Annotated in this window: 405 protein-coding genes, 15 tRNA genes, 12 rRNA genes, 3 pseudogenes and 2 riboswitches (1 of these 437 cut by a window edge); of the genes and pseudogenes, 239 read left to right on the top strand and 196 right to left on the bottom strand. The window is 52.6% G+C overall.

What is annotated here, in order from left to right:
- On the top strand, window positions 1–13 hold the final stretch of the coding sequence (locus WHR59_RS23995) for an NADPH-dependent FMN reductase (RefSeq protein ID WP_003827046.1). The gene continues 554 nt to the left of window position 1, outside the view; the window shows 13 of its 567 coding nt (coding positions 555–567); its start codon lies off the left edge, out of view; it ends in the stop codon at window positions 11–13.
- A 217-nt stretch (window positions 14–230) separates the two neighbouring features.
- Entirely contained in the window at window positions 231–1691 is a 1461-nt protein-coding gene (locus WHR59_RS23990) for a helix-turn-helix domain-containing protein (protein ID WP_233602715.1), read from the top strand.
- A 40-nt stretch (window positions 1692–1731) separates the two neighbouring features.
- Here the strand turns inward: WHR59_RS23990 and phsC are convergent, their stop codons facing one another.
- The 5 genes from phsC to adeP form a co-directional block, all read right to left on the bottom strand.
- A complete protein-coding gene (gene phsC, locus WHR59_RS23985) occupies window positions 1732–3348 on the bottom strand; it encodes a thiosulfate reductase cytochrome B subunit (RefSeq protein ID WP_233592457.1) in 1617 nt (538 codons plus the stop codon).
- Complete coding sequence (locus tag WHR59_RS23980) at window positions 3345–3758, bottom strand: cytochrome c3 family protein (RefSeq protein WP_080625929.1); 414 nt, start codon at window positions 3756–3758, stop codon at window positions 3345–3347. The genes phsC and WHR59_RS23980 overlap by 4 nt, the downstream gene beginning before the upstream one ends.
- A 1-nt stretch (window position 3759) precedes the next feature.
- On the bottom strand, window positions 3760–5340 hold the full coding sequence (locus tag WHR59_RS23975; protein WP_231130600.1) for a flavocytochrome c: 1581 nt from the start codon (window positions 5338–5340) through the stop codon (window positions 3760–3762).
- Window positions 5337–7043 carry an HAL/PAL/TAL family ammonia-lyase gene (locus tag WHR59_RS23970; protein WP_075145448.1) on the bottom strand — a complete coding sequence of 569 codons (1707 nt, stop codon included), beginning with the start codon at window positions 7041–7043 and terminating at the stop codon, window positions 5337–5339. The genes WHR59_RS23975 and WHR59_RS23970 overlap by 4 nt, the downstream gene beginning before the upstream one ends.
- Before the next feature lie 308 nt (window positions 7044–7351).
- The gene (gene adeP, locus WHR59_RS23965; RefSeq protein ID WP_003023830.1) at window positions 7352–8689 is read right to left on the bottom strand and encodes an adenine permease AdeP; all 1338 of its coding nucleotides are present in this window, start codon (window positions 8687–8689) and stop codon (window positions 7352–7354) included.
- 167 nt (window positions 8690–8856) lie between these two features.
- Between adeP and yieH the strand changes: the two genes are divergently transcribed.
- Window positions 8857–9522 carry a 6-phosphogluconate phosphatase gene (gene yieH, locus WHR59_RS23960; protein WP_043018816.1) on the top strand — a complete coding sequence of 222 codons (666 nt, stop codon included), beginning with the start codon at window positions 8857–8859 and terminating at the stop codon, window positions 9520–9522.
- A gap of 84 nt (window positions 9523–9606) precedes the next feature.
- Here yieH and phoU read toward each other — a convergent pair whose 3' ends face one another.
- The 20 genes from phoU to asnC all read right to left on the bottom strand — a co-directional run bounded on the left by phoU (window position 9607) and on the right by asnC (window position 30175).
- Window positions 9607–10332, bottom strand: a complete 726-nt coding sequence (gene phoU, locus WHR59_RS23955; protein ID WP_003023824.1) for a phosphate signaling complex protein PhoU — start codon at window positions 10330–10332, stop codon at window positions 9607–9609.
- A 24-nt stretch (window positions 10333–10356) separates the two neighbouring features.
- Window positions 10357–11130, bottom strand: a complete 774-nt coding sequence (pstB, locus tag WHR59_RS23950; RefSeq protein ID WP_338843497.1) for a phosphate ABC transporter ATP-binding protein PstB — start codon at window positions 11128–11130, stop codon at window positions 10357–10359.
- 46 nt (window positions 11131–11176) lie between these two features.
- Complete coding sequence (pstA, locus tag WHR59_RS23945; RefSeq protein WP_016155077.1) at window positions 11177–12067, bottom strand: phosphate ABC transporter permease PstA; 891 nt, start codon at window positions 12065–12067, stop codon at window positions 11177–11179.
- Entirely contained in the window at window positions 12067–13026 is a 960-nt protein-coding gene (gene pstC, locus WHR59_RS23940; protein ID WP_038635761.1) for a phosphate ABC transporter permease PstC, read from the bottom strand. The genes pstA and pstC overlap by 1 nt, the downstream gene beginning before the upstream one ends.
- 192 nt (window positions 13027–13218) lie before the next feature.
- Entirely contained in the window at window positions 13219–14259 is a 1041-nt protein-coding gene (pstS, locus tag WHR59_RS23935) for a phosphate ABC transporter substrate-binding protein PstS (protein WP_043018817.1), read from the bottom strand.
- 335 nt (window positions 14260–14594) lie between these two features.
- Complete coding sequence (gene glmS, locus WHR59_RS23930; protein WP_338843496.1) at window positions 14595–16424, bottom strand: glutamine--fructose-6-phosphate transaminase (isomerizing); 1830 nt, start codon at window positions 16422–16424, stop codon at window positions 14595–14597.
- Between the two features lie 224 nt (window positions 16425–16648).
- On the bottom strand, window positions 16649–18019 hold the full coding sequence (glmU, locus tag WHR59_RS23925; RefSeq protein WP_043018819.1) for a bifunctional UDP-N-acetylglucosamine diphosphorylase/glucosamine-1-phosphate N-acetyltransferase GlmU: 1371 nt from the start codon (window positions 18017–18019) through the stop codon (window positions 16649–16651).
- Between the two features lie 672 nt (window positions 18020–18691).
- Window positions 18692–19111: a F0F1 ATP synthase subunit epsilon gene (locus WHR59_RS23920; protein WP_003023809.1), complete on the bottom strand. Its 420-nt coding sequence runs from the start codon at window positions 19109–19111 to the stop codon at window positions 18692–18694.
- A gap of 20 nt (window positions 19112–19131) precedes the next feature.
- A complete protein-coding gene (atpD, locus tag WHR59_RS23915) occupies window positions 19132–20514 on the bottom strand; it encodes a F0F1 ATP synthase subunit beta (RefSeq protein WP_003023806.1) in 1383 nt (460 codons plus the stop codon).
- Window positions 20515–20540: 26 nt separating this feature from the next.
- Entirely contained in the window at window positions 20541–21404 is an 864-nt protein-coding gene (gene atpG, locus WHR59_RS23910; RefSeq protein ID WP_003023804.1) for a F0F1 ATP synthase subunit gamma, read from the bottom strand.
- Between the two features lie 50 nt (window positions 21405–21454).
- Window positions 21455–22996 carry a F0F1 ATP synthase subunit alpha gene (gene atpA, locus WHR59_RS23905; protein WP_003023802.1) on the bottom strand — a complete coding sequence of 514 codons (1542 nt, stop codon included), beginning with the start codon at window positions 22994–22996 and terminating at the stop codon, window positions 21455–21457.
- A gap of 12 nt (window positions 22997–23008) precedes the next feature.
- Complete coding sequence (gene atpH, locus WHR59_RS23900) at window positions 23009–23542, bottom strand: F0F1 ATP synthase subunit delta (protein ID WP_006687767.1); 534 nt, start codon at window positions 23540–23542, stop codon at window positions 23009–23011.
- 14 nt (window positions 23543–23556) lie between these two features.
- Complete coding sequence (gene atpF / locus WHR59_RS23895) at window positions 23557–24027, bottom strand: F0F1 ATP synthase subunit B (RefSeq protein ID WP_003827022.1); 471 nt, start codon at window positions 24025–24027, stop codon at window positions 23557–23559.
- A 59-nt stretch (window positions 24028–24086) separates the two neighbouring features.
- On the bottom strand, window positions 24087–24326 hold the full coding sequence (gene atpE, locus WHR59_RS23890) for a F0F1 ATP synthase subunit C (RefSeq protein ID WP_003023794.1): 240 nt from the start codon (window positions 24324–24326) through the stop codon (window positions 24087–24089).
- A 46-nt stretch (window positions 24327–24372) separates the two neighbouring features.
- Window positions 24373–25188 carry a F0F1 ATP synthase subunit A gene (gene atpB, locus WHR59_RS23885; protein WP_003023792.1) on the bottom strand — a complete coding sequence of 272 codons (816 nt, stop codon included), beginning with the start codon at window positions 25186–25188 and terminating at the stop codon, window positions 24373–24375.
- A gap of 7 nt (window positions 25189–25195) precedes the next feature.
- Window positions 25196–25576 (bottom strand): F0F1 ATP synthase subunit I, encoded by a 381-nt coding sequence (atpI, locus tag WHR59_RS23880; RefSeq protein WP_043018820.1) that lies wholly within the window; start codon window positions 25574–25576, stop codon window positions 25196–25198.
- 614 nt (window positions 25577–26190) lie between these two features.
- Complete coding sequence (gene rsmG / locus WHR59_RS23875; RefSeq protein WP_047407700.1) at window positions 26191–26814, bottom strand: 16S rRNA (guanine(527)-N(7))-methyltransferase RsmG; 624 nt, start codon at window positions 26812–26814, stop codon at window positions 26191–26193.
- A gap of 102 nt (window positions 26815–26916) precedes the next feature.
- Window positions 26917–28806, bottom strand: a complete 1890-nt coding sequence (gene mnmG / locus WHR59_RS23870) for a tRNA uridine-5-carboxymethylaminomethyl(34) synthesis enzyme MnmG (RefSeq protein WP_016155085.1) — start codon at window positions 28804–28806, stop codon at window positions 26917–26919.
- 372 nt (window positions 28807–29178) lie between these two features.
- Complete coding sequence (gene mioC, locus WHR59_RS23865; RefSeq protein ID WP_047407697.1) at window positions 29179–29628, bottom strand: FMN-binding protein MioC; 450 nt, start codon at window positions 29626–29628, stop codon at window positions 29179–29181.
- 88 nt (window positions 29629–29716) lie between these two features.
- The gene (gene asnC, locus WHR59_RS23860; RefSeq protein ID WP_003023780.1) at window positions 29717–30175 is read right to left on the bottom strand and encodes a transcriptional regulator AsnC; all 459 of its coding nucleotides are present in this window, start codon (window positions 30173–30175) and stop codon (window positions 29717–29719) included.
- A 151-nt stretch (window positions 30176–30326) separates the two neighbouring features.
- Here asnC and asnA point away from each other — a divergent pair, with 151 nt between their 5' ends.
- Window positions 30327–31319: an aspartate--ammonia ligase gene (asnA, locus tag WHR59_RS23855; protein WP_003827009.1), complete on the top strand. Its 993-nt coding sequence runs from the start codon at window positions 30327–30329 to the stop codon at window positions 31317–31319.
- A gap of 3 nt (window positions 31320–31322) precedes the next feature.
- Here the strand turns inward: asnA and viaA are convergent, their stop codons facing one another.
- Both viaA and ravA read right to left on the bottom strand, forming a co-directional pair.
- Window positions 31323–32774: an ATPase RavA stimulator ViaA gene (gene viaA, locus WHR59_RS23850; protein WP_043018823.1), complete on the bottom strand. Its 1452-nt coding sequence runs from the start codon at window positions 32772–32774 to the stop codon at window positions 31323–31325.
- Window positions 32768–34264: an ATPase RavA gene (gene ravA / locus WHR59_RS23845; protein WP_047407695.1), complete on the bottom strand. Its 1497-nt coding sequence runs from the start codon at window positions 34262–34264 to the stop codon at window positions 32768–32770. Before ravA ends, viaA begins: the two co-directional genes overlap by 7 nt.
- A 330-nt stretch (window positions 34265–34594) precedes the next feature.
- On the opposite strand from ravA, the gene kup reads away from it, so the two are divergent.
- The 7 genes from kup (at window position 34595) to rbsR (ending at window position 42541) form a co-directional block, all read left to right on the top strand.
- A complete protein-coding gene (gene kup, locus WHR59_RS23840; protein ID WP_075145440.1) occupies window positions 34595–36463 on the top strand; it encodes a low affinity potassium transporter Kup in 1869 nt (622 codons plus the stop codon).
- A 192-nt stretch (window positions 36464–36655) separates the two neighbouring features.
- Window positions 36656–37075, top strand: coding sequence for a D-ribose pyranase (rbsD, locus tag WHR59_RS23835; RefSeq protein WP_043018826.1), 420 nt, complete (start codon window positions 36656–36658; stop codon window positions 37073–37075).
- A 7-nt stretch (window positions 37076–37082) separates the two neighbouring features.
- The gene (rbsA, locus tag WHR59_RS23830; protein WP_338843495.1) at window positions 37083–38588 is read left to right on the top strand and encodes a ribose ABC transporter ATP-binding protein RbsA; all 1506 of its coding nucleotides are present in this window, start codon (window positions 37083–37085) and stop codon (window positions 38586–38588) included.
- Window positions 38589–38593: 5 nt separating this feature from the next.
- Window positions 38594–39559, top strand: coding sequence for a ribose ABC transporter permease (gene rbsC, locus WHR59_RS23825; protein ID WP_043018828.1), 966 nt, complete (start codon window positions 38594–38596; stop codon window positions 39557–39559).
- A 24-nt stretch (window positions 39560–39583) separates the two neighbouring features.
- Complete coding sequence (rbsB, locus tag WHR59_RS23820; RefSeq protein WP_338843494.1) at window positions 39584–40474, top strand: ribose ABC transporter substrate-binding protein RbsB; 891 nt, start codon at window positions 39584–39586, stop codon at window positions 40472–40474.
- Window positions 40475–40615: 141 nt separating this feature from the next.
- Window positions 40616–41545 carry a ribokinase gene (gene rbsK / locus WHR59_RS23815; RefSeq protein WP_338843493.1) on the top strand — a complete coding sequence of 310 codons (930 nt, stop codon included), beginning with the start codon at window positions 40616–40618 and terminating at the stop codon, window positions 41543–41545.
- 3 nt (window positions 41546–41548) lie between these two features.
- Window positions 41549–42541 carry a ribose operon transcriptional repressor RbsR gene (gene rbsR / locus WHR59_RS23810; RefSeq protein ID WP_087050730.1) on the top strand — a complete coding sequence of 331 codons (993 nt, stop codon included), beginning with the start codon at window positions 41549–41551 and terminating at the stop codon, window positions 42539–42541.
- On the opposite strand, the gene mdtD is transcribed toward rbsR, so the two are convergent.
- Both mdtD and WHR59_RS23800 read right to left on the bottom strand, forming a co-directional pair.
- Window positions 42507–43934, bottom strand: a complete 1428-nt coding sequence (gene mdtD / locus WHR59_RS23805; protein WP_043018831.1) for a multidrug transporter subunit MdtD — start codon at window positions 43932–43934, stop codon at window positions 42507–42509. The two genes, rbsR and mdtD, sit on opposite strands and share 35 nt — an antisense overlap.
- A gap of 1 nt (window position 43935) precedes the next feature.
- The gene (locus WHR59_RS23800) at window positions 43936–44640 is read right to left on the bottom strand and encodes a FadR/GntR family transcriptional regulator (protein WP_043018832.1); all 705 of its coding nucleotides are present in this window, start codon (window positions 44638–44640) and stop codon (window positions 43936–43938) included.
- 479 nt (window positions 44641–45119) lie between these two features.
- Between WHR59_RS23800 and WHR59_RS23795 the strand changes: the two genes are divergently transcribed.
- The 6 genes from WHR59_RS23795 to WHR59_RS23770 all read left to right on the top strand — a co-directional run bounded on the left by WHR59_RS23795 (window position 45120) and on the right by WHR59_RS23770 (window position 50514).
- Window positions 45120–46661: ribosomal RNA gene (locus WHR59_RS23795) — 16S ribosomal RNA — on the top strand.
- Window positions 46662–46746: 85 nt separating this feature from the next.
- A tRNA-Glu gene (locus WHR59_RS23790) sits at window positions 46747–46822 on the top strand.
- Between the two features lie 211 nt (window positions 46823–47033).
- Window positions 47034–49939, top strand: a 23S ribosomal RNA gene (locus WHR59_RS23785).
- A 199-nt stretch (window positions 49940–50138) separates the two neighbouring features.
- Window positions 50139–50254: ribosomal RNA gene (gene rrf, locus WHR59_RS23780) — 5S ribosomal RNA — on the top strand.
- Together the 16S, 23S and 5S rRNA genes with 3 tRNA genes alongside form the textbook arrangement of a ribosomal RNA operon.
- A gap of 55 nt (window positions 50255–50309) precedes the next feature.
- A tRNA-Asp gene (locus WHR59_RS23775) sits at window positions 50310–50386 on the top strand.
- Between the two features lie 52 nt (window positions 50387–50438).
- Window positions 50439–50514, top strand: a tRNA-Trp gene (locus WHR59_RS23770).
- A 99-nt stretch (window positions 50515–50613) separates the two neighbouring features.
- Here WHR59_RS23770 and hdfR read toward each other — a convergent pair.
- Entirely contained in the window at window positions 50614–51459 is an 846-nt protein-coding gene (gene hdfR, locus WHR59_RS23765) for an HTH-type transcriptional regulator HdfR (protein ID WP_087050451.1), read from the bottom strand.
- Between the two features lie 106 nt (window positions 51460–51565).
- Between hdfR and maoP the strand changes: the two genes are divergently transcribed.
- The gene (maoP, locus tag WHR59_RS23760) at window positions 51566–51904 is read left to right on the top strand and encodes a macrodomain Ori organization protein MaoP (RefSeq protein WP_003018025.1); all 339 of its coding nucleotides are present in this window, start codon (window positions 51566–51568) and stop codon (window positions 51902–51904) included.
- Window positions 51905–51928: 24 nt separating this feature from the next.
- On the opposite strand, the gene WHR59_RS23755 is transcribed toward maoP, so the two are convergent.
- Complete coding sequence (locus WHR59_RS23755) at window positions 51929–53449, bottom strand: YifB family Mg chelatase-like AAA ATPase (protein ID WP_043018960.1); 1521 nt, start codon at window positions 53447–53449, stop codon at window positions 51929–51931.
- A gap of 352 nt (window positions 53450–53801) precedes the next feature.
- Here WHR59_RS23755 and ilvL point away from each other — a divergent pair, with 352 nt between their 5' ends.
- From ilvL to ilvA, 6 genes are all read left to right on the top strand, one after another.
- Window positions 53802–53900, top strand: a complete 99-nt coding sequence (gene ilvL, locus WHR59_RS23750; RefSeq protein ID WP_001311244.1) for an ilv operon leader peptide — start codon at window positions 53802–53804, stop codon at window positions 53898–53900.
- 139 nt (window positions 53901–54039) lie between these two features.
- Window positions 54040–55686 (top strand): acetolactate synthase 2 catalytic subunit, encoded by a 1647-nt coding sequence (ilvG, locus tag WHR59_RS23745; RefSeq protein ID WP_338843492.1) that lies wholly within the window; start codon window positions 54040–54042, stop codon window positions 55684–55686.
- A complete protein-coding gene (ilvM, locus tag WHR59_RS23740; protein WP_003018017.1) occupies window positions 55683–55946 on the top strand; it encodes an acetolactate synthase 2 small subunit in 264 nt (87 codons plus the stop codon). Before ilvG ends, ilvM begins: the two co-directional genes overlap by 4 nt.
- Before the next feature lie 17 nt (window positions 55947–55963).
- Window positions 55964–56893 (top strand): branched-chain amino acid transaminase, encoded by a 930-nt coding sequence (locus tag WHR59_RS23735; protein ID WP_003829030.1) that lies wholly within the window; start codon window positions 55964–55966, stop codon window positions 56891–56893.
- A gap of 159 nt (window positions 56894–57052) precedes the next feature.
- On the top strand, window positions 57053–58903 hold the full coding sequence (ilvD, locus tag WHR59_RS23730; RefSeq protein ID WP_043018962.1) for a dihydroxy-acid dehydratase: 1851 nt from the start codon (window positions 57053–57055) through the stop codon (window positions 58901–58903).
- 5 nt (window positions 58904–58908) lie between these two features.
- Entirely contained in the window at window positions 58909–60453 is a 1545-nt protein-coding gene (gene ilvA, locus WHR59_RS23725; RefSeq protein ID WP_172862523.1) for a threonine ammonia-lyase, biosynthetic, read from the top strand.
- A gap of 63 nt (window positions 60454–60516) precedes the next feature.
- Here ilvA and fabV read toward each other — a convergent pair whose 3' ends face one another.
- Both fabV and ilvY read right to left on the bottom strand, forming a co-directional pair.
- A complete protein-coding gene (gene fabV, locus WHR59_RS23720) occupies window positions 60517–61710 on the bottom strand; it encodes an enoyl-ACP reductase FabV (RefSeq protein ID WP_172862524.1) in 1194 nt (397 codons plus the stop codon).
- A 175-nt stretch (window positions 61711–61885) separates the two neighbouring features.
- Complete coding sequence (ilvY, locus tag WHR59_RS23715; protein WP_075145435.1) at window positions 61886–62788, bottom strand: HTH-type transcriptional activator IlvY; 903 nt, start codon at window positions 62786–62788, stop codon at window positions 61886–61888.
- Between the two features lie 158 nt (window positions 62789–62946).
- Here ilvY and ilvC point away from each other — a divergent pair, with 158 nt between their 5' ends.
- Window positions 62947–64422, top strand: coding sequence for a ketol-acid reductoisomerase (ilvC, locus tag WHR59_RS23710; protein WP_047407650.1), 1476 nt, complete (start codon window positions 62947–62949; stop codon window positions 64420–64422).
- A 52-nt stretch (window positions 64423–64474) separates the two neighbouring features.
- On the opposite strand, the gene ppiC (WHR59_RS23705) is transcribed toward ilvC, so the two are convergent.
- A complete protein-coding gene (gene ppiC, locus WHR59_RS23705) occupies window positions 64475–64756 on the bottom strand; it encodes a peptidylprolyl isomerase PpiC (RefSeq protein ID WP_003017999.1) in 282 nt (93 codons plus the stop codon).
- Between the two features lie 49 nt (window positions 64757–64805).
- Window positions 64806–65087: a peptidylprolyl isomerase PpiC gene (ppiC, locus tag WHR59_RS23700; protein ID WP_043018967.1), complete on the bottom strand. Its 282-nt coding sequence runs from the start codon at window positions 65085–65087 to the stop codon at window positions 64806–64808.
- A gap of 194 nt (window positions 65088–65281) precedes the next feature.
- Here ppiC (WHR59_RS23700) and WHR59_RS23695 point away from each other — a divergent pair, with 194 nt between their 5' ends.
- The 4 genes from WHR59_RS23695 (at window position 65282) to rep (ending at window position 69614) form a co-directional block, all read left to right on the top strand.
- Entirely contained in the window at window positions 65282–65986 is a 705-nt protein-coding gene (locus WHR59_RS23695; RefSeq protein ID WP_047407647.1) for a Crp/Fnr family transcriptional regulator, read from the top strand.
- A gap of 25 nt (window positions 65987–66011) precedes the next feature.
- On the top strand, window positions 66012–66761 hold the full coding sequence (locus tag WHR59_RS23690) for a nucleoside phosphorylase (protein WP_198432241.1): 750 nt from the start codon (window positions 66012–66014) through the stop codon (window positions 66759–66761).
- Window positions 66761–67489 carry a nicotinamide riboside transporter PnuC gene (pnuC, locus tag WHR59_RS23685; protein ID WP_047407642.1) on the top strand — a complete coding sequence of 243 codons (729 nt, stop codon included), beginning with the start codon at window positions 66761–66763 and terminating at the stop codon, window positions 67487–67489. The genes WHR59_RS23690 and pnuC overlap by 1 nt, the downstream gene beginning before the upstream one ends.
- Window positions 67490–67592: 103 nt before the next feature.
- Complete coding sequence (rep, locus tag WHR59_RS23680) at window positions 67593–69614, top strand: DNA helicase Rep (protein ID WP_016157836.1); 2022 nt, start codon at window positions 67593–67595, stop codon at window positions 69612–69614.
- A gap of 45 nt (window positions 69615–69659) precedes the next feature.
- On the opposite strand, the gene gppA is transcribed toward rep, so the two are convergent.
- Window positions 69660–71141, bottom strand: a complete 1482-nt coding sequence (gppA, locus tag WHR59_RS23675; protein WP_338843491.1) for a guanosine-5'-triphosphate,3'-diphosphate diphosphatase — start codon at window positions 71139–71141, stop codon at window positions 69660–69662.
- A gap of 136 nt (window positions 71142–71277) precedes the next feature.
- Entirely contained in the window at window positions 71278–72546 is a 1269-nt protein-coding gene (rhlB, locus tag WHR59_RS23670; protein ID WP_003829013.1) for an ATP-dependent RNA helicase RhlB, read from the bottom strand.
- 143 nt (window positions 72547–72689) lie between these two features.
- Here rhlB and trxA point away from each other — a divergent pair, with 143 nt between their 5' ends.
- From trxA to WHR59_RS23570, 20 genes are all read left to right on the top strand, one after another.
- Window positions 72690–73019: a thioredoxin TrxA gene (gene trxA / locus WHR59_RS23665; RefSeq protein ID WP_001280776.1), complete on the top strand. Its 330-nt coding sequence runs from the start codon at window positions 72690–72692 to the stop codon at window positions 73017–73019.
- A 130-nt stretch (window positions 73020–73149) separates the two neighbouring features.
- The gene (locus WHR59_RS23660) at window positions 73150–73269 is read left to right on the top strand and encodes a rho operon leader peptide (RefSeq protein WP_072033422.1); all 120 of its coding nucleotides are present in this window, start codon (window positions 73150–73152) and stop codon (window positions 73267–73269) included.
- Between the two features lie 87 nt (window positions 73270–73356).
- Window positions 73357–74616 (top strand): transcription termination factor Rho, encoded by a 1260-nt coding sequence (gene rho, locus WHR59_RS23655; RefSeq protein WP_002437993.1) that lies wholly within the window; start codon window positions 73357–73359, stop codon window positions 74614–74616.
- 239 nt (window positions 74617–74855) lie between these two features.
- Window positions 74856–75959: a UDP-N-acetylglucosamine--undecaprenyl-phosphate N-acetylglucosaminephosphotransferase gene (gene wecA, locus WHR59_RS23650; protein ID WP_043018971.1), complete on the top strand. Its 1104-nt coding sequence runs from the start codon at window positions 74856–74858 to the stop codon at window positions 75957–75959.
- Window positions 75960–75971: 12 nt separating this feature from the next.
- A complete protein-coding gene (gene wzzE, locus WHR59_RS23645; RefSeq protein ID WP_043018972.1) occupies window positions 75972–77018 on the top strand; it encodes an ECA polysaccharide chain length modulation protein in 1047 nt (348 codons plus the stop codon).
- A gap of 55 nt (window positions 77019–77073) precedes the next feature.
- Window positions 77074–78204 (top strand): non-hydrolyzing UDP-N-acetylglucosamine 2-epimerase, encoded by a 1131-nt coding sequence (gene wecB / locus WHR59_RS23640; RefSeq protein WP_043018973.1) that lies wholly within the window; start codon window positions 77074–77076, stop codon window positions 78202–78204.
- Window positions 78201–79463 carry a UDP-N-acetyl-D-mannosamine dehydrogenase gene (gene wecC / locus WHR59_RS23635; RefSeq protein WP_080625921.1) on the top strand — a complete coding sequence of 421 codons (1263 nt, stop codon included), beginning with the start codon at window positions 78201–78203 and terminating at the stop codon, window positions 79461–79463. The genes wecB and wecC overlap by 4 nt, the downstream gene beginning before the upstream one ends.
- On the top strand, window positions 79463–80530 hold the full coding sequence (rffG, locus tag WHR59_RS23630; RefSeq protein ID WP_080625920.1) for a dTDP-glucose 4,6-dehydratase: 1068 nt from the start codon (window positions 79463–79465) through the stop codon (window positions 80528–80530). The genes wecC and rffG overlap by 1 nt, the downstream gene beginning before the upstream one ends.
- A 33-nt stretch (window positions 80531–80563) precedes the next feature.
- Window positions 80564–81445, top strand: coding sequence for a glucose-1-phosphate thymidylyltransferase RfbA (rfbA, locus tag WHR59_RS23625; RefSeq protein ID WP_043018976.1), 882 nt, complete (start codon window positions 80564–80566; stop codon window positions 81443–81445).
- Window positions 81423–82100, top strand: coding sequence for a dTDP-4-amino-4,6-dideoxy-D-galactose acyltransferase (rffC, locus tag WHR59_RS23620; RefSeq protein WP_047407622.1), 678 nt, complete (start codon window positions 81423–81425; stop codon window positions 82098–82100). The genes rfbA and rffC overlap by 23 nt, the downstream gene beginning before the upstream one ends.
- 4 nt (window positions 82101–82104) lie before the next feature.
- Window positions 82105–83235: a dTDP-4-amino-4,6-dideoxygalactose transaminase gene (gene rffA, locus WHR59_RS23615; RefSeq protein WP_172863293.1), complete on the top strand. Its 1131-nt coding sequence runs from the start codon at window positions 82105–82107 to the stop codon at window positions 83233–83235.
- Window position 83236: 1 nt separating this feature from the next.
- Window positions 83237–84487: a lipid III flippase WzxE gene (gene wzxE, locus WHR59_RS23610; protein ID WP_338843490.1), complete on the top strand. Its 1251-nt coding sequence runs from the start codon at window positions 83237–83239 to the stop codon at window positions 84485–84487.
- Complete coding sequence (locus WHR59_RS23605) at window positions 84484–85563, top strand: TDP-N-acetylfucosamine:lipid II N-acetylfucosaminyltransferase (RefSeq protein WP_338843489.1); 1080 nt, start codon at window positions 84484–84486, stop codon at window positions 85561–85563. The genes wzxE and WHR59_RS23605 overlap by 4 nt, the downstream gene beginning before the upstream one ends.
- On the top strand, window positions 85560–86915 hold the full coding sequence (gene wzyE / locus WHR59_RS23600; RefSeq protein ID WP_043018980.1) for an ECA oligosaccharide polymerase: 1356 nt from the start codon (window positions 85560–85562) through the stop codon (window positions 86913–86915). Before WHR59_RS23605 ends, wzyE begins: the two co-directional genes overlap by 4 nt.
- Window positions 86915–87655, top strand: a complete 741-nt coding sequence (gene wecG, locus WHR59_RS23595) for a lipopolysaccharide N-acetylmannosaminouronosyltransferase (protein ID WP_047407609.1) — start codon at window positions 86915–86917, stop codon at window positions 87653–87655. The genes wzyE and wecG overlap by 1 nt, the downstream gene beginning before the upstream one ends.
- A 278-nt stretch (window positions 87656–87933) precedes the next feature.
- A complete protein-coding gene (thrP, locus tag WHR59_RS23590) occupies window positions 87934–89319 on the top strand; it encodes a bifunctional threonine/serine APC transporter ThrP (RefSeq protein ID WP_043018982.1) in 1386 nt (461 codons plus the stop codon).
- A gap of 102 nt (window positions 89320–89421) precedes the next feature.
- Window positions 89422–89498, top strand: a tRNA-Arg gene (locus tag WHR59_RS23585).
- Between the two features lie 56 nt (window positions 89499–89554).
- Window positions 89555–89630: transfer RNA gene (locus WHR59_RS23580), tRNA-His, on the top strand.
- Between the two features lie 20 nt (window positions 89631–89650).
- Window positions 89651–89736, top strand: a tRNA-Leu gene (locus WHR59_RS23575).
- 41 nt (window positions 89737–89777) lie between these two features.
- Window positions 89778–89854, top strand: a tRNA-Pro gene (locus WHR59_RS23570).
- A 545-nt stretch (window positions 89855–90399) separates the two neighbouring features.
- On the opposite strand, the gene hemY is transcribed toward WHR59_RS23570, so the two are convergent.
- The 4 genes from hemY to hemC are packed head-to-tail and all read right to left on the bottom strand — an operon-like array spanning window position 90400 to window position 94480.
- Window positions 90400–91599: a protoheme IX biogenesis protein HemY gene (gene hemY, locus WHR59_RS23565; RefSeq protein WP_043018983.1), complete on the bottom strand. Its 1200-nt coding sequence runs from the start codon at window positions 91597–91599 to the stop codon at window positions 90400–90402.
- 2 nt (window positions 91600–91601) lie between these two features.
- Complete coding sequence (gene hemX, locus WHR59_RS23560; protein ID WP_123915860.1) at window positions 91602–92780, bottom strand: uroporphyrinogen-III C-methyltransferase; 1179 nt, start codon at window positions 92778–92780, stop codon at window positions 91602–91604.
- A 21-nt stretch (window positions 92781–92801) separates the two neighbouring features.
- A complete protein-coding gene (gene hemD, locus WHR59_RS23555; protein WP_043018985.1) occupies window positions 92802–93542 on the bottom strand; it encodes a uroporphyrinogen-III synthase in 741 nt (246 codons plus the stop codon).
- Complete coding sequence (gene hemC / locus WHR59_RS23550; RefSeq protein ID WP_100194900.1) at window positions 93539–94480, bottom strand: hydroxymethylbilane synthase; 942 nt, start codon at window positions 94478–94480, stop codon at window positions 93539–93541. The genes hemD and hemC overlap by 4 nt, the downstream gene beginning before the upstream one ends.
- Before the next feature lie 395 nt (window positions 94481–94875).
- Between hemC and cyaA the strand changes: the two genes are divergently transcribed.
- Window positions 94876–97422, top strand: coding sequence for a class I adenylate cyclase (cyaA, locus tag WHR59_RS23545; RefSeq protein WP_043018987.1), 2547 nt, complete (start codon window positions 94876–94878; stop codon window positions 97420–97422).
- A 75-nt stretch (window positions 97423–97497) separates the two neighbouring features.
- On the opposite strand, the gene cyaY is transcribed toward cyaA, so the two are convergent.
- Entirely contained in the window at window positions 97498–97818 is a 321-nt protein-coding gene (gene cyaY, locus WHR59_RS23540) for an iron donor protein CyaY (RefSeq protein WP_003828967.1), read from the bottom strand.
- A 138-nt stretch (window positions 97819–97956) separates the two neighbouring features.
- Between cyaY and lptM the strand changes: the two genes are divergently transcribed.
- From lptM to corA, 8 genes are all read left to right on the top strand, one after another.
- Window positions 97957–98160 carry an LPS translocon maturation chaperone LptM gene (gene lptM / locus WHR59_RS23535; protein WP_003017937.1) on the top strand — a complete coding sequence of 68 codons (204 nt, stop codon included), beginning with the start codon at window positions 97957–97959 and terminating at the stop codon, window positions 98158–98160.
- A gap of 48 nt (window positions 98161–98208) precedes the next feature.
- Window positions 98209–99033, top strand: coding sequence for a diaminopimelate epimerase (gene dapF / locus WHR59_RS23530; RefSeq protein ID WP_003017933.1), 825 nt, complete (start codon window positions 98209–98211; stop codon window positions 99031–99033).
- A complete protein-coding gene (locus tag WHR59_RS23525; protein WP_043018988.1) occupies window positions 99030–99737 on the top strand; it encodes a DUF484 domain-containing protein in 708 nt (235 codons plus the stop codon). The genes dapF and WHR59_RS23525 overlap by 4 nt, the downstream gene beginning before the upstream one ends.
- A complete protein-coding gene (xerC, locus tag WHR59_RS23520) occupies window positions 99734–100636 on the top strand; it encodes a tyrosine recombinase XerC (protein ID WP_032945700.1) in 903 nt (300 codons plus the stop codon). The genes WHR59_RS23525 and xerC overlap by 4 nt, the downstream gene beginning before the upstream one ends.
- The gene (yigB, locus tag WHR59_RS23515) at window positions 100636–101352 is read left to right on the top strand and encodes a 5-amino-6-(5-phospho-D-ribitylamino)uracil phosphatase YigB (protein WP_043018989.1); all 717 of its coding nucleotides are present in this window, start codon (window positions 100636–100638) and stop codon (window positions 101350–101352) included. The genes xerC and yigB overlap by 1 nt, the downstream gene beginning before the upstream one ends.
- A gap of 88 nt (window positions 101353–101440) precedes the next feature.
- On the top strand, window positions 101441–103603 hold the full coding sequence (uvrD, locus tag WHR59_RS23510) for a DNA helicase II (protein ID WP_003828957.1): 2163 nt from the start codon (window positions 101441–101443) through the stop codon (window positions 103601–103603).
- A 202-nt stretch (window positions 103604–103805) separates the two neighbouring features.
- Window positions 103806–103862, top strand: a complete 57-nt coding sequence (gene ysgD, locus WHR59_RS23505; RefSeq protein ID WP_212723238.1) for a YsgD/CorL family protein — start codon at window positions 103806–103808, stop codon at window positions 103860–103862.
- Window positions 103863–104017: 155 nt separating this feature from the next.
- On the top strand, window positions 104018–104968 hold the full coding sequence (gene corA, locus WHR59_RS23500; protein WP_003017920.1) for a magnesium/cobalt transporter CorA: 951 nt from the start codon (window positions 104018–104020) through the stop codon (window positions 104966–104968).
- 73 nt (window positions 104969–105041) lie between these two features.
- Here the strand turns inward: corA and rarD are convergent, their stop codons facing one another.
- Together rarD and yigI are read right to left on the bottom strand one after the other, a co-directional pair.
- On the bottom strand, window positions 105042–105935 hold the full coding sequence (gene rarD, locus WHR59_RS23495; RefSeq protein ID WP_043018990.1) for an EamA family transporter RarD: 894 nt from the start codon (window positions 105933–105935) through the stop codon (window positions 105042–105044).
- A gap of 51 nt (window positions 105936–105986) precedes the next feature.
- Window positions 105987–106454 (bottom strand): acyl-CoA thioesterase YigI, encoded by a 468-nt coding sequence (yigI, locus tag WHR59_RS23490; protein WP_003017917.1) that lies wholly within the window; start codon window positions 106452–106454, stop codon window positions 105987–105989.
- A 289-nt stretch (window positions 106455–106743) separates the two neighbouring features.
- Here yigI and pldA point away from each other — a divergent pair, with 289 nt between their 5' ends.
- The 3 genes from pldA to rhtC all read left to right on the top strand — a co-directional run bounded on the left by pldA (window position 106744) and on the right by rhtC (window position 110215).
- Window positions 106744–107613, top strand: a complete 870-nt coding sequence (gene pldA, locus WHR59_RS23485) for a phospholipase A (protein WP_047407588.1) — start codon at window positions 106744–106746, stop codon at window positions 107611–107613.
- A gap of 88 nt (window positions 107614–107701) precedes the next feature.
- Entirely contained in the window at window positions 107702–109531 is a 1830-nt protein-coding gene (recQ, locus tag WHR59_RS23480) for an ATP-dependent DNA helicase RecQ (RefSeq protein ID WP_181634187.1), read from the top strand.
- 63 nt (window positions 109532–109594) lie between these two features.
- Window positions 109595–110215, top strand: a complete 621-nt coding sequence (gene rhtC / locus WHR59_RS23475) for a threonine export protein RhtC (protein WP_087050438.1) — start codon at window positions 109595–109597, stop codon at window positions 110213–110215.
- Window positions 110216–110263: 48 nt separating this feature from the next.
- On the opposite strand, the gene rhtB is transcribed toward rhtC, so the two are convergent.
- Window positions 110264–110884, bottom strand: a complete 621-nt coding sequence (gene rhtB, locus WHR59_RS23470) for a homoserine/homoserine lactone efflux protein (RefSeq protein ID WP_338843488.1) — start codon at window positions 110882–110884, stop codon at window positions 110264–110266.
- Window positions 110885–110994: 110 nt separating this feature from the next.
- Between rhtB and pldB the strand changes: the two genes are divergently transcribed.
- The 3 genes from pldB (at window position 110995) to WHR59_RS23455 (ending at window position 113807) form a co-directional block, all read left to right on the top strand.
- Entirely contained in the window at window positions 110995–112011 is a 1017-nt protein-coding gene (pldB, locus tag WHR59_RS23465) for a lysophospholipase L2 (protein ID WP_043018994.1), read from the top strand.
- A 15-nt stretch (window positions 112012–112026) separates the two neighbouring features.
- On the top strand, window positions 112027–112827 hold the full coding sequence (yigL, locus tag WHR59_RS23460; RefSeq protein WP_008787091.1) for a sugar/pyridoxal phosphate phosphatase YigL: 801 nt from the start codon (window positions 112027–112029) through the stop codon (window positions 112825–112827).
- 80 nt (window positions 112828–112907) lie between these two features.
- Entirely contained in the window at window positions 112908–113807 is a 900-nt protein-coding gene (locus tag WHR59_RS23455; protein WP_016157852.1) for a carboxylate/amino acid/amine transporter, read from the top strand.
- Here the strand turns inward: WHR59_RS23455 and metR are convergent.
- Complete coding sequence (gene metR / locus WHR59_RS23450) at window positions 113695–114648, bottom strand: HTH-type transcriptional regulator MetR (protein WP_043018995.1); 954 nt, start codon at window positions 114646–114648, stop codon at window positions 113695–113697. The two genes, WHR59_RS23455 and metR, sit on opposite strands and share 113 nt — an antisense overlap.
- Before the next feature lie 235 nt (window positions 114649–114883).
- Between metR and metE the strand changes: the two genes are divergently transcribed.
- A complete protein-coding gene (gene metE / locus WHR59_RS23445) occupies window positions 114884–117145 on the top strand; it encodes a 5-methyltetrahydropteroyltriglutamate--homocysteine S-methyltransferase (protein WP_181634186.1) in 2262 nt (753 codons plus the stop codon).
- Between the two features lie 96 nt (window positions 117146–117241).
- Here the strand turns inward: metE and WHR59_RS23440 are convergent, their stop codons facing one another.
- The gene (locus WHR59_RS23440; protein ID WP_040230086.1) at window positions 117242–118048 is read right to left on the bottom strand and encodes a dienelactone hydrolase family protein; all 807 of its coding nucleotides are present in this window, start codon (window positions 118046–118048) and stop codon (window positions 117242–117244) included.
- A gap of 265 nt (window positions 118049–118313) precedes the next feature.
- Between WHR59_RS23440 and udp the strand changes: the two genes are divergently transcribed.
- From udp to tatD, 9 genes are all read left to right on the top strand, one after another.
- Window positions 118314–119075, top strand: coding sequence for a uridine phosphorylase (gene udp / locus WHR59_RS23435; protein WP_003828923.1), 762 nt, complete (start codon window positions 118314–118316; stop codon window positions 119073–119075).
- Window positions 119076–119216: 141 nt separating this feature from the next.
- Complete coding sequence (rmuC, locus tag WHR59_RS23430) at window positions 119217–120647, top strand: DNA recombination protein RmuC (RefSeq protein ID WP_087052392.1); 1431 nt, start codon at window positions 119217–119219, stop codon at window positions 120645–120647.
- 94 nt (window positions 120648–120741) lie between these two features.
- Window positions 120742–121497, top strand: coding sequence for a bifunctional demethylmenaquinone methyltransferase/2-methoxy-6-polyprenyl-1,4-benzoquinol methylase UbiE (gene ubiE, locus WHR59_RS23425; protein ID WP_003017897.1), 756 nt, complete (start codon window positions 120742–120744; stop codon window positions 121495–121497).
- Between the two features lie 13 nt (window positions 121498–121510).
- A complete protein-coding gene (gene ubiJ / locus WHR59_RS23420; RefSeq protein ID WP_043018998.1) occupies window positions 121511–122116 on the top strand; it encodes a ubiquinone biosynthesis protein UbiJ in 606 nt (201 codons plus the stop codon).
- On the top strand, window positions 122113–123753 hold the full coding sequence (ubiB, locus tag WHR59_RS23415) for a ubiquinone biosynthesis regulatory protein kinase UbiB (RefSeq protein WP_043018999.1): 1641 nt from the start codon (window positions 122113–122115) through the stop codon (window positions 123751–123753). The genes ubiJ and ubiB overlap by 4 nt, the downstream gene beginning before the upstream one ends.
- A 78-nt stretch (window positions 123754–123831) precedes the next feature.
- Window positions 123832–124086: a Sec-independent protein translocase subunit TatA gene (tatA, locus tag WHR59_RS23410; protein ID WP_003017888.1), complete on the top strand. Its 255-nt coding sequence runs from the start codon at window positions 123832–123834 to the stop codon at window positions 124084–124086.
- Between the two features lie 3 nt (window positions 124087–124089).
- Window positions 124090–124638 carry a Sec-independent protein translocase protein TatB gene (gene tatB / locus WHR59_RS23405; protein ID WP_043019000.1) on the top strand — a complete coding sequence of 183 codons (549 nt, stop codon included), beginning with the start codon at window positions 124090–124092 and terminating at the stop codon, window positions 124636–124638.
- A 2-nt stretch (window positions 124639–124640) separates the two neighbouring features.
- Window positions 124641–125432 carry a Sec-independent protein translocase subunit TatC gene (tatC, locus tag WHR59_RS23400; protein ID WP_043019001.1) on the top strand — a complete coding sequence of 264 codons (792 nt, stop codon included), beginning with the start codon at window positions 124641–124643 and terminating at the stop codon, window positions 125430–125432.
- 41 nt (window positions 125433–125473) lie between these two features.
- Window positions 125474–126256, top strand: coding sequence for a 3'-5' ssDNA/RNA exonuclease TatD (gene tatD, locus WHR59_RS23395; RefSeq protein WP_181634185.1), 783 nt, complete (start codon window positions 125474–125476; stop codon window positions 126254–126256).
- A gap of 5 nt (window positions 126257–126261) precedes the next feature.
- On the opposite strand, the gene rfaH is transcribed toward tatD, so the two are convergent.
- Window positions 126262–126750 carry a transcription/translation regulatory transformer protein RfaH gene (rfaH, locus tag WHR59_RS23390; protein ID WP_043019003.1) on the bottom strand — a complete coding sequence of 163 codons (489 nt, stop codon included), beginning with the start codon at window positions 126748–126750 and terminating at the stop codon, window positions 126262–126264.
- Window positions 126751–126954: 204 nt separating this feature from the next.
- On the opposite strand from rfaH, the gene ubiD reads away from it, so the two are divergent.
- The 4 genes from ubiD (at window position 126955) to WHR59_RS23370 (ending at window position 131321) form a co-directional block, all read left to right on the top strand.
- The gene (ubiD, locus tag WHR59_RS23385; RefSeq protein ID WP_003828905.1) at window positions 126955–128448 is read left to right on the top strand and encodes a 4-hydroxy-3-polyprenylbenzoate decarboxylase; all 1494 of its coding nucleotides are present in this window, start codon (window positions 126955–126957) and stop codon (window positions 128446–128448) included.
- 40 nt (window positions 128449–128488) lie between these two features.
- Window positions 128489–129190, top strand: a complete 702-nt coding sequence (fre, locus tag WHR59_RS23380; RefSeq protein WP_003828903.1) for an NAD(P)H-flavin reductase — start codon at window positions 128489–128491, stop codon at window positions 129188–129190.
- A 228-nt stretch (window positions 129191–129418) separates the two neighbouring features.
- Complete coding sequence (locus tag WHR59_RS23375; RefSeq protein WP_043019004.1) at window positions 129419–130330, top strand: ROK family protein; 912 nt, start codon at window positions 129419–129421, stop codon at window positions 130328–130330.
- A 10-nt stretch (window positions 130331–130340) separates the two neighbouring features.
- Window positions 130341–131321 carry a LacI family DNA-binding transcriptional regulator gene (locus tag WHR59_RS23370; protein ID WP_043019005.1) on the top strand — a complete coding sequence of 327 codons (981 nt, stop codon included), beginning with the start codon at window positions 130341–130343 and terminating at the stop codon, window positions 131319–131321.
- Window positions 131322–131604: 283 nt separating this feature from the next.
- Here WHR59_RS23370 and fadA read toward each other — a convergent pair whose 3' ends face one another.
- Window positions 131605–132768, bottom strand: coding sequence for an acetyl-CoA C-acyltransferase FadA (gene fadA / locus WHR59_RS23365; RefSeq protein ID WP_043019006.1), 1164 nt, complete (start codon window positions 132766–132768; stop codon window positions 131605–131607).
- A gap of 9 nt (window positions 132769–132777) precedes the next feature.
- A complete protein-coding gene (fadB, locus tag WHR59_RS23360; RefSeq protein WP_043019007.1) occupies window positions 132778–134967 on the bottom strand; it encodes a fatty acid oxidation complex subunit alpha FadB in 2190 nt (729 codons plus the stop codon).
- A gap of 188 nt (window positions 134968–135155) precedes the next feature.
- Between fadB and pepQ the strand changes: the two genes are divergently transcribed.
- The 9 genes from pepQ (at window position 135156) to rrf (WHR59_RS23315) (ending at window position 144822) form a co-directional block, all read left to right on the top strand.
- Entirely contained in the window at window positions 135156–136487 is a 1332-nt protein-coding gene (gene pepQ / locus WHR59_RS23355; RefSeq protein ID WP_043019008.1) for a Xaa-Pro dipeptidase, read from the top strand.
- A complete protein-coding gene (locus WHR59_RS23350; RefSeq protein ID WP_043019009.1) occupies window positions 136487–137101 on the top strand; it encodes an IMPACT family protein in 615 nt (204 codons plus the stop codon). The genes pepQ and WHR59_RS23350 overlap by 1 nt, the downstream gene beginning before the upstream one ends.
- Before the next feature lie 38 nt (window positions 137102–137139).
- Window positions 137140–138591, top strand: a complete 1452-nt coding sequence (trkH, locus tag WHR59_RS23345) for a Trk system potassium transporter TrkH (RefSeq protein WP_047407543.1) — start codon at window positions 137140–137142, stop codon at window positions 138589–138591.
- Window positions 138592–138602: 11 nt separating this feature from the next.
- Window positions 138603–139148, top strand: a complete 546-nt coding sequence (hemG, locus tag WHR59_RS23340) for a menaquinone-dependent protoporphyrinogen IX dehydrogenase (protein WP_047407540.1) — start codon at window positions 138603–138605, stop codon at window positions 139146–139148.
- A gap of 376 nt (window positions 139149–139524) precedes the next feature.
- Window positions 139525–141066: ribosomal RNA gene (locus WHR59_RS23335) — 16S ribosomal RNA — on the top strand.
- A gap of 71 nt (window positions 141067–141137) precedes the next feature.
- Window positions 141138–141214, top strand: a tRNA-Ile gene (locus tag WHR59_RS23330).
- Between the two features lie 108 nt (window positions 141215–141322).
- Window positions 141323–141398, top strand: a tRNA-Ala gene (locus tag WHR59_RS23325).
- 203 nt (window positions 141399–141601) lie between these two features.
- A 23S ribosomal RNA gene (locus tag WHR59_RS23320) occupies window positions 141602–144507 on the top strand.
- A gap of 199 nt (window positions 144508–144706) precedes the next feature.
- Window positions 144707–144822 (top strand): 5S ribosomal RNA (gene rrf, locus WHR59_RS23315).
- Between the two features lie 123 nt (window positions 144823–144945).
- On the opposite strand, the gene mobB is transcribed toward rrf (WHR59_RS23315), so the two are convergent.
- Both mobB and mobA read right to left on the bottom strand, forming a co-directional pair.
- Window positions 144946–145464, bottom strand: coding sequence for a molybdopterin-guanine dinucleotide biosynthesis protein MobB (gene mobB, locus WHR59_RS23310; protein WP_101706118.1), 519 nt, complete (start codon window positions 145462–145464; stop codon window positions 144946–144948).
- On the bottom strand, window positions 145446–145973 hold the full coding sequence (gene mobA / locus WHR59_RS23305) for a molybdenum cofactor guanylyltransferase MobA (protein WP_233592476.1): 528 nt from the start codon (window positions 145971–145973) through the stop codon (window positions 145446–145448). The genes mobB and mobA overlap by 19 nt, the downstream gene beginning before the upstream one ends.
- A gap of 126 nt (window positions 145974–146099) precedes the next feature.
- On the opposite strand from mobA, the gene WHR59_RS23300 reads away from it, so the two are divergent.
- From WHR59_RS23300 to dsbA, 3 genes are all read left to right on the top strand, one after another.
- Window positions 146100–146369 (top strand): YihD family protein, encoded by a 270-nt coding sequence (locus WHR59_RS23300; protein WP_043018867.1) that lies wholly within the window; start codon window positions 146100–146102, stop codon window positions 146367–146369.
- A gap of 76 nt (window positions 146370–146445) precedes the next feature.
- A complete protein-coding gene (locus WHR59_RS23295; protein WP_043018868.1) occupies window positions 146446–147432 on the top strand; it encodes a serine/threonine protein kinase in 987 nt (328 codons plus the stop codon).
- Between the two features lie 16 nt (window positions 147433–147448).
- Window positions 147449–148072 (top strand): thiol:disulfide interchange protein DsbA, encoded by a 624-nt coding sequence (dsbA, locus tag WHR59_RS23290; protein ID WP_003028621.1) that lies wholly within the window; start codon window positions 147449–147451, stop codon window positions 148070–148072.
- Between the two features lie 13 nt (window positions 148073–148085).
- On the opposite strand, the gene WHR59_RS23285 is transcribed toward dsbA, so the two are convergent.
- Complete coding sequence (locus tag WHR59_RS23285; RefSeq protein WP_223306690.1) at window positions 148086–148940, bottom strand: acyltransferase; 855 nt, start codon at window positions 148938–148940, stop codon at window positions 148086–148088.
- Here WHR59_RS23285 and WHR59_RS24540 point away from each other — a divergent pair.
- On the top strand, window positions 148834–149169 hold the full coding sequence (locus WHR59_RS24540) for a hypothetical protein (protein WP_223306705.1): 336 nt from the start codon (window positions 148834–148836) through the stop codon (window positions 149167–149169). The genes WHR59_RS23285 and WHR59_RS24540 overlap by 107 nt on opposite strands.
- 215 nt (window positions 149170–149384) lie before the next feature.
- Window positions 149385–152171, top strand: a complete 2787-nt coding sequence (polA, locus tag WHR59_RS23280; protein WP_338843487.1) for a DNA polymerase I — start codon at window positions 149385–149387, stop codon at window positions 152169–152171.
- Window positions 152172–152613: 442 nt separating this feature from the next.
- On the opposite strand, the gene yihA is transcribed toward polA, so the two are convergent.
- Entirely contained in the window at window positions 152614–153246 is a 633-nt protein-coding gene (gene yihA, locus WHR59_RS23275) for a ribosome biogenesis GTP-binding protein YihA/YsxC (RefSeq protein WP_072033416.1), read from the bottom strand.
- A 209-nt stretch (window positions 153247–153455) separates the two neighbouring features.
- Here yihA and WHR59_RS23270 point away from each other — a divergent pair.
- The 3 genes and pseudogenes from WHR59_RS23270 (at window position 153456) to hemN (ending at window position 155882) form a co-directional block, all read left to right on the top strand.
- Window positions 153456–153704: pseudogene (locus WHR59_RS23270) on the top strand (hypothetical protein).
- 106 nt (window positions 153705–153810) lie between these two features.
- Entirely contained in the window at window positions 153811–154320 is a 510-nt protein-coding gene (gene yihI / locus WHR59_RS23265) for a Der GTPase-activating protein YihI (protein ID WP_240004100.1), read from the top strand.
- 188 nt (window positions 154321–154508) lie between these two features.
- Window positions 154509–155882, top strand: coding sequence for an oxygen-independent coproporphyrinogen III oxidase (gene hemN / locus WHR59_RS23260; protein ID WP_075145421.1), 1374 nt, complete (start codon window positions 154509–154511; stop codon window positions 155880–155882).
- A gap of 88 nt (window positions 155883–155970) precedes the next feature.
- Here hemN and WHR59_RS23255 read toward each other — a convergent pair whose 3' ends face one another.
- The 4 genes from WHR59_RS23255 to glnA all read right to left on the bottom strand — a co-directional run bounded on the left by WHR59_RS23255 (window position 155971) and on the right by glnA (window position 160372).
- Window positions 155971–156081: a YshB family small membrane protein gene (locus WHR59_RS23255; protein ID WP_003028631.1), complete on the bottom strand. Its 111-nt coding sequence runs from the start codon at window positions 156079–156081 to the stop codon at window positions 155971–155973.
- 111 nt (window positions 156082–156192) lie between these two features.
- The gene (gene glnG, locus WHR59_RS23250; RefSeq protein ID WP_043018955.1) at window positions 156193–157602 is read right to left on the bottom strand and encodes a nitrogen regulation protein NR(I); all 1410 of its coding nucleotides are present in this window, start codon (window positions 157600–157602) and stop codon (window positions 156193–156195) included.
- A gap of 11 nt (window positions 157603–157613) precedes the next feature.
- Window positions 157614–158663: a nitrogen regulation protein NR(II) gene (gene glnL / locus WHR59_RS23245; RefSeq protein WP_043018874.1), complete on the bottom strand. Its 1050-nt coding sequence runs from the start codon at window positions 158661–158663 to the stop codon at window positions 157614–157616.
- Window positions 158664–158962: 299 nt separating this feature from the next.
- Window positions 158963–160372 carry a glutamate--ammonia ligase gene (glnA, locus tag WHR59_RS23240; protein WP_003028638.1) on the bottom strand — a complete coding sequence of 470 codons (1410 nt, stop codon included), beginning with the start codon at window positions 160370–160372 and terminating at the stop codon, window positions 158963–158965.
- Window positions 160373–160752: 380 nt separating this feature from the next.
- Here glnA and typA point away from each other — a divergent pair, with 380 nt between their 5' ends.
- The gene (gene typA, locus WHR59_RS23235) at window positions 160753–162576 is read left to right on the top strand and encodes a ribosome-dependent GTPase TypA (RefSeq protein ID WP_008786988.1); all 1824 of its coding nucleotides are present in this window, start codon (window positions 160753–160755) and stop codon (window positions 162574–162576) included.
- Window positions 162577–162645: 69 nt separating this feature from the next.
- Here the strand turns inward: typA and ompL are convergent, their stop codons facing one another.
- The 8 genes from ompL to yihU form a co-directional block, all read right to left on the bottom strand.
- On the bottom strand, window positions 162646–163338 hold the full coding sequence (gene ompL, locus WHR59_RS23230; protein WP_338843486.1) for a porin OmpL: 693 nt from the start codon (window positions 163336–163338) through the stop codon (window positions 162646–162648).
- A gap of 66 nt (window positions 163339–163404) precedes the next feature.
- Entirely contained in the window at window positions 163405–164826 is a 1422-nt protein-coding gene (locus tag WHR59_RS23225) for an MFS transporter (RefSeq protein WP_043018876.1), read from the bottom strand.
- Window positions 164827–164872: 46 nt separating this feature from the next.
- Entirely contained in the window at window positions 164873–166255 is a 1383-nt protein-coding gene (locus WHR59_RS23220) for an MFS transporter (protein ID WP_003825308.1), read from the bottom strand.
- Between the two features lie 45 nt (window positions 166256–166300).
- Window positions 166301–168337, bottom strand: a complete 2037-nt coding sequence (locus WHR59_RS23215; RefSeq protein ID WP_200008473.1) for an alpha-glucosidase — start codon at window positions 168335–168337, stop codon at window positions 166301–166303.
- A gap of 48 nt (window positions 168338–168385) precedes the next feature.
- Window positions 168386–169228 (bottom strand): aldose-1-epimerase, encoded by an 843-nt coding sequence (locus WHR59_RS23210; RefSeq protein WP_043018878.1) that lies wholly within the window; start codon window positions 169226–169228, stop codon window positions 168386–168388.
- Window positions 169229–169246: 18 nt separating this feature from the next.
- Complete coding sequence (gene yihS, locus WHR59_RS23205; protein WP_043018879.1) at window positions 169247–170488, bottom strand: sulfoquinovose isomerase; 1242 nt, start codon at window positions 170486–170488, stop codon at window positions 169247–169249.
- Between the two features lie 12 nt (window positions 170489–170500).
- Window positions 170501–171376: a sulfofructosephosphate aldolase gene (yihT, locus tag WHR59_RS23200; protein WP_043018880.1), complete on the bottom strand. Its 876-nt coding sequence runs from the start codon at window positions 171374–171376 to the stop codon at window positions 170501–170503.
- 10 nt (window positions 171377–171386) lie between these two features.
- The gene (gene yihU, locus WHR59_RS23195; RefSeq protein ID WP_312637588.1) at window positions 171387–172283 is read right to left on the bottom strand and encodes a sulfolactaldehyde 3-reductase; all 897 of its coding nucleotides are present in this window, start codon (window positions 172281–172283) and stop codon (window positions 171387–171389) included.
- Window positions 172284–172449: 166 nt separating this feature from the next.
- Between yihU and WHR59_RS23190 the strand changes: the two genes are divergently transcribed.
- The 6 genes from WHR59_RS23190 to fabY all read left to right on the top strand — a co-directional run bounded on the left by WHR59_RS23190 (window position 172450) and on the right by fabY (window position 177174).
- Window positions 172450–173346, top strand: a complete 897-nt coding sequence (locus tag WHR59_RS23190) for a sugar kinase (RefSeq protein ID WP_047407495.1) — start codon at window positions 172450–172452, stop codon at window positions 173344–173346.
- A 33-nt stretch (window positions 173347–173379) separates the two neighbouring features.
- Window positions 173380–174183, top strand: a complete 804-nt coding sequence (locus WHR59_RS23185) for a DeoR/GlpR family DNA-binding transcription regulator (protein ID WP_003847907.1) — start codon at window positions 173380–173382, stop codon at window positions 174181–174183.
- A gap of 105 nt (window positions 174184–174288) precedes the next feature.
- Entirely contained in the window at window positions 174289–174888 is a 600-nt protein-coding gene (gene yihX / locus WHR59_RS23180) for a glucose-1-phosphatase (protein WP_043018883.1), read from the top strand.
- The gene (locus WHR59_RS23175) at window positions 174882–175754 is read left to right on the top strand and encodes a virulence factor BrkB family protein (RefSeq protein WP_043018884.1); all 873 of its coding nucleotides are present in this window, start codon (window positions 174882–174884) and stop codon (window positions 175752–175754) included. The genes yihX and WHR59_RS23175 overlap by 7 nt, the downstream gene beginning before the upstream one ends.
- Complete coding sequence (dtd, locus tag WHR59_RS23170) at window positions 175751–176188, top strand: D-aminoacyl-tRNA deacylase (RefSeq protein ID WP_003028671.1); 438 nt, start codon at window positions 175751–175753, stop codon at window positions 176186–176188. Before WHR59_RS23175 ends, dtd begins: the two co-directional genes overlap by 4 nt.
- 44 nt (window positions 176189–176232) lie before the next feature.
- Window positions 176233–177174, top strand: coding sequence for a fatty acid biosynthesis protein FabY (gene fabY, locus WHR59_RS23165; RefSeq protein ID WP_003825286.1), 942 nt, complete (start codon window positions 176233–176235; stop codon window positions 177172–177174).
- A gap of 17 nt (window positions 177175–177191) precedes the next feature.
- Here the strand turns inward: fabY and WHR59_RS23160 are convergent, their stop codons facing one another.
- The 3 genes from WHR59_RS23160 to WHR59_RS23150 all read right to left on the bottom strand — a co-directional run bounded on the left by WHR59_RS23160 (window position 177192) and on the right by WHR59_RS23150 (window position 178960).
- Window positions 177192–177638 carry a helix-turn-helix domain-containing protein gene (locus WHR59_RS23160; protein WP_075145416.1) on the bottom strand — a complete coding sequence of 149 codons (447 nt, stop codon included), beginning with the start codon at window positions 177636–177638 and terminating at the stop codon, window positions 177192–177194.
- Window positions 177635–177946, bottom strand: coding sequence for a type II toxin-antitoxin system HigB family toxin (locus WHR59_RS23155; protein WP_181230924.1), 312 nt, complete (start codon window positions 177944–177946; stop codon window positions 177635–177637). The genes WHR59_RS23160 and WHR59_RS23155 overlap by 4 nt, the downstream gene beginning before the upstream one ends.
- Window positions 177947–178030: 84 nt before the next feature.
- The gene (locus tag WHR59_RS23150) at window positions 178031–178960 is read right to left on the bottom strand and encodes an alpha/beta hydrolase (protein ID WP_338843485.1); all 930 of its coding nucleotides are present in this window, start codon (window positions 178958–178960) and stop codon (window positions 178031–178033) included.
- Between the two features lie 205 nt (window positions 178961–179165).
- Here WHR59_RS23150 and WHR59_RS23145 point away from each other — a divergent pair, with 205 nt between their 5' ends.
- Window positions 179166–179408 (top strand): CopG family transcriptional regulator, encoded by a 243-nt coding sequence (locus WHR59_RS23145; protein ID WP_338844089.1) that lies wholly within the window; start codon window positions 179166–179168, stop codon window positions 179406–179408.
- Window positions 179408–179782, top strand: a complete 375-nt coding sequence (locus tag WHR59_RS23140; RefSeq protein WP_087050718.1) for a type II toxin-antitoxin system VapC family toxin — start codon at window positions 179408–179410, stop codon at window positions 179780–179782. The genes WHR59_RS23145 and WHR59_RS23140 overlap by 1 nt, the downstream gene beginning before the upstream one ends.
- Before the next feature lie 36 nt (window positions 179783–179818).
- On the opposite strand, the gene fdhE is transcribed toward WHR59_RS23140, so the two are convergent.
- The 4 genes from fdhE to fdnG all read right to left on the bottom strand — a co-directional run bounded on the left by fdhE (window position 179819) and on the right by fdnG (window position 185464).
- Entirely contained in the window at window positions 179819–180748 is a 930-nt protein-coding gene (gene fdhE, locus WHR59_RS23135) for a formate dehydrogenase accessory protein FdhE (protein WP_043018887.1), read from the bottom strand.
- On the bottom strand, window positions 180745–181380 hold the full coding sequence (gene fdoI, locus WHR59_RS23130; RefSeq protein ID WP_003028686.1) for a formate dehydrogenase cytochrome b556 subunit: 636 nt from the start codon (window positions 181378–181380) through the stop codon (window positions 180745–180747). Before fdoI ends, fdhE begins: the two co-directional genes overlap by 4 nt.
- Window positions 181377–182279, bottom strand: a complete 903-nt coding sequence (gene fdoH, locus WHR59_RS23125; protein WP_075145413.1) for a formate dehydrogenase O subunit beta — start codon at window positions 182277–182279, stop codon at window positions 181377–181379. The genes fdoI and fdoH overlap by 4 nt, the downstream gene beginning before the upstream one ends.
- Before the next feature lie 125 nt (window positions 182280–182404).
- Window positions 182405–185464 carry a formate dehydrogenase-N subunit alpha gene (gene fdnG, locus WHR59_RS23120; RefSeq protein ID WP_213732179.1) on the bottom strand — a complete coding sequence of 1020 codons (3060 nt, stop codon included), beginning with the start codon at window positions 185462–185464 and terminating at the stop codon, window positions 182405–182407.
- Window positions 185465–185658: 194 nt separating this feature from the next.
- On the opposite strand from fdnG, the gene fdhD reads away from it, so the two are divergent.
- The gene (gene fdhD, locus WHR59_RS23115) at window positions 185659–186495 is read left to right on the top strand and encodes a formate dehydrogenase accessory sulfurtransferase FdhD (protein ID WP_072033901.1); all 837 of its coding nucleotides are present in this window, start codon (window positions 185659–185661) and stop codon (window positions 186493–186495) included.
- On the opposite strand, the gene WHR59_RS23110 is transcribed toward fdhD, so the two are convergent.
- Together WHR59_RS23110 and WHR59_RS23105 are read right to left on the bottom strand one after the other, a co-directional pair.
- Window positions 186462–186968, bottom strand: coding sequence for a YgjV family protein (locus WHR59_RS23110; protein WP_286517637.1), 507 nt, complete (start codon window positions 186966–186968; stop codon window positions 186462–186464). The two genes, fdhD and WHR59_RS23110, sit on opposite strands and share 34 nt — an antisense overlap.
- A 58-nt stretch (window positions 186969–187026) precedes the next feature.
- Entirely contained in the window at window positions 187027–187548 is a 522-nt protein-coding gene (locus WHR59_RS23105) for a Crp/Fnr family transcriptional regulator (RefSeq protein ID WP_043018891.1), read from the bottom strand.
- Window positions 187549–187677: 129 nt separating this feature from the next.
- On the opposite strand from WHR59_RS23105, the gene WHR59_RS23100 reads away from it, so the two are divergent.
- Entirely contained in the window at window positions 187678–187890 is a 213-nt protein-coding gene (locus WHR59_RS23100) for a DUF1471 domain-containing protein (protein WP_003825262.1), read from the top strand.
- Between the two features lie 56 nt (window positions 187891–187946).
- On the opposite strand, the gene WHR59_RS23095 is transcribed toward WHR59_RS23100, so the two are convergent.
- From WHR59_RS23095 to WHR59_RS23070, 6 genes are all read right to left on the bottom strand, one after another.
- Window positions 187947–189692 (bottom strand): putative frv operon regulatory protein, encoded by a 1746-nt coding sequence (locus tag WHR59_RS23095; protein WP_181634180.1) that lies wholly within the window; start codon window positions 189690–189692, stop codon window positions 187947–187949.
- Entirely contained in the window at window positions 189692–190762 is a 1071-nt protein-coding gene (locus WHR59_RS23090) for an aminopeptidase (protein WP_100193808.1), read from the bottom strand. Before WHR59_RS23090 ends, WHR59_RS23095 begins: the two co-directional genes overlap by 1 nt.
- Window positions 190752–192197 (bottom strand): PTS fructose-like transporter subunit IIBC, encoded by a 1446-nt coding sequence (locus tag WHR59_RS23085; protein ID WP_075145407.1) that lies wholly within the window; start codon window positions 192195–192197, stop codon window positions 190752–190754. The genes WHR59_RS23090 and WHR59_RS23085 overlap by 11 nt, the downstream gene beginning before the upstream one ends.
- A gap of 10 nt (window positions 192198–192207) precedes the next feature.
- Window positions 192208–192654, bottom strand: a complete 447-nt coding sequence (locus WHR59_RS23080) for a PTS fructose transporter subunit IIA (RefSeq protein ID WP_193145776.1) — start codon at window positions 192652–192654, stop codon at window positions 192208–192210.
- 182 nt (window positions 192655–192836) lie between these two features.
- Window positions 192837–193160: an AzlD domain-containing protein gene (locus WHR59_RS23075; protein ID WP_100193810.1), complete on the bottom strand. Its 324-nt coding sequence runs from the start codon at window positions 193158–193160 to the stop codon at window positions 192837–192839.
- Window positions 193160–193819, bottom strand: a complete 660-nt coding sequence (locus tag WHR59_RS23070; protein WP_043018896.1) for an AzlC family ABC transporter permease — start codon at window positions 193817–193819, stop codon at window positions 193160–193162. Before WHR59_RS23070 ends, WHR59_RS23075 begins: the two co-directional genes overlap by 1 nt.
- 101 nt (window positions 193820–193920) lie before the next feature.
- Here WHR59_RS23070 and WHR59_RS23065 point away from each other — a divergent pair, with 101 nt between their 5' ends.
- Window positions 193921–194469 (top strand): helix-turn-helix domain-containing protein, encoded by a 549-nt coding sequence (locus WHR59_RS23065; protein ID WP_003825255.1) that lies wholly within the window; start codon window positions 193921–193923, stop codon window positions 194467–194469.
- Window positions 194470–194553: 84 nt separating this feature from the next.
- Here the strand turns inward: WHR59_RS23065 and rhaM are convergent, their stop codons facing one another.
- From rhaM to rhaB, 5 genes are all read right to left on the bottom strand, one after another.
- The gene (gene rhaM / locus WHR59_RS23060) at window positions 194554–194868 is read right to left on the bottom strand and encodes an L-rhamnose mutarotase (RefSeq protein WP_043018897.1); all 315 of its coding nucleotides are present in this window, start codon (window positions 194866–194868) and stop codon (window positions 194554–194556) included.
- Window positions 194865–196013, bottom strand: a complete 1149-nt coding sequence (gene fucO, locus WHR59_RS23055) for a lactaldehyde reductase (RefSeq protein ID WP_043018898.1) — start codon at window positions 196011–196013, stop codon at window positions 194865–194867. The genes rhaM and fucO overlap by 4 nt, the downstream gene beginning before the upstream one ends.
- 74 nt (window positions 196014–196087) lie before the next feature.
- A complete protein-coding gene (gene rhaD / locus WHR59_RS23050; RefSeq protein ID WP_075145405.1) occupies window positions 196088–196915 on the bottom strand; it encodes a rhamnulose-1-phosphate aldolase in 828 nt (275 codons plus the stop codon).
- A gap of 143 nt (window positions 196916–197058) precedes the next feature.
- Complete coding sequence (gene rhaA, locus WHR59_RS23045) at window positions 197059–198318, bottom strand: L-rhamnose isomerase (protein WP_075145404.1); 1260 nt, start codon at window positions 198316–198318, stop codon at window positions 197059–197061.
- Window positions 198315–199784, bottom strand: a complete 1470-nt coding sequence (gene rhaB, locus WHR59_RS23040) for a rhamnulokinase (protein ID WP_338843484.1) — start codon at window positions 199782–199784, stop codon at window positions 198315–198317. Before rhaB ends, rhaA begins: the two co-directional genes overlap by 4 nt.
- A 300-nt stretch (window positions 199785–200084) precedes the next feature.
- Here rhaB and rhaS point away from each other — a divergent pair, with 300 nt between their 5' ends.
- Together rhaS and rhaR are read left to right on the top strand one after the other, a co-directional pair.
- Window positions 200085–200933 carry an HTH-type transcriptional activator RhaS gene (rhaS, locus tag WHR59_RS23035; protein ID WP_043018902.1) on the top strand — a complete coding sequence of 283 codons (849 nt, stop codon included), beginning with the start codon at window positions 200085–200087 and terminating at the stop codon, window positions 200931–200933.
- A gap of 147 nt (window positions 200934–201080) precedes the next feature.
- On the top strand, window positions 201081–201929 hold the full coding sequence (gene rhaR, locus WHR59_RS23030; protein ID WP_075145403.1) for an HTH-type transcriptional activator RhaR: 849 nt from the start codon (window positions 201081–201083) through the stop codon (window positions 201927–201929).
- On the opposite strand, the gene rhaT is transcribed toward rhaR, so the two are convergent.
- Window positions 201926–202960, bottom strand: coding sequence for an L-rhamnose/proton symporter RhaT (gene rhaT / locus WHR59_RS23025; RefSeq protein WP_003028737.1), 1035 nt, complete (start codon window positions 202958–202960; stop codon window positions 201926–201928). The two genes, rhaR and rhaT, sit on opposite strands and share 4 nt — an antisense overlap.
- Before the next feature lie 203 nt (window positions 202961–203163).
- Entirely contained in the window at window positions 203164–204585 is a 1422-nt protein-coding gene (locus tag WHR59_RS23020; protein ID WP_338843483.1) for an L-fucose/L-arabinose isomerase family protein, read from the bottom strand.
- Window positions 204586–204840: 255 nt separating this feature from the next.
- Between WHR59_RS23020 and sodA the strand changes: the two genes are divergently transcribed.
- Together sodA and kdgT are read left to right on the top strand one after the other, a co-directional pair.
- Window positions 204841–205461 (top strand): superoxide dismutase [Mn], encoded by a 621-nt coding sequence (sodA, locus tag WHR59_RS23015; RefSeq protein ID WP_043018905.1) that lies wholly within the window; start codon window positions 204841–204843, stop codon window positions 205459–205461.
- Window positions 205462–205697: 236 nt separating this feature from the next.
- On the top strand, window positions 205698–206681 hold the full coding sequence (gene kdgT, locus WHR59_RS23010; protein WP_043018906.1) for a 2-keto-3-deoxygluconate transporter: 984 nt from the start codon (window positions 205698–205700) through the stop codon (window positions 206679–206681).
- Window positions 206682–206722: 41 nt separating this feature from the next.
- On the opposite strand, the gene WHR59_RS23005 is transcribed toward kdgT, so the two are convergent.
- Entirely contained in the window at window positions 206723–207619 is an 897-nt protein-coding gene (locus WHR59_RS23005) for a dihydrodipicolinate synthase family protein (protein ID WP_193145782.1), read from the bottom strand.
- Between the two features lie 152 nt (window positions 207620–207771).
- Here WHR59_RS23005 and yiiM point away from each other — a divergent pair, with 152 nt between their 5' ends.
- From yiiM to WHR59_RS22985, 4 genes are all read left to right on the top strand, one after another.
- Complete coding sequence (yiiM, locus tag WHR59_RS23000; RefSeq protein ID WP_043018908.1) at window positions 207772–208446, top strand: 6-hydroxyaminopurine reductase; 675 nt, start codon at window positions 207772–207774, stop codon at window positions 208444–208446.
- A 225-nt stretch (window positions 208447–208671) separates the two neighbouring features.
- Entirely contained in the window at window positions 208672–209376 is a 705-nt protein-coding gene (locus tag WHR59_RS22995) for a GntR family transcriptional regulator (protein WP_047407429.1), read from the top strand.
- A gap of 7 nt (window positions 209377–209383) precedes the next feature.
- Complete coding sequence (locus WHR59_RS22990; protein ID WP_172862548.1) at window positions 209384–210340, top strand: sugar phosphate isomerase/epimerase family protein; 957 nt, start codon at window positions 209384–209386, stop codon at window positions 210338–210340.
- A 116-nt stretch (window positions 210341–210456) separates the two neighbouring features.
- A complete protein-coding gene (locus WHR59_RS22985) occupies window positions 210457–211707 on the top strand; it encodes an MFS transporter (RefSeq protein ID WP_087050728.1) in 1251 nt (416 codons plus the stop codon).
- Window positions 211708–211747: 40 nt separating this feature from the next.
- Here WHR59_RS22985 and cpxA read toward each other — a convergent pair whose 3' ends face one another.
- A complete protein-coding gene (gene cpxA, locus WHR59_RS22980) occupies window positions 211748–213121 on the bottom strand; it encodes an envelope stress sensor histidine kinase CpxA (protein WP_003028758.1) in 1374 nt (457 codons plus the stop codon).
- Entirely contained in the window at window positions 213118–213816 is a 699-nt protein-coding gene (gene cpxR / locus WHR59_RS22975; RefSeq protein WP_005121756.1) for an envelope stress response regulator transcription factor CpxR, read from the bottom strand. The genes cpxA and cpxR overlap by 4 nt, the downstream gene beginning before the upstream one ends.
- A 150-nt stretch (window positions 213817–213966) precedes the next feature.
- On the opposite strand from cpxR, the gene cpxP reads away from it, so the two are divergent.
- From cpxP to WHR59_RS22940, 7 genes are all read left to right on the top strand, one after another.
- Window positions 213967–214467, top strand: coding sequence for a cell-envelope stress modulator CpxP (gene cpxP / locus WHR59_RS22970; protein ID WP_043018911.1), 501 nt, complete (start codon window positions 213967–213969; stop codon window positions 214465–214467).
- A gap of 147 nt (window positions 214468–214614) precedes the next feature.
- Window positions 214615–215517 (top strand): CDF family cation-efflux transporter FieF, encoded by a 903-nt coding sequence (gene fieF / locus WHR59_RS22965; protein ID WP_043018912.1) that lies wholly within the window; start codon window positions 214615–214617, stop codon window positions 215515–215517.
- A 185-nt stretch (window positions 215518–215702) separates the two neighbouring features.
- The gene (pfkA, locus tag WHR59_RS22960) at window positions 215703–216665 is read left to right on the top strand and encodes a 6-phosphofructokinase (RefSeq protein ID WP_043018913.1); all 963 of its coding nucleotides are present in this window, start codon (window positions 215703–215705) and stop codon (window positions 216663–216665) included.
- Window positions 216666–216871: 206 nt separating this feature from the next.
- A complete protein-coding gene (gene sbp / locus WHR59_RS22955; RefSeq protein WP_338843482.1) occupies window positions 216872–217861 on the top strand; it encodes a sulfate/thiosulfate ABC transporter substrate-binding protein Sbp in 990 nt (329 codons plus the stop codon).
- 104 nt (window positions 217862–217965) lie between these two features.
- Window positions 217966–218715: a CDP-diacylglycerol diphosphatase gene (locus WHR59_RS22950; RefSeq protein ID WP_047407422.1), complete on the top strand. Its 750-nt coding sequence runs from the start codon at window positions 217966–217968 to the stop codon at window positions 218713–218715.
- A 73-nt stretch (window positions 218716–218788) separates the two neighbouring features.
- The gene (locus WHR59_RS22945) at window positions 218789–220093 is read left to right on the top strand and encodes an SLC13 family permease (protein WP_087050706.1); all 1305 of its coding nucleotides are present in this window, start codon (window positions 218789–218791) and stop codon (window positions 220091–220093) included.
- A gap of 113 nt (window positions 220094–220206) precedes the next feature.
- On the top strand, window positions 220207–221679 hold the full coding sequence (locus tag WHR59_RS22940; protein WP_043018917.1) for a DASS family sodium-coupled anion symporter: 1473 nt from the start codon (window positions 220207–220209) through the stop codon (window positions 221677–221679).
- 40 nt (window positions 221680–221719) lie between these two features.
- On the opposite strand, the gene tpiA is transcribed toward WHR59_RS22940, so the two are convergent.
- Together tpiA and WHR59_RS22930 are read right to left on the bottom strand one after the other, a co-directional pair.
- The gene (gene tpiA / locus WHR59_RS22935) at window positions 221720–222487 is read right to left on the bottom strand and encodes a triose-phosphate isomerase (protein WP_043018918.1); all 768 of its coding nucleotides are present in this window, start codon (window positions 222485–222487) and stop codon (window positions 221720–221722) included.
- A gap of 228 nt (window positions 222488–222715) precedes the next feature.
- Window positions 222716–223318: a YiiQ family protein gene (locus tag WHR59_RS22930; protein ID WP_043018919.1), complete on the bottom strand. Its 603-nt coding sequence runs from the start codon at window positions 223316–223318 to the stop codon at window positions 222716–222718.
- A 100-nt stretch (window positions 223319–223418) separates the two neighbouring features.
- Between WHR59_RS22930 and WHR59_RS22925 the strand changes: the two genes are divergently transcribed.
- Entirely contained in the window at window positions 223419–223847 is a 429-nt protein-coding gene (locus WHR59_RS22925) for a DUF805 domain-containing protein (RefSeq protein ID WP_043018920.1), read from the top strand.
- A 72-nt stretch (window positions 223848–223919) separates the two neighbouring features.
- On the opposite strand, the gene fpr is transcribed toward WHR59_RS22925, so the two are convergent.
- From fpr to WHR59_RS22905, 4 genes are all read right to left on the bottom strand, one after another.
- Window positions 223920–224666 (bottom strand): ferredoxin--NADP(+) reductase, encoded by a 747-nt coding sequence (gene fpr / locus WHR59_RS22920; protein ID WP_087050704.1) that lies wholly within the window; start codon window positions 224664–224666, stop codon window positions 223920–223922.
- A gap of 95 nt (window positions 224667–224761) precedes the next feature.
- Window positions 224762–225772: a class II fructose-bisphosphatase gene (gene glpX, locus WHR59_RS22915; protein ID WP_338843481.1), complete on the bottom strand. Its 1011-nt coding sequence runs from the start codon at window positions 225770–225772 to the stop codon at window positions 224762–224764.
- A 135-nt stretch (window positions 225773–225907) separates the two neighbouring features.
- The gene (gene glpK / locus WHR59_RS22910; RefSeq protein WP_043018923.1) at window positions 225908–227416 is read right to left on the bottom strand and encodes a glycerol kinase GlpK; all 1509 of its coding nucleotides are present in this window, start codon (window positions 227414–227416) and stop codon (window positions 225908–225910) included.
- Between the two features lie 23 nt (window positions 227417–227439).
- A complete protein-coding gene (locus tag WHR59_RS22905) occupies window positions 227440–228285 on the bottom strand; it encodes an MIP/aquaporin family protein (protein WP_043018924.1) in 846 nt (281 codons plus the stop codon).
- 428 nt (window positions 228286–228713) lie between these two features.
- Between WHR59_RS22905 and zapB the strand changes: the two genes are divergently transcribed.
- Window positions 228714–228959 carry a septal ring assembly protein ZapB gene (gene zapB / locus WHR59_RS22900; RefSeq protein ID WP_019077914.1) on the top strand — a complete coding sequence of 82 codons (246 nt, stop codon included), beginning with the start codon at window positions 228714–228716 and terminating at the stop codon, window positions 228957–228959.
- Between the two features lie 205 nt (window positions 228960–229164).
- Here the strand turns inward: zapB and WHR59_RS22895 are convergent, their stop codons facing one another.
- Both WHR59_RS22895 and rraA read right to left on the bottom strand, forming a co-directional pair.
- Complete coding sequence (locus WHR59_RS22895; protein ID WP_043018925.1) at window positions 229165–229908, bottom strand: SDR family NAD(P)-dependent oxidoreductase; 744 nt, start codon at window positions 229906–229908, stop codon at window positions 229165–229167.
- 158 nt (window positions 229909–230066) lie between these two features.
- A complete protein-coding gene (gene rraA, locus WHR59_RS22890; protein ID WP_043018926.1) occupies window positions 230067–230552 on the bottom strand; it encodes a ribonuclease E activity regulator RraA in 486 nt (161 codons plus the stop codon).
- A 237-nt stretch (window positions 230553–230789) separates the two neighbouring features.
- On the opposite strand from rraA, the gene WHR59_RS22885 reads away from it, so the two are divergent.
- Entirely contained in the window at window positions 230790–231173 is a 384-nt protein-coding gene (locus tag WHR59_RS22885; RefSeq protein ID WP_338843480.1) for an integrase arm-type DNA-binding domain-containing protein, read from the top strand.
- Between the two features lie 346 nt (window positions 231174–231519).
- Here WHR59_RS22885 and WHR59_RS22880 read toward each other — a convergent pair whose 3' ends face one another.
- The 9 genes from WHR59_RS22880 to priA all read right to left on the bottom strand — a co-directional run bounded on the left by WHR59_RS22880 (window position 231520) and on the right by priA (window position 240699).
- Entirely contained in the window at window positions 231520–232020 is a 501-nt protein-coding gene (locus WHR59_RS22880; RefSeq protein ID WP_087050701.1) for an Hcp family type VI secretion system effector, read from the bottom strand.
- Window positions 232021–232032: 12 nt separating this feature from the next.
- Window positions 232033–232374 carry a putative T6SS immunity periplasmic lipoprotein gene (locus WHR59_RS22875; protein WP_220137863.1) on the bottom strand — a complete coding sequence of 114 codons (342 nt, stop codon included), beginning with the start codon at window positions 232372–232374 and terminating at the stop codon, window positions 232033–232035.
- On the bottom strand, window positions 232371–232922 hold the full coding sequence (locus tag WHR59_RS22870) for a type IV secretion protein Rhs (protein ID WP_087052902.1): 552 nt from the start codon (window positions 232920–232922) through the stop codon (window positions 232371–232373). The genes WHR59_RS22875 and WHR59_RS22870 overlap by 4 nt, the downstream gene beginning before the upstream one ends.
- 368 nt (window positions 232923–233290) lie before the next feature.
- A complete protein-coding gene (gene menA, locus WHR59_RS22865; RefSeq protein WP_003825185.1) occupies window positions 233291–234220 on the bottom strand; it encodes a 1,4-dihydroxy-2-naphthoate polyprenyltransferase in 930 nt (309 codons plus the stop codon).
- A 67-nt stretch (window positions 234221–234287) separates the two neighbouring features.
- Window positions 234288–235619, bottom strand: a complete 1332-nt coding sequence (gene hslU / locus WHR59_RS22860) for an HslU--HslV peptidase ATPase subunit (RefSeq protein WP_038636017.1) — start codon at window positions 235617–235619, stop codon at window positions 234288–234290.
- Between the two features lie 9 nt (window positions 235620–235628).
- Window positions 235629–236159, bottom strand: a complete 531-nt coding sequence (gene hslV, locus WHR59_RS22855; RefSeq protein WP_003028805.1) for an ATP-dependent protease subunit HslV — start codon at window positions 236157–236159, stop codon at window positions 235629–235631.
- A gap of 91 nt (window positions 236160–236250) precedes the next feature.
- The gene (gene ftsN, locus WHR59_RS22850; RefSeq protein WP_072033419.1) at window positions 236251–237225 is read right to left on the bottom strand and encodes a cell division protein FtsN; all 975 of its coding nucleotides are present in this window, start codon (window positions 237223–237225) and stop codon (window positions 236251–236253) included.
- Window positions 237226–237318: 93 nt separating this feature from the next.
- Complete coding sequence (gene cytR, locus WHR59_RS22845; RefSeq protein WP_003825179.1) at window positions 237319–238344, bottom strand: DNA-binding transcriptional regulator CytR; 1026 nt, start codon at window positions 238342–238344, stop codon at window positions 237319–237321.
- A 156-nt stretch (window positions 238345–238500) separates the two neighbouring features.
- A complete protein-coding gene (gene priA / locus WHR59_RS22840; RefSeq protein WP_075145393.1) occupies window positions 238501–240699 on the bottom strand; it encodes a primosomal protein N' in 2199 nt (732 codons plus the stop codon).
- Between the two features lie 332 nt (window positions 240700–241031).
- Here priA and rpmE point away from each other — a divergent pair, with 332 nt between their 5' ends.
- From rpmE to WHR59_RS22825, 3 genes are all read left to right on the top strand, one after another.
- Complete coding sequence (rpmE, locus tag WHR59_RS22835; protein ID WP_008787040.1) at window positions 241032–241244, top strand: 50S ribosomal protein L31; 213 nt, start codon at window positions 241032–241034, stop codon at window positions 241242–241244.
- A 339-nt stretch (window positions 241245–241583) separates the two neighbouring features.
- On the top strand, window positions 241584–242264 hold the full coding sequence (locus tag WHR59_RS22830; RefSeq protein ID WP_043018929.1) for an oligogalacturonate-specific porin KdgM family protein: 681 nt from the start codon (window positions 241584–241586) through the stop codon (window positions 242262–242264).
- A gap of 89 nt (window positions 242265–242353) precedes the next feature.
- Window positions 242354–243778, top strand: a complete 1425-nt coding sequence (locus WHR59_RS22825) for an MFS transporter (protein ID WP_047407403.1) — start codon at window positions 242354–242356, stop codon at window positions 243776–243778.
- Window positions 243779–243831: 53 nt separating this feature from the next.
- On the opposite strand, the gene metJ is transcribed toward WHR59_RS22825, so the two are convergent.
- Entirely contained in the window at window positions 243832–244149 is a 318-nt protein-coding gene (gene metJ, locus WHR59_RS22820) for a met regulon transcriptional regulator MetJ (RefSeq protein WP_003825168.1), read from the bottom strand.
- Window positions 244150–244414: 265 nt separating this feature from the next.
- Between metJ and metB the strand changes: the two genes are divergently transcribed.
- From metB to WHR59_RS22805, 3 genes are all read left to right on the top strand, one after another.
- Entirely contained in the window at window positions 244415–245575 is a 1161-nt protein-coding gene (gene metB / locus WHR59_RS22815) for a cystathionine gamma-synthase (RefSeq protein ID WP_047407401.1), read from the top strand.
- A gap of 2 nt (window positions 245576–245577) precedes the next feature.
- Entirely contained in the window at window positions 245578–248010 is a 2433-nt protein-coding gene (metL, locus tag WHR59_RS22810) for a bifunctional aspartate kinase/homoserine dehydrogenase II (RefSeq protein ID WP_075145392.1), read from the top strand.
- Between the two features lie 392 nt (window positions 248011–248402).
- Window positions 248403–249959, top strand: a complete 1557-nt coding sequence (locus tag WHR59_RS22805) for a bifunctional metallophosphatase/5'-nucleotidase (protein WP_181230914.1) — start codon at window positions 248403–248405, stop codon at window positions 249957–249959.
- Window positions 249960–249996: 37 nt separating this feature from the next.
- On the opposite strand, the gene WHR59_RS22800 is transcribed toward WHR59_RS22805, so the two are convergent.
- Complete coding sequence (locus tag WHR59_RS22800; protein ID WP_075145390.1) at window positions 249997–250374, bottom strand: carboxymuconolactone decarboxylase family protein; 378 nt, start codon at window positions 250372–250374, stop codon at window positions 249997–249999.
- Window positions 250375–250463: 89 nt separating this feature from the next.
- Here WHR59_RS22800 and WHR59_RS22795 point away from each other — a divergent pair, with 89 nt between their 5' ends.
- The 3 genes from WHR59_RS22795 to katG all read left to right on the top strand — a co-directional run bounded on the left by WHR59_RS22795 (window position 250464) and on the right by katG (window position 254765).
- Window positions 250464–251372: a LysR family transcriptional regulator gene (locus tag WHR59_RS22795; RefSeq protein ID WP_199995155.1), complete on the top strand. Its 909-nt coding sequence runs from the start codon at window positions 250464–250466 to the stop codon at window positions 251370–251372.
- A gap of 157 nt (window positions 251373–251529) precedes the next feature.
- The gene (metF, locus tag WHR59_RS22790; protein WP_338843479.1) at window positions 251530–252417 is read left to right on the top strand and encodes a methylenetetrahydrofolate reductase; all 888 of its coding nucleotides are present in this window, start codon (window positions 251530–251532) and stop codon (window positions 252415–252417) included.
- A gap of 167 nt (window positions 252418–252584) precedes the next feature.
- The gene (katG, locus tag WHR59_RS22785; protein ID WP_043018936.1) at window positions 252585–254765 is read left to right on the top strand and encodes a catalase/peroxidase HPI; all 2181 of its coding nucleotides are present in this window, start codon (window positions 252585–252587) and stop codon (window positions 254763–254765) included.
- Between the two features lie 86 nt (window positions 254766–254851).
- On the opposite strand, the gene gldA is transcribed toward katG, so the two are convergent.
- The 6 genes from gldA to argE all read right to left on the bottom strand — a co-directional run bounded on the left by gldA (window position 254852) and on the right by argE (window position 263846).
- Window positions 254852–255955, bottom strand: a complete 1104-nt coding sequence (gene gldA, locus WHR59_RS22780; RefSeq protein ID WP_338843478.1) for a bifunctional L-1,2-propanediol dehydrogenase/glycerol dehydrogenase — start codon at window positions 255953–255955, stop codon at window positions 254852–254854.
- A 12-nt stretch (window positions 255956–255967) separates the two neighbouring features.
- Window positions 255968–256630, bottom strand: a complete 663-nt coding sequence (fsa, locus tag WHR59_RS22775) for a fructose-6-phosphate aldolase (RefSeq protein ID WP_003825157.1) — start codon at window positions 256628–256630, stop codon at window positions 255968–255970.
- A gap of 249 nt (window positions 256631–256879) precedes the next feature.
- Complete coding sequence (locus WHR59_RS22770; RefSeq protein ID WP_338843477.1) at window positions 256880–257737, bottom strand: AraC family transcriptional regulator; 858 nt, start codon at window positions 257735–257737, stop codon at window positions 256880–256882.
- 85 nt (window positions 257738–257822) lie between these two features.
- Window positions 257823–259556, bottom strand: coding sequence for a phosphoethanolamine transferase CptA (locus WHR59_RS22765; protein WP_075145386.1), 1734 nt, complete (start codon window positions 259554–259556; stop codon window positions 257823–257825).
- Window positions 259557–259765: 209 nt separating this feature from the next.
- Window positions 259766–262417, bottom strand: a complete 2652-nt coding sequence (gene ppc / locus WHR59_RS22760) for a phosphoenolpyruvate carboxylase (protein ID WP_043018945.1) — start codon at window positions 262415–262417, stop codon at window positions 259766–259768.
- A gap of 277 nt (window positions 262418–262694) precedes the next feature.
- Window positions 262695–263846: an acetylornithine deacetylase gene (argE, locus tag WHR59_RS22755; RefSeq protein ID WP_087052909.1), complete on the bottom strand. Its 1152-nt coding sequence runs from the start codon at window positions 263844–263846 to the stop codon at window positions 262695–262697.
- Between the two features lie 155 nt (window positions 263847–264001).
- Here argE and argC point away from each other — a divergent pair, with 155 nt between their 5' ends.
- The 4 genes from argC (at window position 264002) to oxyR (ending at window position 268488) form a co-directional block, all read left to right on the top strand.
- Window positions 264002–265006, top strand: a complete 1005-nt coding sequence (gene argC / locus WHR59_RS22750) for an N-acetyl-gamma-glutamyl-phosphate reductase (RefSeq protein WP_043018947.1) — start codon at window positions 264002–264004, stop codon at window positions 265004–265006.
- A gap of 10 nt (window positions 265007–265016) precedes the next feature.
- Window positions 265017–265790 carry an acetylglutamate kinase gene (gene argB / locus WHR59_RS22745; RefSeq protein ID WP_087052911.1) on the top strand — a complete coding sequence of 258 codons (774 nt, stop codon included), beginning with the start codon at window positions 265017–265019 and terminating at the stop codon, window positions 265788–265790.
- 108 nt (window positions 265791–265898) lie between these two features.
- Window positions 265899–267272 carry an argininosuccinate lyase gene (gene argH / locus WHR59_RS22740; RefSeq protein WP_100193821.1) on the top strand — a complete coding sequence of 458 codons (1374 nt, stop codon included), beginning with the start codon at window positions 265899–265901 and terminating at the stop codon, window positions 267270–267272.
- 298 nt (window positions 267273–267570) lie between these two features.
- Window positions 267571–268488 (top strand): DNA-binding transcriptional regulator OxyR, encoded by a 918-nt coding sequence (gene oxyR, locus WHR59_RS22735; protein ID WP_043018950.1) that lies wholly within the window; start codon window positions 267571–267573, stop codon window positions 268486–268488.
- Here the strand turns inward: oxyR and sthA are convergent.
- A complete protein-coding gene (sthA, locus tag WHR59_RS22730) occupies window positions 268471–269871 on the bottom strand; it encodes a Si-specific NAD(P)(+) transhydrogenase (protein WP_043018951.1) in 1401 nt (466 codons plus the stop codon). The two genes, oxyR and sthA, sit on opposite strands and share 18 nt — an antisense overlap.
- A 191-nt stretch (window positions 269872–270062) precedes the next feature.
- Between sthA and fabR the strand changes: the two genes are divergently transcribed.
- Both fabR and WHR59_RS22720 read left to right on the top strand, forming a co-directional pair.
- Window positions 270063–270698: an HTH-type transcriptional repressor FabR gene (gene fabR, locus WHR59_RS22725; RefSeq protein WP_003028862.1), complete on the top strand. Its 636-nt coding sequence runs from the start codon at window positions 270063–270065 to the stop codon at window positions 270696–270698.
- Window positions 270699–270713: 15 nt separating this feature from the next.
- Complete coding sequence (locus WHR59_RS22720; protein ID WP_003825114.1) at window positions 270714–271073, top strand: YijD family membrane protein; 360 nt, start codon at window positions 270714–270716, stop codon at window positions 271071–271073.
- A gap of 45 nt (window positions 271074–271118) precedes the next feature.
- Here the strand turns inward: WHR59_RS22720 and trmA are convergent, their stop codons facing one another.
- Complete coding sequence (trmA, locus tag WHR59_RS22715; protein WP_043018952.1) at window positions 271119–272219, bottom strand: tRNA (uridine(54)-C5)-methyltransferase TrmA; 1101 nt, start codon at window positions 272217–272219, stop codon at window positions 271119–271121.
- A 115-nt stretch (window positions 272220–272334) separates the two neighbouring features.
- Window positions 272335–272521, top strand: a riboswitch (cobalamin riboswitch).
- A 65-nt stretch (window positions 272522–272586) separates the two neighbouring features.
- Here trmA and btuB point away from each other — a divergent pair.
- The 9 genes from btuB to birA all read left to right on the top strand — a co-directional run bounded on the left by btuB (window position 272587) and on the right by birA (window position 283005).
- Window positions 272587–274425 carry a TonB-dependent vitamin B12 receptor BtuB gene (gene btuB / locus WHR59_RS22710; RefSeq protein ID WP_220771955.1) on the top strand — a complete coding sequence of 613 codons (1839 nt, stop codon included), beginning with the start codon at window positions 272587–272589 and terminating at the stop codon, window positions 274423–274425.
- Window positions 274370–275221 (top strand): glutamate racemase, encoded by an 852-nt coding sequence (gene murI, locus WHR59_RS22705; RefSeq protein WP_043018954.1) that lies wholly within the window; start codon window positions 274370–274372, stop codon window positions 275219–275221. Before btuB ends, murI begins: the two co-directional genes overlap by 56 nt.
- A gap of 377 nt (window positions 275222–275598) precedes the next feature.
- Window positions 275599–277138, top strand: a 16S ribosomal RNA gene (locus WHR59_RS22700).
- Between the two features lie 71 nt (window positions 277139–277209).
- Window positions 277210–277286, top strand: a tRNA-Ile gene (locus tag WHR59_RS22695).
- A gap of 108 nt (window positions 277287–277394) precedes the next feature.
- Window positions 277395–277470 (top strand) — tRNA-Ala (locus tag WHR59_RS22690).
- A 213-nt stretch (window positions 277471–277683) separates the two neighbouring features.
- A 23S ribosomal RNA gene (locus WHR59_RS22685) occupies window positions 277684–280589 on the top strand.
- A gap of 96 nt (window positions 280590–280685) precedes the next feature.
- Window positions 280686–280801: ribosomal RNA gene (rrf, locus tag WHR59_RS22680) — 5S ribosomal RNA — on the top strand.
- 216 nt (window positions 280802–281017) lie between these two features.
- The gene (murB, locus tag WHR59_RS22675; protein WP_338843476.1) at window positions 281018–282046 is read left to right on the top strand and encodes a UDP-N-acetylmuramate dehydrogenase; all 1029 of its coding nucleotides are present in this window, start codon (window positions 281018–281020) and stop codon (window positions 282044–282046) included.
- A complete protein-coding gene (birA, locus tag WHR59_RS22670; RefSeq protein ID WP_043018016.1) occupies window positions 282043–283005 on the top strand; it encodes a bifunctional biotin--[acetyl-CoA-carboxylase] ligase/biotin operon repressor BirA in 963 nt (320 codons plus the stop codon). Before murB ends, birA begins: the two co-directional genes overlap by 4 nt.
- Before the next feature lie 32 nt (window positions 283006–283037).
- On the opposite strand, the gene coaA is transcribed toward birA, so the two are convergent.
- The gene (gene coaA, locus WHR59_RS22665) at window positions 283038–283988 is read right to left on the bottom strand and encodes a type I pantothenate kinase (protein ID WP_043018507.1); all 951 of its coding nucleotides are present in this window, start codon (window positions 283986–283988) and stop codon (window positions 283038–283040) included.
- A gap of 290 nt (window positions 283989–284278) precedes the next feature.
- A pseudogene (locus WHR59_RS22660) lies at window positions 284279–284359 on the bottom strand (hypothetical protein); the annotation flags it as partial.
- Window positions 284360–284378: 19 nt separating this feature from the next.
- On the opposite strand from WHR59_RS22660, the gene WHR59_RS22655 reads away from it, so the two are divergent.
- The 13 genes from WHR59_RS22655 to rpoC all read left to right on the top strand — a co-directional run bounded on the left by WHR59_RS22655 (window position 284379) and on the right by rpoC (window position 298569).
- Window positions 284379–284454, top strand: a tRNA-Thr gene (locus WHR59_RS22655).
- Between the two features lie 8 nt (window positions 284455–284462).
- A tRNA-Tyr gene (locus WHR59_RS22650) sits at window positions 284463–284547 on the top strand.
- A 114-nt stretch (window positions 284548–284661) separates the two neighbouring features.
- A tRNA-Gly gene (locus tag WHR59_RS22645) sits at window positions 284662–284736 on the top strand.
- Between the two features lie 5 nt (window positions 284737–284741).
- Window positions 284742–284817: transfer RNA gene (locus tag WHR59_RS22640), tRNA-Thr, on the top strand.
- 118 nt (window positions 284818–284935) lie between these two features.
- A complete protein-coding gene (tuf, locus tag WHR59_RS22635; RefSeq protein ID WP_047407352.1) occupies window positions 284936–286120 on the top strand; it encodes an elongation factor Tu in 1185 nt (394 codons plus the stop codon).
- A 230-nt stretch (window positions 286121–286350) separates the two neighbouring features.
- Window positions 286351–286734: a preprotein translocase subunit SecE gene (gene secE / locus WHR59_RS22630; RefSeq protein WP_003033128.1), complete on the top strand. Its 384-nt coding sequence runs from the start codon at window positions 286351–286353 to the stop codon at window positions 286732–286734.
- Between the two features lies 1 nt (window position 286735).
- The gene (nusG, locus tag WHR59_RS22625; protein WP_003033125.1) at window positions 286736–287281 is read left to right on the top strand and encodes a transcription termination/antitermination protein NusG; all 546 of its coding nucleotides are present in this window, start codon (window positions 286736–286738) and stop codon (window positions 287279–287281) included.
- Window positions 287282–287436: 155 nt separating this feature from the next.
- Complete coding sequence (gene rplK / locus WHR59_RS22620) at window positions 287437–287865, top strand: 50S ribosomal protein L11 (protein WP_003033122.1); 429 nt, start codon at window positions 287437–287439, stop codon at window positions 287863–287865.
- A gap of 3 nt (window positions 287866–287868) precedes the next feature.
- Complete coding sequence (gene rplA, locus WHR59_RS22615; protein WP_016155300.1) at window positions 287869–288576, top strand: 50S ribosomal protein L1; 708 nt, start codon at window positions 287869–287871, stop codon at window positions 288574–288576.
- Between the two features lie 414 nt (window positions 288577–288990).
- On the top strand, window positions 288991–289488 hold the full coding sequence (rplJ, locus tag WHR59_RS22610; RefSeq protein ID WP_005132895.1) for a 50S ribosomal protein L10: 498 nt from the start codon (window positions 288991–288993) through the stop codon (window positions 289486–289488).
- 66 nt (window positions 289489–289554) lie between these two features.
- On the top strand, window positions 289555–289920 hold the full coding sequence (gene rplL / locus WHR59_RS22605) for a 50S ribosomal protein L7/L12 (protein WP_000028882.1): 366 nt from the start codon (window positions 289555–289557) through the stop codon (window positions 289918–289920).
- A 320-nt stretch (window positions 289921–290240) separates the two neighbouring features.
- A complete protein-coding gene (gene rpoB / locus WHR59_RS22600) occupies window positions 290241–294269 on the top strand; it encodes a DNA-directed RNA polymerase subunit beta (RefSeq protein ID WP_003033111.1) in 4029 nt (1342 codons plus the stop codon).
- Between the two features lie 76 nt (window positions 294270–294345).
- Entirely contained in the window at window positions 294346–298569 is a 4224-nt protein-coding gene (gene rpoC, locus WHR59_RS22595) for a DNA-directed RNA polymerase subunit beta' (protein ID WP_043018017.1), read from the top strand.
- A gap of 115 nt (window positions 298570–298684) precedes the next feature.
- Here rpoC and WHR59_RS22590 read toward each other — a convergent pair whose 3' ends face one another.
- Together WHR59_RS22590 and WHR59_RS22585 are read right to left on the bottom strand one after the other, a co-directional pair.
- A complete protein-coding gene (locus tag WHR59_RS22590; protein ID WP_043018018.1) occupies window positions 298685–299002 on the bottom strand; it encodes a PTS lactose/cellobiose transporter subunit IIA in 318 nt (105 codons plus the stop codon).
- A 4-nt stretch (window positions 299003–299006) separates the two neighbouring features.
- On the bottom strand, window positions 299007–299312 hold the full coding sequence (locus tag WHR59_RS22585; protein ID WP_043018019.1) for a PTS sugar transporter subunit IIB: 306 nt from the start codon (window positions 299310–299312) through the stop codon (window positions 299007–299009).
- A 1091-nt stretch (window positions 299313–300403) separates the two neighbouring features.
- On the opposite strand from WHR59_RS22585, the gene cspE reads away from it, so the two are divergent.
- Window positions 300404–300616 carry a transcription antiterminator/RNA stability regulator CspE gene (gene cspE, locus WHR59_RS22580; RefSeq protein ID WP_043018020.1) on the top strand — a complete coding sequence of 71 codons (213 nt, stop codon included), beginning with the start codon at window positions 300404–300406 and terminating at the stop codon, window positions 300614–300616.
- Between the two features lie 131 nt (window positions 300617–300747).
- Here cspE and thiH read toward each other — a convergent pair whose 3' ends face one another.
- The 7 genes from thiH to WHR59_RS22545 form a co-directional block, all read right to left on the bottom strand.
- Entirely contained in the window at window positions 300748–301881 is a 1134-nt protein-coding gene (gene thiH, locus WHR59_RS22575; protein ID WP_043018021.1) for a 2-iminoacetate synthase ThiH, read from the bottom strand.
- A complete protein-coding gene (gene thiG / locus WHR59_RS22570; protein ID WP_043018022.1) occupies window positions 301878–302648 on the bottom strand; it encodes a thiazole synthase in 771 nt (256 codons plus the stop codon). The genes thiH and thiG overlap by 4 nt, the downstream gene beginning before the upstream one ends.
- A gap of 1 nt (window position 302649) precedes the next feature.
- Window positions 302650–302850, bottom strand: a complete 201-nt coding sequence (gene thiS / locus WHR59_RS22565; protein ID WP_001583973.1) for a sulfur carrier protein ThiS — start codon at window positions 302848–302850, stop codon at window positions 302650–302652.
- On the bottom strand, window positions 302831–303589 hold the full coding sequence (locus WHR59_RS22560; RefSeq protein ID WP_199995255.1) for a HesA/MoeB/ThiF family protein: 759 nt from the start codon (window positions 303587–303589) through the stop codon (window positions 302831–302833). The genes thiS and WHR59_RS22560 overlap by 20 nt, the downstream gene beginning before the upstream one ends.
- Window positions 303582–304217: a thiamine phosphate synthase gene (gene thiE / locus WHR59_RS22555; protein ID WP_080625875.1), complete on the bottom strand. Its 636-nt coding sequence runs from the start codon at window positions 304215–304217 to the stop codon at window positions 303582–303584. Before thiE ends, WHR59_RS22560 begins: the two co-directional genes overlap by 8 nt.
- A complete protein-coding gene (gene thiC / locus WHR59_RS22550; RefSeq protein WP_043018025.1) occupies window positions 304217–306115 on the bottom strand; it encodes a phosphomethylpyrimidine synthase ThiC in 1899 nt (632 codons plus the stop codon). Before thiC ends, thiE begins: the two co-directional genes overlap by 1 nt.
- An 83-nt stretch (window positions 306116–306198) precedes the next feature.
- Window positions 306199–306321: riboswitch (TPP riboswitch) on the bottom strand.
- 50 nt (window positions 306322–306371) lie between these two features.
- Window positions 306372–306860, bottom strand: a complete 489-nt coding sequence (locus WHR59_RS22545; protein ID WP_043018026.1) for an Rsd/AlgQ family anti-sigma factor — start codon at window positions 306858–306860, stop codon at window positions 306372–306374.
- 96 nt (window positions 306861–306956) lie between these two features.
- Between WHR59_RS22545 and nudC the strand changes: the two genes are divergently transcribed.
- The 6 genes from nudC to WHR59_RS22515 all read left to right on the top strand — a co-directional run bounded on the left by nudC (window position 306957) and on the right by WHR59_RS22515 (window position 311322).
- Window positions 306957–307730 (top strand): NAD(+) diphosphatase, encoded by a 774-nt coding sequence (nudC, locus tag WHR59_RS22540; RefSeq protein WP_087050387.1) that lies wholly within the window; start codon window positions 306957–306959, stop codon window positions 307728–307730.
- A 50-nt stretch (window positions 307731–307780) separates the two neighbouring features.
- On the top strand, window positions 307781–308845 hold the full coding sequence (hemE, locus tag WHR59_RS22535; protein WP_043018028.1) for a uroporphyrinogen decarboxylase: 1065 nt from the start codon (window positions 307781–307783) through the stop codon (window positions 308843–308845).
- A 9-nt stretch (window positions 308846–308854) separates the two neighbouring features.
- Window positions 308855–309535, top strand: coding sequence for a deoxyribonuclease V (nfi, locus tag WHR59_RS22530; RefSeq protein ID WP_047407329.1), 681 nt, complete (start codon window positions 308855–308857; stop codon window positions 309533–309535).
- Window positions 309536–309568: 33 nt separating this feature from the next.
- Window positions 309569–310159, top strand: coding sequence for a YjaG family protein (locus WHR59_RS22525; protein ID WP_003842015.1), 591 nt, complete (start codon window positions 309569–309571; stop codon window positions 310157–310159).
- A 186-nt stretch (window positions 310160–310345) separates the two neighbouring features.
- On the top strand, window positions 310346–310618 hold the full coding sequence (gene hupA / locus WHR59_RS22520; RefSeq protein WP_001044509.1) for a nucleoid-associated protein HU-alpha: 273 nt from the start codon (window positions 310346–310348) through the stop codon (window positions 310616–310618).
- Window positions 310619–310629: 11 nt separating this feature from the next.
- Window positions 310630–311322, top strand: a complete 693-nt coding sequence (locus tag WHR59_RS22515; RefSeq protein ID WP_100194901.1) for a DUF1481 domain-containing protein — start codon at window positions 310630–310632, stop codon at window positions 311320–311322.
- Window positions 311323–311345: 23 nt separating this feature from the next.
- Here WHR59_RS22515 and zraP read toward each other — a convergent pair whose 3' ends face one another.
- Window positions 311346–311789 (bottom strand): zinc resistance sensor/chaperone ZraP, encoded by a 444-nt coding sequence (gene zraP, locus WHR59_RS22510; protein ID WP_080625874.1) that lies wholly within the window; start codon window positions 311787–311789, stop codon window positions 311346–311348.
- A 263-nt stretch (window positions 311790–312052) separates the two neighbouring features.
- On the opposite strand from zraP, the gene zraS reads away from it, so the two are divergent.
- Both zraS and zraR read left to right on the top strand, forming a co-directional pair.
- Complete coding sequence (gene zraS / locus WHR59_RS22505) at window positions 312053–313447, top strand: two-component system sensor histidine kinase ZraS (protein WP_047407310.1); 1395 nt, start codon at window positions 312053–312055, stop codon at window positions 313445–313447.
- Entirely contained in the window at window positions 313444–314769 is a 1326-nt protein-coding gene (zraR, locus tag WHR59_RS22500) for a sigma-54-dependent response regulator transcription factor ZraR (protein WP_047407307.1), read from the top strand. Before zraS ends, zraR begins: the two co-directional genes overlap by 4 nt.
- Here zraR and purD read toward each other — a convergent pair.
- Both purD and purH read right to left on the bottom strand, forming a co-directional pair.
- Window positions 314766–316055: a phosphoribosylamine--glycine ligase gene (gene purD / locus WHR59_RS22495; protein WP_043018033.1), complete on the bottom strand. Its 1290-nt coding sequence runs from the start codon at window positions 316053–316055 to the stop codon at window positions 314766–314768. The two genes, zraR and purD, sit on opposite strands and share 4 nt — an antisense overlap.
- A gap of 15 nt (window positions 316056–316070) precedes the next feature.
- The gene (gene purH / locus WHR59_RS22490; RefSeq protein WP_087050384.1) at window positions 316071–317660 is read right to left on the bottom strand and encodes a bifunctional phosphoribosylaminoimidazolecarboxamide formyltransferase/IMP cyclohydrolase; all 1590 of its coding nucleotides are present in this window, start codon (window positions 317658–317660) and stop codon (window positions 316071–316073) included.
- Window positions 317661–318282: 622 nt separating this feature from the next.
- On the opposite strand from purH, the gene WHR59_RS22485 reads away from it, so the two are divergent.
- The 3 genes from WHR59_RS22485 to rrf (WHR59_RS22475) all read left to right on the top strand — a co-directional run bounded on the left by WHR59_RS22485 (window position 318283) and on the right by rrf (WHR59_RS22475) (window position 323175).
- Window positions 318283–319822 (top strand): 16S ribosomal RNA (locus tag WHR59_RS22485).
- A gap of 235 nt (window positions 319823–320057) precedes the next feature.
- Window positions 320058–322963, top strand: a 23S ribosomal RNA gene (locus tag WHR59_RS22480).
- A gap of 96 nt (window positions 322964–323059) precedes the next feature.
- Window positions 323060–323175 (top strand): 5S ribosomal RNA (gene rrf / locus WHR59_RS22475).
- A gap of 113 nt (window positions 323176–323288) precedes the next feature.
- On the opposite strand, the gene WHR59_RS22470 is transcribed toward rrf (WHR59_RS22475), so the two are convergent.
- Entirely contained in the window at window positions 323289–323726 is a 438-nt protein-coding gene (locus tag WHR59_RS22470; protein WP_338843475.1) for an acetyltransferase, read from the bottom strand.
- A 158-nt stretch (window positions 323727–323884) separates the two neighbouring features.
- On the opposite strand from WHR59_RS22470, the gene metA reads away from it, so the two are divergent.
- The 4 genes from metA (at window position 323885) to aceK (ending at window position 329904) form a co-directional block, all read left to right on the top strand.
- On the top strand, window positions 323885–324814 hold the full coding sequence (gene metA, locus WHR59_RS22465) for a homoserine O-acetyltransferase MetA (RefSeq protein ID WP_043018036.1): 930 nt from the start codon (window positions 323885–323887) through the stop codon (window positions 324812–324814).
- 268 nt (window positions 324815–325082) lie between these two features.
- Entirely contained in the window at window positions 325083–326684 is a 1602-nt protein-coding gene (aceB, locus tag WHR59_RS22460) for a malate synthase A (protein ID WP_338843474.1), read from the top strand.
- A gap of 31 nt (window positions 326685–326715) precedes the next feature.
- Window positions 326716–328020, top strand: a complete 1305-nt coding sequence (gene aceA, locus WHR59_RS22455; RefSeq protein WP_016155323.1) for an isocitrate lyase — start codon at window positions 326716–326718, stop codon at window positions 328018–328020.
- A gap of 102 nt (window positions 328021–328122) precedes the next feature.
- Window positions 328123–329904 (top strand): bifunctional isocitrate dehydrogenase kinase/phosphatase, encoded by a 1782-nt coding sequence (aceK, locus tag WHR59_RS22450; protein ID WP_087050423.1) that lies wholly within the window; start codon window positions 328123–328125, stop codon window positions 329902–329904.
- A gap of 86 nt (window positions 329905–329990) precedes the next feature.
- Here the strand turns inward: aceK and iclR are convergent, their stop codons facing one another.
- Entirely contained in the window at window positions 329991–330815 is an 825-nt protein-coding gene (iclR, locus tag WHR59_RS22445) for a glyoxylate bypass operon transcriptional repressor IclR (RefSeq protein ID WP_043018039.1), read from the bottom strand.
- Window positions 330816–331010: 195 nt separating this feature from the next.
- Between iclR and metH the strand changes: the two genes are divergently transcribed.
- Window positions 331011–334694, top strand: a complete 3684-nt coding sequence (metH, locus tag WHR59_RS22440; RefSeq protein ID WP_043018040.1) for a methionine synthase — start codon at window positions 331011–331013, stop codon at window positions 334692–334694.
- Window positions 334695–334830: 136 nt separating this feature from the next.
- The gene (locus WHR59_RS22435; RefSeq protein WP_047407292.1) at window positions 334831–336462 is read left to right on the top strand and encodes a Na/Pi cotransporter family protein; all 1632 of its coding nucleotides are present in this window, start codon (window positions 334831–334833) and stop codon (window positions 336460–336462) included.
- Window positions 336463–336577: 115 nt separating this feature from the next.
- Here the strand turns inward: WHR59_RS22435 and pepE are convergent, their stop codons facing one another.
- The 3 genes from pepE to WHR59_RS22420 form a co-directional block, all read right to left on the bottom strand.
- Window positions 336578–337267, bottom strand: a complete 690-nt coding sequence (gene pepE, locus WHR59_RS22430) for a dipeptidase PepE (protein ID WP_003841421.1) — start codon at window positions 337265–337267, stop codon at window positions 336578–336580.
- Window positions 337268–337376: 109 nt separating this feature from the next.
- Window positions 337377–337655, bottom strand: coding sequence for an addiction module antidote protein (locus tag WHR59_RS22425; RefSeq protein WP_032942057.1), 279 nt, complete (start codon window positions 337653–337655; stop codon window positions 337377–337379).
- Window positions 337648–337965 carry a type II toxin-antitoxin system RelE/ParE family toxin gene (locus WHR59_RS22420; RefSeq protein ID WP_220772038.1) on the bottom strand — a complete coding sequence of 106 codons (318 nt, stop codon included), beginning with the start codon at window positions 337963–337965 and terminating at the stop codon, window positions 337648–337650. Before WHR59_RS22420 ends, WHR59_RS22425 begins: the two co-directional genes overlap by 8 nt.
- Before the next feature lie 601 nt (window positions 337966–338566).
- Between WHR59_RS22420 and WHR59_RS22415 the strand changes: the two genes are divergently transcribed.
- Window positions 338567–340090: an SIR2 family protein gene (locus WHR59_RS22415; RefSeq protein WP_094917355.1), complete on the top strand. Its 1524-nt coding sequence runs from the start codon at window positions 338567–338569 to the stop codon at window positions 340088–340090.
- Between the two features lie 82 nt (window positions 340091–340172).
- A complete protein-coding gene (locus WHR59_RS22410; protein WP_338843473.1) occupies window positions 340173–340913 on the top strand; it encodes a hypothetical protein in 741 nt (246 codons plus the stop codon).
- Between the two features lie 373 nt (window positions 340914–341286).
- On the opposite strand, the gene WHR59_RS22405 is transcribed toward WHR59_RS22410, so the two are convergent.
- Together WHR59_RS22405 and WHR59_RS22400 are read right to left on the bottom strand one after the other, a co-directional pair.
- Window positions 341287–341862 (bottom strand): hypothetical protein, encoded by a 576-nt coding sequence (locus WHR59_RS22405; protein ID WP_127913527.1) that lies wholly within the window; start codon window positions 341860–341862, stop codon window positions 341287–341289.
- A gap of 221 nt (window positions 341863–342083) precedes the next feature.
- Window positions 342084–342245: a phage protein gene (locus tag WHR59_RS22400; protein WP_003841416.1), complete on the bottom strand. Its 162-nt coding sequence runs from the start codon at window positions 342243–342245 to the stop codon at window positions 342084–342086.
- 141 nt (window positions 342246–342386) lie between these two features.
- Between WHR59_RS22400 and WHR59_RS22395 the strand changes: the two genes are divergently transcribed.
- Together WHR59_RS22395 and WHR59_RS22390 are read left to right on the top strand one after the other, a co-directional pair.
- Complete coding sequence (locus WHR59_RS22395) at window positions 342387–342752, top strand: hypothetical protein (RefSeq protein ID WP_338843472.1); 366 nt, start codon at window positions 342387–342389, stop codon at window positions 342750–342752.
- A 95-nt stretch (window positions 342753–342847) separates the two neighbouring features.
- The gene (locus WHR59_RS22390; RefSeq protein ID WP_338843471.1) at window positions 342848–343141 is read left to right on the top strand and encodes a type II toxin-antitoxin system CcdA family antitoxin; all 294 of its coding nucleotides are present in this window, start codon (window positions 342848–342850) and stop codon (window positions 343139–343141) included.
- Window positions 343142–343188: 47 nt separating this feature from the next.
- Here WHR59_RS22390 and WHR59_RS22385 read toward each other — a convergent pair whose 3' ends face one another.
- The 8 genes from WHR59_RS22385 to WHR59_RS22350 form a co-directional block, all read right to left on the bottom strand.
- Window positions 343189–344001 carry a shikimate 5-dehydrogenase gene (locus WHR59_RS22385; protein WP_080625869.1) on the bottom strand — a complete coding sequence of 271 codons (813 nt, stop codon included), beginning with the start codon at window positions 343999–344001 and terminating at the stop codon, window positions 343189–343191.
- Window position 344002: 1 nt separating this feature from the next.
- Complete coding sequence (gene sorE / locus WHR59_RS22380) at window positions 344003–345226, bottom strand: L-sorbose 1-phosphate reductase (protein ID WP_338843470.1); 1224 nt, start codon at window positions 345224–345226, stop codon at window positions 344003–344005.
- Window positions 345227–345294: 68 nt separating this feature from the next.
- On the bottom strand, window positions 345295–346119 hold the full coding sequence (locus WHR59_RS22375) for a PTS system mannose/fructose/sorbose family transporter subunit IID (RefSeq protein ID WP_338843469.1): 825 nt from the start codon (window positions 346117–346119) through the stop codon (window positions 345295–345297).
- An 11-nt stretch (window positions 346120–346130) separates the two neighbouring features.
- Entirely contained in the window at window positions 346131–346928 is a 798-nt protein-coding gene (locus WHR59_RS22370) for a PTS mannose/fructose/sorbose transporter subunit IIC (RefSeq protein WP_047407279.1), read from the bottom strand.
- A 65-nt stretch (window positions 346929–346993) separates the two neighbouring features.
- Window positions 346994–347488 carry a mannose/fructose/sorbose PTS transporter subunit IIB gene (locus WHR59_RS22365; protein WP_047407276.1) on the bottom strand — a complete coding sequence of 165 codons (495 nt, stop codon included), beginning with the start codon at window positions 347486–347488 and terminating at the stop codon, window positions 346994–346996.
- A complete protein-coding gene (locus tag WHR59_RS22360) occupies window positions 347488–347895 on the bottom strand; it encodes a mannose/fructose/sorbose PTS transporter subunit IIA (RefSeq protein WP_338843468.1) in 408 nt (135 codons plus the stop codon). The genes WHR59_RS22365 and WHR59_RS22360 overlap by 1 nt, the downstream gene beginning before the upstream one ends.
- Before the next feature lie 9 nt (window positions 347896–347904).
- On the bottom strand, window positions 347905–348711 hold the full coding sequence (locus WHR59_RS22355) for an SDR family oxidoreductase (RefSeq protein ID WP_043018051.1): 807 nt from the start codon (window positions 348709–348711) through the stop codon (window positions 347905–347907).
- 70 nt (window positions 348712–348781) lie between these two features.
- Entirely contained in the window at window positions 348782–349729 is a 948-nt protein-coding gene (locus WHR59_RS22350; RefSeq protein WP_087050431.1) for a sugar-binding transcriptional regulator, read from the bottom strand.
- A gap of 475 nt (window positions 349730–350204) precedes the next feature.
- Here WHR59_RS22350 and rluF point away from each other — a divergent pair, with 475 nt between their 5' ends.
- Entirely contained in the window at window positions 350205–351080 is an 876-nt protein-coding gene (gene rluF / locus WHR59_RS22345; protein WP_008786901.1) for a 23S rRNA pseudouridine(2604) synthase RluF, read from the top strand.
- Here rluF and WHR59_RS22340 read toward each other — a convergent pair.
- From WHR59_RS22340 to rtcR, 7 genes are all read right to left on the bottom strand, one after another.
- A complete protein-coding gene (locus WHR59_RS22340; protein WP_003826541.1) occupies window positions 351077–351349 on the bottom strand; it encodes a DUF3811 domain-containing protein in 273 nt (90 codons plus the stop codon). The genes rluF and WHR59_RS22340 overlap by 4 nt on opposite strands.
- Before the next feature lie 73 nt (window positions 351350–351422).
- Complete coding sequence (locus WHR59_RS22335; protein ID WP_032942078.1) at window positions 351423–352181, bottom strand: DeoR/GlpR family DNA-binding transcription regulator; 759 nt, start codon at window positions 352179–352181, stop codon at window positions 351423–351425.
- Entirely contained in the window at window positions 352168–353031 is an 864-nt protein-coding gene (locus tag WHR59_RS22330; protein WP_338843467.1) for a Cof-type HAD-IIB family hydrolase, read from the bottom strand. The genes WHR59_RS22335 and WHR59_RS22330 overlap by 14 nt, the downstream gene beginning before the upstream one ends.
- An 18-nt stretch (window positions 353032–353049) precedes the next feature.
- A complete protein-coding gene (locus WHR59_RS22325; protein WP_032942081.1) occupies window positions 353050–353889 on the bottom strand; it encodes a histidine biosynthesis protein in 840 nt (279 codons plus the stop codon).
- 27 nt (window positions 353890–353916) lie between these two features.
- Window positions 353917–355503, bottom strand: a complete 1587-nt coding sequence (locus WHR59_RS22320) for a PTS sugar transporter (protein WP_075145364.1) — start codon at window positions 355501–355503, stop codon at window positions 353917–353919.
- A 243-nt stretch (window positions 355504–355746) separates the two neighbouring features.
- Window positions 355747–356685 carry a ketopantoate/pantoate/pantothenate transporter PanS gene (panS, locus tag WHR59_RS22315; protein WP_043018056.1) on the bottom strand — a complete coding sequence of 313 codons (939 nt, stop codon included), beginning with the start codon at window positions 356683–356685 and terminating at the stop codon, window positions 355747–355749.
- 110 nt (window positions 356686–356795) lie between these two features.
- On the bottom strand, window positions 356796–358376 hold the full coding sequence (rtcR, locus tag WHR59_RS22310) for an RNA repair transcriptional activator RtcR (protein ID WP_087052819.1): 1581 nt from the start codon (window positions 358374–358376) through the stop codon (window positions 356796–356798).
- Window positions 358377–358827: 451 nt separating this feature from the next.
- Between rtcR and WHR59_RS22305 the strand changes: the two genes are divergently transcribed.
- Window positions 358828–359955: a slipin family protein gene (locus tag WHR59_RS22305; RefSeq protein ID WP_087050429.1), complete on the top strand. Its 1128-nt coding sequence runs from the start codon at window positions 358828–358830 to the stop codon at window positions 359953–359955.
- Window positions 359956–359960: 5 nt separating this feature from the next.
- A complete protein-coding gene (locus WHR59_RS22300) occupies window positions 359961–360746 on the top strand; it encodes a nucleotidyltransferase domain-containing protein (protein ID WP_087050430.1) in 786 nt (261 codons plus the stop codon).
- 42 nt (window positions 360747–360788) lie between these two features.
- Here the strand turns inward: WHR59_RS22300 and lysC are convergent, their stop codons facing one another.
- Window positions 360789–362138, bottom strand: coding sequence for a lysine-sensitive aspartokinase 3 (lysC, locus tag WHR59_RS22295; protein WP_043018060.1), 1350 nt, complete (start codon window positions 362136–362138; stop codon window positions 360789–360791).
- A gap of 436 nt (window positions 362139–362574) precedes the next feature.
- Here lysC and pgi point away from each other — a divergent pair, with 436 nt between their 5' ends.
- The 5 genes from pgi to WHR59_RS22270 all read left to right on the top strand — a co-directional run bounded on the left by pgi (window position 362575) and on the right by WHR59_RS22270 (window position 368590).
- Window positions 362575–364221 carry a glucose-6-phosphate isomerase gene (gene pgi, locus WHR59_RS22290; protein ID WP_043018062.1) on the top strand — a complete coding sequence of 549 codons (1647 nt, stop codon included), beginning with the start codon at window positions 362575–362577 and terminating at the stop codon, window positions 364219–364221.
- Between the two features lie 470 nt (window positions 364222–364691).
- Entirely contained in the window at window positions 364692–364934 is a 243-nt protein-coding gene (yjbE, locus tag WHR59_RS22285; protein WP_043018063.1) for an exopolysaccharide production protein YjbE, read from the top strand.
- Between the two features lie 187 nt (window positions 364935–365121).
- A complete protein-coding gene (locus WHR59_RS22280) occupies window positions 365122–365760 on the top strand; it encodes a YjbF family lipoprotein (RefSeq protein WP_047407247.1) in 639 nt (212 codons plus the stop codon).
- Entirely contained in the window at window positions 365757–366494 is a 738-nt protein-coding gene (locus WHR59_RS22275) for a capsule biosynthesis GfcC family protein (protein WP_338843466.1), read from the top strand. The genes WHR59_RS22280 and WHR59_RS22275 overlap by 4 nt, the downstream gene beginning before the upstream one ends.
- Window positions 366494–368590, top strand: coding sequence for a YjbH domain-containing protein (locus WHR59_RS22270; RefSeq protein WP_338843465.1), 2097 nt, complete (start codon window positions 366494–366496; stop codon window positions 368588–368590). The genes WHR59_RS22275 and WHR59_RS22270 overlap by 1 nt, the downstream gene beginning before the upstream one ends.
- Window positions 368591–368675: 85 nt before the next feature.
- Here WHR59_RS22270 and WHR59_RS22265 read toward each other — a convergent pair whose 3' ends face one another.
- The gene (locus tag WHR59_RS22265) at window positions 368676–369128 is read right to left on the bottom strand and encodes an acyltransferase (RefSeq protein WP_047407237.1); all 453 of its coding nucleotides are present in this window, start codon (window positions 369126–369128) and stop codon (window positions 368676–368678) included.
- 138 nt (window positions 369129–369266) lie between these two features.
- Here WHR59_RS22265 and psiE point away from each other — a divergent pair, with 138 nt between their 5' ends.
- Entirely contained in the window at window positions 369267–369677 is a 411-nt protein-coding gene (gene psiE / locus WHR59_RS22260; RefSeq protein WP_003031674.1) for a phosphate-starvation-inducible protein PsiE, read from the top strand.
- A gap of 75 nt (window positions 369678–369752) precedes the next feature.
- Here the strand turns inward: psiE and nhaC are convergent, their stop codons facing one another.
- From nhaC to malF, 4 genes are all read right to left on the bottom strand, one after another.
- The gene (nhaC, locus tag WHR59_RS22255; RefSeq protein WP_043018068.1) at window positions 369753–371204 is read right to left on the bottom strand and encodes a Na+/H+ antiporter NhaC; all 1452 of its coding nucleotides are present in this window, start codon (window positions 371202–371204) and stop codon (window positions 369753–369755) included.
- Window positions 371197–372375: a MalY/PatB family protein gene (locus WHR59_RS22250; protein WP_286523519.1), complete on the bottom strand. Its 1179-nt coding sequence runs from the start codon at window positions 372373–372375 to the stop codon at window positions 371197–371199. The genes nhaC and WHR59_RS22250 overlap by 8 nt, the downstream gene beginning before the upstream one ends.
- Window positions 372376–372677: 302 nt before the next feature.
- The gene (gene malG, locus WHR59_RS22245) at window positions 372678–373568 is read right to left on the bottom strand and encodes a maltose ABC transporter permease MalG (protein WP_043018069.1); all 891 of its coding nucleotides are present in this window, start codon (window positions 373566–373568) and stop codon (window positions 372678–372680) included.
- Window positions 373569–373724: 156 nt separating this feature from the next.
- Window positions 373725–375269 (bottom strand): maltose ABC transporter permease MalF, encoded by a 1545-nt coding sequence (gene malF, locus WHR59_RS22240; protein ID WP_043018070.1) that lies wholly within the window; start codon window positions 375267–375269, stop codon window positions 373725–373727.
- A gap of 40 nt (window positions 375270–375309) precedes the next feature.
- On the opposite strand from malF, the pseudogene WHR59_RS24535 reads away from it, so the two are divergent.
- A pseudogene (locus tag WHR59_RS24535) lies at window positions 375310–375384 on the top strand (hypothetical protein); the annotation flags it as partial.
- Window positions 375385–375399: 15 nt separating this feature from the next.
- On the opposite strand, the gene malE reads toward WHR59_RS24535, so the two are convergent.
- Window positions 375400–376590 carry a maltose/maltodextrin ABC transporter substrate-binding protein MalE gene (malE, locus tag WHR59_RS22235; protein WP_047407230.1) on the bottom strand — a complete coding sequence of 397 codons (1191 nt, stop codon included), beginning with the start codon at window positions 376588–376590 and terminating at the stop codon, window positions 375400–375402.
- 360 nt (window positions 376591–376950) lie between these two features.
- Here malE and malK point away from each other — a divergent pair, with 360 nt between their 5' ends.
- From malK to ubiA, 5 genes are all read left to right on the top strand, one after another.
- Window positions 376951–378060 carry a maltose/maltodextrin ABC transporter ATP-binding protein MalK gene (gene malK, locus WHR59_RS22230; RefSeq protein ID WP_003826581.1) on the top strand — a complete coding sequence of 370 codons (1110 nt, stop codon included), beginning with the start codon at window positions 376951–376953 and terminating at the stop codon, window positions 378058–378060.
- Between the two features lie 91 nt (window positions 378061–378151).
- Window positions 378152–379507, top strand: a complete 1356-nt coding sequence (locus WHR59_RS22225) for a maltoporin (protein WP_087051799.1) — start codon at window positions 378152–378154, stop codon at window positions 379505–379507.
- 113 nt (window positions 379508–379620) lie between these two features.
- On the top strand, window positions 379621–380568 hold the full coding sequence (gene malM / locus WHR59_RS22220; RefSeq protein ID WP_047407224.1) for a maltose operon protein MalM: 948 nt from the start codon (window positions 379621–379623) through the stop codon (window positions 380566–380568).
- Between the two features lie 180 nt (window positions 380569–380748).
- Window positions 380749–381246 (top strand): chorismate lyase, encoded by a 498-nt coding sequence (gene ubiC, locus WHR59_RS22215; RefSeq protein ID WP_080625864.1) that lies wholly within the window; start codon window positions 380749–380751, stop codon window positions 381244–381246.
- A 13-nt stretch (window positions 381247–381259) separates the two neighbouring features.
- Window positions 381260–382132 carry a 4-hydroxybenzoate octaprenyltransferase gene (gene ubiA, locus WHR59_RS22210; RefSeq protein WP_043018076.1) on the top strand — a complete coding sequence of 291 codons (873 nt, stop codon included), beginning with the start codon at window positions 381260–381262 and terminating at the stop codon, window positions 382130–382132.
- Between the two features lie 59 nt (window positions 382133–382191).
- Here ubiA and plsB read toward each other — a convergent pair whose 3' ends face one another.
- The gene (gene plsB, locus WHR59_RS22205; protein ID WP_003826592.1) at window positions 382192–384612 is read right to left on the bottom strand and encodes a glycerol-3-phosphate 1-O-acyltransferase PlsB; all 2421 of its coding nucleotides are present in this window, start codon (window positions 384610–384612) and stop codon (window positions 382192–382194) included.
- Window positions 384613–384783: 171 nt separating this feature from the next.
- Between plsB and WHR59_RS22200 the strand changes: the two genes are divergently transcribed.
- The 4 genes from WHR59_RS22200 (at window position 384784) to WHR59_RS22185 (ending at window position 387668) form a co-directional block, all read left to right on the top strand.
- On the top strand, window positions 384784–385152 hold the full coding sequence (locus WHR59_RS22200; protein WP_003826594.1) for a diacylglycerol kinase: 369 nt from the start codon (window positions 384784–384786) through the stop codon (window positions 385150–385152).
- 109 nt (window positions 385153–385261) lie between these two features.
- Window positions 385262–385870 carry a transcriptional repressor LexA gene (gene lexA, locus WHR59_RS22195; RefSeq protein WP_003826596.1) on the top strand — a complete coding sequence of 203 codons (609 nt, stop codon included), beginning with the start codon at window positions 385262–385264 and terminating at the stop codon, window positions 385868–385870.
- Between the two features lie 132 nt (window positions 385871–386002).
- Window positions 386003–387322 carry an MATE family efflux transporter DinF gene (dinF, locus tag WHR59_RS22190; RefSeq protein ID WP_043018077.1) on the top strand — a complete coding sequence of 440 codons (1320 nt, stop codon included), beginning with the start codon at window positions 386003–386005 and terminating at the stop codon, window positions 387320–387322.
- A gap of 136 nt (window positions 387323–387458) precedes the next feature.
- Window positions 387459–387668: a CsbD family protein gene (locus WHR59_RS22185; RefSeq protein WP_003031706.1), complete on the top strand. Its 210-nt coding sequence runs from the start codon at window positions 387459–387461 to the stop codon at window positions 387666–387668.
- A 48-nt stretch (window positions 387669–387716) separates the two neighbouring features.
- On the opposite strand, the gene zur is transcribed toward WHR59_RS22185, so the two are convergent.
- Window positions 387717–388235, bottom strand: a complete 519-nt coding sequence (zur, locus tag WHR59_RS22180; protein WP_003031709.1) for a zinc uptake transcriptional repressor Zur — start codon at window positions 388233–388235, stop codon at window positions 387717–387719.
- Between the two features lie 115 nt (window positions 388236–388350).
- On the opposite strand from zur, the gene WHR59_RS22175 reads away from it, so the two are divergent.
- The 3 genes from WHR59_RS22175 (at window position 388351) to pspG (ending at window position 390320) form a co-directional block, all read left to right on the top strand.
- Window positions 388351–388839, top strand: coding sequence for a cupin domain-containing protein (locus WHR59_RS22175; protein ID WP_338843464.1), 489 nt, complete (start codon window positions 388351–388353; stop codon window positions 388837–388839).
- A gap of 106 nt (window positions 388840–388945) precedes the next feature.
- On the top strand, window positions 388946–389944 hold the full coding sequence (gene dusA, locus WHR59_RS22170; protein ID WP_003841361.1) for a tRNA dihydrouridine(20/20a) synthase DusA: 999 nt from the start codon (window positions 388946–388948) through the stop codon (window positions 389942–389944).
- Window positions 389945–390077: 133 nt separating this feature from the next.
- Window positions 390078–390320, top strand: a complete 243-nt coding sequence (gene pspG, locus WHR59_RS22165; RefSeq protein ID WP_003031713.1) for an envelope stress response protein PspG — start codon at window positions 390078–390080, stop codon at window positions 390318–390320.
- Window positions 390321–390621: 301 nt separating this feature from the next.
- On the opposite strand, the gene WHR59_RS22160 is transcribed toward pspG, so the two are convergent.
- Window positions 390622–391605: a quinone oxidoreductase gene (locus WHR59_RS22160; RefSeq protein WP_043018510.1), complete on the bottom strand. Its 984-nt coding sequence runs from the start codon at window positions 391603–391605 to the stop codon at window positions 390622–390624.
- A 64-nt stretch (window positions 391606–391669) separates the two neighbouring features.
- Here WHR59_RS22160 and dnaB point away from each other — a divergent pair, with 64 nt between their 5' ends.
- From dnaB to WHR59_RS22135, 5 genes are all read left to right on the top strand, one after another.
- Window positions 391670–393085, top strand: a complete 1416-nt coding sequence (dnaB, locus tag WHR59_RS22155; RefSeq protein ID WP_087051804.1) for a replicative DNA helicase — start codon at window positions 391670–391672, stop codon at window positions 393083–393085.
- Between the two features lie 145 nt (window positions 393086–393230).
- Window positions 393231–394310 (top strand): alanine racemase, encoded by a 1080-nt coding sequence (alr, locus tag WHR59_RS22150; protein ID WP_047407206.1) that lies wholly within the window; start codon window positions 393231–393233, stop codon window positions 394308–394310.
- Between the two features lie 128 nt (window positions 394311–394438).
- Window positions 394439–395632: an aromatic amino acid transaminase gene (gene tyrB, locus WHR59_RS22145; RefSeq protein WP_075145349.1), complete on the top strand. Its 1194-nt coding sequence runs from the start codon at window positions 394439–394441 to the stop codon at window positions 395630–395632.
- A gap of 247 nt (window positions 395633–395879) precedes the next feature.
- Window positions 395880–396593: an acid phosphatase AphA gene (gene aphA, locus WHR59_RS22140; protein ID WP_043018082.1), complete on the top strand. Its 714-nt coding sequence runs from the start codon at window positions 395880–395882 to the stop codon at window positions 396591–396593.
- Between the two features lie 120 nt (window positions 396594–396713).
- Window positions 396714–397070, top strand: coding sequence for an MmcQ/YjbR family DNA-binding protein (locus WHR59_RS22135; protein WP_006688292.1), 357 nt, complete (start codon window positions 396714–396716; stop codon window positions 397068–397070).
- Window positions 397071–397155: 85 nt separating this feature from the next.
- Here WHR59_RS22135 and uvrA read toward each other — a convergent pair whose 3' ends face one another.
- A complete protein-coding gene (gene uvrA, locus WHR59_RS22130) occupies window positions 397156–399978 on the bottom strand; it encodes an excinuclease ABC subunit UvrA (protein ID WP_016155358.1) in 2823 nt (940 codons plus the stop codon).
- A 251-nt stretch (window positions 399979–400229) separates the two neighbouring features.
- On the opposite strand from uvrA, the gene ssb1 reads away from it, so the two are divergent.
- On the top strand, window positions 400230–400754 hold the full coding sequence (gene ssb1 / locus WHR59_RS22125; RefSeq protein ID WP_003826621.1) for a single-stranded DNA-binding protein SSB1: 525 nt from the start codon (window positions 400230–400232) through the stop codon (window positions 400752–400754).
- A 66-nt stretch (window positions 400755–400820) separates the two neighbouring features.
- Here the strand turns inward: ssb1 and WHR59_RS22120 are convergent, their stop codons facing one another.
- A complete protein-coding gene (locus tag WHR59_RS22120) occupies window positions 400821–401102 on the bottom strand; it encodes a YjcB family protein (RefSeq protein ID WP_016155360.1) in 282 nt (93 codons plus the stop codon).
- A 551-nt stretch (window positions 401103–401653) separates the two neighbouring features.
- On the opposite strand from WHR59_RS22120, the gene WHR59_RS22115 reads away from it, so the two are divergent.
- Window positions 401654–403240 (top strand): EAL domain-containing protein, encoded by a 1587-nt coding sequence (locus WHR59_RS22115; RefSeq protein ID WP_181230889.1) that lies wholly within the window; start codon window positions 401654–401656, stop codon window positions 403238–403240.
- A gap of 2 nt (window positions 403241–403242) precedes the next feature.
- On the opposite strand, the gene soxS is transcribed toward WHR59_RS22115, so the two are convergent.
- Window positions 403243–403566, bottom strand: a complete 324-nt coding sequence (gene soxS / locus WHR59_RS22110) for a superoxide response transcriptional regulator SoxS (protein ID WP_016155362.1) — start codon at window positions 403564–403566, stop codon at window positions 403243–403245.
- A gap of 86 nt (window positions 403567–403652) precedes the next feature.
- Between soxS and soxR the strand changes: the two genes are divergently transcribed.
- The 4 genes from soxR to WHR59_RS22090 all read left to right on the top strand — a co-directional run bounded on the left by soxR (window position 403653) and on the right by WHR59_RS22090 (window position 408577).
- A complete protein-coding gene (gene soxR / locus WHR59_RS22105; RefSeq protein ID WP_043018085.1) occupies window positions 403653–404111 on the top strand; it encodes a redox-sensitive transcriptional activator SoxR in 459 nt (152 codons plus the stop codon).
- 599 nt (window positions 404112–404710) lie between these two features.
- A complete protein-coding gene (gene ghxP, locus WHR59_RS22100; RefSeq protein WP_043018086.1) occupies window positions 404711–406060 on the top strand; it encodes a guanine/hypoxanthine transporter GhxP in 1350 nt (449 codons plus the stop codon).
- Between the two features lie 156 nt (window positions 406061–406216).
- Window positions 406217–407863 carry a Na+/H+ antiporter gene (locus WHR59_RS22095; protein ID WP_043018087.1) on the top strand — a complete coding sequence of 549 codons (1647 nt, stop codon included), beginning with the start codon at window positions 406217–406219 and terminating at the stop codon, window positions 407861–407863.
- 222 nt (window positions 407864–408085) lie between these two features.
- A complete protein-coding gene (locus tag WHR59_RS22090; protein WP_043018088.1) occupies window positions 408086–408577 on the top strand; it encodes an REP-associated tyrosine transposase in 492 nt (163 codons plus the stop codon).
- Between the two features lie 76 nt (window positions 408578–408653).
- Here the strand turns inward: WHR59_RS22090 and WHR59_RS22085 are convergent, their stop codons facing one another.
- Entirely contained in the window at window positions 408654–409544 is an 891-nt protein-coding gene (locus tag WHR59_RS22085; RefSeq protein ID WP_043018089.1) for a LysR family transcriptional regulator, read from the bottom strand.
- Window positions 409545–409645: 101 nt separating this feature from the next.
- Here WHR59_RS22085 and WHR59_RS22080 point away from each other — a divergent pair, with 101 nt between their 5' ends.
- Together WHR59_RS22080 and WHR59_RS22075 are read left to right on the top strand one after the other, a co-directional pair.
- Window positions 409646–410056 carry a CidA/LrgA family protein gene (locus WHR59_RS22080; protein WP_043018090.1) on the top strand — a complete coding sequence of 137 codons (411 nt, stop codon included), beginning with the start codon at window positions 409646–409648 and terminating at the stop codon, window positions 410054–410056.
- On the top strand, window positions 410049–410738 hold the full coding sequence (locus WHR59_RS22075; protein ID WP_003031745.1) for an LrgB family protein: 690 nt from the start codon (window positions 410049–410051) through the stop codon (window positions 410736–410738). The genes WHR59_RS22080 and WHR59_RS22075 overlap by 8 nt, the downstream gene beginning before the upstream one ends.
- Before the next feature lie 14 nt (window positions 410739–410752).
- On the opposite strand, the gene WHR59_RS22070 is transcribed toward WHR59_RS22075, so the two are convergent.
- Window positions 410753–412042 (bottom strand): Gfo/Idh/MocA family protein, encoded by a 1290-nt coding sequence (locus tag WHR59_RS22070; RefSeq protein ID WP_043018091.1) that lies wholly within the window; start codon window positions 412040–412042, stop codon window positions 410753–410755.
- Between the two features lie 242 nt (window positions 412043–412284).
- On the opposite strand from WHR59_RS22070, the gene WHR59_RS22065 reads away from it, so the two are divergent.
- On the top strand, window positions 412285–413232 hold the full coding sequence (locus WHR59_RS22065) for a DUF4431 domain-containing protein (RefSeq protein WP_051642778.1): 948 nt from the start codon (window positions 412285–412287) through the stop codon (window positions 413230–413232).
- Window positions 413233–413444: 212 nt separating this feature from the next.
- On the opposite strand, the gene actP is transcribed toward WHR59_RS22065, so the two are convergent.
- The 3 genes from actP to acs all read right to left on the bottom strand — a co-directional run bounded on the left by actP (window position 413445) and on the right by acs (window position 417607).
- On the bottom strand, window positions 413445–415094 hold the full coding sequence (gene actP / locus WHR59_RS22060) for a cation/acetate symporter ActP (RefSeq protein WP_043018092.1): 1650 nt from the start codon (window positions 415092–415094) through the stop codon (window positions 413445–413447).
- Window positions 415091–415405: a DUF485 domain-containing protein gene (locus WHR59_RS22055; RefSeq protein WP_006688274.1), complete on the bottom strand. Its 315-nt coding sequence runs from the start codon at window positions 415403–415405 to the stop codon at window positions 415091–415093. Before WHR59_RS22055 ends, actP begins: the two co-directional genes overlap by 4 nt.
- 243 nt (window positions 415406–415648) lie before the next feature.
- The gene (acs, locus tag WHR59_RS22050; protein ID WP_043018093.1) at window positions 415649–417607 is read right to left on the bottom strand and encodes an acetate--CoA ligase; all 1959 of its coding nucleotides are present in this window, start codon (window positions 417605–417607) and stop codon (window positions 415649–415651) included.
- Window positions 417608–418040: 433 nt separating this feature from the next.
- Here acs and nrfA point away from each other — a divergent pair, with 433 nt between their 5' ends.
- The 7 genes from nrfA to gltP all read left to right on the top strand — a co-directional run bounded on the left by nrfA (window position 418041) and on the right by gltP (window position 426203).
- Window positions 418041–419477, top strand: a complete 1437-nt coding sequence (gene nrfA / locus WHR59_RS22045) for an ammonia-forming nitrite reductase cytochrome c552 subunit (RefSeq protein ID WP_043018094.1) — start codon at window positions 418041–418043, stop codon at window positions 419475–419477.
- Window positions 419478–419521: 44 nt separating this feature from the next.
- Window positions 419522–420088, top strand: a complete 567-nt coding sequence (nrfB, locus tag WHR59_RS22040; protein ID WP_043018095.1) for a cytochrome c nitrite reductase pentaheme subunit — start codon at window positions 419522–419524, stop codon at window positions 420086–420088.
- On the top strand, window positions 420085–420756 hold the full coding sequence (gene nrfC, locus WHR59_RS22035) for a cytochrome c nitrite reductase Fe-S protein (protein ID WP_043018096.1): 672 nt from the start codon (window positions 420085–420087) through the stop codon (window positions 420754–420756). Before nrfB ends, nrfC begins: the two co-directional genes overlap by 4 nt.
- The gene (gene nrfD, locus WHR59_RS22030) at window positions 420753–421709 is read left to right on the top strand and encodes a cytochrome c nitrite reductase subunit NrfD (protein WP_047406963.1); all 957 of its coding nucleotides are present in this window, start codon (window positions 420753–420755) and stop codon (window positions 421707–421709) included. The genes nrfC and nrfD overlap by 4 nt, the downstream gene beginning before the upstream one ends.
- An 8-nt stretch (window positions 421710–421717) precedes the next feature.
- Window positions 421718–423931 carry a heme lyase NrfEFG subunit NrfF gene (gene nrfF / locus WHR59_RS22025; protein WP_200008382.1) on the top strand — a complete coding sequence of 738 codons (2214 nt, stop codon included), beginning with the start codon at window positions 421718–421720 and terminating at the stop codon, window positions 423929–423931.
- Window positions 423928–424548, top strand: coding sequence for a heme lyase NrfEFG subunit NrfG (gene nrfG, locus WHR59_RS22020; RefSeq protein ID WP_193145843.1), 621 nt, complete (start codon window positions 423928–423930; stop codon window positions 424546–424548). Before nrfF ends, nrfG begins: the two co-directional genes overlap by 4 nt.
- Window positions 424549–424892: 344 nt before the next feature.
- A complete protein-coding gene (gltP, locus tag WHR59_RS22015) occupies window positions 424893–426203 on the top strand; it encodes a glutamate/aspartate:proton symporter GltP (RefSeq protein WP_080625854.1) in 1311 nt (436 codons plus the stop codon).
- Window positions 426204–426307: 104 nt separating this feature from the next.
- On the opposite strand, the gene yjcO is transcribed toward gltP, so the two are convergent.
- The gene (yjcO, locus tag WHR59_RS22010) at window positions 426308–426997 is read right to left on the bottom strand and encodes a Sel1 family TPR-like repeat protein YjcO (RefSeq protein ID WP_043018100.1); all 690 of its coding nucleotides are present in this window, start codon (window positions 426995–426997) and stop codon (window positions 426308–426310) included.
- A gap of 103 nt (window positions 426998–427100) precedes the next feature.
- The gene (gene fdhF, locus WHR59_RS22005; protein ID WP_080625853.1) at window positions 427101–429248 is read right to left on the bottom strand and encodes a formate dehydrogenase subunit alpha; all 2148 of its coding nucleotides are present in this window, start codon (window positions 429246–429248) and stop codon (window positions 427101–427103) included.
- Window positions 429249–429536: 288 nt separating this feature from the next.
- Here fdhF and WHR59_RS22000 point away from each other — a divergent pair, with 288 nt between their 5' ends.
- Window positions 429537–430268: a response regulator gene (locus WHR59_RS22000; protein WP_199995164.1), complete on the top strand. Its 732-nt coding sequence runs from the start codon at window positions 429537–429539 to the stop codon at window positions 430266–430268.
- Between the two features lie 54 nt (window positions 430269–430322).
- Here WHR59_RS22000 and WHR59_RS21995 read toward each other — a convergent pair whose 3' ends face one another.
- The 3 genes from WHR59_RS21995 to WHR59_RS21985 are packed head-to-tail and all read right to left on the bottom strand — an operon-like array spanning window position 430323 to window position 432882.
- A complete protein-coding gene (locus WHR59_RS21995; protein ID WP_200001597.1) occupies window positions 430323–431327 on the bottom strand; it encodes a PfkB family carbohydrate kinase in 1005 nt (334 codons plus the stop codon).
- On the bottom strand, window positions 431324–432184 hold the full coding sequence (locus WHR59_RS21990; RefSeq protein ID WP_075145344.1) for a ketose 1,6-bisphosphate aldolase: 861 nt from the start codon (window positions 432182–432184) through the stop codon (window positions 431324–431326). Before WHR59_RS21990 ends, WHR59_RS21995 begins: the two co-directional genes overlap by 4 nt.
- A gap of 14 nt (window positions 432185–432198) precedes the next feature.
- Window positions 432199–432882: a D-lyxose/D-mannose family sugar isomerase gene (locus WHR59_RS21985; RefSeq protein ID WP_043018105.1), complete on the bottom strand. Its 684-nt coding sequence runs from the start codon at window positions 432880–432882 to the stop codon at window positions 432199–432201.
- 516 nt (window positions 432883–433398) lie between these two features.
- On the opposite strand from WHR59_RS21985, the gene WHR59_RS21980 reads away from it, so the two are divergent.
- The 7 genes from WHR59_RS21980 to WHR59_RS21950 are packed head-to-tail and all read left to right on the top strand — an operon-like array spanning window position 433399 to window position 442155.
- Window positions 433399–435972: a type VI secretion system tip protein VgrG gene (locus tag WHR59_RS21980; RefSeq protein WP_338843463.1), complete on the top strand. Its 2574-nt coding sequence runs from the start codon at window positions 433399–433401 to the stop codon at window positions 435970–435972.
- A complete protein-coding gene (locus WHR59_RS21975) occupies window positions 435965–438061 on the top strand; it encodes a T6SS effector phospholipase Tle3 domain-containing protein (RefSeq protein WP_338843462.1) in 2097 nt (698 codons plus the stop codon). The genes WHR59_RS21980 and WHR59_RS21975 overlap by 8 nt, the downstream gene beginning before the upstream one ends.
- Window positions 438062–438070: 9 nt before the next feature.
- Complete coding sequence (locus WHR59_RS21970) at window positions 438071–438844, top strand: T6SS immunity protein Tli3 family protein (protein WP_087051813.1); 774 nt, start codon at window positions 438071–438073, stop codon at window positions 438842–438844.
- Window positions 438845–438890: 46 nt separating this feature from the next.
- Window positions 438891–439664, top strand: a complete 774-nt coding sequence (locus WHR59_RS21965; RefSeq protein WP_080625847.1) for a T6SS immunity protein Tli3 family protein — start codon at window positions 438891–438893, stop codon at window positions 439662–439664.
- A gap of 46 nt (window positions 439665–439710) precedes the next feature.
- Window positions 439711–440490, top strand: coding sequence for a T6SS immunity protein Tli3 family protein (locus tag WHR59_RS21960; RefSeq protein ID WP_080625846.1), 780 nt, complete (start codon window positions 439711–439713; stop codon window positions 440488–440490).
- 1 nt (window position 440491) lies between these two features.
- A complete protein-coding gene (locus WHR59_RS21955; RefSeq protein ID WP_043018109.1) occupies window positions 440492–440752 on the top strand; it encodes a PAAR domain-containing protein in 261 nt (86 codons plus the stop codon).
- The gene (locus WHR59_RS21950) at window positions 440749–442155 is read left to right on the top strand and encodes a hypothetical protein (RefSeq protein WP_338843461.1); all 1407 of its coding nucleotides are present in this window, start codon (window positions 440749–440751) and stop codon (window positions 442153–442155) included. The genes WHR59_RS21955 and WHR59_RS21950 overlap by 4 nt, the downstream gene beginning before the upstream one ends.
- 71 nt (window positions 442156–442226) lie before the next feature.
- Here the strand turns inward: WHR59_RS21950 and WHR59_RS21945 are convergent, their stop codons facing one another.
- From WHR59_RS21945 to WHR59_RS21935, 3 genes are all read right to left on the bottom strand, one after another.
- Window positions 442227–443168, bottom strand: coding sequence for an ABC transporter substrate-binding protein (locus WHR59_RS21945; RefSeq protein WP_003826688.1), 942 nt, complete (start codon window positions 443166–443168; stop codon window positions 442227–442229).
- 73 nt (window positions 443169–443241) lie between these two features.
- Window positions 443242–444237, bottom strand: coding sequence for an ABC transporter permease subunit (locus WHR59_RS21940; protein ID WP_047406945.1), 996 nt, complete (start codon window positions 444235–444237; stop codon window positions 443242–443244).
- Entirely contained in the window at window positions 444230–445753 is a 1524-nt protein-coding gene (locus tag WHR59_RS21935) for a sugar ABC transporter ATP-binding protein (RefSeq protein ID WP_042312939.1), read from the bottom strand. The genes WHR59_RS21940 and WHR59_RS21935 overlap by 8 nt, the downstream gene beginning before the upstream one ends.
- Before the next feature lie 114 nt (window positions 445754–445867).
- Between WHR59_RS21935 and WHR59_RS21930 the strand changes: the two genes are divergently transcribed.
- The 4 genes from WHR59_RS21930 (at window position 445868) to WHR59_RS21915 (ending at window position 449355) form a co-directional block, all read left to right on the top strand.
- The gene (locus tag WHR59_RS21930; RefSeq protein WP_338843460.1) at window positions 445868–448132 is read left to right on the top strand and encodes an ATP-binding protein; all 2265 of its coding nucleotides are present in this window, start codon (window positions 445868–445870) and stop codon (window positions 448130–448132) included.
- A 69-nt stretch (window positions 448133–448201) separates the two neighbouring features.
- Entirely contained in the window at window positions 448202–448528 is a 327-nt protein-coding gene (gene yjdP, locus WHR59_RS21925; protein WP_047406937.1) for a DDRRRQL repeat protein YjdP, read from the top strand.
- A 156-nt stretch (window positions 448529–448684) separates the two neighbouring features.
- Window positions 448685–448987 (top strand): type II toxin-antitoxin system RelE/ParE family toxin, encoded by a 303-nt coding sequence (locus WHR59_RS21920; protein ID WP_075145335.1) that lies wholly within the window; start codon window positions 448685–448687, stop codon window positions 448985–448987.
- A gap of 26 nt (window positions 448988–449013) precedes the next feature.
- The gene (locus WHR59_RS21915) at window positions 449014–449355 is read left to right on the top strand and encodes a HigA family addiction module antitoxin (RefSeq protein ID WP_043018115.1); all 342 of its coding nucleotides are present in this window, start codon (window positions 449014–449016) and stop codon (window positions 449353–449355) included.
- A 52-nt stretch (window positions 449356–449407) separates the two neighbouring features.
- On the opposite strand, the gene phnP is transcribed toward WHR59_RS21915, so the two are convergent.
- The 16 genes from phnP to WHR59_RS21835 all read right to left on the bottom strand — a co-directional run bounded on the left by phnP (window position 449408) and on the right by WHR59_RS21835 (window position 461356).
- Window positions 449408–450166, bottom strand: coding sequence for a phosphonate metabolism protein PhnP (gene phnP / locus WHR59_RS21910; RefSeq protein ID WP_181230880.1), 759 nt, complete (start codon window positions 450164–450166; stop codon window positions 449408–449410).
- Between the two features lie 8 nt (window positions 450167–450174).
- On the bottom strand, window positions 450175–450609 hold the full coding sequence (phnO, locus tag WHR59_RS21905) for an aminoalkylphosphonate N-acetyltransferase (RefSeq protein WP_043018117.1): 435 nt from the start codon (window positions 450607–450609) through the stop codon (window positions 450175–450177).
- Window positions 450596–451150, bottom strand: coding sequence for a ribose 1,5-bisphosphokinase (gene phnN, locus WHR59_RS21900; RefSeq protein WP_199995246.1), 555 nt, complete (start codon window positions 451148–451150; stop codon window positions 450596–450598). The genes phnO and phnN overlap by 14 nt, the downstream gene beginning before the upstream one ends.
- 2 nt (window positions 451151–451152) lie before the next feature.
- The gene (phnM, locus tag WHR59_RS21895; protein WP_338843459.1) at window positions 451153–452289 is read right to left on the bottom strand and encodes an alpha-D-ribose 1-methylphosphonate 5-triphosphate diphosphatase; all 1137 of its coding nucleotides are present in this window, start codon (window positions 452287–452289) and stop codon (window positions 451153–451155) included.
- Window positions 452286–452972: a phosphonate C-P lyase system protein PhnL gene (gene phnL, locus WHR59_RS21890; RefSeq protein ID WP_043018513.1), complete on the bottom strand. Its 687-nt coding sequence runs from the start codon at window positions 452970–452972 to the stop codon at window positions 452286–452288. The genes phnM and phnL overlap by 4 nt, the downstream gene beginning before the upstream one ends.
- A 144-nt stretch (window positions 452973–453116) precedes the next feature.
- Entirely contained in the window at window positions 453117–453875 is a 759-nt protein-coding gene (phnK, locus tag WHR59_RS21885) for a phosphonate C-P lyase system protein PhnK (RefSeq protein ID WP_003826710.1), read from the bottom strand.
- Window positions 453872–454663 (bottom strand): alpha-D-ribose 1-methylphosphonate 5-phosphate C-P-lyase PhnJ, encoded by a 792-nt coding sequence (phnJ, locus tag WHR59_RS21880; protein ID WP_230586357.1) that lies wholly within the window; start codon window positions 454661–454663, stop codon window positions 453872–453874. Before phnJ ends, phnK begins: the two co-directional genes overlap by 4 nt.
- Window positions 454664–454709: 46 nt before the next feature.
- Entirely contained in the window at window positions 454710–455777 is a 1068-nt protein-coding gene (locus tag WHR59_RS21875; protein ID WP_047406909.1) for a carbon-phosphorus lyase complex subunit PhnI, read from the bottom strand.
- A complete protein-coding gene (gene phnH, locus WHR59_RS21870) occupies window positions 455777–456361 on the bottom strand; it encodes a phosphonate C-P lyase system protein PhnH (protein WP_043018121.1) in 585 nt (194 codons plus the stop codon). Before phnH ends, WHR59_RS21875 begins: the two co-directional genes overlap by 1 nt.
- Window positions 456358–456810, bottom strand: a complete 453-nt coding sequence (phnG, locus tag WHR59_RS21865) for a phosphonate C-P lyase system protein PhnG (protein ID WP_043018122.1) — start codon at window positions 456808–456810, stop codon at window positions 456358–456360. The genes phnH and phnG overlap by 4 nt, the downstream gene beginning before the upstream one ends.
- Window positions 456811–457536, bottom strand: a complete 726-nt coding sequence (gene phnF / locus WHR59_RS21860) for a phosphonate metabolism transcriptional regulator PhnF (protein ID WP_043018123.1) — start codon at window positions 457534–457536, stop codon at window positions 456811–456813.
- Window positions 457537–457556: 20 nt separating this feature from the next.
- Complete coding sequence (phnE, locus tag WHR59_RS21855) at window positions 457557–458336, bottom strand: phosphonate ABC transporter, permease protein PhnE (RefSeq protein ID WP_016155398.1); 780 nt, start codon at window positions 458334–458336, stop codon at window positions 457557–457559.
- 137 nt (window positions 458337–458473) lie between these two features.
- A complete protein-coding gene (gene phnD, locus WHR59_RS21850) occupies window positions 458474–459490 on the bottom strand; it encodes a phosphonate ABC transporter substrate-binding protein (RefSeq protein ID WP_043018124.1) in 1017 nt (338 codons plus the stop codon).
- A gap of 24 nt (window positions 459491–459514) precedes the next feature.
- Complete coding sequence (gene phnC / locus WHR59_RS21845) at window positions 459515–460303, bottom strand: phosphonate ABC transporter ATP-binding protein (RefSeq protein WP_043018125.1); 789 nt, start codon at window positions 460301–460303, stop codon at window positions 459515–459517.
- Window positions 460304–460435: 132 nt separating this feature from the next.
- On the bottom strand, window positions 460436–460882 hold the full coding sequence (yjdN, locus tag WHR59_RS21840; RefSeq protein WP_193145853.1) for a VOC family metalloprotein YjdN: 447 nt from the start codon (window positions 460880–460882) through the stop codon (window positions 460436–460438).
- A 138-nt stretch (window positions 460883–461020) separates the two neighbouring features.
- Entirely contained in the window at window positions 461021–461356 is a 336-nt protein-coding gene (locus WHR59_RS21835; RefSeq protein ID WP_003031835.1) for a zinc ribbon domain-containing protein YjdM, read from the bottom strand.
- Between the last annotated feature and the right edge of the window lie 17 nt (window positions 461357–461373).

Raw genomic sequence — 461373 nt, 5'->3', positions numbered from 1 at the left:
TGTAAAAGCGTAAAAGAAAATTTGCTTCGTACTCTTAAATAATCCAGTAAGTGTCTATGCTTCTGGATTATTTTCTTATTTCCGTAAACCAATCCAATAACTCACTTTTGTCTATTTTTTCTCCTTCACTATTGTGGCATAGTGTTACCAGACATTGCAGTTGCAATTATACCAATAAATATTTCTAATATTTTCCCGACATTTTGTCTACCGTGAACAATGGATATGCCATGGACAGGACATTTTCACATCTCAGGACCGCTTTATGTAGCAGTACACAATTGGAGAAATCCATGTATGCTTGCCTACAATCGATACCAGATTCAATAGTTTGTGACGGTATTTTCTTTAACTACTACCGTAGTGATATTCGTTGCATCCAGTTTTTAGCATTGGCGACGCATAAAACGGCACGATTGAAAAGGGATGTCATCCCCATTCCTGAAAACATTGCCCGACAGTTCAATCACTCAGATAATTTTTCTACTCAGGTTATCGACAATCTGAGCCAATGCCCGTTGACTGAATATGTGGTTAGTACCTGCTTTCGTAATATCAAATCGCTTATCCTGATGCGCATGCATTTGGATGGTTTACGACTTGGTGCAATGGGTATATTTAGCCACCATGCAAATGCCTTTACACCTCAACATGCTGAATTATTTGAATCTGTGAGAGGGGAGCTCTCATTACTGGCTTTTATTGCCTTGTCACGACAAAATCTTTTAGTGAATAATACTCCAGTTCCACTATCAGAACTTCCTGTCCCAGAAGAGAATGAAAAATTTATCATCAGTCAAACCAATTCCCATCTGTATCAGTTATATAGGTCGCTGGATAAATTAGCAAATAGTGAGCAACCTATTTTACTACTGGGCGAGGAAGGTGTAGGAAAAACAACACTAGCCTCAGAACTTCAACAACGAAAAACCAACCGTAGTGGTTATTATGGATTGATAACACCTCAAGGCCAGTTGGTTATTATGAGAAGTGGGGTTGTAGATAGAACAATAAACATAGACTTGAATAAAACACCTAATATGGCTATGTTTTTGATATTACATCAAGGTTCTTTACTAATAAAAGAAATAAAGTCATTTCCCGAGCGCTGGCAAACTTTTCTACTCGGACTCCATGCAAGCTATCGCGAGTATTGCCAGTTGCAGATTATTGCTACGCAAACACAACCATTTTCAATGGTACAAAACTCCGGTATATACGATATATCTAAAGGCCATCTGACAAATCAATGGTATGCTAACATTCTCTGCCAGATAATCACCTTACCGCCCCTACGGTATCGCCATGATGACATCCCTCTGTTGTTAACACATTATTTAAGGAAATTATCAGGTCAACATAAATACCATACTCTACCAGTGTTAGGGGATGATGCTCTACGATTATTATTGCAATATAACTGGCCGGGCAACATCACAGAATTAATTGGATTATTAGAGAATGCGTTCTTCCGTTGCCCAGCTAATGAATTGAATATTATTATCCCCCGAGAGAGGAATACTTTGTCAATCAGCACGCTTGATGAGGCTATACGCCAGCACATTCAAAAGGCATTAAAACAGACAGGGGGAAGAATATCAGGTAAAGATGGGGCCGCAGAACTACTCGGTGTCAACAGTAACACCCTCTACAGCAAAATAAAAAAGCTGGGCATAGTTGTTAAAGATTAATCCCCTTCCCCTGGTATGGGAAAGGGGAGAATTTTCATTACTACAGTTTTTTGGAACGATGGAAACCGTCAATCATACCTTTAATTAGTGATCCTGGCTTATCTCCTGTACTGCATAAATAAAGATGCACGATGATAAAGGCTATCATAACCACAGCCAGACCATAATGGAGCCAGGCCACAACCTGCTTACCCGGCAACGAAAATAGCGTTTCGGGAGTAAGATCAGAATACATCATGAATAATCCGGTCACTATCAACGACGGCAACAGCAAAAACATCACGCCAATATAGCCAAGTTGTTGGAGGATATTGAATTTAGCCTCTGGCGATGCTTGCTCTGGATGGGATTCGCCACGAAAAATACCGTATAGATAATAACGTGTCTGCCGGGTAAACCGCCCCATAAAACCTTGCCAGCTTACTCGATAATGATGCCCGTTACCGCATATCGCCACCAGGATGAAGCCCAGCCAAATAATACATAACGATACACCAGCAATATTATGCACATCGACCCAAAGTGAGAATTGCGCACTTACCCAGTGTAGTGCAAAACCACTAACGATCAGTGCAGTAAAGCAGAGCGCATTCAGCCAGTGCCAGCAACGGACAGGAAGCGTATAAAGATAATGTTTATCCATCGACATATCGATAGCGCGGTGAGACAAGATGATTCGTCCCAAACCATGGCAGATTAACAAAGCGACAAGGCCGCCCAATCCCCAGGCCACCAGACTATCCGCCTGCCCACTGCCATTATTACCAATCATGTAGGTATTGGTAAACAAAGCACCATCAACCTGGCGAACGACCGGTGGTAACGTTGATACCGTCGCGAGTTTTTCCCTCAGCACACTTTCATCAAAGAGCCCTTTCCCTAAAAGACTTCCAGCCAGTGCATTTTCATCCGGCGCGAACGTTTTCAGTCGGCTCGTCAGCAACGCGCTATCTCCATGACACTGTTCACAACTGACAGCTTGCGAGGCAGGCAGAATTCGATGCAGGGTGGTATCGGCTATATCAGCATGACAATCAATGCAGCGTAAACTGTTGAGATGCTCAGAAGCATAAGGGAGCGCCGAGTGCGCCAGATTCTGAGTAGTTGAGGTTTTTCCCCCTGACAACTGCGTAAAGACCCCCGCCCGCGAATGACAGTTCGTACACATTAAATTGTCGTCAGCAACCCGTTGTTTACCCGGATGATTTAGTTCTCCAGCAGTCATGGTGTGTGCGTTATGGCACGAGGTACAGGTGAACTCGCCATTGGCAATCTTTTCACTATGCACACTCTGCTGTACGGCATGTACCGTATCGCGCATGACTACGCCATGACAGCTTTCACAACTCTTCTCTGCTCCTGCTTTTAAAACATGAGGGGTAACTGAAAATCCCTCGCTTCCGGGTTTACTCTGATGACAAGCGATACATGGCACCTCGCCATGCACGCTATCGTGATACTTATCTGGTGAAACGAATAAATTATCCTGCACTTTATCCGTCGATATGCCCTGGATATCTCCGTCTGCGTGACATGCCAGACAAGGTTGATTGAGTTGTTGTGTCGGAATTGGCGCAGAAAATCCCGACAGCGGCATCCCCCCTGACAGTAGAAAAAAGAAGCCTCTTATTAAGAATCCGCGCATGATTTCCCTCATGGCTTCATATCCGGATATTTAAATAGATGGCAATTATTACAATAAATTACCGAGGGTTTATGCTCGTTATGACAAGCAGTACAAGGAACATCTTTTCCGTAATGCATTGAGTCATGCGGGTTAGGCTCAGCATTTTTATCTTGTGGATTAGGTTGCGTTAATTCGGCAACCTGATCGCGTGAACCGTGACAACTAAGGCACGACTTATCATTGGGTGCCGCAACTGGCGTACTGGCGCCATGGCATAACTGACATGATGTATCTCGTCCGGTTGCCTCCAGCGAATGGTGATAAGGCTTAACGGTCATTGTGTTCAGTTGCTGATGAAAAGCAGCCTCATCATCCGCCGCACCTGTAACCTGGGAAAAACCACCAATAAGCAGCAACAGGGCTATCCATAACTTTGCCATGTTAAATTCCCTCAACATCAAATACATCACCCACTGCGCTCGAAGAAGCAACGCTGGCGCCTGCAATCCGACCAAAAACCAGACAATCAGCCACAGCACAACTACCAAGACGACTTCCACCATGTGAACCTGCAGTTGCTTCTCCGGCAGCATACAGACCTGGGATCGGCTTACTATCAGCAGCGTTAAGTACCTCTGTCCGCATATTTATCTGTACTCCACCCATGACGTAGTGCACTTTTGGCCACACACGTACGGCGACAAATGGTCCTTTATCCAGTGGAACTGCACGACTCACATCTTTCTTCATGCGATCGCCCCCCTTACGGGCTACGGCGGCATTGTAGGTATCTACTTCTTCTGTCAGCACGTCGTAAGGTATACCGAAATGCGCAGCCAACAGATCCAGTGAGTCAAATTGCCAGGCCACGCCATAGTGCAGGGCATGCCCCAGGCTTTGTGCCTGTTTTGCGCCTTCCAGGGTGGTAAAACAGATGGGATAAAGTGGATCTCCCTTTTCATCGACTTGTGCCAAAATCCCTTCTTCACGCTCTTTACGATCGGCAAGTTCGTTTGTGAAGCGATGGCCAGTACGTGGGTTAACCATGATTCCATTAGGAAAACCGGAGATAGTATTGAACTGCGATACGTAACCAAATCCGCGTTCGTCTGGTGAAGACCAGGGGCCTAGCTGAATAAGGTCAAGTTGTACTGGTGTTGCGCCAATACGTAGCATTTGCACCAGACATTCCGACGTCGCACCAGGATGGTTTGTGGAGTCGACACGCTCATCCAGCATGGGGTTTTGCATTTTACGAAAACGTAAATCGTTAGAAAAACCGCCAGAACACATCACCACGCCGTATCGTGCGCCGTAGTGCCTTATCTGACCCGTCTGTTCATCAGGGAAACGATACCCATCACGAACAGTCAGACCAACCACTCGCCCTTCGCCGTTTAGTCGGAAAGATTCCAGCTTGCATCGTGAACGAAAAATAACCCCCATTTTTGCAGCAGACTCTTTCAGGGGCCGGGTGATACCGGCCCCTGAGCTCTCAACAGTTTGCAGCGTACGGGGAACCGAGTGACCGCCAAAATGCTGGACAAACGGTTTATATTTCACGCCATGTTGCAGGGTAAACTCATAGGCCGCCATGGTATTACTGACCAAAATTTTCAGTTGATCTTTATCATTAAGCCCCCGCCCGGCTTTAAGCATGTCTTTAAACATCAGCTCAGGAGAGTCAACTATCCCCTCTTTTTCCTGCAACGGAGAACCCGCAACCGCAACGGCACCACCGTTAATCGCAGAGTTACCGCCAAAAACCGGCATTTTATCGATCACCAGTACACTGCGGCCTGCCTGGGCCGCTTCGAGCGCAGCAGCTAACCCAGCAAAACCACTTCCCACCACAATCACATCGTAAATTTTATGGTAACGAACCGCCGTTGCCTGACAGCTGCTCAGCTGTGCTCGCGCACTCCCCGCCAGCGCCGTCAGCGCACCTCCCGTCGCCAGAATGGTGCTTTTCGTTAAAAAGGCCCGCCGCGATGCATTAACGGTTTTTTTCATTTTCGTCATTTGCTCCCTGCTTGCGTATTAACCAGGGTCCCGGCAGGAAACGATGCGACTAATGCAGAGGAATCTGCAATGTTGTCGCTGAAAATCCGATCCTGCGAAACAAACGGTACTTTTTCCCGATAAGCGGCAAAAAGTTTGCCTGTCATCTCTCCCAACTTCAGGTCAGGATTTTTTTGTTTTCTTAGATCGATAGCCTGGCTGGCATGCAACAATTCCAGACCATAAATGCTACGCATATCATCAGCGATCTGATTCAAGCGTTTGGACGCCCGGAGATTATTGGTATAGGTATCTTCAATCGTGCCCGCCATCGGTTGGCCATCAAGGGATACCGGATTAACCAGGTCGCGAATATCAGCCAGTAGCGCAACCTGTGGCTTCTGAATTGCCCCAAAAGCATGTCCTTGTTGATTGGTGTCAGAAGCAAGGAAGCGACTCAATCCAGTGAAATGCTCGTCAGATAAATGCAAAGTGCGCTGTACGCTGTTATGCGCCAAATGCCCCATCGCTAAAGACAGATTCTGAATTGCCAGCGCCAGAGGCAGAGGTTCAAAATTAGAGGTTGGGAAAATCGCGCCGCTGAGGGTTTCGCCATTGGCCTCTTTTTCGCTCACGAAGTACTGCTCAACCTGGCTATTTTCCGCCAACGAACGATCGGCATTTACGATCACCGCCGGATTGTCATCAGAGCTGTTCATCTGAATTTCCAGCATTTGCCAGGCTTCATTCCACTCGCGACGTGCTTCATTAAGAACAAATACTGTCGTACGGAAAGAGAGCGGATCTTGTAAAGGTCGTCCATCCTGATGCTGCCAAAGATAAGAACCGGTTAGTACATTACGAATACTTCCGGCAGTATCCTGAATTCCAGGGAAAGGCCGCACACTTAAGCTTTGGTACAAGAATGGGGCAACATTGCCATTAAGCGCCTCCAGAGATAAACCATAGACCACAGGTGTAACGTTTATGATCTGGCGGGATTCCAGTAAGGCCTGAGCGGAGTAGGCTGTTGATATCGCATTTGAAGAGAGAATTGAGAGAGCATCTTTACCAAGCGGTTCCAGCTTTTCAATGCCCGCCTGTTTCAGGGCTTTCGCTGAATCCATCTCGACGCCTTTCACACGAACACGCCACTCACCAATCATTACGTCGCCAATATGTGATGCAAGCGTTATATCAGCTTCACCAACGGAACCGCGCGAGGGCACGACAGGAGTAATATGCTTATTGAGGAACTGCTGATACAGTTTGGCTACCTGCGGTTGGGCTCCTGTATTTCCCGTCAACATCGTATTAAGGCGGATCACCATCGCCAGACGAACCAATTCATCCGGCATATCGGGCCCAACACCTGCTGCGTGTGCATGCAGAGCGTTGATATTAAATTCACGTGAGGCCTGAATAACTTCCGGCGTCAATTTTCCATGCGCATCGAACAATGATTTATCTTTGTTGAGACCGACACCTACCGTCAGCCCGTAAACAGGAACCCCTTTACCGGCAGCAATCATCAAAAGTTTGTTCGCTTTATCGACGCGATCCATTGCAGTTGAAGCGATGTCGACTTGTTTTTCTCCTTGAGCGATGGCCCAGGCATCATCCAGTGTCAATGAATGACCATCCAGCGTTACGCTGGTAGCCGAATACGCGAATAACGGAAAAAACAGGGAGACGCAGAACGTCGCAATGACAGTCTTCTTCATTTCTAAACTCCTTTTAATAGAGATAAGAAACAGTAACGAAAAAAGCCTGTGCGAAAGTTGAAATAGCCCCTGCATTTATTAAGGCTATTTTTGATATTTCAAAAAAATCAAAATGAAAACATTTCAATTTATTAACAGATAATTCACCAGATGAAGCAACAGTTCACGGCTAGCAAATCACAATGAAGGACGGTGAATAAATCACTTAAGACTTTTGATTGAAGAGAGATAATTTGCAGGTCTGACAGGAGATGAGTGATAAAAAATTATGCTTCAGCCTTAAATCATAAGACTGAAGCATGTGTACATTAATGCGCGTCGATAAACACAATCTTCAGCACAAACAGCAGCGCGACAACAATGACGCACGGGCTGAGATCGCGGAAACGTCCGGTACCGATTTTCATCACACAGTAGGAAATAAAGCCCAGCGCGATACCTTCGGTAATCGAGAAGCTAAACGGCATCATCACGGCGGTAATAAACGCCGGAACCGCTTCTGTCAGGTCATCCCACTTCACGCGCGACAGGCTTGATGTCATCAGCACACCAACATAAATCAGCGCACCTGCGGCAGCATAGCCCGGCACCATTCCCGCCAGCGGCGACAGGAAGATAACCAGCAGGAACAGCAAGCCAACAACTACCGCTGTCAGGCCAGTACGTCCACCGACAGAAACCCCGGAAGAAGACTCAATATACGCGGTAACGGAAGACGTCCCGATAAACGCGCCGGTAACAGACGACACGCTATCCACATACAACGCCTGCTTCATGCGCGGGAACTTGCCCTTCGCATCCGCCAGACCAGCTTTATCCGTGACGCCAATCAACGTACCGGAGGAGTCGAACAGGTTGACCAGCATGAACGAGAAAATTACACCCGCCAGGCCAATGTTAAACGAACCAGCCAGATCAACATGTCCGATAACAGACATTACGCTCGGCGGCGCTGAGACGATTCCGTTGTAATGAACATCGCCCAGCATCCAGCCCAGCAGCGTGGTCACAATGATGGAGATCAGCACCGCCGCATGAATATTACGTGACGCCAGAATCGCGATGATAAAGAAGCCCAGAATGCCGAGCAGTACGCTGTGGGAGGTCAGGTTGCCGATGGACACCAGGGTGTCTTTGTTCGCCACGATAACGCCGGCGTTTTTCAGCCCCATCATGCCGATGAACAGACCAATACCGCTGGTGATCCCCACGCGCAGGCTAACCGGGATATTGGCTATCATCCAGTAACGTACGCGGAAAATGGTCAGCAGCAGCAGACCTACCGCACCCCAGAAGATAGCCCCCATACCGATCTGCCATGACAGGCCCATGGCGCCAACGACCACGAAAGCAAAGAATGCGTTCAGGCCCATAGCTGGCGCAAGTGCGACCGGCAGGTTGGCAAATAGCCCCATCAGGATGCTACCAAATGCAGCAATAAGGCAGGTGGTAACAAAGACGGCGCTGGTATCCATGCCAGCCACGCCAAGAATTTGCGGGTTAACAAAAACGATATAAACCATCGTCAGGAAGGTGGTTAAACCGGCGATCACTTCGGTCCGTGCCGTCGTGCCATGTTCGCGCAGTTTGAACACGCGTTCCAGCATCCCCTGGCCAGAAGCCTGGGTTGTGTGTTGTTGACTCATTATCAATTTCCGAACAAGGAGGGAAAATTCGTCGCTATCCTATACCAAAATGCGACAATAGGGTTGGGTTATGAGCAACTTTTTTCATTGATTTTGCTTATACGGCAACGATTGCGTTGCCTAATAATGCATTACGAAAACGTTAAACTTGTTAAAACGGAAATGACATGTCCCAGATAGAAGCCGTATTTTTTGACTGTGACGGTACCCTTGTCGACAGTGAAGTGATTTGTTCTCGCGCGTATGTCAGCATGTTCCAGGCGTTCGGCATTACGCTCGATCTTGAAGAAACGTTCAAACGCTTCAAAGGGGTAAAGCTGTACGAGATCATCGACATTATCAACGAAGAGCACGGTGTCGAACTGGCAAAAGCCGATTTAGAACCGGTCTACCGCGCTGAGGTCGCACGTCTGTTCGATACGGAACTGGAGGTGATCGCTGGCGCTAATGCGCTACTGGACAGTATGACGGTGCCCATGTGCGTAGTGTCCAACGGTCCGGTCAGCAAAATGCAGCATTCGCTGGGTAAACTGGGCATGTTGCACCATTTCCCTGATTTACTATTCAGCGGATACGATATTCAGCGCTGGAAGCCCGATCCGGCCCTGATGTTCCATGCGGCGAAAGCGATGGACGTTAACGTTGAGAACTGCATTCTGGTCGATGATTCCAGTGCCGGCGCGCAGGCGGGGATTGCTGCGGGAATGGAAGTGTTCTATTTCTGCGCCGATCCGCACAACAAACCGATCGATCATCCAAAAGTCACGACGTTTACCGATCTGGCACAGTTGCCGGAATTGTGGAAGGCGCGGGGTTGGGATATTACCCGGTAATTTTTTGTAGGCCCGGTAAACTTGCGCCACCGGGCAATTGCCGGATGGCGCTGACGCTTATCCGGCCTACTTTCTGCGTTTTTATCACTCTTTCGGATCTTTGCCCGCCAGCAGCTTATCCAGCTCATCGCCGCCCACATGACGGAAGTCCTGTCCCTTCACGAAGTAGAAGATGTATTCGCAGATATTCTGGCAGCGGTCACCGATACGCTCGATGGAACGGGCGCAGAACAGCGCGGTCAGCACGCTTGGAATGGTACGTGGATCTTCCATCATGTAGGTCATCAGCTGACGCACGATGCCTTCATATTCCTGGTCGACTTTCTTATCTTCGCGATAAATACGTACCGCTTCGTCGAGATCCATACGCGCAAACGCATCCAGCACGTCATGCAGCATTTGTACGGTGTGGCGGCCCAGTGACTCCAGGCTTACCAGCAGCGGTTGATGCTGTTGCGAGAATTTCTCCAGCGCGGTGCGGCAGATTTTGTCCGCCACGTCGCCAATACGTTCCAGCTCAGCAATGGTTTTGATTATTGCCATCACCAGACGCAGATCGCTGGCGGTCGGCTGACGCTTGGCGATGATACGTACGCAGGCTTCGTCGATCGCCACTTCCATCATGTTGACGTTCTTATCGCCTTCAATGACGCGCTTCGCCAGCTCACTGTCCTGGTTATGCATGGCGGTAATCGCATCAGAAAGCTGTTGCTCGACCATGCCGCCCATGGTCATCACCTGGGTACGGATGCTTTCCAGCTCTGCATTGAACTGGCCGGAAATATGTTTGTTAAGGTTTAAATTGTCCATCATTTCTCCAGATGCCCGGGCATATCAACCGTAGCGGCCAGTAATGTAATCTTCAGTTTGTTTCTTCGCGGGCTTGGTGAACAGATCGTCCGTATTACTGAACTCAATCAACTCGCCCAGGTACATAAACGCCGTGTGATCGGAACAACGCGCAGCCTGCTGCATGTTGTGGGTTACGATAACGACGGTGTAATCTTGTTTCAGCTCTGTGATCAGCTCTTCAATGCGCCCGGTAGAAATAGGGTCGAGCGCTGAACATGGCTCATCCAGCAGAAGCACTTCCGGACGAATGGCGATACCGCGCGCAATACACAGACGCTGCTGCTGACCACCGGAGAGAGAGTACCCGCTCTGGTGTAATTTATCTTTGGTTTCGTTCCACAGTGCGGCCTTGGTCAACGCCCACTGCACACGTTCGTCCATATCGGCACGCGAGAGTTTCTCAAACAGACGCACCCCAAAAGCGATGTTATCGTAGATGGACATCGGGAACGGCGTCGGCTTCTGGAATACCATGCCCACTTTGGCACGCAGCAGAGCGATATCCTGAGTGTTAGTGAGAATATTGTCGCCATCCAGCAGGATTTCGCCTTCCGCACGCTGTTCCGGGTACAGTTCAAACATTTTGTTGAATGTACGCAGCAGCGTCGATTTACCACAGCCTGACGGCCCGATAAACGCCGTTACCTGGTTTTTAGCAATATCCAGGTTGATGTTCTTCAGGGCATGGAATTTGCCATAGTAGAAGTTCAAATCACGAACCTGAATCTTAACCGGGGCAGTATCAACCATACTCATTTCAATCTCTTCCTCATCCGGCGCCGCATCAGCCACGCCGTAAAAATTAGCCGTGTTTCTTCTTCGCGAAAATGACGCGCGCCAGAATGTTCAGCAGCAGTACGCACAGGGTAATAATCAGCACCCCGGCCCAGGCCAGTTGCTGCCACTCAGCAAACGGGCTCATCGCAAACTTAAAGATAGTGACCGGCAGGTTAGCGATAGGCTGCATCATGTCGGTGCTCCAGAACTGGTTGGAGAGCGACGTAAACAGCAGCGGAGCCGTTTCACCTGCGATACGTGCAATAGCCAGCAGAACCCCTGTAATAATGCCCGAGACAGACGCCTTCAGGGTGATCGCAGAAATCATCTTCCACTTCGGCGTACCCAGTGCATAGGCAGCTTCACGCAGGCTATCCGGCACCAGCTTGAGCATGTTCTCCGTGGTACGAATAACAATGGGCACCTGCAGCAGCGCCAGCGCGATAACGCCCGCCCAGCCGGAGAAGTGCTCCATTTTTGCTACCACGATGGTGTAAACAAACAGGCCAACTACGATTGATGGCGCAGACAACAGGATGTCGTTGATAAAGCGGATGACCTCAGCCAGCCAGGACTTACGTCCATACTCTGCCAGGTAGATGCCCGCCATAATACCAAGCGGTGTACCAAACACGGTCGCCCACAGAATTAACAGCCCGCTACCGGCCAGGGCGTTCGCCAGACCACCGCCCGCCGTATTCGGCGGAGGCGTCATTTCGGTGAACAACGCCAGCGACATACCGTCAATACCGCGGGTGATCGTGGACATCAGGATCCAGATCAGCCAGAACAGACCGAACGCCATGGTCGCCATAGAGAGCGTCAGCGCGATGCGGTTCTTCAGGCGACGACGCGCCTGCATTTTACGGCGGGATTCCGCTAGTGCAGCGGTGTTTTGCATTTCAAGCGTAGCCATTAGCGTGCCCCCTCGTTCTTCGCAAGGCGCATGATCATGAACTTAGACGCCGCCAGTACGATGAAGGTGATCACAAACAGAATCAGACCCAGTTCCATCAACGCGGCAACGTGCAGCCCTGATTCCGCTTCGGCAAATTCATTCGCCAGCGCAGAGGTAATACTGTTGCCAGGCATGTACAGCGAGGCACTGTCGAGCTGGTAGGTGTTACCGATGATAAAGGTCACCGCCATGGTTTCACCCAGCGCGCGACCCAGACCAAGCATCACACCGCCAATCACACCGTTTTTGGTGAACGGCAGGACGATGCGCCAGATAACTTCCCAGGTAGTACAACCGATGCCGTAGGCTGACTCTTTCATCAGGACCGGCGTTTGTTCGAACACATCGCGCATAACCGCCGCAATGTACGGGATGATCATGATAGCGAGGATCACGCCAGCAGCCAGAATACCAATACCAAACGCCGGACCAGCAAACAGCGCGCCAACAAACGGAATGTTGGAAAGGATGTTCCCGACCGGTTCCTGGAAATAAGTCGCAAACAGCGGAGCAAAAATAAACAGGCCCCACATGCCGTACACGATACTTGGAATTGCCGCCAGCAGCTCAATAGCGATACCCAGCGGGCGACGCAGCCAGCCAGGTGCAAGTTCAGTCAGGAATAAAGCAATGCCGAAACTCACCGGAACGGCGATCAGCAGCGCGATAAGCGAGGTGACCAGCGTACCGTAAATCGGTACTAATGCACCGTAGATGTCGTTTGGCGCATCCCATTCTTTAGTCCACAGAAAGGAGAAGCCAAATTTCTGAATGCTTGGCCAGGAGGAGATAACCAGAGAGACAATAATGCCACCCAACATCAATAGCACAATCAGCGCAGCCAGTTTTACCAGCGCGCTGAATATCATGTCACCCTTTTTACCCGGTGGGTTAAAAGCAGGCTTGGTTGCAGCCATAAATCACTCTTTAAGTTTGGGCCAGGAAGCACGCATTTTATCGTGCTTCCCGGCTAACGTAATGCCATACCCTAAATAATTCGAATTGCAGCAAGGCGGCAAGCTTGTGGATCCCCAGGAGCATAGATTCACTATGTGACTGGAGTGAACAAGCACAGCCAACACAGCTGCGGCTCGAAGTATGACGGGTATTTAGTACAGCGCTTTACCGCTGCTGTCTTTCACGTTGGTCTTCCATGCAGCACGAATCTGCTCAACCACGCTGTCCGGCAAGCTGGCGTAATCCAGGTCATTAGCCTGTTTGCCGCCATTTTTGTACGCCCAGTCGAAGAACTTCAGCACTTCAGCGCCCTGCTCAGGTTTCTTCTGCTCTTTATGCACCAGGATGAAGGTGGTGGAAGTGATAGGCCACGCATCGTCACCTTTCTGGTTAGTCAGATCCTGAGCGAAGGTTTTGCTCCAGTCAGCGCCTTTTGCGGCATTAGCGAAGCTCTCTTCGGTCGGGCTTACCGGTTTACCATCAGCAGAGACCAGCTTGGTGTACGCCAGGTTGTTCTGCTTAGCGTAAGCGTACTCAACGTAGCCGATAGAGCCCGGCAGACGCTGGACGAACGCGGCGATACCGTCGTTACCTTTACCGCCCAGACCGGTCGGCCAGTTAACGGTAGAGCCGGAACCAATTTTAGATTTCCACTCTTCGTTCACTTTTGCCAGATAGCTGGTGAAGACAAAGGACGTACCGGAACCGTCAGCACGACGCACAACGGCGATATTCTGCGAAGGCAGCTTCAGACCCGGGTTCAGTTTGGTGATGGCTTCATCATCCCACTTCTTAATTTTACCGAGGTAGATGTCGCCGAGCGTTTTACCGTCCAGCACCAGCTCGCCGGATTTCAGGCCAGGGATGTTGACTGCCAGTACCACACCACCGATAACGGTCGGGAACTGGAACAGGCCTTCTTGATTGAGTTTTTCGTCAGACAGCGGCGCATCTGAAGCACCGAAATCAACGGTATTCGCAGTGATTTGTTTTACACCACCGGAGGAGCCGATACCCTGGTAGTTTACTTTGCTACCGGTCTCTTTCTGATAGGTATCTGCCCATTTGGCATACACTGGCGCAGGGAAGGTTGCACCTGCACCTGTCAGGCTCGCTGCTGCAAACGCAGAGAACGCGCTCATGGATAAGGTCGCGGCGACAACAGTTGCGACAGTGGTACGCATAACTTTCATAATGTCTCCTGCACGGTTTTCGTAAATCGTTGTTTGAGTTGCTACTGTGAGCAAAATAGGACAAACAGGTGACAGTTAAATGTACGAAATATGACAGTTTTATGACAACGAAAAATACGTGAAGTTTCTCAGATAAAAATGCATTTAAAACAAAATGTTAGTCATTACCATGACAATAACATTTCGCTAAAATTTTCTTTTTATGACACTGCAAACAGTAGCTGAAGATGACGGTTTGTCACATAAAACAGGCGGGATAATTGATTAAAAACAGAACAAGCGAAAAAATAATGCCCCGCTTGTAGCAGGGCATTTTCAGTTCAGTTAAGTACGGATTACTCTACGGTAACCGACTTCGCCAGGTTACGCGGCTGGTCCACGTCGGTGCCTTTAATCAGCGCCACATGATACGCCAGCAGCTGCAGCGGAACGGTGTAGAAGATTGGTGCAATTACCTCTTCCACATGCGGCATCTCAATGATGTGCATGTTTTCACTGCTGGTAAAGCCAGCATCCTGGTCAGCAAAGACGTACAGCTGGCCGCCACGGGCGCGAACTTCTTCAATGTTGGATTTCAGTTTTTCCAGCAGTTCGTTGTTCGGTGCCACGACGATAACCGGCATATCAGCGTCAATCAGCGCCAGTGGACCGTGCTTCAGTTCACCTGCGGCATACGCTTCAGCGTGAATATAAGAAATCTCTTTCAGCTTCAGCGCGCCTTCCAGCGCAATTGGGTACTGATCGCCACGACCAAGGAACAGCGCATGGTGTTTGTCAGAGAAACCTTCAGCCAGAGCGGCAATGCGTTTGTCCTGAGACAGCATCTGCTCAATACGACTCGGCAGCGCCTGCAGTCCGTGAACGATTTCCTGCTCAATAGACGCATCCAGGCCTTTCAGACGAGACAGTTTCGCCACCAGCATCAGCAGAACGGTCAGTTGCGTGGTAAAGGCTTTCGTGGAGGCCACACCGATTTCGGTACCGGCATTGGTCATCATCGCCAGATCGGATTCACGCACCAGAGAAGATCCCGGGACGTTACAGATAGCCAGCGAGCCCAGATAGCCCAACTCTTTAGATAAGCGCAGACCCGCCAGGGTATCCGCCGTTTCACCAGACTGGGAAAGGGTGATCATCAGGCTGTTACGACGCACGGCAGATTTGCGATAGCGGAACTCAGAAGCGATTTCGACATCACAAGGAATACCCGCCAGCGATTCAAACCAGTAGCGCGATACCATACCTGAGTTGTACGACGTACCGCAGGCGATAATCTGGATATGCTCAACCTGCGACAGCAGCTTGTTGGCATGCGAACCCAGCTCGCTTAAATCCACTTCACCGTGGCTAATGCGCCCGGTCAGCGTATTTTTAATTGCGTTCGGCTGTTCGTAGATCTCTTTCTGCATGTAGTGGCGATAAATACCTTTTTCGCCCGCATCGTATTGCAGATTAGATTCGATATCCTGACGTTTCACTTCCGCGCCAGACTTGTCGAAAATGGTAACCGAACGACGGGTCACTTCCGCAATGTCACCCTCTTCCAGGAAGATAAAGCGACGGGTTACCGGCAGCAGCGCCAACTGATCGGAAGCGATAAAGTTCTCACCCATACCCAGCCCAATCACCAGCGGGCTACCAGAACGAGCGGCCAGCAGGGTTTCCGGGTTACGGGTATCCATGATCACCGTGCCGTAGGCACCGCGCAGCTGCGGAATAGTACGCAGCACGGCTTCACGCAGCGTACCACCCTGTTCCAGTTCCCAGTGCACCAGGTGAGCAATCACTTCGGTGTCTGTTTCAGAAACAAAGGTGTAACCACGGGTTTTCAGCAGTTCACGCAGCGGTTCATGGTTTTCAATGATGCCGTTATGCACCACGACAATGTGTTCAGAAACATGAGGATGCGCGTTCGCTTCTGAAGGTTCGCCGTGTGTCGCCCAACGGGTATGAGCGATACCTGTCCCACCATGCAGCGGATGTTCTTCCGCAGCAGCAGTCAGCATCTGCACTTTACCCAGACGACGCAGACGGGTCATATTGCCTTCAGCATCGACAACGGCCAGACCAGCAGAGTCATAACCACGATATTCCAGACGACGTAAACCTTCGAGAAGGATTTCAGCTACATCACGCTGCGCGATAGCGCCAACAATTCCACACATATTTTTTGATTCCGAATTTAGGCATTGTGCCTGTCGTTGTCGCTGACCTGTATTTGCCCTTTCCGGGCGCCCCGAGCCTTGTAGAGAGTGGGGTTATTTTTTTAGGTACTGCTTGTTGAGCGGAGGATTATATTATCCCCTCATCTCTTGTCTGCCTGATGGCGCTCACGCTTATAAGGCCTACAGAACGTCACCGCACGTAGGCCGCCATCCGGCAAAATAAATTACTTCTTCTTCACCGGACGCTGCCAGCCCTGTTTATGGACCTGAGGTACACGGCTTAATACCAGTTCGTTATCGGCAACATTACGCGTTACGGTAGTTCCTGCGGCAATCGTCGCACCTTTACCCACGGTGACAGGCGCCACCAGCTGAGTATCAGAACCCACAAACACATCATCACCAATAATGGTTTTAAACTTATTGGCACCATCGTAGTTGCAGGTGATCGTACCCGCGCCGATGTTCACGTTATCGCCAATTTCCGCATCGCCCAGATAGGTCAGGTGACCGGCTTTGGAGCCTTTACCCAGACGCGCTTTTTTCATTTCGACAAAGTTACCCACGTGCGCGCCTTCCTGCAGCTCAGCGCCCGGACGCAGACGCGCGAATGGGCCGATGGTGCAAGCGGCTTCCAGATGGGCATCTTCAACCACACTGTATGGGCTAAGCTCACAACCGTCACCAATAACGCTGTTTTTGATGATGCAGCCGGCGCCAATCTTGACGCGATCCCCAACGGTTACGTTACCTTCAATGATAACGTTAGTATCAATTTCAACATCGCGCCCGTGAATAAGCGTACCGCGAAGATCAAAACGTGCAGGATCGCGCAGCATCACGCCCGCTAACAGCAGTTTTTCTGCCTGCTCGGACTGATACACGCGCTCCAGACGAGAGAGCTGAAGACGGTTATTCACCCCTTCCGTTTCGCTAATACGTGCCGGATGTACCGCAGCAATTTCGCGCCCTTCCTGGTATGCCATCGCAATGATATCGGTGATGTAGTATTCACCCTGCACATTGTTATTAGTCAGTTTGGACAGCCAGCGTTTCATGTCTGCGCCATTGGCAATCAGAATACCGGTGTTGATTTCCTGGATTTGCCGCTGCTCGTCGGTTGCATCTTTATGCTCAACGATACCGGTGACGTTACCGTTTTCACGCGTAATACGCCCATAACCGGACGGGTCGTCCAGTTTTACCGTTAACAAGCCAATGCCACCCTGCGGTTTGGCTTCACGCAGGCGACGCAAGGTATCGGTAGAGATCAGCGGCACATCGCCATAGAGCATTAAAATGTCTTCGTCATCACCAAAGAATGGCGCTGCCTGCTGCATTGCATGGCCGGTGCCCAACTGCTCTGCCTGCAAAACCCAGTTTAGATTGCCATCTTTCAGCGTCTGCTTGAGCAAATCACCACCGTGCCCGTAGACCAGATGTACGTGAGTCGCACCTAATTCATTAGCAGCATCAATGACATGCTGAACCATCGGTTTTCCTGCGAGGGTATGCAGCACTTTAGGAAGATCGGAATACATACGCGTGCCTTTGCCTGCGGCAAGGATCACGACGCTCATAGCATTATTCAACATACACGTCCTGACTGTAATTTGAGAACGAATTTATACCGTTTCACATTGAAAATACTACATTTTTTTCAGCGTGAAATGGACCGAAGATAAAACGTTCAATCGGGGAAATTTCCCCTCTGATAACTGTCTATTTTCATCTATTTCGGCGTCTTTTGTCTCCCAAAAACCAGGAGTCTGCTCTTATTAAAGCCTTAGGTTAATGTTTTTGCTATTTTTTTACTGCATGAATAAAGAACTACAAAAGAAAAATACAATTTTATTAAAGTGATTCAGTGAAAAGCAGAAAAAACAGACAGGAGAAATACAGTTTTAAAAGGAAAGAGTACAAATGATAATACGGGGGAGGGGAATTTATTAACAGATGGCGCGAGCAGGTAACCGTATGAAGCATCGCGCCACAGAGCAGTTCAGGGAAGACTAAACTTCCATGCTGCTGAAAAGCGCGATGATTTTGTTAATCAGTTTCATGTTGATATCCTGTTTTTATCTGAATTAATTATGTGACATACATCACAAAAAGAAGTCTACGCCTCATTTTTTAACCGATCAACATTTTTGTGATATAAATCACAAAATAATAAAACAGCTTTTTAGTTTCACTCTTACTGAAACAAAACCCAAAAAAAAGCCAGCCTGGAAACCAGACTGGCTTTTGTGCTTTTCAAGCCGGTGTTACATCGCTTTTTTGGTCAACTCGATAACGCGCAGTTTCGCGATCGCTTTGGCCAGTTCCGCAGATGCCTGAGCGTAATCCACGTCACCATGAGAGCTCTTGATGTGCTCTTCAGCCTTACGCTTCGCTTCCAGGGCTCTCGCTTCATCGAGATCCTGTCCGCGAATCGCGGTATCAGCCAGGACGGTCACGCTGCCAGGCTGCACTTCGAGAATGCCGCCGGACAGATAGATAAACTCTTCATGACCGAACTGTTTAACGATGCGGATCATACCAGGCTTAATGGCGGTGAGCAGCGGTGCGTGACCCGGGAAAATACCCAGTTCACCTTCACTACCCGTTACCTGGATTTTCTCGACCAGACCAGAGAACATTTGTTGCTCTGCGCTGACGACGTCCAGGTGGTAAGTCATTGCCATATCACCCTCCGATTAAGGCGTTAAAGTTTTTTGGCTTTTTCCACGGCTTCGTCGATAGAACCAACCATGTAGAACGCCTGCTCTGGCAGGTGGTCGTATTCGCCTTCCATGATGCCTTTAAAGCCACGGATGGTGTCTTTCAGGGATACGTATTTACCCGGAGAACCGGTGAATACTTCCGCAACGAAGAACGGCTGGGACAGGAAGCGCTGGATCTTACGCGCACGTGCTACCACCAGTTTATCTTCTTCAGACAGTTCATCCATACCCAGGATGGCGATGATGTCTTTCAGTTCCTGATAACGCTGCAGCAGGGACTGTACGCCACGCGCAGTGTCGTAGTGTTCCTGACCAACAACCAGCGGATCCAACTGACGGCTGGTGGAATCCAGCGGGTCAACTGCCGGGTAAATACCCAGAGATGCGATCTGACGGCTCAGTACCACGGTTGCATCTAAGTGAGCAAAGGTGGTTGCTGGGGATGGGTCAGTTAAGTCATCCGCAGGTACGTATACCGCCTGAACGGAGGTGATAGAACCGGTTTTGGTAGAGGTGATACGTTCCTGCAGAACGCCCATCTCTTCCGCCAGAGTCGGCTGGTAACCTACCGCTGAAGGCATACGACCCAGCAGTGCAGATACTTCAGTACCGGCCAGGGTATAACGATAGATGTTATCGACGAACAGCAGTACGTCACGACCTTCGTCACGGAACTTCTCTGCCATGGTCAGACCGGTCAGAGCAACGCGCAGACGGTTTCCCGGCGGCTCGTTCATCTGGCCATATACCAGGGATACTTTGTCCAGAACGTTGGAGTCGGTCATTTCGTGGTAGAAATCGTTACCCTCACGAGTACGTTCACCTACGCCCGCAAACACGGAGTAACCGGAGTGCTCGATCGCGATGTTACGGATCAGCTCCATCATGTTTACGGTTTTACCTACACCCGCACCACCGAACAGACCAACTTTACCGCCCTTAGCGAACGGACACATCAGGTCGATAACTTTGATGCCGGTTTCCAGCAGTTCCTGAGAGCTGGACAGCTCTTCATAGGAAGGAGCCGCGCGGTGGATAGCCCAACGCTCTTCTTCGCCGATATCGCCTTTCATGTCGATCGGGTGACCCAGGACGTTCATGATACGACCCAGAGTTGCTTTACCTACCGGGACTTCGATCGGGTGCTCGAGGTCTTTAACTTCCAGACCACGACGCAGACCGTCGGAAGAACCCATGGCGATGGTACGTACGATACCGCCGCCGAGCTGCTGCTGAACTTCCAGCACCAGGCTCTCTTTACCATTCATAACCTCAAGAGCATCGTACACGCGCGGTACGGCATCCTGAGGGAATTCGACGTCAACCACGGCGCCGATTACCTGGACAATTTTTCCAGTAGCCATCTTGAATCCTCTACGAATTAACCTGGTTATACCGCGGATGCACCACCGACGATTTCGGTGAGTTCCTGAGTAATGCTGGCCTGACGAGCTTTGTTGTATACCAACTGCAGCTCTTTAATCAGGCTGCCGCCATTGTCGGTCGCGGCTTTCATCGCCACCATACGTGCGGCCTGCTCGCTGGCCAGGTTTTCTACCACGCCCTGATAAACCTGAGACTCGACATAACGACGCAGCAGGGTATCCAGCAGCGCTTTCGGGTCTGGTTCATACAGGTAATCCCAGGATTTACGCTTCAATTCATCATCATCTGATGCCGGCAGAGGCAGCAGTTGGGTGATGGTTGGCGTCTGAGACATGGTGTTAATAAATTTGTTGCTGACAACGTACAGTCTGTCCAGACGACCTTCATCGTAGGCTTGCAGCATCACTTTAACCGGACCGATCAGTTCGGACAGGGAAGGGTTATCCCCCATACCGGTTACCTGAGCAATCACATTACCGCCAACGGAGTTAAAGAAAGACACGCCCTTAGAGCCGATCATTGCGATATCGCACTGAACGCCTTTATCGGACCATGTTTTCATATCCGCCAGCAGCTTTTTGAACAGGTTAATGTTCAAGCCACCGCACAGACCACGGTCGGTCGACACCACCAGGTAGCCCACGCGTTTAACGTCGCGTTCTTCCAGGTAAGGGTGCTTATATTCCAGATTACCATTCGCAAGGTGACCAATCACTTTGCGCATGGTCTCTGCATAAGGACGGCTGGCCGCCATGCGATCCTGCGATTTACGCATTTTGGAAGCGGCGACCATCTCCATCGCTTTAGTGATCTTCTGCGTGTTCTGGACGCTTGCGATCTTACTACGTATCTCTTTTGCGCCGGCCATGAGCTTCTCCTCAATGCCTTGCGGTCCGCCCTAAAGCAGACCGCCAGACGTTACCAGGACTGGGTTGCCTTGAAGGAATCGAGGATAGCTTTCAGCTTGCCTTCGATTTCATCGTTATAGCCACCGGACTGGTTGATCTCTTGCATCAGCGGAGCGTGGTCACGGTCAACGTAAGCCAGCAGAGCGGCTTCGAAGCTACCGATTTTCGCCAGTTCCACATCTTCGAGGTAACCGCGTTCAGCCGCAAACAGCACCACACCCTGCTGTGCTACAGACATTGGGGCATACTGTTTCTGCTTCAGCAGTTCAGTTACTTTCTGACCGTGGCTCAGCTGCTTACGCGTAGCTTCATCCAGGTCGGAAGCGAACTGAGAAAACGCTGCCAGTTCACGATACTGCGCCAGTGCGGTACGAATACCACCGGACAGTTTCTTGATGATCTTGGTCTGCGCTGCGCCACCTACACGAGATACGGAGATACCCGGGTTAACAGCCGGACGAATACCGGAGTTGAACAGGTTGGTTTCCAGGAAGATCTGACCATCGGTAATGGAAATTACGTTGGTCGGAACGAACGCAGAAACGTCACCCGCCTGGGTTTCGATAATCGGCAGAGCGGTCAGGGAGCCGGTTTTACCTTTCACTTCACCATTGGTGAACTTCTCAACGTATTCCGCGTTTACGCGGGATGCGCGTTCCAGCAGACGGGAGTGGAGGTAAAATACGTCGCCTGGGAATGCTTCACGTCCTGGCGGACGACGGAGCAGCAGGGAAACCTGACGGTAAGCAACAGCCTGTTTAGACAGGTCATCGTAAACGATCAGTGCATCTTCGCCGCGGTCACGGAAGTATTCGCCCATTGCGCAACCGGCATATGGCGCCAGGTATTGCAGTGCAGCAGATTCAGACGCAGTCGCCACCACAACGATGGTGTTGGACAGTGCGCCGTGTTCTTCCAGTTTACGAACCACGTTGGAAATGGTGGACGCTTTCTGGCCGATAGCCACGTACACACATTTGATGCCGGAATCACGCTGGTTGATGATGGCGTCGATTGCCATCGCAGTTTTACCTGTCTGACGGTCACCGATGATCAGCTCACGCTGGCCACGACCGATTGGGATCATGGCATCAACAGATTTATAACCGGTCTGTACTGGCTGGTCGACGGACTGACGTTCGATTACGCCTGGTGCGATAACTTCGATTGGCGAGAAGCCATCGTTATCAACCGGACCTTTACCGTCAATCGGGGAACCCAGAGTGTTCACCACACGACCCAGCAGGCCACGGCCAACCGGAACTTCCAGAATACGACCCGTACACTTAACCTTCATGCCTTCGGCAAGGTCAGCGTATGGACCCATCACAACTGCACCTACGGAGTCGCGCTCCAGGTTCAGTGCGATAGCGTAACGGTTACCCGGCAGGGAGATCATCTCACCCTGCATACAATCGGCCAGGCCGTGAATGCGGATAACACCGTCACTTACAGAAACAATAGTACCTTCGTTATGAGCTTCGCTCACAACATTGAACTGAGCAATGCGCTGCTTGATCAGTTCGCTGATTTCGGTGGAATTCAGTTGCATGCTCCAGTCCCCTTAAGACTGCAAGACGTCTGCAAGGCGCTCAAGACGGCCGCGTACGCTGCCATCAATGACCATATCACCCGCTCGGATGATTACGCCTGCCATTACAGACTTATCGATTTTGCAATTCAGCTTAACTTTGCGTGACAGACGTTTTTCCATCGCTGCACTAATCTTCGTAAGCTGTTCATCACTCAGTGCATTGGCAGAAGTGACTTCTACCTCAGAGATAGCCTCACTGGCTGCACGCAGGTGAATAAACTGCTCAAGAACATCCGGGAGCGCATTCAGACGGTTATTTTCAGCCATTACCCTAATCAGGTTCTGACCGCTTTCGTCCAACTGCTCACCGCACACGGCGATAAACGACTCAGCGAGCGTTTCCGGCGCCAGTGCGCCAGAAAGAAGCTCTGCCATTTGTTCGTTTTTAGTCACCTCAGCGGCAAACGTCAGCATATCCTGCCAACGGTCAACGCTTTGGTGCTCAACGGCAAAGTCAAAAGCTGCTTTGGCGTAGGGGCGAGCTACCGTAATAAATTCAGACATCAGCCCCTCCCTCCTTACAGTTCAGCGACAAGTTTGTCCACGATGTCGCTATTAGCAGCTTCATCCACGGAACGTTCGATGATCTTCTCGGCGCCAGCAACAGCCAGGATAGCAACTTGCTTACGCAGCTCTTCGCGAGCACGTTTACGCTCGGCGTCAATTTCCGCCTGCGCCTGTGCCACGATTTTAGTACGTTCCTGCTCTGCTTCAGTTTTAGCTTCGTCCAGGATCTGAGCGCGGCGTTTGTTCGCCTGCTCGATGATTACCTGAGCTTCCGCCTTCGCTTTTTTCAGCTGGTCGGTCGCGCTGGCCTTTGCAAGGTCAAGATCCTTATGTGCTCGTTCTGCAGAAGCAAGGCCGTCAGCAATTTCTTTTTGACGTTTTTCGATGGCAGCCATTAATGGCGGCCATACGTACTTCATGCAGAACAGAACGAACAGGACAAACGCGATGGCCTGGCCGAGGATTGTTGCGTTAAGATTCACAGCACAATGCCTCTATCTAGTTAACGTTCTGATATTGCTCTTAATTCAAGCAACGCTTACTACGCGACAGCAAACATCACGTACAGACCCAGACCTACAGCGATCATTGGGATTGCATCCACCAGACCCATAACGATAAAGAACTGAGTACGCAGCAGAGGAATCAGATCCGGTTGACGCGCTGCGCCTTCCAGGAATTTACCCCCGAGGATGCCGATACCGATCGCAGCACCGATTGCCGCCAGACCCATCATCACAGCGGCAGCAATGTACAGCAGATCCATATTCAGGTTTTCCATGACAGTCTCCAGTTTGTTTCAGTTAAAACGTAGTAGTGTTGGTAAATTAATGCTCTTCAGATGCCATCGACAGATAGACAATCGTCAGAACCATAAATATGAAGGCTTGCAGCGTGATAATCAGTATGTGGAAAATGGCCCATGGCACATTCAGGATCCACTGTGACCACCACGGCAACAGACCAGCAATCAGAATGAAAATCAGCTCACCGGCATACATGTTGCCGAACAGTCGCAGACCAAGAGAAATTGGTTTGGACAGCAGGCTTACCCCTTCAAGGATTAAGTTGACAGGGATGAACGCCCAGTGATTGAACGGCTGCAGCGTCAACTCTTTCGCGAAGCCACCGATGCCTTTCATTTTGATGCTGTAGAACAGAATGAGGATAAATACGCCCAGCGCCATCGACAGGGTGATGTTCACGTCAGCAGACGGAACCACACGCAGAGCCGGCAGGCCAAAGATATGCTCACCGATGTACGGCAGCAGGTCGATAGGCAGCAAATCCATCAAGTTCATCAGGAATACCCAGACGAAAATCGTCAGGGCCAGCGGAGCAATCAGCTTGCTTTTGCCATGGTACATGTCTTTCACGCTACCATGCACAAAGCCGATTACCAGCTCAATCGCGGTCTGAAATTTACCTGGTACGCCGCTGGTCGCCTTTTTGGCTACGCTACGGAACATAAGCAGGAACAACAGACCCAGAACCACCGAGAAGAAAATGGAGTCAATATTGAGCGTCCAGAAGGTGGCTGGGGGGTTGTGCGGATCCACCAGCGAGAATGTACGTAGGTCCAACTGAAGGTTATTCAGATGGTGTCCTATGTAATCCTGCGGCGTCATATTTTCTGAAGCCATGATGCCTTTACCCTTTGTTGTTAATTACAGCCGGCGCCAGTATCTGAACCACCAGCACCAAAACCCACGTAACGATCAGCGGCATGAATACCGCTTTCAAAACAGCCAACGCCACCACCAGCAAAACCAGCATCGCTAACACCTTGAAGGCTTCGCCGAAAGCGAACGTCCAGGCTACTCGACCTTTAGCTGGTGTATGCGCCTGGTGACGCCAGGCAAATATCATAAACAACACGTTAGGCAGTAACACTGCCAATCCACCGCACAACGCGGAGATGCCCCAGAAAGGGTCTTTGAGGCTAAACAGCAATCCACTTGCTATTACCGCCAGAAGCTGTGTGAGCAAAAGCTTACGAGCAACGTTTCGACTCAAGAGCGACATAGACATCACGTTTTTACTCCTGCTCCCTACGAGGTATGCCGCGTGTCGTATAAAACGTTCTTTATGGCTTAGAGTCAAGCATCAAAAAGCGGTCAAATTATACGGTGCGGCTTCGTGATTTCAAACAATAAGTAGCTAAAAAGTGAATAAATGTTTAAATATTTTTCGCTACCCCACATTTATCACTTTTTGGCAAACTGTGAACGATCATGCAAAACTGCAAATGCCGCGTAAACACTGGCGGTAAAGCGTGCACCAGATCACATATTGAACATATTCACCTTCGCATAATTTATTTACGTGGCAAATGATGCCTTTTCATCTTTTTGATATTTAAGCGTAAAAATAGCCACTATTTAAAAAACAACAGCTAACAACAAAAAAACCACGCATTGACATTTATAATAAAAAATTAACACAACGGGTGATTCTTACGTTCTATTTTTAGCAGACTGATATTTTCACAGCTGACTTGTTTCGCTTTTAACAAAAAACGGTACGTTATAGTTATGATGCAAAACCGTAAGGCATTGGTGAAATGTAACGACATTTAACCACACTATTCCCTATGACTTTTAACACCTGAACTGCCGTTTTTTTTCTATTTTTTTTGATAAAAATTAAATTTTGTTTGGCTTAATAACCACCAAATGACGTTCGCCTTCCAACTGCGGAACGCGTAATTTTTCAACCGACTCGACGCTGAATTCTGCTGGCAGCGAGTCAATTTCATCTGCAGGCAACTGCCCTTTTAACGCATAAAAACGTCCATCAGGTCCTGGCAAATGATGGCACCAGCTCACCATATCATTGAGTGATGCAAAAGCACGGCTAATGACCCCATCGAACGGCGGTTCTGAAGGGAATTCTTCAACACGGCTTTGTACAGGCGTGATGTTAGTAAGCGCAAGCTCATGCTGCACCTGACGCAAGAAACGGACGCGTTTTCCCAGGCTATCCAGCAGTGTGAAATGCGCTTCAGGGCGCACGATAGAGAGCGGAATTCCCGGCAGGCCAGGTCCCGTACCCACATCGATAAAACGCTCCCCCTTCAGATACGGCGCGACGACAATGCTGTCCAGAATATGGCGCACCAGCATTTCGTTGGGATCCCGCACCGACGTAAGGTTGTACGCTTTATTCCATTTGTGCAGCATATCGACATACGCAATCAGCTGATTTTTCTGGTGATCGGTAAGAGAAATACCGGCATCAGCCAGCAGACGAGAGAGTTTGTTGAGCACGGTCGTTACCTGTTAATAATCAAATGCCCGATGCGCTTTCGCTTATCGGGCCTACAAATTTGTACGGCGGGCAAGCGAAGCGCCCCCGCCAAATGAGAGTTATCAAGCGCTGCGGCGCAGCATACCTTGTTTTTTCAGCCATACCAGCAGAATGGAGATGGCGGCAGGCGTTACGCCGGAAATGCGCGATGCCTGACCGATCGATACCGGTTTGTGATCGTTCAGTTTGGCGATGACTTCATTCGACAAGCCAGAGACCTGGCGATAATCCAGCGTTGCAGGCAACAGGGTGTTCTCATTACGCTGCTGTCTTTCAATTTCTTCCTGCTGACGGGCGATATACCCTTCGTATTTCACCTGAATCTCAACCTGTTCCGCGGCCTGAGCATCGTCAAGCGCTGGTGCGAACGCAGATAAAGAGGTCAACTGAGCATAGGTCATATCCGGGCGACGCAGCAGATCTTCACCGCTGGCTTCACGTGACAGAGGCGTTGCCAGGTGAGCATTCACTTCTGCTGCAGATTCCGCTAACGGGTTTACCCATGTTGATTTGAGACGCTGGCGTTCTTGTTCGATGCGCTCCAGCTTCTCGTTGAAGCGAGCCCAGCGCTCATCGTCCACCAGACCCAGTTCTCGACCAATTTCGGTCAGACGCAGGTCGGCGTTATCTTCACGCAGCATCAAACGGTATTCTGCGCGTGAGGTAAACATGCGGTACGGTTCTTTAGTGCCCAGCGTACACAGGTCGTCCACCAGCACGCCAAGATAAGCCTGATCGCGACGCGGTGCCCAGCCGTCTTTCTCAGCAGACAAGCGTGCGGCGTTCAGACCAGCCAGCATGCCTTGCGCGGCGGCTTCTTCGTAACCGGTTGTACCGTTAATCTGTCCCGCAAAGAACAGACCCTGGATGAATTTGCTTTCCAGAGTAGGTTTCAGGTCGCGCGGATCGAAGAAATCATACTCAATAGCGTAGCCAGGGCGGACGATTCTGGCATTTTCCATTCCCTGCATAGAGCGGACAATTTGCATCTGCACATCGAACGGCAGGCTGGTGGAGATGCCATTCGGGTAAATTTCGTTAGACGTCAGTCCTTCCGGTTCAAGGAAGATCTGATGCTGGTTACGATCGGCAAAGCGCATCACTTTGTCTTCGATCGACGGGCAGTAGCGCGGGCCGATACCTTCGATCACGCCGGCGTACATCGGGCTACGATCGAGGTTATTGCGGATCACGTCATGGGTTCTCTCATTGGTATGCGTGATGTAACACGGCATCTGGCGCGGATGTTGAGAAGCATCGCCCAGGAATGAGAAGACCGGCATCGGGTTATCGCTGTTTTGCTGGCCAAGCACGCTGAAATCAATAGTGCGCGCATCGATACGCGGCGGTGTACCCGTTTTCAGGCGGCTGACGCGCAGCGGCAGTTCACGCAGACGACGTGACAGCGGGATAGACGGCGGATCGCCAGCACGGCCACCGCTGTAGTTATCCAGACCAATATGAATTTTGCCGTCGAGGAAAGTCCCCACGGTTAATACAACCGCTTTGGCACGGAACTTCAGTCCCATTTGGGTCACTGCGCCCACAACACGATCGTTTTCAACAATCAGATCTTCAACCGCCTGTTGGAAGATCATCAGGTTGGGTTGATTCTCCAGTGCGGTACGTACCGCCTGGCGATAGAGCACGCGATCGGCCTGAGCTCGGGTAGCGCGAACGGCTGGCCCTTTGCTTGCGTTTAGTATCCTAAACTGGATACCTGCATGGTCGATCGCTTTTGCCATCAACCCGCCAAGCGCATCCACTTCTTTTACCAGGTGTCCCTTCCCAATACCGCCGATCGCCGGGTTGCAGCTCATCTGCCCCAGAGTGTCGATATTGTGTGTCAAAAGCAGAGTCTGTTGACCCATTCGCGCCGCGGCCATTGCGGCCTCGGTGCCTGCATGACCCCCGCCAATGATGATGACGTCAAAAGGATCCTGATAAAACATGGTAATTGCCTCGCATAACGCGGTGTGAAAATGGATTGAAGCCCGGGCCGTGGATTCTACTCAACTTTAGTCGATGGAGAAAGACCTGGGATCCTGGGTATTAAAAAGAAGATCTTTTTATTTAGAGATCTGTTTTATTGTGATCTCTTATTAGGATCGCAAGTTTCTGTGGATAAGGGCGATCCTTTGAATAAGATCAACAGGTTGCTGAGGATCATTAGCTGTGAATGATCGGTGATCCTGGTCCGTATAAGCTGGGATCAGAATGAAGGGTTATACACAACTCAAAAACTGAACAACGGTTGTTCTTGGGATAACTACCGGTTGATCCAAGCTTTTAACCAGAGTTACCCACATAAAAAAGTACGATCTTTACAAAACTCTGAGCAATGGATGCCACGATCCCAGCCAAATTTCAGCCGGATCCTCCGGAATTTCATGTTCCAGTACGTTGATCCTGAGCGTTTCGCCTACCTGTTTTGCTCCACAGGCCTTCAATTCGGCTTCCAGCTTGTCGATTGCGCCGCAAAAGGTGTCATATTCACGACTGCCGATCCCGATTGCGCCAAACCGCACTTGTGACAGGTCCGGCTTTTGCTCGCGTAACGCATCATATAAAGGCTGTAGGTTGTCAGGAATGTCTCCCGCACCGTGCGTAGAGCTAATAATCAGCCAGATGCCGTCAGTCGGAACCTCTTCAAGCATTGGCCCATGCAGTATTTCGCTGGAAAAACCGGCGTCGTCCAGCTTTTCAGCCAGATGTTCTGCTACATATTCCGCACTGCCAAGCGTACTACCGCTGATAAGAGTGATGTCTGCCATGATCGCCCACCTTTATAAAGAGGGCGTATTGTACGCTGTGAGCGAGCTGGGATCTACCTGTGGAAAACCAGGGTATTAAAAAAAGCGATCACGGCTTGATGGTACGCATGATCGGGTTTTGCAGGACGATCAGGGTTTCCGTGGACTGAATTTCGTCAATTGTTTGGATCTTGTTGATAAGTACCTGCTGCAACGCGTCGATCGACTTGCACATCACCTTAATAAAGATGCTGTAGTGCCCGGTGGTGTAATACGCTTCGGTCACTTCATCGAGGCTTTCCAGTCTGGCCAGCGCTGACGGATAGTCTTTCGCACTTTTCAATATGATGCCGATAAAGCAGCCGACGTCATAGCCCAACTGTTTGGGACTCACATCAATCCGCGCGCCGGTAATAATCCCGGCCTGTTTCATCTTTTCTACACGTACGTGAATTGTTCCTGGGCTGACGCCGAATTGTTTGGCTAATTCTGCGTAGGCGGTACGGGCATTTTCCATCAGGGCGTCAAGAATGCCGCGGTCCAGATTGTCGATCTGATAATTTTCCATAGGTTTTTCTTATGTAGATTAATGATTCCCTCTATTTTAGACGTTAATTTTAACGAATCAAAATCGAAGTCGGCTTTTTGTTTGTTGATTATTGAATATTACCTCCATTCTGTTGCTTAATCATAGGCAACAGGACACAGGAGTACACATAATGAAAACCGCTTACATTGCCAAACAACGTCAAATTAGCTTCGTAAAATCTCATTTTTCTCGTCAGCTGGAAGAGCGTTTAGGTCTGATCGAAGTTCAGGCGCCGATCCTCAGCCGCGTTGGAGATGGCACGCAGGATAACTTGTCGGGCTGTGAAAAAGCGGTGCAGGTGAAGGTTAAAGCATTGCCAGACGCTCAATTCGAAGTGGTTCATTCACTGGCGAAGTGGAAGCGTCAAACGTTAGGACAACACGACTTTAGCGCAGGTGAAGGGCTGTACACGCACATGAAGGCCCTGCGTCCCGATGAAGATCGCCTCTCCCCGCTGCACTCAGTGTATGTTGATCAGTGGGACTGGGAGCGCGTGATGGGCGACGGTGAGCGTCAATTCTCCACTCTGAAAAGCACGGTAGAGGCTATCTGGGCGGGTATTAAGGCTACTGAGGCTGCGGTTAGCAAAGAGTTTGGTCTGGCACCGTTCCTGCCTGAGCAGATCCACTTTGTTCATAGCCAGGAGTTGTTATCTCGTTATCCGGATCTTGATGCAAAAGGTCGTGAACGTGCGATCGCTAAAGAGCTGGGCGCGGTATTTCTGGTGGGGATCGGCGGCAAGCTCAGTGACGGTCACCGTCACGATGTACGTGCGCCGGATTATGATGACTGGAGTTCAGCGTCCGAGCTGGGTCACGCCGGTCTGAACGGGGATATTCTGGTCTGGAACCCGGTGCTGGAAGATGCGTTTGAGCTGTCTTCTATGGGGATCCGTGTCGATGCTGACGCCCTGAAACACCAGCTGTCTCTGACCGGTGATGAAGATCGCCTGAGTCTGGAATGGCATCAGGCGCTGCTGCGCGGTGAAATGCCGCAGACAATTGGTGGCGGCATTGGGCAGTCGCGTCTGACCATGCTGTTGCTGCAATTACCGCACATTGGTCAGGTTCAGTGTGGCGTATGGCCGGCACAGGTACGTGAAAGCGTCGCCTCTCTGCTGTAATAATTAACGCCGCCAGCGTCTGAGCAGGCGGCTTCGCATCCCGGTATCAAAGCGCCAGATATGATCGAAAATGCGCATGATGCCGGGTTTGCCATGTGCAGACATCGCCACCGCGTGAAATCTGTGCTGGTGTACCCGCTGTAATTCCCCCACTTTGCTGACGACCTCATCGGGTAATCGCTGAGCGATAAAATCAGAGATAACCACCGCATCGGCATCAAACCATTCCCGACCCTGCATGCGCTCAATAATGGCGCGAAAACAGCTGGCAATATCGGTACCGCCACGAAAGCGCTGACTTAAAAAACGAATCGCCTGTTCGATACCCTCTGGACCAGACAGCTCATAGCGCACCACTTCTGTTGAAAACAGCATAATGAAACAGCGCCGGTTATCGGCCAGGGCGACGCGCATTAGCGCCAGGCAAAAGGCTTTCGCACACTGTTCATTGAACCCGCCCATTGATCCCGACGTATCTACGCAAACAATAAAAGGCCCGCGCGGCTGCTCATCAAAATCCTGATGCACCACCGGACGTTCCGTTACTTTCTCGCGCCATGCTTCGCCGTGCAGACGATAGGTCAGCAGTTGCTTTTCCACCAGCCTACGATAGAACTCGTATTCCAGTTCGGTAATGCCCAGCGTGGCCAGTTCAGGAGGTAGCAAGCGCAGGATGTCGTCGCTTTGCTGGATGCCATCCACCTGTTCCGGGACGGTTGCCGGTTCGCGTACCAGGGTACGGAAGGTTTCCATTGGCGCATCTTTACGCGGCACGGATTTCGCTTCTCTGGAACGGCCTAACTGCTCAGCCAGACGCTGGAGTTCGGGCTGTTGCGTCAGGAATTCGCCATATTTAACCAGCAACTGATAATCACCGCGCTTGATTTGACCCGCGCTCATATCCCATAACCGGCCTGCGGCGTTGTCATTTTCTGCCAGTACGGGTTCCAGTTGCCCGCTAAGGGTCATCCGTTCCTGTACTTCACTGAGCAAATGTTCGCGTTCTTCTTCCAGCAGTTGCTGATTCAGGGTTGTGGTTTGCACCACCAGACTCAGGCGCCAGCGCTGAAGAAAAAGCGTATGGAGGGCAGGCGTAAACGCGCTGTTGTCATTGACCAACTGTTGCGCTTGTCCGGCCCACGGCGAATGGAGGCGGTGCAATAGCGACAATATTTGCGGTAGCTGGACGATAAACTGCGCATGAGAGAGGAGTTGGCTTTGCTGATAACAAATGACCTCTTCCGCCAACTCCGGCGGCACATGGGTATCTTTAAGGCGGCTACGCAAAGATTCACGCCAGCGCGGTATATCTTCAGCGATCGCTTTTTTGAGGCGGGGGAATTTTTTAAAAAAGACCACCATCTTTGGAGAAGCCAGCAGGGCGACGATCATCTCTTCGATCATCGCCTCTTCACTGACTGCCAGCATGATGTTGAGTGTATCAAGGGTCAGCATTGTTGCGCCTGGCGGATTTGCGCCCCGACATCCTGCAGGCTGGCCTCAATGCGGCCTAACCAGTCGCTATGAATAAACAGACATTTTTGCTGCTCGCTAAATGCGCTGTGCTGCTGGTGCCACTCGTTATCAAGTGCTTCGAGCTCTTGTTTTATCTCTGCAGGCATACTCTCTTGTGAAGAACCGGGCAATGCCAGTCGAGAGCCTTGCAAACTGACATCACGCACGACCAGGTGCTGCGCGCTATCCACTTCCATGTTCAGCGTCTGGGCAAAACCGATCCCGTTTAATTTTCCGCGGATCTCACCACCTTTGGTGAGCCACAACTCCAGTGCGCCACGTTCGAAAGCAATATGGATAACTTCCATGTCATGCAGCTTTAAGGGCTTTTGCAGGAGTAATGTTACGACAGAAGACGTAGCTTCCGGCGGTAAATCATAATGAGGGCGACGGCTGAACATGCCGCCCTGGCGGATCACCGTGAACGCCGTTTTGTCGCTTTGCTGCTGCTGGAGTTGAATGCGGCGCTGCACAATACCGCCCAGTCGCGTCAGCATGGCTTGCTGCTGCCATGCGTGTCCGGTCATCAATATTTCCAGCTGTTGTTGCATCAGATTCAGGCTTTGCGCGTCGTACCACAGGCAATCTTTCAGCAGGATCAGGTCGATAGGTACTACGGCATCACGTCCGCTAAAGAAAGCGCTGGCCTGGAGTAAGCGAATGGCTTTTTTCCAGCGCCGATCGGACACATAAGGGGCATTCGGTAGCGTGTCCAGTTGCTGGCGCAACGTGAAAATAAGCTCAAACACGCGATCGGGAAGCTTGATGGCGCCAATGTCCTTTTGCCACTGGTTATACTCTTCATCCGTCACCTGTAACGACGCCGGGACCGGATTGTCGCTTTCATCTTGCTGACTTAACAGCATCGATCGGAAGTTGGCTTTGTCCTGAACTTTATCCAGCCACAGGCGAATCAGCATACGGTCGTACAGTGCTTCCAGGCTGCTGTCTGCTTCTGGCAGTTCATTGGAGGCTGCCACCAGCAAGCGCATCGGGATTTTCTCTTCATGCGCGCCGTTACGAAAGTGGCGTTCGTTGATGGCGGTTAGCAGGGTGTTAAGAATCGCCGGGCCCGCCTTCCAGATTTCGTCGAGAAAGACGATTTCAGCTTCAGGAAGATAGCCTGCGGTTAAGCGTTCATAGCGACCTTCATCTTTAAGGGCTTGAATCGACAGCGGGCCGAAAACCTCTTCCGGTGTAGAGAAACGCGTCATCAGGTATTCGAAGGCGCGAGCATTTTGAAAAGCAAATTTCAGTCTGCGGGCAATTAAGCTTTTCGCAATCCCGGGAGGACCTAATAAGAAAACGCTCTCGCCGCTGAGTGCAGCCAGCAGACACAGGCGAATAGCGTGGCTACGTTCATAAAGTCCCTTTTCCAGCGCATTGCTCAGACGGGAAATTCTTTCCGCTAATAAATGTGGGTGAGCCATAATGAAGTGGCGTCCTTTCGCCGAATGTACTGCATAAACTGCGAGTATAGATGCTTCACACCAGTGCAGTAATAGACTGAAGGTGCGCTTATTTTTCTTTGAGCCAGATTAATCTGGTCTCATTTAGGGGTACGATTTTGCGATTAATCGTGCATACTGTGCGCCTTTTTGTGGGCCAAGGGACGACGCACACATTTCTTATATATACACCAAATCAATCAAGCTGCACCAAGGCGGCAATGGAGTTTTCTCCGGGGATGGGGGGAATAACGAATGCAGCCCACGCGGAGGCGGCTTGAAAGATGATGTGTATAAACGAAAGACGAGTCTATGAGCACTGATAATAAACAATCATTGTCTGCGATTACCCTTGCGGCCATTGGGGTTGTCTACGGTGATATTGGTACCAGCCCACTTTATACGCTTCGTGAATGTTTGTCCGGCCAGTTTGGTTTTGGCGTTGAACGTGATGCCGTATTTGGCTTTCTCTCGCTGATTTTCTGGCTGCTTATCTTTGTTGTTTCCATTAAATACCTGACGTTTGTCATGCGCGCGGATAACGCCGGAGAAGGCGGGATCCTGACGCTGATGTCATTGGCCGGGCGCAATACCTCGGCGCGAACCACCTCCATGCTGGTGATTATGGGGTTGATTGGCGGCAGCTTCTTCTATGGAGAAGTGGTGATAACACCTGCCATCTCGGTGATGTCGGCGATTGAAGGTCTGGAGATAGTTGCCCCGCAACTGGACACCTGGATTGTTCCGCTCTCGATAATCGTGCTGACCCTGCTGTTTTTGATTCAAAAACACGGTACCGGCATGGTCGGTAAGCTGTTTGCGCCGATTATGCTGCTGTGGTTCCTGACGCTCGCGGTATTAGGTGTACGCAGTATTATTGGCAATCCGGAAGTGCTGCAGGCGCTCAATCCGTATTGGGCGGTGCATTTCTTCCTCGAATTCAAAACGTTGTCCTTTATAGCGCTGGGTGCGGTGGTGCTGTCGATCACCGGTGTTGAAGCGCTGTATGCAGATATGGGCCACTTCGGTAAGTTGCCGATTCGCCTGGCTTGGTTCTCCGTGGTATTACCTTCGCTGGTGCTGAACTATTTTGGTCAGGGGGCGTTGCTGTTAAAGCATCCTGAAGCGATCAAAAACCCGTTCTTCCTGCTGGCGCCGGACTGGGCGTTGATACCGCTTCTGATCCTCGCCGCGCTGGCAACGGTCATCGCTTCACAGGCAGTTATCTCTGGCGTCTTCTCGCTGACGCGTCAGGCCGTACGTCTGGGGTATTTGTCACCGATGCGTATCATTCACACTTCGGAAATGGAATCTGGCCAGATCTACATTCCTTTCGTTAACTGGATGCTCTATTTTGCGGTGGTTATCGTGATTGTGAGCTTTGAGCACTCCAGTAATCTGGCCGCTGCGTACGGAATTGCGGTGACGGGAACGATGGTGCTGACCTCAATTTTGTCGACCACCGTGGCGCGCAAAAACTGGCACTGGAATAAATACTTTGTCTTCCTGATCCTGGTGGCGTTCTTGTGCGTCGATATTCCGCTGTTCTCCGCGAACCTCGATAAACTGATTTCCGGCGGTTGGCTGCCTCTGACGCTGGGGCTGGTGATGTTCACCATCATGACCACCTGGAAAAGCGAGCGTTTCCGTCTGCTGCGTCGCATGCATGAGCACGGCAATTCTCTGGAGGCGATGATTGCCTCTCTGGAGAAATCTCCACCGGTACGCGTGCCGGGAACGGCGGTGTATATGTCTCGTGCATTGAACGTCATCCCGTTTGCGCTTCTGCATAACCTCAAACATAACAAGGTGCTGCATGAGCGCGTTATTCTGCTGACGCTGCGCACGGAAGATGCGCCCTATGTTCACAACGTGCGTAGGGTGCAGATTGAGCAATTATCGCCCACCTTCTGGCGCGTGGTGGCCAGCTACGGTTGGCGCGAAACGCCGAACGTTGAGGAAGTGTTCCATCGCTGCGGTCTGGAAGGTTTAAGCTGTAGAATGATGGAAACCTCTTTCTTCATGTCGCACGAGTCGTTGATTGTCGGCAAGCGGCCATGGTATCTGCGTCTGCGTGGCAAGCTGTATCTGCTGCTACAGCGCAACGCGCTGCGCGCGCCGGACCAGTTTGAAATCCCACCGAACCGGGTTATTGAGCTCGGTACTCAGGTCGAGATTTAATCTCATCGACGCCCTCTTTCATCGCGAAAGGGGGCGTTTTGTTTTGTCCCTCTCAGTTTTCATTTCATCGAATGATAATCCTTGCGAAACGTTTCGATGACGATCACATTTTCGTAACGTCACGGTGGTTTTCTGTCCACTCTTCACACTACACTTATCTTCAGCGAAACGTTTCGCTAGTGGGGAAAGAAAATGAAGAAAGGCACGGTACTCAACTCTGAAATTTCAACGGTGATCTCCCGTCTGGGGCATACCGATACGCTGGTGGTGTGTGATGCAGGTTTACCCATCCCGAACAGCACAACGCGTATTGATATGGCATTAACCCAGGGCGTACCTTCTTTTATGCAGGTACTGGATGTGGTTACACGTGAAATGCAGGTCGAGGCGGCCATTCTCGCGTCGGAAATTAAACAACATAATCCGCAACTCCACGAAACGTTGCTTAAGTTCATTGAGCAACTGCAACAACACCAGGGAAACACCATTGAAATTCGTTACACCACGCATGAACAATTCAAAAAACAAACCGCAGACAGTCAGGCGGTAATTCGCAGCGGAGAGTGTTCTCCGTATGCGAATATCATTCTCTGTGCTGGCGTCACGTTCTGAGGCCATCATGAACGCATTACTGCAACTCAAAGGGATCGATAAAGAGTTCCCGGGCGTAAAAGCGCTATCCGGCGCTGCGCTGAATGTCTATCCTGGCCGCGTAATGGCGCTGGTGGGTGAAAACGGCGCGGGCAAATCCACCATGATGAAAGTGCTGACCGGGATCTACACCCGTGATGCCGGCTCTTTATTATGGCTGGGGAAAGAGACCACCTTTAACGGCCCGAAATCCTCCCAGGAAGCCGGAATCGGTATCATCCACCAGGAGCTGAACCTGATCCCGCAACTCACTATCGCCGAGAACATTTTTCTTGGCCGCGAGTTTGTGAATCGCTTTGGCAAAATTGACTGGAAAAAGATGTACGCCGAAGCCGATTTGCTGCTCGCCAAACTCAATCTGCGCTTTAAAAGCGACAGGCTGGTCGGTGAGCTGTCGATTGGCGATCAGCAGATGGTCGAAATTGCCAAAGTGCTGAGCTTTGAATCGAAGGTCATCATTATGGATGAACCGACGGATGCGCTCACCGATACTGAAACTGAATCTCTGTTCCGCGTCATTCGCGAACTGAAATCCCAGGGACGCGGCATTGTCTATATTTCTCACCGCATGAAAGAGATTTTCGAGATTTGCGATGACGTGACCGTTTTTCGCGACGGGCAGTTTATTGCCGAGCGTGAAGTCGCCTCGCTTACCGAAGACTCGCTGATTGAAATGATGGTGGGACGTAAGCTGGAAGATCAGTACCCGCGCCTGGAAAAAGCGCCGGGTGATATTCGCCTGAAGGTCGATAACCTGTGTGGCCCTGGCGTAAATGATGTTTCGTTCACGCTGCGTAAAGGCGAGATCCTTGGCGTATCAGGGCTGATGGGAGCCGGACGTACCGAGCTGATGAAAGTGTTGTACGGCGCATTGCCACGCACCAGCGGCTACGTCACGCTTGATGGCCATGAGGTTGTCACCCGTTCGCCGCAGGATGGACTGGCAAACGGCATCGTCTATATTTCTGAAGACCGTAAACGCGATGGTTTAGTGCTGGGCATGTCGGTGAAAGAGAACATGTCATTGACCGCGCTGCGCTATTTCAGCCGCGCCGGTGGAAGCCTGAAGCATAAAGATGAGCAGCAGGCGGTAGGTGATTTTATTCGTCTGTTCAATGTTAAAACGCCGTCGATGGAACAGGCTATCGGCCTGCTCTCCGGCGGTAACCAGCAGAAAGTGGCCATTGCGCGCGGTCTCATGACTCGACCCAAAGTCCTGATCCTTGATGAACCAACGCGCGGCGTTGACGTTGGGGCCAAGAAAGAAATCTATCAGCTTATCAACCAGTTTAAGGCCGATGGGCTGAGCATCATTCTGGTCTCCTCTGAGATGCCAGAAGTATTGGGCATGAGCGATCGAATTATCGTTATGCATGAAGGGCATCTCGGCGGTGAGTTCACTCGCGAGCAGGCCACTCAGGAAGTATTAATGGCTGCCGCTGTGGGCAAGCTTAATCGCGTGAATCAGGAGTAAAAAAGATGACTACCCAGGCTGTTTCTGGTCGCCGTTATTTCACTAAAGCATGGCTTCTGGAGCAAAAGTCGCTCATCGCTCTGCTAGTGCTGATCGCGATTGTTTCTACCATGAGCCCTAACTTTTTTACCGTTAATAACCTGTTCAACATTCTCCAGCAAACGTCGGTGAACGCCATCATGGCCGTTGGCATGACGCTGGTTATCCTGACGTCGGGTATCGATCTGTCCGTCGGTTCCTTGCTGGCGCTTACCGGTGCGGTTGCAGCGTCCATTGTCGGTATTGAAGTCAATGCGCTGGTGGCTGTTGCTGCGGCCCTGGCGCTCGGCGCTGCCATTGGCGCAGTCACCGGGGTGATTGTTGCAAAAGGCCGCGTGCAGGCGTTTATCGCAACTCTGGTGATGATGCTGCTGCTGCGCGGTGTAACCATGGTCTACACCAACGGCAGTCCGGTAAATACCGGGTTTACTGATAATGCCGATCTGTTTGGCTGGTTTGGTATTGGTCGTCCGTTAGGCGTCCCGACGCCTGTGTGGATCATGGGGGTTGTCTTCCTCGCGGCGTGGTACATGCTGCACCACACTCGTCTGGGCCGATATATCTATGCGCTGGGCGGTAACGAAGCGGCAACGCGTCTGTCCGGTATCAGCGTCAGTAAAATCAAAATTATCGTTTACTCACTGTGCGGTCTGCTGGCATCGCTGGCGGGCATCATTGAAGTAGCGCGCCTCTCCTCTGCGCAGCCAACGGCAGGTACTGGCTATGAGCTGGATGCAATCGCAGCGGTAGTGTTAGGCGGTACCAGCCTGGCGGGTGGTAAAGGACGTATTGTTGGGACGCTGATCGGCGCATTGATTCTTGGTTTCCTCAATAATGGTTTGAATTTGTTAGGTGTATCCTCCTATTACCAGATGATCGTTAAAGCGGTGGTGATTTTGCTGGCGGTACTGGTAGACAACAAAAAGCAGTAACAACGATTACAGGACATCTTAAATATGAACATGAAAAAACTAGCTACCCTGGTTTCTGCTGTTGCGCTGAGCGCCACCGTGAGCGCGAATGCGATGGCGAAAGATACCATTGCGCTGGTGGTCTCCACCCTCAACAACCCGTTCTTTGTTTCTCTGAAGGATGGGGCGCAAAAAGAGGCGGATAAGCTGGGCTACAACCTGGTGATTCTGGACTCACAGAACAACCCGGCGAAAGAGCTGGCTAACGTTCAGGATTTAACGGTTCGTGGAACTAAAATTCTGCTGATCAACCCGACCGACTCTGATGCTGTTGGTAACGCTGTGAAAATGGCTAACCAGGCTAAAATTCCGGTTATTACCCTTGACCGCGTTGCGTCCAAAGGCGAAGTGGTAAGCCACATTGCGTCTGATAACGTGTTGGGCGGCAAAATCGCGGGTGATTACATCGCGAAGAAAGCAGGTGAAGGCGCTAAAGTTATCGAACTGCAGGGTATTGCCGGTACTTCAGCGGCGCGTGAGCGTGGCGAAGGTTTCCTGCAGGCCGTTGCGGCACACAAATTTAACGTACTGGCCAGCCAGCCGGCAGACTTCGACCGCACCAAAGGTCTGAACGTCATGCAGAACCTGCTGACCGCGCATCCTGACGTGCAGGCCGTATTTGCCCAGAACGATGAAATGGCGCTTGGCGCGCTGCGCGCACTGCAAACTGCGGGTAAATCTGATGTGATGGTGGTTGGATTTGACGGCACTCCAGATGGCGAAAAAGCAGTAAATGATGGCAAACTGGCTGCGACCATTGCTCAGTTGCCGGATCAGATCGGCGCCAAAGGCGTTGAGACTGCGGATAAGGTCCTGAAAGGCGAGAAGGTTCAGGCTAAATATCCGGTTGACCTGAAGCTGGTCATCAAGCAGTAATACCGATTCAGGTCGCTCGCGGCCTGATGGAGACATAAATACGCCATCCCCGTATCTGGTTTTGGGGATGAAAGCGTAAAAAGAAAAGCAGGGCACGCGCCACCCTAACCCGGTGGCGCACTTTGACTTGGAACACCAAATATGAAAACCGCAGGCAACCTCGTTGTTCTTGGCAGTATCAATGCCGATCACATCCTTAATCTTAATTCTTTCCCGACACCTGGTGAAACCGTAACCGGTAGCCATTATCAGGTCGCATTTGGCGGTAAAGGCGCGAATCAGGCTGTTGCTGCGGGTCGTAGTGGCGCGAATATCGCATTTATTGCCTGTACGGGCGATGATGATATTGGCGAAAGTGTTCGTAAACAGTTAGCCAAAGATAATATCGATATTGCGCCGATTAGCGTAATTTCGGGGGAATCGACCGGTGTGGCGTTGATCTTTGTGAATGGTGAAGGCGAGAACGTCATCGGTATTCATGCTGGTGCGAACGCAGCGCTTTCGCCAGCTCTGGTGGAAGCACAGCATGAGCGTATTGCGCAGGCGTCAGCCTTACTGATGCAGTTAGAGTCGCCGATCGAAAGCGTACTGGCTGCGGCAAAGATTGCACATCAAAATAAGACCACGGTTGCCCTGAATCCGGCTCCGGCACGTGAACTTTCTGACGAACTGCTGGCGCTGGTGGATATTATTACCCCGAATGAAACCGAGGCTGAAAAGCTGACGGGGATCCGGGTCGAAAACGATGAAGACGCGGCCAAAGCGGCTCAGGCATTGCACGCGAAGGGGATCGATACGGTACTGATTACCTTAGGCAGTCGCGGAGTATGGGCCAGCGTAAAGGGTGAAGGTCAGCGTGTGCCAGGGTTTAAAGTTGACGCTGTTGATACCATTGCCGCTGGGGATACCTTTAACGGCGCGTTAATTACAGCGTTACTGGAAGAGGCTCCTCTGCCTGAAGCTATCCGTTTTGCACATGCCGCTGCGGCGATTGCGGTCACTCGTAAAGGTGCGCAGCCTTCCGTTCCATGGCGCGAAGAAATAGAAGCGTTTTTAAGTCAGCAGAGGTAACGCTTGGCTACAATGAAGGATGTCGCCCGCCTGGCGGGTGTTTCCACGTCGACGGTTTCTCACGTCATTAATAAAGATCGCTTTGTCAGTGAGTCTGTCACAGACAAAGTGCAAGCGGCGATTAAAGAGCTTAACTATGCCCCCTCCGCGCTGGCGCGTAGTCTCAAGTTAAACCAGACCCGCACTATTGGCATGTTAATCACTGCCAGTACCAATCCCTTCTATTCTGAGCTGGTGCGCGGCGTTGAACGTAGCTGTTTTGAGCGCGGTTACAGCCTGGTGCTGTGCAATACCGAAGGCGATGAACAGCGCATGAACCGTAATCTGGAAACGCTGATGCAAAAACGCGTGGACGGTTTGCTGCTGCTCTGTACGGAAACACATCAGCCTTCCAGAGAGATAATGCAGCGTTATCCTTCTATACCAACCGTGATGATGGACTGGTCGCCTTTTGATGGTGAAAGCGATCTGATTCAGGATAACTCCCTGCTGGGCGGGGATTTAGCCACGCAACATCTTATCGAAAAAGGTTTTACGCGCATTGCCTGCATTACCGGGCCGCTGGATAAAACTCCGGCGCGTTTACGTCTGGAAGGATATCGGGCGGCAATGAAGCGGGCGGGCTTGCCTGTCCCGGAAGGCTACGAGATTACCGGTGACTTTGAGTTCGGCGGCGGCTTTGAAGCTATGCAAACGTTGCTATCGCATAAACAGCGACCGCAGGCCGTTTTTACCGGCAATGATGCAATGGCGGTCGGCGCGTATCAGGCTCTGTACCAGTCGGGATTGCGTATTCCTCAGGATATGGCGGTGGTGGGTTATGACGATATCGAGCTGGCGCGCTATATGACGCCACCCCTGACGACCATTCACCAACCAAAAGATGAACTGGGCGAACTGGCCATCGATGTGTTAATTCATCGGATGGCGCAGCCCGCATTGCAGCAGCAGCGCCTGCAACTTACTCCTGTTTTGATGGAGCGGGGGTCGGTTTAGGCTTATGTCGCTCTTTAATCAGGTTGCGTCCATCTTTGGCTTTTAGCAGCATGAACATCAGCGCAGACACTACCGTGATAGCGCCCATCGTTATAAAGGTGTAGTGGAACTGCTCGACCGTATTGGTTCCTTCCATACCTTCATAGATTCGCAGAACGGCGGCGCTGATGGCGACCCCTAAACTGATTGATAACTGCTGAGTGACAGCCAGCACGCTGTTGCCGCTACTGGCGTTTTCATCGGTCAGATCCGCTAAAGTGATAGTATTCATTGAGGTAAACTGGGTGGACATCGCCATACCTAAAATGAACAACGGTAGGATCAGCATCCAGACCGGCATGGCGGGAGATTGCAGCGCGAACTGCGCAATCATCAGGCCGATAAACACCGTAACGCCGACCAGTGTGGTCCTGTAGCCGAGCCGGCGCAGTACCTGCGTCACCATTGATTTCGCCAGTATTGATCCCAGTGCCGTTGGCGCCATCATGCAACCGGCTATCAGCGCCGGGTAACCAAAGCCTACCTGTAACATCAGCGGCATTAAGAAAGGCACGCACCCTGTACCTAGACGAGTGGCGAGGTTTCCGGCGATCCCGACAGAAAAGGTTCGGGTTTTAAATATAGGAAGCGATATCAGCGGCGTTGGATGACGACGCGCATGGCGAATGTAGGCAAGCAGTAACAAAATGCTGGCAAGGATAATGCTGAGCGCTATCCAGGTTGCGACAAGCTTCTCACCGAAAAGCTCTACCCCGCTGGAAAACAACACCAGGCTCAAACCAAACAGAAAGAAACCGGTCATATCAAAACTGCGGCGCGGCGTGGTGAAGTTCGGCATATATTTGCGTGCATAGAAGATACCTGCCACGCCAATTGGAATATTAATCAGGAATATCCAGTGCCAGCTAGCCCATGTGACCAGTACACCGCCCAATACCGGACCTAAAATCGGCCCTACAAGTCCTGGCATGGTTACGAAGTTAAGCACGGGAAGCAGTTCGCTGCGGGGGTAAGCTCGCAATAATGCCAGACGGGCAACGGGCATCATCATGGCGCCGCCGATGCCCTGAATGATGCGGAAAATCACCAGTTCGCTTAGGGAGCTGGACAGCGCACAGGCCAGCGATCCCAATGTAAACAGGCTAACGGCAATCATAAAGACGCGCCGGGTGCCGAACCTGTCTGCCAGCCATCCACTCACCGGGATAAGCATGGCGACCGTCAGGGTGTAGCTGATAATGGCCGACTGCATGGCGAGCGGAGAGCGGTTAAGACTATGTGCTATTGCGGGTAAGGCGGTATTGAGGATTGTGGCGTCTAGTGCCTGCATAAAAAAGGCCATGGCGGCTATCCACGGCAGCCCGGCCATACTGCGTGATTTCTTTTCTGACATATTATTTATCCGGTAGCACGTTTGGTGCTATCAGCAATGCCTGACAGGCAGTGAAGGCGCGATCGCCATCGCTATCATCAATTGCATCAACAATGGCCTGGTGCAGATCCAGTTTAACCACGTCGTTATAGGTAATAGAAGTAAAGTAGGTCTGGTAAACGGAATGAAACAGTGATGCAAAGGATATAAGGAACGGATTCGCACTCATTTCATAGATGTGTTCATGCCATGCAATATCAACTTCAATCCAGCGCTCGCGTCTGAAGTTTCTTTTCAGCTCGACCATCTCTTCCATCAGCGTGTTGAGATGCGCTTTCTGTTCTGCCGTGCCTATGGTCGCCGCCAGTGAACACGCCTGAGGCTCCAGGCTGATACGCATCACCAGAAAATGTTTAATGACCTGTGGGAAATTATCTTCCGTCATCCACCAGGTGAGCAGTTCCTGATCGAGGAAGTTCCAGTTTGCTTGCGGCATGACGCGTGTACCAATACGCGGGCGCGGTAATACCATACCTTTTGCCGTTAACGTTTTTACCGCTTCTCTTACCGCAGTGCGACTCACGCCAAACTGATCGCCCAGCTCTATTTCGCCAGGCAATATCGCGCCTGGTGCGTATTCACCTTTTAATATTCGCTGAGCCAGCTTTTCGGCCAGAACGTAGGACAGGTTTTTCTGTGCGGCTAGCTGTTGGGCATTTAACGGCATGAATGTTCTTCCTTACTTATTTTCTTATTCATTAGTATGCCACCAGGAAATGTGATTGCGGCTGCAAAAACGGCAATTTGCTTATTTTATGGCATGTTAATGATGGTTTTGATGAAAAAACACGCACTCGGAAAGTTATTTTAAATTTCCCCTTGTCAGCCTGAAATAACTCCCTATAATGCGCCTCCACTGACACGGAACAACGGATTACAAGCCGCCGGGTCAGCGGGGTTCCACTGAGAACTCCGGCGAAGAAAGCGAAATTAAATGCTTGACTTCGTAGCGGGATGGCGTAATATGCACACCCCGCGCCGCTGAGAAAAAGCGAAGCGGCACTGCTCTTTAACAATTTATCAGACAATCTGTGTGGGCACTCGAAGATACGGATTCTTAACGTCGCAAGACGAAAAATGAATACCAAGTCTCTTGAGTGAACATACGTAATTCATTACGAAGTTTAATTCACGAGCATCAAACTTAAATTGAAGAGTTTGATCATGGCTCAGATTGAACGCTGGCGGCAGGCCTAACACATGCAAGTCGAACGGTAGCACAGAGGAGCTTGCTCCTTGGGTGACGAGTGGCGGACGGGTGAGTAATGTCTGGGAAACTGCCCGATGGAGGGGGATAACTACTGGAAACGGTAGCTAATACCGCATAACGTCGCAAGACCAAAGAGGGGGACCTTCGGGCCTCTTGCCATCGGATGTGCCCAGATGGGATTAGCTAGTAGGTGGGGTAACGGCTCACCTAGGCGACGATCCCTAGCTGGTCTGAGAGGATGACCAGCCACACTGGAACTGAGACACGGTCCAGACTCCTACGGGAGGCAGCAGTGGGGAATATTGCACAATGGGCGCAAGCCTGATGCAGCCATGCCGCGTGTATGAAGAAGGCCTTCGGGTTGTAAAGTACTTTCAGCGAGGAGGAAGGCATTAAGGTTAATAACCTTGGTGATTGACGTTACTCGCAGAAGAAGCACCGGCTAACTCCGTGCCAGCAGCCGCGGTAATACGGAGGGTGCAAGCGTTAATCGGAATTACTGGGCGTAAAGCGCACGCAGGCGGTCTGTCAAGTCGGATGTGAAATCCCCGGGCTCAACCTGGGAACTGCATCCGAAACTGGCAGGCTAGAGTCTTGTAGAGGGGGGTAGAATTCCAGGTGTAGCGGTGAAATGCGTAGAGATCTGGAGGAATACCGGTGGCGAAGGCGGCCCCCTGGACAAAGACTGACGCTCAGGTGCGAAAGCGTGGGGAGCAAACAGGATTAGATACCCTGGTAGTCCACGCCGTAAACGATGTCGACTTGGAGGTTGTGCCCTTGAGGCGTGGCTTCCGGAGCTAACGCGTTAAGTCGACCGCCTGGGGAGTACGGCCGCAAGGTTAAAACTCAAATGAATTGACGGGGGCCCGCACAAGCGGTGGAGCATGTGGTTTAATTCGATGCAACGCGAAGAACCTTACCTACTCTTGACATCCAGAGAACTTAGCAGAGATGCTTTGGTGCCTTCGGGAACTCTGAGACAGGTGCTGCATGGCTGTCGTCAGCTCGTGTTGTGAAATGTTGGGTTAAGTCCCGCAACGAGCGCAACCCTTATCCTTTGTTGCCAGCGGTTAGGCCGGGAACTCAAAGGAGACTGCCAGTGATAAACTGGAGGAAGGTGGGGATGACGTCAAGTCATCATGGCCCTTACGAGTAGGGCTACACACGTGCTACAATGGCATATACAAAGAGAAGCGACCTCGCGAGAGCAAGCGGACCTCATAAAGTATGTCGTAGTCCGGATTGGAGTCTGCAACTCGACTCCATGAAGTCGGAATCGCTAGTAATCGTGGATCAGAATGCCACGGTGAATACGTTCCCGGGCCTTGTACACACCGCCCGTCACACCATGGGAGTGGGTTGCAAAAGAAGTAGGTAGCTTAACCTTCGGGAGGGCGCTTACCACTTTGTGATTCATGACTGGGGTGAAGTCGTAACAAGGTAACCGTAGGGGAACCTGCGGTTGGATCACCTCCTTACCTTAAAGAAACGTTCTTTGTAGTGCTCACACAGATTGTCTGATGAAAAGTAAATAGCAAGGCGTCTTGCGATTGAGACTTCAGTGTCCCCTTCGTCTAGAGGCCCAGGACACCGCCCTTTCACGGCGGTAACAGGGGTTCGAATCCCCTAGGGGACGCCACTTGCTGGTATGTGTGAGTGAAAGTCGCCGACCTTAATATCTCAAAACTGACTTCCGAGTCATGTTTGAGATATTTGCTCTTTAAAAATCTGGATCAAGCTGAAAATTGAAACGACACACTGTTTCATTTCTCCGTAATAAGAAATGAAAAATGGTGTGTTCGAGTCTCTCAAATTTTTGCAATCAGAAGTGAAACATCTTCGGGTTGTGAGGTTAAGCGACTAAGCGTACACGGTGGATGCCCTGGCAGTCAGAGGCGATGAAGGACGTGCTAATCTGCGATAAGCGTCGGTAAGGTGATATGAACCGTTATAACCGGCGATTTCCGAATGGGGAAACCCAGTGTGTTTCGACACACTATCATTACGTGAATACATAGCGTAATGAAGCGAACCGGGGGAACTGAAACATCTAAGTACCCCGAGGAAAAGAAATCAACCGAGATTCCCCCAGTAGCGGCGAGCGAACGGGGAGCAGCCCAGAGTCTGAATCAGCATGTGTGTTAGTGGAACGGTCTGGAAAGTCCGGCGATACAGGGTGATAGCCCCGTACACAAAAGTGCATATGTTGTGAACTCGAAGAGTAGGGCGGGACACGTGGTATCCTGTCTGAATATGGGGGGACCATCCTCCAAGGCTAAATACTCCTGACTGACCGATAGTGAACCAGTACCGTGAGGGAAAGGCGAAAAGAACCCCGGCGAGGGGAGTGAAAAAGAACCTGAAACCGTGTACGTACAAGCAGTGGGAGCCTCTTTATGGGGTGACTGCGTACCTTTTGTATAATGGGTCAGCGACTTATATTCTGTAGCAAGGTTAACCGAATAGGGGAGCCGAAGGGAAACCGAGTCTTAACTGGGCGTTAAGTTGCAGGGTATAGACCCGAAACCCGGTGATCTAGCCATGGGCAGGTTGAAGGTTGGGTAACACTAACTGGAGGACCGAACCGACTAATGTTGAAAAATTAGCGGATGACTTGTGGCTGGGGGTGAAAGGCCAATCAAACCGGGAGATAGCTGGTTCTCCCCGAAAGCTATTTAGGTAGCGCCTCGTGAATTCATCTTCGGGGGTAGAGCACTGTTTCGGCTAGGGGGTCATCCCGACTTACCAACCCGATGCAAACTGCGAATACCGAAGAATGTTATCACGGGAGACACACGGCGGGTGCTAACGTCCGTCGTGAAGAGGGAAACAACCCAGACCGCCAGCTAAGGTCCCAAAGTCATGGTTAAGTGGGAAACGATGTGGGAAGGCACAGACAGCCAGGATGTTGGCTTAGAAGCAGCCATCATTTAAAGAAAGCGTAATAGCTCACTGGTCGAGTCGGCCTGCGCGGAAGATGTAACGGGGCTAAACCATGCACCGAAGCTGCGGCAGCGACACTATGTGTTGTTGGGTAGGGGAGCGTTCTGTAAGCCGTTGAAGGTGTGTCGTGAGGCATGCTGGAGGTATCAGAAGTGCGAATGCTGACATAAGTAACGATAATGCGGGTGAAAAACCCGCACGCCGGAAGACCAAGGGTTCCTGTCCAACGTTAATCGGGGCAGGGTGAGTCGACCCCTAAGGCGAGGCCGAAAGGCGTAGTCGATGGGAAACAGGTTAATATTCCTGTACTTGGTGTTACTGCGAAGGGGGGACGGAGAAGGCTATGTTAGCCGGGCGACGGTTGTCCCGGTTTAAGCATGTAGGCGGAGGTTCCAGGTAAATCCGGTACCTTATTAACGCTGAGGTGTGATGACGAGGCACTACGGTGCTGAAGTAACAAATGCCCTGCTTCCAGGAAAAGCCTCTAAGCATCAGGTAACACGAAATCGTACCCCAAACCGACACAGGTGGTCAGGTAGAGAATACCAAGGCGCTTGAGAGAACTCGGGTGAAGGAACTAGGCAAAATGGTGCCGTAACTTCGGGAGAAGGCACGCTGATGGTAGGTGAAGTGGTTTACCCATGGAGCTGAAATCAGTCGAAGATACCAGCTGGCTGCAACTGTTTATTAAAAACACAGCACTGTGCAAACACGAAAGTGGACGTATACGGTGTGACGCCTGCCCGGTGCCGGAAGGTTAATTGATGGGGTTATCCGTAAGGAGAAGCTCTTGATCGAAGCCCCGGTAAACGGCGGCCGTAACTATAACGGTCCTAAGGTAGCGAAATTCCTTGTCGGGTAAGTTCCGACCTGCACGAATGGCGTAATGATGGCCAGGCTGTCTCCACCCGAGACTCAGTGAAATTGAACTCGCTGTGAAGATGCAGTGTACCCGCGGCAAGACGGAAAGACCCCGTGAACCTTTACTATAGCTTGACACTGAACACTGGTCCTTGATGTGTAGGATAGGTGGGAGGCTTTGAAGCGTGGACGCCAGTCTGCGTGGAGCCAACCTTGAAATACCACCCTTTAATGGCTGGTGTTCTAACGTAGACCCGTTACCCGGGTTGCGGACAGTGTCTGGTGGGTAGTTTGACTGGGGCGGTCTCCTCCTAAAGAGTAACGGAGGAGCACGAAGGTTAGCTAATCCTGGTCGGACATCAGGAGGTTAGTGCAAAGGCATAAGCTAGCTTGACTGCGAGAGTGACGGCTCGAGCAGGTGCGAAAGCAGGTCTTAGTGATCCGGTGGTTCTGAATGGAAGGGCCATCGCTCAACGGATAAAAGGTACTCCGGGGATAACAGGCTGATACCGCCCAAGAGTTCATATCGACGGCGGTGTTTGGCACCTCGATGTCGGCTCATCACATCCTGGGGCTGAAGTAGGTCCCAAGGGTATGGCTGTTCGCCATTTAAAGTGGTACGCGAGCTGGGTTTAGAACGTCGTGAGACAGTTCGGTCCCTATCTGCCGTGGGCGCTGGAGAATTGAGGGGGGCTGCTCCTAGTACGAGAGGACCGGAGTGGACGCATCACTGGTGTTCGGGTTGTCATGCCAATGGCATTGCCCGGTAGCTAAATGCGGAAGAGATAAGTGCTGAAAGCATCTAAGCACGAAACTTGCCCCGAGATGAGTTCTCCCTGAGACTTTAAGTCTCCTGAAGGAACGTTAAAGACTATGACGTTGATAGGTCGGGTGTGTAAGTGTAGCGATACATTGAGCTAACCGATACTAATGAACCGTGAGGCTTAACCTTACAACGCCGAAGATGTTTTGGCGGATTTGAGAAGATTTTCAGCTTAGATTACAGATTAGTAAGTCCGAAGGATTTTGCGCTGAGACAAGGCGGCAAGTGAAGCGACGGAAGGAGCATACATCGGTATGTGACTGACGTTCGTAAGTGCAGCCAACGCAGTATCAGCCCAAAAGACACAGGACAGAGCACAAAGAATTTGCCTGGCGGCTGTAGCGCGGTGGTCCCACCTGACCCCATGCCGAACTCAGAAGTGAAACGCCGTAGCGCCGATGGTAGTGTGGGGTCTCCCCATGCGAGAGTAGGGAACTGCCAGGCATCAAATTGCAGTAAACCGGGATGAAGAATCCGGGTAGTGACAAAGAAATTCGGTGGAGCGGTAGTTCAGTTGGTTAGAATACCTGCCTGTCACGCAGGGGGTCGCGGGTTCGAGTCCCGTCCGTTCCGCCACTTATTAGAAAATTAAGCCTGCTACCAAGCAGGCTTAATGATAAGAAAATTTAGGGGCGTAGCTCAGTTGGTAGAGCACCGGTCTCCAAAACCGGGTGTCGCGAGTTCGAGTCTCTCCGCCCCTGCCAGAAACAATCCTTAGCATTTTTGCTAAGGATTTTTTTTTACCTGCAATTTGATCTGTGCCTTCCTGCTGTTTTATTCCCGGCATCCTTGCCCGTATTTATTTAATCTTCCAGAATATTCGTTCTCAGCAGATCGCAAATCAGTCCATGTTTATCGCTGTTTTGTAGCCAAACTGCATATAAAGGGCGTGAAAGCGTTGTACTGTCGGTAACCGTATGGAGATCGCTTTTGGTTTTGGCCCAGTGCACGGGAAGCCAGCTAAAGCCCTTAATCACTGAAAGTTGCTGCCTGGCCAATTCTGCCGAACTGGTGGTGAGTACCGGCACTTCATCTCCCGCAATCAATCCCGCTTCGTGTTGTTGAAAATCGGGTCCCCATTCCAGGCGTAGATAATTCAATTCATCTTTGGTTTGTGAAGGAGAGCTGCAATAGAGCGCCAGCGTGAAATACCCCAACAGCTGGCTGCTAAATTCGTCCATTTTGGGTGTTTCGGTCGTAATCAGTAGATCAAGCTGTCGTTCATGAAGCTGTTTTACTAACGACTGGCGCTGAGCGATCCTCGCTTCAAACTGCAGGCTGGACTGTGGCTCCTGAGATTGATACAAACGCCTCAACCAGTCATTAAGCATGCACTCCCAAAGAGAGGCGCTGGCACCGATAGAAAACTCGTTATGCCGCGAGGTATTCGCGACTTCCTTACGTGCGGCTTGCCACGTATTCATCAACGTTTCAGCGTAAGGCAATAATTTTTCACCTGCAGCGGTTAAACGGATATTGTTTCTGTGCCGGGTGAACAGGTTTACACCCAATTGATTTTCCAGTTGTCTTATCCGGAAACTAACCGCTGATTGGGTCAGATAGAGCGCTTCAGCAGCCCTGCCAAAATGGCGTGTCCGGCTAACTTCCAGGAAAGTTTTTAACAATTCCGTATCCACAACTCGCTCCATAAAATTATTTGTCGTTATGATTTAAATCTTTTGTTTGACGCTCTGTCAAGCGTAACTAATACTCCGCGCCATAAATAGCTCGGCCAAAGAATTAGGAGCGTGCAGGATGGCGGAAAGCTTTACGACGACTAATCGATATTTCGATAATAAATATTATCCCCGCGGATTCTCCCGTCATGGTGATTTCACCATTAAAGAAGCACAACTGCTTGAGCGTCACGGTTATGCTTTCAACGAGCTGGATCTGGGCAAGCGTGAGCCGGTAACTGAAGAAGAAAAACTGTTTGTTGCGGTATGTCGTGGCGAACGTGAGCCGGTTACCGAAGCTGAACGTGTGTGGTCTAAGTACATGACGCGTATTAAGCGTCCAAAACGCTTCCACACGCTGTCTGGCGGGAAACCTCAGGTGGAAGGTGCAGAAGATTACACCGAATCTGATGATTAAGAAAAAAGGGCGAAAGCCCTTTTTTTATGCCAGTAGTTTCTGCAAATGAATGAGTAATCTGTCTATCGCCCGGTACCCAACGGCTTCCTGTAAGTGTTGGCGAGAGATGTGATCACATTGTTCGATATCCGCAATTGTTCGTGCGACCTTTATCAGGCGCAGCCAGGCGCGGATAGACAATCCGAGATGTGCGAGCGTTTCTTCAAGCCACTGCGCATCGTCGCTGCGCAGTACGCAGTATTTATGGATATCCTGACTACCCAGATGCGCGTTTAACTTATTTTGCCGCTGATACTGACGCTCTCGTGCTGCCATAACGCGTTGCTTCACCGTGGCGCTATCTTCCCCTTTTACTGCGCTCTGGCTGAGTATGCCAGGCGGTGGTAAGGGAATTTCGAGGGAGAGATCGAAGCGGTCAAGAAATGGACCTGACAATCGATTGAGGTAACGCAGCGTCTGTTCCGGGGTACAGCGGTTATGGTTTCCCTGATAATGGCCTGTCGGGCTTGGATTCATCGCAGCTATGAGTTGAAAGCGCGCGGGGTAGGTTATTTTTGCTCTGGTGCGGGAGAGATGGATCTGCCCGGACTCGATGGGTTCGCGCAGCGCATCCAGCGTGCGTCGCTCAAACTCGGGTAGTTCATCCAGAAACAGTATGCCGTTATGCGCCAGAGAGATTTCGCCTGGCGCAGGAATTGAGCCTCCACCGACCATCGCGGTCAATGAAGCACTGTGATGCGGCGAACGAAAAGGGCGTTGCTTCCACTGTTTTTGTATTGTGTCTGAATTAACCAGACTGAGTATCGCGGCGCTTTCCAGTGCTTCATCATTGCTAAGTGGCGGGAGCAGCCCTCTGAGGCGGCTGGCGAGCATGGTCTTGCCTGTGCCCGGCGGGCCGATAAGCAAGAGGTTGTGACCGCCAGCTGCGGTAAGCTCCAGCCCCCGTTTACCCTGTTCCTGGCCAATAACATCGCTCAGATCATCGACTAATGCGTTGGGCGTAAAATCTGCGGATGAGGGCTTATCTAAATCGTGCTTACCTTCAAGAAATGCGCATACGGTCTGCAGGTGTTCGGCGATCAGGCATCCTTCGCCATGTATGAGTCCAACTTCAGCGGCGTTCTCTTTGGCGACAATAATTCGCCTGCCTGCACGAATGGCTTCGGTTGCACTTGATATCGCGCCGGGAACGCCGCGTAATGCGCCTGTAAGCGCTAATTCCCCTACCAGCTCGTAGGTATCGAGATTGTGGGCTGTAAGCTGCTCAGAAGCGGCCAGAAGCGCAACAGCGATAGGTAAATCATATCTCCCCCCTTCTTTCGGAAGATCGGCCGGAGCGAGGTTTATGGTTATTTTCTTCGCCGGGAATTCATAACCGCTATTTATAATCGCACTACGTACCCGGTCGCGTGCCTCTTTCACCGTCGTTTCGGGTAGCCCCACCATGGTTAAGCCAGGCAATCCGTTGCTGATATGCACCTCGATAGTAATGGCTGGCGCATTCACGCCCAGCGCGGCGCGTGTGTGAACAATCGATAGTGACATAATCCCTCCTGATAGAAGCATTATGTCGCAATACATCGCGGCAAGATTTAATGTTATTGCGGTTTTTAAATGCTGATTCCCGTATTTTTGTGCAACAGATCGTTGCTTGCATTTAGCCTGGAATGAGGGCCGCAAATGCTTTGGAATGGCGTTTTTATTGGGGATTGGGATGTCGACAATCGCCTGAAACGTGAAATATTTTCATTTTTGATTTTTTGTATAAAAAACAATGGTATTTATCTAAACCGTTAACGGCGTCAGAAAAACGAATAAAAAAATATCTTGTGTCATTTGCAAATTCTATGGTAACTCTTTAGGTATTCCTTCGAACAAGATGCAAGAAAATACAAAAATGACAGCCCTTCTACGAGTGATTAGCCTGGTCGTGATTAGCGTGGTGGTGATTATTATCCCACCGTGCGGGGCTGCACTTGGACGAGGAAAGGCTTAGAAAACAAGCCTTAACGAACTAAGACCCCCGCACCGAAAGGTCCGGGGGTTTTTTTTGACCTTAAAAACATACACGAGGAGCAGAAAGTGAACGGTAGCATAAAATTCTGTTTCTCAAGATTTACGGCGGGGATGTAACTATGAATGGGGCACAGTGGGTGGTACATGCGTTGCGTGCACAAGGGGTTCAAACCGTCTTTGGTTATCCCGGTGGCGCAATTATGCCGGTTTACGATGCATTGTATGACGGCGGCGTAGAGCACCTGTTGTGCCGACACGAGCAGGGCGCAGCGATGGCGGCGATTGGCTATGCCCGTGCGACCGGTAAAACCGGCGTTTGTATCGCAACTTCCGGTCCAGGTGCTACCAACCTGATCACGGGCCTTGCTGATGCGCTGTTAGATTCTGTTCCTGTTGTAGCGATCACCGGTCAGGTGGCATCACCTTTTATCGGAACGGATGCGTTCCAGGAAGTGGACGTTCTGGGGATGTCGCTGTCCTGCACCAAACACAGTTTCCTGGTGCAGTCGCTGGAAGAGCTGCCGCGCATCATGGCTGAGGCTTTCGCCGTGGCGAATTCCGGTCGTCCGGGTCCGGTTCTGGTTGATATCCCGAAAGACATCCAATTAGCCAGCGGTACGCTGGAGCCGTATTTTACGACCGTCGAAAACGTTGAGGCTTTCCCGCATGCTGACGTTGAACAGGCGCGTAAAATGCTCGCGCAGGCGCAGAAACCGGTCCTGTACGTCGGTGGCGGCGTTGGTATGGCGCAGGCGGTCCCGGCCCTGCGTGAGTTTATCGCAGTAACCCAAATGCCAGTCGCCTGCACGCTGAAAGGTCTGGGCGCAGTAAATTCTGACTACCAGTACTATTTGGGCATGTTGGGAATGCATGGCACTAAAGCGGCAAATTTCGCCGTGCAAGAGTGTGATTTACTGATTGCAGTGGGCGCGCGTTTTGATGACCGGGTGACCGGGAAGCTGAATACCTTCGCACCGAACGCCAGCGTTATCCACATGGATATCGATCCGGCGGAAATGAACAAACTGCGCCAGGCGCACGTCGCCCTGCAGGGTGATTTAAATTCTCTACTGCCGGCATTGCAGCAATCGCTGAAGATTGATGCATGGCGTCAGCACAGTGCAGAACTGCGCTCAGAACATACCTGGCGCTATGATCATCCAGGTGAAGCTATCTATGCGCCATTGTTGTTAAAGCAGTTGTCCGATCGCAAACCAGCGGACAGCGTAGTGACCACGGATGTTGGCCAGCATCAGATGTGGTCGGCCCAGCATATGACCTACACCCGCCCGGAAAATTTCATCACGTCGAGCGGTCTGGGTACGATGGGCTTTGGCCTGCCTGCTGCGGTTGGTGCGCAGGTTGCTCGCCCTAACGATACGGTAATCTGTATCTCCGGTGACGGCTCCTTCATGATGAATGTGCAGGAGCTGGGCACCGTAAAACGTAAGCAGTTGCCGCTGAAGATAGTTTTACTCGACAACCAGCGGTTAGGCATGGTGCGACAATGGCAGCAGCTGTTTTTCCAGGAACGTTATAGCGAAACCACTCTTACCGATAACCCCGATTTCCTCATGTTGGCCAGCGCCTTCGGCATACCTGGTCAACACATCACCCGTAAAGACCAGGTTGAAGCGGCACTCGACACCATGCTGAACAGCGAGGGGCCATACCTGCTTCATGTCTCAATCGACGAACTTGAGAATGTCTGGCCTCTGGTGCCACCTGGCGCCAGCAACTCAGAAATGCTGGAGAAATTATCATGATGCAACATCAGGTCGCCGTTGAGGCTCGCTTCAATCCGGAAACGTTAGAACGCGTTTTACGCGTGGTACGCCATCGTGGTTTTCAGGTGTGCTCCATGAATATGGAAGCCGCCAGCGATGCGCAGAATATAAATATCGAATTGACCGTTGCCAGCCCCCGGTCGGTCGACTTACTGTTTAGTCAGTTAAGTAAACTGGTAGACGTTGCACATGTTGCTATCTGCCAGAGCACAACCACATCACAACAAATCCGCGCCTGAGCGCAAAAGGAAGAAAAATGACGACGAAAAAAGCTGATTACATTTGGTCTAATGGCGAGATGATTCGTTGGGAAGACGCGAAGGTTCACGTGATGTCCCACGCGCTGCATTACGGTACTTCTGTATTTGAAGGCATCCGTTGCTACGATTCTCACAAAGGGCCGGTGGTGTTCCGTCATCGCGAACACATGCAGCGTCTGCGTGATTCAGCCAAGATCTATCGTTTTCCGGTTTCTCAGAGCGTTGATGAGCTGATGGAAGCTTGCCGTGAGGTGATTCGTAAAAACAATCTGACCAGCGCCTATATCCGTCCGCTGGTGTTTGTTGGCGACGTGGGGATGGGCGTTAACCCGCCAGCGGGATACACCACCGATGTGATTATCGCTGCGTTCCCGTGGGGGGCTTACCTCGGTGCTGAAGCGCTGGAGCAGGGGATCGACGCGATGGTTTCTTCCTGGAACCGCGTTGCGCCGAACACCATCCCTACCGCTGCTAAAGCTGGTGGTAACTACCTGTCTTCGCTGTTGGTGGGTAGCGAAGCGCGTCGTCATGGCTATCAGGAAGGCATTGCGCTGGACGTGAATGGCTACATCTCCGAAGGCGCGGGCGAAAACCTGTTTGAAGTAAAAGACGGCATTCTGTTTACCCCGCCGTTTACCTCTTCCGCGCTACCGGGTATCACCCGTGACGCGATTATTAAGCTGGCGAAAGATCTCGATATCGAAGTGCGTGAGCAGGTGCTGTCTCGAGAATCTCTGTATCTGGCCGACGAAGTGTTCATGTCCGGTACCGCAGCCGAAATCACCCCAGTACGCAGCGTCGATGGTATCCAGGTGGGCGAAGGCCGCTGCGGTCCGGTCACCAAACGCATCCAGCAGGCCTTCTTCGGCCTCTTTACCGGTGAAACGGAAGATAAATACGGCTGGTTGGATTCAGTAAACCAATAACAAAATTAATATTTCCCCAAAATAATTCACGTTGCAGGAAGACGGCAACGCAGCGAGTCCCCTGGAGCTTACTTTAGTAAGTGACTGGGGTGAGCGAGGCAGCCAACGCACCTGCGGCGTGAAGTATGCAGGGGAAAGACAGACGGGAGTTAATCAAGCATGCCTAAGTATCGTTCTGCCACCACCACTCACGGCCGCAATATGGCGGGTGCCCGCGCGCTGTGGCGCGCCACCGGGATGACCGATGATGACTTCGGTAAACCGATTATCGCTGTGGTGAACTCCTTTACCCAGTTTGTGCCGGGTCATGTCCACCTGCGCGATCTCGGTAAGCTGGTTGCCGAACAAATCGAAGCCTCAGGCGGCGTGGCGAAAGAGTTCAACACCATTGCTGTGGATGATGGTATCGCCATGGGTCATGGCGGCATGCTGTATTCACTGCCGTCGCGCGAGCTGATCGCCGATTCAGTGGAGTATATGGTTAACGCCCACTGTGCCGATGCGATGGTCTGCATTTCCAACTGCGACAAAATCACCCCCGGTATGTTAATGGCCTCTTTGCGCCTGAATATTCCGGTGATCTTTGTTTCCGGCGGCCCGATGGAAGCCGGGAAAACCAAGCTTTCTGATCAAATCATCAAGCTCGACCTGGTTGATGCCATGATTCAGGGCGCTGACCCGAAAGTCTCCGACTCGCAAAGTGAGCAGGTTGAGCGTTCCGCCTGTCCGACCTGCGGCTCGTGTTCCGGGATGTTCACCGCCAACTCGATGAACTGCCTGACCGAAGCGCTGGGTCTGTCGCAGCCGGGTAATGGTTCGCTGTTGGCGACTCACGCCGACCGCAAAGAACTGTTCCTCAACGCGGGTAAACGTATCGTCGAGCTGACCAAACGCTACTACGAGCAGGATGACGCTTCTGCCCTGCCGCGCAACATTGCCAGCAAGGCGGCGTTTGAGAACGCTATGACGCTGGATATCGCCATGGGCGGATCCACCAACACCGTTCTGCACCTGCTGGCGGCCGCGCAGGAAGCGGAAATCGACTTCACCATGAGTGATATTGATAAGCTGTCCCGCAAAGTCCCGCAGCTGTGTAAAGTTGCGCCGAGTACGCAGAAATACCATATGGAAGACGTGCACCGTGCAGGCGGCGTATTGGGCATTTTAGGCGAGCTGGACAGAGCCGGGCTGCTGAACCGCGACGTGAAAAACGTGCTGGGACTGACTTTGCCGCAAACGCTTGATCGATATGACGTTATGCTCACCAAAGACGATGCGGTGAAAAAAATGTTCCGCGCAGGCCCGGCCGGCATCCGTACCACCCAGGCGTTCTCACAGGACTGCCGTTGGGACTCTCTGGATGATGACCGCGCTGAAGGGTGCATTCGCTCGCTGGAACACGCTTATAGCAAAGACGGCGGACTGGCAGTTCTGTACGGTAATTTCGCGGAAAACGGCTGTATCGTAAAAACCGCAGGCGTGGATGACAGCATCCTGAAGTTCACCGGCCCGGCAAAAGTGTATGAAAGCCAGGACGATGCGGTTGAAGCAATCCTCGGCGGTAAAGTGGTAGCTGGCGACGTGGTTGTCATTCGCTACGAAGGGCCGAAAGGCGGGCCGGGCATGCAGGAAATGCTCTACCCAACCACCTTCCTGAAATCGATGGGCCTCGGCAAGGCCTGTGCGCTGATAACCGATGGTCGATTCTCCGGCGGTACTTCGGGGCTTTCCATTGGTCACGTTTCTCCGGAAGCGGCAAGCGGCGGTAATATTGCGATTATCGAAGACGGCGACATGATTGCCATCGATATCCCGAATCGTGGCATTCAACTGCAACTGAGTGATGCGGAAATCGCTGCGCGCCGTGAAGCGCAGGAAGCACGCGGTGACAAAGCCTGGACGCCAAAAGATCGCCAGCGTCAGGTCTCCTTTGCACTGCGCGCCTACGCCAGCCTGGCTACCAGCGCCGACAAAGGCGCGGTGCGCGATAAGTCGAAACTCGGGGGATAATGACCATGGCGGATTCTCAACCCCTTTCCGGCGCGCCAGAAGGCGCCGAGTATCTCAGAGCGGTACTGCGAGCACCGGTTTATGAAGCGGCGCAAGTAACGCCGCTACAAAAAATGGAAAAACTCTCTTCGCGCCTCGATAACGTGATTCTGGTGAAGCGCGAAGACCGTCAACCCGTTCACAGCTTTAAGCTGCGCGGAGCCTATGCCATGATGGCGGGCCTGACCGAAGAGCAAAAAGCGCATGGTGTCATCACCGCGTCGGCTGGTAATCATGCCCAGGGCGTCGCGTTCTCTTCTGCGCGATTAGGTGTGAAGGCACTGATTGTCATGCCAACGGCTACCGCCGATATCAAAGTCGATGCCGTTCGCGGCTTCGGCGGTGAAGTATTGCTGCACGGCGCGAATTTTGATGAGGCCAAAGCCAAAGCGATTGAATTGTCGCAGCAGCAGGGTTTTACCTGGGTTCCGCCGTTCGATCATCCGATGGTGATTGCCGGGCAGGGCACGCTGGCGCTGGAGTTACTTCAGCAGGATGCTCACCTTGACCGCGTTTTTGTGCCAGTTGGCGGCGGTGGTCTGGCGGCGGGCGTGGCGGTGCTGATAAAACAGCTGATGCCGCAAATCAAAGTGATTGCCGTGGAAGCCGAAGATTCCGCCTGCCTGAAAGCGGCGTTGGATGCGGGCCATCCGGTGGATCTGCCGCGCGTGGGTCTCTTTGCCGAAGGCGTGGCGGTGAAACGTATTGGCGATGAGACCTTCCGCCTGTGTCAGGAATATCTCGACGACATCATCACCGTCGATAGCGATGCTATCTGCGCGGCAATGAAAGACCTGTTCGAAGACGTGCGCGCGGTGGCGGAGCCTTCCGGGGCGCTGGCGCTTGCGGGGATGAAAAAATACGTCGCCCAGCATAATATTCGCGGCGAGCGTCTGGCGCATGTTCTTTCCGGCGCTAATGTTAACTTCCACGGCCTGCGCTACGTTTCCGAACGCTGCGAGCTGGGGGAACAGCGCGAAGCCTTACTGGCAGTAACCATTCCGGAAGAAAAGGGCAGCTTCCTGAAGTTTTGCCAACTGTTGGGTGGCCGTTCGGTGACCGAGTTTAACTACCGTTTTGCTGATGCGAAAGACGCCTGCATTTTTGTCGGCGTACGCCTGAGCCGTGGGCTGGAAGAGCGTAAGGAAATCCTCCAGTTGCTCAGCGAGGGAGGCTATAGCGTGGTGGATCTGTCCGACGACGAAATGGCGAAGCTGCACGTGCGCTATATGGTTGGCGGGCGTCCGTCGAAACCCTTACAGGAGCGGCTCTACAGCTTTGAATTCCCGGAATCTCCGGGAGCGCTGCTCAAATTCCTGCATACCCTGGGGACGCACTGGAATATTTCATTGTTCCACTATCGCAGTCACGGCACCGATTATGGTCGCGTACTGGCGGCGTTTGAGCTGGGCGAACACGAGCCTGATTTCGAAACGCGGCTGAATGAACTGGGCTATGACTGCCACGATGAAACGCATAACCCGGCGTTCAGGTTCTTCCTGGCAGGTTAGCGGCAGCCATTAAAAAAGGGTTCATGTAAAAACATGAACCCTTTTTGCTACTGTATCAGCAGATTACAGCGTGATGACGTCGAATTCGACTTCGGTATTCACGTCAGCATCGTAATCCACACCGTCGAGGGCAAAACCGAACAGGTTCAGGAATTCCTGCTTGTAACCTGCATAGTCAGTTTCTTGCGCCAGGTTTTCGGTGGTGATCAGCGGCCACAGATCGCGGCATGCCTGCTGAATGTCGTCACGCAGTTCCCAGTCATCCATACGGATACGCTGGTTATCATCAAGCGCCACTTTGTCGCCATACAGGCTGGTGGTCATCAGACGGTTGATCTGCTCGATACAACCTTCGTGAATCCCCTGCGCTTTCATCAACTTGAACACCATGGAGATGTACAGCGGCATTACCGGAATCGCAGAAGATGCCTGGGTGATGACGGATTTCAGTACGGCAACGTTAGCGGAACCGTTCAGCGGCGCCAGCTGGTTACGCAGTTCACCCGCCGCGCGATCGAGGTCTTCTTTCGCTTTGCCCAGCGCGCCGTGCCAGTAGATTGGCCAGGTCAGGTCGGTACCGATGTAGGAGTAGGCTACGGTTTTCACGCCGTCAGCCAGCACGCCTGCTTCACTCAGCGCGCCCATCCACAGTTCCCAGTCTTCGCCGCCCATCACGGTAACGGTGTTCTGAACTTCTTCTTCGGTTGCCGGCTCAATGCTGGCGGTGATGATCTGATCTTTGTTGGTATCGATCGCTTTAGAGGTGTAAACCTCACCGATTGGCTTCAGCGCAGAACGGACGATTTCACCGGTTTTCGGCATTTTACGCACCGGGGAAGCCAGTGAGTAAACCACCAGGTCAATCTGACCCAGGTCTTCTTTGATCAGTTTGATCACTTCGTCGCGGCACTCATCGGAAAACGCGTCGCCGTTGATGCTTTTGGAATACAGACCTTCACGCTTGGCTGCTTCATCAAAAGCCGCCGAGTTATACCAGCCCGCGGAACCTGGTTTGGTGTCCGTGCCCGGTTTTTCGAAAAATACGCCGATAGTGGCGGCACCGCTGCCGAACGCGGCGGAAATTCTGGAAGCAAGGCCGTAACCGGTGGAAGCACCGATGACCAGCACGCGGGAAGGGCCGTTAGCGATTTTCCCGTTTTTCTTCACATAATCGATCTGTTTTTCCACATTGACTTTGCAGCCAGTCGGATGGGTCGTTGTACAGATGAATCCACGAATTTTTGGTTTGATTATCATAATGATGGCTAATTAAGTTTGTATTTTCGCTGTCAAGTGCGCAATGACACCGTCTGTTCTGGCTTGCTAAACGTGATGGTTAACAAGCCCCCCACATCTATTATGGCACGGGACATTATACAGAAAAGGAGCGCCAATACTGAATCTACCACTGATTTTAGGCCTGACGCTGGCGCTACTCGGCGGATTTACGCTCCAGAACAATTTTCCAGAACGCATCGATCAGCGGTTCATGCAGCCGCTTTTTCGGCGCGCAGACCCCCAGCTCGAACGGTGTTTTTTCGTCACTGCGCTCTAAAATCATCACGCGATTACGTACTGGCTCCGGGCTGTTTTCCAGCACCACTTCCGGCAGCAGCGCTACGCCGCAGCCCAGCGCCACCATTGAAACCATCGCTTCGTGGCCACCCACCGTGGCGTAAATCGATGGGTTGCTGATTTTGTGACGGCGGAACCACAGCTCGATGCGGCGGCGTACCGGACCCTGATCGGCCATAATAAACGGCACTGTCGACCAGTCTGGCTTTTCGACCGAAACTTGATTACGCACCGGGCAGGGCAGCGCCGGGGCGATCAGTACGACCGTCAGATTCTCCAGCATCGAGAACGCCACCGCGCCGGGCAGCGTTTCGGGCTTACCGGCAATCGCCAGATCGGCCTCACCGGTGACCACTTTGTCCATCGCATCGGCGGCGTCGCCGGTGGTGAGCTTAATTTCCACCGATGGATGCTCGGCGCGGAAACGATCGAGAATGGGTGGCAGATGGCTGTATGCGGCAGTTACCGAGCAGAAAATATGCAGTTCGCCCGACAGCGACGGCCCCTGCTGGTCAAGGGTGTGACGTAACTGCTGGTATTGCAACAGCGTCTGCTGGGCAAACACCCGCAGCTCTTCACCGGCTTCAGTCAGCGTGACCGTGCGGTTATCGCGCACAAACAGCGGCTGCCCGAGATCTTCTTCCAGCCGCTGAATCTGCCTGGAGAGCGTGGAGGGACTGACGTGCATCGCCCGCGCGCTGCGGCCAAAGTGGCGGCTTTCCGCCAGATGCAGGAAGGTTTTCAGATCGCGTAAATCCACCGATTTCACCTCACGGTTCTATATTGCATAAATTGCAACGTGACGTTGTGAATATATCAATTTCCGCAATAAATTTCCTGTTGTAATGTGGGTTTACTTTCGCTGAACAGCGAACCAAATAATAAGCACCACAACACAACATCACGGAGTACACCATCATGGCTAACTACTTTAATACACTGAACCTGCGCCAGCAGCTGGCACAGCTGGGTAAATGTCGCTTTATGGGCCGCGACGAATTCGCCGACGGCGCGAGCTTCCTTCAGGGTAAAAAAGTGGTCATTGTCGGCTGTGGCGCTCAGGGTCTGAACCAGGGCCTGAACATGCGTGACTCCGGTCTGGATATCTCTTACGCCCTGCGTAAAGAAGCGATTGCTGAGAAGCGTGCTTCCTGGCGTAAAGCGACCGAAAACGGCTTCAAAGTAGGCACCTACGAAGAGCTGATCCCGCAGGCTGACCTGGTGGTTAACCTGACGCCAGACAAACAGCACTCCGACGTTGTACGTTCTGTACAGCCGCTGATGAAAGATGGCGCGGCGCTGGGCTACTCCCACGGCTTCAACATCGTTGAAGTGGGAGAGCAGATCCGTAAAGACATCACCGTGGTGATGGTAGCGCCGAAATGCCCGGGTACCGAAGTGCGTGAAGAGTACAAACGTGGTTTCGGTGTTCCGACGCTGATCGCCGTTCACCCGGAAAACGATCCGAAAGGCGAAGGTATGGCGATTGCTAAAGCCTGGGCTGCGGCCACCGGCGGTCACCGTGCGGGCGTACTGGAATCTTCTTTCGTTGCGGAAGTGAAATCTGACCTGATGGGCGAGCAGACTATCCTGTGCGGTATGCTGCAGGCCGGTTCTCTGCTGTGCTTCGACAAGCTGGTGGCAGAAGGCACCGACCCGGCTTATGCGGAAAAACTGATTCAGTTCGGCTGGGAAACCATTACCGAAGCGCTGAAGCAGGGCGGCATCACCCTGATGATGGACCGTCTGTCTAACCCGGCGAAACTGCGTGCTTACGCGCTGTCCGAACAGCTGAAAGAGATCATGGCGCCGCTGTTCCAGAAACACATGGATGACATCATCTCCGGCGAATTCTCTTCCGGCATGATGGCTGACTGGGCTAACGACGATAAGAAACTGCTGACCTGGCGTGAAGAAACCGGCAAAACCGCGTTCGAAACCGCTCCGCAGTATGAAGGCAAAATCGGCGAGCAGGAGTACTTTGATAAAGGCGTGCTGATGATCGCGATGGTGAAAGCGGGCGTTGAGCTGGCGTTCGAAACTATGGTGGATTCCGGCATCATCGAAGAATCCGCTTACTACGAATCACTGCACGAGCTGCCGCTGATCGCCAACACCATCGCCCGTAAGCGTCTGTACGAAATGAACGTGGTTATCTCCGACACCGCCGAATACGGTAACTACCTGTTCTCTTACGCTTGCGTACCGCTGCTGAAAGAGTTCATGACCACCCTGCAGACCGGCGATCTGGGTAAAGCGATTGCCGAAGGCGCGGTAGATAACGCGCAACTGCGCGACGTGAATGACGCAATTCGCGGCCATGCTATCGAGAAAGTGGGCCAGAAACTGCGTGGCTACATGACTGATATGAAACGTATTGCAGTCGCTGGATAAGCGAAGCGCCATCCGGCAAAAAAAGCCCGGTGTTTAAACACCGGGCTTTCTATTAGTTACGGTACAGCACTTTAATGATGTGGTAACCGAACTGAGTGTGCAGCGGGCCGGTTGGCTCCAGCACAGGGCAGGAAAAGACCACTTTGTCGAACGCCGGAACCATCTGGCCCTGGCGGAATTCGCCTAAATCACCGCCGCGTTTGCCTGATGGGCAGATGGAATGTTTCTTCGCCAGCTTGCCGAAGTCGGCGCCGTTTTTAATCTGTTCCAGAAGATCCAGTGCCAGTTTCTCTTCTTTAACAAGGATATGCACTGCTGCTGCTGTTTTTGCCATGATCGTGCCTTCAAAAGGGAGTCAGTAAGGCTGGCGATTTTAGCATGGCTTATCGGCGATACAGCACCTTGATGATGTGATAGCCAAATTTGGTTTTGACCGGCCCGTAAGGTTTAAGCAGTGGGCAACTAAATACGGCGGCATCAAATGGTCCCACCATCATCCCCTGTTTGAATTCACCCAGATCGCCACCGTTACGCCCGGATGGACAACGAGAGTAGCGTTTTGCCAGGTGATCGAAGCTAATACCGCGATCCAGCTTGCTTAGGATCTCCAGCGCCAGTTTTTCTTCTTTTACCAGGATATGCAGGGCTGCCGCGTGCTTAGCCATTATTTTGTTCTCATGTCTCAAAGATGTCCTGTTACTTTATCACCCGCCTTCGCCGTGAACATATACTCTTCGCCATCGCGGGACAGATGTCTCGCCTGATGTATGGAAGCGGGAGATAAGCGACACTTTTATCTGCCCTATTCCTTCCTGCCGGGGACAGCCGTCCTGTCCCTGAAGCCGTGGAGCGAGATAACATGGATACAATGAAAAAACCTGAATTTTCAGTCGGCTGGCTTTCCGGGCTTAGTGATATTGTTGGCGATCCACAGCTCTACGAATTACTGAAATATTGCCCTCTGGAAATCATGCAGCGATGGCGTTTTGAAGAGCGCCAGCGCGGAGCCTTTATTTGCCGACAGGGGGAAATGTGTCAGCGCTTTTCGCTGATTATTTCCGGTGAAGTGGATGTGTTCTATGAGGCTGAAGATGGACGTCGTTATCGTCAGGCCCGCTACCAGAAAGGCGACATGCTGGGTGAGCTCGAGATCTTTGAGTCGCGTCATTACATCTGTTCGGTGGTGGCGGTAGGGCATGTGCAGCTCCTGAGTTTGTCGCAGGAATATTTTTGCCGCTGGCTGGCCTTAGATAACCATTTTAACCAGCGGATGCTGCGCTTCTTTAGTCAGCAATATTATCAGCTGTCAAAAAAGGCCAGCAGTGACAATCTTTACTCGCTGCATCAGCGAGTGTGTCAGGCGTTATGGCTGCGTTATCAACAAGATGGAACGAATGAAATCTTGCTGGATAAGCTTAACCTCAGCCAGGAACTGGCGGCGACGACACGCAGTATTAACCGTATTTTACATGACCTGAAAGCGTTACAGATTATTGATACCGATGGTGAAAGTATTGTGTTGTCAGCCCCTGAAAAATTAAAGCGGGAGGCTGATATCGGATAACCGCAAGAGTGAAGGAGGCGGGAGAATGTCGCTGCAACCCCATATCCAGTTAAGCAAGGAGATGACCGGCGCACGCTATGCGCTACTTCCGGGTGATCCGTTGCGGGTCGATCGCATCGCCAATTTTCTTGATAACCCAGAACCGCTTGGTCAAAACCGCGAATTTCGCGCCGCGCGAGGTTGGTATCAGGGTGTTGAGATTTTGGTGCTCTCTACCGGAATCGGTGGGCCGTCTACTGCGATTGCTATTGAAGAACTGCGTCAGATCGGCGTAACGACCCTGATTCGTATCGGCAGCTGTGGGGCATTGCAGGATAATCTTGCGCTCGGCGACGTGATTATCGCCCATGCCGCGGTAACGGATGACGGGACCAGCCGTACCTATGCGCCTGCGGGCTATCCGGCCTGCGCCGACCTGCAGTTAACCTGGGAACTGATGGCGCAGGCGCGCCAGATGAATATCCCCGCCGCGTGCGGCCTGGTTCGAAGCCACGATAGTTTTTATACCGACCGGGAAACGGAACTGGATGCGCAGTGGTCGGCACTCGGCGTTCTGGGCGCGGATATGGAGAGCGCCGCTTTGATGACCATCGGCGCGCTGCGCGGGTTACGTACGGCGTCATTACTCAATGTGGTGGTTGCCCACAACGGTTGTCTGGATAGCAGTATCAATGATTATGTTCAGCAGGACGCGCTGTGTCAGCAGGGTGAAGAACGGCAAATTACCCTGGCGCTACGCGCCATTTATTCCGCTAGTCAGCCAGGAGGTAAGTGATGGATTTTTTCAGCATTAACAATGTGATGGTTAACATTCCTCTCGGCGAAGGCGGGTATGCGCTATCGTGGATTGAAGCCATTGGTACCGTATTTGGTCTGCTATGTATCTGGTGCGCCAGCCGGGAAAAAATCATCAATTACCTGTTTGGCCTGATTAACGTCACGCTGTTTGCGGCAATTTTTTTCCAGATTCAGCTTTATGCCAGTCTGTTGCTGCAGGTGTTTTTCTTCGCCGCTAACATTTACGGTTGGTATGCGTGGAGCCGGCAAAATGAGGCGCAGGAAGCAGCGCTCAAAGTACGTTGGCTTTCCCGTCAGCAAACCCTGGCATTAGGCGGTGTTTGTGCGGTGGCGATTGTTCTGATGACGCTGTTTATCGACCCGGTGTTTGCGGCGCTCACCCGCATCATGATTGCCCTGCTGCAAACATTTGGTATGCAGGTCGCTATGCCTGACCTCCAGCCCGATGCCTTCCCGTTCTGGGATTCCACCATGCTGGTATTGTCGATTGCGGCCATGGTCCTGATGACGCGCAAGTTCGTCGAAAACTGGCTGCTGTGGGTACTTATCGATTTGATTAGCGTGGTTATTTACGCGGTGCAGGGCGTTTACGCCATGTCGCTTGAGTATGTCCTGCTGACGGTGATTGCGGTGATGGGATCGTATAGCTGGATCAAGAGTGCGCAGCGAAACGGCTCTACACCGCTTGCCGCGACTGTTTCCTGATTGACCCGATTTTCTGGCTACCCGCACGGGTAGCCCGTTACTCTTTCTCTCCCTCTTTCTGCTACAATCCATCTCCCCGTGTTTACAGATTGAGCAATCCTTTATGCGTTTGAACCCCGGACAACAACAAGCCGTCGAATTCGTCACCGGACCTTGCCTGGTGCTGGCGGGTGCGGGTTCCGGCAAGACGCGTGTTATCACTAACAAAATCGCCCATCTGATTCGTGAATGTGGCTATCAGGCACGACATATTGCGGCCGTAACTTTTACCAATAAGGCTGCGCGCGAGATGAAAGAGCGTGTGGCGCAAACGCTGGGTCGTAAAGAGGCACGCGGATTGATGATCTCCACTTTCCACACTCTGGGATTGGATGTCATTAAGCGTGAATATGCGGCGCTGGGGATGAAGTCGAACTTCTCGTTGTTTGATGATACCGACCAGGTGGCCCTGCTTAAGGAACTGACTGAAGGGCTAATCGAAGACGACAAGCTTATCCTCCAACAGCTGATCTCGACGATCTCCAACTGGAAAAACGATCTGATGACCCCGGCGCAGGCGGCAGCCAGCGCAAAGGGTGAACGCGATCGTATTTTTGCCCACTGCTATGGTCTGTATGACGCACACATGAAGGCGTGTAACGTCCTCGATTTTGACGATCTGATTCTGCTGCCGACGCTGCTGCTGCAGCGTAATGAAGAGGTGCGCGAGCGCTGGCAAAATCGAATCCGCTACCTGCTGGTGGATGAATATCAGGATACCAACACCAGCCAGTACGAGCTGGTGAAATTGCTGGTAGGAAAACGCGCGCGCTTCACCGTCGTGGGCGATGACGATCAGTCGATCTATTCCTGGCGTGGCGCACGTCCGCAGAACCTGGTACTGCTGAGCAAAGATTTTCCAGCGCTGCAGGTGGTGAAGCTGGAGCAAAACTATCGCTCATCAGGGCGTATCCTGAAGGCGGCGAACATCCTCATTGCGAACAACCCACACGTCTTTGAAAAGCGGCTCTTTTCTGAGCTGGGCTACGGTGCTGAGCTGAAGGTGCTGAGCGCAAATAATGAAGAGCATGAAGCAGAACGAGTGACCGGGGAATTAATTGCCCATCACTTTGTGAACAAGACGCAATATAAAGACTACGCCATCCTGTATCGCGGCAACCATCAGTCGCGCGTGTTCGAAAAGTTTCTGATGCAGAACCGCATCCCGTACAAAATTTCCGGCGGGACGTCGTTCTTCTCGCGCCCGGAGATTAAAGATCTGCTGGCTTACCTGCGCGTGTTGAGCAACCCGGATGACGACAGCGCATTTTTGCGCATCGTAAACACGCCAAAGCGTGAAATCGGCCCGGCCACGCTGCAAAAGCTGGGGGAATGGGCGATGACGCGTAATAAAAGCCTGTTTACCGCCAGCTTTGATATGGGGCTTAGCCAAACGCTGACCGGGCGCGGGTATGATTCTCTGACCCGCTTTACGCACTGGCTGGGTGAAATTCAACGCCTGGCGGAGCGCGAGCCGGTTGCCGCCGTGCGCGATCTGATCCATGGCATTGATTACGAATCCTGGCTGTATGAAACCTCGCCGAGCCCGAAAGCGGCTGAAATGCGTATGAAAAACGTCAACACGCTGTTCAGTTGGATGACGGAGATGCTGGAAGGCAGTGAACTGGAAGAGCCAATGACACTGACTCAGGTCGTTACCCGCTTTACCCTGCGCGACATGATGGAGCGCGGAGAGAGCGAGGAAGAGCTGGATCAGGTGCAGTTAATGACGCTGCACGCTTCAAAAGGACTGGAGTTCCCGTACGTATTTATGGTGGGAATGGAAGAAGGATTTTTGCCGCACCAGAGCAGCATCGATGAAGACAACATCGATGAAGAGCGTCGTCTGGCTTACGTCGGAATTACGCGTGCGCAGAAAGAACTTATCTTCACGCTGTGTAAAGAACGTCGCCAGTACGGTGAGCTGGTGCGACCGGAACCGAGCCGTTTCCTGTTGGAACTGCCGCAGGATGACGTTATCTGGGAACAGGAGCGTAAAGTGGTCAGCGCCGAGGAGCGGATGCAAAAAGGGCAGGCCAGCATCGCTAATATTCGGGCAATGATGGCGAAAGCCAAAGAGAAGTAATATTTGGAGGCCGGATAAGCGTAAGCGCCATCCGGCAGCCAGTATCTAACGCACTTCCAGCGGCCAGTGGATATAGCTTTGCCACTGTATTTCCTGATCGATCAGCTCTGTACCTAATGGATGATGTTCCAGCCAGCCTTCCGGCAGCGTTAGCGTCAGATCCTCATCCTGAGCTTGCAGGGTGATATGTGGCACTAAATCGTCGCGACGGCGAGCGGCGAAGATGATCGCCAGGCGTAGTAAACGGCAAAGGTGCTCCGCGATGCGCGGTGGCACTGCGTTTTGCTGGTGGAGCGAAGAGAGGTCGACCGGGTTGGTCTGGTTGAGCAACAGCGTGGCTAACAGTTTTTTCTGTGCGGGAGTGAAGCCCGGGAGATCGAGATTACGTACCAGCCAGGCGGCGTGCAGCGGTGCCTGCTTATACTCCACGCTCAGCCCTATCTCATGCAGTTGGCAGGCACTTTGCAGCAGTTCGCGACTAATGGCTTCAAGATGCCACTCATCTTTCACCTGTTCGAGCAAATGAACAGCCAACTGCGTGACGCGATTCGCCTGATCGGTGTCGACCATAAATCGACGCTGAATATTACGCAGCGTACGGCTGCGAATGTCCTGATCAACCGGCAAGTGCAGCATACCGTAGACCAAACCTTCACGAAGTGCGCCGCCGGCCAGAGTCATGCACTGAATATTCAGTTCGGTGAAAATGGCGATCAGAATGGCCAACCCGCTGGGAAAAACCAGCGCGCGTTCCAGCGTTAACCCTTCGATTTCCAGCTCTTCCAGACGACCACAATGGATGGCGCGCTGTTTGAGCTGCTGAAGTTTGGCCAACGTAATGCGCTCATCCATACCCTGCGCCATCATGATTTCCTGTAACGCCTGGACGGTGCCAGAGGCACCAACGCAAACTTTCCAGCCATGAAAACGCAGTTTGTCGGCGACCGGGCGCAGAACTTCGCGAGCGGCTTTCTCGGCCTCGTCAAAGTTTTCCTGTGCCAGATTACGATCGGTGAAATAGCGTTCGAGCCAGGTGACGCAGCCCATTGACAGGCTGAACAGGGAAGTGGTTTGCGCGCCAGAACCGGTAACCAGCTCAGTGCTGGCGCCGCCAATATCAACGACCAGACGCTGATCGGCACCGCCAGTGGTGTGGGCAACACCTTGATAAATCAGGCGCGCTTCTTCTTCACCGCTGATAACTTGTACAGGACAGCCGAGGATCTCCTGCGCTTTGGCGATAAACTCATCGGCGTTTACCGCGATGCGTAATGTTGCTGTTGCAACCACGCGTATTTGCGGCTGAGGGATATCCTGCAGACGTTCAGCAAACAGGCGCAGGCATTGCCAGCCGCGCTCCATGGCTTCAACGGAAAGAACGTTGTCGCTGTTGAGCCCAGCGGCCAGACGCACCTTGCGTTTAATACGCGTAAGCGTCTGAATGCTTCCCGCCACCTCGCGTACAACCAGCATATGAAAACTATTCGAGCCTAAATCGATTGCGGCGTACAGCGAAGTAGAATTCATACACTTCATCCTTCAACCTGTATCTGTGTTGGCTGCGTTCTCTCACCCGAATCACTTACTAAAGTAAGCTCATCGGGATTCGTTTTCTTGCCGCCTTGATACAGGCTGAATGATTTTGTGTATGGCATAACTTTTCTTAACCTGAACGACGACGATTACGCGGAGCACCACCGGTACGGCGTGGGCCATTGCCTGTGCGTGGACGCGTTAAGCGTAATGGCTTCGGCAGATCGGTCATCAGCGCATCCGGGTTGTACTTGCTGACCGGGATCGAGTGGCCGATATAGGTCTCGATTGCGGGTAAATTCAGCGCGTATTCTTCACAGGCCAGGCTGATAGAGTGACCGCTTGCTCCTGCGCGTCCGGTACGACCGATACGGTGAACGTAATCTTCACAGTCATCCGGCAGGTCATAGTTAAATACATGCGTTACGGCTGGGATATGCAGACCACGCGCGGCGACATCCGTCGCAACGAGAATGTCGAGATCGCCACGGGTGAATTCATCCAGAATACGCAGACGTTTTTTCTGCGCCACGTCACCGGTCAGCAGACCGACGCGATGACCGTCAGCGGCAAGACTGCCCCAGATATCTTCACAGCGATGCTTGGTGTTAGCAAAGACGATGGCGCGATCTGGCCACTCTTCTTCAATCAGCGTTTGCAGTAAACGCATTTTCTCTTCGTTGGAAGGATAGAAGAGCTCTTCTTTAATACGGTGACCTGTCTTCTGTTCCGGTTCGACTTCAACGTACTCGGCGTTATTCATCTGTTCGAACGCCAGTTCGCGAACGCGGTAAGAGAGAGTTGCAGAAAACAGCATGTTCAGACGTTGGGTGGTTGGCGGCATACGGCGGAATAGCCAACGGATATCTTTGATAAAGCCCAGATCGTACATACGATCGGCTTCATCCAGCACCACGACCTGAATCGCGCCCAGGTTAATATGGTTCTGTTTTGCATAGTCGATGAGACGACCGGTCGTGCCGATAAGAATATCGACGCCGCTTTCCAGCACTTTCAGCTGTTTGTCGTAACCGTCGCCGCCATAAGCCAGACCTAATTTCAGACCGGTGGTCTGCGCCAGCGGTTCTGCGTCGGCGTGGATCTGCACGGCTAACTCACGCGTTGGCGCCATAATTAACGCACGCGGTTGGTTCACCTTGCGATCGGCAATCGCGGGATGAGAGAGAAGATAATGAAACGTTGACGTCAGGAACGCCATCGTTTTTCCGGTACCGGTTTGCGCCTGCCCTGCAACATCACGACCTGCCAGCGTTAGCGGCAGCGCGAGGGCCTGAATGGGCGTGCAGTTATGAAAGCCTTTATTTTCAAGGGCTTCTATCACCTTTGGGTGCAGGGCGAAGTCGGAAAACTTCTGTTCTGTTAAATGTGTTTTGCTCATAGTGTGGTAGAATATCAGCTTACTATTGCTTTACGAAAGCGTATCCGGTGAAATAAAGTCAACCTTTAGTTGGTTAATGCTACATCAACACGTCGTTGATTAAGAGTACACCAACGCACCAGGCTTATTCCTGTGGAGTTAATATGAGCGATAAAATTATTCACCTGACTGACGACAGTTTTGACACGGATGTACTCAAAGCGGACGGAGCTATCCTTGTTGATTTCTGGGCAGAGTGGTGCGGTCCGTGCAAAATGATCGCTCCAATTCTGGATGAAATCGCTGACGAATATCAGGGCAAACTGACGGTTGCTAAACTGAACATTGACCAAAACCCAGGCACCGCGCCGAAGTATGGTATCCGTGGCATCCCGACCCTGCTGCTGTTTAAAAACGGCGAAGTTGCGGCGACGAAAGTCGGCGCACTGTCCAAAGGTCAGTTGAAAGAATTCCTCGACGCTAATTTAGCGTAAGGAAGTCTCATGATCGGGCGACCATACTTCGAAATGATTCGGATGACTGGACGCCCGACTTGAGTCGTGCTAAGTTAGTGTTGACTTCGTATTAAACATACCTTATTAAGTTTGAATCTAGTTATATCCAATACTTCCCGTAGTTTCTCGCGCGAGAAGTGGACAGATTCCTGGCTTGTCACTCAATCCGTCTTGTCGTTTCAGTTCTGTGTACTTTCCTGTGACCAGACAGCGAACAGACATGAGTTGATGGCCGTAAACAGGCATGGATGACCCTGCCATACCATTCACAACATTAAGTTCGAGATTTACCCCAAGTTTAAGAACTCACACCATTATGAATCTTACCGAATTAAAGAATACGCCGGTTTCTGAGCTGATCACTCTCGGCGAAAATATGGGCCTTGAAAACCTGGCTCGTATGCGCAAGCAGGACATTATTTTTGCCATCCTGAAGCAGCACGCAAAGAGTGGCGAAGATATCTTTGGTGACGGTGTGCTGGAGATATTGCAGGATGGATTTGGTTTCCTCCGCTCTGCAGACAGCTCCTACCTCGCCGGTCCTGATGACATCTACGTTTCTCCCAGCCAAATCCGCCGTTTCAACCTCCGCACTGGTGATACCATTTCTGGTAAGATTCGCCCGCCGAAAGAAGGTGAACGCTACTTTGCGCTGTTGAAAGTTAACGAAGTTAACTACGACAAACCAGAAAACGCCCGTAACAAAATCCTCTTTGAGAACTTAACCCCGCTGCACGCAAACTCTCGTCTGCGTATGGAACGTGGTAACGGTTCTACTGAAGACTTAACGGCGCGTGTACTGGATCTGGCATCACCGATCGGTCGCGGCCAACGTGGTCTGATTGTTGCTCCGCCGAAAGCAGGTAAAACCATGCTGCTGCAGAACATTGCGCAGAGCATTGCTTACAACCATCCAGACTGCGTGCTGATGGTGCTGCTGATTGACGAACGTCCGGAAGAAGTGACCGAGATGCAGCGTCTGGTGAAAGGTGAAGTGGTTGCGTCTACCTTTGACGAACCCGCCTCCCGTCACGTCCAGGTTGCGGAAATGGTTATCGAGAAGGCGAAACGTCTGGTTGAACACAAGAAAGACGTTATCATTCTGCTCGACTCCATCACCCGTCTGGCGCGTGCTTATAACACCGTGGTACCTGCTTCCGGTAAAGTTCTGACCGGTGGTGTGGATGCCAACGCCCTGCATCGTCCGAAGCGTTTCTTCGGTGCGGCGCGTAACGTGGAAGAGGGCGGCAGCCTGACCATCATCGCCACTGCGCTGATCGATACCGGCTCTAAAATGGATGAAGTTATCTACGAAGAGTTTAAAGGTACCGGCAACATGGAACTGCATCTCTCTCGTAAGATTGCGGAAAAACGCGTCTTCCCGGCTATCGACTACAACCGTTCCGGTACCCGTAAAGAAGAGCTGCTCACCACTCAGGAAGAGCTGCAGAAAATGTGGATCCTGCGTAAAATCATCCATCCGATGGGTGAGATCGATGCAATGGAATTCCTCATTAACAAGCTGGCGATGACCAAGACTAACGACGACTTCTTCGACATGATGAAGCGTTCCTGATTCAGGCATCATCTGAAAACGCCACGTTTTTACGTGGCGTTTTGCTTTTATGGCTGTAATCTTAACGACACAATAACGATAATACGGTATGACTTACCAACAAGTAGAAAAAGATTCGTAATCTGTATCTTGTGGTTGATAATTATACAAAACCATTGGATATGAAGTCGGGTTTCCCTTCTGAATAAAGGTCTTCGTGGTTATACTTCTGCTATTAATATTCTCTGAGAGCATGCATTGTGAATTTACTGACAGTAAGCACTGATCTCATCAGTATTTTTTTATTCACAACACTGTTTCTTTTCTTTGCCCGCAAGGTCGCAAAAAAGATTGGTTTAGTGGATAAACCCAACTTCCGTAAACGGCATCAGGGACTGATTCCGTTGGTTGGGGGGATTTCGGCTTACGCGGGTGTATGTTTTACGTTTGCCATTGCTGACTATTACATCCCGCATGCTTCTCTCTATCTGGCTTGTGCTGGAGTATTGGTTTTGGTCGGCGCGTTAGACGATCGCTTTGATATTAGTGTAAAAATTCGAGCAGTTATCCAGGCCGCGATTGGCATTATCATGATGTCGGTTGGTAAACTCTATCTGCTTAGCCTTGGGTATATTTTTGGCCCCTGGGAGATGGTGCTCGGTCCGTTCGGTTATCTACTTACTCTGTTTGCCGTTTGGGCGGCGATAAACGCCTTTAATATGGTGGATGGGATTGATGGTCTGCTGGGCGGGTTGTCCAGCGTTTCATTTGCGGCGATGGGGTTCATTTTGTGGTTCGATGGGCAGACGAGCCTGGCTATCTGGTGTTTTGCCATGATCGCCGCCATTCTGCCTTATATTCTGCTAAATCTGGGCATTCTTGGACGTCGCTATAAAGTTTTTATGGGTGATGCGGGCAGTACGCTGATCGGCTTCACAGTGATCTGGATCCTGCTCGAAACTACTCAAGGTAAAACGCATCCTATTAGTCCGGTCACAGCACTGTGGATTATTGCCATTCCGTTAATGGATATGGTGGCAATCATGTACCGACGCTTGCGAAAAGGCATGAGTCCTTTCTCAGCGGACCGCCAGCACATACATCATTTGGTGATGCGGGCAGGGTTTACTTCCCGACAGGCATTTGTTCTGATTACGCTGGCTGCGGCGGTTCTGGCGTCTATCGGCGTGTTGGCTGAATATTTTCGCTTAGTCCCTGAATGGGCCATGTTGTTGCTTTTTTTACTGGCCTTTGGCCTCTACGGTTACTGTATCAAGCGCGCCTGGAAGGTAGCGAGATTTATCAAGCGAGTGAAGCGCAGATTGCGAAGAGTTCGTGAAGGCAAACCAAACTTAACCAAGTAAATTGAGGATGCAATGAGACAACCATTACCGGGGGAAGACGCCGTGAGCGCTGAAAATGAACTGGATATCCGTGGGTTGTTTCGTACCTTGTGGGCAGGGAAGGTGTGGATCGTCGGTATGGCTCTCGCCTTTGCGATAGTGGCTCTCGCCTATACATTTTTTGCTCGTCAGGAGTGGAGTGCAACAGCGATTACTGACAGGCCAACGGTCAATATGTTGGGGGGGTTTTACTCTCAACAACAGTTTTTACGTAACCTGGATATAAAGGCCAGTCTCGCATCTGCCGACCAACCGTCGGTAATGGATGAAGCCTATAAAGAATTCATCATGCAGCTTGCTTCCTGGGATACACGCCGAGAATTCTGGCAGCAGACTGATTATTACAAGCAACGTATGGTCGGTAACAGCAAAGCCGATGCGGCGATGCTGGATGAATTGATAAATAACATTCAGTTTTTGCCTGGCGATGCTCTGCGTAACACCAATGACAGCGTGAAGCTGATTGCCGAGACGGCGCCGGATGCCAACAATCTGCTGCGCCAGTACGTGGCGTTTGCCAGCCAGCGCGCGGCACGTCATCTTAACGATGAGTTAAAAGGCGCATGGGCCGCACGCACGGTGCAAATGAAAGCGCAGGTTAAACGCCAGGAAGAAGTAGCAAAATCCATTTTCTCTCGCCGCGTCCACAGCATTGAACAAGCGCTTAAAATTGCTGAACAGCATAATATTTCGCGTACTTCCACAGATGTTCCAGCTGATGAGTTGCCAGATTCAGAATTGTTCTTACTCGGACGTCCTATGTTGCAGGCTCGACTCGAGAATTTGCAGTCAATTGGTCCGGATTTCGATCTGGACTATTTTCAGAACAGAGCCATGCTGAACACCCTGAATGTCGGGCCAACTTTAGATCCCCGTTTTCAGACCTATCGTTATTTGAGGACGCCGGAAGAACCGGTAAAACGTGACAGCCCTCGTCGCGCCTTCCTGATGATTATGTGGGGTATTGTCGGGGCTCTGATCGGTGCTGGTGTCGCGTTAACCCGTCGCCGTCCGATTTAGCAATGCCGTTGCAGTGAGGGGCTGGGCCCTCGCTGCCAATCCGAAGAGAATCGATGTGAAAGTACTGACTGTATTTGGCACGCGACCGGAGGCCATTAAGATGGCTCCTCTGGTTCATGCGCTGGAAAAAGATCCTGATTTTGAGGCGAAAGTTTGCGTCACGGCGCAGCATCGGGAGATGCTCGATCAGGTGTTGAATCTCTTTTCCATTGTACCTGACTACGATCTCAATATTATGCAGCCAGGTCAGGGATTAACCGAAATAACCTGCCGCATTCTGGAAGGGTTAAAGCCAATTCTGGCTGATTTTAAACCTGATGTAGTGTTGGTTCATGGTGATACCACAACCACCATTGCCGCCAGTCTGGCCGCGTTCTATCAGCGCATACCGGTGGGGCATGTAGAGGCTGGTTTACGTACAGGTGACCTCTTTTCACCATGGCCGGAAGAGGCGAACCGCACGCTGACCGGGCGTCTGGCGATGTATCATTTTGCCCCGACAGAAAATTCGCGCCAAAATCTGTTGCGGGAAGCTATTCCTGACGATCGTATTTTCGTCACGGGTAATACGGTTATTGATGCGTTGATCTGGGTTCGGGATCGTGTACTGGGCAATGAGACGCTGCGTGCGGAGCTGGCTGAGCGTTATCCTTTCCTGGATGCTGATAAAAAGATGATCCTCGTTACCGGTCACCGTCGGGAAAGCTTTGGTCGCGGTTTTGAGCAAATCTGCCATGCCCTGGCGGAGATAGCCGCATCTAACCAGAATGTGCAGATTGTCTATCCGGTACACCTGAACCCTAACGTCAGCGAGCCGGTCAATCGCATCCTGGGTCACGTTGAAAACGTGGTTTTAATCGAACCGCAGGACTACCTGCCATTCGTCTGGCTTATGAATCACGCCTGGCTGATCCTTACCGATTCCGGCGGGATTCAGGAAGAAGCGCCGTCTCTGGGAAAACCCGTGCTGGTAATGCGTGAGACAACGGAGCGCCCGGAAGCGATAACCGCAGGAACTGTGCGTCTGGTGGGGACTGACCCGCAGCGTATTGTTGAAGAAGTCACGCGTTTGCTGCAAGACGACGATGAATATCAGACCATGAGCCGTGCCCATAATCCGTATGGTGACGGGCAGGCATGTGACCGCATTTTACACGCGTTAAAAAATAATCGGATATCGCTATGAGTTTTACGACCATTTCTGTCATTGGGCTGGGTTATATCGGACTGCCAACGGCGGCTGCCTTTGCTTCCCGTCAAAAACATGTGATTGGCGTAGATGTAAACCAGCATGCGGTGGATACCATTAATCGCGGTGAAATTCACATCGTTGAGCCCGATCTGGGTGCGGTGGTGAAAACGGCGGTCGAAGATGGATTTCTGCGTGCAACCACGACACCCGTAGACGCTGATGCGTATCTGATTGCGGTACCTACCCCGTTCAAGGGAGATCATGAACCCGATATGGTCTATGTAGAAGCCGCGGCTAAATCTATTGCGCCAGTACTGAAAAAAGGTGCGTTGGTGATTCTGGAATCCACTTCACCTGTCGGGGCAACTGAACAGATGGCCGCATGGCTGGCTGAAATGCGTCCTGACCTGACTTTTCCGCAGCAGGTCGGTGAACAAGCAGATATTAACATTGCTTATTGCCCAGAGCGCGTGCTGCCGGGCCAGGTAATGGTCGAACTGATTAAAAATGACCGCGTAATTGGTGGAATGACCTCCGTCTGTTCCGCGCGGGCCAGTGAGCTGTACAACATCTTTCTCGAAGGTGAATGTGTGGTAACCAACGCCCGCACCGCCGAAATGTGTAAGCTGACGGAAAATAGCTTCCGCGACGTTAATATTGCTTTCGCCAATGAACTGTCGCTGATTTGCGCCGACCAGGGGATCAACGTCTGGGAGCTTATTCGCCTGGCAAACCGCCATCCGCGCGTGAATATTTTGCAACCCGGCCCCGGCGTGGGTGGACACTGTATCGCGGTCGATCCGTGGTTTATCGTGGCGCAGAATCCGCAGCAGGCGAAATTGATCCGCACCGCGCGTGAGGTAAACGATGGTAAGCCTCATTGGGTGGTCGATCGGGTGAAGGCTGCCGTAGCTGACTGTCTGGCGGAGACCAATAAACGGGCCAGCGAAGTGAAAATTGCCTGTTTCGGTCTGGCATTCAAACCCAATATTGATGATTTGCGTGAAAGCCCGGCGATGGGAATTGCGCAAAACATCGCGCAATGGCACAAAGGCGAAACGCTGGTGGTGGAACCGAACATCCATCAACTGCCGAAAAAACTGGATGGTCTTTGCCAACTGGCGGCGCTGGACGATGCGTTGGCAAGTGCCGATGTGTTGGTCATGCTGGTTGACCATAATGAATTTAAAGCCATCAAAGGCGATGGGGTTCAACAGCAGTACATCGTTGATACCAAAGGGGTTTGGCGCTAATGAAACGAATTCTTGTTACTGGCGGAGCGGGATTTATCGGCTCGGCGGTTGTGCGGCATATCATTCATGATACCGAGGATGCAGTGGTTGTGGTCGATAAGCTGACCTACGCCGGAAACCTGATGTCGCTGGAGCCAGTTGCGCAGAATTCCCGTTTTGCCTTTGAGAAAGTGGATATTTGCGATCGGGTATCGCTCGATAGGGTGTTTCAACACTATCAGCCGGACTGCGTGATGCATCTGGCTGCTGAAAGCCATGTCGATCGCTCAATCGACGGTCCGGCTGCCTTTATCGAAACCAACATTGTGGGAACCTACACGCTGTTGGAAGCGGCGCGCGCTTACTGGAATGGATTGGCCAGCGAGAAAAAATTGGCGTTTCGTTTCCACCATATTTCGACTGACGAGGTGTATGGCGATCTCCATTCCATAGATGATTTCTTCACCGAAACCACGCCGTATGCGCCAAGCAGCCCTTATTCCGCCTCGAAAGCCAGCAGCGATCATCTTGTCCGCGCCTGGCTGCGTACCTACGGTCTGCCAACGCTGATTACCAATTGTTCCAACAACTATGGTCCGTACCATTTCCCGGAAAAACTGATTCCGCTGATGATCCTCAACGCACTGGCGGGGAAACCGTTGCCGGTGTACGGCAATGGTCAACAGATCCGTGACTGGTTGTATGTAGAAGATCACGCCAGGGCGCTCTATTGCGTGGCGACGGCGGGCGTGGTTGGAGAAACCTATAATATTGGTGGTCATAACGAGCGTAAAAACCTGGATGTCGTCGAAACAGTTTGCAGCCTGCTGGAAGAGCTGGCGCCGCATAAACCGCAGGGCATTGCACAGTACCGCGATTTGATCGCTTTTGTGGACGATCGCCCTGGCCATGATTTGCGTTACGCCATTGACGCTTCAAAAATTGCACGTGAACTAGGTTGGATGCCGCAGGAAACGTTTGAAAGCGGAATGCGCAAAACCGTGCAGTGGTATCTGGATAATCAGGCATGGTGGAAACCCGTGCAGGACGGCAGTTACCAGGGTGAACGTTTAGGTCTGAAGGGCTAACAGCCTGGTTTTGGCTCCCGGAGGAGACAACGCATGAAAGGTATCATTCTGGCGGGTGGCTCAGGTACTCGCCTGTATCCCATTACGCGTGGCGTATCGAAGCAGCTATTGCCCATTTACGATAAGCCGATGATTTACTACCCGCTATCAGTACTAATGCTGGCGGGAATTCGCGAAATTCTGATTATCACTACACCGGAAGATAAAGGCTATTTCCAGCGTCTGCTGGGTGATGGGTCTGAGTTCGGCATTGAACTGCACTATGCTGAGCAGCCGAGCCCGGATGGATTAGCGCAGGCTTTTATTATCGGTGAAACGTTTCTCAACGGTGAACCATCGTGCCTGGTGCTAGGGGACAACATCTTCTTTGGTCAGGGATTCAGTCCAAAACTGCGTCATGTCGCTGCCAGAACGCAAGGCGCGACGGTGTTTGGTTATCAGGTAATGGACCCTGAGCGATTTGGTGTGGTTGAGTTTGATGACAATTTTCGCGCAGTCTCTCTGGAAGAGAAGCCGAAAGTACCAAAGTCCAACTGGGCGGTGACCGGGCTCTATTTCTATGACAGCAAAGTGGTGGAATACGCAAAACGCGTGAAACCTTCTGAGCGTGGGGAACTGGAGATTACGTCTATCAACCAAATGTATCTTGATGACGGACATCTGACGGTCGAATTGCTTGGGCGTGGCTTTGCCTGGCTGGATACCGGTACGCATGACAGTTTGATCGAAGCGAGCACGTTTGTGCAGACGGTGGAGAAACGTCAGGGCTTTAAAATAGCCTGTCTGGAAGAAATCGCCTGGCGTAACGGCTGGCTGGATGACGAAGGCGTGAAGCGTGCCGCCAGTTCGCTGGCCAAAACGGGTTATGGTCAATATCTGCTGGAGCTGCTCCGTGCTCGTCCGCGCCAGTATTGAACCGCTTAGCTGGGAAAATACGTTCTTTGGCGTCAATAGCGCCATTGTCCGTTTTGACCAACGCGCGCCTGTTCTGACCACGGATGCATTGCTGCCCTGGTCGCGGGTACAGGCAAAAATACCTGCCGGTAATACCCAGGAATTAGACGCCCTGCAGCAGTTGGGCTTTTCACTGGTCGAAGGTGAAGTGGATTTTGTACTGCCGGTAACGTGTGCCAGTGGCGACCCCGGCGCGCAGGTCGCGCAATCTTCGGATATCCCTGCATTACGCTATCTGGCAGGACAGGCGTTTGCGCTAAGTCGTTTTCGCGCGCCGTGGTATGCCGCTGATGCCAGCGCGCGTTTTTACGCGCAGTGGATTGAAAATGCAGTACTGGGCACGTTTGACCATCAGTGTCTCGTTTTTCGTACGCCTACAGGGGAGATTCGTGGCTATGTCTCGCTGCGTGAACTGAATGCGACCGAGGCGAGAATTGGCCTGCTGGCCGGGCGTGGCGCGGGTGCAGAACTGATGCAGGCGGCGCTTTGCTGGGCACAGGCTCGCGGAAAAACAACATTGCGTGTGGCGACCCAAATGGGCAACACCGCCGCGCTTAAACGTTACATACACAGTGGTGCGAATGTGGAAAGCACCGCGTATTGGTTATACAGGTGACATGATGATTCCATTTAACGCACCGCCGGTGGTGGGAACTGAACTCGATTACATGCAGTCCGCAATGAACAGCGGCAAACTGTGTGGTGACGGTGGCTTTACCCGCCGCTGTCAGCAGTGGCTGGAGCAGCATTTTGGCAGCGAGAAAGTGCTGCTGACGCCGTCCTGCACCGCATCGCTTGAGATGGCGGCATTGCTGCTGGATATCCAGCCTGGCGATGAAGTTATTATGCCGAGCTACACGTTTGTTTCCACGGCTAATGCCTTCGTTCTGCGCGGCGCGAAAATTGTCTTTGTTGATCTCCGCCCGGATACCATGAATATTGACGAAACGTTGATTGAAGCGGCGATCACCGACAAAACCCGCGTTATTGTGCCGGTACATTACGCGGGCGTGGCCTGTGAAATGGATACCATTATGGCGCTGGCCGATAAACATAACCTGTATGTGGTGGAAGATGCGGCTCAGGGCGTCATGTCGACTTACAAAGGTCGTGCGCTGGGGACGATTGGCCACATCGGCTGCTTTAGCTTTCATGAGACCAAAAACTACACCGCAGGCGGTGAGGGCGGCGCGACGCTGATTAATGATAAAAAATTAGTCGATCGTGCGGAGATCATCCGTGAAAAAGGGACGAATCGCAGTCAGTTTTTTCGCGGGCAGGTCGATAAGTATACCTGGCGTGATATCGGCTCCAGCTATCTGATGTCCGATCTGCAGGCCGCTTATCTGTGGGCGCAGCTGGAAGCAGCGGACCGTATTAACCAGCAGCGTCTGGCACTGTGGCAAAAGTATTACGATGCCCTCGAGCCGCTGGCGCGCGCCGGGCGCATTGATCTGCCTTCTGTCCCGGAAAACTGCGTGCAGAATGCCCATATGTTTTACATCAAGCTGCGTGATATCGACGATCGCACTGCGTTGATTAACTTCCTGAAAGAAGCTGAAATTATGGCGGTATTCCACTATATCCCGCTGCATGATTGCCCGGCTGGCGATAAATTTGGCGTGTTCTCCGGTGTTGATCGTTACACCACCAAAGAGAGCGAGCGCCTGCTGCGTTTACCGCTGTTCTACAATCTGTCGCCGGTGAACCAACGTACCGTCATTACGACCTTACTCAACTATTTCGCCTGATATGTCGCTTGCAAAAGCGTCCTTATGGACGGCGGCCAGTACGCTGGTAAAAATCGGTGCAGGTTTGCTGGTCGTGAAGCTGCTGGCGGTGTCGTTTGGCCCGGCAGGCGTGGGGCAGGCGGGTAACTTCCGCCAGATGGTCACCGTGCTTGGCGTGTTGGCGGGAGCCGGCATTTTCAATGGCGTCACGAAATACGTTGCGCAGCATCATGACGATCCGAGCCGGCTCCGTAAGGTGGTCGGTACATCTTCCGCGATGGTGCTGGGATTCTCTACGCTGATGGCGGTGATTTTCCTGCTGGCGGCCGCGCCTATCAGTCAGGGGTTATTTGGTCATACACATTACCAGGGGCTGGTTAGGCTGGTTGCGCTGGTGCAGATGGGTATTGCCTGGGCGAACCTGCTGCTGGCACTGATGAAGGGCTTCCGCGATGCGGCAGGTAACGCGCTGTCGCTGATTGTGGGTAGCCTGGTGGGCGTGGTGGCTTATTATGGCTGTTATCGCCTGGGAGGGTATGAAGGCGCTTTGCTGGGTCTGGCGTTAGTGCCCGCGTTGGTGGTTATCCCTGCAGCCATCATGCTGATTAAACGTGGCACTATTCCCCTGCATTACCTGAAACCCTCATGGGATAACGGTCTTGCTGGACAGCTAAGCAAGTTTACGCTGATGGCGCTGATTACCTCCGTAACGCTGCCTGTGGCATACGTGATGATGCGAAACCTGCTGGCGGCGCAGTATAGCTGGGATGATGTAGGGATCTGGCAGGGGGTAAGCAGTATCTCTGATGCTTATCTGCAATTCATTACCGCTTCATTCAGCGTTTACTTGCTGCCGACGTTGTCACGACTGACCGAAAAGCGCGACATTACGCGCGAGGTGGTTAAGTCGCTGAAGTTCGTGTTACCGGCGGTTGCCGCCGCGAGCTTTACTGTTTGGCTGCTGCGTGATTTTGCGATCTGGCTGCTTTTCTCCGCAAAATTCACCGCCATGCGCGATCTGTTTGCCTGGCAACTGGTCGGCGATGTACTGAAAGTTGGGGCGTATGTCTTTGGGTATCTGGTAATCGCGAAAGCGTCACTGCGGTTTTATATTTTGGCTGAAATTAGCCAGTTCGTATTGTTGACGGCGTTTGCCCATTGGCTGATCCCTGTACACGGCGCGTTGGGCGCGGCGCAGGCTTACATGGCAACGTACATTGTCTATTTTTCTCTTTGTTGTGGCGTGTTTTTACTCTGGCGTAGGCGGGCATGACTGTACTGATTCACGTTCTGGGATCGGATATCCCTCACCATAACCAAACCGTGCTGCGGTTTTTCAACGACTCGCTGGCTGCGACGAGCGAGCACGCGCGCACGTTTATGGTTGCTGGTCAGGATGCGGGATTCAGTGAGAGTTGCCCAGCGTTATCGCTAAGCTTCTACAGCGGGAAAAAGGCGTTGGCTGACGCTGTTATCGCGAAGGCAAAAGCGGATCGTCAACAGCGATTTTTCTTCCACGGTCAGTTCAACATCAGCTTGTGGTTAGCGTTGCTGAGTGGGGGGATTAAATCAGAGCAGTTTTACTGGCATATCTGGGGGGCGGATTTATATGAAGTCTCCAGTGGACTGAAATTCCGCCTGTTTTACCCGATTCGGCGTATGGCGCAGAATCGCGTGGGATGCGTGTTTGCCACGCGGGGTGATCTACACTATTTCGCCGAACAACATCCGCGTGTGCGTGGTGAGTTGCTCTATTTCCCAACGCGGATGGATCCGTCGCTCAATAATATGAGCAGTGAGTGCCCACGCAGCGGCAAGATGACGGTGCTGGTTGGTAACTCTGGCGATCGTAGTAATGAGCATGTAGCCGCGCTACGCGCCGTGCATCAGCAGTTCGGCGACACGGTGAATGTGATCGTGCCGATGGGTTATCCTGCCAATAATACCGCCTATATCGACGAGGTTCGCCAGGCGGGCCTGGCATTGTTTAGCGCTGATAATCTGCAAATTTTAAGCGAAAAGTTGGAATTTGATGCCTATCTGGCATTATTGCGTCAGTGTGATTTGGGTTACTTTATTTTTGCCCGCCAGCAAGGGATCGGAACCCTGTGTTTGCTGATCCAGGCAGGTATTCCGTGCGTGCTCAACCGAGAAAATCCCTTCTGGCAGGATATGGTGGAACAGAATCTCCCGGTATTATTTACCACTGATGAACTCAATGAAGGCGTTGTACGCGAAGCGCAGCGCCAGTTGGCATCGGTAGATAAAAATACAATCACCTTTTTTAGCCCGAATTATCTGCAGCCATGGCATAACGCGCTGCGCGTTGCTTCAGGAGAAATCGTATGAGCCTGATGCAATTCAGCGGTCTGCTGGTGGTCTGGCTGCTCTCCACCTTGTTTATCGCCACGCTGACCTGGTTTGAATTCCGTCGCGTGCGCTTTAACTTCAATGTTTTCTTCTCGTTGCTGTTTTTGCTGACGTTTTTCTTTGGGTTCCCGCTGACCAGCATCCTGGTGTTCCGCTTTGATGTGGCAGTCGCTCCGCCGGAGATCCTGCTGCAGGCTCTGCTATCAGCTGCCTGTTTCTATGCCGTCTACTACGTGACGTATAAAACGCGTCTGCGCAAGCGAGTAGAGAATAAGCCGCGCAGGCCGCTGTTTACCATCAATCGTGTTGAAGCCCATTTGACCTGGATTATCCTGATGGCGATTGCGCTGGTGAGCGTGGGCATCTTCTTTATGCACAACGGGTTCCTGTTGTTCAGACTGCAATCCTATAGCCAGATTTTTTCCAGTGAAGTCTCTGGGGTCGCTTTGAAGCGTTTCTTCTACTTCTTCATTCCGGCAATGCTGGTGGTCTATTTCCTGCGTCAGGACAGCAAAGCGTGGTTGTTCTTCCTGGTGAGCACCGTCGCGTTTGGTTTACTGACCTATATGATTGTGGGCGGAACTCGCGCCAATATCATTATCGCGTTTGCCATTTTCCTGTTTATCGGCATCATTCGCGGCTGGATTTCACTGTGGATGCTGGCCGCCGCGGGCGTACTGGGTATCATCGGGATGTTCTGGCTGGCGCTGAAGCGCTACGGGATGAACGTGAGCGGTGACGAGGCGTTCTATACTTTCCTGTATCTCACGCGTGACACCTTCTCGCCGTGGGAGAATCTGGCTCTGTTGCTGCAGAACTACAACAATATTGAGTTCCAGGGGCTGGCGCCGATTGTCCGTGACTTCTACGTCTTTATCCCCTCCTGGCTGTGGCCAGGGCGGCCGAGTATTGTACTCAATTCAGCGAATTACTTTACCTGGGAAGTGTTGAACAACCACTCGGGTCTGGCGATCTCGCCGACGTTAATTGGCTCGCTGGTGGTGATGGGCGGGGCGTTTTTTATACCGTTAGGCGCGATTGTCGTCGGGTTAATCATCAAATGGTTTGATTGGCTGTATGAATTAGGTAACCGAGAAACTAATCGCTATAAGTCGGCGATTTTGCACAGTTTCTGTTTCGGTGCCATTTTTAATATGATCGTTTTGGCACGTGAAGGGTTAGATTCGTTTGTCTCACGAGTGGTCTTTTTCCTCGTGATTTTCGGTGTCTGTCTGCTGGTGGCAAAATTGTTATTCTGGCTGTTTGATAGTGCGGGACTCATTCATAAGCGAATAAAGTCGGTGCCCCGGACACAGGTTGAAGGATCGTAATGACGGATAATAATACTGCGCCGCTGTATTCACTGCGTGGATTACAACTGATTGGCTGGCGTGATATGCAGCATGCGCTGAATTACCTGTTTGCAGAGGGGCATCTCAGACGGGGAACGCTGGTGGCTATTAATGCTGAGAAAATGCTGACAGCGGAGGATAACCCAGAGATCCGCACACTGATTGATGCTGCTGAATTTAAATATGCAGATGGAATTAGCGTTGTGCGCTCCTTGGGTAAAAAATACCCGCAGGCGCAGGTATCACGCGTGGCGGGGGCCGATCTTTGGGAAGCGCTGATGGCGCGAGCCGGGCAGGAAGGAACGCCTGTTTTCCTGATTGGCGGCAAGCCTGAAGTTCTGGCGCAAACTGAAGCCAAACTACGTGCTCAGTGGCGCGTGAACATTGTGGGTAGCCAGGACGGTTATTTTACGCCGGAGCAGCGTCAGGCGTTATTTGAGCGTATCCACGCCAGCGGCGCGCAATTTGTGACGGTGGCGATGGGCTCGCCGAAACAAGAGATCTTTATGCGTGATTGCCGGAAGATTCATCCCGACGCACTGTATATGGGCGTCGGGGGGACCTACGACGTCTTTACCGGTCATGTGAAGCGTGCGCCTAAAATCTGGCAAAATCTGGGGCTGGAGTGGCTGTATCGTTTACTGTCACAGCCAAGCCGTATCTCTCGTCAACTTCGCTTATTACGCTATCTCCGCTGGCACTATACCGGCAACCTCTGACACCCTCTCTCCTCTGATAAGTAGCGTTATCTGCTAATTACGCTACTTATTCACAACATTATCGCTGCTTTCTCGCACAATCTATTTATTTTTTGAATGCTTTAATTGCCATTTAAGCGATTTTAGGAAACCATTCGCAACAATCATTGCAGTGCCGCGGTGTTTTTAGCGCCAACCGTTATGCGGTCGGTGCCGTATGGCCTGTGATGGAATAACAAGATGTACCCATAACGAGAACCGGTAGTACCGGACAATATGCAAACACAACAAGAGGATTTATGGCCGAGAACAAACCTGAGCTTCAGCGTGGGCTGGAGGCTCGTCACATCGAATTAATTGCCCTTGGGGGCACTATTGGCGTTGGGCTGTTTATGGGGGCCGCCAGTACCCTGAAATGGGCGGGGCCTTCGGTCTTGCTGGCGTATATCGTCGCCGGGCTGTTCGTCTTTTTCATTATGCGTTCTATGGGAGAGATGTTGTTCCTCGAGCCGGTTGCCGGTTCATTCGCTGTTTACGCCCATCGTTATATGAGCCCCTTCTTTGGCTATCTCACCGCCTGGTCATACTGGTTTATGTGGATGGCGGTGGGGATATCAGAGATTACCGCCATCGGGGTGTACGTTCAGTTCTGGTTCCCGGAGATGGCGCAATGGATACCCGCACTGATTGCTGTCGGACTGGTTGCGTTGGCAAACCTCGCCGCAGTTCGTCTATATGGTGAAATTGAGTTCTGGTTTGCCATGATCAAAGTGACCACTATCATTGTGATGATCGTCATTGGATTAGGGGTGATTTTCTTCGGCTTTGGCAACGGTGGTCAGGCAATCGGCTTTGGTAACCTGACCGAGCACGGCGGCTTCTTTGCCGGCGGCTGGAAGGGCTTCCTGACGGCATTGTGTATTGTTGTGGCGTCTTACCAGGGCGTAGAGCTGATCGGTATTACTGCGGGTGAAGCGAAGAATCCGCAGGTCACTCTGCGAAGCGCGGTGGGTAAAGTACTGTGGCGTATCCTGATTTTCTACGTTGGCGCGATTTTTGTTATCGTCACTATTTTCCCGTGGAATGAGATTGGCAGCAACGGTAGCCCGTTTGTTCTGACCTTTGCCAAGATTGGTATCACCGCCGCAGCGGGGATTATTAACTTTGTGGTGCTGACGGCGGCGCTATCTGGCTGTAACAGCGGCATGTACAGCTGTGGGCGGATGCTCTACGCGTTGGCAAAGAATCGCCAGCTTCCTGCCGTTGTTGGAAAAGTATCTCGTCATGGCGTACCGGTTGCCGGTGTGGCTATTTCTATCGCGATCCTGCTGATTGGTTCGTGCCTGAACTACATCATTCCCAACCCGCAGCGTGTGTTTGTGTATGTTTATAGCGCCAGCGTGCTGCCGGGGATGGTGCCGTGGTTTGTGATCCTGATAAGCCAGCTGCGTTTCCGTCAGGCGCATAAAGCGGCGATCGCCAGTCATCCTTTCCGCTCGATTTTGTTCCCGTGGGCGAATTATTTGACGATGGCGTTCCTGATTTGCGTATTAATCGGCATGTATTTTAATGAAGATACCCGAATGTCGCTGTTTGTTGGCATTATCTTCTTACTGGCCGTGACGCTCATTTATAAGGTTTTTGGTCTGAATCGTCATGGTGCAGCCCATAAATTGCGGGAATAAGCGACAAAACGCACAAACCATGACCAAACGATAATTTATTTTAAAAAAGCACTAGACAGAAGACCGAGACCTCCGTAATATCCAGCCCCGCAACGGCGCTAAGCGCCCGTAGCTCAGCTGGATAGAGCGCTGCCCTCCGGAGGCAGAGGTCTCAGGTTCGAATCCTGTCGGGCGCACCATTAAGTTAGGTGCCGGAGCTGCGGTGGTTTTAATACCGCGTAAAAGATTTGCAGTGGTGGCTATAGCTCAGTTGGTAGAGCCCTGGATTGTGATTCCAGTTGTCGTGGGTTCGAATCCCATTAGCCACCCCATTAATTTAAAGTTGTGAAATGCGAAGGTGGCGGAATTGGTAGACGCGCTAGCTTCAGGTGTTAGTGTCCTTAGGATGTGGGGGTTCGAGTCCCCCCCCTCGCACCACGACTTAAAGAATTGAACTAAAAATTCAAAAAGCAGTAAAACGGCGAGTAGCGCAGCTTGGTAGCGCAACTGGTTTGGGACCAGTGGGTCGGAGGTTCGAATCCTCTCTCGCCGACCAATTTTGAACCCCGCTTCGGCGGGGTTTTTTGTTTTCTGATTTCCCCTTCTCAGCCTTTATTCCCGCGAATTACCTGATGTCTTAAAAAGTCCGGATCCATGGTTTTTGCAGTGCAATCGTGGCATGCCTTGTGCAATAATATGCAGGTAGATGCTCATTCCATCTCTTATGTTCGCCATCTGGCCTCATAAACTCAGGAATGATGCAGAGCCGTTTACGGTGCTTATCGTCCACAGACAGATGTCGCATCTTATATGCTAAATCATTCATGATGTGTCGAGACGGCCAGCATGGGAATCCCCCGGAGCTTACAAAGGTAAGTGACAGGGGTGAGCGTGTGCAGCCAACGAAGAGACAGCGTGAAGGATGAAGCATATAGCCTCATCAAACACCATGGACATAACGTTGAGTGAAGCACCCATTTATGTTGTCATACAGACCTGTTTAACGCCTGCTCCAAAAGAGCGGGCGTTTTTTTATGCATCTTGAATGATTTTGTGTATACGATTGCCCGGCAAGCGAAAGCGCCACCGGGCATTCAGGAGTTACTGCGGGGAGTTGTTGTTCTGCAGCGTCAACATCAGGCCATCACGACGCATGGTGGCGGCTTCTTCCGGCTGATGCAGTCTGTCCAGCGCGTCAGCAAGCCAGGCGTAGTCATAGGCATCCGGGCGCTGCTTGAGGGCTGCACGGAAGGCGAGCGTGGCTTCCTGCCATTCGCCGTGCTTCATTAGCGACTGACCCAGCGTGCTCCACAGCAACGGGCGATCGCCGACGGCTTTAATCTGCTGGCGCAGCACTTTTTCTATCTGTTCCGGGTTATTGGTTTTCAGACGCGGGATCGGCAGCACCAGGCGGTCGTCATACTGGCGTTTCAGACCATCAATGATGACCTGCTGCGCCGTATCGTGATCGTCACACTCAATCAGATGTTCAGCCATCGCCACCTGCAGGGCGACCTGGTGACGGGTTTTACGGTTCTGGTTTTTCCACCATGCGCGTAGCCCTTCGCTGCCCTGATCGGCGCGAACCTGATCCATCAGACCAACCCATGCCTGTTGTTCCAGCATAGCGCGGTGCTCGTCATCACCCACGCGCGCTTTCGCCATGGATGGAATGATATCCAGTAGCGAACTCCATGCGCCGGTACGAATGTAGGCCTGTTCAGCCAGACGCAGCACTTCCGGATGACGTGGCGTCACTTCCAGCAGTTTATCAACGCTGTGGCGCGCGGCGTGATTTTCATTACGCGCCAGCTGTAGGCGAACGCGAGCGATTTCTACCGGGATCGTATCATTTCCAGCCAGTTCAGCAGCACGCTCAAGGTGTTGGTTGGCGCGAGCTTCGTCACCGCGCTGCTGAGCCGCTTCTGCCGCCAGCAGGTAATTCACTACCGGCTGTTCTGCGTGATCGGCGTTTTTCGACATCAGCTTTTCAACCTGCTGATAATCGCCTTCTGCCAGCTTGAGCAGCGCCTGCTCGGTTTGCTTACGGGCGCGACGACGCTTCCGACCGACAAACCATCCGCGGGTATGCGCGCCTGTGCGGAAAATTCGGCGCAGTAGCCATTCAATCGCGAACAGGACGACCATGGCGACGATTAGGATGATCACCAGGCCCGTCACGCTGGTTTCGATATTGTAATTATCCGTCTGGATCAGCACGTAGCCCTGATGACCGGCAATCATCGGACCGACAACGATCCCGGCGATCAACAGCACAAAGAGCAATAATACTTTTAGCATCATTATTCTCCTTGCGGCGCAGTTGCCGGAGCGTCTGCTGCAGGTGCAGGTGCAGGTGCAGGTGCAGGTGCTGTGGCGGGTTGTGCCAGTAAATTACGTACGCGGGTCTGCATTAACTTGTCGAGAAGAGCCTGGCTTTGCAGCGTTTCCGGTACGTCCATGCTGATGCTTTGTTGGCTCAGCTGGTCTACTTCTTCCAGGAAAGCTTTCGTTGCTGCATCGTCAGTGTCGTAGTAGGCGCGCACCCAGGTGGAGACGTTTTCCAGCGCCTGGCGATATGTTTCTTCCTGATGACGTGGCACGGCCTGGGCGGCTACTAACAAGCGGGAACGGATGTTTTCCCGTAAGTACACGTCCTGGTTTGGTGCCAGCAGCGGGACGGCGGTTTCATCACGACGGCGAACGGTGATAAAGCTGTCCATAAAGTTCTGCCAGCTTTTTTGCAGATTGACGCGCCATTCGCTGATCGAGCTGGAAAGCTCGCTGCTGTCGGAATCCATCGGCGAATCGTCGGTGTCGTTGTCGGCCAGACGCAGGTTATCGATCTGGTTAGATAGCTGATTCACTTTCAGGATAATGCCGTCATAGTCGACCTGAGTCACCGCGGAGAGGCTCGCGATATCGTCGGTAATCGCGCGACGGGCGGCGATCAGGCTCGGATCGTTCATATCCGCAAGGCTGGCGTCAGCGCTTTTCAGCAGCGCTGCGGCGGTAGTAACGTCCTGATCGCTCCATAATTTGCGACCGGCCAGTTTCACCAGAAAATCAGCCTGCGCCAGTAGCCATGTCCCGGCATCGCTGCCGGAGATAGTGGCGACCTTTTGCTGGACTTCGTCAAGCTGTTTGACCAGCGCGGCCTGCTGGCGTGTGGCTTCATCCAGCTGCGTTGCCTGCTGTTTAATGATGCCTTCCAGCTCAGCTTTTTGACTCTCTTGCGCTTTTTGCAGCGCCGTCAGCTGGTTCGCCAGCGCATCGCTGGTTGCCGTCTGCGTTGTTGCCTGCTGTTTCCCCCAGCCATAAAGCCCAACGCCTGCTGCCAGAGCAATAGCAATCGCCACAGCGCTCAGAATCAGCGCCGTGCTGCTCTTACTCTTTTTTTCAGTATTGACTGGCTGTGACGTGGTTTCCACGGCCTCCCTGGTCTCTTCAACCACGGCGGAGGATTTTTCTTGTTCCGTCATTATGGCATCCCATTATGAGAGTTATTGTAATGCGCGTAGTAGCGCATCGTTGTCGGCGTTATCAGCGACCTTAATATCTTGCCAGCCCAGTTCCCGGGCGAGGTGCGCCAGACGCTCACTGACGACCAGCAGCCGACAGCGTAGTAACCAGTGCTCACGATACCACTGCGGAATGAGCGACCAGAGCTGTTGTAGCATCTCTCCACTGGTAACAACCACCGTGGTCACGCCACGAGATTGCCAGCGCATCGCTTCTTCTGCACCATCGTAATATTTTGCACTGCGTTGATAACATTCACAAAAATCGACATCAGCTCCGCGTGCTGTCAGGGTTTCACCTATCAGCTCACGGCCACCGTTGCCGCGTAATATAAGCGCGCGTTTTCCCGCAATATTTTGTAATTCAGGTAATTGTAGCAAGACTTCGCTAATTTCCCGATCCAGAGGGTAGTGAATATTGAAACCGCTAACGGTGTGCAGCGCCAGCGCCGTTGTGCGGCCAATGGCAAAATAACCCGGAAGTGAGGGCCAGCTTTTCCTCTGCTGCTGAAGCTCAGCATCTGCAAAGGTAACGGCATGCTGCGAAAGGGCGAAGACCAGATCGTTCTCCGTCAGCGCTGACAGTCGGGAAGCAAGCGTTGCCAGTTCCCGACCCGGTGAAAACTCGATGAGCGGAAAACTCCAGGCCACCTGCCCCAGTGCGCGCAGACGGCTCACTAACTCTTCCCCTGCGGGAGACGGGCGGGTGACCAGAATACTCATGCGGGGGCTTCTCCGTTGTAAACTTCAGCCAGAATGGCGCGTGCACCGTTCTCCAGTAGCTCTTCAGCCAGAGAGATGCCCATTTGTTCAGCAGTCTGCGCCGCACCGCGACGCTCTCCGCATACCATCTGCGAACCGTCAGGCGCGCCGACCAGCGCCCGCAGCCAAATCTCACCGTCGATGAGTTCCGCATAACTGCCGATCGGGACCTGACAGCCCCCTTCCAGGCGGGTGTTCATCGCGCGTTCGGCTTTAACGCGTAGGGCGGTCTCTTCATGATTGAGCGGCGCTAACAGCGCCTGAGTGCGCATATCATCCAGTCGGCATTCTATGCCTACTGCGCCTTGCCCGACAGCGGGCAGGGAGACTTCCGGCGGCAGAGCGGTACGGATTCGCGACTCAAGACCTAAACGTTTTAGTCCGGCGACCGCCAGAATAATAGCGTCATAATCGCCGTTATCCAGTTTGCCGAGACGGGTGCCTACGTTGCCGCGCAGCGAACGGATGACGAGATCCGGGCGTCGCTTTGCCAACTGGCACTGGCGACGCAAACTGGATGTCCCGACGATGCTGCCCGCGGGGAGTTCATCCAGCGTGTTGTACTTATTTGAGACGAAAGCATCACGCGGATCCTCTCGCTCGCAAATGGTCACCAGTCCAAGGCCGTCAGGGAATTCAACCGGCACATCCTTCATGGAATGCACGGCGATATCGGCGCGTTTTTCCAGCAGTGCGACTTCCAGCTCTTTAACAAACAACCCTTTCCCTCCAACCTTCGCCAGCGGGGTATCAAGGATCACATCGCCACGGGTTACCATAGGAACCAGTTCCACGATCAGACCGGGGTGGTTTGCCATTAAGGCGTCTTTGACATAATGTGCCTGCCAGAGCGCAAGGGGGCTTTGGCGTGTGGCAATTCTCAAAACATTGTCTAACATGCTTGTTACCGTCATTATCAATCATTGACCATCCTAACATCCTTATCAAAGGGATGTCAGCGTTACGCTCAAACGTAAGTGAGAGGAAAAAGGCGCTGCATCATCACTGGCAGTGAATAATGACGAGAAACCTCCCGACCGTATGAAGGAATTTACACGTAACGAACGGTGCTACACTTGTATGTAGCGCATCTTTCTTTACGGTCAATGAGCAAGGTGTTAAATTGATCACGTTTTAGACCATTTTTTCGGCTGTACAGCATAAAAAAATATGGCCGAAAAACAGGTAACGGTTATTTTTGACATACGGTTTATCCGAATTGATGACGATTATTGTGCGCGCTTGCGCCGCAGCAATCGCCAACATGACGGGTAGCAACATCAGGCGATACGTCTTGTACCTCTATATTGAGACTCTGAAACAGAGACTGGATGCCATAAATCAACTGCGTGTGGATCGCGCGCTTGCTGCCATGGGACCTGCCTTCCAGCAGGTATACAGTCTGCTGCCGACATTATTGCACTACCACCATCCGCTGATGCCGGGTTACCTCGATGGTAACGTTCCCAAAGGCATATGTCTTTACACGCCTGATGAAACCCAACGCCACTACCTGAACGAACTGGAACTGTACCGCGGTATGTCGCCGCAGGATCCTCCCAAGGGCGAGCTGCCGATCACCGGCGTTTACTCAATGGGCAGCACCTCTTCGGTAGGGCAAAGCTGTTCCTCTGACCTTGATATCTGGGTCTGCCATCAATCCTGGCTGGATAGCGAAGAGCGCCAGCTGCTGCAGCGTAAATGTAGCCTGCTCGAAAGCTGGGCCGCCTCGCTGGGCGTGGAAGTCAGCTTCTTCCTGATTGATGAAAACCGTTTCCGTCACAATGAAAGCGGCAGTCTCGGTGGCGAAGACTGTGGCTCGACGCAACATATCCTGTTGCTTGATGAATTCTATCGCACCGCTGTGCGCCTCGCGGGTAAACGTATTCTGTGGAATATGGTGCCGGGCGATGAAGAAGAGCATTACGACGATTACGTCATGACGCTCTACGCTCAGGGGGTGTTAACGCCAAATGAATGGCTGGATCTCGGCGGACTCAGTTCGCTCTCCGCCGAAGAATACTTTGGCGCCAGCCTGTGGCAGCTGTACAAGAGTATCGACTCCCCGTACAAAGCGGTGCTGAAAACGCTGCTGCTGGAAGCCTATTCCTGGGAATACCCCAATCCGCGCCTGTTGGCGAAAGATATAAAACAGCGTCTGCACGATGGCGAGATCGTCTCTTTTGGTCTCGACCCTTACTGCATGATGCTGGAGCGCGTGACCGAGTACCTCACGGCCATTGAAGACCCAACGCGCCTGGATTTAGTGCGTCGATGTTTCTACTTAAAAGTGTGTGAGAAACTGAGCCGCGAGCGCGCCTGCGTGGGTTGGCGTCGTGAAGTATTAAGTCAGTTAGTGAATGAGTGGGGCTGGGATGACGCGCGTCTGACTATGCTGGATAACCGCGCTAACTGGAAGATTGACCAGGTACGCGAAGCGCATAACGAACTGCTCGATGCGATGATGCAGAGCTATCGTAATCTGATCCGCTTTGCGCGGCGCAATAACCTCAGCGTCAGCGCCAGTCCGCAGGATATCGGCGTGCTGACCCGTAAGCTGTATGCCGCCTTTGAAGCGTTGCCGGGTAAAGTTACGCTGGTGAACCCACAGATATCTCCGGATCTCTCGGAACCGAATCTGACCTTTATCCATGTGCCGCCGGGTCGTGCCAACCGTTCGGGTTGGTATCTCTATAACCGCGCGCCTAACATGGACTCGATCATCAGCCATCAGCCGCTGGAATATAACCGCTATCTCAATAAGCTGGTGGCGTGGGCCTGGTTCAACGGCCTGCTGACCTCGCGTACGCATTTGTTTATTAAGGGTAACGGCATTGTTGATTTGCCGAAGTTGCAGGAAATGGTCGCCGACGTGTCGCACCACTTCCCGTTGCGACTGCCCGCGCCAACGCCGAAAGCGCTCTATAGCCCATGCGAAATTCGCCATCTGGCGATTATCGTTAACCTTGAATATGACCCGACGGCGGCGTTTCGTAATCAGGTGGTGCATTTTGATTTCCGTAAGCTGGACGTCTTCAGCTTTGGCGAAGAACAAAATTGCCTGGTGGGTAGCGTCGACCTGCTGTACCGCAACTCGTGGAATGAAGTGCGTACCCTGCACTTCAACGGCGAGCAGGCGATGATTGAAGCGTTAAAAACGATTCTGGGCAAAATGCACCAGGATGCCGCGCCGCCGGATAGCGTCGAGGTCTTCTGCTATAGCCAGCATCTGCGCGGTTTAATTCGCACCCGTGTGCAGCAACTGGTGTCTGAGTGTATCGAATTACGCCTCTCCAGCACTCGTCAGGAAACCGGACGCTTCAAAGCGCTGCGCGTTTCCGGGCAGACGTGGGGACTGTTCTTCGAGCGCCTGAACGTTTCGGTACAGAAGCTGGAAAACGCGATTGAATTCTATGGCGCGATTTCACATAACAAACTGCACGGGCTTTCCGTTCAGGTTGAGACTAACCATGTGAAACTGCCGTCGGTGGTAGACGGTTTTGCCAGCGAAGGGATTATTCAGTTCTTTTTCGAAGAAACGGGTGATGAGCAGGGCTTTAATATCTACATTCTGGACGAGAGTAATCGGGCCGAGGTGTATCACCACTGCGAAGGTAGCAAAGAGGAACTGGTACGCGATGTCAGCCGTTTCTACTCATCATCGCACGATCGCTTTACCTACGGCTCCAGCTTCATCAACTTTAACCTGCCGCAGTTCTATCAGATTGTGAAAACAGACGGGCGCGCGCAGGTGATCCCGTTCCGTACCCAGCCAATTAGCGCCGTTCCGCCAGTCAGTCAGGACAGCGAAACGCCGCTGTTACAGCAGTATTTCTCGTGAGTTAACTTGCCCGGATGCGCGACGCTTACCGGGCCAAAGTAGGCCGGATAAGCGAAGCGCATCCGGCACTAAAACTTAACGGAAACTTACCTCTTCACCCGCCTGCTGCGTTGCCGCCTGTTCCAGCAGATCCCAGAACGTTTCGCCGCTACGGTCGCAGATCCACTCGTCGCCTTTCAGGTCAAAGTGGTAGCCGCCCTGTTTGGTCGCCAGCCACACCTGGTGCAGCGGCTCCTGACGGTTAATAATAATTTTGCTGCCGTTTTCGAAGCTGATGGTCAGCACGCCGCCGTTGATTTCACAATCGATATCGCTGTCGCCATCCCAGTCGTCCAGACGCTCTTCAATGGTCATCCACAGGGTGTCAGCAAGGCGATGAAATTCACTGTCGTTCATTTTCTTATCCTGTTTTTCGTGATGACGGCAGTATAACCTGAAACAAAACGCGTTGCAGATTACAGGCTAACTCTTGCTTTTACGCCTTCTCCTGCGATGATAGAAAACAGAAAGCATGAACTTTACAGGCAACCGATAATGAAAAACGTGTTAAAGCCACTCGCTGTCATTTTTACTCTGTTCAGCCTGACGGGCTGTGGGCTAAAAGGCCCGCTCTATTTTCCGCCAGCAGATAAAACCGCGCCGCCTCCGACCAAGAGCGTTCAGCCGCAATCGCAATCCACCACGCCTGAGAAAAACGATCGTGGGATTAGCGACGGACCTTCTCAGGTGAATTACTGACGGCAGGAATAGAGTTACATTTCTGTACCCGCGTGAACGGAGTGAATGATGCAATTCTCTAAAATGCATGGCCTTGGCAACGATTTTATGGTCGTCGACGCGGTAACGCAGAATGTTTTTTTCTCACCAGAGCTGATTCGCCGCCTGGCCGACAGGCATCTCGGCGTTGGATTTGATCAACTGCTGGTGGTTGAACCTCCGTACGATCCGGAGCTGGATTTCCACTACCGTATTTTTAATGCTGACGGCAGTGAAGTGTCACAGTGTGGCAATGGCGCCCGTTGTTTTGCCCGCTTTGTTCGCCTGAAAGGGCTGACCAATAAGCGTGATATCCGCGTCAGTACCGCGAATGGTCGTATGGTATTAACCGTAACCGACGACGAGCTGGTGCGGGTGAATATGGGTGAACCCAACTTTGAACCCTCGCAGGTTCCGTTTCGCGCCAACAAAGCAGAGAAGACCTATATTATGCGCGCGGCTGAACAGACAGTATTGTGCGGCGTGGTTTCAATGGGGAATCCGCACTGCGTGATTCAGGTTGATGATGTAGATACGGCCACGGTAGAAACCCTGGGACCGGTTCTGGAAAGCCACGAACGCTTCCCTGAACGCGCTAACATCGGGTTTATGCAGGTGGTAAAACGCGAGCATATCCGGCTGCGCGTCTATGAGCGCGGCGCGGGTGAAACGCAGGCCTGCGGCAGCGGTGCGTGCGCCGCCGTTGCGGTCGGTATCCAGCAGGGGCTGCTGGCAGAAGAAGTAAGGGTGGAATTGCCGGGCGGTCGACTTGATATCGCCTGGAAAGGTCCGGGTCATCCGCTGTATATGACTGGCCCGGCGGCACATGTCTACGACGGATTTATTCACTTATGAAGCAACCAGGGGAAGAACTACAGGAAACGCTCATGGAGCTGGACGACCGGGCGGTCGTCGATTACCTGCAACGTAATCCTGAGTTTTTTATCCGTAATGCCCAGGCCGTTGAAGCGATGCGTGTTCCGCACCCGGTGCGGGGCACGATTTCTTTAGTGGAATGGCATATGGCGCGGGCGCGTAATCATATTAACGTGCTGGAAGAGAACATGGCGCTGTTGATGGAACAAGCCAACGCCAATGAAAGCCTGTTCTATCGTCTGCTAAATCTGCAAGGACGGCTGGTGTCGGCCAGCAGTCTTGACGACATGCTGATGCGATTTCATCGCTGGGCGCGTGAGTTAGGCCTGGCCGGGGCGACGGTTCGTCTGTTCCCGGATCGCTGGCGACTTGGCGCACCATCAAAATTCACCCATCTGGCATTAAGCCGTCAGGCCTTTGAACCGCTGCGTATCCAGCGTCTGGGCCAGTCTCGGCATTATCTTGGGCCGCTCAATGGTCCGGAACTGTTGGTCATGATGCCGGAGGCGAAAGCGATAGGCTCGGTGGCGATGTCGATGCTCGGGCAAGATGGATCCCTGGGCGTGATGCTGTTCAGCAGCCGTGACGTTAATCATTACCAGCAGGGGCAAGGTACGCAATTACTGCAGGAAATCTCGCTGATGTTGCCGGAACTGCTGGAGCGCTGGATTGAACGCGTATGACAGATTCACCCCTTTCTCAGGATGTGGCGCGCTTTTTGCGCTATCTGGGCGTTGAGCGTCAGCTTAGCCCGATCACATTGCTTAATTATCAGCGTCAGCTTGATGCCATCATTGCGTTAGCCGGAGAAACCGGTCTGCAAAGCTGGCAACAATGTGACGCTGCGATGGTACGCAGTTTTGCCGTACGCAGCCGTCGTAAAGGGCTGGGGCCGGCGAGTCTGGCGCTGCGCCTCTCCGCGTTGCGCAGTTTCTTCGACTGGCTGGTTAATCAGGGCGAACTGAAAGCCAATCCGGCAAAAAGCGTTTCCGCGCCGAAAGCACCGCGTCATCTGCCAAAAAATATCGATGTCGACGACGTTAATCGTCTGCTGGATATCGATCTCAACGACCCTCTTGCCGTGCGTGATCGGGCAATGCTGGAAGTAATGTACGGCGCGGGGCTGCGTTTATCTGAACTGGTTGGGCTGGATATTAAACATCTCGATCTCGACACCGGCGAAGTGTGGGTGATGGGCAAAGGCAGTAAAGAGCGGCGTCTGCCAATTGGCCGCAATGCGGTGGCGTGGATTGAGCATTGGCTGGATCTGCGCGGGCTATTTGGCAGCGATGACGATGCGCTATTTTTGTCAAAACTGGGCAAACGTATCTCGGCGCGCAACGTGCAGAAACGCTTTGCGGAATGGGGTATCAAGCAGGGGCTGAACAGCCACGTACATCCCCACAAATTACGCCACTCCTTTGCGACGCATATGCTGGAGTCGAGCGGCGATCTGCGCGGAGTGCAGGAGTTATTGGGTCATGCCAATCTCTCCACGACTCAAATCTATACCCATCTTGATTTTCAACACCTGGCTTCAGTGTACGATGCGGCGCATCCGCGCGCCAAACGGGGGAAATAATGCGTTTTTACCGGCCTTTGGGGCGCATATCTGCGCTCACCTTTGACCTTGATGACACCCTTTACGATAACCGTCCCGTTATCACTCGCACCGAGCAGGAAGCGCTCGCGTTTGTACAGAATTACCATCCGGCGTTGAATTCGCTGCAAAATAGCGACCTACAGCGCCTACGTCAGGCCGTTCGCGACGCCGAGCCGGAAATCTACCACGATGTTACCCAATGGCGTCACCGTGCCGTAGAGCGCGCTATGCTGGAGGCGGGGTTGTCAGAGGCAGAAGCCAAAATGGGGGCGAATGCGGCGATGATGAATTTTGCCAAATGGCGTAGCCGTATTGATGTCCCGCAGTCAACGCATGATACGTTGAAGGCGCTGGCCCGCAAATGGCCGCTGGTGGCGATCACCAACGGTAATGCGCAGCCGGAACTGTTTGGCCTGGGCGATTATTTTGAGTTTGTGCTGCGCGCCGGTCCCGACGGGCGCTCAAAGCCGTTCAGCGACATGTACGCGCTGGCGGCGGAAAAACTGAAAATGCCCGTAGGGGAGATCCTGCACGTGGGCGACGACCTGACGACTGACGTGGCGGGAGCCATCCGTTGCGGTATGCAGGCCTGCTGGATCAAACCGGAAAATGCCGACCTGATGCAAACCGCAGACAGCCGTTTGCTGCCGCATATCGAAATTTCACAGTTGGCATCTCTGACCTCGCTGATATAATCACCAGCAGAACTCTGTATATATACCCAGCTTTTTGGCGGATGGCGCTACGCTTTTCCGCCTTACCTACTTTTACGCGGCGGTGCCAATGGACGTTTCTTACCTGCTCGACAGCCTTAATGATAAACAGCGTGAAGCGGTGGCCGCGCCACGCAGCAACATGCTGGTTCTGGCAGGCGCGGGGAGTGGTAAAACGCGCGTGCTGGTGCACCGTATCGCCTGGTTACTGACGGTTGAGAACAACTCGCCGTACTCCATTATGGCGGTGACTTTTACCAACAAAGCGGCGGCGGAAATGCGCCACCGTATTGGTCAGATCATGGGAACCAGCCAGGGCGGTATGTGGGTGGGTACATTCCACGGTCTGGCGCACCGTCTGCTGCGCGCGCACCATATGGATGCAAACTTGCCGCAGGATTTCCAGATCCTCGACAGCGAAGACCAACTGCGTTTGCTTAAGCGTCTGATCAAGGCGATGAACCTTGATGAGAAGCAGTGGCCGCCGCGTCAGGCGATGTGGTTCATCAATAGCCAGAAAGACGAAGGTCTGCGTCCGCATCATCTGCAAAGCTACGGTAACCCGGTTGAGCAAACCTGGCAGAAAGTGTATCAGGCTTACCAGGAAGCGTGTGACCGCGCGGGGCTGGTGGATTTCGCCGAGCTGCTGCTGCGCGCTCATGAACTGTGGCTTAACAAGCCGCATATCCTGCAGCACTACCGCGAACGCTTTACCAATATCCTGGTGGACGAATTCCAGGATACCAACAACATTCAGTACGCGTGGATCCGCCTGCTGGCGGGCGATACCGGCAAAGTGATGATCGTGGGTGATGACGATCAGTCGATCTACGGCTGGCGCGGAGCGCAGGTGGAAAACATCCAGCGCTTCCTCACGGATTTCCCGGGCGCAGAAACCATTCGTCTGGAGCAGAACTACCGTTCGACCAACAACATCCTCAGCGCGGCTAACGCCCTGATTGAAAACAATAATGGGCGTCTGGGTAAAAAGCTGTGGACTGATGGCGTTGATGGCGAACCGATCTCGCTTTACTGCGCGTTCAACGAACTCGATGAAGCGCGCTTTGTGGTCAATCGTATCAAAACCTGGCAGGACAACGGCGGTGCGCTGGAACAATGCGCCATTCTGTATCGCAGCAACGCCCAGTCGCGCGTACTGGAAGAGGCGCTGTTACAAGCCAGCATGCCGTATCGGATCTATGGCGGGATGCGCTTCTTCGAACGCCAGGAAATCAAAGATGCGCTCTCTTACCTGCGCCTGATCGCTAATCGCAATGACGACGCCGCGTTTGAACGCGTGGTGAATACGCCAACCCGCGGGATTGGCGATCGTACTTTAGATGTGGTGCGTCAGACCTCTCGTGACCGTCAGCTAACGCTGTGGCAGGCCTGTCGTGAGCTGCTGCAGGAAAAAGCTCTCGCGGGTCGTGCTGCCAGCGCCTTACAGCGCTTTATGGAGCTGATTGACGCACTGGCCCAGGAGACCGCGGATATGCCGCTGCACGTGCAGACTGACCGGGTGATTAAAGACTCCGGCCTGCGCATGATGTACGAGCAGGAAAAAGGCGAGAAGGGCCAGACGCGTATCGAAAACTTAGACGAATTGGTGACGGCAACGCGCCAGTTCAGCTACAACGAAGAAGACGAAGACTTAATGCCGCTGCAGGCGTTCCTGTCTCACGCCGCGCTGGAAGCAGGTGAAGGGCAAGCGGATACCTGGCAGGACGCGGTACAGCTGATGACGCTGCACTCGGCGAAAGGTCTGGAATTCCCGCAGGTGTTTATCGTGGGGATGGAAGAAGGCATGTTCCCCAGCCAAATGTCGCTGGACGAAGGTGGTCGCCTCGAAGAAGAGCGCCGCCTGGCTTACGTCGGCGTGACCCGCGCGATGCAAAAGCTGACGCTGACCTACGCCGAAACGCGTCGTCTGTACGGCAAAGAGGTTTACCATCGTCCGTCGCGCTTTATCGGCGAACTGCCGGAAGCGTGCGTTGAAGAGGTTCGCCTGCGCGCCACGGTCAGCCGTCCGGTGAGCCATCAGCGGATGGGCACGCCAATGGCGGAAAACGATACCGGCTACAAGCTCGGTCAGCGCGTGCGCCATGCTAAATTTGGCGAGGGCACCATCGTCAACCTGGAAGGAAGCGGCGAGCACAGTCGTTTGCAGGTCGCGTTCCAGGGGCAGGGGATCAAATGGCTGGTAGCGGCCTACGCCAGACTGGAAACGGTTTAATCGGTTCGGCTTTGCCGGATAAGGCCAAGCCGACATCCGGCAACCTGTCGGTTAATATTCTGAAATCATAGATAAATAATTCCCCTCTGCTAACCTTTCTGTATAAGGGGAAATTATTACTTTTTCGCCATCCGTTGCGTGTTGACGTCAAAATTTTGCTGGCGTAACATGCGCGCACGATTACGCTAAGAGGACATTCGCCTTGGACACACCCAGTAGATACTGGCTCATTATCCTGTCATCCAGGATCAACTCCTAAGGCTATCCCTTTTTGCTGATAGCCTTCGCGGTTGTCAGCGACCTTCTGTTTTTTTCCCGTCGCGCTGAGTCAGGCTGTTTAATGGTCTGAAACCCAATTTGTTTCTGTGTGCCCTCCGAACTGTCCGATAATTTTTTGCATTGGGAGTCCCGGTCATGCTGAGCGCATTTCAACTGGAAAACAATCGTTTAACTCGCCTTGAGGCAGACGAGATCGAGCACCTGGCCAGTTCGGTTTGGGTCGATTTAGTCGAGCCGGATGACGAAGAACGAAACCGTGTGCAAAAGGACTTGGGCCAGAATCTGGCTACGCGCCCTGAACTGGAAGACATCGAAGCATCCGCACGTTTTTTTGAAGACGAAGACGGTCTGCACATTCACTCCTTCTTCTTTTATGAAGATGCCGACGATCACGCGGGTAACTCAACCGTCGCATTTACCATTCGCGAAGGCCGCCTGTTTACCCTGCGCGAGCGCGAACTGCCGGCTTTCCGCCTGTACCGCATGCGTGCGCGTAATCAGGCGATGGTGGATGGCAACGCCTACGAGCTGCTGCTTGACCTGTTCGAAACCAAAATTGAACAGTTGGCGGATGAGATCGAAAACATTTACAGCGACCTGGAAAAACTCAGCCGTGTGATCATGGAAGGGCGTCAGGGCGATGAATATGACGAAGCGCTGTCGACGCTGGCGGAACTGGAAGATATCGGCTGGAAGGTTCGTCTGTGTCTGATGGATACCCAGCGCGCGCTAAACTTCCTGGTGCGTAAAGCGCGTTTGCCGGGCAGTCAGCTGGAGCAGGCGCGTGAGATCCTGCGCGATATCGAATCCCTGCTGCCGCACAATGAATCGCTGTTCCAGAAGGTTAACTTCCTGATGCAGGCGGCGATGGGCTTTATCAATATCGAGCAGAACCGCATCATCAAGATCTTCTCGGTGGTCTCTGTGGTGTTCCTGCCGCCGACGTTGGTGGCTTCCAGCTACGGGATGAACTTTGAATTCATGCCGGAACTGCACTGGAGCTTCGGTTATCCAGGAGCGATTGTCTTTATGATGCTCGCGGGTCTGGCGCCGTATCTGTACTTTAAGCGCAAGAACTGGCTGTAATGGCTGTGACTTATCCGACCTACGGAGATGTGCTTTTGTAGGCCGGATAAGCGAAGCGCCATCCGGCAATCTTCTAGCTTCGACGAACCCGTCGTTGCGTATAAATCGCATCCATCACGAAAATCGCCAGCGCTACCCAGATAAACGCAAACGTGACCATTTTATCCGCTCCCGGAACTTCACCGTAAAAGGTGACTGCCAGCAGGAACATCAACGTAGGTCCGATATACTGGAAGAAACCCAGCGTTGAAAGACGCAGACGGGTTGCCGCGCCGGTAAAGCACAGCAGCGGAATGGTGGTCACGACGCCCGCAGCAATCAGCAGCAGGTTAAGCGACATAGGGTTTTGTCCCATATGGCTGGTTGAGCTGTCCGCTATGCCAAACAGATAGATGGCCGCAACGGGTAAAAGCCACAGGGTTTCGATCAGCATGCCAGTTTGTGCTTCGACGGCAATCTTCTTGCGCACCAGGCCATAGAAGGCAAAGCTGAACGCGAGTCCCAGCGCGATTATTGGCAGCGATCCAAAGGTCCACAGCTGCACCAGTACACCGCAGGCGGCTAACAGTACCGCCAGCCACTGCATGCGACGAAAGCGCTCGCCGAGGAATAACATTCCCAGCACAATATTCACCAGCGGGTTGATAAAATAACCCAGGCTGGCTTCCAGCATATGGTGATTATTGACCGCCCAAATGAACAGCAGCCAGTTTCCGCCGATGAGCACGGCAGAGAGCGCCAGCAGGAAAATCTTCTTTGGCGTTTGTAGTAGCGTTTTGACGCCCGACCACTGGCGACTGATGCTCATCAGTACCACCATAAAGAAAAACGACCAGATGACGCGGTGCGTCAGGATCTCATCTGCCGGGACATAGTAAATCAGCTTGAAGTAGGCAGGAGCGATACCCCAAATAAAATAAGCAGCAAGAGCGAGTAACACGCCCTGCCGCGTTTGTTTAGCATCCATCGGGAAAACTCATTGCAGAAATGTAACAGCAGTTTACCTTTTTTTGGACACTTACCCCACCATATAAGTGGCGGTTGCGCTGGCAATATAAAGTTGTTCTTCGTTATGCAATTCCACGCGCGCAACGGCGACTTTATTACCCGCCCGCAGCAGGCTACTGGTGGCGGTAAAGCGATTCCCTCTTCCCGGACGCAGGTAATCAACGCGTAAATCGATTGTCCCCATACGTGACATCCGCTGACGCAGCTCATCCTCGCTGATCGTTTCATGGCGGGTCAGCGTACTCCCAACGCACACCAGCCCAGCAGCGACGTCCAGCGCCGAGGCGATCACGCCGCCATGCAGAATGCTTTGCGCCCAGTTGCCGACCATCATCGGTTGATTATTAAAGGCTAATTGAGCAAATTCTTTCTCATAGCGTTCAAGCTCCAGTCCCAGCGCCCGATTAAACGGCATATGATAGACAAACATTTCACCCACTAACTTCAGCGCTTCCTCAGCAGTAAGTACGGCAGACATACGATCCCTACACCTCAATGGTTAATGAAATGTTGATGTTATGCTTATTATTTGTTGTTTTCTACTTTAAGACCGGATGACTAACGAGGAAATCGCTAAGTATGTATACCCGTCATACTTCAAGTTGCATGTGCGTTGGCAGCGTCTGCTCACCCCAGTCACTTACTTTAGTAAGCTCCTGGGGTTTACAGACTTGCCGCCTTCCTGCAATTTGAATTATTTAGGGTATAGAATGCTTGCCAGATAATTATACAATTCATCAATATTTTGGTTCAGGAGAACATTACCGATGCGGGCGATTCTGGGATGGTTACTACCAGCAGTCATGCTGCCGTTGACCGCTTATGCGCAGGAAGCGACAGTGAAAGAGATTCATGATGCACCGGCGGTTCGCGGCAGTATTATCGCTAACATGCTGCAGGAACATGACAATCCTTTCACGCTTTACCCTTATGACACCAACTATCTCATCTACACCAATACCAGCGACATGAACAAAGAGGCGATCAGCAGCTATAGCTGGTCCGAAAATGCGCGCAAAGATGAGGTTAAGTTTCAGCTAAGCCTGGCGTTTCCGCTCTGGCGTGGGATATTAGGGCCGAATTCGGTACTCGGCGGCTCCTATACCCAAAAGTCATGGTGGCAGCTTTCGAACAGTGAAGAGTCCTCACCGTTTCGCGAGACCAACTATGAACCGCAATTGTTCCTTGGTTTTGCCACAGACTATCGCTTTGCCGGTTGGACGCTCCGTGATATCGAAATGGGTTATAACCATGACTCCAACGGCCGTTCCGATCCTACTTCGCGTAGCTGGAACCGTCTTTACACCCGACTGATGGCTGAAAATGGTAACTGGCTGGTGGAAGTTAAGCCGTGGTACGTTATTGGCAGCACCGACGATAACCCTGATATCACCAAATATATGGGCTACTATCAGTTGAAAATGGGCTATCACCTGGGTGACGCGGTCATCAGTGTGAAAGGCCAGTACAACTGGAATACCGGCTATGGCGGCGCAGAGCTTGGTGCCAGCTATCCTATTACGAAACATGTGCGTCTTTACACCCAGGTGTACAGCGGTTACGGCGAATCGCTGATTGACTACAACTTCAATCAGACTCGTGTTGGCGTGGGTGTGATGCTCAACGATATCTTCTGACAGATATTGAGAGTATTTTAATCATTGCAGTTTCTCTCTCAGGCGCTGAAAATAGCGCCTGTTTTTATTTCAGGCTAATGGGGTTAATGTGGCGCAGGCGGAAGTGTTGAATCTGGAAATGGGCGCTAAACAGGTTTTGCAGGAAACCTTTGGCTACCAACAGTTTCGCCCCGGTCAGGAAGAAATCATTGATACCGTGATCTCTGGTCGCGACTGTCTGGTCGTTATGCCGACCGGTGGCGGTAAATCCCTGTGCTATCAAATTCCCGCATTATTGCTTAACGGGCTCACCGTTGTTGTTTCTCCGCTGATTTCCCTGATGAAAGATCAGGTCGATCAACTGCTGGCCAACGGCGTGGCGGCTGCATGTCTGAACTCCACCCAAAGTCGTGAGCAGCAGCTTGAGATCATGGCAGGTTGTCGCAGCGGGCAGATTCGCTTGTTGTACATTGCGCCAGAACGTCTGATGCTGGATAACTTCCTTGAAAATCTGGCGCACTGGAATCCGGTATTGCTGGCCGTTGATGAAGCGCACTGTATCTCGCAGTGGGGGCATGATTTCCGCCCGGAATACGCCGCGCTGGGACAGTTGCGCCAGCGTTTCCCGAGCCTGCCGTTTGTGGCGCTGACCGCAACGGCGGATGAAACCACCCGGCTGGATATTGTGCGTCTGCTGGGGCTCAACGATCCGTTAATTCAGATCAGCAGCTTTGACCGCCCGAATATTCGCTACATGCTGATGGAGAAATTTAAGCCGCTCGATCAGCTGATGCGCTACGTGCAAGAGCAGCGCGGTAAGTCTGGAATTATCTACTGCAACAGCCGCGCCAAAGTTGAAGATACCGCCGCGCGTTTGCAAAGCCGGGGTATCAGCGCCGGGGCTTATCATGCCGGGCTGGAAAACGCCGTACGCGCTGAAGTGCAGGAGAAATTCCAGCGCGATGACCTGCAAATCGTGGTAGCGACCGTGGCGTTCGGTATGGGAATCAACAAACCTAACGTACGCTTCGTGGTGCATTTCGATATTCCACGCAATATCGAATCCTATTACCAGGAAACAGGCCGTGCCGGACGTGACGGCCTGCCGGCGGAAGCGATGCTGTTTTACGATCCGGCGGATATGGCATGGCTGCGCCGTTGTCTTGAAGAAAAACCCACAGGACAGCTGCTGGATATCGAACGGCACAAGCTCAATGCGATGGGGGCATTTGCCGAGGCGCAAACCTGTCGTCGTCTGGTGCTGCTGAACTATTTTGGCGAAGGGCGGCAGGAACCGTGTGGTAACTGCGACATCTGCCTCGATCCGCCAAAACAGTACGACGGACTTATGGATGCGCGCAAAGCGCTGTCGACTATCTACCGTGTGAATCAACGCTTTGGTATGGGTTACGTCGTGGAGGTTCTGCGCGGAGCGAATAACCAGCGTATTCGCGAACTGGCCCATGACAAGCTGCCGGTCTATGGCATTGGCCGTGAGCAAAGCCATGAACATTGGGTTAGCGTTATTCGCCAGCTTATTCATCTTGGTCTGGTGACGCAGAATATTGCCCATCACTCCGCGTTACAGCTAACTGAAGCCGCGCGCCCGGTGCTGCGTGGTGACGTTGCGCTACAGCTTGCGGTACCGCGTATTGTGGCGCTGAAACCGCGTGCGATGCAGAAATCCTTCGGCGGCAACTATGACCGCAAACTGTTCGCCAAATTGCGTAAGCTGCGTAAAGCCATTGCCGATGAAGAGAATATCCCGCCATACGTGGTGTTCAACGACGCTACGCTGATTGAAATGGCCGAGCAGATGCCAGTTTCAGCGAGCGAAATGCTGAGCGTCAACGGTGTGGGGATGCGTAAACTTGAGCGTTTTGGCAAAGAGTTTATGGCGCTTATTCGTGCGCACGTTGATGGTGACGACGAAGAGTAGTCAGCCGGGCAAAAAAGTGCCAGGATGGTGACTCACTGAACTATTCCCCCGCGAGTCATTTTTATGTTAACGCTATTTTTCACCGTTGCGTTGGTGCATATCGTTGCGCTGATGAGTCCCGGTCCCGATTTTTTCTTTGTTTCTCAAACGGCCGTTAGCCGTTCGCGCAAAGAAGCCATGATGGGCGTGCTGGGTATTACCTGTGGCGTCATGGTCTGGGCTGGCGTGGCGCTGCTTGGCCTGCATCTGATTATCGAAAAAATGGCCTGGTTGCATACCATTATCATGGTGGGCGGCGGTCTGTATCTGTGCTGGATGGGTTACCAGATGCTGCGCGGCGCGTTAAAAAAACAGGACGTAGCGGCCCCTACCCCACAGGTTGAGCTGGCACAGAGCGGACGCAGCTTTTTAAAAGGTTTGTTGACCAACCTCGCCAACCCGAAAGCCATTATCTATTTTGGCTCCGTGTTCTCATTGTTTGTTGGCGATAGCGTAGGAACAGGCGCGCGATGGGGCATTTTCGCGCTGATCATCGTGGAAACGCTGGCGTGGTTCACCGTGGTCGCCAGCCTGTTTGCACTCCCGAAGATGCGTCGCGGCTATCAGCGTCTGGCGAAGTGGATTGATGGCTTTGCCGGCGCGCTGTTCGCAGGCTTCGGTATCCATCTGATTATTTCGCGCTAAGTGATTGGCCCACTCGGTATTGGGTGGGCCCAGTATTTTTATCTGCTTTTAAGCATGCCTTGCCGATGCCAGCAGAGCGCCTATCAGCATAAATAGCGAGCCAAACACTTTGTTGAGCGCCTTCATTTGCTTTGGTCCTTTAATCCAGTCTGCAATGCGCGTGGCCAGCGTCGCGTAACCGATCATCACAATGATATCGACCACGATGGTCGTAACGCCAAGCACCACGTACTGCATCAGCTGTGGTTCCTGCGGCAGGATAAACTGCGGGAACAGAGCGGCAAGAAAAACAATGCTTTTGGGGTTGGTCAGATTAACAAAGACTGCGCGTTTGAACAGGCGGCTGCGCGATTGCGTATTCGCCATGGTATTCAGATCGATAGCGCCCGCCGCGCGCCACTGCTGGATACCCAGCCAAATCAGATAGGCCGCTCCCGCCCACTTCAGCACCTCAAATGCGATCACCGAACGTGAGAATAGCGTTCCCAGTCCTACGCCAACCAGAACGATATGAATGCCCAACCCGGTCTGTAAACCCGCAATCGACGCGCTTGCACCGCGATAGCCGTGACTGATGGCGGTGGTCATGGTGTTGATTGCGCCAGAGCCTGGAGACAAGCTCAAAATAATAGAGGTCAGCAGGTAGGCGAACCACCATTCAAAGGTCATGAGAAACTCCCGGATTGTCTATTTTTATGCCACAATACTCTACTGCCGTTAGGTTGTGCCAGCGACGGCGAAAAAAACGATTTTACTTGGTCAGCGAGGCTGGATACCCGATGTTTCAGCAGCAAAAAGACTGGGAAACAAGAGAAAACGCGTTTGCTGCTTTTTCCATGGGGCCACTGACAGATTTCTGGCGTCAGCGGGAAGAAGCGGAATTTACGGGCGTGGATAATATCCCCGTACATTTTGTTCGTTTTCATGCAGAAAAAAACGATCGCGTCATCGTCGTCTGTCCTGGACGCATTGAAAGCTACGTGAAATACGCTGAACTGGCGTATGACCTGTTTCACTCTGGTTTTGACGTCCTCATTATCGATCACCGTGGGCAGGGCCGTTCCGGGCGTATGCTTTCGGATCCGCATCGTGGTCATGTCGATAACTTTAATGACTATGTCGATGATTTAACCGCCTTCTGGCAGCAGGAAGTGCTACCCGGTCCGTGGAGAAAACGCTATATACTGGCGCATTCTATGGGCGGTGCGATTGCCACATTGTTCCTGCAGCGCCACCCGAATCAGTGTGATGCTATCGCGCTTTGTGCGCCGATGTTTGGTATTGTGATGCGCTTTCCCGACTGGATGGTGCGCCATATTCTGGACTGGGCTGAAGGGCATCCGCGGATCCGCGAAGGCTATGCGATGGGAACCGGGCGCTGGCGGGCGCTGCCATTCGGTATGAATGCGTTAACGCATAGTCGACAGCGCTATCGGCGCAATCTGCGCTTCTATGCGGATGAGCCGCGACTGCGCGTTGGCGGCCCCACCTACCACTGGGTTCGTGAAGGTATTCTGGCAGGCGAACAGGTTCTGGCCGGAGCAGGAGACGACGCGACGCCGACGCTGCTGATTCAGGCTGAAGAAGAGCGGGTGGTAGATAACCGCATGCACGATCGTTTTTGTGAACTCCGCGCCGCAGCAGGCCATCCTGTAGAAGGGGGTCAGCCGCTTGTCATCAAAGGCGCGTACCATGAGATCCTTTTTGAAAAGGACGCAATGCGCTCAGTCGCGCTTAACGCTATTGTCGAATTCTTCGACAAGCATAACTCATCCAGCGGAACCCGCTTTGCCTAGAGGTTGAATTTTCTTATGTATCAGGTTGTTGCGTCTGATTTAGACGGTACGCTGCTTTCTCCCGACCATACTTTGTCCCCTTATGCCAAAGAGACGCTGAAGTTATTGACCGCTCGCGGCGTTAACTTCGTGTTTGCGACAGGCCGTCATCATGTTGATGTGGGGCAAATTCGCGATAACCTCGGCATTAAAACCTACATGATCACGTCTAACGGCGCGCGCGTGCATGATTCTGACGGGAATCTGGTGTTTTCGCATAATCTGGATCGCGATATTGCCAGCGACCTGTTTGGCGTAGTGAATGCAAATCCGGACATCGTGACCAACGTTTATCGCGATGATGAGTGGTTTATGAACCGCCACCGTCCGGACGAAATGCGCTTTTTTAAAGAAGCGGTGTTTAACTATTCCCTGTTTGAACCTGCGTTACTGGAGCCTGAAGGCGTCAGCAAAGTGTTCTTCACCACCGATTCTCACGAAAGGCTGCTGCCGCTGGAGCAGGCGATTAACGCCCGCTGGGGCGATCGCGTCAACGTCAGCTTTTCTACGCTTACCTGTCTGGAAGTCATGGCTGGCGGCGTATCGAAAGGTCATGCGCTGGAAGCGGTAGCGAAAGCGATGGGCTACAGCCTGAAAGACTGCATCGCTTTTGGCGATGGGATGAACGACGCGGAAATGCTCTCCATGGCAGGTAAAGGCTGCATCATGGGCAATGCCCACCAGCGCCTGAAGGATCTGCACCCGGAACTGGAAGTCATTGGTCTTAATGCCGACGATGCCGTCCCGCACTATCTGCGTGAGCTGTTTTTGCAATAATTTTGTTGTTCGTTAGTTGACCAGTCGTCAACTAAAAACTTCGCTACAATGGGTGTACCTTCTGTTAAGAGACATCCATTGTGGCGTTACTCATCATTACCACAATTCTGTGGGCCTTTTCCTTTAGCCTGTTTGGCGAGTACCTTGCCGGTCATGTCGATAGCTATTTTGCGGTGCTGGTGCGTGTTGGGCTGGCGGCGCTGGTGTTCCTGCCGTTTCTACGTACCCGTGGGCACAGCGTAAAAACGATCGCGTTGTATATGCTGGTGGGGGCCATGCAGCTTGGTATCATGTACATGCTGAGTTTTCACGCCTATCTGTACCTGACGGTTTCAGAACTGCTGCTCTTTACCGTGCTGACGCCGCTCTACATTACGCTGATTTACGATCTGATGAGTGGACGTCGTCTGCGCTGGAGCTATGCCTTCAGTGCGTTGCTGGCGGTGATTGGCGCAGGGATCATTCGTTACGATCAGGTGACCAGTCACTTCTGGACCGGCCTGCTGCTGGTGCAGTTGTCCAATATCAGCTTTGCCATTGGTATGGTGGGCTATAAACGTCTGATGGAAACGCGGCCAATGCCGCAGCACAACGCCTTTGCCTGGTTTTATATGGGCGCCTTTATGGTGGCAGTAGTTGCCTGGTTCATGCTGGGTAATGCGCAGAAAATGCCTGCAACTACGCTACAGTGGGGAATTCTGGTATTTCTTGGCGTGGCGGCGTCCGGCATTGGTTACTTTATGTGGAACTATGGCGCGACCCAGGTGGATGCGGGTACGCTGGGTATCATGAACAATATGCATGTGCCGGCCGGGCTGTTGGTTAATCTGGCTATCTGGCATCAACAGCCTCACTGGCCAAGCTTCATCATTGGGGCGGCTGTGATAGTGGCCTCACTGTGGGTACATCGAAAGTGGGTCGTTCCGCACTCCGTACAAACGGCAGGTGATCGCAGGCGTGATTCCGCGCTGAGCGAATAAACGCTTCTGTGACCGGCTGTCGCTGCTCGCCATCACGTACGGCGGCGTACAGTCGGCTCCACAATCCATCGCCCAGAGTTTTAGTCACCACCAGACCCTGGCGTTCAAAACTCTCCACCACCCAGTGTGGTAAAGCCGCAATACCCATTCTGGCTGCAACCATCTGAATCAGCAGCAGGGTGTTATCCACGCTCTTTAGCGAAGGACTCACGCCCGCAGGCTGCAGGAAGTGTCGCCAGACATCCAGTCGACTCCGTTGCACCGGGTAAATAAGCAGCGTCTCGCTGGCTAAATCCTCCGGCGTAATTTGCGTTTTGTTGGCCAGCGGATGGTCAGGCGCCAATATCAGACGGACTTCAAAATCGAACATCGGCGAGTAGTGCAATCCGCTGCGCGGCAGGATGTCGGAGGTTAACACCAGATCCAGCTCGTCCTGCTGTAGCGCCGGTTGCGGATCGAACGTTACGCCGGATTTAAAGTCCATCTCCACCTGCGGCCAGTTGGCACGAAAATTCTCCAGCGCGGGCGTCAGCCACTGGATACAGCTGTGGCATTCAATCGCGATTCGCAGCCGGGTTTGCTGTGGTTCGTTGCAAGCCTGCAGCGCACGACCAATTTGCGGCAACACCTGATTAGCTAACTGCAGCAGGATTTCCCCCTGCGGCGTAAAGCGCAGAGGCTGGCTTTTACGGATAAAAAGTCGAAAGCCAAGGCGCTGCTCCAGATCGCTGAACTGGTGAGAAAGGGCGGATTGGGTCTGATGCAACGTTGCCGCTGCGGCTGCCAGAGAACCACTATTCCGCAACGCCTGTAGCGTTTTCAGGTGTTTAATCTCGATCATGAAAGTCCTTCACTTCGGCATGAACAAATTGCGCTTGAGGAATATACAGTAACCGCCAATTATGGATGTGTAAACATCTGGACGGCTAAAATCCTTCGTCTTTTAAATTTATGGTGCGTTGGCTTCGTTTCCCCACCCCAGTCACTTACTTCAGTAAGCTCCTGGGGATGAGTAAACTTGCCGCCTTCCCTAAATTCAAAATCCATAGGATTTACATATAATTAGAGGAAGAAAAATGACAATATTGAATCACACCCTCGGTTTCCCTCGCGTTGGCCTGCGTCGCGAGTTGAAGAAAGCGCAAGAAAGCTACTGGGCGGGAAATTCCTCCCGTGAAGATTTGCTGACAGTTGGCCGCGAGCTGCGTGCCCGCCACTGGGAGCAGCAAAAGCAGGCGGGGGTTGACCTGCTGCCGGTGGGCGATTTTGCCTGGTACGATCACGTCCTGACCACCAGTCTGTTGCTCGGCAACGTTCCGGCTCGTCATCAAAATAAAGATGGCTCTGTCGATATCGACACCTTATTCCGCATTGGCCGTGGCCGCGCACCAACGGGTGAACCCGCGGCGGCGGCAGAAATGACCAAATGGTTTAACACCAACTATCACTACATGGTGCCCGAGTTCACCAAAGGTCAGCAGTTCAAACTGACCTGGACCCAACTGCTGGATGAAGTGGACGAAGCGCTGGCGCTCGGTCACAAGGTGAAGCCTGTGCTGTTGGGACCGGTAACTTATCTGTGGCTGGGGAAAGTGAAGGGCGAACAGTTTGACCGCCTGAGCCTGTTGAACGATATTCTGCCGGTTTACCAGCAGGTGCTGGCTGAGTTGGCGAAACGCGGTATTGAGTGGGTGCAGATTGATGAACCTGCGCTGGTACTGGAGCTGCCGCAAGCGTGGCTGGATGCTTTTAAACCGGCTTATGACGCCCTGCAAGGCCAGGTGAAGCTGCTACTGACCACCTACTTCGAAGGCGTAACGCCAAACCTGGATACCATTGCCGCGCTGCCGGTGCAGGGGCTGCACGTTGACTTCGTGCACGGCAAAGATGATGTCGCCGAGCTGCATAAACGTCTGCCTGCCGACTGGCTGCTGTCAGCGGGTCTGGTGAACGGTCGCAACGTCTGGCGCGCCGATCTCAGCGAAAAATATGCGCAAATTAAAGATATCGTCGGGAAACGTGACCTGTGGGTGGCTTCCTCCTGCTCTCTGCTGCATAGCCCAATCGATCTCAGCGTGGAAACCCGCCTTGATGCAGAAGTGAAGAGCTGGTTTGCCTTCGCGCTGCAAAAATGTGGCGAGCTGGCGCTGCTGCGCGATGCGTTGAACAGCGGCGATACGGCGGCAATTGTGGAATGGAGCGCACCGATCCAGGCGCGTCGTCACTCTACCCGCGTGCACAACGCCGCAGTGGAAAAACGTCTGGCGGCGATCACCGCCCAGGACAGCCAGCGCGCCAACGCTTATCAAGTTCGCGCCGAGGCACAGCGTGCCCGTTTTAATCTGCCGGCATGGCCGACCACGACTATCGGCTCATTCCCGCAAACCACCGAAATTCGTGGTCTGCGTCTGGACTTCAAAAAGGGCAACCTGGATGCCGGTAACTACCGCACCGGTATCGCAGAACATATCAAACAAGCGATCGTTGAACAGGAACGTCTGGGGCTCGATGTGCTGGTGCACGGTGAAGCCGAGCGTAACGACATGGTCGAGTACTTTGGCGAACACCTTGACGGTTTCGTCTTTACCCAAAATGGTTGGGTGCAGAGCTACGGCTCTCGCTGCGTGAAGCCGCCGGTGGTGATTGGCGATGTCAGCCGCCCGGAAGCGATCACCGTTGAGTGGGCGAAGTATGCCCAGTCGCTGACCGACAAACCGGTAAAAGGCATGCTGACGGGGCCGGTGACCATTCTCTGCTGGTCATTCCCGCGTGAAGACGTGACGCGTGAAACCATCGCTAAGCAGATTGCGCTGGCGCTGCGTGACGAGGTAGCGGATTTGGAAGCGGCGGGTATTGGCATCATCCAGATTGATGAACCGGCGCTGCGCGAAGGTCTGCCGCTGCGCCGCAGCGACTGGGCAGCGTATCTGGAGTGGGGCGTGGAAGCCTTCCGCATTAACGCGGCGGTGGCGAAGGATGAAACCCAGATCCACACCCACATGTGTTATTGCGAGTTCAATGACATCATGGATTCCATTGCGGCGCTGGACGCGGACGTGATCACCATTGAGACGTCACGCTCTGATATGGAACTGCTGGAATCGTTTGAAGAGTTCGACTATCCGAACGAAATCGGGCCGGGCGTATACGATATTCACTCGCCGAACGTCCCGAGCGTGGAGTGGATTGAAGCCCTGCTGAAGAAAGCCGAGCAGCGTATTCCGGCTGAGCGTCTGTGGGTGAACCCGGATTGCGGCCTGAAAACGCGCGGCTGGCCGGAAACGCGGGCGGCGCTGGCTAACATGGTCAAAGCAGCGCAGAATCTGCGTCAGGCGTAATTCGGTGCCCGGGAAGCGCTGGCGCTTGCCCGGGTTATTGGAAATCGCAACAGTTGTAGGCCCGGTAAGGTGTTACTGCCACCGGGCAATTAACGTTTATTTCTTCCCGCCGTATTGCGCGAACCACTCCAGCATCCTCTGCCAGCCGTCTTTCGCGGACTCTTCGTGATAGCTCGGGCGATAATCGGCGTTAAAAGCATGTCCGGCATCGGGATACACTACGATTTCCGCTTTTGCATTGGCGGCGCGCAGCGCCTGACGCATTGTTTCAACGGTATCTTGCGGAATACTGGTGTCCTGGCCGCCATACAGTCCCAGAACGGGGGCGTTAAGATCGGTCGCGATATCAACGGGATGTTTCGGCGAGTTGAGGGTTTTATCACCTACCAGCTTGCCGTACCACGCCACCGCCGCTTTTAACTGCGGATTATGTGCGGCATACAGCCAGGTGATGCGTCCACCCCAGCAGAATCCGGTGATCATCAACTGGTGGGCATCTCCTCCATTTCGCGATGCCCAACTGGCGACATGATCCAAATCGGCCAATACCTGAGAGTCAGGCACTTTGGCGACAAGACCGCTGAGTAGCGTAGGGATATCGGCAAAGTCATTGGGATCGCCTTCGCGAAAATAGAGTTCTGGTGCGATAGCCAGATACCCTTCCAGAGCCAGACGGCGGCAAACGTCACGAATGTGTTCATGAATGCCAAAAATTTCCTGCACGACAATAACCACGGGCAGGGGGCCATCGGTCTGTTTTGGTCGTGCGTGATACGCTGGCATATCATCGCCTTGTGACGGTATGGACGTTACCCCGGCGATAATTGCGTTATCCGGAGTGTGGACCGTGGTAGACGTCGGTGGAGATACAGCAGGTGCAAAGCCAGATTGTCGTGTTGTCATGGTATTCTCCGTACCCTTAAATATTCAGCCAAAAAGCGCATTGTTAACTATAGACACATGCAACGAACCACATTGCCTTAAACGGTCTATCTTTTGTGCAAGGCTTCCTTACATCGCATCATTTATGTGATATGCGTCACTATTATATGGTAATTGAATGCAATTGATTTACATCATAGTGATGGCTGTCACGAAAATATGTTTATGCCTTCGGTAAAGTGTGTTTTTGCTTCTTCTGACAAAACCGATTCACAGAGGAGTTTTTATGTCTAAGTCTGATGTTTTTCATCTCGGCCTCACTAAGAACGATTTACAAGGGGCTACGCTTGCTATCGTCCCTGGCGACCCGGAGCGTGTGGAAAAGATCGCCGCGCTGATGGATAAGCCGGTTAAACTGGCATCTCATCGCGAGTTCACTACCTGGCGTGCTGAGCTGGATGGTAAAGCCGTGATCGTGTGCTCTACCGGTATCGGCGGCCCGTCCACCTCTATTGCCGTAGAAGAACTGGCACAACTGGGCATTCGTACCTTCCTGCGTATCGGTACGACTGGCGCTATCCAGCCGCATATCAACGTGGGTGATGTACTGGTTACCACTGCATCTGTTCGTCTGGACGGTGCAAGCCTGCATTTCGCGCCAATGGAATTCCCGGCCGTTGCGGACTTCGAGTGCACCACCGCGCTAGTGGAAGCAGCGAAATCTATCGGCGCTACCACTCACGTGGGCGTTACCGCGTCTTCTGACACCTTCTATCCGGGACAGGAGCGTTATGACACCTTCTCTGGTCGCGTCGTGAGCCGTTTCAAAGGCTCAATGGAAGAGTGGCAGTCTATGGGCGTCATGAACTACGAAATGGAATCTGCGACGTTGCTGACCATGTGCGCAAGCCAGGGTCTGCGTGCCGGTATGGTTGCGGGTGTTATCGTGAACCGTACTCAGCAAGAGATCCCTAATGCGGAAACGATGAAACAAACGGAAAGCCACGCGGTGAAAATCGTGGTGGAAGCCGCGCGTCGTTTACTGTAATTCTCCCGTCTATTCAAAAAGGCCGACGCGTTCGGCCTTTTTATTTTGCGTAGTGCCTCGCAGGAAATTCCTTTTAAACTGGACGTTTATACAGCACAATTCTATTTTGTGCGGGTAAGCCGTTGCTGTAAGGGGAGCGTTGTGGATATTTCAATTATGATGAGTGCCGTGCTGGCGTTAGCCGCAGGGTTGTTGGTGGGATGGCTCGCAACAAAAGCGCACGCCGACAGGATCCGTGCCGACCTCATCGAAGAGCGACGTGAAATAGATATTGCGCTAAGCGCCGCCCGCCAGCAGCTTTCTCAGGAAGCTCACTGGCGTGATGAGTGCGAACTCCTCAATAACGAATTGCGCAGCCTGCACAGCATCAACACCTCTCTCGAAGCCGATCTCCGTGAAGTCACCACCCGGCTGGAAGCGACGCAGCAGCATGCGGAAGATAAAATCCGCCAGATGATCAACAGCGAACAGCGGCTGAGCGAACAGTTTGAAAATCTGGCGAACCGTATTTTTGAGCACAGTAACCGTCGCGTAGATGAGCAAAACCGGCAAAGTCTGAACAGCCTGCTGGCACCGCTTCGCGAACAACTGGACGGTTTTCGACGTCAGGTTCAGGATAGCTTTGGTAAAGAGGCGCAGGAGCGCCATACCCTGGCGCACGAAATTCGTAATCTACAGCAACTGAACGCGCAGATGGCGCAGGAAGCGGTAAACCTGACGCGGGCATTAAAAGGCGATAACAAAACGCAGGGCAACTGGGGTGAGGTCGTACTCACGCGGGTGCTTGAGGCTTCTGGTCTGCGCGAAGGCTATGAATACGAAACCCAGGTCAGTATCGAGAACGACGCCCGTTCGCGGATGCAGCCTGATGTCATCGTCCGGCTGCCGCAGGGTAAAGATGTGGTGATCGATGCGAAAATGACGCTGGTCGCCTATGAACGCTATTTTAACGCTGAAGATGAATACACCCGCGAGAGCGCGTTGCAGGAGCACATTGCCTCGGTGCGAAACCATATTCGTTTGCTGGGGCGCAAAGACTATCAGCAGCTCCCGGGGCTGCGCACGCTTGACTATGTGCTGATGTTTATCCCCGTTGAGCCTGCTTTTTTACTGGCCCTCGACAGACAGCCCGAACTGATTACCGAAGCGCTTAGAAATAACATTATGCTGGTGAGCCCTACCACGCTGTTGGTGGCGTTGCGCACGATCGCCAACCTGTGGCGCTACGAGCATCAGAGTCGTAATGCGCAACAAATTGCCGATCGGGCCAGCAAACTTTATGACAAGATGCGATTGTTTGTGGATGATATGTCGGCAATTGGCCAAAGCCTGGATAAAGCCCAGGATAACTACCGACAGGCGATGAAAAAACTTTCTTCAGGCCGTGGAAACGTCCTGTCGCAGGCAGAAGCGTTTCGCAGTTTAGGTGTAGAAATTAAGCGCGAGATTAATCCTGAGCTGGCTGAACAAGCCACTACGCAGGATGAAGAATACCGCTTGCGCTCGGTCCCTGAGACGCAACAGGATGAACCTTACCCTGATGATGAAGCGGTAAATCAGCAATCAAACTAGTTCGTTTGGGGTAGTTGAACCGGGCAGAAGGGTAGGGCAAATTGGCCCAATCTGTTACACTTCTCGAACATTTTTTGGATGAGCAGGCACTGAGATGGTGGATAATTCACAAGAAACGACGCACTTTGGCTTTCAGACCGTCGCTAAAGAGCAGAAAGCTGACATGGTGGCCCACGTTTTTCATTCTGTGGCGTCTAAATATGACGTTATGAATGACTTAATGTCATTTGGCATTCATCGTTTGTGGAAGCGCTTCACCATTGACTGCAGTGGCGTGCGTCGCGGGCAAACCGTTCTCGATTTGGCGGGCGGTACCGGCGATCTGACGGCAAAATTCTCTCGCATGGTAGGCGAAACCGGCAAAGTTGTGCTGGCGGATATCAATGACTCAATGCTCAAAATGGGACGCGAAAAGCTGCGTAATATCGGCGTAGTGGGTAACGTTGAGTACGTTCAGGCGAACGCGGAAGCACTGCCTTTCCCTGACAACACGTTTGACTGCATCACCATCTCTTTCGGTCTGCGTAACGTAACGGATAAAGACAAAGCATTACGCTCCATGTATCGCGTGTTGAAACCGGGCGGACGCTTACTGGTGCTGGAGTTCTCCAAACCGATTATCGAACCGCTGAGCAAAGCTTACGACGCCTACTCTTTCCATGTTCTGCCACGCATTGGTTCCATGGTGGCAAGCGACGCAGATAGTTATCGCTATTTGGCGGAGTCTATCCGCATGCATCCCGATCAGGACACCTTAAAAGCTATGATGCAAGATGCCGGGTTCGAAAGCGTTGATTATTACAACCTGACGGCAGGTGTCGTTGCGCTGCATCGTGGTTACAAGTTCTGACAGGAGATTGGGGATGCCTTTAAAACCCTTAGTGACCGCCGGCGTTGAAAATTTGCTCAACAGCTTTCTGTACCGTTCTCCTGCGCTTAAGTCAGCCAGAACGCGCTTACAGGGCAAAGTTCTGCGTGTTGAGCTCAAAGGATTTTCAACACCGTTAGTGCTGGTGTTTAGTGAGCGCCAGGTCGATGTGCTGGGGGCATGGGAAGGCGAAGCCGATTGCACCGTAATCACACATGCCAGCGTGTTACCGAAATTACGCGACCGGCAGCAACTAACCACGCTTATCCGCAGCGGTGATCTGGAAGTTCAGGGCGATATCCAGATCGTGCAGAATTTTGTCGCACTGGCCGATCTGGCGGAGTTTGATCCCGCAGAACTGTTAGCGCCCTATACCGGCGATATTGTCGCGGAAGGGGTTAGCAAAGTATTGCGTGGTGGAGCGAAGTTCCTGCGCCATAACATTCAGCGCCAGCAGCGCTATGTTGCCGAAGCGATCACCGAAGAGTGGCGTATGGCTCCGGGTCCGCTTGAGGTTGCATGGTTTGCAGAGGAAACGGCAGCCGTTGAGCGTGCGGTTGAATCCCTGGCTAAACGGCTGGAAAAACTGGAGGCCAAATGACGCCAGGTGAAGTACGGCGCCTTTATTTCATCATACGCACTTTTTTAAGCTACGGCCTTGATGAACTCATCCCCAAAATGCGTATCACGCTGCCGATCCGGTTGTGGCGCTACTCGCTGTTCTGGATGCCCAACCGACATAAAGACAAACCGCTGGGAGAAAGGCTGAGGCTCGCTTTGCAGGAACTCGGCCCGGTGTGGATCAAATTTGGGCAAATGCTCTCTACCCGTCGTGACCTTTTCCCTCCGCACATCGCCGATCAGCTAGCGCTATTGCAGGATCGGGTTGCCCCATTCGATGGGCAAAGAGCCAAAGAACAAATCGAAGAGGCGATGGGTGGGCTACCCGTTGAGGAATGGTTTGATGATTTTGAGATCACGCCGCTGGCATCTGCGTCTATTGCTCAGGTTCACACCGCGCGACTGAAATCGAATGGCAAAGAGGTGGTGATCAAAGTTATTCGCCCGGACATACTGCCGGTAATCAAAGCAGATTTGAAACTGATCTACCGCCTTGCTCGTTGGGTTCCTCGTCTGCTCCCAGATGGCCGCCGCCTGCGACCAACCGAAGTGGTCCGTGAATATGAAAAAACGTTGATTGATGAGCTGAATCTGCTGCGTGAGTCGGCGAACGCAATTCAACTGCGACGTAATTTTGAAGACAGCCCAATGCTGTACATCCCGGAAGTGTACTCCGACTATTGCAGTCAGAATATGATGGTGATGGAGCGCATTTACGGTATTCCCGTTTCAGATGTCACCACGCTTGAGAAGAATGGCACCAATATGAAGCTGCTGGCTGAACGTGGTGTTCAGGTCTTCTTTACTCAGGTATTCCGCGATAGCTTTTTCCATGCGGACATGCACCCTGGGAACATTTTCGTGAGTTATGAGCACCCTGAAAACCCGAAATACATTGGTATTGATTGTGGGATTGTGGGGTCTTTAAACAAAGAAGATAAGCGTTACCTGGCTGAAAACTTCATCGCGTTCTTTAACCGCGACTACCGCAAAGTTGCTGAACTGCACGTTGATTCTGGCTGGGTTCCGCCGGATACCAACGTAGAAGAGTTTGAATTCGCCATTCGTACCGTGTGCGAACCGATTTTTGAAAAACCGCTGGCGGAGATTTCCTTTGGTCATGTGCTGTTGAATCTGTTCAACACTGCGCGCCGATTCAACATGGAAGTTCAGCCTCAACTGGTCTTACTACAGAAGACGTTGCTGTACGTTGAAGGCGTCGGACGACAGCTCTACCCGCAGTTAGATTTATGGAAAACGGCCAAGCCTTTCCTCGAGTCCTGGATCAAAGATCAGGTCGGTATTCCGGCGCTTGTCAGAGCATTTAAAGAAAAAGCACCGTTCTGGGTCGAAAAAATGCCAGAAATACCTGAACTGGTGTATGACAGTTTGCGCCAGGGCAAATATTTACAGCACAGTGTTGATAAGATTGCCCGCGAGCTTCACGCGAATCATGTACGCCAGGGACAATCCCGTTATTTATTGGGCATTGGCGCAACATTGTTGCTAAGTGGAACATTCCTGCTGGTAAGCCGTCCTGAGTGGGGGCTTATGCCGGGTTGGTTAATGGCAGGCGGCGTCTTAGCCTGGTTGATCGGCTGGCGCAAAATGCGCTGAATTTTTCATCGCCCAAGGCAGGTCGTGTAACGTATACTACGGCCTTATTAATTCATCATCTATGACAGAGGAACATGTATGGGTGGTATCAGTATTTGGCAGTTGTTGATCATTGCCGTCATCGTTGTACTGCTATTTGGCACCAAGAAACTCGGCTCCATCGGTTCCGATCTTGGCGCGTCGATTAAAGGCTTTAAAAAAGCGATGGGTGATGATGAGCCTAAGCAAGATAAAACCAGCCAGGACGCTGATTTTACTGCTAAATCCATCACCGATAAGCAGGGCGAAGTGAAAAAGGAAGACGCCAAAAGCCAAGATAAAGAGCAGGTATAATCCGTGTTTGATATCGGTTTTAGCGAACTGTTATTGGTGTTCGTTATCGGCCTCATCGTCCTGGGGCCGCAACGATTACCCGTAGCGGTAAAAACGGTTGCTGGCTGGGTTCGTGCTTTGCGTTCCCTGGCGACTACTGTTCAGAATGAACTGACCCAGGAGCTTAAGCTTCAGGAGTTTCAGGACAGCCTGAAGAAAGTAGAGAAAGCGAGCCTGACAAATCTGACCCCGGAGCTGAAAGCCTCAATGGATGAGCTGCGTGAAGCGGCAGAGTCGATGAAGCGTTCTTACAGCGTGCACGATCCTGAGAAAGCGAGCGATGAAGCGCACACTATCCATAACCCGGTAGTGAAAGAAGCGGAAGCGCAGCGAGAAGGGGTTACCCCTGCCGCCGCAGAAAACCAGGCCAGTTCGCCGGAGCAAAAACCGGAATCCACGGGTGCTAAAACGCCAGAGCCAACGGAAAACACTTCCGCAACGTTAATGGATGCAGATAAGAAAGCTGCCGCACCTGTTGTCGAATCCTCCCCCTCGTCGAGTGATAAACCGTAAACATGGCTGTAGAAGATACCCAACCGCTCATTACGCATCTTATTGAACTGCGTAAGCGACTCCTGAACTGCATTATTGCGGTAATCGTGATCTTTCTGGCGTTGGTTTACTTTGCCAACGACATTTACCATATGGTTGCGGCGCCGCTGATTAAACAGATGCCGCAGGGTGCAACGATGATCGCCACCGATGTGGCCTCGCCGTTCTTTACCCCAATAAAGTTGACCTTCATGGTGTCGCTGATCCTGTCAGCGCCAGTGATCCTCTACCAGGTGTGGGCATTTATTGCGCCTGCTTTGTATAAACATGAACGTCGACTGGTTGTGCCGCTGCTGGTTTCCAGTTCGTTGTTGTTCTACATCGGCATGGCATTTGCCTATTTTGTCGTCTTTCCGTTGGCGTTTGGTTTTCTGGCCAACACGGCTCCGCAAGGCGTGCAGGTATCGACGGACATTGCCAGCTATCTCAGTTTCGTAATGGCGCTGTTTATGGCTTTCGGTGTCTCTTTTGAGGTTCCGGTCGCCATCGTGCTGCTATGCTGGATGGGCATTACGACGCCTGATGATTTACGCAAGAAACGCCCTTACGTTGTGGTGGGCGCATTTGTCGTCGGGATGCTACTGACCCCGCCAGATGTCTTCTCGCAAACGCTGTTGGCGATACCGATGTACTGCCTGTTCGAGGTGGGGGTTTTCTTCTCTCGTTTCTATGTCGGTAAGCGACGTACGCGAGATGAGGACAACGAGGCTGAAGAAGCAAAAGAAGCCGAAACCACCGAGAAAACTGAAGAATAAACTCAACCGCCCGTCAGGGCGGTTGTCATATGGGAGGAAGCATGTTTGATATTGGCGTTAATTTAACCAGTTCACAATTTGCAAAAGACCGGGATGAGGTCGTGGCGCGGGCCTTTGCTGCGGGCGTAAACGGTATGCTTCTGACCGGAACAAACCTGCACGAAAGTCAGCAGGCTTTAAAGCTGGCGCAGCATTATCCACATTGCTGGTCTACGGCTGGCGTGCACCCGCATGACAGCAGCCAATGGCAATCCTCAACGGAAGACGAGATTATCGCGCTGGCAAACCAGTCGAAGGTGGTTGCAATTGGTGAGTGCGGCCTGGATTTCAATCGAAATTTCTCCACGCCGCAGGAGCAAGAACGTGCTTTTGAGGCGCAGCTGCGCATTGCTGCTGAACTGCAGATGCCGATTTTCATGCATTGTCGGGACGCCCATGAGCGTTTTCTGACGTTGCTGGAACCGTGGCTGGACAGCCTGCCTAGCGCGGTGCTGCACTGTTTCACCGGCTCGCGCCAGGAGATGCAGGACTGCGTGGACCGAGGGCTTTATATTGGTATCACCGGGTGGGTCTGTGATGAGCGCCGGGGAATGGAACTGCGTGAGCTGCTGCCGTTTATTCCGGTAGAACGACTGCTGGTAGAAACCGATGCGCCTTATCTACTCCCTCGCGACTTAACGCCTAAGCCGACGTCACGACGCAATGAACCGGCGCACCTGCCGCATATTCTTGAGCGTATTGCCCACTGGCGCGGGGAAGATCCTCAATGGCTGTCAGCCACCATTGATGCCAACGTCAGAACGCTGTTCGAAGTGACCTTCTAACCGCCTTATATTTTTCGAAAACCGGTGTTTTTCACGCTCTGCTTAATCTCTTTATTCAACAGGTTAAGCAGTAGCATGGAACGCGCTTCGCCATCCGGTTCGGTGAAGATCGCTTTTAGCCCTTCAAACGCCCCTTCAGTGATAATCACACTGTCCCCAGGCTGCGGCGTTTGCGGATCCACAATACCTTCAGGCTTGTAGATAGAAAGCTGGTGAATAACGGGAGAAGGGACAGTTGCAGGCGTCGCGCCAAAACGGACGAAATGGCTGACACCACGCGTGGCGTTGATGGTGGTGGTGTGGATCACTTCCGGGTCGAACTCGACAAACATGTAATTAGGGAATAGTGGTTCACTGACTGTGGTACGTTTACCGCGCACTATTTTTTCCAGGGTGATCATAGGCGTCAGGCAGTTCACCGCCTGCCTTTCCAGGTGTTCCTGGGCTCGCTGAAGTTGCCCACGTTTGCAGTACAGTAAATACCAGGATTGCATAATAACTCTTATCCGCTTGTTCTGAGCGCCAGCATAGCAAAAGCCATGAGTTAAGTTAATTATACCCGCCTCAAAGCAGGCTGAAACCCAATGGGTATATACTCCCGGGGCTTATATGTATCGCCAGAGTTCACGCTAATTTAACAAAAATACAGCATCGCAATGATGAACGCCGTATAATGAAGCGCTTACGAAGAGGCCACAATGGACGCCATGAAATATCACGATTTACGCGACTTCCTGACGCTGCTTGAACAGCAGGGCGAGCTCAAACGCATTTCGCTTGAGGTGGATCCCCACCTGGAAATTACTGAAATTGCCGATCGCACTCTGCGTGCCGGTGGGCCTGCGTTATTGTTTGAGAATCCTAAAGGTTATTCAATGCCGGTGCTGTGTAACCTGTTTGGCACACCAAAGCGTGTTGCGATGGGGATGGGGCAAGAAGATGTCTCGGCGCTACGGGAAGTCGGTAAACTGTTGGCGTTTTTGAAAGAGCCAGAGCCGCCGAAAGGATTCCGCGATCTGTTTGATAAGCTGCCGCAGTTTAAGCAGGTGTTGAACATGCCGACTAAGCGGTTGCGCGGTGCGCCTTGTCAGCAAAAAATCTACTCAGGCGATGACGTCGATTTAAACCGAATTCCGATTATGACCTGTTGGCCGGAAGATGCCGCGCCACTGATTACCTGGGGGCTAACCGTAACGCGTGGCCCGCATAAAGAGCGGCAGAATCTGGGCATCTATCGCCAGCAGCTGATTGGTAAAAACAAGCTTATTATGCGCTGGTTGTCCCATCGCGGCGGCGCGCTTGATTATCAGGAGTGGTGCGCGGCGCATCCGGGTGAACGCTTCCCGGTTTCTGTGGCCTTGGGAGCAGACCCGGCAACAATTCTGGGCGCTGTTACACCTGTCCCGGATACGTTATCTGAATACGCATTTGCCGGACTGTTGCGCGGCACCAAGACCGAAGTGGTCAAATGTATTTCCAACGATCTGGAAGTGCCTGCCAGCGCTGAAATCGTGCTGGAAGGGTATATCGAACCGGGTGAGTTGGCCCCGGAAGGGCCGTATGGCGATCATACCGGCTACTACAACGAAGTAGATAGCTTCCCGGTCTTTACCGTCACGCACATTACCCAGCGCGAAGATGCGATTTATCACTCTACCTATACCGGACGTCCGCCAGATGAGCCCGCGGTACTCGGCGTGGCGCTGAACGAAGTTTTCGTTCCTATTCTGCAAAAGCAGTTCCCGGAGATTGTCGATTTTTACCTGCCTCCGGAAGGCTGTTCATATCGTCTGGCCGTAGTGACGATGAAAAAACAGTACGCTGGTCATGCCAAACGCGTCATGATGGGTGTCTGGTCGTTTTTGCGCCAGTTTATGTACACCAAATTTGTTATTGTTTGCGATGATGACGTCAACGCACGCGACTGGAATGATGTGATTTGGGCAATTACTACCCGTATGGACCCTGCCCGGGATACGGTACTGGTAGAGAATACCCCAATTGATTACCTGGACTTTGCCTCGCCGGTTTCCGGTCTTGGTTCAAAAATGGGGCTGGATGCCACTAATAAATGGCCGGGCGAAACCCAACGCGAATGGGGACGTCCGATTAAAAAAGATCCTGAAGTAACTGCGCGTATTGACGCAATTTGGGATGAACTGGCCATCTTTAATGACGGCAAAAGCGCCTGAGGCGCGATCGTTTTGCCTATTGATCCGACAGAGAGAGCGCATGACAACCTTAAGCTGTAAAGTGACCTCGGTAGAAGCTATCACTGACACCGTATATCGCGTTCGTTTAGTGCCAGACGCGGCGTTTTCCTTTCGTGCCGGCCAGTATTTAATGGTCGTGATGGACGAAAGGGATAAGCGTCCGTTCTCCATGGCATCAACGCCGGACGAGCAAGGATTCATTGAGCTGCACGTTGGCGCCTCTGAGCTAAATCTTTATGCCATGGCCGTGATGGATCGCATTCTGAAAGACCGGGAAATCAAGGTCGACATTCCGCATGGCGAGGCCTGGCTGCGCGATGAAGACGAGCGCCCGCTGATCCTGATTGCCGGTGGTACAGGGTTCTCTTACGTGCGTTCTATTCTGCTTACTGCACTGGCGCGCAATCCAAACCGCGATATCACCATTTACTGGGGCGGGCGCGAAGAGAAGCATCTCTACGATCTCTCAGAGCTGGAAGCGCTGTCAGTGAACCACCCGAATCTGCGCGTTGAGCCAGTGGTGGAACAGCCTGAAGACGGTTGGCGTGGTCGTACGGGAACCGTGTTAACGGCAGTACTGCAGGATTACGGTACCCTGGCGGAGCATGATATCTACATCGCCGGTCGCTTCGAAATGGCCAAAATCGCGCGCGATCTGTTCTGTAATGAACGCAGTGCGCGTGAAGATCGCCTGTTTGGCGACGCTTTCGCGTTCATTTAAGCGCTGTGCGCCGGAGCCCTTCCGGCGCATCCATTACCCACCTTACTTCCTCTGGCAGAGTGCAAGCCCGGTTTCGTTGTTTCTCTTTTTCAGCACATTTTTAGTAAACATGTTTTTTCTATCTATTAATCATAAAACTGAGGTTTTGTGACAGGCCTCTTTTTGTTTAGTAAACAAAATTGGCAAACTAGACAGCATCACATTGCGAGACGCAAACGAGGAAAATCCATGAGGCTCGGACTGGATATCGGCGGGACTAAAATTGAAGCGGTGGTGATTGATAACGCGGGTGAAATTGTTTACCGCGAGCGATGCGCGACACCGAAGCAGAGTTACGGCGATTTTTTCCAGGCCGTGACGGAGATGATTGCTAAGGCAAGGCTGGCCGTTAATCAGCCTTTATCGGTTGGCGTTGGGGTGCCTGGCGCGGTGGATAGCGAAGGTTTGATTAAGAATTCGAACATCCTGGTGCTGAATCAGCAGGCCTTTGCGCAAGACCTTGAGCGAGCATCAGGAATGCCAGTGCCGGTTACCAATGATGCCAACTGCTTTACCCTGTCAGAAGCGATGGACGGCAGTGGGCGTGGGCATAGCGTGGTATTTGGCGTGATCCTTGGTACCGGATGCGGCGGTGGAGTATGCATCGATAACCGATTGATCTCCGGCCCTAACGCCTGTGCGGGTGAGTGGGGGCATAATGCATTACCGCGCTACCACGAATCTCAGGACGGGGCTGGAGTGACTTGCTATTGCGGACAGTTGAACTGTATTGAGAGCTTTATTTCCGGCAGCGGGCTGGAACGCCAGTATTTGAATTACACCGCGCAACATGCGGGTGTGCCACAAATTATGCAACGGGTAGAATCGGGCGATGCAGATGCCTGTTTGTTATGGGAACGCTATTGCGATCAACTGGCGCGCGCGTTGGCAAGCATTGTGAATACGCTCGATCCCGATGTTATCGTGCTGGGAGGTGGGGTATCTAATATTGATACACTGTATTCAGGCTTGCAGGCACGAGTGGCGCAGTACGTATTTGGTAAGCAGTGCCGCACACCGATCGTTCGGGCCCGCCACGGCGACAGCAGCGGCGTACGCGGCGCGGCCTGGCTGGGAGCACAACAAGCCAGCATAAATTAATGAGAGCGAAATGACGAAACCTGTACGCATCAGAGATATTGCCGAAGCTTGTGGTGTCTCGGTTGGCGCTGTTTCCCGCGCCCTGAAAGGGCAGCCGGGGCTGCGTGAAGACACCCGGCTGCGCATTATTTCAGTGGCGCAGCAGCAGGGTTATGATTTTTCTCGCCTGCGTGCAGACAAAATCAAACGTGTCCTGTTTTTACTGCATCGCCAGCACAATATCAGCCGGGCTTTGCCGTTTTACTCTCAGCTGCTGCTGGGCATAGAAGATCGTTGTCGCGAACACGGGATTGCGCTGAGTTTTCTCTCAATCGGCCCTGGTGATGCAGTGAGTGAGCAGGTGATGCTGCATCAGCCTGATGCGCTGATCTGCGCGGGATTTTTTGAGCCCGAATTGCTTGGGCTGCTGCAACAGATGAAATTGCCGTTGGTACTGGTGGATCTCTGGGCGCCGGGCTTACCTTGCGTGAATCCGGACAACACTCAAGGCGGTTATCTGGCCACGCAACATTTGATTGCGCAAGGGCGCAGCCGCATTGCTTTTCTCGCCAGCACGCTCGCGCACTACAGCATCCGTCAGCGCGAGAAGGGTTACCGTCAGGCATTGTATGAGGCCCGTTTGCTAATGCCGCCAGAGTACGACGCCGTTGCACCGCCGTTGCTGGATACCGAGCAATCTCTGGTGGAGGCGGTGAAGGAGTTGCTCAGTCTGCCGGAGCCGCCTGATGCCATTTTTGCCTATAACGATGCGGCAGCGCTGGTTGTTCAGCGGGTGTGTGCACAGCGGGGTATACGTATTCCGGAAGATCTCGCGCTGGTGGGGTTTGATGATATCGATGCTGCGGCCTGGTCGCACCCGCCACTGACCACCATTGCGGTTGATAAAAAGCAGTTGGGGCGTGAAGCGCTGCGTTTACTGCTGGAAGAGAAGCAGGAAGAGAATCTGCTATTGCCGGTGCAGTTAGTGGTGCGCGGTAGTTCAGAGAAATAAAAAACCCGCCCCTGACAGGCGGGAAGAACGGCAACTAAACTTTCTCTCTTCGCCATTGGCACCATAACTGTGTTGGCTGCGCTCATTCACCCGAATCACTTACTACACGTAAGCTCATCGGGATGAATGAGGGACATCCGTGTCCCTCACTGAAAGCAGCCTTCGGCTGTTCAAATTCGTTCCTGACGAATTTGTCATTCACTTGCCGCCTTGTTCTGGCACCAATGGCTTTGAGATAACATTTCGTAGGCCGGGCAAGCGAAGCGCCCCCGGCATGCTTTGATTAAACTCGCTCAAATACCGTCGCGATGCCCTGGCCTAACCCGATACACATCGTCGCCAGGCCAAACTGTACGTCTTTGCGTTCCATCAGGTTGAGCAGGGTGGTGCTGATACGCGCCCCGGAACAGCCCAGTGGATGACCCAAAGCGATCGCCCCGCCGTTGAGGTTGATCTTCTCGTCGATCTGCTCCATCAGCCCCAGATCTTTAATGCACGGCAGGATCTGAGCGGCAAAGGCTTCGTTCATCTCAAACAAACCGATGTCGCTGGTGGAGAGTCCCGCTTTTTTCAGCGCCAGTTTTGAGGCCGGAACCGGACCGTAACCCATGATTGACGGGTCGCAACCCACAACAGCCATCGAACGAATACGGGCACGCGGCGTCAGACCCAGCTCACGGGCGCGGCTTTCGCTCATGACCAGCATCGCGGCAGCACCATCGGAAAGCGCGGAAGAGGTACCGGCAGTGACCGTTCCGCTAACTGGATCGAACGCTGGGCGCAGGGTGGAGAGCGCTTCAACGGTTGTCTCCGGGCGGATAACCTCATCGTAGTTAAACTGTTTCAGCACGCCGTCGGCATCATGACCGCCGGTCGGGATGATTTCGTTTTTAAACGCGCCAGACTGCGTTGCTGCCCAGGCACGGGCGTGTGAACGCGCGGCGAAGGCGTCCTGCATTTCACGGCTGATGCCGTGCATACGAGAGAGCATTTCCGCGGTCAGACCCATCATTCCCGCGGCTTTTGCCACGTTGCGGCTCATGCCCGGGTGGAAATCAACGCCGTGACTCATTGGCACATGGCCCATATGTTCCACGCCGCCAATCAGGCACGCCTGAGCATCGCCGGTCATGATCATGCGTGCCGCATCGTGTAGCGCCTGCATGGACGAACCGCACAGACGGTTGACCGTGACGGCCGGAACGGAATGTGGAACTTCCGCCAGCAGCGCGGCGTTACGGGCGATGTTGAAACCCTGCTCCAGCGTTTGCTGCACACAGCCCCAGTAAATATCATCAAGCGCGGCTGGCTCCAGCGCCGGATTACGCGCCAGCAGGCTACGCATTAAATGTGCGGAGAGATCTTCTGCCCGCACGTGACGAAACGCCCCCCCTTTCGAACGGCCCATCGGGGTACGGATCGCATCAACAATTACAACCTGTTCCATTGTGACTCCTTAAGCCGTTTTCAGGCTGCCAACCGGGCGGGCAGGCTCAACCTGGGGATAATACGGTTCGTTATGGCGCGCTTTGTCACGCAGACCGGCCGGAACTTCATACAGCGGGCCAAGGTGCTGATACTGCTGAGCCATATCGAGATACTTCGCGCTGCCAAGCGTATCCAGCCAGCGGAACGCGCCGCCGTGGAACGGAGGGAAGCCCAGGCCATACACCAGCGCCATATCGGCTTCTGCCGGGCTGGCGATAATGCCTTCTTCCAGACAACGCACCACTTCGTTGACCATTGGGATCATCATGCGGGCGATAATCTCTTCATCGCTGAAGTCGTGTTTCGGCTGGCTGACCTCAGCCAGAAGACCGTCAACGGTGGTATCTTCTTCTTTCTTCGGCTTGCCCTTGTTGTCTTCTTTATAACGCCAGAATCCGAGGCCGTTTTTCTGCCCGAAACGGTTAGCATCAAACAGTGCATCTATCGCATCGCGATAATCTTTCTGCATACGCTGAGGGAAGCCTGCGGACATCACAGCCTGTGCGTGATGCGCGGTATCAATACCCACCACGTCCAGCAGATAAGCCGGACCCATCGGCCAGCCAAACTGTTTTTCCATTACTTTGTCGACTTTGCGGAAATCCGCTCCGTCGCGCAGCAACTGGCTGAAACCGGCAAAATAAGGGAACAGCACGCGGTTGACGAAGAAACCGGGGCAGTCATTAACCACAATCGGCGTTTTGCCCATCTGGCTTGCCCAAGCGACTACCTTAGCGATGGTTTCATCCGAGCTTTTCTCGCCGCGAATGATCTCAACCAGCGGCATACGGTGCACCGGGTTAAAGAAGTGCATCCCACAGAAGTTTTCCGGGCGCTTAAGCGCGCTGGCCAGCTCGTTGATGGGGATGGTGGAGGTATTCGACGCCAGTACGGTGTCCGGGCGAACCTGATCTTCGGTTTCCGCCAGTACCGCTTTTTTCACTTTCGGGTTTTCCACAACCGCTTCAACCACCACGTCCACACGCTCAAAACCGCTGTAGTCGAGGGTTGGATGGATAGTGGAAATCACGCCCGCCATTTTCAGACCGTCAATTTTGCCGCGCTCGAGCTGTTTGTTCAGCAACTTGGCCGCTTCGGTCATGCCCAGCGTTAATGATTTGTCGTTGATGTCTTTCATGACAACCGGCACGCCTTTCCAGGCCGACTGGTACGCGATGCCGCCGCCCATAATGCCTGCGCCCAGCACCGCCGCTTGCTTTGGTGCCTCAATATTTTTGGTGAGCTTTTTGGCTTTGGCTTTCACGAACTGATCGTTAAGGAAAATCCCAACCAGGGCGCGGGCTTCACTGGTGTGCGCCAGTGGAACAAAGCTTTTATTTTCCAGATTCAGCGCTTCTTCACGACCAAAACGGGCCGCTGCTTCAATGGTTTTTACCGCGGTAATCGGTGCGGGATAATGCTTACCTGCCGTCTGCGCCACCATGCCTTTAGCGATGGTAAAGCTCATAGCCGCTTCAATTTTGCTGAGTTTCAACGGCTCCAGCTTCGGCTGACGTTTGGCTTTCCAGTCGAGGTCACCGTTAATCGCTTGACGTAATACCGCGATCGCGCCATCAAGCAGTTTGTCTTGTTTCACTACGCCATCGACCAGACCGATTTTTAGCGCCTGCTCAGCACCAACATCTTTACCCGCAGCAATAATTTCCAGCGCACTGTCTGCACCCAACATGCGTGGCATACGCACGGAACCGCCAAAGCCCGGCATAATACCCAGCTTAGTTTCCGGTAGGCCGATGCGCAGGTCCGGCGTTGCCAGACGATAATCGGTTGCCAGAACACACTCGCAGCCGCCACCCAGCGCATAACCGTTAACTGCTGAGAGGGTCGGAACAGGGAGATCTTCCAGGCGGTTAAAGACGCTGTTGGCAAAATGCAGCCACTGGCTCAGTTGCTCTTCAGGCACGAGGAACAGTGAAAGGAATTCGGTGATATCGGCACCAACAATAAAGGCTGCTTTATTAGAACGCAGCAGCAGCCCTTTTAAATTCGGTTGTTTTTCCAGCACATCAAGCGCATGGCCCAGGCTGGCAACGGTGGCCGTGTCGAGTTTATTGACCGAGCCAGGGGCATCGAACACCAGTTCGGCGATGCCATCTTCCAGCCAGTCGAGGTACAGGGTGTCGCCTTTGTAAAGCATGTCAGTCTCCTGAATCCGCAAGGTGATCTGGTCATACCAGATGAATCGAAGTGTGTGTTTTATGTTAATAAAATGCAAATGAATGATTAAAGAAATGACGATTCGATCACGCTCGGCAGAAATCACGCACTCACAAAGCGATGTGCTAAGATGCGGAGACTTGAGGTCAAAAAACAGAAGGATAGAAAATGGAATCACTGGCCGCACTCTATAAAAATCATATCGTTACCTTACAAGAACGGACGCGCGACGCGCTGGAACGCTTTAAGCTGGATGCGTTACTTATTCACTCAGGCGAACTTGTTAACGTCTTTCTCGACGATCATCCGTACCCGTTTAAGGTCAATCCGCAATTCAAAGCCTGGGTGCCTGTAACGCAGGTTCCTAACTGCTGGTTGCTGGTGGATGGCGTGAACAAGCCGAAACTGTGGTTCTACCTGCCGGTCGATTACTGGCACAACGTTGAGCCGCTGCCGACCTCCTTCTGGACGGAAGAAATTGAGATCATCGCGCTGCCAAAAGCGGATGGTATCGGTAGCCAACTGCCTGCTGCTCGCGGCAATATCGGTTACATCGGCCCGGTTCCGGAGCGTGCGCTGCAACTGGACATCGCGGCCAGCAACATCAACCCGAAAGGGGTGATCGACTACCTGCATTATTACCGCGCCTATAAAACGGATTACGAGCTGGCCTGTATGCGCGAAGCGCAGAAAATGGCGGTGAATGGACACCGGGCCGCGGAAGAAGCGTTTCGTTCCGGGATGAGCGAGTTTGACATCAACCTCGCTTACCTGACTGCGACTGGTCACCGCGATACCGACGTACCGTACAGCAACATCGTGGCGCTTAACGAGCATGCCTCGGTACTTCATTACACCAGGCTGGATCATCAGGCTCCGTCTGAAATCCGCAGCTTCCTGCTGGATGCCGGAGCGGAATACAACGGCTATGCGGCAGACCTGACGCGTACCTGGTCGGCGAAAAGCGACAACGACTATGCGCATCTGGTGAAAGACGTTAACGACGAAGAGCTGGCGCTGATTGCTACCATGAAAGCAGGCACCAGCTACGTGGATTATCACATTCAGTTTCATCAGCGCATCGCGAAGTTGCTGCGTAAGCATCAAATCATCACCGATATGAGTGAAGAGGCGATGGTGGAAAACGACCTTACCGGGCCGTTTATGCCGCACGGTATCGGGCACCCGCTGGGCCTGCAGGTACACGATGTCGCTGGTTTTATGCAGGACGACAGCGGCACTCATCTGGCCGCGCCGTCGAAGTATCCTTACCTGCGCTGCACCCGTGTTCTGCAACCGGGCATGGTTCTGACCATCGAACCGGGTATCTACTTTATTGAATCGCTGCTGGCACCGTGGCGTGAAGGGCAATTCAGCAAACACTTCAACTGGCAGAAAATTGAAGCCCTGAAACCGTTCGGCGGTATTCGTATTGAAGACAACGTGGTGGTCCACGAGAACAATATCGAAAACATGACGCGGGATTTAAAACTGGCGTAATGGACAGTTGGTTAATCCCTGCGGCGCCGGTTAGCGTCGTTGAAGAGATCAAAAAAAGCCGCTTCATTACGTTGCTCGCCCATACGGACGGCGTAGAAGCGGCAAAAGCGTTTGTTGAGTCAGTCAAAGCGGAACACCCTGACGCCCGCCACCATTGTGTGGCGTGGGTGGCGGGTGCGCCCAACGACTCGCAGCAGTTGGGGTTTTCAGACGATGGCGAACCGGCGGGTACGGCAGGCAAACCGATGCTCGCGCAGCTGATGGGGAGCGGCGTCGGCGAGGTTACCGCGGTGGTGGTGCGTTACTACGGCGGTATCCTTCTCGGTACGGGTGGTCTGGTAAAAGCCTACGGTGGCGGTGTGAATCAGGCGCTGCGCCAGTTAACGACACAGCGCAAGACGCCATTAACCGAATATACTTTGCAGTGTGAGTACGGTCAGCTGGCAGGCATTGAAGCTTTGCTGGGGCTGTTTGACGGTAAAGTCGTTGCCAGTGATTACCAGGCTTTTGTTCGGCTCAGAGTGGCGCTTCCTTATGCCAAAGTGGATGAATTTTCGGCAAAACTGGCGGATTTTAGTCGTGGTTCATTGCAATTGTTAGCGATTGAAGAATAATCCCCACCTCATTTTAAAGAACTAAGGAAGCGGCAGAGATGCATTTTCGCGCCATCACCCGAATCGTTGGACTACTGGTCATCTTATTCTCGGGGACAATGATCATCCCCGGACTGGTAGCGCTCATCTACCGTGATGGGGCAGGGCGTGCATTTACCCAAACTTTCTTTGTTGCTCTGGCTATCGGCTCTATGCTGTGGTGGCCAAACCGTAAAGAGAAGGGCGAGCTGAAGTCGCGCGAAGGGTTTCTGATTGTCGTCTTGTTCTGGACCGTGCTGGGCAGCGTGGGTGCGCTACCGTTCATTTTTGCGGAAAGTCCTAACCTCACGATAACCGACGCTTTTTTTGAATCCTTTTCCGGTTTAACCACCACGGGTGCGACGACGCTGGTGGGGCTTGATTCATTGCCACACGCGATTCTCTTTTATCGCCAGATGCTGCAATGGTTCGGCGGGATGGGGATCATCGTGCTGGCGGTGGCTATCCTGCCTATTCTTGGCGTGGGTGGTATGCAGCTCTATCGGGCAGAAATGCCCGGGCCGCTGAAAGATAATAAGATGCGCCCGCGTATTGCCGAAACGGCGAAAACGCTGTGGCTTATCTATGTATTACTGACAGTGGCGTGCGCGCTGGCGCTATGGTTTGCCGGGATGCCCGCGTTTGACGCCATTGGTCATAGCTTTGCCACAATTGCCATCGGCGGCTTTTCCACACACGATGCCAGCGTGGGGTATTTCGACAGTCCCACGATTAACACAATTATTGCTATCTTCTTGCTGATCTCCGGTTGTAACTATGGCCTGCACTTCTCTTTATTAAGTGGGCGTAGTCTGAAGGTCTACTGGCGCGATCCGGAATTCCGCATGTTCATTGGTGTGCAGTTGACGCTGGTAGTTATCTGTACGCTGGTGTTGTGGATACATAATACCTATGGATCGGCGCTCACGACGATCAACCAGGCCTTTTTCCAGGTAGTGTCGATGGCGACGACCGCCGGATTTACCACGGACAGTATTGCCCGCTGGCCGCTGTTCCTGCCGGTGCTGTTACTGTGTTCTGCTTTTATCGGCGGCTGTGCCGGGTCGACGGGCGGTGGCTTGAAGGTGATTCGTATCCTGCTGCTGTTTAAGCAGGGTAACCGTGAATTGAAACGACTGGTCCACCCGAATGCGGTTTACAGTATCAAACTGGGTAACCGTGCGTTACCGGAGCGAATCCTTGAAGCTGTGTGGGGATTCTTCTCTGCCTATGCGCTGGTCTTTATTATCAGTATGCTGGCGATTATTGCGACCGGTGTTGATGACTTCTCCGCGTTTGCCTCCGTTGTGGCGACGCTGAATAACCTGGGGCCAGGGCTGGGCGTTGTCGCTGACAACTTTGCCAGTATGAACCCCGTGGCGAAGTGGATCCTGATTGCCAATATGCTGTTTGGTCGTCTGGAGGTCTTTACTCTGCTGGTACTCTTTACCCCTACCTTCTGGCGTGAATAATGGAGTAACACGTGAAAACACTGATTCTTTTTTCTTCCCGGGACGGACAAACCCGTGAAATCGCCGAGTATCTGGCTTCTGAGCTCAAAGAGCTGGGTGTTTGGGCAGATGTCGTAAATTTGCATCGTACCGCGGAGCCTGACTGGCAAAATTATGACAGCGTGGTGATTGGCGCTTCGATTCGCTATGGCCATTACCATGCTGCTTTTCAGGAGTTTGTGAAAAAGCATGCCACGCGGCTGAACGCGATGCCGAGTGCGTTCTACTCAGTAAACCTTGTTGCCCGTAAACCGGAAAAACGTACGCCGCAAACCAACAGCTATGCGCGTAAGTTCCTGATGAGTTCGCCGTGGCGGCCAGATCGCAGTGCGGTTATTGCCGGCGCTTTGCTGTATCCCCGCTATCGCTGGTATGACCGCGTTATGATCCAACTGATAATGAAGATGTCTGGCGGTGAAACGGATACGAATAAAGAAGTGGTGTATACCGATTGGGAACAGGTCGCAGGTTTCGCGCGGGAAATCGCCCAATTAACCAACAAAACGTTGTCAAAATAAGCGTAAAGAATAAAAAATACGCACTCGGAAGATTATTTTAAATTTCCCCTTGTCAGCCTGAAATAACTCCCTATAATGCGCCTCCACTGACACGGAACAACGGATTACAAGCCGCCGGGTCAGCGGGGTTCCACTGAGAACTCCGGCGAAGAAAGCGAAATTAAATGCTTGACTTCGTAGCGGGATGGCGTAATATGCACACCCCGCGCCGCTGAGAAAAAGCGAAGCGGCACTGCTCTTTAACAATTTATCAGACAATCTGTGTGGGCACTCGAAGATACGGATTCTTAACGTCGCAAGACGAAAAATGAATACCAAGTCTCCTGAGTGAACATACGTAATTCATTACGAAGTTTAATTCACGAGCATCAAACTTAAATTGAAGAGTTTGATCATGGCTCAGATTGAACGCTGGCGGCAGGCCTAACACATGCAAGTCGAACGGTAGCACAGAGGAGCTTGCTCCTTGGGTGACGAGTGGCGGACGGGTGAGTAATGTCTGGGAAACTGCCCGATGGAGGGGGATAACTACTGGAAACGGTAGCTAATACCGCATAACGTCGCAAGACCAAAGAGGGGGACCTTCGGGCCTCTTGCCATCGGATGTGCCCAGATGGGATTAGCTAGTAGGTGGGGTAACGGCTCACCTAGGCGACGATCCCTAGCTGGTCTGAGAGGATGACCAGCCACACTGGAACTGAGACACGGTCCAGACTCCTACGGGAGGCAGCAGTGGGGAATATTGCACAATGGGCGCAAGCCTGATGCAGCCATGCCGCGTGTATGAAGAAGGCCTTCGGGTTGTAAAGTACTTTCAGCGAGGAGGAAGGCATTAAGGTTAATAACCTTAGTGATTGACGTTACTCGCAGAAGAAGCACCGGCTAACTCCGTGCCAGCAGCCGCGGTAATACGGAGGGTGCAAGCGTTAATCGGAATTACTGGGCGTAAAGCGCACGCAGGCGGTCTGTCAAGTCGGATGTGAAATCCCCGGGCTCAACCTGGGAACTGCATCCGAAACTGGCAGGCTAGAGTCTTGTAGAGGGGGGTAGAATTCCAGGTGTAGCGGTGAAATGCGTAGAGATCTGGAGGAATACCGGTGGCGAAGGCGGCCCCCTGGACAAAGACTGACGCTCAGGTGCGAAAGCGTGGGGAGCAAACAGGATTAGATACCCTGGTAGTCCACGCCGTAAACGATGTCGACTTGGAGGTTGTGCCCTTGAGGCGTGGCTTCCGGAGCTAACGCGTTAAGTCGACCGCCTGGGGAGTACGGCCGCAAGGTTAAAACTCAAATGAATTGACGGGGGCCCGCACAAGCGGTGGAGCATGTGGTTTAATTCGATGCAACGCGAAGAACCTTACCTACTCTTGACATCCAGAGAACTTAGCAGAGATGCTTTGGTGCCTTCGGGAACTCTGAGACAGGTGCTGCATGGCTGTCGTCAGCTCGTGTTGTGAAATGTTGGGTTAAGTCCCGCAACGAGCGCAACCCTTATCCTTTGTTGCCAGCGGTTAGGCCGGGAACTCAAAGGAGACTGCCAGTGATAAACTGGAGGAAGGTGGGGATGACGTCAAGTCATCATGGCCCTTACGAGTAGGGCTACACACGTGCTACAATGGCATATACAAAGAGAAGCGACCTCGCGAGAGCAAGCGGACCTCATAAAGTATGTCGTAGTCCGGATTGGAGTCTGCAACTCGACTCCATGAAGTCGGAATCGCTAGTAATCGTGGATCAGAATGCCACGGTGAATACGTTCCCGGGCCTTGTACACACCGCCCGTCACACCATGGGAGTGGGTTGCAAAAGAAGTAGGTAGCTTAACCTTCGGGAGGGCGCTTACCACTTTGTGATTCATGACTGGGGTGAAGTCGTAACAAGGTAACCGTAGGGGAACCTGCGGTTGGATCACCTCCTTACCTTAAAGAAACGTTCTTTGTAGTGCTCACACAGATTGTCTGATGAAAATTAGCAGTAAGAAAATCTCTGCAGGCTTGTAGCTCAGGTGGTTAGAGCGCACCCCTGATAAGGGTGAGGTCGGTGGTTCAAGTCCACTCAGGCCTACCAAATTCGCCTCCGTGCTGTGTTACGGCGATGCTCGCATACTTCAGTATGCTTCGCACCACCGCGCCTTGCCCGGAAACGAATTAGGGTACAGAGATAAGTATTTACGATGGGGTTATAGCTCAGCTGGGAGAGCGCCTGCCTTGCACGCAGGAGGTCTGCGGTTCGATCCCGCATAGCTCCACCATCCTTTACTTACTGCAACAACACAAGAAAACTTCAGAGTGTACCTGAAAAGGTTCACTGCGAAGTTTTGCTCTTTAAAAATCTGGATCAAGCTGAAAATTGAAACGACACACTGTTTCATTTCTCCGTAATAAGAAATGAAACATGGTGTGTTCGAGTCTCTCAAATTTTCGCAATCAGAAGTGAAACATCTTCGGGTTGTGAGGTTAAGCGACTAAGCGTACACGGTGGATGCCCTGGCAGTCAGAGGCGATGAAGGACGTGCTAATCTGCGATAAGCGTCGGTAAGGTGATATGAACCGTTATAACCGGCGATTTCCGAATGGGGAAACCCAGTGTGATCCGTCACACTATCATTACGTGAATACATAGCGTAATGAAGCGAACCGGGGGAACTGAAACATCTAAGTACCCCGAGGAAAAGAAATCAACCGAGATTCCCCCAGTAGCGGCGAGCGAACGGGGAGCAGCCCAGAGTCTGAATCAGCATGTGTGTTAGTGGAACGGTCTGGAAAGTCCGACGGTACAGGGTGATAGTCCCGTACACAAAAGTGCATATGTTGTGAACTCGAAGAGTAGGGCGGGACACGTGGTATCCTGTCTGAATATGGGGGGACCATCCTCCAAGGCTAAATACTCCTGACTGACCGATAGTGAACCAGTACCGTGAGGGAAAGGCGAAAAGAACCCCGGCGAGGGGAGTGAAAAAGAACCTGAAACCGTGTACGTACAAGCAGTGGGAGCCTCTTTATGGGGTGACTGCGTACCTTTTGTATAATGGGTCAGCGACTTATATTCTGTAGCAAGGTTAACCGAATAGGGGAGCCGAAGGGAAACCGAGTCTTAACTGGGCGTTAAGTTGCAGGGTATAGACCCGAAACCCGGTGATCTAGCCATGGGCAGGTTGAAGGTTGGGTAACACTAACTGGAGGACCGAACCGACTAATGTTGAAAAATTAGCGGATGACTTGTGGCTGGGGGTGAAAGGCCAATCAAACCGGGAGATAGCTGGTTCTCCCCGAAAGCTATTTAGGTAGCGCCTCGTGAATTCATCTTCGGGGGTAGAGCACTGTTTCGGCTAGGGGGTCATCCCGACTTACCAACCCGATGCAAACTGCGAATACCGAAGAATGTTATCACGGGAGACACACGGCGGGTGCTAACGTCCGTCGTGAAGAGGGAAACAACCCAGACCGCCAGCTAAGGTCCCAAAGTCATGGTTAAGTGGGAAACGATGTGGGAAGGCACAGACAGCCAGGATGTTGGCTTAGAAGCAGCCATCATTTAAAGAAAGCGTAATAGCTCACTGGTCGAGTCGGCCTGCGCGGAAGATGTAACGGGGCTAAACCATGCACCGAAGCTGCGGCAGCGACACTATGTGTTGTTGGGTAGGGGAGCGTTCTGTAAGCCGTTGAAGGTGTGTCGTGAGGCATGCTGGAGGTATCAGAAGTGCGAATGCTGACATAAGTAACGATAATGCGGGTGAAAAACCCGCACGCCGGAAGACCAAGGGTTCCTGTCCAACGTTAATCGGGGCAGGGTGAGTCGACCCCTAAGGCGAGGCCGAAAGGCGTAGTCGATGGGAAACAGGTTAATATTCCTGTACTTGGTGTTACTGCGAAGGGGGGACGGAGAAGGCTATGTTAGCCGGGCGACGGTTGTCCCGGTTTAAGCATGTAGGCGGAGGTTCCAGGTAAATCCGGTACCTTATTAACGCTGAGGTGTGATGACGAGGCACTACGGTGCTGAAGTAACAAATGCCCTGCTTCCAGGAAAAGCCTCTAAGCATCAGGTAACACGAAATCGTACCCCAAACCGACACAGGTGGTCAGGTAGAGAATACCAAGGCGCTTGAGAGAACTCGGGTGAAGGAACTAGGCAAAATGGTGCCGTAACTTCGGGAGAAGGCACGCTGATGGTAGGTGAAGTGACTTGCTCATGGAGCTGAAATCAGTCGAAGATACCAGCTGGCTGCAACTGTTTATTAAAAACACAGCACTGTGCAAACACGAAAGTGGACGTATACGGTGTGACGCCTGCCCGGTGCCGGAAGGTTAATTGATGGGGTTATCCGTAAGGAGAAGCTCTTGATCGAAGCCCCGGTAAACGGCGGCCGTAACTATAACGGTCCTAAGGTAGCGAAATTCCTTGTCGGGTAAGTTCCGACCTGCACGAATGGCGTAATGATGGCCAGGCTGTCTCCACCCGAGACTCAGTGAAATTGAACTCGCTGTGAAGATGCAGTGTACCCGCGGCAAGACGGAAAGACCCCGTGAACCTTTACTATAGCTTGACACTGAACACTGGTCCTTGATGTGTAGGATAGGTGGGAGGCTTTGAAGCGTGGACGCCAGTCTGCGTGGAGCCAACCTTGAAATACCACCCTTTAATGGCTGGTGTTCTAACGTAGACCCGTTACCCGGGTTGCGGACAGTGTCTGGTGGGTAGTTTGACTGGGGCGGTCTCCTCCTAAAGAGTAACGGAGGAGCACGAAGGTTAGCTAATCCTGGTCGGACATCAGGAGGTTAGTGCAAAGGCATAAGCTAGCTTGACTGCGAGAGTGACGGCTCGAGCAGGTGCGAAAGCAGGTCTTAGTGATCCGGTGGTTCTGAATGGAAGGGCCATCGCTCAACGGATAAAAGGTACTCCGGGGATAACAGGCTGATACCGCCCAAGAGTTCATATCGACGGCGGTGTTTGGCACCTCGATGTCGGCTCATCACATCCTGGGGCTGAAGTAGGTCCCAAGGGTATGGCTGTTCGCCATTTAAAGTGGTACGCGAGCTGGGTTTAGAACGTCGTGAGACAGTTCGGTCCCTATCTGCCGTGGGCGCTGGAGAATTGAGGGGGGCTGCTCCTAGTACGAGAGGACCGGAGTGGACGCATCACTGGTGTTCGGGTTGTCATGCCAATGGCATTGCCCGGTAGCTAAATGCGGAAGAGATAAGTGCTGAAAGCATCTAAGCACGAAACTTGCCCCGAGATGAGTTCTCCCTGAGACTTTAAGTCTCCTGAAGGAACGTTAAAGACTATGACGTTGATAGGTCGGGTGTGTAAGTGTAGCGATACATTGAGCTAACCGATACTAATGAACCGTGAGGCTTAACCTTACAACGCCGAAGATGTTTTGGCGGATTTGAGAAGATTTTCAGCTTAGATTACAGATTAGTAAGTCCGAAGGATTTTGCGCTGAGACAAGGCGGCAAGTGAAGCGACGGAAGGAGCATACATCGGTATGTGACTGACGTTCGTAAGTGCAGCCAACGCAGTATCAGCCCAAAAGACACAGGACAGAGCACAAAGAATTTGCCTGGCGGCTGTAGCGCGGTGGTCCCACCTGACCCCATGCCGAACTCAGAAGTGAAACGCCGTAGCGCCGATGGTAGTGTGGGGTCTCCCCATGCGAGAGTAGGGAACTGCCAGGCATCAAACAAGTGAAGAAGCCCATCCTGACGGATGGGCTTTTTTGCGTCTGTACGGAGTGAAACCCGCCGGACTGAAAGTATTTTGCAGGCCTGATAAGCGCAGCGCATCAGGCAATACCACAGTTACTGCCTTACCCATTGCGTAATAAAATCAGTAAGTTGCTGTATATCGTTGATATCTAACAATGGAACATCCACCGCCAGCGGAACATCACTGGCAACCGCGATAACATATTCGTCTATCGCCAATTCTTCCGGACTGTGCCCGCAACCGTCGCGAAAAAGCACGATCTTAGCAACAGGCTCATGCTTAAAACCCTCAACCAACACCATATCCAACGTTGAAGCATCCATCCTGCTTACCAGGTACGCTAAATCCAGTTCGGGCTCTTCCGGCGTCTCTACCATTAACGCCCAACGTTGTTGGCTGGCGACCAGCGTTTGCGCTGCACCTGCTTTGCGTAGCTCATAGCTATCTTTGCCGGGCGTGTCGACATCCATATTGTGATGGGTATGCTTAATCAATCCGGGACGAATACCTCTGGCACGTAGCTCCGGGATTAATTTTTTGAGCAGCGTGGTTTTCCCCGTTCCGCTCCATGCTGCTATAGCGAGTAATGGGATCATGATTTGTCCTGCCATTTTGCGAGTTCTTCAGGGGTATTCACGTTCACGAACGCATCTTTGCGATCGCTGAAATCCACAGCATGACCGCCAGCCTGGCGCATAAAGACCATGACGCGCCTTTCACCGGACTGAAGATAATCCTGTAACAAGGGCTGCATGGAGCGGTGCATCAGCGCAATGGTCGGGTGATCTCTTTCCCCATCGTGCACCCAGACAACGGGTGCGGTTTTGCGCTGTTCCTTCAAACGTGTAACCAGATCATGAGGAATATAGGGCATATCGCACGGGCAGAACAAAAACCACTCCCCCGTTTGCTGCAGGAATACCGATAGCATCCCGGCCAGTGGGCCAGGGAAATCGGCCAATGAATCGGGGATAACTTTCAGGCCGCTTTGCTGGTAAATATCCCGGTGGCGATTGGCGTTAACCACCACGGTTTCGACCTGCAAAGCGAGGGTATCGGCCACATGCCGCCAAAGAGGTTTACCGTCCAGTTCAAGCAGACCTTTATCGGTTCCACCCATCCGTCTGGCCTTACCGCCAGCCAGCACAACCCCTGTTATTGCACTATCCAGAATCACTGATATCGCCTCTTTTAATGTGGGATTGACCCTGCTAACGTATCTGTATTGAGCCTAAGGAGCACAACCATGAAATGTAAACGTCTGAATGAAGTTATTGAACTCCTCCAGCCTGCCTGGCAAAAGGAACCGGATCTTAATCTGATGCAATTTTTACAGAAACTGGCGCAAGAGTCAGGTTTTGACGGCGAACTGGCGGATTTAACTGATGACATTCTGATCTATCACCTGAAAATGCGTGACTCGGCGAAAGATGCGGCCATTCCAGGTATTCAGAAAGATTATGAAGAAGATTTTAAAACCGCACTACTCCGCGCACGTGGCGTAATTAAAGAGTAAAAGCTTGTAATCGCCGCCACCGAAAGCGCTGCGAAATGATATCCTGAATCATTCGTAGTATTTTCCGGATGATGGGATGAACGACAACGCTTTTAATTTCCAGACGCTACACCCGGATACCATCATGGATGCACTGTTTGAGCAGGGGATCCGGGTGGACTCCGGGCTTACCCCGCTTAACAGCTATGAAAACCGTGTCTATCAATTCCAGGACGAAGACCGTCGACGCTTTGTCGTTAAGTTTTATCGCCCTGAACGTTGGTCTGTCGATCAGATCCAGGAAGAGCACCAGTTTGCTCTGGAACTGGTAAGCGATGAAGTCCCGGTAGCTGCTCCGCTGGTATTCAGCGGCCAAACGCTGTTAAGCCATCAGGGTTTTCATTATGCGATCTTCCCTAGCGTCGGCGGAAGGCAGTTTGAGGCCGACAATATCGATCAAATGGAGGCGGTGGGGCGCTATCTGGGGCGTATGCATCAGACCGGAGGTAAGCATAATTTTGCCTTCCGCCCGACGATAGGTCTTGAAGAGTACCTGACTGAGCCGCGTAAACTTTTTGAGCACGCGCAGCTGATCCCATCAGGGCAAAAGGCGGCCTTCCTGAAGGCGACAGATGCACTTATCGCGGTCGTTACCGAACGCTGGCATACACGTTTTGCCACGTTACGCCTGCACGGTGATTGTCATGCCGGTAATATCCTGTGGCGCGATGGTCCGATGTTTGTCGATTTGGATGATGCCCGCAATGGTCCAGCCGTTCAGGATTTATGGATGCTCCTCAATGGCGATAAAGCTGAACAACGTATGCAGCTTGAAACCATTATCGAGGCATATGAAGAGTTTAGTGAGTTCGACATCTCTGAAATCGGACTGATAGAACCTTTACGCGCTATGCGTTTAGTTTATTATCTTGCCTGGCTAATTCGACGTTGGGCTGACCCTGCATTTCCAAAAAACTTCCCATGGTTAACCGGGGAAGATTACTGGCATCGTCAGACCGCGACCTTTATTGAGCAGGCAAAAATTCTGCAAGAGCCCCCCTTACAATTAACGCCAATGTATTAATCGGAGAAACTTGAACATGAAAAAAATATGGCTGGCGCTGGCTGGTATGGTCTTAGCTTTTAGCGCATCTGCAGCGCAGTTCCAGGATGGTAAACAATACATCACTCTGGAAAAGCCAGTTGCGGGTGAACCGCAAGTGTTGGAGTTCTTCTCCTTCTACTGCCCGCACTGCTATCAGTTTGAAGAAGTGCTTCACGTCTCTGATAACGTGAAGAAAAAACTGCCGGAAGGCACCAAGATGACCAAATATCACGTCGAGTTTCTGGGGCCTTTGGGCAAAGATCTGACGCAGGCATGGGCGGTTGCTATGGCGCTGGGCGTTGAAGATCAGGTCACTGTTCCGCTGTTTGAGGGTGTTCAGAAAACTCAGACCGTTCAGTCCGTTGCTGATATCCGTAAAGTGTTTGTCGACGCAGGTATTAAAGGCGAAGACTATGATGCGGCATGGAACAGCTTCGTAGTGAAATCACTCGTGGCGCAGCAGGAAAAAGCAGCGGCTGATTTACAGCTGCAGGGCGTTCCGGCGATGTTCGTGAATGGCAAATATCAGGTAAATCCGCAGGGCATGGATACCAGCAGCATGGATATCTTTGTACAACAGTATGCGGATACCGTGAAATACCTGGTTGGTCAGAAATAAAAGCAAAAGCCGGTCACTGACCGGCTTTTTTATTTGAGGCTTTAATCGCGTCGAGCTGCGCGTCTTTCTCACTCCATAGCGTATTTAGCCAGAGCTGAAACCGACGCTTGAATCCTTTATCGTTCACGTAATCACCGTGCAACTCTTCATCAATTGGCTCCAGATTCACCCGCACGACAATCCGCGTTAGCTTACCGCTCAACATATCGTAGAACGGTCGGCTACTGTTTTCCGGATAGCACAACGTGACGTTCAACATTTTATCGAACTGTGAACCCAGTACGTTCAATGCCATCGCAATACCGGCTGCCTTGGGTGGGAGTAGGTTTTGATAAGGAGAGCGGGTTTGCTCGCGTTTCTCTTTGGTAAAGCGTGAACCTTCGACAAAATTCACAATGGTTGTCGGGTGTACGCGAAACTTCTCGCAGGAACGACGTGTTGTTTCGACATCTTTTCCGCGCCGTTCCGGATGGCGGAGCAGATAGCCACGCGAATAGCGTTTCATGAACGGCATGTCCAGCGCCCAGCAGGCCAGGCCAATAAAGGGCACCCAGGCCAGCTGTTGCTTGAGGAAATATTTATTCATCGGGATGCGTTTACGGAACAGAACGCAAAGCACAACAATATCGGCCCAGCTGTAATGGTTACAAATGAGCAGATACCAGTTTTTCTTGCTAAGACCTTCCAGTCCCTCGACATCCCATTTCAGTCGCGGATTGAGGTGTAGCAGTAGCGCCAGACCTTCACACCAGCAGTACATCATGAAATTACAGAACACGGAAACCTTGCGCCAGACGACAGGAACGGGCAAAAGGAGTTTCACAACTCCGGCAAGGATGATCGGCACAGAACAAAAAATCGTGACCAATATGGTCAATACGATACTCAGCAACAGCGTTATCGCAGCGAGTATTCTCGTCATAATTAAATTATTCAAAAGGTTAGCCATAGATAGTGCGCTAAAGAGGCGCAAGGGGCTGATTTTATCAGAAAACGAACCAAATGATGGCTCTTCCCTGAATAGAAAAAAAGAGAATATCTATCCACATCAGGATATAAGCTGGAAAAATGGAATAAAATGCTGCGCGCTAAATTAAGATTATGAAAAATATACATAAATACAATGAAGCACTAATTGCCTTGCTATATTTAAAGAACTGAAAATTATTTATTCACAAAGTTATCCACAGCCGTGTTTGCGAGCAAAGCAGAAGAACTGCAAAAGTTTTTCGACAAATGCGGCGAAAAACTCATGTTTTTATCCTGTCTGTGGCATCCTTTACCCATAATCTGATAAACAGGCACGGACATTATGGTTCAGATCCCAGAAAACCCCCTTATCCTTGTAGATGGCTCCTCTTACCTTTATCGCGCATACCATGCGTTCCCGCCGCTGACTAACAGTGCAGGGGAGCCTACTGGCGCGATGTATGGCGTGCTCAACATGCTGCGTAGCTTGATTCTGCAATATCAGCCGACCCATGCAGCGGTGGTATTCGACGCTAAGGGTAAAACCTTCCGTGATGAGTTATTCGAACACTACAAGTCGCACCGCCCACCTATGCCGGACGATCTGCGAGCGCAGATTGAACCCCTGCATGCGATGGTAAAAGCGATGGGGTTGCCACTGTTGGCCGTATCAGGCGTGGAGGCGGACGATGTTATCGGTACGCTGGCGCGGGAAGCAGAGAAGGTGGGTCGTCCGGTGCTGATTAGCACTGGCGATAAAGATATGGCTCAGTTAGTGACGCCGAATATCACCCTGATCAACACCATGACCAATACGATCCTCGGCCCGGATGAAGTGGTGAATAAGTACGGCGTCCCGCCGGAACTGATCATCGATTTCCTGGCGCTGATGGGGGACTCCTCAGATAACATTCCTGGCGTTCCAGGCGTAGGTGAAAAAACCGCGCAGGCTCTGCTGCAGGGGCTGGGTGGGCTGGATACCCTCTATGCTGAGTCAGACAAAATAGCGGGGCTGACTTTCCGTGGTGCGAAAACCATGGCGGGCAAACTTGAGCAGAATAAAGAGGTGGCGTACCTCTCCTATCAATTGGCTACTATCAAAACGGATGTTGAGCTGGAGTTGACCTGCGAGCAGCTGGAAGTCCGTCAACCGGCAGCAGAAGAACTGCTTGGCCTGTTTAAACAGTATGAATTCAAACGTTGGGTTACCGACGTTGAAGCGGGTAAATGGCCACAGGCGAAAGGAACGAAGCCGGCGGCAAAACTACAGGAAACACTCGTTGTCGATGAAACGCCTGAAGAGCCGGCTACGGTTCTTTCGTATGATAACTATGTGACGATTCTGGACGAAGCGACGCTGGAAGAGTGGATCGCGAAGCTAAAAAAAGCGCCTGTTTTTGCTTTCGATACTGAAACTGACAGTCTGGACAACATCTCCGCGAATCTGGTTGGCCTGTCTTTTGCCATTGAACCGGGTGTGGCTGCATATGTTCCTGTTGCCCACGATTACCTGGACGCCCCCGATCAAATCGCTCGTGACCGCGCGCTGGCGCTGCTGAAGCCGCTGCTGGAAGATGAGAACGCACACAAAGTCGGGCAAAACCTGAAGTACGATCGCGGTATTCTGGCGAACTATGGCATCGAGCTGCGCGGCATCACCTTTGATACCATGCTCGAATCCTACATTCTGAACAGCGTCGCTGGCCGACACGATATGGACAGCTTGTCTGACCGCTGGCTGAAACATAAAACCATCACCTTTGAAGAGATCGCCGGAAAGGGCAAAAACCAGCTGACCTTTAACCAGATAGCGCTGGAAGAAGCCGGTCGTTACGCTGCGGAAGATGCCGACGTTACGCTACAGCTGCATCTGAAGATGTGGCCGGAATTGCAGCAGCATAAAGGGCCGCTGAACGTCTTTGAAAATATCGATATGCCGCTGGTGCCGGTTTTGTCTCGCGTTGAGCGCAACGGTGTGAAAATCGATCCGGCAGTTCTGCACAAGCATTCAGAAGAGCTGACGCTGCGTTTGAACGAGCTGGAGCAAAAAGCACACGAGATCGCCGGAGAAGCGTTTAACCTCTCTTCCACCAAGCAACTTCAAACTATCCTGTTTGAAAAGCAGGGTATTAAGCCGCTGAAGAAAACCCCTGGTGGTGCGCCATCAACGTCGGAAGAGGTACTGGAAGAGCTCGCGCTGGATTACCCGTTGCCGAAAGTCATCCTGGAATATCGTGGCTTAGCAAAACTGAAGTCAACCTATACGGACAAGCTTCCGTTGATGATTAACAAGAAAACCGGGCGCGTGCACACCTCCTATCATCAGGCGGTTACCGCTACCGGGCGCTTGTCTTCAACGGACCCAAATCTGCAGAACATCCCGGTACGAAATGACGAAGGTCGTCGTATTCGTCAGGCATTCATTGCGCCAGAAGACTATGTGATTGTCTCTGCGGACTACTCGCAGATTGAATTGCGCATCATGGCGCATCTCTCACGTGATAAAGGCCTGCTTACCGCGTTTGCCGAAGGGAAAGATATTCACCGTGCAACGGCGGCGGAAGTTTTTGGCTTACCGCTGGATTCCGTGACCAGTGAACAACGCCGCAGCGCGAAAGCCATTAACTTCGGTCTGATCTACGGGATGAGTGCCTTTGGTCTGGCGCGCCAGTTGAATATTCCGCGTAAAGAAGCGCAGAAGTACATGGACCTCTACTTTGAACGCTACCCTGGCGTGCTGGAATATATGGAACGAACTCGTGCGCAGGCGAAAGAGCAAGGTTATGTAGAGACGCTGGAAGGGCGTCGTCTTTATTTACCGGATATTAAATCCAGTAATGGCGCTCGTCGCGCAGGTGCCGAGCGTGCGGCAATTAACGCCCCGATGCAGGGTACAGCCGCAGACATTATCAAACGCGCCATGATAGCGGTGGATGGATGGCTGCAAACCGAGCACCCGCGCGTGCGCATGATTATGCAGGTACACGATGAACTGGTGTTTGAAGTGCATAAAGATGACCTGGAAAGCGTCTCTAAAAAGATCCACCAACTGATGGAAAATGAGACCCAGATTGACGTGCCGTTGCTGGTGGAAGTCGGTAGTGGTGAAAACTGGGATCAGGCGCACTAAGGGTTTACTGAATAACGCCCCTTTTTCGTAACTAAGCAACATAAGATAGAACTTTTTGTGATGTTCATTAGAATTCCCTATGTAAGGAATGAAAAAAAATTACAAAAAGTGCTTTCTGAGCTGCTCAAAAAAGAGTAAAGTTATTCACGTAGGGTACAGAGGTAAGATGTTCTATCTTTCAGACCTTTTACTTCACGTAATCGGATTTGGCTGAATATTTTAGCCGCCCCAGTCAGTAATGACTGGGGCGTTTTTTATTTTGCTCGTCATACTTCAAGCTGCATACGCGTTGGCTTCCTCACTCACCCCAGTCACTTACTGATGTAAGCTCCTGGGGATTCGCTGTGTCGCCGCCTTTATGCAACTCGAATTATTTAGAGCAAAAATAAAGATCTGTAGGCCGGATAAGACGCGCAGCGGCGCCATCCGGCAATACGGTGGGTTATTCTCCGTCCTGTATCTCTTCAACCGGTGCCAGTTCACTAAACCAGCTATCCAGCTTCTGCCGTAGTTTGTCCACACCCAGCTTTTTCAGTGATGAAAATGCTTCTACCTGCACATCACCATTAAATGCCAGTACGGCTTCACGCACCATATTCAACTGGGCTTTGCGCGCACCGCTGGCCAACTTATCTGCTTTAGTCAGCAGTACCAGAACCTGAACGTTGCTCTCAACTGCCCACAGGATCATCTGTTGATCGAGATCTTTTAGCGGGTGACGAATATCCATAAGCACCACCAGACCTTGCAGGCTCTGTCGTTTTTCCAGATATTCAGCCAGCGCGCGCTGCCATTTGCGCTTCATCTCTTCCGGAACTTCGGCATAACCGTATCCTGGCAAATCGACCAGGCGTTTGCCGTCAACGACTTCAAACAGGTTGATAAGCTGAGTACGACCCGGCGTTTTAGATGTACGCGCCAGACCTTTTTGATTCGTCAGGGTATTTAGCGCACTGGATTTGCCTGCGTTGGAACGGCCAGCAAAAGCCACTTCTATTCCGGTATCGGAAGGTAGGTGGCGAATATCAGGCGCACTCATCACAAAGTGCGTCTGTTGATAATTCAAGTTAGTCAAAGCAGTCCTCTCCATCAATCAGGGCTTTGCAGCGATTATACCTGAACCCCAGCAAAAGGCTGGTTTTTCGACGAGTGGGCTGTGTAAGTAAAAACCTCGCACTTTGTGAGACATTGCCGATAGTTTCTATACGAGATGACAGAGTAAAAAATGACGGAACTAAAACAAATCATAGAGTTACATTAGGGTGCTATTCTTAAAATCCGAAATTGTTACCCAGGTTACTTGTACGTTTAAACCAAAACGGTAAAGTAGTGTCCATAGCGAGGAAGCTGACAGGATAGTCGACTCAGGATGAGGGTCAGGAGCGCCAGGAGGCGAAGACACAGGATTGTCAGGAAGACAAACGTCCGGAGACGTTAGTAAAAGGAAATGGAAACAACACGGAATGTTTCAGGCTAAAGGAAAAACAGGGTGTGTTGATAGCCAACAGGGAATGTAGAGCCCGTAAGGGTTGAGAGTCAGGAAAAAAGGCGACAGATTACTCTGTCGCCTTTTTTCTTTATTTCTGCTAGATTCCGGCGCAATTATATACTGAATAAATACAGCCAAAGACGAATCATGATGAAACCAACTTCTACACCACGCGGTAAAGGTCCTGCAAAAGCGCGTCGTAAAACACGCGAAGAAATTAACCAGGAAGCTCGCGACCGTAAGCGCCAGAAAAAACACCGTGGTCATGCGGCGGGTAGCCGTGCGTCCGGTAGCGAAGGCGCATCTGGTGGCGGAAACAAAAATAAGCAAAAAGATCCTCGTATTGGCAGCAAAAACCCCATTCCATTAGGCGTGACCGAAAAAGTCACCAAACAGCACAAACCGAAGAGTGAGAAACCTATGCTTTCACCACAGGCTGAGTTGGATTTACTGGAAACGGATGAGCGCCTGGATGCGCTGCTGGAGCGCCTTGAAGCAGGAGAAATCCTGAGCGCGGAAGATCAGACCTGGGTTGATGCCAAGCTGGACCGCATCGATGAACTGATGCAAAAGCTGGGTCTTTCTTACGATGACGAGGAAGAAGAGGAAGAGGAAGAAAAACAGGAAGACATGATGCGCCTGCTGAAAGGCGGCAACTAACGGTTTTACACCGTGGGTCTTCCCGTCCTGCTTATAACCCTTCCGGTTATATGTTATCTGGTGTGGTTATTCGTTAAACTACAGCGGTTGTCGCGGCGACAGAAGTGGCTGCGCAACCGACTTATCACCCGTAGTGGGGTTAAGTCGGTACGCCGTACCCGCCAGAGACGCCATCGGAAGGAGTGAGCATGTCAGAGCAGTTAATAGACTGGGACCTGGCCCTGATCCAGAAATATAACTATTCCGGGCCACGATATACCTCGTACCCGACCGCGCTGGAGTTTTCTGAAGACTACGGCACTGAAGCATTTCTAAAGGCTGTGGCGCGTTATCCTGAGCGTCCGCTCTCGCTGTACGTTCATATCCCGTTCTGCCATAAACTGTGCTACTTCTGCGGTTGCAACAAGATTGTGACGCGCCAGCAGCATAAAGCCGATCAATACCTCGATGCCCTGGAACAAGAAATCATTCATCGCGCTCCTCTGTTCGCCGGACGCCATGTCAGCCAGTTGCACTGGGGCGGCGGCACGCCAACGTATCTGAATAAAGCGCAAATCAGCCGTTTAATGTCGTTGCTGCGTGGCAACTTCAACTTCAACGACGATGCCGAAATCTCGATCGAAGTGGATCCGCGTGAAATTGAGCTGGATGTGCTCGATCATTTACGTGCTGAAGGTTTTAACCGCCTGAGCATGGGGGTACAGGACTTCAACAAAGAAGTTCAGCGCCTGGTGAACCGTGAGCAGGATGAGGAGTTTATCTTTGCGCTGCTGAATCATGCGCGGGAGATTGGTTTTACCTCAACAAATATCGATCTGATTTATGGCCTGCCAAAACAGACGCCGGAAAGTTTTGCCTTTACCCTGAAACGCGTGGCTGAGTTGAATCCAGACCGTCTTAGCGTCTTTAACTACGCGCACCTGCCAACGCTGTTTGCCGCTCAGCGTAAGATTAAAGATGCCGACCTGCCCAGCGCGCAGCAGAAACTGGATATCTTGCAGGAGACCATCTCGTCACTGACCGAAACCGGTTATCAGTTTATTGGTATGGATCATTTTGCCCGCCCGGATGACGAACTGGCCATTGCACAACGCGAGGGTGTTCTGCATCGCAATTTCCAGGGCTATACCACCCAGGGGGATACCGATCTGCTGGGGATGGGCGTATCGGCCATCAGTATGATTGGCGACAACTACGCGCAGAACCAGAAAGAGCTGAAGCACTATTACCAGCAGGTAGACGAGCAGGGGGACGCGCTGTGGCGCGGAATCGCCCTGACCCGCGACGACTGCATTCGTCGGGATGTTATTAAGCTCCTGATCTGCAACTTCCGCCTCGACTATGCCGCCGTGGAACAGCAATGGGACCTGAACTTTGCTGACTATTTTGCCGAAGATCTGAAACTGCTGGCGCCGTTGGCGAAAGATGGGCTGGTGGATGTGAATGAGAAGGGAATTCAGGTTACGCCTAAGGGCCGCCTGCTGATCCGTAATATTTGCATGTGCTTCGATGCGTATCTGCGTCAGAAAGCGCGGATGCAGCAATTCTCGCGCGTCATTTAACCGGGTTGCCCGGTGGCGCTTCGCTTACCGGGCCTACCAAAATCTCACTACGTAGGCCGGTTAAGCGAAACGCCACCCGACAAACCCGCTAGCTGAACAGCCCAACCAGCGCCGCACACAGCACTGCGGCAACCGCAGTTTGTGGCGTATGGCTTTCGACTGCACCGCTCGACAGCAGATTAATCATTGATTCCAGCATGATAACTTCCCCCGTTTGCCGGGCACGATCATACTTAACTCATCGGAACAGTAAAGCGCAAAATAGCAGCAATTTGCGCTTAATAATCAATCTTTACACAGTGACGATTTGTCACTCCATACCGAGTTCTTTTAACTTCCGCGTCAAGGTATTACGCCCCCAACCGAGCAGTCGTGCAGCTTCCTGTTTATGCCCTTGGGTATGGCGTAGCGCGGTGGTTAACAGCGTACGCTCCAACTCTGGTTGCGCCTCAGAAAGCAGGTTTTGATGACCGGAACGTAATGCCCTATCCGCCCACTGTGCCAACAGGGTTGCCCAACTGTCTGGTTGCATATGTGACGGTGCGTCAGGCACGGTGGTTTCAAACAGCTCGGTTGGTAAGTCCTGAATCAGTACTTCCTGTCCGGCGGCCATGACGGTTAACCAGCGACAGGTGTTTTCAAGCTGACGCACGTTTCCAGGCCAGGCCAGACGGGTGAGTGCCGCCTCGGTTTCCGGGTGTAATTGCTTGGCTTCTACTCCCAGTTCGCGGGCGGCCTCCTGCAGGAAATGACGCGCCAGGCGTGGGATATCTTCCCGACGTTCGCGCAGTGGCGGCAGATGTACCCGAATGACGTTCAGGCGATGGAATAAGTCCTCACGAAATTTGCCTTCCTGTACGCGCAGTTCAAGGTTTTGGTGCGTGGCGGCGATAATGCGCACATCCACTTTCACCGGTGCGTAACCACCCACGCGGTAAAACTGTCCATCGGCTAATACCCGCAATAAACGCGTTTGTACGTCCAGCGGCATATCGCCTATTTCATCGAGGAACAGCGTACCGCCGTCTGCCTGTTCAAAGCGGCCCTGACGAATCGTATTCGCCCCGGTAAACGCGCCTTTCTCGTGACCAAACAGTTCAGACTCGATCAAATCTTTCGGAATAGCCGCCATGTTCAGCGCGATAAACGGCGCTTTGACGCGCGGGCTATGACGGTGCAACGCATGGGCGACCAGCTCTTTACCGGTCCCTGACTCTCCGTTTATCAATACGCTGATTGAAGACCGGGACAGGCGACCAATAATGCGAAAGACGTCCTGCATTGCCGGCGCTTCGCCGATGATGTCGGTTGTTGGGCCGTTGATCTGAACATTACGCGGCTGCTGCTGTTCCTGATAATGGCTGATGGCGCGTTCGACCAGCGCCACGGCTTCATCAATATCAAAAGGTTTGGGCAGATAATCAAACGCCCCTTGCTGATAGGCGCTGACGGCGGCATCCAGATCGGAGTGCGCGGTCATTATGATGACCGGAAGCATCGGATGCCGTTGTTTAATCTGTTTTAACAGCGTCAGACCGTCCATGCCCGGCATGCGAATATCCGACAACAGCACATCCGGCGTTTTGCTGGCCAGCGCGTCCAGCACCTCTTTACCGCTTTCAAATGTTGTGCAGCTTAGTCCTGCCCCTGCGAGCGCACGTTCAAGCACCCAACGGATGGAACTATCGTCATCAACTACCCAGACTATTCCTCGTTGCATAAACGTCACCTTTATTTCCTGATAGGCAGGTAAACCGAGAACTCGGTATGACCCGGCCAACTGGTAAATTCAATTTTGCCGGAATGTTGATCAATCAAATTACGGGCGATGGATAAGCCAAGGCCAGTACCGCCCTCGCGACCGCTGACCATTGGGTAGAACAGCGTGTCCTGTAAATGCGAGGGGATACCCGGACCGTTATCCTCAACATCAATCCGTGCCGCCAGGCGATAACGCATGCCGTGCAGCGTGAGCTGAAACGCGGTGCGGGTACGCAGAACGATCTCACCGCCTTCTGGTCCTAGCGCCTGCAAAGCGTTACGCACGATGTTTAACAGAACCTGCTCTATCTGGTCCGGATCGTGCAGTAATTCCGGCAGACTCGGATCGTAATCCCGGATCAGCGTGACGTTTTCCGGTAGCTCCATTGAGACCAGCGCCACCACGCGCTCCGCCACTTTGTGAATACTCTCTGTGACGTGCATACCCGGCTGTTGTGGCCCCAGCAGACGGTCGACCAGATTACGCAGGCGGTCGGCCTGCTCAATAATGACTTTGGTATATTCGGTCAGCGCCGGGTCCGGAAGCGCTTTACTGAGAAGTTGCGCCGCGCCGCGCAATCCACCCAGCGGGTTTTTAATTTCGTGTGCCAGGCCGCGCACCAGATCGCGGGCGGCAATCTGCTGGGCGTGCTGGAGCTGTTCCTGGCTCAGACGGCGCTGGTTATCCATTGGCGCCATCTCCAGCAAGATAAGGCCATCAGGCAGCCTCTGAGCGGTCACAGAGAGGATATGTGAGTGGCTGTCTATCACCAGCGTCACTTCGTTATCCGTAAAGCCCTGGCCTGCTTCCAGGCTCTCTCGCATCAGCCCGATGTTCAAGGAGAAATAACTCAACAGATCGGGAAGCGGAGTACCAAACAGTTTGCGGGAGCTTTGGGCGAGCAGCTGTTGCGCTGCCGGGTTGGCGTAATGTACCGCCAGCTCATCGTCGACGAGTAAGATGCTGTTGATTAAAGAATTGAGGATCTGCCCAGCATCGGGCAGCGTGCCGGTTGCCATTCAGCAGTCTCCTGAAAAGTGTTGCACCAATTTAGTGCATTATAGCTTTTTACATCAAAAAAGCGCGAAAAAGCAGGTTGTTAGTGGAGAAAAAAGCCCATCCAGAGATGGGCTAAAAGTTCCACGGCAACTAAAACCTTCGTCTTTCTCCCTACCGCTGTGTTGGCTGCTTTCGCTCACCCCAGTCACTTACTTATGTAAGCTCCCGGGGATTCACTCAATTGCCGCCTTGCTGTAGCAAGAAATCCATTGGTTATTACATCCTCTGCACGTTTTTATGTGAGAGTGTAAAAGTTAAATTAAACGCTGTAGTACAGCTCAAACTCTACCGGGTGCGGAGTCATGCGCACGCGGTCATCTTCTTCGCGACGCAGCGTAATGTAAGCATCGATCGCTTCATTGGTGAACACGCCGCCTGCTGTCAGGAACTCACGGTCCAGATCCAGTTCTTTCAGTGCTTCTTCCAGAGAACCAGCAACCTGTGGGATCTCTTTTGCTTCTTCCGGCGGCAGGTCGTACAGGTTTTTGTCCATCGCTTCGCCCGGGTGGATCTTGTTCTTAATACCGTCAAGACCAGCCATCAGCAGCGCTGCGAAGCACAGGTACGGGTTAGCAGCCGGGTCCGGGAAACGCACTTCGATACGACGCGCTTTCGGAGAAGCAACAACCGGAATACGGATAGAAGCAGAACGGTTACGGGCAGAGTAAGCCAGCATTACCGGCGCTTCGTAGCCTGGGACCAGACGCTTGTAGGAGTTAGTGGTCGGGTTCGCCAGGGCGTTGATCGCTTTAGCGTGTTTGATTACGCCGCCGATGTAGAACAGCGCCTGCTCAGACAGACCCGCATACTTGTCACCGGAGAACAGGTTTACGCCGTTCTTGGACAGAGACATGTGGCAGTGCATGCCGGAACCGTTATCGCCGAACATTGGTTTTGGCATAAAGGTCGCGGTTTTACCGAAACGGTGAGCGACGTTGTGAACGACATATTTGTAGATCTGAATCTCATCCGCTTTTTTGGTCATGGTGTTGAAGCGGGTTGCGATTTCGTTCTGGCCAGCGGTAGCAACTTCGTGGTGATGCGCTTCAACGACCAGGCCCATCTCTTCCATGATCAGACACATGGTAGAACGGATGTCCTGAGAAGAATCTACCGGAGGAACCGGGAAGTAACCGCCTTTCACGCCAGGGCGGTGACCTTTGTTACCACCTTCGTATTTGGTGGAGGAGTTCCATGCGCCTTCGATGTCATCAATAGCCACATGGGAACCGGAAATAGACGCGCCGAAACGGATGTCGTCAAACAGGAAGAATTCTGGCTCTGGTCCGAACAGAACGGTGTCTGCGATGCCGGTAGAGCGCAGATACTCTTCAGCGCGTTTAGCGATGGAGCGCGGATCGCGGTCGTAGCCCTGCAGCGTACCTGGTTCCAGGATATCGCAACGGATGATCAAGGTAGACTCTTCATAGAACGGGTCGATGAGTGCAGTAGACGCATCTGGCATCAGAACCATGTCTGATTCGTTAATGCCTTTCCAGCCACCGATTGAGGAGCCGTCAAACATTTTGCCTTCTTCAAAGAATTCGGCATTTACCTGATGAGCAGGAATAGTGACGTGCTGTTCTTTACCTTTGGTATCAGTGAAGCGTAAATCAACAAACTTCACTTCGTGTTCGTTCAGCATCGTCAAAACGTGTTCAGCGGACATACTTACTCTCCCGGATTGGTCATGGTCGTCGTGGTAACGAAGTCTTCAATTCTGCAAAAAATTGGCCGTGTCGCCGTAAAAAATATAAAGCGAAATCTGTGCCAACTTTTAAATTGCCCCTAAAAGGCGTTATCATGCGCACTATCGTGCAAAGGGGCTGCACCATGAAGGTAGTATTGCACCATTATAGTGCTTTAATGTGAACATTAAGCACCATATTGGTGCAAAGCATGTCAGATTACCCCTTTTAACGCTCCGTGAATGTGATCACAAAGAAACTCTGCAATACTTGTTTGCGGAGGATGTTTGTGATCCTGTTTTGTACTGCGATTAATCCGTGTACAATAACGCGCTATTTCTAAAATGCCTGAGGCAAAGTTGTGATCGAAAATTTGCGTAACATCGCCATCATCGCGCACGTAGACCATGGTAAAACGACCCTGGTAGACAAGCTGCTCCAACAATCCGGTACGTTCGATGCACGTGCTGAAACCCAAGAGCGCGTGATGGACTCCAACGATTTGGAGAAAGAGCGTGGGATTACCATCCTCGCTAAAAACACCGCTATCAAATGGAATGACTACCGTATCAACATCGTTGATACCCCGGGGCACGCCGACTTCGGTGGTGAAGTTGAACGTGTAATGTCCATGGTCGACTCCGTGCTGCTGGTGGTGGATGCAATGGACGGTCCGATGCCGCAGACGCGCTTCGTGACCAAAAAAGCCTTTGCCCATGGCCTGAAGCCAATTGTTGTTATCAACAAAGTTGACCGTCCTGGCGCGCGTCCTGACTGGGTTGTTGATCAGGTATTCGACCTGTTCGTTAACCTCGACGCTACCGACGAGCAGCTGGACTTCCCGATCGTTTACGCTTCCGCGCTGAACGGTATCGCAGGTCTGGATCACGAAGACATGGCTGAAGACATGACTCCGCTGTATCAGACCATCGTTGATCGCGTACCGGCTCCGAGCGTAGACCTTGATGGCCCGCTGCAGATGCAAATCTCTCAGTTGGACTACAACAACTACGTTGGCGTAATCGGCATCGGTCGTATCAAACGCGGTAAAGTTAAACCGAACCAGCAGATCACTATCATTGATAGCGAAGGCAAAACCCGTAACGGTAAAGTCGGTAAAGTTCTGACTCATCTGGGTCTGGAACGTATTGAGAGTGATATTGCCGAAGCAGGCGATATCATCGCGATCACCGGTCTGGGCGAACTGAACATCTCCGACACCATCTGCGACCCGCAGAATGTCGAAGCGCTGCCGGCTCTGTCCGTTGATGAACCGACCGTAACCATGTTCTTCTGCGTAAACACCTCTCCGTTCTGTGGTAAAGAAGGTAAATATGTTACCTCTCGTCAGATCCTTGACCGCCTGAACAAAGAGCTGGTGCACAACGTTGCCCTGCGCGTTGAAGAAACCGAAGATGCGGATGCGTTCCGTGTATCTGGTCGTGGTGAGCTGCACCTGTCTGTTCTGATCGAAAACATGCGTCGTGAAGGTTTCGAAATGGCGGTTTCCCGTCCGAAAGTAATCTTCCGCGAAATCGATGGCCGTAAACAAGAGCCGTTCGAAAACGTAACGCTGGACGTCGAAGAGCAGCATCAGGGGTCTGTCATGCAGGCTCTGGGTGAGCGTAAAGGCGACCTGAAAAACATGAATCCAGATGGCAAAGGCCGCGTACGTCTTGACTACGTGATCCCAAGCCGTGGTCTGATCGGCTTCCGTTCAGAATTCATGACCATGACTTCCGGTACCGGTCTGCTGTACTCCACCTTCAGCCACTACGACGACGTTCGTGCGGGTGATGTGGGTCAGCGTCAGAACGGCGTTCTGATCTCCAACGGCCAGGGTAAAGCAGTTGCGTTCGCACTGTTCAGCCTGCAGGACCGCGGTAAGCTGTTCCTGGGTCACGGTGCAGAAGTTTACGAAGGCCAGATCATCGGTATTCACAGCCGCTCTAACGACCTGACTGTAAACTGCCTGACTGGTAAGAAACTGACCAACATGCGTGCGTCTGGTACTGACGAAGCAACGGTTCTGGTTCCACCGGTTAAGATGACTCTGGAGCAGGCTCTGGAATTCATCGATGACGACGAACTGGTAGAAGTTACCCCAACTTCTATCCGTATCCGTAAGCGTCACCTGACTGAAAACGATCGTCGCCGTGCAATGCGTGGCGCGAAAGAAGAGTAATTAACGCTCTTCCTCAGGTAAGTATAAAAAAGCCGCTGATTTCAGCGGCTTTTTTTATCATCAGGAGGATCAGAAGAAATACTTTGCCCCGACACGAATCTGGTTTTGCTCACGATGATAGGGCTCAACATTGCGATCTAACCAGCGTAATTCCAGATAGGGCAGCCAGTGTTCATTAATACGATACTTAAAGGTATTAGTAATTTCCCAGTGATGATCTTTTCCATTGTTGCTATTGAAGTCATTGACGCGCATAAAATAGTGCGGTTCAAAGGTGTAGGAGAATTTATCGGTAATGGTAAAGTTCCAGTAGTTACCGATTTCATAGGTGTCATTATTATCCAGATCACCATTTAAATCGGTTGAACTGTAGTTATTATGGTTATATCGATTCCGCACGGTAAGATTAAACCACGGGGTAAATTTATAGTTAACATCCAGATAAGCCGCGCCACCAGAACCCGTACTCTTATCGTTTATCAATCCACCGGGCTGAATAGTTAATTTATCCGTTGGTTTAAATAAAGGATACCAACCTTCTATTTCGTTATAGCCGTGTTTTAACTCATCCTTGCGTTGCATAGTATAGGTGTTAGTGAGCATGATACCCGCGCCCATATCGGAGTTATAACCGACACGCAGCATGACTTCCATTTGGTCGGACGCCAGATTATATGCTTCGCGGTTTTCTACATAGACTCCAGCAAAAGCAGAGGTTGACACCACAGAGGATAGGAGAATTATTGTCGTTAATTTTTTCATGATAAATCCATTTTTTAAGCGTAGGGAGGCCGCCATCCATTGGGATGGAATAGGCGGCTATTATTTTTATACTTTTACAGCAGAGGTATTCTTTTTATTGGTAATAGGGTCCGGTTGGATGTTGTTTTTCTTCCGTTGGCTGATTTCCTCAATAATAAAAGCAAAACGTGTTTCGTTAAGTTTATAAAAGAAGCCCATCGTGAGTGCTGCAATAATCGCAAGACCGCAGGGCCAGAGAAAAATAAGCTGACGCAAACCGAGCAGGGTGGCATCGCTCTGGGCTATGTTAGGGATATAACCGATTTGCGTCAGCATGATGCCCGGCAGGAAGCCTGCGAGCGCAGCAGATATTTTGCGAGAAAAGGTATAACCCGTATACACCGAGCCTTCCGCGCGGATCCCTGTTTTCCATTCGCCATAATCGACCGTATCCGGAACCAGCGCCCAGTTCAGGCTGTTGACAAAAGCGGTTCCGAAGAAGGCCATACAGGAGAACGTCACGAATAAGAATGATGTACCGCCCCAGAAAAAGTTCAGCACATCACCGATAGCCCATAGTGCCAGACCGCCGAGATAAACCTGTTTTTTACCGAAGCGTTTTACAGCCGTGGGAACCAGCAAGACCCCAACCAGAATGCATCCCATGCTGAAGAAACCCATCCACGACAGCAGATGTATATCGTTGAGTACGTACTGGGTGTAATACACCTGAATCGCCAGCTTAATGTTGAATGCCGCCAGCGTGCATAGGTTGGCAACACATAGCACCAGTAGTGGAGGGTTACGGAAAATGGCGCAGAACGATTTGAGAATACTGGGTTTATGGTGATCCGGCACGATTTCGATATAGCGTTCTTTCACACCGCTAAAGCACCACCACATACTGAACAGTCCGCAGACAGAGAAGAGCAGTGCGGCAATCAGATAACCCAGCGAAGGCGAACTGACAAATAGAGCCTGAATTGGCATAAATCCAACGGTACACAGTAAGAGACCTACGGTAGCGCCGCCCTGACGCCAGGCAGCGAGCTGAGCGCGTTCATGCGGGTTTTTAGTGATCGCAGGCACCATCGCGCCGTAGGAGCAGTTCATCAGGCTATAGAACAGACCGAACAGCATAAACAACACCGTTGCCAGTCCGGTTTTCACCGTTAGCGTAAAATCAGTCGCTAAAAACTGCGCGCTGGCAACGACTGCGACAGGAAACGACGCATACAAAATAAAGGGCCTGAATTTCCCTTTTGCGCCAATGTTACGCCTTGAGTCCAGCAATACACCGGTTAACATATCAGTGAAGGCGGTGAAGAACTTCGCCACCAAAAAGATAATCCCACCGTAATACGCCGGCATCCCTAGTTCATCGGTATAAAATTTAAGCAGATACAGCGTACCGATACACAGCATCAAATTTGAGCCGAAGTCACCCACTCCGTAGGCGAATTTTTCACGCAGGCTCAGTTTTAGCGTTAGCGGATCATGAAAAGACATAATCGCTCCTCAATAGCGCTCCGTAGAGCGCTATTCGTTATTATTATCAAACGGGTTGTTTACGTGCTTCTATCTCTTCAACGATGCGGACATACATCTTCTCGTTAAGATTGTAGAAACAGCCCATAGCTACAATGGTGATTACCGCCAATGCGCAGGGATAGATAAAGATCAACTGGCGCAAACCTTCGACTGTACTTGCAGACTGCACCACGTTGGGGACGTAGCCGATTTGCGTCAGCATCCAGCCAGGGAAGAAGCCAGCCAGCGCTTGTGACACTTTACGAAAGAAGGTGAAACCGGTGTATACCGTACCTTCAGAGCGTACGCCGGTACGCCATTCGCCATATTCCACCGTGTCCGAGACCAGTGCCCAGTTCAGGCTGTTAACGAATGCTGAGCCGAAGAACGCCAGGCACGAGAAAGCGACAAAGCTGACGGAACCGCCGCCAAAGAAGTAGTTAAGCAGATCGCCCGCGACCCAAATCAACAAACCGCCTATGTAGACCTTTTTCTTGCCGAAACGTCTGACCATTCCCGGCATCAAGAAGACGCCGATGAAGATACAACCCATGCTGAAAAAGCCCATCCAGGAAAGGAGGATCGGGTCGTTCAGTACGTACTGGGTGTAATAGACCTGAATCGCCAGCTTGACGTTAAACGCGCCAAGTGTGCAAAGGTTGGCAACGCACAGAATAAACAGCGGGCGGTTACCTGCGATGGCGCGGAAGGATTGCAGTAATCCCGGTTTTTGCGCGGCATCAACGGGTTTCACTTCCACGTAGCGTTCTTTTACCCCGGCATAGCAGAGCCACATAAACAGCAGACCAAACAAAGAAAATAACGTGGCGGCGAAGATATAACCCAGTTGCGAGTTGCCTTCGATCAGGTTCATTACTGGAACAAAGCCGACGGTACACAGCAACAAACCAAGGGTTGCACCACCTTGCCGCCAGGCGGCCAGCGATGCGCGTTCGTCAGGATTTTTCGTAATAGCGGGAACCATCGCACCATAAGAGCAGTTCATCATGCTGAAGAACAATCCGTACAGCATAAACAGCACCGTTGCCATGACCGTTTTACCGGTTACTTCAAACGGTGTACCGACAAAATTGGCAATTGCCAGCAAGGTAACCGGAAATGCGGCATATAAAACGAACGGACGGAATTTACCTTTCGGACCGATTTTGCGGCGCGAATCGAGCATAATTCCGGTGCCCATATCGGTAAATGCGGTAAAAAATTTGGCGATAAGGAATATGATACCGCCATAAGTTCCTGGTAAACCAAGGACATCGGTGTAAAACTTGAGTAAATAGAGCGTACCAATGTCCAGAAGGATATTGGAACCTAAATCACCCATCCCATAGGCGAGTTTTTCTTTGAACGGCAAGCGTAGGGTTGCCGGATTAGAGGAAGTCTGACTCATTATTATTCTCCATGTGCCCGCGAGTTTACCCGCGGGCGAGCCGCATTAGATGTTGCGTAAGGTGGCAAACAGTGACGCCCATTCACTCTTCGCGCGATAAAACACCGGAGGCTTGCCAATAGGCGCATCTACGGTAATTTCTCCGCCCTGAGAAGTTTCCCCAGTCCAGACGTTTACCCAGCTATCCTCCGGCAGATACAGCGTCCAGTTTTGCTGACCTTGTTCGTGAACCGGCGCAACCAGCAAATCCTGCCCCAGCAGGTACTGATATTTCAGGGTATAGGTCCGCGCATCGTCTTCGTAATGCAGGAACAGCGGGCGCATCACCGGCAGACCAGTAGCGCTGTTTTGCGCGACCGCCTGTTTGAGATACGGTTTCAGGGTGGTAAAGACGGTGGTCATACGGGCAAAGTGGGCGATGGTTTCTGCATCACCATCAAACTGCCAGTTATCGCCAGGGCGGTTACCTTCGTGGGTGCGCATCATTGGCGTGAAGGCGCTAAAATCACACCAGCGCAGCAGTAGCTCTTTGCTGCGTTTCATGTCAAACAGGGTGGTGTAACCGCCGATATCGCTGTGGTGCAGACCGTGGCCGGTCATCGCCAGCGACAGCGCCGCAGGAACGACGGAAGCCAGACCATCGTCGAGGCTCCAGTCAACGTTCTGATCGCCTGCCCACATCATGGTGGAGTATTTCTGGCTGCCGGTGTAGCCCGCACGCATAAAGAACAGGATCTCGCCGAGTTTGCCGGTCTCCTGTAACGCTTCGTAGTTACATTTCGCCCACAACGCGGGCCAGGCGTTATGCATAATTTCAGCGCTGACGCCGTTGTGCAGATACGTATCGGTCGGCAGGTATTCGCCAAAGTCGGCCATCCAACCGCCGCAGCCCAGTTCAATCATGTTCTTTTTGATGACTTCTTTAAACCAGGTGTAGGCTTCGGGGTTGGTCAGATCGACCACGCCGCCGTAAAATTCACCAAACTCAACCAGATAGTCAGCGCCAGAGGCGTCTTTCGCCAGATAGCCATGTGCAGCGGCTTCGGCACAGAGATCTTTATCGCTGGCGACGTACGGGTTGATGTAGGAGAGAAACTGCACGCCTTCTTCTTTCCACTGCTTAATACGGCTATCCAACTGCGGATAGTTGTCGCTGTTCCACTTCCAGTTCCACATCACGCGCTTGCCAAAAGAAGTCATGCGGATCCCGGACCAATCCTGCGCCCAGATGCCGTTTACTTTCACGCCTGCGTTACGCATAGTGTCCAGTTTGTTCTGGCAAATCTCAGTACCGCCCTGAATACCGAGCGTGACGCCATCGTAGATCCAGTCCGGTAGCTCTGGCTGGCGTCCTAGCAGTGCAGTCAGTTTTTCCAGCAAAGAGATGTAGGTGTCTGCGCATTCAAAGCGAAGAGTGGTTTTATCCTCCCACAATGCCAGTTCGTGGTACTCCGGCGCGCTGAAGTCGAAATTCATATAGCAGCTGTTATCCACGTGGCAGTAGTATTTCTGCGTACTGACAAAGGTCGGCTGCGGGAAGAAGGTCCAGTAGTAGTCACCGCCGGCATTTTCTTTACAGTCTGCCTGCCAGGTGACATAGCTGTTTTTGTTACGGCCCACGCCCTGTTCGCTGGTCCACAGTGGGAATGGCTTTCCGCGCAAATCGAAGTAAGAGAATTGTTCGCCGCAGCCGTAAATATGATCGTCCGCCCTGGCGGCCAGGCGCAGCCAGATACGGTTATGGCTGAGATCCTCGTTGTGCAGATCCAGCTTCAGGCGTCCCTGTTCATCGGTGGAGATGTGCAGCGTGGCGTTGATGGTATTACCGCGGCTGAAATCTACCCGCCAGCCTTCAGGCGACTCGCTTACCGTGGCGTCGGTCAGAGCAATCTTCTCATTGAGCTTGTCTTTAATGCTGAAGTTGCCGCGAAACATGTCAATGTCGGCAACGCCAGCGCCGATCCACAGGCAGGGGAGTTCTGTGCTGTGACGCAAAATCAGGCGCTGGTGGTATGTTAAAGCAAATCCATCAGGTAATGATGTGAGTTCTAAGGCGGTTGACCGTTGTTGTAGCGAATTCATTATCGTCTCCGTAAACATAGGGTAATTCGGTAATTTGTCGGAAATCTGTTATTCACTGCCGATTAAAAAATGCATTTGATGTGTTTCTCCGGGCGGGAGATGAATCAGGCTAATCCCGGAGTTAAAGGCGTTTGGTGGGCAGGTCATCGGTTCAACCGCCAGGCCGCGCCGTGCTAATTTCTCGCCGGTATATATCTGCAGCCAGGGCTGGTGGCTGCGTAAAAAGGTAGACATGTTTTGCGATTGACTGGTGATCCTGACTTCCCACTCTGCATTAGGTGACAACGTCCTGAAGGTATGATCGATAGTGGTCTGCGCAATGCGTCGCGGTGTAATGAAACCCCGCTCGTCACATGTTTCTTCACTAGCCGGGAGCGTTAATTCACAGTCATCGATAGGGTGCAGATTGCAGGTCAAGTAGGGATGTGCCCCCGCGCCATAGGGTGCAATTTCGTCACCCACATTCTGCGTCCGAATAATGATGTGCAATCCGCACTCTGCCTCCAGTCGGTAAATCACCTCTGAAACCAGCGCAAAGGGATAGCCATAAGAGGGCGGCAGAAAAATCGTCAACGACACTTCCGTGTTCGACAGTTGATTAATCTGCCAGTCCCGCCAGGCCAGTAATCCATGGATGGCGGTATGTGAAACAGGGTCGTTAACGGCAAGTTGGAAGGTCTTGCCGTTATGTTGATAGCAGCCATCTGCAACGCGGTTTGGCCAGGGAACCAGCACTTTTCCTAAATGTGCCAGCGGCATCTCTTCCGGCTTATGCGGAATAACAATGTGACGCCCACAGTGCGTCAATTCTGCTAGTCCCGCACCAACTGTGACGATTTTCGCCTGGAAGTTTCCGGCTTGAAGTTGAATGGTTTTTCCACCGTTATGCATGGCTGCTCACCTTGTTACTTATTTAGCGTTGATATCCAGCAGACCGGCAGCCACCGCCGGAGCAAGGCCCGGAGCCAGTGGTAGACGGGGGATCACCAGGCAGTGCAGCAGGTGATAAATGTCCTGCTTACCGTCCCAGACTTTGGTGGTCACCTTGTTATCGGTGTCCAGCTCCTGCCACCATGAACCAGTCTCGTAATCCATCAGATATGTGATGCAGTAATCCCACCACTTCTGGTACCAGGCTTCGTACTGGCTATCGCCGGTGAGGGTATACAAGGCATAGGCGGTACCCATAGCTTCGACTATTGGCCAACGCACTCTTTCGCGAACGATGGGTTTACCGTCCCAGTCCACCGAATAGACAAAACCATCCGCACCGTCCGGTGCCCAGGCATCACGGATGGTGGCGTGGAACAAGCCTTTGGCATCTTCCAGCAGCCATGCGGGAGGCGTTTCAAAACGGGCTTCCAGCGCGGCATGCAGATGCAGCATCAGGCGGCCCCACTCGATCCAGTGACCCGGTGTGCCACCGTAGGCGCGGAAACGGTGAGCTGGATTATCCTTGTTGTAATCGCGAATTGGGTTCCACTGTGAATCGAAGTGCTCGTTGACGCGATACTCCCCGCTGCGGGCCACGTCGTGAATAATCACCGATGCAATACGCAATGCGCGATCGAGCCATTTACGGTCATGGGTAACGTCATAAACGATCAGAAAAGCCTCGACCGCGTGCATGTTGGCGTTACCGCCGCGGTAATCTTCCGTCTGGCTGAAGGCTTCGTCCCAGGATTCCAGGCACATCTGCTCGTCTTCGCTCCAGAAGTACTGTTCGATCACCTCGATGGCGTCATCCAACAATTGTCTGGCCTGCGGATGACCGGTGGTGACCGCACTTGCCGCGCCAAGCAAGACGAAGAAATGCTGATAGCCTTGCTTGGAGGCGTCCATTACCCCTTCGTCATTTACGCAGGCGTACCAACCGCCGTAGCGTGTGTCGCGTAGCGCACCGTTCAGCGCTTTAATACCGTGATCGACTAGCTGATATGCGCCAGGGCGACCCATTGATGCGGCAACGGAGTAAACGTGCAGCATACGGGCGGTGATCCACAAATGTGTCCCCATATCTGCTCTGACCTGGCCACTGTTTCCCAGCCAGCCAAATCCGGTGGGTACCGCCGCGTTCTTACCAAAGTTAAAGATGCGGTCGGTTTCCTGCTCCAGCCAGCGGTTGTGGCTTAGGGTGTTAAACCATTTCATTCTTCGATCCTCTTAGCGGCGGGCCATCATTTCATCGACGATATCGCCCAGACGCTGCAATTTAGGCGCGGAAACATCACGCAGCATCAGTTCGGTATCTGGCAGGCCAACAACCGATGACCAGACCGCACGTCCGGCCAGGAAGCCAGATGCGCCTGCGGTCATTGCTACGCTGACTGCGCGCGGGAACAGTTTTTCATCCACACCAGAGGAGAGAATGACCCACGGCATGTTGATGTTTTCATTCAGGCGCTGAGAGGCGCTTAGTAGTTCTTGTTGAGTACCTTTGCCGTACAGCGGCATTTCGACCTTGTAGAGATCGGCACCGCTATCACCCAGTTCTTTTGCGGCATCGATAATGGCCTGTTCGCGATCGAACTTATCGCCACGACGCGGTGGGCGAACAACCGGCTCGATGATGCTAAGCAGGCCATTGGAATGGCATAGCTCATTGAATTCTTTCACCATATCAAGACGCTGCTGAGCATCTTCATCGCTACGCCACAGCACCAGCAGTTTGAGAGCCTTAGCACCATCTTGCTTCACGGCTTGCGGGTTGATTTTTTTATCAATCACCACGCTATCGACCGGAATACCGTTACCCGGAATGAACTCATCAGCGGCCACAATCATGGCGCAGCTTTTGGCGACCGCGTTTTGCTCTACAACCTGGCGGTAGCAGAACTGCTGGTCGACCAAAATGGCGGAGGCATAGGGGGACAGGATCTTTGCCGCATTGACCTTGAAATCGGTCAGCACGCTGTCATTGACCGGGGATTTTGCACCCGCTGCGGCAAACATTAAGCGCATGGCTTCGCGCTGATCGACCGCCAGCATGGCAAAACCGCCAGAAGCTCGGGTGATATCTTTCAGGGTGTACTTCGTCATTGTTCAGTCCTTACTTATCTGTGTGTTTATTTAGCCCGGCGGATGCGCGAACCTGTTCGAGAATTGCCGTCCAGTCTTCCCGGCCACGGCCAGCGGCGCGTGCCTGGTTATAGACTTCGCGGGAGGCGGCGCCGAGCGGCATCGGCACATGCAGTTGGTTGGCAACGTCCAGGGCGATGCCAAGATCCTTGTGAGCTAAATCGATCATAAAGGCCGGGGAAAGATCGCCTTTCAGCACTTTGTTTGGCCAGGAGGTGGTGAAGTGACCTTTTCCGGCAGGCGTTCCGCTCATCACTTTTAAGGCCACATCGAAGGAGAGGCCGAGCGCTTCGCACAGCACGGCGGCTTCAGCAGACAGGGCATTTAGCGCAATACTCATGTAGTTGTTGATGAGCTTCACGCGGATCCCCATGCCGGGACCCCCTGCATTGATCAATTCATTACCCATCGCCATCAGAACTGATGTGGCGCGTTCTACCTGCTGTGCCGTTCCACCTGCCAGCAGCAACAGCGTTCCCGCGATAGCGTGATCGGAGGTGCGTCCAACCGGGCAATCCATCATGTCGAAACCTTTGGCACGCATATCGGCGATCAACTTGTCGGTTTGCAGTGGGTGAATAGTCGACATATCAATCACTAACGCCTGCGGGGAGAGGCTTTCGCAGATACCCTGCTCCCCGAACAATACGCTACGCACCAGATCGCCGTTTGGCAGCATGGTGATGACAAATTCTGCCCCCTTTGCCGCCTGGGCCGGGTTGTTGGCAGGCTGTGCTCCTTTTTCCACCAGGCGCTGAACGGCATCCGGGTTAACGTCAAAGACGCTGAGTTGATGACCCTGCTTCAGCAAGTTGCTCGCCATGGGTGAACCCATCTGACCTAATCCGATAAATGCTATAACTGCCATAACGTTCTCCTGAGACGTGGATGTCATTTTTTGTCATTTAAGGTCGTTTGTTTTTGTCTGTTTTTGATCGTATTTGTAATTTATGGTCAAAAAATTGACAGCCGTCACTTTTTAAACATTTTGTGAAATTAAAATGATCCCATCTTGAAACGCCTAAGGAATGACCATGATTCGTATTGCTTGTGTAGGTATTGCCGTGATGGATCGCATCTATTACGTGGAAGGTTTACCGACTGAAGGAGGTAAGTATGTGGCGAAGCGTTATACGGAAGTGGGCGGCGGGCCTGCTGCAACGGCCGCAGTGGCTGCAGCGAAGCTGGGCGCGCAGGTGGACTTTATTGGCCGTGTGGGCGATGACGACACCGGAAATAGCCTGCTGGCGGAGCTGGAATCCCTGGGGGTAAACACCCGCTACACCCGGCGCTACGTGGGGGCAAAGTCTTCGCAATCGGCGATTATGGTTGATGCGCAAGGTGAACGGATTATCGTTAACTATCCCAGCCCGGATTTACTGCCGGATGCTGATTGGCTCAATGAGATCGATTTTTCCCAGTGGGATGTGGTGTTGGCGGATGTTCGCTGGCACGAAGGGGCCAGGCAGGCGTTCACGCTGGCGCGTCAGGCGGGAGTGATGACGGTTTTGGATGGCGATGTAACGCCACAGGGTATTAGTGAACTGGTGGCGTTAAGCGATCATGCTGCATTCTCTGAACCTGGTCTGGCGCGTTTAACCGGGATAAGCGATCCTGTCGCTGGACTGAAACAAGCACAAACGCTCACAAATGGTCATGTTTATGTGACACGCGGGAGCGAAGGCTGTGACTGGATAAAAAATAATACGTTGCAGCATCAATCTGGATTTAAAGTCGACGTCGTTGACACAACGGGGGCGGGGGATGTTTTCCACGGTGCGCTCGCATTCAGCCTGGCTGACGGCGATGCTCCGGAAGGGGCTGTCAGGTTCGCCAGCGGGGTTGCTGCGCTAAAATGTACACGTCCGGGAGGAAGAGCCGGAATCCCTGACTGTGATCAAACCCGATCTTTTCTGTCACTTTTTGTATAAAATGCCAGGGCAATGGTTTTTCGAGGAAATTTCATGAGTCTTACCGAACTGACCGGTAACCCGCGACACGATCAACTGCTGATGCTGATTAGCGAGCGCGGTTATATGAACATCGACGAGCTCGCCAGCCTGCTGGACGTGTCCACGCAAACTGTGCGTCGTGATATTCGTAAACTCAGCGAGCAGGGATTAATTACCCGTCATCATGGTGGCGCGGGTAGAGCTTCCAGCGTGGTGAATACGGCGTTTGAGCAGCGTGAAGTCTCCTGGACGGAAGAGAAAAAAGCCATCGCGGAAGCGGTGGCTGATTACATTCCTGATGGGTCAACGGTGTTTATTACCATTGGCACCACCGTTGAGCAGGTGGCGCGCGCACTGTTAAACCATAATCATTTGCGCATTATCACCAACAGCCTGCGTGTGGCGCACATTCTGTATAACAACCCACGTTTTGAAGTCATGGTGCCGGGGGGAACGTTACGTCCGCATAACAGTGGCATCATTGGCCCTTCTGCCTCGGCATTTGTCGCTGATTTTCGGGCCGACTACCTGGTTACCAGCGTTGGCGCGATTGAAAGTGATGGCGCGCTACTGGAGTTTGATGTCAATGAAGCCAGCGTAGTGAAAACGATGATGTCCCATTCAAGACACATTCTGCTGGCTGCGGACCATACGAAATATACGGCTTCTGCCGCGGTAGAAATTGGTAACGTGTCTCAGGTGACCGCGTTGTTTACCGATGAATACCCAGGTCCCGCATTGCATAATTTACTCCAGTCACAGCAGGTGGAAATTGTGCAAGTGAGTCCTTCACAGGACGATGCTCTGGCCGTGTAATTCTCTCCAGTGATGGCTCGATAAGTTCGTAGTCATCACTCTCACATAGTCAAACTTCTCCTTTCCCGCTACAGTTATTCATCCACGGCGAATAAGGAGAAGGGCATGCTCTATATCTTTGATTTGGGTAATGTGATTGTCGATATCGACTTCAATCGCGTGTTAGGCACATGGAGCGATTTGAGCCGTGTACCGCTGGCCTCGTTAAAGCAAAGTTTCACCATGGGGGAGGCTTTTCACCAGCACGAGCGAGGTGAAATAACGGATGAAGCTTTTGCGGAGGCGCTATGCCATGACATGGCGTTGCCGCTCAGTTACGAGCAGTTCTCTCACGGTTGGCAGGCCGTTTTTGTCGCCTTGCGCCCTGAGGTTATCGACATCATGCATAAGCTGCGTGAGCAGGGGCATCGGGTGGTCGTCTTGTCGAATACTAACCGTTTGCACACGACGTTTTGGCCAGATGAATACCCTGAGATCCGTCAGGCTGCTGACCATATTTATCTTTCCCAGGACCTGGGCATGCGTAAACCGGAAGCGCGGATTTACCAGCACGTCCTGCAGTCTGAAGGTTTTTCTGCGCAAGATGCGATCTTTTTTGACGACAACGCCGATAATATTGAAGGGGCCAATCGGTTAGGGATTACCAGTATCCAGGTCGTCGATAAAACGACCATTCCTGACTATTTCGCGAAGTTGTTATGCTAAAAAATGTTCAGCAACAAGCCAGGCACCATACGCGTCCTGTACGGGCCTGGCTGAAGCTACTATGGCAGCGGATTGATGAAGACAACATGACGACGCTGGCAGGGAATCTTGCCTACGTTTCATTGCTCTCATTAGTGCCGCTTATTGCCGTTGTGTTTGCTCTTTTTGCCGCCTTTCCGATGTTTTCTGACGTTAGTGTCCAGTTGCGGCATTTTATTTTCGCAAACTTTATCCCGGCGACGGGTGACGTTATCCAGCGTTATATCGAACAGTTTGTCGCCAACTCGAACAAAATGACCGCCGTTGGAGCATGTGGGCTGATTGTTACGGCGTTATTATTGATGTATGCCATTGATAATGCGCTGAATACTATCTGGCGCAGTAAACGCACTCGCCCTAAAGTTTACTCTTTCGCCGTTTACTGGATGATTTTAACGCTGGGGCCGCTGCTGGCGGGGGCCAGTCTGGCGATCAGCTCTTATCTATTGTCATTGCGTTGGGCCAGCGATCTCAACACGGTGATTGATAACGTTCTGCGTATTTTCCCGCTGGTGCTTTCCTGGCTCTCGTTCTGGCTGCTTTACAGCATTGTACCGACAACCCGTGTACCCAATCGTGATGCGGTTATTGGCGCTTTTGTGGCCGCCGTGTTGTTCGAAGCCGGAAAGAAAGGATTTGCGCTCTACATCACGATGTTCCCGTCGTATCAGCTCATTTACGGTGTCCTGGCGGTGATCCCCATTTTATTTGTCTGGGTATACTGGACGTGGTGTATCGTCTTGCTAGGCGCGGAAATAACTGTCACTCTCGGGGAATACCGCAAACTTAAACAAGCCGCAGAACAAGAAGAAGCAGAGCAACCATGATTGCATTAATTCAGCGCGTAACCCGTGCCAGCGTCACTGTGGAGGGCGAGGTGACGGGTGAAATTGGCCCAGGACTTTTGGTCCTGTTAGGTGTCGAAAGGGATGATGACGAACAAAAAGCGAACCGCCTGTGCGAACGCGTACTCGGCTATCGAATCTTTAGCGATGCCGAAGGCAAAATGAACCTGAATGTGCAGCAGTCAGGCGGCAGTGTGCTGGTGGTCTCGCAATTTACGTTGGCGGCAGATACTGAGCGCGGCATGCGTCCGGGCTTTTCAAAAGGCGCAGCGCCCGAGCGGGCAGAAGCCCTGTATGAGTACTTTGTTGAGCGTTGCCGCCAACAGGAAATGAATACGCAAACCGGTCGTTTCGCTGCGGATATGCAGGTTTCACTGGTTAATGATGGTCCCGTGACGTTCTGGTTACAAGTATGAACCAGCTACCGGTGTGGCCGCGGGCAACAAGAGAGAATACGACTATGTATCACCTTCGAGTACCGCAAACAGAAGAAGAATTGGAGCGTTACTACCAGTTTCGCTGGGAGATGCTGCGTAAACCCTTGCACCAGCCCAAAGGCTCCGAACGGGATGCCTGGGATGCGATGGCGCATCACCAGATGGTGGTGGACGAAGAGGGGAATCTGGTCGCGGTTGGGCGTTTGTATATCAATGCGGATAACGAAGCCTCGATACGCTTTATGGCCGTAGACCCCTCCGTACAGGAGAAAGGGTTGGGCACGCTGATGGCGATGACCCTGGAGTCTGTGGCGCGTCAGGAAGGGGTAAAGCGCGTAACCTGTAGCGCCCGTGAAGATGCGGTCGAATTTTTCGCCAAACTCGGGTTTGTGAGCCAGGGAGAAATCACCACGCCGCAAACCACACCGGTGCGCCACTTTTTGATGATTAAGCCCATCGCGACGCTGGACGATATTCTCCATCGCGGCGACTGGTGCGGACAGTTACAGCAAGCCTGGTACGAACATATTCCCTTGAGTGAGAAAATGGGCGTGCGCATTCAGCAGTACACCGGGCAGAAATTTATTACCACGATGCCCGAGACCGGTAATCAGAACCCGCACCATACGCTGTTTGCCGGAAGCCTGTTTTCACTGGCGACGTTAACGGGCTGGGGGCTTATCTGGCTAATGTTGCGCGAGCGTCATCTGGGCGGGACCATAATCCTCGCGGACGCGCATATCCGATACAGCAGGCCGATCACCGGGAAGCCTACCGCCATCGCCGACCTGGGCTCGCTGAGCGGTGACCTGGACCGTCTGGCAAGAGGCCGCAAGGCGCGCGTTCAGATGCAGGTCGGGGTATTTGGCGATGACACGCCGGGCGTGGTGTTTGAAGGCACCTACATTGTGCTACCCGCAAAACCGTTTGGCGCATATGAAGAGGGCGGGAACGAGGAAGAGTAGGTCAGAGGGTATCTTCTCTACTCGATGAATGCGTCTGCCGGAAGGTTAAAGCGTTCTGCAAGCGCTTTGATATGGCTTACAGTCAGTGCTCTGCGACCATTTAAGATGTTGCTGACGTTCGATTTAGAACCAAGTTCGTTGGCAAGATCTGCTGCTTTGAGACCGTATTGGTCCATGAGCGTTCGCAATACTGAAACACCAGAGGGAGTTTTCTCCAGGTGTTGATTGAGTGCTTTGAATTCAGGCGCATGTTTTTCGTATTCACTGATTCGGGCACTGAGTAATTGGAACAGGGGGTTTTCAAGATCGTCGTGGTCAATTAGAAATTCTACTAGCGCTAGTGCCCTGCGATACTCAGTGTCATTTCGTTCTACCCCCAACAGTGGGAGATTTTTTACCGCATCGCTGAAGGTATCAACGATCTTTTTTGCGCTGGCTGCATCCATATGACGATGCGTTCTCATTCTTTATTACCCCGATAATATGCTGTCAGTTTGTCATATTCGGCATGGGAAACGATATGTTTGACAAATATTTTATGTGACCTGAAATCTATGTAGGAAATGAGTCTTAGGCTGTTACCAGAAACATCAATCACCCACCATTTATCTCTGTACTTAAAATTATCCAGTGAAGGAATATACTTCTTCATCTCTTCAGGCTTAATGAATGTTTTTTTCTCCAAAACATTCAGTAAATCAGCGAGAGCAAGCTCATGGTTTGGATACATGAGCATAGCTTCGTTGAAAGGTTTTCGGCTGATAACATGCACGGTGTAGTTCCATTACAAGGTTTTCAACCTGAAAACAAAATAACGTAAAGCAATCAAGTTTTCAAGATGAAAACAAAATATTAATTAAGCATGTCTTACTGCTGTAGAATTTATGACGCGCCAGGCCACATCCCGCATAACGCTTCGTGCTGCCTGGCTCACCCCAGTCAACTGGAAAAATCCGTGGATAACGCCGAGATAGCGTTGGCAAGTGCACTCCACGCCCTGCTCCTGGAACCGTTGATACAGGGCCTCGCCTTCATCTCGCAGTGGGTCGAATTCAGCTGTAATGATGTGCGTGGGCGGCAAACCGTTGAAGTCTTCGCGCCAGAGTGGGCTGACTTCGGGATGCAGTGGATCGGTTTGCGGCATATACATCTCGTAGCCCGACAGCAGCGTGTCGCGGGTGATAATGTAATCCTGTCCATTATGGTCATAGCTCGCAAACCTGACGGTTGCGTCCAGCATCGGGTAGATCAACATAAGCTGCGCAGGTTGCCATTGTCCGCTAGCTTTCAGGCGTAGTGCGGTGACCAGCGCCAGATGCCCGCCCGCGCTGTCACCGGCAAGCGTAATGTTGCTGCGGTCGACTCCCAGTTTCTGGGCATACTTCCAGATAATATTGGCCCCCGATTCAGCATCGTTATGCGCTGCCGGGAAGGTGTGCTCTGGTGCGAGGCGATATTGCACCGCAATCACCCGACAGCCGCTGTACCACGCGAGCTGCCTTAGCTGATTATCATGGGTGGCGAATCCACCGCTGACAAAGCAGCCGCCGTGATAATAGATAACGCAGGGGAGATTTCCTGTGCTGCCCCGCGGCGAAACAACGCGAAACGTCATGGCATCGAGTTCAATATCTTCAACCTGTACGCGGGTTTCAGTTTCTCCTGCCAGTGCAGTGCTGGCGATGTAGCCTGCTCTCCGGTCATCAATATTCTGCTCACGTGAAGAAGGGCGTCTCGCCGCGATAAATGCCTCAACAAGCTGTGCAATCCCGTTTTCCAGTGCCATTTATTATTCTCCTTATCTGTATATATATACAGTTTTATAACCTGGATACTCACGAATGAAAATGGGAAAAAAGGGGGCGGGTATGATTCTGGAAAGCTGCTCGCAAAAATAAAAATCGTTCGCGTGAAGGCTACTTTCCCACTTTTCTCAGGTGTATGTTGTGTGGAAATTAATCGCTGATGATATACTGGAGGTATATGTGAGTATGATGGCTGGGATGGATATGGGCAGAATTTTACTCGATTTATCAGATGAGGTGATTAAATGTCTTGATGATCTCAAGGTTCAGCGCAACCTGCCGCGAGCAGAACTCTTGCGGGAGGCCGTTGAACAGTATCTTGAGAGGCAGGATCAGGCTGAAACAACAATTTCACGTGCTCTTGGGCTGTGGCAAGGCTGTGAGGAAGATGGTGTTGAATACCAGCGTAAACTCCGTGAGGAATGGTAATGGTCAAAGGATCAGCTCTTTTTGATACCAACATCCTCATCGACCTTTTTAGCGGGAGAAATGAAGCAAAACTAGCGCTAGAAACATGGCCGCCGCAGAATGCAATCAGCCTCATTACATGGATGGAGGTGATGGTGGGCGCAAAAAAATACCATCAGGAAGCCCTTACTCGCGTTGCGCTAGGCGCTTTTAACGTGATCGACATTTCACAGGATATTGCTGAACGAAGCGTGAGTATCAGACAGGAGCATGGGATGAAATTGCCGGATGCCATTATTTTGGCCACTGCGCAGATTCATCGTCTTACATTGGTTACGCGTAATACCAAGGATTTTGCAGGCATATCAGGCGTGGTCACGCCGTATGCGTTATAACCCGGGCGACCTACGCCGCCCGGTGGTACGGAGAACTTACTCCCCTTCACCCGGGAATAAGAACGGGTTGATGGAGCTGCGGGCGAAGCCCTCTTGCTCCATGTGAGCGTCCAGCATCAGTGAAGCGAGATCGTCAGCTACTGCCTCAACTTTCGGGTCTTTTTCCTGATAGAGAATCTTCAGGTAAGTCCCGCAGTCGCCGCAGCTTTCAGCTTTAATCGCTGCCTGTTCGTTATCCAGCGACCAGTAGTTCAAATCACGGCTCTGTTCGCAGTTGCTGCACTTCACGCGCACCACGTGCCACTCGGTTTCACACAGGTTGCAGTGCAGATAGCGCAGCCCCTGAGTGGTACCGATTTGCACCATGCTGGAGACCGGCATTGAACCACACACCGGGCAGTACTGACGCTGTTCACCGTATTCCGCACGGGCTTTGCCGGGGATCAGGCTTGCCATCTGCGCCCAGTAGAGCGACAGGGCAGCCCAAATGAACGGCGCTTTGTCGCTGCTGACGGAGGCGAAATCAGAGGCAAACAGCGCGCTGGCCATCAGCTCCAGTTCCTGCTCTGAGGCTTTTTCCAGATTCTCGATCACGGCTAGTGCAGGGCCGCTCATCTCCGGCTTCAGCTCAGCAATTAACGATTGCAGCAGTTTTTGCCAGTGCTTGTCGCGTGGCAGGACGTGAATGTCCAGCGGCGGTTTGCCCTGATCGTTCGCTTCTTTGATGCGAGCGGTCAGATCTATCTGCAGCGGATGGTCGTACAACACCACTTCCTGCGCGTGTGCGATCAGCGCGGCAAAGCGCAGATAATCGCCAAGCGGGTTGTTCTCGGCCAGCTCGCGCAGACGCTCAGCGCGGCGGTTATACAAATTTTTGAGTCTGGGGAATAATAACGGCGGAATCATATCCGCCGTGCGTTTCTCGCTCTTCTCCAGCTCATCTTGCGGGATTATGCGAATACTCATTCAGATGACTTTTCCTGTTTCTGGCGGACTTCACGGTACCAGCGCGGGTGATGTTTCTTCGCCCATGAGCTGGTAACCCATCCTTCCACCATCGCGGTAATGGTGCCTTTCACCCAAAGGGCGGCGTAAATGTGCACCATGATAACCACAATTAACGCTACTGCGGCAAATGAATGCAGCATTAACGCGAATCGGATCACCGGGATTGAGAAAGCAGGCGCAAAATACGGACGCCAGATGACCACTCCGCTCACCAGCAACAGGACCAGGAAGATAATCGCCGCCCAGAATACGCATTTCTGGCCGAAGTTATAACGTCCCGTGTCACCTACTTCCTCGTTGACGACAATCTTACGAATATTCTTCGCCCAAAAGATATCATCCCGATTGATTAGATTGTGGTGCCAGTAACGGAAAAACATGATGATAAACGAGGCAAACATGATCACGCCGACAAACGGGTGCACAATTCGCGCCAGTTGCGGAGTGCCCATGATGTGCATCAGCCAGTTAAAAGATGGGAAGAGAAAGCCCATCCCGCTCACTGCCGCCAGAATGAAGCAGAAGGCGGTGATCCAGTGGTTGATGCGTTCCGGCGCCGTGTAGCGCACGATGGTGTCACGTCGTTTCATTTGCGCACCTCGTCTTTTTCTTCATGCAGATTGTCTTCTTCCTCTTCCGCACGGTTCGGGCCTACGCCGACGTAGTGGAAGATACTGGCCGCAAATGTCGCTGCAAAGCCGACGGCTGCGAGAGGTTTCCAGATGCCTTTCCAGAATTTCACGGTGGCGCTGATTTCCGGGTTCTCCGGCAGACCGTGGTACAGATTCGGCTTGTCGGCATGGTGCAATACGTACATTACGTGCGTACCGCCAACGCCTGCCGGATCGTACAGACCCGCGTTTTCGTAACCACGCGTTTTCAGCTCCGCTACGCGCTCGCCGGCCAGCGTTTTCATCGACTCTTTGGTGCCGAAATGAATGGCGCCCGTTGGGCAGGTTTTCACGCAGGCCGGTTCTTGCCCGACCACCACACGGTCAACGCACAGCGTACATTTGTAGACGCGGTTGTCTTCCGGATTGAGGCGCGGTACATCGAATGGACAGCCCGCGATACAGTAGCCACAGCCGATGCACTGCTCGGACTGGAAGTCGACGATCCCGTTGGCATACTGAATGATTGCGCCTTCAGCCGGACACGCCTTCAGGCAGCCCGGATCGGCACAGTGCATACAGCCATCCTTGCGGATAAGCCATTCCAGTTTGTCGTTTTGTTCCACTTCTGAGAAGCGCATTACCGTCCAGGATTTAGCGGTCAAATCAGCCGGGTTGTCGTACACCCCAACGTTGTTACCCACTTCATCACGGATGTCGTTCCATTCAGAACACGCCACCTGACACGCTTTACAGCCGATACAGGTGGTGACGTCGATAAGCTTCGCCACCTCTTCCTGATGGTCCCGCGCCTGAGGCGCGGGGGTGAAACTGTTGGTCGCAGAACGGCGGATAATATCTTGAGTTTGATAAGCCATAATTCGTCTCCGTTTACCCTTCATCTTTCAGTTTGCAGGTTCGTTGGTTTCCTTAGGCATTCCAGTCACGTAGTTTTCTACGTTCCCGGAATGCCTGGCGTCACCGCCTGCCTGCAATCTGAAATCTATTGGGTATCCACCTTTTCCACGTTCACGAGGAAGGACTTAAATTCCGGCGTCTGCGTGTTCGCATCACCGACGAATGGCGTTAACGTGTTAGCGATAAAGCCTTTTTTCGCCACACCTTCGTAGCCCCAGTGAATCGGAATACCGATAGTGTCGATATCCTTACCGTTAGCCTTCAGCGTGCGAATACGTTTAGTCACCACCGCTTTGGCCTTAATGTAGCCGCGGTTAGAGGAGACTTTGACGGTATCGCCATGGGAGATACCGAGCTTATTCGCCAGCTTCTCGCCAATTTCCACAAACTGTTCCGGCTGAGCGATGGCGTTCAGCAGCGCGTGCTTGGTCCAGTAGTGGAAGTGCTCGGTCAGACGGTAGGTCGTACCGACGTACGGGAACTTATCTGCTTTACCCAGTGCTTCCGCGTCACCTTTAAAGATACGTGCGGCAGGGTTAGAGATAACGTTCGGGTGCAGCGGGTTAGTGCCCAGCGGCGTTTCAAACGGCTCGTAGTGTTCCGGGAACGGACCTTCCGCCATCTTATCGATAGCAAACAGGCGTCCCATCCCTTCCGGCTGCATGATGAACGGCCCAACGTTGCTGCCCGGTGCGGCGGCGCTGTAGTCCGGAATATCCATCCCGCTCCATTTTGCCCCGTCCCATTTCAGGATCTGACGTTTTGGATCCCACGGATTCCCCTGCGGGTCAGCAGAGGCGCGGTTGTACAGAATACGTCGGTTGAGCGGCCACGCCCATGCCCAGCCCAGCGTATTGCCAAGGCCTGACGGGTCGGCATTATCGCGACGTGCCATCTGGTTGCCTTCCGGCGTCCAGCTACCGGCAAAAATCCAGCAGCCGCTGGAGGTCGTGCCATCGTCACGCAGTTGGGCGAACGAGCTAAGCTGTTGGCCTTTCTTGACGATAACCGCACCGGTTGCCGGGTCGGTAATGTCGGCCAGCGCTTTACCGTTACTCTCCATCGCCACTTCTTCCGAAGCCGGTTCGTGTGGGGTGGAGTAGTTCCAGGTCATGCTCAGCACCTGTTCCGGGTTCGCGCCACCCTGCTCGGCATACATCTTACGCAGGCGTAAGAAGATACCAGCGAGGATTTCGCCATCGGTAACGGCAATCCCTGGGGCATCAGCGCCTTTCCAGTGCCACTGCAGCCAGCGACCGGAGTTGACGATAGAACCATTCTCTTCGGCGAAGCAGGTGGATGGCAGACGGAATACTTCGGTCTGGATTTTCGACGGGTCAACATCGTTCGACTCACCGTGGTTCTGCCAGAAGGTGGAAGTCTCAGTGTTGAGTGGGTCGATAGTGACCAGGAACTTCAGTTTGGACAGTGAAGCCACAACTTTGTTTTTATTCGGGAATGACGCGACCGGGTTAAAGCCCTGGCAGATATAGCCATTCACTTTGCCCTGGTTCATCATCTCGAAGTACTGCAGGACGTCGTACCCTTTATCCCACTTCGGCAGCCAGTCGAAGCCCCAGCTGTTTTCTGCTGTCGCTTTATCGCCAAAGAAGGCTTTCATCATCGAAACGAAGAATTTCGGATAGTTGCCCCAGTAGTTCACCTGACCTTCCAGCAACGGTTTTGGTGTGTTGGCGGCAAGATAGGTTTGCAGGTCAGTCTGTTTTTCGCTCGGCAGCGTCATATAGCCTGGCAGGCTTTGTGACAGCAGGCCTAAGTCGGTCAAACCCTGAATGTTGGAGTGACCGCGCAGGGCGTTAACGCCGCCGCCTGCCATCCCCATATTGCCAAGCAGCAACTGGATCATCGCCATGGTACGGATGTTCTGCGCACCCACGGAGTGTTGCGTCCAGCCCAGGGCGTACAGGAACGACGCGGTTTTATCTTTGGCGCTTGTTTCTGCGATGTACTCACAGACCTTCAGGAAGTCGGCCTTTGGCGTCCCGCAGATGTTTTCTACGACGTCCGGCGTGTAGCGGGAGACGTGCTGTTTCAGCAGGTTCCACACGCAGCGCGGATGTTGCAGGGTGACGTCGCGTTTGGCGAAGCCTTTTTCATCCAGTTCGTAGTTCCAGCTGGTTTTGTCATACTTGCGTTTATCCGCGTCGTAGCCGGTGAACAGGCCATCTTCGAAACCGTAATCCTCACGCACGATCAGGCTGGCGTTGGTATAGGCCTCAGTGTATTCGCGGTTGAATTTTTCGTTGTTCAGCAGGTACAGCAAGACGCCTGACAGGAAAGCAATGTCAGTACCGGAACGAATCGGAGCATAGAAATCAGCTACCGCGGCGGTTCGCGTAAAGCGCGGATCGATAACAATCAGCTTCGCGCCGTTGTGAATTTTGGCTTCCATCGCCCAGCGGAATCCGACCGGGTGAGCTTCAGCGGCGTTACCGCCCATCACCACAACGAGGTTGGCGTTTTTAATGTCGACCCAGTGGTTGGTCATCGCACCGCGACCAAATGTTGGAGCAAGACTTGCTACCGTTGGTCCGTGTCAGACGCGTGCCTGGTTGTCGACCGCGAGCATACCGAGCGCGCGGGAGAATTTTTGCGTTAAATAGCCGGTTTCGTTACTGGAAGCGGAAGCACACAGCATCCCGGTGGAAAGCCAGCGGTTAACGGTTACGCCTTCGGCGTTTTGTGCAACGTAGTTAGCGTCGCGGTCTTCTTTCATCAGCTTAGCGATGCGGTCAAATGCCTCATCCCAGCTAATCTGTTGCCACTTATCAGAGCCTGGTGCGCGGTATTCCGGGAATTTCAGGCGGCTTTCGGAGTGGATGAAGTCCACAAGTCCTGCCCCTTTCGGGCACAGCGCGCCACGGTTCACCGGGTGATCCGGGTCCCCTTCGATATGGAAGATGGATGCTTTGGCGTTTTTAGCTCCGTCACCGAGGCTGTACATTAACAGTCCACAGCCAACGGAACAGTAAGTGCAGGTGTTACGGGTTTCACGGGTGCGCAGCAGTTTATATTGCCGTGTTTCCGCGAGCGCTACGCCGGGTGCAAAGCCCAGTGCCGCTGCCGTGGTGCCTGCCATACCGCCAGCGCAGATCTTAAAGAACTGCCTTCTGCTGACCTGCATGGTTCGCTCCTTGTTTCGACATTGTCACGTTCCCTCCGCTTTTCTATAACGCGAACGCGAGGGAAGTGGTTGTTATTTTTCTTTGCGGACGGGACCGCAAAGGTCCAGAATTGGGTGAATTTCCCTCCGTCCAGGAGGGGTTTGTAAAGAATACCACAATGTTGGTATGTGTGTTCCAATATGGTTAAAAGAAAGTGAATAAGATTATTCAAGAAAACATCAAGAATGTGACATCTCCGACAGGATCTCGTCAGTTGACCCTCTGGAAACGCGAGGATTTGCAACATCCTCAGCCTGATGAGGTAGCTGAAGAAGTGCCTGTGGCGCTGGTATTCAACGGGATTTCACACGTGGTGATGATGGCATCACCGAAAGATCTTGAGCACTTCGCGATAGGTTTTTCACTTTCTGAGGGCATCATTGAGTCCCCACAAGATATTTACGCGATGGACGTAGTGCCTTCCTGCAACGGATTGGAAGTGCAGGTTGAGTTGTCCAGCCGTCGCTTTATGGGGCTGAAAGAACGTCGTCGCGCTCTGGCCGGTCGCACCGGCTGCGGTGTTTGTGGTGTGGAACAGCTTAATGATATTGGCAAGCCGGTCCAGCCGCTGCCGTTTACCCAGACATTCGATCTGGGGCATCTCGATAACGCTTTACGGCATCTCCCTGATTTCCAACCTGTTGGGCAACTGACAGGCTGCACGCACGCGGCTGCCTGGGTTCAGCCGTCAGGTCATCTGGCGGGTGGGCATGAAGATGTCGGGCGTCATGTTGCGCTGGATAAACTGCTGGGGCGACGCGCAATCGAAGGGGAGGTCTGGCAGCAAGGCGCAGTATTAGTCTCCAGCCGCGCCAGCTACGAGATGGTGCAGAAGTCGGCAATGTGCGGCGTGGAAATTCTGTTTGCCGTCTCTGCGGCGACCACGCTTGCCGTGGAAGTTGCCGAACGCTGTAACCTGACGCTGGTGGGTTTTTGCAAACCGGGCAGGGCGACGGTCTACACGCATCCGCAACGTCTGATCGCGCTGTGACGCCACCAGGCGGCCAGAATGCTGCCTGAAAATGCCAGTTCCATGATTACGGCAACTGGCGAGCCGATAATCATATTGTTCAGTAGCCAACACAGGCTACCGCACAATGTGTAACCCCGTAGTTTTCCGCTGCGTTTTTGAAACGACGCAAAGGTCATCAGCAGGCTTCCCATCAGCGGCAAAATACTCGACAGATTTTGCCAAAGATAAACGCTACACAGCAGCGATCCCAGCATAAATCCCCACATCGCCCAGCGGTGAAACGTGACGATGGCCGTCGCGTAGCGGCATGCGGCAATGATCATTAACCCAGCTGCAGCGTGTTGATCCAAAAGATAGAAATGGATAGCCAACAGGGAAGTGGAACTGGTGAGCAGAGATAAGGTGATAGCCCGGCGCTGAAAATGAAAAGCGGAAATATCCAACAAAAAGCTGATGCCAGCCAGAATCTGAGAGAGGAGAAATGCGTTCATAATGTGCGCCAACAATTGAAGAGTGACGGGACAATAATCGACGCATCAACGTAAGGCGTTAACCTTTGTTAAGACGCTGGCGAATACGAGACAGGCTAACGGGAGTAATGCCGATATAGTTGGCGAGATCGCGCTGAGTGAGCTGCGACTCCCAGTCCGGGAAGTGTGTTTGTACGTACTGGTAGCGTTGCTCTGGGGTATTGAGCAGCAGCATTTGTTCTTTTTTCTCTTTATAGATCAACTGCTGGACCAGTAGCTGGGTCCTAATATCCTGATTTTCCGGCGCATCCAGCAACGCCAGCGGTATTTCACTGGTTTCGCCAGCGGCGATCATTTGCAGACTGTAATCAGCAGGCGTGTTGGTTAGCCAGTTCAGGTACAAAAAGCAGTATTCCCCGGCAAAGTAGAACTCTTTAACCCTTTCAACGCCACTGTCTGCGTGATACACCGCACGTGCAACGCCATGATGTAAAAGATGAATTTTACTTTGCGGTTCACCCTGACGCAGTAACCAACTTCCCGCCGGTTGCGTTTTTCTTCGGCTGCCTGCAAGCCATTGTGATTCCCGATTATGTGACATCTTATCTCTCAAATAATTTGAATGAGACTGGCAAATCATTCCGCTTTTAGTTGTTCGATTATCAGCCTATTATTTATCACATCAAGGCACGGTGCCTTACTCAAACAACTTAGTTAAAGGGTTTATATCATGAAAAGCATCAAAACTTTTGTCGCAGTTATCGCTCTGGCTACTTCTTTCGGTTCTTTCGCTGCTCAGACCGTTACCGCAACCGGTTCTACGCTGGAAAGCGCTGAAGCAAAAATTGCCGCTCAGGCTGAACGTGCAGGCGCCAGCGATTATAAAATCACTCAGGCTTACACCGGCAACCGCGTGCACATGACCGCAGAACTGCTGAAATAAGATACCTTAGTACTGTCGAAAGAGCGCCCTTGAGGCGCTTTTTTCATTTCTGATATTTACTGCCTGAGCAATGCAATAAACGCTTCATATCCGGTCAATCCCGCAATAGTATCAGCCTGATGGCTGCTCAGTACGCTGGATAAATAACTGAAGATTTTTAGTTCATGCCGCGCCTCAGCGGCGGCACAGGCGATCAGGACATGACTGACCGGTTCGTTATTCACCAAAATGGGCTGCGCGAGGGTGATAAAGAAACCGCGGAAACGACGCTCCTGTTCGCTCCAGCAATGAGGAATCGCCAGGCGATTCACTATCAGGTTTTCACCTTCATGCTCCCGGGCGCAAATGCGTAGCGCTTCGTCCTCAGTGATATGGCCCTGAGCCACAAGCTGGCCGCAGATCCGACCGATGATACTCTGCCAGCTTTCGGCCTTCATATTGGCGTAATGGAAGCAGCCCTGCTGTAAAAAGAAACGTTCGGGCTGCTGGCGGATAAAGGCCGTCGCAAGAAAGTGTTTGATCTGCTCGGTACCCGCTGCGGTGATAATATTCTTGATAGTTAATGTATTTTTTAGAGATTCATCAAGCAGATAGTGACTATTGTTGACGATTAACAGCGGGGTGATTTCTTCGCTGATGGCGCTGACTTCACTTGTATTTCGCGCAATGATCACCCGACAATTCAGGACATCCCGCTCAATAGCCTGTTGGTTGATGGTGGCGATAGCATTCTGGTCGGATAATAAAATGACCGGCTGACGCTCGTTTTGATGCCGCTCCAGCGCACAGGCGAAGTAAAGCCCGATGAGATCGCTATCGAACAGCGGGATATCCAGTTTTTCGCGCAACAGGGCGATAAAACGCAAACTCAAATCGAAAGCGGCAGGCCAGGTAGACTTCAGGTTATGCATACTGCTCTGGCGATGCTCCGGTACCCAAACCGGGGCAGAGACGCATCTCAGCAGGTGGCCGGTAATATTTTCAACCAGTTGGGCATCGATAACGTTCAACGCGGCAATGCCGGGAACGCTTTTTAACAAGCAGGTCACCGCATCGGCCGAGATGGTCATTGCCTGACGTTGCCTGATTTCCAGAAGACCGATCAGGGTTCTGAAAGCGTTTTCGCCCAGGTAGACTCCTCCTTGTTCCACCGCATTTTTCAGTGATATATACCGACACTCCGGCCACGATCCGGTGAGCTGATTACGCAGGGCGTAGACTGCCAGCACCAGACTTGCCAGGTACTCTCCCGAGATGAACGGGAATTCATCAAGTTTTTCACATGCAGTGTTGAGCCTGTCGATGTTGTCTCGGGTAATACCTGGCAGTGGAATTAAGAGTGGATCTTTTTTAAGCAGATTTGCCAGCAGGATTATGCGCTTTTCTTCTGGTTCATCAATGAAATGACCGACTCCCGGGCGGCTGGCAAGACAAAAGGCGCGCTCATAGCGCTGTTTCAAACGCGGGAGACGATCGGCCACCCAGGTTTCAGGTAAATTGAGTGCTGAAGCCAGCTGTACGCGGGGTGTAAAGGTATTAAGCAGAAGAAAGGCCAGCAACCGGTCATCATTATCATGGCGTTGCAGAAGCTGAAAATAACCGCGTCTGTCGACAATTTCCAACTGATATCCTGCACTACCACCGGGCTGAATGCGGGCCTTACCGCTGAGGGTAAAGTTGAGGTAATCAATATCACGCAGGATGGTTCTGCCCGACACGCCAGTTTGCCGCGCCAGCTCGCCCAGCGAACACGGCTGCTGTTCGAGGTGATCGACAATCTTTAACTGGCGTTCTGATAGCATTAACTCTCCTGGCGAAAATCAGTGAACGCGCAGATCTTTTCGGCCGTCAGCGAGGTGAGCAGTTCGCGCACCAGGGTAAACAGCGCGTTGTAATCCGATGCGGAAATCATGCCGCTGTTGGCGTGGAGATAACGTGTCGGCAGGCAGAGTGCCGCCACCGGACGACCCCCTCCCATAACGTTATAGCGTCCGCCGTCCGTCGCCCCGCTTTTCATACTACAGAACTGCAATGACGCACCGCTGCTTTCTGCACACTCTTTTAATGTGGCGACCAGTTGTTGATTCGGGAAATAGCGCTTATCGAACAGCATCAGACCAGGACCCTCACCAAGCTTGAGCGGGTATTTGATGGCGTCGATTCCGGGCACATCGCCCGCAACTGCGGTATCCAGCACGATCACCACGTCGGGCTTGATATGCTCGGCCGAGGTTTGCGCTCCGCGCAGCCCCACCTCTTCTTCCACGCTGCCCACGCCGTACAGGGTAATGTCGGGGTTATCGACGGTTTGTAAAAGCTCAGCCATCAGGGCGCAGCCGACGCGGTTATCCAGCGCTTTACCGACGATCTTATCTTCGCCCCAGCGAGCGAAATTGGCTTCCGGGCTAATGAAGTCACCGATCGCAATCCCGTTTTTTTCTACTTCTTCGTGGCTGTTAGCACCAATATCGATAAACATCTCGTCAAAGGTCAGCGGCTGCTGTTTCTGCTTTTCCGTCAAAGCATGCGGCGCCACGGAGCCGATGATGCCAGGGATTTTAACGCCTTTACGGGTACGGATAGAGACCCGATGATTGAGCATCGACTGGCTCCACCAACCACCAATGGTGGTGAAGCGCAAAAATCCGCTCTCGTCGATATGCGTGACCATAAAGCCGACTTCATCCATATGGCCGACAACCGCCACCTTCGGCCCGCGGTTGCCTTTGCGGGCGACAAAGCTACCGAGGCCGTCGAAGGTGATTTCATCGACGCTGGATTCCAGCGCGTTAATGAGAAGAGTACGAACTTCCTGTTCATCGCCGCTGACGGCGCTGGCTTCGCATAGCTGCTGAAGTAACTCAATGTTCATGGGCAAGCTCCTGCTGCGCGGCTTTACGTTTCAGCCACAACCCTTTCAGGATGATAATTAACGAAATGTTCAGTGCCAGACCGATAGCCAGCACCAGGTAAAATGATCCCACCGGAGACATCAGGCCAATCAGCGGATCAAAGATACCTAAACCCGGCGCGAGGCGTTTGATTCCAAAGGCGATAACCAGCATGCCGGTAATGCCACCGGAGAGCGTATTGGCGGTAATCATCGGCAGCGGCGCGGCCAGTGCGTAGGGGATGGCCGGCTCGGTGGCGACGGTGGCGCCGACGACAATCGCACTGCTGGCGGCGGCCTTCTCCTGTTGGGTAAACAGTTTGGGCGCTAAATAGGTAGCGATTCCCGCCGCGACGGGCGGCATCAGCGCCACCACACCGACGATGGCGTACCAGTCATAGATATGTTTTTCCAGCAGCGAGAAGCAGAAGAACCAGGCCGTTTTATTGATTGGCCCGCCCATATCAAACGCCAGCATCGCACCAACGAGGAAGGCCGCGCCCATTTTCATGGATGGCGGAATGGTGTTCAGGAAGTGCAGCAGACCGCCCATGATGTCGGACATCACCGGGCCGATGACGTAGTAAGTCAGTACGCCGAACACCAGTAAAGTGACAAACGGGATCAGCATAGAACCAAGCAGTGGCTGTAGCGCTTTGCCGAGGCGAACCTTGCGAAACCACAGGACAAAGTAGCCAATTGCCAGCCCGAGTACGACCGCGCCGAGAAATCCTGCGCCGGACTGCGTACCCAGCAGGCCTTTATCGTTCGCCAGATAACACACCAGAAATGCTGGGGCAAAAGCGGGTTTATCGGCAATCGACCAGGCAATATATGCCCCCATAATCGGGATCATAAAGGTAAAGCCCAGATAGCCGATCGATTCAACAATCCAGGTGAACGACGGCGCGCCTTTCGACATATCGGTATAGGGCAAACCGAACTGTACCAGCATATTGGCGATGGCGACCAGAATACCGCCGCCGATAACAAACGGCAGCGCGGCGGAAACGCCCGCCATCAGGTGGCTCATTACGCTACCGTGCTGGACCTCCTGTTTTCCCAGCTTCACGCTGCTATCGGCGGCGAAAAGTTGGGAATGCGTCGGTAACTGCGTAAAAATCAGGTCGATATTTTTTAGCGCCTGGGAAATGGCGATTTCATAGACTTTTTTCCCGGCAAAACGCGCCCGGTCTTCGCCGCTCAGGCCGCGACCGGTGGCCAGAATGACATAATCGGCTGCGGCAATCTCTTCATTGCTCAGGCGGTTTTCGACGCCGCTTGAGCCCTGGGTTTCGACTTTAATCGTGTGGCCGAGCGAGCGCGCTTTTTGCTCCAGCGCCTCTGCCACCATATAAGTGTGGGCGATCCCCGCCGGACAGTTGGTGATCGCCACTAAACGTAAGGATGACTCCATAGCCGCTTCCTTATGAGGTTAAAGTCTGATTGAGCAGAGCGAGCACCCGATCGGCGTCGCCTTGTTTCAGCTGGTTGATGAAATCCTGATGAATGATTTTGCGGCACAGGGTGCCGATAATTTTGACCTGATCATCCTCACCGGTTTGTGGCACGCCGAGGCAGATCCAGCAGTTGACGTCCTCGCCGTCGCTGGCTTTCCAGTCCACGTTTTCTGATTTGCGCGCGAACAACACAAAGGGCTGCCTGATGCAGGCGCTCTTACCGTGCGGGACGGCAATACCCGAGCCAAAGCCGGTGGAATGCAGCTTTTCGCGCAGCAATAGCGTTTGCAGGAAAGTGCTGCGATCGGAGACATAGCCATTCTGAAACGCCATATCTGCCAATTGCTTGAGGATGGCATACACGCTATTCCCCTGAATATTCAGGTCAATGCAGTTAGCTGTAAGGGTTGTCATGTGGGGGGCTCCGTTAAAACTATTTGATTTGATTCTAACGGCGAGATGGCGAAGAGATGAGCGGCAATATGTCAGCGTGGAGTGACAATTTGGGGCCGAGTTAACGCGTGGTTTTGTGGGGTAAAACACACAACGCTACAGGCGATTACCCTGATGAATATTTCGCCAGGGTAATTATTTTTTTAGTGCATTCCCGCCATCCTTAACAACGCGGTCACCACCGCGGCGGCAACAATCACCACGATTAGCGGCAGCTTGCGCCAGGCGAGAAATACCGCGAAGCCAACCCCAAGAACCCGCGCCATACCGGCAAAATGTTCGCCTTCGTAAAAGGTGGTCGCCAGCGCCACGGAGAACAGTAATACCGTTGCGGCGTCGGAAAGCAGCGCCTGCGAGCGTTCTGAGAATGCTAAACGGCTCCCAAGCTTCGCTCCTCCTAAACGCATTAAATAGGTTCCCAGAGATAAGATGGCGATACCGACGATAAACAGCGTCATGTTACCCATTATTTTTTCCTCGTCAGTAAGCCGAACAGTGAAAGCAGAACTGGCAAACCGACCGGCGCAAAGGGAATGGCGGCAAGCGACAGCCCGGCGCCGCTACAGGCGCGAATCAGCGTGGTGCGGTTTTTGAATGCCGGGACGACCAAAGCCAGCAGAATGGCAGGGAAGACGGCATCCAGGCCGATGGTTTCCGGTGCGGGGAGCAGTTTGCCGACGCCCGCGCCGATCAGTGTACCAACAGGCCAGAAAATCGCGACGCCCAGACCGCACAGCCAGTAGGCGGCTTTACGTTGTTCGGGCGTTTTTTGCGACAGGCCAAAAACCACGCTTTCGTCGTTCATGATATGGCAGCCGAGGAAACTGGCGGCCCGATTGCCCACCAGATCGCGCACCGTGACGCCAAACGGCACGTGTCGGGCGTTGACCAGTAAACCGGCAGCCGCAGCCGCCAGTGGGTTACCACCGCTGGCGACGATGCCGATAAACATAAACTCGGACGCCCCCGCCAGTACCGTAATAGAGAGTACAAACGGTACCCACAGCGGGAAGCCGTAAGCCATCGCCAGCGAGCCGTACGACATGCCGACAACGCCGACAGCCAGACAGACGAGAAATATTGCTTTCAGCGTGTCGCCTTTGAGACTGGAAAAATAATGTTTCATACCGTTTTAGCCATATCGAACGAATTTCCATTATAATGAACGGGAGCAGTTAACTTTACAAGTCGAACGATTCGTTCGATATAAAAAACATGGAGTCGTGAATGACCCAGCCCATCAGTATGATCGCGAAAAGCCTGGTGCGTGAACGTCAGCGCACCGGTTTGTCGCTGGCGGAGATTGCCCGTCGTGCGGGGATTGCAAAATCGACGCTCTCACAGTTGGAAGCGGGCAATGGCAATCCTAGCCTGGAAACGCTCTGGTCGCTGTGTGTGGCGTTGGACATTCCCTTTGCGCGCCTGCTGGAGCCGCAGGAGCAAAAAACGCAGGTGATTCGCCGTGGCGAAGGGACAAAAGTCGTGGCGGAACAGGCCCACTATCAGGCCATTTTACTGGCCGCCTGCCCACCGGGCGCGCGGCGGGATATTTATCTGTTGCTGACGCAGCCGGGCGCGGATCGTATTTCACAGCCGCATCCGCCGGGATCGGTTGAACATATCATCGTGACGCAGGGCAAGGCGATGGTGGGGTTGACGGAAGCGCCGGAAGAGTTAGGTGAGGGCGACTACATTTGTTACCCCGCCGATCGGGCGCATATCTTTAAAGCACTGGAGCCTGACACCCAGGCGATTCTGGTTTCTGAGCAGAATTGAAATTGCCGGATGGCGCTATCGCTTATCCGGCCTACAAAAAATAAAACCGTGTGCCCGGTAAGCTTGCACCACCGGGCACACGACTTACTGCAGATAGAACACCTCTTTCAGCTCTGCGCTAACCGGGCTGTTGTCCGGGTTTGCCGGCATTACGTCACGCATATGCTTCCACCAACGCTGGCAAACGTCGGTGCTGGCGACAGCGTCCCAGCGCGCTTCGGACTCAATCTCGACGGTGGCGAACAGCAGATTGCGCTCCCGATCGAGATAAATCGCGTAGTGATGGGCGCCGTGTTCTTTCAGCACCGCTTCCAGTTCTGGCCAGATGGGATTGTGCCGACGTTGATATTCAACGTGCGCGTCGGCATTTACCTGCATCACAAAGGCCTTGCGGATCATAACGCCTCCAGATACAGCTCGCGGACCTCGTCGCGGCTGGCGGTACGCGGGTTGCACGGCGCACACGGATCGGCCAATGCTTTGTCCAGCCAGCCTTCAATATCTTCTTTGGTCACGCCAAGGGAGCTAAAGCCCGCAGGAATACCGACACGCTTGCTGAGTGCTCGAATCGCCTTGATGGCCTCCATGCTTGCCGCTTCATCGCTCATGCCACGGGTATCGACGCCCATTGCCTGCGCCACGCGGGCAAAGCGCGCCACCGCGTTTGGGCGGTTAAAGTTTTCGATTACCGGCAGCAGGATGGCGTTGCAGACGCCGTGCGGCAGATTGTGGGTTGCACCCGGCTGATGAGCCAGCGCATGCACCAGACCCAGACCGGCGCTGTTAAATGCCATACCCGCCAGATACTGACCAAACGCCATTTGCTCGCGGGCTTCGAGGTTATGGCCCTCGTCGACCGCTTTTGGTAGCCACAGATTGATCAGGCGAATCGCTTCCAGCGCGTTGGCATCGGTAAGCGGATGCGCACCAACGGAAACATAGGCTTCCACCGCGTGGGTCAGGGCGTCCATGCCGGTTGCAGCGGTGACGGAGGCCGGGATTTCCAGCATGACACTGGCATCATCCACGGCGATATCCGGGATGATATTCGGGTCGATGATCACCTCTTTGACCTTGCGCGCAGAGTCGATAATAACCGCGTTGCTGGTCATTTCTGCTGCCGTACCGGCAGTGGTGTTGATGGCGACCAGCGGTACGCCCGCATTTTTCACTTTGCCCACGCCGGAGTAAGCGGTAGAAGGGCCTGGGTTGGCGGTCAGGATCTTCACCGCTTTAGCGGTATCGATCGGGCTGCCGCCGCCGAAAGCGATAATGTAGTCACATTCTGCGCCCTGATATGCTGCAAAACCCTGCTGCACCAGCTCCTCTGTCGGGTTCGGGAACACCTCATCAAACAGGTGGTAAGACATTTGATGTTCATCCAGCGCGGCAAACAGGCTGTCCAGCAGGCCCAGCTTCACCAGTTGACCATCGGTGACGATCAGCGCTTTGCCCCATTGTTTATTCGCCACGAGATCCACCATATCGGCAATCGCGCCGGCGCCATGCAGGCTAATTTTTGGCAGTGCCAACATAAAGCTCATCACTATTCTCCTTAACAATAAAATCCTGTAGGCCGGATAAAGTGAAGCCGCATCCGGCGTTGGGTTGGGAGGTATCAGTACAGCTCTACGGCGCTTGCCAGCGGCGTCACGCCAAAACGTTTGCCAAGGGCTATCAGTTCTTCGCGCGTGATGGTCTGCTTCATACCGCCCATCGAATAGATTTTGACCAGAACCTCGGCGGATTTCTCTGCGGTATCGATCAAACCGAACGCCTCGTCGAGGGTAGGTCCGCTGCCGAACACGCCGTGGAACGGCCACAGTACCAGCGAGTGTTTCTGCATTTCCTCGGCTGTCGCCTGGCCGATTTCATCCGTACCCGGCACCATCCACGGCAGAATGCCGACGCCATCCGGGAATACCACCAGGCACTCGGTGCTGCCTTCCCACAGTTTGCGGGTAATCAGCGCGGTGTTGTTTTCCAGCACGTAGGTCAGGGCGATCAGGTTGGTGGCGTGGCAGTGCATGATCACGCGGTCTTTGCCGTTCGTCGCTTTAATACGTTCGCAGTGGGAGAGGAAGTGAGCTGGCAGTTCAGAGGTTGGTACGGCCTCGTGGGTCAGGCCCCACAGGATATGGTAGCCCGCGCCGTCGCTGTCTACTTTCACCACGCCCAAATTTGCCGCGGGATCGAGCTGAACGTTACGGAAAAATTTGCCGGAACCGGTGACGATAAACGGCGTGTTCGCCAGCAATGGCATTGGCTGACTTAGCGCGATATAGCGTGGTTCTTCATGGAAATCGGCGCTAAACGGTGCAATGTCTGCCTCATCCAGACGCAGCGTCAGGTTGCCGCCGTTACGCTCGTCCCAGCCTTTCAGCCACGCATCAGAAGTGGCTTTGATCATCCCCTGGACGAACCAGGAAGTAGTAATGTTTTGCATCTTCGGTGTTCCTGTTTATTGCCCGAACGTTATCGGGTCTTACGATTGCCGGATAAGCGAAGCGCCATCCGGCAATCGTGTTTCATTCATTGCCGGATGGCGACGCGGGGCGTCTTCTCCGGCCTACAAGTCTGGCGTCACGGTTAGCTACGTTTGCTCAAAATCTCTTTTTCATAGGCGCGCACGCTTTCCAGCCACTGGCTACCCGCTGGCGTGTCGTGGCGCTGGCAATACATCTCCCAGACGGCCTGCCACGGCAGTGATTTTTGCTCTTCCAGCAGGGCCAGGCGTGCGGTGTAGTCGCCGCTGGCTTCAAGCTGACGCAGTTGTTCGGTCGGTTCTAACAGCGCGCGCAGCAGCGCTTTTTTCATATTGCGAGTGCCAATCACCCACGCGGCGATGCGGTTAATGGAAGCGTCGAAGAAGTCGAGGCCAATGTGTACGCGGTCGAACAGGTTGTGGCGGACGATCTCGCTGGCAATTGCCTGAGTTTCATCATCCAGCAGCACAACATGATCGCTGTCCCAACGCACCGGACGGCTGACGTGTAGCAGCAGGCGCGGTACGTACAGCATGGCGGCGGAGATTTTGTCGGAAATTACTTCGGTCGGATGGAAGTGACCCGCATCCAGGCATAGCGCGGTTTGACGGCTGGTGGCGTAACCCATATAGAACTCGTTGGAGCCCACGGTGTAGCTTTCAGCGCCGATGCCAAACAGTTTGCTCTCAACGGCATCGATATGGTGCGTCGGGTTGAGTTTCTCGCTGATCACCTCGTCCAGTGCTTCCAGCAGGCGCTGGCGCGGCGCTAAACGGTCAACGGTGATGTCTTTCATGCCATCCGGGATCCAGATGTTCATCACCGACGGTGTACCCAACTGCTCGCCAAAATACGCCGAGACGCGACGGCTGGCTTTGCAGTGATCAATCCAGAACTGGCGAATGGTGTCATCGGCGTGGGCCAGCGTGAAGCCGTCAGCGCTCAGCGGGTGAGAGAAGCAGGACGGATTGAAATCCAGCCCTAACTGGTTCGCTTTCGCCCACTCAACCCAGTTTTTGAAGTGTTCGGGTTTGATTTGGTCGCGGGCGACCGGCGTATCCGATTCCAGATAGATCGCGTGCAAATTCAGGCGTTTTGGTCCCGGAATCAGGCTTAGCGCTTGCTCCAGATCGGCCCGCAGTTCGGTGGCGTTACGCGCTTTGCCCGGATAGTTGCCGGTAGCCTGAATACCGCCGGTGAGCGAGCCTTCCGGATTCTCGAAACCGGCGACATCATCGCCCTGCCAGCAGTGCATGGAGACCGGCAGACGATCGAGCTGGCGCAATGCCGCCTCGACATCAATGCCTACCGCGGCGAAACGCAGTTTTGCCAGTTCCCAGGCTTGTTCAAGTTGAGTGGTCATGCGCAAAGCTCCTTTGTCTGTCGTAGTGATTGAAACTGCGCCTGGTAGCGGGCAATTTCACTTTCAGGATTTGGAATAAAGGTGGTCAGGTCGTAGTTGGCGCGTACTACCTGACGGAAATCATCGACGTTGTTAAGCTCGTCCAGCGTCATCAACTGGATGCCGATATTGCCGAGCGTGGAGGCCTCAATCGGGCCGGACATAACGCGAATCCCGCAGGCATCCGCGCACAGCTGGTTCAGTAAGACGTTCTGGCAGCCGCCACCGACGATGTGCAGTTGGCTAAACGCTGCGCCTCGCAGCTGCGCCAGTTCTTGCAGAATATCGGCGTATAGCAACGCCAGACTGTCGAAGATACAGCGCGCCAGTTCGGCGTTTTGCAGGGGAACGGGTTGGCCCGATTCACGACAGGCTGCCTGAATTTCGGCACTCATATCGTCGGGATTGATAAAGCGATCGTCGTTCGGGTTTATCAGGAACTGGCAGGCCGGCAGCGCTTGCGTTTCGGCGATAAGCGTTGGCAGATCGGTAATCTTGCGCTCTTTTAAAACGCGCTGGAGCAGCCATAACCCCATAATATTTTTCAGTACGCGGTAGCGCCCTTCCGCGCCCCCTTCGTTGGTGATGTTCGCCGCCAGCGCCGCATCGTTGGTATACGGTGTTCTGCTCTCAAAACCCATCAGCGACCAGGTACCGGAAGAAAGATACGCGCTGTTTTTGTCGGCCAACGGCGAAGCAATTACCGCACTGGCGGTGTCGTGACTGGCGACGGCCACGACCGGAATGCGATTTTTCTGTAGGCAAATCCAGTGGCCAATTACGTTCCCCGGGTGCGTCGGGCGACCAAACCAGGCTTTGTCTGCCCCGGTCCACGCCAGCAGCGTGTCATCCCAGTCGTCGGTGTTGATATTGACGAGCTGCGTAGTGGTGGCGTTGGTGTATTCCCAGTTCATTTCACCGGTCAGGCGAAAGCTGAAGTAATCGGGGATCAGCAGGGCATGAGCCACCTGCGGGAGCAGTTCTGGCTGCTGTTCAACCAGTGCACGCAGCTGATACAACGTGTTAAAGGGCAGAAACTGAATGCCGCTGCGGCGATAAATTTCACCTTTACCCGGCTGCGTCATCGCCTGCGCCATAATGCCGGCTGTACGGCTGTCACGGTAAGAGACCGGCAGACCAACACGCTGACCAGCGTTATCGATCAGGACGTAATCTACGCCCCAGGTATCAATGCCGATGCTGTCTATCCGAATGCCTTCATCACAGACTTTTTTCAGGCCAAGACGAATGTCATTTTCCAGGCTGTCGATGTCCCAGGTATCAAAACCGTCAGTTTTTTGCAGACAGTTAATGAAGCGGTGGATTTCACGCAGCGTCAGGGTGCGGTGTTCACTGTCGTAACGCGCCAGCATTACGCGCCCACTGGATGCGCCGAGATCGACAGCGACACAATGGCGAAAAGTCATAGCGAGGTCCTTCTGAGTTTTATTGCACTCAGTCTAAGAACCCCTGATAAAGCGTACCTTCTTGACAGTGACAGCCCCAATTAGCGGCTGGCAACACGGCAAAGGTGAACGTGATGTTGTTCACAGTTTCCGCTAATAGCGCGGATTTTGGCGGATGTGACGCCTTCCGCATTTCCCGATCTTTCCCGCCATTTCTTGAAGAATTAACCGTGTTTACGCACTTTGGCGTCAAAAATTTAAGGTGAGGGTAGTAACCCTTAATTACTATTCAGCCATATTCGTTAATCAGGGGGAGCCGTCATGACCGTACTGCATTGCGTGGATTTTTTTCCGACAGGTAAAGCGCCAGTGGCTATTGAACCACGCCTTCCTCAACCCGCATTTCCTGAGCATCATCATGATTTTCATGAAATTGTAGTGGTCGAGCATGGCACGGGGATCCATGTGTTTAACGGACAGCCTTACACCATTAGCGGCGGGACGGTGTGTTTCGTCCGCGATCATGACAGGCATTTATATGAACATACTGACAATCTGTGCCTGACCAACGTTCTGTATCGCTCTCCGGATGCGTTTCAATTTCTGGCTGGGCTGAATCAGCTTTTGCCTCAGGAACAAAATGGGCAGTATCCCTCCCACTGGCGCGTAAACCAGGGCGTACTGCAGCAGGTTCGTCACCTGGTGGGGCAGATGGAGGCGCTCGGCGAGGGGATGGATACGCCGACGGCGGCAAATCGCGAGATCCTGTTTATGCAGTTACTGGTGCTGCTGCGTAAAAGCAGCCTGATGGAAGCGGCCACTGATAACGACGCGCGGCTTAATCTTCTGATGGCGTGGCTGGAAGATAATTTTGCCGACGAGGTGTGTTGGGAGGCGCTGGCCGAGAAGTTTTCGCTCTCTTTACGCACTTTGCACCGCCAGCTTAAACAGCAGACAGGACTAACGCCGCAGCGCTACCTTAACCGTCTGCGGCTTATTAAAGCCAGGCATCTGCTTCGTCACAGTGATGACAGCGTGACAGATATCGCTTATCTCTGCGGTTTCGGCGACAGTAACCACTTTTCGACGCTTTTCCGCCGTGAGTTCGAGTGGTCACCGCGCGATATTCGTCAGGGGCGCGACCTTATTGCGGGAAGCAGCCTTCAGTAACGCGAAAGCTATCAACGTTTTTTACCGCCGAATCTCAGATAATCATGTCCCTCAACGCCGGATGGCGGCTACGCCTTATCCGGCCTACGTGTCACGTAATCTGTAGGTCGGATAAGGCGTAGCCGCCATCCGACAGGGAATATTGTGATGGCGAATCAGCTAATCCTTCTGAAATCAGACTTTTTTGCGCATGAAAAGCAGGCGGTCGCCGTGGCCGATCGTTATCCGCAGGATGTCTTTGCTGAACATACTCATGAGTTTTGCGAACTGGTACTGGTCTGGCGCGGCAATGGGTTACATGTTCTCAACGAACGTCCGTACCGGATAACCCGTGGCGATCTGTTTTACATTCGCGCCGAAGATAAACACTCCTACACTTCCGTTAACGACCTGGTGTTACAAAATATCATCTACTGCCCGGAACGATTGACGCTGAATGTTGACTGGCAAGGGGCGATCCCCGGCTTTAACGGTACGCCGCGGCAGCCGCACTGGCGTCTCGGTAGCGTTGGTATGACCCAGGCCCGGCAGGTGATAAGCCAGCTTGAGCATGAAAGTAATCAGCGTGATGCGCAGGCTTTTACCATGGCGGAACTGCTGTTCGGGCAACTGGTGACGCTCCTTAAACGCCATCGTTACGCCACAGATACGCTCCCGGCGACATCGAGTGAAACGCTGTTGGACAAACTGATCACCGCGTTAGCCGGTAGCCATGAGCATGCGTTCGAACTGGATAAGTTTTGCGAGCGTGAACGGTGCAGCGAGCGCGTTTTGCGCCAGCAGTTTCGCAGTCAGACCGGGATGACCATCAACCAGTATCTGCGCCAGGTGCGGGTCTGCCATGCTCAGTATCTGCTCAAGCATAGCCGGTTGATGATTAGTGAGATTTCTATGCGCTGCGGCTTTGAGGACAGTAACTACTTTTCGGTGGTGTTCACGCGCGAAACCGGGATGACGCCGAGCCAGTGGCGTCATCTCAGCACTCAACATAATTAGCTGGCCATTCCCAGACCCACAATGTTTGCCGCGACAATGATCACCACGCAACCAAGGCTTAGCACGCTGACCGGCCGGCGTCCTGCATTGCTCCACTCTTTCATGATCAGGCCCACGATGCCACCGCACAGGACGTAGAAGCTCATGTGCAGCATCCAGCTCATGTAGTCATATTGCGCCGGAATTTTTGCATGGCCCCACGCGTAAAAGAAGAACTGGAGATACCACATCAGACCAGCAAGCGCCGAGAACAGGATGTTGCTGATAATCAGCGGTTTGGCTAACGAGAAGTCGGCTTTTACTGACAGGTTTTTCATTTTTGCCAGACGAATGAAGCAGTATCCCAGATTGATCACCGCACCGCCGCCCATGATGACGACGTAGCTGGGCAGGGCGACATACAGCGGATCGATACCGAGCGCAGCAGCGGCTTCGTGCATGGGTTTAGCCGCATCCATCGCAAAGGACATCCCTGCGGAGAAAAAGCCGCACATCACCGCCAGTATCAGACCTTTTTTCAAATTGAACTCTTCGGCTTTGATGCCCATCTTGCGCTCTTTTAACTGTCCGGCGCGGGTAACAATCGCCACACCGATCAGGGCGACCAGCACACCGAGCAGGGTCATACGCCCACCAGGTGTGCCGATGAGCACGTCAAATTTACCGGCAATGATTGGCGTCATTAAGGTGCCAACAATCAGCGTAATACCGATAGCGATCCCGATCCCCATCGACATCCCGAGGTAGCGCATGGTCAGACCATAGTTGATGTTACCAATCCCCCACATGGCACCGAACAAAAATACCGGTAGCAGTGTGGACGCGCTGAATGAACTGTAATAGGTCCAGAAGTCCGGCAGCAGGATCGCGCTGACGAGCCAGGGAAGGATCAGCCATGAAACAAAACCACCAATGGACCACATGGTTTCCCAGGACCAGTGTTGTACCTTTTTAAAGGGGGCATAGAAACAAGCGGCACTAGCGGCACCGATAAGATGCCATATTATCCCCATCGTAATTGCGTTACCCATTCTGTTTCCTTTTGAATTATCGATTTGGCAGGATGAAAATCACCCGTTTTGATGTTCAAAAGTCTAAAGAGTGAGCAATGAATTAACCTTCAGCATGCTGCCGCGTGATGAGTAATGCTGGCAAAATTCAGGGGATGAAAGGGATGTTGATCACAAATGCGGCTCCGCCCCTCTTTTTTTGAGAAGGGCGGAAATATCGAGGATTAGCAGATTCTTACTGCCTGAATACCCAGTAGCCAGGCGAGTTTTTCCAGCACCTCACCATGATGCCCCAGGCCAATGCTGCAATGATGAGCGGGGCCGCCCATGCACCACTGCGTGGTGAACTCGCGAGCCGATAATGGGAAGCGATAGCGGCTGTTGGTGTTGCCGATATCCAGGACTTCACCTGCCACCGCTTCACCTTCGGCATACTGTAAACGCACCCCATTTTCAGCATCTTCAATTACCGAAAGAAAGGTTACCGGGCCAGCTTTCACGGTCATCTGAATAGACACACCTTTACCGGGTTTGCCATGATAAACCGGCAACGGCACCAGATTTACCGGACCATCCGCCATCAACGGGTGTGCCGGACCATCATGTCCCCATAAAACAACATCATCGGTAAATTCAATACCATAGGGTTCTGAAAATGATCCGCCAGCGCCCAGAAGTTGCTGAATTTTCATCGCCAGCACATTTTTGATTTCATATTCTCCCGCTACGGGAATACCACGGTGGGTGAGCAGCGTGTTGCCGAGAATAATTGAGGTGATGATGTTCTCGTAAGCGTTACCGTTACGACCTTCATAGTAATAAGCGAGTGCACCGAGTTTATTCTGGGCAATCAGTTTATCCATGGCGCAGGCAGTGGTGATTGCCCGGCCAAGCTCTGCAGGTTCGCATGTCGCATCCAACTGAAGCACACGATGCATTTCCTGTTGTTTGGTGTTGAAGTCTGCCTCGCTGACCTGTTCGCGATATTCCGCCAGCTCACACATCTCCAGTGGCTTAAAGCGGACGCCCATTTTGGCGGACAAATTCGTCATATTGCTGTAAACGTCCACCATGCCGTCATAATAGTGTCCGAGGACGCCGACCTGGCAACTTGCCAGCATTTGACAAGCGTTAAGGGCTTGCAGCCACTGCGAAGTTTGTTGCCAGACGTACTCATCGCCCTGTAATGCACCAACGATCAATTGAAAGCGGATATTCGCACGGTTAAACACGTTTGCCAGTTCGGGGGCGCTGCAGGCCTGACAGTGCGCCAGCCACTCTCCAGTTCGCCCGCCCCGATCGGGGATTTGACGGATAGTTGAATAGGGCAGCCCTGGCTCTGGCTGTAGGGCCAGAATAATGACCGGTTTATTGATACTCTGCACAAGGGGTAGCACCGTTGAGCTGAGCGCGTAGGTGCTGATGTAAAGGCAGACTGCATCGACTGGTTGTTGCTGCAACCGTTTGATAAGGGCATCGGCTTTATCGACGTTATCAATCAGGCCGCCATTAATGACGGTGGCTTGTTGCGCCGTCAGACGCTCATCAATTGTTTGCAGGTAGCCCTGAAGACGTGATTCCAGGCCTGTAAACTGGGGCCAGTATGTGTCGAGACCGATACCGAAAAGGGCGATATTGACAGACATAGCAAGATTTCCTTGTGAGATAATTCGCAAACTATCTCGTGCTTTATCTCCCATGTCCTTCATGTCGCTGCCTGTTTTCTACCCAGGTTGGCAAAATTCGCCTGATTTTCCTAATGATGCTCACACTTTTACCGCATAATAACCATGTAAAGAGTACGGCATTGATAATCATTTTCAATATCATTTAATTAACTATAATGACCCAACTGCTTACGCGGCGTTAACACTGGCCGCCCGACAATACTGGAGATGATTATGAGTTATACACTGCCATCCCTGCCGTACGCTTATGATGCCCTTGAACCGCACTTCGATAAGCAGACGATGGAAATCCACCATACCAAACACCACCAGGCTTACGTAAACAACGCGAACGCTGCGCTGGAGAGCCTGCCTGAATTCGCTAGCCTGTCTGCTGAAGAACTGATCGCTAAACTGGATCAACTGCCAGCAGACAAGAAAACCGTTCTGCGCAATAACGCGGGCGGCCACGCTAACCACAGCCTGTTCTGGAAAGGTCTGAAAACCGGTACTACGCTGCAGGGCGATCTGAAAGCGGCTATCGAACGTGACTTCGGTTCCGTCGACAACTTCAAAGCTGAATTTGAAAAAGCTGCGGCAACCCGTTTTGGCTCCGGCTGGGCGTGGCTGGTTCTGAAAGGTGACAAGCTGGCTGTTGTTTCCACCGCTAACCAGGATTCCCCGCTGATGGGTGAAGCTATCTCTGGCGCTTCCGGCTTCCCGATCGTGGGCCTGGACGTTTGGGAACACGCTTACTACCTGAAATTCCAGAACCGTCGCCCGGACTACATCAAAGAGTTCTGGAACGTGGTGAACTGGGACGAAGCTGCCGCGCGTTTCGCAGCGAAAAAATAAGTTCTACGCATTAACGAAACCCCTACAGGCGATGCTTGTGGGGGTTTTTTTGTGATCAAACTCAATATAAAAACGATGATCCACTTAAATTGAAACAAGGTTTTATTATGCGAGTGGGATCACTTTTATAGTCTCTATGAATGTCTATCTTCTTTCCATCAAGACGGGCGCATCTCAAAAGCAAGATGCAATCGCCCATAAAAATTGCCCCATTTTTATGTCTACAGGTGATGGAAATGCAGATCAAACGAACGATAGAGAAAATCCCAGGCGGTATGATGCTGGTGCCGCTTTTCCTGGGCGCGTTGTGTCACACCTTTTCCCCCGGCGCCGGGAAATATTTCGGCTCCTTTACCAACGGTATGATCACCGGTACGGTACCTATCCTGGCAGTCTGGTTCTTTTGCATGGGGGCGTCGATTAAGCTAAGCGCTACCGGCACCGTGCTACGTAAATCAGGCACGTTGGTCATCACCAAGATTCTGGTGGCATGGGTGGTCGCGGCGATTGCTTCACGTATTCTGCCGGAACATGGTGTGGAGGTCGGATTCTTCGCCGGGCTGTCTACGCTGGCGCTGGTGGCCGCTATGGATATGACCAACGGCGGGCTGTATGCCTCGATTATGCAGCAGTACGGCACCAAAGAAGAGGCCGGAGCGTTTGTCCTGATGTCGCTGGAGTCTGGCCCGCTGATGACGATGGTGATTTTGGGAACCGCCGGGATCGCGTCGTTTGAACCGCACGTGTTTGTGGGGGCTGTATTACCGTTTCTGATTGGCTTTGCGTTGGGGAATCTGGACCCCGAGTTGCGCGAGTTCTTCAGCAAAGCGGTGCAGACGCTGATCCCTTTCTTTGCTTTCGCATTGGGTAACACCATTGATTTAAGCGTGATTGCGCAAACCGGAGTACTGGGTATTCTGCTGGGTGTCGCGGTGATTATCATCACCGGTATTCCCTTGATTATCGCCGATAAACTGATTGGTGGCGGTGATGGTACGGCGGGGATTGCGGCCTCCAGCTCAGCGGGTGCGGCGGTCGCCACGCCGGTGCTGATTGCGGAAATGGTTCCGGCATTTAAACCGATGGCGCCAGCAGCGACTTCCCTCGTTGCCACGTCAGTGATTGTGACCTCCATTCTGGTGCCGATTATCACGTCTATCTGGTCGAAAAGAGTTAAAGCCAGGGCGGCGGAAATTGATATTCGTGGTACCGTGAAATAAATCTCTTAAGCCGGATGGTCTGCGCCATCCGGCTTAACGAGTTAACCTTCTACGATAAATACTTCATCAATTGTCCGACATTCGCTCTCGTTCAACTCTCCGCCAGCATTACGTGACACGCCGGTGCAATAGCCAAACTTACGCGATACCACGGTTTTGATGGTGGTGACAAAATCTTCGCCAATGGCGTAGATGGACATGTAGGTGCCAATTTGGTCCTGAATATCGCGAAGCGCTGCCAGGTCGCCCTGCTTAAACGCTTCCCGCGCGCTGACAAACAGTTCCGGCATGACGTTGTTTAATCCTGAAATAATCCCCGCACCGCCTGCCAGCAGGTTAGGAATGTAGTATTCGTCATAGCCGGACAGCACGGCAAAATCCTCACGCACGGCGCGGGTAGTCTGAATCATACTGCGGGTATGGGACTGACAGTCGACGGTATCTTTAATGCCTGCGAAGTTGGGAAATTCATCGACGAGGGTGGCAACCAGTTCGGGGGTTAAATCGCAGCCGGTACGTGCCGGAAAGTTATAGGCAAACCATTTACCGCTGAGTTTCTGTCCCAACTGACGGAAGTAGCTCAGCAGCTGTTTTGCCGTTTGCCCATAGTAGTAAGGTGGGAGGATCATCACAGCGTCGTAACCGGCGCGATACGCTTCCTGCGCCATCAACAGCACATCATTCTGGCAGGTGGATGAGACGTTGGCGACCATCTTCAGCGAGCTCATGGCGCGGGCTTCGCGGATCAGCACTAGCCTTTCTTCGAGCGTAAAGGAGGCAAATTCCCCGATGCTGCCCATCAGCAAAATCACGTCGATTTTGGCCTCGGTTAGGCGTTTGAGATGTTGGCTCAGACCGTTAAGATCGATCCTGCCGTCATTGTCCATTGGCGTAATGGAAGGACACCAGACGCCCGCAAATTGCGATTGACCAGTCACGTTGTCGACTCCTTATTTGAAATGATGTTTCAAAACCAGCTTACATTGATAGCATGTGTCCCTAACTTTCATGTGAACCGTGCTCTCATTTTGAGCGACTGGGGTAAAATAAATGTGGTGTAATGGGGGAAATTTATCGGGAGAGGGAACAGATGCGATATCCGGTCGATGTTTTTACTGGCAAGGTTCGGGACTACACGGGAAGCCGTCCCAGCGCGATTGCTAAAGTCCAGGTTGACGGTGAGTTGATGCTGACCGAACTGGGGTTGACGGGTGATGAGCAGGCGGAAACAAAAATTCACGGCGGGCCGGATCGCGCGCTGTGCCATTATCCGCGTGAACACTATCAGCACTGGAGACAAGAGTTTCCGGAGCAGGCGGAGCTATTTGTCGCCCCCGCGTTTGGCGAGAATCTCTCTACTGAGGGGCTAACGGAAGAGAATGTTTTTATTGGCGACATTTTCCAGTGGGGAGATGCGCTGATTCAGGTCACGCAGCCGCGCTCGCCGTGCTTTAAGCTGAATTTCCATTTTGGCATCAGCGACATGGCCAGCCAGATGCAGGATGCAGGCAAGACAGGCTGGCTGTGCAGCGTCATCGCTCCCGGTCAGGTGTCGGCAGACGCGCCGTTGATCCTGGCATCACGCGTCAGCGACGTCAGCGTACGGGAGGCGATTGCCATTGCCTGGCATATGCCGTTTGATGACTCGCAATATCATCGTTTACTGTCGGCTGCCGGGTTATCCAAAAGTTGGACCAGAACGATGCAAAAACGTCGTTTAAGCGGCAAGATCGAAGACAATTCCCGCCGTTTGTGGGGAAAATAAACCCACCTCTATCTTGCAATTAAATCAGGTGGCAACACCTGATTTACTCTCTCATGCTCGTTATCTCTGCGTACTGAAGCGGGTAAAAACCTGCCTGTCACAACACGCTTTCTGCCCATTCTTGATACCTGGTCCACAAAAAGAAACTCTGCGTTGAAAAAAAACTTGAGTATTTCCGGCACTCAAATATCTTAGCTTCAAATTGGTTTAAACCAGATGGGCGAGATGAAAAAGAAAAACAATGTTGATGTGCTCAGAGAGCGCTTTGAAAGCTGGTTAAACGAAAATAATTTGCCAGCAGGATCCAAATTGCCCTCGGAAAGAGAGTTATGCGAGTTGCTGGATGCGAAGCGCATGACCTTACGTCAGGTTCTGATTGAGCTTGAGATCGATGCGCGTATTTTCCGCAAGAACCGCAGTGGTTGGTTTATTTCATCGAAACGATTTATTTATAACCCCAAATCACTTTCCAGTTTCAATGCCGAAGCCTGTGCTCAGGGGCGTAAACCTTTTTGGGATTATTTAACCAAAGAAACCATTGAGACGGTCCCGCATCATGTTGATGATGTTTTTCTCTCCACTGGTGAGCGCTATTTAGTTACCGGCTGGTGTGGTCTTGATTCACATAAAGTGTTTTACCATGAGTCCTACATTGATGCTGATGTTGCACCAGGATTCATAAACAAACTGGGCAATCAATCTTTTTCCAGCGTCTGGGAAGATGCGTTTGGTCATATTTTAAATATCAAAGAAATGATTTTTAAACCGGTAAATATGCCAGAAGTGGCGTGCAAAGAACTGGGCGTTGCGCCTAATACGTATGGAATTTTAGTAGAAAAACATCGGGCTACCCGAGATAAAAAAGTGGTTCAGGTTGATTTTGAATACTGGCGACTTGAATCAGTGGAACTTGTTATTCGTGATGAATGAGAAAACTATGGGAAAATGTAACCAGAAACTTCTTGCTGAACGTGCGAGAAATATACCACTGTACCTACATGCTTATGCCTTTCATCTGAATATGCGCTATGAGAGAGTCCTCCCTGGCGATCTTCTGGATATTGCGCATCAGCAGCAATTAAAGGGTGTGAAAATACATGTTGAGGATGGTGAATCCCAGTCACTGCAGAAAATAAACGATCGGCAGTTACACAATTTTAAAGAACAGGCTAAAAAATATAACCTGGATGTGCATATCGAAACCAGCGCATCGGACCAGGCGACATTAACGGATGCAATTCGTATTGCTGTGGCAACTGGCGCAACGTCAGTTCGTTTCTACCCGCGCTATGAAGGGCATCTCAACGACGTTATGGCGAAGATTGCCAATGATCTTGCGTGGTTGTCTCAGTATGATGATTGTGGCCTGAGCTTTACCATTGAACAGCATGAAGATCTACAGGGTCATGAGCTGGTGACGCTGGTTAATAATAGTGGAATGAAGAATCTCTCTATTCTTTTTGATTTTGGCAACATGATTAATGCCAATGAGCAGCCGCTTTCTGCGTTAGAGGTCATGTCTCCTTTGATCACTCAGGTACATATTAAAGACGCAAAGATTATTAAAGAAGGTAAAGGCTGGGGGCATGAGGCTTGTCGTTCAGGATACGGTGATTTACCCATGGAAGAGATGCTCAAAGCATTATTACTCTTGGGAGAAGATAAACCACAAGTACATGCTTTTGGTCTGGAAGAAGAAGTTGAATATTATGCACCCGCATTTCGTTTTGATGATGAAGGTGATAATCCCTGGATCCCATGGCGCAATGCAAGTTATACGCCGCTACCCGACGCTGACATGATTGATGCGCGATTGGCGCAGGAAAAAGAACATGCTCTGGCTCAAATAAAATACATTCGTGACTTGTGTAATAAATTTATAGGTAATCAATAACTTTCATAATTTTACTAAATGCGAAAAGAGTTATGAAAATAACTCTACAGTTTTATTAATTATATAAATTAATCTAAATATTTCTCTCAACAAGCAATGAGGGTTTACTCATGTTCATGAATAAATGGGCAAGGCTCTGTTTTTTGATTTTAGGCGGCGGCACAATATTTAAACTTTCAAGTATGAAGGATGTTTTCTATGTGCCAATGCAAAGCGACTGGGGTTTAACTAATACGCAAATTGGCCTGAGTTTTACGGTTTATACTATTGTTCAGACAACCGGGCTTTTTCTTTCGCTTTATATCGCTGACCGTTATTCCAAGAAAATATTATTACCATTCGGTCTCATCGGCGTAGGACTTTGCGGCTTATATCTGGCAACGCTGCCGTCATTTACTGGTTATCTCATTTGCTTTGCCGCAATGGCATTCTTTGCCGATGTGGTTTACTGGCCGGTATTGCTGAAAGCCGTGCGTCTGCTGGGCACAAAAGAAGAACAAGGACGCATGTTTGGCTTTTTAGAAGCCGGACGCGGCGTGGTGGATGTCATCGTCGCATCTGGTGCTCTGTTTGTCTTCGTCCAGTTTGGTGAAGGTAAGGCGGGGATGCAGGCGGGTCTGTTGTTTTATACGGTCATTACGCTGGCGGCGGGCATTGTGACGTACTTTATTGTCGATGATGACAAAGTGAAAGGCGGCGAGAAAACCAGCGCCAATATGGAAGTGTTAAAGGGAATCAAACATGTGTTGTCCTGCCCTAACGTCTGGCTGGCTTCTTTAGGGATTTTCTTTGTTTACGCCGCATACTGCGGGCTGACTTACTTCATCCCGTTCTTAAAAGATATCTACATGCTGCCGGTAGCGCTCGTCGGGGCGTACGGCATCATCAACCAGTATGCGTTGAAAATGGTGGGAGGACCGATTGGTGGGCTACTGGCGGATAAGGTTGCCAAATCGCCGACGGTATACCTGAAGTGGACGTTTTTGATCTCCGCCGTTGCGATGCTTGTTTTCATGCAGTTACCGCATCAAACAATGAACGTATACATCGGTATGGTAGCAACATTAGGATTTGGGGCGATTATCTTCTCCCAGCGCGCCATTTTCTTCGCGCCGATGGATGAAATTGGTACCCCACGCGAGTATGCCGGTTCGGCAATGGCATTTGGCTGTATCATCGGTTATATGCCCGCTATGTTTGCATACACGTTATACGGCTACTTACTGGATACCAATAGCGGCATCACGGGCTACAACTACGTCTTTAGCGTGATGATTGCGTTCAGCTTAATGGGCTTTATCTGTTCGACAATTCTGGTGAAGCGGATTAAAAAGCAAAAGCTAGCAGCTGCAGCGGCAACAGCATAAAGTGAGAGCTTCCCCGGCACGAGGTTACCGGGGAAGCCTGTTAAGCGCGTTTGTACAGCGGCAACCAAATCACCAGCCGTAAACCACCCAGTGGGCTGTCTTCGGCCTTCACCCAGCCACGATGCTGCTGGATTGCGGTTTCAACAATCGCCAGACCCAGACCTGTTCCGCCAGACTCGCGATCGCGCGCCTCATCGGTACGATAGAACGGACGGAAAATCTGTTCCCGGTCTTCAGGGCTAACGCCCGGGCCATCGTCATCCACGGTGATGGTAATCCCGTCGATATCCACCGCGAAGCCAACTTCAATCTTCGTGTGTGAATAACGCAGGGCATTGCGCACAATGTTTTCCAGCGCGCTTTCCAGCGCATTTGGGTTGCCGTACAGCGGCCACGGACCCGGCGGGAAATTCACCGTGAGCGATTTACCCATCTGCTCGGCTTCAAAGGCGGCGTTATCCAGCACTTCGCCCCACAGCTGATTGGCTTTCACCGTTTCACTGACCAGCGCGTTTTTCTGCTGATTACGTGACATCACCAGCAGGTCGTTGATCATGCTGTCCAGCCGATGCGCTTCTGTTTCAATACGCTCCAGCTCTTTACTCTCACCGCTGCGCCGACGCAGCAGCGCGGTGCCCAGTTGCAGACGCGTCAGCGGCGTTCTCAACTCGTGAGAGATGTCCGACAGCAGGCGCTGCTGCGTGGTCATCATTCGCTCCAGCGCCGTCACCATCTGGTTAAAGCTGGCGCCTGCCGCCAGAAACTCCTGCGGACCGGCTTCCAGCTCCGGATGCTGACGCAGGTTGCCCTGGGCCACTTCATCCGCCGCGTTTTTCAACTTACGCGCTGGTTTCGCCAGACTCCAGGCAAGCCAGAGCAATAGCGGAGAGCTGACTAACATGGTGACGATCAGCAACAACAGCGGTCGGTCAAACAGCAGGTTGATAAAGTCAGATTGTGAGCTGCTGGCTGGTCGAATGAGATACAACTGGTAGTTATCTTCACCGTCTCTGACGGAGAAAGGCCCGACCATCTCAACGCGACCGTATTTTTTCTTTTGCGGATGGTCGGCGTTATCGGCCTGACCAATAAAGTTACGAATGATCTGCATTTCGTTGCGTTCTGCGCCGATCACGCGTCCTTCCGTCGTAACAAGCAATAACCGCTGTCCTGGCGGCGCCCACTTGTCTATCGCCCGAAACAAGCGACGCCACCACATCAAATCGTTGGGTGGGTCGTTCGCCAGTTCAGCTTCAACGTGTTGCTCAATCATCAACCCCTGGCGCTGCTCGCTGTCCAGTAGCTCGGTCATCTGGCGTGAATCGAGCTTGGGTAACATCAGTACCAACATCAACACCAGTGCCAGCGTCAACCAGAAGATGGCAAAGATGCGTGCGGTTAAGCTCCCTATCATGAAGCGGAGACCATCAGGTAGCCGCGACCGCGCAGGGTTTTAAACCACGGGTGTCCGTCTTTACGCTCTGGCAGCTTACGACGCAGGTTCGAGATATGCATGTCGATCGCGCGATCGAAAGGCGTCAGGCGTTTGCCCAGCACTTCCTGGCTCAGGTGTTCACGCGAAACCACCTGACCGAGATGCTGTGCCAGCAAATAGAGCAGGGTGAATTCGGTGCCGGTTAACTCCAGGGTTTGCCCGTCAAAGCTGGCTTCCTGGCGACCCGGATTAAGGCTTAACGCATCCACTTCCAGCGTCGGCGAACCGTTGTCGCTGTTCTGCTGTTGTTCGCTCCAGTGTGAGCGACGCAGAATAGCGCGGATGCGCGCGACCAGTTCACGGTCGTTAAACGGTTTGGGTAAATAGTCGTCCGCGCCCAGCTCAAGGCCAAGTACGCGATCCAATTCGCTGCCGCGAGCGGTCAGCATGATTACGGGTGTCTGGTGTGTCTGACGAAGTGCTTTCAGCGTATCGATGCCGTTTTTCTTTGGCATCATGACGTCGAGCAAAAGTAAATCGATGCTGTCATCCAGAAGCTCAAGCGCCTGTTCCCCATCATGGGCAACCAGCACATCGAAACCTTCCATTTCGAGCAACTCCTTTAACAGGGAAGTCAGCTCTCGGTCATCATCAACTAACAGGATTTTATTCATTGTTTACGTACCTCCGAGGCAGAAATTACGTCATCAGGCGTCGCTAATCTATGACTTTACGTTGTTTTACACCCCCTGACGCATGTTTGCAGCCCGAATCGTAAACTGTCTCTCGTTGAATCGCGACAGAAAAGATTTTGGGAGCAAGTGATGGGCAAAGTTACCGCTGCCGTCATGGCCTCAACGCTGGCATTCAGTACTTTAAGCCATGCAGCTGAAGTCGTCACAGGCGATCACTGGCACCTGGGTGAAGGCTCCGCGCAACGCAGCGTTCAGAGCCACATGTTTGACGGTATCAGTTTAACCGAACATCAACGTCAACAGATGCGAGATTTAATGCAGCAGGCAAGACACGAACAGCCTCCTGTTAATGTTAGCGAAATGGAGACAATGCATCGCCTTGTCACCGCAGAGAAATTTGATGAAAGCGCTGTGCGCGCTCAGGCAGAAAGAATGGCGCAAGAACAGGTTGCCCGCCAGGTTGAAATAGCCAAGGTCCGCAACCAGATGTATCGCCTGTTAACGCCCGAGCAGCAAGCGGTTTTAAATGAGAAACATGAACAACGAATGGAGCAACTGCGCGACGTAGCGCACTGGAAAAAAAGCTCATCGTTGAATTTATTGAGTAGTAGCAACTCACGTTCCCAGTAGTAACCCTGTTTTCCTTGCCATAGACACCATCCCTGTCTTCCCCCACATGATGTGGGGGTTTTTTTTGCCCAAAATTTGTCACTCGGTTATTGCCTGACTGTTTTACTTCATCCGTTATACTAGCGGCATATCCTGGCAGGAGTGTTTATGAATCAAACCTATGGGCGGCTGGTTAGCCGGGCGGCAATCGCGGCGACCGTGATGGCATCGCTGTTACTTTTGATCAAAATTTTTGCGTGGTGGTACACCGGATCGGTCAGTATTCTGGCAGCGCTGGTGGATTCTCTGGTGGACATCGCGGCCTCGTTAACCAACCTGTTGGTGGTGCGCTATTCGCTGCAGCCCGCAGATGATGAGCATACGTTCGGACACGGAAAAGCGGAATCGCTGGCGGCGCTGGCACAAAGTATGTTTATTTCCGGTTCGGCGCTGTTTTTATTCCTGACCGGGATTCAGCATCTCATCCAACCTACGCCGATGAAAGATCCTGGCGTCGGGGTGATTGTCACCATCATTGCGTTGGTGTGTACAATCATTCTGGTCTCGTTTCAGCGCTGGGTAGTAAAACGCACGCAAAGTCAGGCCGTCAGGGCGGATATGCTTCATTATCAGTCTGATGTTATGATGAACGGTGCGATTCTCGTGGCGCTTGGGCTGGCATGGTACGGCTGGCATCGCGCAGATGCCTTGTTTGCGCTCGGGATTGGCATCTATATTTTATATAGCGCATTACGCATGGGGTATGAGGCGGTACAGTCTTTATTGGATCGTGCTTTACCCGATGAAGAACGTCAGGAAATTATTGATATTGTGACGTCATGGCCCGGAGTCAGCGGCGCTCACGATCTTCGCACGCGGCAGTCAGGGCCGACCCGCTTTATTCAGATTCATTTGGAAATGGAAGATAATCTGCCGCTCGTTCAGGCGCATTTAGTGGCTGAACAGGTTGAGCAGGCAATTTTACGGCGTTTCCCGGGATCGGATGTCATCATTCATCAGGATCCTTGTTCGGTCGTACCCAAGGAAGGCAAGATGTTTGATCTTTCATAATTCGTTGTAAAAAAAGTGAACCGGGCCAGCATTTTGTGTATAAATTACCACCATTTGGCCTGACCTGAATCAATTCAGCAGGAAGTGATTGTTATACTATCTGCATATTCGTTGGATCGTTTCGATATGCGGAATCGACTTCCGGCAGCAGATTTCATTTTGCATTCCAAAGTTCAGAGGTAGTCATGATTAAGAAAATCGGTGTGTTGACAAGCGGCGGTGATGCGCCGGGCATGAACGCAGCAATCCGTGGTGTTGTACGTGCAGCGTTGACGGAAGGGCTGGAAGTCATGGGGATCCATGATGGCTACCTGGGTTTGTATGAAGACCGTATGGTTCAACTTGACCGCTACAGCGTGTCCGACATGATCAACCGTGGCGGTACGTTCCTTGGTTCTGCCCGCTTCCCGGAATTCCGCGACGAAAATGTGCGTGCGGTGGCTATCGAAAACCTGAAAAAGCGTGGCATTGACGCGCTGGTTGTTATCGGTGGTGACGGTTCATACATGGGGGCAAAACGCCTGACTGAAATGGGCTTCCCATGCATCGGTCTGCCGGGCACTATCGACAACGATATCAAAGGTACCGACTACACCATCGGTTACTTCACCGCTCTGGGTACCGTAGTTGAAGCAATTGACCGTCTGCGCGATACCTCTTCTTCTCACCAGCGTATTTCCATCGTTGAAGTGATGGGCCGCTACTGTGGCGATCTGACCCTGGCGGCAGCGATTGCCGGCGGTTGTGAGTTCGTGGTGGTTCCGGAAGTAGAATTCAGCCGTGACGATCTGGTTGCTGAAATCAAAGCCGGTATCGCGAAAGGTAAAAAACACGCGATTGTAGCGATCACTGAACACATGTGTGACGTTGACGAACTGGCGCATTACATCGAGAAAGAAACCGGCCGTGAAACGCGTTCAACCGTACTGGGTCACATCCAGCGTGGCGGTTCTCCGGTACCTTACGACCGTATCCTGGCATCCCGTATGGGCTCCTATGCCATTGAACTGCTGCTGGAAGGCCACGGCGGTCGCTGTGTAGGTATTCAGAACGAGAAACTGGTTCACCACGACATTATTGACGCTATTGAAAACATGAAGCGTCCGTTCAAAGGTGACTGGCTGGACTGCGCGAAAAAACTGTACTGATTGTATTTTTTGCGCGCCTGATGGCGCTTCGCTTATCAGGCCTACAGGTTGCAGAGACTTGTAGGCCTGATTAGACGTTAGCTGCCATCCGGCAAACCCTCAGATTTATTCCTCGAAGTTATAGCAAATCTTTTTTTATTCTTTAATGTTTGGATGCCTTTCTGGCACGCTTTGCTCATCACAACATCACATAAGAGAGCTGGGCGATGAACAAATGGGGCGTAGGGTTAACATTATTGCTGGCATCGACCAGCGTTCTGGCAAAGGATATTCAGTTACTTAACGTATCGTACGATCCAACGCGTGAACTATACGAGCAGTACAATAAGGCCTTCAGTGCGCACTGGAAGCAGGAGACGGGTGACAACGTCGTGATCCGCCAGTCACACGGTGGTTCGGGTAAACAGGCGACCTCCGTCATCAACGGCATTGAAGCCGATGTCGTGACGCTGGCACTGGCTTACGACGTAGATGCCATTGCTGAACGTGGTCGAATTGATAAAAACTGGATCAAGCGCCTGCCGGATAACTCCGCGCCGTATACCTCCACCATCGTGTTCCTGGTCCGCAAAGGCAATCCTAAACAAATTCATGACTGGAACGATTTGATCAAACCTGGCGTGTCGGTCATTACGCCGAATCCGAAAAGCTCCGGTGGCGCACGCTGGAACTATCTGGCGGCATGGGGCTATGCCTTGTACCACAACAACAACGATCAGGCCAAGGCACAAGACTTCGTGAAAGCCCTGTATAAGAACGTTGAAGTACTGGATTCCGGTGCGCGTGGCTCAACCAATACCTTCGTTGAACGCGGTATCGGTGATGTACTGATCGCCTGGGAAAACGAAGCGCTACTGGCAACGAACGAGCTGGGTAAAGACAAATTCGAGATAGTGACGCCGAGTGAATCCATCCTCGCGGAGCCGACCGTTTCCGTGGTCGACAAAGTCGTGGAAAAGAAAGACACCAAAGCGGTGGCAGAGGCTTACCTGAAGTATCTCTACTCCCCGGAAGGCCAGGAAATTGCAGCGAAAAACTACTATCGTCCACGTGATGCTAACGTTGCGAAGAAATACGAAAACGCATTTCCGAAGCTGAAGCTGTTCACCATCGACGAAGAGTTTGGCGGCTGGACGAAAGCGCAGAAAGAGCACTTCTCTAACGGCGGTACGTTCGACCAGATCAGCAAACGATAAATAAATCTGTGATTTACCGACCCGGTGGCTTAATGCGACCGGGTTTTTTATTTGTCATGGTTTTGCGTTACTCTTGCCCTTCAATGGGATACAGGAAACGCGTAATGAAAAAAGCAGGCTATCTTTTACTGGCGGTGATTGTGGTCGCCGCCGCTGCAGGTATCGGGTACTGGAAATTCACCGGCAACCCGGACGCATTACGCCAGATTGTTCTTCAGCAATGCCTGCCGCACCAGTTGCAGCAGCAGGATCCCGCGCCGTGCGCAGAAGTGAAGCCGGATGCCGGATATGTGGTATTCAAAGACCGAAATGGCCCTTTGCAATATTTGTTGATGCCCACTTACCGCATCAACGGTACGGAAAGCCCGCTACTGTTGAAATCAGGCACGCCGAACTTTTTCTGGCTGGCCTGGCAGGCGCGCAGCTTTATGAGCCAGAAATACGGCCACGAAATCCCTGACAAAGCGGTATCGCTGACCATTAACTCGCGTAGCGGGCGTACGCAAAATCACCTGCACATTCATATCTCCTGCCTGCGAACTGACGTCAGACAACAGCTGGATGACAATCTGGCGAAAATCAGCACCCGCTGGCTGCCTTTACCTGGCGGGCTGCGCGGTCATGAATATCTGGCGCGCCGCGTCACGGAAAATGAACTGGCGCAACGCAGCCCATTTATGATGCTGGCAGAAGAGGTGCCGGATGCGCGTGAGCATATGGGCAGCTATGCGTTGGCGATGGTGCGTCAGAGCGATGAGTCTTTTGTCCTGCTGGCGACCCAGCGCAATCTGCTAGCGCTCAATCTCGCCTCCGCTGAGGAAATTCAGGATCATCAGTGTGATATTCTGCGTTAACCCCACCTAATCTGGCGTTTACTCCGCATGCTTGTCCCCGTATTCTTGTTGAAAAAAACAACAGGAGACAGGCATGTCGCTCTGGCTTACACACCCTCTGTTTATCCCCTCTCTGGTGGTTGGCATCACCATCCTGCTCTGGGCCACGTCGCTGCTGCCGGAGTTTATAACGGCGCTACTGTTCTTTGCCGTAGCGATGGTTGCCAAAGTCGCGCCTGCGGATGTGATTTTTGGCGGCTTCGCGTCGTCGGCGTTCTGGCTGGTTTTCAGTGGATTTGTGCTGGGTATCGCGATTCGTAAAACGGGGCTGGCGGACAGGGCGGCGAGGGCGCTGTCATCGCGGTTGACCGACTCCTGGCCGTTAATGGTGGCGAGCGTGGTGCTGCTGAGTTACGCGCTGGCGTTTGTGATGCCATCCAACATGGGCCGCATTGCGCTGCTGATGCCGATTGTCGCGGCGATGGCGAAGCGGGCCGGGATTAACGACGGTACGCGCGCCTGGTATGGTCTGGCGCTGGCCGTTGGGTTTGGCACGTTCCAGCTTTCCGCGACGATTTTACCCGCTAACGTACCGAATCTGGTGATGAGCGGCGCGGCGGAAGGCTCTTACGGCATCCACCTCAATTATCTTCCCTATTTGCTGCTGCATACGCCAGTTCTGGGCTGGCTTAAGGGGGCGGTGCTTATCGTGCTTATCTGCTGGCTGTTCCCTGGTAAGCCCCATGCGCCGCGCGATCTCACACCGCTGGAGCCGATGAGTCGGGATGAAAAACGCCTGGCCTGGATGCTGGCCGTGGTGCTGCTGCTGTGGGTTAGCGAAAGCTGGCATGGTATTGGTCCTGCGTGGACCGGGCTGGCGGCGGCGGTTATCACACTGCTACCACGGGTTGGTTTTATCAATGGCGATGAGTTTTCCACTGGGGTAAATATTCGCACCTGTATTTACGTAGCGGGTATTTTGGGTCTGGCGATCACCGTCACCCAGACCGGCATTGGCAGCGCTGTGGGCGAGGCGCTGTTACAGGTGATGCCGCTGGATGCGGAAAAACCGTTTACCAGCTTTCTCGCGCTGACAGGCATTACCACCGCGCTCAATTTTATTATGACAGCGAACGGTGTTCCGGCGTTGTATACCACGCTGGCACAAAGTTTTGCCGATGCGACGGGGTTTCCGCTGCTGTCGGTGATTATGATTCAGGTATTGGGATATTCCACACCGCTGCTGCCGTATCAGGCTTCGCCGATTGTGGTGGCGATGGCGCTTGGGAAAGTGCCTGCGAGGGCGGGGATGTTGCTGTGCATTTCGCTGGCGGCGGCAACGTATCTGTTGCTTCTGCCGTTGGATTATCTCTGGTTCAGTATGCTGGATAAATTATAACTGTATATAAATGTTAATTTTTTGTTTTGTGAGATGATGAATTGTTTTATTTGGGCTGATGGCGGTTAATACCGGGGCGCAGATTTGTGCACTGGAAACTCAAGGATTGATTCATGGACAGTTTGACCCCTATCCGCTGTTGGCCTGCCATCATTTCGCTCGCGATCACGCTTACCATCTGGTTTGTTATCCCGTGTCCGCCTGATGTCACTCCGCAAGCGTGGCATCTGCTGGCGTTGTTCATTGGTACGATCGCAGCGATTATCGGTAAAGCCATGCCCATTGGCGCCATTGCGGTTGTGGCGATTATGCTGGTGGCGATGACCGGCGTCACTAACCCCGGTAAACCCTCGGCCGCGCTGAACGATGCCTTGAGTGGCTTCTCTAATCAACTGATTTGGCTGATTGGTTTATCCATCATGCTGTCGCAAAGCCTGTTAAAGACCGGGTTGGGCGCGCGTATTGGCTACGGGTTTATTGCGCTGTTTGGTAAAAGAACGCTGGGTATTGCGTGGGCATTAACCCTTGCGGAAACGCTGATCGCACCCGTAACGCCAAGCAATACCGCGCGTGGCGGCGGCATTATCCATCCGGTAATGCGGGCGATTGCGGAAAGCCTCGGATCGCAACCGGGCAACAACGAGAATGGCTCAACGGGCCGCTATCTGGCGCTGGTGAATTACAACATTAACCCCATCAGCTCGGCAATGTTCATCACCGCGACCGCGCCTAACCCCTTAATCGTTAGCTTTTTAACGAAGGGAACGGATGGGGTGCTGAATATGACCTGGGGAATGTGGGCTATCGCCGCGCTGCTTCCCGCGGTGGTCTCACTGGTCGTCATGCCGATTGTTATCTGGTGGCTCTACCCGCCAGCCATCACACGCACGCCAAATGCGCCTCAGTTCGCACGACAAAAACTGGAGGCGCTAGGTCCGCTTTCACTGGCAGAGAAAATTACCCTGGCCGTCTTCATTTTGCTGCTTTGCCTGTGGGCGGGCGTTCCCGCAATGTTGATGGGCAGTAGCTGGAGTGTAAATCCTACCAGCGCCGCGTTAATTGGTTTGTCGATTCTGTTGATGACGGGCGTATTAAGCTGGGATGACATTCTTAAGTGCCGTGGAGCATGGGATACCATAGTCTGGTTCGCCGCGCTGGTGATGATGGCGGATTTTCTCAGCAAGTTGGGGTTGGTGGGGTGGCTGGCAACCAGCGTGGGTAGCGCAATCGACCATCTGGGTGTGCACTGGAGTATTGCGACGCTACTGCTGATCCTGCTTTACGTCTACTCGCACTACTTTTTCGCCAGTACAACTGCACATATTACGGCGATGTTCGCTGCGTTCTTCGCCGCAGGATTAGGCCTGGGGGCGCCGCCGGCGCTACTTGGGTTGATGCTCGGCTTCTCCTCCTCGCTGATGATGTCGCTCACGCACTATGGCACGGGTACTGCGCCTATCATCTTTGGTTCAGGCTATGTCACGCTGGCGGAGTGGTGGAAAACGGGGCTGGTAATGAGCGTGGTCAACCTGACCATTTGGGGGGTAACCGGCGCCTTTTGGTGGCACTGGCTGGGATACTGGTAGACCTGATGCGACGGGAGGAGTGCTCCTCCCGTCATACAACTTAAGCCTGTTTAGCGGCTTCTGCTGCTTTAACGATGACCGCGAAGGCATCTGCTTTCAGAGAAGCACCGCCAACCAGCGCGCCGTCGATGTCCGGCTGAGCGAACAGCTCAGCAGCGTTGGCTGCGTTCACGGAACCGCCGTACTGGATGATAACTTGTTCAGCGATTTTCGCGTCAGCTTTAGCAATGTGATCACGAATGAATTTGTGAACAGCCTGAGCCTGAGCAGGAGTTGCAGATTTACCGGTACCGATAGCCCATACTGGTTCGTAAGCGATGACGACGCCTTCGAATGCTGCCGCGCCCTGAGTTTTCAGAACGGCGTCGATCTGACGTGCGCAGACTTCTTCAGTTTTGCCCGCTTCGTTTTCTGCTTCGGTTTCACCGATGCACAGAACCGGAGTCAGACCCTGTTCTTTCAGAATGGCGAATTTTTTAGCGATCAGCTCGTCAGACTCTTTGTGGTAAGTACGACGTTCAGAGTGACCGATGATGATGTACTGCGCGCCGATATCTTTCAGCATTTCCGCGCTTGTTTCACCGGTGAATGCGCCAGACAGGTTCAGGTCAACGTTCTGCGCGCCCAGAATGATGTGGCTACCGGCAGCGGCGTGTTTCGCCAGGTCGATATACATTTCCGGCGGAGCAATCGCTACTGCACAGCCAGCAACGCCAGCCAGTTCTTTACGCAGATTAGCAACCAGTTCGTTTACCATGTGGCGGCTGCCGTTCAGTTTCCAGTTACCCATCACTAAAGGATGTCGCATTTCATTTCTCCACGCTTGTCAGCGAATTAAGGAATATGGCCGCCCGTCAGGGCAGCATGGTCTGTGAAACAGTATAGAGATTCATCCCCTGAAAGGCTTTGCTTTTTATCATTTCCCCGTCATTCTGCACGTTGCAGGTGCGTTGGCTGTACTCTCTCACCCCTGTCACTTACTGATGTAAGCTCCAGGGGATTCGTTGCGTCGCCGCCTTCCTGAAACGTGAATAATTTAGGGGGAATTCGCCTTCTCAAGACTTTCTGATAGTGCCAGCTTAATCGGTTCAACAGCGAAGGTCAGCCCCTTTTCCCCGTTATCTGCAACAACATAGCGAATTGCGCCTTCAGTTTCGGCGTAATAGTGCTTACCTTTGCCCGCTGCGAGCAGTTTTTGCAGCTTTTTCTGGCTCTGTTCTTTCGTCAGCAGCGGCGCGACGGTGCGGATGACGGCGCTCATATATTCCAGCGCTTTCGCTTTGGCTGCCTTTTGGTCTGGTCCCTGAATCGGCAACCAGGTTATTTGCATACTTTTGATTTTTAAGGTGCCGCGCTCAAGGGCGGAGGACGCATACAGGTTTTCATTGATTTTGCTGGCCGCGCGGGTGAGATTTGCCCGATCGCGACTGCTGTCGATGGCGCGGAACTCATTCAGGATAAGCTTCGGATTCTGCGTATTAAAGTTTTCGCGAAACTGGCTAATCGACAGGTCAAAAGTCGGCGCACCCGCCAGTAAATAGGGGGCCGTGGTTGCCGTCGATGGCGCTTCCGCCAGTGCCGCAGTGCTTGCGGTTAAGGCTGAAAACAATAATAAAAACAGTGTAAATCCTTGCTTCATCAATCGTACCTTTCATTCTCACTGCTCACGATTAAAACGGTAACCGTCGAGCTTGTCAAAAGGGTAAACTGTTCTGGAAGGTAATAATAAAGGAACTTACATGACCATACAGCAGTGGTTATTCTCATTTAAAGGGCGCCTCGGGCGCCGTGATTTCTGGATTTGGATAGGTCTGTGGATTGTCGGTATGTTGGTTCTGTTCTCGCTGGCGAGCAAGCAATTACTCGATATTCAGACCGCGGCATTTTGTCTGGTGTGTCTGCTGTGGCCGACGGCGGCAGTGACGGTAAAACGCCTGCACGATCGGGGACGTTCCGGGGCGTGGGCGCTGTTGATGATTCTGGCCTGGATGCTGCTTGCCGGAAATTGGGCGATGTTGCCCGGCGTCTGGCAATGGGCAGTTGGCCGCTTTGTTCCGACGCTGATTCTGGTCGGCATGCTCATCGATCTGGGCGCGTTCGTTGGCACCCAGGACGAAAATAAATATGGTAAAGATACGCAGGACGTGAAGTACAGAGCTGACTCGTAGGCCGGATAAGGCGCGTTAGCGTCGCCATTCGGCAAAATGCCCGGGGGCGCTTACCGGGCAAGTAAAACGCTCTTACCAGTAGTGCTCAGCAGTCATATGGCCCGGTCGACGGCGCAGATGTTTGGTCATCTGCCGGGTTTCTTTCAGCAGTTGCTGCGTATCGCGTACCATTTGTGGATTTCCGCACAGCATCACATGGCTGGTTTCTTTATCCATTGGCAGCCCTACCGCTTTTTCCAGTTCACCGTTTTCAATCAGCGCCGGTACGCGCCCGGTCAGCGAATCTGCAGCTGTCTCCCGGCTGACAACCGTCTGGATGCGTAATTTACCTTCATAGCGCTTTTCCAGCGCCTGCATCAACGGCAGGTAGCTCAAATCGGCGGCATAGCGCGCGGCGTGGACCAGCACCAGATTTTTAAAGCGATCCAGGTCTCTGCCTAACTGCAGAATCGACAAATACGGGCCGATAGCCGTGCCGGTTGCCAGCATCCATAGCGTTTCGCAATCAGGGACCTCATCCAGCACGAAGAAGCCAGCGGCTTCACTCACCACCTGGACTTCATCGCCAGGTTTTAGCGCCGCCAGGCGGGGGCTGAGTTTACCGTCGGGAACCGTCACCAGATAAAATTCTAAGTCGGGGTTGTCAGGCGCATTGACGTAGGAATAGGCGCGCTGGACGCGCTCGCCGTCGATCTCAAGGCCAAGCTTGGTGAACTGACCAGCAGTGAAAGGAAGAACCGGAGCTCGCACGGTCAAACTAAACAGGGCATCGGTCCAGTTCTGCACCTTTGTGACTTTGCCTGTTACCCAATCTGCCATGGTTTTCTCCTGTCTGCTTTGATTGCCTTATCTTCGTTCGTTGGAGGAAAGATTTCCAGCCCGGATGGGCTGGAAGGCTCTATTGATCAAATCAATTACAGGATGTGCGCCTGCACATCGGGATCCTTGCGATCGAGGTAGTGAATCGACTGAATGCGGCGGATCGTGCGCGATTTGCCGCGGATCAGCAGCGTTTCGGTGGTCGCGATATTGCCTTTACGGCTAATCCCTTCCAGCAGATCGCCTTTGGTGATGCCAGTGGCGGAGAAAATGACATTGTCGCTGCGCGCCATTTCATCCAGACGCAGCGCTTTGCCTGCTTCGATGCCCATAGCGGTACAGCGGGCCAGTTCCTGCTCGCCAATACGACGGTTCTCTTCGCTGTCGCCTTTGACGTCGTGACGCGCCAGCAGACGGCCCTGCATGTCGCCGTCCAGCGCGCGGATCACGGCTGCGGAAACCACGCCTTCCGGTGCGCCGCCAATGCCGTACAGCACGTCAACTTCACTGTCTGGCATGCAGGTCAGAATCGAGGCCGCAACGTCGCCGTCAGGAATAGCGAAGACGCGCACGCCCAGTTTCGTCATCTCTGCAATAACTTCGTCATGACGTGGTTTTGCCAGAATGGTGACGGTCAGATCACTCAGCGGTTTGTTCATCGCGGCTGCAATGTTTCGCAGATTGGTTTCCAGCGACAGGTTCAGATCGATGGACCCTTTTGCGCCAGGGCCGACAATCAGCTTTTCCATGTACATGTCCGGCGCGTTCAGGAAACAGCCTTTATCGCCCACCGCCAGCACCGCCAGCGCATTCGCCTGGCCCATGGCCGTCATGCGCGTGCCCTCGATAGGATCGACGGCGATGTCGACTGCATCACCGTTACCGGTTCCGACTTTCTCGCCGATGAACAGCATCGGCGCTTCATCAATCTCACCTTCGCCAATCACGATGGTGCCGTCAATGTTGACCTGATTGAGCATAATACGCATGGCGTTTACCGCCGCGCCGTCAGCGGTATTTTTATCGCCGCGGCCCAGCCATTTATAGCCAGCCAGCGCGGCCGCTTCGGTCACGCGTGAAAATTCAATGGCAAGTTCTCGTCTCATTGCAAACTCGTAGCAGAAAGGAATGGCGCGAAGTGTAGCACAGGGGAGGGTGGGCGATTATTGATGTGTGTGCGGGGTTGCCCCCGCACGAAGATATTGCCGGATAAGGCACAGTCGCCATCCGGCAATGACGTATTACTCGTCGTGATCTTCCCACGCCATGGCGCGTTTGACCGCTTTTTTCCAGCCGCTGTAGCGGAAATTACGTTCGGTGGTTTCAATGCCAGGGCGGAATTCACGCTCGATAACCGCTTTCTCCTGCAGCTCATCCAGATTTTGCCAGAAGCCAACAGCCAGACCGGCGAGGTATGCCGCACCCAATGCGGTGACTTCGCGGACTTCCGGGCGCTCAACGCGTGTGCCGAGAATATCGGACTGGAACTGCATCAGGAAGTTGTTGGCTACCGCACCGCCATCGACGCGCAGGGCATGCAGACGAATACCGGAGTCAGCCTGCATCGCTTCCAGTACGTCACGGGTCTGATAAGCAATTGACTCAAGCGTTGCACGGATGATGTGGTTGGAGTTTACGCCACGGGTCAGACCGAAGATGGCCCCGCGTGCATACGGGTCCCAGTACGGTGCGCCAAGGCCGGTGAATGCCGGAACGACGTACACGCCGTTGGTATCTTTCACTTTGGTAGCGAAATATTCGGAGTCGAATGCATCGCTGATGAGTTTCATTTCATCACGCAGCCACTGGATGGAGGCGCCAGCCATAAATACCGCACCTTCCAGCGCGTAGTTCACTTCCCCGGTCGGTCCGCAGGCGATGGTGGTCAGCAGTCCGTTTTCGGACTTAACGGCTTTCTCGCCGGTGTTCATCAGCATGAAGCAGCCGGTACCGTAAGTGTTTTTCGCCATCCCTTCCTTCACGCATAGCTGGCCAAACAGTGCCGCCTGCTGGTCACCGGCAATACCGGAGATAGGAATACGCGTGCCGCCCTTACCACCGATGTTGGTCTGACCGTACACTTCAGAAGAACGACGTACTTCTGGCAGCATGGCTCGCGGAATATCCAGCGCATCCAGCATCGTGTCATCCCAGTCCAGAGAGTGGATGTTGAACAGCATGGTACGCGAGGCGTTGGTGTAATCCGTTACGTGTACGCGTCCCTGCGTCATTTTCCAGATAAGCCAGGTGTCTACGGTACCGAACAGCAGTTCACCGCGACGAGCGCGCTCACGCGAGCCTTCTACGTGGTCGAGGATCCATTTCACTTTGGTGCCGGAGAAGTACGGGTCAATGACCAGACCGGTGTTATTGCGGATGTACTCTTCCATACCGTCGCGCTTGAGCTTTTCGCAGATATCCGCGGTACGACGACACTGCCACACAATAGCGTTATAGATTGGTTTACCGGTTTCACGCTCCCAGACGATGGTGGTTTCACGCTGGTTGGTAATACCGATCGCTGCAATCTCATCGGAACTGATATCGGCTTTCGCCAGAACTTCTACCAGCGTTGAGCTTTGGGTCGCCCAAATTTCCATTGGGTCGTGTTCTACCCAACCTGCTTTCGGGTAGATTTGCTCGAATTCGCGCTGTGAAACGGCAACGATATTCGCATCGTGGTCCATTACGACCGCGCGGGAGCTGGTGGTGCCCTGGTCGAGCGCAACGATATATTTTTTTTCAGTCATAATTTTTTTGTCCCGTAGTCACATTACTGCGAAGCTTTTTGTTGAGTGTTGGTCGCAACGTCTTTTTCTTCAATCGCGCAGACATCGCACGGTAAATGACGACCAATCAGTTTGCGATATGCCCATGCGCCTAAAATCGCGCCGGTAATCGGGCCAAACACCGGGACCAGGAAGTAAGGGATATCGCGACCACCCGTGAAGGCAATCTCACCCCATCCGGCCATCCAGGCGAAGAGTTTCGGTCCGAAGTCACGTGCCGGGTTCATGGCAAAACCTGTCAGCGGCCCCATGGAAGCACCAATAACGGCAATCAACAAACCGATCAGCAGCGGTGCCAGCGGACCACGAGGCACACCGTTACCATCGTCGGTCAGAGCCAGAATCAGCCCCATTAGAATAGCGGTAATGACCATTTCAACCGCGAAGGCCTGCACAAAATTGATATGCGGATTCGGGTAGGTGGAGAAAGTACCTGCCAGACCCAGGCTCTCGGTACTGCCGCGCACGATATGGTTAGTTTGTTCGAAATCGAGGAAAAGATTGTAATAAAGCCCGTAAACCAATGCCGCTGCGCAAAAGGCGCCGGCAATTTGCGAAATAATAAAAGGGACAACTTTGCGTTTATCAAAACAGGCGAACAGCCAGAGTGCGATGGTTACCGCTGGATTCAGATGTGCACCAGAAACGCCTGCGGTCAGATAGATAGCCATTGCTACCCCCAGACCCCAGATGACACTGATTTCCCACTGACCAAAAGTAGCCCCAGCTACTTTGAGTGCAGCGACACAGCCCACACCGAAGAAAATCAACAACCCGGTACCGAGGAATTCAGCAATGCACTGGCCTTTTAAGGTTGAGGTTTGACTCATAATCGGATCCTGAAGAGAGTTTAATGTTTATTGTTTGCGAGAAGGTCACTGACATCCCCGGAGCCGGTAGGCACACTGTTAATTTATCGTTAACGCGCAAAAACGAGAAATATCGAAATTAAAATGTGTGTACTCCATCAACAAAATGAGCGTTTTCGCGCCATTGCGCGGTATTTGTTATACAAAAATAGTGTGAGCTGAATCATTTCACTGAACAACCTGTTAACACTTAAGAGTTATGACAGTAATGTCACCAGGAGAAAGACTAAAAGTGTTGCAAACCGCAATCTGCGCGGGATGCCGCTGGACAGGGATGACGCGGCTTCATACAATCGGTGTTAAGTAGAGTGCGCTCGTTTTTATTAAGGCGTCGCCGGTTATCGGGACGAGGATTTTTATCCATCAACGCCTTGCAATTCAGGAGAGGTATGACGATGTCATTAGAAGTGTTTGAGAAACTGGAAGCAAAAGTACAGCAGGCGATTGATACCATCACGCTGTTGCAGATGGAAATCGAAGAGCTGAAAGAAAAAAACAACTCACTGTCGCAGGAAGTTCAGTCTGCACAGCAGCAGCGTGAAGAGCTGGAGCGTGAGAACAACAACCTGAAAGAACAGCAGAACGGCTGGCAGGATCGTCTGCATGCCTTGCTGGGTCGTATGGAAGAAGTCTAATCCTCGTCATATTTCACGTTATGGCGGCGTTGGCTGCGTGCATTCACCCCAGTCACATAGTGGCCTATGCTCCTGGGGATTCACTTACTTGCCGCCTTGCCCTGACGCGAAATCTTTAGAGGATTTAGAGTACGAGTTTGTAGGCCGGATAAGGCGCAAGCTGTCATCCGGCAATACAATAGCTTACCGCAATACAACGTTCGTTTCAGGCATTCAAACCCCCATCTACGTCCAGACCGGTGCCGGAAATCTGCCCAGCCGCTGGGCTTGCCAGAAACGTCACCGCCGCTGCAACATCCTCCGGTGTTCCATAATGCCCTGTAGCAATAAGCTGCCGTTGGGATTCTGCCTGCTCGCCATCTGCTGGGTTCATATCACTGTCAGTTGGGCCAGGATGGACAAGATTAACGGTAATACCCCGTGGGCCGAGATCGCGAGCCAGGCCACGGGTTAGCGAGTTGAGCGCTGATTTAGTCATCGCGTAAACAGCAATCCCCGGTTGGGCGACGCGGTTGGCAAGGCAACTGCCAATATTGATAATTCGCCCACCTTCAGGGAGATGTGGCAACGCGGCCTGTATGGCTACCACCACGCCACGGATATTCACGTTAATCAATGCGTCGATGTCTTCCAGTGACATCGACTCCAGCGGGCCGCCGCGCGCGATCCCAGCGTTGTTGACCAGAATATCCAGTCCTCCAAGTGACTGTACCGTGCGGTTTACGGCGTTCTGAATTGCCTGAGCGTCAGCACTGTTTGCCTGAATGGCCTCACCATGGCGGCCAAGCGCTGTAATTTCATCGGCAACGGCCTGGGCTTTCTCCGCAGATTTTTCATAGGTTATAACAACATCAGCACCGGCTTTCGCCAGCGACAGTGCGATGGCGCGCCCTAACCCTCGACTGGCCCCTGTGACCAGCGCTTTTTTACCTGTCAGATCGATATGCATGATGACCTCGTGATGAGAGTGATGAGATTCATCATTAGGTATAGAGAGAGTTTTTTCTTCGTCAATGCGCAGGATGGGGGAATCGAAAGGGGGAGCGGCAAAAAAAAACCAGTCAGTTGTTTAACTGACTGGCCTCACACCGACTTGCGGTATTTTCTTTACTCGATATCGAGCGGGTCTTCGGAGAGGATTATCCCGGTGTTGTCGGCGTACAGGTGGTCGCCGGAGAAGAACGTCACGCCGCCAAAGTTGACGCGCACATCGCTTTCCCCAATCCCTTCACCTGCAGCACCTACCGGAATGGCGGCAATCGCCTGAATGCCGATATCCAGTTCTCCCAGATCGTCTACCTGGCGGACTGAGCCGTAGATGACCAGACCTTCCCATTCATTCTGTACGGCCAGTCTTGCCAGTTCGGCATCGACCAGTGCACGACGGACAGAACCGCCGCCATCGACCAGCAGAACACGACCACGGCCGTTTTGTTCGAGCAGATCGTACAGCAACCCGTTGTCCTCGAAACATTTTACCGTGATGATTTGTCCGCCAAACGACGCCCGTCCTCCAAAGTTAGAGAACAGCGGTTCCACGACGTTGACATCTTCCTGATAGATGTCACAAAGCTCGGATGTATCGTATTTCATAGGCTTAACGTTCAGTTGCTGCGAGAATTTTTAGTATATCGCGCTATGTGTACTGTTGGCAAAATCATCAATTGTTAATTAGTGTCCAGATCAATAGCTATTCGTATTTTTCATTGAAAAACAGGTGATTACTGATTTTTAAAACAGCCGATAATGACCTACAATTACCCGGATTTCCCTCTGTAAAGTATCCCCGAGGTATCTCCGGTAGATTGCTGGAACATAAAAGAAAGCCCTATGAGAACGATCAGATTCACCAAAGCCGTGCTGATGGAACTCCCCGTTCCTGATGCCGGCAAACGCCTTGAATATGCTGATAGTGTCGTTAATGGGTTGCGTCTGCGCGTTACGTCTAGTTGCAGCAAAAGTTTTAGTGTGTCCCGAAAGCGCGACGGAAAATTTTACCGTGTGACGTTGGGCAAGTTCCCGGATATGACTATTGAGCAGGCCAGAGAGCGGGCATATGGTTTGGTGGCCCGTTCAGGCGTGAAGAAAAAGGCAGTAAAGCCCAGGCTGATTTATGGGCCCGTGTTCTGCGTGCTGTCTATCGCTATGCATATGATAGCTACCGTGATAAAGATGGCGGGAGATTATTACCGGATCCGCCCACAACCATTTTAAGTATAAAAATGCTTTGGAATGGAAATACACGGAGAACAACTAATATCAGAAATAATGATTTAGGCAACTGGCTCACGGCCCTTGATACCGTAAGACAATGGGCTATAGCAGGCTATAAAACTGATGTGTTGATGGGGGTTGAAGCCCAACCGTACGGAAATGTACGCTAAGAACGTAACCTTATGATTTTAATCTTATAAAGTTTTTGCATTATTGGTTTGATTTACGTTGATTTGATGACCAGGTACGCTCGTATTGCAAGTAAGCGTGTTCGGGAATAGCGACGAGTATTGCAGGCAGTCTGCTAAGTGGTCTTTATTTCAGCAGATCTGCCAGCCAATTAGAATTACCTCTGCTGCTGGTTGTAACCAACCAGGCGGCTCCAGTCATCGTCGTATTTGATATTCCCTTCGATATAAAACCACTCAATGCCTGAGTAGGTGATGGCGATATTTTCCATCATGCCCGGAGTGTGGGAACCCGGCATATAAGCATGAGCAGCATTGACGGACATGATTACGATGTTGTTAAGCGTAATTCGGTAAATCTCGTATTCGACACCCGCCTCGTTGATGTCGTAATAGTGGATTACTGCCTTTTGCAGCCGCTTACTTTGGCAGACTGCAACCGCAAAATATGGCGAGGTCTTATCAATCTCTTTGTGCAGGGTAAAAGCGTTGTGTTCGCGCGAACCCATCAGCTTACCAGTGTTGCGGCATGTGTTTTGGTACACACCGTAACTGCTGTTCATGATTTCAATTGCACTCTCACGGCCCAGCGCCATGCAACTGCCTTTGATCAGCTGTCCATTTTCATCATAAATATACATATAAGCTGGTAATGACATTTATAGATCTCCTTATTTTGTGCTTAATATTTGCCCGTTTCTGTCGATAAAAAAGTTGTAACGGTAATTCTTTCCGTTCAACGTGTATGAAGCCGCATAGATATAGCCCGGCGTTATCGGTATTTTTAAGCACGTTTCAGGATAGGAGAGAGCTACATGCGAATTTTCCGCCAATGTCTTGTATTCATTCCCCTGCTCAGAATAAACGCCGTATCGGCTCAGAACGTCCGATTTATTAACAGAGAAGCAAAGCGAATTATTTATAATAGGGAAACTACGCCATGGGGGAACGCTGTCGCCAGCGCCACACCCAGCCAGCGCAAAAAAGGCAGGAATGAGAAAGTAGTGTTTCAATGCGGGAACCTCCCTAATACTTTCTCATAGCGGGATATGAGGCTAAGGACAGGCTCAGATGGATCGTAATCCTTGAGGCGATACAAATCAGAGCGGTTGCCGAATCCATGCGTTTTAAGTAGCCAATAATCAGCCACCATTGCAGCCTGCTGCTCTAATCCGTAATCCAAGAGTATAGCCTTATCCAAGGTGTAATAGTAATCAACTGCCCAAGAGAACAGGCCCCGTATCCTTACCATCATCCCGCGCTGATGCTGCCAGACGTGCATCATTTCATGTAAAAAAAGATGCTGCCCACCAACGCGATCGTTATTAACATGCGGCTGTGAAAAGTCAGGCTCATAAGTACCTTCCTGAAAGTACAATTCGCCGTTGGGCGTCATGGCGTAGTTGTTCTTTTGGAGGTTGAAAGGTAGATAGCTGCTGCGGTGGATCCAGACTTCGTTATAGCGGAGGGTGAAAGCGTAGAGGGTACGGGCCAAGTTAATCTCACCAAGCGTTAACAGCCGTAACCCGCCCCGGTCTATATCGTTCATTTCCCTTATCATTGGAGACATCATCCATTGGTAAAACACCTTAATACGCCTTAAAGTAAATTTTTCCGTGTTAAAAAATGCGGGAAATATCCGAAATTGTCACAAACTGCGGTTACGCCGCTTCTCGCGTTAAGGCCCCTGGTTTGGGGAGCAATCGTACGAGATCGTACGGTTGAGCGTCAGACCCCGTAATCGGTTAAGTAAGCTGGGAAACGCTGATTTTAGTACTTATAGGTCACGGTGTTTACCGTTCGTTGGTATCCCCGAGGTATCTCCGGAAAATATAAAAAACATGGAAAAACCTCGCGCCCCTCTATTTGTAAGGGTTGCGAGGCGTTATGCGATTCTAAAAACTGAAATTGTTAATTGATATTTGTCAGTTAAAGAGACCACTGACTTAAGAAAATCCCGACAACAAACAGTAAGTTAGTTAATAGCGCTGCTTTTACGGTGCGTTCCAGCATTGGGCGCATTGCCGCAGGATCCATCTCGCGCATCACGTAACGTGCCTGTTTGATTAGCAGCGGAGCGGCGAGAATAAACAGCCATCCCCACAGACTTTGCAGCGAAAACAGGTTAAACAGCGCCAGGCAGACCAGTGTCCCCATCAGCAGGCAGGCATGGTAGCGGCGGGCATTGACGGCGCCTAAACGCACGACCAACGTATTCTTGCCGTTCTCCCTGTCGCTGTTGATATCGCGCAGGTTGTTGACGTTGAGCACGGCGGTTGCCAGCAGGCCGCAGGCGGTGGCAGGCAGAATCAGCGCCGGAATCAACGTATGCGCCTGCAGATACCAGCTCCCCATCACGCTGAGCCAGCCGAAGAATACCAGCACGGAAATATCGCCGAGGCCGATGTATCCATAAGGGCGATTGCCCACGGTATAAGTGATCGCGGCGATAATCGACAGGCCTCCAAGCACCAGGAAGCCGACAAAATCCGCCAGCGTGTGACAGGCCACAGCAACCAGGGCCAGACCGGACAGACAGATCAACACCACGGTGACGATCAGCGCGCGCTTCATCTGCTGTTGGGTGATAACCCCTTTTTGCATCCCGCGCAGTGGTCCAATACGGTCGGGCTTGTCGCTGCCTTTGACGGCATCGCCATAGTCGTTAGCGAGATTGGACAGAATTTGCAGTAGTCCTGCCGTAATCAATGCCAGCAGAGCAACCAGCGGATCGAAGTATCCTTGCCACCATGCTAATGCCGTACCGACGATGATCGCCGCGAAGGCGAGCGGTAAGGTCTTAGGTCGTAAACTTTCCAGCCAGGCTTGTGAGCGGCTAATTTGTTGTTGTTCAGTCATATTTAGCGCCAATAAAAATGGGGCTTTATCAGCCCCATCAACAGTGATGAAAATGCATTGAACGCGATTATAGGATAAAACGGCTCAGATCTTCATCTGCGACCAGCGCATCCAGATGTTTGCTCACATAATCGGCATCAATTGTGATGCTTTGGCCGTTTAAATCGCTCGCATCATAGGAAATATCTTCCATCAGACGCTCAAGAACGGTATGCAGACGACGCGCACCGATGTTTTCGGTGGTTTCGTTGACCTGCCAGGCCGCTTCGGCAATGCGTTTAATGCCCGATTCGGTGAAGTTGATGTCCACACCTTCGGTCGCCATCAGCGCTTTGTACTGAACGGTGATGGAGGCATTCGGTTCGGTAAGGATACGCTCAAAATCGCTGGTGGTCAGCGCCTGCAGCTCGACACGAATCGGCAGACGACCCTGCAGTTCCGGGATCAGGTCAGACGGTTTCGCGACCTGGAATGCGCCAGAAGCGATAAACAGAATGTGATCTGTTTTCACCATACCGTGCTTGGTAGAGACCGTGCAGCCTTCAACCAGCGGCAGCAGGTCTCGCTGTACGCCTTCACGGGACACGTCCGGGCCGGAGGATTCGCCGCGCTTACAGATTTTGTCGATTTCATCGATAAACACGATCCCGTGCTGCTCAACGGCGTCGATAGCTTCCTGTTTCAGCTCTTCCGGGTTTACCAGTTTGGCTGCTTCTTCTTCAATCAGCAGCTTCATCGCGTCTTTGATTTTCAGCTTACGTGGTTTTTGCTTCTGACCGCCCAGGTTCTGGAACATGGACTGCAGCTGGCTGGTCATCTCTTCCATTCCCGGAGGCGCCATAATTTCAACGCCCATCGGTGCGGCCGCGAGATCGATTTCGATCTCTTTGTCATCCAACTGGCCTTCACGCAGTTTTTTACGGAACGCCTGACGCGCTGCAGAAGGCTCCTGCGGCTGCTCAGACTGTCCCCAGTTATTTTTAGCTGGTGGGATCAGCACGTCGAGAATGCGCTCTTCCGCCATCTCTTCGGCACGGAAGCGGTTTTTCTCGATTGCCTGAACGCGGACCATTTTGATGGCTGCATCGGTCAGATCGCGGATGATGGAGTCAACTTCTTTACCAACATAGCCAACTTCGGTGAATTTTGTTGCTTCAACTTTGATGAACGGCGCATTGGCCAGTTTTGCCAGACGACGGGCGATTTCGGTTTTACCAACGCCGGTCGGGCCAATCATCAGAATGTTTTTCGGCGTCACTTCATGGCGCAGCTCTTCGTTAAGCTGCATACGGCGCCAGCGGTTACGCAGGGCAATCGCCACGGAACGCTTAGCGTTATCCTGGCCGATGATGTGTTTGTTCAGTTCGCTGACAATTTCGCGTGGGGTCATTTCAGACATGGGGGATCCTTACGCTTTGGAGTTCAATTCTTCGATGGTATGGAAGTGGTTGGTATAAATGCAGATATCCCCTGCAATATCCAACGCTTTCTCAGCAATCTCGCGTGCGCCAAGCTCGGTGTTTTCCAGCAGAGCGCGTGCAGCAGCCTGGGCGTAAGGGCCGCCGGAGCCGATGGCAATCAGATCGTTTTCTGGCTGGATGACGTCGCCGTTACCGGTGATGATGAGCGATGCAGTTTCATCTGCGACGGCCAGCAGCGCTTCGAGTTTGCGCAGCATACGGTCAGTACGCCAGTCTTTTGCCAGTTCAACGGCAGCTTTCACCAGGTGACCCTGATGCATTTCCAGCTTGCGTTCGAACAGTTCAAACAGCGTGAATGCATCCGCAGTACCGCCCGCAAAGCCCGCGATGACTTTGTCGTTATACAAACGGCGGACTTTCTTCACGTTGCCTTTCATTACGGTGTTACCCAGTGTGGCCTGACCATCACCGGCGATTACCACATGGCCGTTACGGCGTACGCTTACTATTGTTGTCACGAGCAGACCCCTTGGTTACAAATGCAAAATACAGGCCCCGCGCAGTGTGCGGGGCGTAATGCAAGTATAGATGGGGGGGATTTTGGGGGTTTCAACCCCCAGTGGCGAGTCGAATGCAGTTTGTGTGACCAGCAACCTTCAGGCGGCTGATGGTGTTGTCGGCATTCTCTTTGCCTTTGACCGGACCAATGACCACGCGATTCCAGCCGTTATTGGTGGTAATACGTGAGTTGAAGCCTTCAAAGGCCAGCTGCGCACGCACCGTTTCTGCCTGCTCAGCACCTTTAAATGAGCCGCACTGTACCATCCAGCGGCGTTCATCTTTTTTCTCCGCCGTCTGTTTTGGCGGCTGCGTTTCATTGGTTATTGGCGCGGCCGGCTGTGTTTTCGGCTGAGCAGCGGCGGTATGCGCCGGCGTTTGCAGCAGATCCTGATACGGCTGTTGGGCTGCCGGTTTTGGCTGCGCTTTCGGCTGCTGTACCGGGGCGGCTTGCGCAGTACGCGTTTGCGGCTGCTGGTACGGCTGTTCTGCTGCCCGTTGGCGTGGCTGTTGAGCCTGCTGCTGGGTGTTGTTCCACTGCTGCTGTTGCACCTGACGCTGACGCTGCAGCGTTTGCTGGCGCTGTTCAGGCGTTTGTTCGTTCCACGGTACTTCGTTGAGCTGCGTTGGCTGTTGACGCATATCAGCCTGCATTTGCGCCAACAACTGGCGCTGCTCATTGGTTAGCTGGTCGGCGTTCAGCACCTCGCCGCCTGCAGACGGTTCGGTAGGCGCACGTACGCCAGGCTGACGGCTTTCCAGCTCTTTGATGTATCGCCAGCGCTCTTCCGGTTTTGGTGGAATGCCATTACCGGTGACTTTCTGGTTTTGCAGCGTTTCGGACTCTTCTTTCTTGTGATGCGTAATGAAGTACAGACCACCGATAAAGGTCACGAGTACGGCTGCAGCAATAGCAACCATAGCGGGCGATACCGCAGGCGTATTGCGTTGTTTTTTCCGTGATGTGCTCTTCTTGCGCCGCGAAGGTGCCGGTTGGCCGCGACGTACATAATCTCGTTGTGCCACTATCGTTTCGCTGTATTTATTCGTTCGTCAGCCCGCCATGTTACTTAAGCGGCGGGCCTTTGACCAGACAGGGGAGTCCGAAAGCACTTTACTTTACGTCAGTGCCCGGGTAGTACCCCGAATAATAAGCTCGCAGTCGAGTAAACGTGAGCCACTGCTGACGCTCTGCCCTTGTAATTGATCGAGCAGTAACAGCATAGCTTCGCGTCCGATATCGAAACGCGGCTGTGCAACGGTTGTCAGGGGTGGATCACAAAATTCCGTGAGCGAAATGTTATCAAAGCCAATGATGGATAAATCGTCAGGTACCTTCAGACCCTGACGTTTGGCGTAAGAGAGGGCGCCCAGCGCCATGACATCGCTGTGGCAAAAGACCGCGGTAGGTGGTTGCGGTAGCTCAAGGAGCTGCTTCAGCGCATTGGCTCCCGCTTCATAGGTAAAGTCGCCGCGCGCGATAAAATGTGGATCGACCGTAATTCCGCTGCGGCGCAATGCCTGAACGTAACCTTGCAGACGGTAATGGCACAGCGGCATGTCCTCTGGGCCGGCGATACAGCCAATGCGTTTATGTCCCAGTTCCAGCAGATAGTTCATCGCGTTGAAGGCGGCGGTGAGGTTATCAATGTGCACGGTGGGGAGTTCCAGCTCTGGGGCGAACTCATTGGACATGACCATCGGCGGCAGGTTGCGCTGCTCTTCCACGCTGGCATCAAACGGCAGGCGCGAGCTGAGCAGCACCATGCCATCGATCTGCTTGGTGATAATGAGGTTGAGGAAGGTCTTTTCCTGTTGATTCTGGTGCGCGCAATCGCCGATCAGCACCAGATATCCCTGTTCTGCGGCGGTCACTTCTATGCCGCGAATCACCTCGCTAAAAAACGGATCGCAGATATCCGGCACAATCACCAGAATGGTACGTGATTCATTACGCTTAACGTTGCGTCCCATTGATTGGGGTAAATATCCCACTTCCAGCGCGGCCTGCTCAACTTTGTTACGGGTTGACTGTGAGACTTTGTCCGGGTTCATTAATGCGCGGGATACGGTTGCCGTTGAGACTTTCGCCTTCAGAGCAACATCTTTCATCGTAGCGGCGGCAACCTGCTTATTCGGTTTCACTCTTTCTCCTCGCCAGAGGGCTGCTGGCACAGACTCGTCCCTGGGTAACCTTCATCTGAAACATTTTTATCAGATAGTTAATGGAAGCGGTTACAGAATTTTCATAAAAAGTGTGATGGATGTTTAATTTTACGATCCGCCTCGCATCATGAGGCATTATCCCTCGATGGGATCGACATCCAGCACCCATTTAACCTTACGTGCATCGGGTAACGTATTGATCAGCGCCAGCGTGCCGCTGATGATATGTTGCAGACGAATTCGCGACGGGTGCTGCAATAAAATTTGCCAGCGATAGCGACCGCCGCGTTTGGGCGCCAGGGCGGGAACCGGGCCGAGCACCCAGAGCTTGTCATCGGCCAGCGGACTGGCCTGAATCAGATTTCGCAACTGTTGTAAGAACATTGGCGCATGCTGGTTGTTGTGATCTTCTGCCCGCACGATCACATGGCTGGTCCAGGGGGGAAGCTGGAGCGTTTGTCGCTCGGCCAGCGCCTGCTCGGCAAATGCGTCATAACCTTTATACAGCAAGGTTTGCAGCAGCGGATGTTCAGGATGGTGCGTTTGCAGCACGACTTCGCCTTGTTTCCCGGCGCGCCCTGCTCGCCCGGAAACCTGGGTGTAGAGCTGGGCGAAGCGTTCTGCTGACCGGAAATCTGCAGAGAATAGCGCGCCGTCGACGTCCAGCAGCGCCACCAGGGTGACGTCCGGGAAGTGGTGGCCTTTGGCCAGCATTTGCGTTCCGATCAGAATTCGCGCGCCGCCGCGATGCACTTCCGCCAGATGCTGCTCCAGCGACCCTTTACGGCTGGTGGTGTCGCGATCGATGCGTGAGATTGGCACGCCGGGGAAAAAAGGCGCCAGAGCCTGCTCAAGCTGTTCGGTGCCGAGTCCAACCGGAACCATATGCGTCGAGCCGCAGGAAGGACACTGGCGCGGTATCGGGCGCTGGCTGTCGCAGTGGTGACAGCGTAAATGGTGCTGTGCTTGATGTAGCGTGTAGTAGTGATCGCAACGCGGACATTCGGCAATCCAGCCGCAGTCGTGGCACAGCAGCGCAGGCGCAAAACCCCGGCGGTTCAAAAACAGGATCACCTGGTTATTCGCCTGCAGGTGCTGACGCATACGGGTGATAAGCGCAGGGGCGAGTCCGGCCTGCACCTGCTGACCTTTGAGATCCAGCACGTGCTGAGTGGCAGGGCGCGCATTTCCGGCGCGTCGCGTCAGGCGCAGCATGCGATATTTGTTCTGCCGCACGTTACACAGCGTTTCCAGCGCTGGGGTGGCTGAGCCGAGAATAATCGGGATCTGCTCGCTGTGGGCACGGTAAACCGCCAGGTCGCGCGCATGATAGCGCCAGCCTTCCTGCTGTTTATAAGAGCTGTCGTGCTCTTCGTCGATGACAATTACGCCAAGATTTTTAAACGGCGTAAACAGCGACGAGCGCGTGCCGATAACTATCGCCGCTTCGCCATTTTTGGCTTTCAGCCAGGCTGAAAGGCGTTCGCTGTCGTTCAAGCCAGAGTGCAGGACTTCGACCGGCGCATGGAAGCGTTCGCGAAAACGAGCAATAGTTTGCGGCGTCAGGCCAATCTCCGGCACCATCACCAGCGCCTGTTTGCCCTGGGCGAGAACATTTTCCAGGACGCTTAGATAGACCTCTGTTTTGCCTGAGCCCGTCACGCCTGCTAATAGCCATGCGCTAAAACTGTCCGATGCGCTGTGAATCGCCCCGACGGCGGTGGCCTGCTCGGTGTTCAGTCGCAGACGCTCACCGGAAACCGCGTAGTTTGTTCGCCAGTCACTAAAGCCAGGCGTTTCGCTCGCCAGCTCGCACAGCCCTTTTTTCCGCAGCGCCTGTAATGCGGCGTCATTAAATTCCAGTTCAGCCACCTGGTCGCGCCAGATTTTTCCCTGGCGTAGCGCAGCCAGCGCCTGCTGCTGCTTGGGAGAGCGCTTCAGGCTGTTGAGATCGGTAACCTGACCTTCTTCAGTGGCAAACCAGTACCACATGGGCGCGTTTGTCGCCGGGCGCCCCTGGCGCAGTAAAATTGGCAGGGCATGAAACAGCACGTCGCCAATAGGATGATGGTAATAATCAGCCGCCCACAACAGCAGACGCCAGACGGAGGTCGAATAAACCGGTTCGCTGTCCAGCACTTCGAGAACGGCTTTCAATTCGCTCCGCGGCAGTTCGCTGTGCTCGCTGACGGACAGAACGATACCCACGCGCTCCTGTTGCTTGCCAAAGGGCACGCGTACACGACACCCGGCTTTGGCGCTCATGCCTTCCGGCAGGAGGTAGTCAAAGGTACGAGGAAGCGGAACGGGTAAGGCAACGTGCGCAACGGGCATTGAATCATCCTGACTTGAAATCTGGCGGGTTAGTATACACATTAGTGAAGGGTAGAATGCGGATCAGTTTGCATGAGCAGGTTAATTTCTGTATGATTCGCCGCCTTTGATGCAAATTGATTGCGTCAAATACTGACCATTACCCGAAAGTTTCGCGCGGCTGGAAGGCGGCAAGCGAGCGAATCTCTGGGAGCATAGTGAACTATGTGACCAGAGTGAGTGAACGCAGGCAACGCATCAGCAGTGTGAAAGGTGACGGGGAATAATTAACATCGCGTGGTGTCTGGCGTTAGGGCTGGAAGAGCGACGCGGCCTTAAACCGAGGTTTTCCCATGAAAAAAGATATTCACCCGAAATACGAAGAAATTACTGCAAACTGCTCTTGCGGTAACGTCATGAAAATCCGCTCTACCGTCGGTCACGATCTGAACCTGGACGTGTGCGGTCAGTGCCACCCGTTCTATACTGGCAAGCAGCGTGATGTTGCTACCGGTGGCCGTGTTGATCGCTTCAACAAGCGTTTCAGCATCCCAGGCAGCAAGTAAGTTTCAGCTGTCAGAAAAAAGCGCCTTATGGCGCTTTTTTTGTTTCTGTGCCTGCAGACTGAAATTCGTATTGATGTATTGAATGATGTCTTTTCTTTAATAAATAAAACAGTGTTTTTATTTTTACGATAAAATGTTTCAACTGGTGATCTGAATCCTTTTCATCTTCTGATTTTTGCCACTTATGCCAGTTTTTGGCAAAATACCAAAGGTTTCTTCCTTCTTTCTAAAATACACTTTCGTGGAAATATAAAATTATTCTTATTCCTTCATCGTTCCCTCATTTATTGATGGGACGAGATGGACAATTTCCTTGATATAGTGTGAAGAGGGATGGTCATGAAATTTAAATCCGCGTTATTACTGATTCCATTATTCTCTGCGGCCGCGCATGCGGGTTATGTTGATTATCGACATGAATATTATGACGATGGTCGCAATTACGACCGTGTTTATATGTCTCACCGTTTTGCTACGGGTTTTGGTGTGGCAGTGGAAGCCATTTCACGTTCCGAAGATACGCAATCTAATGATGCGTGGAATAATATGGAAAGTAATGGCAATGAGTATACGGCAAGCTACCAGTTCACCTGGCAAGGTCTTATCTGGCAGCCGGGCATTGCGATCGAAACGGGCGATAATATCGCGATATATAAGCCTTATATTCGCGTACAGTATAATATCAATGACAACTGGTGGACCGCGTTCCGCTATCGCCAGGAGTACATGCGCAGAAACTCCGACGGCAAAGATGACCGCATGGTCTATCGTCCGGAAGCATGGCTCGGTTACAACATCCATGACTGGATGTTTGAGCTAAATGGCATTTATAAAATTGCCGATAGCGAAGATTTATATAACAACCGAAAAGACGATTACGAATATAACTTCCGGGTGGCGTATAAAATAGGCTCATGGGTTCCATTTGTTGAGGTTGGTAACGTTTCCTCGGGCTATAACACTACCACCACGGACGATCGTCAGACCCGTTATCGCGTTGGTCTCGGTTATAACTTCTGACCATCAATACGCTTCTTATCGATTTATTACATTGAGCATCGGTATATACGCATAACTTGCGTGAATAATGTGTCTAAGGAGTTAACATCATGTCTAATGATGGAACTATGATCGGAAGTAATCAAAATATTACCGTCAGACCTTTCGGGTTAAGAGATAAATTCGGTTATTTATGTGGCGACCTCGGAACCTGTTTTATTCTTGGACTGGTAAATAGTTTTTTAATGATTTATTACACCAACGTCCTTGGTATTTCCGGCGTCATTGTTGGTTCACTCTATTTTGTGACCAAACTCTTTGATGCGTTTGTCGACGTTGGTGTAGGGCGCTTATGTGATACCTCTAAACTGACGGTTCATGGGCGTTTTAATCCATGGGTGCGGCGGATGAAGTATCCGTTCTGCATCATTGCGGTCGTCCTGTTCCTGCCGTTTGTGCATGATTTTTCTTATACGGCGAAAATTATCTACATCTGCTGTTCCTATTTTATTTACGGTTCGCTGTTATCGACGGTGAGTATTCCGTATGGCGCCATGTCTGCAGCTATTAGCTCGAACCCGGAGGATCGCGTATCGCTGTCAACCTGGCGCAGCGTTGGGTCTGCCATCGGCGGCGGGACAACCGGCTTTTTTATTCCAATCCTGATGTACACCACCCTGGTGGACGGAAGCCAGGTGATTTCCGGGCAGCATTTCTTCTGGATTGCTATTGGTTGTTCAGTGCTGGGCTTTATCTTTTTAACGTTGACCTGTCAGTTAACGACGGAACGCGTGCGGGTGGAAAGAAAAGAGAGCATGCCTGTTTCTGTGCTGCTGAAGGGGCTGTTACGCAATAAGGCGCTGATTGTTTTAGTGGTTGTGGATCTACTGATCGTGATTAATCAGGGGTTGTCTGGTACCAACATGACTTACCTGTTTAACGACTATTTTCATAACAAAGAGGCTATGTCCGTTGCCTTGCTTTTCACCTTTGGCTCTCTGGTTTTGCTGGCGCCATCGGCATCCTGGCTCACAAGACGCTTTGGTAAGAAAGAAGCCAGCGTCGGCGCGTTGCTCTTTGCGGTAGCCATGTATCTGCTGATGTACTTCACCCACATTACCGACGCGAAGGTCTATTTGGTGTTCCTGTTCCTGGCAACGCTGGGGGCCGGATTATTCAATCTGATGATTTGGGCGTTTATGACTGATGTTTGTGATTATCACCAGTATGTCACCGGCGATCGTGAAGATGGAACCGTCTATGGCGTGAACTTCTTTGCCCGTAAAGTTGGTCAGGCGTGCGCAGGGGCTATTGGCGGCTTTATGCTGGCCATCATTGGATATCAATCTTCGTCAACGGGCGGCGCGGTGCAAACCAGCATCGTTCAGGAAAACATCTATACGATGGCGAATCTCTTACCGGCTTTATGTTTGTTTTTGGCGGCGGTCATTCTGATTTATTTCTATCCGTTGAACCGTAAAGAAACGCTCAAAATGGAAGAGACTTTGAATAAGCTCAATGGTATCAGTAAGTAACATAGTGAGAAGCGGCGGGAGTGATCCCGCCTTTTCTCATCTGTCTTCAACAATCAGTATTCCCACGTTTCTGGGTTGATACCCAGTTCACGCATGATTACCTTTGCTTCTTCCGGGATTTCATCGCTGCGCTCTTTACGCAGGTCGTCATCGTTGGGTAAGGGTTGCCCGGTAAAAGCATGCAAAAACGCTTCACACAGCAGTTCACTGTTAGTGGCGTGACGCAGGTTGTTAACCTGACGACGCGTGCGTTCATCGGTAAGGATTTTTAACACCTTCAGAGGAATGGAAACCGTAATTTTTTTGACTTGCTCACTCTTCTTACCGTGCTCAGCGTATGGGCTGATATATTCGCCGCTCCATTCAGCCATGAGATACCTAATCCTCTTTGTCATTAATATTGAGGCCAGAACCTGAGCCCAGACCATAATTGCGCGTAGTTTATCGTAGTGGCGTGGCCCTGACACGAAGTAAGCCGACGCAGATGTACGCTAATGCATATAATTTTAACGGCTATTTCCAGTTTGCTCAATCTATACGCAAAGAAGTTTAGATGTCCAGATGTATTGACGGCTATCACAACTATGATTACTCTGGTGTCTGACTTTTCACCGACTCAGCCAGGATCTCCTCAATATGACGCGTAAACAGGCCACCATCGCAGTGCGTAGCGGATTAAATGACGACGAACAGTACGGTTGCGTTGTCCCGCCGATTCACCTCTCCAGCACCTATAACTTTACCGGTTTTAATGAGCCTCGCGCCCATGACTATTCGCGCCGCGGCAACCCAACGCGTGATGTCGTTCAGCGTGCGCTGGCGGAACTGGAAGGTGGTGCGGGGGCTGTACTGACCAATACCGGCATGTCGGCGATTCATCTGGTGACCACGGTATTCCTCAAGCCAGGCGATCTGCTGGTCGCACCGCACGACTGCTACGGTGGGAGCTATCGTCTGTTTGACAGCCTGGCAAAGCGTGGCTGTTATCGCGTCCTGTTTGTCGATCAAGGCGATGAGCAGGCGTTGCAAGCGGCACTGGCGGAAAAACCGAAGCTAGTGCTGGTAGAAAGCCCAAGCAACCCGCTGCTGCGCGTGGTGGATATTGCGAAAATCTGCCAGCTGGCGCGTGAAGCTGGCGCGGTCAGCGTTGTCGACAACACTTTTTTAAGCCCGGCCCTGCAAAATCCTCTGGCATTAGGCGCCGATCTGGTGTTGCATTCATGCACGAAATATTTAAATGGTCACTCCGACGTGGTGGCCGGTGTAGTGATAGCAAAAGATCCGGAAACGGTCACTGAACTGGCATGGTGGGCGAATAATATTGGTGTGACCGGCGGCGCGTTTGATAGTTATCTGCTGTTGCGCGGCCTGCGTACTCTGTCTCCTCGCATGGAGGTGGCGCAACGTAATGCTCAGGCGATTGTGGATTATCTGCAAACTCAGCCGTTGGTGAAAAAATTGTATCACCCGTCATTGCCGGATAATCAGGGCCATGAGATTGCCGCGCGTCAGCAAAAAGGTTTTGGCGCGATGTTGAGTTTTGAGCTGGATGGCGATGAGCAAACGCTGCGCCGCTTCCTCAGTGGGTTGTCATTGTTTACGCTGGCGGAATCGTTAGGGGGCGTTGAAAGTCTGATCTCCCACGCCGCAACCATGACACACGCGGGTATGGCGCCAGAAGCGCGTGCTGCTGCCGGAATTTCGGAAACGCTGCTGCGTATCTCCACCGGTATTGAAGATGGCGAAGATTTAATTGCCGACCTGGAAAATGGCTTCCGGGCTGCAAACAAGGGGTAAACATGAGTGTGATTGCGCAGGCAGGGGCGAAGGGTCGTCAACTGCACAAATTTGGTGGTAGTAGTCTGGCTGATGTGAAATGTTATCTGCGTGTCGCAGGCATTATGGCGGAATACTCGCAGCCTGATGACATGATGGTTGTTTCAGCCGCAGGCAGTACCACTAACCAGTTGATTAGTTGGCTGAAGTTAAGCCAGACCGATCGTCTTTCTGCGCATCAGGTTCAACAGGCGTTACGTCGCTATCAAAGTGAGCTTATCAGCGGTTTGTTACCTCCCGAGGTGGCGGATGGACTGATCGGCGCGTTTATTCACGATCTGGAACGCCTGGCCGGGTTACTCGACAGCGGTGTGAACGATGCTGTCTATGCCGAAGTCGTCGGGCATGGCGAGGTGTGGTCGGCGCGTTTGATGTCGGCCGTCCTTAACCAACAGGGGCTGGAGTCAGCCTGGCTGGATGCGCGCGATTTTTTACGTGCTGAGCGCGGCGCTCAGCCGCAGGTAGATGAAGGTCTTTCTTACCCACTGCTGCAGCAACTGCTGGCGCAGCATCCGGGTAAACGTCTGGTCGTTACCGGCTTTATTAGCCGCAGCAACGGCGGCGAAACGGTGCTGCTGGGACGTAACGGCTCCGACTACTCGGCGACGCAGGTTGGCGCGCTGGCGGGCGTTTCCCGCGTAACTATCTGGAGTGATGTTGCCGGGGTATACAGCGCGGATCCGCGTAAAGTAAAAGATGCCTGTCTGCTGCCGCTGCTGCGTCTGGATGAAGCCAGCGAATTGGCGCGTCTGGCGGCGCCGGTTCTCCATGCCCGTACCCTACAGCCGGTTTCCGGCAGTGATATCGATCTCCAGTTGCGTTGTAGCTATACGCCGGAGCAAGGTTCAACGCGTATTGAACGCGTCCTGGCTTCTGGTACCGGGGCGCGTATTGTGACCAGCCATGACGACGTGTGCCTTATTGAGTTCCAGGTACCTGCCAGCCAGGACTTTAAACTGGCCTACAAAGAGATTGATCAGATTTTAAAACGTACTCAGGTGCGTCCGCTGGCGGTGGGTGTGCATCCTGACCGCCAACTGCTGCAGTTTTGCTACACCTCAGAAGTCGCTGACGGCGCACTGAAAATTCTGGATGAAGCTGGCCTGCCGGGCGAGCTGCGTCTGCGCCAGGGGTTGGCGTTGGTGGCGATGGTCGGGGCGGGCGTCACCCGTAACCCGCTGCACTGCCATCGTTTCTGGCAACAGTTGAAAGGTCAGCCGGTCGAATTCACCTGGCAGTCGGAAGAGGGCATCAGCCTGGTCGCGGTACTGCGCACCGGCCCGACGGAGAGCCTGATTCAGGGTCTGCATCAGTCTATCTTCCGCGCGGAAAAACGCATTGGTCTGGTGCTGTTCGGCAAAGGCAACATTGGCTCGCGCTGGCTGGAGCTGTTTGCTCGTGAGCAGAGCACGCTCTCGGCGCGTACCGGATTAGAATTCGTACTGGCGGGTGTGGTTGATAGCCGTCGTAGCCTGCTGAATTACGAAGGGCTGGATGCCAGTCGCGCGTTGGCCTTCTTTGATGACGAGGCGGTAGAACAGGATGAAGAGTCTTTGTTCCTGTGGATGCGCGCCCACCCGTATGATGATTTAGTGGTGCTGGACGTTACAGCCAGCGAGCAGTTAGCGGATCAGTATCTGGATTTCGCCAGCCATGGCTTCCACGTCATCAGCGCCAATAAACTGGCAGGGGCGAGCAACAGTAATAATTACCGTCAGATCCATGACGCCTTTGAAAAGACCGGTCGCCACTGGCTGTATAACGCTACCGTAGGCGCGGGCTTGCCGATCAATCATACCGTACGCGATCTGATTGATAGCGGGGATACCATTCTGTCGATCAGCGGGATCTTCTCCGGCACGTTGTCGTGGTTGTTCCTGCAATTTGATGGCACGGTCCCATTCACCGATCTGGTGGATCAGGCGTGGCAACAGGGTCTGACTGAACCTGACCCGCGCGTGGATCTTTCAGGTAAAGATGTGATGCGTAAACTGGTGATTCTGGCGCGTGAAGCGGGTTACGACATCGAACCGGATCAGGTACGCGTAGAGTCGCTGGTGCCTGCACACTGTGAAGAAGGCTCTATTGACCATTTCTTTGAAAATGGCGACGAGCTGAACGAGCAAATGGTGCAACGCCTGGAAGCGGCGCGTGAAATGGGGCTGGTGCTGCGCTATGTGGCGCGTTTTGATGCTAACGGTAAAGCACGCGTTGGCGTAGAAGCGGTACGTCCTGAACACCCGCTGGCGGCGCTGTTGCCGTGCGATAACGTTTTTGCTATTGAAAGCCGCTGGTATCGCGATAACCCGCTGGTGATCCGTGGACCGGGCGCAGGTCGTGACGTCACCGCCGGAGCTATTCAGTCAGACATCAACCGTCTGGCGCAACTGCTGTAGTTTTTGTTGCCGGGTGGCGCTGCGCTTATCCGGCCTACGGTTCGTGTGTAATGTAGGCCGGTAAGATGTGTAAGCTTCGCCATTTGGTATTGACTGGATGTTGTATTAATCCCCCCCTCTGTTAACAGACACACCATTTTATGCGTGTAGCCTTGTTGCCAAAAATATCGATAACCAGTTGCGCAATTGTTCATCGTTAAACAGTGGGGAAAAAGCTCCCACATGCCCTTCAGCAATTAATAGTGAACAGTGATGTCATCCTGTTACCAACGATTTTTAATAGTCGTTGGTTTTGGCCCGCAACTATCACCGATGGATGTGAGTCTTCTCACATAAAAAAACCTTTCAGAACGTAACGTAGCGATTCTTTATATGACTGAAAGGGATTGATTATGAAGTTAAAAATGCTTGCTGTCGGTGTTCTGGTCTCTTTGCCGCTCTGGGCGAGTGCCAAAGATGTCACGATTATTTATACCAACGATCTTCATGCCCATGTCGAACCTTATAAAGTGCCCTGGATTGCCAATGGCACACGTGATATTGGCGGTTGGGCCAATATCACGACAATGGTAAAACAGGAGAAAGCGAAAAATAGCGCCACCTGGTTTTTGGATGCTGGCGACTATTTTACCGGGCCATATATCAGCAGCCTGACTAAGGGGAAGGCGATTATCGATATCATGAACACCATGAATTTTGACGCTGTCACCATGGGTAATCATGAATTCGATCACGGTTGGGACAATACGCTGCTGCAGCTGAGCCAGGCGAAGTTTCCGATCGTGCAGGGCAACATCTTTTACCAGAACAGCAGCAAAATGTTCTGGGATAAGCCTTACACCATTATTGAAAAAGATGGTGTGAAGATTGGCGTGATCGGTCTGCACGGCGTGTTTGCTTTTGATGATACGGTTTCCGCTGCGACACGTGTCGGGATCGAGGCGCGGGATGAAGTGAAGTGGTTGCAACGCTATATCGATGAGCTGAAAGGCAAAGTCGATCTCACCGTGGCGTTGATCCATGAAGGCACGCCAGCGCGTCAGTCCAGTCTGGGGGGCACCGATGTACGCCGTGCGCTGGATAAAGACATCCAGACCGCAGGCCAGGTGCAGGGGCTGGACATCCTGATCACCGGTCATGCGCATGTGGGCACGCCGGAGCCGATTAAAGTAGGTAACACCCTGATTCTGTCTACTGATAGCGGCGGCATTGATGTGGGTAAACTGGTGCTGGATTACCAGCAAAAACCGCATCAATTTACCGTGAAGAACTTCGAGCTGAAGACCATTTTTGCTGATGAATGGCAGCCAGACCCGCAAACGAAACAGGTCATTGATGGCTGGAATAAAAAGCTCGATAAAGTGGTGCAGCAGACGGTTGCCAACTCGCCGGTTGAGCTGACGCGTGCTTACGGTGAATCTTCTTCGCTGGGAAATCTGGCGGCAGATGCGTTGCTGGCTGCGGCGGGTAAAGATACCCAGTTAGCGCTTACGAACTCGGGCGGCATTCGGAATGAAATCCCTGCAGGATCCATCTCCATGGGCGCAGTCATTAGCACCTTCCCGTTCCCGAATGAGCTGGCAACCATGGATCTCACCGGGAAGCAGTTACGTAACCTGATGGAGCACGGCGCGGGTTTAAGCAACGGTGTATTGCAGGTGTCCAAAGGGCTGGAGATGAAGTATGACAGCAGTAAACCGGTTGGTCAGCGGGTTAGCGTATTGACGTTAAACGGCAAACCGATTGAGGATGCCACGATTTATCACATTGCCACCAATAGCTTCCTGGCGGACGGTGGTGATGGTTTCACGACATTTACTGAAGGTAAAGCGCGTAACACATCCGGCGGTTACTATGTCTCTAATGCGGTCGTTGATTATTTCAAAGCGGGAAATACGCTGACGGATGAGCAACTCAAAGGCATGCGTGTGGAAGATGTGAAACCGTAGTGAGGTCAGGCCAGCAGATATTCCGCTGGCCTTTGTTTTAACCTCTGTAGGAGGCAAACACCTCTTTTGCAGCGAACAAACCGTTGAGTGCCGCAGGGAAGCCAGCATAGACGGCCATCTGCATTATCACTTCAACGATCTCATCCTGCGTTAAACCCACGTGTAATGCGGCGCCAATATGCACTTTCAACTGCGGTGCAGCGTTGCCCAGAGCCGTTAATGCCGCGACGGTAGCGATTTCTCTACTGCGTAAATCCAGCCCCGGCCTTGAATAGATGTCGCCAAAAGGAAATTCAATCAGGTACTGGGCGAAGTCTGGCGCAATATCCTGCAGACTTTCGACGACCGCATCGCCCCCTTTACCATCCACTTTTTGCAACATTTCCTGACCGGTAATAAAGCGTTCTGAAGGCATCATTTCTTCCTCTTTCGTGTGGTCTGTGGCGTGAGGATAGAGCGTGCGGAATGATTGGGATAATACCGTTTCCGTGATACCTTTTCGGTATGACAACATCGTCTTTGCACTCTCTGGATATTCGCCTGCTGCGTTACTTTTCCGTAGTAGCGGAAGAGAACAATATGAGCCGGGCGGCGCAGCGCTTGTTTATGTCGCAGCCGCCGCTGAGTCGCCACATTCGCCAGCTTGAAGAACGCCTGGGGGTGACGCTTTTTGTCCGTCATACCCGGGGGCTTACGCTGACGGAGGACGGGCAACGCGTACTTGAAATCGTACGCCCGCTATTGGCGCTACAGGATAAAACCTGGGCGACGCTGAGTCAGTTAGCGAAAACGGGGGAGCAATCTCTGCGCTTAGGACTAAGTACGGCGTTTGAGCAGGGCGTTTTTGCGGCGCTTGAGTCGCAGCTTAATATGCGCGTACAGAAGCTACATATTGTCCGGCATAGTTCGCCGGAACTGGCCCGCCAGGTGCGGCGGGGAAAACTGGATGCCGCGCTGGTGGCACTACCGCTTGAAACTTCGGGGCTTAGCGTCACGCCGCTTGGCTGGCAAGAATCGATGATCGCCGCTTTACCCGCGCTCTGGCCAGAGGCGGCGCTGTCGTCACTCTCATTAACCGCGCTGAGCCACCGACCGCTGTTCTGGTTCAAACGTGAACGTAACCCTGCCTTCTTTGATTACACCCGACACATTTTTCGTCGTGCGGGTTACTCACCTGCCTGTATTGAAGAGCCACTTGAACATGACGTATTGCTGGCGCGGATCGCGCAGGGTGACGGCCTGAGCCTGATTCCAGCCTCCTTTTGCGCGATCCAGCGTCAGGGTGTGATCTTCCTTCCGCTTACCGATACAGAATTGCGGATTAGCATGGGGTTGCTGATGCTGCCTGAGAACGTAACAAAATTAGGATGGCTGCAGACGGTCGTGACGCAATCCCTCATCATTTCAGGCTGATGTGAATTTTTTTCACATTGGCTGAGTATTCCTCACCTTTAACGATGATTTTTGTGTTGACGCCAGCGTGCTTTTCCGTCATTTTTACATCTAGACGTCTAAACGTATAGCAGTTCACAACACAACATATAACGACAAAAGATTGATGAGGTAAGGTATGAGCTTTTTTCACGCCAACCAGCGGGAAGCCCTGAATCAGAGCCTGGCGGAAGTACAGGGTCAGATTAACGTTTCGTTTGAGTTTTTCCCGCCGCGCACCAGTGAAATGGAGCAAACCCTGTGGAACTCCATCGATCGCCTGAGCAGCCTGAAGCCGAAGTTTGTTTCAGTCACTTACGGTGCAAACTCTGGTGAACGCGATCGTACGCACAGCATTATTAAAGGTATTAAGGATCGCACGGGTCTTGAAGCGGCCCCGCACCTGACCTGTATTGATGCGACCCGCGATGAGCTGCGCACCATTGCTCAGGACTACTGGAATAACGGTATTCGTCATATTGTTGCCCTGCGCGGTGACCTGCCGCTTGGAAGCGGTAAACCAGATATGTATGCCTCTGACCTGGTGACTTTGCTGAAAGAGGTTGCGGACTTTGATATCTCCGTTGCGGCTTACCCGGAAGTGCACCCGGAAGCGAAGAGCGCTCAGGCCGATCTGCTGAACCTGAAGCGTAAGGTTGATGCCGGTGCGAACCGCGCGATCACCCAATTTTTCTTCGATGTAGAAAGCTATCTGCGTTTTCGCGATCGCTGCGTGTCTGCGGGAATCGATGTGGAAATTATTCCGGGTATCCTGCCGGTATCTAACTTTAAACAGGCGAAAAAATTTGCCGACATGACCAACGTCCGCATTCCGGCGTGGATGTCGACCATGTTTGATGGCCTTGATGACGATGCGGAAACCCGCAAGCTGGTGGGGGCAAACATCGCCATGGACATGGTGAAAATTCTCAGTCGCGAAGGGGTGAAAGATTTTCATTTCTATACCCTTAATCGCGCTGAAATGAGCTACGCAATTTGTCACACGCTGGGAGTAAGACCAGCATAATCAGTACGTCAGCCCTCTTCGGAGGGTTTTTTGTTGATCACTTTGATCTACATCTCTGTAACTTTAAATATAAAAGGAATTAGCTATCGAATCTGTGGGTTTTTTCGACTATATCTTATCTCTGGTGGTGTATATCGTAGTCAGAACACTGTAAAGGGAGCATATAGATGAGCATGTCCGACGATAGCCAGAACGCATCAACTGCCGGTAAGTGTCCTTTCCATCAGGGCGGGCCGGATCACAGCGCGGGTGCAGGAAGAAATAACCGCGACTGGTGGCCTAATCAACTCCGCGTTGATCTTTTAAACCAACATTCCAATCGTTCGAACCCGCTGGGTGAGGACTTCGACTACCGCAAAGAATTTAGCAAACTTGATTACTCTGCCCTGAAAGGGGATCTCAGAGCCCTTCTGTCCGAATCTCAACCGTGGTGGCCTGCTGACTGGGGTTCTTATGCCGGTTTGTTTATCCGCATGGCATGGCATGGTGCTGGGACCTATCGCTCCATCGATGGACGCGGTGGCGCGGGTCGCGGACAGCAGCGTTTTGCACCACTGAACTCCTGGCCAGACAACGTCAGCCTGGATAAAGCGCGTCGTCTGCTGTGGCCAATCAAGCAGAAATATGGTCAGAAAATTTCCTGGGCCGACCTGTTTATCCTCGCGGGTAACGTGGCGCTGGAAAACTCAGGCTTTCGCACCTTCGGCTTTGGCGCCGGTCGTGAAGATGTCTGGGAACCGGACCTCGATGTAAACTGGGGTGATGAAAAAGCCTGGCTGACCCACCGTCATCCGGAAGAGCTGGCAAAAGCGCCGCTGGGCGCAACAGAAATGGGCCTTATCTATGTGAACCCGGAAGGGCCGGACCATAGCGGCGAACCGCTTTCTGCGGCAGCGGCTATTCGCGCGACCTTCGGTAACATGGGGATGAACGACGAAGAAACCGTGGCGCTGATTGGCGGCGGCCATACGTTGGGCAAAACCCACGGCGCAGCACCGGCATCGCACGTTGGGGCCGACCCAGAATCCGCGCCGATTGAAGCGCAGGGCCTGGGCTGGGCCAGCAGCTATGGTAGCGGCGCGGGCGCAGACGCAATTACTTCCGGTCTGGAGGTTGTGTGGACGCAGACGCCTACCCAATGGAGCAACTATTTCTTCGAGAACCTGTTCAAATACGAGTGGGTGCAAACTCGCAGCCCAGCAGGTGCGATTCAGTTTGAAGCGGTTGACGCGCCAGAAATTATTCCCGATCCGTTTGATCCGTCGAAAAAACGTAAGCCGACAATGTTGGTTACCGACCTGACGCTGCGTTTCGATCCTGAGTTCGAAAAGATCTCCCGACGTTTCCTGAACGATCCGCAGGCGTTTAACGAAGCGTTTGCCCGTGCGTGGTTTAAACTGACGCACCGTGATATGGGGCCAAAAGCGCGTTACATCGGACCGGAAGTGCCAAAAGAAGATCTGATTTGGCAAGACCCGCTGCCGCATGCGTTCTTCAACCCAAGTGAAGAAGATATCCTGAAATTGAAGGCGACCATCGCTGCTTCCGGGTTGTCCGTGGGCGAACTGGTATCGGTGGCGTGGGCTTCGGCATCGACTTTCCGCGGTGGGGATAAACGTGGCGGCGCTAACGGCGCACGTCTGGCGCTGGATCCACAGCGCGGCTGGGATGTGAATGCCACCGCGGCACGCGTTCTGCCTGTGCTGGAAGGTATTTATAAGTCTGCCCATACCGCTTCGTTAGCCGATATTATCGTGCTGGCCGGGGTTGTTGGTATAGAGCAAGCGGCTAGCGCTGCCGGTGTCAGCATCAAGGTACCTTTTGCGCCGGGCCGCGTGGATGCGCGTCAGGATCAAACGGATATTGAGATGTTCGAACTGCTCGAGCCGATTGCCGATGGTTTCCGTAACTACCGCGCTCGTCCTGACGTGTCGACCACCGAGTCGCTGCTGATCGATAAAGCGCAGCAACTGACGCTAACCGCACCGGAAATGACCGTGCTGGTGGGTGGTATGCGCGTACTGGGCACCAACTTCGATGGCAGCCAGCACGGTGTCTTTACCGATCGTCCAGGCGTACTCAGCACTGACTTCTTCGTCAATTTGCTGGATATGCGTCATGAGTGGAAGGCGGTTGATGAGTCACAAGAGCTGTTTGAAGGTCGTGACCGTCTGAGCGGTGAAGTAAAATACACCGCAACCCGCGCCGATCTGGTGTTTGGTTCTAACTCTGTACTGCGCGCAGTGGCTGAAGTTTATGCCTGCAGCGATGCCCACGAGAAGTTCGTGAGAGATTTCGTTGCCGCATGGGTAAAAGTGATGAACCTGGATCGTTTCGACCTGCTGTAACAGACGATGCCGGATGTCGCTTGCGCGGGTCCGGTATGGCATGAATAAAAAAATCCCCGCATTTGCGGGGATTTTCTATTTGCAGCTTATTCCCACTCTTGCAGGTAACGTTGACCGTACTGATCAGCCACCAGCAGGGCGGCATACACCTGGTACGGGGTTGCGCCGCCAGGCATGTTGTGGATGGTTTCGCCCTCAGCACAGGCCGCCTCTGCCACAATGCGCATTTTCGCCGGGATATCCTGTTTGATGTCCAGTTGCGCCAGCGTAATTGGCAGTCCAACGGAATGACACAGCGCCGCCACGGTTTCAATTTCATCGACCGGCGCGTTTTCCAGCACCAGCTGCGTCAGCGTACCGAAAGCCACTTTCTCGCCGTGATAGTAGTGATGCGCATCCGGGATCGCCGTCAGGCCGTTATGAATGGCGTGAGCCGCTGCCAGACCACCGCTTTCGAAACCGACACCACTCAGATAGGTATTGGCTTCAATAACGCGCTCCAGCGCAGGCGTTACCACGTGCTGCTCGGCTGCCAGCATCGCTTTTTCACCTTCTTCGATCAGCGTATTAAAGCACAGTTCAGCCAGCGCCAGCGCCGCCTGGGTACACTGGCCGCCAGCCATGGTGGTTGCGCCGCTGCGTGAACAGGCACGCGCTTCGAACCAGGTCGCCAGCGCATCGCCAATACCTGCGGCTAACAGACGCGCCGGTGCGCCTGCGACAATTTTGGTATCAACAATCACCCTGTCCGGGTTGTTCGGCAGCAGCAGATAGCGATCGAATTCACCCGCATCGGTGTAAATGACGGACAGCGCGCTGCATGGCGCATCGGTGGAGGCAATAGTTGGCGCAATGGCGACAGGCACGCCCATAAAGTGCGCCAGCGCTTTGGCGGTATCCAGCGTTTTACCGCCGCCAATACCAAGTACGGCGCCACACTGCGCTTTCTCCGCCACGCCGCGCAGACGATCGATCTCGTTTTGTGAACATTCGCCGCCAAACGGTGCAATTTCCAGCGCCAGTCCGGCATCCTGGAAGCTTTTTTCCAGCGCGCCCTGGGCAAAGCCTAAGACAAACTTGTCCCCAACGACCAGCCAGCGCTCTGCCAGTGGTTTGAGGTAGCTGCCAAGACGGGTAATAACATCAGCACCCTGGATGTACTTACCAGGTGATTGAATAATGCGATCCATACTTTATTTCCCTCACAGGTTGATGTGACCAAATGCGTTGTTCCAGTCCTGCTCAAACTTCTCTATTGCTGACTCTACCGCAGGAGTATTGAGCATTTGTTGCGCTACATCTAATGGCAGGGTGATTGCTTCGCATCCTGCCAGTAAGCAATCCAGCGCCTGACGCGGGGTTTTAAAGCTGGCGGCCAGTACCATGCTGTTTGGCGCATGCAGTTCCAGTAACGTTTGCAGCTCTTGTACCGTGCGAATTCCGTCGCCGCCCTGTGCGTCAATACGGTTAACGTAAGGTGCGATATATTTAGCCCCCGCCAACGCAGCCAGCAGCCCCTGAGAAGCACTGTATACGGCGGTTCCCAGCGTGGTGATACCCTCTTTTTTCAGCATTTTGATCGCGGCCAGACCTTCGGAGGTCACCGGGATTTTTACCACCAGTCCAGGGACCGCGTTGCTCAGCCGTTTGGCTTCCTCTACCATGCCCTGCGCGTCGCGGCTCATGGTTTGGGCAAACAGAATGCCCTCTTCGCCAATGGCGTTTTGCAGGCGCGGCAGCACATCCCAGATGGATTCTTTGCTTGCCGCCACAATGCTTGGGTTGGTGGTGACCCCCGCAATAGGGAAGATGCGTGCCAGACGTTCGACTTCCGCGACGTTGGCGGTATCTAGGTACAGTTCCATACAAAAACACCCTCTTAATTTTCTGTTAGCAGCCCGTTGCCGGGATGCTTTGCTGTGCACAGGATAAGAGTGTTTGGTCACGCTTCGCTATCTGACAAATCTGCCAAAAGCTGGATAAATGTAATGTGTCTCTCAAAGTGAGAGTTACTTCACATATCAGTTTCAGGTGAGATTATTCTGGTAGGGAGGTTAATGGATTTCTTTTTTGATATTACAAAAATCCAGTGAATGTTATTTTTGTCTTCTTTATTACCGGCGGAAATCTTTATCCGTCAACTGGCTATGATATTGCCGACGATATTCTGACGGCGAGCGTTCGGTATTTTTACGAAACAGGCGGCAGAAGTAGTTGCTGTCAACAAACCCGCAGGTGTGCGCCACTTCTTTAATCTTCAGCTCATAACCTTTCAGTAACGTCTTCGCGTGTTCCAGACGTGTGTGGTTCAGGTATTCGTTAAACCCGATGGCGCCCGTTTTTTGAAACAGATGGGAGAGGTAATTGGGAGAAATGTAAAACGCCTGCGCGACGGACTCTCGGGTGAGCGGCGAAGCGTAGCGTTCATCAATATAGTCGCGAATGGCTTCGAACAGCGCCTGACTGCGTGACGCGGTCTGGATCTGGCTGCCGAGCAGATCGCGGCAGTGGCTGAGTAAACTCGCGACGATTAACCTGGCGGTTTGCTGCTCCTGTGGTTGCATCTGCATTTCATTGAGCGTTTGCAGCAGGAAAGAGCCAATGCGTGGCCCACGCCGCGCGACGTGCTGGCGGGTAACATTTTGATATTGCTTACCGTCCCACTGGACGATGCTGAAACCCAACTGCTGTTTACCGAACAGGATGCTGAGTGTGGTCACCGGTGTGCACCACTGGGGAAAGTTCCAGCCGCCAGCCGGAACGAACAGCGCATCGCAAGGCAGTAACGTCGCGGGTGCGCCTGCAACGCCGTTATCGGTGAACTCACCTTCCAGCACAATCTCCAGCCGGGGGAAATCGACCTGATACGCCAGTTCCGGCGTTGAGCTACTGGTGCTGGCAAAATACACCTGGCGCAGCGGCGTGGGGCCGTTAATCAGGCGGGAGAGAAGATAACTGACGTCGTGATACATGTTAATCCCTTGCAGGCAGCAGACAGGGAGAACAGTAACCGCCATCATAAAAAAAGGCCACTCTTAAAGAGTGGCCGGTGTGGGATTACTGATTACCGATTTGATCGCCGTAAGGCAGAGTATCGTAATCAATCAGGCCGTTCTTTTTATACGGGTTGCCAATCCAGCGGGTCGTCTCTTTGAACTGCGGGTTAGTAATGGCGCGAGTTGGATCGAAACCATCGTAGGTGAATCCCGCCAAATCAGACCAGGTGTGGATAAGCTCAGAGCTGCTGTACTTACGATCCACATCCTGTGAGAAGTCGCGGGGGTGTGCGGCCTGCCATTTTTCAGAGGTCCACAGCAGGAACGGCACCGTATACATATGGCGCGTCGGGTTGTCTTCATTACGACCCTGCGTTTTATGCGGAGGCGTATCGTATACCTCTTCCCCGTGATCGGAGAAGTACAGCAGGAAGCCGTTCGGATCGGTCGCTTTATAGTCTTTGATCAGACTGGCGATAATATGGTCATTGTAGGCATTTGCGCTGTCGTAATCGTTGTAAGCTTCCAGCTCATCGTTACTCAGGCCAGCGGGAACATTGTCGATATTATTATCGAATTTACCCTGGCCATCCGGATAGCGGAATTTGTACTTAATATGCGTTCCCAGCAGGTGCACGATGATGAACTTTTTCGGTGCCGGGTCAGCCAGTACTTCTTTAAATGGCGCCAGCACGTTGCTGTCATATTCGCGCGCGCTTTGCGTACGCTGCTGGTTCATATAGAACTGCTTATCCGTCTGCTTCGAGAACACGGTCAACATGGTGTTGCGGGCAGTCATCGTCTGCTGGTTGGTTATCCAGAAGGTTTTATAGCCGGCCTGTTTCATCATGTTCATCAGGGAAGGCTGGGTCAGATACAGATCCGGATTCTTCTCGTTGGCGAAAGTCAGCGCCTGCTGCAGGATTTCAATGGTGTACGGACGTGAGGTCACGACATTATTGAACACGGTGAAGTTAGGATCGGATTTATGCAACGCATCCAGTTCTGGCGTCGTTTCGCGCGGGTAACCATACAGGCTCATGCGACCACGCTGCGTTGACTCGCCAATCACCAGCACCAGCGTACGTGGAGCATCGCCGGAGTTATCTTTGAAGTTGGCCAGCGGCGGCAGGGCATTGTTCTCATTCAGCAGGCTATTCAACGAGGTCAACTGCTGACGATATTGATAATAACCAGAGATGATCTGCCACGGGGCCGCAGGCTCCATACGTGAGGCGAGACCATCTAACGTTTTTTCAAACGGTTTATGTTTGATGAACGTATTAACCGCCATTGGGTGCAGAATCAAACCGTATAACAGCGCGAAAGACACCAGATAACGCCAGGGCGATGGAATATGCACAGGGCGCAAACGCGTCCACAGCAGAATAGCCACAGCCGTATAGGCCAGAGCGATAAGGACAATTTTCAGGCTGAAATATTGGCTCAGATATTCGCTGGCTTCGTTCGCATTGGTTTCAAACATTACGTACAGAACGCTTTGCGAAAACTCTTGTCCGTAAATGACGTAATAGCTCAGAGCCGCCAGCGAGGCCGCCCATAGCATGACGCCAATAATGGCAGCGATCGCGCGGATACGGTTTGGAAATAAGAATACCGGGATCAACCACAGCGAACTGAATAGTAACGAGTCGCGTAACCCATTAGTTCCGCTATAACCGGTTAAACAAATAATGACCTGGAGTAAACTGGAAAAAAACCAAAAATAGAGGAGCGCCCAACCCAGGGCTTTCCAGCTAAATTTAGGTTTAGACTGGAGTTGTAAGGATTGCATAATGTGAGCCTGTCTTTAATCGTAGCGCCAAGAATAGCGACTAAACATTAAGAGGAACTGAAGCATCACGATCTCAGGATCGTGTTTTGCTGTTGATACATTCGTATAGTGAATATATTCAGGCGGGAATATATTGAAAAAGAAGCGGTTATGACAGCAGTTTTTGCCGTCGCCTTCATACAATAGCACGAAGGCGACGGGAGGGGACGTTAGCCTGTATTACGCATGCCGGCTGCGACACCAGCGATAGTCACCATCAACGCTTGTTCAACGCGCGGGTCCGGTGCATTGCCTTGCTCTTCCGCCTGGCGTGAGCGGTGTAACAGCTCTGCCTGTAAGACGTTCAGCGGGTCAGTATAAATATTTCTTAACTGAATTGACTCGGCAATCCACGGCAGGTCGGCCATCAAATGTGAGTCATTGGCAATTGCCAGTACGACATCGATATCGGCTTCCAGGCGTTGACGCAGCTCTTTACCCAGTGGCCACAGCTCTTTTTTGACCAGGCGTTGATCGTAGTACTCTGCCAGCCACAGGTCTGCTTTGGCGAAAACCATTTCCAGCATGCCAAGACGCGTGGAGAAGAATGGCCAGTCGCGACACATGGCTTCGAGTTCGCTTTGCTTGCCGTCTTCAACCACTTTTTGCAGCGCGGTACCTGCGCCCAGCCAGGCCGGGAGCATCAGGCGGTTCTGCGTCCAGGCGAAGATCCACGGAATAGCGCGCAGAGACTCTACCCCGCCGGTTGGACGGCGTTTTGCCGGACGTGAACCGAGCGGCAGTTTACCCAGTTCCTGCTCCGGCGTCGCGGAACGGAAGTAAGGAACGAAGTCTTTGTTTTCACGCACATATCCGCGATAGAGCTCGCAGGAAATATCGGAAAGCTCATCCATGATATGACGCCAGTTATCCTTCGGCTCTGGCGGTGGTAACAGGTTGGCCTCCAGAATTGCTCCGGTATACAGCGACAGGCTGCTGATGGTCACTTCCGGCAGGCCGTACTTAAAGCGGATCATCTCCCCTTGTTCTGTCACGCGCAGACCGCCTTTCAGGCTGCCTGGTGGTTGAGAGAGGAGCGCCGCATGCGCAGGCGCGCCGCCGCGACCAATGGAACCGCCACGACCATGGAACAGCGTCAGTTCGATACCGGCTTTTTCGCAGGTTTTGATCAGCGCGTCCTGTGCCTGATATTGCGCCCAGGAGGCCGCCATCACGCCCGCGTCCTTTGCGGAGTCAGAGTAGCCGATCATGACCATCTGCTTGCCCTGAATAAAGCCACGATACCAGTCAATATTCAGCAGTTGGGACATGACGTCATCGGCGTTATTGAGGTCATCCAGCGTTTCAAATAACGGGGCAACCGGCATAGCAAAACCGATACCGGCTTCTTTCAGCAGCAGGTGCACGGCCAGCACATCCGATGGCGTTTTCGCCATGGAGATAACATAGGCGGCAATGGAGCCATACGGGGCTTCGGCAATGACCTGACAGGTGTCGAGCACTTCGCGGGTGTCGTTGCTCGGTTCCCAGTTACGCGGGAGCAGCGGACGCTTGGAGTTCAGCTCGCGGATCAGGAAAGCCTGTTTATCCGCTTCCGACCAGTTTTCGTAGTCGCCAATGCCCAGATAACGGGTCAGTTCGCCAAGGGCTTCAGTGTGACGGGTGCTTTCCTGACGAATATCAATACGTACCAGCGGTACGCCGAAACATTTCACGCGGCGTAGGGTATCGAGCAATTCGCCATTGGCGATAATGCCCATGCCACAGGCCTGCAGAGACTGGTAGCACGCATACAGCGGGTCCCAGAGCTGTTCGTTTTGGGTGAGAAGTCCCGCCGGTTTCGGCAATTTCTCGCCTTTAAGACGGGCTTCCAGCCAGGCCTGGGTTGCCATCAGACGAGAACGCAGGGTTTTCATCAGATAGCGGTAAGGTTCTGCTGCGCCTTCTTCGCCCACCAGCGCCAGCAGTTCCGGCGTGGCATCCACCATCGACAGTTCAGAAATCAGAAACTGGATGTCTTTCAGAAACAGGTCGGTGGCTTTCCAGCGGCTGAGCAGCAGTACGTGACGGGTGATATCCGCCGTTACGTTCGGGTTGCCATCGCGGTCACCGCCCATCCAGGAGGTAAAGCGAACCGGGACAAAATCAACCGGCAGCTTATAGCCCAGATGCTCTTCCAGCTGTTCGTTCAGCTCGCGCAGATAGTTTGGTACGCCTTCCCACAGACTATTTTCAACCACCGCGAAGCCCCATTTGGCTTCATCAACCGGGCTTGGGCGTAGCTTACGGATTTCATCCGTATGCCAGGACTGGGCAATCAACTGGCGCAGACGGCGCATCAGCTGATGACGCTCGTAATCGACGAGGTCTTTGTTATCAAGCTGTTTGAGGCAGGCGTTCACTTCACCCATTTTATGGATCAGCGTACGGCGGGTGATCTCGGTCGGATGGGCGGTAAGAACCAGCTCCAGGGAGAGAGATTCCACGGCTTTTTTGATGGTGGCTTCATCGAGGTTGGGCTGCTCTTTCAGTTTACGCAGCGTGCGGGCAATCACTTCCGGGTTGCTGGCTGCTTCGCCTTTTGGCGAAATGCTATGGTGCTGCTCGGCGGTGTTGGCCAGGTTTAGAAACTGGCTAAACGCGCGGGCAACCGGCAGCAGCTCGTCGTTAGACAGGTTTTGCAGCGTAGTAAGCAGCTCCTGGCGATTGACTTCATTGCCAGCGCGGGATGATTTGGACAGCTTACGGATTGTTTCTACGCGATCGAGAATGTTCTCGCCCAACGCATCCTTGATGGTTTCTCCCAGCACTTTGCCGAGCATACTGACATTACTACGCAACGCGGAATATTGTTCGTTCATTAACCCAGACACCCCATCTTTAATTTATGCGTCCTGTATCTTTCGCGCCTCAGCGGCGTTGGCTGTGCCACGAAATCTCTCGGACTTTGTTTGTTCGCCGTCTTTTATAAAGCCACGTAAAACTCGTGACGTCAATTGCTGCGAAATCGGTTCAGCAAACGAAAAAATGGCGGGAATTTACGTTATTTAATTCACATCGAATCAAATAAGCTTTGCTTATGGAAATGTTAATAATTCACCTCGATTACCACTAAAGGGTTAACGAGGTGATTTGTGGTTAATGCCAGCAGAAATGATGTACGACCTGGGTAATTAACTCCCGCGTCGGCTTAATAAAACGCGTTTCCAGATACTCATCCGGCTGATGTGCCTGATTAATAGAACCTGGGCCCAACACCAGCGTTGGGCAAAGCGTCTGGATAAACGGCGCTTCGGTGCAGTAGTTCACCACTTCCGTTTGCGCTCCCAGTAGCTTCTCAACCACTTGTACCAGTTGATGATCCGGCGGGCATTCATAGCCCGGAATTGGCGGATGCAGTTCCGAGACCGTCAGGCGACCCGGCCAGCGCTCGCTGACAGGGGCCAGCGCATCGTTAAGTAAGCCATTGAGATCGTTGAGCGTCATGCCGGGCAATGGGCGAATATCCATATGCAGTTCGCAGCAGGCGCAGATTCGGTTGGCGGCGTCGCCACCGTGGATGTGACCCAAATTCAGCGTCGGGTACGGGACGGTAAAGGCGTCATGGCGATAGCGCTCTTTCAGGTCATCGCGCAGAGTCATGATATGGCCGATGGCATCATGCATCAGTTCAATCGCATTAACACCACGCGCGGGATCGCTTGAGTGACCCGATTGTCCCAAAATGCGAATCGCATTAGAAATATGACCCTTGTGCGCGCGGACCGGTTGCAGGGAAGTGGGTTCGCCAATGATCGCGCAGTCCGGGCGCAGAGCGGTGGTTTCAGAGAAATAACGTGCTCCCGCCATGCTGGTCTCTTCGTCGGCAGTGGCTAGAATGTACAGGGGCTTTTTCAGCTTCGTGACGTCGACATCACGCAATGCGTCGAGGATAAACGCGAAGAAGCCCTTCATATCTGCCGTACCCAGACCGTAGAGCTTATTGTCATGCTCGGTCAGGGTGAACGGATCGCGCGTCCAGCGTCCGTCGTCAAAGGGGACGGTATCGGTATGGCCCGCCAACAGCAGACCGCCAGCGCCTTGTCCAATGCTCGCCAGCATATTGAATTTATTTCGCGTGTCGGGAACCGGCTGGACCTCCACATTGAAGCCTAAATCTTTAAACCAGCCCGCCAACAGAGTGATTAAACCTGCATTGCTTTGATCGAGCGCTTCTTCGGTAGCGCTTATCGATGGCGTGGCAATCAGAGCGCGGTAAATCTCGATAAATGGCGGTAAATTGTTTTTCATTGTTGACACACCTCGGGTCATGATAGTATCAATATTCATGCAGTATTTGTGAATAAAAATACATTAACGTTAAGCGTAATAAAACCCACCAAGTGTAAGGTGAGGTGATAAAGGCTTATACCTGGCAACAGAATCTAAGAAGGTGAGCAGCCCCGATGTTGAATACGCTGATTGTGGGCGCCAGTGGCTATGCCGGCGCAGAGCTTGTGACCTATGTAAATCGCCATCCTGATATGAACATAACCGCTTTGACCGTCTCAGCGCAAAGCAATGATGCAGGAAAATTAATCTCCGATTTGCATCCGCAGTTGAAAGGTATTGTCGATTTACCGTTGCAGCCGATGTCAGATATCAGCGAGTTTAGCCCAGGGGTGGACGTTGTGTTCCTCGCAACGGCTCATGAGGTGAGTCATGACCTGGCCCCGCAGTTTTTGCAGGCCGGTTGCGTCGTGTTTGACCTCTCAGGCGCATTTCGTGTAAACGACGGCGCGTTTTATGAAAAATATTATGGCTTTACCCATCAGCATCCCGACCTGCTGGAGCAGGCAGTTTACGGGTTGGCGGAATGGAACGAAGACCAACTGAAAGAAGCTAATCTGATTGCCGTGCCGGGTTGTTATCCGACCGCGGCGCAGCTGTCGCTGAAACCACTGATTGATGCCGGGCTGCTGGATCTCAGCCAGTGGCCGGTGATTAACGCCACCAGCGGCGTGAGCGGTGCGGGCCGTAAAGCGGCTATCTCTAACAGTTTTTGTGAGGTGAGCCTGCAGCCGTATGGCGTGTTTACCCATCGTCATCAGCCGGAAATCGCCACTCATCTTGGCGCGGAGGTGATCTTCACTCCGCATCTGGGCAACTTCCCGCGCGGAATTCTGGAAACCATTACCTGCCGTTTGCAAGCGGGCGTAACCCATGCGCAGGTGGCCCAGACGTTGCAGCAGGCGTATGGTGATAAGCCACTGGTGCGTTTATATGACAACGGCGTTCCGGCGCTGAAGAATGTGGTTGGCTTACCATTCTGTGATATTGGGTTTGCCGTGCAGGGTGAGCACCTGATCGTGGTGGCGACGGAAGACAACTTATTGAAAGGCGCGGCGGCACAGGCGATGCAGTGCGCAAATATTCGTTTTGGCTTTGCCCAAACGCAGTCTCTTATTTAAGGGTGCAACAATGAATCCATTAATTATCAAGCTGGGCGGCGTTTTACTGGATAGCGAAGAGGCGCTGGAGCGTCTGTTTACCGCACTGGTGAATTATCGTGAGTCGCACCAGCGTCCGCTGGTCATTGTGCACGGCGGCGGCTGCGTGGTCGACGAGCTGATGAAACAGCTGAATCTGCCGGTGAAAAAGAAAAATGGTCTGCGCGTCACGCCTGCCGATCAAATTGATATTATTACCGGCGCCCTGGCGGGAACAGCGAATAAAACCTTACTGGCCTGGGCAAAAAAGCATCAGATTGCATCCGTGGGTCTGTTTCTTGGCGATGGCGACAGCGTAAAAGTGACGCCGCTCGATAAAGAGCTCGGTCATGTTGGACTGGCGCAGCCGGGTTCGCCTAAGCTGATTAACACGCTGCTGGAAAACGGTTTTTTACCGGTAGTGAGCTCCATTGGCGTTACGGAAGACGGACTGCTTATGAACGTTAATGCCGATCAGGCGGCAACGGCGCTGGCGGCTACGCTGGGGGCGGATCTGATCCTGCTCTCTGACGTAAGCGGCATTCTGGATGGCAAAGGCCAGCGTATTGCCGAAATGACCGCCGTGAAAGCGGAACAGCTGATTGAACAAGGTATTATTACCGATGGCATGATCGTGAAGGTCAATGCGGCGCTGGATGCCGCGCGTACGCTGGGCCGTCCGGTGGATATCGCCTCCTGGCGCCATGCCGAGCAACTCCCGGCGTTGTTTAACGGTACGCCGATCGGTACGCGTATTCTGGCTTAACTATTAATGTGCCGGATGGCGGCTTCGCCTTATCCGGCCTGGATGGGTTTTGTAGGCCCGGTAAGCGCAGCGCCACCGGGCAAAAATATCATATTAAGGAAATTCGTTATGGCACTTTGGGGTGGGCGTTTTACACAGGCAGCAGATCAGCGGTTCAAACAGTTCAACGACTCGTTACGTTTTGACTACCGCCTGGCTGAACAGGATATTATCGGCTCTGTGGCCTGGTCCAAAGCGTTGGTAACGGTCGGTGTACTGACTGCCGATGAACAACTGCAACTGGAAGAGGCGCTGAATAACCTGCTGGAAGAAGTGCGCCTGGATCCGCAGCGAATCCTTCAAAGCGATGCCGAAGATATTCACAGCTGGGTGGAAGGTAAGCTGATTGATAAAGTCGGCCAGCTAGGTAAAAAACTGCATACCGGTCGTAGCCGTAATGACCAGGTCGCGACCGATCTTAAACTGTGGTGTAAAGACACGGTTATTGAATTACTGTCGGCTAACCGTCAGTTGCAAAGTGCGCTGGTGGTGACGGCAGAGAATAACCAGGACGCCGTTATGCCGGGTTACACCCACCTGCAACGCGCGCAGCCGGTGACGTTTGCCCACTGGTGTCTGGCCTATGTCGAAATGCTTGCGCGTGACGAGAGCCGTCTGCAGGATGCGCTCAAGCGCCTGGACGTAAGTCCGTTAGGCTGCGGCGCGCTGGCGGGTACGGCGTATGAAATCGATCGCGAGCAGTTGGCCGGTTGGTTGGGCTTTGCCTCGGCGACGCGTAACAGTCTGGACAGCGTTTCTGACCGTGACCACGTGCTGGAGTTACTCTCCGATGCCTCTATCGGTATGGTGCATCTGTCGCGTTTTGCTGAAGATCTGATTTTCTTTAATACCGGCGAAGCGGGCTTTGTCGAACTGTCCGACCGTGTGACTTCGGGGTCATCTCTGATGCCGCAGAAGAAAAACCCGGATGCGCTGGAGTTAATCCGTGGCAAATGCGGTCGCGTACAGGGTGCGCTGACCGGCATGATGATGACCTTAAAAGGTCTCCCGCTGGCGTACAACAAAGATATGCAGGAAGACAAGGAAGGGGTGTTTGACGCGCTCGACACCTGGCTGGACTGCCTGCATATGGCCGCGCTGGTGCTGGATGGCATTCAGGTGAAACGTCCGCGTTGTCAGGAAGCGGCGCAGCAAGGCTATGCTAACGCCACTGAGCTGGCGGATTATCTGGTGGCGAAAGGTGTTCCGTTCCGCGAAGCGCATCATATCGTGGGGGAAACGGTGGTCGAGGCAATTCGTCAGGGCAAACCGCTGGAAGCGCTGTCGCTTGCCGACTTACAAAAGTTTAGCCAGGTGATTGGCGATGACGTTTACCCGATCCTCTCGTTGCAATCTTGCCTGGATAAACGTGCGGCGAAAGGTGGCGTGTCGCCGCAGCAGGTTGCGCAAGCGATCGACTACGCGAAGGCGCGTCTGGCGTAACCTTTGTCTTTGTAAGCCTGATATGCGTAGCGCCATCAGGCAAACAGTTATCAGAGCCTGGCATTACGCCGGGCTTTTTTATGCAAAAAAAATGCGGACTCAAGGTCCGCAAAAGTTCACGTTGGCTTTAGTTATTTCGAGTATGAGAGAAACTCTCAAAACGGACAGTAGCTTCAAGGGTTAAAGGGGTACCGTTCCGTTTCTGTGGTGCATTATTAAACAGAAAGCTTGATAGGGATAATCGTTCGTTGCTATGCTACCTATCGCTACGAACTATCGTGGCGATGGAGGATGAATAATGAATATTCGTGATCTTGAATACCTGGTGGCGCTAGCCGAACATCGTCACTTCCGACGTGCGGCAGACTCCTGTCACGTTAGCCAGCCAACGCTGAGCGGACAGATCCGCAAGCTGGAAGATGAGCTTGGTGTCATGCTGCTGGAGCGTACGAGTCGCAAGGTGCTGTTCACTCAGGCAGGTCTACTGCTGGTGGATCAGGCGCGCACCGTGCTGCGCGAGGTCAAAGTGCTCAAGGAGATGGCAAGCCAACAGGGTGAGACAATGTCTGGCCCGCTGCATATTGGTTTGATCCCAACGGTGGGGCCATACCTGCTGCCGCATATTATCCCTATGTTGCACCAGACCTTTCCAAAACTGGAAATGTATCTTCATGAGGCGCAGACGCATCAGCTGTTGGCGCAACTGGATAGCGGTAAGCTCGACTGCGTCATCCTGGCGCTGGTGAAAGAGAGTGAGGCGTTCATCGAAGTACCATTATTTGATGAGCCTATGCTGCTGGCTATCTATGAAGATCACCCATGGGCAAACCGCGACTGTGTGCCGATGTCCGATCTGGCGGGTGAGAAATTGCTAATGCTGGAGGATGGCCACTGTCTGCGCGATCAGGCGATGGGCTTCTGCTTTGAAGCGGGCGCTGATGAGGATACTCATTTCCGGGCAACCAGCCTGGAAACGCTGCGCAACATGGTGGCGGCAGGCAGCGGTATTACCTTACTGCCTGCGCTGGCCGTGCCGCCGGAGCGTAAACGTGATGGCGTTGTCTATCTGCCCTGCATCAAGCCTGAACCGCGTCGCACGATTGGTCTGGTGTATCGTCCAGGCTCGCCGCTGCGCAGCCGTTATGAACAGCTGGCAGAGGCCATCCGTGGGTCAATGGATGGCCATTTCGACAGTGCGTTAAAAAAGGCGGTTTAAGCCATTTAGCGCCGCTACCCGATAGGCTTCTGCCATGGTTGGGTAGTTAAAGGTGGTGTTAACGAAGTATTCGATGGTGTTACCACCACCTTTTTGCTCCATTATCGCCTGACCGATGTGAATAATTTCGGCCGCGCGTTCCCCAAAGCAGTGGATCCCCAAAATCTCTTTGGTTTCGCGATGGAACAGGATCTTCAGCGTCCCGACACTCATACCCACGATTTGCGCACGTGCCAGATGTTTAAACTGGGCGCGGCCAACCTCGTAGGGAACTTTCATTGCCGTGAGCTGCTGTTCGGTTTTACCGACGGAGCTGATTTCCGGAATGGTATAAATCCCGGTCGGGATATCTTCAATCAGATGCGCGGTTGCTTCGCCTTTTACTAATGCCTGGGCGGCAATGCGTCCCTGATCGTAGGCCGCCGATGCCAGACTCGGATAGCCGATCACATCCCCTACGGCATACACGTGCGGCAGCGCCGTCTGGTACATGCTGTTGACCTTCAGCTGTCCGCGGCTGTCGGTTTTCAGACCAATATTTTCCAGCGCCAGCGAATCGGTATTACCGGTACGACCATTGGCGTACAGCAGGCAGTCAGCCTTCAGTTTCTTGCCAGATTTCAGGTGCATGATGACGCCGTCATCGCAACCTTCAATCTTCTCGTATTCTTCGTTGTGGCGAATGACCACACCGCTGTTCCAGAAGTGGTAAGAGAGCGAATCAGACATCTCTTGATCGAGGAACGCCAGCAGACGATCGCGGGTGTTGATTAAATCAACTTTGACGTCCATTCCGCGGAAGATCGACGCATATTCGCAGCCAATTACCCCCGCGCCATAAATCAAAACGTGGCGGGGTTCATGGTGCAGACTCAGGATAGAGTCGCTGTCATACACCCGGGGATGCGAGAAGTCGACGTCAACTGGGTGATATGGGCGTGAGCCGCAAGCGATAACGAACTTATCCGCGGTCAGTGTTTCCACCGTGCCGTCGTGGCATTCCAGGGCGATCGTGTGTTCATCAACAAAACGGGCATTTCCCTGCAAAATTTCGCAGTGGTTACGCTCGTAAAAGCCTTGCCGCATACGCGTTTGCTGATTAATAACGTTATCAGCGTGGTTGAGAATATCGGCGAAAGAAGAACGAAGGAGTCGGGAGTGGTCGCTGTAAAGTGGGTTCTGATTGAATTCAATAATACGGCTGACGGCGTGGCGGAGAGCTTTCGACGGGATGGTGCCCCAGTGGGTACAGCCTCCACCGACGTTATGATAGCGCTCAATCACCGCGACGCGCGCTCCTTGCTTAACCAGCCCCATTGCAGCGCCTTCGCCGCCGGGACCGGAACCTATTACTATTGCATCGTAATCGTAGGAATGTGACATGGTCAGGCTTACCTGTTCTTATACATAAAAGCAACAGAATAGTAACATCGTTGGCGAGATAACCCAATTATCGTTGTGCTTTTTTGCGAACCCGAAGCACAAACTGCGCGTAAACAATCATTCACAAAGCCATGCCAACCGCCTAATCTCTGGTATAGTGCCAGCAAGGTATGTGGAAGGATTCAGACATCGTGATGGGCGTTAGAGCGCAACAAAAAGAAAAAACCCGGCGTTCGCTGGTAGAAGCCGCATTTAGTCAACTCAGCGCTGAGCGTAGTTTTGCCAGCCTCAGTTTACGCGAAGTCGCTCGTGAAGCGGGCATAGCGCCAACCTCGTTTTATCGCCACTTCCGCGATGTGGATGAACTCGGCCTGACGATGGTGGACGAGAGCGGTCTGATGCTGCGTCAGTTGATGCGCCAGGCGCGTCAGCGTATCGCGAAGGGCGGGAGTGTGATCCGCACCTCGGTCTCAACATTTATGGAGTTCATCGGCAACAATCCCAACGCCTTCCGTTTATTATTGCGCGAGCGGTCTGGTACCTCCGCGGCGTTTCGTGCCGCAGTGGCTCGTGAAATTCAGCACTTCATTGCGGAACTTGCGGACTATCTGGAACTCGAAAACCATATGCCTCGTGCGTTTACTGAAGCGCAAGCCGAAGCCATGGTAACGATTGTGTTCAGCGCCGGGGCAGAAGCACTGGATGTTGGCGCCGAACAGCGTCGACAGCTGGAAGAGCGGCTGGTATTGCAACTGCGGATGATCGCCAAAGGCGCATTTTATTGGTACCGCCGTGAACAAGAGAAGATGACGCACCACTCCGAGTAACGAGAAGGACGAGCAATGAAACAGTCAGGTCAAGATAAAGGTACGCTGCTGCTGGCGCTGGTTGCTGGCTTATCGATTAATGGTACATTTGCGGCGCTGTTTAGCTCCATTGTGCCATTCTCAGTATTCCCGATTATTTCGCTGGTGCTGACGGTTTATTGTCTGCATCAACGCTATCAGAATCGCACCATGCCTGTGGGGCTACCGGGCCTGGCCGCCGCCTGTTTTATTCTCGGCGTTTTGTTGTACAGCACCGTAGTTCGCGCTGAATATCCGGATATTGGTTCTAACTTCTTCCCAGCGGTACTGTCGGTGATTCTGGTGTTCTGGATTGGCTTTAAGGTGCGTAACCGTAAACAGGAAATAGCGGAGTAATAGTTGTAGGCCGGGCAAGCGAAACGCCCCCGGCCAGCACATCACTTACTTTGCGGTCAGTAATACACCGCACTCCATATGGTGCGTGTACGGGAACTGATCGAACAGAGCCAGACGTGAAACATTGTGGGTCTGGCTTAACGTTTCTAGGTTCTTACACAATGTCTCCGGGTTGCAGGAGATGTACAGAATTCGCGGATACGCCTGCACCATTTTCTCCGTTTCGCTGTCCAGACCGCTGCGCGGTGGATCAACGAAAATGGTTTCACACTGGTAACTCTTCAGATCGATCCCCTGCAAACGGTTGAACTCGCGCACCCCGTTCATCGCCTGAGTAAACTCCTCGGCCGCCATGCGGATAATTTGTACATTATCAATATGGTTCGCCGCAATGTTGTACTGTGCAGCAGCCACAGATGGCTTGGCGATTTCAGTGGCCAGCACGCGGTTGAAGTTTTGTGCGAGGGCGAGAGAGAAATTGCCATTGCCGCAGTACAGCTCAAGCAGATCGCCTTTTGACCCCCTGGTGACATCAATCGCCCATTCCAGCATCTGAATATTCATGGCGGCATTCGGCTGGGTGAAGCTGTTCTCAACCTGACGATAGATAATCTCTTTACCCGCAACCGGCAAGCGTTCGTCAATGTAGTCCTGGTCCAGTTCGATTTTGGTTTTAGTTGCCCGGCCAATCAGATGCACGTTCAGGTTTTGCGCCCGCAGCGCATCCCGCAGCGCTTCGGCTTCCTGACGCCATTCATCATCCAGCTTTTTATGGTACAGCATCGATACCACCGCCTGATCGCTCAGGGTTGTGAGGTAATCAATCTGGAACAGTTTGTGGCGCAGGACGCGGTTATTGCGTACCCCTTCGATCATTGCCGTCATCAGCGTGTTGATAAGCTCGCTGGCCGCCGGGAAGCTGTCGACACGAATACGGTTTTTGGTCTGGCTGTCGAACATGATGTGGTACAGGTCATCCCCGTCATGCCACAGACGAAATTCCGCGCGCATACGGTAGTGGCTGACCGGCGAGCGAAACACTTCCGGAGCCTGTGCATAAAATGGCGTCATTAAGCTCTGCAGACGCACTACTTTTTCAGCTAACTGGGCGTCGTACTGTTCTGTCGGAAGGTGTTCGGGGGTCATGATGCGTCCTGAAAAATAAAAGTACGCGGGGATTGTAGGGATTGCTCAACAGATGTCCAGTCATTGATGATTTTCGATATTGTGATACGCAGTCTGGACAGTGGGTTGTAACAAACTGTAGCATCCGTTTTCCGGTCCTGTGAGTTAAAAGGGAATCCAGTGTGAATCTGGAGCTGACGCGCAGCGGTAAGGAAGGTAGGAGATGAGCGCACCTGGTGCAGACACTGCGGCTTGCCGTGGGAAGTCATCATCTCTTTAAGTTGCCTCCAAGCCCGAAGACCTGCCGGCTAACGTCGCATCTGGCTTTCATCATCGCGTACTATCGGTGGGACCTGCGGCATCCTTCTTATATTGTGGATGCTTTACAATGATTAAAAAATCGCTGCTGTGCACGGCACTGTCCATCACGGCATTTTCTGGTTGGGCGCAGGACACTAGCCCAGATACTCTTGTCGTCACTGCCAACCGTTTTCAGCAGCCTCGTAGCGCAGTACTTGCTCCTATCACCGTTGTTACGCGTCAGGATATCGATCGCTGGCAATCCACCTCCGTGAATGATGTGCTTCGTCGCCTGCCCGGCGTCGATATCGCGCAAAGCGGCGGCATGGGACAAAACTCCTCAATTTTTATTCGTGGAACCAATTCCAGCCATGTACTGGTGCTGATTGACGGTGTGCGTCTGAACTTAGCGGGTGTGAGCGGATCTGCCGATCTCAGCCAGTTCCCTGTCTCGCTAGTACAACGTATCGAATACATCCGTGGGCCGCGTTCGGCGGTTTATGGTTCTGATGCGATTGGCGGCGTGGTGAATATCATTACCACGCGCGAAAAGCCGGGGACAGAACTTACGGCCGGTGTGGGGAGCAATGGGTATCAGAATTACGATGTCTCAACCCAACAGCAGCTCGGCGAAAATACGCGCGTCACGCTGATGGGTGATTATGCCTATACCAAAGGTTTTGATGTTGTAGCATACGGCAGCACCGGCTCTCAGGCTCAGCCCGATAAAGACGGTTTTTTAAGTAAGACGCTGTATGGCGCGCTGGAACACAACTTTTCCGATACATGGAGCGGGTTTGTTCGTGGCTATGGTTATGATAATCGTACGAATTACGACGCATATTACTCCCCTGGCTCGCCGCTCCTCGATACCCGAAAACTCTACAGCCAAAGCTGGGATGCCGGACTACGTTTTAATGGCGAGCTTATCCAGTCGCAGCTGGTTTCGAGCTATAGCCATAGCAAAGACTACAACTATGATCCGGATTATGGCCGCTATGACTCCTCGGCCACACTGGATGATATGAAGCAATATAATGTTCAGTGGTCCAACAGTATGGTGCTGGGGCACGGTAACGTAGGCGCAGGCGTCGACTGGCAAAAACAAACCACAACGCCAGGCACCGGGTATGTTACGGACGGTTACGATCAGCGTAATACGGGGCTCTATCTGACCGGGTTGCAGCAACTGGGCGACTTTACCTTTGAAGGCGCGGCGCGTAGCGATGACAACTCCGAGTTTGGACGTCATGGCACATGGCAAACCAGCGCCGGATGGGAGTTTATTGAGGGCTATCGCTTTATTGCGTCCTACGGTACATCTTACAAAGCGCCTAATCTTGGACAACTGCATGGTTATTACGGCAATTCGAACCTGGATCCTGAGCAAAGTAAGCAATGGGAAGGGGCGTTTGAAGGCTTAACGGCGGGCGTGAACTGGCGAGTTTCAGGGTATCGCAACGATATTGATGACATGATCGATTACGACCCGCATACCGAAAAATACTTTAACGAAGGCAAAGTACGCATTAAAGGTGTGGAAGCGACCGCAAACTTTGATACCGGTCCGCTGGCACATACGCTGAGCTACGATTATGTCGATTCGCGCAATGCGATTACGGACAAGCCGCTCGCGCGCCGTTCTAAACAGCAGGTGAAGTACCAGCTTGACTGGCAGGTCTATGATTTTGACTGGGGCCTGACGTATCACTACCTGGGAACGCGTTATGACACGGACTACGTAACCTACCAGCCGGTAAAAATGGGTGGGGTTAGCCTGTGGGATCTTGCCGTGTCATATCCAATCACCTCACAGCTGACAGTTCGTGGTAAAATCGCCAACCTGTTCGATAAAGATTACGAGACAGTTTATGGCTACGCAACTGCAGGACGGGAATACACCTTGTCTGGCAGCTACACCTTCTGATCCACGTCCCACCGTGCTGGTGTTTGATTCCGGTGTCGGTGGGTTGTCGGTCTATGACGAGATCCGGCGTCTTCTGCCGGATCTCCACTATATCTACGCTTTCGACAATGTCGCCTTTCCTTATGGAGAGAAGAGCGAGGAGTTTATCGTCGAACGTGTTGTTGAGATTGTGACTGCGGTCCAGCAGCGCTATCCCCTCTCTCTTGCTGTCATCGCGTGTAATACAGCAAGCACGGTGTCGCTTCCTGCGTTACGTGAGAAATTTGCCTTCCCGGTTGTGGGCGTGGTGCCTGCGATTAAACCGGCGGCGCGACTCACGGCGAATGGCGTAGTGGGGCTGCTGGCTACACGTGCAACGGTGAAGCGTTCGTATACTCACGAGTTGATTGCGCGATTTGCTAACGAATGTCAGATAGCGATGTTGGGTTCCGCCGAGCTGGTGGAACTGGCTGAAGCGAAGCTACACGGTGAAACAGTTTCTCTGGAAGAACTGCGCCGCATCCTGCGCCCTTGGCTGAGGATGACGGAACCACCTGACACGGTAGTGCTCGGCTGCACCCATTTCCCTCTATTACAGGAAGAACTTTTACAGGTACTGCCCGAGGGAACGCGGTTGGTGGATTCTGGTGCCGCAATTGCGCGTCGCACGGCCTGGTTATTAGAACATGAGGCGCCAGACGCAAAATCAACTGACGAGAATGTCGCATTCTGTATGGCAATGACCACAGAAGCCGAACAATTATTACCCGTACTGCAGCGTTATGGCTTTAAGTCGCTCGAAAAACTGGCGGTTTAGGTCGTTTTGGTGGAAAAGTAGGCACTCGGAAGATTATTTTAAATTTCCCCTTGTCAGCCTGAAATAACTCCCTATAATGCGCCTCCACTGACACGGAACAACGGATTACAAGCCGCCGGGTCAGCGGAGTTCCACTGAGAACTTCGAGGAGAAAAGCAAAAATAAATGCTTGACTCTGAATGAGGAAAACGTAATATACGGGACCTCGCGACAGAGCGCTAAAGCGCGTCACAACTGCTCTTTAACAATTTATCAGACAATCTGTGTGGGCACTCGAAGATACGGATTCTTAACGTCGCAAGACGAAAAATGAATACCAAGTCTCTGAGTGAACATACGTAATTCATTACGAAGTTTAATTCACGAGCATCAAACTTAAATTGAAGAGTTTGATCATGGCTCAGATTGAACGCTGGCGGCAGGCCTAACACATGCAAGTCGAACGGTAGCACAGAGAGCTTGCTCTCGGGTGACGAGTGGCGGACGGGTGAGTAATGTCTGGGAAACTGCCCGATGGAGGGGGATAACTACTGGAAACGGTAGCTAATACCGCATAACGTCGCAAGACCAAAGAGGGGGACCTTCGGGCCTCTTGCCATCGGATGTGCCCAGATGGGATTAGCTAGTAGGTGGGGTAACGGCTCACCTAGGCGACGATCCCTAGCTGGTCTGAGAGGATGACCAGCCACACTGGAACTGAGACACGGTCCAGACTCCTACGGGAGGCAGCAGTGGGGAATATTGCACAATGGGCGCAAGCCTGATGCAGCCATGCCGCGTGTATGAAGAAGGCCTTCGGGTTGTAAAGTACTTTCAGCGAGGAGGAAGGCATTAAGGTTAATAACCTTAGTGATTGACGTTACTCGCAGAAGAAGCACCGGCTAACTCCGTGCCAGCAGCCGCGGTAATACGGAGGGTGCAAGCGTTAATCGGAATTACTGGGCGTAAAGCGCACGCAGGCGGTCTGTCAAGTCGGATGTGAAATCCCCGGGCTCAACCTGGGAACTGCATCCGAAACTGGCAGGCTAGAGTCTTGTAGAGGGGGGTAGAATTCCAGGTGTAGCGGTGAAATGCGTAGAGATCTGGAGGAATACCGGTGGCGAAGGCGGCCCCCTGGACAAAGACTGACGCTCAGGTGCGAAAGCGTGGGGAGCAAACAGGATTAGATACCCTGGTAGTCCACGCCGTAAACGATGTCGACTTGGAGGTTGTGCCCTTGAGGCGTGGCTTCCGGAGCTAACGCGTTAAGTCGACCGCCTGGGGAGTACGGCCGCAAGGTTAAAACTCAAATGAATTGACGGGGGCCCGCACAAGCGGTGGAGCATGTGGTTTAATTCGATGCAACGCGAAGAACCTTACCTACTCTTGACATCCAGAGAACTTAGCAGAGATGCTTTGGTGCCTTCGGGAACTCTGAGACAGGTGCTGCATGGCTGTCGTCAGCTCGTGTTGTGAAATGTTGGGTTAAGTCCCGCAACGAGCGCAACCCTTATCCTTTGTTGCCAGCGGTTAGGCCGGGAACTCAAAGGAGACTGCCAGTGATAAACTGGAGGAAGGTGGGGATGACGTCAAGTCATCATGGCCCTTACGAGTAGGGCTACACACGTGCTACAATGGCATATACAAAGAGAAGCGACCTCGCGAGAGCAAGCGGACCTCATAAAGTATGTCGTAGTCCGGATTGGAGTCTGCAACTCGACTCCATGAAGTCGGAATCGCTAGTAATCGTGGATCAGAATGCCACGGTGAATACGTTCCCGGGCCTTGTACACACCGCCCGTCACACCATGGGAGTGGGTTGCAAAAGAAGTAGGTAGCTTAACCTTCGGGAGGGCGCTTACCACTTTGTGATTCATGACTGGGGTGAAGTCGTAACAAGGTAACCGTAGGGGAACCTGCGGTTGGATCACCTCCTTACCTTAAAGAAACGTTCTTTGTAGTGCTCACACAGATTGTCTGATGAAAATTAGCAGTAAGAAAATCTCTGCAGGCTTGTAGCTCAGGTGGTTAGAGCGCACCCCTGATAAGGGTGAGGTCGGTGGTTCAAGTCCACTCAGGCCTACCAAATTCGCCTCCGTGCTGTGTTACGGCGATGCTCGCATACTTCAGTATGCTTCGCACCACCGCGCCTTGCCCGGAAACGAATTAGGGTACAGAGATAAGTATTTACGATGGGGTTATAGCTCAGCTGGGAGAGCGCCTGCCTTGCACGCAGGAGGTCTGCGGTTCGATCCCGCATAGCTCCACCATCCTTTACTTACTGCAACAACACAAGAAAACTTCAGAGTGTACCTGAAAAGGTTCACTGCGAAGTTTTGCTCTTTAAAAATCTGGATCAAGCTGAAAATTGAAACGACACACTGTGTCTGTTCTCCGTAATAAGAACAGATAAGCGGTGTGTTCGAGTCTCTCAAATTTTCGCAGCACGATGATGAATCGAAAGAAACATCTTCGGGTTGTGAGGTTAAGCGACTAAGCGTACACGGTGGATGCCCTGGCAGTCAGAGGCGATGAAGGACGTGCTAATCTGCGATAAGCGTCGGTAAGGTGATATGAACCGTTATAACCGGCGATTTCCGAATGGGGAAACCCAGTGTGTTTCGACACACTATCATTACGTGAATACATAGCGTAATGAAGCGAACCGGGGGAACTGAAACATCTAAGTACCCCGAGGAAAAGAAATCAACCGAGATTCCCCCAGTAGCGGCGAGCGAACGGGGAGCAGCCCAGAGTCTGAATCAGCATGTGTGTTAGTGGAACGGTCTGGAAAGTCCGGCGATACAGGGTGATAGCCCCGTACACAAAAGTGCATATGTTGTGAACTCGAAGAGTAGGGCGGGACACGTGGTATCCTGTCTGAATATGGGGGGACCATCCTCCAAGGCTAAATACTCCTGACTGACCGATAGTGAACCAGTACCGTGAGGGAAAGGCGAAAAGAACCCCGGCGAGGGGAGTGAAAAAGAACCTGAAACCGTGTACGTACAAGCAGTGGGAGCCTCTTTATGGGGTGACTGCGTACCTTTTGTATAATGGGTCAGCGACTTATATTCTGTAGCAAGGTTAACCGAATAGGGGAGCCGAAGGGAAACCGAGTCTTAACTGGGCGTTAAGTTGCAGGGTATAGACCCGAAACCCGGTGATCTAGCCATGGGCAGGTTGAAGGTTGGGTAACACTAACTGGAGGACCGAACCGACTAATGTTGAAAAATTAGCGGATGACTTGTGGCTGGGGGTGAAAGGCCAATCAAACCGGGAGATAGCTGGTTCTCCCCGAAAGCTATTTAGGTAGCGCCTCGTGAATTCATCTTCGGGGGTAGAGCACTGTTTCGGCTAGGGGGTCATCCCGACTTACCAACCCGATGCAAACTGCGAATACCGAAGAATGTTATCACGGGAGACACACGGCGGGTGCTAACGTCCGTCGTGAAGAGGGAAACAACCCAGACCGCCAGCTAAGGTCCCAAAGTCATGGTTAAGTGGGAAACGATGTGGGAAGGCACAGACAGCCAGGATGTTGGCTTAGAAGCAGCCATCATTTAAAGAAAGCGTAATAGCTCACTGGTCGAGTCGGCCTGCGCGGAAGATGTAACGGGGCTAAACCATGCACCGAAGCTGCGGCAGCGACACTATGTGTTGTTGGGTAGGGGAGCGTTCTGTAAGCCGTTGAAGGTGTGTCGTGAGGCATGCTGGAGGTATCAGAAGTGCGAATGCTGACATAAGTAACGATAATGCGGGTGAAAAACCCGCACGCCGGAAGACCAAGGGTTCCTGTCCAACGTTAATCGGGGCAGGGTGAGTCGACCCCTAAGGCGAGGCCGAAAGGCGTAGTCGATGGGAAACAGGTTAATATTCCTGTACTTGGTGTTACTGCGAAGGGGGGACGGAGAAGGCTATGTTAGCCGGGCGACGGTTGTCCCGGTTTAAGCATGTAGGCGGAGGTTCCAGGTAAATCCGGTACCTTATTAACGCTGAGGTGTGATGACGAGGCACTACGGTGCTGAAGTAACAAATGCCCTGCTTCCAGGAAAAGCCTCTAAGCATCAGGTAACACGAAATCGTACCCCAAACCGACACAGGTGGTCAGGTAGAGAATACCAAGGCGCTTGAGAGAACTCGGGTGAAGGAACTAGGCAAAATGGTGCCGTAACTTCGGGAGAAGGCACGCTGATGGTAGGTGAAGTGACTTGCTCATGGAGCTGAAATCAGTCGAAGATACCAGCTGGCTGCAACTGTTTATTAAAAACACAGCACTGTGCAAACACGAAAGTGGACGTATACGGTGTGACGCCTGCCCGGTGCCGGAAGGTTAATTGATGGGGTTATCCGTAAGGAGAAGCTCTTGATCGAAGCCCCGGTAAACGGCGGCCGTAACTATAACGGTCCTAAGGTAGCGAAATTCCTTGTCGGGTAAGTTCCGACCTGCACGAATGGCGTAATGATGGCCAGGCTGTCTCCACCCGAGACTCAGTGAAATTGAACTCGCTGTGAAGATGCAGTGTACCCGCGGCAAGACGGAAAGACCCCGTGAACCTTTACTATAGCTTGACACTGAACACTGGTCCTTGATGTGTAGGATAGGTGGGAGGCTTTGAAGCGTGGACGCCAGTCTGCGTGGAGCCAACCTTGAAATACCACCCTTTAATGGCTGGTGTTCTAACGTAGACCCGTTACCCGGGTTGCGGACAGTGTCTGGTGGGTAGTTTGACTGGGGCGGTCTCCTCCTAAAGAGTAACGGAGGAGCACGAAGGTTAGCTAATCCTGGTCGGACATCAGGAGGTTAGTGCAAAGGCATAAGCTAGCTTGACTGCGAGAGTGACGGCTCGAGCAGGTGCGAAAGCAGGTCTTAGTGATCCGGTGGTTCTGAATGGAAGGGCCATCGCTCAACGGATAAAAGGTACTCCGGGGATAACAGGCTGATACCGCCCAAGAGTTCATATCGACGGCGGTGTTTGGCACCTCGATGTCGGCTCATCACATCCTGGGGCTGAAGTAGGTCCCAAGGGTATGGCTGTTCGCCATTTAAAGTGGTACGCGAGCTGGGTTTAGAACGTCGTGAGACAGTTCGGTCCCTATCTGCCGTGGGCGCTGGAGAATTGAGGGGGGCTGCTCCTAGTACGAGAGGACCGGAGTGGACGCATCACTGGTGTTCGGGTTGTCATGCCAATGGCATTGCCCGGTAGCTAAATGCGGAAGAGATAAGTGCTGAAAGCATCTAAGCACGAAACTTGCCCCGAGATGAGTTCTCCCTGAGACTTTAAGTCTCCTGAAGGAACGTTAAAGACTATGACGTTGATAGGTCGGGTGTGTAAGTGTAGCGATACATTGAGCTAACCGATACTAATGAACCGTGAGGCTTAACCTTACAACGCCGAAGATGTTTTGGCGGATTTGAGAAGATTTTCAGCCTGATACAGATTACATCGACATGCCCAAGAGGTGTGTTGATAAACAGAATTTGCCTGGCGGCTGTAGCGCGGTGGTCCCACCTGACCCCATGCCGAACTCAGAAGTGAAACGCCGTAGCGCCGATGGTAGTGTGGGGTCTCCCCATGCGAGAGTAGGGAACTGCCAGGCATCAAACAAGTGAAGAAGCCCATCCTGACGGATGGGCTTTTTTGCGTCTGTACGGAGTGAAACCCGCCGGACTGAACGTATTTTGCAGGCCTGATAAGCGCAGCGCATCAGGCACATCGCGGCGCCATCGGGTGCAAAGCAACATGCCTCCATAACACAAGCCATCCTGCGGCATATGCGGTAAACTAAGCGCGATTTTGCATCAGGAAAGCGTCTATGAATCACTCCCTTAAAGCCTGGAATACCTTCGGCATCGATCAACAAGCCAACGAACTTGTCTGCGCCGAAAATGAGCAACAATTATTGAATGCCTGGCAATCAGCCAAGGCATCACATCATCCAGTACTGATCTTGGGCGAGGGGAGTAACGTCCTGTTTCTTGATACCTTCTATGGAACGGTGATCGTCAACCGTATCAAGGGGATAGAGATTACTGAACAACCTGATGCGTGGCATTTACACGTAGGCGCGGGTGAAAACTGGCATCAGTTGGTGCGCTATGCGTTGGAACACAACATGCCTGGCCTGGAAAATTTGGCGCTTATCCCCGGCTGCGTGGGTTCATCGCCAATCCAGAATATTGGTGCCTATGGCGTAGAGCTGCAGCGCGTCTGTGAATACGTAGACTGCGTAGAGCTTTCGACCGGCAAACATCTGCGCGTTAACGCTGCAGAATGTCGATTTGGTTACCGTGACAGCATCTTCAAGCATGAGTACCAGGATCGTTTCGCTATTGTCGCCGTTGGTCTGCGCTTGCCTAAACAGTGGCAGCCTGTTTTGACTTACGGTGACCTGACGCGTCTGGATCCTGCCACCGTGACACCTCAGCAGATTTTTGACTCTGTTTGCCATATGCGCACGACAAAGCTGCCCGATCCAAAAGTGAACGGTAATGCAGGAAGCTTCTTTAAAAACCCGGTTGTCACCGCAGATATTGCGCAGGAGCTCCTGGCAAAATTCCCTACAGCGCCTCATTACCCGCAGGCCGATGGTTCTGTGAAACTGGCAGCTGGCTGGCTTATCGATCAGTGCCAGCTAAAAGGTATGCGCATTGGTGGCGCAGCGGTACATCAGCAGCAGGCACTCGTGCTGATCAATGCAGAGCATGCGACGAGTCAGGATGTGGTGCAACTTGCACATCACGTACGCCAAAAAGTCGGTGAGAAATTCAATGTCTGGCTCGAGCCAGAAGTCCGGTTTATTGGTCCGCAGGGTGAAGTGAATGCCGTGGAGATCGTTGCATGAAGGATAATACCGTCCCCCTGACGCTTATTTCATTATTGGCCGATGGCGAATTTCACTCCGGTGAGCAACTCGGCGAAAAGCTGGGAATGAGCCGTGCGGCAATTAATAAACATGTCCAGACGCTACGTGACTGGGGGGTTGATGTCTTTACGGTCCCTGGTAAAGGATACAGCTTACCTGAGCCTATCCAGCTTTTAGATTCATCGCGTATTTATTCTCAACTGGATGGCGGGAATATAACGGTCCTGCCAGTTATCGATTCAACCAATCAGTACCTGATGGACCGAATTGGTCAACTGCAGTCAGGGGATGCCTGCGTCGCTGAGTATCAGCATGCAGGTCGTGGTCGTCGTGGACGTAAATGGTTTTCTCCCTTTGGCGCCAATCTGTACCTTTCAATGTTCTGGCGACTGGAACAAGGACCGGCAGCCGCGATTGGCCTGAGCCTGGTGATTGGTATTGTCATGGCTGAGGTTTTGCGCGATCTGGGTGCGGATAAAGTCCGTGTAAAATGGCCCAACGATCTCTATTTACTCGACCGTAAACTGGCAGGGATTCTGGTTGAACTCACTGGTAAGACAGGCGATGCCGCGCAAATTGTTATTGGCGCGGGTATTAATATGTCTATGCGTCGGGTAGAAGAGAATGTGGTTAATCAAGGCTGGATTAACCTGCAGGAAGCGGGTATTAACATTGACCGCAATACTCTGGCTGCCCGGTTGATCCGCGAGCTGCGCGCTGCCCTGATACTGTTTGAGCATGAGGGCCTGGCGCCGTATCTGTCCCGCTGGAAGAAGCTGGACAACTTTATCGACCGTCCGGTAAAACTCATTATTGGCGATAAAGAAATATTTGGTATATCTCGTGGAATAGATGCGCAAGGCGCATTACTGCTTGAACAAAATGGCGTGATAAAACCCTGGATGGGTGGGGAAATATCGCTGAGAAGTGCTGAATAATAAGAAGGGGAGCTGAGGCTCCCCTTTTTTATTTATTTACGCAGCCTGACTTGCTCAACGGCATGATTGGCGCTTTTGGTCATAATCAAGCTGGCTCTTTCACGCGTTGGTAAAATATTCTGCTTTAAATTCAGCCAGTTAATTTCTTTCCAAAGCGATGTGGCGGTGTTGATTGCCTCGTCTTCCGACAATTTCGCATAGTTATGGAAATAAGAGTCTGGGTTGGTAAATGCCCCTTCGCGGAATTTCAGGAAGCGGTTGATATACCACGTCTGGAGTAATTCTTCTGGCGCATCAACATAAATAGAAAAGTCGACAAAGTCAGAAACAAATACATGATGTGGATCGTGAGGATAGTCCATCCCGCTTTGTAATACATTGAGCCCTTCGAGGATTAATATGTCGGGCTGGGCAACGGTTTTGTCACCGTCAGGGATCACATCATAGATCAGATGAGAATAGACCGGCGCCGTAACGTTGGGGACGCCAGACTTCAGATCGGAAACGAATTTAACCAGACGGTGCATATCATAGGACTGAGGGAAGCCTTTCTTCTTCATGAGCCCCCGTTCTTTCAACACCTGGTTCGGATGAAGAAAACCATCGGTAGTAATCAGCTCAACCTTACGATGCTCGGGCCAGCGACTCAGCAGCGCCTGCAATACACGCGCAGTCGTACTTTTGCCGACAGCGACGCTACCAGCAATGCTAATAATATAAGGAATACGCTCGCCGTTGGTGCCTAAAAATTGTTCCAGCACAGCCTGACGTCGCAGGTTCGAACTGATGTAAAAATTTAGCAAACGCGATAGAGGCAAATAAATCTCGGCAACTTCTTCCAGCGATAAGTCTTCGTTAATGCCTTTCAGACGAGCAATCTCTTCCTCGGTCAGGGTCATCGGCACGGAATCACGAAGCGCAGCCCACTGGTTGCGATCAAACTGTAGGTAAGGCGACGTTAACGCTTGCTCTTTTATACTCATACGCATGGTCTGGCTGTCATTGCTATATCAGGTCTGCGGTAAAAAACGAAATCATCCCCGGTACGCAATGGCACGCACATTTCAGTTAATTTGGACAATGGGCAGGAGGGTAACACCAGATGGGAGGGAATAATAAGAAAAAATCTTCCCCTGAAACGCAATGTGACGGCTATTCCAGATGTATAAAGATGCACTTTCTCTCTATTGATTACTGCGTGCCGGAGCAAAATGCCCCTCAGGGAACGCGCCTGGCGTTGGAAATTTGTCCAATCTAAAGAGGAAATAGATTATTTATCGGTCGCATAGTGCAAAATGTGAGCGATAGAACATTTTATGCAATTTTTTAGTTGCATGAGTGCGCATGTCTCCATAAAATGCGCGCTACTTGATGCCGACTTAGCTCAGTAGGTAGAGCAACTGACTTGTAATCAGTAGGTCACCAGTTCGATTCCGGTAGTCGGCACCATCAAGTCCGGTGGGGTTCCCGAGCGGCCAAAGGGAGCAGACTGTAAATCTGCCGTCACAGACTTCGAAGGTTCGAATCCTTCCCCCACCACCACTTTCTGGCAGCGTTATCGCCGCCTGAGTTGGTTAAAAAATTAATCAGCTCGAACAGAAAAGAGAGAAATCTCTTTTTTGTTACAGAAAGAACTGGGTAGCCGAGTTTCAGGATGCGGGCATCGTATAATGGCTATTACCTCAGCCTTCCAAGCTGATGATGCGGGTTCGATTCCCGCTGCCCGCTCCAGACGTGCTGATATGGCTCAGTTGGTAGAGCGCACCCTTGGTAAGGGTGAGGTCCCCAGTTCGACTCTGGGTATCAGCACCACTTCACTTCTCCTTCCCGTTTCTCTCTGTTTACTTTTAAAAGCATTCAACAGCTCAGGCATATTGCCTGGTTGATGTGGTGATATCACCGATTTATCCGTGTCTTAGAGGGACAATCGATGTCTAAAGAAAAATTTGAACGTACTAAACCGCACGTTAACGTCGGTACTATCGGCCACGTTGACCATGGTAAAACAACGCTGACCGCTGCAATCACTACCGTACTGGCTAAAACCTACGGCGGTGCTGCTCGCGCATTCGATCAGATCGATAACGCGCCGGAAGAAAAAGCACGTGGTATCACCATCAACACTTCTCACGTTGAATATGACACCCCGACTCGCCACTACGCACACGTAGACTGCCCGGGCCACGCCGACTATGTTAAAAACATGATCACCGGTGCTGCGCAGATGGACGGCGCGATCCTGGTTGTTGCTGCGACTGACGGCCCGATGCCGCAGACTCGTGAGCACATCCTGCTGGGTCGTCAGGTAGGCGTTCCGTACATCATCGTGTTCCTGAACAAATGCGACATGGTTGATGACGAAGAGCTGCTGGAACTGGTAGAAATGGAAGTTCGTGAACTTCTGTCTCAGTACGATTTCCCGGGCGACGACACGCCGATCGTTCGTGGTTCTGCTCTGAAAGCGCTGGAAGGCGACGCAGAGTGGGAAGCGAAAATCATCGAACTGGCTGGCTTCCTGGATTCTTACATCCCAGAACCAGAGCGTGCGATTGACAAGCCGTTCCTGCTGCCTATCGAAGACGTATTCTCCATCTCCGGTCGTGGTACCGTTGTTACCGGTCGTGTAGAGCGCGGTATCATCAAAGTTGGTGAGGAAGTTGAAATCGTTGGTATCAAGGACACTGCTAAGTCTACTTGTACCGGCGTTGAAATGTTCCGCAAACTGCTGGACGAAGGCCGTGCTGGTGAGAACGTTGGTGTTCTGCTGCGTGGTATCAAACGTGAAGAAATCGAACGTGGTCAGGTACTGGCTAAGCCGGGCTCTATCAAGCCGCACACCAAGTTCGAATCTGAAGTGTACATTCTGTCCAAAGACGAAGGCGGCCGTCATACTCCGTTCTTCAAAGGCTACCGTCCGCAGTTCTACTTCCGTACTACTGACGTGACTGGTACCATCGAACTGCCGGAAGGCGTTGAGATGGTAATGCCGGGCGACAACATCAAAATGGTTGTTACCCTGATCCACCCAATCGCGATGGACGACGGTCTGCGTTTCGCAATCCGTGAAGGCGGCCGTACTGTTGGTGCGGGCGTTGTTGCTAAAGTAATGAGCTAATTGCCGAATAACATTTGACGCAATGCGCAATAAAAGGGCATCATTTGATGCCCTTTTTGCACGCTTTCACACCAGAACCTGGCTCATCAGTGATTTTTTTTGTCATAATCATTGCTGAGACAGGCTCTGAAGAGGGCGTTTAGTCCGAAACGCACCAGAGCATTTCGGTTTGGATCGCCTCGCTTACGCGGGGTGAAAATGTTTGTAGAATACTTCTGACAGGTTGGTTTATGAGTGCGAATACCGAAGCTCAAGGAAGCGGGCGCGGCCTGGAAGCGATGAAGTGGGTTGTTGTCGCTGTATTGCTGCTTGTAGCTATCGTTGGCAACTACCTCTATCGTGACATGATGCTGCCGCTGCGTGCGCTGGCCGTAGTGATTCTGATTGCCGCAGCGGGTGGTGTCGCGCTGTTGACAACAAAAGGTAAAGCGACCGTTGCTTTTGCCCGTGAAGCGAGAACCGAAGTCCGTAAGGTCATTTGGCCAACTCGCCAGGAAACATTGCACACCACATTAATTGTGGCTGCGGTTACCGCAGTAATGTCACTGATCCTGTGGGGACTGGATGGTATTCTGGTTCGCCTGGTATCCTTTATCACTGGCCTGAGGTTCTAAGATGTCTGAAGCCCCTAAAAAGCGCTGGTACGTCGTTCAGGCGTTTTCCGGTTTTGAAGGCCGCGTAGCCACGTCGCTGCGCGAATATATCAAGTTACAAAATATGGAAGAGCTGTTTGGCGAAGTCATGGTTCCGACTGAAGAAGTGGTCGAAATCCGTGGTGGCCAGCGTCGCAAGAGCGAACGTAAATTCTTCCCGGGCTATGTACTGGTCCAGATGGTGATGAATGACGCAAGCTGGCACCTGGTGCGCAGCGTGCCGCGTGTGATGGGCTTTATCGGCGGTACTTCTGACCGTCCGGCGCCGATCAGCGACAAAGAAGTTGATGCGATCATGAACCGTCTGCAGCAGGTTGGCGATAAGCCGCGTCCGAAAACGATGTTTGAGCCAGGTGAAATGGTTCGTGTTAGCGACGGTCCGTTCGCCGACTTTAATGGCGTGGTTGAAGAAGTGGACTACGAGAAGTCTCGTCTGAAAGTTTCCGTATCTATCTTCGGTCGTGCGACTCCGGTTGAACTGGACTTCGCTCAGGTTGAAAAAGCCTAATACGCCGATCAAAAAAGCGACGATTTAATCGTTGCACAAGGCGCGAGATTGGAATACAATTTCGCGCCTTTTGTTTTTATGGATCCTATCCGTAAAACGAATTTAATCACGGGGAGCCTCCTTGAGGCGCTATAACCCAATCAGAGGAATTTAGAATGGCTAAGAAAGTCCAAGCCTATGTCAAGCTGCAGGTTGCAGCTGGTATGGCTAACCCGAGTCCGCCGGTAGGTCCAGCACTGGGTCAACAAGGCGTGAACATCATGGAATTCTGCAAAGCGTTCAACGCTAAAACTGATTCCATGGAAAAAGGTCTGCCGATCCCGGTTGTTATCACCGTTTACGCTGACCGTTCTTTCACTTTCGTTACCAAAACGCCTCCGGCAGCAGTTCTGCTGAAGAAAGCGGCTGGTATCAAGTCTGGTTCCGGCAAGCCGAACAAAGACAAAGTGGGTAAAATTTCCCGCGCTCAGCTGCAGGAAATCGCGCAGACCAAAGCTGCCGACATGACTGGTTCCGACATTGAAGCGATGACTCGCTCCATTGAAGGTACTGCACGTTCCATGGGCCTGGTAGTGGAGGACTAAGAAATGGCTAAACTGACCAAGCGCATGTCCGTGATCCGTGACAAAGTTGATGCTACTAAGCAGTACGACATCAACGAAGCTATCGCTCTGCTGAAAGAGCTGGCCACTGCTAAATTCGTAGAAAGCGTGGACGTTGCTGTTAACCTCGGCATCGACGCTCGTAAATCTGACCAGAACGTACGTGGTGCAACTGTACTGCCGCACGGTACTGGCCGTTCCGTTCGCGTAGCCGTATTTACCCAGGGCGCAAACGCTGAAGCTGCTAAAGCTGCAGGCGCTGAGCTGGTAGGTATGGAAGATCTGGCTGAACAGATCAAGAAAGGCGAAATGAACTTTGACGTTGTTATTGCTTCCCCGGATGCAATGCGCGTTGTTGGCCAGCTGGGTCAGGTTCTGGGTCCGCGCGGCCTGATGCCAAACCCGAAAGTTGGTACTGTAACTCCTAACGTTGCTGAAGCTGTTAAGAACGCTAAAGCTGGTCAGGTTCGTTACCGTAACGACAAAAACGGCATCATCCACACCACCATCGGTAAAGTGGATTTTGACGCTGACAAACTGAAAGAAAACCTGGAAGCTCTGCTGGTTGCGCTGAAAAAAGCAAAACCGACTCAGGCAAAAGGCGTGTACATCAAGAAAGTTAGCATCTCCACCACCATGGGTGCTGGTGTTGCCGTTGATCAGTCCGGTCTGACTGCGACTGTGGCGAACTAATATTCGCCTTTACGTGGGCGGTGATTTTGTCTACAATCTTACCCCCACGTTTCTGCTAATTGCAGACGTATATCCGAGATATTCAGGCTGTGGCAAGGCGACAACTGAGTGAATCGCCGGGAGCATAGTCAACTATGTGGCTGGTGTGAACGAAGGCAGTCAACGCCGGCACAGATTGAATAGCGACAGATAGACAAGATTTGTTCGTTGGAGCCTGGCCTATCCAGGCCTCCGTCGAAGACCGCAGGTGTTTCGTAAGAAACTTAATGCCCTGCGTAGACGGTGACAGAACGCTAAGATTATTTCTGATACTCTGGCTTGTTTCTGCTCACCGTATTTAGACGCTCTCTCCGTTGGGGGGAGTGAAGTGAGTTCCGGAACATGAGTTCCGGCAAACATCCAGGAGCAAAGCTAATGGCTTTAAATCTTCAAGACAAACAAGCGATTGTTGCTGAAGTCAGCGAAGTAGCCAAAGGCGCGCTGTCTGCAGTAGTTGCGGATTCCCGTGGCGTAACTGTAGATAAAATGACTGAACTGCGTAAAGCAGGTCGTGAAGCTGGCGTATACATGCGTGTTGTTCGTAACACCCTGCTGCGCCGCGTCGTTGAAGGTACTCAGTTCGAGTGCCTGAAAGACACGTTTGTTGGTCCGACCCTGATTGCATACTCTATGGAACACCCGGGCGCTGCTGCTCGTCTGTTCAAAGAGTTCGCGAAAGCGAATGCAAAATTTGAGGTCAAAGCCGCAGCCTTTGAAGGTGAGTTGATTACGGCATCGAATATCGATCGCCTGGCAACTCTGCCGACCTACGAAGAAGCAATTGCACGCCTGATGGCAACCATGAAAGAAGCTTCGGCTGGCAAACTGGTTCGTACTCTGGCTGCTGTACGCGATGCGAAAGAAGCTGCTTAATCGCAGTTATCTTTCTCAAGCATCTGCTTACGTATAAACTTATTCTGATTTTCAGGAACAATTTAAATGTCTATCACTAAAGATCAAATCATTGAAGCAGTATCCGCTATGTCCGTAATGGACGTTGTAGAACTGATTTCTGCAATGGAAGAAAAATTCGGTGTTTCTGCTGCTGCTGCTGTAGCTGTAGCTGCAGGCCCGGCTGAAGCTGCTGAAGAAAAAACTGAATTCGACGTAATTCTGAAAGCTGCTGGCGCTAACAAAGTTGCTGTTATCAAAGCAGTACGTGGCGCAACTGGCCTGGGTCTGAAAGAAGCTAAAGACCTGGTAGAATCTGCACCGGCTGCGCTGAAAGAAGGCGTGAGCAAAGACGACGCAGAAGCACTGAAAAAATCTCTGGAAGAAGCTGGCGCTGAAGTTGAAGTTAAATAAGCCAACTTTTCTGGTTGCAGCCTAAGAAATTAGGCTGATGGCTGGTGACTTTTTAGTCACCAGCCTTTTTGCGCTGTAAGGCGCCAGTAGCATTTCACACTGTTTGACTACTGCTGTGCCTTTCAATGCTTGTTTCTATCGACGTCTTAATATACTGCGACAGAGCGTCAGTTCTGTGTAAATCGCAATGAAATGGTTTAAGCGTGATAGCAACAGGCATTGCGGAAAGTATTCGATTTTCCGGTCAACAAAATAGTGTTGCACAAACTGTCCCTTCGTCGGACAGATGGGTCGACTTGTCAGCGAGCTGAGGAACCCTAATGGTTTACTCCTATACCGAGAAAAAACGTATTCGTAAGGATTTTGGTAAACGTCCACAAGTGTTGGACATACCTTATCTCCTTTCTATCCAGCTTGACTCGTTTCAGAAGTTCATCGAGCAAGATCCTGAAGGGCAGTATGGTCTGGAAGCAGCTTTCCGTTCCGTTTTCCCGATTCAGAGCTACAGCGGTAATTCCGAGCTGCAATACGTCAGCTACCGTCTTGGCGAACCGGTGTTTGACGTTCAGGAATGTCAGATCCGTGGCGTGACCTATTCCGCACCGCTGCGCGTAAAACTGCGTCTGGTGATCTACGAGCGCGAAGCGCCGGAAGGCACCGTAAAAGACATTAAAGAACAAGAAGTCTACATGGGCGAAATTCCGCTCATGACCGACAACGGTACCTTTGTTATCAACGGTACTGAGCGTGTTATCGTTTCTCAGCTGCACCGTAGTCCTGGCGTCTTCTTTGACTCCGACAAAGGTAAAACCCACTCTTCGGGTAAAGTGCTGTATAACGCGCGCATCATTCCTTACCGTGGTTCCTGGCTGGACTTCGAATTCGATCCGAAGGACAACCTGTTCGTACGTATTGACCGTCGCCGCAAACTGCCTGCGACCATTATTCTGCGTGCGCTGAACTACACCACTGAGCAGATCCTTGACCTGTTCTTTGAGAAAGTTGTTTTCGAAATTCGTGACAACAAGCTGCAGATGGAACTGGTGCCGGAACGCCTGCGTGGTGAAACCGCCTCCTTTGACATTGAAGCTAACGGCAAAGTCTACGTCGAAAAAGGCCGTCGCATCACTGCGCGCCACATTCGCCAACTGGAAAAAGACGATATCAAACATATCGAAGTTCCGGTTGAATACATTGCTGGCAAAGTTGCGGCTAAAGACTACGTTGACGAATCTACCGGCGAGCTGATCTGCGCAGCTAACATGGAGCTGAGCCTGGATCTGCTGGCTAAGCTGAGCCAGTCTGGTCACAAGCGTATCGAAACGCTGTTCACTAACGATCTGGACCACGGTCCGTACATTTCAGAAACTGTACGCGTCGACCCAACCAACGATCGTCTGAGCGCGCTGGTAGAAATCTACCGCATGATGCGCCCTGGCGAGCCGCCGACTCGTGAAGCTGCTGAAAGCCTGTTCGAGAACCTGTTCTTCTCCGAAGACCGCTATGACCTGTCTGCGGTTGGTCGTATGAAGTTCAACCGTTCTCTGCTGCGCGACGAAATCGAAGGTTCCGGTATCCTGAGCAAAGACGACATCATCGAAGTGATGAAGAAGCTCATCGATATCCGTAACGGTAAGGGCGAAGTCGATGATATCGACCACCTCGGCAACCGTCGTATCCGTTCCGTAGGCGAAATGGCGGAAAACCAGTTCCGCGTTGGCCTGGTACGTGTTGAGCGTGCGGTGAAAGAGCGTCTGTCTCTGGGCGATCTGGATACCCTGATGCCTCAGGATATGATCAACGCCAAGCCGATTTCTGCAGCAGTGAAAGAGTTCTTTGGTTCCAGCCAGCTGTCTCAGTTTATGGACCAGAACAACCCGCTGTCTGAGATTACGCACAAACGTCGTATCTCTGCACTCGGCCCGGGCGGTCTGACCCGTGAGCGCGCAGGCTTCGAAGTTCGAGACGTACACCCGACTCACTACGGTCGCGTATGTCCAATCGAAACGCCTGAAGGTCCGAACATCGGTCTGATCAACTCCCTGTCCGTGTACGCACAGACTAACGAATACGGCTTCCTCGAGACTCCGTACCGTAAAGTAACCGACGGTGTTGTAACTGACGAAATTCATTACCTGTCTGCTATCGAAGAAGGCAACTACGTTATCGCTCAGGCGAACTCCAACCTGGATGACGAAGGCCACTTTGTAGAAGATTTGGTTACCTGCCGTAGCAAAGGCGAATCCAGCTTGTTCAGCCGCGACCAGGTTGACTACATGGACGTATCCACCCAGCAGGTGGTATCCGTCGGTGCGTCCCTGATCCCGTTCCTGGAACACGATGACGCCAACCGTGCATTGATGGGTGCGAACATGCAACGTCAGGCGGTTCCGACTCTGCGTGCTGATAAGCCGCTGGTTGGTACCGGTATGGAACGTGCTGTTGCCGTTGACTCCGGTGTTACTGCAGTGGCTAAACGTGGCGGTACTGTTCAGTACGTGGATGCTTCCCGTATCGTTATCAAAGTTAACGAAGACGAGATGTACCCGGGCGAAGCAGGTATCGACATTTATAACCTGACCAAATACACCCGTTCTAACCAGAACACCTGTATCAACCAGATGCCTTGCGTATCTCTGGGCGAGCCGGTTGAACGTGGTGATGTGCTGGCTGACGGTCCGTCCACCGACCTTGGTGAACTGGCGCTGGGTCAGAACATGCGCGTGGCATTCATGCCATGGAATGGTTACAACTTCGAAGACTCCATCCTCGTATCCGAGCGTGTTGTCCAGGAAGACCGTTTCACCACCATCCACATTCAGGAACTGGCATGTGTGTCCCGTGACACCAAGCTGGGGCCAGAAGAGATCACCGCTGACATCCCGAACGTGGGTGAAGCTGCGCTCTCCAAACTGGATGAATCCGGTATCGTTTATATCGGTGCGGAAGTGACCGGTGGCGACATTCTGGTTGGTAAGGTAACGCCGAAAGGTGAAACCCAGCTGACGCCAGAAGAGAAGCTGCTGCGTGCGATCTTCGGTGAGAAAGCGTCTGACGTTAAAGACTCTTCTCTGCGCGTGCCAAACGGTGTTTCCGGTACGATTATCGACGTTCAGGTCTTTACTCGCGATGGCGTAGAAAAAGACAAACGTGCGCTGGAAATCGAAGAGATGCAGCTGAAGCAGGCGAAAAAAGACCTGTCTGAAGAACTGCAGATCCTCGAAGCTGGCCTGTTCAGCCGTATCTACGCTGTGCTGGTTTCCGGTGGTGTTGAAGCTGAGAAGCTCGACAAACTGCCGCGTGACCGCTGGTTAGAACTCGGCCTGACCGACGAAGAGAAACAGAATCAGCTGGAACAACTGGCTGAACAGTACGACGAACTGAAACACGAGTTCGAGAAAAAACTCGAAGCGAAACGCCGTAAAATCACTCAGGGCGACGATCTGGCACCGGGCGTGCTGAAGATTGTTAAGGTTTATCTGGCGGTTAAACGTCGGATCCAGCCTGGTGATAAGATGGCAGGTCGTCACGGTAACAAGGGTGTAATCTCTAAGATCAACCCGATCGAAGATATGCCACACGATGCTAACGGTACGCCGGTAGATATCGTTCTGAACCCGCTGGGCGTACCATCGCGTATGAACATCGGTCAGATCCTTGAAACCCACCTGGGTATGGCTGCTAAAGGTATCGGCGATAAGATCAACGCCATGCTGAAACAGCAGCAAGAAGTCGCGAAACTGCGCGAATTCATCCAGCGTGCTTACGATCTGGGTTCAGATGTTCGTCAGAAAGTTGACCTGAATACCTTCAGCGATGAAGAAGTTCTGCGTCTGGCTGAAAACCTGAAAAAAGGTATGCCGATCGCAACGCCGGTATTCGACGGTGCGAAAGAGTCTGAAATCAAGGAACTGTTACAGCTGGGTGGCCTGCCGACTTCCGGTCAGATCACACTGTTCGACGGTCGTACCGGTGAGCAGTTCGAGCGCCAGGTTACCGTTGGCTACATGTACATGCTGAAACTGAACCACCTGGTTGATGACAAGATGCATGCGCGTTCTACCGGTTCTTACAGCCTGGTTACTCAGCAGCCGCTGGGTGGTAAGGCGCAGTTCGGTGGTCAGCGCTTCGGGGAGATGGAAGTATGGGCGCTTGAAGCATACGGCGCGGCATACACCCTGCAGGAAATGCTCACCGTTAAGTCTGATGACGTGAACGGTCGTACTAAGATGTATAAAAACATCGTGGACGGCAACCATCAGATGGAACCAGGCATGCCAGAATCCTTCAACGTACTGTTGAAAGAGATTCGTTCGCTGGGTATCAACATCGAGCTGGAAGACGAGTAACTCTCGATCAAACAGGTCACTGGTGCTGGCGTAACAGCCAGCGCCAGATTGTGCTAACTCCGACGGGAGCAAATCCGTGAAAGATTTATTAAAGTTTCTGAAAGCGCAGACTAAAACCGAAGAGTTTGATGCGATCAAAATTGCTCTGGCTTCGCCAGACATGATCCGTTCATGGTCTTTCGGTGAAGTTAAGAAGCCGGAAACCATCAACTACCGTACGTTCAAACCTGAACGTGACGGCCTTTTCTGCGCCCGTATCTTTGGGCCGGTAAAAGACTATGAGTGCCTGTGCGGTAAGTACAAGCGCCTGAAACACCGTGGTGTGATCTGTGAGAAGTGCGGCGTTGAAGTGACCCAGACCAAAGTACGCCGTGAGCGTATGGGCCACATCGAGCTGGCGTCTCCGACCGCTCACATCTGGTTCCTGAAATCTCTGCCATCCCGTATCGGTTTGCTGCTCGATATGCCGCTGCGCGATATCGAACGTGTACTGTACTTCGAATCTTATGTTGTTATCGAAGGCGGTATGACTAACCTGGAACGTCAACAGATCCTGACTGAAGAGCAGTATCTGGACGCGCTGGAAGAGTTCGGTGACGAATTCGACGCGAAGATGGGTGCGGAAGCCATTCAGGCCCTGCTGAAGAGCATGGATCTGGAGCAAGAGTGTGAAACTCTGCGCGAAGAGCTGAACGAAACCAACTCCGAAACCAAGCGTAAGAAGCTGACCAAGCGTATCAAACTGCTGGAAGCCTTCGTACAGTCTGGCAACAAGCCAGAGTGGATGATCCTGACCGTTCTGCCGGTTCTGCCGCCAGATCTGCGTCCGCTGGTTCCGCTGGATGGCGGTCGTTTCGCAACATCGGATCTTAACGATCTGTATCGTCGCGTTATCAACCGTAACAACCGTCTGAAACGTCTGCTGGATCTGGCTGCGCCGGACATCATCGTACGCAACGAAAAACGTATGCTGCAGGAAGCGGTTGACGCCCTGCTGGATAACGGTCGTCGCGGTCGTGCGATCACTGGTTCTAACAAACGTCCTCTGAAATCTTTGGCCGACATGATCAAAGGTAAACAGGGTCGTTTCCGTCAGAACCTGCTCGGTAAGCGTGTTGACTACTCCGGTCGTTCTGTAATCACCGTAGGTCCATACCTGCGTCTGCATCAGTGCGGTCTGCCGAAGAAAATGGCACTGGAACTGTTCAAACCGTTCATCTACGGCAAGCTGGAACTGCGTGGCCTCGCCACCACCATCAAAGCCGCTAAGAAAATGGTTGAGCGTGAAGAAGCTGTCGTTTGGGATATCCTGGACGAAGTTATCCGCGAACACCCGGTACTGCTGAACCGTGCACCAACACTGCACCGTCTGGGTATCCAGGCATTTGAACCAGTACTGATCGAAGGTAAAGCTATCCAGCTGCACCCGCTGGTTTGTGCGGCATATAACGCCGACTTCGATGGTGACCAGATGGCTGTTCACGTACCGCTGACGCTGGAAGCCCAGCTCGAAGCGCGTGCGCTGATGATGTCTACCAACAACATCCTGTCTCCGGCGAACGGCGAACCTATCATCGTTCCGTCTCAGGACGTTGTATTGGGTCTGTACTACATGACCCGTGACTGTGTTAACGCCAAAGGCGAAGGCATGGTGCTGACTGGCCCGAAAGAAGCTGAGCGTATCTATCGCGCAGGTCTGGCCTCTCTGCATGCGCGCGTCAAAGTGCGTATCACTGAATATGAAAAAGATGAAAACGGCGAATTCGTTGCGCACACCAGCCTGAAAGACACGACCGTTGGTCGCGCCATTCTGTGGATGATCGTACCGAAAGGTCTGCCTTTCTCCATCGTCAACCAGGCGCTGGGCAAGAAAGCAATCTCCAAAATGCTGAACACCTGTTACCGCATTCTGGGCCTGAAGCCGACCGTTATCTTCGCTGACCAGACAATGTACACCGGCTTTGCTTATGCAGCGCGTTCAGGTGCATCTGTTGGTATTGATGACATGGTCATCCCAGAGAAGAAACACGAGATCATCTCTGAAGCAGAAGCTGAAGTTGCTGAGATCCAGGAGCAGTTCCAGTCTGGTCTGGTAACCGCAGGCGAACGCTATAACAAAGTTATCGATATCTGGGCTGCGGCGAACGATCGTGTATCCAAAGCGATGATGGATAACCTGCAAACTGAAACCGTTATTAACCGTGACGGCGTAGAAGAGCAGCAGGTTTCCTTCAACAGCATCTACATGATGGCCGACTCCGGTGCGCGTGGTTCCGCAGCACAGATTCGTCAGCTGGCCGGTATGCGTGGTCTGATGGCGAAGCCAGATGGCTCCATCATCGAAACGCCGATCACCGCGAACTTCCGTGAAGGTCTGAACGTACTCCAGTACTTCATCTCTACTCACGGTGCGCGTAAAGGTCTGGCGGATACCGCACTGAAAACAGCGAACTCCGGTTATCTGACTCGTCGTCTGGTTGACGTCGCGCAGGATCTGGTGGTGACTGAAGACGATTGTGGCACTCTGGAAGGCATCACCATGACCCCGGTTATCGAGGGTGGTGACGTTAAAGAACCGCTGCGCGATCGCGTATTGGGTCGTGTGACTGCTGAAGACGTTCTGAAGCCGGGCACCGCGGATATTCTGGTTCCACGCAACACGCTGCTGCACGAACAGTGGTGTGACCTGCTGGAAGAGAACTCCGTTGACTCCGTTAAAGTCCGTTCCGTTGTATCCTGTGACACCGACTTTGGTGTATGTGCGCACTGCTACGGTCGTGACCTGGCGCGTGGCCACATCATCAACAAAGGTGAAGCAATCGGCGTTATCGCGGCACAGTCCATCGGTGAACCGGGTACACAGCTGACGATGCGTACGTTCCACATCGGTGGTGCGGCATCTCGTGCGGCTGCTGAATCCAGCATCCAGGTGAAAAACAAAGGTAGCATCCGTCTGAGCAATGCGAAGTCGGTTGTGAACTCCAGCGGTAAACTGGTTATCACCTCACGTAACACCGAACTGAAACTGATCGACGAATTCGGTCGTACCAAAGAAAGCTATAAAGTGCCTTACGGCTCCGTTATGGCGAAAGGTGATGGCGAACAGGTTGCTGGCGGCGAAACCGTAGCGAACTGGGATCCGCACACCATGCCGGTTATCACCGAAGTGAGTGGTTTCGTCCGCTTCACTGACATGATCGACGGCCAGACCATTACTCGTCAGACCGACGAGCTGACCGGTCTGTCTTCTCTGGTGGTTCTGGATTCTGCAGAGCGTACTGCGGGTGGTAAAGACCTGCGTCCGGCACTGAAAATTGTTGATGCTCAGGGCAACGACGTTCTGATCCCAGGCACCGATATGCCTGCTCAGTACTTCCTGCCGGGTAAAGCAATTGTTCAGCTGGAAGATGGCGTACAGATCAGCTCTGGTGACACCCTGGCGCGTGTTCCGCAGGAATCAGGCGGTACCAAGGATATCACCGGTGGTCTGCCGCGCGTTGCGGACCTGTTCGAAGCACGTCGTCCGAAAGAGCCGGCAATCCTGGCTGAAATCAGCGGCATCATTTCCTTCGGTAAAGAAACCAAAGGTAAACGTCGTCTGGTTATCACCCCGGTAGACGGTAGCGAACCGTACGAAGAGATGATTCCGAAATGGCGTCAGCTCAACGTGTTCGAAGGTGAACGTGTAGAACGTGGTGACGTTGTTTCCGACGGTCCGGAAGCGCCGCACGACATCCTGCGTCTGCGTGGTGTGCATGCTGTAACTCGTTACATTGTTAACGAAGTTCAGGACGTATACCGTCTGCAGGGCGTTAAGATTAACGATAAACACATCGAAGTTATCGTTCGTCAGATGCTGCGTAAAGCCACCATCGAAAACGCTGGTAGCTCCGACTTCCTGGAAGGCGAGCAGGTTGAATACTCCCGCGTCAAGATTGCCAACCGCGATCTGGAAGCGAACGGCAAAGTGGGTGCAACGTTCTCCCGCGATCTGCTGGGTATCACCAAAGCGTCTCTGGCAACCGAGTCCTTCATCTCTGCAGCATCGTTCCAGGAAACCACGCGTGTCCTGACCGAAGCCGCTGTTGCAGGTAAACGTGATGAACTGCGCGGTCTGAAAGAGAACGTAATCGTGGGTCGTCTGATCCCGGCAGGTACCGGTTATGCGTACCACCAGGATCGTATGCGCCGTCGCGCAGCGGGCGAACTGCCGGCTGCTCCGCAGGTGACTGCTGAAGATGCGTCTGCCAGCCTGGCAGAACTGCTGAATGCAGGCCTGGGCGGTTCTGACAACGATTAATCGTTGCTGATCCTAATAAAAAACCCGCTTCGGCGGGTTTTTTTATGTCTATGTTATGCCTGATGGCGATGTGCTTGTCGGGCCTGGGAGGCGACGAATCCATCCGGCAATGTCATTAATTTACCGGCGGTAAACGCCGATAAAGCTCAATCATATCTCCCGCCAAATCCTGAATCACCATCGCGTTCATCAGGTGATCCTGCGAATGGACGGTGATGAGATTAACCGGTAGCTTGCCGGTACCTTCGTCAATTCCGATCAGTTGGGTCTGGATTTTATGCGCTTGTTTAACGTACTCGCGTGATTCCGTCATCGCTTGTTCTGCACCCGGGAAATCACCTTTACGCGCCAGTTGTAGCGCCGTCAGGGCCTGACTGCGCGCAGCGCCGGCGTTTACCAATAATTCCATGATGATCGTTTCTAACTCTTCCATGCCATCACTCCAGTAGTTTCAGCGCTTTGTCCAGTACAGCATCGCCTTTCATCATGCCGTAATCCATCATATCGATGACGGCGACCTTTTTACCTAGCGGATCGGCGAGCGCCTGCAACTTGGCCTGCTCATACTTAACCTGTGGACCGAGCAACACGATATCCGCAGTGGCGATATTCTCTGCAAATTCAGCCACCGGGACCGCTTTGATAGTGACGTCGACACCTTTTTTCTGGGCGGCATCTTTCATCTTTTGCACCAGCATACTGGTGGACATTCCGGCGGCACAGCATAAAACGATGTTTTTCATAAGCAGTCTCGAGCAACATGTGTGGGTTGATAATTATCGCGAGCCAGCTGTAGCAACAACTGCTTTGCAACGATTGTGTGCAAGGCATCACAAAGAAAACCACTTTTTCTGAAACCGGTTACAAAAAGAGGCAAAACCCTACGATCTGGACCGGGGCCGTCGGCTTTTTGACTCGCTTATCACATGCGGGAATATATAATTACTGTCAATAAAGACATGTTATAAAAAACAGTATTGACAGCATTTTTTAAACCCGTATGTTAATACTTAACAGCGGAGAAATTGTAGTTTGCTGTTAACGTAGTAAGTGTTAGTAGAGCTTTATTGGGGGTTGCGATAAAGGCCACGAAGTATTTTTGTATGGGATAGTCGATGCTGAAAACACTATTTTTTCACTTCGACAATGCTTTCAGGCCACGTAGTTGATTTAACTAATCGCAAAAAGTCAGTTAAACGCGACGATGTAACGCCATGATTTAATAGTAAATTTTTCGATATCTGTTTTTCTGGTTATCGCAAGGGAAATAAGGCAACGCATCAAAGAGTATATGTCGCGAGGGGAAGTGTACTTGTTTAGGTCACCAGCCTTGAGTTCTATTATCAAGCGGGTGGAATGTGTTTAACGGTAAATAGAGGAAGGTTTTAGTTAGTATCAATATCCAATATTATCTGTGGTAAACGTGTACATTTTAAAGCAGTACCATCAGCAGTATTAAATCGTTAAGTTTATTAATGTTAAATCTGAAGTGTGTAGTAACTTAAAGCCCTGACTGCAATAGTCGGGGCTTTTGTTCATTGTAGATCAAGCGGTTATCCGGGATGCTCAGCCGCGATGGTTTAACATTTCACCACTCAGTGGGTATTAAAAAAATTAATGCTTGCTTAATGATTAGAAGTAGGTCTACTATAGCGGCATCGGTTTGGAACACAGACCTTATGCAAGCAGTTTTAGTAAAGCAGTTCTCAGTTCAAGCGTTATCCTCAGATACTCTTCTTCATGAGCCTCCTCCCTAAGTGCCCCATAAGTTAATTTCTGCAAAACAGGCCATCTTCGCTGCGTAAGCGGCTCAAAAAAATGAAAGGAAGTATCTATGTCTAACAAAATGACTGGTTTAGTTAAATGGTTTAACTCTGAGAAAGGCTTCGGCTTTATCACTCCTCAGGACGGTAGCAAGGACGTGTTTGTGCATTTCTCTGCTATCCAGAGTAACGATTATAAAACGTTAGACGAAGGTCAAAAGGTGGAGTTCTCCGTAGAGAATGGCGCCAAAGGCCCGTCTGCTGTTAACGTTGTCGCGCTGTAAACGCCGATAATTTCACGAACGCTTACGATAGCGATGAAGGCCAGAGCCTGAGCAGTTAAGTGCCAGTGAAGAAAAAACCCGCGAAAGCGGGTTTTTTTGTTTATGCTGACCCGTCCTGAATAGCATTGGACTTAGGGCATCTGGGCAGCGCGTCCCAGATAGCTGTCCCAGTCTTTCCACACGGGCTGTAATCCCTGCGCCATGAGTGCTTCAGCAACGGCTTCCGGGCGACGAGCGTCATGTGGGGAGAACTGTTCCAGTTCAGGATGGTTATCGGCATAACCACCGGGCTGGGTTTTTGAGAAGGCGCTGACATTGTTGATCGCCAGCGGGATCACATGGTCACGAAACCATGGCGATTCTCGGGTTGAAAGCGACAGCTCAATTTCTGGTGCCAGTAAACGAAACGCGCAAATGGTCTGGACCAACTGTCGCTCATCCATGATCGATGCTGGCTCAACGCCTCCGGTGCATGGGCGCAGGCGAGGGAAGGAGATGGAGTAGCGGCTCTGCCAGTAATGCTGCTGCATCCACAACAGATGTTCAGCTACCATATAGCAATCAACACGCCAGCTGTCGGACAAACCAATTAACGCGCCAAGACCGATTTTGTCGATCCCGGCGCGGCCCAGCCTGTCCGGCGTTTCCAGTCGCCAGAAGAAATCCTGCTTTTTCCCCTTCAGATGGTGGTGGGCGTAAATCGCTTCATGATAACTCTCCTGATACACCATCACGCCATCCAGCCCCAGTGTCTTCAGCTCCGCATATTCAGCTTCTGACAACGGCTGTACCTCCATCTGTAATGAGGCAAACTGGCGGCGAATAGCGGGTAAATGGTGACGAAAATAATCCATCCCCACTTTTGCCTGATGTTCACCGGTGACCAGCAGCAGATGCTCAAAACCCAGATCACGGATAGCCGCACACTCCCGTTGTATCTCATCTTCGTCCAGCGTTTTGCGTTTGATACGGTTGCTCATCGAAAAACCGCAGTAGGTGCAGTCGTTGGCGCAAAGATTAGAAAGATAGAGCGGGACGTAAAAACTAACGGTGTTGCCGAAACGCTGACGGGTGAGCTTCTGCGCCCGCTGCGCCAGCGGCTCCAGATAATCGGCAGCGGCGGGGGAAAGCAGTGCCATCAAATCATCGCGGCTAAGCTGTGAAGCGTTGAGGGCGCGCTCCACGTCAGCGGCGGTTTTACCGTTGATGCGCAGGCGGATGTCGTCCCAGTCCAACTGTCGCCAGCGGTCGCTGAACGTTTTCATGAGAAAGCCTCCAGGAATCCGGTTAATGGGCTGGTGGCGCTTGCCTGTGAACTTTTGCTTCCGGGTACCGCCTGGCGAGCCAGCAAGCCTGCTTCAACCGCCAGACGGAACGCTGTCGCCATCATCACTGGGTCATCCGCCACGGCGATCGCCGTATTGACCAGCACCGCGTCGGCGCCTATTTCCAGCGCCTGAGTGGCGTGGCTGGGGACGCCGATGCCCGCATCAACCACTACCGGCACGGTCGCCTGTTGGATAATAATCTCCAGCATCGCTTTGGTTTCCAGCCCCTGATTAGAACCGATGGGTGCGCCGAGCGGCATTACCGCCGAACAGCCAACCTCTTCCAGCCGTTTGCACAGCACCGGATCTGCGCCACAGTAAGGCAGTACCACGAAGCCCTGTTTCACCAGTGCTTCTGCGGCTTTCAACGTTTCGATCGGGTCCGGCAATAGCCAGCGGGCGTCCGGGTGGATTTCTAATTTCAGCCAGTGGGTGCCCAGCGCTTCGCGCGCCAGTTGGGCGGCAAAAATCGCCTCTTCAGCGGTTTTCGCCCCGGATGTATTGGGCAGCAGCGTAACGCCCGCTTCAATGAGCGGCGCCAGGATAGCGTCGTTGTGCTGACGTAAATCCACGCGCTTCATTGCCAGCGTCACCAGTTGGCTGCCGGAGGCGCGAATCGCCTCGACCATTAGCTGCGATGACGCAAATTTTCCGGTACCGGTGAACAGATGTGAATCAAACGTTTTGTCGGCAATACGTAACATATCAACCCCCTGCAATAACCTGAAAAAGCAGGATCTGGTCGCCTTCCTGCACGATTTGCTGCTCCCACTGCTCGCGCGGCAGGATCTGCTGATTGAGCGCCAGCGCCGCGCCCGGTTTAAGCTGATTAAGCGTAGCGAGCAGGCTGCTGACGGTTTGTCCTTCGGCGCACTGCATCGGCTCATCATTGAACTGAATCTGCATGTTGCCCTCCGCATACCGGGCAGCAGCTGGCACGTCGTAGCGCGAGGCTGCGCCACTGGCTGGTTTTACCGTCAAACAAGCGTAGCTCTCCGCTGGGCATCTCAATACCGCTGAGTAATTTAATCGCTTCCAGCGCCTGCAAGGTGCCCATCACGCCAACAACCGGTCCGACGATACCGGCGGTACGGCAGTTGCGTTCAGGCTCTACATCATCTGGCCACAGGCAGCGATAACAGCCTTGTTCCCACGGTGGCGTGAGCACCATCAGTTGGCCGCCAAAGCCGACGGCGCTGGCGGTGATGAGCGGTGTGTTGAGCGTTACGCAGGCGGCATTAATTTCCTGGCGCGTGGCCATGTTATCGGTACAGTCGAGCACCACATCGGCACGTGCTACCGCATGCCGGAGCGCATCGCCTTTCAGTCGCTGCTGGAGCGATACCAGTTCGATATCCGGGTTGAGCCGCGTCAGGCGCTGCTGGGCAACCTGAGATTTTGAACGCGCGATATCATCAGTGGTAAACAGGATCTGGCGCTGCAGATTGCTCAGATGAATATCGTCATCGTCTACCAGCGTCAGTTTGCCGATGCCTGCTCCCGCCAGATACAGCGCGGCAGGCGAACCTAACCCGCCTAAACCGATAATCAGCACATGGCTATCGAGCAGCTTTTGTTGGCCTTCAATGGCGATATCGCCGAGCAGGATCTGGCGGCTGTAGCGCATAAAGTCGCGGTCATTCATCGCCCACTCCCGCGATATCCAGTAGCTGGCCCGTGGCTTCACGCCAGTCAGCCGCCTGAGTAATCGCGCTGACCACGGCAATGCTCCCGACACCGGTCGCCAGCACTGCCGGGGCACGCTCAAGGCTGATACCGCCAATGGCGACGGTCGGGTAATCCGCCAGTCGTTCAATATGACTTGCCAACTGTGTCAGCCCCTGCGGGGCGGAAGGCATCTGCTTGGTTTGCGTGGGGAAGACATGACCCAGCGCGATATAAGAAGGTTTAGCGGCGAGCGCGACGTCTATCTCCATATCATCGTGAGTGGACACCCCCAGGCGTAGTCCCGCCGTTTGAATCGCTTTCAGGTCAGTGGTTTCAAGATCTTCCTGGCCCAGATGCACACCGTAAGCGCGGTGCTTAATTGCCAGACGCCAGTAATCGTTGATGAACAGCCGGGCGTCATAGCGACGCCCCAGCTCAATGGCGGCCATGACGTCGGCTTCGACCTCTTCATCACGCTTATCTTTAATGCGCAGTTGGATCGTGCGCACGCCTGCCTGCAGCAGGCGTTCAATCCATTGCACGCTGTCCACCACTGGGTAAAGCCCGAGGCGGAACGGCACGGTTGGGAAATCAGGCTGGTACATTACGCCTCCTCTTTTTTGAGGTAGATTTCGCCGCCTTTGGCACGGAAGTTTTCCGACATATCCGCCATGCCGACTTCAATCGTTTGTGCCGCAGCGTAGTCGCGAACCTCCTGGCTGATTTTCATCGAGCAGAACTTCGGTCCGCACATGGAGCAGAAGTGGGCAACCTTGCCGGACTCCTGTGGCAGGGTTTCATCGTGGTAGGCGCGGGCTGTGAACGGGTCGAGCGCGAGGTTAAACTGGTCTTCCCAGCGGAATTCGAAGCGCGCTTTCGACATCGCGTTATCGCGGATCTGCGCGCCCGGATGGCCTTTCGCTAAGTCAGCGGCGTGGGCGGCAATCTTGTAGGTAATCAGCCCTTGCTTCACATCTTCTTTGTTCGGCAGGCCGAGGTGCTCTTTCGGTGTGACGTAGCATAGCATCGCGCAGCCAAACCAGCCGATCATCGCCGCACCGATCCCGGAAGTGAAGTGGTCATAGCCCGGCGCGATGTCAGTGGTCAATGGCCCTAAGGTGTAGAACGGTGCTTCGTGGCAGCTCTCCAACTCTTCGGTCATGTTGCGCTGGATCATATGCATGGGTACATGACCCGGGCCTTCAATCATCACCTGCACGTCGTATTCCCAGGCGATTTTGGTCAGCTCGCCCAGCGTATGCAGTTCGGAGAACTGCGCTTCGTCGTTCGCATCCTGAATTGAACCCGGGCGCAGGCCGTCACCCAGCGACAAGGAGACGTCGTAGGCGGCGCAGATTTCGCAAATCTCGCGGAAATGTTCGAACAGGAAGTTCTCTTTGTGATGAGAAAGGCACCATTTCGCCATAATTGAACCGCCGCGTGAGACAATGCCGGTCAGGCGTTTGGCGGTCATTGGCACGTAGCGCAGCAGCACGCCCGCGTGAATGGTGAAGTAGTCGACGCCCTGTTCAGCCTGCTCCAGCAGCGTGTCGCGGAAGGCTTCCCAGGTGAGATCTTCGGCGATCCCGTTGACCTTCTCGAGCGCCTGGTAGATCGGTACAGTACCGATCGGTACCGGACTGTTACGCAAAATCCACTCACGGGTTTCGTGGATATAGCGGCCGGTGGAGAGATCCATCACTGTGTCTGCGCCCCAGCGCGTTGACCACACCAGTTTTTCTACCTCTTCTTCGATAGAGGAGGTGACGGCAGAGTTGCCGATGTTCGCGTTAACCTTTACCAGGAAGTTACGACCGATGATCATCGGCTCGGATTCCGGGTGGTTGATATTGGCAGGAATAATCGCGCGGCCCGCGGCGACTTCATCACGCACGAATTCCGGCGTAATGTTTTCCGGCAGGCGCGCGCCAAAGCTCATCCCCGGATGCTGGTGGCGCAGCACTTCACTACGAATGCGCTCGCGGCCCATGTTTTCGCGGATGGCGATAAATTCCATCTCCGGGGTGACTATCCCCTGGCGCGCGTAATGCAGTTGGGTGACTCGCTTACCGGCTTTGGCGCGCTTTGGCGTCAGCAGGCCAGTGAAACGTAGCTCGTCCAGACCATCATCGGCCAGACGTTCTTTGGTATAAGCGGAACTACGGACGTCTAATTCTTCGCTATCGTTACGCGCGACAATCCACGGCTGGCGCAGTTTTGCCAGACCCTGCTGGACGTTTATCGCCACGTCAGGATCGCCATACGGCCCGGAGGTGTCGTACACCGGCACGGCTTCGTTCTCTTCGAACTGCGGGTTGTCTTTGCTACCGCCAATCAGCGTCGGGCTGAGCTGAATTTCGCGCATCGGAATGCGGATATCCGGCTGCGAACCAGTGATATAAATGCGTTTTGAGTTTGGAAAGGCGGTCCCTTCCAGGGTATCGATAAAATGTTGGGCTTGAGCGCGCTGTTCGCGGCGTGAAGGTTTAGTAGTGGCAGACATAGCTCATTCCAGATAAAAGTAAGGATATGGCTTGTCAGACGACGGATGAAGCAAGAGAGAAGCTCGCCCGGAGGCGATGCTATTGCAGATTGACTCTTGTTCCCTTCGCAGGTTTTAACCTGATCAGGTTCCGCGGATCCCGAATTAACGGTCTCAGCCTTTTCCACTCATGCTGTTGTGGAAAATAAGCACTCCGACAAGAAGTAACCTCAGTAAAGAGGTAATGAATGTAAGCTACGCGTTAATGCCGCAAATCTCAAGCATGACGTTTGAGAGTACTACTCTCGTGCATCGCGTCAAATACCAACATGATCAGCTTATCTTCCAGCACGAAACGGGCTTCCAGCGCCTCGCCGAGATCTGATAAAACCTGTTGGAATTCAAGGAAGTTATCATGATCAATCGCCGTTTCCAGACTGGTATCATAGTAGTTCATGATCAGCTGCGTATTGGCTTCCAGCAGCGGCCAAATTTTTGTGGCTTTTAAAAGCTGCCCGTTCCCTTCCAATTTATGGAGAATACGTTCATAAATACTGAAGTGTCCGGTGGAGAGGTAATCGACCAGGCTCTGACAAAAATCATCCAGCGCTTTTTCATTGAGTCGCATGTACGATTCTTTGCCAGGCTTAATGCCAACCAGATTGTAGTAAGCCACGAGCAGGTGCTTACGTACATGTAGCCAGCGATCAACCAGTTTATTACTTCCTCCGACGTGCTCCGTCAGGCTTTCCAGCTGGTTTAGCATGATTGACTCCGCAAGATGGTGTTAAGGAACTGCTCACCCGTAAATGTAAAAATAATGTAAACAACATGCCTGTGAAGCAAAGGTTGCGCAAGAGATATGGATCGTATAATTGAAAAATTTGATAGCGGCTGGTGGATTGTCAGTCATGAGCAAAAGTTATGGTTGCCTCATGGCGAACTGCCTTACGGCGACGCAGCCCGTTTTGATCTGACCGGGCAGCGCGCCATACCAATAGGCGAATGGGAAGGGGAAACAGTCTGGCTGGTGCAGCAGCAGCGTCGACACGATATGGGGTCGGTACGCCAGATCATTGACCAGGATGTTGGCTTGTTTCAACTGGCCGGACGCGGCGTACAGCTGGCCGAGTTTTACCGTTCGCATAAATTCTGCGGTTACTGTGGTCATCCCATGCACCCGAGTAAAACGGAATGGGCGATGCTGTGTAGCCACTGTCGCGAACGCTACTACCCGCAAATTGCCCCCTGCATTATCGTCGCCATTCGCCGTGATGACTCTATCCTGCTCGCCCAGCATGTTCGCCATCGTAACGGCGTGCATACCGTGCTGGCAGGTTTTGTTGAAGTGGGCGAGACCCTGGAACAGGCGGTGGCGCGTGAAGTCATGGAAGAGAGCGGCATTAAGGTGAAAAATCTGCGCTACGTCACTTCTCAGCCATGGCCGTTCCCGCAGTCTTTGATGACCGCATTTATGGCGGAGTATGATAGCGGCGAAATTGTTATTGACCCGAAAGAGCTGCTGGAAGCGAACTGGTATCGCTATGACGACTTACCGCTTTTACCCCCGCCAGGCACCGTCGCGCGTCGATTGATTGAAGACACTGTGGCAATGTGTCGGGCTGAGTACGAGTAAAGAACGAGTGGTGATACACTGATGGACTGACGCAATAAGGAACTGCAAAAATGACCGAACTGAAGAACGATCGTTATCTGCGTGCGCTGCTGCGCCAGCCCGTTGATGTCACTCCGGTATGGATGATGCGCCAGGCAGGCCGCTATCTGCCGGAATATAAAGCCACGCGCGCCGAGGCGGGCGATTTTATGGCGCTGTGCAAAAATGCCGAGCTGGCCTGCGAAGTCACGCTGCAGCCGCTACGTCGCTATAAACTTGATGCCGCGATCCTCTTCTCGGATATCCTGACGATTCCTGATGCGATGGGACTTGGGCTGTACTTTGAAGCCGGAGAAGGCCCACGCTTCACCTCGCCGATCGCCAGCAAGGCTGATGTCGACAAACTGCCGATCCCGGACCCGGAAGATGGCTTGGGTTACGTAATGAATGCGGTGCGCACTATTCGCCGTGAACTGAAAGGCGAAGTACCGCTGATCGGCTTCTCCGGTAGTCCGTGGACGCTGGCGACCTATATGGTCGAAGGCGGCAGCAGCAAGGCCTTCACCGTGATTAAAAAGATGATGTACGCCGATCCAAAAGCGCTGCATCTGCTGCTTGATAAGCTGGCGAAGAGCGTCACCCTGTACCTGAACGCGCAGATCAAAGCGGGCGCGCAGTCGGTGATGATTTTCGATACCTGGGGCGGCGTGCTGACCGGTCGCGACTATCAGCAGTTCTCCCTGTACTACATGCACAAAATCGTCGATGGCCTGCTGCGTGAGAACGAAGGTCGTCGCGTACCGGTGACGCTGTTCACCAAAGGTGGCGGTCAGTGGCTGGAAGCGATGGCGGAAACCGGCTGTGATGCGTTAGGTCTCGACTGGACTACCGATATTGCCGATGCGCGTCGTCGTGTTGGTCATAAAGTGGCGCTACAGGGCAATATGGATCCGTCCATGCTGTATGCGCCGCCAGCCCGCATCGAAGAAGAGGTTGCGACGATTCTGGCCGGATTCGGTCACGGTGAAGGTCATGTCTTTAACCTGGGCCACGGCATTCATCAGGACGTGCCGCCGGAACATGCTGGGGTGTTTGTGGAGGCGGTGCATCGCCTGTCCGAACAATACCACCGCTAAGGAGTTATTATGGATCTCGCGTCGCTGCGCGCGCAGCAGCTTGAACTGGCCTCTTCGGTGATCCGCGAGGATCGCCTGAAGAACGATCCGCCGGATCTGATCGGCGGGGCGGATGTTGGGTTTGAGCAGGGCGGCGAAGTGACGCGAGCCGCGATGGTATTACTGAAATACCCCTCGCTGGAACTGGTTGAATACAAGGTGGCGCGAATCGCCACCACTATGCCCTACATTCCTGGCTTTCTCTCCTTTCGCGAAACCCCCGCGCTGATGGCCGCCTGGCAGTTGCTCTCGTACAAGCCCGATCTGCTATTTGTTGACGGTCATGGTATCTCTCATCCGCGCCGTCTGGGTGTGGCCAGCCATTTTGGCCTGCTGGTGGATGTCCCGACGATCGGCGTGGCGAAAAAGCGGCTGTGCGGCAAGTTTGAGCCGCTTGCCGCCGAACCCGGAGCATTAGCCCCGTTGCTGGATAAAGGCGAACAGCTGGCATGGGTCTGGCGCAGCAAAGCACGCTGTAATCCGCTGTTTATCTCTACGGGGCACCGCGTGAGTATGGACAGCGCGCTGGCGTGGGTGCAACGCTGTATGAACGGCTATCGTCTGCCGGAACCAACACGCTGGGCAGATGCGGTGGCATCCGAACGCCCGGCTTTTACGCGGCTTGCAGCAAAAACGCCCCATATCGGGTAAACTGCCGCTAATTTCCGTATTTGAGAACTCATCATGTTACAAAATCCGATTCACCTGCGTCTGGAGAAGCTGGAAAGCTGGCAGCACGTCACATTTATGGCCTGCCTGTGCGAACGCATGTACCCAAACTACGCCATGTTCTGCAAGCAAACTGAATTTGGCGATGGACAGATTTACCGCCGAATTCTGGATCTGATTTGGGAAGCGCTGACGGTTAAAGACGCGAAAATCAATTTCGATAGCCAACTGGAAAAGTTTGAAGAGGCCATTCCTTCTGCAGATGATTACGATCTGTACGGCGTTTATCCGGCGATTGATGCGTGTGTGGCATTAAGCGAACTGATGCATTCGCGTCTTAGCGGTGAAACGCTGGAGCATGCCATTGAAGTTAGTAAGGCTTCGATTACGACGGTTGCGATGCTGGAAATGACCCAGGCTGGTCGCGAAATGACCGATGAAGAGCTCAAAGAGAACCCGGCTGTTGAACAAGAATGGGATATTCAGTGGGAAATTTTCCGACTTTTAGCCGACTGTGAAGAACGCGATATTGAGCTGATAAAAGGGCTTCGTGCAGACCTGCGCGAGGCTGGTGAGAGCAATATTGGTATAAATTTTCAGCAATGACACCACAAAACGTGATTTAACGCCTGATTTGTCGTGCCTGAAGGCTTCCCATCCGCCCCCGGTCTGGTCTACATTTGGGGGGCGAAAAAAAGTGGCTATCGGTGCGTGTATGCAGGAGAGTGCTTTTCTGGCATTTCCGTCGCACTCGATGCTTAGCAAGCGATAAACACATTGTAAGGATAACTTATGAACAAGACTCAACTGATTGATGTAATTGCAGACAAAGCAGAACTGTCTAAAACACAGGCTAAAGCTGCTCTGGAATCCACTCTGGCTGCTATTACTGAGTCTCTGAAAGAAGGCGATGCTGTACAACTGGTTGGTTTCGGTACCTTCAAAGTGAACCACCGTGCTGAGCGCACTGGCCGCAACCCGCAGACCGGTAAAGAAATCAAAATTGCCGCAGCTAACGTACCGGCATTTGTTTCTGGTAAAGCACTGAAAGACGCGGTTAAGTAATTCGCGTGGCAGTGAACAGTTTTATCGAAGGGGCGGTTTCGCCCCTTTTGTCCATCTGGCGTCATTCGCTGTGGCTTTCAGGTGTTCTGTTGCTGTCTGCCTGCAGTCGCCATTCTGAACTTCCTCCGTTCACAGCCAGCGGCTATGTTGGCGATCAGGGGGCAGTACGCATTTGGCGTAAAGATTCCAGCGACGATGTTCACTTGCTCTCGGTATTTAGTCCGTGGCGTAAAGGCGACACCACCACCAGTGAATACCGCTGGCAGGGTGACTCGCTCTCTCTGATAGAACTCAACGTGTACAGTAAACCGCCGGAACATGTTCGTATACGCTTTGATGACCGGGGTGAACTGAGTTTCATGCAGCGTGAGGTCGACGGTCTTAAGCAGCAGCTTTCCAGCGATCAAATCGCGCTTTACCGCTACCGTGCCGATCAAATCCGCCAGACCAGCGATGCGTTGCGTCAGGGACGGGTGATATTGCGTCAGGGACGCTGGCATGCGAATAACACGGTCACAACCTGTGAAGGTGAGACGCTGAAGCCCGATCTTGAATCGTGGGCGATAAACCATATTGAGCGCCGCCAGAGCCATTCATCCGTAGAGGTGAGCGTGGCATGGCTGGAAGCGCCCGAAGGATCGCAGCTCCTGCTGGTCGCCAACGAAGACTTCTGTCACTGGCAACCGAAAGAGAAAACCTTCTGATAATCTGCCATCAGGCAATACTGTTACCAGTGGCCCATCCCCATATGGCCGCCGCCGCGATGGTAACCACCACCGCCGCATCCGCCGTAACCCATTCCCGCTCCGCGAGGTACGCCTGCCTGCGCCATTGCGACATCGCGTTTAACGCGTTGCTCGTCAAGGGACTGATTCAACGCCTCCATCTCTTTTGCCACGGCATTAATTTTTGCCGTGTCCGGCGAACTGGCTGTTAGCAACGCGTTGTACTCATAACGTTTGGAGGTCAGCTGTTGGCGCAATGCGCTAGTTTGTGAGTAGTAATCATCATAAATTTTCTGCGCGGTAGCCTGCTGCTCAGCGGTCATTGGCGTACCGCCCCGTTGCTGCATTCCGTCACCATATCCCCAGTGATTCTGCGCCAGCGCCGGGGTCGAGCCCAGTGCGATAAGAGAGAGTGCAATCAGCGCCAGTTTGTTGTTCCGTTTCATGGTTCGTTCTCCTGTTGGTTAGCTTACATGCCTGTTTGCATCTTCCGTGCCAAAGCGGCAATCCCAGCTCTGCGGGCGCTGTACTCGTCGTCTCTGTAGAGAAGCGAGTAAAAATGACTCGCCAGAACGCGCTAACGGGTCATTTTTACCCGCTACTTGCAGCTGTTTGTGTCTGAGGGCAGGGTTCTTAAGGAGAAAAAATGGCATGATTTCTGCTGTATACCGGCAACGATGAAAGGAACAGGTGGGTAAAGGGAGAGCGTATGCGTCTTTATAAGGACACGGCGGCCAGGTGGGCGAGCCGACTCTTGCTGGCGTCGATCCTGATTTTGGTCGGCTGGTTTTCGATTATGACCATTCGGGACTATGGGCGGGAAAGCGGCGCCGCACGACAAACGTTACTGGAAAAAGGCAGCGTGCTGATCCGCGCTCTGGAGTCTGGTACGCGCGTAGGCATGGGAATGCGTATGCATCATGCTCAACAGCAGACGCTCCTGGAGGAAATGGCCGTACAACCCGGTGTGCTTTGGTTTGCCGTTGTTGATGAGCATGGCGTCATTATGACTCACAGCAATTCCTCAATGGTCGGCAAAACGCTCTATTCACCGGATGTCCTGCAACAGCTTAGTCCCGGGGAACAAGAAAGCTGGCGAAATATTGACATTCCAGCGAGGGACGGCGAAAAAACGCCGGCCCTGGAAATTTATCGCCAGTTTCAGCCGATGTATGGTCCTGGACGCCATGGCATGGCGCGCTGCGCCAGCAATGACGGAAAGCTTATCACGCCTGCGCAAACCATATTTATCGCCTTTGATGCCAGCGATCTGGCCGCGACTCAGGCAAGAGAGTGGCGTAACACTCTGATAGTCCTCTTTGCGCTGGCGGCTGTGCTGCTGGCCACCGTGCTGACGTTCTTCTGGTATCAGCGCTATCAGCGCTCGTACAAAGAGCTGCAGGACGCGATGAAGCGTAAAGAAAAACTGATGGCGCTTGGGCATCTGGCGGCTGGGGTCGCGCATGAGATTCGTAACCCGCTTTCATCCATCAAAGGCTTAGCAAAGTATTTTGCCGAACGAACACCGGCAGGAGGCGAGTCGCACGAACTGGCTCAGGTGATGGCGAAAGAGGCGGATCGTTTAAATCGGGTAGTGAGCGAGCTGCTGGAGCTGGTGAAACCTGCGCATCTGACGTTGCAACAGGTGGATCTTAATGAGGTCATCACCCACTCATTACACCTGGTGAGTCAGGATGCGGCAAGCCGGGAAATCCAGCTACAGTTTTCGGCCAGTTCCACGTTGCCCGCGATTCAGGCCGATCCTGACCGACTGACTCAGGTTTTGTTGAACCTGTATCTGAACGCCATTCATGCGATTGGGCATCAGGGCACGATTACGGTTGAAGCGAGTGAAAGCAGCGCCGATCGCGTTAAAATCGTGGTGACCGATAGCGGGAAAGGGATTGCAGCGGAACAACTGGAGGCCATTTTTACGCCTTACTTCACGACTAAAGCTGACGGAACCGGTCTCGGGCTGGCGGTTGTGCAGAACATAGTCGAACAACACGGTGGTACCATTCAGGTGGCAAGCGTTGAGGGCAAAGGCGCGACCTTTACCCTTTGGCTGCCGACCAAAGCGAAACAACAGGATCAACAAGGATGACGCGCGGAAAAATCAATATTCTGGTGGTCGATGACGATATCAGCCACTGCACCATTTTACAGGCGTTGCTGCGCGGCTGGGGTTATGAGGTCGCGCTGGCCTATAGCGGGCGAGCGGCGCTGGAACAGGTGCGCGAACGCGTATTTGATTTAGTGCTGTGTGATGTGCGCATGGCGGAGATGGACGGCATCGCAACGCTGAAAGAGATTAAAACGCTGAATCCAGCGATTCCAGTGTTAATCATGACGGCGTTCTCCAGCGTGGAGACTGCCGTTGAGGCGCTAAAAACCGGGGCGCTGGACTACTTAATCAAGCCGCTGGATTTTGACCGTCTGCAGGAGACGCTGGAAAAGGCGCTGGCGCATACCCGGGAAACGGGCGCTGAACTGCCATCGGCGTCGGCGGTACAGTTTGGCATGATTGGCCGCAGTCCGGCGATGCAGCAGTTGCTCAACGAAATTGCGATGGTTGCTCCTTCGGATGCAACGGTGCTTATTCACGGAGACTCCGGCACGGGGAAAGAGCTGGTGGCCCGGGCGCTACATGCCAGCAGCGCCCGCTGCGATAAGCCGCTGGTGACGCTCAACTGCGCGGCGCTTAATGAATCGCTGCTGGAGTCCGAACTTTTTGGCCACGAGAAAGGCGCGTTTACCGGGGCGGATAAACGCCGGGAAGGGCGTTTTGTCGAAGCCGATGGCGGCACGTTATTTCTTGATGAAATTGGCGATATCTCACCGCTGATGCAGGTGCGTCTGCTGCGGGCTATCCAGGAGCGCGAAGTGCAGCGGGTTGGCAGCAACCAGACTATTGCGGTTGATGTCCGGCTGATCGCCGCCACGCATCGTAATCTGGCCGAGGAGGTCAGCGCCGGGCGCTTTCGCCAGGATCTCTACTATCGCCTGAACGTCGTCACCATTGAAATGCCAGCACTGTGTCAGCGTCGGGAAGATATTCCGCTGCTGGCCGAACATTTTCTCCAGCGTTTTGCCGCGCGTAACCGAAAAGCGGTGAAAGGCTTTACTCCGCAGGCGATGGATCTGCTGATCCACTATGACTGGCCGGGCAATATTCGTGAGCTGGAAAATGCGATTGAGCGTTCAGTGGTGCTGTTAACGGGGGAATATATTTCCGAACGCGAGTTGCCGTTGGCGATTGCCGCAACGCCAATAAAAACGGAATTCAGTGGCGAGATCCAACCGCTGGTGGATGTTGAAAAAGAGGTGATTCTGGCGGCGCTGGAAAAAACGGGCGGCAACAAAACCGAAGCCGCCCGTCAGTTAGGTATTACGCGCAAAACGCTGCTGGCTAAGCTCAGCCGTTAGTTTTGCTCACGCTCGATGGCGCGCCAGCCGATGTCGTTACGGCTGAAGCTGCCGTCCCAGCGGATGTCGGTCATCAGGGCGTAAGCGCGTTGCTGCGCTTCAGCCACAGTATGACCCAGGGCGGTGGCGCACAGCACACGGCCGCCGCTGGTCAGCACTCGGTCGTCGTCAGCGAGTTTGGTGCCAGCGTGGAAGACCTTACCCTCCGTTGAAGATTCCAGCGGCAGGCCGTGGATCTCATCGCCGGTGTTGTAGTTGCCCGGATAACCTCCGGCGGCAATGACCACACCCAGCGAGGCGCGTTCATCCCACTCAGAGGTTTTCTCATCCAGCTTGCCGTCGCAGGCGGCCAGGCAAAGATCCACCAGGTCCGACTTCATGCGCAGCATGATCGGCTGGGTTTCCGGATCGCCGAAGCGGCAGTTGAACTCGATAACCTTCGGGTTGCCTTGCTTGTCGATCATCAGACCCGCGTACAGGAAACCGGTATAGGTGTTACCTTCCGCCGCCATGCCTTTCACGGTTGGCCAAATGATGCGTTCCATGGTGCGCTGGTGGACTTCATCGGTCACCACCGGGGCCGGTGAGTATGCGCCCATGCCGCCAGTGTTCGGGCCGGTATCGCCGTTACCTACGCGCTTGTGGTCCTGGCTGGTGGCCATCGGCAGCACGTGCTCGCCGTCGACCATCACGATAAAACTCGCCTCTTCGCCGTCGAGGAACTCTTCGATAACGATACGATGTCCTGCATCGCCAAAAGCGTTACCCGCCAGCATGTCGTGAACGGCGGCTTCGGCCTCGATCAGCGTCATCGCCACGATAACGCCTTTACCGGCAGCCAGACCGTCAGCTTTGATGACGATCGGCGCGCCTTTCTCACGCAGATAGGCCAGCGCAGGCTCAATCTCGGTGAAATTCTGATATTCCGCGGTCGGGATGTTATGACGCGCGAGGAAGTCTTTGGTGAAGGCTTTGGAGCCTTCCAGTTGTGCAGCACCTTCGGTTGGGCCGAAAATTTTCAGGCCTGCGGCGCGGAAGGCATCGACCACGCCAATCACCAGCGGCGCTTCCGGACCAACGATGGTCAGATCGATCTTCTCGTTCTGGGCAAAGCTCAGCAGTGCCGGAATATCGGTTACCGCGATTGCCACGTTTTGCAGCGCGGGTTCCAGTGCGGTGCCTGCGTTACCCGGTGCAACAAAAACGGTATCGACCAGCGGCGACTGCGCCGCTTTCCAGGCCAGCGCGTGCTCGCGCCCGCCGTTGCCAATCACTAATACTTTCATCGTCTGCTCCGTGGATTAATGGCGGAAGTGGCGCATGTCGGTAAAGATCATCGCGATACCGTGTTCATCGGCAGCGGCAATGACTTCATCATCACGGATAGAACCACCAGGCTGGATAACGCAGCTCACGCCAACGGCGGCGGCGGCATCAATACCATCGCGGAACGGGAAGAACGCGTCGGAAGCCATCGCAGAGCCTTTCACTTCCAGACCTTCGTCTGCCGCTTTAATGCCCGCGATTTTCGCCGAGTACACGCGGCTCATCTGGCCTGCGCCTATGCCGATAGTCATGTTCTCTTTGGCGTAAACAATGGCGTTGGATTTCACGAACTTGGCGACCTTCCAGCAGAACAGCGCATCGCGCAGCTCTTGTTCGGTCGGCTGACGTTTGGACACTACGCGCAGTTCGCCTTCGCTCACCATACCCAGATCCCTGTCCTGAACCAGCAGACCGCCGTTAACGCGTTTGAAGTCCAGACCCGGCACACGTTGTGCCCACTGGCCGCAGGTCAGAACGCGAACGTTCTGTTTCGCGGCGGTGATCTTCAGCGCTTCTTCGGTAGCCGATGGGGCGATGATCACTTCCACGAACTGGCGGGAGATGATGGCCTGCGCGGTTTCGGCATCCAGCTCGCGGTTAAAGGCGATGATGCCGCCGAATGCGGAGGTCGGGTCGGTTTTATAGGCGCGGTCGTAAGCGTCGAGAATAGAAGTGCTTACCGCCACGCCGCACGGGTTAGCGTGCTTGACGATCACGCAGGCTGGCTCGTTGAACTCTTTCACGCACTCCAGCGCTGCGTCGGTATCAGCGATATTGTTGTAGGAAAGCGCTTTGCCCTGTACCTGCTGTGCGGTGGCAACGGACGCTTCTTTCACATTCTCTTCTATATAGAAGGCAGCCTGCTGGTGGCTGTTCTCACCGTAGCGCATATCCTGCTTCTTAATGAAGTTCAGGTTCAGCGTACGCGGGAAACGGCCAGCGGCCTCTTTGCTCTCACCGTGATAAGCCGGAACCATGCTGCCGAAGTAGTTGGCAATCATGCTGTCGTAGGCGGCGGTGTGTTCGAAGGCTTTAATCGCGAGATCGAAACGGGTGTCGAGGGTCAGAGAGCCTTCGTGAGCATCCATCTCTTTAATAATCGCGTCGTAGTCGCTGCTCTTCACAACGATAGCCACGTCTTTATGGTTCTTGGCGGCGGAACGTACCATAGTCGGGCCGCCGATATCGATGTTCTCTACCGCATCTTCCAGCGAGCAGCCAACGCGTGCGACGGTCTCGGCGAACGGATACAGGTTAACGACCACCATGTCGATAGGTGCGATACCGTGTTGTTCCATAATTCCGTCGTCCTGACCGCGACGACCAAGAATGCCGCCGTGGACTTTCGGATGCAGGGTCTTCACGCGTCCATCCATCATTTCCGGGAAGCCGGTGTAATCGGAAACTTCGGTCACTGGCAGACCTTTCTCCGCTAACAGGCGCGCAGTGCCACCCGTTGACAGCAGCTCCACACCGCGTGCGGAAAGTGCCTGAGCGAATTCGATGATACCGGCCTTGTCAGAAACACTGAGCAGAGCGCGGCGGACTGGACGACGTTGTTGCATGGTAAATCCCCTGGATTTGACTATTACAGAGAGCGTTAGGTGAATTCTTGGCTAAAAACTCAGCTAACGCCCCTTACGGGGCATCCTTGTTGTGCGGGGGCATTGTAACGAAAACGTTTGCGCAACGCTCGCGAATTTTTAATTTTCGATTTTGACCCCTTCTTATTTCTGTTGAAAGAGGCTGTTATAAAGAGAGGATCGCAGAAACGATCGTGTGGTTTGTGGATAACTCTGTGTGTAAATGGGTATAAGGCGGGGTTTTGCTGTGGAATGCAGCACTCAGTCATTTTTCTGTCATTTAAGGGTTGCGGGCCGCAGGAAACTCCCTATAATGCGCCTCCATCGACACGGCGGATGTGAATCACTTCACATAAACAGCCGGTTCGGTTGAAGAGAAAAACCTGAAAATGAGGGTTGACTCTGAAAGAGGAAAGCGTAATATACGCCACCTCGCGACAGAGCGCTAAAGCGCGTCGCAACTGCTCTTTAACAATTTATCAGACAATCTGTGTGGGCACTCGAAGATACGGATTCTTAACGTCGCAAGACGAAAAATGAATACCAAGTCTCTGAGTGAACATACGTAATTCATTACGAAGTTTAATTCACGAGCATCAAACTTAAATTGAAGAGTTTGATCATGGCTCAGATTGAACGCTGGCGGCAGGCCTAACACATGCAAGTCGAACGGTAGCACAGAGAGCTTGCTCTTGGGTGACGAGTGGCGGACGGGTGAGTAATGTCTGGGAAACTGCCCGATGGAGGGGGATAACTACTGGAAACGGTAGCTAATACCGCATAACGTCGCAAGACCAAAGAGGGGGACCTTCGGGCCTCTTGCCATCGGATGTGCCCAGATGGGATTAGCTAGTAGGTGGGGTAACGGCTCACCTAGGCGACGATCCCTAGCTGGTCTGAGAGGATGACCAGCCACACTGGAACTGAGACACGGTCCAGACTCCTACGGGAGGCAGCAGTGGGGAATATTGCACAATGGGCGCAAGCCTGATGCAGCCATGCCGCGTGTATGAAGAAGGCCTTCGGGTTGTAAAGTACTTTCAGCGAGGAGGAAGGCATTAAGGTTAATAACCTTGGTGATTGACGTTACTCGCAGAAGAAGCACCGGCTAACTCCGTGCCAGCAGCCGCGGTAATACGGAGGGTGCAAGCGTTAATCGGAATTACTGGGCGTAAAGCGCACGCAGGCGGTCTGTCAAGTCGGATGTGAAATCCCCGGGCTCAACCTGGGAACTGCATCCGAAACTGGCAGGCTAGAGTCTTGTAGAGGGGGGTAGAATTCCAGGTGTAGCGGTGAAATGCGTAGAGATCTGGAGGAATACCGGTGGCGAAGGCGGCCCCCTGGACAAAGACTGACGCTCAGGTGCGAAAGCGTGGGGAGCAAACAGGATTAGATACCCTGGTAGTCCACGCCGTAAACGATGTCGACTTGGAGGTTGTGCCCTTGAGGCGTGGCTTCCGGAGCTAACGCGTTAAGTCGACCGCCTGGGGAGTACGGCCGCAAGGTTAAAACTCAAATGAATTGACGGGGGCCCGCACAAGCGGTGGAGCATGTGGTTTAATTCGATGCAACGCGAAGAACCTTACCTACTCTTGACATCCAGAGAACTTAGCAGAGATGCTTTGGTGCCTTCGGGAACTCTGAGACAGGTGCTGCATGGCTGTCGTCAGCTCGTGTTGTGAAATGTTGGGTTAAGTCCCGCAACGAGCGCAACCCTTATCCTTTGTTGCCAGCGGTTAGGCCGGGAACTCAAAGGAGACTGCCAGTGATAAACTGGAGGAAGGTGGGGATGACGTCAAGTCATCATGGCCCTTACGAGTAGGGCTACACACGTGCTACAATGGCATATACAAAGAGAAGCGACCTCGCGAGAGCAAGCGGACCTCATAAAGTATGTCGTAGTCCGGATTGGAGTCTGCAACTCGACTCCATGAAGTCGGAATCGCTAGTAATCGTGGATCAGAATGCCACGGTGAATACGTTCCCGGGCCTTGTACACACCGCCCGTCACACCATGGGAGTGGGTTGCAAAAGAAGTAGGTAGCTTAACCTTCGGGAGGGCGCTTACCACTTTGTGATTCATGACTGGGGTGAAGTCGTAACAAGGTAACCGTAGGGGAACCTGCGGTTGGATCACCTCCTTACCTTAAAGAAGCGTTCTTTGTAGTGCTCACACAGATTGTCTGATGAATGATGAACTTCTAAATGTACTTTCGAGTGCATTAAGAAGTTTTGCTCTTTAAAAATCTGGATCAAGCTGAAAATTGAAACGACACACTGTGTCTGTTCTCCGTAATAAGAACAGATAAATGGTGTGTTCGAGTCTCTCAAATTTTTGCAGCACGATGATGAATCGAAAGAAACATCTTCGGGTTGTGAGGTTAAGCGACTAAGCGTACACGGTGGATGCCCTGGCAGTCAGAGGCGATGAAGGACGTGCTAATCTGCGATAAGCGTCGGTAAGGTGATATGAACCGTTATAACCGGCGATTTCCGAATGGGGAAACCCAGTGTGATCCGTCACACTATCATTACGTGAATACATAGCGTAATGAAGCGAACCGGGGGAACTGAAACATCTAAGTACCCCGAGGAAAAGAAATCAACCGAGATTCCCCCAGTAGCGGCGAGCGAACGGGGAGCAGCCCAGAGTCTGAATCAGCATGTGTGTTAGTGGAACGGTCTGGAAAGTCCGACGGTACAGGGTGATAGTCCCGTACACAAAAGTGCATATGTTGTGAACTCGAAGAGTAGGGCGGGACACGTGGTATCCTGTCTGAATATGGGGGGACCATCCTCCAAGGCTAAATACTCCTGACTGACCGATAGTGAACCAGTACCGTGAGGGAAAGGCGAAAAGAACCCCGGCGAGGGGAGTGAAAAAGAACCTGAAACCGTGTACGTACAAGCAGTGGGAGCCTCTTTATGGGGTGACTGCGTACCTTTTGTATAATGGGTCAGCGACTTATATTCTGTAGCAAGGTTAACCGAATAGGGGAGCCGAAGGGAAACCGAGTCTTAACTGGGCGTTAAGTTGCAGGGTATAGACCCGAAACCCGGTGATCTAGCCATGGGCAGGTTGAAGGTTGGGTAACACTAACTGGAGGACCGAACCGACTAATGTTGAAAAATTAGCGGATGACTTGTGGCTGGGGGTGAAAGGCCAATCAAACCGGGAGATAGCTGGTTCTCCCCGAAAGCTATTTAGGTAGCGCCTCGTGAATTCATCTTCGGGGGTAGAGCACTGTTTCGGCTAGGGGGTCATCCCGACTTACCAACCCGATGCAAACTGCGAATACCGAAGAATGTTATCACGGGAGACACACGGCGGGTGCTAACGTCCGTCGTGAAGAGGGAAACAACCCAGACCGCCAGCTAAGGTCCCAAAGTCATGGTTAAGTGGGAAACGATGTGGGAAGGCACAGACAGCCAGGATGTTGGCTTAGAAGCAGCCATCATTTAAAGAAAGCGTAATAGCTCACTGGTCGAGTCGGCCTGCGCGGAAGATGTAACGGGGCTAAACCATGCACCGAAGCTGCGGCAGCGACACTATGTGTTGTTGGGTAGGGGAGCGTTCTGTAAGCCGTTGAAGGTGTGTCGTGAGGCATGCTGGAGGTATCAGAAGTGCGAATGCTGACATAAGTAACGATAATGCGGGTGAAAAACCCGCACGCCGGAAGACCAAGGGTTCCTGTCCAACGTTAATCGGGGCAGGGTGAGTCGACCCCTAAGGCGAGGCCGAAAGGCGTAGTCGATGGGAAACAGGTTAATATTCCTGTACTTGGTGTTACTGCGAAGGGGGGACGGAGAAGGCTATGTTAGCCGGGCGACGGTTGTCCCGGTTTAAGCATGTAGGCGGAGGTTCCAGGTAAATCCGGTACCTTATTAACGCTGAGGTGTGATGACGAGGCACTACGGTGCTGAAGTAACAAATGCCCTGCTTCCAGGAAAAGCCTCTAAGCATCAGGTAACACGAAATCGTACCCCAAACCGACACAGGTGGTCAGGTAGAGAATACCAAGGCGCTTGAGAGAACTCGGGTGAAGGAACTAGGCAAAATGGTGCCGTAACTTCGGGAGAAGGCACGCTGATGGTAGGTGAAGTGACTTGCTCATGGAGCTGAAATCAGTCGAAGATACCAGCTGGCTGCAACTGTTTATTAAAAACACAGCACTGTGCAAACACGAAAGTGGACGTATACGGTGTGACGCCTGCCCGGTGCCGGAAGGTTAATTGATGGGGTTATCCGTAAGGAGAAGCTCTTGATCGAAGCCCCGGTAAACGGCGGCCGTAACTATAACGGTCCTAAGGTAGCGAAATTCCTTGTCGGGTAAGTTCCGACCTGCACGAATGGCGTAATGATGGCCAGGCTGTCTCCACCCGAGACTCAGTGAAATTGAACTCGCTGTGAAGATGCAGTGTACCCGCGGCAAGACGGAAAGACCCCGTGAACCTTTACTATAGCTTGACACTGAACACTGGTCCTTGATGTGTAGGATAGGTGGGAGGCTTTGAAGCGTGGACGCCAGTCTGCGTGGAGCCAACCTTGAAATACCACCCTTTAATGGCTGGTGTTCTAACGTAGACCCGTTACCCGGGTTGCGGACAGTGTCTGGTGGGTAGTTTGACTGGGGCGGTCTCCTCCTAAAGAGTAACGGAGGAGCACGAAGGTTAGCTAATCCTGGTCGGACATCAGGAGGTTAGTGCAAAGGCATAAGCTAGCTTGACTGCGAGAGTGACGGCTCGAGCAGGTGCGAAAGCAGGTCTTAGTGATCCGGTGGTTCTGAATGGAAGGGCCATCGCTCAACGGATAAAAGGTACTCCGGGGATAACAGGCTGATACCGCCCAAGAGTTCATATCGACGGCGGTGTTTGGCACCTCGATGTCGGCTCATCACATCCTGGGGCTGAAGTAGGTCCCAAGGGTATGGCTGTTCGCCATTTAAAGTGGTACGCGAGCTGGGTTTAGAACGTCGTGAGACAGTTCGGTCCCTATCTGCCGTGGGCGCTGGAGAATTGAGGGGGGCTGCTCCTAGTACGAGAGGACCGGAGTGGACGCATCACTGGTGTTCGGGTTGTCATGCCAATGGCATTGCCCGGTAGCTAAATGCGGAAGAGATAAGTGCTGAAAGCATCTAAGCACGAAACTTGCCCCGAGATGAGTTCTCCCTGAGACTTTAAGTCTCCTGAAGGAACGTTAAAGACTATGACGTTGATAGGTCGGGTGTGTAAGTGTAGCGATACATTGAGCTAACCGATACTAATGAACCGTGAGGCTTAACCTTACAACGCCGAAGATGTTTTGGCGGATTTGAGAAGATTTTCAGCCTGATACAGATTACATCGACATGCCCAAGAGGTGTGTTGATAAACAGAATTTGCCTGGCGGCTGTAGCGCGGTGGTCCCACCTGACCCCATGCCGAACTCAGAAGTGAAACGCCGTAGCGCCGATGGTAGTGTGGGGTCTCCCCATGCGAGAGTAGGGAACTGCCAGGCATCAAACAAGTGAAGAAGCCCATCCTGACGGATGGGCTTTTTTGCGTCTGTACGGAGTGAAAACCGCCGGATGCGGCGCAAACGCCTTATCCGGCCTGTAAAAGCTTGTCCTGCTACCCACGCTCGAGGTTGAGTAACGGGTACGGCCGTCCGAGATCGTCCACTTCTGTACGTCCCGTCACGTTAAATCCCATCTTCTTATAGAATCCAACTGCCTGCACATTCTGTTCGTTAACGTTGGTTGTTAGCGTTGAACTCATTGATAAAGCATGTTCAATCAGCAACTTACCCACACCACTCCCACGCACATCCGGATCGACAAACAACGCATCTATATGCTTATCGGTAAGGAGCATGAAGGCGACGGGCTCATCCTGTTCTGTCACTGCAACCCATAGAGGGGCTTCAGGTAAAAATGAACGCACCAGCTCCTCCAGCTCAATCCGATAATCCGCAGAGAGGAAATGGTGTGTGGCATCTACTGAACGACACCAAATAGAAACTAACTTATCTCCTTCGTCCTGACGCGAACGACGAATGGTAATGGTCATAGCATTCTCCTTTTTTTCTTTACTCCACTATTCTACAGCAAGGAGCCGTGAAACTTTCTCAACTTGAGGATGCAGGCTCGACATTCGCATAATTCCTGGGTATCTTCAGCTATCTGGATGTCTAAACGTTTAAGCGTATGTAGTGAGGTTATCAGGTTATGCCAATTCGCGTGCAGGACGAGCTACCCGCCGTCAATTTCTTGCGTGAGGAAAACGTCTTCGTGATGACGACATCCCGCGCTTCCGGTCAGGAAATTCGTCCACTGAAGGTGCTCATCCTCAACCTGATGCCCAAGAAGATTGAAACGGAAAACCAGTTTCTGCGTTTACTCTCTAACTCACCGCTGCAGGTAGATGTTCAGCTATTGCGCATCGATGCCCGCGAGTCACGCAACACCCCAACGGAGCATCTGAATAACTTTTACTGTAATTTCGAGGATATCTGCGATCAGAACTTTGACGGACTGATTGTGACCGGCGCGCCGTTGGGCCTGGTTGAATTTAATGATGTGGCTTACTGGCCGCAGATTAAACAAGTGCTTGAATGGGCGAAAGATCATGTTACATCGACGCTATTTGTCTGTTGGGCGGTGCAAGCCGCGTTGAATATCCTGTACGGAATTCCCAAGCAAACCCGCACGGATAAGCTCTCAGGCGTCTATGAGCACCATATTCTTCACCCTCATGCGCTGCTGACGCGTGGATTTGATGATGCGTTCCTGGCCCCGCATTCGCGCTATGCCGATTTCCCTGCTGCGCTTATCCGCGACTACACCGATCTCGAGATTTTTGCTGAAACCGAAGAGGGAGATGCTTACCTGTTTGCCAGCAAAGATAAACGTATTGCCTTCGTGACGGGTCATCCTGAGTATGACGATCACACACTCGGCAGCGAATATTTTCGTGACGTCGAAGCGGGCTTAACGCCGGAAGTTCCCTATAACTATTTCCCGAAAGATGACCCACAAAACAAACCGCGGGCAACCTGGCGTAGCCACGGCAATCTGTTGTTCACCAACTGGCTCAACTATTACGTCTACCAGATCACGCCATATGATCTGCGTCACATGAATCCAACGCTGGATTAATCTTCTGTAGCAGACGATCCTTAAGCGTTTCAGCATGTTGAATCAGGCACCTTCGGGTGCCTTTTTTATTTCCGAAACGCACCTCATCATGTAATTAAATTTAATTTATATTGTTATCAATAAGTTAATTGATAATTAAATTAAAAATGGAAATTGTTTTTGATTTTGAAATTTAAATGAGTAGTCTTAGTTGTGCTGAACGAAAACCGCACAACGATCCTTCGTTCGCATTGGGGATGTGTTTGGATCAATGACGAGGAACTACGCAATGAATCAACAGGCAACGACAACCGATGAACTGGTCTTTACCAGGCCGGGCGGCGAACAGGAGCAACAAATTCTGACCGCTGAAGCGATAGAGTTTCTTACCGAGCTGGTGACAAGATTTACGCCAAAGCGGAATAAACTTCTGGCTGCGCGTATCCAGCAGCAGCAGGATATTGATGACGGTAAGTTGCCTGATTTTATTTCGGAAACGTCTTCCATTCGTGAGGGTGACTGGAAGATCCGCGGAATTCCTGATGATTTACTGGATCGCCGCGTAGAGATTACCGGACCGGTTGAGCGCAAGATGGTCATCAACGCGCTGAACGCGAACGTCAAAGTCTTTATGGCTGATTTTGAAGATTCGCTGGCTCCTGAGTGGAGCAAAGTTATCGACGGGCAGATCAACCTGCGCGATGCGGTCAATGGCACCATTAGCTATACCAATGAAGCGGGTAAAATTTATCAGCTCAAACCCAATCCGGCTCTGTTGGTGTGTCGTGTTCGTGGTCTGCACCTGCCGGAAAAACACGTCACCTGGCGTGGCGAATCCATCCCAGGCAGCTTGTTCGACTTTGCCCTCTATTTCTTCCACAACTACAAAACGTTGCTGGCGAAAGGCAGCGGCCCTTATTTCTATCTGCCAAAAACACAGGCCTGGCAAGAAGCGGCATGGTGGAGCGAAGTGTTCAGCTATGCAGAGGACCGCTTTAACCTGCCGCGCGGCACCATTAAAGCGACCCTGTTGATTGAAACGCTGCCGGCTGTTTTCCAGATGGACGAAATTCTGCACGCCCTGCGTGACCACATTGTGGGCCTGAACTGCGGTCGCTGGGACTACATTTTTAGCTATATCAAAACGCTGAAGAACCACCCGGATCGCGTGCTGCCGGACCGTCAGGTGGTGACGATGGATAAGCCATTCCTCAGCGCCTATTCGCGTCTGCTGATTAAAACCTGTCATAAACGCGGCGCGTTCGCGATGGGCGGCATGGCGGCGTTCATTCCCAGCAAAGATGCGGAACGTAACAACCAGGTTCTGACCAAGGTAAAAGCGGACAAAGCGCTGGAAGCGAATAACGGTCATGACGGCACATGGATTGCCCATCCGGGACTGGCAGATACCGCTATGGCGGTGTTCAACGACGTACTCGGTGAAAACAAAAATCAGCTATTCGTGACCCGTGAAGAAGATGCGCCGATTACCGCAGAACAACTGCTGGCGCCTTGTGAAGGTGAGCGTACTGAAGAAGGCATGCGCGCCAATATCCGTGTCGCGGTGCAGTACATCGAAGCGTGGATCTCCGGTAACGGCTGCGTACCGATTTACGGTCTGATGGAAGATGCGGCCACCGCCGAAATCTCCCGTACCTCCATCTGGCAGTGGATCCACCACCAGAAGACGCTCAGCAACGGTAAGCCGGTTACCAAACCGCTGTTCCGTCAGATGCTGGCCGAAGAGATGTTGGTGATTCAGGACGAACTGGGCGAGCACCGCTACAGCAGCGGGCGTTTTGACGATGCCGCGCGCCTGATGGAACAAATCACCACATCAGATGACTTAATCGACTTCCTCACCCTGCCAGGTTACCGCCTGCTGGCGTAATCCACCACATAACAATATGGAGCATCTGCACATGAAAACCCGTACTCAACAAATCGAAGAATTACAGAAAGAATGGACTCAACCGCGCTGGGAAGGCATCACCCGTCCATATAGCGCGGAGGAAGTGGTGAAATTACGTGGCTCGGTCAACCCGGAATGTACGCTGGCGCAGCTTGGCGCGGCGAAAATGTGGCGTCTGCTGCACGGTGAATCGAAGAAAGGTTATATCAACAGCCTCGGCGCGCTGACTGGCGGTCAGGCGCTGCAGCAGGCGAAGGCCGGTATTGAAGCGGTCTACCTTTCAGGTTGGCAGGTGGCGGCAGATGCCAACCTGGCATCCAGCATGTATCCAGACCAATCGCTGTATCCGGCGAACTCGGTCCCGGCAGTGGTGGACAGGATCAACAACACATTCCGTCGCGCCGATCAGATCCAATGGTCAACCGGCATTGAGCCGAACGATCCGCGCTATGTCGATTACTTCCTGCCGATTGTTGCCGATGCGGAAGCTGGGTTTGGTGGCGTACTGAACGCGTTTGAACTGATGAAATCGATGATTGAGGCTGGTGCAGCGGCCGTTCACTTCGAAGATCAGCTCGCATCGGTGAAAAAATGTGGTCACATGGGCGGCAAAGTGCTGGTTCCGACTCAGGAAGCTATCCAGAAACTGGTGGCCGCCCGTCTGGCAGCCGACGTCATGGGTGTTCCGACGCTGGTGATTGCGCGTACTGATGCTGACGCAGCCGATCTGATTACGTCTGATTGCGACCCTTACGATAGCGAGTTCATCACCGGCGAACGTACCAGCGAAGGGTTCTACCGTACGCATGCGGGCATTGAGCAGGCGATCAGTCGTGGCCTGGCCTACGCACCGTATGCGGATCTGGTGTGGTGTGAAACTTCCACGCCGGACCTCGAACTGGCGAAGCGCTTTGCCGATGCGATTCACGCGAAATTCCCAGGCAAACTGCTGGCCTACAACTGTTCGCCGTCGTTTAACTGGCAGAAAAACCTCGACGACAAAACCATTGCCAGCTTCCAGCAGCAGCTGTCGGATATGGGTTACAAATACCAGTTCATTACCCTGGCGGGCATCCACAGCATGTGGTTCAACATGTTCGACCTCGCGCATTCCTATGCGCAGGGCGAAGGCATGCGCCACTATGTTGAGAAGGTTCAGCAGCCAGAATTTGCGGCGGCTAAAGACGGTTACACCTTCGTATCCCATCAGCAGGAAGTGGGTACAGGCTACTTCGATAAAGTCACCACCATCATTCAGGGCGGTACTTCCTCGGTGACCGCGCTGACCGGCTCGACCGAAGAATCGCAGTTTTGATTAATGCCCGGTGGCGCTGCGCTTACCGGGCCTACGAAGGGATGTAGGCCGGATAAGCGAACGCGCCATCCGGCATGACGTTGTGCCGGATGGGAGAAATCGATGACGCGTGGCCTGGAATTACTGATTGCTCAGACTATCTTGCAAGGTTTCGACGCCCAGTACGGGCGTTTTCTGGAAGTCACCTCCGGCGCGCAGCAGCGTTTTGAACATGCCGACTGGCATGCGGTTCAGCAGGCGATGAAAAGCCGTATTCACCTTTACGATCATCACGTGGGTCTGGTGGTGGAGCAGCTGCGCTGCATTACTGACGGTAAAAGTACCGACGCGGATTTTTTACTTCGCGTGAAAGAGCATTACACCCGGCTACTGCCGGATTACCCACGCTTCGAGATTGCGGAGAGTTTCTTTAACTCCGTCTACTGCCGGTTATTTGACCACCGCTCGCTGACTCCCGAGCGGCTGTTTATTTTCAGTTCTCAGCCAGAGCGCCGTTTTCGCACGATCCCACGTCCGCTGGCGAAAGACTTCTTTCCTGATACCGGCTGGGAGTGGCTGCTGACGCGCGTCCTTAGCGATCTGCCCCTGCGCCTACCGTGGCAGAATAAACATCGTGATATCCACTTCATCATCGAACACCTGACCGAAACCCTGGGAGCGGATGTGTTGCCGGGCTGTCATTTACAGGTGGCGAACGAACTGTTTTATCGCAACAAGGCCGCCTGGCTGGTCGGTAAGTTGATTACCCCTTCCGGGACGCTGCCGTTTTTATTGCCAATCCACCGGACTGACGAAGGCGAACTGTTTGTCGATACCTGTCTGACCACGACAGCGGAGGCGAGCATTGTGTTTGGCTTCGCCCGCTCCTATTTTATGGTGTACGCTCCGTTGCCTGCGGCGCTGGTGGAGTGGCTGCGCGAGATCCTGCCCGGAAAAACCACCGCCGAACTGTACATGGCGATTGGCTGTCAGAAACACGCGAAGACCGAAAGTTACCGCGAGTATCTGCTCTATCTTGCCCATTGCGATGAGCATTTTATCGAAGCGCCGGGTATTCGCGGCATGGTGATGCTGGTGTTTACCCTGCCGGGCTTTGACCGGGTGTTTAAAATCATCAAAGACAAATTTGCCCCGCAAAAAGAGATGTCTGCCGCCCACGTCCGCGCCTGCTATCAACTGGTCAAAGAGCACGATCGTGTTGGGCGAATGGCTGACACTCAGGAGTTCGAGAACTTTGTGCTGGATAAACGGCAAATCGATCCGGCGCTGATGGCGCTGTTATTGCAGGAAGCCCCGGAAAAAATTACCGATCTCGGCGATCAGATTGTCATTCGCCATCTGTATATCGAACGACGGATGGTGCCGCTGAATATCTGGCTGGAGCAGGTCGAAGGCCAGCAACTGCGCGATGCCATTGAAGAGTACGGCAACGCGATTCGCCAACTGGCCGCCGCCAATATTTTCCCCGGCGATATGCTGTTTAAGAACTTCGGCGTGACCCGCCACGGGCGCGTGGTGTTCTACGACTACGATGAAATATGCTACATGACGGAGGTGAATTTCCGCCATATCCCGCCGCCACGCTACCCGGAAGATGAGATGAGCGCTGAGCCGTGGTACAGCGTATCGCCGGGAGATGTCTTCCCGGAAGAGTTTCGTCACTGGCTTTGTGCCGACCCGCGTATCGGGCCGCTATTTGAAGAGATGCACGCTGACCTGTTCAGCGCCGACTACTGGCGCGGCCTACAGACGCGCATCAAAAACGGTCACGTGGAAGATGTTTACGCCTACCGGCGTCGGCAACGGTTCAGCGTACGTTATGAAACCGACCGTAGGCCGGATAAGGCGCTTGCGCCGCCATCCGGCAATGTGCGCCGTGCCTGATGCGCTACGCTTATCAGGCCTACAAATCTGCACTAACCCTGGACAGTAGGCCGGATAAGGCGTAGCCGCCACCCGGTAATCCCATCTTAGCGAATCCCGCCATACGCCAGCGTCACTTCTTTCGCCGCTTTGATCGCCATAGCGCCAAACTCGGTCACGCGATCGTCGGTAATGCGCGAAATGGGTCCGGAAATGGAAATAGCGGCGAACGGCTCGCGGTGCTCGTCATAAATGCATGACGCCACGCAGCGCAGGCCCAGCGCATGTTCCTCATCATCAAAGGAATAGCCGCGCTTGCGCGTCTGGGCCAAATCCTCTTTCAGATGCACCGGCGACACCAGCGTGGCGTGGGTGTAAGCGTGCAGGCCTTTACGGTGTAGCAGGCCAGTCACCTGTTCTTCGCTCAGTTGGGATAAAAACGCCTTACCCGCGCCGGAAGCGTGCATCGGCAGTTTGCCGCCGATAGGCGCGGACATGCGCATCAGCTGGGTGCACTGCACCTGGTCGATAATAATGGCCTGATGGTCGCTTTGATCCAGCACGGCGAGGTTTACCGTCTCACCGGAGTCTTCCATCAGCTTGCGCAGGATCGGGTGGACAATCGCCAGCAAATTACGGCTTTGTAAAAAGCTGCTGCCGACGATAAACGCATGTGCACCGACGGCCCAGTGTCCTAAGTCACCGACCTGGCGGACAAAACCCTGCTGCTGCATGGTGGTCAATAAACGGTGAGTCGTGGAATTTGGCAGGCCGGCCTGCTGCGCCAGTTCGGTTAGCGCCACGCTGCCGTTGGATTCCGCAATCCACTCCAGTAGCTTCAGGCCGCGGGTCAGAGACTGAACCTGCCCGGTTGCAGGCGCAGTAGCAGCGGCGGGTTTTCTACCGCGTTTCGCGGGGATTGTGGCAACCATGGCGGGCTCCTTTTCTGTATCGTGGAAATCATTTTCGTTTTATTTAATTATAATGCAAGAATTCCTGTACTGATCGGATGAGTGAAGCTGAACATGTCTCATGTTGGCCGTTGTTCCCTTTTCCACCTCTCAGGTTTGTGCCAGTATGGCCTGTTGAGTTTTTTTCGGTCTGGTTGAGCGTTGTCGGGAGCGAGTGTGAGCAGCAAAGTAGAACAATTACGTCAGCAGTTAAATGAACGTATTCTGGTGCTGGACGGCGGTATGGGCACCATGATCCAGGGATATCGTCTGAGCGAAGAGGATTTCCGCGGCGAACGCTTTGCCGACTGGCCGTGCGATCTGAAAGGCAACAACGACCTGTTGGTGCTCAGCAAACCGGAGGTGATCGCCGCGATCCATAACGCCTACTTTGAGGCGGGCGCGGATATCATCGAAACCAACACCTTTAACTCCACGACTATCGCCATGGCGGATTACCAGATGGAATCCCTGTCGGCGGAAATCAACTTTACGGCAGCTAAACTGGCGCGTGCGGCGGCAGACGAATGGACTGCGCGCACGCCGGAAAAACCGCGCTATGTCGCGGGTGTGCTCGGCCCAACCAACCGTACGGCGTCTATCTCGCCTGACGTTAACGACCCGGCTTACCGCAACATTACCTTTGATCAACTGGTGGCCGCCTACCGTGAATCTACCAAAGCGCTGGTGGAAGGCGGCAGTGACCTGATCCTGATTGAAACCGTCTTCGATACCCTGAACGCCAAAGCCGCTATTTTTGCGGTGAAAACCGAATTCGAAGCGCTGGGCGTTGAGCTGCCGATTATGCTCTCCGGCACCATCACCGATGCTTCCGGGCGTACGCTTTCCGGCCAGACTACCGAAGCATTCTATAACTCCTTGCGCCACGCGGATGCGCTGACTTTCGGCCTGAACTGCGCCTTAGGTCCGGACGAGCTGCGCCAGTACGTGCAGGAACTGTCGCGCATTGCCGAATGCTACGTGACCGCGCACCCGAATGCCGGTTTACCAAACGCCTTTGGCGAATACGATCTCGACGCCGACACCATGGCGGCACAAATCCGCGAGTGGGCGCAGGCGGGCTTTCTCAACGTGGTCGGCGGCTGCTGCGGCACCACGCCGGAACACATCGCCGCCATGAGCCGCGCGGTGGATGGCTTGCCGCCGCGCCGTTTGCCGGAAATCCCGGTTGCCTGCCGCCTGTCCGGCCTTGAACCGCTGAACATCGGCGACGACAGCCTGTTTGTGAACGTCGGCGAGCGCACCAACGTCACCGGTTCGGCGAAATTTAAACGCCTGATCAAAGAAGAGAAATACAGCGAAGCGCTGGATGTCGCCCGCCAGCAGGTGGAAAGCGGCGCGCAGATTATCGATATCAACATGGATGAGGGGATGCTCGACGCTGAAGCGGCAATGGTGCGTTTCCTCAACCTGATCGCCGGTGAACCGGATATCGCCCGCGTACCGATCATGATCGACTCCTCGAAATGGGACGTTATCGAGAAAGGGCTGAAGTGCATTCAGGGTAAAGGCATCGTTAACTCCATCTCGATGAAAGAGGGGGTTGAGACCTTTATTCATCACGCGAAGCTTCTGCGTCGCTACGGTGCCGCGGTGGTGGTGATGGCTTTTGACGAGCAGGGGCAGGCCGACACCCGCGCGCGTAAAATCGAGATCTGCCGTCGGGCGTACAAAATTCTTACCGAAGAAGTGGGCTTCCCGCCGGAAGACATTATCTTTGACCCGAACATCTTTGCCGTCGCGACCGGTATTGATGAGCACAACAACTACGCGCAGGACTTTATCGGCGCCTGTGAGGACATCAAACGCGAACTGCCGCATGCGCTGATCTCCGGCGGCGTTTCAAACGTTTCATTCTCGTTTCGCGGCAACGACCCGGTACGTGAAGCTATTCACGCGGTATTCCTCTACTACGCCATTCGCAACGGTATGGACATGGGGATCGTCAACGCCGGACAGTTGGCGATTTATGACGACCTGCCCGCCGAGCTGCGCGATGCGGTTGAAGACGTGATCCTTAACCGCCGTGACGATGGCACCGAACGACTGCTGGAGCTGGCTGAGAAATATCGCGGCAGTAAAACCGACGACACGGCGAATGCCCAGATGGCGGAATGGCGCACCTGGGACGTGAAAAAGCGCCTCGAATACTCGCTGGTGAAAGGCATTACCGAGTTTATTGAGCTGGATACCGAAGAAGCGCGCCAGCAAGCTGCGCGTCCGATCGAGGTTATTGAAGGACCGCTGATGGACGGCATGAACGTGGTCGGCGACCTGTTCGGCGAGGGAAAAATGTTCCTGCCGCAGGTGGTGAAATCCGCTCGCGTGATGAAGCAGGCGGTGGCCTACCTCGAACCGTACATTGAGGCCAGCAAAGAGAAAGGCTCCAGCAACGGCAAGATGGTCATCGCGACCGTGAAGGGCGATGTGCACGATATCGGCAAAAACATTGTTGGCGTGGTGCTGCAATGTAACAACTACGAAATCGTCGATCTTGGCGTGATGGTGCCCGCGGAGAAAATCCTCAGAACGGCGCGTGAAGTGAATGCCGATCTGATTGGCCTTTCCGGGCTGATTACCCCGTCGCTGGACGAAATGGTCAACGTGGCGAAAGAGATGGAGCGTCAGGGCTTCACCATCCCACTGCTGATTGGCGGTGCGACCACCTCGAAAGCACACACCGCGGTGAAAATTGAGCAGAACTACAGTGGCCCGACGGTTTACGTGCAGAACGCTTCGCGTACCGTGGGCGTCGTGGCCGCGCTGCTCTCAGACACCCAGCGCGATGACTTTGTCGCCCGTACGCGTAAAGAGTACGAAACCGTGCGTATCCAGCATGCGCGTAAGAAACCGCGTACCCCGCCGGTAACGTTACAGGTTGCCCGTGATAACGATCTGGCCTTCGACTGGGAAAACTACACGCCGCCGGTGGCGCACCGCCTCGGCGTGCAGGAAGTTGAAGCCAGCATCGAAACCCTGCGCAACTACATCGACTGGACGCCGTTCTTTATGACCTGGTCGTTGGCCGGGAAATATCCGCGCATTCTTGAAGATGAGGTGGTAGGAGAAGAGGCGAAGCGCCTGTTCAAAGATGCCAACGACATGCTGGATAAACTCAGCGCTGAGAAGACCCTGAATCCGCGCGGCGTGGTGGGTTTATTCCCGGCCAACCGCGTGGGTGACGACATCGAGATTTACCGTGACGAGACGCGTACGCACGTCATCAACGTGAGTCATCACCTGCGCCAGCAGACGGAAAAAGTCGGTTTCGCCAATTATTGCCTGTCTGACTTTGTCGCGCCGAAACTGAGCGGCAAAGCGGATTACATCGGTGCTTTCGCGGTTACCGGCGGTCTGGAGGAAGATGCGCTGGCGGACGCCTTTGAAGCCCAGCATGACGACTACAACAAGATCATGGTGAAAGCGATCGCTGACCGTCTGGCGGAAGCATTCGCGGAGTATCTGCATGAGCGCGTGCGTAAAGTTTACTGGGGCTATGCGGCGAATGAGAATCTCAGTAACGAGGAACTTATCCGCGAAAACTACCAGGGGATTCGCCCGGCGCCGGGCTATCCGGCGTGCCCGGAACACACTGAAAAGGCCACCATTTGGGAACTGCTGGACGTGGAAGCGCACACCGGGATGAAGCTCACTGAATCATTTGCGATGTGGCCAGGCGCGTCGGTTTCCGGCTGGTATTTCAGTCATCCGGACAGCAAGTACTACGCCGTGGCGCAAATCCAGCGCGATCAGGTTGAAGATTATGCCTTCCGTAAAGGCATGAGCGTGGCGGAAGTCGAACGTTGGTTAGCGCCAAACCTCGGCTACGACGCTGACTGATTCACAAAACTGTCATCTTTATTTACAACAAACAGGGCACTCATTGAGTGCCCTGTCTCTTTATTACGTTTAAACCCTTATACTGAAAGAAGGCTTCGGCCTCAGGAACATATAACGATAAGGAGTACCTGATTCCGTGTTAACTCTGTTACACCTGCTTTCTGCCGTCGCGATGCTGGTTTGGGGTACGCATATTGTGCGTACCGGCGTGATGCGTGTCTTTGGCGCCCGCTTGCGTACCGTCCTCAGCCGTAGTGTTGAAAAGAAGCCGCTCGCCTTTTGTGCGGGTATCGGCGTGACGGCGCTGGTGCAAAGTAGCAACGCCACCACCATGCTGGTCACTTCGTTTGTCGCGCAAGATCTCGTGGCGCTCACCCCTGCACTGGTGATTGTACTCGGCGCCGACGTGGGGACCGCGCTGATGGCGCGTATCCTGACTTTCGACCTCTCCTGGCTGTCGCCACTGCTGATTTTTATCGGCGTGATCTTCTTTCTCGGACGTAAGCAGTCCCGCGTGGGGCAACTGGGGCGGGTTGGTATTGGGCTGGGATTGATTTTACTGGCGCTGGAGCTGATTGTGCAGGCGGTCACGCCGATCACCCAGGCGAATGGTGTGCAGGTTATTTTCGCCTCGCTCACCGGCGATATCATGCTGGATGCGCTGATTGGCGCCATGTTTGCGATTATCAGTTACTCCAGCCTGGCGGCGGTGCTGCTGACGGCCACACTGACCGCCGCAGGCATTATCTCGTTCCCGGTGGCGTTGTGTCTGGTGATTGGCGCCAACCTCGGCTCTGGCCTGCTGGCGATGTTGAATAACAGCGCCGCGAACGCCGCCGCCCGCCGAGTGGCGCTCGGCAGTCTGTTGTTTAAGCTGGTGGGGAGCCTGATTATCCTGCCGTTTGTTCATCCGCTGGCTAATCTGATGGATGAACTGCCGCTGGCGAAATCTGAACTGGTTATCTACTTCCACGTCTTCTACAACCTGGTGCGCTGCGTGGCGATGGTGCCGTTCGCCGAACCGATGGCGCGTTTTTGTAAGCGCATCATCCGCGATGAGCCAGAACTTGATGCGCATCTGAAGCCCAAACATCTGGACGTTAGCGCGCTGGATACGCCGACGCTCGCTTTGGCTAATGCCGCCCGTGAAGCTTTGCGCATAGGCGACGCGATGGAGCAGATGATGGACGGGCTGAAGAAGGTGATGCACGGCGAGCCGCGGGAAGAGAAAGAGCTGCGCAGGATGGCGGACGACATTAACGTGCTATACACGGCCATTAAGCTCTATCTGGCGCGGATGCCAAAGGATGAGCTGGCGGAAGAGGAATCACGCCGTTGGGCGGAGATTATCGAAATGTCGCTCAACCTCGAGCAGGCTTCCGATATTGTCGAACGTATGGGCAGCGAGATAGCCGATAAGTCGCTGGCCGCCCGCCGGGCATTCTCTGTCGAAGGGCTAAAAGAACTGGATGCGCTCTACGATCAGTTGCTCAGCAATCTGCAACTGGCGATGTCGGTGTTCTTCTCAGGTGATGTGACCAGTGCCCGTCGTCTGCGCCGCAGCAAGCACCGCTTCCGTATTCTCAACCGTCGTTATTCGCATGCGCACGTTGACCGTTTGCATCAGCAGAACGTGCAGAGCATCGAGACCAGCTCGTTGCACCTGGCGCTGTTGGGCGATATGCAGCGTCTGAACTCGCTGTTTTGTTCAGTGGCTTACAGCGTGCTGGAACAGCCGGATGAAGACGATGAGCGGGATGATTATTGAGTGAGGTGAAGCGGTAGGCCGGATAAGGCATTTATGCCGCCATCCGGCAATGCTGTCGTCTACCATATAGGCCGGATAAGGCGAAGCCGCCATCCGGCATCAGACAACAAATCAACTAAAAACAGTGGCCTGCTTCAACGGCAACCGCCTCTTCACCCGCTTTAAAGATATACGTGGTGTTCGGGCCGCCGAGCACGGACTTACCGTTACTCACCTTAATCCAGTTACCTTCCGGCAAGCCAATTACCGTCAGCTCTGGCGCCACAACCAGCAGCTCGCGAATACGCTGTTCACGCGTTTCGCCTTTGTGGCCTTCCGGCAGCGCGTTGGTGAAATGTGGGTTAATCTGCAGCGGGAACAGACCCAGGGCATCAAAGCCTTTTGGATCGACAATCGGCATGTCGTTGGTGGTGCGGATGGTCTGGCAGGCAAGGTTGGAACCCGCGCTCCAGCCGATATACAGCGCACCGCGTTTGACGACATCCACAATCGGCGCCAGCAGTCCGCGTTCGCGGCTTTCTTTCAGTAACTGGAAGGTATTACCCCCGCCGACAATCACCAGCTCTGCATTTTCAATAGCGGCAATCGGATCGGCAACGGTATGAATACCCGTAACGTTGACGCCCATTGGCGCAAAGATGGCTGCCGTTTTCGCCGTGTACTCATCCCAGGTTTGCGTCACGCCAGCGAACGGAATAAACACCGCCGTACGGCGACCATTCAGTTGTTCAGCAATCAGCGGCAGCGCATGTTCCATCCAACCTTTGCCCGGCAGCGTCGAGTTACTCAATAAAAGCAGTTCCATCATTTCTCCATGTAATCAGAAAATTACCAACCGCAGTCATGTTACCACCGTCAGTATAACGCCTCACTGATATGGCTCACGATGTTGGAAGGGGAGACAGAAGCCAGGGCTATTTTTTAAGTGTCAATTCAATACCGAGCACCTTCATCACTGCAAGTGTGGTTTTCAGCGTCGGGTTACCTTTCTCACTAAAAGAGCGATAAAGCTGCTCGCGGGATAATCCCGTTTCTGCTGCGATGTTCGCCATTCCCTTAGCACGAGCCACCACGCCCAGTGCTTTTGCAATGTATGCTGCATCGCCTGTTTCGAGGGCATCGGCCATAAACACGGCAATTTCTTCATCATCAACCAGCGCAGTCGCGGGATCGTAGTGAGTAAGTTTATTCATGGCAGAAGATCTCCTGTGAATCCAGTGTACGGGCGAGCATTTTTGCAAGAGTAATATCGTTGGCTTGTGAGCTTTTATCGCCCCCACATAACAAAATGATGATGCGGCAGCCTTGCTGTTTAAAGTAAATCCTGTAACCAGGACCGTATGAAATGCGCATTTCGCTGACGCCTTCTCCAACAGGTTTAACATCACCAGCTAAACCATTCGCTAAACGAAAAAGGCGTGTAGCAATGAGCGTTTTAGCTCTCCTGTCCCGTAGGTTGTGCTCCCAACGCTGGAAAACCATTGTCTGAAGAATTTCCATGATGACGTTCCATGTATTTTATAAACTACATTATGAATTGACAAGTTGAGACTAGAGAGTAAAAAAATGGGGAGTAAGGGGAAATGCTTGCTGGAGGAAACAGGAAAGTGTCTCGCAATAATACGTAGTTTATCAGGACGCTGCGGTTGATACGAGAAACGATAACGGGGGAGAGGGGCTGCTTTGTGCCAAATGCGGACATTATCATATACCAATCAACGCGACGTCAGCCTGTCAGCCAGCTAGTTGGTGATGGAAGTGAGTTGTCAAAAGTTGTAGCTCCCTACCAGCGCCATCGGGGATTCTTGAGTGTACCTACCCTAAGTTACAGTTGCTTCAAACAGTTATCATTACTGAAGTTAGAGCAAGATTGGCTCTTTTACTACTAATCGATAAGCCAGATGAACTGATTTATGCAGTGTAACTGAGACTAATGCGGATAAAAGTTTAAGACCTAATGCACAACTTTTATCGTAAAAAGTTGCGTCTTAAGCATCAAAATGTGATTAGCTGATGTAGAAGGCTAGTTAGTAGAATTGTATGCGCTTGAAAATGTTGCTTTGTGTTAAATCAATTATAGAAATTGTTCTTAGGAGAACGATAGATGAAACTTAGTGAGTTCATGGGATCATACGTAAATCATCCAGTTGTGTTTGTTGGTGCAGGTTTCAGTCGCCGATATTTAACTGGTACGTACTCATGGCCTGAACTGTTAAAAAAAATTGTTTATGAAATGAAAGGCAGCTATGACTTCTATTTTGATTCGGCTGGTAGGAATGCAAATTCATTGGGAGAGGTTGATCTTCCAAAGGTGGCAAGTGAAATAGAAATTGAATTTAATAGATTATTAGAGTCAGATAGGAACGGGAAATTTAAATCCATAAATGACCGATACTATGAATATGCTGCTTCTGGAAACTACTCGGCTAGCCGAATAAAAATATTTATATCTGAGCTTGTTGATCTCCATGAAACAAACAATAATGAAAGTTATGCAACAGAAATGGAGTTATTTGCTAAGGCTAGTAGAAACATAGGGTCCATTATCACAACAAATTATGATAGATTCATTGAGACTCTAATTGGCTTTAAACCTATTATTGGTAACGATATTTTATTAAGTAATCCTTACGGGTCTGTTTATAAAATACATGGTTGTGTATCTCATCCAGAGTCAATTGTAATCTCTGAATCGGATTATGAAAGATTTCGCGTTAGCAATCATTTAATTAGGGCTCAATTAATTTCATTATTCATTCACAACCCAATTATTTTCATCGGTTATAGTATTAGCGATGAAAATATTAGAGATATATTAAAAACTATTTTCTCGTACATTTCAAAGGATTCTGATTTGGCAGATAAAGTCAGGAAGAATTTCCTTTTGATAGAACGTGAAGAAGGTAGTGACTCTCTAGAAGTTTTAGAACATGACGTAGTTATTGAAAATATCGGCAATATAAAAATTAATAAAATAAAAACTGATAACTTCAGTGGTGTTTTTGAAGAATTGGTAGGACTTAAACTTCCTGTTTCATCTATGGATATTAGGAAAGTTGAAAGTGTAATGAGAAAAATTAAAGAAGGAGGTTCTGTAAAAGTAAAAATTGTAGGTGATTTGGATAGTTTATCTAATGATGAATTAGTTATGGCAGTTGGTTCAGTTCAGAAAATTACATATCATTACCAATCAGCTTCAGAAATGGTTATGAATTACTTTGATATAATGGATTCAAGAAATGATGCTCTAATATTGTTGTTGAATAAAATAAAAGTTTCGCGTAATCAGTACTTTACCGCTCGTGGTTTTTCTACCATTTGTAACGAAATTCAAGGTATTGAAAATCTAAAAGAGAACCAAGAAAGGAACTTAAATACTTATTTTGACTCAATAGATCCTTCAGAGAAAATTGATTGCGATACAGTTGATGAAATACTTGCTTTAGGATTTAAAACTTATAAAACTGTGCGCATTCTTTTCTACAACATTTACGTGGATAATATTAATTTAGATAATGTGGCCGATTATCTGCGAGAGGGGGTGGCACTTGAAATTCTACCTTCAGACTATAAAAGACTAGTTAGTTTATACGATTATAAGCGATATCCTGACGAGATGTTTTTGTAATGATTAATTAAATCCTTTAAGTTTCGAGATAATGATTTTATTACAATGATATAATTTATACTTACAAAATTTTGAGGGTGGTATGAATATTTTTTCATTTGATTGCTTCGATCTTCGAGTTGTCCTTAATCCGCATAATTTTTACGTAGGGCAAGCTAAATCTAGACTTCTATCACAATTTTCAGATCTTAGTGCTGAATGTGACCTGGAAGAGGAAAGATATCTCGAACGTACGGCTAAAAACTTTGACCCTGAAAGAGATGATCCAGCAGAGGCTTGCGAAAATGCGACACAAATAGGTATAACACATATGCATGCATTGATGGATATGAAAAATACTGTCACTCTAGCTATGAATGCTGGAATGTACCACCAGTTCGATAAACAGTTACGTGATTTAATTCTTCGAGAATTTCGTCATTGGAATAAGTTAAAAGCTATAAAAGATATTGTCTGGCGTACTAGTTTTGAGCGAATTATAGAATTGATGGAGTGGATAGGTTTCGATGTGAAAAATAAACCATATTTTCATCAACTAGATGCTTGCCGCCTTGTTGTAAATGTATATAAACATGGAGATGGGGTGGGTCATGAGACCCTGTTGCAACGGTATCCAAAGTATTACCAGCAATTATTTGGAGAAGCGTTAACTAGCTATGAGAATCTACAAATAACAGAATCCGATTTTGACGAGTTCAGTTCAGCAATAGTATCGTTCTGGCAAGATCTTCAACAACATTGCCAAAGCGAACTAGCCTTAGGTATCAATCCAACATGGTGGCCTGAAAAGGCTATTAACAAAGATGTTAGACGAAATTGCTAGCGTTTTTTTTGCTAGTAATATAAAGTTCACTGCATAAAAAACATTCAAAAAATCTCTAGAAGTGAACATATGGGGGTATCTTTGGGGGTACCTCTTCGCTTTTCTATAGAAAAAATAAATAAAAACAATAAGTTAGTTATTGCCTTTTGTTCCTATTATGCTTCGAGCACCTGCTGAGTGTTAGGAACGGGCATTGACAACTGTTCTTTGCACTAAGAAACAAATAAACCAAAATAATTCGAGTCGCTTAAAGGTGTCAAATTCGAGAATCCCCAGGAACTTACTCAGGTAAATGACTGGGGTGAATAAGTACGGCCAGCGCATAAGCCGATTGAAGTATGACGGATATAAATAGGATAGAGTCTGATGAGTATCATTTTTCTGATTTATGGATTGACTCATCAAAATTACAAGAAGCTCGTTTGATATCGAATGTTTTCATAAATTCACTATATGCTTCAGGCCATTCCCCCATAGAGGATGACAGCACCTTATAAGCTTCACCTGATGCACCATAATTCATATCAGCAATTGCAAGTGTTTTTATAGATGTCGCAATGTTTATCGCAAGCCCTGAAAGACGTTCTGAAGAATATGTACTGATGGACATTGCCTGCGTAATAGCTGATTTGGCTGGTTGATAAAGTTGATTATGATTAGGTTGATATAAGAGAGATTTATCCGCATCAAACGCAGCTACGGCAGCCAATAAGCTAGATGCTCTTTCGCGAAATTTTTGCTCATCTTCATTAACCGCGTTGATACAAATTGTTCTGGCATTTATCAATGCTGGCACACTCGTACTTTCTACAAGCTTTGAACCAGTGAAGTATGAACCAATTATTCCGCCAATGGCTGCGATTATCGCGACTAAGAGCGTGCTGCCAGCGCTTAAAGATGCTTTGACGACTTCTGTTCTATCGTTGTTACTGTTTTGACCATCAGACATTTTTAGCTACCAGTTACATAAAAACCTAGTGTATCAATAGATTACCTATCAATACTATTCGGACAAGCAAAAAATTGCCTTTTGGTCAAAAAATACCAGTAATCGAAATTGCACTAATGATAGTTGTGACCAATTTTTCCCACCATTGGATACGCCAGAATGCCAACTTCCGCTTCTCGCTCTAAACAGACCTTCAGAAAAGCGATATAAAGTACTGCCTCTTACACTTCGATCCCTTTCTGTTTCAGCTCTTTTCTAATCACTCGTTTAATCCAGGCTGCCAACGATTCATCGCCATCCTGCCGTTGTGCTTCTTCCATCGCTTTGCGCAGTTCCGGATCCAGACGGAATTGAAACGGGGGATTGCCTCTTCTTTCGTTCATGTGTGTTGACACCTTAATTACACAAGAGTAGTGTGAGTATGTGTGATGACACATTACTCTCACACACCAAAAATGACAACGCCCCGAAAGTGCGGGAACACGATCAGGGCGTCTTACCAGAACATTATACGAGGTAATGCTATGGCTGATGCTAATAGTACCACTAACGCCTGTTTTGCGTCTTCTTCTCTAATTTCACAGGCCGATCTGCTTTATTTTCCACTCGCCGAGGCGTTCCGCCATCTTGATTGTAGCCATCTCACTACCGAAGAAAATCTGGCGCTATCGTTTGGCTGTGAAGAGGCGCTGGCAGGGTTGTACCAGACGCTGAATTTTATGGGCGAAAGCCTGCTGACCATGGCGGGTGAAGGTCAGGAACATTTTGCGTATGAGAGCATATGCCAGTTAGGACACAGTCTGGTAAACATCAGCCAGTTGATTCCCGCGTTGGCGCAGTTGGAAGTGCAAGCTGACCAGCAGCTGTTTGCTCGCGATCCCCTCAACTAATCTGGAAAACGCCTCGCAGACTTCTTCTTCGGGGCGTGACAGACCTGTGCAACCATCTTAGTGTGACATGATGATTTGCTGGCCGGGAACAGGAAATGCTCGCTTATTACGCACACCTTAGGTGTGTCATGCGTACTGCTATGGGGGTTATCATGCGCACAGTGTTTAAGGTAAAAAAATCAGTCAATGTCTCTCTGACTCCAGAGATCCTGGAAGAGGCGCGCAAGCTTAAAATCAATCTGTCAGCGGTTTTAACCGAAGCCCTAATCGAAAAATTTCGCGAGAACAAACGCGAAGAATGGTTGCTGGATAATAAAAAATCGATAGACGCATTAAATCAATGGGTGGAAGAAAACGGTTCGTTCAGTGATTTTCAAAGGACATTCTGATTAATGGCTATTAGAGCGCCCATCCCTGGCGCTCTGTTCCTGCTTTTTTACCCCGCCCGCGCAAATTCTGCCGCTTCGGCGATTAGCGCGTCATCCGGGCGTACGCCGGTGTACATGGCGAACTGCTCCACGGCCTGTAAGGCAATCACCTCTGCACCGCTGATGGTCTTTTTACCTAATTGCTGTGCCAGTTTGATTACCGGTGTTTCCGGCGGCAGGGCGACGACGTCAAACACCACGCTGGCGGCAGCGACCATTGCTTCGCTGTAGGCCAGTTCATCGCTCTCTTTACCGCCAGCCATGCCGACGGGCGTCACGTTGACCAGAATATCGCAGGTAATCCCTTCCGGCTGAGGCTGCCACTGGAAACCGTACTGTTTTGCCAGCGCCGGGCCGCTCTCACGATTGCGGGCGGCGACGATCACATCGCGAAAACCGGCATCGCGAAACGCGGCGATAACCGCTTTACCCATTCCACCGCTGCCGCGGATCATGACGCGTGCGTGGGTATCAAGCTGGTGGCTGGCAATCAGGCTTTTTACCGCAATATAGTCGGTGTTAAATCCTGTCAGCTTACCGTTGTCATTGACGATGGTGTTGACGGAGTCAATGACTTTTGCGGAAGGATCGATGGCATCCAGAAACGGCATGCAGCTCTCTTTAAACGGCATCGATACCGCGCAGCCGCGGATGCCTAGCGCGCGAACGCCTTTCACCGCGGCCTCAATATCCTGCGTGGTAAAGGCTTTGTAGATAAAATTTAACCCCAACTTTTCATACAGATAGTTGTGAAAACGTGTGCCGAAGTTGCCGGGGCGGCCGGCAAGCGACATGCACAACTGGGTGTCGCGGTTAATCATGTTAAATTTCCTCGGCGTGAGACAATATGTACTGTTCGGCTTCCTGCGACCAAATCCCCTGATGGCGCTCCAGGATGTCACGCAGGGCTGGATCATCAATCTGGGTGAGCGCGGTTAACGGAAAGGCTTTGCCGGTGTAGACCAGTTTTTTCCCGCCACCGACTTTTGGCAGTTCCAGCGTTGTCTCACCAGCCGCATTCAGCCCCAGAATGTGCGTCACCACTTTTGCGGCCTGAACCTTCTTCTCTTCGATCAGTTTTACCGCCGTGCGCATATCGTCGGTATTGCCGCCAGATGTCCCAACATAATGGGTAAAGGCGTAGTGCACGTCGTAGAAGTTAATCGGCGCGCTAAACTGCTTATCCTGCGGACCCGCAAAGAAGTTCATGCAGCCATCGGCAGCCAGCAGGGAAGAGGCCAGCGTGACCAGCTCTTCGTTGGGTACAAATACAAAGATGTCGTCAAACCCATGGCCGCCGCTCAATGCCATCAATGTGTCATAAGCTGCATCCTGGGCGTGAAGGTAGTGGATCAACGTTTGTGGCTCTGACGGATAGTGCTTGCGGGCGTAGCTCAACTTGTCGTTATTGGTGTCGGTCACTACCAGCAGCGCCGGGTTAACCGGACCATGCAGCGCGTAGTCGATCGCCAGTAGTCCCATTGGCCCAGTGCCTCCGAGGATTAACGTACGCCCCTGCGGACGAATGCCCATCTTATGGTTATAAGTGCCTTCCTGCAGGTGATAGTTGGCGTTGAATGCGCCAATCACGCAGGACAGTGGCTCAACCAATGAACCTTCAAAATAGGTTTCGCCTTCGTAAGCCAACAAGCAGTCCTGCTCCATGACTTCATCAGGAATGATGACGTGCGTGGCTTCACCGCCCACCCATGGGAAGGAGTAGCCGGGACAGTCCGGGCGATCCGGCAGTTGCAGGTTAGCCTGAATGACATAGCGTTGGCCGGGCTGAAACTTGTGCTGCCATTTTTTCCCCACGGCAATAATATCGCCGCAGAACTCGTGGCCGATAATGATCGGGTTGGTGGCCACATCATCTGGCACCTTTTTGTGGTTCTCACCCTGATTAGCCTCTTTCCAGGAAGAAAGGCAAAGGCTGTCGGTTACGACGGAAGCAAGAATTTCATCATCCTGAATTTCAGGAAGATCGAAGGTTTCCAGGCGCAGATCGCGTTTACCATAAAGGCGTAAAGCTGTTGTTGTTTGCATTGTTACCACCTCTTCCTCTTTCGAGGACAATTTGTTGAAGTAGCCCCAGCATCGCCGGGGCGGAAAAATCAGGACAGGAAGCCCAGCGCGTTACCGATAATCCCCAGCGCAAACAAGGCGAAGATCAGCCACACCGGATTAATTTTCTTGTTGAGTAGCCGCACCATCAGCAGCGTCAGACCCAGCGCCAGCAGGCCGGGGCAGAGTTGGTTGAGAATGTTCTGCACGGTCATGGTGACGGTGGTACCGTCTGTGCCAGGCGTTTGCGATACCACCAGTGGTACGTTGATGCTGGTCCATTTGGTGACCAGCACCCCCATGACAAACAGGCCAAGAATTGATGCGCCTTCGGTCAACTTTTGCAGCAGGTTGCCGCCCATGTCGCTAACGATGTTGACCCCTTTACGAAAGCCAAGCTGTAAGCCGTACCACTTCATTGCCAGACGTACTGCATTGAAAATAAAGAAGAACAATAGCGGGCCGAGAATGTTACCGGACAGTGCCAGCGATGCGCCGAGCGCGGCGGTAATCGGGCGCAGCGTTCCCCATACCAGCGGATCGCCGACGCCGGCCAGCGGACCCATCAGCCCAACTTTGATGCCATTGATTGCACCATCGTCAATTTCCGCGCCGTTGGCGCGAGCTTCTTCCATCGCGGCGGTCACGCCAATTACCGGGCCGCAAACGGCAGGTGTGGTATTGAAGAACACCAGGTGCCGTTTGAGTGCCGCAACCTGGTCCTCTTTCAGTGGATACAGGCGCTTGATGGCAGGGATCATGTCGTAGCAAAAGCCCAGCCCATGAATACGTTCAAAGTTGAATGATGCCTGTTGCAGGTTGGAGCGAACAAACATGCTAAACAGGTCGGATTTGGTCAGTTTTTTCTGTTCCATGGCTGGCTCCATTAGTCATCAAGCTGGTCGAGAGCTTGGGAAGAGGCGGGTTGCGCCTGCGGTTCGGCTTTACGCCACTGTGGGTTTAACTGGATGTAGACCAGCGCGATGATCACGCCCACGCCACCGAAAGCCAGCAGACTCAAATCGAGATACCCTCCGGCAATAAATCCGAGGAAGAAGAAGGGCATCAGGTACTTCACGCCCATCATGCGCAGCACCATGGCGTAACCGACCACCACGATAAAGCCGCCGGCAATCTGCAATCCGCGGGTGACGAATTCGGGAATGGCGTTGAGCATGCTGCTGACCATATCCGCGCTGACAAACAGCGAGACGATTAATGCAGGAATGGCAACGCGCAGCGCCTGTACGCCGAGAGCGGAAACGTGCAGCATGTCGATGGTGCGAAAGCGGGCGTCTTCGGCTGCTTTATCCGCCGCGTGCTGGAACACCACGGTGATGGTACGGGCGAATACCGTCAGTACCTGACCTGCCGCCGCGACGGGCAGGGCGATGGCGATACCGGTAGCAATGCTTTGCTGACCGACGATAACCAGAATGGCGGAGATAATACTGGCGAGCGCTGAATCGGGAGACTGCGCTGCGCCGACGTTCATCCAACCCAGAGCAATTAACTCCAGCGTGCCGCCGAGCATAATCCCGGTTTTTAAATCACCGAGGATCAGGCCGATAACGGTACAAGCAATAAGCGGACGGTGGGTCTGGAACTCATCCAACACGCTGCCCATTCCGGCAATACAGGAAAATATAAATATGGCGATAATTTGTAGGGTACTTATTTCCATAATATGTCACCTTGTGAATGTGATCATCCCTGCCTGTTAAAGCATAAATACACAGGCATTTTTATTTATTCAGCGAGCGATTGTTCTTTTATTTTTTCAAGGATATTAACTGATGGATCCGATGCGACGACGCGTAAATCCAGCGTAACCCCCAATTTATCTAACTCACGAAAAGCTTTGATATCGTCATCATCTAAAGAGACCGCTTTGGTTAATTGTTTTTTACCCGGTCGCCAGGCCATGCCGCCAATATTTAACGTGGCGATTTTTACCCCTTGTTTTACCATTGCTAAAGCATCCTGCGGGCAGGTAAACAGATAAAAAACGGTTTCGCTCTGATATTGCGGGTTATGGTAAACAGCGACCGCTTTTTCGAGATTAACGACGTTAACCTTCATTCCTGGCGGGGCAGCCTGACGTAATAATGTGCGCCGTACTTCATCGTTATAAACGTCGTCATTGCAGATAATAATTCGTTGGGCATTCGCCACCTTCGACCAGACGGTGGTGACCTGACCGTGAATCAAGCGGTCATCGATACGAGCAAGGGTAATGTTCATCAGAAATCCTCTTCGGTCGTTTCCAGATGTTGCCAGACGACACAGGTTTGTTGAGCAATGGTCGTCAGGTGTTCACACAGTTCATCCACATTCATACTGCTTTGGTTGTCTACCAGTTCCAGCGCCAATGGCAGCGACAACCCGCTAATAACCCGAATAGCGGGATTTTGCATTGCCAGCGTAGCGGCAGCATTCCAGGGACTGCCGCACTGCAGATCGACGGCAATCAGCCATTCATCTCCAGTGTGAGCGCTTACTAACTTTTTCAGTTTTTCCACGATGTTGCTGGCATTCTCCCCAGGAACAAATGCCACGGCTTCGACGTTGGCATCGCCGTAGACCATCTGTACCGATTCCAGCATGGCGCAGGCCAGATTGCCGTGAGCGCAGAAGATTGCATTGACCATAAAACCTCCTTAGCCGCGCGTTTTTCCGCCCGCAATGTTAGTGGTTACTCCGGTGATATAACTGGCGCGCTCTGAGAGGAGATAACAAACAAAATCAGCGACTTCGCTTAAACGTCCTGAGCGACCAATCGGGATCGCGTTCCTGGTATAACCCTCACGCAGCTGTTCGACGGTGATGTTGCGGGTCCAGGCCAGCGCTTCTTCATATTCGGGGGTGCGCAAACCGGTTTTTTCCAGAATGCCAGGTGCAATGCCAACCACTCGAATGCCGTGTTTGCCCAACTCTTTCGACCAGGAACGGGTAAAGCTATTCAACGCGGCTTTAGTGGCGGCATAGCAGCTTTGGCCCTCTGAGCCTTCCAGTCCGCTTTCTGAAGAGACATTCACAATCACGCCGTTATGCTGTTTTACCATTTGGCGTGCCGCCGCTTGCGACATTAAGAACACACCTTTCTGGTTGATATTAACCATTTTTTCAAAAGCAGCTTCGTTCAGTTCGTATTGCCCGGCGGGTGCTTTTTCATCGACCAGTAGCCGCGGGAAGTTAACGCCAGCATTATTTACCAGTCCATCAATACGTCCGTAGCGTTGGATAATTTCAGTAACAGTATGATTAACCTCTTTAGCGCTGGAAATATCCGTTGGCCAGAAATGATATCCGCTATGGTTTTCATATTTACCTTCGCCACTATGAATATCTGCCATTTGCACATTTGCGCCTTGCGCTAATAACTCCTCGACAATGGCCAGACCAATTCCGGATGCACCACCGGTAACAATAATGACTTTGTCTTGCAGATTTAACCACGTTTGCATAATAAACTCCCAATTTCAGATAAGGGGATCCCACATAAAATTAATTATGGCAGGATCAATTCAAATATATTTACTTCAACAATAATTCAGCGGTATGGCTGTTGGTGACTAAACAGTTAATATAATTCCCACGTAATGCGCCTAATATTCCAGTGTATTTTTCTTCACCCATTGCAATGCCAATGGAGTAACGCGCCTGTTTTAATTTATTGGTTTCGATGGAGAGCGTCTTTTCACTCATCCTGGTCTCTACGGTTACACCGTTGATATCGTAAAAGCGCGAGCAAATGTCTCCGGCCACATGGCGGGCATGCAGGTCATCACTCTCTTCACTGCCGTAAAAAGCGTGCCAGTTGGCACCATCGCGTATTGCCGGAGACCCAATTCCGACCAGCGCGACGTCCAGATTATCCCAGTAGGCGGAAATCGATTTAAAGTGCCGGGACTGCATAATACCGTTACGGATCAGCGAGTTTTCCAACAGCGCCGGGAAATCGGCCAGGTGCGATTCCCCCTTGAGCTTTGCCGCGGCGCCGTAGGTCAGCGTATTGACGTGGTAGCGGCTTTCAAGTTTGCCGGACGGTCCGCCGATAATCGGCACACAGATAAGCTGGCGTGACTGGTTGGCCGGGGATAATCCTTCAACCAATCCCCGTACCGCGCGACCCCATGAAAAACCAATAATGTCGCCGGGCTCCAGTAAGCGTTCCAGTAACTGTGCGCCATGCACGCCCATCATATTAAGTTGTTCATCTTCCTGTTCGCTGTCGCAGGAGACTACGACCGCTTCTTTCAGGCCAAATTTTTGTTTTAGCTGCTGTTCCAGCCACAGATTTTCGTTGTAGTCGTAATTAATGGCGATGGTGACGATACCCTGCTCGCGGCCACGTTTTAGTAACCGACTGATCGTGGTGCGGTAAATCCCCAGCTCGCGGGCGATTTGCGCTTGTGTCATATCCTGCTCGTAATAAAGCTGCGCGATTTTTACGATCAGGCGGATATCATCGCTGTTTTCCATCGCCATTTTGGGACTCCTGCACATTTGTGCAAATCACGAAATTGCCTTCTTGATCTGATATAACCCCATCTGTTTCACATCTCAAAGCTATTTTCACTTATTTCAGCGTCAATAACTGACCGATTGTGCTGCACATTTGATGTGGTGATTGCGCGTCTTTGGCACATATGTGCTTGTTGCTCTAATGTATTGATTCTGCTTGTTTTCATTCAACAAAATTGCAGATATGGATCACTGACACTTTTGTGTCAAAAGGCGGGGCGGATCACAAATAGCGCTCGGGCATTCGAACACGATTATTTTTTATCGCCCACAAGGTAGGGTATATTTCGCTTTTAATACACAAAGTCATTCAAGTTGTACCTAGGCGGCAAGGTAGCGAATCCCTGGGAGCATAGATTGCTATGCGACCTGGGTGAGTGAGGGCAGCCAACGCAGAGACAGCTTGAAGGATGAAGTGTATACAGGAGAAACTATGCTGCCCGACTCATCTATCCGATTAAACAAATACATCAGTGAAAGCGGAATCTGCTCGCGTCGCGAGGCGGATCGCTTTATCGAACAAGGGAATGTCTTCCTGAATGGCAAACGCGCCACCATTGGCGATCAGGTGATGCCTGGCGACGTCGTAAAAGTAAATGGTCGGTTGATTGAGCCGCGTGAAGCGGAAGATCTGGTTTTTATCGCGCTGAATAAGCCGGTAGGGATTGTCAGCACCACCGAAGACAGCGAGCGCGACAACATTGTTGATTTCGTCAATCACAGCAAGCGCGTGTTCCCAATCGGTCGTCTGGACAAAGATTCTCAGGGACTTATCTTTCTGACCAACCACGGCGACCTGGTGAATAAAATCCTGCGTGCCGGTAACGATCACGAAAAAGAGTATCTGGTGACGGTAGATAAGCCGGTCACTGATGATTTTATCCGTGGGATGGGGGCCGGTGTGCCAATCCTCGGCACCGTCACCAAAAAATGTAAGGTGAAGAAAGAAGCGCCGTTTGTGTTTCGCATTACGCTGATTCAGGGGCTGAACCGTCAGATCCGTCGTATGTGCGAACACTTTGGCTATGAAGTTACCAAACTTGAGCGTACGCGTATCATGAACGTTGGTTTGTCCGGTCTGCCGCTGGGTGAATGGCGCGACCTGACGGATGACGAACTGATCGATCTGTTCAAGCTGATTGAGAACTCGTCCTCAGAAGCCAAACCGAAGGCGAAAGCGAAGCCCAAAACCGCAGGCATTAAGCGCCCGGTAGTGAAAATCGAAAAATCGGCGGAGAAAGAGAAATCGCGCCCGGCGGCAAACGGTAAGCGTTTTACCTCGCCGGGGCGTAAGAAGAAAGGGCGTTAACGTCTGCCGCGCGTTGGCGTATTTGCTGACCAGGAAAACGATGCTTCCGCATCCGGTTTATAAGCCTGCTTTTTCTTCAACTGGCGGGCTTTTTTCGCTTCCGCTTCGCGCAAGGCCATCAGTTTATCGATGTACTCTTTCTTGATGCTGTTGGTTTCTGCGTTGGTCAGCAGGCGACCATGCGCAATGCGCGCGCGGTCGAGCAGCGTTTTCAGTTCACGCTGTTCGCGTTCGGTCATCTCTTTTTGGGTAATGCGGGGGAGTGCCATATGGGTGCCCTCTGTTAGCCGATATCCTCAGTGTACGGTAATCCAGAACCTGCTGATAGCGTCATGTATTGTATTATTCAGCAATACGTAATTTTCCGGCAAAGTCCTGCTGTGTATAGCCCGTTGTTCTGAATCGCTTGTCTGTGATGATGTTATCGATCTCTTTTAATGTGGCGATACACATCACACCGTCCTGGCCAAATTTTGTATGGTCGGCAAGAATTACCGACTTTTTACTCATAGCAATCATTGATTTGGCAACATAGGCTTCATCGAAGCTTTTCACCAGCACACCATGTTGAGGTGAAATACCACCCGCGCCGATGAAGCAGATATCTGCGTGAATAGTGTTTATTTGCTGACAAACGGAGACGCCGAGGTTGGCGCGGAAATGGTAGTCATATTCACCACCTAATACATAAACGCGCGCTTTGAGATTATGTTCTTTGATTTTATCGGCAATCAAGGCTGAATTAGTAATAACGGAATAGGCCAGAGGAGGTAATTGTTCGGCCAGAATAAGATTGGTTGTGCAGGAATCAATGAATAGAGTGTCGTGCTCGCTGACCATCCCGGCGGCAAGTTTACCAATTGCCATTTTTTCTTCGCGGTGTATATCAATCCGCGCGCCAAATTCATCTTCCTGAACAACCTGCTTCTTGACGGCTCCACCGTGAATCTTGGTAATTTGCCCTTCAGACTCCAGGATGGAGAGATCGCGGCGAATGGTCTCTGATGTGACTTTTAGCGTTTCCGATAATTTGATAACCGTCACTTCACCGAATTTATTTAATTCATCGAGGATATGTTTTCTTCTTTTAATCGGGTTCATTATTTTCCGCCAACGTCGTGCTTTGGCGCATGGTAACTGGATGTGCAGAGCAACGCAACCACTCCAACGCACAGACAATACCCTCATCATCATTAGAGGCCGTCACATAGCTGGCTTGTTGTTTTACTGCCTCTGGCGCATTCCCCATTGCAATACCAATGCCGGCGGCGGAAAACATACTGATATCGTTTTGCTGGTCGCCAATCGCCGCAACCTTTTCTGCTGTTATATTTAACTGGCGCATTAACATGCTAATAGCATAACCTTTATTTATTTCGCTACGTTGGATATCAATGTAATTCTCCCCAGTGATAGTCGCTGTATAGCCATAAGGTAATTTATTATTCACTTCTGCAAACAGTGTATTTATTTTTAACTGCTCAGTAACGAGTGTGATTTTATAAATATCATGCCGGTTTAAAATATTTCCAGGTGCTGCCGAAATAAGTGGTAATTCAAATAAACGGGCTTCATAAGTTGTCCATTGCGCTACCTGTTGGTCGCAACGATGATAAATAGCATCGGCGCTAAAAAAGTGATGAGGACAGAGGGAAAGCGCAATATGTCGGTCAATATCCCGAAGATTCATACAAGAGAGCGCTGCAGTATGGATATTGCGCTGCTGCGCCATCTCGAGAATCTGACCTCCGTTGAAGCCTGCGCACCAACCAAACAGTGCATCAACCTGCTGCTGCTGTAGCAGGCGCATCATAGAGGAGACCGGTCTGGCAGAACAAGCGGCCAGCAGGCCACCGCGCTGGTGGAAATCAATGAGTGCCTGACGTGTGCGTGGACTGATTGTCTTTTGCGAAGTCAGTAGTGTTCCATCCAGATCGGTGACCAGTAACATGCTTCTTTTCCCTTAATATCAATGCGCAATAAACGGTGTGACAGCCTCTTTGGCGGCGTTGCAGACCATATTGTCGATTGCCGTACCGACGACCAGAATATTGACCCCGGTATCCTTAAACGCTTTGGCATTGGCGAGGTTAATTCCGCCTTCCGCCAGCGTCGGCACGCTTACCGCGCCGACCAGTGCCCACAGGCGATCTTTAATGGCTTGCGGAATATCACCTGCGGCTACGCCTTCGTAGCTCATACCGGTCATTAAACCAATCATGTCGACGCCAATTTCCTGCATCCGTTTTGCTACGCTGGCGACCTCTTCCGGAGTGCGCGCAGGAATACCGAAGGTATGCAGGTCATCCGGGTGACCAATATAAGCATCAACGGTCAGGCCATACTGATGGGCGAGATTAACGATGTCCTGTAGATCGTCCCAGTCGGATTTATGGGTGTGTAAGCCATCGGCACCAGCACGGGCAATCTCCAGTATCTCTGTTTCCGTGAGCGGGACTGGTAACGTTTCGGTAAAGCCACCTGCGATACCGACGGTAATGAAGATATCGTCAGGGACCACATTACGTACGCCATGTACTGCTTCGGCCATCTGGCTGTTAGTAATTTCGTGGCGGATTTGTTCCGCCGCGTGCATGTTGCTCACCCCCTTATGCCCACGCGCTAATGCCAGTGCGGGATGGTTCGGTTCGAGCAGCTTAACGCCCGCCTCACATACTGCTTTTGCCAGACGCGCATCGTCGCCAGTTATCCCTGTGCTGAGGATGGTTTGCCCGCCGTGCAGCGTGATGGCATCTTTCACTTTCTGTAACGCTTTAGCGCGTTTTTTATTCATATCGCCTTTAAACATGGTGTACCTCTGGTGTTGGTGCATTAATTAATGGGCTGACGCGGTAGATTCTTTCTGTGCGACAGCCTTAAAACGGTTGGCAATAATGGTGGAAATACAGGTCAGGCCCATGACGGTAACCATCACAATCGCCATTTGCAGCGCATTGCTGGATAAGAACGGAGAGGCAAATGCAGGGACATAAGCCACGCCTTTGACGTTAAAGAAACCCAGCATCATGCCGCCCAGACCGGCCCAAACGATCGCTGAACCAAAGACAATTTTGTTGGCAAACATGAACGGATAGGCCGATTCAACGAAGGTCCCAAAGCCGAGGTTGATAAGCAGGCCGGGCGTCGCGACGGCTGCTTCGCTTTTTTCTCGTGGTGCGATGACGTTAGCCAGGTTGATACCTGCAGCAACCATCACCAGGCCCACCATATCGACAGCACCGAGGAAGCTGACGCCGGATTTTTCCATTTCCAGAAGCACCAGCGGCAGAATGACTGCGTGATAGACTCCCCCCAGAATAGCTGGCCAGATAACCAACCCAGCCAGCAGGCCGGCAAGAATAGGGCTGAAGGCCAGCGTGCTTTCGATAGCCAGTTTGATGTAATTACCTGCTGACAGCGCCAGCGGACTCAGCAGATAGTGCATGATTAACCCAGCGGCCAGGCCCGAGATCCCACCCGCTACAATGTTGACGGTGGTCATCGGAAAGCGCCAATTCAGGCATAATTCAAACAGCCAACGAACGAAAATCCCGGCCATCAAACCACCGATGATCCCTCCAATCAGACCGCCTTCTACGGAAAGTACTCCGGCGACCACCCCAGCAACAATTGAGACTTCATCCAGTTCCGAAATCTGTTTTGCTGCGAGAACCGCAACTAAAACCGGCAGGCCCTTCAGTAGAATTTCAAAGATATCGTTGAGTTTTTCCAGGCCCGGAATGTGACTGAGTGCGAGCACGATTGCCATGGCGATAAAGCCCGGCAGCGCAGGGATCATAATGCTGCGAATATTGAAGCGCTTAAGCAGGCTTTTTCCAGAACCGCCCTGTGAAGGAGAAGCGCTGCCCAACTGTGGTTTATATTTAACGCCCCAGTGCTTACACAGTGATGCGATGAAGGAGACTGCGCGGGTTCGGCTGGTGGTTCCCGTCGTGCCCGAGGTTGCGACGACATTTGCCCCTTTTGCCGCCACTAGCGCCATTGAGGTTCCGCCGGTGCCAACAATCGGTGTTTTCATCTCAACAGCGGCGGCAAAGACTGCCTGGTTGGCCTTCACCGGATCGGCGCTCATCACGATGATCCCGTCGATCTCACCGTTACGGATCATCTCAGCAATCCTGAAATCGCTCTCAACTACCGAGTCGTTCACTTCTGAAAGTTTGCCCTTAAATATCCTTTGTGGTTTTTGTTGGTTTTCTGTGGTTAGTGCAAATACAGACGCTGGTGTGTGAGGTTTGGCAGCGTCCATTGAGGCCTCTGCCGCAATGAACTGCACAGCGGCAACTTCCACACCTGCGGCTTCGCACTGCTGGTAAATTTCCTGGAGTAGCTTTTCTGGTTCGGCACCACCCAGGTTGTAGAGGTTGCCTCCACTGCTTCCAATAATCGCAATTTTTTTCATAGCGGCCTCGAAGATAGGGTAAGGGTTTATCTGTGTTGTAGTGGAATCATATTCCCAATTAAAACAAACCAAATCAACATGCACAAAATGATTTAACTGGGGTTTGAAACAGGTTTATTTGTATATTTGATTGAAATATAACAATTAAATAATTATTTTGTTTTGTGTTGATGTTTGTTGTTTTGTGATGGGGTTCAAATGCAGGTAGGGAGAAATGGAGGATGCCTCCTCCATTTATGAAGATTAGTGTTGTTTTACTGCGTGTGGTTTCTCTTCAATCGGCTTGCCGGACCAGTAGCCTGCCAGCAGCGAACCGGAAAGGTTATGCCAGACGGAGAACAACGCGCCGGGCAGGGCGGCAAGCGGGCCAAAGTAGATCTTGCCCAGCGCAGCGGCAAGTCCCGAATTCTGCATGCCCACTTCGATAGCCAACGTCCGGCAGGTTGACTCGTCGAAACCAAACAGTTTTCCGCCCCAGTAGCCGCCGAGCAGGCCAATGGTGTTATGCAGGATTACGGCGATAATCACCACAAAGCCGACCGACGCAATGTGCGAGGCAGAACCCGCCACGACGGCGCTGATGATTGCCAGAATGCACACCATAGAAAATGCGGGCAGATAGGGTTCCACGGCTTTTACGACGCGTGGGAACAGGTGGTGAATGACCAACCCCAACGCAATCGGAATGACCACGATCTGCAGGATACTCAGCAACATACCCATCACATCGACCTGGATATGCGCATCGACATACAGCCGTGTCAGCAGTGGTGTGGCGACAACGCCGACCAGCGTTGAAACCGATGAAATAGTCACAGAGAGCGCCACATCGCCTTTTGCCAGATAGATCATGACGTTTGATGCCGTTCCGCTGGCGACGCTACCGACCAGCACCATCCCTGCGGATAATTCCGGCGGCATGTTAAATGCCAGCGCTAAAATCCATGCGGCGAGCGGCATCACCAGATAGTGCAGGAAAATACCCGCCGCGACGGGTGCTGGACGTGAGAGTACGCGTTTAAAGTCGTCCACCTTCAGGTGAACGCCCATGCCGAACATGATCAGCATCAGTAACGACGGCACGAATGGCCCGACAGGCGTAAAGGTGGTGGGCGTGTAATACGCAATCACAGAGAGCAGCAGCGCCCATAACGGGAACAGCCGCGTGAGAGTAGCGAGCATGTTATATTCCTTGCGATTGAAATGTGTTGTGTTGTTATAAAAAGCCGGGTTCGAGCCCGGCTATAGTTATTGTTTATCGCGTGATGAAATATTATTCAAACAAATTATGTTTATGTTCCGCTGCGAACGTTTTCCCAGCTCAGTCCGAAGCGGGCGAGATATTTGCGCAGGCGGTCTGCATCGTTAGGATTGGCTTTCTTCTGCCGTGAGACGGCAAACAGTTCGCGCCCCGCCTCCGACAGCGACGCGCTGCGGCGGCACACTTCCAACACCGTTTCTAACTGGCGGCGATCGAACAGGTCTATGTCCATGTTCAGTTCAGGTTGCGAAGCGACAATCTGCCAACTCTCCTTTAACAGCGCAATTTCTTCTTCGACAAGGGATAAGGTGATGCGCCCCTGTTCGGCAAGTGTCGCCATTCGCGCGATGGATGAACTTAGCTCGCGAAAATTGCCGCGCCACTGCGCCTGTGGGGAACAGGCAAATGCCAGATAACAAACGCGAGCCTCTTTGTCGAAACGGATCTGCATCTGTTTACGGCTGGAAAAACGGTGTAGCTCATACTCGATGTTCGGGGCGATATCTTCCCGCCGCTGCGCCAGACCGGGCAGGGCGAAGCTCCACATATTGATACGTGCATAGAGATCTTCGCGAAAACGGCCTTCAGCGACCCATTGCTGCATGTCGCGATGGGTTCCGGCTATCAGTTGAAAATCGCTGTGTACTTCTTTGTCCGATCCAAACGGGAAAAAGGTTTTTTCCTCTATCGCTTTTAGCAGCATGGCCTGCTCGTCCAGCCCTAACTCGGCTATCTCATCAAGGAACAGCACGCCGCCATCCGCTTCACGCAGCAGTCCGCTGCGCGCCGTGAGTGCGCCGGTAAACGCCCCTTTCACGTGACCGAACAACGTAGACATCGCATTGTCGCCACGCAGGGTTGCGCAGTTGACGGCGACCAGTTTCCCTGCCACCAGATGCCTCGACTGGCGTAGCTGAAAAATACGTTTCGCCAGGAAGGATTTACCCGCACCGGTGGGGCCGGTGAGCAGGATCGGGTCGGTCGAACGTAATGCTACACGCTCAATGCGATCGATCAGTTTATTGAAGGTGGCGTTGCGCGTATCAATCCCGTCCTTCAGAAAGGAGACAGACTGCTGCTGTTCGCGCTGAAAACGACTGGTGAGCGTGGCATAGCGGCTTAAATCGAGATCGATAACCGAGCAGACGCCAGCGGCGACGGCTTCGTCCGATGAACCGGCTGGTGCCGGGCTGGTTTGTAGCAGGCTGGCGGGCAGGTAGCGGGCTTCCGTCAGCAGAAACCAGCAGATCTGCGCGACGTGCGTCCCGGTGGTGATGTGCACCAGATACTCTTCATTATCCGTATCAAAGCAGTAGTGGGTGGCGAAGTCGAGGAAAGCGGCGTAGACCTCTTCAAAATCCCAGGGGTCGTTAATAGTCACGGCATGTGGGCGTACTTCGGTGTCAGGTGAGAGCAGCGCGACGTCTTCAATCAACCTTTGCGCCATGCTCTCATCGCGTGGCTGGTGCAGCAGTTCCAGTCTGTCGACAGGGAGATCAGGCTGTTGGCACAATCCAACCGTGGGTCGCCACTTTTTAAATCGATTAGCGCGTTTACCGCGCTTGTCCAGCACCGTACCCAGTACGCCAATTACAACCCGCCGCTTTTTCATGGTTTATCCAAAAAGATAAATGTCGATATAAAAAGATAAGAAAATATCTTCGCCACGGCAATCTTTAATCTAAGTGCGTAAAATAAAATGATTGTTAATCAATGAGTTAAAAATTTAATTCACGTATTTTTCTTTTTGGCACGCTTCTGGCAATAACTCTTACGTCAATCACGCTGAAAACGCAGGGGGTTAAACCTCGCCGGCACGTCAGGAACGGTACAGGCTGTTTTCCAGAAGTGTTCCGTCAGCCGATGACACACAGTGGGTTCGATTCCCAATTTCATCCTCCGAATGAAAACTGGTTGTTAATCATAGAAATAAAACGGAGCGATGCGCAGTTAGCACGCTCCAGAACAGGCTGCCGGTAAAGATGCCGTGCGACAGGCAAAAGGGAATTCCCCTGCCGCTTCGCCCCTGCACCCGCACCTGAACAACATAAAGGAATAATAAAATGGCTAAGAAAATCACGATACAAAAAGGGCAGTTAGGTCTTTTATCCCGCGAGGGCGATTACTATCAGACGCTGGAGTCTGGGCAGCACCGTTTGCCGTGGTTTAACGCCCCTGAAGTGCTGATCGTTAATAGGGATGGTAGCGAGGTACCGCAAGCGCTGGCGGAGTATTTGCGTCGCTTCCAGCCTGCATGGGTAGAGCGTTACTGCCTGGTTGTTGATACGACGGATACCGAAGCCGGAGCGTTGTATGTCAACGGTGTTTTACAGGAGATCTGCCCACCTGCCACGCGCCGTCTGTACTGGCGTGCAGAGGAAGCGCTGACGCTGGTGCGCATGGATACTCGTCAGGTTTTGGTACCGGTTGAGGTGATGAATGCGGTATTACAGTCACGACGTAACGGTACGGTGAAAGGTCGTGAAGCCATCTTAACGGTGCAAGTTCCTGCGTGGCACGTTGGTGTGCTGAAAATTGATGGCGAAACCCAGGCGCTGTTACCGCCGGGTTTGACCGCATACTGGAAGATAAACCATCTGATTGAAGCTGAAGTTGTTGATACCCGTTTACAGGTGCTGGAGGTCGGCGGGCAAGAGATCCTGACCAAAGATAAGGTCAATCTGCGATTAAATCTGGCCGCAAACTGGCGTTATAGCGATGTGTTGCAGGCTTTTGGTCAACTGACCAAACCGCTGGACCACCTTTACCGCGAGTTACAGTTTGCGCTGCGTGAAGCGGTGGGAACGCGCACGCTGGACGAACTGCTGGAAGATAAGCAGGTGATCGATGAGGTGGTGAGCGCACAGGTGAAAGCCCGAATGACGCCGTTTGGTATTGAGGTGGCTTCGCTCGGCGTGAAAGATATTGTCCTGCCGGGAGATATGAAAGCTATTTTGTCCCAACTAGTTGAAGCTGAGAAATCCGCTCAGGCCAACGTTATCCGCCGTCGTGAAGAGACTGCCGCGACGCGATCGCTGTTGAATACTGCGAAAGTAATGGAAAACAACCCGGTGGCGCTGCGCTTAAAAGAGCTGGAAACCCTCGAAAGAGTTGCTGAACGTATCGATAAAATCTCGGTGTTTGGTGGCCTCGACCAGGTACTGCACGGCCTTGTGAACATAAAAGGATAAGAATAATGAGCTACAACACAGTGGACGGCGCGATGCGCGAAAGGGTATTGCGCCAGCTAAAAGAGGTAGAGCAGCGCTATGGCGTCAGGGTGCTGTATGCCTGTGAATCCGGCAGCCGCGGCTGGGGATTTGCCTCGCCGGACAGCGACTATGACGTGCGATTTATCTATGTTCATCCGCCCGAGTGGTATCTGCGGGTCGAGGCGCCACGAGATGTTATCGAGTTGCCGATAGATGATGAGCTGGACGTCTGCGGCTGGGAATGGCGCAAGGCGCTGGGGTTACTGAAAGGCGCAAACCCTACGCTTATCGAGTGGCTGGATTCTCCAGTGGTCTATCAGCAGGATGAAGTGACCGTGTCAGCGCTGAAAGCGTTGGTGCCTAAATGGTTTTCTCCACTACGTGCTCGTTGGCACTACTATTCGATGGCGCGGAAAAACTTCCGTGGCTATCTGCAGGGTGACGACGTACGGCTGAAAAAATACTTCTATGTTCTGCGCCCGCTGCTGGCTGTGCGGTGGGTCGAAGCGGGGAAAGGTGTACCACCGATGCGTTTTGCCGACCTGCTGGCGGGAAGTGAGCTGGATGCACCGTTGCGTCAGGAAATTGATGAACTGCTGGAACGCAAGCAGTGCGCGAGAGAAGCGGAGTATGGTCCGCGCCGCCCACTGTTGCATGCGTTTATCCGCGCCGAACTGAAAAGAGGAGAGATTCCGCCGACGTTACCGGATAGCCGGGAGGGTGATGTCAGAGAACTGGACAGATTGTTATATGAAACGGTGATGCGGTGAAAACGCCCGATGGTACAAGAGCCATCGGGCGTTGGCATCTACTCACTCAAACAAATTATGGTGCAGCTTCTGTACCACCTGTTCGGCTTCGGTACCAGGCACCAGGAAGCACAGGTTATGGCTGGACGCGCCGTAGCAAATCATGCGGATGTTGAACGGCTCCAGTACGCCGAACACCTCTTTACCCACGCCACAGGCTTTGGAAAGGTCGTTGCCAATCAGCGCCACCAGCGCCAGGCCTTCTTCCACTTCAACCCGACACAGGGCAGACAGTTCCATCAGCAGAGACTGTGTTAACAGTGTATCCCCGGTGGAGGTCGAACCGGTGGTATCCAGCGTCAGCGCCACGCTGACTTCGGATGTGGTAATTAAATCTACCGAGATGTTATGGCGTGCCAGAATACCGAAAACTTCCGCTAAAAAGCCACGAGAGTGCAGCATATTCAGGCTATGCAGCGTTACCAGCGTTTGCTTACGGCGCAGCGCCAGCGCCCGGAACAGAGGTGGATTCGCGGTTTTATTGCAGACCAGCGTACCGCCTGCTTTTGGATCCTTACTGGAGCCCACAAACACCGGGATATCGCTACGTACGGCTGGCAACAGGGTTGCCGGGTGCAGCACTTTCGCGCCAAAGGTCGCCATTTCCGCGGCCTCTTCAAAGGCGATTTCATCAATACGCTGCGCCGCCGGAACAACGCGTGGATCGGTCGTGTAAATGCCCGGAACATCGGTCCAGATATCGACGCGTGTGGCATGCAGCGCTTCGGCCAGCAGGGCGGCCGTATAATCGCTCCCGCCGCGCCCCAACGTGGTGGTGCGGCCTTTGCCTTCACTGCCAATAAAACCCTGAGTAATCACCAGACCTTCGCTCAGACGCGGTGCCAACTGGAGCGTTGCCAGTTCAGCCAGCGCCGCGACGTCAGGTTCTGCGCGGCCAAAACGATCGTTGGTGCGCATCACTTTACGTACGTCAAACCACTGCGCCTGCACGTTGCGTTCACGCAGGATCTCGACGAACAGCAGGGTAGACATCAGTTCACCGTGGCTGACCAGTTCGTCGGTCAGTGCGGTTGAGGTCGCCAGTGACGCCGCTTCTGCCAGCGTGGTGATGTTTTCCAGCAGACGTTCGATCTCTTCACGGATCACGTTTGGATAACGCAGACGTTCCAGAATATTGAACTGAATTTGACGAATGGCATCGAGTTTTTCGAAGCGCGCGGTTGGCTCCAGCCCTTCAGCCAGTGCGACCAGCAGGTTGGTGATTCCCGCGGAAGCGGAAAGTACCACTACACGGACATTAGCATCAGAAAGCACTACATCAGCGCTACGATTCATGGCATCAAAATCCGCCACGCTGGTACCGCCAAACTTGGAGACAACTACATCAGTCATAACTACCTCGTGTCAGGGAATGAATAGAGCGACCATGGCACATAAGGCAGAACAGAAACCGGTGCAGGCGCAAATGCAAATACCGTATTACATTTCGTCCTTCAATCTGCCTCTTCGTTGGCTGCACCTGCTCACCACAGTCACTTACTTCAGTAAGCTCCTGTGGATTCTCAGGTTTGCCGCCTTGACGCATATCGAATGACTTTATGTATATAAATAAAAGGCATGGCTTGTACTGTCAACGCTGGGATTATGCGGATTTTTCATGCTGCAACTGCGTTGAGTAACGGTACTAATAACAACGCTGATAACCGCTATACTTTTTAGCCACGTTTGGCGGATGCCCTGGCAATGGCATTAAAACAATCACACTTTTCTGTGACTGGCGTTACAATCGATCTCAGTCACAATTCTCAAAATCAGAAGAGTATTGCTAATGAAAAACATCAATCCAACGCAGACCTCAGCCTGGCAGGCACTACAAAAACACTTTGAAGAAATGAAAGACGTTACTATCGCGGATCTGTTCGCGAAAGATAGCGATCGCTTCACTAAGTTTTCCGCGACGTTTGACGATCTGATGCTGGTGGATTTCTCCAAAAACCGCATCACTGAAGAGACGCTGGCTAAACTGCAGGATCTGGCGAAAGAGACCGATTTGGCAGGCGCCATCAAGTCCATGTTCTCCGGTGAGAAAATCAACCGCACCGAAGACCGTGCCGTGCTGCACGTGGCGCTGCGCAACCGTAGCAATACGCCAATCATCGTTGACGGCAAAGATGTCATGCCGGAAGTGAACGCGGTGCTGGAGAAGATGAAATCCTTCTCTGAAGCGATCATCTCCGGAAGCTGGAAAGGCTATACCGGTAAAGCCATCACTGATGTAGTAAACATCGGTATCGGCGGTTCTGACCTCGGCCCGTTCATGGTGACCGAAGCGCTGCGTCCGTACAAAAATCACCTGAACATGCATTTTGTGTCGAACGTTGATGGGACGCACATTGCTGAAGTGCTGAAGAAAGTGAACCCGGAAACCACGCTGTTCCTGGTCGCTTCCAAAACCTTCACCACCCAGGAAACCATGACCAACGCCCACAGCGCACGCGACTGGTTCCTGGCTACCGCAGGCGACAACAAGCACGTTGCCAAACACTTCGCTGCGCTCTCCACTAACGGTAAAGCGGTTGGCGAGTTCGGTATTGATACCGCGAATATGTTCGAGTTCTGGGACTGGGTTGGCGGTCGTTACTCCCTGTGGTCTGCTATCGGTCTGTCTATCATCTTGTCCGTAGGCTTCGACAACTTTGTTGAGCTGCTCTCCGGCGCCCACGCAATGGACAAACACTTCTCCACCACGCCGGCTGAGAAAAACCTGCCAGTGCTGCTGGCGCTGATCGGTATCTGGTACAACAACTTCTTCGGTGCCGAAACCGAAGCGATTCTGCCGTACGACCAGTATATGCACCGTTTCGCGGCCTACTTCCAGCAGGGCAATATGGAATCCAACGGTAAATATGTTGACCGTAACGGCAATGCTGTAGACTACCAGACTGGCCCAATCATCTGGGGTGAGCCGGGTACTAACGGCCAGCATGCGTTCTACCAGTTGATCCACCAGGGCACCAAAATGGTTCCGTGCGATTTCATCGCGCCGGCAATCACCCATAACCCGCTGTCAGATCACCATCCGAAACTGCTGTCTAACTTCTTCGCGCAAACCGAAGCGCTGGCCTTTGGTAAATCTCGTGAAGTCGTTGAGCAGGAATATCGCGACCAGGGTAAAGATCCGGCAACGCTGGACCACGTTGTGCCGTTCAAAGTGTTCGAAGGCAATCGTCCAACTAACTCCATTCTGCTGCGTGAAATCACGCCGTTCAGCCTGGGGGCGCTGATTGCACTGTATGAGCACAAAATCTTCACTCAGGGCGCCATCCTGAACATCTTCACCTTTGACCAGTGGGGCGTTGAGCTGGGCAAACAGCTGGCAAACCGCATTCTGCCAGAGCTGAAAGATGGTTCCGAAGTGAGCAGCCACGACAGTTCTACCAACGGTTTGATTAACCGTTATAAGTCCTGGCGTTAATCTGCTTCTTCCTTCGAACCGCAGCGGTGTTGGCTGCGTTCGTTAACCCCGGTCACATAGCTATCTATGCTCCCGGGGATTAACGATCTTGCCGCCTTGCTGCAATTCGAATGAATTTGCAGATTGCTTATAAAAAAGCCGATATTAATATCGGCTTTTTTTATAAGATTGCTCCAGGATATCTACGTTTTATCTTCATTACTTAATTGAGCTTAATCCTAAAATAATTTCCTAAATGTTGTTCAATATCTGGTGTTTTCGGATTTACCGGATATTGCGTTTTCTATATTTATATTTTAACTGATTGATTAAATGGATGTTATTTTATTTTATTAATCGTTATCTCGCTTGTTGACTAATTATCCTAAATTCCCGTATGGCGTAATTTGCACACTTTGGCTTGTGTATACTCGATCTCGCCCGAAATTCTTTTGGGTAAATCTCCATTCATACAATGAAGGGAATTTGTGATGAAAAAAGTTCTGTATGGCCTTTGGGCTATATCTGCGCTTGCGGCGACTTCTGTCTATGCCGCCCCCGTTGAGGTGGGTGAGGCTGCAGGGTCGGCTGCCGCGTCGGTTTCGGCAGGAAGTTCCTCCGCAACCAGCGTGAGCACCGTAAGTTCTGCGGTGGGGGTTGCCCTGGCTGCGACCGGTGGCGGCGATGGTTCTAATACCGGAACCACCACCACAACAACCACCAGTACCCAGTAATACCGGTACGTAGCCCCTAAATAATTCGCGTTGCAGGAAGGCGGCAAGTGAGTGAGTCCCCGGGAACATAGATAGCTATGTGACCGGGGTGAGTGAACGTAGCTAACGCATCTGCAACGTGAAGTATGACGGGGATTAATTCTAACCACACTTCGGTGTGGTTATTTTGCCGCTGCGGAGAAACGTCGTGAAGCGACCAGCGATCATAATGGTTTGCCTGTTACTGCAGGCGTGCTCAGCCACCACCGAAGGGTTGGGTCATTCGCTATGGGAGAGCGTGTTTGGTACTCCCGGCGTACAGATGACGGACGATGAAATCCAAAACATGCCCTACGCCAGCCAGTACATGCAACTCAACGGCGGTCCCCAGTTGTTTGTGGTACTCGCGTTCGCAGAAAACGGACAGCAAAAATGGGTGACTCAGGATCGGGCCATTCTCGTCACGCAGCATGGGCGCATTGTGAAAACGCAGCTCGGTGGTGACAACCTGATCGAGATGAATAATCTGGCGGCAGACCCGCTCATCAAACCAAATCAAATAATCGATGGCGCAACGTGGACCCGTACGATGGGCTGGACTGAACATCAGCAGGTACGCTATGCCACCGCACGCTCAGTTTTCAAATGGGATGGCGCAGACACCATCAAAGTCGGCAGCGATAACACGCCGGTACGGCTCCTCGATGAAGAGATAACTACCGAACAAACACGCTGGCATAACCGCTACTGGATCGACAGCGAAGGGCAGATTCGCCAGTCGGAACAGTATCTTGGCGCACGTTACTTCCCGGTGAAAACCACGCTGATTAAGGCGGCAAAATCATGATCAAACGAGCCGTACTGGCGCTGCTGTTAAGTCTGAGCACAGCGTCCGTTTTTGCTGCGGGCAGCGTTAAGGTCTTTACCTCCGCCAACGCAGAGCCAAAAACGCTGACCGGGGCTGAACATCTGCTCGACCTGGTTGGACAGCCGCAGTTGAGCAATAGCTGGTGGCCAGGCGCAGTTATCAGTGAAGAGCGGGCAACGACTGAGGCGGAACGTCAGCAGCAGGCATTACTGGCCCGCCTGGCGACGCTGAGCGCTGAAGAAAGCGGTGACGATGCCGCATCTATCAAGGCATTACGCCAGCAAATTCAGGCGCTGAAGGTGACCGGCAGACAGAAGATTAATCTCGATCCGGATGTTGTGCGCGTCAGCGAGCAAGGTAACCCGCCGCTGCAGGGCAATTACACGCTGTGGGCCGGAGCGCAGCCAACCGATATCACGCTGTTTGGCCTGCTAAGCCACCCAGGTAAACAACCGTTTATGCCCGGGCGTGATGTCGCCAGCTACCTCGATGGGCAAAGTCGGCTCGGCGGCGCGGATCGTAGCTACGCGTGGGTCATCTATCCCAATGGACGCACGCAGAAAGTACCGGTCGCTTACTGGAACAAACGTCACGTTGAGCCGATGCCCGGCAGCATCATTTTTGTCGGACTCTCTGATGCTGTCTGGAGCAGCACCCCGGATGAAATCAATGCCGATATTCTTCGCACCCTGACCCAGCGGATACCCGAATAATGAGAAAAACTTACCTGCTCAGCTTACTGGCGCTGGGCGTAAGCGTTGCTTGCCACGGTGAAACCTGGCACGCGCCCATTGGACCTTCGCAGTCCGATTTTGGCGGCGTGGGGCTGCTGCAAACCCCAACCGCACGCATGGCGCGCGAGGGCGAAATGAGCCTCAACTACCGCGACAACGATCAGTACCGCTACTACTCTGCGTCGGTACAACTGTTCCCGTGGCTGGAAACCACGCTGCGCTACACCGATGTGCGTACTAAAAAATACAGCAGCGTCGAGTCGTTTTCAGGCGATCAGACATACAAAGATAAGGCTTTTGATCTCAAATTACGGCTGTGGGAAGAGAGCTACTGGATGCCGCAGGTAGCGGCTGGCGCGCGCGATATTGGCGGGACGGGCCTGTTCGATGCGGAGTATATAGTGGCGAATAAAGCCTGGGGGCCGTTTGATTTCTCGCTTGGCCTGGGCTGGGGATATCTCGGGACCAGCGGCAACGTCAGCAATCCGTTTTGCTCATACAGCGATAAATTCTGCTATCGCGATAACAGCTACAAGCAGGCCGGCTCTATTGACGGCAGCCAGATGTTCCATGGTCCGGCATCATTATTTGGCGGTGTGGAATATCAGACTCCCTGGCAACCACTGCGCCTGAAGCTGGAGTATGAGGGGAATAATTACCAACAGGATTTTGCGGGCAAGCTGGATCAGAAGAGCAAGTTTAACGTCGGCGCTATTTATCGCGTCACCGATTGGGCCGACGTTAACCTGAGCTATGAGCGCGGGAACACCTTTATGTTTGGGGTCACGCTGCGGACTAACTTTAACGATCTGCGGCCAAACTATAACGACAACGCCCGGCCGAAATATCAGCCGCAGCCGCAGGATGCCATCCTGCAACATTCGGTGGTGGCGAATCAGCTAACGCTGCTGAAATATAACGCCGGGCTGGCCGATCCTAAAATTCAGGTGCAGGGCGATACGCTGTATGTGACCGGTGAACAGGTGAAATACCGTGATTCGCGTGAAGGGATCGAACGTGCCAACCGGATCGTGATGAACTCCCTTCCCGACGGGATCCGCGCGATCCGTATTACGGAAAATCGCCTTAACTTGCCGCAGGTGACGACTGAAACGGAGGTTTCCAGCCTCAAGCGCCATCTGGAAGGCGAGCCGTTGGGTCATGAAACCCCACTGGCGCAAAAACGCGTTGAGCCCGTGGTGCCGAAAACGACCGAGCAGGGTTGGTATATCGATAAGTCACGCTTTAATCTCCACATCGATCCGGTGCTTAACCAGTCGGTGGGCGGCCCGGAAAACTTCTATATGTATCAGTTGGGCGTGATGGGAACAGCGGATTGGTGGGTGACCGATCATCTGCTGACCACCGGGAGTTTGTTCGCTAACCTCGCCAATAACTATGACAAATTTAACTACACCAACCCGCCGCAGGATTCGCATTTACCACGAGTGCGTACCCATGTGCGCGAGTATGTGCAAAACGATGTCTACGTGAATAACCTGCAGGCCAACTACTTCCAGTCACTCGGAAACGGGTTCTACGGACAGGTTTACGGTGGCTATCTGGAAACCATGTATGGCGGAGCGGGGGCGGAAGTGCTGTATCGCCCGCTGGACAGCAGTTGGGCGTTTGGTGTTGATGCCAACTACGTGAAACAGCGTGACTGGCGTAGCGCGCAGGACATGATGAAATTCACCGACTACAGCGTGAAGACCGGGCATTTGACGGCGTACTGGAATCCGTCATTCGCTCAGGATGTACTGGTGAAAGCCAGCGTGGGCCAGTATCTGGCGGGAGATAAGGGCGGAACGCTGGAAGTGGCGAAGCGCTTTGACAGCGGCGTTGTGGTAGGCGGCTATGCGACCATCACCGATGCCTCGCCGGATGAGTACGGAGAGGGTGATTTTACCAAAGGGGTGTACGTTTCCGTACCGCTGGATCTGTTCTCGTCTGGCCCGACCCGCAGCCGTGCGGCGATTGGCTGGACGCCGTTAACGCGTGATGGCGGCCAGCAGCTTGGACGTAAGTTTGGTCTGTACGACATGACCAGCGACAGAAGTGAGAACTTCCGTTAACGCTTGATCGCCCGGTGCGCAGAGCTTACCGGGCCTACAGTACGGCAGTAGGCCGGATAAGGCATTTATGCCGCCCTCCGGCAATTTATAAACGACGCAATAATTTTGCCGGGTTGCCCGCGTACACACCTTTCTCGGTAATCGATTTGGTCACTACGCTTCCCGCGCCGATGACTGCGCCATCGCAGATAGTGACCGCCAGAATGGTCGCTCCACTGCCGATCGAAACATCGTCTCCAATGATAATTCTCCCCCAACTGTTGCGGTCAGCGTTGGGTTTTCCTTCGCGAAACATATCGTTGGCGAACATCACGCCATGACCGATAAAACAGCGGGCGCCCAGGGTGACATATTCGCAGATGAAGGTGTGCGACTGAATTTTGCTGTCTGCGCCAATCTGCGTATTGCCCTGGATTTCTACAAATGGTCCGACAAAGACGTTGTCACCCAATGTGCAGTCGTAGAGATTGGCGGGCTCATAAATCACCACGTTCTCACCGCAGGTAACGTTGCGGACAGCGGATTGTCTTATCTGCATACTTCATCCTGTGAAATGTGTCGTGACATTCATCATTCCCCGTTGACCTTTCTTGCACAAAACATAAACAAAAAATGTAGATCTCTGTCACATTTTTGCGTTATACAGAAACCTCGTCACTGAACAGGAGGGGTCGTTATGACGTCGCTATCTCGTCCGCGCGTGGAGTTTATCTCCACCATCTTACAGACTGTGTTGAATTTGGGGCTGCTGAGTCTGGGCCTGATCCTGGTTGTATTCCTCGGGAAAGAAACGCTGCATCTGGCAGATGTGCTGTTCGCGCCGGAACAAACCAGCAAGTATGAGCTGGTGGAAGGGCTGGTGGTTTACTTCCTCTACTTTGAATTTATCGCCTTGATTGTGAAATACTTTCAGTCAGGGTTTCACTTTCCGCTGCGCTATTTTGTCTATATCGGGATCACCGCGATTGTGCGGTTGATCATTGTCGATCATAAAGCGCCGATGGATGTGCTGATCTATTCTGCGGCGATCCTGCTGCTGGTGATCACCCTGTGGTTGTGCAATTCCAAACGGCTGAAGCGAGAGTAACAGACAACACGCCGCAATCGGGCTGCGGCGTGTAGACGTGGTTAATGACTGGCGAATATCTTAATCAGGCCGATTCTATTTGCTTTCATTTACGGTTTCCATCATGAGCTGTTGCTGCTTTTCTTTGGACAAGCGAGCGATGCCAAAGCCAGTGAAACCCCATAGCGTCGCAAAGAAAATGCCACTCCAGCAGAGAATAGCCCACGGAAGATAGCTTAATGTAGCAACACCAAGCGTACCTGCCATGTAGGCACCCGCGGCAGTCCAGGGCAGAATCGGTTCAAATATGGTGGCAGAGTCTTCTACAGTCCTCGCCAGATTTTTTGGATGTAGCCCGCGCTCAATATAAGCACTTCGTAACATTTCAATCGGGATCAGGATTGAGATCTGACCATTACAGGTCACGCTAATCATTGTTAAGCCACAGGCAATAGTCGCAAGAATCATGGTTCCTGTGGAATGAACTAATTTGAGCAGATTATGGACGATGACTTCTAAAGCGCCGCTCAAGGCCAATGTTCCCGCGAATGAAAGGGCGCAGAAACAAATAAGCAACGTACTCATCATCGAGTTCATGCCACCGCGGTTGAGCAAATTACCTAATAGCGGATTAACATCTTTATCGGTAAGCATTGAAACGTTAAATCCGTCTACTGCACTTTTTACAATGTCGTGTAGTGCGAAACCCTGAATGACGCTGGCGTTGATCATGGCTACCAGTGCCGAAACAAGCATAATTGGAATAGTTGGTTTCTTGGTAATCGAACCGTACAGGACAATGGCAATGGGGAGCAATAACAACAAATTAAAATGATAAATCCCCTTTAATCCCTCTGTAATTAGCTGAACTTTGTCGGGCACGGTTGAGCCGCCGAGATCGCCATTCATTCCATAGAGGGTCATAACAACGGCTGACAGAATCAATGAGGGAAGGGTTGTGTAAAGTAAATGAGCGATGTGTTCATAGAGATCTATCTGGGCCGCCATCGCGGCCAGGTTAGTGTCGCCAGAAAGAGGTGACAGTTTGTCCCCGAAATAAGCCCCCGCCACAATAGCGCCAGCAGTTGCTGCCAGATTAGCCTCCATTCCGATGGCCACACCCATAAATGCTACACCGACAGTGCCTGCCGATCCCCAGGATGTCCCTGTGCATACAGAGACGACGGCAGTAACGAGCAGGGCGGTCACATAGATCATTGAAGGATTTATCAGATTAAGGCCGTAATAAATCATCAGCGGAATAGTACCGCCTATCATCCATGTCCCAATCAGGAGGCCCACGCTGATCAAAATTAGCAGAGCAGGCATTGTTTTGGCGATTTTCTGCGATATTGATTCAAGGATTGCATTGTAGCCGTACCCCAACCGCTTAACTAACAGCGCAGCAATGACGGTTGAAAGAACCATTAATGGCTCAGGTGGCAGATCGAAAGCTGCATAGCCAACTCCCAGCAATAGAACCATCGCTAGTATTGGTAACAATGATTCCACCAGAGTTGGTGTTCTTGGAGTATTGTTATTATTCATGGAGGGAAACTCCTGTAGTGAAGGGTATGCTCTGATAAATCCGTTCAAATGCTTGTGTAAGAGTGGTTCTTGGCGTGGCGATGTTCACGCGGAAAAAACCAAGTCCTTCATCGCCAAAATCTGATCCCCAACTCATCTCAACACCAGCGAGGGAGACAAACCAATGGCGTAGTTGCTCTTCGCTGATGTTCATCGCTCGGTAGTCGATCCACAACATGTAAGTTCCACCACCAGAGGCGACAACCCAGTCTGGAAAATGAGCCTGGCAGAATGATTGAACCCAGCGCCTGTTTTCGGCCAAATAATTTTTTAATGCTGCTAACCAAGAATCGCCATGGCGGTAAGCACAGAGAAATGCAGGAACAGAGAAATAACCAGGATTATGGATACCTGCTGCAATAAGAGCTGATTTAAACTTTTCACGATACTTATCATTAGCAATAACAATATTGGCGATTTCAAGTCCGGCCATATTGAATGTTTTTGCTGGAGATGTACAAATAAACGAGTTTTGTGCAACGTATGAACTTATCGAAGAGATTGTTTGATGTTGTTTTTTGGTGAAATTGAAGTCTGCATGAACATCATCGGAAATAATAAAAACATTATATTTCTCTGCTAATGAAGCTATTTTTCTCAGATTGTCTTCTGACCAGATTGTTCCTGTTGGATTATGCGGCGATATTAGAATAAAACAACAAGCCGTTTTAAACTTATCTTCGAGATCCGCAAAGTCTATTTCATAGCGGTGGTCACGATAAAGTAACGCACTTTCCAGCAATACTCTATGGTTGACTTCAACTGCATGGCTAATAGGATGATAGGCTGGGGCCAGGCTGACAATAGCATCTCCCGGCTGGGTAAAGTTCTGGATAAATAATGAGACGGCTTGTACCACTCGTGGGCAAAAAACAATGTGTTCAGGGTTGACCTTCCACGAGTAATGGCGTTGGTACCACTGTGCTGTTACTTGCTGCCAGTCATCACTTAATAATGTATAACCGTAGATACCTTTCTGATTTGCGACTGACAATTCAGAAACTATAAAATCAGCTACGGGGATATCCATATCAGCTACAGACAGAGGGATGATGTCACGCCCCTTGTTATTATATTTAGCGCTATAGGTTCCGTCGCGTGAAATAACTTTATCAAAATTATAAACTTTCATATTTGTTACTCGCCCGATTTTATCGTTAGGGTAATGTAATATTTCGAGAGTGGAAGTGTTATTCTGTATTTTGTTTTCGTCATTATGAAAATTTGCATATGTGATGCTTATCACAAAGATGTTAACTGTCTGTCAATAAAAATAATCCAGTGAGTGTAAACGTTTTACATCGCTTAAGCGTATGGAATTTACATAAAAAAAGGGCGCTCCGTAGAGCGCCGAATAACAGTCACAGGTTGGGATAACATAAATTGAGGGTTGCAGTGGCATTGCCCGTTGCCGGGCGGTTACTTCGGTAAAACTTAACCTTTCACACCACCCGCCGTCAGGCCGTTGACCAGCCAGCGCTGCGCCAGCAGGAATACCAGAGTGATCGGAATGGCTGAAAGTACAGCTGCGGCGGCAAAGTCGCCCCACAAGTAGTTCTGTGGATTGAGGTACTGCTGCATACCTACCGCGAGGGTGTAGCTGTTCACATCACGCAGCAGCAGTGACGCGACCGGTACTTCGGTAATGGCGGCAATGAACGACAGAATAAACACGACCGCCAGAATCGGAACGGAAAGCGGTAACAGCACCAGGCGGAAAGCCTGCCACGGCGTAGCGCCATCCAGCGCGGCCGCTTCTTCCAGCGAACCGTCGATGGTTTCGAAATAGCCCTTAATCGTCCACACATGCAGCGCAATACCGCCGAGATAAGCAAAGATCACGCCGCCGTGAGTGTTCAGGCCGATAAACGGAATGTACTGGCCCAGGCGATCAAACAAAGCATACAACGCGACCAGAGACAGTACCGCCGGGAACATCTGGAAAATCAGCATCCCTTTCAGCAGGGTTGCTTTGCCCGGGAATCGCATACGGGCAAAGGCGTAAGCACAGGTGGTGGAAAGCGTCACGATACCGATCGCAGTAATGGTGGCCACTTTCACCGAGTTCCACAGCCATAACAGCACCGGGAACGGCGGCGGGGTCACGCGGCCATCCGCGTGCTCAACGCTAAAGCCCAGCGCCAGTTTCCAGTGCTCCCAGGAGATGTTTTCCGGGATCAGGCTGCCGGTAGCAAAGTTACCTTCGCGCAGCGAGATAGCGATAACCATCAGCAGCGGGAACATGATCGCCGCGATAAAAATCAGCAGCCCTAAGTGCGTTGCGAATAAACGTAACTTTTGAGATTTGGGTTGAACCATAGCCATAATATTTTTACTCCCCTTGATACCGCTCCAGGCTATTTTGCTTGCCATTTTGAACTCGGGCAGTGCTCAGAATCCTCACGTACTACGTGTACGCTCCGGTTCTTCCGCGCTGGCCGAGCTCAAACTGCCCGCGCCAATGACGCCTGGTTATTCCAATTAATCAAACTTCATACGTGTGGCTTTCAGGTTCACAATCGCCAGCGCGCCAACCAGCAGGAAGATCAGTGTGGCAATCGCCGCCGCCAGACCGAAGTCCTGACCACCGCCGCCTTCAAAGGCAATACGATAGGTGTAGCTCACGAGCAGATCGGTATAACCGGCTGGCGTGGTGGTACCGAGCCTGTCAGGACCACCGTTGGTCAACAGTTGAATCAGCACGAAGTTGTTAAAGTTAAAGGCGAAGCTGGCGATCATCAGCGGCGTCAGGGGCTTGATCAGCAGCGGCAACGTAATCTTAAAGAAGTTCTGGAACGGACCTGCGCCATCCATCGCCGAGGCTTCGTACAGATCGTCAGGAATTGCTTTCAGCAGGCCCATGCACAGGATCATCATGTATGGATAGCCCAGCCAGGTGTTGACGATAATAATCATCGAACGCGCGGTGGTTGGGTCGCTGAACCAGGCCGGCTTGATGCCAAACAGCGCGCTCAGCATCATGTTAATTTCACCAAAGCTCTGGTTGAACAGCCCTTTGAAAATCAGAATCGAGATAAACGATGGCACGGCATACGGCAGAATCAGCAGGACGCGGTAAATCGCTTTGCCCTTCAGGGATTCCCACTGCACCAGACAGGCGAGCACCATGCCGACGGCCACGGTCAAAATAACGGTCAGTACCGAGAAGACCACCGTCCAGACGAAGATAGCGAAGAACGGTTTCTGGATGCCCTCGTCGGTAAAGACGCGGGTAAAATTATCCCAGCCAATAGTAACGGTGTAGCCCGGGCTAAGCTTGTCATCGCCCCAGTTACCGTCTGCATTCACCGACTGATAGAAACCAATGTCGTTGTTCGGACGATATTTTACACCGCTCTGGCTGTTGGTGAGCGTACCGTCATCAGCGAGCGCATAGAGTGGCTGCGTGCCGGAGAACTGGCGCAGTGAACTCATAATCACCTTGCTTTCATCCGGCAGGATGGCGGTCAATTGGGTTAATGCCTGGCGATTTTGCGTAATGATACGCAGCGTTGCACGCTCGCCCGCTGGCAGCGCTTCGGCTTCTTTCAACTGCAGCTTCTGTTCGCCGCCAAATTTAAAGGCGTCGGAGAGATAATTCTTGCCGGTTTCACCGTCGGTGAGGGCCAGTTGCCACTCATCACCCGCCGGATACAGGCCAAAATTGTAGGTTTTACCCGCCTGATAAGAACGATCCATCAGAACTTCCTGAGCGCGTTCAAAGGTCAGTTGGTTGGTGCTGCTGTAGTTGGTAAAGGCAATGGCGATCGTACAAATCAGCGGAAACAGGACAAACAGCCCCATACCGGCAACGCCTGGATAAACATAGCGCCAGGCATAGGCTTTACGGTTAGCAAAAATATACAGGCCAGCAGAGCTTAAAATCAGCGTCATGATGGCAAACAGGTACTCCCCCTGAGCGTACATCAAAACAACAAGGTAACCGACCAGCAGCCCAAGCAGACCCATCACTGACCATTTCAGCGTGTCGCTTTGCCACCAGTGTTTCTTTTTAATGACATCCATGGGGATCTTCCTCTACAACATTGAACATCTGTCGGCAAAAGTGCCTGATGGCGCTGCGCTTATCAGGCCTACGGTGAGTTGTAGGCCGGATAAGGCATTTATGCCGCCATCCGGCACGTGTGCTACAGCACTACTTGGTGATACGACCTTGTGCATCTTTCAGTGCGGCATCGACGGTCTGACGACCGCTGGCTGCGTTAATCACTGCGGTACGTACGGCATACCAGAATGCGGACATCTGTGGGATGTTCGGCATGATTTCGCCTTTCTGGGCGTTATCCATGGTGGCGGCGATGCGTGGGTCTTTTGCTAACTGATCCTGGAAGGATTTCAGCGCAACGGCGCCCAGTGGTTTGTCCTTATTCACTTCATCCAGACCCTGATCGGTCAGCAGGTAGTTTTCGAGGAACTCTTTCGCCAGCTCTTTGTTCGGGCTGGCGGCGTTGATACCCGCGCTCAGCACGCCAACAAACGGTTTAGACGGCTTGCCTTTGAAGGTTGGCAACAGCGCGACGCCGTAGTTGATTTTGCTCTTGTCGATGTTAGACCATGCCCACGGGCCGTTGATGGTCATCGCGGTATCGCCTTTGTTAAAGGCCGCTTCAGCGATGGAGTAATCGGTATCCGCGTTCATGTGTTTGTTCTTGATCAGGTCAACCAGGAAGGTCAGGCCCGCTTTCGCGCCAGCGTTATCCACGCCCACGTCTTTCACGTCGTACTTGCCGTTTTCAAACTTGAACGCGTAACCGCCGTCGGCGGCAATCAGCGGCCAGGTGAAGTACGGTTCTTGCAGGTTGAACATCAGCGCGGATTTACCTTTCGCCTTCAGTTCTTTATCCAGTGCAGGAATTTCTTCCCAGGTTTTCGGTGGATTTGGCACGAGGTCTTTGTTGTAAATCAGCGACAGCGCTTCAACCGCGATCGGGTAGGCAATTAGTTTGCCGTTATAGCGTACGGCATCCCAGGTGAACGGATAGAGCTTGTCCTGGAATGCTTTGTCAGGCGTTATTTCAGCCAGCAGGCCAGACTGAGCGTAGCCGCCAAAACGGTCATGCGCCCAGAAGATGATGTCCGGGCCGTCGCCGGTCGCGGCAACCTGCGGGAATTTCTCTTCCAGTTTGTCCGGGTGCTCAATGGTGACTTTGATCCCGGTGTCTTTCTCGAATTTTTTGCCCACTTCAGCGAGGCCGTTATAGCCTTTGTCGCCGTTAATCCAGATAACCAGCTTACCTTCTTCAATCTTGGCGAGAGCCGAGGCGGAAAACATCATCGTCGTTAATGCAGACAATGCGAGGATGCGTGCGCCAGTTTTGATTTTCATAGTTCCCATCCTGTTTGGTGATTTTGCAGAGGTGGCTTAACGGTTACTAGTTTCTTTATACGACAACCTCTTTCCATCCTCCTTACCCCTACGCCCCACCCGCTCTTTATGTGATCTGTGTTACATAAATGTGAGTATTGCGTACTGGCGCACATAAAAACCCACCGATTTTTGCAGGCCGCATCACGAAATTCCTCCGCTGCGTACGGCCCGGGTCTCAGACGCTGCTCTCTCATCCTCCCGCCTCCTCCCCCATAAAAAAGCCGGGGGGTGGAGGATTCACGCAGTCAAGGGATCACGCATAGTCAGCCCATCATGAATGTTGCTGTCGATGACAGGTTGTAACGAAGGGAGAAGGGCATGGCGAGCGTACAGCTGCGAAATGTAACGAAAGCCTGGGGTGACGTGGTGGTATCGAAAGATATCAATCTCGACATTCACGAAGGGGAATTCGTGGTGTTTGTCGGACCTTCAGGCTGCGGTAAGTCGACCTTGCTGCGTATGATTGCCGGGCTTGAAACCATCACCAGTGGCGATCTGTTTATCGGGGAGACCCGGATGAACGACATTCCACCCGCCGAACGCGGTGTGGGCATGGTCTTTCAGTCCTATGCGTTGTATCCCCATTTATCTGTCGCGGAAAACATGTCGTTCGGCCTCAAACTGGCCGGAGCGAAAAAAGAGGTGATGAATCAGCGCGTGAACCAGGTCGCGGAAGTTCTGCAACTGGCGCACCTGCTGGAACGTAAACCGAAAGCACTTTCCGGCGGACAACGTCAGCGTGTGGCGATTGGCCGTACGCTGGTCGCCGAACCGCGCGTATTCCTGCTGGATGAACCCCTGTCGAACCTGGACGCCGCACTGCGCGTGCAGATGCGTATTGAAATTTCCCGCCTGCATAAACGTCTTGGCCGCACGATGATTTACGTCACCCACGATCAGGTCGAAGCGATGACGCTGGCCGACAAAATTGTGGTGCTGGATGCCGGTCGCGTAGCGCAGGTCGGTAAGCCCCTGGAGCTGTATCACTACCCGGCGGACCGCTTTGTAGCGGGCTTCATTGGTTCGCCGAAGATGAACTTCCTGCCGGTGAAAGTCACGGCAACGGCCATCGATCAAGTGCAGGTTGAGCTGCCCAACCGCCAGCAAATCTGGCTACCGGTAGACAGCCATGCGGTGCAGGTTGGCGCCAACATGTCTTTAGGTATCCGCCCGGAACATCTGCTGCCCAGCGATATCGCCGATGTCACCCTCGAAGGTGAAGTGCAGGTGGTCGAGCAGCTGGGTCACGAAACACAAATTCATATCCAGATCCCCGCCATCCGTCAAAACCTGGTTTACCGCCAGAACGACGTGGTGTTGGTAGAAGAGGGTGCCACATTCGCTATCGGCCTGCCGCCAGAGCGTTGCCATCTGTTCCGTGAGGATGGCACTGCATGTCGTCGGTTGCACAAAGAGCCGGGCGTTTAAGGTCCCCATAAAAAAACGAAACGCAAAACCATTCGCAGTTTTAGAAGGTGGCAGCGTTTAAAGAAAAGCAATGATCTCAGGAGATAGAACGATGATTACTCTGCGCAAACTCCCTCTGGCGGTTGCTGTAGCAGCAGGCATTATGTCTGTTCAGGCAATGGCTGTGGATTTCCATGGTTATGCTCGTTCCGGCATTGGCTGGACAGGTAGCGGCGGTGAACAACAATGTTTCCAGGCAACAGGTGCACAAAGTAAATACCGTCTTGGTAACGAATGTGAAACCTATGCGGAAATCAAATTAGGTCAGGAAGTGTGGAAAGAGGGCGATAAGAGCTTCTACTTCGACACCAACGTTGCCTACTCCGTTGCACAGCAGAATGACTGGGAAGCGACCGATCCTGCTTTCCGCGAAGCCAACGTGCAGGGTAAAAACCTGATTGAATGGCTGCCGGGTTCCACCATCTGGGCCGGTAAACGTTTCTATCAGCGTCATGACGTCCACATGATCGACTTCTACTACTGGGATATTTCAGGTCCTGGTGCTGGTATTGAAAACATCGATCTGGGCTTCGGTAAACTGTCTCTGGCCGCAACCCGTTCTCAGGAAGCGGGTGGTTCTTACACCTTCAGTAGCCAGAATATCTACGACACCTCTAAAGATACCGCGAACGACGTATTTGACGTACGTTTAGCGCAGATGGCTACTAACCCTGACGGTATGCTGGAACTGGGTGTGGACTATGGCCGCGCGAATAAAACCGACGGTTACAGCTACGCGGATGACGCAACGAAAGATGGTTGGATGTTCACCGCAGAACACACCCAAAGTATGCTGAAAGGCTATAACAAATTTGTTGTTCAGTACGCGACTGACGCCATGACAACGCAAGGTAAGGGCGGCTCGCAGGGGACTTACGGCTCTACCTTCGATACTCAGGTATCTCCAGATGCACCTGTCATCCATCATGTAGACAACAACATCAATAACAATGGTAGCCTGGTACGCGTACTTGACCATGGTGCAATCTCTCTGGGCGACAAGTGGGACCTGATGTACGTCGGTATGTATCAGAACATCGACCTGGATAACGACCTGGGTACCGAATGGTACACCGTGGGTATCCGTCCGATGTACAAATGGACGCCGATCATGAGCACCTTGCTGGAAGTCGGTTACGACAACGTTAAATCGCAGCAGACCAGCGATCGCAACAGCCAGTACAAAATCACCCTGGCGCAACAATGGCAGGCTGGCGACAGCATCTGGTCTCGCCCGGCAATCCGCGTCTTCGCAACCTATGCCAAATGGGATGAAGAGTGGGGTTACGTGAAAAATGGCGACAAAGTTTCTAAATATGCCGCCGCAACTAACTCTGGTATCAGCACCACCAGCCGTGGCGACAGCGATGAGTGGTCCTTCGGTGCCCAGATGGAAATCTGGTGGTAATCCAGCACTAACCTGACGTAAAGACCGAAAGAGGGGCGCAAGCCCCTCTTGATTACGGTTTAGCGCGCTATTGCCTGGCCACCGCTGAACCCATGCTATCTGAGGTGATAACAATGAAAATGAAGAAAAGTCTCGTTGCCCTTTGTTTATCTGCAGGGTTATTTGCCAGCGCGCCTGGCATCAGCCTGGCCGATGTTAATATTGTTCCGCAGAACACCACCGCGGCCCCAACAATCCCCACTGCCGCGCTGCAACAGTTGACCTGGACGCCGGTTGATCAATCCAAAACCCAATCGACACAGCTTGCGACAGCGGGCCAGCGTCTTGATATCGCGGGTATTACCGGCCCGGTCGCGGCCTATAGCGTGCCGGCGAACATTGGCGAACTGACCCTGACGCTGTCCAGTGAGGTCAACAAACAAACCAGCGTATTTGCGCCAAACGTCTTAATTCTTGACCAAAACATGACGCCATCTGCGTTCTTCCCCAGCAGCTATTTCACCTACCAGGAGCCCGGCGTGATGAGTGCCGATCGCCTGGAAGGGGTCATGCGTCTGACGCCTGCGCTGGGCCAGCAAAAACTTTATGTTCTGGTCTTTACTACTGATAAAGATCTCCAGCAGACCACGACTCTGCTTGACCCGGCAAAAGCCTATGCCAAGGGGGTAGGTAACGCGATTCCGGATATCCCTGACCCGATCGCTCGTCATACCACCGACGGCCTGCTGAAACTGAAAGTCAAAACCAGCTCCTCCTCCAGCGTTCTGGTCGGGCCGCTGTTTGGCTCGTCCGGCCCAGGTCCGGTTACGGTTGGTAATACCGCCGCACCAGCGGTGGCTTATGCAGCTCCGGCAGCAGCAGTTGCCGCACCTGCGCCGCAGCCGGTGAAGAAAAGTGAGCCGATGCTGAACGACACGGAAAGCTATTTTAATCAGGGCATTAAGGATGCAGTTGCGAAAGGCGATGTCGATAAAGCGCTGAAGCTGCTTGATGAAGCTGAACGTCTGGGATCCAAATCTGCCCGATCCACCTTTATCAGCAGTGTAAAAGGCAAGGGGTAAACATCTCCCCACATTGTTGATTTTGCAACAACTGGTGCGTCTCCTGGCGCACCTTTTTTTATCCTTCGGTGCTAATTGTTACACTTATGTTGCCCTACCGATCACTTAATTGTGTTTGCTCACCCCGTAATGCCTTTTCTGCGATACAATGCCTTCAGGTTATAAATCGGAGAGTAAGGCATGCCACACCCTGCGTTAACGCAACTGCGTGCGCTGCGTTATTTTGATGCGATCCCGGCGCTGGACGCCCAACTGCTCGACTGGTTGTTACTGGAAGATTCCATGACTAAACGTTTTGAGCAGCAGGGAAAACAGGTCACCGTCACGTTGATTCGCGAAGAATTCGTTGGGCAAAATGAGGTGTCTGAAGAGCTGCCGCTGCTGCCTGAAGAGCCCCGCTATTGGTTACGTGAAATCCTGTTATGCGCGGATGGTGAACCCTGGCTTGCCGGACGGACCGTAGTGCCTGAATCAACCTTGTGCGGTCCTGAACTGGCCTTACAAAACCTGGGGAAAACCCCGCTCGGACGCTACCTGTTTACGTCATCAACATTGACCCGAGATTTTATTGAGATTGGCCGCGATGCAGCGCTGTGGGGGCGTCGTTCCCGCCTGCGGCTGAGCGGTAAGCCGCTGATGCTTACCGAGCTTTTTCTGCCTGCATCGCCGTTGTACTGAGAGGAAGATAAAGATGGAGTGGAGTCTGACGCAGAATAAGCTGTTGGCGTTTCACCGCTTGATGCGTACGGATAAGCCAATCGGCGCCTTACTACTGCTCTGGCCTACGCTGTGGGCATTGTGGGTGGCGACCCCGGGCATGCCGCAACTGTGGATCCTGGCGGTTTTTGTTGCCGGAGTATGGTTAATGCGCGCCGCCGGATGCGTGGTGAATGATTATGCCGACAGGAAATTTGACGGACACGTTAAACGCACCGCAAATCGACCGCTGCCGAGCGGGGCCGTAACCGAGAAAGAAGCCCGAACGCTGTTCATCGTATTGGTGCTGCTGGCCTTCCTGCTGGTTTTAACACTCAACACGATGACCATATTGTTATCCGTTGCGGCGTTAGCATTGGCGTGGGTTTACCCCTTTATGAAGCGCTATACGCATCTGCCGCAGGTGGTGCTGGGGGCGGCGTTTGGCTGGTCGATCCCGATGGCGTTTGCCGCCGTGAGCGAATCCGTACCGCTGAGCTGCTGGCTGATGTTCCTCGCCAATATCCTCTGGGCAGTGGCCTATGATACGCAATATGCCATGGTTGACCGGGATGATGACCTGAAGATAGGCATTAAATCGACCGCGATTCTGTTTGGTAAGAACGACAAGCTGATTATCGGTGTTTTGCAGGTTGGCGTGCTGGTGTTGATGGCGCTGGTGGGTTGGCTAAACGGGTTAGGGCTGGGTTATTACTGGTCTCTGCTGGTGGCGGGCGCGCTGTTTGTCTATCAGCAGAAACTGATCGTCAATCGCGAACGTGATGCCTGTTTTAAAGCGTTTATGAACAATAATTACGTCGGTCTGGTGTTGTTCTTAGGACTGGCGATGAGCTACTGGCATTTTTGAGTTTGGTCTAGTCTGCAAAATAAAAAACCGGTCAGTCATTCCGACCGGTTTTTTTATGCTTACTCGCCTTGTGTAGCGCTCTCGATGGTCAGACGCACATCTGACGTGACCAGTTCGGCCAGCATCTGATAGATCTTCATCGTCTCTTCCGGTTCGGCATCTCCGGTGTCGCTGATGAATCCCTCGTCACGCAGCGTCAGCACCAGGGAGCTGAACACGGCTTTATCGAAGAATTCCGGCGCGTTAATGCCGTGCAGCACGGAGAGGCGTTGCGCCACGGTGCGGCTCTCTTTCTCCAGCGTACCACGGTTGATCGACGGATTGGCGCTCAGCAACCAGAAGGTAATGGCGTAGCGTTGCAACGTCTCGCGAGCGCCTGCCGCCAGCAGCTGTAGCGTACGGGAGCGGGCCGGATTGATATGCAGTTCGTCATCGGTCAGGGTGATAAGTCCCTGGCGCTGCATTTCGCTGGCCAGTTCGTCAATCACTCCGGCAAGTTCATCACGCTCCCAGCGTAAGAACAGCTCCGCTTTCAGCATCGGATACAGCGCATCAATATGCTGCTGTAGCGCGGCGCGTGAAATACGACGATGCTGAGTCACGATGGCTGCCATCAACGAAGGCAGAACCAGCATATGCGCAATGTTGTTGCGGTAGTAGGTCATCAATACCGCCTGCTCGCGCGGCAAAATGATGATGTCGCCGATGGTGTCTTTCTCGACCTCAAACTTGTTCATCTGCAAGGCGTGATCGATCAATTCACTGGCGCTCTGCGCAGGAACTGTAGCATCTGCCGCGTACGGCACATTGCGTAGCAGGCTGAGATAGCAGTCAAGCTGCTCGGTCAGCTGTTCACGGGTCAGAGAGCGCTGGCGGGAAGCCAGTAACGCAGTACAGCACAGGTTCATGGCGTTGGCCGCGCCTGCGTTGTTAATGCGCACCATTAGATCGGCGGCAATGTTATTCACCGTCGGCGTTAGCCAGGCTGGGCGGATAGACTCGATAGGATCAATCGATTCACGCCACTCCGGCACGTGCTGGTTAAGGTAAGTCATCAACGGCATTGGTTCACCAAAGTTGACATAGCCCTGACCCAGATTACGCAGCTTGCTTAAGCCACGCAGCATTTGCGGCAGACTCTCTTTTTCTTTCGTCGCGCCACGCAGCTCTTTGGCGTAGGTGCCTACTTCCATTACGTGCTCATAGCCGATGTAGATCGGTACGAGGGTAATCGGACGCGTTCCGCCACGCAGCATCGCCTGAATAGTCATCGACAGCGTGCCGGTTTTCGGGTCGAGCAAACGACCGGTACGTGAACGGCCACCTTCGACAAAATACTCAACCGAGTAGCCGCGGCTGAACAGTTCGCCCAGGTATTCGCGGAAAACGGTGGAATAGAGCTTGTTACCCTTGAAGGTACGACGAATAAAGAATGCGCCCAGACGGCGGAAAATCGGACCCGCTGGCCAGAAGTTCAGGTTGATACCGGCAGCGATGTGCGGCGGAACCAGACCCTGGTGGTACAGAACGTACGACAGCAGCATATAGTCCATATGGCTGCGGTGGCACGGGACATACACGATTTCGTGCCCATCGTGCGCCAGTTGACGGACACGCTCCGCATTGTGAACGTTAATCCCCTGATACAGCCGGTTCCAGGTAAAGCCCAGAATACGGTCGGTCAGACGGATCATCTCGTAGGAGAAGTTGGCGGCAATCTCTTCCATCAGCGCAATGGCGTTTTGCTGCGCTTTTTCGTGGGAGATTTTTTTACTGCGCGCTTCGTCTTCTACCGCGCGAGCGATAGCTTTTGAGGCCAGCAGCTTATTAAACAGGTCCTGGCGGGCAGGGAGGCGCGGGCCAACTGCGGCCAGACGCTGACGAGCAAAGTGCATGCGCGCCACGCGAGCCAGCTTCTGAGCAATGATCTTATCCGTACCGTGTTCATCCGCCATGCGACGCAAGGAGACTGACGGGGAGAAGCGGACAAAACTGTCGCGTCCCAGCCAGGACACAGCAAAGAATTTCTGTACACCGTTCAGCATGCGCAGCGGCGGATTGACTTCGCCTTTTTCACGCCCTGGCGCACGGCCAAACATCACCGAAACCGGCACCATCTGCACATCCAGGTCTGGATTGCTGCGATGCAGATCGAGATAGTTATGGAACAGCTTGATGGACTCTTCTTTCGGCGTGTAATAGGTGAACACACGCGGGCCGCCGTGAATAAACACGTAGCGCGGCAGCAGAGTTCCGTCTATCTCCAGCGGTTCCAGGGGATCGGGGAGATCGTGCACCAGACATTGGGCACGCAGCGTCAGCAAGTCTGCTTTTGAATTGTACGGTAAGACGTACATAATGGGACGAGAAGTATCGAGTCCCAATTCCGGGGCAGGTTCTGCCGGAATAGACTTGCTTTTTACCAGGACGCTTAATGGTAAATTCAGTAATTTGTAGTAAATTCGTGGCCAGCCGGACATAAACGATGTAAAGCCTCTGGTTAATAATGCAAATGCGCTGCAAGGATATCAGAAAGTTTAGTTAATTTCTGTGGTATCCCGTCATACTTCGCGCTGCTTTGCCACACCCTGAAACAAACGGGGTAACGTTACAATGACATTGACGCTAATAATGTAAAAAGGTTCTTTTTGATGGCCAATAATACCACTGGATTCACCCGAATTATCAAAGCTGCAGGCTATTCCTGGAAAGGTTTTCGCGCCGCATGGATCAATGAGGCGGCATTCCGTCAGGAAAGCGTTGCCGTCCTGTTGGGCGTAGCCATCGCCTGCTGGCTGGACGTCGATGCCATTACCCGCGTGCTGTTGATTGGTTCCGTGATGCTGGTGATGATCGTTGAAATCCTCAACAGTGCGATTGAGGCGGTGGTTGACCGTATTGGCTCTGAGTATCACGAACTTTCCGGTCGGGCAAAAGATATGGGGTCGGCGGCGGTATTGCTGTCTATTTTTGTCGCTCTGATCACCTGGGGCATCCTGTTGTGGTCGCATTTGCGATAAAGATTCCACAACTGCATAAATCTCCTGTTTTTTGTGCAGTTTGCGGTTCCAAAATCACCTTTAGCTGTATATACTCACAGCATAACTGTATATACACCCAGGGGGCGGAATGAAAGCGTTAACGGCCAGGCAGCAAGAGGTGTTTGATCTCATTAGGGATCACATCAGCCAGACAGGTATGCCACCGACGCGTGCGGAGATCGCGCAGCGTTTGGGGTTCCGTTCCCCAAACGCTGCTGAAGAACATCTGAAAGCGCTGGCGCGTAAAGGGGTGCTGGAAATTGTATCCGGTGCATCGCGCGGTATTCGACTGCTGCAGGAAGAAGAAGAAGGGTTACCGCTTGTTGGGCGTGTGGCTGCAGGTGAGCCACTGCTGGCGCAGCAGCACATCGAAGGCCACTACCAGGTCGATCCTTCACTGTTCAAACCGAACGCCGATTTTCTGCTGCGCGTTAGTGGTATGTCGATGAAAGATATCGGTATTATGGACGGTGATTTACTCGCTGTGCATAAAACACAGGACGTGCGTAACGGTCAGGTCGTTGTTGCCCGTATCGATGACGAAGTCACCGTTAAGCGCCTGAAAAAACAGGGCAACAAGGTTGAACTCTTGCCAGAAAACAGCGAATTTAAACCCATCGTTGTCGACCTGCGTGAGCAAAACTTCACTATCGAAGGACTGGCGGTAGGCGTTATTCGTAACGGTGAATGGCTGTAATTTTCTGTTAATGCCCTGTAGGCCGGATAAGACGTTTATGTCGCCATCCGGCAACGTGCCCGATGGCGCTGCGCTTGTTGGGCATGGACAACATTTTTTTCAGTACCTCTAACTTCTTCCAGGCTCTCCTGTATGCCTTTCTTTACCTCTTCTGATAAAGCACTCTGGCACCTCGCCTTACCGATGATCTTTTCCAATATCACCGTTCCCCTGCTGGGACTGGTGGATACCGCTGTGATTGGTCATCTGGATAGCCCAGTCTATCTTGGCGGCGTTGCGGTTGGCGCCACGGCGACCAGTTTTCTCTTTATGTTGCTGCTTTTCCTGCGCATGAGTACCACAGGTCTTACCGCGCAGGCATTTGGCGCGAAAAATCCGCAGGCGCTGGCGCGCGCGCTGGTGCAGCCGCTAATGCTGGCGCTGGGAGCGGGGCTGCTTATCGCACTGTTTCGTACACCGATTATCGATCTGGCTCTGCATATTGTCGGGGGAAGTGAAGCGGTACTGGAGCAGGCCCGACGTTTCCTGGAAATCCGTTGGTTAAGCGCACCCGCGTCTCTGGCGAATCTGGTGCTGCTCGGCTGGCTGCTTGGCGTTCAGTATGCGCGTGCGCCGGTTATCCTGTTGATCGTCGGTAATATTCTCAACATCGTACTCGATTTATGGCTGGTGATGGGCCTGCATATGAACGTGCAGGGAGCGGCGCTGGCGACGGTGATTGCCGAATATGCCACCCTGCTGATTGGCCTGATGATGGTACGTAAAGTCCTGCATATGCGTGGCATTTCACTGGCAATGCTGAAGCAGGCGTGGCGTGGCAACTTCCGTCGTTTGTTGGCGCTCAACCGCGACATCATGCTGCGCTCGCTGCTGCTACAACTCTGTTTTGGCGCTATCACGGTGCTGGGTGCGCGTCTGGGAGGCGATATCATTGCGGTTAATGCCGTTCTGATGACCTTGCTGACTTTTACCGCCTACGCGCTGGACGGATTTGCCTATGCCGTGGAAGCGCATTCGGGTCAGGCCTATGGGGCGCGAGATGGTAGCCAGTTGCTGGATGTCTGGCGGGCGGCCTGTCGACAGTCCGGTATTGTGGCTATTTTGTTTTCGCTGGTTTATGCCCTGTTTGGCGAGCAGATTGTGGCGCTGCTGACCTCGCTGCCGCAGATCCAACTGCTGGCCGATCGCTATCTCTTCTGGCAGGTGGTTTTGCCGCTGGTGGGGGTGTGGTGTTATCTGCTCGACGGGATGTTTATTGGCGCGACGCGGGCTGCAGAAATGCGTAACAGTATGGCCGTTGCCGCAGCGGGATTCGCATTAACGCTGCTCGCTTTACCGTGGCTTGGAAATCATGGTTTGTGGCTGGCATTAAGCGTTTTCCTCACGTTGCGTGGGCTTTCACTGGCCATTATCTGGCGACGCCACTGGCGTAATGGAACCTGGTTCGCCTGAGCAGGATGGTTAAAAATTCCGAATAGTAAATAAAACCCAGAATCCCTGACTACACTTATTCTCACGTCCAGCAAAAACAGCATGTGTCTGGACATGGCACTCTCGCTATTCACAACCTAACGATGAGGACTTGATGATGAATAAAGACGAAGTCGGCGGCAACTGGAAGCAGTTTAAAGGTAAAGTGAAAGAGCAATGGGGCAAACTGACCGATGATGATATGACGGTCATTGAAGGTAAACGTGACCAACTGGTCGGTAAAGTCCAGGAGCGTTACGGTTACGCGAAAGATCAGGCGGAAAAAGAAGTTAATGATTGGGAAAAACGTAATGATTACCGCTGGTAATTAACCCCTCCCTCCTGAGAGTACAAGGATGTACGCTCTCCTCCTTATCTAGCGCCCAACTTTCTTCTTCACCTGAATCGTATGGTCATGCTGGCATTCGCCAGGATGACGGCATGACTCAACCTCCACACAGGCCGGGCACAGCCCGTGGGCTTCAATAACGTTATGCCGCAGGGCAAAGCCCATTTTTGCCGCCAGCGTATGCATGATGTCTTCCACGCCTTCCGCACACTCTTCTTTTACCACGCCACAGCGATCGCAAATGAACATTGCGGAACTGTGGGTTGGCTGATCGAACAGGTGGCAAAGCACATAGCTGTTGGTGGATTCCACCTTATGCACAAACCCTTGTTCCAGCAGAAAGTCGAGCGCACGATACACGGTCGGCGGTTTCGCCTGTGGCTCGGTTTCCCGCAGCAGGTCAAGCAGGTCATAGGCGCTAATTGCGCCTTCCTGCAGGCTCATCAGGCGCAGCACTTCGAGGCGTTGTGGCGTAAGTCGCACGTTGCGTTGCGCACAGAGTTTTTCAGCTTGAGCCAATAACTCCTGCGTAGTGGTTTTGTCCATTTGGCGCCTCGATTTGCGTGGAAGGTTAATCCCTTACTTTAACATGTTCTGCTTAAAACGCCGAGATCCACCGTGGTGTGCTATACCTGACGCATCGCAATACTGGAAAATAAACATGAAAAGACCCGATTGTATTCGCCACTGGCGAGAAGTTGAGGGGGCTGATGACGCCACTTATCCCGACAGCAATGAGTTGTTTTCGATTGGCGCGCCGCTTGCCCGCAAGCTCGGGTTAGGGCGGCTCGGTATTTATCATGAACGCCTGCCGCCGGGGCGGCGCACGTCGTACCCGCACGCTGAAAGCGATGAGGAAGAGTTTATCTATGTGCTGGAAGGATATCCTGAGGCCTGGATTAACGGTTATTTATGGAAGCTGGAACCGGGCGACAGCGTTGGTTTCCCGGCGGGCACCGGCGTGTGTCACACCTTTATCAATAACACCAGTGAAGAGGTGCGTCTGCTGGTCGTAGGTGAAGCGAATAAAAAACATAACCGCATATATTACCCGCTTAACCCTGTCTATGCGGCTACGCGCGAGGATCGCTGGGTCGACCATCCGCCGCAGTTTTTTGGCTCTCATGACGGAAAACCCGGGCGTAAATAGCGCGCGTGGGGGCTACGGAGGGATAACCGCGAGGATGTGGCTCACTATCGTAACGGTCTATGCTATAGTAGCGCCCCTTTTTTAACCGGATGCTTGAATATTCGCCATGCTGCCTGAATCTCAGTCTACCGCTTTTCCCGCTCATCGTTTTTCTATCGCGCCGATGCTCGACTGGACGGACAGACACTGTCGCTATTTTTTGCGCTTACTGTCCAGCCAGACGCTGCTCTATACGGAGATGGTAACTACCGGCGCGATCATTCATGGTAAAGGCGATTATCTGGCGTATAGCGAAGAAGAGCACCCAGTAGCATTACAATTGGGTGGGAGCGATCCGGCAGCACTGGCGCAGTGTGCGAAGCTCGCTGAACAGCGGGGCTATGACGAAATTAACCTCAACGTGGGTTGTCCTTCCGACCGCGTACAGAATGGCATGTTTGGCGCCTGTCTGATGGGGAATGCACAACTGGTCGCCGATTGCGTCAAAGCAATGCGCGACGTGGTGTCGATACCGGTTACGGTGAAAACGCGTATTGGTATTGATGATCAGGACAGCTACGAATTCCTGTGCGATTTCATCAACACGGTATCTGGCAACGGCGAATGTGAGATGTTTATTATTCACGCCCGCAAGGCCTGGCTATCCGGGTTAAGCCCGAAAGAAAACCGCGAGATCCCACCGCTGGATTACGACCGCGTTTATCAGCTAAAGCGTGATTTCCCGCATCTGACGATGTCGATTAACGGCGGCATTAAATCGCTGGAAGAAGCAAAAATTCATCTGCAACATATGGATGGCGTGATGGTGGGGCGTGAAGCTTACCAAAACCCAGGTATTCTGGCGTCCGTTGACCGTGAGATTTTTGCTGCTGCCACCGAAGATGCCGATCCGGTTGCCGTGGTGCGCGCCATGTACCCGTATATTGAGCGTGAACTGAGTAAGGGAACCTATCTGGGGCATGTGACGCGCCATATGCTGGGGCTGTTTCAGGGGATTCCAGGGGCCCGTCAGTGGCGTCGCTATCTGAGCGAAAATGCGCATAAAGCTGGGGCAGATATTAACGTTCTGGAACATGCGCTGAAGCTGGTCGCTGACAAGCGTTAAGTTTTCGCCAAAAGTTAGTTAATTTCACCACGCCCTGCACTTTGTCGCGGGGCGTTTTCTTTATAAATCAATATATTAATTTTGGCATGTTTCTTGTAAAGCTATGGAGAGTACTTCATTTCGGGAGAGAGCCATGCTGGAACTACTTTTTGTGATTGGATTTTTTATCATGCTGATGGTCACCGGCGTATCTTTGCTGGGTGTGTTGGCCGCATTGGTGGTAGCTACGGCAGTGATGTTTTTAGGCGGACTATTTGCCTTGATGATTAAACTGCTTCCCTGGCTGCTGCTGGCCGTTGCCGTGGTGTGGGTTATCAAGGCGATAAAAGCGCCAAAAGTCCCACAGTATCAGCGCAATAACCGCCGATTTTACTAAGGTATTGAGCGGTGCGTCACAACCTGCAACATTGCCTTTAGAACCAAATAGGAATTGATTATCAAATCTGTCACTATTGCCAGGTTAACGAATTCATCGAGCTGTACCCTACATACAGCCGAACTAAAAAAAGAAAGGGCTTCCTGCGGGAAGCCCTAATTCTTTCTTTCCCCGTCATAATTCAAACTCCAGGTGTGTTGGCTGCTTTCATTCACCCCAGTCACTTACTCCAGTAAGCTCCTGGGGATTCACTCAATTGCCGCCGTCCTGGAGCTTAAATTATTTAGGGGAAATGAGGGGGCTACGGGATCAGCAAACTCGATCCCTGCGTGGCGCGACTTTCCAGCACTTCATGGGCACGCTGTGCGTCGTGCAGCGCAAATGTCTGACCAGGTGCGACATCCACTTTTATTACCCCACTGGCAATCAATGAGAAAAGCTCATTACTGGCTTCGGTTAATTCGTTGTGGTTGGTGATGTAACCCTGCAGAGAGGGACGGGTCACGTATAGCGAACCTTTCTGATTCAGAATCCCTAAATTTACACCGGTCACTGGTCCGGACGCGTTGCCAAAACTGACCATCAGTCCGCGGCGCTGCAGACAATCCAACGAGGCTTCCCAGGTATCTTTCCCCACCGAGTCATACACCACCCGCACTTTTTTTCCGCCAGTTATCTCTTTCACTCGTTCAGCAATGCTTTCTTCACGATAGTTAATGACCTGCCATGCGCCGGCCTGCAGCGCAATTTGCGCTTTTTGCGCACTGCCGACGGTTCCAATCAGCTTCGCACCTAATGCTTTTGCCCACTGGCAGGCAATCATACCGACGCCGCCCGCAGCAGCATGGAACAAAAACGGTTCATCAGGCTGAATTTCATAGGTTTTACGTAACAGATAAAATACGGTAAGCCCTTTAAGAAATGAGGCGGCGGCTTGTTCAAACGAGATAGCGTTAGGCAGGATGGCGGCTTTATCAGCCGGAACGTTATGCACTGAGCTGTAGGCGCCCAGGGGGGACTGAGCGTAAACCACGCGATCGCCGGCTTTAATGTGCGTCACGTTGCTACCGACTTTGCTGACCACGCCTGCGGCTTCGGTTCCCAGACCGCTGGGCAGAGAAGGCGGTGGATAAAGACCACTGCGGATGTAGGTGTCGATATAGTTGATCCCAATCGCTTTGTTCTCGACCTGGATTTCGTTTTCCGCCGGGTCTACGGGCGTAAACTCCACAGCCTTGAGTACATCAGGGCCACCATGCTTGTGAAATTCAATACGTGTTGCCATGCTTCCTCCAAAAGAAATGTGGTAATCTTTCGACCCAATCATTATCTCGGTAACTCCATTCACTATGGCAGGAAATAAACCCTTCAACAAACAACAGACTGATGCTCGTGATCGCGATCCCCAGGTCGCCGGGCTGAAAGTACCGCCGCACTCGATTGAAGCGGAACAGTCGGTGTTGGGCGGTTTAATGCTGGATAACGAACGCTGGGACGATGTCGCCGAGCGTGTGGTGGCGGAGGATTTTTATACCCGACCGCACCGGCATATCTTCACGGAAATGCATCGCCTGCAGGAGATGGGGAAACCCATCGATCTGATCACGCTCGCTGAATCGCTGGAGGTTCAGGGGCAACTGGACAGCGTCGGCGGTTTTGCTTATCTGGCTGAGTTATCTAAAAATACGCCAAGTGCGGCGAATATTAGCGCTTATGCTGATATCGTCCGCGAACGTGCAGTTGTTCGTGACATGATTTCGGTCGCGAATGAAATCGCGGAAGCTGGGTTTGATCCACAAGGCCGTTCCAGTGAAGATCTGCTGGACCTTGCGGAATCCCGCGTCTTTAAAATTGCAGAAAGCCGCGCCAACAAAGACGAAGGCCCGAAAAATATCACCGATGTGCTCGACGCAACCGTCGCGCGTATCGAGCAGTTATTCCAGCAGCCACACGACGGCGTCACCGGGGTAAACACCGGTTATGACGACCTTAATAAAAAGACGGCTGGTTTGCAGCCGTCAGACTTAATTATTGTCGCCGCGCGTCCGTCGATGGGTAAAACGACATTTGCAATGAACCTCGTCGAAAATGCGGCGATGTTGCAGGATAAGCCGGTTCTTATCTTCAGTCTTGAAATGCCCTCAGAACAGATCATGATGCGTTCCCTGGCCTCGCTCTCACGCGTCGACCAAACCAAAATTCGTACTGGTCAACTGGATGATGAGGACTGGGCGCGAATTTCCGGAACAATGGGTATTTTGCTGGAGAAACGAAACATCTATATTGATGACTCCTCCGGCCTGACGCCAACGGAAGTGCGCTCGCGTGCTCGTCGTATCGCCCGTGAACACGGCGGCATCGGACTTATCATGATCGACTACCTGCAGCTGATGCGTGTGCCGTCGCTCTCCGACAACCGTACGCTGGAAATTGCAGAAATCTCCCGCTCGCTGAAAGCGTTAGCGAAAGAACTGCATGTGCCGGTGGTGGCGCTGTCGCAGCTTAACCGCTCTCTGGAACAGCGCGCCGACAAGCGCCCGGTTAACTCGGATCTGCGTGAGTCCGGCTCCATCGAGCAGGATGCCGACTTAATCATGTTTATTTATCGTGATGAGGTTTATCACGAAAACAGCGACCTGAAAGGGATCGCGGAAATCATTATTGGTAAGCAACGTAACGGCCCGATCGGTACGGTGCGCCTGACGTTTAACGGTCAGTGGTCGCGCTTCGATAACTATGCGGGCCCACAATACGACGACGAATAAATCTCCGTCATCCTTCATGCTGCAGATGCGTTGACTACGCCCGTTCATCCCGGTCACTTAGTTTACTGAGCTCCCGGGGATTCTCAGGCTTGTCGCCCTCCAGCAACACGAATGATTTAGAAGATTCTTTTATAAAGGAATACAAATGCAAGCGGCAACTGTAGTCATTAACCGCCGCGCTCTGCGACACAACCTGCAACGTCTGCGTGAACTGGCTCCCGCCAGCAAACTGGTTGCGGTCGTGAAAGCGAACGCCTACGGCCATGGTCTGTTAGAGACCGCGCGAACGCTCCCCGATGCGGACGCTTTTGGTGTCGCTCGTCTTGAAGAAGCCCTGCGCTTGCGAGCGGGAGGGATCACGCAGCCCATCCTGCTGCTGGAGGGATTTTTTGATGCCTCCGATCTGCCGACTATTTCCGCGCAGCGTCTGCATACTGCTGTCCATAACCAGGAGCAACTTGACGCTCTGGAAGCCGCTGAACTGGCTGAACCTGTCACCGTCTGGATGAAGCTCGACACGGGAATGCACCGCCTGGGCGTGCGTCCTGAGCAGGCCGAGGCGTTTTATCAGCGCTTAACGCAATGTGAAAACGTGCGCCAGCCGGTCAATATCGTCAGCCACTTTGCACGTGCGGACGAGCCTGAATGTGGCGCGACCGAAAAACAGCTCGATATCTTCAATAGTTTTTGCGCAGGCAAACCGGGGCAGCGTTCGATTGCCGCGTCGGGGGGGATTTTGCTGTGGCCGCAGTCTCACTTCGACTGGGCGCGTCCGGGGCTGATTCTGTATGGCGTATCGCCGTTGGAAAACCACTCTATCGGCGCCGATTTTGGCTGCCAGCCGGTGATGTCGCTGACCTCCAGCCTGATTGCGGTGCGTGAGCACAAAGCGGGCGAACCGGTTGGATACGGTGGAACCTGGCTGAGCGAGCGCGACACGCGTCTGGGCGTGGTGGCGATGGGCTATGGCGATGGTTATCCGCGCGCAGCGCCGTCCGGGACGCCAGTCCTGGTTAATGGCCGTGAGGTACCGATCGTCGGTCGCGTCGCGATGGATATGATCTGCGTCGATTTAGGCCCCGAGGCGCAGGACAAAGCGGGTGATTCGGTGATTCTGTGGGGCGAGGGCCTGCCCGTTGAACGCATTGCTGAAATGACGAAAGTAAGTGCTTACGAACTTATTACGCGCCTGACCTCAAGGGTGGCGATGAAGTATATCGATTAACAGCATGAAGTGCCGGACAGGCGGTTACGCCGCCTTCCGGCAATATTCCTCTCAACATCCTCTCGATCTTCTCCCGCTTCCGGTTTATTGTGTTCTTAACCTCTGCCTGTAAACCTGGAGAACCACACGTGTTTCAAAAAGTTGACGCCTACGCAGGCGACCCGATTTTATCGCTCATGGAGCGTTTCAAAGAAGATTCACGTAGCGACAAAGTGAACCTCAGTATCGGTCTGTATTACAACGAAGACGGCATTATTCCTCAGCTTAAAGCGGTGGCGGAAGCCGAAGCCCGACTTAATGCCAAACCGCATGGCGCTTCGCTGTATCTGCCGATGGAAGGTCTGAACACGTATCGCCATACTATTGCGCCGCTGCTGTTTGGCGCAGATCATCCGGTTCTCCAGCAGCAGCGCGTCGCAACGATTCAGACGCTGGGCGGCTCCGGCGCGCTAAAAGTTGGCGCAGACTTCCTGAAACGCTATTTCCCTGATTCTGGCGTGTGGGTCAGCGACCCGACCTGGGAAAACCACATCGCGATTTTTGAAGGCGCAGGGTTCGAAGTAGGTACTTACCCCTGGTATGACGACACGACCAACGGTGTGCGTTTCAACGACCTGCTGACCACGCTGAATACCTTACCGGCGCGCAGCATCGTACTGCTGCATCCGTGCTGCCATAACCCGACGGGGGCGGATTTAACTCCCGCGCAGTGGGATGGCGTCATAGAGATCCTGAAAGCACGCGATCTGATCCCATTCCTGGATATTGCTTACCAGGGTTTCGGCGGTGGAATGGAAGACGATGCCTATGCGATCCGCGCCATTGCCAGTGCCGGATTGCCTGCTCTGGTCAGCAACTCATTCTCGAAGATTTTCTCTTTGTACGGCGAGCGTGTCGGCGGACTGTCAGTAGTATGTGAAGACGCTGATGCCGCCAGCCGCGTTTTAGGGCAGCTAAAAGCGACGGTGCGCCGTAACTACTCCAGCCCGCCAAACTTTGGTGCGCAGGTGGTTGCCGCGGTGTTGGGGGATGACGCGCTGAAAGCTAACTGGCTGGCGGAAGTCGAAGAGATGCGTACCCGCATTCTGGCGATGCGCCAGGAGCTGGTTAAGGTATTAAATGCGGAGATCCCTGGTCGCAACTTTGATTACCTGCTGCAACAACGCGGAATGTTCAGCTATACCGGGCTTAGCGCCGCTCAGGTCGATCGCCTGCGCGATGAGTTCGGTGTGTACCTGATAGCCAGCGGTCGTATGTGCGTGGCCGGGCTGAATCACGGTAACGTGCAGCGCGTGGCGAAGGCATTTGCCGCCGTCATGTAATTGGCTTTGTGTGTTGCCGGATGGCGGCGTGAACGCCTTATCCGGCCTACAAATGGATATGGATTTTCGTTTGTAGGCCGATAAGTGTAGTGCCATCAGGCGCACTTTCCTGTGTGATCGTGCTCCTTTTCCAGGACAAAACCAGAGAAAATCCTTCCTTTCCCTTCCCCTAAGGGGTAAGGTCAGATAGTTTTTTGACCAGTTGTTAATAAAAAAATGATAACTAACTGACTACTTAGGGAAAAATATGCGCAAGTTTACGTTGGCACTGAGTGCCGTTTGTTTATTGTTCACGCTAAATCAGCCAGCCCAGGCGTTAGTTTCCTCTCCCTCTCAGCTTAATCCAGGCACCAACGTTGCAAAACTCGCTGAGCAGGCACCCATTCACTGGGTCTCCGTGGCACAAATTGAAAACAGTCTGACCGGACGCCCGCCGATGGCCGTCGGGTTTGATATTGATGACACCGTCCTCTTTTCCAGCCCTGGCTTCTGGCGCGGTAAAAAAACGTATTCACCGGATAGTGAGGATTACCTGAAGAATCCGGCTTTCTGGGAAAAAATGAACAATGGCTGGGACGAATTCAGCATTCCAAAAGAGGTCGCTCGTCAGCTGATTGATATGCACGTGCGTCGCGGCGACAGCATTTTTTTCGTAACCGGGCGTAGCCAGACGAAAACGGAAACCGTGTCGAAAACGCTGTCCGATAACTTTCACATCCCGGCTGGTAATATGAATCCAGTCATTTTCGCCGGTGATAAGCCGGGTCAGAACACCAAAACGCAGTGGCTACAGGATAAAAATGTCCGCATGTTCTACGGTGACTCTGATAATGACATCACCGCCGCTCGCGACGTAGGTATTCGCGGTATTCGTATTTTGCGCGCCTCTAATTCCACGTATAAACCGCTGCCGCAGGCCGGTGCGTTTGGTGAAGAGGTGATCGTCAACTCGGAGTACTGAGACCATCGATTGCTGGTTTTTTAAACAAATTTACGTTCACGGCTTTTACCTTTTGCGGACTTGCTGCACACTGAATAAAAGATGTTCTCATTAGGCAATATGCTGGTAAGGGGAATAAAGATGACGAATTCGGAGTTGCTGCAATACTGCATGGCAAAAACGGGCGCGGAGCAGAGCGTTCACAGTGACTGGAAGGCCACCCAGATCAAAGTCGAAGATGTGCTCTTTGCCATGGTAAAAGAGGTGGAAGAACGCCCTGCGGTGTCTCTGAAAACCAGCCCTGAGCTGGCAGAGTTGTTACGTCAGCAGCATAGCGATGTACGACCAAGCCGACATCTCAATAAAGCGCACTGGAGTACGGTGTATCTGGATGGCTCGCTGCCGGATTCGCAAATCTACTATCTGGTAGACGCCTCCTATCAGCAGGCCGTCAACACGCTGCCGGAAGATAAACGCCGGATACTGGCGCAGCCCTGATCCGTTTCGCCGGATGCGGCGCAAGCGCCTTATCCGGCCTACAAGCAATTATGCATATTCTGTAGGCCAGACAAGTGTTGCGCAATTACAACAACGGTTTGAGGAAGCGTGCCGTGTGTGAGGCTTCACACTCAGCGACCGTTTCTGGCGTACCGGAGACGAGAATTTCTCCACCGCCGCTTCCGCCTTCCGGACCAAGATCGACAATCCAGTCTGCGGTCTTAATCACGTCCAGATTGTGCTCAATCACCACGATGGTGTTGCCCTGATCCCGGAGCTGGTGCAGCACGTCCAGTAGTTGCTGAATATCCGCAAAATGCAGACCGGTGGTCGGTTCGTCGAGAATATACAGCGTTTGCCCGGTACCGCGTTTGGAGAGCTCGCGCGCCAGCTTCACGCGCTGCGCCTCACCGCCTGAGAGCGTGGTAGCGGACTGACCCAGTCGAATGTACGTCAGGCCAACGTCCATCAGCGTTTGCAGCTTACGCGCCAGCGCCGGAACGGCATCGAAGAACTCACGCGCTTCTTCAATCGTCATATCCAGCACTTCGTGGATGGTCTTGCCCTTGTACTTAATCTCCAGCGTTTCGCGGTTATAGCGCTTGCCTTTGCACTGATCGCACGGCACATAGATATCCGGCAGAAAGTGCATTTCGACTTTGATCACCCCGTCGCCCTGACAGGCTTCACAGCGTCCGCCGCGAACGTTAAAGCTGAAACGACCCGGCGTATAACCGCGCGCACGCGACTCCGGGACACCGGCAAACAGTTCGCGCACTGGCGTAAACACACCGGTGTAGGTCGCCGGGTTAGAGCGCGGCGTACGGCCAATCGGGCTTTGGTCAATGTCGATCACTTTGTCGAAATGTTCCAGACCCTGAACGTCGCGATATGGCGCAGGTTCAGCCAGCGTAGCGCCGTTCAGCGCTGTCTGCGCAATCGGGAACAGTGTGTCGTTAATCAGCGTCGATTTACCCGAACCGGAAACCCCGGTAATGCAGGTAAATAAACCAACCGGCAGCGTCAGGGTGACATCTTTCAGGTTGTTGCCGCGCGCGCCGGTGAGCTTCAGCACTTTTTCCGGATCGGCTGCCACGCGCTGTTTCGGTACTTCAATTTTGCGCTTACCGCTCATGTACTGGCCGGTCAGCGACTCAGGCACCGCCATGATATCTTTCAGCGTACCTTCGGCAACCACCTGGCCGCCGTGAACGCCAGCACCGGGACCGATATCGATAACGTGGTCAGCGGCGCGAATCGCGTCTTCATCGTGCTCGACCACAATAACCGTATTACCCAGATTACGCAGGTGGATAAGCGTACCCAGCAGACGTTCGTTATCGCGCTGATGCAGACCAATAGACGGCTCATCCAGTACGTACATTACGCCGACCAGACCTGCGCCGATCTGGCTTGCCAGACGAATTCGCTGGGCTTCGCCGCCGGAGAGCGTTTCCGCTGAACGCGACAGCGTCAGGTAGTTGAGGCCGACGTTGACCAGGAATTTCAGACGATCGCCAATCTCTTTAAGAATTTTTTCTGCAATTTTCGCCCGCTGACCCGCAAGCTTCAGATTGTTGAAGAAATCCATCGCATGACCGATGCTCATGTCGGAAATCGCGGGCAGCGGCGTATTTTCAACAAATACGTGGCGGGCTTCCCGGCGTAAACGCGTCCCTTCACAGCTGGCGCATGGTCGGTTGCTGATGAATTTGGCGAGTTCTTCACGTACCGCGCTGGACTCCGTCTCTTTATAACGACGCTCCATGTTGTGCAATACGCCTTCAAACGGATGGCGACGTACGGATGTATCGCCGCGATCGTTCATATATTTAAATTCGATATTCTCTTTACCGGAACCGTACAGCACCACTTTATGCACGGCAGGGTTGAGGCTGGCCCATGGGGCTTCGACGTCGAACTTATAGTGTTCCGCCAGTGACTTAAGCATCTGGAAGTAATAGAAGTTACGACGATCCCAGCCGCGGATAGCACCGCCGGCCAGCGACAGTTCCGGATTTTGGATCACCCGGTCAGGATCGAAATACTGCTGCACGCCGAGACCGTCACAGGTCGGGCATGCGCCAGCCGGGTTATTAAACGAGAACAGACGAGGTTCCAGTTCGCGCATGCTGTAGCCGCAGATCGGGCAGGCGAAGTTGGCGGAGAACAGCAGTTCTTCCGCTTTTGGATCGTCCATATCGGCGACCACCGCCGTACCTCCGGACAGTTCCAGCGCGGTTTCAAAGGATTCCGCCAGGCGCTGGGTGAGATCGTCGCGTACTTTAAAGCGGTCAATCACCACTTCAATCGTGTGTTTCTTTTGCAACTCAAGCTTGGGCGGATCGGAAAGGTCGCACACTTCACCATCGATACGGGCGCGGATATAGCCCTGGCCTGCCAGGTTTTCCAGCGTTTTGGTGTGCTCCCCTTTACGCTCTTTAATTACCGGCGCCAGTAGCATCAGACGCTTGCCTTCCGGCTGCGACAGGACGTTGTCCACCATCTGGCTAACGGTTTGCGCCGCCAGGGGGACGTCGTGATCCGGGCAGCGCGGCTCGCCAACGCGGGCAAACAGCAGGCGCAGATAGTCGTGAATTTCGGTAATGGTACCTACCGTGGATCGCGGGTTGTGGGACGTCGATTTTTGTTCAATTGAGATGGCGGGAGACAGCCCCTCAATGTGGTCGACATCCGGCTTTTCCATCAGCGACAGAAACTGACGCGCGTACGCGGAAAGGGATTCAACGTAACGACGCTGCCCTTCGGCATACAAGGTGTCGAAAGCGAGCGAAGATTTGCCTGAGCCCGAAAGCCCGGTGACGACAATCAGCTTGTCGCGCGGGATGACGAGGTTGATGTTTTTGAGATTATGGGTGCGGGCGCCCCGAACTTCGATCTTATCCATTCATCTTTCCCGGATTAAACGCTTTTTTGCCTGGCTGCATGGTGCTACCGGCGATCACAAACGGTTAATTATGACACAACCTGACCTGAATGGATATACAGTATTGGAATGCAAAACGCAGATGCCTGTGCAACAATGTCCGTCCGGGGTTGTTTACTGGAATCGATCTCGCAACGTAGTAAAAGCGCTATTGGAAATGCTACAATCCCGCGCTTACACTTATTCAGTAACGTTTTTCAGGAGACACGATCATGGCCAGCAGAGGCGTAAACAAGGTGATTCTCGTCGGTAATCTGGGCCAGGACCCGGAAGTACGCTATATGCCGAATGGTGGCGCAGTCGCCAACATTACGCTGGCTACTTCCGAATCCTGGCGTGATAAAGCGACCGGCGAAATGAAAGAGCAGACTGAATGGCACCGTGTTGTGCTGTTTGGCAAACTGGCTGAAGTGGCCAGCGAATATCTGCGTAAAGGTTCCCAGGTCTATATCGAAGGTCAGCTGCGTACCCGCAAATGGACCGACCAATCCGGCGTAGAAAAGTACACCACTGAAGTTGTGGTGAACGTTGGCGGCACCATGCAAATGCTGGGTGGTCGTCAGGGTGGTGGTGCTCCGGCAGGTGGCGGCCAGCAGCAGGGTGGTTGGGGTCAGCCTCAGCAGCCTCAGGGCGGCAATCAGTTCAGCGGCGGCGCGCAGTCTCGTCCGCAGCAGTCAGCTCCGGCGGCGCCTTCTAACGAGCCACCGATGGATTTCGACGACGATATTCCGTTCTAATCCCTCTGCATTTCGCTGACAATTATGGCTACCTCAGGATTGGGGTAGCCATATGCAATTCCGTTATTAGTTCAACACCATCGGCCAGTCTGGCGGTGTATGGCTCATCACTTCAACCATCACGGTTTCAATGTTCTTCCAGATTGCGGACATATCCACCAGGGTTATGCCGAGTAATCCGGTTGCAAACCAGCAGGCAAAAACCAGCCCTAAACCGCTGCTAATGACGGCCAGGCCAATATAATCTGATTTACGAAAACGGATATTGAGCGTACTGGCTAAAAACATCAGCACCGCGCTGAGTAATTGCCACCGCAGTAGAACCACACCAGTTGTTATCGTTGCCATGAAAAACGTCCTCAGAAAGTCTGGATGCCCAGGACAGCGCGGGGGTGTTCACCGAGGGTGTAGTACTCTGGCTATCGACGGGCAATAACATGAATGAAACATTGTTTCTGTTACATAATTTTTGTGAACTATATCACATATGCTCGTTTGTTCACCAGTACTGGACGTGATTTTTGCAGGATGAAAACCCTGTTTACTGTGTGGTTATATTCAACCAGGTAATGATACTAAATAACCAATCTTAAAGGTGCATTTACATTACCTGTTTAATTTATCCTAAATTAATCGTTAAAAAAATTTAATGAATTTCTTAAATCTTACCAGGATAATGCTCATAAAAAATTACTCCTTGGGGATAATAACGTTATGAAATAAGCATAACTTTAAGTTTGCCTTACGGAAAAATAATATCATCATCAACTATTATCAGACTTTTACATAGAGAAGTCTGTTGCTAATACTGATAGATTCATGCAACTTAATCAGTCGGTGTTTATTGCATCTTGCCTTAATGGGTTCTGGCATATACGAAACAGGGAAATTGGGCTGACATGAATCACAGTGCGCGTCGCAAGATGCTGAAGTTCCTGGGAACATTCATGGTGGTATTGCTCCCCGTGGTACTGGCGTTATGGTTTGCTCAAATCAGGGCAATGTCCGAAACCCGTAATCAACTTCGTTCTTTTGCTCAACTGGTGTTAAATAAAACTGAACTGGTGATCCAACAAGCCGATTTAGCGCGTGATATGGCCCAGTTGTATCAGGGTAAGATGTGTACCCCGGCACATCAGAAAAATATGCTAAATATTATTCGTGGCCGTTTATATATCAGCGAGCTAATTTATGCGCAGGGCGATCATTTTTTGTGCTCTACGTCGATGGTGCCGCCTGTCACCTATATTATGCCGACCGCCGACTATAAACGTACGCCGGACGTCTCCATCTATTACTATCGCGATACCCCCTTTTTCGCTGGCTACCGAATGACGTATATGCAACGCGGAAACTACGTTGTCGTCATCAACCCATTATCATACAGCGAAGTCATGTCAGAGGATCCGGATCTGTCCTGGGGCGTGTACGACACGGTAACGGATACCTTTTTCTCTACCAGTGAAGGGGCGCATATTGCGCAATTACTGCCGTTGGTGCGCGGTGAAGCCTCTACCTTCCAACTGGACGATCGCTTCTATACCATCGTGCATTCAGAAAAACGTCCGATTGCGATTATTGCCTCGACCTCAGATAAACGCATAAATTCGATTTTCTATCACGAGGCTGCAGTAACGATTCCTTTCGGGGTCATCTGCAGCATCCTGATGCTGTTAATATGGTGGCGCACGCGCCAGGAATACTTATCTCCTCGCCGCTTGTTAAAACGCGCAATCAAAAAACGTCAACTGCGTCTGCACTACCAGCCGATCATTGATATCAAAAACGGTCAGTGCGTTGGGGCTGAGGCTCTGCTGCGCTGGCCTGGCGGTAATGGTGAAGTGATGAGCCCGACCGAGTTTATTCCGCTGGCTGAACAAGAGGGAATGATTGAGCGGATCACGGATTATGTAGTTGAAGAGGTGTTCAACGATTTAGGATACTTTCTTGCCGCGCATCCTCAACTTTATATCTCGATAAATCTCTCGGCTTCTGACTTTCATTCATCCCGACTCATTGCCCTGATTACCGACAAAAACCGTGAGTACTCTGTGGCGCCCCGGCAAATTAAAGTCGAGGTAACGGAGCGCGGATTTATTGATATAGATAAAATGACCCCGGTAATCCAGGCGTTTCGCCAGGCCGGTTATGAAGTGGCGTTTGATGATTTTGGCACGGGATATTCCAATCTACATAATTTATCCGCGTTGAATATCGATATCCTGAAGATCGACAAATCGTTTATTAGCACACTGTCCACTAACAGCACCAGTCACCTGATTGCCGAACATATCATCGAAATGGCGCAAAGCTTACATCTGAAGATGATTGCGGAAGGGGTAGAGACGAGTGAGCAAATCGAGTGGCTGCGCGAACACGGCGTACAGTATTGTCAGGGCTGGTATTTCGCGAAAGCACTGCCGTCGCAGGAGTTCATGCAGTGGATACAACGGTCGCCCGCTATACTGACGCAGAGCGGGCAATAATCTTACAGGCGATGGCGGTAATCGCTGGGGGTACGATCAAACTCGCGGCGAAACACGCGCGAGAAGGTTTGTTGCGATACATAACCAAGATCCATCGCGATATCGAAAATAGGTCGCTCAGTCGTTCGCAGTTCAACAGCGGCCAGTAAAAGTCGACGCTGACGGATGTAGTCACCCAACGTCTGGCGCATCACCGTGCGGAACATTCTCTGTAAATACCACTTCGAGTAACCTGATTTTTTCGCCACCGCCTCAATGTTCAGCGGCTGATCGATATGGTCGTCAATCCATTCAATAAGGGTCTGAATAATCTGCTGATGGGACATAGGGCTGCCTCTTTCTCAGTATTCGATTCGTCGTTTTGTCTGCGGGCGAGTATAATTCCTCAAGTTAACTTGAGGTAAAGCGATTTATGGAAAAGAAATTACCCCGGATAAAAGCGCTCCTCACGCCAGGTGAAGTCGCCAGGCGTAGCGGCGTGGCGGTATCAACCCTGCATTTCTATGAAAGCAAAGGGTTAATCAGCAGTATGCGCAACAGCGGCAATCAGCGCCGATATAAACGTGATGTGTTGCGTTATGTGGCGATTATCAAGATTGCTCAACGCATCGGGATCCCTCTGGCCACGATCGGTGACGCGCTCGGCGTATTACCTGAAGGACATTCACTCAGTGCCAAAGAGTGGAAACAACTCTCTTCGCAATGGCGTGAAGAGTTGGACCGACGTATTCATACTTTGGTGGCACTACGCGATGAGCTGGATGGGTGTATTGGTTGCGGTTGTTTGTCACGCAGTGATTGCCCGTTGCGTAACCCAGGCGATCAGCTTGGCGAGCAGGGGACCGGGGCGCGCCTGCTGGAAGATGATTGATTGGTTCAAAAATGTGCCGGGTATAAAACTAAAGCGCCACAGAGGGCGCTTTAGTTTGGTTCCGGTCTTTGTCTTTCACTCTATCCCGCTGGTTCACGGGAGGGTTTCCCCCGACATCAACACCCCTCGGTCGAGCACATTAGGGGAGGTTCCGGCCTGTGTTGATAATGTAAGTGTAAGCCACCTCTCTCCATTTGCCAGTGAAATGCTGTTTTTTTAGCCAAAAAATTTTCCGCATCTTCACCGATTTTCTTGCGCAAGTTTGCGCGAAAAAGGAACTCCGATGTTGTAATAACTCCGCGAAATTTGTTGCCAGATTGCGCATTGACGATAACGTTTGCGCATCGACTGATTATTTATTGCGCGTTATAAGAAGAAATGAGTAAAAAGCGGCAAAGTTCAGTTGAAAACCAGCGTATGATCGCTGGATAATCGTTTGCTTTTTTTTACCACCCGTTTTTTATGCGCGGAGCTAAACGTTTGCTTTTTTGCGACACCCCTATTGACGCAAACCTGGCACATGGAGAAAACGTTTAGCAGGCAGTGGATTGTCCAGCACGCATAATGACGAAAAAATAAACTCTCAGGGGATGTTTTCTATGTCTACGCCTTCAGCGCGTACCGGCGGTTCACTCGACGCCTGGTTTAAAATTTCGCTTCGCGGCAGTACCGTTCGTCAGGAAGTCGTTGCCGGATTAACGACGTTCCTGGCCATGGTTTACTCCGTTATCGTGGTTCCGGGGATGCTGGGTAAAGCCGGATTCCCGCCTGCCGCCGTATTTGTGGCGACCTGTCTGGTCGCGGGCGTCGGTTCTATTGTGATGGGCCTGTGGGCAAACCTGCCGCTGGCAATTGGCTGTGCCATTTCTCTGACGGCGTTTACCGCATTCAGCCTGGTGCTGGGGCAGCATATCAGCGTGCCCGTTGCGCTGGGCGCAGTGTTCCTGATGGGTGTCCTGTTTACCATTATTTCCGCGACCGGTATTCGTAGCTGGATCCTGCGCAATCTGCCGCAAGGTGTTGCGCACGGTACGGGGATTGGTATCGGCCTGTTCCTGCTGCTGATTGCGGCAAACGGTGTTGGTCTGGTGATTAAGAACCCGCTGGACGGCCTGCCGGTTGCGCTGGGCGACTTCGATACCTTCCCGGTGATTATGTCGCTGATTGGTCTGGCGGTGATTATTGGTCTCGAAAAACTGAAAGTGCCGGGCGGCATTCTGCTGACCATTATCGGTATTTCCATCGTCGGCCTGATTTTTGACCCAGCCGTGCATTTCTCCGGTATTTTTGCCATGCCGTCGCTGAGCGACGAGAACGGCAACTCGCTGATTGGCAGCCTGGATATTATGGGCGCACTGAACCCGATCGTACTGCCGAGCGTGCTGGCGCTGGTCATGACTGCTGTCTTCGATGCGACCGGAACCATCCGCGCGGTGGCTGGACAGGCGAACCTGCTTGATAAAGACGGACAGATTATTGATGGCGGCAAAGCGCTGACCACCGACTCACTGAGCAGCGTGTTCTCTGGTCTGGTGGGCGCTGCACCGGCTGCGGTTTATATTGAATCCGCAGCGGGTACGGCGGCAGGCGGTAAAACCGGCCTGACGGCGATCACCGTTGGCGTACTGTTCCTGCTGATCCTGTTCCTTTCTCCGCTCTCTTATCTTGTACCTGTGTACGCAACGGCGCCTGCGCTGATGTATGTGGGTCTGTTGATGCTGAGCAACGTCGCGAAAATCGACTTTGCTGACTTTGTTGACGCTATGGCTGGACTGGTAACGGCCGTATTTATCGTGCTGACTTGTAACATCGTTACCGGCATTATGATTGGCTTTGCTACCCTGGTGATTGGCCGTATCGTCTCTGGCGAATGGCGCAAACTGAACATCGGCACTGTGGTCATCGCCATCGCGCTGGTGGCCTTCTACGCAGGTGGTTGGGCTATCTGATCCTCATCCGTTGAAGATCCTTAAAACGGGTGGCTTTGGCCGCCCGTTTTTAATTTCAGAACACACTCGTTGTCTTTTGCGTTACTCTCAAGTAGATAGAATTAAGGCACGACGCCTTTATCACCAATCATAAGAAACATCGCAAACAGGGAACGCATGGAAATCTTTTTCACCATACTCATCATGACCCTTGTGGTCTCGCTGTCGGGGGTATTTACTCGCGTATTGCCCTTCCAACTCCCTTTACCCCTTATGCAGATCGCCATCGGCGCCTTGCTGGCGTGGCCGACGTTTGGTTTGCATGTGGAATTCGATCCTGAGCTGTTTTTGGTTCTGTTCATCCCGCCGTTGCTCTTTGCTGATGGCTGGAAGACGCCAACGCGTGAGTTTCTCGAGCACGGGCGAGAGATCTTCGGCCTTGCGCTGGCGCTGGTTCTGGTTACGGTGGTCGGGATTGGCTTTATGATTTACTGGCTGGTGCCGGGGATCCCTCTCATCCCGGCCTTTGCGCTGGCCGCCGTTCTGTCGCCAACCGATGCCGTGGCGCTCTCCGGCATTGTGGGGGAGGGACGCATACCGAAGAAAATCATGGGCATCCTGCAGGGCGAAGCGTTGATGAACGATGCGTCCGGCCTGGTCTCGCTGAAATTTGCCGTAGCCGTGGCGATGGGCACGATGGTATTTACCGTCGGCGGCGCGACGGTTGAGTTCTTCAAAGTGGCGATTGGCGGCATCCTGGCCGGTTTTGTCGTCAGTTGGCTGTACGGGCGCTCCCTGCGTTTTCTTAGCCGCTGGGGCGGTGATGAGCCCGCAACGCAAATCGTTCTGCTGTTTCTGCTGCCGTTTGCGTCTTATCTGATTGCGGAACACATTGGTGTTTCAGGCATCCTCGCGGCGGTCGCTGCCGGGATGACGATTACCCGTTCTGGAGTAATGCGCCGTGCGCCGCTGGCGATGCGTTTGCGCGCTAACAGCACCTGGGCGATGCTGGAATTTGTGTTTAACGGCATGGTGTTCTTGCTGTTAGGACTGCAGTTGCCGGGAATTCTGGAGTCATCTTTGGCGGCGGCAGAAGTCGACCCGAACGTTGAAATCTGGATGCTGTTTACCGATATCGTGCTGATTTACGTGGCGCTGATGCTGGTACGTTTTGGCTGGCTGTGGACCATGAAGAAGTTCAGCCTGCGCTTCCTGAAGAAAAAACCGATGGAGTTTGGATCCTGGACGACGCGTGAAATCCTGATAGCCTCCTTTGCGGGGGTGCGTGGGGCTATTACCCTTGCCGGTGTGCTCTCCATTCCGCTGCTGCTACCGGATGGTAGCGGCTTCCCGGCGCGCTATGAGCTGATCTTCCTGGCTGCGGGCGTGATTCTGTTCTCGCTGTTTGTTGGCGTGGTGATGCTGCCGATTCTGCTACAGCATCTGGAAGTGGCAGACCACTCGCAGCAGCAGAAAGAGGAACGTATTGCCCGCGCAGCTACGGCGGAAGTGGCGATTGTCGCCATCCAGAAAATGGAGGAACGTCTGGCTGCGGACAGCGAAGAGAACATCGACAACCAGTTGCTCACCGAGGTGAGTTCACGCGTCATCGGTAACCTGCGTCGACGTGCCGACGGACGCAATGACGTGGAAAGCTCGATGCAGGAAGAAAATCTCGAACGGCGTTTCCGCCTGGCAGCGCTGCGCTCAGAGCGCGCGGAACTTTATCATCTGCGCGCCACGCGGGAAATCAGCAATGAAACGCTGCAAAAACTGCTGCACGATCTGGATTTGCTCGAAGCGCTGTTGATCGAGAACCAGTAAACGAGCGTGCCTGATGCGCTACGCTTATCAGGCCTACAAAACCGGCAACAGCGATGTAGGCCGGATAAGGCGCTAGCCGCATCCGGCGAAGGGTGTGCCAAATGGCGCGCAACTGGCTGCAAGAAATTATTCATCGTGTAATTTGCGAGCGGCTTTCCTGAACGAATCCATCCCTCTTGTCGATTCCCTCTTTTCTCCATACGGTTGAGGAAAGGGGGAAACATGTCCAACTATCGACGAAATTACATTAATGGGGGAACCTGGTTTTTTACGGTAAATCTGCAGGACCGTCGAAGCCATCTTCTGACTGCCAACATTCACGCGCTTCGGTGTGCAATCGCTGCGGTCAAAAAGGTTAGGCCTTTTCGCATTAATGCGTGGGTCGTTTTACCCGAGCATATGCATTGCATATGGACGTTACCTGACAATGATGCGGATTATTCCTCTCGCTGGCGGGAAATTAAGAAGCATTTCACCCACTCATTGTCTTCCCGACATATCTGGCAATCTCGCTTTTGGGAGCACACCATCCGTGATGAACATGATTATCGCCAGCATGTTGATTATATTTACATTAACCCGGTGAAGCACGGCTGGGTAAAACAGGTACAGGACTGGCCTTTTTCAACATTTCATCGTGATGTGATGCATGGTTTGTACCCGCAAGATTGGGCAGGTGAAATCATGGATTTTAATGCGGGTGAACGTGCCTGATGCGCTACGCTTATCAGGCCTACAACACCGGCATACCGATGTAGGCCGGATAAGGCGTTAAGCCGCATCCGGCATTTTACACCTCTTGGGTTAGCCAAAACCCTTCACAGCATTTGAGCCACGCCTTGGCGCTGTGCGACAGATATACACCGTCGCGCCAAATCATACCCAACTGCCAACGTAAATCGCTCTCCAGGGGGATCCAGCGCAGCGTCTGCTTATCCAGGCGCTGGCAAATCGGCTCCGGTAAAATAGCAATCCCGACACCGGCTTGCACCATCGCCGCCAGAAAATCCCACTGCCCGCTGCGAACCGCGATGCGGGGCTTGACGTTGTGTTGGCTAAACAGCTTAAGCAATTGGCGGCTCAATGCGAAATCTTCGTTATAGATAAGCAGCGGATGCTCCGCTAATGCCTCGGGGGAAATAGATTCGCACGTTGTCCACTGACCGGAGCGGGGGACCAGCACGCAGAGCGGATGACTAAAAAGCGGTAAGGTCGCCAGACCGCTCTCTTCCTCAACTGGCAGCGCAGTCATCGCGACATCCAGATCGCCGTTTATCACCGCCTGCTGAACGGTTAAGCCGCCAAATTCAGATATCTTCAGCTCAACGCCGGGATAGCGCTGGCGAAACAGGCCGATCGGCCCGGCCATCAACATACCCACCATGGGCGGGATACCGAGGCGCAGCACGCCCTTGTTGAGATGATTAATGTCGCTAAGTTCGGCTTCGAGCTGGCGAAACTCGGCAAGGATCGCCAGGCCACGTTCGAAAACGACCTGTCCGGTGTCGGTTAACAGCAGCCGCCGACCGTCGCGGATTAACAGCGTGCAGTTAAGCTCGTCTTCAAGGTTCTTCAACATCTTGCTGATGGTGGGTTGGGTGACAAAAAGCTTCTCCGCTGCGCGGGTAAAGCTCTGCTGACGAACCACCTCAACAAAATAGCGCAGCGTTCTGATATCCATGATTATTCCTTAAGACTATGCCTGCAATGAGTTTAATTCATTTCAGTCCTGGATGGGGGCTCTCTATACTGGCGCTCTCTATTTTTTAAGGACATACCCTCATGGCTGTGGCGATAAGCCGCGTGACGCCTGCCGTTATTCATCGACTTCAGATACCCGTTCAGGTTCTGTTGTACGCAGGTCTATTTGTATTTGCTCAATATCTTGTCTCCTGGCTGCATTTGCCGCTTCCTGCCAACCTGGTGGGGATGGTGCTGATGTTGGCGTTGATTGTCTGTCGGGTTATCCCGCTGAACTGGATCCGCGCTGGGGCTCGCTGGTTACTGGCTGAAATGCTGCTATTTTTTGTCCCGGCGGTGGTGGCCGTCGTCAACTACACGCAGCTGTTGTTGGTCGATGGCTGGCGCATATTTTCCGTCATTGCGCTAAGTACGGTGATGGTGCTTGGCGCAACGGCGTGGGTGGTGGATAAAGTGTATCGCTATGAAATGAGCAGGCTAAACCGTGAGTAATTTCCAGCTAAGCGTGCTGTGTCTGGTGATTACGCTGGGCATCTATTTTGCCAACAAGCGCCTGTATCGCCGATTTCGTAAATTACCGCTGATGCCATTGGTGCTCACTCCGGCGCTGCTGGTGCTGATGCTGGTCTTTGGGCACATCTCCTGGCAAAACTATATTGGTGAATCGCACTGGCTGCTGTGGCTGCTGGGACCTGCAACCATCGCCTTTGCCGTGCCGGTTTATGACAACCTTGCGGTGATTAAGCGCCATTGGATGTCGCTGACGGCGGGCGTAGTGACGGCTACGCTGGTGGCTGTCACCAGTTCCGTTTGGTTGGCGCGTCTGTTTATGCTGCCTGATGAAATCCAGCGCAGTCTGGCGGTGCGCTCCGTCACTACGCCGTTTGCGCTGGCGGCGGCAGAGCCGTTGGGCGGGCAGCCGGACCTGGTGGCATTGTTCGTGGTGGTGACCGGTGTATTCGGTATGGCGGTCGGCGATGTGCTGTTTTTACGACTTTCCATTCGTGAAGGGATGGCGAAAGGCGCAGGATTTGGCGCCGCATCGCATGGTGCAGGCACGGCGCGCTCCTATGAGCTGGGCCAGCAGGAGGGCGTGGTTGCCAGCCTGGTGATGATGCTTTCAGGCGTAGTGATGGTGCTGGTAGCGCCGCTGGTCGCAAGGCTGATGTTCTGACCAGCGGCGGTGTGCTATTTCAAGCGTGAAATCAGCGAGAATTCTTTAAAATTCACCGGCCGCTGTTGCTGCATGGAAATATTCCCGGCGATACCGGTCAAAATCGACATGGCGCCGGCGCGATGGTCGGCGGCACGCTGCAACGGATCGTGCCGCGGCTCGCCAAACAGATCCGCCAGCATGGCGTTATCACCGCCACCGTGACCGCCTTCGCCGAGGGTAAAATCAGCCTGCCACGGCGCGGCAAACATCGGGAAAACAGTGATGTCACAGGCTTCAAGGCTGCCTTCGTTGTCCCGCTCCCCTCCGGCGTTGACGTAGGATTTCTCAACGATTTTCATCTCCAGGCGGCCTTCGCTACCGTTAAACACCACGTTCAAGCCTTCCCATGGCAGCCAGGTGTTCAGTGAATAGGTAAGCTGCACCTGATTCTGATATTTCACCAGCACCGACATGGTGTCTTCAATGGTGATACCGTCGCTGAACACGCTCTGGTCGCGAAAATAGTTATCTTCGTGTTCGGCATCCAGATAGAGCGCTTTAAGCTGAGGATTCTCGGCCATATGCAGCGCAAACGGATCGTCTTTGGCCTGCGCATAGCCGTGAGTGCGCGGGTAAAATTGCGTCACGCCCCGGCGTTCGGCGTTCTCTTTTCCGTAGAAACGCAGGCTACCTTCGGCATACACCCGCTCCGGATAACTGCCCAGCCAGAAGTTCATCAGATCAAAATGGTGAGTGGATTTATGTACTAATAAGCCGCCGCTATTCCGTTTTTCGCGATGCCAGCGGCGGAAATAATCGGCACCGTGCTCGGTATTGAGCAACCATTCAAAGTGAACCGAATAAACTTCGCCAATCGTACCGTTCATCAGCAGTTCGCGAACTTTGCTGTGGTGCGGCGCATAGCGATAGTTAAAGGCGACGCGTACCTGACGTCCGGTCTCTTCAATGGCGTCCAGAATCCGCAGGGCGCGTTGCTCATCGATGGTCATCGGTTTTTCGGTGATTACATCGCAGCCCGCGCGTAGCGCACGCACGATGTAGTCGTCGTGAGTCCGGTCCATGGTAGTTACAATGATGATATCCGGGCGAGTTTCTCGGATCATCTCTTCAAACTGCTGCGCTTTCCAGGTGGAGACAGGGGCTGCGCCTTCGTTCTTCAGAAGCTGGTTTGCGTAATTCATACGCGTTTGATTGGTGTCGCAAAAGGCAACCAAACGAGCATTTTCCTTCCATTGCCCGCCAATCGCGCTGATGTAAAGTCCCGCGCGCCCGCCGGTTCCTACCAGGGCATATTTCTTCATAACATCCTCATTCTTCAAAAATGAATTGCAGTATCGATGTAATAAAAACAATGTTTCAATTTGATTTTTGTACAATAGCGCTAATGCGGAAGATGGATACAACGTAGAGGGAAAAATGTGATCCCGACCAAAATGATCGGCGGAGGGGGCGAGATTCTTATTTTCTTAGAGGCTATGTTTAAATTTATGTTCACGCCTTAGAATAGTGATAAATGTTACTCGCCATTGTAAGGACGCGCAGCGTGAAATATTTGTGGTTATCTGCTCTCTTGTTCAGTCATGCCGTTTTGGCCTGGTGTCCTGATGAAGACCAACGGGTGACATTGCAGGGAACATTAATACAACAGACGTTACCCGGTCCGCCAAATTACGAAAGCATTAAAGATGGCGATGAGGCGGTAACTTATGATTATCTTAAATTGGATCAACCGTTTGAGTGCGATGTTACTGGTGAGCGTGAAAGTGTTCCGCTAGTACAGCTTATATTGATGGGCAAAAATAAGCCTGGTTACGCCGATCTTGCTCCTTCTCTGGGAAAAGATGTCATCCTGACCGGGAAAACGATGTATGCCCAGACGGGTCGTCACTTTACTTCTGTGCTGCTTATTCTTGATAGCGCCAAAAACGTTACTCCCATCACCACGCCAGAACAAAAGAAAAGCGCGCTAATTCAGTTTCAACAGTTCCAACAGGCGTTGCGAGAGAAAAATGTTGTCGCGTTGAAAACATATTTTGTCTTTCCTTTGCAGGGGACGCTATTTGACTTTATTGCTTATGACGAAAATCGTCAGGAAGAAGTACTTACCGAGGCTGTATTTGACCAAAATTCGCAGCAGATTATGGCGCATCTGCAGATGCTGACCAATATCGGCGTTGATGCTGAATCACTGATGATAAACGAGTACAGAATTAACACACTTTCGGAACGTGAGCAGCAACGTCGCTATTTTCCAGCGGATGAAGATGGCATGTTTTATTATGAAGAAAACGGTAAACGTCATACCGTTACAGGAACATGCGATACCATCGCTCAAGGGGAACTTACAGACGGTATTCTTTTTACTTCGCAGGGGACAAGTGCAAATGAGCAACTCCCCGGTCTTTCAGAAAATTGTGACGGCGCGACGTCATATATGTTCAAGCTGGTTGATGGCAAACTGCGACTGACGGGGAGTTTTACTGCAGACTAATGACGTATTACAGATGGAATGGAATAAAAATAGAAAAGGATGTTAAAAATGCTTAATGATTTATTTATGGGCTGGCAGTGGCTAAATCTTGTGTGTGCGATTGTTTTCCTGTTGCTTATCGCTGTACCTGCTCGTCGCTTTATAACGGATGAGAATCCTGGATGATTTGCTGAATGTCTTCCCCGGCCAAAATGACCGGGGAAGAGAAGGAGTTAGTGTGCGCGACCTTGTTCTACGCCGTACCCGGTCTGGGAACGGATGAACTGAGCACGGAACTGCTCGCGTTCGCGATTGCCTTCTTCTGAGTTGTCGGTAGCAGAGAAGAACCAAATCCCGAGGAATGCTACGCTAATGGAGAACAGCGCCGGATACTCATACGGGAAAATAGCTTTTTCGTGACCGAGGATCTGGACCCAAATCGTCGGGCCAAGAATCATCAGCACCACCGCCGTCAGCAGACCTAACCAGCCGCCCAGCATCGCGCCACGCGTGGTCAGTCTTGACCAGTACATGGAGAGCAGAATGATGGGGAAGTTGCAGCTGGCCGCGATAGCAAACGCCAGGCCTACCATGAAGGCGATGTTCTGGTTCTCAAACAGCACGCCGAGCAGAATAGCAATCACGCCCAACACCAGTACGGTGATTTTCGAGACTCTCAGCTCTTCACGTTCGGTTGCGCCTTTGCGGAACACGTTGGCGTACAGGTCATGAGAGACTGCCGATGCACCCGCCAGCGTCAGGCCGGCAACCACCGCCAGGATGGTGGCAAATGCCACGGCTGAGATGAAACCGAGGAACAGGTTACCGCCCACCGCGTTCGCCAGGTGAACCGCTGCCATGTTGTTACCGCCAATCAACGCACCTGCAGCGTCTTTGTACGCCGGATTAGCCCCTACCAGCATGATTGCGCCAAAGCCGATGATAAAGGTCAGGATGTAGAAATAACCCATAAAACCGGTGGCGTAGAACACGCTCTTACGCGCTTCGCGGGCATCGCTTACCGTGAAGAAACGCATCAGGATGTGCGGCAAGCCTGCCGTACCAAACATCAGGCCGAGACCTAACGACAGCGCGGAGATCGGATCTTTAACCAGTCCTCCCGGGCTCATAATGGCTGAACCTTTCGGGTGTACCGCCATCGCTTCGGTGAACAGGTTGTTGAAGCTAAAGCCGACGTGCTTCATCACCATAAAGGCCATAAAGCTGGCGCCGAACAGCAACAGAACGGCTTTGATGATCTGTACCCAGGTGGTCGCCAGCATGCCGCCAAACAGGACGTACATCATCATCAATACGCCAACCAGCACCACGGCGATGTGATAGTTCAGACCAAATAGCAGCTCAATCAGCTTACCTGCGCCGACCATCTGGGCGATCAGGTACAGCGCGACCACCACAAGGGAACCACAGGCCGACAGAATACGGATTGGGCCTTGTTTCAGACGGTAGGAAGCAACGTCTGCAAAGGTGTAACGACCCAGGTTACGCAAACGCTCAGCAATCAGGAACAGGATAATTGGCCAGCCAACCAGGAAGCCAAGGGAATAGATCAGCCCGTCATAACCCGAGGTAAACACTAGCGCGGAAATCCCGAGGAACGATGCCGCCGACATATAGTCGCCCGCAATCGCCAGCCCGTTCTGGAAACCGGTGATGTTACCGCCAGCGGTGTAGTAGTCATTCCGCGAACGTACGCGCTTAGACGCCCAGTAGGTTATGCCGAGCGTAAAGATGACGAAAATCAGGAACATAACAATCGCCTGCCAGTTGGTTGGCTGGCGTTGGACTGCACCACTAATAGCATCCGCCGCGTTTGCGGCGAAGGGCAGCGTGGCGGCAAGCGCCGTCAGGACTCTCTTCATGATGCTTTAACCTCGTGCAGAACCGCATTGTTCAGGCGATCGAATTCACCATTTGCCCGCCAGATGTAGATCCCGGTCAGGATGAAAGAGATGAGGATCACACCGACCCCAATCGGAATACCGCGGGTGACGCTGGTTCCCGCGTGTAGCGGAGTACCCAGCCAGCCCGGCGCAAAGGCAATCAATAATATAAAGCTGATATAAACTGCCAGCATGATGATGGACAGAATGGTGGCAAACCGTTGCCGTTTTTCAACTAACTCCCTGAAACGCGCACTGTCTTCTATCCGCTGATAAATATTGTCATTCATCACAGAGCTCTCCAGAGGTCCCCCTGCGTCTTTCGTGCTACAGGTTCGTTGGCCGCACTCGCCCACCCCAGTCACATAGTGAACTATGCTCCTGGGGATGTGCTCGCTTGCCGCCTTCCTGTAACACGAAATCCTTTGGGGGAGGTTTTTTATATTTCCCTCCCGGATGAAGAGAGGGTAGGGTCAGATTTGTAGGCCGGATAAGACGCTTTCGCGTCACCATCCGGCATTTTCAGGACTTTGTTATGATGGCATCGCGATGGCCTGCTTCTCTTCGAGCAGTTTCTCTACCACGCCCGGATCGGCGAGGGTCGAGGTATCGCCCAGATTGCTGGTATCGCCCGCCGCGATTTTACGCAGGATACGGCGCATGATTTTGCCGGAGCGGGTTTTCGGCAGTGAGTCGGTCCAGTGCAGCACGTCTGGCGTTGCCAACGGACCAATTTCTTTACGCACCCAGTTGCGAACCTCGGCGTACAACTCAGGTGACGGCTCTTCGCCGTGATTCAGCGTGACGTAGGCGTAGATCGCCTGGCCTTTAATATTATGCGGAATACCGACTACCGCGGCTTCGGCAATCTTCGGATGCGACACCAACGCCGATTCGATTTCTGCCGTTCCCAGACGGTGACCAGAGACGTTCAGCACATCGTCCACACGGCCGGTGATCCAGTAATAACCATCTTCATCACGGCGTGCGCCGTCGCCGCTGAAGTACATATTCTTGAAGGTGGAGAAATAGGTTTGCTCAAAGCGTTCGTGATCGCCAAACAGCGTTCTCGCCTGGCCCGGCCACGAGTCGGTAATTACCAGGTTGCCTTCGGTCGCGCCTTCCAGTGGATTACCTTCGTTATCGACAATCGCAGGCTGTACGCCAAAGAACGGACGGGTTGCGGAACCGGCTTTCAGCTCGGTGGCGCCCGGCAGCGGGGTGATCATGAATCCCCCGGTTTCAGTCTGCCACCAGGTATCGACGACCGGACATTTTTCGTTGCCGATCTTCTTCCAGTACCACTCCCATGCTTCCGGGTTGATCGGCTCGCCAACGGAACCCAGGATACGCAGCGACGAACGGTCAGTACCTTCAATCGCTTTATCGCCTTCTGCCATCAGGGCGCGGATGGCGGTCGGTGCGGTATACAGAATATTGACCTGGTGCTTGTCCACAACCTGCGACATTCGTGCCGGAGTAGGCCAGTTTGGCACGCCTTCGAACATCAGCGTGGTTGCGCCGCAGGCCAGCGGACCGTACAGCAGGTAGCTGTGTCCGGTTACCCAACCTACGTCAGCGGTACACCAATAAATATCGCCCTGATGGTAGTCAAACACGTACTTAAAGGTGGTTGCGGCGTAGACCAGATACCCGCCGGTGGTGTGCAGCACGCCTTTCGGTTTGCCAGTTGAACCGGAGGTATACAGGATAAACAGCGGATCTTCCGCGTTCATTTCTTCTGGCTGATGTTCCGGGCTGGCTTTCTCGATAAGATCGGACCACCACAGGTCACGGCCTTCCTGCCATTCCGTTTTACCGCCAGTACGTTTGAGGACGACTACATGTTCAACGGTTTTCACGTTCGGGTTTTTCAGCGCATCATCGACGTTCTTTTTCAACGGGATAGCGCGTCCGGCGCGCACGCCTTCGTCGGCTGTGATCACCAGGCGTGAATTAGAGTCGATGATACGTCCGGCGACGGCCTCCGGTGAGAAACCACCGAAGATGACCGAATGCACCGCGCCAATGCGGGCGCAGGCCAGCATGGCGACCGCAGCTTCCGGCACCATCGGCATATAAATTGCCACCACATCACCTTTTTTAATGCCTAAATCCAGTAATGTATTGGCAAAACGACAGACATCGCGATGCAGCTCGCGGTAGGTAATATGTTTGCTTTGGGTGGCGTCGTCGCCTTCCCAGATGATGGCGGTACGATCGCCATTTGCCTGCAGATGACGGTCGAGGCAGTTCGCTGCCAGGTTTAGCGTGCCATCTTCATACCATTTAATCGAGACGTTGCCTGGCGCAAACGAGGTGTTCTTCACCTGGCTGTACGGTTTGATCCAATCAAGAATCTTTCCCTGCTCGCCCCAAAATGTGTCGGGTTCGTTAACAGATTGCTGGTACTTCGCTTCGTACTGCTCCGGATTTATCAGGCAACGATCCGCAATGTTTGCGGGAATAGCGTGTTTATGTATTTGGCTCATGGCTTTTGTTCTCCTTGTAGGATGTTAATAATATGTCTCATAAACGTTAAATGTAGGGGCATTGAGAGTTTTGTTTAGTATTTGCGCGGCAGATCACGCAATAAACGAATTGTGCAAATTAGCGACAAACTGAATTTTGAAGGGAACTAGCAAAAATTGATTAAATCTCGCGATAACATGTAGTTATCTAAAGGATTATTGAAAAGGTGATCTGTCTCTGAATTAGACCAAAGAGTGAGAGGTTTGAGGGGTGTTATAACTCTAAAGTGGTATTTTACATACACTTACAATTGATTAAAGACAACATTTTCAGTGTGGTTTCTTGTTACAAATAGGGTGGAGCAATGTCATGACAGTATCGTGTGGTTGCTGTTGTGGAAAACAATAAAAGAACCGCCATTGCAGATAATGGCGTCATCTGGATGAGACCCCTATGGCAAGGATAAAATCACGCGTACGCCGTTTCTTCAGCCTGTTATTACCTTTATTATTTATTTCTGCTGTTCACGCTGAACAAACTTCTGTACCCGCAAAAACCGTCACCGTTGAAGCGAAAAATGAAACCTTCGCTCCTCAGCATCCCGATCAATATCTCTCCTGGAAAGCCACGTCTGAGCAATCAGCCCGTGAAGATGCGCTGGCAGAAGATCCGCGTCTGGTGATCCTGTGGGCGGGATATCCATTCTCGCGCGATTACAACAAACCGCGTGGACATGCGTATGCCGTGACCGATGTCCGTGAAACCTTACGTACCGGCGCACCAAAAACGGCAGAAGACGGCCCGCTGCCGATGGCTTGCTGGAGCTGTAAAAGCCCGGACGTAGCGCGTCTTATCCAGAAAGACGGTGAAGATGGCTACTTCCACGGTAAATGGGCGCGCGGCGGTCCGGAAATTGTTAACAACCTCGGTTGTGCAGATTGCCATAACACCGCGTCACCCGACTTCGCCAAAGGCAAGCCAGAGCTGACCCTGTCGCGTCCTTATGCAGAACGCGCGATGGAAGCGATCGGCAAACCGTTCGAGAAAGCCGGTCGCTTTGACCAGCAATCCATGGTCTGCGGCCAGTGTCACGTGGAATACTACTTCGACGGTAAAAACAAAGCCGTTAAGTTTCCGTGGGACGACGGCATGAAAGTCGAGAACATGGAGAAATACTACGACAACATTGCTTTCTCTGACTGGACCAACTCCCTGTCTAAAACACCCATGCTGAAAGCGCAGCACCCGGAGTATGAAACCTGGAGCGCAGGTATTCACGGCAAGAACAACGTGACCTGTATCGACTGCCACATGCCAAAAGTGCAAAACGCGGAAGGCAAGATCTACACCGACCATAAGATTGGTAACCCGTTCGATAACTTCCCTCAGACCTGCGCGAACTGCCATACCCAGGACAAAGCGTCCCTGCAAAAAGTGGTCGCCGAGCGTAAACAGGCCATTCATGACCTGAAAATCAAGGTTGAAGATCAACTGGTACATGCGCACTTCGAAGCGAAAGCCGCATGGGATGCGGGCGCAACCGAAGCGGAAATGAAACCGATTCTGGAAGATATCCGCCACGCGCAATGGCGCTGGGACCTGTCTATCGCCTCACATGGTATTCACATGCACGCCCCGGAAGAAGGTCTGCGGATGCTGGGTAGCGCAATGGATAAAGCCGCCGATGCGCGTACCAAACTGGTCCGTCTGCTGGCGACCAAAGGCATCACGCATGAAATCCCGTTACCGGATATCTCTACTAAAGAGAAAGCTCAGGCAGCGATTGGTCTGAACATGCAGCAAATCAATGCTGAGAAGCAGGAGTTCATCAAGACGGTGATTCCGCAGTGGGAAGATCAGGCGCGTAAAAACGGTCTGTTAAGCCAATAACCCCATTTCGCCCCGCAAGGGGCGGATAACTCAACGGAGTGAATATGAGCGTATTACGTTCGTTATTAACTGCTGGGGTGCTGGCGTCAGGCTTGTTATGGAGCCTGAGTGGAATCACTGCCACGCCAACGCCGCAGGAGTCGGATCAACGCTGGACGGTTACCCAACAGCGTAATCCGGATGCCGCTTGTCTGGACTGTCACAAGCCGGATACCGAGGGCATGCATGGTAAGCATGCGGAAGTCATCAACCCGAATAACAAACTGCCGGTCACCTGTACCAACTGTCACGGCCAGCCGTCACCAAACCACCGTGAGGGGGTGAAGGATGTGATGCGCTTCAATGAGCCGATGTACAACGTGGAACAGCAGAACAGCGTCTGTATGTCTTGTCACCTGCCTGAGCAGTTGCAAAAAGCGTTCTGGCCGCACGATGTCCACGTAACCAAAGTGGCGTGCGCCAGCTGTCACTCACTGCATCCGAAGCAAGACACGATGCAGACGCTAAGTGATAAAGGACGGATCAAAATTTGCGTCGATTGCCACAGCGATCAGCGTAACAATCCGAACTTTAACCCGGCGTCGGTTCCGTTGCTTAAGGAGCATCCATGAGTTGCTCTCGTCGCCAGTTTATCACCGGCGTCGGCGCGCTGGTGGCAGTGAGCGGGACGGCGGGACGCGTTGTGGCGCAGACGCTGAACATCAACGGCGTGCGTTACGGTATGGTACATGATGAGTCATTATGCATCGGTTGTACGGCCTGCATGGATGCCTGTCGGGAAGTCAACAACGTGCCGGAAGGCGTATCGCGTCTGACGATTATTCGCAGTGAGCCGCAGGGAACGTTTCCTGATGTGAAGTATCGCTTCTTTCGCCACTCATGCCAGCATTGCGACCACGCTCCCTGCGTTGACGTCTGCCCGACGGGGGCATCGTATCGCGATGCCGCCAACGGTATTGTGGATGTGAACCCGGACCTTTGTGTTGGCTGTCAGTACTGCATCGCCGCGTGTCCTTATCGCGTGCGCTTTATCCATCCGGTGAGCAAAACGGCGGATAAATGCGATTTCTGCCGGAAAACCAACCTGAAAGCGGGCAAACAGCCCGCCTGCGTTGAGTCATGTCCGACGAAAGCGCTGACGTTTGGTAATCTGGACGATCCCAACAGCGATATCTCCCGTTTGTTGCAGCAGAAAACCACCTACCGTTACAAGCTGGCGTTGGGTACAAAACCGAAGGTCTACCGCGTTCCCTTTAAATTTGGGGAGGTGAGCCAATGACATCCGCTTCTGCATTTCATTTTGAATCACTGGTGTGGGACTGGCCCATTGCCATCTATCTGTTCCTGATTGGCATCTCTGCCGGACTGGTCACGCTGGCGATTCTGCTACGTCGTTTCCATCCGGAGGCGGGCGGTTCGGACAGCACGCTGCTGCGCACTACGCTGGTGTTAGGGCCGGGGGCGATAATCTTCGGTCTGTTAATTCTGGTGTTCCACCTGACGCGTCCATGGACCTTCTGGAAACTGATGTTCCATTACAGCTTCACTTCGGTGATGTCGATGGGGGTTATGCTGTTCCAGTTGTACATGGTGGTATTAGTGTTGTGGTTGGCAAAAATCTTTGAAAAAGAGGTGATTGCCCTGCAACAGCGCTGGCTGCCGCGGTTAGGGATCGTGCAGAAAGTGTTGACGTTGATAACGCCATTTCATCGCGCGCTGGAGACGTTAATGCTGGTGCTGGCGGTCCTGCTCGGGGCGTATACCGGGTTCCTGCTGTCGGCACTGAAATCCTACCCGTTCCTGAATAACCCGATCCTGCCGGTGCTGTTCCTGTTCTCCGGGATCTCCTCCGGCGCGGCGGTGGCGCTGATCGCTATGGCGTTACGCCATCGTAGCAATCCCCACAGCACTGAAGCGCACTTTGTGCATCGCATGGAGGTTCCGGTGGTATGGCTGGAGATCTTCCTGCTGGCGGCGTTCTTTGTTGGTCTGGCGCTGGGCGATGACGGTAAAATGCGCGCGCTGGCGGCGGCATTGGGCGGCGGATTCTGGACCTGGTGGTTCTGGCTTGGCGTAGCTGGGCTTGGGCTGATACTGCCGATGCTGCTAAAACCCTGGGCCAACCGCAGTTCGACGTTTCATGGCGTGCTGGCAGTGTGCGGCGCCAGCCTGACCGGCGTACTGCTGCTGCGCTTTTTTATACTCTATGCGGGTCAGCTAACCGTTGCGTAAGGTGATATCTGGACGTTCTCCTTCCTGAAGCCGGTTTTCTGGCGTTGTTATTAAGCCTCGGGGTCAATGTGTTGACCCCGCTTGCCGTGTTGGTGGGTGTCCGCCAGCGCTGGCAAGGGGTGATGCGTCTGGCAAGCGTGGGAGTATGGGCGCAATTTGCGCTGCTGCTGCTGGCTTTTGCCATTCTGGTATTCTGCTTTTTGACCAGCGACTTTTCGGTGGTCTACGTTGCTCAGCACAGCTACAGCCTGCTGCCGTGGGGATTAAAACTGGCGGCGGTGTGGGGCGGTCATGAAGGATCGCTGCTGCTGTGGGTGCTGTTTCTTTCCGGCTGGAGCGCGCTGTTTGCTTTTCGCTATCGGCGTGATTCCGACGCGCTGTTTCCGCTGACGCTCAGCGTCCTCTCAATGATTACGGCCTTGCTGCTGCTGTTTGTGGTGGTATGGTCCGATCCGTTTGTGCGCATCTTCCCGCCGGCCATCGAAGGGCGCGACCTTAATCCGATGCTGCAACATCTCGGGTTAATCCTCCATCCGCCGCTGCTGTACCTGGGTTACGGTGGTTTAATGGTGGCGGCAGGCGTGGCGCTAGCCTCGCTGCTACGTGGTGACTTTAATGCGCAGAGCGCCTGGGTGTGCTGGCGCTGGGCGCTGCCCGGCTGGTGCGCGCTAACGCTGGGGATTATCCTCGGCTCCTGGTGGGCCTACTGCGAGCTGGGCTGGGGCGGCTGGTGGTTCTGGGACCCGGTAGAAAATGCCTCCTTATTACCCTGGCTTTCCGCCAGCGCGCTGCTGCATAGCCTGTACATCACGCGCCAGCGGGGGATCTTCCGCCATTGGTCGCTGTTGCTGGCGATCGTCACGCTGATTTTATCGCTGCTCGGGACGCTGATTGTGCGCTCTGGCATTCTCGTTTCGGTGCATGCTTTCGCGCTGGATAACGTTCGCGCCGCGCCGCTGTTTGCGCTGTTTACCGTATTGAGCCTGGCGTCGCTTGGGCTGTACGCCTGGCGAGGCCAGCAAGTCCGCCAGAGTGGGCGTTTTGGCGGCTGGTCGCGCGAGATGCTGATTCTGGTCGCGTTATTACTTTTTTGCGCGGTGCTGCTGATTGTGCTGATTGGCACCCTCTATCCGATGATTTACGGGTTGTTTGGCTGGGGGCGGCTCTCCGTGGGCGCGCCGTACTTTAACCGCGCCACGCTGCCTTTTGGCCTGCTGATGCTGCTGGTTATCGTGCTGGCAACGATCAGAAGCCGCAAAGTGTCTGTGCGTTGTCAACTTCCGGCGCTGCTGGCGCATGCCGGGGTGCTGGTGTTTGCTGCGGGGATCGTTTTCTCCAGCGGCAGTCGTCAGGAGATAAGCCTGAATCTGAGCCCGGGGCAGCAGGTGGAACTGGCGGGATACACTTTTCGTTTTGAGCGTCTCGACCTGGAAGCAAAAGGTAACTACACCAGTGAAAAAGCGCAGATCACGCTGTGGCAGGATGAGAAACGCATTGGCACCCTGCAGCCAGAAAGACGCTTCTATGCCGCGCGTCGTCAACAGATGATGGAACCGGGGATCAGCTGGAACCTGATGCATGACTGGTACGCGGTAATCGGCGAAAAAACCGGAGTGGACCGTTATGCCATGCGCTTGTACGTGCAGACCGGCGTGCGCTGGATTTGGGGCGGGGGACTGTTAATGGTCTTTGGCGCGCTGCTGAGTGCATGGCGAGGGAGGAAGCACCCTGAGTTATTGCCTGATGGCGCTGCGCTTATCAGGCCTACGAGTGAAAAGCAGGGTAGGCCGGATAAGGCGTTCACGCCGCCATCCGGCAAAACGATGTTACTTGTGGCTTTACTGATTTTTCTGCCTTTTGCCACCCATGCCCAGGTGGTGGACACATGGACGTTTGCCAACCCGCAACAGCAGGAAAAAGCGCTGTCTATTGCCAGCCAACTGCGCTGTCCACAGTGTCAAAACCAAAACTTGCTGGAATCCAATGCGCCGGTAGCGGTCAGTATGCGCCATCAGGTTTATAGCATGGTGGCGGAAGGGAAAAGTGAAGCCGAGATAACGACGTGGATGACCGACCGTTACGGTGATTTCGTGCGCTACAACCCGCCGTTGAATGAGCAAACGCTGCTGCTGTGGGCGCTGCCGTGCCTGCTGTTATTACTGGTGGGCGTGGTGGTCTGGCGGGTGAGAAGTCGTCAGCGCGTAGAGGAGGGGGAGCAATGAACCAGGGCGAACACTCCACTGCGCCGTTACGCCCAATGCCTGTGAAGCGGCTGACTGCTGTAGCGGTGCTGATGGTTGCGGTCTGCATAGGAGGTTACCTGTCGACGCCAAAATGGCAGGCGGTTCGTCAGGAGCAGGTGCGGCTGGCGGACCCTTTACATGCGTTCTCCGATGAGAACCTTCAGGAAAAACAGCTGCTTTTGCTGCAATCGCAAATTCGCGCCAATCCACAGGACGGTGTGAAATGGGCGCAACTTGGGGAGTACTATCTTTGGCAAAACGCGTACCATAATGCACTGCTGGCCTATGAGCAGGCGCTGCGTGTAGGTGGTGAAAATGCTGAGATCTATTCAGCGATGGCAACGGTATTGTACTACCAGGCCGGACAACATATGACGCCGCCCACTCGCGAGATGATTGATAAGGCCCTGGCGTTGGACCCGGCAGAGGTCACCGCCTTGATGCTGTTAGCTTCAGATGCGTTTATGCAGGCAGAATACGCCCAGGCTATATCAGTGTGGCAAAAAGTTATGGATTTAAACTCGCCGAGGGTGAACCGGGCGCAGCTCATTGACTCTATTAATATGGCGAAGTTGTTGCAGAATCGGCAAAAATAAATTTGTTTTTTTTGTGATTTGTATCATTTTGTCTGTTTAAAAAATAGGCAAACGAACAATTGAGCAAAAAAAAATCATGCCATGACTTCTTCATTTTTGAACATATTAAAATTCTTTTATAACAAAAAGTTATTCATTGTTACCGCGATAAAATCGCATTTTTATGCATAAATTCAGCCAAAGGCCCTGTTCTTAGAGGGTTGCGCGGAATGCCATGCAGATGATAATGATAATAAGCGTTAAAAAACTCCATAAACGAACGCAACACAATTCATACCCTTTCAGTATGTACTATTCCCACACACCGCATGTGGAATAGCGCTCCATCGAGGAAGTCCGTTGTTATGAAAAATTTGAAAGTCAGCCTGGCATGGCAGATTCTAATCGCCATGGTGCTGGGCATTCTGCTAGGGAGTTACCTGCATTACCATAGCGACAGCCGTGAATGGCTGGTTGTGAACCTGCTGTCACCGGCGGGCGATATCTTTATCCATCTGATCAAAATGATCGTTGTGCCGATTGTCATCTCTACGCTGGTTGTCGGTATCGCCGGGGTTGGTGATGCCAAACAGCTGGGCCGCATTGGCGCCAAAACAATTCTCTATTTCGAAGTGATCACCACCGTGGCGATTATCCTTGGGATCACGCTGGCCAATGTGTTCCAGCCGGGTTCCGGGATTGATATGTCGCAACTGGCGACCGTGGATATTTCGAAATATCAAAGCACCACCGCAGAAGTACAGAGCCACGCGCATGGCCTGATGGGCACGATTTTGTCACTGGTGCCGACCAACATCGTCGCGTCGATGGCAAAAGGCGATATGCTGCCGATTATCTTCTTCTCAGTGCTATTCGGTTTAGGTCTGTCGTCCCTGCCGGCAACTCACCGCGAGCCGCTGGTTACCGTGTTCCGCTCTATCTCCGAAACCATGTTTAAAGTGACGCACATGGTGATGCGCTACGCGCCAGTCGGCGTTTTTGCGCTGATTGCCGTTACCGTCGCGAACTTCGGTTTTGCCTCCCTGTGGCCGCTGGCGAAGCTGGTGCTGTTGGTGCATTTCGCCATCCTGTTCTTCGCGCTGGTGGTGCTGGGGATTGTCGCGCGTATCTGCGGTTTGAGCATCTGGATCCTGATCCGCATTCTGAAAGATGAGCTGATTCTGGCTTACTCTACCGCCAGCTCCGAGAGCGTACTGCCGCGTATTATCGAGAAGATGGAAGCCTATGGCGCACCGGCTTCAATCACCAGCTTTGTGGTGCCGACCGGCTACTCATTCAACCTTGATGGTTCAACGTTGTACCAGAGTATCGCCGCTATCTTTATCGCGCAGTTGTACGGTATCGACCTGTCGCTGTGGCAGGAAATCGTGCTGGTGCTGACGCTGATGGTGACCTCAAAAGGGATTGCGGGCGTGCCGGGCGTATCATTCGTGGTGCTGCTGGCTACGCTTGGCAGCGTGGGGATCCCGCTGGAAGGACTGGCGTTTATCGCCGGTGTTGACCGTATCCTCGATATGGCGCGTACCGCGCTGAACGTAGTGGGTAACGCGCTGGCGGTGCTGGTTATCGCCAAGTGGGAACACAAATTTGACCGCAAAAAAGCGCTGGCCTACGAGCGCGAGATGCTGGGTAAATTTGATAAGACTGCCTTGTAGGCCGGATAAGGCAACGCCGCCATCCGGCAACCTGCTCCGGGTTGCCTGATGGCGCTACGCTTATCAGGCCTACAGCGACTACGTTCATCCGGCAATGCAAACCATTACCCGTTTGTTAACTTATCAAACTCTTCGCAGCCGGTATCGAACCCTTCTATACAGCTCAGATTCAGCCAGTGCAACGCCTTCTGTTTATTCTTCACGATAAAACCCTGTTCACCGTTTAAGAACATCATTCCGGCCCAGTACTCGGAATAACCGGTGCGGGAAATGGCTGAGCTACGCTTGAAATACCACGTCGCTTTCTCATCATCTGCGGGAATACCCACGCCGTTGGCGTAAATCAGTCCGAGCAGCATTTGCGCGTCGACGGCGGAATCATTTTCCAGGTCTTCGGAGGCGTTTTGCAGCAAGGTAATAGCTTTAGGATAATCTGTGTGTCCTGCCTGGGTGTTGACCAGAATCCGCGCCAGGGTCAGTTCTCCCGCTTTACTGCCCGCTTTGGCTGCCTTTTCCGCCAGCGTTTTGGCCTGGGGGTAATCCAGACTGACCGGATTCGTAATTTTGATTTGCGCCAGTAGCGCGCAGGCGTCGGCATCGCCGTTGTCGGCGGCTTTTTGCGCCCAATACTCGGCTTTGCTCAAATCGCCTGAACTGAACCAGCTATCGGCAAGAAAGTACTGTGCGCGACGGTCCCCTGCCTCAGCGGCCTGTAAGTACTGGCTTCCTGGCTCAGTATCACTGGCATGGGCAAAGAATGTCATAAAGAACATCAATGCAATGAGTTGTTTCATTTTGAGTTTTATTTAGGGTACGGAATGAACAGTATAAAGAGATCGTATGGATAAAAAAACAGCCTCCGGGCGGAGGCTGTTGCAGAACAGGTACGTAAACGGACTAACCCATCGCGCTTTCGCGCAGGCTGGCTTTCAGCTTAGTGTACTCATCAATGACATACTGCTCGGCAGCGCGCTGATCGGCAATGCGTTCAACGTTAACGGCACAGTACTTATACTCCGGCGTTTTGGTAATCGGGCTTAAGTTCTCGGTTACCAGCTCATTACATGCGCCAATCCACCACTGGTAGGTCATGTAAATCGCGCCTTTGTTTGGACGATCGCTGACTGCCGCACGGGTAATGACCCGGCCTTTACGCGAGTTAACCCATACCAGTTCTTCATCCTGGATGCCCAGGCGTTCTGCGTCGGCGGTGTTGATCTGGGCATAGCCCGGTTCATCCGCCAGCGCGGCCAGCGCCGCACAGTTACCGGTCATCGAACGGCAAGAGTAGTGGCCGACTTCACGCACTGTAGACAGCACCATCGGGTACTCCTCAGTGAGTTTGTCGATTGGCGCTACCCAGTCGCAGGTGAAGAACTGCGCCAGTCCGTTCGGGGTGTCGAACTTCTCTTTGAAAAGATAAGACGTACCCTGATCGGCTTCTGAGGTATCGCGACAAGGCCACTGGATATAACCCAGTTCGCCCATTTTCTCGTAAGTTGCACCGTAGAAATCCGGGCACAGATGACGCAACTCATCCCAGATTTCCTGGGTGTTGTTGTAGTGCATCGGGTAGCCCATACGGGTGGCGATTTCACTGATAATCTGCCAGTCCGTTTTCAGATCCCACTTCGGCTCAACGGCTTTAAAGAAGCGCTGGAAGCCACGGTCAGCCGCAGAGAAGACACCTTCATGCTCGCCCCATGACGTAGACGGTAAAATAACGTCTGCGGCAGCGGCAGTTTTGGTCATGAAGATATCCTGCACGATGACCAGTTCCAGATCCTCAAAGCCTTTGCGCACTGCGGAGAGTTCAGCATCGGTCTGTAATGGATCTTCACCCATAATGTACGCCGCGCGTACTTCGCCATGCGCCGCACGGTGCGGCAGTTCGCTGATGCGATAACCGGTATGCGCAGGCAGACTTTCCACGCCCCAGGCTTTAGCGAATTTCTCGCGGTTTTCCGGGAACTTAACGTACTGATAGCCCGGATAGGTATCCGGCAGCGCGCCCATGTCGCATGCGCCCTGAACGTTGTTCTGGCCACGAACCGGGTTAACGCCCACGCTTGGCTTACCGAGGTTACCGGTCAGCATTGCGAGGCTGGTCAGTGAACGCACGGTTTCCACGCCCTGATAGAACTGGGTAACACCCATGCCCCACAGGATGGCCGCGCTTTTTGCCGTGGCATACATACGTGCAGCCTGACGAATATCCTGCGCGCTAACGCCAGTGATATCTTCGACGGACTCCGGCGTGTAGCCTTCGACAATCTTGCTGTACTCTTCGAATCCTTCTGTACGGGAGGCGACGAACGCCTGGTCGTACAGTTTTTCTTCGATGATGACATGACCCATGGCGTTAAGCAGCGCGATGTTCGAGCCGTTTTTCAACGCGATGTGCATGTCGGCAATACGCGCGGTTTCAATTTTGCGCGGATCGCAGACGATGATTTTCGCCCCGTTACGTTTAGCATTAATCACGTGATTCGCCACGATCGGGTGGGAATCCGCCGGGTTATACCCGAAGATGAACACTAAATCTGTGTTATCAATTTCATTGATAGCATTACTCATTGCGCCGTTACCGACCGATTGGTGCAGACCTGCAACCGATGGGCCGTGTCAGACGCGAGCGCAGCAGTCAACGTTATTGGTACCAATAACGGCGCGCGCGAATTTTTGCATTACATAGTTGGTTTCGTTACCCGTACCGCGAGATGAACCGGTCGTCTGAATAGCGTCCGGGCCATACTTCGCTTTGATGGCGCTCAGACGAGTGGCGACGTAATCAAGCGCTTCATCCCAGGAAACAGATTCCAGTTTGCCGCCACGCTGGCGACGGATCATTGGGGTTTTCAGACGAGGGGTCAGGATCTGGGTATCGTTGATAAAATCCCAGCCATAGTAGCCCTTCAGACACAGGGTACCCTGGTTGGTTTTCCCCTGCGCCGCTTCAGCCCGGACGATTTTGCCGTTATCGACCACCAGGTTGATTTTGCAACCTGATGCGCAATATGGGCAAACCGTGACGACTTTTTTCATCGGTCTCGCTCCAGTTAATCAAATCGCGCATACGCGCTTGTCGCTTTAGTTATGCATCTTTTATGCCATGTTTTTATCAGGGGCATTAGTTGATATTACGGGCGAATTTTGCGCAAAACCCTGACGAAAAACAGGCTGTCGTCATATTTGACGTGACGAATCTCCAATACGTGACGGCCCGGCAGTGTGACCGAGGTTATGTTTCCCACACATCCTTGTGCCTTATCGCTGTCACTCTGTGCAGAATCAATCACACTCATTTAAGTTGGCCAGAAATGGGGAAAAACAATGAAGCCAGCCATACTGGTTGTGGATGATGACATCGCTGTCTGCACACTTTTACAGGATGTGCTAAGCGAACACGTCTTTGCGGTGACCGCTTGTCACACCGGGCAGGAGGCGCTGCGCTGCATTGAGACTCAGCCGGAAATCGCTCTGGTATTGCTGGACATGATGTTGCCTGATATTAACGGTCTGATGGTGCTGCAGCAGGTGCAAAAGATGAGACCCGGATTACCGGTGGTGATGCTGACGGGGCTTGGCAGCGAGTCGGATGTGGTTGTCGGGCTGGAGATGGGCGCTGACGACTACATCGGTAAACCGTTCAATGCGAGGGTGCTGGTGGCACGGGTAAAGGCGGTGCTCAGACGCGTCGGCGTGTTAATGGCAGAGAGCGGCGGCCCGCAAACTTCGGGGCTTTCTTTTAACGGCTGGCATCTCGATACTGCCGGTTGCCAGCTACATAATCCCCAGCAATTGAAGGTGGAGTTAACGCAGGGGGAATACAGCCTGCTGGTGGCGCTGGCCCAAAACGCCCGCCGGGTGCTGAGTCGGGAACAACTGCTGGAACTGACGCGCAGCGACAGCGTCGAGGTGTTTGACCGCACCATTGATGTGTTAATCATGCGGCTGCGGCGAAAAATAGAGATCAACCCGCACCAGCCAATGTTGATCAAAACCCTGCGCGGGCTGGGTTATGTGTTTGCCGCCGACGTGCAGCATCACGATAAGGCGGCGTAAACGCCTTATCCGGCCTACAAAAGTGATAACGACCCCGTAGGCCTGATAAGCGCATCAGGCATCAGCCATCCCGGCTTCTAACTCTGCCAGCGTTTTCGCGCCGTCTATCGCGTTGGCGCACAGCAAACTGGCCCGCGCGCAGGCGTGCGCCAGCCTGACGCTGTCCGTCAGCGACCAGCACTCATGGCAGCCATACAAAAATCCGGCGCAAAACGCATCTCCCGCCCCAACGCTGCCAACGATCTCCTCCTGCGCCAGATAGTGTGACGGGATCCAGACGCCCGGCAGGTCCGGCGCTTCACCCCAGGCACCTTCCGGACAGTGAATAACCACCCGCTGGCGTACGCCTGCATTCAACAGCTCGCGCGCAGCGGTGGCGATGTGTGCAATATGCAGTTCGCCGTTGGGCTGGCGGATCTCCAGCCCGCTGAACTCCCCGGCTTCCAGTTCGTTAATCACCAGATAGTCGAGATGGCGTAACGCTGGCATCACCAGCGGCTGGTAACGCGGGTCACCCTTGCGTGAGACCAGATCCAGCGACGTTTCAAAGCCATTGTCACGCATTTGTGCCAGCAGCCGGGCGCTACGCGTCCCGTACTCCTCATCCGGCATGTCCAGACTGTCGAGCAGCAGCAGATACCCCAGATGGAAGATTTTCATCGAGGTATCCAGTTGCTCAAAAGCGGGCAGATCCAGCAGTCGGTTGGCGCCAGGCGAGTGGAAAAAGGTGCGCTGACCGCTGGGATCGGTCATTACCTGCGACATCGACGTGGGGGCGAATGTTGTGCGCTGCACGTGTTGGCGATTAACGTGATACTGCTCCAGCATCGCCATGATGTAGTCGCCGTCGCTGTCCTGACCGATTAACCCCACCGCCTGTAGCGGCAGTCCGGCGTGCATTTTCGCCAGCGTCAGTAGCACGTTGAGCGGCGCACCGCCCGTGGCGCGTTCGCTACGGGTGATTTCCGCCAGCCAGCCGCGTTCCGGCCACTGCACAATTTGATGTACATGATCGACCAGCATGTTGCCTGCAGCGATAACGCCTTTGCGTTCCATCAGACCCGTCCCGCGCTGCCAAAAATGCGCATCTGTTCTGAAACGGTATCGGTAATGGCTTCTTCAATACCGAGTAGCAGTTCGGCGAATTCGTCGTACAGCGGCTGACGATTCGCCATCCGCGTCTCTACTGCCGACAGCGCCGCCTGCGACATGCCGGTATAGAAGTTGATTTTATGAATGCCGAGTTCAATCGCGCGCTTGAAATCGTCGTCGCTGATGCCGGAACCGCCGTGCAGTACCAGCGGGATTGCCGCCTGCTGGCGAATAGCGTCCAGACGCGGGAAGTCGAGCACCGGTTCGCCTTTATATTTTCCGTGCGCATTGCCAATGGCGACCGCCAGTGCGTCAATCCCGGTTCTGTCGACGAAATCACGCGCCATCATCGGGTCGGTAAATAACGACTCGTCGGCATGACCGTACAGCGCGCCGCCTTCATCACCGCCCACCGCGCCCAGTTCGGCTTCCACCGACACGCCGACGGCATGGCACATCTTTACCACTTCGCGGGTCTGGCGGACATTTTCTTCATACTCCAGCGTGGAGCCATCGAACATCACTGAACTGAACCCTAAGCGTAGTGCCCGAACCACCGACTCAAAGTGCAGGCCGTGGTCAAGGTTCAATACCACCGGAATGTCATGCCGCGCGGCTTCGAATTTGACCGCTTCGACCAGAGAATCCAGCGAGATATATTTAAAATGTACTTCGGCGATATTGATGATAAACGGCGAACGTTCCTGCTTTGCCGCGGCAAACAGCGCGCGCAGGAAGTGGGAGTCCAGAACGTTAAACGCCCCTAAGGCATAGCGATGCTCACGGGCATGGGCAAGGCCATCAGCGAGAGATATCAACGGCATAATGCGCTCCTTGGTTAGCGGAACAGGCGATATTCGTTACACAGCACCAGCTGCGCAGGTTCGTCTTCTTCAATGTCGTTATAGCGGGCGATCGGTTGCAGAAAGTGGTTATCGTGGTCGTCGTCATTAACAGACGAAACCTCGCCGACCAGCACGTCGCCAAAACCTTTTTCCGCCCAGAAGCTGTGATACAGGCCCGGCGGCAGGCAGATGCTTTCACCCGGCGTCAGGCGCAACTGACTGCCTGCCGCATGGGTTTGCCGACAGCCGTCAATCACCACGCTTACGTCGGTCTGCTCCGTTTGCTCCCGGATCCCCGCATTCCACAGTTCCACTATTAAATTGCCGCCGCCGCGATTGATAATGTCTTCGCGCTTGCGCCAGTGAAAATGCATCGGCGTGACCTGTGCATCGCGAACATGCATGATTTTCTCGGCGTAGCATTTTTCATAAGGCATACCTTTCGGCGAGCCGTTACGCAGAGTGAACAGCGTTAACCCTTGCGCGGCGAAATTGTTGCCGCCAAACGCGGTGACATCCCAACCGAGCTTTAGGTCGAACACTTCGCCCCAGGCAGAGGCATCAAGCTTGTGCCATTGGGTCGGAGGGAAACTGGCAAAAGGGGGGAGATGCACGTCGTGCTGAGAGAAAAACTGGCGCGTGTGGCCAAGGATCTCGTTTATTGCGGAGCGTTTCATTGATTCTCCTGTGGCTGATAAGATGACCTTTATGCGGCCCTCTCTCAAGGGGAGAGGGAGAAAACCAAAATCTTTCCTGGTGAACACATGGGCATAATTCAGTTACCTCTCCCCTCACAGCAGAATAGGGAATAGTTATATTTTATTGTGTTTTTTATGGAAGGATGTGATTTATTCAATAAAATAATAAATAAAAAGGCTGTTTTTATAAATGTTATTAAAAATCATTGCCTTAATACTTGGTTTTTTAGTCGCGCCTCAGTTTTTGGAACCATTTGGATGTGATTATTGGATTGTTGCCTTACGATGAAAAAACGAATGCTGGGCTATATAAACCGTTTTGTTAGAAAATGATGTCATTGAATCTAAATTCGCGCCAGTTAATCGTTTATTTATATGTCAGGATTATATTACACGTTTAACTAATAATAATTAATTCACTTTCCAGATTTGTTTTCAGTAAAAAAATAACCCTTTTTTTATTATTGTTGATATGCTGACTGGACTTTATTTCTTATGTATTACTTTCTTTTGGTAAGGGATGCGATAATGAAAAAAGGATCAGGGTTCTATAATCTGGAAGGTATAGTTTCAGAGGAGAGTATAAATAAGTATTTATTCTCTGTTAGGGACGAGGGTAAGTTAGGGTTGCTGGATGTTGAAACAATTGAAGGTCATGAAAATTTAAGTAAACCATACAGTTATAAAATTAGATTCACATCAAAACAAAAAAACATCCCTCCTGACTCACTTCTTAACATTGAAGGCTCGCTGAAAATCAGAGCACCTAATCATAACTGGAATAAATATATTCAAGGTTCTGAGAAGTGGCTATATGAACGGCAAATTGAAGGCGTCATTACGTCATTTTCGCTTATTAGCACATCAGCGGATGAGTCACTGTACGAAATCAGGTTAGAGCATAAGCTGGCATTACTCTCACGATGCAAGCGTTCGGCTATTTACCTGAACATAAATGTGCCGAAACTGGTCACGCAGATCCTCAAAGAACATGCTTTTGCCGATTATGAAATCGACTTTGATAATCTTGTTTGTATCTATCCCAACCGGGAAATGATTGTTCAGTGGGAGGAGTCAGATTTAGCGTTTATCAGCCGCATCCTGTCAGAAGTTGGGATCTGGTTCAGGATCGCAAATCATCATGCTGTTTCGCACATTATGGTGGTTATCTTCAGTGATTCACAATGCCAATACCTCTTTGATCAAAAGATTATGCACTCATCCCATGCCGGGCTGACATCAAATGAGTATTCGATCGATCAGCTGGTATCAAAGCACAACGTTGTCTCCGCTGGCGTTAAAGTGAAGAACTTTGATTACAGGCTGGCAAACTCGCAGATGCTAAACGCTGACGCCGATGTGTCTGCGGAAAGGGCTACGGCATATGGCACAGAGTATCGCTATGCGGATATCCATCATCAGCCAGGATCGCAATTTGCCGAGGCGCAGCCAGGCGAGTCCAGCTGGTTTTACGCCAAACTGCATCACGAAATTATTCTTAATAATCAATCCATTTTAACCGGTGTGACCACCAGTCCGTCGATCGTGCCGGGGATGGTGCTGGAAATTGACGGCGCCATTCCACATGCCTTCGCCTCTGGATTTGTGGTAACGGCAATGCAGGTGACGGGGAGGCGCGATGCAGCGCTCCAGTCCCGGCTTATCGGTGTTCCCTACAGCCAGAACGTTTGTTTTCGACCGCAGCCGCTACCCCGGCCACGTATTGCAGGTACTGTTCCCGCGATCGTTTCATCACCAATAGACAATGACCAATATGCTCATATCGATGTGCAGGGTCGCTATTGGGTGAAGTTTGATTTTGACCTCGACCAGCACAGGCAAGGTTATGAAAGCATGCCCGTTCGTCTGGCGCGGGTTTATGCCGGTGATACTTATGGTCATCACTTTCCGTTAATCCAGGGCACAGAGGTCGCCATTGCGTTTGAAGGCGGCGATCCGGAAAGACCTTTTATTGCGCACGCTCTGCATCATGCTCCAAAGCCTGATCCCGTTACCAGCCGCAACAATACTCGTAACGTCATCCGCACTGCGGGTCTTAATAAGCTGCGGATGGAGGACCGGCGCGGGCAGGAACACGTCAAACTGAGTACCGAGTACGGCAAAACGCAGTTGAACATGGGCCATCTTGTAGATGCTGGCGGTAAACCTCGCGGCGAAGGCGCAGAACTGCGCACCGATGACCGCGCGGTCCTGAGGGCGGCAAAGGGGATACTACTCACGACTGAGGCGCAGCCAAAAGCCCAGGGTAAGCAGCTCGATATGAGCGCAGTGGTTCAGCAGCTTCAGGCCGCGCTTACGCTGGCAACGTCGCTTCAGCAGAGCGCGCTGACGGCACAGGCGTTAAATGTCGAACTGGGACCGCAGCAGCAGCTTAACGCCGCGCTTGAACAGCTTACCCGCTCGGGGCTGGTGGCCTATGCCGATCACGGTATGGCCCTGCTGACACCGCAAACGATGGCATTATCAGCAGACAAAGATTTGTCGCTAAACGCCGCCAGCAACGGCAGTTTTAACGTCTTTAAAAAACTCTCAATGGCCGTTGGGCAGGGCCTGTCACTTTTCAGCAGAGCTATCGGAATCAAAATCATCGCCGCAAAAGATGATATTTCCGTCCAGGCGCAGCGCGGGGAAATGGGCCTGCTTTCTGATAAGCATTTTCATATTCAGAGTATGAACGGCAACGTGACCATCAGCGCCAGGAAGAATATCCAGCTTTTGTGCGGTGGTGGCGGTATCAGAATAAATGAAGACGGCTCAGTAAAAATATTCTCTCCCGCAAAAGTGCAGTTGAAAGGCACCACTCTTGACTGGAGCGGACCGGAGTCGGCAAAAGATAAAACCCCTGTCTTTCAGGAAGAACAGTTTCATCGCCGCATTAAATTACATGGCTCTGGCAACCCAGACGATGTTCTGAAAAATACAAAATTCAGACTGACTAAGGCATCAGGCGAAACCATTGAAGGCGTCACAGACGATGAAGGAATGACGCCGTTATTGGATATGACTGAAATGGACGAAATGAAAATGGAGATTTTGCCAAATGAGTAACAATCCCTTTAATCCGCAGGTGGTGGCGACAGGTGTACAGGGCGTGCCTAAATCTACGGGCGGAAAAATGGCGGTCTGCGACGTGCCCGTTAAGTATTCCATGCCCTGCATTGTGATCCTTGTGCACGGCGTCAACGATGTGGGCGAGGCCTATCAGAATCAGGAGGAGGGTATTATCGCTGGCCTGAATGAACGTATGGGTCGCACGGATATGTATCCGCATGAATGGCAGCAGTACAAAATGGATATGGGCGATGGCGAGCAGCAGAATATAAAAATGCCCGGACGCAGCCCGGTCATTCCATTTTATTGGGGGTATAAACCCGTCGATCATGCGACGTATATAGAAGACCAGCGGCGTTATCGCGAAGAACGGGCTAAATCAGGAGACGCCGCAAAACTGCCTTACAACGCCTATCAGGAAGATGACAACACAAAGCTGGAAAAACTGGGCCATATTCCCCAAACCACCTTGAAATATCAGAATGATAATTTCGGTAATGTTCTCGATGATGTGTACGCCAAAGGCGGGGGTACCTTTGCCAATGCGACAACCACTATTCCGGATATGTTAGGGCCGGGCTCCGGCGGCCTGGCGAACGGTGCGGCAGGATTTGCATCACTGTATATGAATGCCGGGGATTTTACGCACCCTATTTATGACAATCCGCACCGTATTTATCAGTTTTTTGCCGCGCAGCGGCTGGCTGATTTAATCCTGATGATTCGAAGTGAACCGGCAACACAATTCGATCCCATTAATATCATTGCGCACTCCCAGGGAACGATCATTACCATGCTGGCCAATATGCTGGTAAAAGCAGCAGGTGCCGATCCTGCCGATTGCGTGATACTTAACCATTCTCCCTACGCACTGGAAAAAACGGCTGCTGAAAGTGTCACACCTGGACATCACCAGACGGATCGCGCCCGGCAACAGACGTTCCGCAATTTCTGTCATTTGATGGCGACCAACGCCAGATATGGCAAGGGGCAATATCACACGCAGGCCGAGATTGATGAATTAGAAGGCGCGCTGTGCCTGAGTAAAACCAATTCACAGTGGCGGCAGAATAAACTCTATACGCGTAATAACTTTGGCAAGGTATATAACTATTTTTGCCCCAATGACAGCGTGGTTTCATTACTTAACGTCCAGGGTTTGGGCTGGCGGGGAGTCCCCCATAATATTGCCAGCGGAATAGACAATCTGCGCCAGCGGGTTTTCTGTGAAAATGGTCCGGAAATAGGCGGCAGCCCGCTGAGCGTGCCTTTTGAAATGCCGGCGTTAGAAAAGAATAGCTTTAATCAGGATACGGGCGCGACCAGACAATATACGTTTGCGGATGTTGTTGTGAATGGCGAGCAGCTCCCCGTTACCTTCAGACACCAGTTACAGGGCGCGGGAAGTCAGTATAAATATTCGATAGCGCCAGGTTCACCCGATCAGGACATCTCATTTTCTGCAAAAGCCACGGTCATTGCGCGCACTGAGACAGATTTCAAAAATCTCAGCGGCGCAGGTTTCGATTCTTTACAGCCGGGCCAGGAATTAACGCCCACTGAACTTGCGATATTCTCCAAAAAATATGGCAAGCCTTATACCAAAGGCGTTGTTCTGGGCGGGGGATACAATAAGACCGTTCAGTTGATTTATGAAAAAACGCCGGATGAGCTGCAAAAAGAATGGATGCAATCAGAGCAGGTTGGTTACAGCCAGCATTCCTCTATTGTTATGTCGAAAGATGCCCCCGCGAAAGCGATGCCTTTCGATCTGGCGGTGGGAATATGCAGAGCATTTGATCACCGCTGCGGAGAATTCTGGACCGAGCTACTCCTGCGCGGGGACTGGCGTATGAAGCGTAATGGTCTGCCAAAAACTGTGGATTATTATACAACGGGGATATTGAATAAAGCCGACACAAAAGATTATATGAACAGGCCAGATGATATTTTACCGCAAGGGAAGTTTGGCGTGGTTAACGAATATTGTCATTCAACAACGGTTCAACCGGCCAGACGTAATGAAATATACAATGCCGAGACTCCAAATCTGCAATGGGATATGCCCAAACCGCTTAACGTTTAAGGATGAATTATGAAACCAGGAATTAGGGTAAGAGTAATCGTTGGGGCAATTTCACTATGCGCCATCGCTGCCTGTACAAAAAAAATACCCTCACAGGTTATTTATCGGTTTGATGAAAATCGTTACCTGGAGTTGATCGGTTATGATTGTGAAGGATATGTTGTTTACCATGATGTAAAAAGAAAGATCCACAAGTCAATTTATGGCAATCCAATCTATAGGGTTTTCTCGGGTGAGTTTATCCATCCCTCAGAACAGTACATACTTGTGCCTGAGTGGGAGCCTGGGGCATATAAAATATCTAAAGATTACGGGCAAACGTGGCAGGTGGCAACATATATGGCTTCTTTCCCAGCGCTGGAGAAAAACTCAGATGGTATTATGCGTGACAGCCCTGAAGGAAAAGAAATAAAAAGAGTGGTGGTGGTTAATAATCAGGCATTTATTTCCACTGCACAAGGACATTTGTATATGAGCTCATACCCTTTTGACGACCCGCGTCTGGCGCCGGGTGGACCGGGTATAGATTATCAATACTTTGATGACACGTATTATCTCTACAGACCAGGCAAGCATAAATCCAGTGGCGAGTATGTGAACGGCCATATGAGACCTGAATCGCCAGGGCGCGCCTGGGGAACGGTGGTATTTATGAAAGCATCTTTAGCCCATTTAACGGAAGGTTATAAGGCCAACTATCAAAACCTGCCGGACAAAGAACCGGAAGTGGTGGGCTATAAGGGCTGGACCCGGATGCACTGCGATATGGATGCAGGGAAATAATCTGGAATGGGATATGCCCAAACCGCTTAACGTTTAAGGATGAATTATGAAACCAGGAATTAGGGTAAGAGTAATCGTTGGGGCAATTTCACTATGCGCCATCGCTGCCTGTACAAAAAAAATACCATCACAAGTAATTTACCGGTTTGATGAAAATCGTTACCTGGAGTTGATCGGTTATGATTGTGAAGGATATGTTGTTTACCATGATGTAAAAAGAAAGGTCCACAAATCAATTTATGGCAATCCAATCTATAGGGTTTTCTCGGGTGAGTTTATCCATCCCTCAGAACAGTACATACTTGTGCCTGAGTGGGAGCCTGGGGCATATAAAATATCTAAAGATTACGGACAAACGTGGCAGGTCGCAAAATATATGGCTCCTTTCCCGGCGCTGGAGAGAAACTCAGACGGTGTTATGCGTGACAGACCTGAAGGAAAAGAAATAAAAAGAGTGGTGGTAGTTAATAATCAGGCATTTATTTCCACTGCACAAGGACATTTGTATATGAGCTCATACCCTTTTGACGACCCGCGTCTGGCGCCGGGTGGACCGGGTATAGATTATCAATACTTTGATGACACGTATTATCTCTACAAACCGGGCAAGCATAAATCCAGTGGCGAGTATGTGGACGGTCATACCAGTCCTGAGTTTCCAGGTGCTGCGTGGGGAACGGTGGTGTTTATGAAAGCATCTTTAGCCCATTTAACGGAAGGTTATAAGGCCAACTATCAAAACCTGCCGGACAAAGAGCCGGAGGTGGTGGGCTATAAGGGCTGGACCCGGATGCACTGCGATATGGATGCGGGGAAATAATCTGCAATGGGATATGCCCAAACCGCTTAACGTTTAAGGATAAATTATGAATAAGGGAAGTGCGTTAAAAATAATAATCGGAACTATTTCGCTATGTGCTATCGCTGCCTGTACAAAAAAAGCACCCTCACAGGTTATTTATCGCTATGATGATAACCGATATCTGGAATTAAAAGGCTATAATTGTGAGGGAGCGCTTTGGTATCATGATACCAGGCGGAATATACATAAAGAATTAGTGAATGGCATTTATTCAACGTATCAGATATTTTCCGGGGTATATATTCATCCGTCAGATAAGTATATTCTTATACCGCGATGGGAACCTGGAGCATATAAAATATCTAAAGATTACGGGCAAACGTGGCAGGTGGCAACATATATGGCTTCTTTCCCAGCGCTGGAGAAAAACTCAGATGGTATTATGCGTGACAGCCCTGAAGGAAAAGAAATAAAAAGGGTGGTGGTGGTCAACAATCAGGCATTTATTTCCACTGCACAAGGACATTTGTATATGAGCTCATACCCTTTTGACGACCCGCGTCTGGCGCCGGGTGGACCGGGTATAGATTATCAATACTTTGATGACACGTATTATCTCTACAGACCTGGCAAGCATAAATCCAGTGGCGAGTATGTGGACGGTCATACCAGTCCTGAGTTTCCAGGTGCTGCGTGGGGAACAGTGGTGTTTATGAAAGCATCCTTAGCCCATTTAACGGAAGGTTATAAGGCCAACTATCAAAACCTGCCGGACAAAGAACCGGAAGTGGTGGGCTATAAGGGCTGGACCCGGATGCACTGCGATATGGATGCAGGGAAATAATATGAAAGGTGTAATCAGGCTAAACGATCCGCTGGAAAATGGCGGATATGTTAATAAAGCTTCTGGTAGCAAGTTTATGGGAATTGCTGTCGCCTTAATGGGGGATACTGTGGTTTGTATTCTGCACAAAGGTACCTTCCCAATACTTGATTTTGAGCCAACCTGGACAATGGATGGCAAAGGCGTCGTTGTGGATGGTTGTAGGGCCGCATGTGGTTGTGCAATTAAAACCACACTGCCAACAGCGGGGACAAGCAAATGAGGAAATGGAAGATACCAAACAAGAATCCCTATGAAGAACCAGAAAAATTCCCGCTGAATATTATGCTGATCATTAGCTGTGCTATCTTTCTGTTTTTTATAACATACAATATATTCAACTGGTTGCAGGACAAGAAAGTTCCTGATGATCTGATATGGAATGCAATAGGTATCCCATCGCTAATAGTGTTGGCAATCTGGTGTGTGATGGTAATCACTTACGGTGTTATATCTTTTCCATGTTACTATGCGGGTTATCTTGAGCAGTATGGTATGAATCAGTGGAAAAAGTGGGCAATACGGGCATTGCCGCTTTTAGACTATTCATCCATTCTGCCGGTACCTGAACTGGCATTAAAAATTCAGAAACTAGAGGGGGAAGCGCCAGCAGGTTCTGCAACGCCGTTACGCATTGATATTGAAGTTGACTCAATGGATGACACCAGAGTTGATAAAGTGCTAAGGCAATTGATAGAGCCCCTCAAATATTCTCTTGTCAGGGATTATCGGCCTTTTAATACCTGGCTGTACGTTAAGGGAGCGGATGACACTATCGGCAGTAGTTTCAAGGCGGTGCTGGCAAGCCTGAGCGTCCCCAACGATAAAGTCGGAAAAATTAATATCCTTCACGAGTGCCCTGATTATTTCTTAATTAATGACTGGGTTGATTTAAATATTTCTGAAAATAACCTGGTTATTGCAGTTGAACTGCATGATGAAAATAATTTTGACTTTTTTGAAAGTGCTAATGCTTTTATTTTTACCAATACACAACTGCTTAAAGATAAAGACACACCTTTATATTTATTGCGCATGATGGACAGTACCCCTTACTATCTTGATGAAATCGTAAGTACATATCTTTCTGCACAGCAAGTTGATGTGAGTAAAATTAAAAAACTATGGTTCAACTCACTGGATAAGCAGTCAAAGTTCGTATTATTTAGTGGGATAGAAAACGCAAAAACGAGCATTTTGGCCGATAGCCGATATGAACTGGAGGCCGTCACTGGGCAAAGCACAGAGGTTCAGCGCTGGGTTGTATTGGCATTGGCTGCGGATGCTGAAAAATATGGGCAAGGACATCAGTTATTCGCCAGTACATCCGCAAATGCTATTCAATCCGGCATAATAGCGGCTAAATATCCAGGATCTTGTCCGGCACTTGAAAAGCTGGATTTCCATGATTATTGGAGGGTCATAAAATTGTGCGCAATTATTTTATGGTGTATGGGATTTGTAAGTCTCGTACCACTGGAACTGTTCCAAAGTCACCCCTGGTATACGTTTGCACCTTTGGTTATTGGTATTCTGGTTATTTACACGGCGGTTATGATTTTTTCTTTTATACTGAGTCATAATATAGAGGAGAAAATGGATATTTATTACTCTCAGTTTTTATGAGGTAAGCGCCCTGACGGGCGCTCTTACTTCTTTGACTCTTTTTGTGGCAGGAGCCTTAGTCGGTTCAGGATTTATTTCACTGTCCAACCCTTATAACTGCCGACGTTGTTTTTATCGATCATCGTCACCGGGATCAGCACGGGTTCTTTCGGGGCGGGTTTCCCCTGCAATATGTCATAGCCGATTTCGACCGCTTTGGCAGCCATCACCTGCGGATCTTGTGCCGGAGTCGCCACAAATAGTGAGTTTTCGCGCTTCAGCGCTTCTTCACCGTCTGGGGATCCATCTACGCCGACAATAAAGAATTCGCTACGCTGCGCCTGTTTTGCCGCCAGATCGGCACCGATCGCAGTCGGATCGTTAATGGCGAATACGCCGTCGATCTTCGGATTCGCCGCCAGCAACGCGGTCATGATCTCCAGCCCGCCTTCGCGACTGCCTTTGGCGTTTTGGTTATGCGACAGCACCTTGATGTCCGGGTGGCGTTTGAACTCGGTTTGGCAGCCTTCCACGCGGTTCTGGACGGCGGAAACCGGCGGCCCGTTGATGATGACGACGTTGCCTTTGCCTTTCAGGCGGTCGGTAATGTATTTACAGGCCATTTCACCTGCCTGGGTGTTATCGGAGGTAATGGTCGCGTCTGCGCCTTCCGCCGCCACGTCAACGGCCACCACCACAATCCCGGCGTCTTTCGCGCGTTTTACCGCCGGGCCGATGCCCTTAGAGTCGGCGGCGTTAAGGATAATCATGTCGACTTTGGCGGCAATAAAGTTGTCGATTTGCGACACCTGTTGCCCCAGATCGTAGCCGCTGGACACCAGCGTCACTTTAACGCTATCCCCCGCCAGTTTGCGTGCTTCCAGCTCCGCGCCTTTGGTTATTTGCACGAAGAACGGGTTGGCCAGATCGCCCACCGTAACGCCGATCGATTTCAGTTCTTTTGCCTGCACAAACGGAGCTGCAGCAAGCAGTGCGCCAGCACAGAGCGCGGTCACTAATGGCTTCAAACGCATACTCGTTTCCTCACGTAGGGTATTGTTGTTATAGGCCGGATAAGGCGATTGCGCCGCCATCCGGCAAGTTTGTCTATGCACTTTGATGGTGTCGGGTACGGTATTTGTCGATCAGCACCGCTATGATGATCACCGCCCCTTTGATCACCAGTTGCCAGAAATAGGAGACGCCCATCAGCGTCATGCCGTTATTGAGCGTGGCAATGATCAACGCCCCCACCAGCGTGCCGGTAATGGTGCCGATCCCGCCAACAAAACTGGTGCCGCCAAGGATCACCGCCGCGATGGCGTCCAGTTCGTAACCCATGCCTAAGTTGCCGTTGGCGCTGTACAGCCGCGAGGCGCTCATCACCCCGCCAAGACCTGAAAGCAAACCGCTCATGCCGTAGACGAACAGCAGCACCAGCCACACTTTGATCCCGGTTAAACGTGCGGCCTGCATGTTGCCGCCGACCGCGTAGATATGAACGCCGAGCGTGGTACGGCGCAGAATGAACCAGCACACCACCACCACCGCCAGCGCAATCACCACCAGCCATGGGATCGGCCCGAGATAGTTGTTACCAATCCATTCGAAGCTGATATTGGAGTTAATCACCGTCGTACCATCGGCCAGCAGGTAGGCCGCGCCGCGTAACGCCGTATACGTTCCAAGCGTGACGATAAACGGCGGTAGTCCGGCAAAAGCGACCAGCGCGCCGTTAAACAACCCCAGCACCAGGCCGAGCATCAGCGCCGCCGGAATCGACAGCATGGCAAGCTCAGGAATAAGAGAAACGACCATGGCTGCGACGGCGGTGGTGCCGAGAATCGAGCCAACCGAGAGGTCGATCCCGCCGGTCAAAATAATGAAGGTCATGCCAGCCGCCAGCACGATGTTGATCGACGCCTGACGGGTAATATTCAGCAGGTTGCTTTCGGTAAAAAAGTTGGGCGCGATAAAGCCAAAGACCGCCACAATCAGGATGAGAATCGGTAAGATGCCGACCGTTTGCATCAGATCGCTCATCAGCATTCTTTTCGCGGAGGCGGATTTCGCCACCTGCTGGGGAGGGGTTGGATTATTCATGGGGCACCGCCTGATGGTGGGAGTCGTTCACGCCGGTAGCCAGCGTCATAATATTTTCCTGGGTAATACTTTGCCCGTTCAGCTCGCCGGCAATGCTGCCTTCCCGCATGACGTACACGCGATCGCTCATGCCAACGACTTCCGGCAGTTCGCTGGAGATCATCAGGATCGCCACCCCTTTGCGCGCCATATCGTTCATGATCCGGTAGATCTCGCTTTTGGCGCCGACGTCCACGCCGCGCGTGGGTTCATCGAGGATCAAAATACGTGGGCCGATCGCGACCCAGCGCGAAATCAGCAGTTTTTGCTGATTACCGCCGGACAGCCCGCCTGCGCGTACCTGCGCGTGCGGCACGCGGATGTTGAGCAATTTGATGGCGTCATCGGAAATAGCCTGCGCCTTTTTGCGATCGAGCATGCCCCAGTTGGCATCACGCTCCAGCGTCGCCATGGTGATGTTTTCTGCCGCTGCCAGCTCTAAAAACAGTCCCTGCTCTTTGCGGTTTTCCGTCAGAAAGCCAATGCCGTGGTCAATCGCCTCACGCGGGGAGTGGATCACCACCGGCTCACCGTCTACTTCAATCATGCCGCCGATGGCTTTACGCACGCCAAAAATCAACTGAGCCAGTTCAGAACGTCCGGCGCCGACTAGTCCGGCCAGGCCGACGATCTCCCCGGAGCGCACCAGCAAGCTGCACGGCTGGACTTTATGGCCGTCGGTCAGGTGGTGGACGTTGAGGCGCGCTTTCCCTAAGGGAATATCGCGTTCTTTGTTGAACAGATCGCTTAGCGGACGGCCCACCATCATGCGCACCAGCTCCGCGGCGTTGAGCTTGTCGCGGGTCAGGCTGCCAACATATTGCCCGTCGCGCAGGACGCTGACGCGATCCGAGAGTTCATACACTTCCGCCATGCGATGGCTGATGTAAATAATCGCCATCCCTTCATCGCGCAGGCGCATGATCAGTTCAAACAGGCGGTGGGTTTCACGTGAGGAGAGGGCGGCGGTGGGTTCATCCATCACCAGAATGCGGCTGTTACGGTGCAGAGCGCGGGCGATTTCCACCTGCTGCTGTTCGGCGATGGTCAACGTCATCACGCGATCGCTGGCCTTAAACTGGGCGCCGAGTCGGTCGATGACTTTCTGCGACTGCAGCACCATCTCTTTACGCTGGACCAGACCGCCGCGCGACAGCTCGCTGCCAAGAAAGATATTTTCCGCTACCGTCAGGTTGGGCGCGAGCTGCATCTCCTGGTAAATCAGCGTGATGCCCGCGCTGAGCGCATCTTTTGGCCCACGAATGTGGAACGGCTGACCGTCAATCAGGATCTCACCACTGGTGGCAGTATAGGCACCCGCGAGGATCTTCATCAGGGTGCTTTTCCCCGCGCCATTCTCACCCATCAGGGCATGAATCTCACCCGGCCAGACCGTTAAATCGACCCCTTTTAGCGCGTAAAATTTGCCAAACGCTTTGGCAATGTTGCGCATCTCCAGAACCGGTGTCCTGCTCATGGCGGATCTCCTGTGGGGTGGCCGATATCAGCAGTCCATCACAGGAATGTAAATGCAAAATGTCAGAAGCCGTTCATATTTGTCATATTGCGATTTTTCTTCACGGAGCGTGATATGCCGCAACCGGGACGTCACTTTTTCGCCAGTGCGCGCGGACGATTGCTGTTCTTCAATCTGCTGGTCGTCGCGGTTACGCTGATGGTGAGCGGTGTGGCGGTGCTGGGGTTTCAGCACGCCAGTCAGATCCAGGAGCAGGTGCAGCAGCAAACCGTTGACGACATGACCAGCAGCATGAACCTGGCGCGGGATACGGCGAACGTGGCGACGGCGGCGGTGCGGCTGTCGCAGGTGGTTGGCGCGCTGGAATACAAAGGTGAAGCGGAGCGGCTGCAGGAGACGCAACGGGCGCTGAAGGATTCGCTGGAACAGTTGGCTAATGCGCCGCTGGCTCAGCAGGAGCTGGTGCTGGTTGAGCGTATTATCCAGCGTAGTCAGGAGCTACAAAGCAGCGTGGAAGGTATGCTGCAGCGCGGGCAACTGCGACACCTGGAACGTAACGCGTTGCTCAGTTCACTGTATCAGAATCAAAGTTATTTACGTCATCTGCAAAAGCTCACCGGCGCGCAGGATGACGTGCTGCTGGGACAAATAGACCGATTAATTATCGCCGCCATTGAAACACCCACGCCGCGTTCGGTGGTGAAACAACTGAATGGCGTGATGCCTGCGCTGCCTTTGCAAGCCAATAATCCGCTGATTAGCCACATCCTCAACGACTTCAACCAGGAACTGCATAAGCTGGAGCCGCTCTCTTCCGCGCTGGAACAAAGCGATTTGGCGATCAACTGGTATATGTTTCATATCAAAGCGCTGGTGGCGATCCTCAACAGCGATATCAACCAGTATGCCTCGCAGGTGGCGCTGATCTCCGAACAGCGGGTGGCGCAAAGCCATCAGGAATTGCAATCTGGCGCGTTGTTTATTTTGGCGTTTGCGCTGCTGGCGGTGGTGATCACCGGTTTTGCCGGGTGGTATATCTACCGTAACCTCGGTTCCAACCTGACGGCCATTTCACGGGCGATGACCCGGCTGGCGCACGGTGAATCGGACGTCAGCGTACCGGCCCTGCAGCGTCGCGATGAGCTGGGTGAGCTGGCCCGCGCCTTTAGCGTCTTTGCCCGTAATACAGCGTCGCTGGAGCACACCACCCGATTGCTAAAAGAAAAAACCAGCCAGATGGAAATCGACCGCACCGAGCGCCAGGGGCTGGAGGAAGCGCTATTGCACAGCCAAAAGCTGAAGGCGGTGGGGCAACTGACGGGCGGATTAGCGCATGATTTCAATAACCTGCTGGCGGTGATTATTGGCAGCCTGGATCTGGTGAACCCAGACTCGCCCGATGCGCCGCGGGTCAATCGGGCGCTTAAAGCCGCCGAGCGCGGGGCGCTGCTTACCCAGCGGCTGCTGGCCTTTTCGCGCAAACAGTCGTTGCACCCTCATGCGGTGGAGCTGAAAACGCTGCTGGAAAACCTGGGCGAACTGATGCGCCACTCTCTTCCGGCCACGTTGACGCTGGAGATTGAAGCCCAGTCTCCCGCCTGGCCCGCGTGGATTGACGTCAGCCAACTGGAAAACGCCATTATCAATCTGGTGATGAACGCCCGTGACGCCATGGACGGGCAGGCGGGCACGATTAAAATCCGTACCTGGAATCAGCGGGTCACGCGCAGCGATGGGCGTAAGCAGGATATGGTGATGCTGGAGGTTGCCGACCAGGGAAGCGGGATGTCGCAGGAGGTGAAAGCTCAGGTCTTCGAACCGTTTTTCACCACTAAACAGACCGGTAGCGGCAGCGGGCTGGGGCTATCGATGGTCTACGGTTTTGTGCGCCAGTCCGGTGGCCGGGTGGAGATTGAAAGCGCGCCCGGACAGGGAACGACGGTCAGATTGCAGCTTCCTCGCGCCGTTGTGCCGGTGCAGGCTCAGGCAGAACCGGTGGCGGTACATGCGGCGAACAGCGATGAAAAACTGGTGCTGGTGCTTGAAGATGAAGCCGATGTGCGCCAGACGTTATGTGAGCAGTTACACCTGCTGGGCTATCTGACGTTAGAGGCCGCCAACGGCGAACAGGCGATGCATATGCTAGCGGCTTCATCCGAGATTGATATTTTTATCAGCGATTTAATGTTGCCGGGGGGGTTAAGCGGCGTGGATGTGGTTAATCATGCGCTGGCACATTATCCGCAATTGAACATCCTGCTGATTAGCGGTCAGGATTTACGTCCGGCGCATAACCCGGCGCTGCCGGATGTGGCATTACTGCGTAAACCTTTTACCCGGGGAGAGCTGGCGCAGGCGCTGCGGCATTCGCGTAATTGAGATTCCTCCGCTACCCGCGAAAATACGCTTTGATTACCGTGGAGCGAGTTTCTCGATGAGGCTGGTTTTATGCAACGCTCCACGACATTCTTACTTTTCACTCTGCTGATGACCACCGTTTCGGCGCAGGCGGATATTATCGATGACGCCATCGGCAATATTCAGCAGGCGATTAACGACGCATATAAACCGGACAACGGGCGAGATTATGACGACTCTCGTGATGAAAGCTGGCAGCGTCAGATGAGTGACGATCGTCGCAGACAATATGATGACCGCCGCCGCCAGTTTGAAGACCGACGCCGTCAACTGGATGACCGCCAGCGCCAGCTCGATCAGGAACGGCGTCAGTTAGAAGACGAAGAACGCAGAATGGAAGAAGATTACGATCGTTAGCTATAACGCTTTAAATATATGAGTATTTTGTCTCCCAGGCAGGGATTCACCTGTCAGCTAAATATTTCGCCATTTTATGTCAAGAAATGCACTTGAGCACAGTGCGTGTGTGCGTTACAATCTCTCTATGCTTATGGAAGAGGAGCTGGCAATGGAATGTCTAAATCATTAAACATCAGAAGTTTTCGGGATACATGGCTTGAAGATTTTTTTGAGCGGGCGACATCGCACAGAAAAATACCTGCGGATATTCATACTGCATTAGCCAGAAAGCTGGATATTATTAATGCGGCTGTTTCGCATCGGGATTTGCGCTCGCCACCCGGTAACAGATATGAAGAGTTAACCGGAAAGTTGCAGGAATATTCTTCAATTAGAGTAAACAAGCAGTACCGATTAATATTCAAATGGATTAACGGTAAGGCCGAAGATGTGTACTTAGATCCACACATCTACTAGAACTAGAGAAAATCTAAGGTAAAGATATGAAACAGGCAACCAGAAAACCAACTACTGTGGGTGATATCCTGCAATATGAATACCTGGAGCCGCTCGAGCTGAAAATTAACGATCTGGCTGAAATACTGCATGTTCATCGCAATACGGTGAGCGCACTGGTCAACAATAATCGCAAATTAACAACGGATATGGCGTTTCGTTTGGCCAAAGCGTTCGATACCTCCGTTGATTTCTGGCGTAACTTACAGTCGGCGGTTGACCTGTGGGAAGTTGAAAATGACATGCGGGCGCAAGAAGAACTGAACCGCATTGTTTCGGTTAAAGATTTTATCGCTCAGCGAAATGGCGAGTCTAAAAAAGTCGCCTGACTGTCAGCTTGTAGGCCGGATAAGATGTTTTCATCGCATCCGGCTAATTTCCTTACTCCAGCACAATCTCCATTCCGTCATATCCGGCTTCAAACCCTACTGGTAGCGGATTTCCCATCATCCACAGGTCAAACTGATGGCTGATATGCGTCAGGATCACCCGTGGGCAGCGGATAACTTCGTTTAAGGCGATAACGGTATTTACATCGCTGTGATTGCGCGGCGGTTCGGCGCGCGGGGCATGGCTGCAGTCGATGATAATCACCTGAGGCTGGTTATTGTGGAGAAACTTCAGCGTCTTGTCGGGAAGTCCGGCGGTATCGGAGAGCCACGCCACGCGGCTGTGCGCGGACTCCAGCAGATAGCCAAACGTCAACTTTGAATGGTTGAGCGGCAGCGGCGTGACCTGCAATCCTTGCAGGTCAAACACCACAAATGGCGCAACGGTATGGCTAAAATCGAGGATGCCGGGATGCTTAAACAGATCGTCGCAACCCTGATCATCCGGCGGTCCGTACACCGGGATAGTTGCCCCCACGCCCCAGCGCAGCGGAAATAGTCCCTGCACGTGATCCATATGATAGTGGGTCAGCAGAAACTGCTGGAAGCTGCCCGCTGGCCAGTCGTCCATCAGATGTGGGATCCCCGCGTCCAGCAATGTCACCGCATTGTTGAATTTGACCACCCCGCTACAAGGGCGTCGACGGTATTGCACCTGTAAGCGTGCTCGTTGGCAGGCCGCACAATCGCAGCCAAATGTCGGCACCAGCTGCGCGCCGCCCGTTCCCGTCAGCGTAATGGTCAGACTCATGGCTCCCCCTACACCGGTTTGGTGAAGCGAAAATGGCTCATGGTATAACCTTCGCGCTGGTAAAAACGATGCGCGTCAAGGCGTTGGGTGCTGGTGGAAAGCTCGGTGACTTCTGCGCCCGCTTCGCGCGCGGCGGCTTCGGCCCACGCCAGTAACTGGCTGCCGACCCTTAACCCTCGCGCCTGCGGCATCACCACCAGTTCCTGGATTTCGCCAATCCAGTTAGCGTGGTGCAGATGAAACTGTAGGTGCAGACCGATCAAGCCGACGACCTGTCCGTCGATTAACGCCAGCTGGTAGTGCATATTGGGATCTTGCAGATTTGCGGCGTAACCAGCGCTAAAAGCCTGCAGGTCAAATTGACCCTGCTTCAACTCGCAGATCAGCGCGTAAACCGCATCGGTATCGTAGAGCGTGGCGCGGCGTAATTCACAGACAGACATGTTTCTTCTCCTTGCGTCCCATCAGTGCGAGCAGTGTATCGACAGACTGTAGCAAACTACCATCGTTATTCAGGACGTGGCAGTCATACGGTGCGTAGCGCGCCGCGCGTTCAAGGCGGGCAGCGATTTCCGTTTCGCTCTCCCGCCCACGCGCCTGCAGGCGCTGGCGGAGAATTGCCGGAGAAACCTGTAAGCAAATGGGAAGCAAAGAAGCGCCATAACGGGCCTGCGCCTGGGGCAGATGTGCGCGCGAGCCGTTGACCACCACATCAAAGCCGGCGTGCAGCCAGAGGTCTATCTCTACGCCGACGCCGTAGTAGAAGCCGTTCGCGTGCCAGCTCAGCGCCAGCAGATTCTGCCCGGCGCGGATAAAAAATTCATGTTCACTCAGCGCGATATGGTTTTCATTCCCGGCGCTGGCAGCGCGGGTGATGTAACGGTGCGCCACCAGCAGTTGTGTCGGTTCCTGCTGGCGCAGTTCTGCCAGCAGACTGTCCTTACCGGAGCCGGAGGGCCCCATCAGCCAGATCAGTTTACCCATAGTCAGAATACCCTTTTTCCCTGGCGCCAGACGTGGTCGATATGGATGTTGCCGCCTTTGCGGTGCGCCAGCACCAGATCCGCGCGTTTGCCTTCGGCAACAACGCCACGATCGTCGAGATTTAATGCCCGCGCCGGATTGCGGGTCACCAGGCGAATCGCCTGCGGGAGCGTAAAGCCGTTGGCGCTATCGTCCGCCACGCGAAATGCCGCATCGAGCAGGCTGGCGGGGTAGTAGTCGGAGGAGAGAATATCCAGCAGACCCAGCTCAGCCAGCTTATGGGCCGCCACGTTACCGGAGTGAGAGCCGCCGCGCACGATGTTGGGTGCGCCCATCAGCACGTTCATACCATGCTGGCGCGAGGCTTCAGCCGCTTCGAAGGTGGTGGGGAATTCGGCGATCACGCTGCCAAGCTGGTGCGATTCCAGTACATGATCGTGGGTGGCATCATCATGGCTCGCCAGCGCAATCTGGCGCTCACGGCACATCTGGGCAATCGCCGTGCGATTGGGCTGTGACCAACGCGCCGCCAGGGCTAATTGTTCTTCTTCATAGCGGGCCATCTGCTCGTCGGTGAGCGAATACTTGCCCTGATAATACTCGCGGTACTTCTCGCGATTGGCGAACTGACGCTGGCCTGGCGAGTGATCCATTAGCGATACCAGCGTCACCGGCTCGCGGCTGACCAGTTTTTCAAACAGCGGCAGGGTAGTGTGATGCGGCAGTTCGCAGCGCAAATGCAGGCGGTGCTCGGCGCGATTGACCCCGCGCTTCTGCGTCTCTTCCACCGCATTAATCATCTTCTCCAGATTTTCCAGACGGTCGCCGCCGTCGCGCACATCGCCAATCGCCACCGCGTCCAGCACGGTGGTAATGCCGCTGGCCACCATTAGGGCATCGTGGCTGCTCATCGCCGAGTGGGCAGGCCAGTCGACCTTCGGTCGCGGGGTGAAAAACTTGTCGAGATTGTCAGTATGCAGTTCGATAAGCCCTGGCAGCAGCCAGCCGCCTTCGCCGTCCAGCGCCTGCGGCAGCTGGCTTTGACTTTCGGCAAAGGCGCGGATCGTTCCGCCTTCAATTTCCAGCGATCCTTGCACCACTTCATCTTCCAGTACCAGCTTTACGTTATTGATAATCATGCTGTTGTTCCCATCAGATGCAGACGATCCGCTACGCGGTCGCGCACGGTTTGATCGTGAAAAATGCCGACAATTGCTGCGCCGCGGGCTTTCGCTTCTTCAATTAATGCGACGACGGCGGCGCTATTTTTGGCGTCCAGCGAGGCGGTAGGCTCATCGAGTAGCAGAATTGGGTAATCAACGATAAACCCGCGGGCGATGTTGACGCGCTGCTGTTCACCACCGGAAAAGGTCGAAGGCGCCAGGTGCCACAGCCGCTCCGGCACGTTCAGACGGGTAAGCAGGTTAGCTGCTTTGGCTGCACACTCTTCACGGGATACGCCGAGATCCAGCAGCGGCTGCATCACCACATCCAGCGCGGAAATCCTCGGGATCACGCGCAGGAACTGGCTCACCCAGCCGATGGTTGAACGACGAACTTCCAGCACTTTACGCGCCGGAGCCTGCACCAGATCGACCCATTCATCGTTGTGGCGGATGTGGATGTGGCCTTCATCAGGCAGATAGTTGGCGTACAGCGAACGCAGCAACGTGGATTTGCCGCTGCCCGAGTGACCGTGCAGCACCACGCATTCGCCGTTTTTAACGTCCAGCGTGGCGTTTTGCAGCACCGGCAGACGCACGCCGTTTTGCTGATGCAGGACAAAGGTTTTACTGACATTTTCAACGCGGATCGCGTTCATTTTTAGCCTCTTTAAGCGTTTTTTCGTTTGATTGCCTGATGGCGCTTCGCTTATCAGGCCTACAACCAATGCCGCCATCCGGCACAAGCGATGCCGCTCCGTAGGCCGGATAAGGCGCAGCCGCCATCCGGCACAACAAAAAAATCAGTTCTGCAAAACCGACGACACCAGCAACTGGGTATACGGATGATGCGGGTCGTCGAGCACGCGGTCGGTTAACCCACTTTCCACCACCTGACCCTGCTTCATCACCAGCAAACGGTCGGCCAGCAGGCGCGCCACGCCCAGATCGTGGGTGACAATCACTACCGCCAGATCCAGTTCCACCACCAGGCCGCGCAGCAGGTCCAGCAGTTTGGCCTGTACGGAAACGTCCAGCCCGCCGGTGGGTTCGTCCATAAACACAAGTTTTGGGTGGGTGACGAGGTTACGGGCGATCTGCAGGCGCTGCTGCATGCCGCCGGAAAAGGTGGTGGGCAGATCGTCGATACGCGAGGCAGGGATCTCTACCTCCTCCAGCCAACGCTGCGCGGTGGCGCGGATGTCGCCGTAGTGGCGCGCGCCGGTGGCCATCAGACGTTCGCCGATATTGCCGCCTGCGGAGACCTGACGGCGCAGGCCATCCAGCGGATGCTGGTGCACCACGCCCCACTCGGTGCGCAGCAGACGGCGGCGGTCGGCCTCGTTCATGCCGTACAGCGAACGGTTCTGATACAAAATCTCACCGTTCTGCGGCGTCAGCCGTGATGAGATTGATTTCAGCAACGTGGTTTTGCCGGAACCGGACTCGCCGACGATACCCAGCACTTCGCCAGGCCACAGGTCAAAAGAGACATCGCTGAAGCCCTTGCCCGGCGCGTAGAGATGGGTCAGGTTGTTGACTGAAAGCAGCGGTTGCGTCATTGGCTGAGGGCCTCGCTCTGTTGGCGGCAGTAGTCGGTGTCGGAGCAGACAAACATGCGTTTGCCGGTGTCATCGAGCACCACTTCATCGAGATAGCTGTGGGTTGAGCCACAAATGGCGCAAGGCTCATCCCAGCTCTGCACGGTAAACGGGTGATCGTCGAAATCGAGACTTTCCACGCGGGTGTAAGGTGGAACGGCATAGATGCGCTTTTCGCGGCCTGCGCCAAACAGTTGCAGGGCCGGCATCATGTCCATCTTCGGATTGTCGAATTTTGGGATGGGCGACGGGTCCATGACGTAGCGGTCATTAACTTTCACCGGATAGGCGTAAGTGGTGGCGATATGGCCGAAGCGGGCGATATCTTCATACAGTTTCACCTGCATGATGCCGTACTCTTCCAGCGCGTGCATGGTGCGGGTTTCCGTTTCGCGCGGTTCGATAAAGCGCAGCGGCTCAGGGATCGGTACCTGGAAGATAATGATTTGATCTTCCACCAGCGGCGTTTCCGGGATGCGGTGGCGGGTCTGGATCAAGGTCGCGTCTTCCGTACGCTCGGTGGTATTCACCCCGGTTACGCGTTTGAAGAAATTGCGAATCGACACGGCGTTGGTGGTGTCATCCGCGCCCTGGTCAATCACCTTCAATACGTCCGGCTCGCCAATCACGCTGGCGGTGAGCTGGATGCCGCCGGTTCCCCAACCGTAAGGCATCGGCATTTCACGTCCGCCAAACGGCACCTGGTAACCGGGGATGGCCACCGCTTTCAGAATGGCGCGGCGGATCATGCGCTTGGTCTGCTCATCAAGATACGCAAAGTTGTAGCCGGAGAGGTTAGTGGTCACGAGGGGCCTCCTGTTGCAGGCGTTTGAGCAGTTCCAGCTCAGCCTGGAAATCGACGTAATGGGGAAGTTTGAGGTGCGAAACAAAACCCGCCGCCTCGACGTTATCCGCATGCGCCAGCACGAACTCTTCGTCCTGCGCCGGTCCCGTGACCGTTTCATCGTATTCGGCTGCCTGTAGAGCGCGGTCCACCAACGCCATCGCCATTGCTTTACGTTCGCTCATGCCGAACACCAGCCCGTAGCCGCGGGTAAAATGGGGAGATTCGTTTTCTGGTGCGACAAACCCGTTGACCATTTCACATTCGGTCATCAGCAGTTCGCCGACGTTCACCGCAAATCCCAGCTCTTCCGGGACGGTTTCCAGTGCCACATAGCCGCTACGGATTTCGGCGGCAAACGGGTGATTGCGCCCGTAGCCGCGCTGGGTGGAGTAGGCCAACGCCAGAAGATAGCCTTCGTCGCCGCGCATCAGCTGTTGCAGGCGTGAAGCACGTGAACAGGGGTAAACTGGTGGTGTGCGGGTGACGTCGTCGGGCGTGGCGCCATCATCCTCTTCACGCTTTGCCAGTCCCTGGTTGGCCAGCAGGGAAAAGACGTGCGGGGAGGCATCCTGTGCGCCGTCTGCGCTGCGCAGAGGCGGCGTTTCGCCATTAGCCAGCAGAGTAAAATCCAGCAGGCGATGGGTGTAGTCATAGGTCGGTCCCAACAGCTGTCCGCCGGGAATATCCTTGTAGACCGCCGAGATTCGGCGCTCAAGGCGCATTTCTGCACTGTTAAGCGGCTCGCTGACCGCCACCTTTGCCAGCGTAGTGCGGTAGGCGCGGAGCAAAAAGATGGCTTCGACGTTATCGCCGCTGGCCTGCTTCAGCGCCAGCGCCGCCAGTTCGCGATCGGCGATGCCGCCTTCGGTCATCACCCGGTCGACGGCCAGATTCATCTGCTGTTCGATTTGCGCTACGCTCAGTTCAGCAATGGTCTCATCGCCCCGGCGTCGGTTTTCCTGCAGGGCGTGGGCGTTGGCTATCGCCTTTTCGCCCCCTTTGACGGCGACGTACATCAGCACACCTCCACATGGGTGGTTCGCGGAATAGCCAGCAGGCGTTCGCCGCAGGTGAGGATCAAATCAACCCCCAGCGGGAACGGATGCGGGCGTTCGGTGAGTTCGTGAATCAGGCATTCCGGCAACTGTGGCGCGATCATGCGCTCTTCGGCGATGCCCGCGCCGGTCAGACGCAGCATACGTCCGCCGCTTAAGCCTGCGACCTGCACAATGAGCGTGGCGCTGGTCTCTGGCGCGACGGCGGAACCGGCGGAGAGGACGTTAAGCTGTTCACTGCTGATGTGTTCATCGGCGACGGCAAAGGCCGCCAGCTGCGGCTGATCCACCAGCGGCGCGTTGGTATGAAAACGTAGGTTCTGCCGGGCGATATCGTTATCCATCGACGGCGCCAGCCAGACCGGCGTGTCGCCGTCGACCAGGGTCAGCAGCACGCTGGTGGTTGCCACGCCCAGTGGCTGCCAGCCGTGTTTCAGTTGATGCAGGGCGACGATTACGCCCGGTTCGCTCATGGCCTTCAGCAGGCGACGAAAGCTCTGCTGAGCATCCTGAACGGGTAAATTAAAAGCGGTTTGTAAGGTCATGCGTTATCTCCGCGTACCAGCGTGAAGAAGTCGACCCGACTGGCGTTGACTTCGGCACGGCGTGCGCGAATCAGCGCATCGCGTTCCGCTTCCAGCGGGGCAATTAAGGTTTCCATTAAGTTCTGGAAATGCGTTTGTTCCTGCAGCAGCGCGTCAATCACCGCGCACTGCTCGGCATGTTGTTTGTTGCGTCCCAGCAGGTAGCTGTAACCCAGCGTGCCGCTTTTCAGGCGGACAACTGCGCGGGTAAGCGTGGTGTCACCGGCAAAGAAGCGGTTGCCGGTACCACCCATACGGGCCTGGATCTGCATCAGTCCGCTTTCCGGTGCGCGAATAAGTTCATAGTCCGGCGTCAGTTTGAGCGCGGTGATGCGGGCGTTCAGGGCATCGGCATTGCTGTAAGCCAGCGCGCGCATCCAGCGCTGGCGGGTGGCGGTATCGAAATGCATTCAGTGCTCCATAGTGAATTCGATCATGTCGGCGCGGGTCAGGCTGACGGAGTATTCCGCCGCGTGTTCTTCGCCTTCACGGTGGTTCAGGGTGCGCACGCACAGCAGCGGCGCCATATTGGGGATTTCCAGCACCTTGCTCTCTTTGGCCTGCGCGCGGCGGGCGCTGATGCGCGTTTGCGTACGCAGCAGCGTCAGGCCGGACTGTTCGCGCAGGTAGTCGTGCAGCGAACCGCTGTTAAAGCCCTGCAGCAGCGGCCACAGCGTGAGGTCGGAAAAATAGTGGTCGATCTGGCACAGCGCGATCCCGTTAACCCGGCGCAGGGTGCGCAGGTGAATCACGTTATCGCCCTCGTTAATGCTGAGCGCGTCGGCAATGTGGCTGGAGGCCGGGCGCAGCACCGCCAGCAGTTTTTCGCTGGTGGGGTGGCTGCCCTGGTCCAGCAGGTTCTGACTAAAGCGCGCCTGGGCATTCAGCGGGTAATCGAATGGGCGCATCAGCACCAGCACGCCGACGCCCTGGCGACGTTGTACCCAACCGCGCTCAACCAACTGGTCAATGGCGCGGCGCAGGGTGTGGCGGTTTACCTCGTAGCGCGCGGCAAGCTGATGTTCGGCGGGCAGATAGTCACCGCAGCGATAATGTTGACGAAGCTCCTGCTCAAGTCTCGCGGCAATTTCCTGATAACGCGTTGGATAACTGGTCGGATGTGTAGACAAGTGCATAGCAATCAATGCCTCGCTAATCAGATAAAGTGCTTACGCAAACGCTGGGAAAGGAAATCCAACAGGCTGACGGTGACGATGATTAACACCATCAGGGCGCAGGTTTGCTGGAACTGAAAACCGCGAATCGCTTCCCATAAGGTCACGCCAATACCGCCTGCGCCCACCATCCCGACTACCGTGGCCGAGCGAACGTTGGATTCAAAGCGATACAGCGAATAGGAAATAAGCAGCGGCATGACCTGTGGCAGAACGCCATACAGAATTTCTTCAATTTTATTGGCCCCGGTGGCGCGAATGCCTTCTACCGGACCTGGCTCAATGGCTTCTACCGCTTCGGAAAGCAGCTTGGAAAGCACCCCGGTGGTGTGGATAAACAGCGCCATCACCCCGGCGAACGGACCTAAACCGACGGCGACCACGAACAGCATGGCGAAGACCATTTCATTGATGGCGCGACAGGCATCCATCAGGCGACGCATCGGCTGGTAAATCCACCACGGCACGAGGTTATCGGCGCACATCAGGCCGAAGGGAATCGATAGCACCACGGCGAGGGCAGTACCCCAGACGGCAATTTGCAGGGTAACGGCCATTTCACCGAGATAGTCCTGCCACTGGCTGAAGTCCGGCGGGAAGAAGTCGGCGGCGAAGGTCGCCATATTGCCGGAATCCTGGATCAGCGTGAGCGGAGCCATTTCGGCACCTTTCCACGAGACCACCAGTACGGCGAGAAGAATGGCCCAGCTCAGCAACGAGAACCAGCTACGTTTGGGCGGGGCGACGGTGATGGTTTGCATGTTTAGCTCCGTTGGCACGTGTGTTTGCGTTGTAGGCCGGATAAGACGCTTTTGCGTCGCCATCCGGCATTCACGCCTTTGCCGGATGGCGCTTCGCTTATCCGGCCTACAATCCGGTCTACAATCCGGTCTACAAATCACTGCACCGCTTTGGTGACGCTGGTCATGGCGCCCAGTGCGGCGGTCAGACGGTCAAGGTCGTCGAGCTGCGCTTTCAGCGCCGAGGTTTTGCTGGTTTTCTCTTCCTCGTTCAGCCCTTTGTTATCCTTCACGCCCTGCATCTCTTTAAACAGCGCCAGTTGGCGAATCGGCACCAGTTGTAAGTCGCTGGAGGCGCGGAACGGTGCCCATCCCAGGCGTTCCAGTACGGTTTTCTGTTCCGGCGTTTTGCCGTAATTCATAAAGAAGTCGTACACCTTGTCCTTGGTGGTTTCGGAAAGGTTTTTACGCCAGACGATCGGATCGCCCGGGATCAGCGGTGACTTCCAGATAACCTTCAGCTCTTTCAGCTTGTCCGGCGCGGAAGTTTTCAGCTTGTCGAGGTTTTCGGTGTTGTTAGTGGCGACATCGACCTGTTTGTTGGCGACGGCCAGGGCGTTGGTTTCATGTCCGGCATTGACGGTGCGTTTGAAGTCGCTGGCGGAGATGTTATTTTTCGCGAAGACGTAGTAACCGGGGACGAGGTAGCCTGAAGTGGAGTTAGGATCGCCGTTGCCGAAGGTCAGATCCTTACGTTTGGCGATCAGATCGTTCAGATTGTTGATCGGACTGTCTTTGTTAACGATCAACACGCTCCAGTAACCCGGGGATCCATCGGCGGCGACGGTCTGGGCAAACACTTGTCCGTTAGCGCGATCCACCGCTTCCATTGCCGAGAGGTTACCGTACCAGGCGATATCAACTTTGTTAAAGCGCATTCCCTGGATGATCCCGGCGTAGTCCGGGGCGAAGAAGGCGTTTACTTTCACGCCCAGCGATTTTTCCATGTCCTTCAGGAACGGTTCCCACTGTGGCTTCAGGTTTTGCTGTGATTCGGTCGAAATAATGCCAAAGTTCAGCGCTTTCTCTTGTTCTTCGGCATGCGCCGGGCTTAACAAGGTGCTGATGCTGAACATGCTGGTAAACGCCAGCGCGGCAACGGCCTTGTAATTCATGTTTATTCCTCAGTTCGGGCAAAGTTAAGCAGCCTGTGCGTTCTGTTCGACGCGGTTCATGCTGCGGTAGAGATGGTCAAAACGATCGTTATCAAAATGCTGGCTGCTACCGTCAAAGAAGACGTTGCCCTGGCGCAGCGCGACGATGCGTTCGCAGTAGCGCAGGGCGTAATCCACCTGATGCAGCGTGACGACCACGGTGATACCGTCGGTCTGGTTAATATCGCGCAGGGTATCCATCACGATGCGCGCGGATTCGGGGTCCAGCGAGGCTATCGGCTCGTCGGCCAGGATCACTTTGGCCTGCTGCATCAGCGCGCGGGCAATGGCGACGCGCTGCTGTTGCCCGCCCGAAAGCGTGGAAACGCGCTGGTATGCAAAGTGCGCCATGCCAACGCGGGTTAGCGCCTGTAATGCGCGCTGCTTCTGTTCCTGGCTAAACCAGCTAAAACAGGTGCGCCAGAACGGCGTGCTGCCGAGCGCGCCAATCAGGACGTTCTCCAGTACCGTCAGGCGGTTCACCAGATTGAACTGCTGGAATATGTAACCGGTGTGGGCGCGGCTTTTGCGGATATCCCGCGCCAGGCGGCCTTCACGTTGAACGGTGCGACCCAGCAACTCGACGTGGCTACCAGGCGATTTATCACCGGTGATCAAACCGCTTAAATGACGTAAAAGGGTGGATTTGCCAGAGCCAGACGGTCCAAGCAGAGCCACCATCTCACCGGAACAGATGTTCAGATCAACCGCATTGAGCGCCTGATGTTGATTGAAGGATTTGGAGAGTTTTTCGACGCGAATAATCGTTTGCATGATGCGGCCTCCCTAAAAAAGTGGCCCCATCGTGGCGGATCAATGTGACGTTTTCGTTAAGGGATGGTTACTCGGCGATGAAGAGTTAAGCGATTTTTGATGACAGTACGGGAGGGCGGGCCTCCCGTTGGATTACTCAGTAGGTTGCTGTTGTTTGACGACGTTGATCATCCACGGCACGCCATACTGGTCGCTCACTTTACCGAAACCGTGGGCCCAGAAGGTTTCCTGCCAGTCCATTTCGATTTTTCCGTTTGCTGCCAGGTTATCAAACCAGCGTTTGCCTTCGTCGACGTTTTGTGTGTCGAGCACCAGTGTAAAGCCAGAGTAGTGAGCATTTCCGTCGGGGGCGCTATCGCTCATCATGATGTCGCTGCCTGCCACGCGCAGATTGGCATGAGCAATGGCGGTATCGGGGAATTTCATTCCGGAAGGGCAACCTTCTTCGTTGTCCTGCGCGGATTTGGGCATTTCACCGAAGTTGATTTTGTAGAGCAGCTCTGCGTCTAACGTTTTTTGGTAGTAAGCGATAGCGTCAGCGCAGTTGCCTGCAAAGGAGACATAGGGACTTAACGGCATAATTTTTACCTCAGGTAAAAGAAGCCAGTTAAGTGTAGTTATTGTCTGCACAAATAAACCAGGCGGGAAGTATTAGCTTCCCGCCTGGCAGAGGAGCTGGCGCAGCCTGATGAGCGTAGCGCCATCAGGCAATTTGCATCAGTTCTTTTTCACAAACTCAGATTTCAGCTTCATTGGGCCAAAGCCATCGATTTTGCAATCGATGTTATGGTCGCCTTCAACCAGACGAATGTTTTTTACTTTGGTACCGATCTTCAGCATGGAAGAGCTACCTTTTACCTTCAGGTCTTTCACTACGGTAACGCTGTCGCCGTCAGCCAGCAGGTTGCCGTTGGCATCTTTAACGATCAGTTCGTCGCTGTCCTGTGCCGGTTCAGCATCGTTCCATTCGTGAGCGCATTCCGGGCAGATGAACATGCCGTTATCTTCGTAAGTGTATTCGGAGTTGCATTGCGGGCAGTGTGGTAATGACATGTGGATTTCCTCAAAAG

The organism is Citrobacter europaeus, assembly GCF_037482245.1.
GTDB lineage: Bacteria > Pseudomonadota > Gammaproteobacteria > Enterobacterales > Enterobacteriaceae > Citrobacter > Citrobacter europaeus.
This window is presented reverse-complemented; position numbering and strand designations above follow the sequence as displayed.

Excerpts from the sequence above, each read along its gene's own strand:
- asnC (WP_003023780.1), bottom strand. The coding sequence starts at position 30,175 with ATGGAAAATTATCAGATCGACAATCTGGACCGCGGCATTCTTGACGCC.
- glnG (WP_043018955.1), bottom strand. The coding sequence starts at position 157,602 with ATGCAACGAGGAATAGTCTGGGTAGTTGATGACGATAGTTCCATCCGT.
- WHR59_RS22320 (WP_075145364.1), bottom strand. The coding sequence starts at position 355,503 with ATGAAAAAAATTGCGATTATTGGAAGCAGTGGAGGCAACCTCTACAAC.
- ppiC (WP_003017999.1), bottom strand. The coding sequence starts at position 64,756 with ATGGCAAAAACAGCAGCAGCAGTGCATATCCTTGTTAAAGAAGAGAAA.
- WHR59_RS22085 (WP_043018089.1), bottom strand. The coding sequence starts at position 409,544 with ATGGATATCAGAACGCTGCGCTATTTTGTTGAGGTGGTTCGTCAGCAG.
- hemD (WP_043018985.1), bottom strand. The coding sequence starts at position 93,542 with ATGAGTATTCTGGTCACCCGCCCGTCTCCCGCAGGGGAAGAGTTAGTG.
- birA (WP_043018016.1), top strand. The coding sequence starts at position 282,043 with ATGAAGGATAATACCGTCCCCCTGACGCTTATTTCATTATTGGCCGAT.
- rhaD (WP_075145405.1), bottom strand. The coding sequence starts at position 196,915 with ATGCAAAACATTACTACTTCCTGGTTCGTCCAGGGGATGATCAAAGCC.
- phnD (WP_043018124.1), bottom strand. The coding sequence starts at position 459,490 with ATGAATTACAAGGCCGTTGCCGCGCTGGCGTTTACCAGCATGTTCAGC.
- purH (WP_087050384.1), bottom strand. The coding sequence starts at position 317,660 with ATGCAACAACGTCGTCCAGTCCGCCGCGCTCTGCTCAGTGTTTCTGAC.
- ubiC (WP_080625864.1), top strand. The coding sequence starts at position 380,749 with ATGCCACACCCTGCGTTAACGCAACTGCGTGCGCTGCGTTATTTTGAT.
- WHR59_RS23980 (WP_080625929.1), bottom strand. The coding sequence starts at position 3,758 with ATGGCAAAGTTATGGATAGCCCTGTTGCTGCTTATTGGTGGTTTTTCC.
- rhaS (WP_043018902.1), top strand. The coding sequence starts at position 200,085 with ATGACCGTACTGCATTGCGTGGATTTTTTTCCGACAGGTAAAGCGCCA.
- zapB (WP_019077914.1), top strand. The coding sequence starts at position 228,714 with ATGACGATGTCATTAGAAGTGTTTGAGAAACTGGAAGCAAAAGTACAG.
- rhaB (WP_338843484.1), bottom strand. The coding sequence starts at position 199,784 with ATGACTTTTCGCCATTGTGTCGCTGTCGATCTCGGCGCATCCAGTGGG.
- rfbA (WP_043018976.1), top strand. The coding sequence starts at position 80,564 with ATGAAAGGTATCATTCTGGCGGGTGGCTCAGGTACTCGCCTGTATCCC.
- WHR59_RS22080 (WP_043018090.1), top strand. The coding sequence starts at position 409,646 with ATGGCTGTGGCGATAAGCCGCGTGACGCCTGCCGTTATTCATCGACTT.
- rplK (WP_003033122.1), top strand. The coding sequence starts at position 287,437 with ATGGCTAAGAAAGTCCAAGCCTATGTCAAGCTGCAGGTTGCAGCTGGT.
- WHR59_RS23920 (WP_003023809.1), bottom strand. The coding sequence starts at position 19,111 with ATGGCAATGACTTACCACCTGGACGTCGTCAGCGCAGAGCAACAAATG.
- WHR59_RS23095 (WP_181634180.1), bottom strand. The coding sequence starts at position 189,692 with ATGCTATCAGAACGCCAGTTAAAGATTGTCGATCACCTCGAACAGCAG.
- WHR59_RS22805 (WP_181230914.1), top strand. The coding sequence starts at position 248,403 with ATGAAGTTAAAAATGCTTGCTGTCGGTGTTCTGGTCTCTTTGCCGCTC.
- WHR59_RS23255 (WP_003028631.1), bottom strand. The coding sequence starts at position 156,081 with ATGCTGGAATCAATGATTAATCTGCTGTCGAGCGGTGCAGTCGAAAGC.
- glpK (WP_043018923.1), bottom strand. The coding sequence starts at position 227,416 with ATGACTGAAAAAAAATATATCGTTGCGCTCGACCAGGGCACCACCAGC.
- WHR59_RS23295 (WP_043018868.1), top strand. The coding sequence starts at position 146,446 with ATGAACGACAACGCTTTTAATTTCCAGACGCTACACCCGGATACCATC.
- rpoB (WP_003033111.1), top strand. The coding sequence starts at position 290,241 with ATGGTTTACTCCTATACCGAGAAAAAACGTATTCGTAAGGATTTTGGT.
- cyaY (WP_003828967.1), bottom strand. The coding sequence starts at position 97,818 with ATGAACGACAGTGAATTTCATCGCCTTGCTGACACCCTGTGGATGACC.
- ubiJ (WP_043018998.1), top strand. The coding sequence starts at position 121,511 with ATGCCTTTAAAACCCTTAGTGACCGCCGGCGTTGAAAATTTGCTCAAC.
- nusG (WP_003033125.1), top strand. The coding sequence starts at position 286,736 with ATGTCTGAAGCCCCTAAAAAGCGCTGGTACGTCGTTCAGGCGTTTTCC.
- dinF (WP_043018077.1), top strand. The coding sequence starts at position 386,003 with ATGCCTTTCTTTACCTCTTCTGATAAAGCACTCTGGCACCTCGCCTTA.
- metA (WP_043018036.1), top strand. The coding sequence starts at position 323,885 with ATGCCAATTCGCGTGCAGGACGAGCTACCCGCCGTCAATTTCTTGCGT.
- malM (WP_047407224.1), top strand. The coding sequence starts at position 379,621 with ATGAAAATGAAGAAAAGTCTCGTTGCCCTTTGTTTATCTGCAGGGTTA.
- aceK (WP_087050423.1), top strand. The coding sequence starts at position 328,123 with ATGACGCGTGGCCTGGAATTACTGATTGCTCAGACTATCTTGCAAGGT.
- malF (WP_043018070.1), bottom strand. The coding sequence starts at position 375,269 with ATGGATGTCATTAAAAAGAAACACTGGTGGCAAAGCGACACGCTGAAA.
- rhaM (WP_043018897.1), bottom strand. The coding sequence starts at position 194,868 with ATGATCCGCAAGGCCTTTGTGATGCAGGTAAATGCCGACGCGCACGTT.
- rtcR (WP_087052819.1), bottom strand. The coding sequence starts at position 358,376 with ATGAAAAAGCGGCGGGTTGTAATTGGCGTACTGGGTACGGTGCTGGAC.
- cpxA (WP_003028758.1), bottom strand. The coding sequence starts at position 213,121 with ATGATAGGGAGCTTAACCGCACGCATCTTTGCCATCTTCTGGTTGACG.
- gltP (WP_080625854.1), top strand. The coding sequence starts at position 424,893 with ATGAAAAATTTGAAAGTCAGCCTGGCATGGCAGATTCTAATCGCCATG.
- WHR59_RS22985 (WP_087050728.1), top strand. The coding sequence starts at position 210,457 with ATGAATAAATGGGCAAGGCTCTGTTTTTTGATTTTAGGCGGCGGCACA.
- WHR59_RS22895 (WP_043018925.1), bottom strand. The coding sequence starts at position 229,908 with ATGCATATCGATCTGACAGGTAAAAAAGCGCTGGTCACAGGGGCCAGT.
- WHR59_RS22930 (WP_043018919.1), bottom strand. The coding sequence starts at position 223,318 with ATGAAGCAAGGATTTACACTGTTTTTATTATTGTTTTCAGCCTTAACC.
- kup (WP_075145440.1), top strand. The coding sequence starts at position 34,595 with ATGAGCACTGATAATAAACAATCATTGTCTGCGATTACCCTTGCGGCC.
- hdfR (WP_087050451.1), bottom strand. The coding sequence starts at position 51,459 with ATGGAGCGAGTTGTGGATACGGAATTGTTAAAAACTTTCCTGGAAGTT.
- hemY (WP_043018983.1), bottom strand. The coding sequence starts at position 91,599 with ATGCTAAAAGTATTATTGCTCTTTGTGCTGTTGATCGCCGGGATCGTT.
- viaA (WP_043018823.1), bottom strand. The coding sequence starts at position 32,774 with ATGCTGACCCTTGATACACTCAACATCATGCTGGCAGTCAGTGAAGAG.
- WHR59_RS23145 (WP_338844089.1), top strand. The coding sequence starts at position 179,166 with ATGATGGCTGGGATGGATATGGGCAGAATTTTACTCGATTTATCAGAT.
- WHR59_RS23975 (WP_231130600.1), bottom strand. The coding sequence starts at position 5,340 with ATGACGAAAATGAAAAAAACCGTTAATGCATCGCGGCGGGCCTTTTTA.
- WHR59_RS23800 (WP_043018832.1), bottom strand. The coding sequence starts at position 44,640 with ATGCCGTTAAATGCCCAACAGCTAGCCGCACAGAAAAACCTGTCCTAC.
- WHR59_RS22410 (WP_338843473.1), top strand. The coding sequence starts at position 340,173 with ATGAATATTTTTTCATTTGATTGCTTCGATCTTCGAGTTGTCCTTAAT.
- nrfC (WP_043018096.1), top strand. The coding sequence starts at position 420,085 with ATGAGTTGCTCTCGTCGCCAGTTTATCACCGGCGTCGGCGCGCTGGTG.
- WHR59_RS22000 (WP_199995164.1), top strand. The coding sequence starts at position 429,537 with ATGAAGCCAGCCATACTGGTTGTGGATGATGACATCGCTGTCTGCACA.
- WHR59_RS22160 (WP_043018510.1), bottom strand. The coding sequence starts at position 391,605 with ATGGCAACACGTATTGAATTTCACAAGCATGGTGGCCCTGATGTACTC.
- WHR59_RS22325 (WP_032942081.1), bottom strand. The coding sequence starts at position 353,889 with ATGTTTAAAGGCGATATGAATAAAAAACGCGCTAAAGCGTTACAGAAA.
- iclR (WP_043018039.1), bottom strand. The coding sequence starts at position 330,815 with ATGGTTGCCACAATCCCCGCGAAACGCGGTAGAAAACCCGCCGCTGCT.
- WHR59_RS22525 (WP_003842015.1), top strand. The coding sequence starts at position 309,569 with ATGTTACAAAATCCGATTCACCTGCGTCTGGAGAAGCTGGAAAGCTGG.
- rhaR (WP_075145403.1), top strand. The coding sequence starts at position 201,081 with ATGGCGAATCAGCTAATCCTTCTGAAATCAGACTTTTTTGCGCATGAA.
- thiG (WP_043018022.1), bottom strand. The coding sequence starts at position 302,648 with ATGTTACGTATTGCCGACAAAACGTTTGATTCACATCTGTTCACCGGT.
- fpr (WP_087050704.1), bottom strand. The coding sequence starts at position 224,666 with ATGGCAGATTGGGTAACAGGCAAAGTCACAAAGGTGCAGAACTGGACC.
- phnG (WP_043018122.1), bottom strand. The coding sequence starts at position 456,810 with ATGCATTTCGATACCGCCACCCGCCAGCGCTGGATGCGCGCGCTGGCT.
- WHR59_RS22545 (WP_043018026.1), bottom strand. The coding sequence starts at position 306,860 with ATGCTAAACCAGCTGGAAAGCCTGACGGAGCACGTCGGAGGAAGTAAT.
- glpX (WP_338843481.1), bottom strand. The coding sequence starts at position 225,772 with ATGAGACGAGAACTTGCCATTGAATTTTCACGCGTGACCGAAGCGGCC.
- WHR59_RS21835 (WP_003031835.1), bottom strand. The coding sequence starts at position 461,356 with ATGTCATTACCACACTGCCCGCAATGCAACTCCGAATACACTTACGAA.
- wzyE (WP_043018980.1), top strand. The coding sequence starts at position 85,560 with ATGAGCCTGATGCAATTCAGCGGTCTGCTGGTGGTCTGGCTGCTCTCC.
- mdtD (WP_043018831.1), bottom strand. The coding sequence starts at position 43,934 with ATGTCAGAAAAGAAATCACGCAGTATGGCCGGGCTGCCGTGGATAGCC.
- katG (WP_043018936.1), top strand. The coding sequence starts at position 252,585 with ATGAGCATGTCCGACGATAGCCAGAACGCATCAACTGCCGGTAAGTGT.
- phnK (WP_003826710.1), bottom strand. The coding sequence starts at position 453,875 with ATGACGCAACCGCTGCTTTCAGTCAACAACCTGACCCATCTCTACGCG.
- WHR59_RS22090 (WP_043018088.1), top strand. The coding sequence starts at position 408,086 with ATGTCCAACTATCGACGAAATTACATTAATGGGGGAACCTGGTTTTTT.
- WHR59_RS22925 (WP_043018920.1), top strand. The coding sequence starts at position 223,419 with ATGACCATACAGCAGTGGTTATTCTCATTTAAAGGGCGCCTCGGGCGC.
- ilvL (WP_001311244.1), top strand. The coding sequence starts at position 53,802 with ATGACAGCCCTTCTACGAGTGATTAGCCTGGTCGTGATTAGCGTGGTG.
- tpiA (WP_043018918.1), bottom strand. The coding sequence starts at position 222,487 with ATGCGACATCCTTTAGTGATGGGTAACTGGAAACTGAACGGCAGCCGC.
- malG (WP_043018069.1), bottom strand. The coding sequence starts at position 373,568 with ATGGCTATGGTTCAACCCAAATCTCAAAAGTTACGTTTATTCGCAACG.
- rbsK (WP_338843493.1), top strand. The coding sequence starts at position 40,616 with ATGAAAACCGCAGGCAACCTCGTTGTTCTTGGCAGTATCAATGCCGAT.
- fre (WP_003828903.1), top strand. The coding sequence starts at position 128,489 with ATGACAACCTTAAGCTGTAAAGTGACCTCGGTAGAAGCTATCACTGAC.
- WHR59_RS23065 (WP_003825255.1), top strand. The coding sequence starts at position 193,921 with ATGACCCAGCCCATCAGTATGATCGCGAAAAGCCTGGTGCGTGAACGT.
- WHR59_RS23350 (WP_043019009.1), top strand. The coding sequence starts at position 136,487 with ATGGACAGTTGGTTAATCCCTGCGGCGCCGGTTAGCGTCGTTGAAGAG.
- hslU (WP_038636017.1), bottom strand. The coding sequence starts at position 235,619 with ATGTCTGAAATGACCCCACGCGAAATTGTCAGCGAACTGAACAAACAC.
- WHR59_RS23440 (WP_040230086.1), bottom strand. The coding sequence starts at position 118,048 with ATGACAACACGACAATCTGGCTTTGCACCTGCTGTATCTCCACCGACG.
- WHR59_RS22885 (WP_338843480.1), top strand. The coding sequence starts at position 230,790 with ATGAGAACGATCAGATTCACCAAAGCCGTGCTGATGGAACTCCCCGTT.
- WHR59_RS22330 (WP_338843467.1), bottom strand. The coding sequence starts at position 353,031 with ATGTTACTGGTCACCGATCTGGATGGAACACTACTGACTTCGCAAAAG.
- zraS (WP_047407310.1), top strand. The coding sequence starts at position 312,053 with ATGCGTCTTTATAAGGACACGGCGGCCAGGTGGGCGAGCCGACTCTTG.
- WHR59_RS23020 (WP_338843483.1), bottom strand. The coding sequence starts at position 204,585 with ATGTCTGTCAATATCGCCCTTTTCGGTATCGGTCTCGACACATACTGG.
- glnA (WP_003028638.1), bottom strand. The coding sequence starts at position 160,372 with ATGTCCGCTGAACACGTTTTGACGATGCTGAACGAACACGAAGTGAAG.
- rarD (WP_043018990.1), bottom strand. The coding sequence starts at position 105,935 with ATGGATGCTAAACAAACGCGGCAGGGCGTGTTACTCGCTCTTGCTGCT.
- pstC (WP_038635761.1), bottom strand. The coding sequence starts at position 13,026 with ATGGCTGCAACCAAGCCTGCTTTTAACCCACCGGGTAAAAAGGGTGAC.
- atpB (WP_003023792.1), bottom strand. The coding sequence starts at position 25,188 with ATGGCTTCAGAAAATATGACGCCGCAGGATTACATAGGACACCATCTG.
- wecG (WP_047407609.1), top strand. The coding sequence starts at position 86,915 with ATGACGGATAATAATACTGCGCCGCTGTATTCACTGCGTGGATTACAA.
- WHR59_RS22825 (WP_047407403.1), top strand. The coding sequence starts at position 242,354 with ATGTCTAATGATGGAACTATGATCGGAAGTAATCAAAATATTACCGTC.
- WHR59_RS23150 (WP_338843485.1), bottom strand. The coding sequence starts at position 178,960 with ATGGCACTGGAAAACGGGATTGCACAGCTTGTTGAGGCATTTATCGCG.
- secE (WP_003033128.1), top strand. The coding sequence starts at position 286,351 with ATGAGTGCGAATACCGAAGCTCAAGGAAGCGGGCGCGGCCTGGAAGCG.
- WHR59_RS22560 (WP_199995255.1), bottom strand. The coding sequence starts at position 303,589 with ATGAATGACCGCGACTTTATGCGCTACAGCCGCCAGATCCTGCTCGGC.
- pepE (WP_003841421.1), bottom strand. The coding sequence starts at position 337,267 with ATGGAACTGCTTTTATTGAGTAACTCGACGCTGCCGGGCAAAGGTTGG.
- WHR59_RS23105 (WP_043018891.1), bottom strand. The coding sequence starts at position 187,548 with ATGTCACATAATCGGGAATCACAATGGCTTGCAGGCAGCCGAAGAAAA.
- fsa (WP_003825157.1), bottom strand. The coding sequence starts at position 256,630 with ATGGAACTGTACCTAGATACCGCCAACGTCGCGGAAGTCGAACGTCTG.
- wzxE (WP_338843490.1), top strand. The coding sequence starts at position 83,237 with ATGTCGCTTGCAAAAGCGTCCTTATGGACGGCGGCCAGTACGCTGGTA.
- dusA (WP_003841361.1), top strand. The coding sequence starts at position 388,946 with ATGCTGCCTGAATCTCAGTCTACCGCTTTTCCCGCTCATCGTTTTTCT.
- dapF (WP_003017933.1), top strand. The coding sequence starts at position 98,209 with ATGCAATTCTCTAAAATGCATGGCCTTGGCAACGATTTTATGGTCGTC.
- yigL (WP_008787091.1), top strand. The coding sequence starts at position 112,027 with ATGTATCAGGTTGTTGCGTCTGATTTAGACGGTACGCTGCTTTCTCCC.
- WHR59_RS22120 (WP_016155360.1), bottom strand. The coding sequence starts at position 401,102 with ATGGCAACGATAACAACTGGTGTGGTTCTACTGCGGTGGCAATTACTC.
- adeP (WP_003023830.1), bottom strand. The coding sequence starts at position 8,689 with ATGAGTCAACAACACACAACCCAGGCTTCTGGCCAGGGGATGCTGGAA.
- thrP (WP_043018982.1), top strand. The coding sequence starts at position 87,934 with ATGGCCGAGAACAAACCTGAGCTTCAGCGTGGGCTGGAGGCTCGTCAC.
- lysC (WP_043018060.1), bottom strand. The coding sequence starts at position 362,138 with ATGACTGATGTAGTTGTCTCCAAGTTTGGCGGTACCAGCGTGGCGGAT.
- tatC (WP_043019001.1), top strand. The coding sequence starts at position 124,641 with ATGGCTGTAGAAGATACCCAACCGCTCATTACGCATCTTATTGAACTG.
- pnuC (WP_047407642.1), top strand. The coding sequence starts at position 66,761 with ATGGATTTTTTCAGCATTAACAATGTGATGGTTAACATTCCTCTCGGC.
- WHR59_RS23375 (WP_043019004.1), top strand. The coding sequence starts at position 129,419 with ATGAGGCTCGGACTGGATATCGGCGGGACTAAAATTGAAGCGGTGGTG.
- WHR59_RS22225 (WP_087051799.1), top strand. The coding sequence starts at position 378,152 with ATGATTACTCTGCGCAAACTCCCTCTGGCGGTTGCTGTAGCAGCAGGC.
- gldA (WP_338843478.1), bottom strand. The coding sequence starts at position 255,955 with ATGGATCGCATTATTCAATCACCTGGTAAGTACATCCAGGGTGCTGAT.
- rbsD (WP_043018826.1), top strand. The coding sequence starts at position 36,656 with ATGAAGAAAGGCACGGTACTCAACTCTGAAATTTCAACGGTGATCTCC.
- rplL (WP_000028882.1), top strand. The coding sequence starts at position 289,555 with ATGTCTATCACTAAAGATCAAATCATTGAAGCAGTATCCGCTATGTCC.
- WHR59_RS23175 (WP_043018884.1), top strand. The coding sequence starts at position 174,882 with ATGCTAAAAAATGTTCAGCAACAAGCCAGGCACCATACGCGTCCTGTA.
- WHR59_RS22390 (WP_338843471.1), top strand. The coding sequence starts at position 342,848 with ATGCTCGCTTATTACGCACACCTTAGGTGTGTCATGCGTACTGCTATG.
- argE (WP_087052909.1), bottom strand. The coding sequence starts at position 263,846 with ATGAAAAACAATTTACCGCCATTTATCGAGATTTACCGCGCTCTGATT.
- WHR59_RS22770 (WP_338843477.1), bottom strand. The coding sequence starts at position 257,737 with ATGTATCACGACGTCAGTTATCTTCTCTCCCGCCTGATTAACGGCCCC.
- WHR59_RS24540 (WP_223306705.1), top strand. The coding sequence starts at position 148,834 with ATGAAATTACAGAACACGGAAACCTTGCGCCAGACGACAGGAACGGGC.
- wzzE (WP_043018972.1), top strand. The coding sequence starts at position 75,972 with ATGAGACAACCATTACCGGGGGAAGACGCCGTGAGCGCTGAAAATGAA.
- WHR59_RS23080 (WP_193145776.1), bottom strand. The coding sequence starts at position 192,654 with ATGACAACCCTTACAGCTAACTGCATTGACCTGAATATTCAGGGGAAT.
- rluF (WP_008786901.1), top strand. The coding sequence starts at position 350,205 with ATGCTGCCCGACTCATCTATCCGATTAAACAAATACATCAGTGAAAGC.
- priA (WP_075145393.1), bottom strand. The coding sequence starts at position 240,699 with ATGCCCGTTGCGCACGTTGCCTTACCCGTTCCGCTTCCTCGTACCTTT.
- corA (WP_003017920.1), top strand. The coding sequence starts at position 104,018 with ATGCTGAGCGCATTTCAACTGGAAAACAATCGTTTAACTCGCCTTGAG.
- WHR59_RS22795 (WP_199995155.1), top strand. The coding sequence starts at position 250,464 with ATGACAACATCGTCTTTGCACTCTCTGGATATTCGCCTGCTGCGTTAC.
- rplA (WP_016155300.1), top strand. The coding sequence starts at position 287,869 with ATGGCTAAACTGACCAAGCGCATGTCCGTGATCCGTGACAAAGTTGAT.
- WHR59_RS22905 (WP_043018924.1), bottom strand. The coding sequence starts at position 228,285 with ATGAGTCAAACCTCAACCTTAAAAGGCCAGTGCATTGCTGAATTCCTC.
- glmU (WP_043018819.1), bottom strand. The coding sequence starts at position 18,019 with ATGTTGAATAATGCTATGAGCGTCGTGATCCTTGCCGCAGGCAAAGGC.
- WHR59_RS22590 (WP_043018018.1), bottom strand. The coding sequence starts at position 299,002 with ATGGAAGAGTTAGAAACGATCATCATGGAATTATTGGTAAACGCCGGC.
- tatA (WP_003017888.1), top strand. The coding sequence starts at position 123,832 with ATGGGTGGTATCAGTATTTGGCAGTTGTTGATCATTGCCGTCATCGTT.
- lexA (WP_003826596.1), top strand. The coding sequence starts at position 385,262 with ATGAAAGCGTTAACGGCCAGGCAGCAAGAGGTGTTTGATCTCATTAGG.
- nudC (WP_087050387.1), top strand. The coding sequence starts at position 306,957 with ATGGATCGTATAATTGAAAAATTTGATAGCGGCTGGTGGATTGTCAGT.
- nrfA (WP_043018094.1), top strand. The coding sequence starts at position 418,041 with ATGGCAAGGATAAAATCACGCGTACGCCGTTTCTTCAGCCTGTTATTA.
- WHR59_RS23225 (WP_043018876.1), bottom strand. The coding sequence starts at position 164,826 with ATGTCTTTTCATGATCCGCTAACGCTAAAACTGAGCCTGCGTGAAAAA.
- phoU (WP_003023824.1), bottom strand. The coding sequence starts at position 10,332 with ATGGACAATTTAAACCTTAACAAACATATTTCCGGCCAGTTCAATGCA.
- WHR59_RS22275 (WP_338843466.1), top strand. The coding sequence starts at position 365,757 with ATGATCAAACGAGCCGTACTGGCGCTGCTGTTAAGTCTGAGCACAGCG.
- phnP (WP_181230880.1), bottom strand. The coding sequence starts at position 450,166 with ATGAGTCTGACCATTACGCTGACGGGAACGGGCGGCGCGCAGCTGGTG.
- WHR59_RS21950 (WP_338843461.1), top strand. The coding sequence starts at position 440,749 with ATGAGGAAATGGAAGATACCAAACAAGAATCCCTATGAAGAACCAGAA.
- glmS (WP_338843496.1), bottom strand. The coding sequence starts at position 16,424 with ATGTGTGGAATTGTTGGCGCTATCGCGCAGCGTGATGTAGCTGAAATC.
- ghxP (WP_043018086.1), top strand. The coding sequence starts at position 404,711 with ATGTCTACGCCTTCAGCGCGTACCGGCGGTTCACTCGACGCCTGGTTT.
- WHR59_RS21875 (WP_047406909.1), bottom strand. The coding sequence starts at position 455,777 with ATGTACGTCGCCGTCAAAGGGGGCGAAAAGGCGATAGCCAACGCCCAC.
- WHR59_RS21945 (WP_003826688.1), bottom strand. The coding sequence starts at position 443,168 with ATGCGTTTGAAGCCATTAGTGACCGCGCTCTGTGCTGGCGCACTGCTT.
- WHR59_RS22880 (WP_087050701.1), bottom strand. The coding sequence starts at position 232,020 with ATGTCATTACCAGCTTATATGTATATTTATGATGAAAATGGACAGCTG.
- WHR59_RS22395 (WP_338843472.1), top strand. The coding sequence starts at position 342,387 with ATGGCTGATGCTAATAGTACCACTAACGCCTGTTTTGCGTCTTCTTCT.
- acs (WP_043018093.1), bottom strand. The coding sequence starts at position 417,607 with ATGAGCCAAATACATAAACACGCTATTCCCGCAAACATTGCGGATCGT.
- WHR59_RS23300 (WP_043018867.1), top strand. The coding sequence starts at position 146,100 with ATGAAATGTAAACGTCTGAATGAAGTTATTGAACTCCTCCAGCCTGCC.
- fadA (WP_043019006.1), bottom strand. The coding sequence starts at position 132,768 with ATGGAACAGGTTGTAATTGTTGATGCGATCCGTACCCCGATGGGCCGT.
- trkH (WP_047407543.1), top strand. The coding sequence starts at position 137,140 with ATGCATTTTCGCGCCATCACCCGAATCGTTGGACTACTGGTCATCTTA.
- WHR59_RS23735 (WP_003829030.1), top strand. The coding sequence starts at position 55,964 with ATGACGACGAAAAAAGCTGATTACATTTGGTCTAATGGCGAGATGATT.
- WHR59_RS23185 (WP_003847907.1), top strand. The coding sequence starts at position 173,380 with ATGAGTCTTACCGAACTGACCGGTAACCCGCGACACGATCAACTGCTG.
- soxR (WP_043018085.1), top strand. The coding sequence starts at position 403,653 with ATGGAAAAGAAATTACCCCGGATAAAAGCGCTCCTCACGCCAGGTGAA.
- actP (WP_043018092.1), bottom strand. The coding sequence starts at position 415,094 with ATGAAGAGAGTCCTGACGGCGCTTGCCGCCACGCTGCCCTTCGCCGCA.
- WHR59_RS22585 (WP_043018019.1), bottom strand. The coding sequence starts at position 299,312 with ATGAAAAACATCGTTTTATGCTGTGCCGCCGGAATGTCCACCAGTATG.
- WHR59_RS22355 (WP_043018051.1), bottom strand. The coding sequence starts at position 348,711 with ATGCAAACGTGGTTAAATCTGCAAGACAAAGTCATTATTGTTACCGGT.
- WHR59_RS23970 (WP_075145448.1), bottom strand. The coding sequence starts at position 7,043 with ATGAAGAAGACTGTCATTGCGACGTTCTGCGTCTCCCTGTTTTTTCCG.
- rhlB (WP_003829013.1), bottom strand. The coding sequence starts at position 72,546 with ATGAGCAAAACACATTTAACAGAACAGAAGTTTTCCGACTTCGCCCTG.
- WHR59_RS22135 (WP_006688292.1), top strand. The coding sequence starts at position 396,714 with ATGACGAATTCGGAGTTGCTGCAATACTGCATGGCAAAAACGGGCGCG.
- WHR59_RS22375 (WP_338843469.1), bottom strand. The coding sequence starts at position 346,119 with ATGGAACAGAAAAAACTGACCAAATCCGACCTGTTTAGCATGTTTGTT.
- uvrD (WP_003828957.1), top strand. The coding sequence starts at position 101,441 with ATGGACGTTTCTTACCTGCTCGACAGCCTTAATGATAAACAGCGTGAA.
- murB (WP_338843476.1), top strand. The coding sequence starts at position 281,018 with ATGAATCACTCCCTTAAAGCCTGGAATACCTTCGGCATCGATCAACAA.
- pfkA (WP_043018913.1), top strand. The coding sequence starts at position 215,703 with ATGATTAAGAAAATCGGTGTGTTGACAAGCGGCGGTGATGCGCCGGGC.
- WHR59_RS21935 (WP_042312939.1), bottom strand. The coding sequence starts at position 445,753 with ATGAGCAGGACACCGGTTCTGGAGATGCGCAACATTGCCAAAGCGTTT.
- thiE (WP_080625875.1), bottom strand. The coding sequence starts at position 304,217 with ATGTACCAGCCTGATTTCCCAACCGTGCCGTTCCGCCTCGGGCTTTAC.
- purD (WP_043018033.1), bottom strand. The coding sequence starts at position 316,055 with ATGAAAGTATTAGTGATTGGCAACGGCGGGCGCGAGCACGCGCTGGCC.
- WHR59_RS22370 (WP_047407279.1), bottom strand. The coding sequence starts at position 346,928 with ATGGAAATAAGTACCCTACAAATTATCGCCATATTTATATTTTCCTGT.
- mnmG (WP_016155085.1), bottom strand. The coding sequence starts at position 28,806 with ATGTTTTATCAGGATCCTTTTGACGTCATCATCATTGGCGGGGGTCAT.
- WHR59_RS22350 (WP_087050431.1), bottom strand. The coding sequence starts at position 349,729 with ATGGAAAACAGCGATGATATCCGCCTGATCGTAAAAATCGCGCAGCTT.
- nfi (WP_047407329.1), top strand. The coding sequence starts at position 308,855 with ATGGATCTCGCGTCGCTGCGCGCGCAGCAGCTTGAACTGGCCTCTTCG.
- aceB (WP_338843474.1), top strand. The coding sequence starts at position 325,083 with ATGAATCAACAGGCAACGACAACCGATGAACTGGTCTTTACCAGGCCG.
- WHR59_RS23085 (WP_075145407.1), bottom strand. The coding sequence starts at position 192,197 with ATGGAGTCATCCTTACGTTTAGTGGCGATCACCAACTGTCCGGCGGGG.
- tatD (WP_181634185.1), top strand. The coding sequence starts at position 125,474 with ATGTTTGATATTGGCGTTAATTTAACCAGTTCACAATTTGCAAAAGAC.
- WHR59_RS22185 (WP_003031706.1), top strand. The coding sequence starts at position 387,459 with ATGAATAAAGACGAAGTCGGCGGCAACTGGAAGCAGTTTAAAGGTAAA.
- murI (WP_043018954.1), top strand. The coding sequence starts at position 274,370 with ATGGCTACGCAACTGCAGGACGGGAATACACCTTGTCTGGCAGCTACA.
- sthA (WP_043018951.1), bottom strand. The coding sequence starts at position 269,871 with ATGTCACATTCCTACGATTACGATGCAATAGTAATAGGTTCCGGTCCC.
- nhaC (WP_043018068.1), bottom strand. The coding sequence starts at position 371,204 with ATGAATAATAACAATACTCCAAGAACACCAACTCTGGTGGAATCATTG.
- rhtB (WP_338843488.1), bottom strand. The coding sequence starts at position 110,884 with ATGACCTTTGAATGGTGGTTCGCCTACCTGCTGACCTCTATTATTTTG.
- fabV (WP_172862524.1), bottom strand. The coding sequence starts at position 61,710 with ATGATAATCAAACCAAAAATTCGTGGATTCATCTGTACAACGACCCAT.
- mobA (WP_233592476.1), bottom strand. The coding sequence starts at position 145,973 with ATGGGTGGAACCGATAAAGGTCTGCTTGAACTGGACGGTAAACCTCTT.
- WHR59_RS23075 (WP_100193810.1), bottom strand. The coding sequence starts at position 193,160 with ATGGGTAACATGACGCTGTTTATCGTCGGTATCGCCATCTTATCTCTG.
- WHR59_RS23070 (WP_043018896.1), bottom strand. The coding sequence starts at position 193,819 with ATGAAACATTATTTTTCCAGTCTCAAAGGCGACACGCTGAAAGCAATA.
- WHR59_RS21915 (WP_043018115.1), top strand. The coding sequence starts at position 449,014 with ATGAAACAGGCAACCAGAAAACCAACTACTGTGGGTGATATCCTGCAA.
- soxS (WP_016155362.1), bottom strand. The coding sequence starts at position 403,566 with ATGTCCCATCAGCAGATTATTCAGACCCTTATTGAATGGATTGACGAC.
- WHR59_RS22095 (WP_043018087.1), top strand. The coding sequence starts at position 406,217 with ATGGAAATCTTTTTCACCATACTCATCATGACCCTTGTGGTCTCGCTG.
- plsB (WP_003826592.1), bottom strand. The coding sequence starts at position 384,612 with ATGTCCGGCTGGCCACGAATTTACTACAAATTACTGAATTTACCATTA.
- pstS (WP_043018817.1), bottom strand. The coding sequence starts at position 14,259 with ATGAAAGTTATGCGTACCACTGTCGCAACTGTTGTCGCCGCGACCTTA.
- WHR59_RS21965 (WP_080625847.1), top strand. The coding sequence starts at position 438,891 with ATGAAACCAGGAATTAGGGTAAGAGTAATCGTTGGGGCAATTTCACTA.
- asnA (WP_003827009.1), top strand. The coding sequence starts at position 30,327 with ATGAAAACCGCTTACATTGCCAAACAACGTCAAATTAGCTTCGTAAAA.
- WHR59_RS22175 (WP_338843464.1), top strand. The coding sequence starts at position 388,351 with ATGAAAAGACCCGATTGTATTCGCCACTGGCGAGAAGTTGAGGGGGCT.
- atpD (WP_003023806.1), bottom strand. The coding sequence starts at position 20,514 with ATGGCTACTGGAAAAATTGTCCAGGTAATCGGCGCCGTGGTTGACGTC.
- WHR59_RS22830 (WP_043018929.1), top strand. The coding sequence starts at position 241,584 with ATGAAATTTAAATCCGCGTTATTACTGATTCCATTATTCTCTGCGGCC.
- pldA (WP_047407588.1), top strand. The coding sequence starts at position 106,744 with ATGCGGGCGATTCTGGGATGGTTACTACCAGCAGTCATGCTGCCGTTG.
- zraR (WP_047407307.1), top strand. The coding sequence starts at position 313,444 with ATGACGCGCGGAAAAATCAATATTCTGGTGGTCGATGACGATATCAGC.
- panS (WP_043018056.1), bottom strand. The coding sequence starts at position 356,685 with ATGCTCGCTACTCTCACGCGGCTGTTCCCGTTATGGGCGCTGCTGCTC.
- phnN (WP_199995246.1), bottom strand. The coding sequence starts at position 451,150 with ATGGGTAAACTGATCTGGCTGATGGGGCCCTCCGGCTCCGGTAAGGAC.
- ilvM (WP_003018017.1), top strand. The coding sequence starts at position 55,683 with ATGATGCAACATCAGGTCGCCGTTGAGGCTCGCTTCAATCCGGAAACG.
- WHR59_RS21975 (WP_338843462.1), top strand. The coding sequence starts at position 435,965 with ATGAGTAACAATCCCTTTAATCCGCAGGTGGTGGCGACAGGTGTACAG.
- rfaH (WP_043019003.1), bottom strand. The coding sequence starts at position 126,750 with ATGCAATCCTGGTATTTACTGTACTGCAAACGTGGGCAACTTCAGCGA.
- phnE (WP_016155398.1), bottom strand. The coding sequence starts at position 458,336 with ATGCAAACCATCACCGTCGCCCCGCCCAAACGTAGCTGGTTCTCGTTG.
- yihT (WP_043018880.1), bottom strand. The coding sequence starts at position 171,376 with ATGACGAAGTACACCCTGAAAGATATCACCCGAGCTTCTGGCGGTTTT.
- WHR59_RS21955 (WP_043018109.1), top strand. The coding sequence starts at position 440,492 with ATGAAAGGTGTAATCAGGCTAAACGATCCGCTGGAAAATGGCGGATAT.
- WHR59_RS23215 (WP_200008473.1), bottom strand. The coding sequence starts at position 168,337 with ATGAATTCGCTACAACAACGGTCAACCGCCTTAGAACTCACATCATTA.
- gppA (WP_338843491.1), bottom strand. The coding sequence starts at position 71,141 with ATGAATTCTACTTCGCTGTACGCCGCAATCGATTTAGGCTCGAATAGT.
- WHR59_RS22995 (WP_047407429.1), top strand. The coding sequence starts at position 208,672 with ATGAAAAAGAAAAACAATGTTGATGTGCTCAGAGAGCGCTTTGAAAGC.
- menA (WP_003825185.1), bottom strand. The coding sequence starts at position 234,220 with ATGACTGAACAACAACAAATTAGCCGCTCACAAGCCTGGCTGGAAAGT.
- nrfG (WP_193145843.1), top strand. The coding sequence starts at position 423,928 with ATGAACCAGGGCGAACACTCCACTGCGCCGTTACGCCCAATGCCTGTG.
- WHR59_RS23210 (WP_043018878.1), bottom strand. The coding sequence starts at position 169,228 with ATGCATAACGGTGGAAAAACCATTCAACTTCAAGCCGGAAACTTCCAG.
- WHR59_RS22305 (WP_087050429.1), top strand. The coding sequence starts at position 358,828 with ATGGCTAAGAAAATCACGATACAAAAAGGGCAGTTAGGTCTTTTATCC.
- WHR59_RS22870 (WP_087052902.1), bottom strand. The coding sequence starts at position 232,922 with ATGATAAGGGAAATGAACGATATAGACCGGGGCGGGTTACGGCTGTTA.
- WHR59_RS22200 (WP_003826594.1), top strand. The coding sequence starts at position 384,784 with ATGGCCAATAATACCACTGGATTCACCCGAATTATCAAAGCTGCAGGC.
- kdgT (WP_043018906.1), top strand. The coding sequence starts at position 205,698 with ATGCAGATCAAACGAACGATAGAGAAAATCCCAGGCGGTATGATGCTG.
- yigI (WP_003017917.1), bottom strand. The coding sequence starts at position 106,454 with ATGTCTGCCGTACTTACTGCTGAGGAAGCGCTGAAGTTAGTGGGTGAA.
- yieH (WP_043018816.1), top strand. The coding sequence starts at position 8,857 with ATGTCCCAGATAGAAGCCGTATTTTTTGACTGTGACGGTACCCTTGTC.
- zraP (WP_080625874.1), bottom strand. The coding sequence starts at position 311,789 with ATGAAACGGAACAACAAACTGGCGCTGATTGCACTCTCTCTTATCGCA.
- nrfB (WP_043018095.1), top strand. The coding sequence starts at position 419,522 with ATGAGCGTATTACGTTCGTTATTAACTGCTGGGGTGCTGGCGTCAGGC.
- trmA (WP_043018952.1), bottom strand. The coding sequence starts at position 272,219 with ATGACCCCCGAACACCTTCCGACAGAACAGTACGACGCCCAGTTAGCT.
- metR (WP_043018995.1), bottom strand. The coding sequence starts at position 114,648 with ATGATCGAGATTAAACACCTGAAAACGCTACAGGCGTTGCGGAATAGT.
- phnH (WP_043018121.1), bottom strand. The coding sequence starts at position 456,361 with ATGACCTTACAAACCGCTTTTAATTTACCCGTTCAGGATGCTCAGCAG.
- WHR59_RS22385 (WP_080625869.1), bottom strand. The coding sequence starts at position 344,001 with ATGATTAACCGCGACACCCAGTTGTGCATGTCGCTTGCCGGCCGCCCC.
- WHR59_RS22470 (WP_338843475.1), bottom strand. The coding sequence starts at position 323,726 with ATGACCATTACCATTCGTCGTTCGCGTCAGGACGAAGGAGATAAGTTA.
- phnM (WP_338843459.1), bottom strand. The coding sequence starts at position 452,289 with ATGATTATCAATAACGTAAAGCTGGTACTGGAAGATGAAGTGGTGCAA.
- WHR59_RS22360 (WP_338843468.1), bottom strand. The coding sequence starts at position 347,895 with ATGGTCAATGCAATCTTCTGCGCTCACGGCAATCTGGCCTGCGCCATG.
- ppiC (WP_043018967.1), bottom strand. The coding sequence starts at position 65,087 with ATGGCTAAGCACGCGGCAGCCCTGCATATCCTGGTAAAAGAAGAAAAA.
- WHR59_RS22115 (WP_181230889.1), top strand. The coding sequence starts at position 401,654 with ATGAATCACAGTGCGCGTCGCAAGATGCTGAAGTTCCTGGGAACATTC.
- oxyR (WP_043018950.1), top strand. The coding sequence starts at position 267,571 with ATGAATATTCGTGATCTTGAATACCTGGTGGCGCTAGCCGAACATCGT.
- WHR59_RS22425 (WP_032942057.1), bottom strand. The coding sequence starts at position 337,655 with ATGAATAAACTTACTCACTACGATCCCGCGACTGCGCTGGTTGATGAT.
- xerC (WP_032945700.1), top strand. The coding sequence starts at position 99,734 with ATGACAGATTCACCCCTTTCTCAGGATGTGGCGCGCTTTTTGCGCTAT.
- maoP (WP_003018025.1), top strand. The coding sequence starts at position 51,566 with ATGGCGGAAAGCTTTACGACGACTAATCGATATTTCGATAATAAATAT.
- psiE (WP_003031674.1), top strand. The coding sequence starts at position 369,267 with ATGACGTCGCTATCTCGTCCGCGCGTGGAGTTTATCTCCACCATCTTA.
- glnL (WP_043018874.1), bottom strand. The coding sequence starts at position 158,663 with ATGGCAACCGGCACGCTGCCCGATGCTGGGCAGATCCTCAATTCTTTA.
- fdoH (WP_075145413.1), bottom strand. The coding sequence starts at position 182,279 with ATGGCTTATCAAACTCAAGATATTATCCGCCGTTCTGCGACCAACAGT.
- dtd (WP_003028671.1), top strand. The coding sequence starts at position 175,751 with ATGATTGCATTAATTCAGCGCGTAACCCGTGCCAGCGTCACTGTGGAG.
- ppc (WP_043018945.1), bottom strand. The coding sequence starts at position 262,417 with ATGAACGAACAATATTCCGCGTTGCGTAGTAATGTCAGTATGCTCGGC.
- ssb1 (WP_003826621.1), top strand. The coding sequence starts at position 400,230 with ATGGCCAGCAGAGGCGTAAACAAGGTGATTCTCGTCGGTAATCTGGGC.
- btuB (WP_220771955.1), top strand. The coding sequence starts at position 272,587 with ATGATTAAAAAATCGCTGCTGTGCACGGCACTGTCCATCACGGCATTT.
- WHR59_RS22765 (WP_075145386.1), bottom strand. The coding sequence starts at position 259,556 with ATGCAATCCTTACAACTCCAGTCTAAACCTAAATTTAGCTGGAAAGCC.
- thiH (WP_043018021.1), bottom strand. The coding sequence starts at position 301,881 with ATGAAAACGTTCAGCGACCGCTGGCGACAGTTGGACTGGGACGACATC.
- dnaB (WP_087051804.1), top strand. The coding sequence starts at position 391,670 with ATGGCAGGAAATAAACCCTTCAACAAACAACAGACTGATGCTCGTGAT.
- WHR59_RS23755 (WP_043018960.1), bottom strand. The coding sequence starts at position 53,449 with ATGTCACTATCGATTGTTCACACACGCGCCGCGCTGGGCGTGAATGCG.
- pldB (WP_043018994.1), top strand. The coding sequence starts at position 110,995 with ATGTTTCAGCAGCAAAAAGACTGGGAAACAAGAGAAAACGCGTTTGCT.
- WHR59_RS23605 (WP_338843489.1), top strand. The coding sequence starts at position 84,484 with ATGACTGTACTGATTCACGTTCTGGGATCGGATATCCCTCACCATAAC.
- dsbA (WP_003028621.1), top strand. The coding sequence starts at position 147,449 with ATGAAAAAAATATGGCTGGCGCTGGCTGGTATGGTCTTAGCTTTTAGC.
- WHR59_RS22990 (WP_172862548.1), top strand. The coding sequence starts at position 209,384 with ATGGGAAAATGTAACCAGAAACTTCTTGCTGAACGTGCGAGAAATATA.
- WHR59_RS22300 (WP_087050430.1), top strand. The coding sequence starts at position 359,961 with ATGAGCTACAACACAGTGGACGGCGCGATGCGCGAAAGGGTATTGCGC.
- WHR59_RS23220 (WP_003825308.1), bottom strand. The coding sequence starts at position 166,255 with ATGAGTCAGACTTCCTCTAATCCGGCAACCCTACGCTTGCCGTTCAAA.
- aceA (WP_016155323.1), top strand. The coding sequence starts at position 326,716 with ATGAAAACCCGTACTCAACAAATCGAAGAATTACAGAAAGAATGGACT.
- WHR59_RS21970 (WP_087051813.1), top strand. The coding sequence starts at position 438,071 with ATGAAACCAGGAATTAGGGTAAGAGTAATCGTTGGGGCAATTTCACTA.
- fdoI (WP_003028686.1), bottom strand. The coding sequence starts at position 181,380 with ATGAAACGACGTGACACCATCGTGCGCTACACGGCGCCGGAACGCATC.
- atpE (WP_003023794.1), bottom strand. The coding sequence starts at position 24,326 with ATGGAAAACCTGAATATGGATCTGCTGTACATTGCTGCCGCTGTGATG.
- WHR59_RS23370 (WP_043019005.1), top strand. The coding sequence starts at position 130,341 with ATGACGAAACCTGTACGCATCAGAGATATTGCCGAAGCTTGTGGTGTC.
- pstB (WP_338843497.1), bottom strand. The coding sequence starts at position 11,130 with ATGAGTATGGTTGATACTGCCCCGGTTAAGATTCAGGTTCGTGATTTG.
- sodA (WP_043018905.1), top strand. The coding sequence starts at position 204,841 with ATGAGTTATACACTGCCATCCCTGCCGTACGCTTATGATGCCCTTGAA.
- argH (WP_100193821.1), top strand. The coding sequence starts at position 265,899 with ATGGCACTTTGGGGTGGGCGTTTTACACAGGCAGCAGATCAGCGGTTC.
- metE (WP_181634186.1), top strand. The coding sequence starts at position 114,884 with ATGACAATATTGAATCACACCCTCGGTTTCCCTCGCGTTGGCCTGCGT.
- phnC (WP_043018125.1), bottom strand. The coding sequence starts at position 460,303 with ATGCAAACGATTATTCGCGTCGAAAAACTCTCCAAATCCTTCAATCAA.
- WHR59_RS22945 (WP_087050706.1), top strand. The coding sequence starts at position 218,789 with ATGTCGCTCTGGCTTACACACCCTCTGTTTATCCCCTCTCTGGTGGTT.
- rho (WP_002437993.1), top strand. The coding sequence starts at position 73,357 with ATGAATCTTACCGAATTAAAGAATACGCCGGTTTCTGAGCTGATCACT.
- WHR59_RS21980 (WP_338843463.1), top strand. The coding sequence starts at position 433,399 with ATGTATTACTTTCTTTTGGTAAGGGATGCGATAATGAAAAAAGGATCA.
- WHR59_RS23190 (WP_047407495.1), top strand. The coding sequence starts at position 172,450 with ATGATTCGTATTGCTTGTGTAGGTATTGCCGTGATGGATCGCATCTAT.
- WHR59_RS22250 (WP_286523519.1), bottom strand. The coding sequence starts at position 372,375 with ATGAAAGTTTATAATTTTGATAAAGTTATTTCACGCGACGGAACCTAT.
- fadB (WP_043019007.1), bottom strand. The coding sequence starts at position 134,967 with ATGCTTTACAAAGGCGACACCCTGTACCTCGACTGGCTGGAAGATGGC.
- WHR59_RS23690 (WP_198432241.1), top strand. The coding sequence starts at position 66,012 with ATGTCGCTGCAACCCCATATCCAGTTAAGCAAGGAGATGACCGGCGCA.
- WHR59_RS22950 (WP_047407422.1), top strand. The coding sequence starts at position 217,966 with ATGAAAAAAGCAGGCTATCTTTTACTGGCGGTGATTGTGGTCGCCGCC.
- WHR59_RS21985 (WP_043018105.1), bottom strand. The coding sequence starts at position 432,882 with ATGAAACGCTCCGCAATAAACGAGATCCTTGGCCACACGCGCCAGTTT.
- malE (WP_047407230.1), bottom strand. The coding sequence starts at position 376,590 with ATGAAAATCAAAACTGGCGCACGCATCCTCGCATTGTCTGCATTAACG.
- WHR59_RS22265 (WP_047407237.1), bottom strand. The coding sequence starts at position 369,128 with ATGCAGATAAGACAATCCGCTGTCCGCAACGTTACCTGCGGTGAGAAC.
- sbp (WP_338843482.1), top strand. The coding sequence starts at position 216,872 with ATGAACAAATGGGGCGTAGGGTTAACATTATTGCTGGCATCGACCAGC.
- WHR59_RS21940 (WP_047406945.1), bottom strand. The coding sequence starts at position 444,237 with ATGAATAATCCAACCCCTCCCCAGCAGGTGGCGAAATCCGCCTCCGCG.
- ubiA (WP_043018076.1), top strand. The coding sequence starts at position 381,260 with ATGGAGTGGAGTCTGACGCAGAATAAGCTGTTGGCGTTTCACCGCTTG.
- mobB (WP_101706118.1), bottom strand. The coding sequence starts at position 145,464 with ATGGCAGGACAAATCATGATCCCATTACTCGCTATAGCAGCATGGAGC.
- yjdP (WP_047406937.1), top strand. The coding sequence starts at position 448,202 with ATGCAACGCTCCACGACATTCTTACTTTTCACTCTGCTGATGACCACC.
- WHR59_RS22800 (WP_075145390.1), bottom strand. The coding sequence starts at position 250,374 with ATGCCTTCAGAACGCTTTATTACCGGTCAGGAAATGTTGCAAAAAGTG.
- ilvC (WP_047407650.1), top strand. The coding sequence starts at position 62,947 with ATGGCTAACTACTTTAATACACTGAACCTGCGCCAGCAGCTGGCACAG.
- phsC (WP_233592457.1), bottom strand. The coding sequence starts at position 3,348 with ATGAGGGAAATCATGCGCGGATTCTTAATAAGAGGCTTCTTTTTTCTA.
- phnO (WP_043018117.1), bottom strand. The coding sequence starts at position 450,609 with ATGTCTGTCTGTGAATTACGCCGCGCCACGCTCTACGATACCGATGCG.
- yigB (WP_043018989.1), top strand. The coding sequence starts at position 100,636 with ATGCGTTTTTACCGGCCTTTGGGGCGCATATCTGCGCTCACCTTTGAC.
- atpA (WP_003023802.1), bottom strand. The coding sequence starts at position 22,996 with ATGCAACTGAATTCCACCGAAATCAGCGAACTGATCAAGCAGCGCATT.
- pepQ (WP_043019008.1), top strand. The coding sequence starts at position 135,156 with ATGGAATCACTGGCCGCACTCTATAAAAATCATATCGTTACCTTACAA.
- lptM (WP_003017937.1), top strand. The coding sequence starts at position 97,957 with ATGAAAAACGTGTTAAAGCCACTCGCTGTCATTTTTACTCTGTTCAGC.
- wecC (WP_080625921.1), top strand. The coding sequence starts at position 78,201 with ATGAGTTTTACGACCATTTCTGTCATTGGGCTGGGTTATATCGGACTG.
- zur (WP_003031709.1), bottom strand. The coding sequence starts at position 388,235 with ATGGACAAAACCACTACGCAGGAGTTATTGGCTCAAGCTGAAAAACTC.
- cspE (WP_043018020.1), top strand. The coding sequence starts at position 300,404 with ATGTCTAACAAAATGACTGGTTTAGTTAAATGGTTTAACTCTGAGAAA.
- rhtC (WP_087050438.1), top strand. The coding sequence starts at position 109,595 with ATGTTAACGCTATTTTTCACCGTTGCGTTGGTGCATATCGTTGCGCTG.
- uvrA (WP_016155358.1), bottom strand. The coding sequence starts at position 399,978 with ATGGATAAGATCGAAGTTCGGGGCGCCCGCACCCATAATCTCAAAAAC.
- coaA (WP_043018507.1), bottom strand. The coding sequence starts at position 283,988 with ATGAGTATAAAAGAGCAAGCGTTAACGTCGCCTTACCTACAGTTTGAT.
- fucO (WP_043018898.1), bottom strand. The coding sequence starts at position 196,013 with ATGAGCTTTATGTTGGCACTGCCAAAAATTAGCCTGCATGGCGCCGGC.
- WHR59_RS22270 (WP_338843465.1), top strand. The coding sequence starts at position 366,494 with ATGAGAAAAACTTACCTGCTCAGCTTACTGGCGCTGGGCGTAAGCGTT.
- rraA (WP_043018926.1), bottom strand. The coding sequence starts at position 230,552 with ATGAAATACGATACATCCGAGCTTTGTGACATCTATCAGGAAGATGTC.
- hemE (WP_043018028.1), top strand. The coding sequence starts at position 307,781 with ATGACCGAACTGAAGAACGATCGTTATCTGCGTGCGCTGCTGCGCCAG.
- WHR59_RS22070 (WP_043018091.1), bottom strand. The coding sequence starts at position 412,042 with ATGAAGAAATATGCCCTGGTAGGAACCGGCGGGCGCGCGGGACTTTAC.
- ubiB (WP_043018999.1), top strand. The coding sequence starts at position 122,113 with ATGACGCCAGGTGAAGTACGGCGCCTTTATTTCATCATACGCACTTTT.
- rffG (WP_080625920.1), top strand. The coding sequence starts at position 79,463 with ATGAAACGAATTCTTGTTACTGGCGGAGCGGGATTTATCGGCTCGGCG.
- rhaA (WP_075145404.1), bottom strand. The coding sequence starts at position 198,318 with ATGACCACTCAACTTGAACAAGCCTGGGAACTGGCAAAACTGCGTTTC.
- WHR59_RS22405 (WP_127913527.1), bottom strand. The coding sequence starts at position 341,862 with ATGTCTGATGGTCAAAACAGTAACAACGATAGAACAGAAGTCGTCAAA.
- pgi (WP_043018062.1), top strand. The coding sequence starts at position 362,575 with ATGAAAAACATCAATCCAACGCAGACCTCAGCCTGGCAGGCACTACAA.
- WHR59_RS22365 (WP_047407276.1), bottom strand. The coding sequence starts at position 347,488 with ATGAACATTACCCTTGCTCGTATCGATGACCGCTTGATTCACGGTCAG.
- rhaT (WP_003028737.1), bottom strand. The coding sequence starts at position 202,960 with ATGGGTAACGCAATTACGATGGGGATAATATGGCATCTTATCGGTGCC.
- yjcO (WP_043018100.1), bottom strand. The coding sequence starts at position 426,997 with ATGAAACAACTCATTGCATTGATGTTCTTTATGACATTCTTTGCCCAT.
- malK (WP_003826581.1), top strand. The coding sequence starts at position 376,951 with ATGGCGAGCGTACAGCTGCGAAATGTAACGAAAGCCTGGGGTGACGTG.
- ilvA (WP_172862523.1), top strand. The coding sequence starts at position 58,909 with ATGGCGGATTCTCAACCCCTTTCCGGCGCGCCAGAAGGCGCCGAGTAT.
- WHR59_RS23140 (WP_087050718.1), top strand. The coding sequence starts at position 179,408 with ATGGTCAAAGGATCAGCTCTTTTTGATACCAACATCCTCATCGACCTT.
- metF (WP_338843479.1), top strand. The coding sequence starts at position 251,530 with ATGAGCTTTTTTCACGCCAACCAGCGGGAAGCCCTGAATCAGAGCCTG.
- WHR59_RS23100 (WP_003825262.1), top strand. The coding sequence starts at position 187,678 with ATGAAAAGCATCAAAACTTTTGTCGCAGTTATCGCTCTGGCTACTTCT.
- phnF (WP_043018123.1), bottom strand. The coding sequence starts at position 457,536 with ATGCACTTGTCTACACATCCGACCAGTTATCCAACGCGTTATCAGGAA.
- WHR59_RS21990 (WP_075145344.1), bottom strand. The coding sequence starts at position 432,184 with ATGCCGTTGATATCTCTCGCTGATGGCCTTGCCCATGCCCGTGAGCAT.
- ubiD (WP_003828905.1), top strand. The coding sequence starts at position 126,955 with ATGGACGCCATGAAATATCACGATTTACGCGACTTCCTGACGCTGCTT.
- WHR59_RS23525 (WP_043018988.1), top strand. The coding sequence starts at position 99,030 with ATGAAGCAACCAGGGGAAGAACTACAGGAAACGCTCATGGAGCTGGAC.
- WHR59_RS21920 (WP_075145335.1), top strand. The coding sequence starts at position 448,685 with ATGTCTAAATCATTAAACATCAGAAGTTTTCGGGATACATGGCTTGAA.
- rbsC (WP_043018828.1), top strand. The coding sequence starts at position 38,594 with ATGACTACCCAGGCTGTTTCTGGTCGCCGTTATTTCACTAAAGCATGG.
- thiC (WP_043018025.1), bottom strand. The coding sequence starts at position 306,115 with ATGTCTGCCACTACTAAACCTTCACGCCGCGAACAGCGCGCTCAAGCC.
- yjbE (WP_043018063.1), top strand. The coding sequence starts at position 364,692 with ATGAAAAAAGTTCTGTATGGCCTTTGGGCTATATCTGCGCTTGCGGCG.
- rffA (WP_172863293.1), top strand. The coding sequence starts at position 82,105 with ATGATTCCATTTAACGCACCGCCGGTGGTGGGAACTGAACTCGATTAC.
- thiS (WP_001583973.1), bottom strand. The coding sequence starts at position 302,850 with ATGCAGATTCAGTTCAATGATGAGCCGATGCAGTGCGCCGAAGGACAA.
- pspG (WP_003031713.1), top strand. The coding sequence starts at position 390,078 with ATGCTGGAACTACTTTTTGTGATTGGATTTTTTATCATGCTGATGGTC.
- atpH (WP_006687767.1), bottom strand. The coding sequence starts at position 23,542 with ATGTCTGAATTTATTACGGTAGCTCGCCCCTACGCCAAAGCAGCTTTT.
- trxA (WP_001280776.1), top strand. The coding sequence starts at position 72,690 with ATGAGCGATAAAATTATTCACCTGACTGACGACAGTTTTGACACGGAT.
- WHR59_RS22940 (WP_043018917.1), top strand. The coding sequence starts at position 220,207 with ATGGACAGTTTGACCCCTATCCGCTGTTGGCCTGCCATCATTTCGCTC.
- rbsB (WP_338843494.1), top strand. The coding sequence starts at position 39,584 with ATGAACATGAAAAAACTAGCTACCCTGGTTTCTGCTGTTGCGCTGAGC.
- hupA (WP_001044509.1), top strand. The coding sequence starts at position 310,346 with ATGAACAAGACTCAACTGATTGATGTAATTGCAGACAAAGCAGAACTG.
- hemX (WP_123915860.1), bottom strand. The coding sequence starts at position 92,780 with ATGACGGAACAAGAAAAATCCTCCGCCGTGGTTGAAGAGACCAGGGAG.
- udp (WP_003828923.1), top strand. The coding sequence starts at position 118,314 with ATGTCTAAGTCTGATGTTTTTCATCTCGGCCTCACTAAGAACGATTTA.
- alr (WP_047407206.1), top strand. The coding sequence starts at position 393,231 with ATGCAAGCGGCAACTGTAGTCATTAACCGCCGCGCTCTGCGACACAAC.
- ubiE (WP_003017897.1), top strand. The coding sequence starts at position 120,742 with ATGGTGGATAATTCACAAGAAACGACGCACTTTGGCTTTCAGACCGTC.
- phnJ (WP_230586357.1), bottom strand. The coding sequence starts at position 454,663 with ATGATCCGCCGCGCCATTCTGAAAGCGGTGGCCATCCCCGGTTACCAG.
- yihI (WP_240004100.1), top strand. The coding sequence starts at position 153,811 with ATGAAACCAACTTCTACACCACGCGGTAAAGGTCCTGCAAAAGCGCGT.
- ilvD (WP_043018962.1), top strand. The coding sequence starts at position 57,053 with ATGCCTAAGTATCGTTCTGCCACCACCACTCACGGCCGCAATATGGCG.
- WHR59_RS21930 (WP_338843460.1), top strand. The coding sequence starts at position 445,868 with ATGCCGCAACCGGGACGTCACTTTTTCGCCAGTGCGCGCGGACGATTG.
- polA (WP_338843487.1), top strand. The coding sequence starts at position 149,385 with ATGGTTCAGATCCCAGAAAACCCCCTTATCCTTGTAGATGGCTCCTCT.
- WHR59_RS22055 (WP_006688274.1), bottom strand. The coding sequence starts at position 415,405 with ATGAATGACAATATTTATCAGCGGATAGAAGACAGTGCGCGTTTCAGG.
- yiiM (WP_043018908.1), top strand. The coding sequence starts at position 207,772 with ATGCGATATCCGGTCGATGTTTTTACTGGCAAGGTTCGGGACTACACG.
- WHR59_RS23160 (WP_075145416.1), bottom strand. The coding sequence starts at position 177,638 with ATGAGAACGCATCGTCATATGGATGCAGCCAGCGCAAAAAAGATCGTT.
- WHR59_RS22340 (WP_003826541.1), bottom strand. The coding sequence starts at position 351,349 with ATGGCACTCCCCCGCATTACCCAAAAAGAGATGACCGAACGCGAACAG.
- yihU (WP_312637588.1), bottom strand. The coding sequence starts at position 172,283 with ATGGCAGTTATAGCATTTATCGGATTAGGTCAGATGGGTTCACCCATG.
- WHR59_RS22335 (WP_032942078.1), bottom strand. The coding sequence starts at position 352,181 with ATGAACCCGATTAAAAGAAGAAAACATATCCTCGATGAATTAAATAAA.
- metB (WP_047407401.1), top strand. The coding sequence starts at position 244,415 with ATGACGCGTAAACAGGCCACCATCGCAGTGCGTAGCGGATTAAATGAC.
- phnL (WP_043018513.1), bottom strand. The coding sequence starts at position 452,972 with ATGAACGCGATCCGCGTTGAAAATGTCAGTAAAACCTTTGTCCTGCAT.
- WHR59_RS23110 (WP_286517637.1), bottom strand. The coding sequence starts at position 186,968 with ATGAACGCATTTCTCCTCTCTCAGATTCTGGCTGGCATCAGCTTTTTG.
- WHR59_RS22720 (WP_003825114.1), top strand. The coding sequence starts at position 270,714 with ATGAAACAGTCAGGTCAAGATAAAGGTACGCTGCTGCTGGCGCTGGTT.
- mioC (WP_047407697.1), bottom strand. The coding sequence starts at position 29,628 with ATGGCAGACATCACTCTTATCAGCGGTAGTACGCTTGGCAGTGCGGAA.
- tuf (WP_047407352.1), top strand. The coding sequence starts at position 284,936 with ATGTCTAAAGAAAAATTTGAACGTACTAAACCGCACGTTAACGTCGGT.
- yihS (WP_043018879.1), bottom strand. The coding sequence starts at position 170,488 with ATGAAATGGTTTAACACCCTAAGCCACAACCGCTGGCTGGAGCAGGAA.
- aphA (WP_043018082.1), top strand. The coding sequence starts at position 395,880 with ATGCGCAAGTTTACGTTGGCACTGAGTGCCGTTTGTTTATTGTTCACG.
- ompL (WP_338843486.1), bottom strand. The coding sequence starts at position 163,338 with ATGAAAAAATTAACGACAATAATTCTCCTATCCTCTGTGGTGTCAACC.
- WHR59_RS22415 (WP_094917355.1), top strand. The coding sequence starts at position 338,567 with ATGAAACTTAGTGAGTTCATGGGATCATACGTAAATCATCCAGTTGTG.
- pstA (WP_016155077.1), bottom strand. The coding sequence starts at position 12,067 with ATGGCTACGCTTGAAATGCAAAACACCGCTGCACTAGCGGAATCCCGC.
- WHR59_RS22400 (WP_003841416.1), bottom strand. The coding sequence starts at position 342,245 with ATGAACGAAAGAAGAGGCAATCCCCCGTTTCAATTCCGTCTGGATCCG.
- WHR59_RS23990 (WP_233602715.1), top strand. The coding sequence starts at position 231 with ATGGACAGGACATTTTCACATCTCAGGACCGCTTTATGTAGCAGTACA.
- fabY (WP_003825286.1), top strand. The coding sequence starts at position 176,233 with ATGTATCACCTTCGAGTACCGCAAACAGAAGAAGAATTGGAGCGTTAC.
- ravA (WP_047407695.1), bottom strand. The coding sequence starts at position 34,264 with ATGGCTCACCCACATTTATTAGCGGAAAGAATTTCCCGTCTGAGCAAT.
- cpxR (WP_005121756.1), bottom strand. The coding sequence starts at position 213,816 with ATGAATAAAATCCTGTTAGTTGATGATGACCGAGAGCTGACTTCCCTG.
- fdhE (WP_043018887.1), bottom strand. The coding sequence starts at position 180,748 with ATGAGTATTCGCATAATCCCGCAAGATGAGCTGGAGAAGAGCGAGAAA.
- WHR59_RS23090 (WP_100193808.1), bottom strand. The coding sequence starts at position 190,762 with ATGAACATTGAGTTACTTCAGCAGCTATGCGAAGCCAGCGCCGTCAGC.
- argC (WP_043018947.1), top strand. The coding sequence starts at position 264,002 with ATGTTGAATACGCTGATTGTGGGCGCCAGTGGCTATGCCGGCGCAGAG.
- rep (WP_016157836.1), top strand. The coding sequence starts at position 67,593 with ATGCGTTTGAACCCCGGACAACAACAAGCCGTCGAATTCGTCACCGGA.
- cpxP (WP_043018911.1), top strand. The coding sequence starts at position 213,967 with ATGGGCAAAGTTACCGCTGCCGTCATGGCCTCAACGCTGGCATTCAGT.
- yihX (WP_043018883.1), top strand. The coding sequence starts at position 174,289 with ATGCTCTATATCTTTGATTTGGGTAATGTGATTGTCGATATCGACTTC.
- sorE (WP_338843470.1), bottom strand. The coding sequence starts at position 345,226 with ATGCAAACAACAACAGCTTTACGCCTTTATGGTAAACGCGATCTGCGC.
- yjdN (WP_193145853.1), bottom strand. The coding sequence starts at position 460,882 with ATGCCGTTAAGTCCCTATGTCTCCTTTGCAGGCAACTGCGCTGACGCT.
- rpmE (WP_008787040.1), top strand. The coding sequence starts at position 241,032 with ATGAAAAAAGATATTCACCCGAAATACGAAGAAATTACTGCAAACTGC.
- rbsA (WP_338843495.1), top strand. The coding sequence starts at position 37,083 with ATGAACGCATTACTGCAACTCAAAGGGATCGATAAAGAGTTCCCGGGC.
- fieF (WP_043018912.1), top strand. The coding sequence starts at position 214,615 with ATGAATCAAACCTATGGGCGGCTGGTTAGCCGGGCGGCAATCGCGGCG.
- WHR59_RS23695 (WP_047407647.1), top strand. The coding sequence starts at position 65,282 with ATGGATACAATGAAAAAACCTGAATTTTCAGTCGGCTGGCTTTCCGGG.
- metJ (WP_003825168.1), bottom strand. The coding sequence starts at position 244,149 with ATGGCTGAATGGAGCGGCGAATATATCAGCCCATACGCTGAGCACGGT.
- atpI (WP_043018820.1), bottom strand. The coding sequence starts at position 25,576 with ATGTCTATGTCGCTCTTGAGTCGAAACGTTGCTCGTAAGCTTTTGCTC.
- hemC (WP_100194900.1), bottom strand. The coding sequence starts at position 94,480 with ATGTTAGACAATGTTTTGAGAATTGCCACACGCCAAAGCCCCCTTGCG.
- rplJ (WP_005132895.1), top strand. The coding sequence starts at position 288,991 with ATGGCTTTAAATCTTCAAGACAAACAAGCGATTGTTGCTGAAGTCAGC.
- hemN (WP_075145421.1), top strand. The coding sequence starts at position 154,509 with ATGTCAGAGCAGTTAATAGACTGGGACCTGGCCCTGATCCAGAAATAT.
- ilvG (WP_338843492.1), top strand. The coding sequence starts at position 54,040 with ATGAATGGGGCACAGTGGGTGGTACATGCGTTGCGTGCACAAGGGGTT.
- WHR59_RS21960 (WP_080625846.1), top strand. The coding sequence starts at position 439,711 with ATGAATAAGGGAAGTGCGTTAAAAATAATAATCGGAACTATTTCGCTA.
- metL (WP_075145392.1), top strand. The coding sequence starts at position 245,578 with ATGAGTGTGATTGCGCAGGCAGGGGCGAAGGGTCGTCAACTGCACAAA.
- atpG (WP_003023804.1), bottom strand. The coding sequence starts at position 21,404 with ATGGCCGGCGCAAAAGAGATACGTAGTAAGATCGCAAGCGTCCAGAAC.
- nrfD (WP_047406963.1), top strand. The coding sequence starts at position 420,753 with ATGACATCCGCTTCTGCATTTCATTTTGAATCACTGGTGTGGGACTGG.
- argB (WP_087052911.1), top strand. The coding sequence starts at position 265,017 with ATGAATCCATTAATTATCAAGCTGGGCGGCGTTTTACTGGATAGCGAA.